The following is a 439906-nucleotide window of genomic DNA, read 5'->3' as shown; positions in this document are numbered from 1 at the left end:
TTCCGGCGGCGAGGTCGGGTTCGGTTCGCCCGTTCCGACCCGCGAGAAAGACGACCGCGCCGACCAGCGCGAGGAACGCGAGCACGTTCGCGCCGACCGGTCCGGACGCGTAGTACTCGCCGATGCGGTGGGCCGGGGCTGTGAGAACCCCGTACGGCACGACGACCGCGGCGAGCAGGATCAGACAGGCGACGACGCCGGCGGTCGAGGCGACCTCCTCGGTGTCCATGCGCGCACCTCCGGCGGCTCGCGGGATAAATGGTTTGAGACGCGACGGGTCTCGGGGAATTGTCCTTCGGTCGTCACGAGGAGTTGGTTCCGCGGCCGACGGTCGCGCGCGGAAGGAAAAACGGTAAGCGGGTGGCCCGCACCCTTGCGGCTATGGATCGCGTAGCCATCGTCGGCGCGTCGATGACCCGGTTCGGCAAGCGCGAGGGGGAGTGGGTTCGAGACCTCCTCGCGGAGGCCGGGCGGGCCTGTCTCGACGACGCCGGCGTCACTCCCGACGAAGTGGAGCACCTCTACGTTTCGAACATGGCCAGCGGAGAGTTCGAAGGGCAAACCGGCGTCCCGAACGCGCTGGCTCACGACCTCGCGGCCGTCCCGGCGTACACCGCCCGGATCGACCAGACGAGTTCCAGTGGCGGGGCGGGCGTGTACGCCGCCTGGCAGTCGGTCGCCTCCGGGGCGAGCGACATGACGCTCCTCGTCGGCGGCGAGAAGATGACCCACCGCTCGACGGCGGAGTCGACGGACGTGATCGCCTCGCTGACCCACCCGGTCGAGTACAAACACGGCGTCACGCTGCCGAGTTTCGCCGGATTGACCGCTCGCCTCTATCTGCACACCTACGACGCGCCCCGCGAGAGCCTCGGCAAGGTCGCCGTGAAGAACCACAAAAACGGCGTGGACAACCCCCACGCGCAGTTCCGCAAGGAGGTCGATCTCGACACCGTCCTCGACTCGCCGATCATCGCGGACCCCCTGCGCCTGTACGACTTTTGTCCCATCACGGACGGGAGCGCGGCGCTCATGTTCTGCCCCGAATCGGTCGCCCGCGAGTACGCCGACGAGTACGCCGTGATCGCGGGCATCGGCGGCGCGACCGACACCCACGTCGTCCACGAGCGCGCGGACCCGACGACGATGCGCGGCGTGGTCGAATCGAGCGAGATCGCCTACGAGATGGCGGATCTGGGCCCCGAAGACGTCGACGTGGCGGAGCTACACGACATGTTCACCATCCTCGAGTTCCTCCAGAGCGAGGACCTCGGCTTCTTCGAGAAGGGGGAGGGTTGGAAGGCCGTCGAAGAGGGCGTCACCGACCGCGACGGCGACCTCCCGATCAACACCTCCGGCGGACTGAAGTCCAAGGGTCACCCCCTCGGTGCGAGCGGGGTCGCGCAGGCGTACGAGATCTACAAACAGCTCACAGGAGAGGCGGGGCCGCGACAGGTCGACGCCAACGTCGGCCTCGCGTGCAACGTCGGTGGATTCGGAAACTGCGTCATCACCACGATCATGGAGGCGAGCGAATGAGCGAAGACGGAGAGCGAACCATGGAGGCGTACCGCTACCCCGACGGGAGCATCACCTACCCCGGCCACCCGATCGGACCCGACGGCGAGGAGCCGGTCGGGACGGTCGACCTGAGCGAACACACCGCCGAGGTCGTCACCTGGACGACGAGCACCGCGACGCCGCCGGGCGTCCGAGAGCCGAACTCCCTCGCCATCGTCGAGTTCGACGTGGAGGGCGAGCCGGTGCGCGCGATCGGCCAGTTGACGACGGCGGACGCCGAGATCGGCGACGAGGTACGGCCGGTGTACGCCGAGGAGCTTCGAGAGCCGGGCGCGGGGATCCGGGAACCGGACAGTCAGGAGTGGGACGGGTTTCGGTTCGAACCGATCTGATCGCCGAACCTTTTTATCGGAGAGCGGGACCAGCGTCGTCATGATCTGACGAGTCGTCGCGCGACGGCCGAGGCGGGTGCACGGTGACCCGTCGCGCGTTCGCCCGCACCGTCTGTCCGCCACGACGCGCTACTCGTCGTCTCCGTCGCGAGCGGAATCGTCTCCCCGTTCGGCCCGCTCCAGCTCGTCGCGAATCGAGTCGAGTTCCGCGTCGATGTCCACCCCCGGCGCGTCGTCCTCCGAGTCGTCGTCCGTCGTCTCGTCCCCCCGCGAGGCGTCCGGCGGCGTCTCTGGGTCCTCTTCGTCGACGGCGATCGAGATTCCCCCCGCGCGATCCGACTCGCGTCGATCCCTCGCACGGTCCCTCCCCGCCGCGATCTGCGATTCGATCTCGTCGGCGAGTTCGCGCGCGTCCTCGATGATCGAGCGGGATTCGGGATTCTCGGGCAGATCGGCCTCCGAGAGCGCGGCGCGAAGCTCCGAAAGCGCCCCCTCCAACCCGTCTACCGCGTCCCGACGGACCGCGTCCATCCGCGTTCGCGCGGCGTCGGACTCCTCGCGCAGCGCGCGCTCGGGATCGGCGAGTCGGAGCAGGCGTCCGAGGAGTTCGAGCGCGCGGATGTTCGCCTCGAGAACCGCGATGACCGTGGGGATGGTGTACTCCTCCGTGAACCGGAGGATCTCGCGGGGCGTCGGGGGGCGAAAGCGACGCCTCCGGCGGCCCCGTCGGTAGTCGGGCGACGCGCGGAGCTCGCGCCTGAGTTCTTCGAGGGTCGTTCCGAGGTCGTCGAGGAGGTCCGCGAGATCGTCGTCCCGGATTCGATCCCGACGGTCGTGGTCTTCGTCGCGGCGGCGGCTCATACGCACCGGTAGCGTCGCCGCCGGCTTAAGCGTTGGACCGTCGACGCGGCGACTCGAGGCCGCACAGGCGTCTGTCAGTCCGTCGCCCGCCGGTACTGGACGGGCCACTCGACGTCGGCGTCGAGCGCGCCGGCGGCGTGAAGGGTGAAGTAGGGATCACGGAGGTGTTCGCGCCCGACGATGGCGAGATCCGCGCGGCCGTTCCTGACCAGTTGGTCCGCCTGTTCCGGCGTTGTGATGCCGCCGACCGCGCCCACCGCGAGATCGGTCTCGGCTTTGATCGCCTCGGCGTACGGGATCTGATACCCCGGTCCGGTCCCGGGGAGTCGTTGATCGGGGTGGATGCCGCCCGCGCTCACGTCGATGAGATCCGCGCCAACCTCCCCGAGCATCGGGGCGAGCCGGATCGACTGCTCGAGGTCCCACGAGTCCCGATCCGGCAGCCAGTCCGTCGCCGAGATGCGGACGAACACGGGCTTGTCGTCGGGCCAGACCGCCCGGACCGCCGCGGTCACCTCCCGCAGGAGGCGAGTCCGGTTCTCGAAGCTCCCGCCGTACTCGTCCTCGCGGTCGTTCGTCACCGGCGAGAGAAACTCGTGTATGAGGTACCCGTGCGCGGCGTGCACCTCGGGAATTTCGAAACCGGCGGCGAGCGCCCGCTCCGCGGCGCTCGCGAACGCGTCGATCACGTCGTCGATGTCCGCCGTCGTCATCGCTCGCAGGCGCGGCACGTCCGCGTCTTCGCCGTCGTACGGCCACGGCTCGTCGCCGGGGCCGACGACGTCCCAACCGCCGTCGGCCGGCGCGATCGGACCGCCGCCTTCCCACGGTCGGCGCGTACTCGCCTTTCGACCCGCGTGGGCGAGCTGGATCGCCGGAACGCTTCCCTGCGAGCGGATGAACGCCGCGGTCGGTGCGAGCGCGTCGGCCTGTTCGCTGGTCCAGATACCGAGGTCTTGCGGCGAGATGCGTCCACGCGGCTCGACCGCCGTCGCCTCCGTCATGACGACGCCCGCGCCACCGACGGCGCGGCTACCGAGGTGAACCAGGTGCCAGTCGGTCGCCAGCCCGTCCGTCGACGAGTACTGGCACATCGGCGAAACCATCACCCGATTCGGAATCGTGGTCCCGCGTATTGTCAGTTCATCGAATAACGAATCCGTCATCGGTTCGCGTACGGGCCAAACGATAAAATCGGTGTTGAATCGCGCCCGCTGGAATGTTTATTTCGAGAGGAGATGACCCACAACACTTATTGTGTAAGTAGTTCAATATATTGAACGAAAAGGGATGAAGTCCGGAGAGGAGGACGTGTTCGCTCGGTCGCTCGACGAACTGAAACGCGGCGGCTGTGGCATACTGGTCGTCGGAGCACCGTCGGCGCAGGCCCGACGAACCGCTTCGGCTCGACTGCTCGGCGACGCCGTAGTCCGACCGCGTCGACGCCTTTTCGTGTTCACGGACCGGACGTACACTCACGAGCGGCTCGGCAACGGACCGACGGAACCCGATACGGTTCGCGTCGTCTCGCGGGCGGCAGCGACCCGATACGCGGCGTCGACGGGTGGACCGGTCGACGTCGATGACTCCCTCCCCCACCGACGCGTCCGGTCCGATCGGCTCGGCGAGTTCGCGCGCGCGGTCGGGGAGGAGATCCGGACGTTCGAGTCGCGCGCCGGGAGCCTCGATCCCGGCGAACTCCGGGTCTGTTTCGACTCCCTCTCTCCGCTTCTGTCCGCGCATCGGGAGGAGTCGGTCCACCGATTCGTGAACGAACTGGCGAGCCGCACGCGGGCCGTCGCCGGGATGGTACACTTTCATCTCGGCGTCGAACGCGACGATCCGATCGCGCTCCGACTCGCCCCGCTCTTCGACGCCGTGATCGAACTGCGGGTTCGCGACGGACCGGAACAGCGGTGGCACCTTCCCGAGCGTGACTACCGCAGCGGGTGGCTTCCGTTCTGAGGACCGCCGGGTTGCAGAGCGGTTGCCCACGGATTTAGGCCAACCAAAACGTATATACCTTTAGGCACGCCTAAGTCCGCCCATGGCAGTCACCGACGCCCGCGACGGAGACCTCGTGGAGGAACCGAGAGATCCCGACTTCTGTATCTCGGCGTGTCGTACCTCTCCGAATCGCACAGTCTTCACCGAGGACGGAAACCAAGACGGCTGGATCGCGACCGATCTCACGGTCACGCTCGAGCGGTAGTCCCGAGTTCTCTCGTCTGCTGTTGCACCGCCGTCCACAGTCTGGTCTCCTCCGTCGTCGATCGAACGTTTCCGCCGCGTGCGGCCGCCGCTCCTCTCTGTCTGCACCGTCCGAGCGCGGTCGCTCGACGCGAGAAAGATGGGAAAACTGAGGCGCGCCGGCTTACTTCGTCGCCGATTCGAGCACGAGGGTGTCGTCCTCGAGGTAGTGCTCGATGTGGTGGGCGTCCTCTTCGACGTGAACGAGGATCTCGCGGAGGATCTCTTCGGTGGCGTAGTCGCCGAGGTTGTCCGCGAGCTGGATGTGCTCGCGCATGTCCTCGATGATGTCGCCGTAGACGCCCAGGTCGTTCTGAAGCGACGTTCGAACGTCGTACACGTCCTCGCCCTCGAACTCGACGGTTGCGCGCTCTTCGAGGTTCGCCGGGCCCGAGACCGGGACCCCGCCGAGGGCCTGCGCGCGCTCGGCGATGATGTCGGCACCCTCCTCGGCGTGTTCGTAGGCCTCTTCGAGGAAGATGTGCAGGTCGCGGAACTCGGCGCCTTCGACGTTCCAGTGGTGCTTTTTCAGCTGGTGGTACAGGACGTACGCGTTCGCGAGGTCCGTGTTCAGCGCGTCGATGATCTGCTCGGCCTTGTCGGTCCCGATGCGAAGGGCGTTCTCCTCGACCTCGCCCGCCGGCTGTCGGACCGTCTTTTGCGTGCTCATGACGGTTCGTCGTACGCGCGCCATCCACTTAAAGATTCACACGCCGGAAACGCTTTTTTGGTTTTCCTAAAAAATTGTTGTGCGTTGTGTCACCTCGGCCGCCGCGAATCGGAGAGACGGCTCCCGTTTGTTGCGTCCAAGCGGCGAATGGAAACGCTCTTTTCGCTCACCGACGGACGTTCGGCATATGAGTAACGGGGACGACGAGCCCGAGGAGGCCGAGGTCGAGGAGACTCCGGAGGAGTCGGCGGCAGAGGAAACGCCGGAAGACGAAGTCGACGAAGAGCCGGAAGGGTCCGAAGCTGACGAAGCTTCGGAGTCCGACGAAGAGTCCGAGGAGGTGGAAGGCGCGGAAGAGACGGAGAGCGCGGAGGAGCCGGCGACCGAAATCACCGCCGAGAGTCTGGACGAGCGACTCGACGCCGCCGAATCGGATCTCGAAGCCGCCGAGACGAAGTCGGATCTCGACGAAGTCGAGGCCGCACTCGACCTCGTCGAAGCGGACCTCGAAGCGACGGACCTCCCGGAGCCCGAGGACGAAGAGGAGGAGGATCCGGAGGAGGTGCTCGAATCGCGTCTCTCCGACCTCCGCGAGGACCTGGAGGAGGAGCGCGGCCCGTACGCCGAGGACGTGATCGAGTCGATCGAGGAATCGAAGTCGAAGGTCGAGGACACCCGCTGGACGGAGAAGGGCGAACCCGAGGTCGTCGAGGCGGTCGAGAACTTCACCGCGTCCGTCGACGAAATCCTCGGAACCGACGTCTCATCGGTCGATGACGACGAGGAAGCGACGCTCGTCGCCGCCCTCTCCGAGGCGGCCGACGCCGTCGAGGACGCCGACCTCGATCCGGACGAGGACGACGAGACGATCGCGGCGCTCCTCGACGCCGCCGAGGAGCTGGCGTCGGATCTCGAAGACGCCGAGGAGTGGGACGACCTCGAGGTCCGCGAGAAGCTCCAGGCGGAGGGATTCTACGACGTGCTCGGCCACTACAAGGACTACCCACCGGAGTGGAGCGCGCTCAAGGAGCACGAACAGCGCGGAAACGTCGAGATGATCCTGCTCGCGCTCGATCTGCTCGGGTCGGAGTTCATGGAGGAGCACTGTCTCGAAGCGATCACCCGGATGAACGACCGGCGCGCGTTCGACGCGATGCACCAGCGCGCCCAGAAGCGCGACAAGCCGGCGATCACGGCGCTCGGGAAGATGGCCGCCGAGGATGCGGTCGAGACGCTCCTCGACTACGTCGACGCGGACAAAGACCCCGCGCTCCAGAAGGTGACGTTCAAGGCGCTCGGCGAGATCGGCAGCGAGGAGGCGACGCAGGCGCTCGCGAACAAGCTCGTGATGGACAACGACAACGTCCGACCGCACGCGGCCCGCGCGCTCGGTCTCATCGGCGACACCCGCGCGATCGACCCGCTCTCGGACGTCCTCTCGGACGACGAGAACTCGAACGTCCGCGCCAGCGCCGCGTGGGCGCTCAGACGGATCGGCACGAAAGAGGCGCTCGAAGCGGCCGCAGCGTACGCGGACGATCGGACGTTTCTCGTACAGACGGAGGCGGAGAAGGCCGCCGACGCGCTGCGCGTCGAATCACCCGCGTGATCAGCCCCCGACGGTCGCCGCTGGCGTAACCTTCCGGCCGATCGGCGCGGAGCCGCGACCCGTTCGGCGCGGCAGTTCGAGCGGTTCAGTACGAGATTCCGACCCGTTTTCCGACGTACCGTTCGTCGAGGTGCGCCGCGACGAACGCCGCGAGGTCGTCCGCCGAGATCCGCGTTCCTCCCTCAGGGAGCGTCTCGACCGCGGTTCTGTACTCGCCGATCGCCCCATCGTCCGTGATCGTCGGAGCGCAGACGGCCGTCCAGGCCAGACCCGTGTCCGAGAGTGTGTCGTAGACTTTGCGGTGTTCGGCCTCGAGTTCCGGATGGAAGGACCGACAGAGAGGATCGTCGAGCCGAAGGCGACCAGCCGGCGACTGGAGGATCCCCGCGCCCGTGACGACGACCAGCCGACCGACGTCGGTCGCTCGCATCCCGTCTACGACGTTCGCGGTTCCGGTCGAAACGACGGGGACGCGTTCCGCTCCGTCCGTCAGTCCGTCGAGTGCGCTCACGACCGCGTCCTGCCTCCGGACGGCCTCTCGCACCAGCGCCGTATCTCGAACGTCCCCGCGCATCGTCCGGAGGTTCGAACGGTCGGGCAGGCGCGCCGGGGATCGCGTGAGCGCCGTGACCTCGTGGCCCACGTCGAGAAGCCGCAGGAGGAGGCGGCGACCCGTCCGGCCGTCCGCACCGAAGAGCGCAACGTTCATCACGTTCACTGGCACCTCGACACCCCTATAGTTACCGCACCTATCCGGAAATTGTCGTGACGACAGGACTTCGGGGTAGATCTTATATCCGATGACGGAACCACCGCGTTCCGTGTCCCGCGTCGTAGCCTGCGTCGTTTGTCTGCTCGTCCTCTCGGCGTCGATCGCCGCCGGAGCCGACGAGCGCGAGCCCCGTCGATCCGACGCCGACGGCGCGCGAATCGTCGAACTCTACCCGAATCCGGTCGTGGACGAGGACCGGGGCGAGTTCGTCGTCGTGACGCTTCCGAACGCGTCGGACGGGTGGTCGCTCGCCGACGGGGAGTCGACGGTTCGAATCCCGGACGGAACGAGCGGTCGCGTCGCGCTCAGCCCGGACCCGGACTCGGCCGCCGAGAGCACCGACCATCGCGTCGTCGAGGTGTCGGATCGGCTCGCGCTGGCGAACGACGGCGAACGCGTCCGACTCCTCCGCGACGGGGACGCCGTCGACGCCGTCTCGTACGACGACGCTCCCGAAGGCGAGCGGTGGATACGGGACGGGGAGCCGCGCTGGCGACCGCTCGGATACGAGCCACGATCGGCGGTCGACGCGGGGCCCGCGACGGCCCGCGCGTTCGTCCTTCCCGACGATCCGGCCGTGCCGACCGCGGCACTCCGACGCGCCGATCGTCGGATTCTCCTCGCGGCGTACACGTTCACCTCCCGCGACGTCGCGGACGAACTCGTCGCGGCTGTAGAGCGAGGCGTCTCAGTCCGGGTGCTCGTCGACGATGCCCCGGTCGGTGGGATCGCGGCGCGCGAGGCGACCGTGCTCGACCGGCTCACCGCGTCGGGCGTCGAGGTCGAGGTTATCGGCGGCGAGCGGGCTCGGTACGCGTTCCACCACCCGAAGTACGCCGTCGTCGACGACCGCGCGCTCGTGATGACCGAGAACTGGAAACCGTCCGGAACCGGCGGCAGAGGGAGCCGCGGATGGGGCGTCGAGGTCGAGTCGAGCGACACCGCCGCCGAACTCGCCGGAGTGTTCGACGCCGACGCCGGCTGGCGCGACTCGACGCCGTGGCGCGAGTTCAGGCGGGGGCAAACGTTCGTCGAGTCGGAGCCGGCGGACGGACGGTACGCTTCGCGCGTCGAGACCGAGCGGGTCGAGGTCGACCGCGTGCGCGTCGTGACGGCTCCGGGGAACGCCGAGGAGGCGATCGTCGACGAACTCGACGGCGCGTCGGAGCGGATCGACGTCGTCCAGCCGACGGTGGACGACAGGACGCACCCGTTTCTCCGGGCGAGCGTCCGCGCCGCGGAGCGGGGCGTCCGAGTTCGAATTCTCCTCTCAGGGGCGTGGTACGTCGAGGAAGATAATCGCGCCCTCGTCGACTCGGTGAACGGGTACGCGGAGCGGCGGAGCCTCCCGCTGGAGGCGCAGATCGCGGAGCCGCGCGGACGGTACGAGAAGATTCACGCGAAGGGAATCGTCGTCGACGACCGCGTCGTCCTCGGCAGCGTCAACTGGAACAACGCCTCCGTCCGGGAGAACCGCGAAGTCGCGCTCGTGCTCGAGAGCGAGGCGGCCGCCGCGTACTACCGCGGCGTGTTCGAAGCCGACTGGGACACCGGAAAACCACCGATCCCGGTCGGCCTCGTCGCAGCGGTCGTCGCCGTCGTCCTCGGGGCGCTCGCGTACGCCCGCAGAAGGATCGGATTCGCGGCCGAAACGAGAGGGGGCGAAAAGGGGTGACGGGTAGTCCGATCCCGATCTCGATCAGGAGTCGATCGTAACCGTGCTCGACAGCTCCTCGTCGAGGTCGGCGTCCGCCATCTTGTCGACGAGGCTGTCGATGACCTCCTCGCGCATGCCCTTGACGAACTTGATCGAGCCGACGACGAGGTGGCCGCCGCCGTTGACGCCGCCGCCGGTGACCTCCTCGTTGAGTTCGGCGACCATCTGGGGGATGTCGAGCCGGACGCCGTCCGATCGGAGCACCGCGAAGTCCGGTCCGTAGCCGACCGTGATGACGGGCTCGCCCGTCTCCATCACCTTTCGATCGTGGAGGTTTCCGGTGGTCTTGCCCGGTGCGGGGTAGGTGAATCGGTGGGCGAAGTTGTCGAGATCGACGGTGTACAGGTGCGCGCCGCTCTCGAGGCGTTCGTGGTCGACGTGCGGCTCGACCGCTGCGAGCTGGCGGTCGACGTCGCGTTCCGCGCGCTCGGAGAGAAAGTCGACGAGCTCGCGGTGGCGCGTTTCGTCCTCGCAGCCGACGTTGAGCACGTCGTTGACGAGCGTCTCGCCCGCGTCGTAGCGAAGCCAGTGGGCCGCGTAGTCGAGCGCCTCGCCGATGTCTTCGAGGTCATCGCGGCCGTACCCTTCGCTCTCCGCGAGCGCGACGTAGTCGCTCATCACCTCGGCCTTCGAGCGGTCCGAGAGCCCGGCGACCGCGGGGACGTGCCGGAGGCCGTCCGTCAGGTCGGGGTCGATCATTCGCGCGAGTTCGACGCACATCATGCCCGTCGTGATGCGGTAGTCCTCGTCGTGCAGGTAGGGGTTCACGTGGGCGTCGAGCAGCGGCTCCACCGCCTCGGGATCCGGGTGGTGGTGGTCGACGACCGCGATGGGAATGTCGTAGTGGGCGAGATTCTCGTAGGCTGGGACGTCCTCTTCCGTGCTCCCGTTGTCGAGCATCAGGAGGAAGGGGAGTTTCTGTCCGTGGCGGGCGCGTCCTTCGAGCGCGAAGTTGAGGTCGCGAGTGACGTCCTCCATCTCGTAGAAGGGAGCCTTGCTCGGCAGCCGCTTGAACAGGTGACGGGGGGCGTCGGGGTCCTCGTGAACCTCGGCGATGAAGTTCTCCAGCGCGAGCTGAACCGGGATCGACGCGCACATTCCGTCGCCGTCGGCGTGGTGGCGCACGCGGATCGGTCGGCCTTCGAGGACCGTCCGTCGGAGGAGACGGGCGACGGTTTCGATGTCGGATCGAAGCTTCTCGAAGGCGGGCCACTCGACGAGCGGTTCGACGTCGTTCGGTTCGGCGCGTTCTTTCAGGGCGGCGTCGAGGTCGGCGCGGGCCGATTCGGCCGCCTCGCCGGTCAGCCGATCGAGCGAGTCGGCCTCGATCTGCTTCGCGCCGTCGTGTCGTTCGACGGACCCGTTGACGCGGACGAGATCCGTGACTTCGACGTCGGGGTGCGCGCGCACTCCCGCCTGTTCGAAGGCTGCGCAGGCGACGATTCCCGTTCCGTCGTTGACGTGGAAGATGGTCGGCCCGCCGGTCTGTTTGATCTGGACGACCGCACCCTCGACGACGGCGTCCTCCCCCGGTGCGAGCGACGCGATCGGCACCGATTCGGGGGCGCAGTCGACCGTGACGGTTCGATACTGTCCGGGATCGACGACGTCGAAGGCGATGTCGCCGTTCTCCTTTATCTCGACCAGTTCGACGATGAGCCGGTCGCCGACGCGGTACGTTCGATCGAGGTTCGACTCGTGGACGAGCCCGGAGACGCTGTCGGAGACGTCGACGAAGACGCCGTAGTCGACGACGCCGTTGACGACGGCGTGGTATCGGGCGTTCACCTCGACGTCGTCGGCCGCGCACGCGGGCGCGAGATCGTAGACGACGGACCGCGAATCCGACCCGTTGCCGGAATCCCCGGCGTTTGCATCGGTCATGGGCGAGCTAAGTGGGGGGCGGGAGTTAAGCTTTGCATGATCGCTCCGAGACCTTCCGGAACCCTTAGAAGGCGACGCGCCCCACGAACGGACATGCGCCTCTTCCGGTCGGGCGACCTCCTCGGTATCGCCGAGGAGACGCTCGAATTCGCGCTCGAAGCGTCGGAGGAGTCCCACCCGAACGAGTACATGGGGCTCCTGCGCGGCGAGGACGCCCGACGGCTGGGACTCGATCGCGACGGGACGGTCATCACCGACGTGCTCGTCGTTCCGGCGACGGAGTCGAATCCGGTGAGCGCAACGGTGCGGACGAGCCTGATCCCGAACGACATGCGCGCCGTCGGCTCCATCCACTCGCACCCGAACGGCGTGCTCCGACCGAGCGACGCCGACCTCGCGACGTTCACGCGGGGCATCGTTCACGTCATCGTCGGCGCGCCGTACCGCCGGACCGACTGGCGCGCGTTCGACCGGGAGGGGAAACCGACGGCGCTCGACGTGATCGACGTCGACCTCCCGGATCCGGAATCGTTCTTCGACTTCACGCAGGCCGACATCGACGAGGAACTCTCCGACGACCTATGACGACCGTTATCGCACAGGGGACGTTCGACATCCTCCACCCCGGACACCTCCACTACCTCGAAGACGCGGCGGCGATGGGCGACGAACTGCACGTCATCGTCGCCCGGCGCGCGAACGTGACGCACAAGCGGAAACCGATCCTCCCAGGCCGACAGCGCCGGGACATGGTCGCCGCCTTCTCCGTCGTCGACGAGGCGCACCTCGGCCACCCGGAGGACATCTTCGTCCCGATAGAGCGCATCCGCCCGGACGTCATCGCGCTGGGATACGATCAGCACCACGACGAGGCGGCGATCGAGGCGGCCCTCGCGGAGCGGGGGATCGACTGCGAGGTCAGGCGCGCGTCCCCGCGCGAGCAGCGATACGACGACGAACTGCTGTCAACCGGCAGAATCATCGATCGGATCCTCCGGGAACGCGGCTGATCGGAGCGCAGCTCCCCGTCGAGGACGCGATCGACGAGCAGCGCCCCGCCGACCGTCGGGCGGGAACGCCGCGAAAAGACCGGAAACGTGACGCGGGATCAGTTGCCGAGCGCGACGAGCGCGGGCGGCACGTTCACCGCCGAGCTGTTGCCGCCGGACTGGTTCCCGTCGGCGCTCTGGTTCCCACCTGCGCTCTGATTGCCGCCGGCGCTCTGGTTACCGCCGTCACCGTCCCCGCCGGAGTTGCGCTGCTCCTGCAGCCACTGCTGGTACTGGTCCTGCGGGACGACCTCCACCGTGAAGTACATCTGCGAGTGGGAGACGCCGCAGTACTCGGCGCAGTAGCCCTGGTACTCGCCCGTCTCCAGCGGCGTCGTCATGATGGTGTTCTGCTCGCCCGGAATGGCGTCCATTTTCAACCCGAGATCGGGCACGTGGAACGCGTGTATCACGTCGCGCGACGTCACCTGTATGTACACGTCCTGACCCTGCGGGAGGACGATCGTCGCGCCGCTCGTGACGTTTTCACGGGGGTAGGTCATCTCCCAGCCCCACTGGAACGCCTCCGCGTTGACGACGACGTCGTTCGGGCCCGGTCCCGCCTCCTGATCCTGCGAGTCCTCCATGTACGTGACGGCCGGGTCCGCGAGCACGCCGTAGGAGGCGACGCCGACGAAAAGCAGGATGATCGCCGTCGCGATCGTCCAGGTGATCTCCAGCCGGCGGTTCTCCTTCGTCGGCTTCGGATCGGGGTTGTTCCGGAACTTCAACACGGTGTAGATGAGGATGACCTCGACCAGAAGCGTGATCGGGATCGCGACGTACAGCAGCTTGAGGTTCAGCTCGTTTATGAGGCCTGACGAGGTGGACGTCTGCGCCGCCGCCGGCTCGACGGCGAGCGCGAGCGTCACCGCCGAGAGCAACGCAACGAGCGCGTAACGCGTACGCTTCATGCTGTTCGGGGCTTAGAATAGACGACGTAAATAGCTGCTGACTCCGGCCGGGCGAGCGATTCTCGAACGCCGTCGGACGAAACGGCGCGCCTAAGTACCGCCGTTTCCAAGCGACGACAAGTGACCCACACGTGGTAGCAACAGAGAGACGAGATCCCTTCCCCGAGCTGCTCGCCGCGACGGCGATGGGCGTCTATCTCCTGCTCGTCGTCGGCGCGGCGACGGCGCTCACCGACGCGACCGCGGCCTGCACGGCGTGGCCCGCCTGCGGCGACGGCTGGACGGTCCCGACGACGATCGACGGCTCCGTCGCGATGGGCCACCGGGTCGTCGCCTTCCTCGTCGGCCTGCTCGTGGTCGCGACGGCGGTTCTCGGCTGGCGACGCGGCGCTTCGACGCGCGTCAAAGCCGCGCTCGGAACGTCCCTCGCGCTGTACCCGATACAGGCCGGACTCGGCGCGCTCGTGGCGACGATCGGCGGCGACGTCACGCTCTCCGCCGTGCACCTCGTCGTCGCGATCGTCATCTTCGGCGGTCTCCTCGCCGCGCTCGCGTGGACCCTCGAAGCCGAGACGGGCGATCCGGGCGACGTTCCCGGACGAGCGCCCGAACCGGACCTGCCGCCGCCGGCGGACGAACCGACGCTTCCGTCCGACCCGATCGTCCGCGCGAAGGCGACGGCTGCCGCCTACTTCCGGCTGATGAAACCGCGGCTGATGTGGCTGCTCTGTCTCGTCGCCTCGGCGGGGATGGCGCTCGCCGGCGGCCCCGGCCTCTCCCCGCGGACTGTCCTCGCGACCCTCGGCGGCGGGGCGATCGCGATCGGCGCGAGCGGAACGTTCAACCACGTCCTCGAACGCGACATCGACCGGCGCATGTCCCGGACGAACGACCGCCCCCTCGCGACCGAACTCGTGCCCGTCCGAAACGCCGTGGCGTTCGGCGTCGCGCTCGCGGCCGTCTCGCTCGCGCTCTTCGCGAGCGTGAACCTCCTCGCGGCGGCGCTGGGACTCGTCGCGATCCTCTTTTACAGCGTCGTCTACACGCTCGTCCTCAAGCCGAACACGGTCCAGAACACCGTCATCGGCGGGCTCGCCGGCGCGCTCCCGGCCGTCATCGGCTGGGCGGCCGTGACGGGAGAGATCGGCCTCGGGGGCCTCGTGCTCGCCGGGGTCATCTTCCTGTGGACGCCCGCGCACTTTTACAACCTCGCGCTGGCGTACAAGGACGACTACGCGCGCGGCGGCTTCCCGATGATGCCCGTCGTCCGCGGCGAGACCGCCACCCGACGGCACATCCTCTGGTACCTCGGCGCGACGCTCGTCGCGGCGGGCGTGCTGGCGGCGGTCGGATCGCTCGGGCCGCTGTACGTCGTCACCGGCGTCGCCGTCGGCGCGATCTTCCTCTGGGCGGTCGTCCGCCTCCACTACGAGCAGACGGAGGCCGCGGCGTTCCGGGCGTTCCACGCCTCCAACGCCTACCTCGGCTGTCTGCTCCTCGCCGTCGTCGTCGACGCGCTCGCGATCTGACCCCATCCGATCCCCACCATGAGTACCGTCACCGCAACCGGACTCCGGCCGACGCGCGAAACCCTGCTCTACGGCGGACTGCTCTTGAACTCCGTCGTCCTCCTGACGCTGGCGTACGTCCTGTTCACCGAGGGATCGATCGAACCGCTCCGGTACACCGTCTACGGCCTGCTGTGGGTTCTCGTCGGCGCGTGGGCGATCCTGCGGACGGACGTCGCCCCCGCGGGACGGGCGACGAAGCGGAAGGCCGCGGCCGTCGCCGCCGGCTACTTCGTCGCGCTCGCGGTCGCCGGCGGCCTCGTCGCGGGCGCGGGGCACGTCGCGACGGGGTTTCGAATCGCGTGGCTCCCGCCGGGGTGGGGCCCGGCGCTGGTGTACGCCGGCGAGTCGGTGAACCTCGTGCTCATGCCCGCCCGGGTGGTCGGCTACGTCGCGCTCGCGTACCTCGTGTACGCGACGGTCGTCGACGCCGCCGGCGCTGCGGTGTCGGGCGTCCTCGGTCTGCTCTCCTGCGTCTCCTGTTCGTGGCCGATCATCGCCTCGGTCGCGACCGGCGTCTTCGGGAGCGGAACGGCGCTCGCGGCGTCGGCGACGGCGCTCTCGTACGACCTCTCGACCGCGGTGTTCCTCGTCACGGTCGCGCTGCTGTACTGGCGACCGTTCGGCCGGTGAGGCGATAGCGCCGGAGTCGCGTGAATCTCAGAGAACCGAGACGCTCCGCCGACCGGCGTGGAGGTAGATCGCGCGCTCCCTCGCGGGGAGTTTCTCGTCGGCTTCGACGTCGTAGTCGGCCGCGCAGCGCCGCTGGTACGCCTCGAAGTAGTCGAACGGCGAGCCGGGGTACAGGTCGTTCCACCCGACGCCGCGTGCGACGCGGACGAGGCGGTCGTAGGGCTGTCCGCAGACGGGACACGGGTCGTCCTCGGAGGTGGAGCGAGCCATGGACTCCAAGTAACGGCCGCCGACGGGAAAACCTCGCGCCCGTCAGTGACCGATAACGTTCCCCTCCTCGTCATATCGCGCGTCGAGGATGCGCTCGAACTGCTCGTCGGAGAGGTCGATCTCGCAGGCGTCGACGTTCTCGTCGAGCTGGTCGACCGTTCGCGCGCCGACGATGGGCACGCAGGTGAAATCGGGCTGGTCCATCAGCCAGCGCAGGGCGACCTGCGCGGGCGAGGCGTCGACTTCGTCCGCGACCTCGCGGATCGCGTCGAGGACGTGCCAGCCGCGCTCGGAGACGTAGTAATCCGCGAAGTACTCGTCGAAGCTGCCGCGGGAGCCGTCCGGCGCGGTCACCTCCTGCGGGTCGTCCGGGTCCGCGCGCTCGTACTTGCCCGTCAGGAATCCGCCCGCGAGCGGGGAGTACGGGCAGACCGCGACGTCCTGGTCGGCGCACACGTCGAGGTAGCCCTTCACGTCCTCGTAGTAGCCGGCGTGAAAGAGCGGCTGGGTCACGTCGAACCGCGCCCAGTCGTGGACGTCGCTCTTCCAGAGCGCCTTCGTCAGCTGCCACGCCGCCATCGTGCTCGCGCCGAGGTAGTTCACCTTCCCCTCCTCGACGAGTCCGGACAGCGTGGAGAGCGTCTCCTCGATCGGCGTGTTCTCGTCCCACCGGTGGATGTAGTAGAGGTCGAGGTAGTCCGTCCCGAGCCGTTCGAGGGTGCCGTCGATCTGGTTTCTGACGTGCGTCCGAGAGAGCCCCCGACCGTTCGGGTTGTCCTCGTCGAACGGGAAGTACACCTTCGAGGCGATCACGAAGTCCTCGCGGTCGCGTCCCGCGAGCCAGTCGCCGATCCACTCCTCGCTCGTCCCGTTCGGGTCGCCGTAGACGTTCGCGGTGTCGACGAAGTTGCCGCCGCGCGCCGCGAACGCGTCGAGCAGGTCGTGGGCCTCGTCGCGGTCCGTTTCGTCGCCGTCGCCGGTGTCGCGGCCGAAGCGCCACGTGCCGAAGCAGAGTTCCGAAACCCGCGTACCGGTCGAACCGAGCTGTCTGTAGTCCATGCCCGACACCTCGGCCGCCGCCGTCAAAAGGGTGGCAGTCGCGGAAATCGAGCGGCCGGCGAACGCGGACGCGACCGCGAACGTGCGGACGCGAGGTCGTCGGCCGTCGGAGCGGAAGGGAAGCCTTACCTCCCGGAGGGCGCGAGGGTCGGGCATGGACGAGGCACTCGTCGCCGACGGGGTGCGCAAGACCTACGGCGACACGGTCGCGCTCGACGGCGTCTCGCTGTCCGTCGACGCGGGGGAGGTGTTCGGGCTCATCGGCCCGAACGGCGCGGGGAAGACGACGCTCGTCCGCGCGCTCACCGGGACGACGGCGATCGACGAAGGGTCGGTCCGCGTCCTCGGAGGCGAGCCGACGGCGGTCGACGCCGGTTTGATCGGGCTGCTCCCGCAGTCGTTCTCCCCGCCGGAGCGGCTCACCGCCCGCGAACTGGTCTCCTACTACGCCGGCCTGTACGACGAGGCGCGCGATCCGGACGAGGTCCTCGACGACGTCGGCCTCGCGGCGTCGGCGGACACGTGGTACGAGAACCTCTCCGGCGGCCAACGGCGCCGCGTCTGCGTCGGCATCGCGCTCGTGAACGACCCGGCGGCGCTGTTTCTCGACGAGCCGACGACCGGCATCGACCCGGCGGGTCGGCGGGCGCTGTGGGCGCTGCTCTCCGACCTCGCGGCGGGCGGGACGACCGTCTTTCTCACCAGCCACTCGATGGCGGAGGTCGAGCGCCTCTCCGACCGCGTCGGACTGCTCGCCGACGGCCGCCTCGTCGCCGTCGGAACGCCGGGGCGGCTCGTCGCCGAACACGGCGGGGAGAGCAGGCTCGTCGTGCGAACGTCGGCCGCGGAGGCGGCGGCGCGGGCGGTCGCCGACGTCGGGTTCGGGGTCGAGGCGACCGCGGGCGAGCTGGTGGTTCACGGCGTCGCCCCGGCCGACATCGGCGAGGCGGTGGCCGCGCTCGACGCGGCGGGCGTCGAGTACGACTCGCTCGCGTGGACGCAGCCGACCCTCGAAGACGTGTACCTCGCGCTGACGGGCGAAGCGTTCGAGGACGGGCGGAGACGCCGGGCGGCGACGCCCGCGGGGGGCGCGCGATGACCGCGACGCTCGCGGGAGGTGCGCGATGACCGCCGCGCGCCGCGTCGCGGCCGAGTTCCGCGCCGCGTGGGCCTCCTTCCTCCGGCGGCGGACGGCGGTTTTCTTCACGTTCTTTTTCCCGGCGATCCTCGTCGTGATCTTCGGGGTGCTCGTCGAGACGCAGCCGACGGGCGGCGGCCTGTTCGCGGAGCCGCCGGGCTACTACGTCGCCGGGTACCTCGCGGTCGTGGTGCTCTTTACGCCGCTGTCGCGAGTCGGCAGCGAGATCGCGCGCCACCGCGACGGCAACCGGTTCGAGAAGCTGGCGACGACGCCGCAGCGGCGCTGGGAGTGGCTCCTCGGGCAGACGCTCGTCAACGTCGTCGTCATCGGCCTCGCCGGCCTGCTCCTGCTCGCGCTCATCGCCCTCGTCACCGGCGCGGCGATCCCTCTCTCCGTCGATCTGCTGCTTCTCGTCCCGTTCGTCGGGCTCGGCGTGGCGCTCTTTTGCGGCCTCGGCGCGGTGATCGGCCGCGTCGCCGACTCGCAGGACGGCGTCATCGCGGCGAGCAACGCCATCGCGCTCCCCCTGCTCTTCCTCTCGGAGACGTTCGTCACGCCCGACCTGCTCCCGGCGTGGTTCCGTCCCGCGCTGGCGCTCTCGCCGTTGACGTACTTCGCGCGCGGCGTGCGGGCGGTGACGTACGACCCGGTCGGCGGCACCGGACCGACCGGCAGCGGCTCCGCGTCGGTCGACCTCGCCGTCCTCGCCGCGCTCGCCCTCCTGTTCTTCCTCGCGGGCGCGTACGCGATCCCGCGGACCGATTGATCGGGCGACGGGGCGCGTCGTCGCGCCTCGCCGCTCAGTCGATGGGGATCCGGTCGCCGTCGTCCCGACCGCGTCGCGGGCCGCGCGGACGGTCGACGGTCGGGCGCTCCGCCAGCGTCACGACGAGCGTCCGCGGCCGGCCGTCGCGGACGACCTCGATCTCGACCGGTTCGTCGGGGGCGGTTTCGGTGATCAGATAGCGCATCAGCTCCTCGTGGGTCTGCAGTTCGTGGCCGTTGATGCCGACGATCACGTCGCCGCCGACCGGGATCTCCCGGCCGCGGACCGTCCGCGTGAACCGCGACCCGCGGAGCGCGTCGCCCCGCGCCGGGCCCGCGCGCACGTCGACGACGAGCACGCCGCGGGGTTCGTCGAGGCCGTTCGCCTCCGCGACGGTGGGCGTCACGTCGAGGGTGCGCGCGCGGAGGTACGAGTGTCGGTAGCGCCCCTCCGCGACGAGCGCCGGGACGACCCGGGAGACGATGGCGGGCGAGACGGCGAAGCCGATGTTGTCGCCCTGCCGCGCCCGGTTGACGCCGACGACCTCGTACGTGGGATCGTCGCCCCCGTCGGCGGGGACGTCGCCCCCGGACGCGCGGTCGCCCGTCCGGTCGGCGTCTCCCGTCCCTCCCCCGCGGATCGCGACGAGCGGCCCGCCGCTGTTGCCCGGGTTGATCGGCGCGTCCGTCTGGACCACGTCGGGGATGGCGAAGCCGTTCGAGGTCGGCATCGAGCGGTTCACGCCCGAGACGATGCCGGCGGTGATCGACCCGTGGAGGCCGAGCGGGTTCCCGATGGCGGCGACGGGCCGTCCCGGACTCGGACTCGCCGTCGCGACCGGGAGCGGAATCGCCTCCGGCGGGCGGTCGGCGACGCGCACGACCGCGAGGTCGGTGTAGGCGTCGCGCCCGACGACCGATCCCACGCGCCACTGGCCGTCGCTGAAGCGGATCTCGACCTCGTCCGCCGGCCCGACCACGTGGTGGTTGGTGAGCACGTGCCCCTCGTCGTAGACGAAGCCGGTGCCGGCTCCGACGCCCGGTCCCCGCTGCCCCACGTAGATCGACACGACCGACGGGATGACGTCCCGGTACAGCCGTTCGTAATCGATGTCAGCGTTCATGTCGGTAACGCGCCCGGCTATCGAACCCGGCTGGATTTCTGGGTAGCTATCCAGATAGATTGCTAGATAGCCCGAAGACGCTCACCCGAGGTTAGGGTCCCGATCGGCTTGAGGGTGTCGGACGGTGACACGGTTCTCGGGCGGGGGACGATGCGGTTCTTCGGCGGCGAGGTACCGGTTTTCGGCGGGGACGGCGCGAACTCCGGGAGCGGGTGCGGATCGGCGCGGCGAGCGTCGCGCTGACCGCCTCGGCGGACGCGACGTCGCCCGCCGCGCCGGTCCGGTCGGCGTCCGGCCGCTGCCGCCGGCCTTTATTACCGGGCCGGGACGACGTCCACCCGTAATGACCGCGCTCGACACACACCGAGACGTACAGCGGATCGTAGACAGCGGCGTCGTCGCCGTCCTCCGCGGGGCCGACGCGGGAACCGTTATCGAGGTCGTGGAGGCGCTCCGCGAGGGCGGCGTCACGGCCGTCGAGATCACGGCGGACACGCCGGGGGCGATGGGGATGATCGGGGAGGTGTCCGGATCGTTCGGCGACGAGGTCGTCATCGGCGCCGGGACCGTCCTCGACGCCGAGACGGCCCGGAGCGCGCTTCTTTCGGGCGCGGAGTTCGTCGTCAGCCCGACGCTCGACGAGGGCGTCGTCCGGACGTGCAACCGCTACGGCGTGGTCACCGCGCCCGGCGTGTTCACCCCGACCGAGGCGCTCCGGGGCTACGAACTCGGCGCGGACGTCGTCAAGGTGTTCCCGGCCTCGACCGGCGGCCCGAGCCACGTGAAGGGCATCAAGGGGCCGCTCCCGCAGATCCCGATCATGCCCACGGGCGGGATCGACCTCGACAACGCCGCCGACTTCATCGAGGCCGGTGCCGAAGTCGTCGGCGCCGGCAGCGCGCTCGTCGACGACGAGGCGGTCGAAGCCGGCGCGTTCGACGAGGTCACCGAGACGGCTCGGAAGTTCACGGAGACGATCGACGCGGCGCGGGAGTAGCCCCCGCCGCCCTCGCGTCCGTCGGGTGTCACCGCTCTTCGACGGGAGCGACGGTTCCGATCACGGCTCTTCCGCGGGACTGACGTTACCGAAGACGAACGCCGAGCCGCCGCGCCGTCGGACCAGCGCGTCGTGGAGCCGGCGATCCAGTGCCTCGCGCAGGTCGCCCGCCCGCCGCTCGTCGACGTCGACCGCCGCGGCGTCCTTCGCCATGAGCGACAGCGATCCGGCGGTGTCGACGGTGACGGTCGCGAGTCGCCAGCGCCGCTGGAAGATCGTCCGCCGGTCGATGACCGTCTGGATCCGGAGGTACGGGACGGCCTTCGTCTCGCGCGTCCAGAAGCCGTTCCGCGTGACGACGTGGTTCTCGCCGAGCCAGACGCCGCGGTGTTTCCACTTGTAGTGGGCCGCGACCGGGGCGAGGGGAACGAAGGCGACCGCGAGGTACCACGGGAACCCCGGCGCGAGCGAGAGCGTTCCCCCGTCGAGGGCGACGGCGATCGCGTAGAGCGCGCCGGTGACGACCGCGAGGACGAGGAGGTAGCGGACGGCGTAGCGCCGCCGGACGCGCTTCGGCGGGCGCTCGAAGGACGGCTCGCCGAACGGTTCGAGCGCGTTCGCGAGCCGGGCGACCCGGTCCCGCCGCGCGATCGGCACCGCCGCCTGCGAGCCGTACTCCCCGCCCTGCCCCGGCGCGTAGCCCGCCGTCTCGATGGCGAGCGTCGCGTAGCCGAACCGGCGCTTGAGCGGATTGTCCTCGATCGTGAGCGTCTGGACCTTGTCGAAGGGGATCGACCCGTCGTAGCGGCGGAGCAGGCCGCGCTCGTACTGGAGTTCGTCGGTCGTCCGCGACAGGGCGAAACCGTAGTAGTTGACGACGGCGACGGCGGCCCCCACGAGCCACGAGCCGAGCGCGACGAACAGCACGAGCGCGACCCCGCCGAGCGCGACGAGCGCCGGGTCGGAGCCGAGACCGACGAACGGGGAGACGACCGGCACCGACCCGGACACGAGGAAGAACAGCGCGCCGGGGACTCGCAGGTCGAACGAGAGGAGCCCGACGAGCGCGAGTTCCCGGGGCGAGAGGGCGAACAGACCCTCCGCGGGCGGTTCGTCCGGCGCTTCGGGGGCGATGCCGCGCTTGAGCCTGCTGATTTCCCGCTGGAGCCGCTTCGCCTCCTCGAACGTGACGAATCGGATCGCGGCCTCGGTCTCGCTGCCGCCCGCGGTTTCGAAGTTCAGGGCCGCGATGCCGAGGACGCGCTGGGCGACGTTCCGCTGAATGTCGACGTTCTGGATCCGTCGAAGCGGAATCTCGCGGTTCCGACGGGAGACGACGCCGGATCGGATGTCGAACGTGTCCGGGGTGAGTTCGTACTCGTAGCGCCGGTAGTAGGCGAGTTCGTACCCGACGAGCGCCAACACGAGCAGTCCGAGCGCCCCGACGGCGAGCAGCGGCCCGGTGAGGTCGTCCGTGAACGCGAAGGCCCCCGAGAAGACGAGGAAGGCCGCGGTGAACACGAGGCTGATCCCCTTCTCGACGACGCGGTACGGCACCGACAGCGGCGAGAGCCTCATACCGCGTCTTCACCCTCGGCCCGGATGGCGAGCCGCTTCAGCCGCTCCTGCAGGTCGTCCGATCCCTCCGGCGTCAGGCCCGGAATGGCGACGTCCGCGCCGCGGGAGCCGGCCGTGTAGACGACGGTGTGCGCGAGGCCGACGAGCCGCTCCACGGGGCCGCGGGTCGCGTCGACGTGCTGGATGCGGACGAACGGAACGACCGTCCGGACGCGCGTGAACACGCCGCGTTCGAGGTACAGCGAGTCCTCTCGGACCTCGTACCCCCACAGCCGGTAGCGGGCGAGCGCGAGAGCGACCCCCGCGACGAGGGCGACGAGAAAAACCGCCCCGGGGACCCAGCGCGGCGCGCGGACGGTGAACTCGTTGACCGCCCCGACGGCGAGCCCGAGGACGACCGCGAGCGCGACCGCCCGCACCACCCAGAGCGCCCGAATGCGGGGGTGCAGGCGGTTCATCGGCCACCCCGCGGCCGTCGCGTCCGGCGGTCGTCCGAGCGACGATACCGCTCCATACCTCGTCGTTTTCGCGAGCCGCAATAAGTATCCCGCAGCGCGCCCGCGGTTCGTCGCGCCCGCGGCGTCCGGTGTCCGTCGAATTCACCCGATCCGTCGACCCGTCACCGCGGTACCGTCTCCGTGTAGACGCCGAGCGGGGTCGATCGGTGGATCCTGATGCGGCCGGACTCGGCGTCGAACTCGATCGTCACGGCGGCGGTCGGCCGGGGGTCTGCCGTCGGTCGTCGGTCGCTCGCTGGCATCGAACGATCGCACGCCCGCCACCCGCATAAAGATGTCCGATATATGTTACGTATCGCTGGGGAGCGCGACGTAGTTTCCGGAGCGGTACCGAGCCGGAGTTCCGGGGCGGTACCGAGACGAAATTCCGGAGCGGTACCAAGCGGTATCGAGACGACCGCGATCAGTCGGCGCGGCCGATCCAGCCGGCGACGACGTCCCTCGGTTCGGCCGCGTGGACGAGCGGCGACCCGTCCGGCCGCTCGACTCCGGCCGCCTCGAAGAGCGTGTTCGAGTGCACGTCGAGCGTCGCCGGCGTCAGCGACCACGAGGCGTGTCGGACCTCGAACCGGTAGAGGCGGCCGCCGCGTTCGACGTACGATCGGTACGTCTCCGCGAGAAACGCGTCGCGGGAGCCCGGTTCCGGTTCGAACGCCTCGCCGGTCGGGCGCGAGGTGGCGTCGAACCGCGCCGGGGGCGCGTCGCGGGTCGTCCGGCGGCTCGCGAACCGGACGGCGTCGTCGAGCCGAACCGCGCGCGACTCGGCGGCGTAGCAGGGGAGCGAGAACGACCGGCGGACGACCGCCGCGCCGATCGGATCGCCCGCGTCGAGGCTGAGAAAGTACAGGCCGCGCTCCCCGCCGGACCGCGGTTCGACGTACGTCCGGAGGTTGACCTGCGGGAACGTTCGTCCGATCGGCGATCCACGCGGGCGGACGTCCGTCATGACGAGCGCGACGACGCTGAGCCACGCGTCGCCGTCGTACGTGGCCGCGACGAGGGCGTCGGGCAGGTGCGGGCGGATCGCTTCGGGGGAGACCCGCCAGTGGGCGAAGCGGACGTCCCGCCACGTCATCGAGACGAGCGCGCGATCGAGCATGCCGATCGCTACGTCCGTCACGTACTTTCCCTTACCGCCGACGGCGGCGGCGAATCCGGTCAGGGATCGCGCTCCTTCGACCGCTCACGCCGCCTCGACCGCGTCCCACAGCGCGTCGACGACGTCGGCGGCGCTCGCGCCGACGTACACGCCGTCGCGCGCCTCGGATTCGACGCCCGCCTCGGCGGCGAGGAGTTCGCCGGCGTACTGTTCGTAGACGTCGGGGTGGTAGCAGACGATTCCCTCCAGCGATCCGCGGGCGACGAGCCCCCAGTCGACGCAGGGGGACCACGTCTGGAGCACCCGCTTGCACCGCGTCGAGAGCGCGTCCTCGATGCGCGCCGCCGCCGCGCGCCGCTCGGGGTCGCGGATCGCCGAGAGGCCGACGACCAACGAGACGGTACCGCGGTCGAGCGGCAGGTCGCTGTCGGCGGCGATCGGTTCGCCGTTCGCGGTCGCGCCCCCGCCGACCTCCGCCCGGTACGTCGTCCCCGGCAGCGGTTCGTGGATCGCGCTCGCGACGGGCTCTCCGTCCCGGAGCGCCGCGACGGCCGTCGCGAAGGAGGGCAGGCCGCTGGCGAAGTTGTTCGTGCCGTCGAGCGGGTCGACGACCCAGCGGTACTCGTGGTCGCCGTTCCGCCCCGACTCCTCGCCGTGGTAGGCGTGGTCGGGGAACGCCTCGCGAATCGTCCGCACGACGCGCCGTTCGGCGTCCCGGTCGACCGCGGCCTTCACGTCGTCGGTGCCGTACGTCGCCTCCACCTCGCCGTTCCGGAACTCGGCGGCGAGGAACGTCCCCCCGGCCCGGGCGGCCTCGACCGCGACGTCGGCCAGCCGCCGAACGGGGATCCGATCGTTCATGAGGGACGGAAGTCGGCGCTCGCACATGAGGCGTTCGGACGCGACCGATGACCACGCGGAGCGGCCGAGCGCCCTCGAAGGGAAACGCGACGGCGGCGCGCTCCGCGCGGTAAGTTATTTCGCGCCGCGCCCGCACCGGACACCATGCCCGAACCGATCCCGCTCGACGCGCTGTACGACCTCTCGCGGATCACCGAGATCGCGCTCTCGCCCGACGGGGAACGGGTCGCATTCTGCGCCGTCGAGGCGGACGCCGACGAGGACGAGTACGTCGCCTCGCTGTTCGTCGTCCCCGCCGACGGCGGTCGCGACCCGCACCGACTCACCCGCGTGCCGGACGCGAGCGCCCCGAAGTGGAGCCCAGACGGCGATCGCCTCGCCTTTCTCGCCGCCCGCGAGGAGGACGTCGAGCGGCGGGTCGGTCGAGACGACCGGAGCGACGAAGACCGCGGTGACGAAGAGGCGAGCGAGGGCGACGAAAACGACCGCGACGAGGCCGAGAGCGCGGGGGACGACGAGAGCACCGACGACGCGGACGACGGGGAGCCGAAGACGCAGCTCTGGCTGTTCGATCTGCGCCTCGGCGGCGACGCCCGGCAGGTGACGGACCGCGAGGAGGGCGTGAGCGGATTCGACTGGGGGCCGGACGGCGACCGCCTCGTGATCGCCGCGCGCGACCCGACCGACGAGGAGCGAGCGTACCTGCGGTCGCGCCGCGACGGCGGGCCGATCGAGACCGAGCGCCTGCAGCACAAGGTCGACGGCGCGGGGTGGCTCGACACGGTGGAGACGTACCTCTTCGTCGTCGACCTCGAATCGGGCGCGGAGACGCGTCTCGACGGCGCCCACGGCGGCGGCGCGTTCCAGTCGGTCTATGGGATGGACCCGGTCTGGGGGCCGGACGGCCGCATCGCCTTCACCTCCTGTCGCGTCGAGAACCCGGACGACACGCTCGTCCGCGACCTCTACGCGATCGAACCGGACGGGAGCGACCTGACGAAGCTCACCGACTCGACGCTCACGATCTGGGCGCCGCGGTGGAGCCCCGACGGCCGGCGGCTGGCGTTTCTCGGGCGCGACCCCGAGAACTGGTGCGTCCCGTCGCAGGTGTACCTCCACGAAGACGGCGAGTTCGAGCCGCTCACGGAGGAGCTCGACCGGACGCTGGCGAGAGGTGCCGAGCCGGCGTGGGCCGCCGACGCGATCTACGCGCTCGTCGCCGACGAGGGTCGCAGCCGCCTCGTCCGCGCCGGGACCGACGGCCGAGTCGAACGCGTCTTCGGCGCGCAGGGCGACGACCGCGCTATCCAGGGGTTCGACCTCGCCGGGGGAACCGCGGCGTTCGCGTTCTCTCACCCGAGCGAGGGAACGGACGTCTTCGCGATCGACGCGGCCGACCTGAAGGCGGAGAGCGATCCGGCGTCGCTCCGCCGTCTCTCGGCCGTCAACGATCGTTTTCTCGACGATCGCTCGATGCCCGAGTGTCGGCGCGTCACCTTCGAAAGCTCGGGGTGGGACGTCGGCGGGCTGTTCTACCACCCCGCCGACGTCGACCCGGACGAGTCCGATCCGCTCCCGCTCGTCGTCGCGATCCACGGCGGCCCGATCTCCTACGACGAACCGGTCTTCGACTTCGCGCACGCCGCGCTTGCGAGCCGCGGGTACGCGATCTTCCGACCGAACTACCGCGGGAGCTCCTCGTACGGGCGCGCGTTCGCCGAAGAACTCTGGGGCCGGTGGGGCACCGCCGAAGTCGAGGACATCGTCGCCGGGGTGGAGGATCTGGTCGACCGCGGGTGGGCCGACCCCGATCGCGTGTTCGGCTACGGGTTCTCCTACGGCGGCATCGCGCAGGGGTACCTCGTCACGCAGACGGATCTGCTCACCGCCGCCGCGCCGGAGCACGGCATCTACGACCTCCGATCGGCATTCGGCACCGACGACAGCCACGTCTGGACCGAGTCCGAGTTCGGCCTCCCGTGGGAGGACGGCGACGCGTTCCGCGCCGCGTCGAGCATCACCGACGTCGGGAACGTCGACACGCCGCTCCTCGTGATGGCCGGCGGGGAGGACTGGCGCTGTCCGCCCTCGCAGTCCGAGCAGCTGTACGTCAGCGCGAAAAAACGGGGCGTCGACGCGAAACTCGTCGTCTACCCCGACGAGCGCCACGACGTCGGCGCGCCGGATCGCGCGGTCCACCGGCTGGAAGAGATCACGGCGTGGTACGAGCGTCACGATCCCGCGGACGACGAACGCGGCGGGTGAGACGACCGAGCGACGGTCGTCGCGAGGGTGAGACGACCGAACGGCATTCGCCGTGGGGGTGAGGCCACGCGGGCGACCACCCACGCTTTTTTGATCTGAAACCGAATGGCGCGATATGAAATTCGCCGTCGTCCGGGGAGACATCGCCGAACAGGAGGCCGACGCGCTCGTCAACGCCGCGGGGACGAGCCTTCGAATGGGATCCGGCGTCGCGGGCGCGCTCCGCCGCGCCGCGGGCGGGCAGATAAACGAGGAAGCGATGGGGAAGGGGCCGGTCGACCTGGGCGAGGCGGCGGTCACGGACGCCTACGACCTCGACGCCGAGTACGTCGTCCACGCCGCGGCCATGCCGCACGGCGGCGACGGGAGGGCGACGGCGGAGAGCATTCGCGACGCGACGCGCAACGCGCTCGCGGCCGCCGACGAGCGCGGCTGTCGATCGCTCGTCGTCCCCGCGCTCGGGTGCGGGGTTGCGGGGTTCCCGCTGGAGGAGGGTGCGCGCATCGTCTGCGAGTCGATCCGGGACTTCGAGCCGCGCTCGCTCGAAGACGTGCGGTTCATCGCGTACAACGACGAGCAGTTCGAAGCGATCCGGCGAGTCGCCGACGAGGTGATTTGAACCGTCGCCGGCGAAACGGCGCACACGCAGTGAGCGAAGACGGGCGGTCGTTCACTTCCGCCCCGCTTGGCACACGGTTTTGTCGCCGGAGACCCTCCGTCCGAACAGTCGATGCAGGCACTCAGAGAGGATCCCGAAATTGCGGCGCTCGTCGAGCGACACGGACCGCTCGAACTCGAACCGGCGGCAGACCCGTTCGAGCGACTCGTCGTCTCGATCGTCAACCAGCAGATTTCGACCGCCTCGGCGGCCGCGATCCGCGAGCGACTGTTCGACCGGTTCGAGATCGCGCCCGAGACGCTCCTCCGGGCCGACGAGGACGATCTCGCGGCGGTCGGTCTCTCCGCGCAGAAGGTCGAGTACGTACAGAACGTGGCCCGGGCGTTCGTCGAGGGTGATCTGACGCGCGAGACGTTCGTCGAAATGACCGATGAGGAGGTCGTCGCCGAACTGACCGAGATCCGCGGCGTCGGTACGTGGACGGCGAAGATGTTCCTCATGTTCGCGCTCGGGCGCGAGGACGTCTTCCCGGTCGAGGATCTCGGCGTCAGAAACGGCATGCGCCACCTCTTCGGCGACGAGCTCACCCGCGAGGAGATGGTCGACCGCGCGGAGGCGTGGCGGCCCCACCGGAGCGTCGCCTGTCTGTACCTCTGGCGGGCGTACGACGGGGGCGGGATCGGATGAACGTCGAGGTGTTCGGCGTCGAGGTCGAACTCGACGAGACCGCGGTCGCGGAATCCCCGGCGGAGATCCGACGCCAGGTCGCGGCGTACGAGCGCGGCGACCTGACCGCGTTCGACCTCACCGTGACCGTTCCGGAGGGGCTGACGGGCGACGTGATGGATCGAATGCGCCGGATCCCGTACGGCGAGACGCGGACCTACGGCGACGTCGCGGCGGAACTCGACACCGCCGCGGTTGCGGTCGGGCAGGCCTGCGGTCGAAACCCGGTGCCGCTCGTCGTTCCCTGTCACCGGATCGTCGGCAGCGACTCGCTCGGCGGCTTCTCCGCCGGCGGCGAGCGCGCCCTCGATCTGAAGGCGCGGCTGCTCGCGCACGAGCGCGCGTCACCGTAACGCGGGCGGCGAATCGAAGCGGAGCTGCCACCCTCGAACCGGCCCGACACGCGAGACTGTTCGAGATCAAAAACAGTCAGTAGGGCCGTCGAGAGTGTAGGTATTTGCGCTTTCGGTCCTACGGGACGGACGTGTCCCCTCGAAACGCGTTTCTCCGAACTCCGACCGACGGGAGGAGGCGTTCGTAATGGAGCTGCTCTCCGGACTCCTCGTCGTCACGGCGTTGCTTTGCGTCCTCGCGGCCGTCGCGATCCACCGCGGCGGCGCGGCCGACGACGTCGCCTCCGACGGCGGCTACCTCCCCGGATCGATCTTCGAGACCGAAAAACCCGCCGGCGTCTTCCGCTGGCTCACCACCGTCGACCACAAGGACATCGGCGTCCTCTACATCATCTTCGGCATCGCCGCCGGGCTGTGGGGCGCGACCGACGGGATGATGATCCGGGCGGAGCTGTTTACGCCCACGACCGACGTGTGGAACGCGGAGACGTACAACGCCGTGTTCACGCTGCACGGGATCACCATGTTGTTTTTCTTCGTGACGCCGGTGTTCACGGGGCTCGCGAACTACTTCGTGCCGATCCTCGTCGGCGCGGACGACATGGCCTTCCCCCGCATCAACGCCATCGCCTTCTGGCTCCTCCCACCGTCGCTTCTCCTCGCCCGCGGCGGGCTCATCACGGAGATGCTCGGGAAGGTGCTCGCCGCCGTCGGGCTTCCGCTGGACGTCCTGTTCGCCTTCCCGCCGCCGGGGCTCGGTTGGACGATGTACACGCCGCTGTCGGCGCAGATGGCGAACCCCCAGATCGACTTCATGCTGCTCGGGTTACACCTGAGCGGATTGGCGACGCTGATGGCCGCGATCAACATCATCGTGACCGTCTTCACGGAACGCGACTCGGACACCACGTGGGCGGACGTCGACATCTTCACGTGGACGATGCTCACGACGAGCGGCATCATCGTGTTCGCGTTTCCCGTGCTCGGCAGCGCGCTGCTCATGCTGCTCCTGGACCGGAATTTCGGAACGACGTTCTTCGCGGTCGAGGGCGGCTCGCCCATCCTCTGGCAGCACCTGTTCTGGTTCTTCGGCCACCCCGAGGTCTACATCCTCTTTCTCCCTGCCGCCGGCCTGATCAGCCTGATCCTGCCGAAGTTCGCGGGACGACGGCTGTTCGGCTTCAAGTTCGTGGTGTACTCGACGCTGGCGATCGGGGTGCTGTCGTTCGGCGTCTGGGCCCACCACATGTTCGCCACCGGCATCGATCCCCGCCTCCGCGCCAGCTTCATGGCCGTCTCGATCGCGATCGCCATCCCGAGCGCCGTCAAAGTGTTCAACTGGATGGCCACCCTCTGGGGCGGTCGGCCTCGACTCGACGCCCCGCTCTTGTTCTGCGTGGGTGGGATCGGGCTGTTCATCGTCGGGGGCGTGACGGGGATCTTTCTGGCGTCGATCCCGGTCGACCTCGTACTCCACGACACCTACTACGTGGTGGGTCACTTCCACTTCATCGTCGTCGGCATCATCGCCTTTGCGATGTTCGCCGCCAACTACTACTGGTTCCCGCTGCTCACCGGCCGGATGTACGATCAGACGCTCGCGCGCATCCACGCGCTCATGAGCATCGTCGGCGTTCCGATCACCTTCTTCCCGTTGCTTTTGATCGGCCAGTTCGGTCTCCCGCGTCGGTCCGCGACGTACCCGGTGGAGTTCGTCGGGCTACAGCAGGCGTCGACGGTCGGGGCGTTCCTCCTCGGGATCAGCCTCGTCGTCTGGATGGTGAACATGCTCCAGTCGTACCGCCTCGGTCAGATCGTCTCCGACGCGGACGTGTGGGACCTGAAGGAATCGGGGCAGTTCACCCGCGAGTGGCAGTGGTTCGAAAAGCGGCTCGAAGAGCGGACGCGGATCCGTCGTTGACGCCGCGCAGTCCACGCCCTCCGCGGCCCGGGACGTCCCCTCTTCGACGCGACGTTCCGCGAACGAGCGTGCCACGTCCTCGATCACAGGAGTAGCGACGGACGGAGCGGACGCTTTCGGAACGTCACCTTGACATTATATATCGCGATGATTAGTTTATGGACCGATTCTGCCGGGAGGACGCGAAACCGACCTCGTCGACGCGAGCACCTTTGTCTGCCGAACGCGACGTTCGACCATGCCACGCCTGTCGGACCCCCTTGACGTCGGCGGCGTCCGGATTCGAAACCGGCTCTACCGCGCGCCGCTGCTCGAGTGCGCCGGCAACGGCGACGGCGCGGTCGACGCGCTGATCGCCGACCTCGAACCGGCCGCGGCGGCGGGCGCGGGTCTCGTCTGTCAGGGGGCGACGATCGTCCGCGGGGAAGGCGGCTGCGCCGCCCCGAACATGACGCGGGTCCACGATCCCGCGTTCGTCGCCAGACTCTCCCGGCTCACGGACCGGATCCACGACCACGGCGCGGCCATCGCGATCCAGCTCGAACACGGCGGCCTCAGGAGCATGGAGACGTGGCACGCCGGCTACCGGGCCGCACACCCCGGCCTCCGGCAACTCGCCGTCTCCCGACCGCCTGCGTTCTTTCGGCTCCTCGATCGGTGCGGCGTCCTCTCGTACGATCCGCACGTCCTGTCGACGGCGGAGGTGTACGGGCTCGCGGCCGACTTCGGCCGATCGGCCGCCTACGCGGTCGACGCCGGCTACGACGCGATCCACCTCGCCGGCGCGAACATGGGAATCGTCCAACAGTTCCTCTCACCGTACTACAACCGCCGGACGGACGAGTTCGGCGACGGCGTCCGCTTTCTGGAGGTCGTCCACGACGAGATCCGCGAGCGGGCCGGCGACGTGCCGCTCCTCTCGAAGGTGCCGGCCGAGACCGAGGCGCCGCCGTTCGTCCGGCGTCGCCTCTCGGCCGTCGACGCCGTCGAGATCTGCCGTCGCCTCGCGGACGTCGGCTACGACGCGCTCGTCCCCGTCCGGGCCTCGGTGTTCTGGGACATGAGCGTCGTCCGCGGGGCGCACCCCGCCCGCGCCTGGCGCGACGAGCGGTTCCGGGAGGGGTACGCCGAGGCGTTCGGCGGTCGGCTTCGGGCGCGACTGGTCGCGATGGGCACCCGGATCGAATCGTGGCGGTACGGCTTCGAACCGGCGTGGAACGCCGACCTGTGCCGCGCGGTGCGGCGGGCGGTCGACGTGCCGGTGTTGGCCGAGGGCGGGATCAGGAGCCGCGACGAGATCGACCGCCTGCTCGGCGATACGGCGTCGGACGCGGAGCAGGCCTGCGACGCCGCGGGGATGGCGCGACCCTTTTACGCCGAGCCGCGGCTTCCGGCGCGGTTGCTCGACCGCGACCCGAGTTCCGACGCCGTCGCCGTCTGCGAGAGCTGTAACAACTGCGCGATACCGCAGGCGACGGGCGCACCCGGCGTCTGCCGGACGCCCGTGGTGCTGCGACGAAGCGGCGAGCTGCGACGGGAGGGCGCGTACGACCGCCAGTGAACGACGATCGGGGGTACTTATATCGGGGGACAGACTGGTATCAACCGATGGTGCGCGACCGGCACTCACGAGACGGGGCGGGCCTCGAGACCGTTCTCGACGCGCTCGACGATCCGGCCGCAAGGACGATCATAAAGAGTCTCTCGGAACCAATGACGGCAAGTGAACTCTCGGAACGCTGCGACATCCCGCTATCGACGACCTACCGGAAGCTCGAACTTTTGACCGACGCGTCGCTGCTCGCCGAGCGGACGGAGATCCGAAGCGACGGCCACCACACGACGCGGTACGACGTCGGGTTTCGATCGGTCGTCGTGACGCTGACCGACGACCGCGACCTCACGGTGGCGATCGAACCGCGCGAGCGCGGTCCTGACGAGCGGCTGGCCGCGCTGTGGGCCGAAGTCAGGAGGGAGACGTAAGATGGTCCACGGATCGTCGACGCTCGTCGGCACCGCCATCATCGCGGTGAAGACGGGAATCTTGATCCTCGGCGGACTGATCACGTACTTCAGCTGGAAAGCCTACCGGCGGACCGGTGCGCGGGCGCTCCGCGCGCTCGCGATCGGGTTCGGCGTCGTCACCCTCGGCGCGTTCGTCGGCGGGCTCACGGATCAGGTGCTCCACATCCCGATGGACGTCAGCATCCTCCTCGACGCGCTCTTGACGCTCCTCGGATTCGCCGTGATCACGTACTCGCTGTACGCGGACTGACCGACCGAGGTCGAGGCCGCCGGAGACGGCGAAGCGACCGGAACACGGGACCGGAAGACGTAGGGAGGAGCGACGGAAGCGGCGGTCCGGGAAGGCGGCGAGGCTAAGCTCCCCGGCCCCGTATCGGCCGCGCATGAGCGACTCGGACGAACTGGCGGAGATCCGACGCCGTAAGCGAGAACGGTTGGAAGAGCGCCTGCGCGGACGCGCCGTCGACGGTCCGACCGCCTCGCCCGCCGAACCGATCCACGTTCGGAGCCCCGAACACTTCGCGGAACTCCTCGAAGCCAACGAAACCGTCCTCGTCGACTTCTACGCCGACTGGTGCGGCCCGTGTCGGACGCTCGAACCGATCGTCTCGGCGGTGGCCCGCGACACGCCCGCGGCGGTCGCGAAGGTGGACATCGACGCGCGACGCGCTCTCGCGGAGGAGTACGGCGTGCGGAGCGTCCCGACGATGGTGCTTTTCGCGGCCGGTCGACCGGTCGAGCGGATCGTCGGCGTGCAGGGGAAAGACGCGCTCGTGGCGCTCGTCGATCGCTACGCCGGTCGAGAGAGCTGAACGAGGCGGAGCGAAGCGACGCGGCGACGCGGCGGCCGGAGCTCGCCGCGTTCACAGGTGAGCGCGCGCGGCCGAGAGCGCCGGGAACGACACGTCGAGCAGGTCCGCTAGCGCCTCGGCCGCGCCGAGCAGCCACTCGGCGCGTTCGATCCGGGATTCGAGGTCGCCGGGGCCGATGCGGTAGGTTTCGACGATGGATTCGATCGTCTGCCCTTCGCACCACTCCAGGAGGATGCGGGCCGTCTTGACCGTCTCCAGCCACCGCTCGAAGTCGGCGGCGTCGCCCATGTCGGTCGTGAACTCCGCCGAGCGCGTCCGCGCGAACTGGTAGATCGCGGCCCGCTCGCGGTTCCCGAGGTACGTGTCCTGCATATCCGGGGATCCGCAGACGATCTCCAGCGCCGTCAGCTCGGTCGGCCGATCCATCCGGGCGGCCGTCCGCAACCCGTCGACGATGTGCGCGCCGCTTTCGGGCGTCACGTACTGCTTTGAGACCTGCGCGCCGAGATCCGTCGCCGCGAGGCTCCGGTCGGTCGTGATCATCCCCATGTCGACGAGTTCGTCGACCACCTCCGCGACGATGCCGGAGAGGTCGCCCTCCGGCGTCTGGTGGGCGTAGAACGTCGCACCGAGCACGTCGAGGACGCCCCCGAAGGAGTCGGCGAAGCCAGTCGCGACGATGGAGAGGACGTGCGTCCGAAGCGCCGTTCTGTCGGCGAGCTTCGACTCCACCGCCTCGGGGTCGGCCCTGACGTACCGTTCGACCAGTTCCGGCTTCGTCCGCTCGTCGCCGACGAGCACCGCTTCGCCGTAGGGGTCGAGGCCCGGCCGGCCCGCGCGGCCGCACATCTGGTGGACCTCCAGCACGGGGAGAAAGGCCATCTCGGAGCCCGTGTAGCGCTTCTGGTCGCGGATGACGACCCGGCGCGCGGGGACGTTCACGCCCGCAGCGAGCGTCGGCGTCGCGCAGATGACGGCGAGGCGTCGCTCGCGGAACCCCGTTTCGACGGCCGCGCGGTGGTCGCTCCGGAGCCCCGCGTGGTGGAACGCGACGCCCGACCGGACGCAGTCGGCGAGCCGGCGGCCGGTGACGGTGCCGTCGAGGCCCTCGATCTCGTCGGCGACGCCCGGCGCGGAACCGAATCCGTCAAGCGCGAGACGCTCCGCCAGCGACTCCGCTTCGCGGCGCGACCGGACGAACGCCAGACACTGCCCGCCGTTCGCCACCGCGTCGGCGACGAGCGCCACCGTCGCCTCCGTGTCCGCGTCGGCGCTCTCCGGGAGGCCCCCGCCGTCCGCGTCGACCGCGTCCACCGCGTCGGCCCCGTGGGCTCCGTCGGCCCCGGAAGCTCCCGCGCGGACGTCGACCGCGAGCGTCCCCCCGTCGTCGAACTCGACGGTCCCGTCCGCGTAGACGCCGGTCCGGAGGTCGACCGGCCGCCACCGCGTCCGCACGAGTTCGGCGTCCAGCCAGTCGGCGATGTCCTCGGGGTTGTCGACGGTGGCCGAGAGCGCGACGATCTGGACGCCGGGCGCGCGCCGCTGGAGGTTCGCGAGCGTCACTTCGAGCGTCGGGCCGCGCCCCTCCGCGCCGAGGAGGTGGACCTCGTCGACGACGACGGACGCGAGTTCCGACACCCACGACGCGCCGTTTCGGATGGCCGAGTCGACCTTCTCGCTCGTGGCGACGACGACGTCGTGCTCGCCGAGATCCTCCGCCGCCGAGTCGTAGTCGCCGGTGGAGATGCCGACGCTCACCCCCGGCAGCGCGGCGAACGTCTCGTACTTCTCCCGCGCGAGCGCCCGAAGCGGGACGATGTAGAGCCCGGGACCGCCCGCCGTGAGCATCGCGAGCTCGGCGACGAGGGTCTTTCCGCTGGCGGTCGGCAGCGCCGCGACGAGCCGGCTCCCGTCGGCGACGCCGGCCTCCACGGCGGCGACCTGCGGCGGATACAGCGTTTCGATCCCCCGCGCCTCGTAGTGGGAGACGACCTCGTCGGGGAGCGGGAGGTCCCGAACGTGCATTATCAGCACCTGTCGCCGTCCTCGGATAAAAACTCTCGCCGCGGGGCGACTGTGGCGCGCGGCTGGACGTCGCCGGAGACGTCGGTGAAGACGTCCCCGAAAAACGATGCGTTGCGATCGAGCGACCGAGCGATCCCGGGATCACTCGGGACCGTCCGGACCGGACGAGTCGCTAGAACCGACGCCCAGTCGGCGGGTGAGTCGAAGCGCCGCGACGAGAAGCGCCGCGAGCAGGGCGAGGAGGGCGAGGAGAATCGCGACGGCGAGCGGGTTCGAGGTCGCGGCGTCGACGCCCAGTCGGAACCCCCGTCGGAGCCACGCGAGGGCGAGATCGTAGGCCGGCTGCTGTTTGCCGTAGTACACCGCGGCGGCGACGCCGGCGTTGAACAGCGCGCTTCCGACGAAGGAGTAGAGCGCGAACTTTCCGGGGGCCATTCCGGCGAAGCCGGCGGGGATCGAGATGACGGAGCGGAGGATCGGGAACAGCCGCCCCCAGAGCACCGAGCTTTCGCCCCACCGTCGGAACCACCGCCGCCCCCTGTCGAGGTCCCGGGCGGAGACGCGGAGCGCGCCGCCGTAGTCGTCGAACGCCCGGTGGCCGCCGCGGCCGACGACGTAGTACGCGAACAGGCTCCCGAGCGTCGCCCCGGTCGCGGTGGCGAACACGAACGCGGCGAACGAGAGCGGCCCGTCGACGAGCACCGCGGCGGCGAAGGGGACGACGACCTCGCTCGGCAGGAAGGGAAACAGCATCGAGGTCTCGAGAAACGAGAAGACGAAGATCGCGAGGTAGCCGAACCGCCGGACGGACGAGAGCGCCAGATCAGTGAGGTCGGAGCCCGAGATCACGGGTGGAGACTTCTCGCGCGAGGCGGATAACTGCTCACCGCGATCGCGCCCCGTGCGAGCGTCGGCCGAGTCACCCCGACCGGGTCACCCAGACCGGACCTGCGTCACCTCACAGCAGGAACGTCTCCTCGCGCTCCGCCATGTCGACGAACGAGTCGGCCGCCTCGATGAGCTCCTCGGCGGTCGAACTGCGGAACGCGACCACCTCGACCCGGACGCCCTCGTGGCGCAGGTGCGAGCAGAGCCGCGAGAAGTCCCCGTCGCCCGTACAGAGGACGATCGTGTCGACGTGGCTCGCGAGCGTGACGGCGTCGAGGCTCATCCCGACGTCCCAGTCGGCCTTCTTCGAGCCGTCGCCGAACGTCTTTATGTCCTTGATCTTCGTCTCGAAGCCGATGTCGACGAGCGCGTCGAAAAAGCGCTCCTCGTCGGGCGCGTCCGCCCGGATGACGTAGGCGATCGCCCGGGTGAGCTCGCGCCCCTGGACGCTCTTTTCGAGGAGAGAAGCGTAGTCGATGTTCTGCGAGTAGATGCTCTGGGCCGTGTGATAGAGGTTCTGCGCGTCCGCCAGAACGGCGACGCGCTGGTGCGGATGAATATCGGTCATTCTCCTCGGTTCGATGGATCCTCCGACGCGCTATAGGTCCTTCGTCCTCGGCGGCGCTGGGCCGTCTCGCTTTCGAGAACGGACAACTCTTTTACCGCCTGCGCGAACCCGTCGCACATGGTTTCACTCGGTCTGGTGGTGGCGCGCTTTAACTCGTCAGTCACCGAACCAATGGAGGAGGCCGCCCGCGAGGCGGCCGAAAAGCGGGACGCGGAGATCGTCGAGACGATCCGCGTCCCGGGATCGTACGACGCGCCGCTGGCCGCGGACCGCCTCGCGCGCCGACGGGACGTCGAAGCCGTCGTCGTCGTCGGCGCGATCGTCTCCGGGGACACCGACCACGACAGGGTCATCGCCGACGCCGCGGCGCGGGCGCTCACGACGGTGAGCTTAGAGCGCGACAAGCCCGTCACCTTCGGCGTGAGCGGCCCGGGGATGAGCGGCGCGGAGGCGCGAGAGCGCGTCGACAAAGGAGCGGAAGCGGTAAACGCCGCGGTCGAGATGGTGGACGTACTGGCATGAAGCACGGAGAATTCGCGGCGCGCGTCGGCCGGGTCGAACCGAGCGCGACGCTGGCGATCAGCAACCTCGCGAGCGAACTGGAGGCGCAAGGGGAGGACGTCGTCGACCTCTCGGTCGGCGAGCCCGACTTTCCGACCCCGGAGAACGTGATCGACGCGGCCGAGAAGGCGATGGAGGCGGGCCACACCGGCTACGCGCCGTCGAACGGCGTCCCGGAACTCAAGGAGGCCATCGTCGAGAAGCTGACCGCGGACGGCGTCGACTGCGGCCCCGAGAACCTCATCGTCACGCCGGGCGCGAAGCAGGCGCTCTACGAGACGGTGCAGACGCTGATCGAAGCGGACGAAGAGGTCGTCCTCCTCGACCCGGCGTGGGTCTCCTACGAGGCGATGGTGAAGCTCGCGGGCGGCAGCCTGAACCGCGTCGACCTCGCACCCTACGACTTCCAGCTGGAGCCCGCTCTCGACGACCTCGCCGAGGCGGTGTCCGACGAGACGAAGCTGCTGATCGTCAACTCGCCGAGCAACCCGACCGGCGCGGTCTACTCCGAGGCGGCGATGGAGGGCGTCCGCGACCTCGCGATCGAACACGACTTCGTCGTCATCTCCGACGAGATCTACGACGAGATCACCTACGGGACCGAGCAGACGAGCCTCGCGTCGCTCGACGGCATGGGCGACAGAACCGTGACGATAAACGGCTTCTCGAAGGCGTACTCGATGACCGGCTGGCGGCTCGGCTACCTCTGCGCCCCCGAGGAACTCGTCTCGCAGGCGGGCAAGCTCCACTCGCACTCGGTCTCCTGCGCGGTCAACTTCGTCCAGCGCGCGGGGGTCGAGGCGCTGCGGAACACCGACACCGCGGTAAACCAGATGGTCGAAGCGTTCCGCGAGCGTCGCGACATGCTCGTCGACCGCCTCGACGAGCGCGGCGTCGACGTGGCGGTCCCCGACGGGGCGTTCTACGTGATGCTGCCGGCGGGGGAGGCCCCCGACGCCGACGATCAGGCGTGGTGCGAGGGCGCGATCCAGGACGCGAAGGTCGCGACGGTCCCCGGTAGCGCTTTCGGCGCGCCCGGCTACGCGCGGATCTCCTACGCGGCCAGCACGGAGCGGCTAGAGGAGGCGATCGACCGCCTCGCGGAGCACGGCTACCTGTAGCGTCTCCCCGCTCGGGGCCGCACTCGGTTCGGACTCGACCGATCCGTCTCCGTGAAGAACGCCACGGCGTAGGTGTGCAAGAATGCGAACGTCGCGGTCGTCGCCGCCAGCGACGCGACGGAGACGGCGGCGACCTCCGGCGGCGAAAGGGCCGTCCGAACCATTCCGGGGACGGGACCCGCGCCCGACCCCGCCGCGGCGTCCGCGCCGATCCCGGCGAACCCGTCGAGGGATCGGTAGACGACGTACGCGACGACGGGGGCGCTCAGCAGGAGCGAGACGCCGTGTGCGACGATCGAGTAGCCGAGCGCGCTGCGGAGGTTGGCGCGGACCAACTGATAGCTCCGCGCGAAGGCGTCCGACACGCCGGCGTCGTCGACGACGATCGCGACCGGGAAGAACTGGATGAAAAACGCCACGACCAGGTACGGGACTCCCGCGAGGAGCGCGACGGCCAGCACCGAGGGGAGGACCGCCTCGGCCCCGGCCCCGGAGCCGACGGCGGCGACCCCGACGACGATCGTTCCGAAGACGAACGCCGCGACGAAGACGAGGACGATCGCCGTCTCCAGGATCGTCCCGAGCAACACCCGGACGTAGTTTTCCTTGCCCGAACGGACGAACGAGCCGACCCCGACCGGAGCCCCGTCGAGGGCGTTCGCGGCCAGACCGACGACGCCCGCGAGCGCGAACGGACCGACGAAGAACGCCGCCGCCTGCAACGCGACGGAGGCGAGCGGAACGCCGAGAAACTGGAGTGCGGTCTGCGGGAGGAGCGCGAGACCGTACGCGAACGCGACGCCGAAGAGGAGGGGCGTTCGACGGAGCGTCCGGACCGCGGTTCGAAGGGACCCGATGGCGGACATGGCGACGAGGTCGCAGTCGGTCGGCAATAGTCTTCGCAAACGGACGGTCGCGCGTTCGGAGTTTGGTTCGGTCGTCGTCCTCGTGCTCGCCGCCGCGCGCAGTCGAAGCGCTTTCCCGCACCGCCGGCGATGGCGACGCATGAGCGACACGGAGGACCTCGCCTCGCTGCGGACGGTCGCGGACTACCAGTTCGGACGCGGCGCGGGCGCGGCGCTGTTTCCGCCCTCGGAGGCCGACTCGCTCTCCGTGAGTCGGTCGACGAGCGGCCGACCCCGGCAGGTCCGCGCGGGCGACGACCGCCTCGTCACGTACGCGGTCGACGGGCGGTTCACCCTCGGCCTCGCGGGCGGGCGGCGGCTCGTCGACGCGCTCGCCGACCCTGCGAACCGCGTCGTCGTCGGGTCGGAGAGCGAGCCGTTCGTCCGCGACGGGAAGAACGTCTTCGCGAAGTTCGTCCGGGCGGTCGACCCCGCCGTCCGGCCGGGAGACGAAGTGGCCGTCGTCCACGAACGCGGGGACCTCCTCGGCGTGGGACGGGCGGAGCTGTCCGCCGCGGCGATGGGCGACTTCGAGACGGGGATGGCCGTGATGGTCCGACGCGGGGCGGGCGACGCGGCGGACGCCGGCGAGTGAGAGGGCGGCGAGATCAGAGGTACGGCGCGAGACCGAGCGCCCGCGCGAGCGACACGCCGGCGAGGGTCGATCCGAGGAGGTACCCGCCGATCGCCCCGCCGTTCAGGAGCGGCAGCCCGGCGTGGGCGCGCCCCTTCATCACCATCCGGAGGAGGATCGCGAGGCCGACGAACGTCCCGGCCATCGAGGCGAGCGCCGGGAGGTTCAACGCCGGAACGCCGGGGACGCCGAGCGGCGTCGCGGGGGAGAAGAAGGCCGCGCTCGCGACCATCACGGAGGGCATCACGGCGTCGCCGAGGCCGATGAAGAAGGCGTCGCGGTTCGGCGACCCGCCGTCGGCCGCGCCGCGTTCCTCGTCCGCCGCGCCCGTTTCGGCGTCCGAGTCGTCGCGCCCCGCCACGTCCGAAAAGTCGTCGTCGAGGAGGGAGTACGACAGCGTCAGGGGGACGACGAGCACGACGGGGATGCGGAGGTCCATCACGCCGGAGGCGAGATCGAGCATGTGCTCCGTCCCGTAGACGCTGATCGCGTCGTACACCGCGAGGACGGAGAGGAGCACGATGGCGGGCAGGAGGCCGAAGCTGATGCCGAAGAGGCCGGCCGCGCCCGCGCCCATCAGCACGCCGGCGGCGTCGATCACGTACCACTCGGGGTACGCGAGGAGCGCGAGCGAGACGCCCGCGGCCAGCGCGAGCGCGAGGACGCCGTTCGGCACGACCGCCCCGAAGACGTACCACGACAGGAGGCCGCTCGTGAAGACGATGATCGCGCGGACGACCCGGTCGAGGTCGTACTTGAACGCCGCGAGCATGACCGCCGTGGCGAGGAGGATCGCGCCGACGTAGACGAGGCTGTTCGTCGGGTCGGCGGGGTCCTCGACGGCCTGGTAGCCCCGATCGAAGAAGGTCGGCACGAGCGCGAGCGCGCCGAGCTGGACGAGCAGAAAGATGAGGGCGGCGAACGCGCCGCCCCGGTACGCGCGAGAGTCCATACCGGGCGTTGCCGCGGGGGCGGCTTGGCCCTTGTGTTGTTCGGACGTGCGAAGGCGAGCCGTCGCGGGGCCGGGGCGCGGGACGACCGCTACCGCGCGTACAGCTTCGACCCGAGGAGGTCGGTCAGGCGGACACCGTCGGCCGGGGAGATCGCGAGGTACGGCCGGTCGACGGGACCGAACACGTCGACGACGCGGCCGACGGTCGAGAGCGACTCGTCGACGACGGGCGTGCCGATGTCGGGGTGGGAGTCGCCCGCGGAGCGGACGACGGCGAGTCCCTGGGCCGTCTTCGAGACGGTGCCGACGCGCCGCATCAGTCCCGGAGGATCCCCACGTAGGCGGCGACCGCCTGCACGAGGTCGTTCTTGCTCGCGTCCTCCGCCCCGCGGACGACGACCCGCCCGCGCGGCACCCACTCGCGGGAGTACGCCTTGTCGCGCTCGATGACCGCGTCGTAGCCGATCTGCTGGACGGCGCGGGCGATCTCGTCGACCGTCGGCTCCTCCACGGCGTCCCGCAGGGGGACCCGCCGCCCCTCGGACCGCGTCTTCGCGGCGTCGACGTAGGCGGGGTAGATGACGTTCTCGATCATATCGAAATCCGCGCGGGCCGCCCGTAATACGGTTGTGGTCCCGGCTCGGGGACGCGGGGGAGTCAGCGCCGCCGCGCCAAGAGCGCGGTCGCCACGAGCGCGACGACCGCCGCGACGACGCCGAGGCCGGGCAGCTGCGTTCCCGTCTCCGTCCCGGCGTCCCCGTCCGCCCCGGCGTCGTCGGCCGTCCCGCCGCTCGCGTCGGTCTCCTCGGCCGATTCGGAGCCTCCCGACCCCGCCCCGCCCTCGACCCGCACCTCGGATCGGGCCGTCCAGTCGGCCGACTCGGCGGCGTCGGGGTGGAAGCCGGCGGTCAGGTTCCGGACGGCGAAGACGACGCTCCGCGGCGCGGGCTGGTTCAACAGGTTCCGGTCGATCATCACGGTCCGATTCTCCTCGCCCGCCGGCGTGCTGGCGTACGGCTCCGACTCGACGATCGCGCGGCCGGTGTAGTCAGTGACGACGACGACCTCGGGTTCGAGTTCGACGACCGTCTCGTCGCTCATCTCCGGGTACCCCGAGAGGCCGGCTTCGGCGACGACGTTGGTGCCGCCGGAAGCGACGATCACGTTGTGGATGAACGTCTCGTCGCCGACGACGAACCCGCCGCCGAGGGGGTAGATGGCGCGCGTGCGCTCCGCGTCGGCGGTCGCCTCCGCGGCGGCGTCGACGTTCGCCTCCATCCACGCGTTCGCCTCCGCGGCCCCGGCGCAGTTGCCCGTCAGCTTCCCGGTGAGCGTCGTGTCGCGAGCTACGTCCTCGACGGAGGTCGTCTCCTCGAACAGGAAGACCGTCACGCCCGCGTCGCGGAGCGCCCGCACCGTGTCTGGGTCGGTGCCGTCGGGCGCGAGCACGAGGTCGGGGTTCGTGCCGACGACGGCCTCGGTGCTGACGCCCATCCCCGAGGCCGAGACGTTCGTCCGCGAGTCCGCCCCGTCGAGGTAGTGCGCGAAGTGGGTCGTCCCCACGACCTGTTCCTTCCCGCCGATCTCCCACATCGTCTGGGCGGCGCTCGGCATGAGCGTCGTCACCCGCTCTGGTTTCTCCTCGACGGTCACCTCCGTCCCGGTCGCGTCGGTCGCGGTGAACGGGAAGGAGCACTGTTCGGCCTGCGTTACCTGCGCTGGACCCGACGCCGACGCTGCTGCCCCCGCCGGCGTCGCGCCGACGACGGACAGCACGACGAGAAGCACCGTGAGAACCGCTGCGTGCGTTCGCATGGTCTATGAGGGCGCACTAATCCAATAAGTACTTACCTACTGCAAGTCGGCTTTAGTACCATGCGAACGGGGACGCGGACGGGGGCGTGGGTAGCCGGGTTGCTCGTCGCGCTGGCGCTGGTCGTGCTCGTGAGCGCGGGCGTCGGGCCCGTCGAGATCCGGCCGACCGTCGTCGCGAAGGTGCTCCTGAACGCGGTCGCCGTGCCCGCGTCCGTCGGCGTCTCGACCCACGGGGTTCCGGTCGCGGGCGCGAGCGTTCCCGTGCCGCGTCTCGGCGTGGCGTTCGCCCACCCCTTCTCCTACGGCGTCGAAAGCACACACGAGGTGATCGTGATGAAGCTCCGGCTCCCGCGGATCGCGCTCGGGGCGCTCGTCGGCTTCTCGCTCGCCGCCGCGGGCGTCGTGATGCAGGGCTTCTTCCGGAACCCGATGGCGGATCCGTCGATCATCGGCGTCTCCTCGGGCGCGGCCGTCGGCGCGGTCGCGTCGATCGTCGCGCCGGTCGCGGTGCCGTTCGGGCTGGGGCTGCAGGGCGCGGCGTTCCTCGGGGCGCTCGTCACCGCGTTCGGGGTGTACCTCCTCGCGACGGAGAACGGCCGGACGCCGGTTGCGACGCTGCTCCTCGCGGGTGTGGCGGTGCAGACGTTCCTCGGGGCGGTCATCTCGTTCATGCTCTTGCACAGCGGCGAGAGCATCCGGGAGGTCGTCTACTGGCTCATGGGCCACCTCGACGACGCCTCGTGGGACGAGGTCGCGATGGCCGGGGTGCTCGCGCCGCTTTTCTTCCTCGTCCTCCTCGCGTACGCCCGCGACCTGAACGTCCTGCTCCTCGGCGAGGAGGACGCGCAGGGGCTCGGCATCGAGGTCGAGCGGACGAAGCGGGTCCTGCTCGCGGTCGCGAGCGTCGTCACCGCCGTGGCGGTGTCCGTCTCCGGCGTCATCGGCTTCGTCGGCCTCGTCGTCCCGCACGTCATGCGGCTCCTCGTCGGGCCGGATCACCGAATCCTGCTCCCGACGAGCGCGCTCGCCGGAGCGTCCTTTCTCGTCGCCGCCGACACCGTCGCCCGGTCGGGGACCGCGGAACTGCCGGTGGGTATCGTCACGGCCGCCCTCGGCGCGCCCTTCTTCCTGTACCTGCTTCGCACCCGGGAGGTGCACGCGCTGTGACGCGGGGGGGCGGCCGGGCGGGCGACCCGACCGTCGTCGTCGACGGCGTGACCGTTCGACTCGGCGACGTCGAGGCGCTTTCCGGGGTGAGCGCGACCGTCGGACGCGGGACGTTCGTCGGCCTCATCGGCCCGAACGGAGCGGGCAAGACCACGCTGCTTCGGGCGATTTCTGGGGCGCTGACGCCCGACGAGGGGACGGTCGCCGTCGGGGGAGAGCCGATCCACGAACTCCCCTCGAAGGGGGCGAGCCGGCTGGTCGCGACGGTGCCGCAGGACACGTCGCTGTCGTTCGCGTTCGGCGTCCGGGAGACGGTCGCGATGGGTCGGACGCCGTACGTCTCGCGGTTCGGCCGTCGAACCGCCGTCGACGAGCGCGCCGTCGAGCGGGCGATGGCGCGGACGGCGGTCGCGGCGCTCGCCGATCGCCCGATCACCGACGTCAGCGGCGGGGAGCGCCAGCGGGTGCTGCTCGCGCGGGCGCTCGCGCAGGACGCGCCGGTGTTGCTGCTCGACGAGCCGACAGCCAGCCTCGACATCGCCCACCAGGTCCGCACGCTCGAACTCGTTCGGGAGCTCGTCGGGGAGGGGAAGACGGTCGTCGCCGCGATCCACGACCTGAACCTCGCCGCGCACTACTGCGACGAGCTGTTGCTGTTGCGCGACGGGCGGGCGCTCGCCGTCGGATCGCCGGAGTCGGTGCTCACCGAGTCGACGCTTGAGCGGGCGTTCGGCGCGAACGCGGTCGTCTCCCGCCACCCGGTGACCGGCTCCGTCTACGTCACCGCGCTGCCCGAGCGACGGGGCGAGTCGGCCGGCCGGGTGCACGTCGTCGGCGGCGGCGCGAGCGCGGCGCGGCACCTCTACCTCCTTTCGGCCGCCGGCTTCGACGTCTCCGTCGGCGCGCTCAACGAGGGCGACTCCGACACCGAGACCGCCCGCCAACTGGGACTCGACGTCGTCGCCGTCGCGCCGTTCGCCCCGGTCGACGCGGCGACCCGCGAGGCGGTCGAGGCCCGGATCGAGGCCGCCGACGCGACGCTCGTCGCCGACGTGGAGATCGGGGAGGGGAACCTCGCGAACCTCGACGCGGCGGCCGAGAGCGACGCGCTCGTGCTCGTCGAGGGGCGACCGTTCGAGCGTCGAAACTACGCCGGCGCGGCGGGCGAGCGCGCGTACGCGCGGCTTCGAGATCGGGCGCGCGTGGTGCGCCCGGACGAGGTCGTCGGGGCCGTGACCGCCGCGGTCGAGGGGGCGCGCGCGGCCGACGCGCGCGCGGACGGCGGGTGATCGCCCCGCCGAGAGGGACGAAGGCCCCGACGACCGAGAGACGGCGCGGCGAAAGCGTCACGCTTACTCCCGGCAGGGTCGTGGCCCCGGTATGGAAGTGCCCTGCGTGCGCGTCCCGCTGTCGGCGGGCGAGTCGGCCCGGCGGTCGCTCGCCGACGAGGACCTCGTCGACCAGCGTCGCGAAATCGTCGTCGCGGAGGGGCACCTGTACGTTCCCGTCGTCGACCCGTCGGCCGTCCCCGAGCGCTTCGAGGTCGTCCGCCGCGAGGTGCCCGAGCGCGAACCCCAGCGGATGCCCGCGGACGTCCTCGGCTTCGAGCCGACGTACGAGCGACTCGGCGACATCGTGATCCTCGACGAGGACGACCCCGCGAGGGCGCGGGAGATCGCCGACGCGATCGCGGCGTCGGACCTGCGCGCCGAGACGGTCGTGAACCGCGCCTCGAAGGTCAAGGGGACGCTCCGCGTGCGCGACTGGGAGGTGCTCGTCGGCGACGGCACGGAGACGGTCCACCGCGAGTACGGCTTCGAGTACCTGCTCGACATCGCGACGGTGTACTTCTCGCCGCGGCTCGCGACCGAGCGCCACCGGGTGGTCCAGCAGGCGGAACCCGGCGAACGCGCCTTCGACATGTTCGCCGGGGTGGGACCGTTCGCCGTCCCGCTCGCCGCCGGGGGGGCGGAGGTCGTCGGGGTCGACCTGAACGAGGCCGCGGTCGAGTACCTCCGGGAGAACGCCCGGCGGAACGGGGTCGAAGACCGGCTCACCGCGATCCGCGGGGACGTCCGCGAGGTCGCGCCGGACTACGCCGACTGGGCCGACCGGATCGTGATGAACCTCCCGCACAGCGCCGAGGAATTTCTCGACGCCGCCGTGGCCCTCGCCGGCGACGACTGCGTCGTCCACTACTACGACATCCAACACGAGGACGATGCCTTCGGGCCCGGCGAGCGAGCGATCCGGGCCGCGGCGGAGCCCGACTACGAGGTCGAGGTGCTCGAAGAGCGAACCGTCCGCTCGTACGCGCCGCACGAACTCAACGTCTGTCTGGACGCGCGGCTTTCGCGCGCGGAGTGACGTCGGCTGCGGTGTCGAACCCCGTCGTGGGGTCGGTTTCGGCGGGACGCCCCCCGGCCGCCGGGTGAATCCGGAACCCTTATTGATGTTATGGCGGTACAACGTAGTACGTCGGACGACCGACGGAAAGGCACGCCCCAGCGCCGGTGTAGCTCAGCTGGCAGAGCGAATCCTTCGTAAGGATTAGGTCGAGGGTTCAAATCCCTCCACCGGCTTCCATCCTCAGGTTCAAAGCCCCGAACGGCTCGCACGTTCGGCCGTTTTCACTCATCTCGGAGAAGTGATAGTCGACGCTCGCCCCACACGGGCTCGGTCCGGCGTTCGGAACATTCGAACGATCGAACGGCGATCGATCGGTTCGGAGACAGTGACGTGAGGAGATATCAGGGATTTCAGGCTGATATCCCTCGCCAGCCGTTCTTCATGACTCCTGGACCTGACAGGCTGGTGCAGCACTGCATGACTGACCACCGTGCTGCACGTGATACGTTTACGCGCTCGAATATAAGTTTTCTGTCTTCTGTTAATTCACTAATATCGATACGTATCGCCGATAAACCGGGTCGCCGTCGAGGAATGGGTTCTGGAACGGATGCACAAGCTTCGGAGGTACGCGTCGAGAAGTGACGTAGAGAGGGTCTCAGACGTCTCCCCTCCAACGATCACGCACGGCCAGTGGACCTGACAGACGGGTGCAGCGCCGCGAGATTTGACACGCGTGCTGCAAGACATCTATTCTGCAGCCCAGGCATAAGTTTTCTCTTTCGTGTGAGGATTTAAGTGACGGTCGGCGCTCAGACCGGCCGATCCGAGAACGACACCGACACGTCCGAGATCTCGTCGCGCCAGCCGCCGTACCGCGCGGTGACGATATCGAACGTCCACGCTTCGTCGATCGCGAGGTCGGTTACGCTGGCCCAGCTCGACGCGATCACCGTCAGGTCGTCGACGTAGAACTTCCCGTGCGCTTCGAGGTAGCCGATCGTTCCATCCCGACGGTTCCGCGCTTTGCCCGCGATCGACGCCTCGTAGTCCGTCGTGGCGAGTTCGGCGTCGAGGAGTTCGATTCCCTCGTCGCTGCCGCCGGAGGGGCGTCGATCGTAGCTGACGTCGATCTCGTAGTCCTCGACGGCCGCGCCCTCGCCGACGTACGGCACGTACGCCTCCCACACCTCCCCCGAGTCCAGACCGACGAGGGAGTTCGTCACCTCGTCGAGCGACTCCTCGTCGGCGTCGAAGAACGCCGTCGTGAGCTCGATCGGCCCCGAACTCTCCCAGGTGACGTTTTGGAGTTCGACGACGACGTACGCGCTCGCCTCGTCGCCTTCTCCCTCGACGTAGAGTTCGTGGTCCACGGTTTCGATCTCCGCCGGCGGTGCGGGACCGCTCCCCCCCGCGTTTCGGTCCCCCTTCTGCGGCGTCTCGCTCGGCTCCTCGGTCGGCGATCCGCCGTCGCTGCCGAACGAACAGCCGGCGACGAGCGTGCTCGCCGCGAGCGCGAGGTACGTCCGTCGGTTCACGGTCATCGGTACCGGACTGTCGGCGCTGGCTTATGTTATCTTCTACTCTCCGACGAGCGCGATTCGGTTCCGTCAGGTCGATCGGTCGGTCAGTCGATCAGTTGATCGGTCGATCGATCGATAGACTGCCCTCGGTCCGCGGCGCACCTCGACGACGAAAAGACAGCGGGGGGCACGTTGAGGTACGATGAATTCGGGTACGAGTTGGGATACGGGCACGCGATCCCTCCCCCGCTGGCGTGTTAGCTACCGGTCGCGGAGGGATGAGACTGCTGCCGGTCCACTCAGGTCGCTTATATCAGCCAGGCGACTCCGGTCGGGTGGCGGATCGAACGATAGACGTGGACTCGACGAGAGGTCAGGCCTCCGTCGTCGTTACGGATTCGAGAGAGGAAATTCGAAGGGCCGCGCCGCCGCGCAGCGACGGAGAACGCCCCCCGTGCCGCAGGCCGACGACGATCGCCGGCGACGAACACGTCGCTTATACGCCAGTGTTGCGGACGGTGCGTATGCTCACCTTCGTCGGCCTCGGGCTCTACGACGAGCGGTCGATCACCGTCGAAGGGCGCGACGCCCTCCGAGGGGCGGACCGCATCTTCGCTGAGTTCTACACCAGCAACCTCCTCGGCGCGACGGTCGCCGACCTCGAAGCGCACCACGGCGTGACCATCGAGGTTCGCGACCGCGACGGCGTCGAGGGAGATCCCGACCCGATCCTCGACGCGGCGGAAGCCGGCGACGCCGCGTTCCTGACCGCGGGCGATACGATGATCTCGACGACGCACGTCGACCTCCGGCTGCGGGCCGCGGCGCGCGGCGTCGAGACGCGCGTGGTCCACGGCGTCACCGCCGAGTCGGCCGCGAGCGGGCTGACGGGCCTGCAGAACTACCGGTTCGGGAAGGCGGTGACGCTCCCGTTTCCGTACGCGCACGGGGCCGACAGCGTCCCGCGAAGCGTCACCGAGAGCGTCGAGGACAACCGCGAGCGGGGCCTGCACACGCTCGTCTACCTCGACATCAAGGCCGAACGCGACGAGTACATGACCGCCGACGTCGCCGCCTCGATGCTCGCCGAGGAGTGGGACGACGTCCTCGGCGTGGTCGTCGCCCGCGCGGGAAGCCCGGAGCCGCTCGTCGCCGCCGACCGCCTCTCGGCGCTTGGCGGGCGGACGTTCGGCGATCCGCTCCACCTGCTCGTGATCCCGGGCGACCTCCACCACATCGAAGCGGACGCGCTCCGCGAGTTCGGCGACGCGCCGGCGGACCTGCTCGACCCGGTGTGAGCGGAGCGTGAGCGGCGCTACCGCCGGAAGCGGTCGTCGAGGCTACCATCCGGCGCATCGCCGTCGTCGATCGCGCCCGTGCCGTCGTCGAGCGCCCCCGCACCGCCGTCGCCTCCGCCTCTATCCGGTCTCCGCTCGCGTCTCGGCCTCAACTCGTATCACGGTCTCCGCTCGCGTCTCGGTCATCTCCCGCGCTCACGCTCGTGCCCTCGTCGTCCGCGATTCCGCCGTCCGTCCGCGGCGCGGGAACGTCGAGCGCGGCGTACAGGTCGTGCTCCTCGTTCGTCAGCACGTACAGCACGTCCTCGACGACCGTCAAAAGCTCCGGCAGCACGCGCACGAGGACGTACGCGAGACCCATGAGCGCGAAGACGGCGAGGACCTGGCTGAGGACCCGGTCGGAGAGGAAAAACGAGACGCGGTAGGGATCGTCCGAGCCGAAGAGAAACAGCACCGCGTCGGGGAAGTAGTGCATCGACTGGGTGCCGAAGGCGACGCCGATGAACGTCGTGCGCGCGAGGTTGAGCACCCAGATCACGGGGACGACGACGGCGAGCGCGCGGAGCTTCTTTCGGAGCGGCGCGCGCACGGCGCCGACGAGGCCCGCGAAGATGGCGATGCTGCCGAGGCCGGTGCAGGCGAGGACGATCTCGAATCGGAGCCGGTGGCCCGAGTCGGCGTAGGAGACGAACGCCAAGTCCGCGTAGCCGGTCTCCGGCCCGGCCACGGTCTCGGGGTAGTAGCCGAGGAGGTTCATGATCGTCTCCGTCTGCGAGGCGACGGTCTGGATGAGCACCCGCCGCGGCGCGGGGAGGGTCACCCCGCCGACCGCGATCGCGGGGATTGTCTCGAACGGGAGGTAGACGAGGCCCATCACGGCGACGGCCCGCGAGAGGACGAACAGACTGTCGCGGCCGCGAAAGAGCAACCACCCGGCGTAGAGGCAGGCGGGCACGGCGGCCAGCGAGAGGATCCCCTCGACGTAGCTCTTCTGGACGAACGCGAAGTGGGGGAACAACTGGAGCCAAAAGAGCGCGAAGAGGCCCCACGCGCCCGCGGTCGCGGCGCGCGCGACCCGTCGATCCCGGCGGGCGAGCAGGGTCCCGACGCCGAACGCGAAGACCACGACCCACGCGAGGAGATCGGAGAACGCTTCGGGCATATCAGGTGAGAGGAAATGTTCGGATAAATGCCTTGTCCTCGGGTGTCGTCGGAGACGGAGCGAACGCCGTCTCGGCGTCGGCACATCGCGATACGGTATCGCTGACGATCGGCGGGCGGCGTCGAAAGAAATGAATCGCAGGGGGCCGGCGCGAGGCCGGTGGTTCGACGCTGCGTCGTGAGAACCCCCGAAGGGGAGTACTCAGTTAGTTGTCGCGGCGGACCGCGAGCAGCGCGGCGGCGACCAGCGCGACGAGCGCGACCGCGACGCCGAAGCCGGGTCCGGTCTCGTCGGAGCCGCCGTCGCCGTCACCGTCGCCACCGTTGTCACCGTCGTCCGTGGTGGTTTCGGTGGTCTCGGTGGTCGTCTCGGTGGTCTCCGTCGTCTCGGTCGTCTCAGGCGTCTCAGTCGTCGTCTCGGTCGTGTTCTCCTCCTCGTCGTCGGCCTCTTCGACGACCACGCCGTCGAACTCAGTGTCGCCGCTGAGGTCGCCCGCGCTCAGCGAGAGCGTGAAGTTCGTGCCAGGTTCGACGTCAGCGAAGTCGAACTCACCCTCGAACGTGCCATCCTCGGAGACGTTGACCGTCTCGCTGATGACGAACGGGTTGTCGGCACCGGACTCACTGCGAGCGCGGAGCGTCAGTTCGGAGTTGGGGGCAATGGACGTTTCGCCCGCGATCGTGGCGTCCTCGGTGGCCTCGACCTCGACCTCGTCGTCGTCGTTCAGTTCAGGCATCGCTTCGCGCTCCAGAACTTCGAAGGTCGTGGAGGCGGTCTCGTCCTCGTCACCCTCGACGAGTTCGGATTCGTGATTCACCGTGAAGGTGGCCTCGAAGCGATCATCCTCTTCGAACGTCTCACTTTCAGTGTCGATGACGAGGTAAAGCATATTACGCTCGTCATCCTTGATCATTTCGACCTCATCAGCGTCGACGGTCTTCGCGTCACGGTTCTGGCCAGGGTTCGTCTGCTCGATTTCGACATTGACATCGCCGTCGTTGACGATATCATCGAAATCGTCAGAGTTGAGGTAACCGAAGATACCGGATGCTTCGACCTGAACGATCGCGACGTCATCCTTCGCAACCTCACTGCGCTGCGTGATGTCGCCGTCATTGATGGCGTCAACGACGTCGTCACCGTCAGCGTCATCGTCCAGGGCGTCACTGTAGGTGACCCACGAGTTTGCGTCACCCGTCTCGCGATCGAGGATTGCCAGCGTACCAACGGCGTCAGGGGACCAGTCGTCACTGTAATCCTCTGCTCCTACCTCGATCTCGTAATTGCCGGAGTCGAGGGGCTTGGGGTCCTCATCATCGTCGCGCGGAGTCTCCACGACATCCACGCTGTCTTCTTCAATGTCACCGGACAGACCCCCGTCGTTGCTGTTACGGGCGTCGTAACTGTTCATCGACACTTCAGCGATCCCATCATCGTCGTCGTCGACAACAGTGGCTCTGACTTCGTAGCCGTCGTCATCAGCATCTCCAATAACGATGGTGCCACTGTCAGTGTTTTCGAGTTCGACTTCGAATTCGGTCTCATCACCGGACTCAACCTCAACGGTGTTGTCGGCGAGGTCAAGTTCCTGGTCGCCAGCTTTGCTGACGGTGATTGTGTCACTCTCTTCGGAGACACCGGAGTACACGTCAGTCGCTTCAATCGTGTAGTTTCCAGTGTCCTGGGCGTCGAAACTGTAGTCAGCCTCACCAGAACCGCCAAGGTTGACTTCCTCCGTTTCGACGGTGTCTCCGTCGCTGTCGACAAGCTCGACATCGACGTCCCGATCACCGGAGTTGGCCGAAACGGTCCCTTCGACCGCTTCGTCATCTTCGATGGACGTGTCGTCGGGCGACACCGTCAGACCAAGGTCACGGACGTTAACAGTTGCATCCTGGTCATTCGATCCGACGGTGATGCTGTACTCGTCTAGCTCTCGGTCTTCCGTATTGAACACGAAGACTTCACTGTTCTGTCCCGTCGATCCCTCGAAGAAGTAACCGCTGTCGTCACCTTCGATGGTCACATCGTAGTCCGTTTCGCTGTCGTCAATGACGGCGACCTTCGAACCTTGGTAGGCAGACTTGGTCTCATCAGCAGAGACAGACGTCGGCGCGACAGTCACGTCAACTTCTTCTTCATCAATGGCGTTACCATCAGTATCTTCAACTCCCTCAATGACGAGTGAGTCCGCTTCAGGGATGATGGACTCGTCCCCTTCACCAGTATCGATGAGGAGCTGTCCACCAGTTATTTCGGTGTCTTCGGTGTCGAACGTCTCAAGTTCATCACCATCCTCGTCCTGTAGGGTGTACGTCGCATCATCGTCATTGACGTCTTCATCGAACGCTACCTCTATGTAACCGTCAGTAGTCCCCGAGTTGCCTGCTCGGTCATAGTGAGTGACCTTCTCGACACCGGGGTGGTTTGTCGCCGCAGCCGTCCCTGCGAACGCGACGGTCCCCGCCACCACGGAGAGGACCATCATCGCAGCCAGGAACAGGCTACGGAGTTTGTCGTTTGTGTTTGCTGTCATGGTTTGTTGATCGGTCGGCAACGCCGCGTTCGCCCCGCACGACCTCCCGAACCGCCCTGGAGGGCGAGACGGAACCGAACGAGGGTACTTGCTTGTGTCACCTTTGGTAGGGTTACGTCCGATACGTAATTCGCTCGTTATAAATGTCTTGTGGTAAGTCGCGATCGGTGATATGCCGATATCGCCGAATTCGCGCGCTACGGGGCGTCTCCGCCAATTTCAAATATAAATACTTTGTGCATCTCTGATGGGTGGAACCGTTCGCGAGTAATGCCACGATAGTGACTGAAAGCGTTGAGAACACCCCGAAAGCCCCGACTCCAGCGAGTCGCCCCTTTCGACCCCGCCCGCACCGCCCGCACCGGCTGGACGTCCAGCCACCGTTGGGTGGATTGCAAGGGGCCGCCGTCTCAACCCCCGCGCCTCGTTGCGGTACTCGGCCGTCGGCCCGCGGTTCCGATTCCGACGGGGTTCGACGGGGGCTTTCGAGGTGATTTCAGCGTCGTCGTGTCACGAACGCTCGCTCTCAGCTATGGCAACCGCGCGTCGGTCTGACCAGACCGCGTCGAACCCTGCCAGGGCGGAGCCGATGACGTAACCCGATCCCGAAAATCAGTATCCGAGATACTCGTTCGGTCGTCTCAATTCCTCGGGATCGAGGACGACCTCCGCGTTCACGCCGTCGATCCGATCGAAGTCGTCGTCGATCGTGAGGATCGTCTCGACGCCCTCCTCGACGGCGACGCGCGCGTAGTATCCGCCGTCGACGTTCGCGCCGCCGGATAACTCGAATCCGTCGGAGACCGTCCGCTCGTCGATGGCGTCGTACCAGTAGATCATGCGGAAAGGAGAACGCCGCCCCGTGTCGTCGAGCGGTTCGACCGTCTACGCCGGGAAGAGCGAGTCCGCGTCCCAGTCGCGTTCGAGCACTTCGATCTCGTGCCCCTCGGGGTCCTTCGTGAAGGCGTAGTTGTCGTCGCACGACGCGGGGTCGCGGTAGTCGTCGGCCTCGCGCTCCATCAGCGTCTCCCAGTAGTCGCCGAGGTCGTCGGCGCGGACCGCGAGGTGGCCCCACGCGTCGCCGAGTTCGTAGCTCCGGCCGTCGTAGTTGTACGTGAGTTCGACCGCCATCGCCTCCTCGGCCGCGCCCTCGGGCTTCACGAAGTAGTTCGCGAAGGTGTCGGACTCCCAGCGGCCGGTGTGCTCGTACTCGAATTTCCGGGTCCAGAAGCCGAGCGCGCGGTCCGCGTCCTCGACGCGCATCATCGTGTGGTCGAGGCTCCAGCGCGCGCCGTGGTCGCGCTGGACGATCTCGATTTCGTGGCCGTCGGGATCCTTCACGAACGCGTAGCGCCCGCCGCAGGAGTCGGGGTCCCGGTAGTCCTCGACGCCCTCGTCCATCAGCTCCTCGTAGGCGTCGTACACGTCCTCGACGCGGACGGCGATGTGGCCCCACGCGTCGCCCATCTCGTAGGTGTTGTCCCCGTGGTTGTGCGTGAGTTCGAGCATCGCGCCCTCCTCGTGCATGTCCGCGGGGCCGAGGTAGACGTTCGTGAAGGTGTCGGCCTCCCAGCGGCCCTTCTCCTCGTAATCGAGGTGGCCCTGGTACCAGTCGAGCGATTCGTCGAGGTCCTCGATGCGCATCATCGCGTGGTCGAGCGTGCCGGACATGGGCGTGACAACGGCCGCGGCGTCGAAAAGGGTACCGGAGGCGGAACGAGGCGAGGAGGTGCCGACCGACGCCGTCCGCGGTTCGGCGCGGTTCGGCGCGGTTCGACAGTTCGGGCGGCTCGACGCGGTTGGACGTGGTTCGACGCGGTTCGATGTGGCCCGACGTGGTCGAGCGGCCCGACGTGGTCGGCGCGACTCGACGTCGCGGTCCGCGCGGCGTGATCCGGACGGGCCTGCCGCGTGACGAACGACCTTTAGGCTCCGGCGGAAACCCATCGCACTCCACGTGTCCTCGATTCCGAACCCGGTGAAGCTCGGCATCCTCGCCGTCGGTCTCGCCCTCGCCCGCGTCGGCCTCGTCGACCGCGAGCGCGCCGTCCGGACGGCCGAGCTCGCGTGGCCTCGCGTCGTCACGGGGATCGCCAGGATGTCGAAGAACGCCGTCGACGTGGCGATGGTCGGCGTCGCGTCCGGCACCGCCGCGATCACCGGCGTCGGCTTCGCCAGCCCGTTCTGGGGGCTCGCCTTCTCGATCGGCGGCGGGGTGGCCGGGGGCACGATCGCCCTCGTCTCCCAGCGGTTCGGCGCGGGGGCCGACGAGGAACTCGGGCTCGCGGTCCGATCGAGCGCGTTCCTCGCCGTCGTCGCGAGCCTGCCCGTCGCCGTCGCCTTCTGGCTGTTCTCGACGGAGCTGATCGGCCTCCTGAGCGACAACGCGGAGGCGGTCGCCCTCGGCGCGGCGTACCTCGAGATCGTCGCCCTCGGCGTCCCCTTCTCCGCGCTGAATCTCGTGGGTAGCCGCGTCCTCGTGGGCGCGGACGACTCCTACACCGCGATGCTCCTGCGCGCGACCGGCGCGGTCGCCAACGTCGCCGTCAACGCCGTCCTCATCTTCGGCCTCGACATGGGAGTCGTCGGCGCGGCGGTCGGCACCGTCGTCTCCAGCGCCCTCGTCACGGCGGCGTTCGCGATCGGCCTCGCCGCGGGCCGACTGCCGGGCATCGGGGCGTTTCCGGTTCGGATCGACCCCGTCGGGCCGTTCGTCGACGGGGAGACGATCCGCGACCTCGTCCGGATCGGCCTCCCCGTGATGGGCCGCAACCTGGTGTGGACCGTCGCGGAGTTCCCGATGCTCGCGATCCTCGACATCTTCGGCGAGGACGTCGTCGCCGCGTTCGTGATCTCCCGGCGGATCTGGGGCGTCATGAACACGCCCGGCTGGGGCTTCGGGCTCGCCTCGTCGAGCCTCGTCGGGCAGGCGCTCGGCGTCGGCGACGAGGGGACGGCCGAGGCCTACGGCCGCGAGATCGTCCGCTACGCCGTCGCCACCTACGTCGTCTCCGCGGGGCTCGTCGCGATGTTCGCGGAGCCGATCGTCCTCGGGTTCGTGGACGACCCGAGCGAACCGGCGGTTCCCATCGCCGTCTCGCTCGTGCACGTCGCCTGCGTCGCCGTGATCCTCCAGGGCGTCTCGGGCGGGGCTGCCGGGCCGCTCGACGCCAGCGGCGACACCCGCTGGCCCTTCTACAGCCAACTTCTCGGCACGTTCGGCGGTTCGATCCCGCTCGCGTACCTCGGCGCGACGACGTCGCTCGGCATCGTCGGGCTCTACCTGGCGTTCCTCGCCGAGACGGCCGTCCCGGCGGCGATCAACTACTACCGCTTCGCGACCGGCAAGTGGAAGGCGATCAGCCGGGCCTACCGCCCGAGCGCGACCCCCGGCGACTGAACGGCGTGCGAGCGCGGTCTTCCGCGGTCGGGCGACGTGCAACTGACGACCGATGGCGATCCCTGGCGACGGCGGCGATCACTCCGTCCCTCGGTGAACGCCGCCGGATCGCCGCAAGGCCGGCCAGTAAAACCACCAGGCCGCGATCCACAGCGCGCCCGTCCCGAGCGGCACCGCGACGGGCGCGCCGCGGCGGAGGAACCCGGCCGTCATCGACAGCGAGGCGACCCCCGCGATCACGAGCAGGCCGGCGGTCACCCGGCGGTCCTCCCGGCCCGTCGCCAGCCCGACGCTCGCGCTCGCGAGCGCGAGGAGGTACATGAGGAGCGCGAGGGGCCACGCCTGGAGCGACCGCGGCAGCGTCGCGTAGCCCATCCGGGGATCGGCGAAGTACTCGACGATGGTGAACACGTGGAGCGGGCGGGGGTTCACGAGCCCCCAGGGCATTACGAACGTGACGTCGCCGCCGCCGAGGACCGTCCACGGAAGAAGCGAGAGCGAGAGGATCGCGAGCACCGCCGCCGGTCCGCTCGCCGAACGCGCCGTCGTGGTCGCCATACCGACCCGTTCGTCCGCGGGGGTTTCAACCGAACGATTCGGTCGTCCGGACGATCCGGCCGGTCGCGCGACCGGTCGAACGATCCGATCCGGTCGACCCGCGCCGTCACTTCCGCGCGACGATCCGGAGGACGTCCTCGTCGGCGAGGGCGTGATCCTTGCCGACCTGCTGTTCGTCGTGCTTCGCGCTCGGACCCGTCACCCGTGCGAAGCGAAACCGCTCGTCGAGGTTCGCCCCGAGCTTCTCGCAGGCGTCGCCGACGGTGTCGCCCTCGGTGAGGATGAGCGGCTCCTCGTAGTCGACGCCGCGTCCCGGCTTGTCCATGTAGACCCGGATGAGCCCGAGCGCCTCCCAGACGCGCTCTTTGAGCCCATCCAGGCCCTTCTCCTTCTCGGCGCTGATGAACGTCACCGCCTCCGGATCGAGGCCGATCTCGCGCAGGTTCTCGTAGACGGTGGGGAGGTAGTCGCGGTCGATGAGGTCCGCCTTGTTCACGGCGACGATGGAGGGGAGGTACACCCGATTGTCCATGACGCCGTCGATGAGTTCGTCGATAGAGGGGTTCCCTCGGACGGTCACCTCGGCGTTGACGTAGCCGTACTCGCGGAGCACGTCCTTGATCGTCCCCTCGTCGAGTTCGACGTCGTCGCTCGTCGTGACGGTGATACCCCCCTTTCCTTTCTTCGTGATCGTCAGGCTCGGCGGTTCGGCGTCGAGGCGGATCTTGTTTTCGTACAGTTCCCGGCGGAGGCGCTCGTACTGATCCACCTCGAACACGGAGAGCATGAACACGACGAGGTCGGCCGTCCTGACGACCGACAGCACCTCCTTGCCGCCGCCGCGACCGCCGGCCGCCCCCTCGATGAGTCCGGGGACGTCGAGGATCTGGACGTTCGCCCCGTTGTGCTGCAGCATGCCGGGGTTGACGTTCAACGTCGTGAACTCGTACGCCCCGGTCTCGCTTTCGGCGTTGGTGAGGGCGTTGATCAGGGTCGACTTGCCGACGCTCGGGAACCCGACGAGGGCGACGGTGGCGTCGCCGGTCTTCTCGACCGCGTAGCCCTGACCGCCGCCCGCTGAGGACTGGTTTTCGAGTTTTTCCTTTTTCTCCGCGAGCTTCGCCTTCAGCCGCCCGATGTGCGCCTCCGTCGACTTGTTGTAGGGCGTGCTGGCGATCTCCTCGCGGATCTCCTCGATCTCCTCCTCCAGTCCCATCGTTCGAACGTTCGACGCGCGTTCTCGAAAAACCCTTTCTTTCGGCGCGCGTCGCGTCGTCGGACGGTGCGGTCGCCCCCGTCACGTGTCGGAGACGAACGGGAGACGTCGTACGAGGCTCGGGCGTCGCGTAGGCGAGAGCGTCTTCGTGTAGGGAAAATAATTTCTTTTATGATACGTGCGCGTCGCGCGCACGCGCCAGCGATACTGGCACTTCGATACGATTATACGTCAGGCACCTGAACAAGGAAATGAAGAATGCCGGATCCCGCCCGACTCCGTGACAGTACGGAGATCGTCCTCCCCTGTGCCGCCCTCGACGGGCTCTCCGAGGAACTCGAGGCGGAGTTCACGATCACCGTTTTCGACGCCGACGACGTCCACTGCCGGATCATCGGGAGTCCAGTCGAGATTAAGGCCGTCAGCGACTTCCTCGCGCGTCACGGCGTGAGCGTCCCCTGACCGTCCCGGCCGCCTTCCGAAGGGCTTCTTACCCTCGGGCCGATACCCCCTCCATGGACGAAAACCCCGGACTGAGCGACCAGTACCGGATGGCGAGTCCGTGGCCGCTGTTCGTCGCGCTCGGGCTCCCCATCGCCGAGATCGGCATCCTCTTCGACCTCCCGGCGCTGTCCATCGGCGGGCTGCTCCTGTTCTGCGGGAGCATCTCCGGGATGGTCCAGGAGTCGGGGTACGCCGAGACGCCCTGGCGGCCGCTCGCCGCGTGCGCCGTGCTCCTGTTCGCGTTCGGCGGGCTGTTCTTCTACGCGGACGCGCAGATCGCCGCCGAGGGGATCCGCTTCCTCGCGCGCGGCTGGGCGGTCGTCGTCGCCGGCGGAATACTGCTCCTCAGCAGCGTCGTCGGGTCGCTGCTGGTCGATCGGCCCGAGCCGATCTGATCGGTCCCGCCGAGGAACAAACCAATAACCTATTTGATCGGCGTCCGTAACGTGCACGCATGGCAGTCAAGATCTTCGACAAGGAGACGCTCCTCGATCTGACGGTGAACATCATCCCGCTCTTCATCATCGGCTTCTTCCTCGGGCTGTTTCTCCTCTACCAGGCGTGGGGCTGGAACACCCTCCCGTCGGTTCTCATGATCGGGCTTCACGTCGTTCCGTTCGTCGCCCTGGCGCTCTTGACGTACCTCTCGGGGAAGGCGATCGCCGGGTCGGAGAAGACGGACGACGTGTTCCACCAAGGTCAGGCGCTCGTTCCCGGGGTCGGCGACGAGGAGGGCGACGAGGCGCTGCTGGAGGCGGAAACCGGAGCGACGGCGGGCGCGGAAACGGAGGCGGCGTCGGACGACGGCGAGACCGACGAGGCCGAAACCGCCGAAACCGAAGCCGCCGAATCGGGCGTCGACGACGCCGAGGCCGAATCGGCGGAGAACCGCCCCGCCGAGTGAGGGTTCGCGACTCGGATCGTCACCCGATCCTCGTCGGTCGCTCTTCGAGTTCTCCGTCTGATCGCCGCGTACCGGTCGATCGGACCGTTGGAAGCGCCCGACGCGTCGCCGAATCGGTGAGACTGCCATCCCGAATCTTTCTTTACCCTGCACTCCACAGGGACTTCCATGGAGATTAACGGACAGTTAGCGCTGACGGTTCTGATGGGGGTGTTCCTCGTCGCCGTCGCCGCCTGGATCGCCCGGGTGGAGAACTGGCGCTCGTACACGCCGCTCGCGGGCGGCGGAGCTGTTGGACAGGAGTCGGGGTACGTCGCAGAGGAGAAGCCCGCCGGGATCATCCGGTGGCTCACGACCGTCGACCACAAGGACATCGGAATGCTGTACGGCGCGTTCGGCGTTCTCTCGTTCCTCGTCGGCGGTGCGATGGTGATGTTGATGCGGACGGAACTGCTCGTCCCCGAGATGGCGCTCATCTCGGAGACGTTCTACAACTCGCTGATGACCAGCCACGGCATCACGATGCTGTTCCTCTTCGGGACGCCGATCATCGCGGCCTTTTCGAACTACTTCATCCCGCTCGTCATCGGCGCGGACGACATGGCCTTCCCCCGCATCAACGCCATCGCCTTCTGGCTCCTCCCGCCCTCGGCGCTCCTCATCTGGGCCGGCTTCTTCCCCATCCCGGACGTCATCCCCGCCCAGACGGCGTGGACGCTGTACACGCCTCTCTCCGCGGGCGAAGGGCTGGGCAACCAGGCCAACGCGGGCGTCGACCTGATGCTCCTGGGATTGCACCTGTCGGGGATCAGCGCGACGATGGGCGCGATCAACTTCATCGCCACCATCTTCTCCGAGCGCGCGGAGGAGGTCACCTGGGCCAACCTCGACATCTTCTCGTGGACCATCCTCACCCAGTCCGGCCTGATCCTCTTCGCGTTCCCCCTCCTCGGCAGCGCGATCCTCATGCTGCTCATGGACCGCAACCTCGGGACGACGTTCTTCGCGGTCGACGGCGGTTCGCCACTCCTCTGGCAGCACCTCTTCTGGTTCTTCGGCCACCCCGAAGTCTACATCCTGGTGTTGCCGCCGATGGGGATCGTGAGCTACGTCCTCCCGCGTTTCGCGGGGCGGCGACTCTTCGGCTTCAAGTTCGTGGTGTACTCGACGCTGGCGATCGGGGTGCTCTCGTTCGGCGTCTGGGCCCACCACATGTTCGCCACCGGCATCGATCCCCGCCTCCGCGCCAGCTTCATGGCCGTCTCGATGGCCATCGCGATCCCGAGCGCCGTCAAGACCTTCAACTGGATCACCACGATGTGGAACGGTTCGATCCGCCTCACCGCCCCGATGCTCTTCTGTATCGGCTTCGTCTCGAACTTCATCATCGGGGGGGTGACGGGGGTGTTCCTGGCGTCGATCCCGGTCGACCTCGTGCTCCACGACACCTACTACGTCGTCGGTCACTTCCACTACATCGTCATGGGCGCGATCGCCTTCGCCGGCTTCGCGGGGCTGTACTACTGGTACCCGATCTACACCGGGCGGATGTACCAGCGCAGCCTCGCCAAGTGGCACTTCTGGCTCTGGATGATCGGCTCGAACGTCACGTTCTTCGCGATGATCCTGCTCGGCTACGACGGCATGCCCCGGCGGTACGCCACCTACCTCCCGGAGTTCATGTCGCTGCACCAGGTCGCGTCGGTCGGCGCGTTCATCATGACGCTCGGCGCGCTGCTCTTCCTGTGGAACTTCGTCGTCTCCTGGTTCGAGGGACCGGTCGTCGAGGACGGCGACCCGTGGAACCTCAAAGAGCACAACCTCTACACCGCCGAGTGGGAGTGGTTCGACCGGAAGCTCAAGACGACGGTCGCGGACGGCGGCACCGACGAGGCGGGCGACGCGGACGCGCCGCAGGTGCGGACCGACGGCGGTCGCGCGTCGGACGAGCGGTGAGCTGACGTCGGATTCCCGTTTCGGCGCACGAGTTCGACAGAACGCGGAGAGATCAGTCCGACTGCGTCTCGTACACCTGAATCCACCCGTCGCCGTCGACGGTGACCGCGTAGCCGTGGTACGAAAATCGCGCGTTACCGCGGTCGCCGCGGCCGGCGTTCGCGCGGTCGGTACCCGACGAGTCGTCGAACAGGATGTTTTCGAGGGCCGCCGTGTCGACGGAGTCGTACAGGTACGGTTCGCTCACCGACGTTATTTCGACCCCCTCGGCCTCGGCGACGGCTTTGACGATTGCCGCCGTCAGGTCGTAGGTCTCGCTCGGATCGTAGTGAAATTGGCTGACGAGGCGGTCCGATCCGAGTGGCGGTTCGTCCGCTGAATCGGTGTTCCATTCGTTGGACATGTTTTCATCTGGTCCGGTCATCGTAGTCTTTGCGTGCGTGAACTTCCTGGGCCGAGTCGAGGCTCGCGCCGGCGCGTCCCAACACCGCAAGCACCTGTTCCGCGTTCGGCCCCTTCTCGATGGTTTCCTCGTCCGAAGAGAACGTGACGATGTCGTCGGCGGCGAGTTTCGGCACGTGGAGGTGGAGCAACGACACGTACACGCGATCCCGGTCGGCGGCGGTGACCGCGTCCTCCGAAACGTCGCGCTCCCACGCGGCGATCTTCGTCGCCAACTCCGTCAGCGTCCAGGCACGCTTTTCGAGTAGCGTGTAGAGGAGGTACCGCCTTCGAGTGTGCGCGAGGGCGTCGAAGACATACTGCAAGTCGAGAACGCCGGCTTCGAGAATCGATTCCTCGTGCTCCACCGCGTCTGCGGGCGCCGCTTCGACGTCGTCCTCGCCCGGGTTCTCCCCCTCCATGGGTCGAGTACGACGTTAGACGATTTAATCATTCACGTAACCGACTGTGTATTCGAATGGAAAATATAATGGAATAATGGGCCGGAAAAGAGAAGTATCGGTCGAAAAAATCTCGGCACCTCACACGATTCGGCACCGAGGAAGATCGCACCCGCGGATCGGAGCCCAACGGTGAGGGATGCGCGGTCGCGCGGGATTCGTCTCTCGCATCGGGTCGCCGCTCTGCGGCGCGGCGCTCGCGCACCCGCCGCGGTCAGATGACGAGGATGAGACCCGTCGCGAACATCATCACGGCGATCCCGGCGAGGACGAGACCGAGGAGGTCCTTGTCGGTCATACGCGAACCACGGGGTCGACGAGCAAAGGTCCGTCGGTGTCCGCCGCGCGCCGTCTCGAAAGGCCTAATCGCCAGCGGAACGCACCCTCCTCCGTGAGCGACACTGGATTGCGGGGGCCGCGGTTCGTGCTGATCATGTACGCCTCGCTCGTGGCGGTCGCCGGGGTCGCCGGCTTCCTGATCGCGACGTTCGTCGATCGGCTGGAGCCGCCGGCGTACCTCTTTTTGATCGAGTTTCCGCCAACCCAGCTCGGCCTCGCCGCCTACGGCGCGCTGACGATCGCGACGGTGCTCGGCGTGCCGCTCGCGCTCATCGTGTTCGTGTCGAGGCGGTTCGACGACGAACGGACCGCCTAGCGGTTCGCGCCGCTTCCGCACGACGGTCTCCCGGCCGAGGGTATTATACGGTAACAAGACGCATCCGGGGCATGGACGTTCGCGAGGCCTCTCCGGATGACGCCGGGGGGATAAGGAAGGTAGCGCGCGAGTCGCTGGTCGCGTCCTACAGTCACGCGCTCGACGAGGAAGTGATCGAGGACGCCGTCGGACGCTGGTACGGCGACGATCTCGAAGCGGAGTTCGACGACCCGACCGCGCTGTTCGTGGTCGTCGTCGAAGACGGCGAGGTGCTGGCGTTCTCGCAGAGCTACCTCGGCGGCCGCGACGGCGACGTCGGCGAGATCAACTGGCTGCACGTCGACCCGGCGCACAGGGAGCGGGGTCTCGGTGTCCGCCTCCTCGAACGGACCGAAGAGGAGCTCGTCGACCGCGGTGCGACCCGGTTCCGCGGGATGGTGCTCGCCGCCAACGAGGAGGGCGCGGCGTTCTACGAGCTGAACGACTACGAGGACGCAGACGCGCGCGAGATCGAGATTGGCGGCGAGACGTACACCGAGCGGATCTTCGAGAAGTGGCCCGGGGGCGAAGCCGGCCAAGCGGAGTCGACCGCCGTCCCGCTGGACGAGCGGACGCTCGACGACGGGACGACGGTGTACGTCGCCTACGACGAGGGCGACCGCGCGTCGCTCGCGCCGATGTACGCCGTCTATCTCGACGACGGCCGCGAGGAGCGGTACGGCTACCTCTGCGGCAGCTGCGAGAGCTTCGACACCGCGATGGACGCGATGGGGCGGATCGAGTGCAACGACTGCGGGAACAGGCGCAAGGCGACCCGCTGGGACGCGGCGTATCTCTAAAGTATCTCCGAGCGTCGCCGACCGAAGACTGCCACACTTTTGCCGACCGCGACACACCGTCACGCATGAGCGACGCACTCGTCATCGGCGGCACGCGCTTCATCGGACGGCACGTGGTGAGGGAGTTCCTCGATCGCGGGTACGACGTGACGATCTTCAACCGAGGGACCCGCGAAAACCCCTTCGCGGGGGACGCCCGCGTCGACCACGTCCGCGGCGACAGGACGAACGACGGGGATCTCGACCGCGCGGCCGACGCGGTCGATCCCGACGTCGTGGTCGACTGCGTCGCGTACAAACCGGCCGAGGTCGAGGCGGCCGTTTCGATCTTCGAGGACGCGGACGCGTACGTGTTCGTCTCCAGCGGGAGCGCCTACGGCGCGGAGGTGATCCCGAAGCGCGAGGGCGCGACGGAACTGTGCGACTGCACGCCCGAGCAGGCCGTCGCCGACGACGGGGAGAGCTACGGCCCGCGGAAGGCGGCGGGCGACCGGGTCGTCTTCGACGCGGCGGAACGCGGCGTCGGCGCGATGAGCGTCCGACCCTGCGTCGTCTACGGCCCGCACGACTACACCGAGCGGCTGGACTACTGGTTGCGCCGCGTCGACGAGCACGACCGGGTCATCGTCCCCGGCGACGGGACGAACGTCTGGCACCGGGCGTACGTCGAGGACGTGGCGAGCGCCGTCCGCGTCGTCGCAGAGCGCGGGACGCCCGGCGAGGCGTACAACGTCGGGGACCGACGGCTCGTCACGCTCGAGGAGATGGTCCGCCTGATCGCGAGGGCGATGGACGCCGACGTGGAAGTCGTCCACGCCGGCGCGCGGGAACTCGCGGCGGGAGGGTTACGACCGACCGACTTCCCGCTCTACCGGGAGTACCCGCACGTCCTCGCCACCGGAAAGCTCGCGGCGCTCGGGTGGACGTCGACCCCCGTCGAGGAGGCGATGGCTCGGACGGTCGACGAACACCGCGAGAGCGGTCGGGACGGGAGCGAACACGATCCCGGACGCGACGCCGAAGAGCGGGTGCTCGGCGTCCTCGACACGCTCTGAACCGTTCGAACGGTCCGAAACGGTTCCGCGGGAGATAGGTCCGTCCCGCCAACCGTTCCGCCGCTTCGACCGTTTCGGTCCGCTACCCGTTCCGCTGCTTCAACCGTTCCATCTCCGCGACCTCCTCTTCGAGCCACTCGCGGAACCACTTGACGCGCTTGAGCCGCTGGTAGGCGATGCTCTCGCCGGTGGCGCTCTCGATGCGCTGGGCGTGGTCCCGGCCGCGTTCGAGCACCCGCTCTATCATCTCGGCGGCGTCCATGTGCGTCCGGGCCTCGTAGCCCATTCGGAGGAGCATCAGCGCGGTGCCGTTCGCGCCCACCTTGTCGAGGATGTCCCCCTCGATGAGACACCGCGTCTCCAGCGACACGTCGGTCAGCGAGCCCTGATAGGAGTGCTCCTCGATGGACTGGCACACCTCCTCGACGAACGACTGCGGGTAGTCGCCGTGGGAAGTGAGGTACTCTCGCGCGACGCGAGCGCCCTCCTCCGCGTGCGCGTCCTGGTCGGCGTCGAGCTTCGCGATGTCGTGAAACAGCGCGGCGACGCGCACCACGTCGACGTCCGCGCCCTCGCGTTCCGCGATGTGCGCCCCGAGGTCGACGACGTTGAGTATGTGGTTGTACCGGTACTCGGCGCTGTGCCAGGGGTACCACCGCATCCGCCCGCCGTCCTCTTCGTTTTCCACGCTCGCGGCGAGATAGTCGTAGACGAACCGTCGCATCGCTTCGAACTCCTCCTCGGAGACCGTGGACTCTTTTATCTCGACGCCCACGGTTCACCCCCCGGGCGGATCCCTTCGTCGGTCATTGTTATTCAAAAAGAGGGCCGTTCCGCTCTTAGGCGTTACGACAGGAGGGGTGTTCGTCGCAACAATCCGATCCGAGATCCTCCTTCGGGACGAAGATCGGAATCTCATCCCCGGACCGTCCATCGGAAACCGCCCCGTCGGTGTCCGGATCGCTCGGTCGAGTTCACGGCCGAACTCCCCGAAGGCGAACGCGTAAGTCGCTCCGACGACTCCCGTCGATCATGACGGAACCACGGTACCTCGACGACTCGACCGTCCGCGAGTTCGAGGCGACGGTGACTCGGGTCGCGGGGGGACGCGTCGTGCTCGATCGAACGCACTTTTACCCCGACGGCGGCGGCCAACCGCACGACACCGGCGCGCTGGAAGCCGATGGACGCGTCTGGGAGGTGACGGACGTGCGGAAGACCGACGAGATCTACCACGAGGTGCCGGGAGAGCCGCCGACCCCCGGGACGACGGTTACCGGCCGACTCGACTGGGATCGGCGACACGCCCACATGCGCTATCACACCGCCCAGCACCTCCTCTCGGCGCTCCTCCTCGACGGGTACGACGCCGAGACGACCGGAAACCAACTGTACCGCGACCACGCGCACCTCGACTGCGCCTACCCCCGATTTTCGGCGGACGACCTCGACCGCATCGAGTCTCGGTTGAACGACCGCGTCGCCGACGCGCTCCCGGTGCGGTGGTACGAACTCGACCGCGAAGAGGCGGAGGCGACGCTCGACCCCGAGCGCACCCGGATCCACCTCCTCCCCGACTCGATCCGGCGGGTCCGAATCGTCGAGATCGGCGGCGGAGGCTCGGGGGGAGAACGCGACGCGGCCGCCGTCGGCGACCCCTACGACCGCACCGCCTGCGCCGGAACGCACGTCTCGAACACGGCGGAGATCGGTCGAATCGAGGTGGCGGGGCGGCGGACGCAGGGCAGCGACCGCGAGCGGATCGACTTCGCGCTCGGGCCTTCCCTGGGGTGACAACGCAGATCGGCTCTCACGGGGGCAGAGCGCTCAAATCGGCTCGCAGAGCCACGCGTCGCCACGCGTCCGGACGCGGTACCCGTGCGCCGACAGGAACGCCGCGCACTCGTCATCGCGGTCGATCCCCGCCGCGATCCGGTGCGGTTCGAAGTAGACCACGGGGCGGTGCGCCCGGAGCGTCTCGCTCGCGCCGGAGAGCACTTCGTACCCGAACCCCTCCACGTCTATCTTCAGGTGATCCGGCGGCGGGATCGCCCCGTCGGACACGAGGTCGTCCAGCCGTCGGATCTCGATCGGGACGGCCGCTTCGACGCGCGCCTCCCACGCGCCGGCGTTGTACGCGTTGAACGACCCGAGTTCGCCGTAGTTCGACCGGTAGAACGTCCGCGTCGCGGATTCGTCGCCGAGCCCCAGGTTCCGAACGTCGATCCGGCTCCCGAAGCCGTTTCGACGGACGTTCGTCCGGAGTTGGTCGCACACCCGCGGGTTCGGCTCGAAGGCGACGACCGTCGCGTCGGGGGTCGCCGCGGCGACGGCCAGCGAGTACACGCCCGTGTTCGCGCCCGCGTCGACGACGACGTCGCCGGCCCGGCAGTTCGACAGCAGTCGGCGAAGCAGCACGTCCCCGCAGTGTTTGCTCGACGGCTCGTAACTCCGGAACGTCGCGGGGCCGGCCCGCTTTCTCGACGCGTACAGTTCGTGACGGTGGTTCAGGTCGGCCGCGGCGTAGTACAGGGAAAACTCGACGTACCGCAGCGCCCTGAAGGCGGACACGGGGAGGCGCACGAGCGACGAGGCGAAGCCCATGGTCCGGGTTCGGCCGTCGGCGTGTTATATGCTCGCCCGGATCGGCCGCGCGAGATAACGTGAGACGCGCGGCGCTCGTCGGCGGGCGATGTCGGCCGGATCGGGGGTACGCGGTCGCCGGAGCCACTGCGCACACCTGTCCGAAAACTTATCTATATCCGTTCGATAATAGGGCGGTATGACACTCAATCCGAGCGACTACGACCTCGCGGAGCGGCGGACGCCGGCCGGGGATCGGCCGTCCGAGCCGGATCCGAGCTGGGAGCGCCGGACGCGGGACGAGACGGGCGCCGAGGCGCAGCGAGACGGCCGACGACGGGGGCGGGAACGGAGGCGGGGGAGCGCCCCGGATCGGGAGGCGATCCGGGGGAACCGACTCCAACGGCTGTTCTTCCTGCAATCCGCGATGGGCGACGGCGCGCCGTCGCGGCCGTTTCTCTCCTCGCTCCCGGAGCGGCGGATCGTAGAGCGCGTCGTCTTCGACTGGCTGGAGTTCCTCGCGCTGAACGCCGGCACCGACCGGGCGCGGGAGGCGCTGGCGTACTACCGGGAGATCGACTGGATCTCGGCGGAGGTCGAATCGGACCTGCGGGGGTACCTCGCTGACTTCCCCGCCGACGACTCATCCGTCGCGCATTCGACGCTCGACTCCGACGACCACCGCCGCAGCCTGCTCTACGTCGCTCGGATCGCCGCATCGGCTCGATCTGAATGGGATAGCTGACCGATACACCTGCGACACCGTACCGTGCGTCCTCACGGACGGCATGGCACGCATCCCGGGCATCGTCGAGGAGTTCGAGCGCCGGCTGCCGGCGGCGAACAGCGCGACGTGACGGCCGTCGCCGCCGACCGGCCGGACTTCGGACCGTGCAGGGCGCACAGCGCACCGCAGCCCGGCTCGCGGCGGGCGCGTGACGGAATCAGGACGGAAAGAGAGACGCAAACGCAGCCTAGATACTGCCCTTTCCGAAATGGCCGAGGACTCGCTTTGCTCGTCCTCCGGGCATCGAATCCGCATGACGACAATCACCGCTCGCTGACGCTCGCAGAGTAGTCTCGCGCGGATTCGAGAGTGTCGGCGTCGAATCCGCTGTACTCTCACACCCCTCCCATGCCAGTGGGTGCAAAGAAAGAATTAACCGATAGCGCTCACAGTGTACACACGTGAGTTCCGAACGTAAGAAACGCGTTCAGTTCCGCGCGCCCCGAGGGTTAGTCGAGCGAGCAGATGCGCTCGCAACCGTCTTCGAGACCGATCGCACGGACATCCTCACCAACGCACTGCGCAAGTACCTCCGTGAAGCATCTCACGACGACGACATCAAGCAGGAAATCGCCGGGGCGTACTACGATAACGGCATCACGTTCCAGCAGTTGAAAGAACTCGTCGGACACGAGGAGGCAGCGAACTTTCGCGTCCTGAAAAACCAACTAAGCGAAGAATTCCTTGACGAGACTGCGACGGAGCTGGCAGACTCTTAGATGGTATTACTCGTCGCAGACACGTCCGCTCTCGTCAGTCTCGGAACTGTCGCCACTCGCGAGAAGTCACCCCTCGGTATTATTCTCGACGAGCATCGGGTCGGTATTCCCGAGCAAGTAGTGGCAGAGTTGGAACAATCTGCGACGTACGAAGACCGTTCGGGTGACGCTGCACAGGCCGTTCTCGACCGCCTCTCGGAGTTCAGTGTGCGAGCCGCGAAACTCGACGAGGACTTTCCACTCGACGACGGCGAGAACGCAGCGGTTTCGTTGGCCAATGATCTCGACGCGACGCAATTTCTTTGCGATGAATTCAATCAACTCGCCCTTATTCACGCATCCTTGGCAGACACCCGACTCGTGACGACACCGACACTCTTGACTGCGTTCGTTCGCAACGGGCATCTCGCCCCGATGGACGCGGAAGACGTGTTGTCGAAGATGAGTGACGCGCGAAGTTGGGAAACGAACGCCTACGTCGCGCAGGCAAAGACGACTCTCCAACGAGAGAAGCAGTGAGTAGTTCGCAAACAATATGGCTGTATTATAGCTCCGAGTGGGTTCGAACCGCGAGGACTCGCTTTGCTCGCCCTCTGGGTGTCGAATCCTCCGTCCGCAATTCGCGCTCACTGTCGTTCGCGCAGAATAGTCCCGGGCGGATTCGAACCGCCGTCAACGGCTCCAAAGGCCGTTATGATTGGCCACTACACCACGGGACTGCCGATTCAACCTACCGGACAGATCCACTAAGCCGTTCCGGAACGCCGCCGCCGCGCGCGACGAGTGGCGCACGGTCCGTCGGCACAGAAACTCGAACGTCGGCGCGAAGTCGATCAGCACCCGCGCGCGCTGCTCACCCGTCGGTCGCGTGCTCGACGCGGTACCCGCCGCAGTCGGGGCAGACGTGGTACTGCACCTCGAAGCGCGACCCGCAGCCGAGACAGACGTACGGCGGTCGTTCCCCGCCGTCGATTCCGATCAGTCGTTTGAACTGTCGAAATCGAGCTACGTTCCCATCCATACGAACGACTGCGTGCGTCCGGAGGTATCAATCCTGTGGTCCGAACGAGAGGGGTGCGCCGATCAGTCCGCGGGGCGTTCGCTCTCGACTTCGAGGTAGCGACATGCGTCCGTTTCGGGGTCGAAACAGTCGGGACACTCGGGGTGTCGGTCGATGATGGTGTCGAGGCGCTCGGCGACGGTGTCGTCGATGACGCTTTCGAGTTCGCGGGCCTCCGCGCGGAACTCTTCGACGTCGAGGACGTTCGCGAGGAACCGTTCTATGATGCAGTAGGTCCGTAGCGCGTCGCGCGCGCGAACGATCCCCTGATCGGTGAGCTGGACGCCTTTGTACTTCTCGTGCTCGGCGAGACCGCGCTGTTCGAGCTTGCCGATCATCTCGTTCGCGCTCGCCGGGCTCACGTCGAGCATGTTCGCGAGCGCACCCGTCGCTGCCGGCTCGTCCTCCATCTGCTGGAGGAGGTAGATCGCCTTGACGTATTGGTCTGCGGTGTTCATGTGATCGCCCCGATCAGTCGCGTGTTTCCATGATTTTCGTCACTTCCTCGACGCCGGCGGCCTCCTCGTCGCGGATCTCCCGGAGGACCGAGAGGAGTCGACGTCGGTCGACGGAGAACTGTGCGTCGCTCGCCTCGATGGCGACGATGAGGTCGTCGTAGAACTTATACGCGGTCTCCTCGTTGCAGAGCTGGTCGTAGAGGACGCCGTCGAAGTCGTCCGGTTTCGTCCGGCCGTACTTCGCCTCGACGAGCGTCTCGATGTCCTCGAACGGAATGCTTTCGGCGTCCAGCTCGTCGATGACGGCTTCGAGGCGCTCGCGGTGTTCGGCCGACTCCTCGGCGGCGTGTTCGAGCAACGACTCGAGTTCGGCGTCGAGTCCGCGGTCTTCCTCGGCCAACGACTGGTAGTGGTGGTACGCGCGGGCCTCGACGACCTCCTCCAGCACGACGCCGATCTGGAGCAGGCGGGCGAGCTGGTGGTCCGAGGAGACCCTGTGACCGACGCTCACCGCGGGCACCTCCGGCCGGCAGGCGATACGCCTCCGTTCGCGTTCATACCACACGTTCGGTGGGTCGGCGACTTAAGCGGTTCCCTCGCCGTCGAGACGACCGGGGATCGAACCGGCGTCCGATCGGGTAACGAACCGTTGCGCCGTGTCAAAAAAGGGACCGAACCGAAACGGACCGACGCCCCGGCCTCGCGACGATTCGAGCGGCGTGCAGCGGGTCTACCCTCGCGCAGATCAGTCGTCAGACTGGGTGCCGCTCGTCTGACTCTGCCCCGTCGCGGAGCGCGCTCGTCCCGCCCACTGATCCATGTTCTGTGAGACGTAGTCCCGACCGCCGAGACCGAAGGCGATGCCGATCGCGAGCGCGAGGCCGATCGCCAGCCCGAACGCCAGCGCGCGGGCGAACAGGTAGAGGATCTGCACCTGCACGCCCATCGTGTCGAGGCCGATGACGAGCACCGCGAAGTACAGGAAGAACCGGACGCCGTCGGCGAAGATTGCCGTCATTCGGTCGTTCGTGACGGCCTCTGTACGGGAGATGACGTCGGCGACGAAGTCGGCCAGCACGAAGCCGAAGATGATGACGAGCAGGCCGGCGACGAACGCCGGGAGGTACGACACGGCGGTCGACACCCACTGGGAGAGCAGCGGAACCGCCAACGCGTTCGCGGCGGCGAGGATCGCCAGCAGGTAGATGTAGTACGCCGTGATCTTACCCAACCCGCGCGACATCGCGTCATCGCTCCCTCCGAGCCGGCCGAGCGGCGTGTCGCGAAGTCGCCTGTCGAGGCCCGCTCGATCGGTCAAGCTCCGAACGGCCCCGCCCAGGACGCGGCCGATGATCCACCCGATGATCAGGATGACGAGCGCCCCGATCAACCGGGGGAGGAACGCGATGATGTTCGAGATGGTGCTCTGTAGGAACTCGGGCACGCCTCCTTGAAGCACGAGCCCGGATGCGGTTTTTTGTGCAAGCATTGCAAGATATCATACAGCTACGCGCCCGCATAGTTATGTGGCTGATACTGCTCGCCGTCCGAGACGCCCCCAGACGTGTAAATTTCATCAACACATGTGATAAGAAATTTGTTGGATTTAACGCTCGGTTTCCACATATGTCACTCTGGATTCACTGACGCCGAGGCGATAACGTTACATCGGCACGCCGGACGGACGGACGGCGGTCGACCGTTTCGCGGCAATCGATGCCGTAATCAGGACTTTTCGCCGAGAGTCGCCACCACCGATACGAACGGAAAAACCGCGATCGGTGCCGGTGACGTCGGTCTATTCGGCTACCCCGCGGTCAGGGGCGCAGCCGAGCGGCGATGAGTTCTTCGAGGTCGTCGCGCAGCTCGTCGACCGCGATCTCGTCGAGGACGGGGACGAAAAAGCCCTCGACGAGCATGTTGCGCGCGAGACGGTCGGGGAGCGAACGCGACGTCATGTAGAACAGGTCCTCCTTGTCGACCTGTCCGACGGTCGCCGCGTGACTCGCCTCGGTGTCGTGGTTGTTGATGATCAACTTCGGAGACGCGTCGGCCTCGCTCTCGTCCGACAGCATTAGCGTGTTCTCGCGCTGGTAGGAGTTCGTGTCCCACGCCTCGCGGCCGACGTGCTGGACGCCCTCGTAGACCGAGCGCGCCTCGTCGTCGAGGACGCCGCGGGTGACGAGGTCCGCGGTGGTGTGCTCGGCGTTGTGCCAGACGCGGGCGTTGACGTCGAAGTGCTGATCCTCGTGGCCGAAGAACGCCCCGACGATCTTCGTCTCGCTCGCGTCGCCGTTGAGCTCCGTCTCGACGTCGCTCCGCGTGAGGCGGGACCCGAGGTTCCCCTCGATCCAGTTTACCGTCGCGTACGTGCCGGCGTCGCCGCGTTTCAGCGAGTACGAGTAGGTGTTCTCGTCGACGTTCTGGAGCGACCCGTACTGGACGTAGCTGTTCTCGCCGGCGACGACCTCGACGAGGTTGCTGAAGTAGCGGTCCCCCTCGATCTCCTCGCCGGAGGTGACCCGCTCCAGCACCGTCAGCGAACTCGACTCCTCCGTCACGACGAGCGTGTGGCTGAACAGCGACCGGGAGTTCATTTCGGCGCGGATCTTCACGTCCTCGGCGTTCACGTCCGCCGGGACGTGGATGAACGTCCCCGTCGTGAACAGCGCGGTCGAAAGCGCCGTCAGGTAGTTCGTCTCGGGGTCGACGACGGAGCCGAACGCGTCGCGGATCAGCTCCTCGTGCTCCGAGAGCGCCTCGACGAACGAGAGCACGTCGGCCCCCTCCGCTGCGACGCGCTCCGTGGCGTCGGCGGCGTTGAGCGGGTCGACGAGCGCCTCGAAGTCGAGCCGTTCGAGGTTCGTCCATCGGCGACCCGGCGTCTGGATGACGTCGGGCAGTTCGAGCTCTTCGAGGGCCGCGAGCGCGTCGAGGCGCGCCTCGAGGAGCCACTCCGGTTCGTCGCGTTCCTCCGAGAGCTGTCGTACCGTCTCCTCGGAGAGGTTGGCTGGCAGTTGCGTGCTCATGTGTGTCTGTCGTCGGGGGTGGTTACCCGAGGCTTCCCTCCATTTCGAGTTCGACGAGGCGGTTGAGTTCGACCGCGTACTCGATCGGCAGTTCCTCCGTGATGGGCTCGATGAACCCGGAGACGATCATCTGCTTTGCGTCGTCGTCGTCGAGGCCGCGCGACTGCAGGTAGAACACGTCCTCGTCGCCGATCTTCCCCACCGTCGCCTCGTGTGCCACGTCCACCGTCGACTCGTTGATCTCCATGTACGGCATCGTGTCCGAGGTGGACTCGTTGTCGAACATGAGCGCGTCGCACTCGACCGAGGTCGAGGAGTTCGCCGCGCCGTCGGCGATGTGGACCAGCCCGCGGTAGTTGGTGCGGCCGCCGTCCTTCGAGATCGACTTCGACTCGATGGTCGACTTGGTCTCGGGGGCGTTGTGGTACACCTTCGCGCCCGTGTCGATGTTCTGCCCCTCGCCCGCGAAGGCGATGGTGATGTGGTTGTCCGACGCGCCGCGGCCCTTCAGGATCGACGCCGGGTAGAGCATCGTGGCCTTCGAGCCCATGGAGCCGGAGATCCACTCCATGCGGCCGCCCTTCTCGACGATCGCGCGCTTCGTGTTGAGGTTGTACGTGTTCTTCGACCAGTTTTGCACCGTCGAGTACTGCACGTGCGCGTCCTCGCCGACGAACACCTCGACGCCGCCCGAGTGCAGGTTGAAGGCGGAGTACTTCGGGGCGGAACAGCCCTCGATGTAGTGGACCTCCGATCCTTTCTCGGCGACGATGAGGGTGTGTTCGAACTGGCCCATCCCTTCCGAGTTCATCCGGAAGTACGCCTGGACCGGCATCTCGACGGTCACGTCCTCGGGGACGTAGACGAAGGAGCCGCCGGACCAGATCGCGCCGTGCAGCGCCGCGAACTTGTTGTCCGACGGCGGCACGCACTTCGTCATGAAGTACTCGCGGACGATGTCGGGGTGCTCCTGGACCGCCCGGTCCATGTCCATGAAGACGACGCCCTTTTCCTGCCACTGTTCTTGCATGTTCTGGTAGACGATCTCGGATTCGTACTGGGCGCCGACGCCCGAGAGCGCGTTGCGCTCGGCTTCGGGGATGCCCAGCTTGTCGAACGTGTCGCGGATCTCCTCCGGCAGGTCGTCCCACGACTCCGCGCCGCCGCGCGTCTCGATGTCCGGGCGGATGTACGGGACGATCTGGTTCACGTCGACCTCCGAGAGGTCGGGCTGTCCCGGCCAGTCGGTCGGCATCGGCATCTTCTGGAACTGCTTCAGCGCGCGGAGGCGGCGCTTCAGCATCCACTCCGGTTCGTCTTTGTCCTCCGAGATGAGACGGATCGTCTCCTCGGTGAGACCCTTGTCGGCCTTGAACGCGGCCTTCTGCTCCTTCTTGAACTCGAAGCGGGCCTCGGTGTCGGTTTCCTTGAGGTGGTCTTGCTCGGAACTCATTGTAACGTGTTTACGTTCGCTAACTTATGTAGGCTCTGCTAGCTGCATCCGGTTACGCGGCCTCGTACACCTGCTCGCGGACCCAGTCGTAGCCCTTCTCCTCCAGCTCCTGTGCGAGCTCCGGGCCGCCCTCCATGACGACCTCGCCGTCGAGCATGATGTGGACCACGTCGGGCTCGACGTAGTCGAGGATGCGCTGGTAGTGGGTGATCTGGAGGACGCCCGTCCCCTGCTCGTCGCGGAGGGCGTTGATCCCCTTCGAGACGTCCTGCAGGCGGTCGATGTCCAGCCCGGAGTCGATCTCGTCGAGCACCGCGATAGACGGCTCCAGAATGGCCGCCTGCAGCACCTCGTTCTGCTTCTTCTCGCCGCCGGAGAAGCCGGCGTTGAGGTAGCGCTGGGCGAACTTCTCGTCCATGTCGAGGAGCTCCATCTTCTCCTTCAGCAGCTGCTGGAACTCGGCGACGCCGACCTCGCCCTCGTCGACGGGGCCTTCCATCGGCGACGTGTCGTACCCGACGTCCTCGTCCTCGTCGACCTCGTCGCCGTCCTCCTCGAAGAGCTCCTCGCGCTCTTCGATCTTGGCGTTGAGCGCCGTGCGGAGGAAGTTCGTCATCGTGACGCCCTCGATCTCGGCGGGGTACTGGAAGCCGAGGAAGATCCCGAGCGCCGCGCGCTCGTTCGGTTCGAGGTCGAGGAGATCCCACGTGCGCATGTCCTCGGGGATCTCGAAGTCCGCGCCGAACTCGTCCCCGTCGAGGTGGAGTAGCACCTCTCCGTCCGTCACCTCGTAGGCGGGGTGGCCGGCGATGACCTTCGCTGTCGTCGACTTGCCGGACCCGTTCGGTCCCATGAGGGCGTGGATCTCGCCCGAGTTCACTTCGAGATCGACGCCCCGAAGGATCTTCTCACCGTCCTCGACCGCGACCTCGGCGTGGAGGTTCTTGATTTCGAGTGTCGCCATGGTTGGTTGGTTGCCTCGTACTCGAACGGTGGCGAGTCCGCTCCATAATGCTTACGCATTTACCCCCTACGATTTCCGCCCTGAGAAAATTTATTTTCCGTTTGTGCAATCGATCGCGGACGAACGTCGATCGACGGTCGGTGGTCGGTGATCGACGGTCGGCGGTCGGCGGACGATTCGAGCGGTCCCCGGTTCGAGACCCGGTGTGGCAGCTCAGAGGAAGCTGCCGAGGCCGGTCTGTTGCTGTCCGCTCTTCACTTCGTCCCAGGAGATGTCGAGCGCTTCGATGACCCGCGCGATGGGGCCTTTCAGCGTCTTGTCGAGCATCTTCTCCCAGTCGACTTCGAACTCGTCCGGCACCTGATCGGCGTACTCGAAGCAGATGACGTCGGGGTCGCGCTTGAACTCCGCGTACAGGGGATCGCGCTGCGGATCGAACCCTCGCTCGTCCTCCATCCGCCGGAAGAACGACGGGTGGACCTTCTTCAGGTACAGCCGTTTCGGCTTGCTGCCGCGCTGGAAGTTGGTCCCGAGGAGGAGGTTGGCGTACTTCGCACCCCGCACCTGCGCGGTGTCGGTGTCGTAGCCGTCGAGGCGCTTGCCGATCCCGCCGGGGATGCCGACGTCGTCGAAGTCCACGTTCCCCGCCTGGAAGTCGGTGATGACCTCGTGGACGTAGCGTTTGACCTCCTCGAGATCCTCCCCGGTGACGATCATCTCGATGACCCGCTTTTGCACCCGCTTCGTGATCGGGGCGATGTCGGAGCGTTTGTACTCGAAGCCCGTGATGTCGATGTCGTCGACGTCCTGCCCCTCCTTCCAGACGATGTGGCCGGCGTAGCGCTTCTTGCGGCCCGCCTGGAAGAACCGACGGTACAGTTTCTCGAACTCGATCTCGAAGCGGTGCTCCGCCGCGCCGAGCTCCTCGCGCGCGAACTCGTCGTAGGAGGCGTTGATGTGCGACTCGATTTCGAAGGACTGCTCGATGGCGTCCTCCTTCGTCACGTCGGGGCCGAGTTCGAGCATGACGCTGTCGGTGTTGTGGAGAACGATCCCGCCGACGCCGTCGACGAAGTTCTCGTTCTTTTCGACGCTGAGGTCGTACACGTAGCCGTCGTACTCGACTTCGGTGAGAGCCGGGTCGCGACCCTCGCGGTAGTAATCGCAGGTGCGAATCGTGTACGAGCCCTTCGAAGCTCGGTATTTCAGCGAGTGTTTCTGCCCGCGCTGGGTGAGCAACATCGACAGCCCGGCAGCGAGTTCTCGGCTCACCGTCTCGAAGTCGAAGTTTCGCTCGGCGTACGCGTCGGAGTATCGCGGGAACGTTCTCGATCCGTCACCCTCGACCGCGGTCCGGATGAACAGCGTCTGGAGTTCGTCGGGGAGGTGAAAGACGAACGACGGAACGCGCTTTCCTCGGCACGTTTGCCCCGCAAACTCCCGGAAGAACACCGCCGCGAGTTCGTTCATCATCTGGAGCTTGAGCGTCCGATCGTCGTACCTCAGCACCGTTCCGTCGGAGCCGGGTTCGGACGGCAGACGACGTTCGTCGCGCACGTCACTCTCGACGATGCTTGCGGTCGTATTGTCGAACAGTCGGTAGTAGTCACGCCGGAGTTGTTCGAGCCACTCCCGCCGCGACTCCGCGATGCTCGCGCCGTAGCGACTCTCCGTCGTTTCGGCCGTCGAAGAGCTTCCTTCGGCAACGTACGCCGCGAGGAGTCTGACGAGCGCGTACCCGTCCTCGCTGTCGACATCGATGTAGCGCTGGACGCGGACGGTCTTCGGTTGATCACGGTGGTGTTCGTGTCCGAACCAGACGTATTCGTCGTCGGCGCGGACGCGTTTTACCTTCGTTCGGGAGTGAGCACTACCGACGCTCCGCCCGTCCTCGTATTCGCGTTCGTACCCGCTGAGGATCTCGTACACGTCGATCGTCTCGACCGCGTCGACGTCCGGGAGTCCGTCGACCCGACGCGGTTCGTCCACGTCGTCCGGACTGGCTTCCGTCAGTTCGCCGTCCACGTCGACGACGTACGAATGGTCGCGAGTCGTCGTCGACTCTCCGAACATGTGCTGAAGTGTGACGATCGGTTTGTCCGTTTCGTGCCTGATCGCCTGCTTGATCGGTTGCCACTCTGACTCGCCGTTCTCGTTCACGGAGAGCGCTTCCCATCCGTCGACCGCTCGACGCTCCTTCCCGAGAGTCGTCGCGGCGACCGGACCGCCGTCCGCGGTGATGAGCACTTCCGAAGTCGCCTCCGGTCGGCCCTGCTCGAAGAGCTCCTCGATCGGGAGGAGCCGAACCCTGCCGGTCGGGTCACGTACGACCACGGGGCGGTCGCCGGTCACACTGTCGCCGTAGGCGACCTCGTAGTCGATCTCGTTTGCGGCGGTCTGCGTGAACGCGATGACCTCGCGCCCCGTCGCCGTCACGGCCGCGCCCATCTCCTTGTCGTAGAGGCGGAAGCGATCCCAGCCTAGCACCCCGTACAGCGAGTTCATGATCACCTTCACGGCGGCCTGCTGTCGATCGTAGATCTTGTACGCGTCGGCGTCGGGGGCGTGTTCGTCCCGGCGGTTCTTCTTGTTCTCGCGCTCGGTGAGCAGCTCGTCGACCATCGCCCGGATGATGCCGTCCGGTTCCTTTCGGAACTCGGTGCCGTTCGGCGCGAGGTACGTCTCGCCGTCGTAATCGGGGCCGACCTTCGTCTCGGGGCTGGCGTTGATCGTCACCATGCACATCGGGTACAGCGATTTCAGGTCGAGCACGGTGACGTTCTCCTTGACGCCCGTGATCGGATCGAACACCGCGCCGCCCTCGTACTCCTCGGCGTCGGCCTGCCCCTTCGACGGGAGCGCGTAGTTCCCGTGGACCTTGTGGAGCACGTAGATGTCCACCGCGTCGCCGGGGGTCGGCGCGTCTTCGAGGAGGCAGCCGACGAACGTCCGCACCTCGTCCCAGAAGGGGATCACCTCCTGTTTGCGGTCGATCTCCACGCAGAGCTCCACGTCGCGCACGTTGTACTCCAGCAGCCGCGTCGGGTTCTCCTCCCAGAGGTCGCCGATGTCGCCCGAGTAGCGCTCCTTGCCCACGTCGAGTTCGAGTTCGCCCACGGCGTCCAGCCGGTACGACTCCAGCTCCGAGAACTGCGTCCGCCGGTAGGCGTACAGCAGGTCGAACACGACCCGCCCCTTGATGTCGGGGCCGCCCCAGCCGCTTCGCCAGACCTCGTTCACGCGAGAGAGGCGGCCGGCGCTGAGATCGTGCTCGCTCCGCGGGTTGAGGACCTCCAGCCGATCGAGGAAGTACGGCGCGTCGAAGTCCTCGAAGTTCCAGCCCGTGAGGACGTCCGGATCCGTCTTCTCGATGTACGCGATGAAGGCGTCGAGCATGGCGTCCTCCGTCTCGAACGAGCGAACGTCGACGTCGGTTCCGTCCCGGTAGGGGTCGTACCCGTCGAGCGCGTCGGGAATCTCGCCGGTCCCGTCGGGGGCCTCGTAGAGCCACGCGACGTACTCGTCCCGGTACGAGTCGTGGCTCGTCAGACAGACGATCGGTTCCTCGCCGTCCTCGGGGAAGCCCGACCGGTCGTCGACCTCGATGTCGAACGTGTTCACGCGGAGGTCGGCGTCGGCCTCGACCGATTCGACCTCGGTGTGCGGCACCTGAATCGTGCCGTCGTCCAGCCGGCGGTCGGGCACGCGGACGCCGCCGCCGATGTCCTTGTCGATGAGGAACCGGTTGGGAAAGAGGATGTCCGCCTCGTAGTGGTCGAAGTCGTCCCGCATCCTCCCCACGTCGCGCGGCGTTCGACCGTAGATCTTGGTGAGGCTCTCGCCCCGGATGCTCCGGTAGCCGTCCTCGGTGCCGGTGATCGAGTCGCGGTCGAGCGCCTCGTCGGTGAGCCCGTCCGTCGGCGCGTAAAAGTACGGCCGAAAGCCGAGGACGCGGACGTGAACCGGCTCGTTGTCCGACGTGCGGCCGAAGACGTGGATGACGGGGTACTCGTCGGAACCCTGTCCTTCGATGGTGTAATCGACCTGCGCCACGGCGACGTCGACCGTTCCGTCCGCCTCCGGGAACCGCAGTTCGGAGGCGTCGATGACCTCCGCGGTCGCCCCGCCGCCGTTGCCCGCGACGGCGGCGGCCTCCTCCGTCGGGCGGTCGGCGTCACCGCCCCCGACCGCGAAGTCGTCGAACCCGCTCTGTTTCATCGTGTCGGTGCTTTGCTCCGGCGGATAAAAACCCCCGCGGTGTCGCCGCACCGACCGACGTGTCCGGGAGTTTATGCCGGTCGCGGTACTCTCTCGGATCGGATGAGCACAATAGCCGAGTTGGGGCTTCCGGCCGACGAATTCGCGCTCGTCGAAACCTTCGACCGGGTGGAAAGCGCCGAAGCAGAGGTCGAGCGCGTCGTCGCGTTCGAACGGGACCGGGTCTTCCCGTTCGTCTGGCTGACCGCCGACGGGGCCGATCGCGAGGCGGTCGACGCCGCGCTCGACGCCGACCCGAGCGTCGAGAACGTCCAGCTCCTCGCGGACCTGGACGACGAGTGGCTGTACCAGATGAACTGGGTGAGCGACGTCCGCGTCGTCGCGCACATCCTCCTCGACGAGGACGCGACGGTCCTCACCGCCGTCGGACGGGACGACCGCTGGCACCTCCGCGTGCTGTTTCCCGATCGCGCGTCCCTCTCTTCGACGTACGACTTCTGCGAGCGCGAGGGGTTTTCGCTACAGGTTGCGAGCATCTACGACCTCGACGACCGCAATCACGGCCAGTACGGTCTGACGAGCGAACAGCACGAGTCGCTCGTGACGGCCGCGGAATCGGGCTACTACGACATTCCGCGGGAGGCGACGCTGAGCGACGTCGCCGAAGAACTCGAAATCTCCCACCAGGCGCTCTCGGAGCGACTCCGTCGAGGACACGGGGGACTCGTCAAGAACACGCTGCTCGTCGGCCCGGGCCCGGACGACGACCTCATCTGAGCATTCATTCGGTGAGGGAATCCACAAAACATATATTGTGTCATGCGATACCATGTCATGCAATGGTCAACGACGCCAGCGACGAACGGTGGGACGAGATGGACACCGAATCGGCGTCGCAGGGTGAAGACCCCGACGTCGGGACGATAGAGTCGTACGAAACGGATTCCGGCGTCGTGTTTTACGACGCGGAGAACCCGCTCGCGTGGGTGCAGGCGGCGCGAGCGATCCGGCTGAAAGAGCACGCCTGAAGTCGAACGTTTTTCTTCGCTGCCGACCGACGATCCGGTCGTGTCCGCCGATCCGCCGTCCGACGAGTCGGACGATCCGTGGCCCGACGAGCCGGACGAACCGAACCCCGAAGCCAGGTGGGGCGACCCCGAACGCGAGCTGCCGAGCGTCCCGAGGGCGCCCGAACCGCGCCAACCGAGCCGGCCGCGCGCCGACGCCGCGAGCGACGTCTCCGGGGCGTTCTGGGCCAGCGTCTTCTTCGTCAACGTGGGGCTGTTCGGGCTCAGCCTCGGGGCGCTTCTCATCTACTTCCGCGGCCAGTGGACGCTCGGGCTCGCGCTGACCGGCGGGGGGCTCCTCGCGCTGCTCCGAACGGCACAGGTCTACCACGAGTTCAGACGGAGCCGCAGCGGCGAGAGCGAAGACGACGAGCGGGAATCGAGCGAGACGGAGGGCGCGGACGACGAGGAGCGCCCGACCGACGATCGCCGTCGGCGGACGAGCGAAAGCGGGCGGAACGCCTAACCGCGCGCGCCGCCAGCCTCCGCGTATGCAGACGGTCCGAGATTCGTCCGGAAAGCGGTACCTCCTCCTCAAGCGGTCCGGCTCGTCGAGTCTCGTGCGCGACCCCGGAACGGGCGAGGAGCGGTACGTGAGAAACGACGACCTCGACCCGGTCGACGGGGAGTCGCCGCTCGTCGCCGCCGCCGCCGGCGTCCCCGCGCCGGTCCGACGCGTGCTCACCGCGGTTCCGACCGACCGCGCGCTCGGCCTCCTCGTCGAACTCGTCGATCGGGGACCGCTCCCCGCGGTCGAGCTGCTCGACGCGTACGACCTCTGCGAGAGCGACCTCTACGGCCTGCTCGCGGAGTTCCGCGCCGCCGGACTCGTCGAGGAGGCTCGCGTCTACGGCGAACGCGGGTACGAGGCGACCGATCTCGCGAGCGAGGCGATCGGATCGCTCAGGGGGTGAGCGTCAGTCGTCCGCCGGGGATTCGAGCTCGGCGACGAGCGCCGCCTCCTCGCGCCTGACGGCCGAGCGGTTCGTCGTCGAGTTCTTCTCGACGGTGACGAGGTCGTCCGCCGCGCCGACGAGTTCGTCGTCGTGGCTGACGATGACGATCTGACGGACGCCGAGCGCGCGCATCTCCGAGACGAGGTCGACGAGTCGGGAGACGTGCCCCGAATCCAGAAACACCGTCGGCTCGTCGAGGATGAGCGGCGGCATGGGGGCGGCCCCGTCGATCCCCTCGGCGAGCAACCGGTAGATGGCACAGCGCAGACTGAGGTTGAAGAGCGCCCGCTCGCCGCCCGAGAGCTGCTCGGGTTCGAGCGCGGTTCCGTCCTTCTGGAACACGGTGAGTTCGTACTCCCCGTCGAGCCGGATCCGGGAGTACGCGTCGTTGCCGTAGACGAGGTCGAACGTCTCGTTCAGCATCCGTTCGAGGCTCTCCACGTTTCGACGGCGGAGCTCCGACCGGAGGTCACCGTACATCCGTTCGAGGGCCTCCGTCTCCTCGTGGAGCGACGAGAGCGCGTCGACGCGTCCCACGAGGGCGTCGCGCTGTTCGCGGAGCGTCTCCAGCTGCGCGATGTCCTGTTCGACGCCGCCGACGGCGCTCTGTAACTCGTCGCGACGGTCCGCGAGCGAGTCGAGCTCGTCCGCCACCCGCTCGATGTAGTCTTCGGCCTTCGCCTTCCGCTTTCGCGCCTGCCGTATCCGCTCGTCGTCGACGCCGTCGCGGAGTTCGGTCCGCCTCGAACGCTTTTCGTCCAGCCGGTCGCGACGCTCGTCGTTGAGTTCCGCGAGGCTCTCGCGCCGCTCGCGGAGCCGGTCGATCCGCCCCTCCGCGTCGTCGATTTCGGAGCGAAGCGCCTCGATTCGGTCGAGCCGGTCGCGCGCCGTTTCGACCTCCTCCCGGTCGGCTTCGACCGCGTCGATCGCGTCGCGAACGTCGTCGACCTCGGACGTCTTCTCCGACGCGACGTCGCGTTTCTCTTCCGCCTCGGCCGCCAGCCCGTCCGCGTCGGATTCGAGCTCGTCGATCAGATCGCGCTTTTCGTCGATCTCGCGCGTCTTCTCCTCGATCCGCTCTTCGAACATCTCCCTGCTGCTGCGGAGTTCCTCGATCCGCCGCTCCGCCTCCGCGAGCGCGGCCGCTTCGTCGACGTCGTCCTCGAGCGCCGATCGGCGTTCGCGGACGGCCTCCAGCTCCGCTTCGAGCGACTCGACGCGCTCTCTGTCCGCGTCGATCGCGTCGAGGTGTGGGGATCCGTCGACCGGCTGGCCGCACTCCGGACACTTCCCCTCGTCGAGCAGCGCCTCGGCCTCTTCGACGCGCGTCGCGGCGCTTTCGAGGTCGGCCCTCGTCTCGGCCTCCTCGTCGCGAAGGTCGGCGCGCTCGGCCCGGAGCTCCGACTCGTACGCAGCGGCCTCGCCGGGCGCGATCGGCGCGTCGTCGAAGCGTTCTTCGAGGTCGGCGCGTTCCGCGTCGAGTTCCGCGAGCGATTCGCCCCGCCGTTCGAGTTCGTCCGTCGCCGCCTCGACGGCCGTGCGCAGGTCGTCGGCTCTGTCTCGTTTTTCGTCCGCGCGCGCGTCGCACTCGTCGGCGCGTTCGGTCAGCTTCTCCGCCTGGTTCGAGAGCATCGTGACCTTCGCTCGAAGGTCCGAGAGCCGCTCGTCGAGTTCGGTCCGGCGCTCCGCGAGCGCGGCGCGTCGCGACTCGATCGCGTCCGGATCGGCGCGCTCGATCGACGAGTCCGCGAGCAACCCGTCGATCTCGTCGGCGCGCTCGTCGATCCGTTCGCGAGCCTCGCGGATCTCGTCTCGACGGTCGTCGCGTTCGGCTTCCGTCTCGGAGATCTTCTCCTCCAGCTCCTCGATCTCCTCGGCGAGGCGGGCGAGATCCTCGCGCTTTTCTTCGTACCCGTCGAGGACCCGTTTCGCCTCGTCTCGGGTTCGTTCCGCCTTCTCCCGCTGTGTCTCGTAGTGTTCGAGCTCGTCGACGACGCTTCCGAGTTCGGATTCGAGGCCGTTGAGTCGCTCGTGGAGGTTCTGGTCCTCCTTGGCTTCGATCTGGGAGTCGAGTTCGGAGAGCCGGCCACGCTTGTCCGCGAGCACGTCGTTCACGCCGAGTCGAGCGTCCGCCGCGCGCTCCCGATAGGCTTCGAGCTTGCCGAGCTGGAGGAGGTCGTCGATCATGTCCTGCCGCTGGGAGGGCGTCGCGTTGATGAGCTTGTTCACCTCCCCCTGTCGAACGTACGCGCAGTTGACGAACGCCTCCGCGTCCATCCTGAGCATGTCCGTCACGCGCCGGCGCACGTCGCGCGCGCCGTCGACGGTCGATTCCGGCCCCGTGAGAACGCACTTCGCGGTGAGCGTGCGGTCGCCCGACCGACGGAGTCGGCGCTCGATGTGGTACTCGTCGCCGTCGTGGGTGAACCACAGGTCGATCTCCGCGTCCTCCTCGCCGTTCGTGATAGCGTCGTCGAGCGTTCCGTCGAGCGATTTCGACCCGTAGAGGGCGAAAAAGCACGCTTCGAGCAGCGACGACTTCCCGCTGCCGTTCAACCCGTGGATGACCGTCACCCCGTCGCGGAGGGTGAGGTCGGTGTCCTCGTACGGTTTGAAGTTCACGAGCCGGATGCGGTCGAATCTCACAGGAAGTCCTCCATCGAGACCTGGCCGTCGTCGGACGCCGAAGCGGAAGGCCGCTCGGCGTCGACGTCCGCACCGGCGTCGGGCGCTGCCGCGCCGTCGCTCGCGCTCGCTTCGTCGGCCCCCGGCCCGTCAGCGGTGCCTTCGTCAGCAGACTCGTCGTCGGCCTCTCTCTCGTCCTCCGGACCGTCTCTCGCCGGTGGCGCGCGCGCGAAGGCGCCCGGTTCCTCGTCGACGAGCCGCTCGACCCGGGTCCGCACGTCGTCGCGGACGTTCGCGTCGGCGACCTTGCTCGCCCGGACCGTCTCGTCGACGTCGATGGCGGCCGCCGAGAGCCCCAGTTCGGCGATGCGCTCGCGGACCGCCTCGTCCGGGTCGGCGAAGGTCACGGAGAGTTCCGCCTCGGTGTCCACTTCCCGCCGGTCGGTGACGCGGACGACGAGCGCCCCCCGGTCCGTCGCGAACTCCTCGACGGCCGCGGGCGTCACCGGCTCGCCGTCGCCCGCGATCTCGACGACGACGACCGCGTCCGACAGGTCGTGCTGGCCGACCTGCTCGCGCACGCGGTCGACCCCTTCGCCCTCGGCGAGGTCGACCTCGACGAACGCGAACGGCCGCGTGTCGAGCGCCCGCCGACGGACGTCCGCGTCCCCGTCGAACTCGACGACGTTGTACCCCCGGCCGGCGCGTTCGGCCGCGCTCGCCCGCTCGGTCGAACCGCAGTAGGTGACCCACGCGCCCTTCACCTTCGCCGTGTCGGTGACGTGATTGTCCCCGAGGAGGACGGCGTCGAACGCGACGTTCGACGCGTCGAGGACGGCTTCCGTGTCCCAGTTCGCGTGCGCGAACGGCGTGAACAACCCGTGCGCGACGAGGGCCGCGTGCGAGGCGTCGTGCGGCTCGAAGCGATAGTCGAGTTCGTCGCGCCGCGACGGAGGGACGTGATCCAGTCCGTAGAAGGCCGTGTCGCCGATCACCCGCGGTTCGCGACCGAGTCGAACCGCGAGGCCGAGCCGCTCGAACAGGTCGAGCCACTGGCCCCCGCGGGTAGATTCGTGATTGCCGACGATCGCGAGGAAGGGAACGTCGGCGTCGCTCAGCGTCCTGAGCGCGGAGAGCGTTCCGAGGAGATCCTGCAGTTCGGGTCGGCGATCGTGAAAGAGGTCGCCGGCGTGAACCACCGCGTCGAAGTCGCCGTCGACGGCGTCCGCCACGACCTGCTCGAACGCCGCGAGAAAGTCCCGTCGTCGCTCCGGCGAGTGGTACTGCTGGTACCCGATGTGGGTGTCGCCGGTGTGGATCACCCGAGTCATCTGTCCCACCCTTGGCTACGACCCGGTAAAATCGTTGTGCGACCGGGGCGAAAGTGATCCGGCCGGCGTATCCCGTCGTCGTCGGCTGGTTCGACCGCCGTATCGGTGCGGGGTTCCCCGGCGACGCGTCGACACCGCTCGACGGTTCGACGGTACCGCTCGACGACGGCGAGCGCGCGCTGTCCCCGCCGGGCCGCGTCCCTGTCGCCGCGCCGCTCGGCCGCGCGGACCGCCGCCCGGAGTCGGCGGAGGCCGTCTCCGTCGCGATTCCCACCGCGACGACCACCGTCGTCGTGGCCCTCGCAGAACGCCGCCGCGTCGACGACGGCGTCCATCGCGTCGGCTCCGGCCCGGATCTCGTCCCGATAGTCCCGACCGCCGCGTCGGTCGCGCCGCTCTGCGAGCGCGCGGAGGGCCCGTTTCACCGCCGTCGGATTCGCCACGGGGCGTCTGGAGCCGCCTTCGTACTTAAACGTTCAGCGTGTAGAGACGCTTTCGCGCGTCGGAGAAGGAAAACCGCGACTCGACGACGTCCTCCTCCTCGAGTCGGGTCAGGGCGTATCTGACCGTTCGCGGCGGCAACAGCGTCTCCTCGGCGAGTTGGCTCTGCGTCAGCGTGTCGTTGTAATCGAGGACCTTCGCGACGAGTTTCGCGCTCGGCGGCATCTCACGAACGGGCCCCCACCGATCCGCGGGTTCGTCGCTCCCGACCGCCTCTGTGGTGCACGTCATCTGCCCCGGAGTGGGGGATACAAGGTAATAATATTTACCATACAGAAATATTACTTTGGTGCATTTCATCGTTCGTAGCTGTCGGGGGAGTATGCGACCCGAAGTCTCTTATCCACCACCGACCTAAGGCGAACGATGACCGATACTGTGGACGACGTCGACCTGCCGTACGACGAGGAGGCGGCGTCGCAGCAGGAGAAAATCGAGGTACTCCAGGAGCGTCTCGAGGTCCTCGAATCCCAAAACGAGGAGATGCGGGACAAGCTGCTCGACGCGAACGCCGAGAACAACAAGTATCAGCAGAAGCTCGAGCGGCTGACGCACGAAAACAAGAAGCTGAAGCAGTCCCCCCTCTTCGTCGCGACGGTCCAAGAGATCTCCGAGGAGGGCGTCGTCATCAAACAGCACGGGAACAACCAGGAGGCGCTGACGGAGGTCACGGAGGAGATGCGGTCGGATCTGGAACCCGACGCCCGCGTCGCCGTCAACAACTCGCTCTCCATCGTCAAGAAGCTCGAAAACGAGACCGACGTCCGCGCCCGCGTGATGCAGGTCGAACACAGCCCCGACGTCACGTACGAGGACATCGGCGGGCTCGAAGAACAGATGCAGGAGGTCCGCGAGACGGTCGAGATGCCGCTCGACCGCCCCGACATGTTCGAGACCGTCGGCATCGACCCGCCGTCGGGCGTGTTGCTGTACGGCCCGCCGGGCACGGGCAAGACGATGCTCGCGAAGGCCGTCGCGAACCAGACGGACGCGACGTTCATCAAGATGGCCGGCTCCGAGCTCGTCCACAAGTTCATCGGCGAGGGCGCGAAGCTCGTCCGCGACCTCTTCGAGGTCGCCCGGGAGAACGAACCGGCGGTGCTGTTCATCGACGAGATCGACGCCATCGCCTCGAAGCGGACCGATTCGAAGACCTCCGGGGACGCGGAGGTCCAGCGGACGATGATGCAACTGCTCTCGGAGATGGACGGCTTCTCCGACCGCGGGGAGATCCGCATCATCGCCGCGACCAACCGCTTCGACATGCTCGACCCCGCCATCCTCCGGCCGGGTCGGTTCGACCGCCTCATCGAGGTGCCGAAGCCCACCGACGAGGGCCGCGAGATCATCTTCAAGATCCACACGCGCAAGATGAACGTCGACGACGACGTCGACTTCGCCAGGCTCGCAGAACTCACCGACGACGCCTCCGGCGCGGACATCAAGGCGATCTGCACCGAGGCCGGCATGTTCGCCATCCGCGACGACCGCACGGAGATCTACATGCGCGACTTCCTCGGCGCGTGGGAGAAGATCCAGGCGGAATCCGACGACGACGCCGACGTGTCCCGCGCGTTCGCCTGATCGCTGCGCCCTCGACCGTCCCCCCGTCTCGACGCTCCCCGGCGTGCGCTCGCCGAAGCTGTTTTCTCCCGCTTTTCATCCCGCGGAGCGAGCGTACTCGCAAGGCACCGACGGTGACGCCTATAGCGCGACAAAGAGCAGGTAGGGGACGAGAAACAGGAGCGCGAACATCACGAGCAAAATGAGTCCGTAGCCCGCGCCGACGCCGATCGCCGTGCGCCACGATTCGTGGTCGAACTCGCCGGGGAGGTTCATGCGGGATCGGTCGGAGCGGGCCGGCTTAACTCTTCGCCGCCGGGTGCCCTCGGGGCGGCTGCCGACTTCGAATCACTCAACACGCTCGGTTTCGACGTGGTCGTATGGGCACCCCGCTGGAACCCCGAGAGGAGCAGGTTCTCGAAGTCCTCGATCGCCTGTACGACGAGTATCCGGACTCGACCATCTCGCTCGATTTCTCGAACCGGCTCGAACTTCTCGTGGCTGTCGTGCTCTCCGCGCAGTGCACCGACGAGCGGGTGAACGGGGTCACCGCGGACCTCTTCGAGAAGTATCGGACCCCCGAGGACTACGCGACCGCCGACGTGGACGAACTCTCCGACGACATCGGTTCGATCACCTACCACAACAACAAGGCGAAGTGGCTCAAGAGCGCCGCCGAGACCATCGTCGAAGAGCACGGCGGCGAGGTGCCGGACACGATGGAGGAACTGACGGAACTGACGGGCGTCGGTCGGAAGACCGCGAACGTCGTCCTCCAGCACGGCCACGACGTGGTCGAGGGCGTCGTCGTCGACACGCACGTCCGACGGCTCTCGCGTCGACTCGGAATCACGGAGGAGGAGTACCCGAAGGGGATCGAGCGCGACCTCATGTCGATCGTTCCCGAGGCGGACTGGCAGCAGTACACCCACCTCCTCATCAGCCACGGCCGGGCGACGTGTACGGCCATCAACCCCGACTGCGGGGACTGCGTGCTCGAAGACGTCTGTCCGTCGTCGAAACTCGATCACGAGGTCGATCTGGCGAGCGGCGAGCCGTGGGGGTGAGTCGGGGTCGACGGGAGCGGCCAGAATACATAACGGGCCGACCGTCGAAACCGGACCCATGACGAAAGACGAACACGGGATCGACCTCGAAGAGGACACCGACCTCCCCGTTCAGGGCGAAGACGAGGACGAGGAGGAAAAAGAGGAGGCCGAGGCGGAACGACGGGAGGCGGAAGCCGAGGCCGAAGCGGAGGAGCGCGAACGCGAGGTCGAACAGCGGTCCGAGGTTCGAGAGGAGAAAGCGGCGGAGCAGGAGAACCCCGATCGCCACCGCGACGAGGAACCGTACCAGAGCTAACCCGATCCCCGACCCGGCGAAGGCGGCGCACCGCAACCGACGACCGCGTTTTTCCCGCCGTTCAGAGCAGGTACAGGAGCACGTAGCGGTAGACGCCGATCAGATACGCGCCGATCCAAAACAGCACGTAGCCGAACACGCCGATCCTGAGCCGCCCCCGCCAGGCACCCATGTTCTCGTGGAGGTCGTCGAGGTCGACGTCCTGGTCGGGGTCGCGGTAGAGGTTCGCCCGGTGCTTCGCCTGGAAGATCCGGACGATCCCCGTGAGCGCGAACACGAGCATCGCGTACGCCTGCAGCCCCAAAATTGCGTGGAGCACCGCGAGGCCGCCGAGTTGCTGGAGCAGGCGCGGGATCATCCACGCGACGACGGGGATCGTGTTCAGCGCCAACCCGACGGCGATGAACGTGAGGTGGTACGTGAGCACGTCCCACGTCACCGTTTCCGCGTCGATCATGATCCACGCGCCGTAGAGGTAGAAGGGAAAGCTCGCGGTGACCATCAGCGCGGCCAGCGTCGCGATGGCCGTCTCGCCTACCATCGGCGTGTGTTGAACCCCCCTCGGGGTAAAGGGACCGAATTTCGTCCGGCTCGAAAGGACCCGAACCCGTTCGGGGAAAGCGCGGCGCGCCGGACGTGGTCGAGAAGCGCCCGACGCGTCGGACGAGGGTCGGAAAGCGTATACGCGTGTAGGGAGTAGTCGAGAGACGATGAGCGACCCGTCATCGACGTCGGCGGAGACGCCGGACGACGGGCCGGAAGACGCCGACGGAACGGCCACCGACGCGGACGAGTCGGCCGGCGCGGACGACGAGTTGGAAACCCTCCGGCGGCAGGTCGAAGAGAAGTACGACTTCGAGAACTTCGGCCCGAGGGACATGGCGGAGATGTCGCTCGAAGAGTGGGAGGCCGTCTTCGACCCCGACTCGTGGATCACCGGCGAGGAGCTGCTCGACCGCGTCGAGAGGGATCTGACGGCGCGTATCGCCGATCGCGACGTGTTCGCGGTGCTCGAACGGATCGAAGAGGGCGGCGAAGAACGGCTCGTCGCGTACTCCGACGAGGGGTACGCCGTCGTCTTCCCCGACGGCAGCGTCGAGGGGCGCGGGACCGTGCTCCGCGACGTGAAGCCGACGGTCGCGCTCTGTTCGATGGAGCGGTACGAGGTACCGGAGCCGCCCGAGGACGTCTCGTTGCCCTCCCCCGAAGAGGTGGCCGAAGGATCCGGCCAACTCGGCAACTGGATGCTCCAGATCGTCGCCGCGATGCAGATACTCGCCGGGTTCGGACTGTTCGCCGCGTGGCTCGGTACCGACGTGGACACCATCGTCGCCCCGGTCGCCGGGTTCCTGTTCTTCCTCGTCGGCCTCTTTCTCTTTCTCGTCGTCGCAAACGCCCGGCTGTCGGATCGATTCCGCGCGGAGGAGTACCGAAACCGGCTCCGCGCGGTCGGCCTCGAAGGCGGCGAGCGTCCCGACTTCCTTCCGCTTTCCGACGACGCGAACGCGCCCGACCGCGACCGGCGAGAACGCGAGACTGAGAACCGTTGAACCGGGGTGTGAGACGCGGTGGAGTCGGTGGGTTTAAGCGCGTCCCATCCTCAGTGTCGTTTGTATGAATAGGCGGGACTTTTTACGCACGGCCGGAGGGTCCGCCGCAGTCGCGGCGTCGGCCGGAACGGCCGCCGCACAGGAAGACGGCGGTGGCGGCGACGGCGGTGGTGGCGGCGGTGGCGGCTCCGAGGAGGTCATCGTCGGTCCCGGCGGCGACCTCTCGTTCGACCCCGAAGAGCTCGAAGTTGCGCCCGGGACGACGGTGACGTTCGTCTGGGAGTCGGACGGGCACAACGTCGTCCCGAGCGAGGGCGACTGGGGCCACGAGAACATCGAGAACTCGGGCTTCGAGTACGAACACACGTTCGAGGAGGAAGCGGAATACGAGTACGTCTGCACGCCCCACGAATCGGCCGGCATGGTCGGAACGCTCGTCGTCACGCAAAACCCGAGCACCGGCGAGGGCGGTCCCGGCGAGAAGGAACTTCACGAACTCGGCGTGCCGATCCAGGCCCACTGGGTCGGCGCGTCGACCATCCTCGGCATCGTCGTGACGATCATCTACACCTTCTACATCCTGAAGTACGGCGAGTCGCCCAACACGGGTAACACCGGAGGGAGGTCGTAATGTCCTCGTCCGAGAGTTCCTACGGCGACATCCACCGCTACGAGCCGGCGCGAGAGAGCACGGCGGCCGCGATCGCGATCGTCCTCCTGACCGCGATCGAAGTCGCCTTCGTGTTCCTGTTCGCCTACGGACTCCTGTCCGGGTGGGGCCTCACCGACATCGGAAACATGTTCCTCGGGGGCGTCCTCACGGTCGTGTTCATCGACCTCGCGTTCATCCTCGCGCTGTACCGCAAGGAGTTCCTGCCGGACGTGATGATCGTGAAAAAGCGCCGTCGCAAGTGGGAGGACCTCTACGTCCGCGAGGACCAGGTCGACGGGGCGGAGGTGGGGGCCGGCGACGCGTGGGAGCACGTAAAGCGCGCGATCTACCCCTACTACAAGAGGTAACACATGAGCCTAGAGAAAAAAGACGACTTCGACCACAAGGGTTGGATGAAGGAGAAGGACCTCACGCCGGTCGAGACGACCTTCCTCACGGCGCTCATCTGGCTCGACACGCGCTTTCGCATCGTCGACTACCTGGAGATCCTCGAAACCCTCTACTACCGGATCAACCTCCAGATGCCGAAGAGCCACACCGAACAGTACAACCTCGACAACAAGTTCTGGTACTGGTATCCCCTGTACACGCTCGGGCTGTTTTCGACGCTCGCGTACATCGTGGCCGCGATCAGCGGCGCGCTCCTCGGCTTTTACTACGCGCCGTCGACGGCCGAGTCGGGCGATGCGACCGTCGCGTACGAGGCGCTCCGGTACATCATGACCGAACTCCAGTTCGGCTTCATGCTCCGGAGCATCCACCGGTGGGCCGCGCAGGTGATGGTCGCGGCGGTGTTCCTCCACATGCTCCGCGTGTACTTCACCGGCGCGTACAAGGAGCCGCGCGAGCTCAACTGGCTCCTCGGCATCGTGCTCATCTCGCTGACGATGGTCTTCGGGTACACCGGCTACCTGCTGACGTGGGACCAGCTTGCGTTCTGGGCCGGACAGATCGGCGTCGAGATGAGCCTCTCGATCCCGCTCGCGGGCGAGTGGGTCGCACAGCTACTGTTCGGCGGCTTCACGCTGACGCAGGCGACGTTACAGCGGATGTACATCTTACACGTGTTCCTGCTCCCGTTCGTGGTGACGACGCTCATCGCGATCCACATCGGCATCGTCTGGGTGCAGGGCATCGCGGAACCACACTGATCGGAGCACACCATGACCGACACAAACGATCCAAACACGGACGACGGCACGGAGGTTCGCGCCGACGGGACCGGCATCGTCGCACCCGACGACGAGACGCCGACGTGGCGCGAGCGAAAGGAGCGGACGACGGGTCTCTCGCGGTTGACGTACGAGTACTTCGAGCGCGCCCGGCGCGAGGATCAGGACCTCAGAGGGGAGTCGACGTACATCGAGCGCGACGTGCTCGGCTTCCCGACGTGGCCCCACGAGATCATCCGGAACCTCTCGATCGCGTGCTTTTTCGTCGGGATGATCCTGTTCCTCTCGGCGACGATGCCGCCGCACCTCGGCGAACCCGCGGACCCGAGTTCGACGCCGCACATCATCCTCCCCGACTGGTACCTGTACTGGTCGTTCGGCCTGCTGAAACTCACCCCGCTCAACCCCGACCTGGCGATCCTCGGCGGCGAGAAGATCATGGCCGACCGGACGTACGGCGTGCTGGCGAACGTCGTCATCGTCGGCGCGATCGCGATCGTGCCGTTCCTGAACAAGGGGAGCGCGCGTCGGCCGGTCGAGCAGCCGTTCTGGGCGGCTGTCGGCGTCGGCGGCGTCGTCTTCGCCTTTACCATCAGCGTGCTGGCGGTGCAGAACCTCGTCCCGCTCGACGTGCCGCTGCTTTTCGACCTGACGTTCCTCCTCCCCATCGTCGCCGGGATCGTCACCTACGCGGTGTTGAAGACGATGCGCGAGGGGTACATGTACGACCTCAACCGCCGGTACTACATGCTCAGGCCGCCGAAGTAACGCGACCGATCGACCGTTTTTCACCGTATGACTGATCCGAAGAGCCGACGAGCGGATGAGAGCGAGCCGAACGCGTCCGAGACGACGGACGGAAGCGGTCGTCGGGACGTCGTCGTTCCGATGCGGCTGTACAAGACCGTCACCGTGTTCTCGACGCTCATCGCCGTCGTCTGCGTCGTCCTCGGGTTCGTACTGCTCGACGCCGCGACGCTCCAGGTGAGCCCCCTCCGCGACGCCCTGCTCGCGGTGTTCTCCGCGGTGGGCGTCGCCGTCGACGAGAGCGTGGTGAACGCGCTCGTCGCGCTCTTCGGGCTCGCGATCATCGGCTTCGGGGCCGGCGTCTACGTGCTCGGAACGAGATTCCGCGCCCGGGGAATGGGAAAGTCTCAAGAGGACTCCGGCGAAGGATCAAACAATGGCTGACGAGTTCATCAAAGGGCTCGGTATCTTCACCGGGGCAGGCCTCGCGTGGATGGTGCTGGCGGGGTGGTACCAGACGGAATCCTTCGAGAGCACGAAGCAGTTGATCGAATCGCCCCCGGAGGCGGAGACCCTCTTCGACGCGATCGCGATCCCGCTCATCGACGTGTTCCTCTGGTTCGCGCTGCTCGGCGCGTTGACCTTCTGGATCCTCATCCCCGCCGGGCGAGAGGCGCGCCGGGCGTACAACGAGCGGAAGGAATCGAGCTAACGTCGGACCGTCGAACCGGGTTCGCCCTCGTATTTGGGCGCCGGTGACCTCAGTATTCGAACCCGTTCGCGACGAGCTTTCGCAACCGGTGTTGTCGATACCGATAGAAGAGGCTGGCAAACGACCAGACCACCGGCGTGAGGACCCCCGCCTTCACCTCGACCTCGTCGACGTAAACCGTTTTTCCGTCGGACGTCTCTCGGATCGAGATCACGTGAGTCCACTCCGACGCGATTCGACCGGTTCCGTCGTCTCGAATTCGGTAGAACCGTTCGCCGGGCGTGTCGTCGACCCGCACGTTCGAGATGCGAATCGTCTGCGTTCCGAGCGGCACCGCGCCGAACAGTTTCAGACCCACGAGGTAGCCACCCTCCTCCCACGTGTCCGGCAGCGAACGCGGGTTCACGGGTTCGAAACTGACGAGGGGTGCGGCGACGTGCGCGAGCAGCGCGGGCTTTTGTACTTCCTCCCACACTCGATCGGGCGGAGCGTCCAACAGCGTCGATATCGAGGCGTCCATCGGTGGGATATACGGGTAGCGGACGATAGCGGTTTCCGGCGGTCGCGACGATGGGCGAAACCGATCGAAGACGTCGACGCTTCTCCGAGACGAGCGCCCGACGAGCGAGTTCGTGCGCGACGGCGCGTGACGGAGCTCGCCGGATACGCGAACGGAACGGCTCACCCCCGAGATCGGTGCCGTGAACCGGATGCGCGTGATCGCCTCAGACCACCGCGCCCCAGTAATCGGCGACGAGGAAAAAGAGGCTCTGGTACGCCGCGTACAGGAACGCGAACACCGAGGCGGCGATGGCGCTCTTCGGGGCCTCGAACGCGAGATCGTTTCGCGCTTCGACCTGCCGTGCCTCGAACTCGAAGAAGTCGGCCATGAACATCCCGATCACGAACATCGAGAGGATGATGCCGCCGTGGGCCTCGACGAGCACGTACGCGAACGACGTGAGTATCAAAAGCGCCGTCGTGGCGGTGTGCGGCGCGTACCGGGTGATCGGCTCGTCGTTCGCGAGTTGTTCGCGGTTCGACCGGTGGCCGAGGTACCGCGTCACGATGTTCGCGAGCACGAGCACGAGCGCCGCGAAGGGGAGCGCCGGCCCGATCGCGTCGATCTGCTCGATGGGGATCAGGAACTGCAGGGGTTGCATACTCTTCCCTCGGACCGTAACTCATTAGAGTTTTTCCAATCCGTCCGCCGCTACGTCCCGGCGGGCGGGCGAACGAGCGAGACCGCGCCGTCGATGCGGACGCGAACCCGCTGTCCGGGGTCGATCCCGCGGACCTCCCGCCCGTCGACCACGAGCGAGACCGGTCCTTCGTCCCGTTCGACCGACATCGTCGCCTCCGTCGGAACGACCCACCGCTCCGACCGCGTGGCGAACGGGGACACCGGGACGACGACGAGACCCGTCCCCGGCGCGAGGAGGGGACCGCCGGCGGCGCGCGCGTAGCCGTCGCTGCCGAGCGGCGTCGCCACGACGACGCCGTCGGCGCGAAAGGCGTCCAGTCGATCGCGCTCGGTTCGGACGGCGTACTCGGAGATGCGCGCCGGTTCGCTGGTGACGAGGAGCACGTCGAGCGCGGCTTCCGCGGCGATCGCCCCGTCGACCTCGACGGACAGGAGGGGGTGCTCGTCCGTCGTCCACTCGCCCGCGAAAAACGCCTCGACGCGGTCGCAGAACGCCTCGACGAAGCGCGAGTAGTACCCCTCGGCCGCCTCGTCGAGCGAGAGCGGAAGCACCGGCGCGTCGGGGCGGGAGAGCGCGGCGTCGGCCAGCGCGCGCTCGCCGACCGCGAGGATCACCTCGGCGTCGTCGGGTGCCACGACCTCGCCGCCGCCGGCGACGACGGCTCGTCGGACGGCGCTGTCCTCCCCCCGGAGCGCGACTCTCACCCGAACCCCTCCGGCGACCGCGCGTCGATCATCACCGGACGTTTTCCGTCCGGGGGTAAAAGGCTGCGTGATTCGGCGACGAGGCGGAGCGGAAACGCGGAGGGGATGATGGAGGGGGCGACGGAGGGGCGGATCGGCGTCGACGCCGGCTCAGAAGGGCCAGTCGCCGGTGATCTTCATCCCCTTCGCTTGATTTTCGGCTTCGAGCGCGGCGGCGATCGCCGCCGGCTCCGTGCGCTCGATCTCGACGTCGGCGTCGGCGAGTTCGACGACGAACTCGGTGAGGAGGATCGCCTGTTCGCGGAGCGTCCGGGGTTCGAGTTTGTCGAGCGTGTCGGCGAAAGTGTGCCCCCAGCCGCGGCCGCGACTCTCCGTCTCGCTCGCGACCATGCAACCCGGGACGCCGCGCCGGACGAACGGCCAGTGGTCGCTGTGCGGCAGCTGGTCGGGGACGACGGTGACCGGGTGCCGGAATCGATCGGCGACGTCGCTCGCCGCGTCGGCGAGCCCCTCGAAGCCGTGGGTGTGGAACGTCAGCGTGCGGCCAGCGGCGACGCCGTCGCCGTTTACGACCGCCTTGACGCGATCGAGGTCGGCGCGCGCCGCCTCGTGTGCGGAACCGACGAGGCCGACCTCCTCCGCCCCGTAGCAAACGAACCGGATCCGCGTGTCGAGTTCGGCCTCGCGGGCGGAAAGCGCCCGCGCGAGTTCGACGACCATCGCAGTCCCCGCGCCGTTGTCCATCGCCCCCTCCGCGATGTCGTGGGCGTCGAGGTGGCTCGTCACGAGCACCGCCTCGTCCGTGTCCGGGCCGACGTCGGCGGAGACGTTGCCGCTCGTCGCGCGAGGGGTATCGCAGTCGACCTCGACGGTCACGTCGTCGCCCTCGAACCGCCGGACGAGTCGCGCGCCGAGCTCCTTGCTCACGCCGACCGCCGGGATCTCTCCGATCGGCGACTCCGTCGTTCCGACGCTCCCCGTCGGCGGGAGACACCCCTCGACGTGGTTCGAGAAGACGAACGCCGCCGCGCCGTTTTCGACGGCGTAGTAGTACTTCTCGCGGCGGTGGATGAAGCGGTCGTAGTGGTCGGGGACCGTCGAGGAGACGACGACGACCTTCCCCTCCACGTCGGCCTCGAAATCGTCCGGCAGGCCGTAGCCCAGATCGACGAGTTCGCCCGCGACGGCCCCGCTCGGACTGCGGGGAAGGGCGACGCAGTCTCTGACGTCGTCCGCGGCGACGACACCGTCGCCGTAGACCGCGCTCGACCCGCGAACCCACCCCTGGATCTCGAACTCGTCGATCCGGGCGTCCCGAGCGCCGACCTCCGCGAGCGCGTCGCGCGTTCGCACCATCGCCTCCCGCTCGCCCGGACTCCCGGCCATGCGATCGCCGATATCGACGAGCGCTTCGAGGTGATCCCAGCCGACATCGCTCGTGAACGTGTCGCCGATCCAGTGGTTGTCCGTCATGCCACCTCCTGACGCAGGGTTGCGGGTAATCGTTTCGGTCGGCCTCGCCGACGGGGTCCAACGGGGGACCGAAGGCGGTTACACGAACCGGTCGTCACCCAGCGCGTCGGTGCGCAAAAACGGCGCGACGCGCCGGAAGTTCGCGCCCGACGCGACCGCGTCCCGTTCCTGATCGTACCGGACCAGATCGGCCTCGGACAGCTTCGGAACGTGCGTGTGATACAGCGACATGTAGAGCCGCTTGACGACGTCCGCCGGAATCTCGGTGATAACCGCGTTCCGCTCTCGAACGGCGATTTCGTCCGCGAGGTCCGCGAGCGCGAGTTCCGTCCCGTGTCGATCTAGCGTCCGGAGAACGCGACGTCGCCGCGCGTGCGCGAGCGCCTCGAACAGCGCGTCGAGCAGGCCCTCGTCGGCACCGAAGGTCGGTTCCGCGCTCTCGGGACGGCGATCGGTGTCCGAGCCGAAATCCTCCATCGTTTCGTTCGAGACCAGCGCGACGCATATACTTCCTTGCCGATTTTTCACCTTATCGGCGCGCGGGTACGTGTGACGCTCGTGAATCTCACGCGGGACGTGAGTTCGATCGGCTCAGCCCTCCGCGAGGAGCTTCCGGAGGGTGATCGCGAGATCTTCGAACCCGTCGATGTCGAGCCCGTCGGTCGTCAGGATGACGCCGTGATCGCCGACGATGACCCGGTTTACGAATCCGTCGGAGAACACCCTGATGGTGAACTCGTACTCGCCGATCTCCGGTTCGGTGTCGGGCTCCATCGAGAGTTGGCTGTACGTCTCCCGGGAGGAAAAGCCCAGGCGTTCGTTCTCGACGAACACCGATTTGACCTCGCGGGCCCGCTCCGCTCCGTCGAGGTACAGGTCGCGCCGGAGATACAGGAGATCGAACTCCTCGGGGGTGAAGTAGATGACGCTCCGGAGGGAGTCTCCGATCGCCGTCCGGCAGGTGCTCACGATACTGTCCGCGAACGCGTCGGTGGTGCTCGCGACCATGTGACGACTAGGTCGGAGCCGATATCAACGTCTCGTCCCCCCGACGGGACTGTTCGGTGCGCCGGAGCGCGGTCGGCCCGACGGAGGCCGCCGGGTCGACGGTCGATTCGATCCGCGTCGAATCGAACGCACACATTTACCGCTGGGGCGCGTTCGTTCTCCCCAGGGTGTGCCCGCCATGACAGCTAGCGACATCGATCGGTTGCAGGGAAACAGGATGACCGAGGCCGAGGCGAAGTCGTTCCTCCGCGAGCGCGGAACCGGCGTGCTCTCGCTCGCGGCCGGGGACGAGGCGTACGGCGTCCCCATCTCGGCCGGCTACGACGGCGAATCGACGCTGTATTTCGCGTTCGTCGGGTTCGGCGAGAAGAGCAGGAAAACGGCGTTCGCGGAGCGGACCGAGCGCGCCAGCTTCGTCGTCTACGAGGCGACGACCCCGGCCGACTGGCGGAGCGTCGTCGTCGAGGGTGCCGTCTCGGAGGTCGAACGGGCGAACCGGTCGGCCGCGATGGACGCGCTCGAAGACAACGCGTGGTACCCGAGCCTCTTCTCGGAGGCCGATCCGATGGAGAAACTTCGAATCTGGGCGCTGGAAATCGACTCGGTGAGCGGGCTACGAGGGGCGGATGCGCGCTGAGCGGAGCGGTCAGTCGTCGCCGGAGACCGCGCCGCCCTCGCCTTCGAGCGTCCCGTCTCCCTCCGCGGCCGTGCTCGCCGCCTGCGGGAGTTCGTCGCGAACGTCCGCTCGGCCGTCCTCCGCGATGACCGTCGCGTAGGCCTCGGGCATCACCTTCACGAAGTGCTGCGCCTCGGTCGCCCAGTCGTCGAGCAGCGCCGCCGCGCGCTCGCTTCCGGTGTAGGCGGCGTGATTTTCGACGAGGCGGCGCAGCATCGCCTCGTCGCGCTCGGACAGTTCGGGCGACAGCGACACCATGCCGGTGTTGGTCCGCGACGGGAACGCCTCGTCGGGGTCGTAGACGTAGGCGACGCCGCCGGACATCCCCGCGGCGAAGTTCCGCCCCGTCTCGCCGAGCACGGCGACGACGCCGCCGGTCATGTACTCGCAGCCGTGGTCGCCGACGCCCTCGACGACCGCCTTCACGCCGCTGTTGCGGACGGCGAAGCGCTCGCCCGCGACGCCGTTTATGTACGCCTCTCCCTGCGTCGCGCCGTAGAGCGCGACGTTGCCGATGAGGACGTTCTCGTCCGCCTCGTAGGCGGCCGTCTCGGGCGTCCGGACGATCACCTTGCCGCCGGAGAGCCCCTTGCCGACGTAGTCGTTCGCCGCGCCGGTCAGCTCCATCGTCACGCCGCGGGCGAGGAACGCGCCGAAGCTCTGGCCGGCGACGCCGTCGAACTCGCAGGTGATCGTATCGCCCGCGAGCCCCTCGCCGCCGTAGCGGTTCGAGATGCGGTTCGAGAGCATCGCGCCGACCGCGCGGTCGACGTTCGAGATCTCCCTCGCGACGTGCACCGGTTCGCCGTATTCCAGCGCCGGTTCGGCGGCGTCGATGAGTTCGTGGTCGAGCTGCGCGTCCACGTCGGCGTGGCGCTGCTCCCGCGTCTTGATCCGGCTCTCGCCGGCCGGCTCCGCGATGACGGCAGAGAGGTCGAGGTGCTTCGCCTTCGGGTGGTCCGTCTCGCGCTGGCGAAGGAGGCCGGGCCGGCCGATCATCTCGTCGAGCGACCGGAAGCCGAGTTCCGCCATGATCTCGCGCAGCTCTTGCGCCATGAACGCCATGTAGTTGATGACGTGGTCCGGCTGGCCGGGGAAGCGCTTTCTGAGGTTCTCGTCCTGCGTGGCGACGCCGACCGGACAGGTGTTCTCGTGGCACTGTCGGGCCATCACACAGCCGGAGGTGACGAGGCTCGCGGTCCCGAAGACGTACTCCTCCGCGCCGAGCAGCGCGGCGACGGCCACGTCGCGGCCGGTCATCAGCCCGCCGTCGGTCGAGACTCGGATGCGGTCGCGCAGGCCCGTCGCGCGGAGCATCTGGTTCGCCTCCGCGAGGCCGAGTTCCCACGGGAGGCCGGCGTTCTTGATCGAGGTCTTCGGCGACGCGCCCGTGCCGCCCGAGTGGCCGGAGATGTGGACCACGTCGGCCTTCGCCTTCGCGACGCCGGCGGCGATGGTGCCGATGCCGGCCTCGGAGACGAGCTTCACGTTGATGTCGGCCTCCGGGTTCGACACCTTCAGGTCGTGGATGAGCTGTTTCAGGTCCTCGATGGAGTAGATGTCGTGCAGCGGCGGCGGGGAGATGAGGCCGACGCCCGGCGTCGAGTAGCGGACGTGGGCGATCATCTCGTTCACCTTCTTGCCGGGCAGGTGGCCGCCCTCGCCGGGCTTCGACCCCTGCGCCATCTTGATCTGGAGCTCGTCGGCGGAGCTGAGGTAGTGGGAGGTGACGCCGAAGCGGCCGGAGGCGACCTGCTTTACGTTGCACTCCTTCTCCGTGCCGAACCGCTCCGGCGGCTCGCCGCCCTCGCCGGAGTTCGACTTGCCGCCGATGCGGTTCATCGCGATGGAGTTGTTCTCGTGCGCCTCGGGCGACAGCGAGCCGAGCGACATCGCCGCCGTCGAAAAGCGCGCGACGATCTCCTCGACGGGTTCGACCTCCTCGATCGGAACGGGGTCGCGGTCGCTCTCGAACGCCAGGAGGCCGCGGAGCGTCTGCAGCTCCTCGGACTGGTCGTTGACGAGTTCGGCGAACTCGCCGTACTTCTCGTAGTCGCCCGAGCGGACGGCCTGCTGGAGCGTCCCGACGGTCTTCGGGTTCCACTGGTGGTGGAGGCCGCCGGAGCGGTTCTCGTACTCGCCCTGCCGGTCGAGCGTCGGGTCGGAGCCGAAGGCGACGGCGTGGCGGGTGAGCAGGTCCTCCTCGATCTGGGACAGGCCGATCCCCTCCGTCCGGATCTCTGTGCCCTCGAAGTACTCGGCGACGAGGTCGGAGTCGAGGCCGACCGCCTCGAAGATCTGCGCGCCCTGGTAGCTCTCGACCGTCGAGATACCCATCTTCGCCATCGTCTTCAGGAGGCCGTCCTCCAGCGCCTTTTTGTACGCGGCGATGGCGGCGGACTCGTCGGCCCCGTCGGGGCCGGCGACGATGTCCTCTATGGTCTGGTAGGCGAGGTAGGGGTTCACCGCGCCCGCGCCGTAGCCGACGAGCGTCGCGAGGTGGTGGACCTCGCGCGGATCGCCGGACTCGACGACGAGGCCGGCGTGGTTGCGCAGGCCGTTTCTGACGAGCGAGTGGTGGACCGCGCCCGTCGCGAGCAGGCTCGGGATGGGCACGCGGTCGAGGCCGGCGTTCCGGTCCGAGAGGACGACGATGTCCGCGCCGTCCTCGATGGCCTCGCGCGCGTCCTCGCGGAGGCGCTCGACGGCCGCCTCCAGCGTCGCGTCCGCGTCGTCGCCGCGCTCGTACGTCACGTCGACGACGGCGGAGCGGAGGCCGTCGTCTTCGCCGTCCAATTTCTTTATCCCTTCCGTCTGCGCGTCGGTCAGGACGGGCGATTCGAGCACGAGCTGGCGGGCGTGTTCGGGCGACTCGGCGAGCATGTTGCGCTGCGCGCCGAGGCGGCTTTCGAGGCTCGTCACCAGCTCCTCGCGGATGTAGTCGATCGGCGGGTTCGACACCTGCGCGAACAGCTGCTTGAAGTACGTGAACAGCGGGCGGTTGATCTCCGAGAGGACCGAAAGCGGGGTGTCGTCGCCCATCGAGCCGACGGGGTCCTTCCCCTGCTTCGCCATCGGCTCGATGAGGTGGTTCAGCTGGTCGTGGGTGTAGCCGAACGCCGCCTGGTGGGCGCGGAGCGAGTCGACCCGTCCGATCGTGTCGTAGTCCCCGTCGTCCGCGAGCTCGTCGAGCTGGCGCTGCTCCTCCCGGATCCACTTGCCGTACTTTCGGTCGGTGAGGGACTCGAAGACCTCCTCGTCGGGGATGACGCGGCCCTCCTCCGGGTCGGCCATGAACAGCTGTCCGGGCTTGAGGCGGCCGCGCTCTTTGATCTCGGACGGGTCGGTGTCGAGCGCGCCGACCTCGCTCGCCATGATCAGCCGGCCGTCGTGGGTGACGTCGTACCGGCAGGGGCGAAGCCCGTTGCGGTCGAGCACGGCCGCGACGCGGTCGCCGTCGGTCGCCGCGACGAGCGCCGGGCCGTCCCACGGTTCGACGAGGCCCGCGTGGAAGTCGTACCAGTCGCGCTTTTCGGCGCTCATGGCGTCGTCGCTGCGGTACGCCTCGGGGATGAGCATCCGGAGGACGTGCGGGAGCCCCCGGCCGCCCTGCAACAGGAGTTCGACGACGTTGTCGACGCACGCCGTGTCGCTCTGGTCCGCGACCGTCACCGGCCTGAGCGTGTCCACCTCGTCGCCGAACGCGGGGTGCTCGATGTCCGTCTCGCGCGCGCGCATCCAGTTGACGTTGCCGCGGATGGTGTTGATCTCGCCGTTGTGGATGATGTTCCGGTAGGGGTGTGCGAGGTGCCACGCGCCGAGCGTGTTCGTCGAGAAGCGCGCGTGGACGAGCACGAGCGTCGATCGCAGCCGCTCGTCCGTGAGGTCCGGGTAGTACGTCGGGAGCTGTTCCGCCTTCAGGAGGCCCTTGTAGACGAGCGTCTTGCGGTGGAGCGAGCAGACGTAGAAGCGGCCGGAGCCCTCGACGTCAGCCACGTCGATCGCGTTCTCGGCGGCCCGTCGGCCGACGTACAGCGCGCGGTCGAAGTCGTCTACGGAGGCCGACTCGTCGGCCGGCGCGACGAAGGCCTGCCACACGTCGGGCTCGGATTCGAGCGCGGTCGCGCCGAGGTCCGCGTCGTCGGTCGGCACGTCGCGCCAGTGGAACACGTCGAGACCGTACCCGGCGAGCGCCTCCTCGAACAGGTCGGTCACGGCCTCGCGGGCCGCGCCGTCCCGCGGCATGAAGATCGACCCGACCGCGTACGTCTCGGGGAGGTCGACGTCGACCGCGGCCTCGAAGAACTCGTCGGGGCGCTGGATCAGGATGCCCGCGCCGTCGCCGGTGTTCTCCTCCGCGCCGGTCGTCCCGCGGTGTTCGAGGTTCTCGAGAAGCGACAGCCCGTCCGCGATCGTCCCGTGGGTCCGACCGCCGTCGAGATCGATGACGGCACCGACCCCGCAGTTCGATCGCTCGTCCGTCGGGTCGGCGAGCCCGAGCGGATGCTTGTCTCTCTGTGGCTTGGTCATGTGTTCGTTGTCGAACTTCCGGTTTATCAGCCTACCCCTGAAAGGATAAGTGCATACTAACACCACATTAGGCAATATAAGGTGTTCGTATCACGCGCGGTTTTCCGCCGCAGTCGCGGCGGAAGGCGCCCTCGCCGGCGTCAGTACGACTTCGCGAAGAACGCCGTCTCGGTCGCCTCGTCCCCGCAGATCGCACAGGCGCGGCCGTCGAGATCGAGCGGCTCCGCCGCGTCGGAGACGGCTTCGCCGCCTCCTCGTCGCGTCTCCGACGCGACGCCTTCCTCGAAGGGGACCAGCACGATCTCGGCGGCGATCTGGTCTTTGATCTCCGCTTCGCACGCCTCGTCACCGCACCAGGGCGCGCGGACGTAGCCGCCGTAGCGGCCGATCGTCCCGAGGATCTCCTCGCGGCTGTCGGCGTCGCGGACGTTCTCCTTCAGATTCTCCTCCGCGCGCGCGTACAGCTTCGCGTAGACGTCGTCGAAGTGCTCGGAGACGGCGTCCGCGATCCCCTCGCGCGCCTCGACGACCTGCTCGCCGTCGGGGCGGTGGACGACCGTCACCTCGCCGTCGTCGACCTCGTTGGGTCCGATCTCGAACCGGACGGGGACGCCCTTCAGCTCCCACTCGTTGAACTTGAAGCCGGGATTGCGCTCGTCGCGGTCGTCGAGCTCGACGCGGACGCCGGCCTCGCGGAGGTCGTCCGCGACGCCTGCGGCGTATTCGAGCACCTCCCCCTTCGTCTCTTCCTGCCAGATGGGGACGACGACGACCTGCTCGGGCGCGATCGCGGGCGGCAGGACGAGCCCCTGCTCGTCGCTGTGGGTCATGATGAGCGCGCCGAGCGCGCGCCACGAGAGCCCCCACGAGGTCGTGTGGGAGACGCGCTCCACCTCGTCCCTGTCGGCGTACGTGATGTCGAACGCCTCCGCGAAGCTCGTCCCGAGGTAGTGGCTCGTCGCGCCCTGGACGGACTTGCCGTCGGGCATCAGCGCCTCGACGGTCGTCGTGGTGTCCGCGCCGGGGAACTTGTCGTGCTCGGGCTTTCGTCCCCGGAGCACGGGGATGGCGAGGGCGTCCTCGTAGACCGACTCGTACTGGTCGAGCCGCGTCATCGTCTCGTCCCACGCCTCCTCGCGGGTCGCGTGGGCGGTGTGGCCCTCCTGCCAGAGGAACTCTTTCGTCCGGAAGAACGGCTTGGTGTCGGTCGCCTCCCAGCGGACGACGCTGCACCACTGGTTGACCCGGAGGGGCAGGTCGCGGTGGCTGCGGACCCACCGGCTCAGGTAGGGCGCGATGATGCTCTCGCTCGTGGGGCGGACGGCGAGGCGTTCTTCGAGCTCCTCGTGGCCGCCGTGGGTGACCCACGCGACCTCGGGGTCGAACCCCTCGACGATGTCCTTTTCGCGTTCGAGGTAGCTCTCGGGGATGAAAAGCGGGAAGTACGCGTTCTGTACGCCGGTGGCCTTGAACTTCGCGTCGAGATCGGACTGGATCGCCTCCCAGAGCGCGTACCCGCGGGGGCGGGTGACGATGAAACCGCTCATCCCCTCGGGCGCGTAGTTGGCGAGGCCGGCCTTCCGGACGACCTCGGCGTACCACTCGCCCGTGTTGTGCTCTTTGGACTCGGTGATGCCGAGTTCCTGTGCGTCGCTCATACCTGGAACTGGCCAACGGGAGTATTAAAGCCGGTGTGTTCGTCGGACGGACCGCCCGACGAGCCGGTAGTTGGTCGGATCCGACTCAGAGCGTCTCCAGACGCGCGATCTCCTCGTCGCTCCAGTCGTAGAAGTGCGCGTCCGTCGCCCGCAGCGTCTCGACGCACGCGTTGTACTTCGCCGTCGCGTCCGGCGCGTAGGGGTCGTCAGGGTTGCGCTCGACCCATCGGCGGAGGTCGGAGAGCGCCTCCGGCGAGTAGGTGTCGATCCGGTCGTTCCGGTTCGTCTCCACGAGTTCGACTTTCCGGTCCTCCTGCCGGAGCGTCCGGACGAGCGCCCACCCGGCGACGCCCCAGAAGGCGACGACGACGAACAGCATCGTCCCCCAGACTTCCGCGGGCAGCGGCATCAGTCGTCACCCCCGGCCCCGGGGACCCCGTCGGCCGACGCGGGCTCCGACCGCCCCTCCAGGTACCACATGAGCGCGTACCCGACGACCGGGAACGCCACGAGCACGACCATCCCGCCGATCATCTCGGGGGTGCCGAAGTTGTCGTAGGCGTAGTACGCCATGATGAACACCATCACCGCGGGGATGAGGTACTTCACGAGGCCGTTCCACCACGGCCCGACGTACACGCCCGCGTTCTGGTTGACGGAGAGGACGCGGAGGCGCTCGGGGCCGAGCTTCCAGCCGATGACGGTGATGATTGCGAGCGTCGCCAGCGGCAGCCCCCACGAGGCGAACACGGCGTCGACGTAGTCGAGGACGTCGGCCGACAGGGCGCTCGGGAGGCCGAGGAGCCAGATGGCGCCGCAGACGGCGAGCACCGTCCCGTTCCGGCTCAGGCGCGTCTCCTCGGCGATCGTGGTGACGCCGACCTCGGTGATGAGCACGCCGGAGGTGAACGCGGCGAGGAAGAAGCCGACGAAGAACACGATCGCGAGCAGCGCGCCGCCGGCCAGTTCGGGGAAGATCTGGACGAGCGAGACGAACGTGAGCCCCGCGCCCGCGTCCGGCTGGACGCCGAACGCGTAGACGATGGGGAAGACGGCGAACGTCGCGAGGATGCCGACGCTGGCGTCGCCGAGGGCCGTGAAGACGCCGCCGCCGAGCGGCACGTCGTCGTACTCGCGCAGGTAGCTGCCGATGGTGAGGGCGATCCCCCAGCCGAGGCCGGTCGAAAACAGCGCCTGCCCGAGCGCCTCGATCCAGGTTCCGCTCTCGAAGAGCGCGCCCCACTCGACGCTGAAGACGAACACGAGCCCCTCGGTCGCGCCGTCGAGGGTGAGCCCGCGAACCGCGATGATCGCGAGCGAGAGCACGAGCGCCGGGACGGCGTAGACGACGATCCGCTCGACGCCGCGGCGGATGCCGAGGAGGAGCACGGCGGCGACGAGCCCCATGATCACCGTGTGCATCCCGACCGTCAGCGCGGGGTTCGCGAGGAACGCGTCGAAGAACGGCTCGGCCTGGAATCCGGCGGACGTGAAGGTAAAGAGGAACGAGTGGATCGCGTAGTACAGCGTCCAGCCGATGAGCGGCGAGTAGTACGACATCAGGCCGACGTTGACGAGCACGACGACGACGCCGAGGCCGACGAGGCCGCCGGGACCGACGACGTCGCGGAACGCGCCGATCACGCCCTTTCCCGTGTAGCGCCCGAGCGCGACCTCGGCGATCAGGCCGGGGATCGCGAGCAGGAACAGGAGGACGAGGAAGGCGACGACGAACGCGCCGCCGCCGTTCTCGCCGACGACGAACGGGAAGCGCCAGATGTTGCCGACGCCGACCATCGCGCCGATCATCGCCATCAGGAATCCGAATCGGCTCCCCCACTCAGCTCGCGACGTCTTGGCTTCCGTGGATGACATGTGGAATCACAGTACATACGACGCGCCCCAGCACGTATAATTGTGCGGTACGCGACGGCGACCGGTCCCCTCGTCGGGCGGGGACCGCCGCGCGGCTCACCCCGAGTCGGTCGCGTTCTCGGCGTCGTCCGGACCGACCGCCGCGAACGGGCTGTCGCCCTCCGTCCACGGCCACCCCGGCAGGCGGGTCTGAAAGCCCGCCGCGAGCGCCGCGTCGAGGTCGTCCACGCCGGCGACCTCGTCGTCGAGGTGGTGCGTCACGTCCGCGTAGTGGAACGTCGCCTCGCCGAGCAGGCGGAGCGGCTGGTTGCCCGCGAGCATCCCGGCGAGTTCGCGGCCGAGCAGTTCGTCGACGACGAAGCCCGGGTAGTCGCCCGCGACGTCGAGGTCGCGGAGGAGGCCGACGAGTCCGGCGACGTTGACCGCGAGGTCGCCGTCGGCGAACACGTCGTCGACCGCCGAGCGGTACTGCTCCGTCGTGATCGAGTACACGTCGGTCGAGAACAGCTCGCCGAGATCCGCGCGGACGGCGTTGACGAGGGGGACGACGACGGACGCGCGCTCGTGGACCCACCGATACTCCGCGGCGACCGCCTCTGGAGTGAGTTCCATACGCGACGGACGCGCGGCACGCCCTTCGAGTTTGCGAAGGCTTTTATAATCGGGAGGTAATACAGCCGATTAAGCGGGTTTTCACTGCCTCTTCCCGCAGTTGAGCACCTGGCATTAGCAGACAGTACCTCATCGGCTATGCTCCCCGACACGACCGGTCAACAGGTGGCGACCGTCCGAGGACCCACAGCGGGTCCGACGCGTGTCCAGATGGGCAGTACACGAAGCCCGGACCGCCGCGAAGCGGCCGGGTAGCTTCGACACATGAGCTCAGTAGACAGGCAACTCGAAGAACTGCAAGCAGAGATCGAGAGCGAACTCCCCGGCGGCATCACGGTGTCCGACGTCAAGTACGAAGGGCCCGAACTCGTCGTTTACACCCGCCACCCGAAGGAGTTCGCGCGAAACGGCGACCTGATTCGACGGCTGGCGTCGAAGCTTCGCAAGCGGATCACGGTTCGACCGGATCCGGACGTCCTCTCGAACCCCGAGGAGGCGGAGGGGAGGATCATGACGGTCATCCCCGACGAGGCGGGCGTCACGGACCTCGACTTCCACGCCGACACCGGCGAGGTCGTCATCGAGGCCGAAAAACCGGGGATGGTCATCGGGCGGCACGGGTCGACCCTCCGGGAGATAACGAAGGAGGTCGGGTGGACGCCGGAGGTGGTTCGGACGCCGCCGATCGAGTCGTCGACCGTGTCGAACGTCCGGAACTTCCTCAAACAGGAGCGCGAGGACCGCCGCGACATCCTCGAGCGGGTCGGTCGACAGATCCACCGCGAGGAGCTGGGCCGCGAGCAGTGGGTCCGCATCTCGACGCTCGGCTGCTGCCGGGAGGTCGGTCGCGCGAGCTTCATCCTCTCGACCGCGGAGACGCGCGTCCTCGTCGACTGCGGCGACAAGCCGGGCGCGGAGGGGGAGGTGCCGTACCTGCAGGTCCCCGAGGCGCTCGGCTCGGGCGCGAACTCCATCGACGCCGTCGTGCTCACGCACGCGCACCTCGACCACAGCGCGCTCATCCCGCTCCTGTTCAAGTACGGCTACGACGGCCCCATCTACTGCACCGAGCCGACCCGCGATCTCATGGGTCTTCTCACCCTCGACTACCTCGACGTCGCCGCGAAGGAGGGGCGCGCGCCGCCGTACGAGTCCGAGATGGTTCGGGAGGCCATCAAACACTGCATCCCGCTCGAATACGGCGACGTGACCGACATCGCGCCGGACGTGAAGCTCACGTTCCACAACGCGGGGCACATTCTCGGCTCCGCCGTGAGCCACTTCCACATCGGCGACGGCCTCTACAACGTCGCCTTCTCCGGCGACATCCACTACAAGGACACCCGGCTTTTCAACGGCGCGGTCAACGACTTCCCGCGCGTCGAGACGCTCGTGATGGAGTCGACGTACGGCGGTCGAAACGACTACCAGACAGACCAGGAGGACTCCGAGCGGAACCTCATCGACGTGATCAACCGAACCCACGAGAAGGGCGGAAAGGTCCTCATCCCCGCGTTCGCCGTCGGGCGCTCACAGGAGATCATGCTCGTGCTGGAGGAGGCGATGCGCGAGGGGAAGATCCCGCGCATGCCGGTCCACCTCGACGGGATGATCTGGGAGGCGACCGCCATCCACACGACCTACCCCGAGTACCTCCGCGACGGCGTCCGCGACCGCATCTTCCACGAGGACGAGAACCCCTTCCTCGCCGAGGAGTTCAACCACATCGACGGCGGCGAGGAGGAGCGACAGGACGTGACCGACGGCGGCCCGGCGATCATCCTCTCGACCTCCGGGATGGTCACCGGCGGGCCGATCATGTCGTGGCTCCGCCACGTCGGCCCCGATCCGGACTCGAGGCTCGTGTTCGTCGGCTACCAGGCGCAGGGAACGCTCGGTCGGCGCATCCAGAACGGCTGGGACGAGATCCCGATCAACGACCGGGACAACGTCGGTCGCTCCAACACGTTGAAGCTGAAGATGGACGTCGAGACGGTCGACGGCTTCTCCGGCCACGCCGACCGGCAGGGGCTCATGAACTTCGTGAAGACCATGAACCCGCGCCCGGAGAAGGTGCTCTGCGTCCACGGCGACGAACGATCCGTGCAGGACCTCTCCTCGGCGCTGTACCACGAGTTCAACATGCGAACGTTCGCGCCCAAGAACCTCGAAACGTTCCGCTTCCGGTAGGTCGGACGCGCCACCGAACCGACGGACGCGATTGCTGATAAATCTCGGGCCTCGCCGTCGGTCTATCCGTCGACGCGGGCGAGTCCCCACTCGTCGTCCTCGACGCGCGCTCGCAGGAGTTCCTCGCGGTCGCCCAGCACCCGGAACACGAACCCGCCGTCGTCGCGTTCGAACTGCGCGTCGAGCGCCGTCACGTCCGCGGCCGTCTCCCGCTCGATCGGCTCCGGCGGCCCGTCGTCGCGGTCGGCTTCGAGGTCGTAGTCGGCGTAGTTCGCGCGGGTCGACGCCGCGATCGTTCCCGCCTCGTCGTACACGTCCGCTGTGATTCCCTCCCCGGACTCGGTCTCCGCGATTTCGAGCGCGTACGTTTCCATCGGCATGCGTGGCGACGTTCGGGCCGACGGCGTTTCAGCGTGCGGGCCGGTCCCGGCAACCGCGGCGGGCGGACCGGTTCCGAGGCCGCGACGGGGACGACCCGGTGGGATTCATTAGTCCGTCCGACCGAGTGGGGATATGCGACTCGCGCTCATCGCCCACGACGAGAAGAAGCCGGCGCTCATCGAGTTCGCCAGGGAGCACCGGGACGTGCTCGAAGCGTGCGACCTCATCGCCACCGGCACGACCGGAAAGCGCCTCACGGAGGAGACCGGACTGGACATCGAGCGCAAGGCGTCCGGCCCGATCGGCGGCGACCTGATGATCGGCGCGGAGGTCGCCTCCGACGACTGCGACGGGATCATCTTCCTCCGCGACCCGCTGACCGCCCAGCCGCACGAACCCGACATCTCGGCGCTGATGCGCATCTGCGACGTCCACGACGTGCCGCTGGCGACGAACCTCGCGACGGCCGACGCGCTGCTCGCCGGACTCGACGAGCTTCAGTAGGCCGGAGAGCGCGAATAGGTAAGGAATACGAAACGTTAACCGACGGCGGCGAGTGGGGCCGCCATGGCCGGGACCGTCACCCGTCGCACCGCCGTCGCGGTCGCCCTCTCGCTTCTCGTCGCGGCGGCCGCCGTTCCCGCGTCCGCGGCGGCCGAAGACGGGAGCGCGTCGCCGGGCGCGTTGGCGGCGACGCACCCGGCGGCGACGGCGTGTTTCCCCGACGGCGGCCACGAGTTCGCGATCGGGACCGAGGGGGCCCCGGATCGACCTCCGCGTCCACGCCTCGCTCCTGACGAATCTCGGCGGGCCGGGCGCGCTCGGGGTGGAGGCGAGGGGGACGACCGGGGAGCACCGGATCGTCTCGCTCGACGCCGGCGTCCTGTTCGCGGGCGTCGGCGACCCCGCGCGCTTCCTCCGGTACCCCTTCGACCGGTTCGCGCTCGCGTTTCGCTACGCGTTCGAGGTGCCGACGCTTCCGGACGTTCGCTACGAGTCCGACGAGGTGCCCGTCGTCGGCCCGGTCGGAACCGCGGCGTGCTGATCGGCCGTCGCGTCCGTCAGTCGGCCGCCTCCGCGGGATCGACGACCGTCCCGTCGAGTTCGTCGACGCCGACGCGGTCGCAGCGGTCGTACAGGGGGCACGCCTCCGGGCCGTCGAGGCAGGCGGGCTTTCGCGCCGTGCAGTACTCCCGCCCGAACTGGATCATCGCGGTGTGTCCGAAGCCGCACTTTTCGGCCGGCACGTCGCGCTCCAGGTGCTCGCGGACCGCCTCGTGGTCGGCGTCCGCCGGCGCGAGCCCCATCCGGCGGGCGATCCGGTGGACGTGCGTGTCGACCGGGAACACGCCGCCGCGGCCGCCGGCGAAAAGCAGCACGCAGTCGGCGGTCTTCGGCCCGACGCCGCGGATCTCCAGCAGTCGATCTCGGACCGCCGTCGGGTCCTCCTCGCGGACGAACGCGTCGAACCCCGCCGCGCCGCCGAACTCCTCGACGATCTCCGCCGCGGCCCCGACGATCATCTCGGACTTCTGGTTGTACAGCCCCGCGGACCGGATCGTCTCGGCGAGTACCGACCGCTCGGCGTCGGCGAGCGAGAGCGCGAGGTCGTCATCCGAACCCGCGTCGGTGCCGTCGCCGTCGCCGTAGCGCGCCATCAGACCGTCGTGCGCCGGCTGGCTCGCCACGTCGCTCGTGTTCTGGCTGAGGATCGTCCGGACGAGGCAGGTGAAGGCGTCCCGGCCGCCGTAGGCCTTCCGCCAGTACAGCTCTCCGAGTTCGTCGACGACGGCCTCCGCGCGCGTCCCGGCGGTGGCGGGGTCGAACTCCGCCTCGACGCCGCCGCCGGCGCTGCCGCCGCTTATGTTCTCGGCCGGCTCTTCGGGCATGCGCGGTGAGACGGCCGCGGTCGACAAAAGGAGCACGAAACGCGCGGCGGTTGGTCGATGGTCGATGGTCGGTCGGCGGACGGCGAACGGGCCGTCGTCCCGGCGCTTCGATCGCACTTCGCGCCGACGCGCGGGCAAGTCTCATGTCGGTTCGAAGACGACAGCTACGTATGTCCCTCAGCGCGCGGAACAGACTCGCGGGAACCGTTCGATCGATCGACTCAGAGGGCCTCGTGGCGGAGGTCGTCGTGGAAACCGAGGGCGGAGAGACCGTCGCGGCGGTCATCACCCGCGACTCGGTCGAACGCCTGGGGATCGACGAGGACGACGAGGTGAGCGCCGTCGTGAAGGCGACGGACGTGATGATCGAAGCCGAGTAGCGTAGCGCCGGTCGCGCCCGGTCCGCGTCGTCGGGCGCACCCGCGCAGACGGGACGAGAGGAGACGAGGCGGGCAAGGCAGGGTGGCGCGACCGACTGGGACGAGACGGCGCTACCGATCCTGCTCCCCCTTTCCGTCCGCCGGTTCCACGGAGAGCGTCACCGTCACCTCGGCCCCGTCCGAAAGCGCCGCGACGAACTCGCGGTCGAACCCCTCCGCGGCCTTCTCCGCGCCGACCATGATCGTCCGGTCGTCGACGTAGTCGCTCGTCCGACCGACCGCGCTGCGGTCGTCCTCGAACGAGAGCTCCGGGTGGCCGCGGCCGACGACGGTCTCGGTTCGTTCCCCCGCCTCGAAGGCGGCGACGATCCGGGCGTCGGAGTCGCGGCACGCGGCGACGAACTCGCGGTCGAAATCCGCGGGCGTCCGGTCGGCCTCGACCGCGAGGATGCAGTCCCCGGCGGGCGTGAGCCAGTCGTCGCTCGTCACCTCGAACGTGCTCGCGTGCGTCGCGGAAACGTGCTCGTGGCCGCGGGCGCGGATGATTTCCTCCATGGTGGAACGGCGACGGCGGCGACGCAAAGGGCTGGCGCTTCCGGCCTGATCGGCCGGGCCGACGGTCGACGCACTCGGCGGTCGACGCGGTCGGCGCTCACTCCCGAACGACGGTGATCGTGACCGCCCCGCAGTCGCACTCGTACGCCCGGCGCTCGCCCGCGGCGGTCCGCATGACGAGCATGAGCGACTCCTCCGAGAGCGGGCGGCCGCATCCCGCCGCCTCACAGGCGCAGGCGAGGTCGTTGAGCATGAACGAGAGGAGGGCGACGAACCGCATTAAACCGAGCCAAGGGCGGAGCGAAAGTGAAAGTGAAACCGGACGTGCACGGCCGTGATACGACGGTCCGCCGAACGGCCGCGGAGCGCCCGGCGCGGCGTATCGGTCGCGGTCCACCCCGATCGCCCGTCCGCTCTCGACGTCGCCGTCGATTTATATGCGCCGTCGACGCGGCGGGAGCGTCCAGACGCCCGAATCGGGCGGTGTGGTAGCCAGTTTCACTCACTCCTACCACCGAAGTATTTATATGTCGCACGGCTGTAGGACAGAATACCAGAACGCCTCCGGCGTTCCGGCGGCATCGCACGTAGAATGATCGGGAATTCTTATACACGGCCGGTCGCATTCCGACGAGCAGCCGCTACGGCCGGAGCGGTGATGGTATCGAGGACTGATCACGCATGGCAGTAGAAAAATTCGACATCAAGGAACTCGACGTTTCGAAGAACGTCGAACTGACGGACGACAAGCTCGAAAACGGTTCTAAAGGACAGCTCATCAAACTCGCCGGACAGCTCCGCGACCGACGGAACGATCTGAACCAGATGGCTTCCGAGCGGGCGTCGCGCCGCGACGATCTCAACGCGAAGACCCGCGAGAAGGTCGACGAGGCGCAGGAGCACCGCGAGAAACGCGACGAGCTCAACGAGCAGGTACAGGAGCACAAACAGAAGCGCAACGAGCTCAACGCGGAGGCGAACGAGCTGTTCGACGAGGTCGAGAAGATGAAGCAGGATCTCGAACTCGACGACGGCAAGGACCTCGAGGAACTCAAAGAGGAGATCGAACAGCTCGAGTTCCGCCAGCAGACCGAGGTGCTCTCGACCGAGGACGAGCGCGAACTCATCGAGAAGATCGAGAAAAAGCGCGAGCAGTACCGCGAGAAGAAGGAGAAGGTCGACGACAGCGGCGAACTCGAGGAACTCGTCGAGGAGGCCGAGGAGGTCCGCTCCGAGGCGTCGAAGCACCACCAGAAGGTGACGGAACTCGCCGACCAGGCCCAGGAACACCACAACCAGATGATCGAGGCCTACCGCGAGGCCGACGACATCCGCGACCGGGCCGACGAGATGCACGAGCTGTTCGTCGAAGCCCAGGAGGCGGCTGACCGCCACCACGAGGACTTCGTCCGCGTCCAAAAGCGCCTGCGCGAACTGGACAAAAAGGAGGAGGCGGAGCGGAAAGACGAGCGCGCGGAAAAGCGCGAGGCCGCGAAGCAGGAGGCCGAGGAGATCTACCAGAAGTTCAAGGAGGGGGAGACCCTCGACACCGAGGACCTGATGAAGCTCCAGAAGACGGGGCTGCTGTAAGTTCGACGTTTCGTTTCGACTCCGTGCGTTTTCGTGTCGGTTTTATTGTCGCCGCCCCCCGAGGGACTGGCATGTCGGGTGTATCAGCATGAACGAGGCGACGGAGCGAATCGCGCGGGCGACGGTCGTCGTAGTCGGAGCGCTCGTCGCCGCGGCGGTCGCGTGGATCCTCTTCGTCGCAGTGCCGGCCGACCTCGCCGATCTCCTCGGCGTGGTCCTCGTCGTCGCGGTGACGCTCTTCGGCGTTCGATTGGCCGGACGGATCGCGGCCGCGAAGTTCCCCGGGTACAACGTGGCCGAGGTCGCGGTCGAGGGGCCGATCACGCGCGACGGCGGGCGGCCCGGACCGCTTCCGAGGCGGGCCACGGGCCCCGGCGCGGACGAGATCGTCGCGCAGATCGAGGCGGCCGACGAGGACGACCACGCGGAGGCGCTGCTCGTGAAGCTCAACACGCCCGGCGGACAGGTCGTCCCGAGCGACGACATCCGTCGGGCGGCGATGGCGTTCGACGGCCCGACGATCGCCTACGCGACCGACGTCTGCGCGAGCGGCGGCTACTGGATCGCGAGCGGCTGCGACGAACTGTGGGCGCGCGACGCCACGCTCGTCGGCAGCATCGGCGTCATCGGCTCGTCGGTGAACGTCTCCGACCTCGCTGAGGGGCTCGGAATCTCCTACGAGCGCTTCGCCGCCGGCAAGTACAAGGACGCCGGGATCGCGCTGAAGGAGATCTCGGACGACGAGCGGGCGTACCTTCAGGGGCTCATCGACGACTTCTACGAGAACTTCGTCGAGCGCGTCGCGGCGGGCAGGGACATGGACCCCGAGGCGATCCGGCGGACCGAAGCCCGTGTCTACCTCGGGGAGAACGCGGTTAACGTCGGCCTCGTCGACGAACTCGGAACGCGCGAGGACGTCACGGAGCGCGCCGAGGCGCTGCTCGGCGAGGCGGTAACCGTCCGGGAGTTCGGACCCGAGCGGGGCCTGATGGCGCGCCTCCGCGGCGGCGCGGAGTCGGTCGCGTACGCCTTCGGCGCGGGTCTCACGGAGCGCGTGACGCCCGACGAGGGGTTCGACCTCCGGCTCTGAGGCGGCGGCGCGCGAATCCATCGAGACGGCGACGGCGACGACGGGAGAATCGCCCGACGGGGCGCACGGGACGATCGAGCGGCTCGACGAAGCGACAGGGGGGTTTTTAGCCCGCGACGTACTCGCCAAAGGTGTGATGACGCTGGTCCTCTGTGTCGATCGCTCGAACGAGATCGGCCGGAAGACGGGGATCCGGACGCCCGTGTCCGGATGGGAGGCCGTTCACTCGCTCGTGACGGACGTCGGGCTCGCCGACCCGGAGGATTCGAGCGTCAACTGCCTGCTGGAGGCGCTTCGGATCGCGCGCGACCTCCGCGACGACCGCGAGGAGGCCGTCGTCGCCGTCGCCTCCGGCGCGGGCGAGTCGCTCGTCGGGGCCGACCTGTCGTTCGCCGCGCAGCTCGACGACCTCGTCGAGCGACACGACCCGGACGCGGTGGTGGTCGTCATCGACAGCGCGCAGGACGAGCGCGTCGTCCCGATCGTCGAGAGCCGCCTGCCGGTCGCGGCGGTCGATCGGGTGGTCGTTCGGCAGGCGCGCGACATCGAGTCCACCTACTATCTGCTGAAGCAGTTTCTCGCCGACGAGGAGCTCCGATCGACCGTCCTCGTCCCCCTCGGCGTCGGGTTGCTCCTGGTGCCGCTTCTCTTGCTGCGCTTTTCGCCGACGGTCGCGCTCGCGGGCGTCGCCGCCCTGCTCGGGGCCGCCCTCCTGTACAAGGGCCTCGCGATCACGGAACGCCTCGCGCACCTCCCCGAGCGCGCCCGCGAGGCGCTGTACTCAGGACAGGTGTCGGTCGTCACCTACGTCGTCGCGGCGGGGCTCGCGCTCGTCGGCGTCTCGCTCGGCGCGCTCGCGATCTCCGACCGTCCGGACGGCGGGTCGGCGCTCGTCCGCGCGATGCTGTTCGCCTACAGCAGCGTCCCGTGGCTCGCGCTCGCGGCGCTCACCGCCAGCACGGGGCGGTTGATCGACGAGCTCATCCGCGCGGAGGGCACCCGTCGCCCGTACCTGAACCTCCCGTTCGGCGTCGTCGCGCTCGGTCTCGTGGTCCGCGGCTTCTCGGGGTACATCCTCGAACGGGAGCACGCGCTCCGACACCTCGTGCTGTTCGACTACGTCGTCGCGCCCGCCCACCGGCTCGCGCTGTTCGTCGTCACCGGCATCGTCGTCAGCGTCGTCGGCGTCAAGGTCGCCGCCAGCATGAGCGACGAGACGCTGGAGGAGGCGGCGGAGCAGTAGTACGCGCGTCGAATCCGTCGACGCCCGCGTCGCGCCGTCGGACCGCGAGGGAAAACGGGAACCGCGATCGTCTCGCTCGCGCGTCAGCGCGCCGTCCTGTACTCGCCGTGTTTGACGCCGACGTAGAGCGCGAACAGGCCGAACAGCGCGATGCCGACGCTGACGCCGAGGCTGAGGGGCTGTGGCATCGGACTCGTCAGCGTTCCGCCGACGATGATCAAAAGCGGGATGGCGAAGAGTATCGCCGTCCTCGGGAGGTCGAACTCCATATCAGAATCTAGGAGGGACGACGATTAAACCTTACTCACGCGGTTTCGACGCCGCGGAATCGTTCGAGAAGGCGGACGATCGCCGGTCCGCCCCGTCGAGACCGCCCTCACCCCGCTCCGCGCGGGCGGACGACGTCGGCGAGGGCGACGACGAGGCCGAGCAGCCAGCCCGCGGGAACCGCGATGCCGAACCACATGCCGACGTACGCGACGCCTTCGAGCGTGAAGTTCTCCCGGAGGAACGCGCTGATTCCGAACGCCGCGAGGACGTTGTCCAGCAGCCACACGGCGAGGGTGTAGCTGTTCGGGAAGACGACGCTCGCGAGTTCGGGCGAGTAGAGCGCGGCGACGACCGGCGGGAGAAACAGCGCCGTGACGCCGGCGGGGTACGCGAACAGGACGCTCGTTCCCCGTCCGCCGAGCCGGGAGAACACCACCGCGAACGCGGCGCAGACGGTGGCGACGAGGCTCGCCGCGAGGACGGCGACGAACCCGTTGAACGAAAAGCGGACGTGCGCGACCGCCGAGAGCGCGCCCCAGACGAGAAGCGACAGCGCGACGACGCCGGCGACGCCGAGGCGCGCGCCGACGCCCCCGATCCGACCGGCGTGAAAGCGCGCCGCGAAGCCGACGAGAAGCAGCGGGTAGCCGACGGCGACGAGCGGGACTCCGAGCGCCGCCCAGCCCCAGTACGACGCCCGCTGGGGGCCCGTCTTCGGTCGCCACTTGCCGACGATCCGTCCGGGGTCGAGTTGCCGCGGAAAGGCCAGTTCCATCCACGTCGCGTGCAGTCGCGCGAGGTCGATGCGGACCGCGCCGAAGAGCCCGGGTCGAGGCGTTCGTTCCATCTATGTTGAGTGTCAATTCATCTGATGTAAATGTGTGGATTTCGGTAGAGAGTCGCCACGTGCACCGTGCAGGCTGTTGCCAGTAATATCCGTCTGTCGGTACTTACCGCGGACACTCGGTGTGGTGAAAAGCGTGGACGACACGGACCCGAGCCGCAGGAGTCTACCGACGGCCCAGTCAGCGGCGAACGCGACGGCTCACCAGGGCGCGAATCCGGGATCGACCCGCCGGTCCGTCCGGCCGATGCCGTCGATCGTCTCGACGTCCTCTTCGTCGAGTTCGACCGCGAGCGACGCCCAGTTGTCCCGGATGTGCGCCGCGCTCGTCGCCTTCGGGATGGCGGTGACGCCCTTCTCGCGGAGCCACGCGAGGCTCACCTGCGCCTCGCTCGCGTCGTGTTTCTTCGCGACCCCGCTCAGTTCGGGCGCGTCGAACACCGCCCCGCGGGCGAGCGGCGAGTAGGCGACGACCTCCACGCCGTGTTCGGCGCACGCCTCGCGGATCTCCTCCTGGGGGAGCAGCGGGTGGAGTTCGACCTGGTTGGCGAAGATCGGCGCGTCGGAGACGTCGACCGCCTCCGCGACCTGTTCGGGCTCGAAGTTGCTCACGCCGATTCGGTCGACGAGCCCGTCGTCGTACAGCTCGTTGAACGCCGACAGCGTCTCCTCGGGGTCGTACTCGCGGGCCGGCCAGTGGACGTACAGCAGGTCCACGGAATCGACGCCGAGGTCGTCGAGGCTCGCCTTCGTCGTCTCGATCACGTCGTCGTGCGCGAGGTTGTCGATCCACACCTTGGTCGCGAGGAAGATCTCCTCGCGCGGGACGTCCGCGGCCGCGAGCCCTTCGCCGACGTGCTCCTCGTTGCCGTACGCCTGCGCGGTGTCGACGTGGCGGTAGCCCGTCTCCAGGGCCGTCCGAACCGACTCGGCGCACTCGTCGCCGTCGTCGTTCTGCCACGTGCCGAGACCGAGCATCGGCATCCCCTGTGCCACCGGACAGTCGTCGCTTTCGAGCGACTGCTCTTGAGACATCGTCTCCGACTACGGGCGTGAACGGAAAAGGGGTTGTGTCCGGGGAAGGGGATGCCGACAACCCGCGCCCGGCGCGGGTTCGCTCAGTACTTCGGCTCCGCGCCGGAGATCGCGTACACTTCGTCCATGATGGCGTCGCGCGCCTCGCGCCACGCGTCGAATCCGCGCGGCGAGGCCGGGTAGGCGTTGTACTGGTCGCGTATCTCGGCCGCCTTTCGCTGGATCCGGTACAGCTCGTACAGCTCGTCCCAGTAGCCGAACGTCTTCGCGAGCGTCTTGAGCTTCAGCCCGAGGCCCATAGAGGAGGTCCCGGAGCGGGCCACCGCGTCCGCGAGCTGCTGTCCCGGGAGCGACGAGACGATCTTCACGAGTTCGTCCACCTCGTGGGAGCCGCCCCAGATGTTGTAGAGGTCGATGGCGGCGAAGCTCTTGCCGAAGCTCGTCATGACCTCGCGGTTGTACTCCCACAGCGACTCCTCGCTCACGTCGCCGTCGCTTATCGCCGCGACCGCCCGCTTCGCCGCCCAGTGTGCCGACTTGGCGGCACCGGGGATGCCGCCGCCGGTGGTGGGGTTGACGTGGCCCGCCGAGTCGCCCGCGGCGATGAAGCCCGGCGCGACCGCCGAGTCGTACGGCCGTCGCGTCGGCAGCGCCGCGCCCAGCTTGTCCTTCACGGTCGCCCCCGCGAACTCCGCCCTGTCTCTGAGGTCGCGTTTGAGCGCCCCGACGAGCTTCATCGGCGGTTTGTTCATCTGGAAGCCCAGCCCCGCGTTGATCTCGGTGGAAGACCGCGGGAAGTACCAGAGGTACCCCAGTTCCTCGGTGGGCTTGAAGACGATCGCGTCGTCCCACTCGACGGGTTCGTTCACCTCGACGATCTCGCGGTACGCCGAGCAGAACTGCGAGTACGAGACGTTCGTGTCGAACGAAGCGCGCGAGAAGTCCGCCCTGTCCTGGAGGATGGAGAGCGCGCCCGCGCCGTCGATCGTCACCTCCGCCTCGTACGCGACGACCTCGCCGCCGCGTTTGCCGCGGACCCCCCGGATCCGGCCGTCGTCGTCCTGCAGCACGTCCTGAACGACGGTGTCGTAGTGAAGCTCCGCGCCCAGCCGGTCCGCCTCTTCGAGGATCACCTCGCCGTAGCGCTTGCGGTCGATCACCGCGCCCGAGATGCCGCCGAACGGGATCTCGACCGTCTCGCCGTAGGGGTTCTCGAACACCGCGCGCGTGATGTTCTGGTTGGTGAACGACTCCGATTTGAGGTAGTCGAGATCGACGACGTCGGGGAACGTGCTCTTGCCCTTGATCGCGTCGCCGCAGGCGATGTGTCCGGCCTCGGCTTCGCTCTTGCGCTCGACGAGGACGACGTCGAGCCCCTCCGACGCCGCCGTCGCCGCCGCGAAGGCCCCGGCGGTGCCCCCGCCGACGACGACGATGTCGCAGGAGCGCGTGCCTCGGCCGGGCCCGCCCGGCGCATCGCTGTCCGACGGTTCCGCTGCCATGTTACCGTTGCTTGTCAGCGCCGTCATAAAAAAGGAGCGTATCCCCGCCTCCGCCCGACGGCGGACAGCGTTTTTGCCCGGCCGGGTGGTACCCGTACACCGGGTGAGACTCACGATGGCGCTACTCACGGCCGAGAACACGAACGTCCTCGCACACCGCGTCGCCGGCGACTCGCTCGTGTACGAGTGTCCGAACTGCGAGTTCGGGGAGGTACTCCTCACGGATCTGATCGAAGCGGCGGACGCGAGGTGCTCGGACTGCGGCACCCGGTACCACCTGTACGTCGAGGAGGTGTGACGCGAGGTCGGGACGCCCGCGAGAGCGACGGCGACGCGTCGGGGGTCACAATCGCTTTTCGATCCGCCCGACCCCCTGGGCGATCGTCTCCCGCTCGAAGTAGAGCAGTTCGAGTCCGACCACCGCGGCCGCGATGCCGACGACGAGCACGAGGACGCCGAACTCGCTCGTGTAGAGGTGCCAAAGGAGGAGCGGGAGGAAGGCCGCGGAGCCGACGACTCCGACCGCGGGGACGACGCCGTTGATTTCGTCCCTGTCGCGCCGTTCGAAGGCGAGGTAGCTCATCGCCCCGAAAACGACGATGAAGGCGAGCGACGCGAACTCGGTGATCGCTTCGAGGCTCCCGTAGACGGAGAACGCGACCGTGAGCGCGCCGATGACGAGGACGGTCCGGGTCGGCACTCCCTCGGCCGACGCGTCGCCGACGCGGTCGGGGAGCAGGTCGTCCGAGAGCATCCCCTTCGAGAACAGGGCCGTGCTGAACATCGTCGCGTTGATCGCGCTCGCCGTCGAGAACAGCGCCGCGAGGCCGATGGCGACGTACCCGATCTCCCCGGCGAAGCGCCGGGCGGCGATGGCGAGCGCCACGTCCGGGTGCTGGACGACCTGCCCCCGGCTCACGAGGCTGATCGTCACGAGCGCGACGACCGCGTAGATGAGCGTCGAGACGGGGATCGAGACGTAGACCGCCTTGCGGATCGTGTCGGCGGGGTTTTCGAGCCGCTCCTGGTCGTACATGAGGAGCTGCCACCCCTCGAAGGAGACGAACGACACGGCCGCCGCGACGATCGGCCCGACGGGATCGCCGACGATTTCCGCGGTCCCGAATCGGAGCGCGCCGTGGGTGTATCCGAACCAGACGCCGAGGACGCCGAACAGGGCCACGATGCCGACCTTGAGCGCGACGAGCACGTCCTCCGCGACGCTCGACTCGCGCGCGCCGACGACGTTGAGGCCGACGAAACCGGCGACGACGAGCGCCGACATGACCGGGCGCGTCGGCAGTCCGACCACTGGCAGTCGCTCGACGCCGAACACCGATCCGAAGTACGCGCCGAAGGCGTACCCGTACATCGCCATCGTCCCGACGTAGCCGACGATGAGCGTCCAGCCGACCATCCCGGCCAGGGTCGGGTTGCCGAGGAACTCCTCGATGAACGTGACCGACCCGCCCCCCGAGTCGCTGAGTTCGTTGAGCTTCACGTAGGAGTAGCCGGTGCACATCGCGACGACGCCGGCGACGAGGTACGCGAACCACGCCGACGGTCCGGCGACCTTCGCGACCACGCCGAGCACGGCGAAGATGCCGCCGCCGATGACGCCGCCGAGGGCGAACGACACCGCCTCCGTCGGTCCGAGCGTTCCTCCCATGTTCACACGTGCCGCCTTCGCCGTGGATAAGCGGACTGGCCGGCGAGTCGGGTGTGAACGAGCTGACGCAGCGGTTCTCCGAGAAGGTAAAAAAAAGCGCGATCGAACGCGCCCCGACCGCGAGCGAGTCCCGGAGGGACGAGCGAGCGGCCGTTTTCGGTCGAGCTTTTTGCGCCGAGCGGTGCACGAGGCGCGCCCGAGGCGGAAAACGGTCGCTAGTAGAACTCGCGGACGAGATCCGTCGCGTCCTCGGGCGCGCCGTCGGGGATCTCGGCCATGTTCTCGGTGAGGCCGTGCTGCTGTTCGTAGGACACGGACTCGTCGTCCTGGTAGATGACGCCCATGTACTCCTTCGAGGAGTCGAGGATTTTCTCCTTCGCGGCGTCGAAGTCGGCCGGGTCGTGGTCCGTGTCCGCGAGGTCGACGAGGCTGTCGCGGAAGTAGTCGTAGGTGTCCACGTCGTTGAACGTCACGCAGGGGCTGAACACGTTGACGAAGCCGAAGCCGTCGTGTTCGATGGCCTTCTGGACGATCTCCTGGTGTCGGAGGGCGTCCGAGGAGAACGACTGGGCGATGAACGTCGCGCCCGCCGCGAGCGCCAGGGCCATCGGGTTCACCGGCGGCTGCTTCGGCCCTTCGGGCGTCGTCGAGGTCTGGAAGTCCTCGCGGCTCGTCGGCGAGGCCTGCCCCTTCGTGAGGCCGTAGATGCGGTTGTCCATGACGACGTACGTCATGTCGACGTTCCGGCGGACGGCGTGGACGAAGTGGCCCGCGCCGATCGAGTAGCCGTCGCCGTCGCCGCCCGCGACCATCACTTCGAGATCGGGGCGCGCCATCTTCACGCCCGCGCCGACCGGGAGCGCGCGGCCGTGGACGCCGTGGAGGGCGTACGAGTGCATGTACGTCCCGATCTTGCCGGAGCAGCCGATCCCGGCGACGACGAACGTCTCGTCGGGGTGGTTGCCCGTCTCGGCGAGCGCTTTCATCATGCCGTTCATCGTGCCGAAGTCGCCGCACCCCGGGCACCACGTCGGCTGTTTGTCGGATTTGAAGTCGGTGAATCGAACCTCGGAACTCATGCTGTGACCTCCTCCTGACGGAGGGTTTTCGCGATTTCTTCTGCGAGTTCGTCCGCCTTAAACCGCACGCCGTCGTACTTGTTCACTCGCGTGACCCGCCGGAGCGCGTCGCGCTCGAGCACGTCGGCGAACTGACCGGTGTTGTTGCACTCGACCACGATCACCCGTTCGGCGTCGGTGATCTCCGCGGAGAGGTCGGGGCGCGGGAAGACGTAGGGGACGGAGATGAAGCGCACGTCGACGTCCTCCGATTCGAGAAAGTCGATTGCCTCGACCATCGCGCCCTCGTTGGACCCCCACGAGATGACCAGGTTCTCCGAGTCGGGGTCCCCGAACTCGCGGTAGTCCCAGTCCTCGCGCTCCTGTGCGGTCCGCACCTTCCGGTTGCGCTTGTCGACCTGCTCGACCCGCATGTCGGTGTCCTCGGTCCGCCGGCCGAGTTCGTCGTGTTCGAGGCCGGTCGACATGTGCGCGCCGCCGGAGACGCCGGGGAACGCGCGGGGGCTGATCCCGTCGTCGGTGAGCGCGTGGGGCTTGAATTGGCCCTTCTCGTTTTGCCACTCGCCGACCGATCCGTCGTCGACGACCAGCCCGCGATCGATCTCGACGGCGTCCATGTCGAACGCCTCGGGCGGGAACGTCTGCTCCGTCACGGCGAGCGCGAGGTCGGCCGCGAGGTAGACCGGAACCTGGTACTTCTCCGCGAGGTTGAACGCCTCGACGGTCTTCCAGAAGCACTCCGAGATCGTCGTCGGCGCGACGACGAACCGCGGCACCTCGCCGTGGCCGCCGTAGAGCAGCTGGTTGAGATCGCCCTGCTCCTGCTTGGTCGGCATCCCCGTGGAGGGACCGGAACGCATCACGTCGACGATGACGAGCGGAGTCTCGCTCGTCGCGACGAGGCCGAACGTCTCCGTCATCAGGTCGATGCCGGGGCCGGACGTGGCCGTCATCGCGCGCGCGCCGGCGCGCGCCGCGCCGAGCGCGAGGTTGATCGCGGAGAGTTCGTCCTCCGCCTGCACGACGTGGCCCCCGTATCGCTCGATGCGTCCGGTCAGGTACTCCATCACGTTCGTCGCGGGCGTGATGGGGTACCCCGCGTAGTAGCGACAGCCGGCCGCGAGCGCGCCCATGCCGATGGCCTCGTCGCCGTTGAGGAGGACGTAGTCGTTGTCGGTGGTTTCGAGGTCGTAGTCGTAGTCGTGGTCGTACTCGTCCGCGACGTAGTCGCGACCCTTCCGGGCGGCCTCCTTGTTGTTGTCGACGAGCTTCTGACCCTTGCTGCCGAAGCGCTTCTCGAGCGCGCTGTCGAGGTTCTCGATCGGGAAGTTCGAGACCTCGCAGGCCGCGCCGAGCGCGACGACGTTGCGCATGATCGCCCCGCCCGCCTCCTCGGCGAGGCTCTTCAGGGGGACGTCCAGCCCGATCATCCCCTCCGGGATCTCGACGTCCTGCATCGTGGTGCGCTCGCCGTCGTAGACGATGACGCTACCCTCGTGCAGTTCGTCCATGTTCTCGTCGATCGTGCGCTGGGTGAGCGCGATGAGAACGTCGAGACGGTCCACGACACTTTGGACCTGGTCGACCGACGTGCGGACCTTGTACGCCGTGTATCCGCCGCGGATACGGGAGGCGAAGTCCTTCGAAGTAAACACGTGCCGTCCAGCCCTGGAAAGCGCCTGAGCGAAGATCTTCCCCGTGGAGTCGATGCCATCGCCAGCCTCTCCGCCGATGGCCCAATTGAAGTCCGCAGGCATGCTGACTTGGAGGTATCCGTGGCCCGGTCAAAAGCCTTCTGAAAGAATCGATCGACAGACGCCTCGGCGGTTTAGCGGCCCGAAGCGCCCGCGTCGACGCCCACCGATCGACGGCGTCGTCGCGGCGCTCGTCCGCGACGGACGATTATTCTAACTGATACGCGGGGGGCTAGATTTAAGTAAATATGTCGAATCGTGGGAAGCACCGAATCGGGTCGGGGGGAGGATACTGGAATGGTGTGTGTCAGTTGTGGGTTACAATCGGGGTACAACCGGGCCGTCGTCGAGCTGACGAGCGGGGTCGAACTGGGAGGGTTCTGTCGATCGTGCGAGATCAGGGAGTTCGGGCGGAGTCTCGAACGCGGCCGCTGGTCGCTGAACGACGGGTGCGCCCTGTGCAGCCGCGACGGACACTTCGCGCTTCCCGCCTGGGAGCCGACGGCGACGGAACGCGACGGCGACATCGTCGGCTCGGTCGAGTACCGCGTCACCGACCGGACGGTCGCGCTGTGCGACGAGCACTTTCACGAGGTCGTCGAGGGAATCGAAGATCGGCGGCGACGGGTTCGGACGCGCGATCCGGTGTGATCGATCACAATCGGGGCCGAAAAGGAAAGGGTCGTGCCGGCCCTCGGAACCGGACGAGATGGACGCCACCGTCACCGTCACCGCGGTCGGACAGGCCGGACCCGACACCGTCGCGATCGAACTGGAGTCGCCGAGCGAGTTCGACGCCCAGCCCGGGCAGTTCGTGAAGCTCTCCGCGACCGTCGACGGCGAGGAGTACTCGCGGTTTTACACCATCTCCTCGCCGGACGTCGAGGGGACCTTCGAACTCACCGTCGGGATCGACCCCGACGAGGGCGGGCCGTTCAGCGAGCACCTCGCGAACCTCGAAGCGGGCGACGAACTCGCGGTGGTGGGACCCTTCGGCTCCGACTACTACGAGGGCGAAGCGCGCGTGGTCGTGCTGGCCGGCGGTCCCGGCGTCGGACCGGCGATCGGCATCGGCGAGCGGGCGGTTGCAGACGGGCGCGAGGTCGCGATCGTCTACCGGGACGACGCGCCCGCCCACGAGGAGCGGCTCGACGCGCTCTCCGCGGCCGGTGCGACCGTCGTCGTCACCGACGGATCCATCGACGACGCCGTCGCCGACGCGCTGACCGGCGCGTCCGACGAGCAGGTGTTCGTCTACGGCTTCGCCGACTTCGTCGACGAGGCGACCGCCGCGGTGGAGGCCGCGGGCGTCGACGCGGGTGACGCGAAGGTGGAAAATTTCGGCTGAAGCCGCGCCCGGTCGGGGACGTTCGATTTTCACGATATTCTCAGATAAGTAAGAGTAACGACAGTGTTTTCCACGTCGCAGGTCAACGTTCGCCGAACGCAGACCGGCCGAGTCGCACGGTTCTTGCGCCGGAAGGGCCGCCACGACCGAGCCGAGACCGATCCCCGAGAACGATGAGCGAGACACCACAAGACACCGAAACCGCGGCGGAACAGTCGGCGGAACAGCGGCGAACCGGCGTCGACGCAGACGCGATCGCCTCGCTGCTCGGCGACCGCGTCGTCGGTCGCGAGGAGCACGTGAACGCGCCGGGGTACGTGATCCGCCCCGACGAGGTACAGGGCGCGCTGTTCGCGCTGCGCGACGAGGCCGGCTTCGACCACCTCTCCTGTCTGACCGCCCAGGAGTACGAGGACCGCTACGAGTCGATCTACCACCTCAAGAAGTTCGACGACCCCACCCAGGAGGTCAGCGTCGTCGTCCCCACCGACAAGGAAAATCCGGTGAGTCAGTCGGCCGAACCGGTCTACCGGACGGCTGACTGGCACGAACGCGAAGCGTACGACCTGGTGGGCATCGAGTACGAGGGCCATCCCGACCTCCGGCGCATCCTCCTGCCCGAAACCTGGCAGGGCCACCCCCTCGCGCTCGACTACGATCAGGACCGCCCTCAGATGGTCACGCTCGAAGAGCACGCCAACCCGCTCCAGGAGGACCAGCGCGCCGAGGCGGACGCGGACACGATGTTCCTCAACATCGGGCCGCACCACCCAGCCACCCACGGCGTGCTCCACCTCGAAGTGACGCTCGACGGCGAGCAGGTCGTCAACGTCGATCCGGACATCGGCTACCTGCACCGCTGCGAGGAGCAGATGGCCCAGCAGGGCACCTACCGCTACCAGATCATCCCGTACTCCGACCGTTGGGATTACACCGCCAACCTCCCGAACGAGTGGGCGGTCGCCCGCGCCATCGAGGACCTCGCGGACCTCGACGTCCCCGAGTACGCGCAGATCCTCCGGACGATGTCGGTCGAACTCGGCCGGATGCTCGGACACTTCCTCGCGGTCGGGACGTTCGCGCTGGACGTGTACGGCGACTTCACCGCGATCTTCATGTACGCGATCCGCGACCGCGAGAAGGTCCAGAACCTCCTCGAAGATCTCACGGGCCAGCGGATGATGTTCTATTACTTCCGGCTCGGCGGCGTCGTCTGGGACCTGCCCGAACCGCGCGAGGAGTTCTTCGAGAAGACCCGCGACTTCGTCGAGGAGTTGCCCGAGGCGCTCGAGGAGTACCACGACCTCATCACGGGCAACGAGATCCTCCAGGTTCGGACCGTCGGCACGGGCGTGCTCCCGCCGGACGTCGCGAAGAGCTACGGCGCGACGGGCCCCGTCGCGCGCGGGTCCGGAATCGACTACGACCTCCGGCGCGACGACCCCTACGGCTACTATCCCGAACTCGACTGGGACGTGTGCGTCGAGGACGGCTGCGACAACTTCTCGCGCCTGCTCGTGCGCATGCGCGAGGTCGAACAGTCAGCGCGGATCGTCGAGCAGTGCGTCGATCTGCTCGAAGACTGGCCCGAGGAGGAACGAACCATTCAGTCGAACGTCCCCCGGACGCTCCGGCCCGACGACGACAGAGAGATTTACCGCGCAGTCGAGGCGGCGAAGGGCGAACTCGGCGTCTACATTCGCGCCGACGGGACGCCGAAGCCCGCGCGCTTTAAGATCCGCGCCGCGTGCTTCAACAACCTCCACACGCTCGGCGAGATGTCCAACGGCGAGTTCGTCCCGGACCTGATCGCGAGCCTCGGCAGCCTCGACATCGTCCTCGGATCGGTCGACCGGTGAGGTCGGACCGGTCGATCGGCGACCGGACGAATCGTCCGCGCCCGACCCGAATCCTTAATGAATAGTCCGGCAAAAATCCGTGCATGTACGACGAGGACGAACTCGCGGCGATCCGGGCGGCGCGAACGGAGTGGGAGGCCGAGACGCGCGACCCGGTACGCGAGCGACACGGCGAGCGAAAGGACCGGTTCGCCACCGTCTCGAACCTCGAAGTGAAGGATCTGTACACGCCCGACGACGTGGCGGACCTCGACTACCTCGACGATCTCGGCTTCCCCGGCGAGGAGCCGTACGCGCGCGGGGTCTACCCGACGATGTACCGCGGGCGCACGTGGACCATGCGCCAGTTCGCGGGGTTCGGCACCGCCGAGGAGACGAACGACCGCTTTCACTACCTCATCGAGAACGGCCAGACCGGCCTCTCGACGGCGTTCGACATGCCGTCGCTGATGGGCAAAGACTCCGACGACCCGCTGTCGGACGGCGAGGTCGGCAAGGAGGGCGTCGCGGTCGACACCCTCCGGGACATGGAGATCCTCTTCGACGGCATCGACATCGGCGAGGTGACGACGAGCTTCACGATCAACCCGAGCGCGCCGGTGATCTACGCGATGTACGTCGCGCTCGCGGATCGGCGTGGCGTCCCGCGCGAGCGGATCGGCGGCACGCTCCAGAACGACATGCTCAAGGAGTTCATCGCGCAGAAGGAGTGGGTGATCCCGCCGGAGCCGTCGCTTCACCTCGTCACCGACACGATCGAGTTCGCCGCGAAGGAGACGCCGCGGTTCCGCCCCATCTCCATCTCGGGCTACCACATCCGCGAGGCAGGCTCGACCGCCGTCCAGGAGCTGGCGTTTACCCTCGCGGACGGCTTCGCCTACGTCGAGGACGCGATCGACCGCGGGCTCGACGTCGACGACTTCGCCCCGCAGCTTTCCTTCTTCTTCAACTCGCACAACTCCATCTTCGAGGAGGTCGCCAAGTTCCGCGCCGGGCGGCGGATCTACGCGCGGATCATGCGCGACTGGTACGGCGCGGAGGACGATCGCTCGAAGCAGCTGAAGTTCCACACCCAGACCGCCGGGCAGTCGCTCACGGCCCAGCAGCCGCTCAACAACGTCGTCCGCGTGACGATCCAGGCGCTCGCGGGCGTCCTCGGCGGGACGCAGAGCCTCCACACGAACAGCTTCGACGAGGCGCTGGCGCTCCCCTCGGAGGAGGCGGTCCGCGTCGCCCTCCGGACGCAGCAGATCATCGCCGAGGAGTCCGGCGCGGCCGACAGCGTCGACCCCCTCGCCGGGAGCTTCATGGTCGAGGCGCTGACGGACGAGGTCGAGGAGAAGACGATGGCGTACATCGAGGAGATCAGGGAGCTGGGCGGCGGCTCCGTCCGCGACGGGGTCCTCCGCGGCATCGAGGAGGGGTACTTCCACCGCGAGATCCAGGAGGCGTCCTACGAGTACCAAGAGCGCGTCGAAGAGGGCGAGGAGGTCGTCGTCGGCGTCAACAAGTACGACACGGACGAGGACACCCGACCGGACCTCCTGCACGTCGACGACGAGGTGCAGACGCGACAGCTCGCGCGGCTCGACGAGGTGAAGGCGGAGCGCGACGACGACGCCGTCGACGCGGCGCTCTCGGACCTCCGGGGGGCGATCGAGGGGGGCGAGAACGTCATGCCGTACCTCGTCGACGCGGTGAAGGTCTACGCGACGATGGGCGAGATCATGCGGGTGTTCGAGGAGCGGTACGGCGCGTATCAGGAGACGATCGGACTGGCGTGAACGGCGAGCGCCGCGACGGCAGACCGATCTGCTGTCGGAGACGGTTCTACTGCCCCCTCGTCGGCACGTCCGACCGTCGGTCGCCGGCGAGGTGGACGAGCCCGAGGCCCGCGAGTATCACCGCGACCGCGCCGGCCTGAACGGCGAGCACCGGCGCGAAGAGGGCGACGGCGGCGAGCGCCAGATAGCCGACGCGGAACGACGGAGCGAGGTCGTTCCGCCCGTCGTACCCGGTCGCCGCGGCGACGAGCGCGACGACGCCGACCGAGACGACGAGGGCGGCGACGGGGGTGGCCGGGAGGGACCACGAGACGAGGGCGGGGTTCGCCACAAGCGCGAAGGGGATGAGGAAGCCGGGCGCGCCGATCCGCATCGCCTGTTTGCCCGTCCGCATGAAGTTCGCGTCGGCGATCCGCGAGCCGACGGCGACCGCGACCGCGACGGGCGGCGTGATCGCCGAAAGCATCGCGAAGTAGAACACGAACAGGTGGGCGACGATGTCGGCGACGCCGACCTCGATCAATCCCGGGGCGACGAGGATGACCACGAGGATGTACGCGGCCGGCGTCGGCATCCCCAGCCCGAAGAGGATGCTCAGGAGCATCGCCATCACGAGCACCGCGACGAGCACCCCGCCGGTGAGCGCGACCATCCGCAGGCTGATCTTCTGGGCGAGCCCCGTCTGCGTGAGCATGCTGATGATGATCCCCATCGCGGCCAGCACGCCCACGAGCGGTGCCATCTCGACCGCCCCCTCGCGGAAGCCGTCGAGCGTCTGCGCTGTGGTGTCCCGCAGCGTCCCGATCGAGAGGCCGTCGACGTACAGGTTCCTGACGTACATCGTCGCGACCATCGCGGCCATGGTGTACAGTCCGGCGCTGAGCGGCGTCAGCTGAACCACGACGAGGGTGTAGACGAGCACCGCGAGCGGGACGGCGAAGTGGACCCCGCGGCGGAGGACGCGCGCGTCGAACGTTCCCGTTCGCTCCGCGGTCCAGCCGAACTTGAGGACGACGAACTGCACCGCGAGGCCGACGCTGAAGTAAAAGAGGAGGGCGGGGAGGAGCCCGGCCTTGATGACGTCGACGTAGGGGACCTGCAGCATGTCGGCCATGAGGAAGGCCGCGACGCCCATCACGGGGGGCATCATCTGGCCGCCGCTGGACGCGACCGATTCGATCGCGGCGGCGAAGTCGTCGCGGACGCCCTGTCGCTGCATCATCGGGATCGTGAAGCTCCCCGTGGTCGCGGTGTTCGCTGCCGCGCTCCCGGTGATCGACCCCATCGCCATGCTGGCGATCACCGCGACCTGCACCACCCCGGATCGGAGCTCCGTTCCGACCTCGGAGCCCGCGTCGAGGACGTAATCCAGCGCGCCGTAGCTCTTCGCCAGTCCGGCGAACATGATGAACACCGCGACCCACGTCGTCCCGACGCCGAGGACGAACCCGTACGTGCCGGTCAGGCCGATCGCGCCGTACCGGGCGACGTCGGTCCACCCCATCCCGGTGTGGCCGAGGAAGCCCGGGAGCCACGGGCCGGCCATCGCGTAGAGGATCGCGGCGAGCACCACGCCCGTGATCGCCGCCCCGTACGCGCGCCGGGTGGCGTCCGCGACGAGGACGACGATGACCGCGCCGACGAGAAAGTCGAGGTCGGAAAACCCGATCACCGGCGCTTCCGACTGGAGGCGCTGAAAGTTGACCTCGACGTACGCCGCGACGCCGATCGCCGCGACGGCGGAGAGGAGACAGACGATTCCGTCGATCGATGCGATCGAGCGGCCGGGACCGTCGCTCGATGCGGCGGGTCGGTCGGCTACGCCGGTCGACCGCTCGTCCGCGTCGATCCGCATGGCTGCGTCGGTCCGATCGTCCGCGTCGGTCCCCTCCGCTCCGTCCCGCCGCTTCAGCGCCTCCGTGAGGTAGAACAGCGCGACCCCCGCGCCGAGAAAGACGTTCGAGTGGCGGAGCTGGACGAACGGGAGATCGTAGGCGTAGTAGAGCGTGTACGCCGTGAGGGAGATCGCCAGCAGCGAGGCGGTCCCGCGGAGGATTCGATCGCCGTCGAACCGGCGCTCCGTGGTGACGGACATCGGACGCTCACTCGTTCCCGCGGGTGAGTTCGTCCTTCCACAGACCCTGCTCCTCGTAGAAGTCCGCCGCCGCCGGGTGGAACGGGACCCCCTCGTAGGCGTTTTCGAGCCAGAACTCGCCGTCCTCGAGTCCTTTCAGCAGGCTGTGATTCCCTTCGAGTTTCTCGCGGTGTTCGTACATCGTCGAGAGGAGGTCGTAGACGGCGTCGTAGCCCAGGTCGTTGCGGACGACGAAGTTGTACGCGAGGAAGGGCGTCCTGAGCGTCTCCGGCGCGTAGGCGTAGTCGTCGAACTCGGCCGTCTCGATGTCGGTGATGAGAATCGCCGGGTCCTCCCGCATCTTCGAGACGGCGTCGTCCGGAAAGTCGAGCAGTCGGAGATCGACGGTGCCCTTCATCTCCTGGAGCCACCCCGGTTCGACCGAGAGGTTCACGAACGTCCCCGCGCCGACGTCGAGACGGCCCTCGTTCATCGCGCTGGCCTGCTCGCCGTAGTCGATGCTGATGCGGTCGTAGCTCTCGGTGACGTACCCGAGCGCGTGTTCGAGCATCTCGGCGGTGCCGGATCCGCTCGGGGTGGGCGACACTCTGCTCTTTTCCTCGATGTCCGCGACGGACTCCCAGCCGTCGTTGGCCGTACAGAAGAACCACGCGAGGTCGTAGAGGTGGAACACCTGATTGGGCTGGAACGAGAAGTCGTCGAACGGCGGCTTCTTTTCGCGGAGTTTGTCCGCGGTCCAGTTTTGAATGTACGCGATCTGGATCTCCTCGCGTTCGAGTTCGCCCACGTTGACGTTCGTCCCCTCGCTCGGGCGCGCGTCGACGCGCACCGTCTCCGAGTTCTCGTTGACGACGGCGGCGATGCCCTGGCTCATCGCGTAGGCCGCCGTGGTCTCCGACGCCGTCTTCATTACGAGATCGGTCGGGCCGCCGTCGCCGCCGTCGCCGCCGCTCCCCTCGCCGAGACACCCGGCGACCGTCGCGAGACCCGCCGTCGCGCCCGCCGCTCGGAGGAAGCCCCGTCGGTTCGTCTGCCTGTGTTTGCCACACATACCGCCATCATTACCGTCAGTAGCAATAATATCTTTCCCCCTAACGCTGGTAGCGGTTGTGGCAATCGTCGAAAACGTTGGTCAGTAAGACGGTGGCGCTTCCGGTCGAACCGAACTCGCTCGTCCGGCGTCGGAGGGCGGGGTTCCACGCGCCCGTTTCCCCGATCGTTTTCCCCCTCGATCGAGGGGCGAATCGCCGCCCCGTCGTACGTTCGCACCGTGTGACAGATCCCCGGAGATTGGAATAGGTTTATCATGCAGGATTCGGTTGATTAGCACGACCTATGTCAGATGGTGACGCGGAACTGGAAGCACGGTTGGCGGAGCAGGAAGCGTTCGAGCCCTCCGAGGAGTTCGTTGCCCAGGCGAACGTCACCGACGAGGGGATCTACGAGGAGTTCGAGGAGAACTGGCCGGAGTGTTGGGAGCGCGCGGCCGACCTCCTCGACTGGTACGACGGCTACGATCGGGTGCTGGACGACGGCGACGCGCCGTTCTACGAGTGGTTCACCGGCGGGAGCCTCAACGCCTCGTACAACTGCCTCGACCGGCACGTCGAAGGGGGCGACGGCGACGGCGTCGCCATCGAGTGGATCGGCGAGCTCGGCGAGACGCGGACGTACACGTACGAGGAACTGCTGACGGAGGTGAACGAGTTCGCGGCGGCCCTGCGGGACCTCGGCGTCGAGGAGGACGACGTGGTCACGATGTACATGCCGATGGTTCCCGAACTGCCGATCGCGATGCTGGCGTGCGCGCGGATCGGCGCGCCCCACAGCGTCGTCTTCGCGGGCTTCTCCGCGGAGGCGCTGGCGACGCGGATGAAATCCGCCGACTCGTCGTACCTGGTCACCTGCGACGGCTACTACCGCCGCGGCGACGCACTCGATCACCTCCGGAAGGCGAACGCCGGCCTCGAGGACGTCGACCACGAGGTAACCACGGTGGTCGTGAACCGTCTCGGCGAGGAGGGCTTCGGCCACGACCTCGGCGAGAACCAGCACGACTACGCCGACCTCGTCGCGGAGCAGGAGGGCGCGGCTGTCGAACCGGTCGAACGGGACGCGGAGGACATGCTGTTTCTCATGTACACCTCCGGCACCACCGGCCAGCCGAAGGGCGTGAAACACACGACGGCCGGCTACCTCGCCTACGCCGCGTGGACTTCCCACGCGGTTCTCGACGTGAAGCCCGAGGACACCTACTGGTGTTCGGCCGACATCGGGTGGATCACCGGCCACTCGTACATCGTCTACGGGCCGCTCGCGCTCGGGACGACCTCCGTCATGTACGAGGGGACGCCAGACTACCCGGAGCGCGACCGCCTCTGGGAGATCATAGAGGAGTACGGCGTTGACGTCTTCTACACCGCGCCGACGGCCATCCGGGCGTTCATGAAGTGGGGCAGTCAGTTCCCCGAGGAGCACGACCTCTCCAGCCTCCGCCTGCTCGGCACCGTCGGCGAGCCGATCAACCCGCGCGCGTGGAAGTGGTACTACAAGTACATCGGCGGCGAGGAGTGTCCCGTTGTCGACACGTGGTGGCAGACCGAGACGGGCGGCATGATGGTGACCACGCTGCCCGCGATCAACACGATGAAGCCCGGCTCGGCCGGCCCGCCGTTACCCGGAATCGACGCGCGCGTCGTGAACGCCGCCGGCGAGGAGGTCGAGGCCGGGAACGCCGGCTACCTGACCGTCGACAAGCCGTGGCCGGGGATGCTCCGGACGCTGTACAACAACGACGATCGGTTCATCGACGAGTACTGGCGGGAGTACTCCGATCCCGACGCCGACGAGTGGGTGTACTTCCCCGAAGACGGCGCGAAGATCGACGGGGACGGCTACATCACCATCCTCGGTCGCGTCGACGACGTGATCAACGTCTCCGGGCACCGCCTCGGGACGATGGAGATCGAAAGCGCCATCGTCGGCGTCGAGGGCGTCGCGGAGGCCGCCGTCGTCGGCGGCACGCACGACGTGAAGGGCGAGGCCGTCTACGCCTACGTGATCCTCGAAGAGGGCTACGACGAGAGCGACGAGATGCGCGGGCGCATCGTGGAGGGCGTCGAGGACGCCATCGGCCCGATCGCCCGCCCCGAGCAGGTCGTGTTCACGCCCGAGCTGCCGAAGACGCGCTCGGGGAAGATCATGCGCCGCCTGCTGGAGGAGATCGCGAACGGGGACGACCTCGGCGACACGACGACGCTTCGGAACCCCGAGATCGTCGAGGAGATCCAGACGAAGGTGCAGGGCGACTGAACGGCGTCGTCCGGCGGTGGTGACGGTCGTCTTCGGCCGTCAGCACACGTGACCGACAAGAACCCCTTCATGTCCCGAAGGATATATAACGGATAATCAAATTAGATACGACGATGGTAGACAGAAACACGCACGACGCGGAGACGAAAACGGACGGTGGCGCGGTCGCTTCGGCCGCACAGGACCACCGAAACACGAACTACCTCGAAGAGGAGGTGAATCTGCTACACCCGAGCACGCCGTTCATGCGCGACCACCTCCGCGTGGTCTGGACCGGCTTCGCCGTCTGGGCCGTGCTCGTCTTCGGTCCGGTGACGCTGACGGCCGTCGCACCCGGTCCCATGACGACGCAGATCCCGGGCCTCGGCTTCCCGCTACATTACTTCCTGGTCGCGATCGGGGCCCCGGCCGGCGCGCTGCTACTTTCGATCTGGTACGCCCGCAAACGCGACGCGCTCGACGAGAAGTACGGCATCGACCACTCGATCGCGACGGCCGACGCCGACGGCGAGAGCGCCGTCGCGACCGACGGAGGGAGCGCGGAATGACGGCCGGATTACTCCTGCAGAGCGGACTGCTCCCGGAAGGGCTGAACGTCTCGTTCAAGCTCGTTCCGGCCATCATGGTCGCGGCGATGCTGGCGCTGTTTCTGGGCATCGGATACGTGTTCCGCGTCGCCGACACGGAGGGGATGTGGGTCGCCGGCCGATCGATCGGCAACGTCGAAAACGGGATGGCGATCGGGGCCAACTGGATGTCGGCCGCGTCGTACCTCGGGATGGCGGCGCTCATCGCGCTGTCCGGATTCTACGGGCTCGCGTTCGTCGTCGGCTGGTCGACCGGCTACTTCATCCTGCTCATCTTCCTCGCGGCGCAGATGCGCCGGTTCGGGAAGTACACGGCGCCCGACTTCGTCGGCGACCGGTTCAACTCCGATGCGGCGCGGGCCATCGCGGCGATCACGACGTTCCTCATCGGGTTCGTCTACGCCATCGGGCAGGCCCGCGGCATGGGGCTCGTCGGCCTGTACATCTTCGGCGACATCGGCATCCCCGGCATGAGCGGCTACCAGTCGATGGTCATCCTCATGATGGCGATCACCGTGGGCTACCTGACCCTCTCGGGGATGCTCGGGGCGACCAAGAACATGGCCGTGCAGTACGTCATCCTCATCGTGGCGTTCCTCGCGGGCCTGTACGCGGTCGGCTTCACGCAGGGCTACTCGACGGTCCTGCCGCAGATCCAGTACGGCCAGATGATCGGCTCGCTCAGCGCGGAGTTCAGCGAGCCGTTCGTCAACGAGAGTTACTACCTGTGGATCGCGACAGCGTTCTCGCTCGTCGTCGGGACCTGCGGGCTGCCGCACGTGCTGGTTCGGTTCTACACGGTCGAAAACGAGCGGATCGCGCGCTGGTCGACCGTCTGGGGGCTGTTTTTCATCTGCCTCCTCTACCTCTCGGCGCCGGCGTTCGCGGCGTTCGGGACCTCCCTGTACACCGAGAACATCGGCCCGACGTACGGCGACCCCGGCATGACCACCGCCGCCGGCGACGTCATCGTCGTGTTGGCGACCCAGCTGGCCAACCTCCCCCAGTGGTTCGTCGGCTTCGTCGCCGCGGGCGGCATCGCCGCGGCCATCGCGACGGTCGCCGGGCTGTTCATCGCCGGCTCCTCGGCGATCTCGCACGACATCTACGCGAACATCGTCAACGAGGACGCGACCCAGCGCCAGCAGGTGCTGGTCGGCCGCCTGAGCATCGTCGCGCTCGGCGTCATCACCACGCTGGCCGCGCTGGACCCAGCTGCGCCAATCGCCGCCCTCGTCTCCTACGCGTTCTCGCTCGCGGGGGCGGTCCTGTTCCCGATGTTCTTCCTCGGTCTGTGGTGGGAGAACACGAACCGACAGGGAGCGCTCGCCGGCATGCTGACCGGCCTCGTCATCTGGACCGTCCCGATGATAAACGAGGTCCTGCCGACGTACATCGGAGCCGGCGACCCCTACTCCGCGGCGCTGGCCGAGTGGGTGCCGGCCATCGGGTCGGCGCTGATCGCCGTCCCGGTCGTGTTCGCCGTCACCATCGCCGTCTCGCTGGCGACGGAGGAGCCGGACATGCAGACGAAGCGGCTGGTGCGACAGTGTCACAGCCCCGAACCGATGTCCAAGATGCAGTCCGCCGAGGACGTCGCGGCGACCGACGGCGGCGAAGCGCTCGGGGACGACTGACGATGTACGAACGCATCCTCGTTCCGACCGACGGAAGCGCCGTCGCGGAGCTCGCGGTCGATCACGCGGTCGACCTCGCGGAGCGGTACGGAGCCGAACTCCACGCGCTGTACGTCGTCGACATCGAAGCGGTCAACCTCAGTCTGGGTACGGAGCAGGTCGAGCGCATCCGACAGGGGAAGTTCGGCGAGATGGAGGAACTCGAAGCCAAGGCCGACGAGGCCACGGGCGCGGTCGCCGCCGCCGCGCGCGAGCGCGGGATCGAGGCCAGAGAGGAGATCCGCGTCGGCCGACCGCACAGGGTCATCTCGCGGTACGCCGACGACGAGGACGTCGACCTCGTCGTGATGGGGAGCCACGGCCGGTCGGGCGTCAGCCGCGCCCTGCTCGGAAGCGTCACGGAGCGGGTGCTGCGGTCGACCCACCGGCCCGTCCTCGTCGTCGACGAGCGAGACGGGGGATGACGCGTGAGCGCGATCGACCGCCGGGGGACGGCGAACGGGAACGCCCGACGGGGTGAACCGTGAGCCGATTCGAGGCGATCCGCGCGCACGTCCGGGAGAACCGGTCCGGCATGTTCGTCGACCTCGTGTTCGCCATGGCGTGGGTGACCGTCGTGTCGATCGTCTTCGAACTGCTCCAGGGACCGCGGTGGGCGTACTACCTCGCGATGTTCGCCGGGGTCGTCGCCTACTACGGCTTCTTCTGGTCGCTCGAAGCCGCGAAGGACGGGACGTAGGGTCGGCCCTGAGGTCGCCCCTCGAACGCGATCGAGTCCGTTTCGAGGGACGCCTCACTCGCCGTCGACCCACCGCCGAACGCAGGATTCGTCGCAGAGGTGATACCGGGCGTCGCCCGACGCCCCCTCGTCGAGCGTCACGAGCACGTGTCGTTCGTGGAGCTGTAAGCGCTCCCCGCAGTTGATGCACGGCTTCACCGCGTCGTCCTCCGGGTCCCACCGGTGGTGACGAACGATGCGAACGATCCGCGTCCGGCCGTTCGTTCCCCCCGGGCGGCGTCCAGTGTAGTCCGATAGCGCCATTATCTCGGGAACGGGCCGGCGCGACATGACATTTTTGTGGGTAGTGGTACGGAGGGATACTGTGCCACCCGGTCGGCCACGTTCCGGAGGGGAGAACCGCGACGACGGCGGCGTTCCGACGGGGATGAGTCGGAGACGCCGCGCCGTCGCGCCCGCGGCGAACGTTTCCGCGCCCGCAACGTATATCATGAACGTTGCAAAAGAATTCGCGCATGGAGAAACCACTGCTGGCGACGGACTTTCTCGACCGGGCTCGACGGCACTACGCCGACGAGGAGGCGGTGCTCGCGACCACCGGCGAGCGGTACACCTACGCCGAACTCGGCGAGCGGTCGGACGGCTTCGCCGCGGCCCTGCAGGCTCGGGGCGTGGAGAAGGGCGACCGCGTCGCGGTGCTCGACCCGAACACGCACTACCACCTCGAAGCCGCCTACGGCGCGATGCAGCTCGGCGCGATCCACACGCCGCTCAACTACCGGCTCGTCCCGAAGGACTTCGAGTACATCCTGAACGACGCCGGCGTGAAGGCGATCTACGCGGACTACGAGTACGCGGCGGCGATCGACGCGATCAGAGACGAGGTGCCGACGGAGACGTTCGTGACGAACGACCCCGGCGCGGTCGAGGGCGACCGCGAGTGGGAGTCGTTCGACGAGGTGATCGCGGAGTCGACCGACTACGACCGCCCGGAGATGAGCGAGGACGAGGTCATCACGATCAACTACACCTCCGGGACGACGGGCGACCCGAAGGGCGTCTGCCGAACCCACCGGACGGAGACGCTGCACGCCTACCTCGTCACGATGCACCAGGAACTCCGCGACGACGACGTCTACCTGTGGACGCTGCCGATGTTCCACGTCAACGGGTGGGGGCACGTCTTCGCGGTCACGGGCGTCGGCGCGAAGCACGTCTGCACCCGCGGCGTCGACGCGGCGTTCGTCTTCGACGCGATCCGGGAGGAGGGCGTCTCCTACCTCTGTGCGGCCCCGACGGTGCTGAACATGCTCATGGACTACCACCGCGAGCACGACCCGGAGACGGTCGGCGCGAACCCGGTCCGGGTGGCGACTGCCGGGGCGGCGCCGCCGGAGGCGACCATCCGGACCGTCGAGGACGAGTTCGGCTGGTACTTAAAGCACGTGTACGGGGCGACGGAGACGGGGCCGCTCATCACCACCTCCGACGCCCGCCGCTTCTTCGATCAGGACGACGACTCGCGCTTTTCGATCAAAAAGCGCCAGGGTATCGGGTACGTCGGCACCGAGGTCCGCGTCGTCGACGAGGACGGCGAGGACGTCCCCGCGGACGGACGGACCGTCGGCGAGATCGTCGTCCGGGGCAACCAGGTGATGGACGGCTACTGGGAGAAACCCGAGGAGACGGAGGAGGCGTTCAACGACCGCATCGCCGGCTACTACCACATGGGCGACCTCGCCACCGTCGACGAGCGGGGAATGATCTCGATCCAGGACAGGAAGAAGGACATCATCATCTCCGGCGGGGAGAACATCTCCAGCATCGAGCTGGAGGACACGCTGTTCGACCACGAGGCCGTCGGCGACGTGGCCGTGATCCCCGCGCCGAGCGAAAAGTGGGGGGAGACGCCGAAGGCGTTCGTCGTGCCGGCGAGCGGCGACCCGGCGAACCCGGACGCGACGACGGACGACCTCGTGCGGTTCTGCCGGGAGAACATCGCCACGTACAAAGTGCCGGGCGAGATCGAGTTCGTGGCCGAGCTGCCCAAGACCGCGACGGGGAAGATCCAAAAGTACGAGCTTCGGGAGCGCGAGTGGGAGGAGGAAGAGCGGATGGTCGGCGAGGGGTAGTCGGATCCGACCGGCCGGGTCGTTCACTACGATCGTAGGAAAAACATCGCCCGACGGCGGTCGATTCCGGCAGGCCTTTACCCGGTCCATCATCTACGTTCGTGCATGACCCGCGTACGAGTCGCCGGGGTCGGACTCACCCGGTTCGGGCGGACTCCGGACCGAACCGGCCGGGATCTCTTCGCCGAGGCGGCCCTCGCCGCGCGCGAGGACGCCGGCGTTCCACGGGAGGACATAGAACACCTGAACTACGGGAACTTCATGGGCGCGTTCGCGGAGCGACAGGGCCACCAGGGGCCGTTGATGGCCGAAGCCGCCGGGCTCTCGTGCCCGGCGACGCGCTACGAGGAGGCCTGCGCGTCGTCCGGCGTCGCCGCCCGCGAGGCGGTGAAGTCGATCCGAGCCGGCGAGTGCGACGTGATGCTCGTCGGCGGAATGGAGCGGATGAGCAACCTCGACACGGCGGGCGTGACCGAGGCGCTGGCCAGCGCCGCCGACGAACTGTACGAGGTCCGCGCCGGCATCACCTTCCCCGGGGCGTACGCGCTCATGGCGCGCGCCTACTTCGAAACGTTCGGCGGTTCCCGGGAGGATCTGGCGCACGTCGCGGTGAAGAACCACCGCCACGCCCTGAACAACGAGTTCGCGCAGTACCAGCGCGAGATCACGGTCGAAGGGGCGCTCGACGCGCCGCCCGTCGCGGAGCCGCTCCACCTGTACGACGCCTGTCCGATCACCGACGGCGCGAGCGCGCTCGTCCTCGTGAGCGACGAGTACGCCGAGGCGCACGACCTCGACGCGCCGGTGTCGATCGCGGGCACCGGACAGGGCGGCGACAAGATGGCGCTCCAGGACCGCGACCACCTGGCGCGGACGCCCGCGGCGACGGCGGCGGCGGCGGAGGCGTACGCGGACGCGGGCCGCGGCCCCGAGGACGTCGACGTCGCCGAGGTGCACGACTGCTTCACCGTCGCCGAGGTGCTGGCGCTCGAATCGCTCGGATTCTACGAGCCGGGCGAGGGGATCGGCGCGGCGAGGCGGGGCGAGACGGCGATCGGCGGCGACCGCCCCGTCAACCTCTCGGGCGGGCTGAAGGCGAAGGGCCACCCGGTCGGCGCGACGGGGGGCAGCCAGCTGGTCGAGATGACGCGGCTGCTGCGGGGCGACCACCCGAACAGCGACGCCGTCTCCGGGGCCCGGGTCGGACTCACGCACAACGCCGGCGGCACGGTCGCGAGCGCCGTCGTCCACGTGCTGGAGGTGGTCGAATGAGCGAGACGGGATACGACGAGTGGCTCGCGGCGCTCGCGTCGGGCGAGGGGTACTACCTCGAGTGCGACGAGGGGCACGGCTCGCTCCCGCCGCGTCGGTCGTGTCCGCACTGCGGCTCGCCCGACCTCCGGGAGACGGCGCTCCCCGCGTCCGGCACGGTCGAGACCTACAGCGTCGTCCACGTCGCCGCGCCGACGTTCGCCGGCGACGCGCCCTACGTCTCCGCGATCTGTGACTTCGGCGGCGTGCGCCTCACCGGCGTCCTCCGCGGCGTCGACGCCGACGACGCGACGGTCGGGATGACCGTCGAGGCGGACGCCGAAGCGCGCGGGGACGCCGAAGGCGACGGGGGCGGCTCGCTGGTCGTCTTCCGGCCGCGCTGATCGGAATCCGGATCGGGCGACCGCTCGATTCGCTACTCCCGCGTCGCCGACTGCGACAGCTCCCCGCGGAGCGTGTCGAGGAACTGTTCGGCGTGCTCGACGTGCGGGAGCAACAGCGCGTCGTCGAAGACGACGAGTCGCGCGTCCGCTTCCTCCGCGAGATCGCGGCCGTCCGAGAGCGGCGTGACGTCGGCCTCGCGACCCCAGACGAGCGTCACGGGGACGTCGAGGTCGGCGAGCGCCTCGCCCAGGCTCACGTCGGAGTTGAGGTAGCCGCTCACGAACGACGCCGGCGCGAAGCGGGCGTTCGGCTGGTGGCTCGTCCGCCACTCGTAGGTTATCCACTCGTCCGAGACCGCGTCGGCGTCGTAGTAGCCGTGGTCGGCGTTGAAGTAGCGGATGGACGGCTTCGAAGTGAGGAGGTTGAACGCGGCCGTCCCGACGAACGGCGCGCGGAGGAGTTCGCGGACCCACCGGTTCGGCTCGGGGCCGGCCTTCGTCGTCGGACAGATCAACACGAGCCGCGAGACGTCGTCCTCGTCGCCCCGAAGGGCCGCGGCGACGTAGGCGCTCGTGAGCGAGGAGGCGACGACGGCGGGGGCGTCGAACTCGGCGAGGAAGTCCGCGACGAAGTCCTCGTACAGCGGGGCCGAGTAGCGAAGCGGCGGCCGGTCCGACCGCCCGAAGCCGGGGAGGTCGGGGGCGACCACGTGGTAGTCGGCGGCGAGGTCGTCGAACGTCGCCCGGAACTCGCCGCTCGACCCGGCGGCGTTGATGCCGTGGAGCAACACGAGGTCGGGGGCCTCCGGGTCGCCGGCTTCGGTGTACGCGACGTCCATGCCGCGCCACCGGAACGTCTTCTGTTCGCCGATCAGGGCGGGTTCGAGTTCGCCCGCCCGCTGTCGGAGGGCCCGGTTCGTGAGCGCGGTCAGACCGACGCCGGCGGCGGCGACGCCGAGTGCTCGTCGAACGTTCATGGCGGGGGCAACGTCTGCCACGAACTTATAGGATGTGTAGACCGCCCGTCCCGTTCGACGATCGCGGCGGCGGATTCCGGAAATCGTTGCCCGCTTTCCGAACGGACCGGTTCGTCCGTTCCGCGGGTCCTCTCGGCCGTCAACGGGCTCGACGCCGCCCGTGCGGCGCGTTCGCTGGCGGTGACGGCGTCTCGAACGGGCGCAACCCCGTCGGCGTTCGAAAACGGTTGGGGCGGAGAGCCGGTACGGTCCCGTACGCATGCGTACGTCATTCTGGAATCTCCCGTCGAGATACCGTTCGATCCCGCTCGTCTACCGGATCACGGTCGGCTTCGCTCTCGGGTCGGCGCTGGGGCTCGTCGCCGGCGAGCGGGCGACCGCGCTGGCACCGATCGGCGACCTCTTCCTTCGCCTCCTGGAGATGCTCGTCGTCCCCATCGTCGTCGTCACGCTGTTCGCGGGGGTGCAGCGGCTCTCGCCCGAGCGGCTCGGTCGGGTCGGCGGCGTCGTCGTCGGGCTGTACGCGGCGACGACGGCGGTCGCGGCCGCGATCGGGCTCGCCTTCGCGAACCTGCTGAATCCGGGGACGGGTGTGACGCTCGACGGGGCCGAGGCGGACTCCGCGGATCCGCCGAGCCTCGTCGACGTCGCGCTCGGGATCGTCCCGGAGAACCCGATCGGCGCGATGGCGGGCGGCGACCTCCTCGCGACGATCTTCTTCACCGTCGTCTTCGGCCTCGCGCTGGCGATCGTCGCCGACTCGACCGACGACGAGGCGGTCAGGTCGGGCGCGGAGAGCCTCGTCGCGGTCGCGGAGGCCGCGAGCGAGGCGCTCTTCAAGATCGTCTGGGGCGTGATGGAGTTCGGCGTCCTCGGCGTGTTCGCGCTCATGGCCGCCTCGCTGGGCGAGGAGGGGCTCGGCGCGGTGGTTCCGCTCGCGATGCTGGTCGCGACGGTCGTGCTCGCGGTCGTCGTCCACGTGACGGTCACGTACCTGGGCGTGATCACCGTCGGACTGGTCGGTCAGTCTCCGACGGCGTTCCTCGCCGGGGCGAAGGACGCGATGATCACCGCGTTCAGCACCCGGTCGAGCAGCGGAACGCTGCCGGTGACGATGGCGAACGCCGAGGACGACCTTCGGATCGACGAGAGCGTCTACGGCTTTTCGCTGCCGCTCGGATCGACCGCCAACATGGACGGCGCGGCCATCCGGCTCGCGGTGACCGCCGTGTTCGCCGCGAACGTCGTGGGGCAGCCGCTCGCGCTCGCGGAGCAGGTGAGCGTCCTCGTCATCGCGGTGTTGATCAGCATCGGGACGGCCGGCGTGCCGGGCGCGGGGCTCGTCATGCTCACCGTCGTGCTGACTCAGCTCGGCCTCCCGCTGGAGATCGTCGGCCTCGTCGCCGGCGTCGACCCCATCCTCGGGCGGTTCGCGACGGCGAACAACGTGACCGGCGACCTCGCGGTGAGCACGCTGGCGGCGAAGTGGAACGACGCGATCGACTTCTCGTCGGGCGTCTGGACCGACGGTGGCGGGGAACGGCCGTCGGGGGACGTCTCGACGGACGACTGAGTCGAAGCCGGAAGCTACCCGTCGCCCTCGACGCACTCGCGCAGCGGTTCGACGATCTCGTCCGCGACCGCGTAGGGGTCCGTCTCGCGCTCGCTGACCGCCTCGGCGAGCGCGTCGATCCCCCCGCGGCGGTCGAGTTCGCGCTCTAAGACCGCCGCGGCGTCGGCGCGGAGTAACTGGCGGATCTCCTCCGCGTGCCGCGTCCGCGTCTTCTCGACCAGCGCGCCGGACGACTCCAGGTACTCGCGGTGGGCCGAGAGCGCCTCGGCGAACGCGTCGACGCCCTCGCCCGACGTCGCGACCGTCTCGACGACCGTCGGCGTCCAGCCGTCGCCGTCCTCCTCGTCGGCCGCCGCCTCGGCGTCGGTCCCGGCTTGGGTGTCGCCCGGTTCCGCGACGCCGTGGTGGCCGGCGTCGAGGTTCGCGCGCGGGTTCTCGCGCAGGTGGATCATCTCCTCCAGTTCGCTCACGGTCCGGTCCGCGCCGTCCATGTCTGCCTTGTTGACGACGAACACGTCGCCGATCTCCAGGATTCCCGCCTTCAGCATCTGCACGTCGTCGCCGCTGCCCGGTTGGACGAGCACCGCGACCGTGTCGGCGGTGCGGACGACGTCGACCTCGTTCTGCCCCGCGCCGACCGTCTCCACGAGGACCTTGTCCTTTCCGAACGCGTCGAGCGCCCGCACGGCGTCCGTGGTCGCGGTCGAGAGCCCGCCGAGGGTGCCGCGCGCGCTCATCGAGCGGAAGAACACGTCCATGTCGCCGACGTTCGAGGCCATCCTGATGCGGTCGCCGAGGACGGCCCCGCCGGTGAAGGGCGACGAGGGATCGACGCCGATCACGCCGACCGTGAGACCGGCGTCGCGGTACGTGCGGGCGAGTTTGTCCACGAGCGTCGACTTGCCCGCACCGGGGCTTCCGGTGATCCCGACGACGTCGGCTCCGCCGGTGTGGGGGTGCAGCGCCGAGACGAGTTCCCGGTACCCCCGCGAGCGGTTTTCGATCTTGGTGATGGCGCGGGCGAGCGCGCGGTGTTCGCCGTCGAGGAGCCGCGCTACGAGGTCGCCGTCGGCCTCCTCCGCCCGACTCATCGTCGCTCCGGGGCGTTCTTCCGGACGAACTCGATGGTCTCCTTCATCGGCGTCCCCGGTCCGAACACCTCGGCGACGCCCATCTCTTTTAATTTCTCGCGGTCGTCGTCCGGGATGATCCCGCCGACGATGATGAGCGTGTCGTCGAAGGCGTCGTACTCCTTCAGCCCCTCGACGATCTTCGGGACGAGCGTGTTGTGCGCCCCCGAGAGGATGGAGATGCCGAGCACGTCCGCGTCCTCCTGCACCGTCGCCTGCACGATCTCCTCCGGCGCCCTGTGGAGCCCGGAGTAGATGACCTCGAACCCGGCGTCGCGGAACGCCCGGGCGATGACGTGCGCACCCCTGTCGTGTCCGTCGAGTCCGACCTTCGCGACGAGACACCGGATCGATCGCGGTTCCTGGTCTGCGCTCATACGCGATGGATTCGCCGTGCGTCGGTTTGACTCTAACGGAAGTTCCTGATGGATAGCGCGGGTTGCTCCCTCAGACGTGCTCGTCGAGGAAGTCCACGATGGCGGAGTACGCCTCGATGCGGTTTTCGAGCTTCGCGAAGCCGTGACCCTCGTCCTCGAAGATCAGCTTCCGGACGGGGACGCCCTGTTCGCGGGCCCGCTCGACGATCTGCTCCGCCTCGCCGACGGGCACGCGCGGGTCGTTCTCCCCGTGGAGGACGAAGAGTGGCGCGCGGATCCGCTCGACGTTGTTGATCGGGCTGATCGATTCGAGGAACCCCCTGTCGTCGGCGAGCGACCCGTACTCGGCCTCGCGGAGTTCGCGCCGCCAGTCGCCCGTGTTTTCGAGGAACGTCACGAAGTTGGCGATGCCGACGATGTCGATCCCGGCGGCCCAGCGGTCCGGATACTCGGTCAGCGCCGAGAGGACCATGAAGCCGCCGTAGGAGCCGCCCATCGCGACGATCCGGTCGGGGTCGACGGCCGGGTGGTCGGCGAGCCACTCGACGGCGGCCTCGACGTCGGCCACCGCGTCGAGCCGCTTTTCCACGTCGTCGAGGTGGCCGTACGCCTTGCCGTAGCCCGCCGACCCGCGGACGTTCGGCTCGAACACCGCGTACCCGCGCCCGACGAAGTACTGCGTGACCGGGCCGAACGAGGGTCGACGCTGCGACTCGGGGCCTCCGTGGATGTCCACGACGACCGGGGTGGTGCCCGCCCCGTCCGCCGCGTCCGGGAGCGTGAAGAACGCCGGGATATCCCGGCCGTCGAACGTCGGGTAGTGGACGAGTTCCGGCTCGACGAACGTCTCGCGGGGGATGCCCGCGGTGGCGGCGCGCGTCCACCGCTCCGCCTCGCCCGTCCGCGCGTCGACGACGTAGACGTTCGTGTTGTCGGCGCTGCCGGTGACGGTGACCGCGAACCGGTCGCCGGCCTCGTCGAAGCTGACGCCGCCCGCGACGCCCTCGGGGAGATCCGGTGCCGGAAACGGATCGATCCGATCCGGTTCGACGAGTTCGCCGACCGTCAGTTCGGTGTACCCCTCGACGTTCCGCGAGTAGACGATCCGCCGGGTGTCGGCGTCGATCGCCACGCCGTCGAGCTCCCACTCGCCGCCGTCCTCGACCGTGGCGAAGTCGCCTGACGCGAGGTCGACGCGGGCGAGTTCGAGCGTGTCGCTGCCGCGGTCCGTGACCAGGTAGATGCTCTCGCCGTCCGGTCCCCACTCCGCGCTCTGGTGGCGGACGGTCCCCTCGTGCGGCGTGACGTGATCGAGTTCTCCCGACTCGACGTCGAGGACGTACGCGTCCTGATCGAAGTTGGAGTACGCCTCGGTGACGACGAGCCGGGTGTCGTCGGGGCTCCAGCCGCCGAGCGTGAGCCAGCCGTCGCCCTCGTGGACCAGTTCCGCCTCCTCGCCGACGGCGTCGCGGTCCTGCACGTACACGTCGAAGACGGCGTTGTCCCGGCGGTTGGAGGCGAAGGCGAACCGCTCGCCGTCGTGGCTCCAGCCGCCCCAGCGGTGCTTCGCCGCCGGCGTCCGCGTGAGGTTCGTGATCTCGCCCGTGGACGCGTCGAGGCGGAACAGCTGCGCCCGCTCGTTGCCGCCCTCGTCCATCCCGAAGATCAGCTCGGATCGCTCCGGGGACCACGAGGCGAACGTGACCCGTTCGTCGTAGAAGGTGCGCTGTTCGGGCCACCGCCCCGGCCCGTCCGCCGTCCACACCTGCGGCGTGCCGGTTGTGTCCATCAGGAACGACAGCCGCTCGCCGTCGGGGGCGAACGACGCCCCGTAGGCGCTGCGGACGTTGAGGTAGCGCTCGATGTCGTACGTCGCCATGGTGTCGGTCTCCGGCGCGCGCGGCAAAACGTTTCGCGTCGAGGCGGTCGAGGCGATCGGACGGGTCCGCCGGGGCGATCGGACGGGTCCGCCGGGGCGATCGGACGGGGACCGCCGGGGGCGCTCGACCGGCGTCCGCGACGCCGCGACTCATGTCCGAAAGGCGAGGGTTTTTGTCGAACCGCTCCGACGCGGCGCGTATGCACGTCGGGTTCGTCTCGATGATCGCGTCGCCCGCACGGGAGCGGTCGGTCCGGCGGACGCGCCGCGTCGCCGAGGCGCTCTCGGCCCGCGGTCACGAGGCGACGGTGTTGTGCGCGCGGTGGTGGGACGGCGACGACCCCGAGTTCGAACGCGAGGACGTCGTCTACCGGGCGGTGACGGGGACGCCCTCGAAGCGATCGTTCGCCTCGAAGCTCCCCTTCGCGCTCCGGAAGGTCCGCCCGGACGTGATTCAGGCGGTCAACAGCCCGCCGTCGCACGTCGTCGCGGCCGGGGCTGCCGGGCGGCTCCTCCGGACGCCCCTCGTCGTCGACTGGTGGCGCGACGTCGCGAACGATCCGTCCCGGGGATACCGCCGGGCCGCGCGGTCGGCCGACGCCGTCGTCGCCCCGTCCGAGACCGTCAAGACGCGGGTGAGAGAACACGGCGCGAGCGAGGGGGACGTCCGGGTGATCCCCGAGAGCATCGACCTCTCGCTCGTGCGGGACGTGCCCGTCGACAACCGGGCGGACGTCGTCTACGCCCGCGACCTCGACGAGGACGCGAACGTCGAGAGCTTCCTCCTCGCGCTGGCCGAACTGCGCGACAGGGACTGGCGCGCGACGGTCGTCGGCGACGGATCGGAGCGCGACCGGGCCGAGCGGACCGCTCGCGACCTCCGGATCGACGACCGGGTCGAGTTCCTCGGCGACCTCCCTCCCGAGGAGCGCGTCCCGATTCTCAAGGGCGCACACGCCTTCGCGCAGACCGCGACCCGGGAGCCCTTCCCGACGGACCTGCTTCGGGCTCTCGCGTGCGGGTGCGTCGGGATCGTCGAGTACCAGGCCGGCTCCAGCGCCCACGAACTCGTCGAGGGGTGCGAGCGAGGACGGCTGGTCACGAACCCCCAGGAACTCGCGGACGAGTTGATCGCGGCGGCAGCGGTCGAGCGCGCGACGACGAACGACGCGTTCGAGGCGTTCGATCGCGAGTCGGTGCTGGAGCGGTATCTCGACTGCTACCGCGACGCTCTCGACGGCTACGGCTTCCTTTGAGACACCAACGCGCCGCGAACGAGGCTCGGACCTACTGTGACACCGAGTAGATTCGCACGACGGCGAGGAGTCCGAACGCGAGTCCAGCCCAGGAGGCGGTAGAGAGCGCGGTGAAGGCCGTGAGTTCGAGGTACGACCCCACGACGCTGACCAACCCACCGAGGCTCATGAGGCAGAAAACCCACTCGGGGACGACGCTCTGTCCCCGCGCCGCCGCCCGCTGCCAGCGGGTGCGGTCGCCTTCGTCGCGCTCCGTGAGTTCCGCCGCGAGTTCGGAGACGTGCAACTCGCCGCCCTGTTCTTTGAGTATCCGTACGATCTCCCGCTGGTAGTCGTTCTCGAGCACCGCGGGAGCCTCTGAATCCCGCGGTGATCCCTGTTCGCCGTCGGTCGCGGCGTTGTGCGAATCGATCACCGCCGCGAACACCTCCGATGGCCGCGTGTTCGACCGTGCCTGTGCCCGCGTCGTCGCCCGGAAAGGCCCGTATGACAGTTCTCGTACATACGAATCGCCATAATTTGCGTACATCGAACGAGAGCGATCCTCGACGGCCCGATACCGCAACCGCACGCGACCGACCGTTGCCCAGACGCTCGGCCGAAGCGCGTCGAGTTCCGTCTCGTCCGCCGACGGGGCGTACTCGACGTGGCCGCAAATATGTATCGGTCAGATCAAACGTTCATGAAGGTAATATATTCGAGAAACGAGCAGTTGGATTGAGTCCGAATCACTCACTATCACAGACTGGACGAAGCGAATCAACAACGGTGAACGAGAGGAAACGTGACCGCGAAGCCGCCTGTCGCGATTTTCCGAGGAGTCGCGCTTCGCCATCGCGACGACGCGTGCGCCCGCGGACAGCTCTCCCGGTTGAAAAAAGCGGGACCGCCGATGCGGCCGGTCGCCCGAACAGTGACTGTTCTGCGACCGTCACTCGGGCACGTCGTAGTCGCCGCCGTACTTGATGAAAAAGTACGCGAGCCCGAGCGTCGTCACCATCGCGAACGTCGTGGCGACGCCCAGCGACTTCGCGCTGTTGGGGACGGTCGGAACCGCCGCTCCTCCGCCACCGCCGCCGCCTCCGGCGTCCTCGGAGACCGCGATCGTTCCGACCATGCCGGCCGATTCGTGCGGCGTACAGACGTACTCGTACTCCGCTTCCTCCTCGAACGTGTGTTCGTACTCGAAGCCCGAGTTCTCGATGTTCTCGTGGCCCCAGTCGCCCTCGTTCGGCACGACGTTGTGCCCGTCCGACTCCCAGACGAACGTCACCGTCGTCCCGGGGGTGATTTCGAGGTCCTCGGGATCGAAGACGAGGTCGCCGCCGGGACCGACGATGACCTCCTCGGAGCCGCCACCGCCGCCACCGCCGCCGCCCGACTCGTTTCCACCGGACTCGTTGCCGCCGGATTCGTTTCCTGACGACTCATTTCCGGACGACTCATTTCCGGACGACTCGTTACCCCCGGATTCGTTTCCGGCCGATTCGTTACCCCCGGACTCGTTGCCGCCGGACTCGTTCCCCTCCTGTGCGGCCGCGGTCGCAGCCGCGCCGGCCGCGGCGAGCCCCACCGTCGCCGAGCGGAGGAACGTCCGGCGGGAGAAGTCCTCGTTGCCGTCAGTCATGGACGGCGGTTGGGGGCGGGCCGTAGTGAATACTTTGGTTTCCGCTCTCCGGGTTCGGGAAGCCACGCGCGTCTCCGGGGCGTCGCACTCGACCGTCAGTCCGCTCGCGCGGCGCTCTTCGCGCCCGTCTCCGCCGGACGCGTCGGCGGATTCGCGACGAGCGGCGTCGAGCGGTCGACCCGAGATAAACGCACGCGGGGTTTTCAGCGGTTCCGGAACGTTTTTGCGCCCGTTGGGAGCATGGGTAGCCATGGCAGACGAAGCGGTCGAAGCGGAACTCCGCGAGCAGCTCCTCGAAGCGTTCGGCGGGGCGGACTACCCCGTGAAAAACCAGATGGATCTCGTCCCGGCGCTGCCGAACGGTCCGGGCACGAAGTTCGAGGCCGGCGACGGCGAGGTGAGCTTCACCGCGATGGAGATGGCCGCCAAGCTGGGCAGCCACCAGAGCTTCCCGTACGACTCCGCCGAGTCCCTCGTCGACGACGTGATGGAGGGCCTCCGAGCGGAGGGGATGCTCTAGCCGGCGAGCGATTCTTTACGCTTCGACGCCTAAGAAAGCGCGTGCTGCCGGAGTGGCTCTCTTTCGTCCCTCCGTGGCTGCTCGTCGGGCTCGGTCTCGGCGCGGCGGTCACGGCCCTGTTCGCCGGCATCTTCGTCGTCGGGGACCGCCTCTATCCGACCGCGCCGATCGACGAATCGCGGCGGATCGACGGCACCGCCCGACGGCGCGCCGAGATACGGGACTACCTCTCGTCCATCGGCGAGCCGTTCGTCGAGGATCACTCGATCCACGGGCGCACGATCGCCTTCTACCTTCCGGCGCGCGACGTCGCCATCACCTTCGACGCCCACGCGTACTTTCACATCGAGCGTAGCGGCACGTACGCCGTCCTCTGCGAGCACGAGATGCCCGGCGCGGCGATCGGGAGACGCCTCCCGTTCGAGACGCCCGAGAGAGACGCCGACTTCGTCGACGCTCCCGACGCCGTCAGGGCCGCCTTCGGTCGACTCGGCCTCCCGGCGACCGCGAGCGTCGGAGACGTTCGGAGCGCCTACCGCTCGCAGGTGAAAGACGCGCACCCCGACCACGGCGGCGACAGGGAGGAGTTCCGGCGACTCCGCGAGGCGTACGCGGTCGCGAGCGACTACGCGGACTGATTCGAGCGGTCCCCCGTCGGAACGCCTACGCTTCGATCGCGTCGTACGCGACGTCGCCGTCCCGGAGCGCGTCCGTCACTCGGCCGACGGCGTCGGACGTCGCGACGACCGTCACGGACTGCCCGCGCGCCGCCGCCTCGGTCGCGATCTCCCCCGTCGCGACGGTCGCCGCCGGCTCGACGCCCGCGCGCCGCAGCGCGACGACGGCCTCGACGCCCGATGCGACGACGAGATCCGCCCCGTCGCAGGCGGTCGAGACGTCGTCGAGGTCGACCGCGCGGCTGCCCCCCGCCCGGATCGACGGCACCTGCACGACCGTCACGCGGCCGGGGTCCATCTCGATGACGCCCTCGAAGCCGGTGACGCTCACGTCCGTCCCCGCCTCGGCGTCCGTCCGCGCGACGCCGGTCGCCGGCCCGTCGGATCCGGGGGTCGCATGAAGCAGCCCGTCCTCGATCGTCAACGTGACCGTCCGACCCGCCTCGACGTCCGCCGTCGCGATGGCCGCGTCCTCCTGGACGCTTTCGAGCACGTCCTCCGTGACGTGATCTGCGTAGCGCCTGATCGCGTTCGCCTCGCGGAACAGCCAGTCGACGCCCTCCTTCGTGACGCGGTAGCGCGAGCGACCTTCCTTCTCGACGAGCCCGTCGGCCACGAGCGCGCGGATGTACTCGCTGACCGCCTGGCTGGTGACGCCGAGCGCCTCCGCGATCTCGCCCTGACTCACCGCCGGCTGGCGGTCCGCGATCTCGACGAGGATGCGAAATCGGGTCGCGGTGCGTTTGTCCTCCAGGGCTCCGTCCATGTCCGAAGGTGGCGTGGAGCCGTTAAAAGCGTGTGGACGCGCGACGGCAGTAATTTACCGCTGTGCGTCCTCTTCGGGGACGTGAGCCGGGACGACCTGACGTTCCGCGACCGGGCGGCGTTCCTCGACGGAGCGGCGACGCTCGTGGTCGCAGACGCCCACGTCGGCCGCGACGAGGCGTCGAGCGTCGAGTTCCCCCTCGGCGAGCGCTCGGACCTCGAAGATCGCCTCTCGGCGCTTCTCCGTCACTTCTCCCCCGACGAGGTGGTGTTCGCGGGCGACGTCCTCCACAGCTTCTCCGGCCTCTCCGCCGACGCCCGAGCGAGCCTACGCGGTCTCGTCGGCGCGGTCCGCGAGGCCGACGCGCGGCCGGTGCTCGTCGCCGGGAACCACGACGCGCTCCTCCGCGAGGCGTGGGACGGGCCCGTTCGCGACGAACACCGCGTCGGCGACGCCGTCGTCTGTCACGGCCACGAGGAGCCCGACGCCGAGGCGGCGCTGTACGTCGTCGGCCACGACCACCCGGCCATCGCCATCGAGGGGCGAAAGCGCCCCTGTTACCTCTACGGCGAGGGAACGTACCGCGGCGCGGACGTGCTGATGCTCCCGGCGTTCAATCGGCTGGCTGCGGGCGCGACGGTGAACGGCATGCGGACCGCGGACTTCGGGTCGCCGCTCGTCACCGACGCGGACGCGCTTCGACCGGTCGTCTACGACCGCGAGAGCCACGAGACGCTGTGGTTTCCGCCCCTCGGGACGTTCCGGCGGCTGCTCTGAACGCCGAGTCCGAGGGCCCCGGGATCCCGCTCACTCCCCGACCGACGCGGCGCGGTCGCCGTGCCGCGCCTCGTGGAGGTACGCGCAGACGCCGCCCTGCCCGTCGAGGTTCACGTGCGCCGACCGGGCGCGGCGGTGGACGAGGTCGAACTCGTCGAGGGAAATCGGTTCGCCCTCGGGGGTTCTGAAGAGCGGCCCCTCCGACTCGGCGTTCGCCCCGTCGCGGGCCTTCGAGTCCCCACCCCCGGCGACGAGCCCCGTCGCCCGCGCCTTCTCGACGTACGCCGCGAGGGGGTCGGCCGGGAACGAGACGCCGACGGCCCCGTCGCGGACGAACACCGCGCCGACGCCCGTCTCGTCGTCCAGATCGACGTCCGACGGGACGAGGTCGACGATCTGTTCGGGCGAGAGCCCCGCGTCGAGTAACGTCGAGACCGCGCGGTACTGGCGGGCGAGGCGGGCCTTCGCGTCGAGGTCGCGCCGCACGGCCGCCACGTCCCCGTCGGCGTCCGGGAACGCCTCGGCGAACGACAGATCGCCGTTTACGCCCCGGTTGATCTCCGCGTCGTGCAGGTGGTCGCGGAGTTCGACGACGGCGACGTCGACGCCGGGGAGGGCTTCGACCGACTCGCGGGCGTCGATCGCCATCATCCACGCGAACGCGGGGGAGCACCACGCGGTCGGCAGCGAGAACGCCACCCGGACCGTCGGCGGGGCGATCTCGATCTCGTCGACGTAGTCCAGTTCGACGAGAGACCGGTCGAGTTCCGGGTCGGTCACCCGGTCGAGTCGGTCGAGGACGGCCCCGCGCGTCGGCGTTTCCGGATCCTGGTTCGCGTCGGACATGGATCAGTCCGCGGCGGCCTCGCCGTCGGCGTCGCCGAGGCCGAACTCGGCGCTGACGGCGTCGTCGCGCAGTTGCCGCTTCCGTTCCTCGAGGTCGATGTCGTACAGCTCCGCGGCGTTCTCGCCCATGACCTTCTTCTTCGTCTCGTGGTCGAACTCGACGCCGTACTCCTTCCGCTGTTCGGGCGACAGCTCCGCCTCCATCACCGCCTCGATGAGCCACTCGGGCTCCCAGATGGCGTAGTCGCTGCCGAAGAGGATCCGGTCCTCGCCGAGCCAAAAGAGCAGTTCGCCCATGATCTCGCCGAACTTCTTCGGCCGGACCTCGGCGAACGGCGCGGCGACCGCGAGGCCGCCGTAGACGTTCGGCTCCTGCGCGGCGATCCAACAGAAGTCGTCCAGCCGCGGGAGGCCGACGTGCTCGACGACGAAGTTGAGGCCCGGGAACGACGTGGCCGCGTCGTCGACGTCGCTCACGTCGAACGCGTCGCGGTTGAGCGGTCGGATCGTCGGCCCCTTGTGCGGGTGGATGTTGGTGATCCCGAGCTCCGCGCACTTTTCGAGATACTCGAAGCACTCCTCCGAATCGAGCCGCCAGCCCTTCGAGTCGCCGCGCCACTCCGCCGTGTACAGCTTCACCCCCTTGACGTCGTACCGCTCCTTCTGCCGTTCGAGTTCGCGGAGGCCCGCCTCGCCGTCGCGCGGGTCGAACCGGCCGTTCAGGACGAACCGCTCCGGGTGCTCCTCGGCGAGTTCGGCGTTGCGCTCGATCGTGTTGAACCCGTTCGCGTAGAAGTCGGAGAGGTACGTCGGCTGGAAGATCGCCACGTCGACGTAGCCCTCCCCGAACACGTCCCGGACCATCCGCTCGGGCGAGTACTTCCGGTACTCTTCGAGCGTCCACCGACGCTCTTCGGGCGTGAACCCCGTGTGGTAGTCGTGAAAACACCGGATGAACTGCTCGCCGCCGTCGTGCGTGATGTTCTCCTCGCTCGCGTCCCAGAAGTGGACGTGCGAGTCGATGACGAACACGTCCTCTCCCTCGTGTCGGTACATAGCACGGTGGGGTTCGGGCGCATACATCATTATAGTTCGTTACTATCTCGCAGTCGTTCGTTGCTATCCACTCGGGAGGAAATCGACCTCCGAGTGAGTTTTTCCGCCGAGAAACGCACGCAACACCTTTGGCGCTGAGGGTGGCACGGGTTACCGTCATGCAAGCGGCCAGGCTCCACGAGTACACGGAGGACATGAGCGAGGCGCTGACCGTCGAGGAGATCGACCGACCGGAGATCGCGCGCTCCGACGGCGTGATCGTCGAGGTCGAGGGCGCGGGGTGGTGTCAGACCGACAACCACATCATCGAGGGGATGTGGACCGATTACGTCGAACAGGACCTGCCGATGACGCTCGGCCACGAGAACGCGGGCGAGGTCGTCGAGGTCGGCGACGAGGTCGACCTCGTCTCGGAGGGCGACGCGGTGATCTGTCACCCGGTGATGACCTGCGGGCGGTGTCGCTCCTGCCGCCTCGGGGAGGACATGTACTGCGAGAACCTCGACTTCCCCGGGCTGACGACCGACGGCGGGTTCGCGGAGTACCTGCCCACCGCCGAGCGGTCCGTCATCCCGCTGCCGGCGGACGTCGACGCGACGGACATCGCCCCGCACGCCGACGCCGGCATCACGGCCTACCACGCCGTCAAGAAGGCCGACCGCGAACTCAACCCGGGCGACCACGCGGTGATCATCGGCGTCGGCGGCCTCGGACACATCGGCCTGCAGTGTCTGGAGGCGATGAGCCCCGTGACGATCACCGCGATCGACCTGAAGGAGGAGGCGCGCGACCTCGCGTCGGAACTCGGCGCGCACCACACCGTCGACCCGACCTCCGAGGACGTGGCGGACGCGATCGACGGCATCACGGACGGCGTCGGCGCGCAGCAGGTGATCGACTTCGTCGGCCGCGACGAGACGACCGCGTACGGGCCGGACATCACCGCCGCCGGCGGCGACCACCACGTCGTCGGCTACGGCGGACACGTCCACGAACCGTCGCAGACGCTCGTCAACGGCGAGTTCGCGTACCGCGGGACGCTCGTCGGGAAGTACACCGAGTTGCAGGAACTGGTCGCGCTGGTCGAACGCGGCGACGTCGACCTCCGGACCACGCGCTACGGCCTCGACAAGGTGAACACCGTCGCCGAGCGCCTCGAACACGGCGAGATCGAGGGACGGGCGGTCATCACGCCCTGAAGCGGCCTCAGCGATCCGAGAGCACCGCGTCGGCGGCCCCGTGGCCGCTCTTCATCGCGCCCTGGATCGACGACCACTGCGTGTAGTCGCCGGCGAGGTACGTCCGGCCGCCGGCCGCGCGCGGGTCGGGGAGGCGGTCGTAGATCCCCGGCGGCTGGGCGAACTGCGCGAACGGGACGCGCTCCGTGTGGACGACTTCGAGCGACTCGAAGCTCCGCTCGGGGAACCACGACGCGAGCGCCGCCTTCGTCTCCGCCGCGAGCGCCCCCTCGTCCGCCTCCTGTGCCTCCTCGCCGAGGAACGTCGCGTTCAGCAGTTCGTAGTCCGGCGGGGCGTACTCGGGCGCGACGGCGGAGAGCGGGACGACCGTGTTCGGAGAGGCGTCGGTCGCGTTGAGGACGAGCCGCTTTCCGACGCCCAGCTCCGATCCGCGCGGGAGGCTGTAGTACTGCGTGACGCAGCCCCTGGCCCTCGTCGGGACGGCCTCGACGCCCGTGAGTTCCCGCGCCGCCCGCGGATCGGTCGCGACGACCGCGACGTCCGCCTCGTCGGTGCCGGTCGCCGTCGTCACCTCGACGGACGACCCGTCGTCCTCTACGGCCTCTACGGCCTCGTCGAGTCGGATCTCGGCTCCGGCCTCGCTGGCGCGCGTCGCCAGTTGCTCGGGGACGTTCCCCATCCCCTCCGCCGGAACCGCGATCCGACCCTCGCTCAGCGCGCGGAACGTGTACTCGAAGACGTGTTTCGAGGTCGAAAGCGACCGATCGAGCGTGATCCCGCCGTAGAAGGGCGCGACGAAATTCCGGACGTACTTCGCCGAGAACCCCCAGTCGCGGAGGTACTCGCGGATCGTGGCGTCCGGGCCGTGGAAGAACTCCCGCTCTTCCCTGCTGCGGACGTGCTGGCGGAGCGCGAGCGTCCGGAGTTTGTCGGTCGTCGTGATCTCCCGGGAGGCGAGCGTCTCGGGGAGCGACCCCGGGTCGCGAAGCGGGTCGGAGATGATCGATCGAGCGTCCGGGCGGGCGATGCACGCGCCCGGGTCGAACGCGCGGAGGTCGAGCGCGTCGAGGTCGAGTTCCCGCCTGACCATCGGGTAGGCCGTGAAGAGCACCTGAAAGCCGCGGTCGAGCGCGAACCCGTCCCGCCGGAGCGTTCGCACCCGCCCCCCGACCTCCTCGCGGCGTTCGTACACCGTCACGTCCGCGCCGGCGTCGGCCAGTCGACGGGCCGCAACGAGGCCGGCCAGCCCCGCGCCCGCGACGACGACGGAAGCGTCCTCGTCCATATCGCACACTTCTCCGGGGAGATATTAAGTCCCACCGGGGTTCTCGCGCGCCGAACCGTCGCGACCGGGGAGCGCGAACGGACGCGGACGCCGCCTCGCGCTCGCGAGCACGGCGTCGCGCAGACGGGAAGGCCTTAGTCGGTCGCGCCGAACCACCGCGCATGGAGACGACGGAGGCGTTCCGCGGCCTCGCCTGCGCCGCGTGCGGCGAGACGGTCGAGGGGATCGAGTCGGGGCGGTGTCCGGCCTGCGGCGGGCCGCTCGACCCGGAGTACGATGCGGCGGTCGCCGACCGAACCGCGTTCGAGGGAGCGGGAGGGGGATCGATGTGGGATACCGTCGATCTCCTGCCCTTCGCCGCGGCCGACGCGGTCTCGATCGGGGAGGGCGGGACGCCGCTCGTCGAAGCCCCGTCGCTCGCGGCCGAACTCGGCGTCGGGCGCGTGCTCGTCAAAGACGAGGGGCGAAACCCGACCGGGACCGTCCTCGACCGCGGGCTGTCGGTCGCGACGACCGCCGCGTGGGCGCTCGGCGTCGCCGACGTGGCGCTCGCCTCGCCCGGCAACGGGGCGCAGTCGGCCGCCGCCTACGCCGGGCGCGCGGGGATGGAGTCGCGCGCGTTCGTCCCCGCCCGCGCCGCCTTCTCGAACAAGGCGATGGTGAACGTCCACGGCGGCGACATGCGGGTCGTCGGTGGGCGGTACCCCGACGCGCTCGCCGCGTTCGAAGCGGAGCGCGAGGAGGGGTGGCACTCGCTCGCGGCGTTCGACACGCCGTACCGTCACGAGGGAATAAAGACCGCGGCGTACGAGATCCTCGCGGCGCTGGACTGGGCGGTCCCGGACGCGGCGGTCGTCCCGACGGGATCCGGCGAGGTGCTCGCCGGGGTCGAGAAGGGCTTCCGAGAGTGCCGGGAGCTCGGGCTGGTCGACGACGTCCCGGCGCTGTACGCCGCCCAGCCGAGCGGGTGCGCGCCCGTCGCCGCCGCGTGGGAGCGCGGCCTCGACGCGCCGGAGCCGTGGACGACGCCCGACACCATCTGCGGCGAGCTGGAGATTCCGGCCCCCGCGGGCGGCGAACTCGCGCTCTCGGCGCTCGCCGCGACCGACGGCGGGGCCGTCGCGGTCGACGACGCCGACGTCCTCGAGAGCGCGGTCGCCGTGGCTCGCGGAGAGGGAATCGAGGTGGGCGTCGCCGGCGGCGCGGCCGCCGCGGCCGCGTGGAAGCTGGCCGGCGGATCCGACGGCGAAACCGGCGAATTCGACGAGGACGCCACGATCGTCGTCCTCAACACCGAAGCGGGCGGGAAGACCCCCGACGTGCTCCGCAGTCACTTGATGGGACAGGGGATCTAGCGCCGGCGCGGTCGGGATCCGAACCGGCGGGTCGTCCCCACCGCGCCGGAGCGATCCCGCCGCGCCCGTCCGACCGATTTGACCCAGCAGATATTTGCGTTAGACGCGTCTAGAGCGACGCATGCTCAGCGACGTGATGGAGGACTACCTGAAGGCGATCTACGTCCTCCAGGCTGAGGGCGGCCCGCCCGTCTCCACCTCCGCCATCGCCGACTACCTCGGCAAGACCCCGCCGACGGTGACGAGCATGGTCGGCAAGCTCGAAGAGCGGGGGCTCGTCGAGCGCGAGAAGTACAAGGGGGTCGAACTCACGGAGGAGGGGGAGACGGTCGCGCTCGAAGTGCTCCGGCACCACCGCCTCCTCGAGGCGTACCTGACGGAGCACCTCGACTACTCGTGGGCCGAGGTGCACGACGAGGCCGACGCGCTGGAACACCACATCAGCGAGGTGTTCGAACGACGGATGGCCGACGCCCTCGACGACCCGACGGTCGACCCGCACGGCGACCCCATCCCCGGGGCCGACCTCGAACCGCTGGAGGAGGACGACTCGACCCGGCTCAGCGACCACCGCGAGGGCGACCGGGTGACCGTCGTCCGCGTCAGCGACCGCGACGAGGAAGAACTCGCCTACCTCGAAGACGCCGGCATCACCCCCGGCACCGAGTTCGAGGTCGTCGACGTGGCCCCGTTCGGCATGCTCACCGTCCGACTCGACGACGGGCGCGAACAGAGCCTTCCGGAGTCGGTCGCCGGATCGATCCGCGTCCGGCCGCCGCTCGAAGAGGTCGCCTGAGGCGGCCGACCCGAGCGGGTCGGAGTCCGCGCGTCGCGTCTCGACTCGCATCCCTTTTCACCGCGCCGGGCGCACACCGACCATGGACGGTCTCGGCCTCGTCGGTTCGCTCGCCTCCGGCGTGATCTTCGGCCTCGCGCTCGCCGCGCCGCCGGGGCCCATGAACGCCGTCATCGCGGAGGAGAGCGTCCTCCGCGGCTGGGTCGCCGGCGCGCGCGCCGGTCTCGGCGCGATGAGCGCGGACGCCGCCTTCTTCGCGCTCGCGTTCGTCGGCGTCGTCGGGTTCGTCGAGCGCGCCCCGGCGGTGCGGACGGCGATGGTCGGCCTCGGCGGTCTCCTGATGCTATACTTCGCGTGGGGGGCGGTCAGGGACGCCGGCGCGTTCGTCGGTGACGACGAGCGCCCGCGCGTCGACGCGACGGCGGTCGGACGCGGCCCGGACGGAGACGGAACGGAACGCGTCGCCACGGGCTTCCGGAAGGCGTTCGTCCTCGCGCTGACGAACCCGTACCAACTGCTGTTCTGGCTGACGATCGGCGTGGGGTTGCTCGAACCCGGGCGCGTCGACGTGCTCGCGCAGATCCCGTACGTCGGCGGCGACCTCGCGGGCGCGCTCGTCGTCGAAACCGGTAGCCCGGCGCTCGTCGTCGGCTTCTTCCTCGGGATCGGGCTCTGGGTGACCGGCTTTCCGGCCGCGCTCGTCACCGCCGGCCGCCGGGTCGACTCGTTCGCCCCCGCGGTCGCCGGGATCAGCGGCGCGGTACTCGCCGCCTTCGGCGTCTTCTTCCTCTACGACGCGTTCCGGGCGCTCCCGCTGTGAGGGCGCGGAGCGCGAGCCCGGAGTGAGCGACCCGCGGATCCGCCGATCCGCGCCTCAGGTCATGTGCGAGACGATGAGCGGTGAGATGGACGACAGGTAGCCCGAGTGATCGTCGCCGACCTCGTCGGTCACGTCGTGGTCCGCGTAGTTCCACGGCGTCTCGCGGCCCGACTCCGCGCCCGTCTGGCCGAGCGCGCGGTCGAACTCGATGGTGCTGTAGATCCACTGGAGCACGTCGTCCTCCTCGCTGTGGTAGTTGTGCGCGCGTCCGACCTCGGTGGCGATTGCGTCGAACGTTTCGGGGTTCGCGTCCGTCGGGACCTCGTTGTCCGTCGCCGCGCCGAAGGGGTGGATCGTGTCGATCCGATAGCCCCCGTCGTTCCAGTCCGGCGTGCCGTCCAGCACGCGGAGCGCGCTGAACACCACCTGCGCGCCGAGCGAGTGGCAGACGAGCCTGAGCGAGCGATCGGGGCAGTAGTACTTGAAGTCGAGCGCGAACTGCGCGAGCTTCGGCCCGTTCGCCTGCGCGATCTGCTTCGCCTCGGACCAGCCGTAGTCGGCGCCGCCGCCCTTGTCGGAGTCCCACGTGTACCCGACGACGGACCCCCCGTAGCCGGCGGCGGTCAGCTCGCGGTTCGCCTCGTCGATCTTCTCCTCCGCCGCCGTGTCGGGGTCGTCGCTCTTTTTGTCCCAGCCGTGGACGAACACCGCGAGGTCGCCGACGCACCCGACGTCGACGCCCGGGACGTTCCCCGTCGTGTCGTAGTTCGTCGCCGTGTTGCCCGCGGTGAGGTTCGCGTCGTCGTCGAAGTGTTCCCGCGTCGAGATCAACGGCACGTCCGCGGCAGCGACCGTTTCGGTCGCCGCGAGTCCCGCGAGTCCGGTGAGCGATGCGCCGGCCGCCTTGATGAACCGCCTGCGGTGGAGCTGCATGGTCGTGTCAATCGCCGGTTGTTTCACCGACGGAAGAACGAAAGATTACTCACTTAATAAAGTTAATCTATTTGTATTATATAATGGTTCGTATGCGACTGAAGGGCAACAGGCGGGCGGCGAACCGCGGGAGCGTGCGTCGCTGTAGTAGCGTCTGCAAGTCATGACACACTCGACCCATGCTGTCATACGGTCGGATGTGCATACGGGTGCAGACGCTACTGTAGAGCGCCGTCGCGTGCGACCGGATTCGTTCGGCGATCGAAACCGCGAGACGACCGGCGGACGCAAAAGGGTTTCAAACGCGGCGCGAGAGTGTCGGGTATGTTCGACAAATCGACGTGGATCAAGCTCCCGCGAAACGTCCTCGTGGGCCACGGCGTTCTCGACGACCTCGGCGAGGCCGTCGACGAGCTCTATCTCACCGGGCGACCCCTCGTCGTCACCAGCCCCACGCCGCAGCGGCTCGCCGGCGAGCAGATCGCCGCCCAGTTCGACGATCCCGCGACGGTCGTCGTCGAGACGGCGAGCTTCGCGTCGGTCGAGCGGGTCGTCGAGGCCGCCGAAGCCGAGGAGGCCGGCTTCCTTATCGGGCTCGGCGGGGGAAAGGCGGTCGACATCGCGAAGATGGCGAGCGAGGCGGTCGACGTCGGCTTCGTCTCGGTGCCGACGGCCGCGAGCCACGACGGCATCGTCTCCGGGCGGTCGTCGATCCCCGAGGGCGACACCCGCCACAGCGTCGCGGCCGACCCGCCGCTCGCCGTCGTCGCGGACACGGAGCTCCTCGCGAAGGCCCCGTGGGAGCTCACGACCGCCGGCTGCGCGGACATCATCTCCAACTACACCGCGGTCAAGGACTGGCAGCTCGCGAACCGGCTGAAGAACGTCGAGTACTCCGAGTACGCCGGCGCGCTCTCGCAGATGACCGCGGAGATGCTCGTCGAGAGCGCCGACTCGATCAGGCCGGGACTGGAGGAGTCGACGTGGCTCGTCGTGAAGGCGCTCGTCTCCTCGGGCGTGGCGATGTCCATCGCCGGCACCTCGCGGCCCGCGAGCGGCGCGGAACACCTCTTTTCGCACCAGCTCGACCGCATCGCGCCCGGCAAGGCGCTGCACGGCCACCAGGTCGGCGTCGGCTCGATCATGACCGAGTACCTCCACAGCGGCGCGAAGGGCGAGTGGCGCGACATCCGCGACGCCCTCGCGAGCATCGACGCGCCGACGACGGCCGCCGACCTCGGCGTCTCCGACGAGGAGGTGATAGAGGCGCTGACGACCGCCCACGAGATCCGCGACCGGTACACGATCCTCGGCAACGGCGTCGAGGTGGACGCCGCGTGGGAGGTCGCCGCGGTGACGGGCGTCATCGAGGGGTGAACCTGGCGGTCGGCACCGCATCGAGGATCGCGCCGGGAACGGTCGGCGAGCGTCACTCGCATCGACGTTTCGGCGGCGGCTCGACGCGCGGCCGTCTCCGCCTGGTACGGCGCTCGAAGGGGCGTCCGAAACCCGAAAGCGCATATTCACCCTTTCCTAACGGAGTGACATGGCAACCGCCAGCGTCCGCGGCCCCGTAAAGGAGCACCCGCGGGCCGTGACCGCCCTCCTCTCGATTCTCGGGTACGGCATCGTCATCGGCACCTTCCTCGGCCTCGTTCCGGGGGACCTGTATCCGGAACTCACCCTCGGGCAGGTGAACCTCCTCGCCGACGCCATCGCCGTCATCAACACGGCCGCGACGACGCTCCTCGTCGCCGGGTGGTACTGGATCCGCAACGGAGAGGTGCGAAAGCACGCCGCCGCGATGGTCGGCTCCTTCGCGCTCATCCTCGTGTTCCTCGTGCTCTACCTGACGAAGATCGGCGGCGGGGGGACGAAGGAGTTCGTCGGGCCCGAACTCGTGTACTACGCGTACCTCCTCATGCTCGCGGTCCACATCGTCCTCTCCATCGTGGCCGTGCCCGTCGTGCTGTACGCGCTCGTGCTGGGGCTGACGCACACGCCCGAGGAACTCCGGACGGAGACGCCGCACAAGCGGATCGGCCGCGTCGCCGCCGCGTCGTGGATCCTCTCTCTGTCCCTCGGCGTCGTGACGTACCTGCTCTTGAACCACGTCTACGGCTGGGAGTTCGTGGGGGCGACGATCGCGCTGCCGGTCGCGTAGTCGCGGCCGGGGAGGAGCCGCGTCGCGCGGCTCTCTGCGGCGGGTTCTCGCCGTCGAAACGACCGCCGACTTCCGGGAGGGCCCCCGACCGGAATCCGCTACACTTCCACCTCTCTGACCCGTTCTCGTGGGTAGTACACCGTCCGACCGTGGACTTTGACCTTGACCCACCCCGCGAAGACGGACACCGGAACCCCGTCGTGCGTCGTGCCGTCGGTCAGCGTGACCGCCCCCGTCGGCGACGCGTCGATTTTCTGCATCTCGGTCATGATGTGAGCCGGCCGGCGACGGGCCGCGGTCCGCGGCCGACCGGTCGGTATCGGATCGTTGGTGCCGCAAGGAGATAGCTGGCGTCGCTCGGCGGACGCGTCGGTCCCCGCTAGCCGATGTACCGCAGGTCCTCGCTCGATATCGCGCCGGCCTGCTGGTTCTGCATCTCCTGGATCTTGCCGACGACCTCCTCCATCTCCTCCGCGCGCTCTTCGAGCGAGGCGTAGTCGACGTCGAAGCCGAGAACGTCCTGCAGCACTTCGAGCACCGCTCGGGCGCTCTTTGGGTCCACGAGGTAACCGCTCGTCTCGCCCATGAGGCAGGCGACGTCGAGGCCGCGCCGCGATCCGAGCCCGAGGAGCAGACCGCTGACGCCGACGATCCCCCCGGCGGGTTCGTCCTCGCGGAACTCGACGCCCGCAGCCTCGAGGTCGGAGATCAGGTCCGGATCCGTCACCGCGCCGAGGACGTTGTACTCCTCGATGAGTTCGCCCGTCGGGACGCCGCCGAGCGCGAACGCCCGCGAGACGCCGAACCCCTCGGCGATGTCGAGGAACGCGTCGGCGAGGTGGTAGTGGCCGGCGTTGCTCTGCGCCTGGTGGTCGCCGGTGAGCACGAGGAGGTCCGTGCCCGCGACGTCCACCGCGTGGAACTCGGCGCACGTGAGCGAGGCGACGCCCTCGTCGATGGTGACCTGCGGCGGGAACTCGTCGGCGTACACGCGACGGACGAGTTCGCTCTCGAACTCCTCCAGGAGGTGTTCGGCCGCCAGGTTCCCGACGTGTCCCACTCCCGGAAGCCCTTCGATCAGCGTCGGCTCGTCGAGTTCCGGGTCCGCGAGCGCCTCGACCTCGATCTCTTCCATGCGCCATAGTCGGGGCGTGGCCGCATAAGTAAGTCACCATCCCGACGGCCGTCGCCGCGCTGCGGTGAGCGGGGGTCGGACTCGAAGCTACCGCTCCGCCGCGCGGCGCTTCTGCGCGCGGCGGTACTCGCCGTACGGGTCGTCAGGGTTGTACGGCGCGGGGGCGCTGTTTACGGCCGTCGCTCCGCAGTCCGGACAGGTAGAAGCGAGGGTGTACACCGGGCGATCGTGACGGTCGCGCCACGCGGAGCAGACCCGGATGTCCGATTTCATGCCGTTATTCGTCTTCTTCGTTGCGCTCGCGGTGGTACGCCGCGGTGCCGCCCGCGACCTCGATGGCTTCGCTGGCGCGCGCGGCGCTGGCTTCCAGCTCGGACTCGGCGGTCTTGTAGTCGGGTGCCCGGACCTTGATCCGGTACTCCGGCGATCCGACGTAGGAGATCGTCAGTTCGATCTCCTCGGGGAGGTCGCCGTTGCCCTCGGCCGCCTGTAGCGCCTCGCGGATGGCGTCGACGCCGTCCGAGGAGGGACAGCGGAGGTCGACGTAGCCGGTGACGTTGACGTAGGGGACCGACACGTTCTCGCGGGCCGTCTCGACGATGGCGCGCTTTTCCTCCGCTTCGAGATCGAGGTCCGAAAGCGCCTCCGTGCCGTGGATCGCCGCCTGCTCGAACCCGTCGTAGAGCGTGCCGTACTCCGCGAGCAGGGCGTTCGCGACCGCGCCGTACTGCTCGTCGTCGACGTCGTCGCCGAACGCGATGGCCATCCACTTGTCGGCCTTCTGCTCGTTTTTCCACTCCTGTATCTTCTCCTTGCGCTGGTGCTCGTTGACGTCCTTGATCGAGAGGTCGATCTGCTGTGACCCCTCGTCGACGCCGAGCACCTTCGCGACGACCGTCTGCCCCTCGCGGACGTGGTCGCGGACGTTCTTGATCCACCCGCTCGCGACCTCGCTTATGTGGACCAGGCCGCGCTTGTCCTCGTACTCGTCGAGGTCGATGAACACGCCGAAGTCGGCGATCTCGTCGACCTTCCCGACGACGAGATCGCCCTTGTCGGGCCAGCCACTGTACTTCATAGGTTCTCCGGGGGGTTACCGCGCCTCGACGGTTTCTGTGACTTCGCCTTCGAAGACGGCCTTGCCGCCCGTCGGGCGGGCGAGCGTCGTGCCGCAGACGGCGCAGTTGACCACCGTCGCCGCGCGGTCGAAGACGATCTGTTCGTTCTCGCAGTCGCCGCACGTGACCTTGTAGAAGTTGCCTGCCATGGATCTACTCCTGGAACTCCAGCCGGCCGGCGCGCCATCCCTCGCGCATGTGGGCCTTGCCGCACTCGCTGCAGCGGTACTTGAGGTTCGTCTTCTTCGTCGGCTTGTCCCCGCCGGGAACCTTCGAGAACTTCCCGGCGTTCCCGACGTGCGCCATCTGCCGTCGACGCTGGCGGTGCTGGACCTTCTTCATCCCCGTCGAGCGGCCCGTGCGGACCTTCTCGACTTCGTGCTCCTCGTGGTGTTTGCAGAACGGACAGTACGTGTTGAAACGGCGTGGCATCTGCATAGATATCTACCTTGTCCCGTTTTCGCCCCCGCCGGTTAAAACCCGTTTGGTTCGTCACGACCCGCGACGCGCGTCCGAACCGCCCACAGGAGGGACCGAACCGCCTCGGCGACCGCGCCGCGAGGTCGGTTCCGCCCGACGCCGAGGTACGCGCCGAGCGGTCGGTACGGATCACCCCGACGGAGGGCGAGCGCGGCGGCGACGGCGCGGTGGTTCCCGTCGGCGACGAACGGCCGAACCCACGGGCGACGGGCGAAACAGACGAGGTCGGGGAGTTCGCTTCCGCCGCCGTCTCCGCCTCCACTCGCCTCGTCCGCGAGCCGGACGATCCGCGGCACGTCGACGCCCGTCCGCTTCGCCAGCCGTCGCGGGTCGGCCGACTCGACGCGACGCGCGGCCCCGTCGACGGTTCCGTCCGGCGAGAGCGCGCCCCAGAGCGAGCGGGGCGGACCCCCGATGACCCGGAGGCGGCGGAGCTGCCCGCCCGTCAATCGCACGCGGTACCAGTCAATGGGAGCCTCCCGCCAGAGGAACGACGCCGCTCCGGGTTTCAGCCGCAGCAGCCGATCGAGGGCGCCGTCGTCGTCGAGCGACGCCGGATCGATCGAGGCGACGCCCGGCTTTCGGCTCTCGCTCGCGAGCCAGTGGTCAACGATCGTTCGCTGGGAGACCCGTCTCACGGTTGGTACTCCGTCGAGGGACGGCTTGGGTGTTTCCCGGACGCGGAGCGGTCGACCTCATCGAAGCCGTTAAGCCCGGACTGTACGAACGGCCGACCATGAAGTGTCTCATCGTCCGCGGGGATCCAGGCATCCGCAAGGGAGCCGTCATCGACTACGACGACGAGGAGCAGATCTGCTTTTCCATCCAGCGACAGGGCGACTACCACGGTCCCGAGGAGGTCCAGCTCTGGTGCACCATCGGCACCGAGGACGAGCGCGAGGCGTTCGAAAAGCGCGAGTACGTCCCGCACTGGCTCGACGTCGAAACCATCGACGCCGACGCGCTCGACGTCGTGAAGGCGCGGAGCAAGATGGCCGTCTGAGGCCCGGCACCGCTGATCCGCCGCGCGTCACGCGCTCGAATTCCCGCTACCTTCGTTTTCTCCTTCCTCCGTCCCGTTCTCTCCCTCCGGGAGTCGCTCCGCGTCGACCTCGTACACCGTCACCGCGCCGCGCTCGAAGGCCACGTCGACGCCCGGCGTCTCGCCGATCGTGATCTCGGGGTAGCGGTCGCGCTCCGCCGGCCCGACCCAGACGTACCGGACGTCGTACGCGCGGAGGACGGCGACGCGATCGCCGGTCGAACCGGTGTAGGCGGCGTCCGCGTCGGCGACGCGGTCGTAGTACGCCTCCTCGCCGCGGTACCCGACCTCATGGCCCCACCCGGCGACCGTCGGAACGCCGGTGAGGCTCGCGGCCGGGTTCGCGTCCCACGTGTACATCCCCGGCGGGTACGGGTAGCTCCCGTGGTCGGCCCCGGGGTAGCTGCTCGTCCCCGGCGCGGAGAGCATCGTCGGCTGCCCCTCCCGTTCGTCGAGCCACCTGATCGCCGCCGCCTCGTCCGGGTGGTCCGTCTCGACGAAGGCGGTCGCGGAGAGCGTCGGTTCCGCGTCGCCGTGCTGTTCGAGGTGGTCCGAGAGCGCGAGCGCGCCGTAGGGGACTGTCGACAGCACGAGCAGCGCGACGAAGGCGGCGACGGCGGGTCGCCGCAGACCGCGAGCGGCGCGGCCGGCGGAGCGGGCGGCCGTCGGGGTGCGGCCGACGGAGCGGACCGTCGCCGAAGGGCGGAGGAGTTCCGCGAGCGCCGCGCCCGCCGCCGTCCCCCAGAGCACCCAGATCTGCATGTACGTCTTGAACACGGTGTTCATCCGCAGGGGACCGGCCTGCTCTTCGACGTAGACGAACTCGACGAGCAGCACCAGCCCCGCGCCGGCGACGAGCAGAACCGTCTCGTAGCCGACGTCGCGGTCGAGGCGGAGCGCGAGCCACCCGAAGACGAGGAACGGTCCGACGAGGGCGAGGACGGCCATCCGGTGGGCCGCGGCGACGGCGACGAGCGCGAGCAGCGCGGCGAGGACCGCCCACGGGGAGCCGCCGTCCCCCCGGAGCCGGTCGGCGAGGAACGCGCCGAAGGCGAGGAGGAACGCCCCGTGGACGAGGACGAGCGGGCCGAAGGCGCTGCGCGCGTCGGGCGCGAGGAGCGCCACCTCGCGGCTCGCCCCCGCGCCGAGGAGGAACGGCAGTCCGAGCACCAGCGCGAGGCCGCCCGCGCTCGCCGCGACCGCGAGCGCGCCGGCGACCCTGAGCGCCTCCCCGCCGAGCCACGAGTCGCCCGCGCGCGCGGAGAGCCGGTCGCCGACGCCGCCCGGTAACAGCGCGAGTGGATCGGCGTCGGCGAACGCGAGCGAGAGAAAGAGGAGCCCGAAGATCGACGGGAAGCTCCACGTGTCGATCACGACCTGCAGCCCGGCGAGGACGGGGACGGCGACGAAGACGATCGCCCACCGCCGGCGGATCTCCTCCTCCGGCGTGAGGTAGTAGCTGTACGCCAGTGCCGCCCCGAGAAGGAGGAAGGGCATCCCCATCATGTGGGCGTGGAGGTCGCCGTTCAGCCACGAAAAGAGGGGGAACTCGTTGATCGTATCGGGGATGACGCGGCTCGCAAGCCAGTAGTCGAAGTCGGCGAGTTCCGCGCGGATCGCCGTCGTGGTGTACTCGGAGGTCCGCGCGGCGACGTGGTCGACGATCGACGCCTGCGGCCCGTCGGGGAGCGCGAGATACAGAAGCTGCCCGGCCGTCACCAGGTTTCCGGCGAACCCGACGAAGAAGGCCGCGAGCGCGCCGGCGAGTCGACGCGACGCGCCGCGATGCGCCGCGACGGCCCCGGCGAGGTCGTAGGCGGCCGCGACGAGCATCGCGTAGAAGCCCGCGAGCGCGAGGTTGTACGCGTACGTCGGGGCGGTCCCGGTGAGCGTCGAGAGGACGCTCGCCACCAGGTGCCCGCCGTAGTAGTAGCGAACCGGCTCGCCCGCGAACCACACGTCCTCGGGCGGGAGCGCCTCCGCGCGGGCGAGCGATTTCAGGAGCCCGAAGTCGAGGAACTTCTCGCCGCCGCCCGCGTGGACGGCCGGGTCCATCGCGCGGATCGCGACCACGAACAGGAAGGCGAGCGCGAACACCGCCGCGACCTCGGCGAGGGCGGACCGGACGCCGACCCGGCCCGCGGGGGCGACGCCGCCGTCTCCGCGGGACTCCTCGGCATCGCCGCGGACGACGGACGACCGGAGCCCGGCGGCGAGTTCGACGCGGCGAGCTCGGAGCGCCGACAGGTCGAGTCCGGCGGCGAGCGACGCCGCGAGGAGGAGCGCGACGCCGACGCCGACGGCCAGCGGGCCGAACGAGACGTGTCCGATCCAGTAGACGACGGTCGTCACGACGACGAGAGAGAGGGGGAGCGCGAAGCCGACCCCGCGGCCCGGCAGACGGGGAAACAGCCGGGCAGCGAGGGGGAGGCCGGCGACCGCGAGCGCCGCGTAGGCGAGAAGCCAGCCCACGACGAGGACGTATTCCATCTATCCGGGGAACGTGAGGCCGGTGGTATACGTTTTTTGGGTTCCCCGACCGGGGGACGCGAGCCCGTCGGCGCACGAGACAGATGTGTGACCGGTCAGCTGCCGTAAGTCAAACGCTTTTTATCCCGTGCGTGAAACGTCGGAACATGGATCGCTCCGTCGGGATCGTGATCCCCGCCTACCGACCGGACGCGGACGTTCTCGCCGCGTACGTTCGGGAGATCGCAGAGCGGCTCCGCCCCGACGAGATTCGCGTCGAACTCGACGCGCCGACGCCGACGGAGGTCGACGAACTCGCGACCCTGCCGGCGACCGTCTCGACCGCCCCGCGGCGGCGGGGGAAGGGCGCGGCCGTCACGGCCGGATTCGAGGCGCTCGACGCCGACGTGCTCGCGTTCGTCGACGCCGACGGCAGCACGCCGGTCGACTCGATCGACGACGTGCTCGCGCCGGTCCGGGCCGGCGAGGCGGAGCTTTCGGTCGGCTCCCGACGTCACCCGGACGCGCGCGTCGCCTCCCACCAGACGTTCGCCCGCCGTTACCTCGGCGACTGTTTCGCGCGGCTCGGACGGCTGCTCCTCGACGCGAAGCTCTACGACTACCAGTGCGGCGCGAAGGCGATCGCGCGCGACGCGTGGACGACGGTCAGGCGCCACCTGTACGAGCCGGGGTTCGCGTGGGACGTCGAACTCGTCGCCGTCGCGGCCGCGCTCGACGCCCGCGTCGTCGAGGTTCCGGTGCGGTGGGAGGACAGGCCGGGCTCGACCGTCTCGCCGATCCGGTCGTCGCTGCGGTTGGGACGGGGGCTTCTCTCGGCGCGCCACCGGGCGAAGCTCCTCCGCGAGGACGGCTTTCACGCCCTTCTCGACGCCCGACGTCGGCCGCGGTCGGCCCTCGTCGAACGGTTCGCGGAGGCCGTCGATGAATAGCTGGGTCGACGAACTCGCCTCCGGCGTCAGGGTGGGCCAGTTCGCCTCCGTCGGTGCCGTCGGCGCGGTGGTGGACACGGCGACGGTCGTCGCGTTGACCTCGTGGCTCGGCGTCTACCGCGGGAGCGCGAAGCTCGTCGGCGCGGAGCTGGCGATCGTCCTGATGTTCCTGCTCAACGAGAACTGGACGTTCGCCTCGGAGGGCGGCGGCGGCCTCCGCGGTCTCCTGTGGCGCTTCGGAAAGTCGAACCTCGTCCGGGCGGGCGGCGTGCTCGTCGCGACGGTCGTCTTCGTCCACGTCTCCGGGCTCGACGTGCGCCTCCCCGTCGGCGGGGAGGGGCTGTGGCTCGTCGCCGCCAACGGCGTCGGCATCGCCGCCGGCACCCTCGTCAACTACGTCGCGGAGAGTCTCTTCACGTGGCGGGTCGCCGCGGTCGAGTGAGCGGTGAGGGTCGGTTCGAATCGCCCCGACGCCGAGCGTCGCGTTCGTCCCCCGTGTGGTACGAAAACACACGTACGGCGACGGAATCACAACCCTTAACAGGCAGTGTCCAGTTGAGAGAAGTAGCGGGATGGGATAGCCAGGAGATTCCGCCGGGCTCATAACCCGGAGATCGGTAGTTCAAATCTACCTCCCGCTATCTTCTGTGGCGCACACAGCGAACGACGAGCGAAGCGAGTCGTGAGCCGTGCGCCACAGAAGATAGATATTGAGGACTCCGTGGGATTTCTAGTAGGTTGGTATTTTAGCGAGCGAAACCGGCGTTCGATAGGTGCGCCTCAACACCCTACGAACTCTCCTCGCGACGTCTCCTCACTTCGTTAATGAGTGTCGGGATGAGGACCCCGATTGCGATGAGGACGCCCAGTTGAACGACCAAACTATCGGTTCTGTGGATTGCTGCCTGCCAGACATCGACCGCTAAAAGGATGAAGAATACGGTGACTATCGTATCCCTACTAACCATTCGAGTAGGAGTCGTCGAAGACCCACATAAGTAGAACCGCCGCGTCCTCACGAAGAACGACGGGTCGCGTCGCTCAGGTTCCGCTGAAGTCGATCCTGCTCCCCGACGAGAGGTCGTACTCGCCGGAGGGGCCGAGGCGTTCGAACTCGTACTCGTCGTCCGCGAGGTAGACGTCGCCGTCCTCGACCGCGACGGCGATGGTGTCGAGCGTCGCCCCCTCGCAGGGACCGAAGTCGCAGTAGCCGGTGTCCTGTTCGAACGTCGCGCCGTGTTTCTGACAGACGATCTCGCCGTTTCTGACGAGCGCGCCGGACCCCTTGTCGAGGCGCACGTCGGTCCAGTGCTGGCAGTAGTTCTCGAACGCGACGACGCTCCCGTCGCCGAGTCGCGTCAGGATCGCCTCCGCCGTGTCGACCCCCGATCGGACGGTGAAAAGGAGCGTCCCGTCGGTCGGGACCTCCTCGACCGAGACGATTCGCCGGCTCTCGTCCATGGTCGGGCTTCGTGCCCGCGCGCATCAACGTTTGGCATTCGCCGACGGGCGATCGCGGTCGATCGTCACCCGTTCCGAACGGTCGCACCGACGGTACACTTTTAAACGGTGACGAGAAAGGGGCGGAGAGACGCGTGCTCGGAGAGACGATAGAGGGCGTCGCATCGCGGCGCAAGACGCTGGCGCTTTTCAACTACGAGGGATCCGACCGGCTCCGCCGCCGCCTCGACCGCTTCTTCTCCTTTCACAACGTCACCGTCGAGGACGGCGGGGCCGACCCGAATCGCCCCCGGAACTGCGCCGTCCTCTACGACGCCGGCGGCGTCGTCGCCGCCTCGTCGATCGACGACCTCCGCGAGCGCGTCCACCTCGGCGACGGACTGCCGGTCGTAAAGCGCGACCGCCGCGCCGACGATCGAATGCCGGCGGTCCTGTCGAAGCTCGACGACACCCTGTTCACGGTCTCCGGCGAGGACGAGCGACTCCTGCGCCGCGTCTCCCGCGACATCGCGACGCTCGCGGTTCGGACCGGCGACGGGGCGCTCCGAACGGGCCTGCAACGGCTGTCGTCGTTCGCGGAGGGGACCGAACTCCGCCAGGTGCACGAGCGCGCGGCCGACCGCGGCGTCGACGTGCACGTCTACGGGCGACCGGACGCGACCCCGGACGGGTCCGACCGGATCACGTACCGCGCGAACGAGTCCGCGGAGGTCGCCCGGACGTGGTTCGTCGTGTACGACGGCGGCGGCCGCCGCCCGCGGATGGCCGCGCTCGTCGCCGAGGAGCGAGACGACGGGTACCACGGCTTCTGGACGCTAAAGCCGTACCTCGTCGAGAGCGTCGACGAGTACCTCGCGGGAATGTACGCCTGAGTCGATACCCCACGGCTGAAATCGCGGGCTCGTCAGCGACGGGGGCGGCGGGTGGCCGGCCGGCGATCGCCGCCCGTCACCGGGCCGGACGCTCAGTACAGCGCCTCGACGCGCTCGTCGAACAGCCGCGAGAGCAGCGCCGTCACCGGCCCGTCGCCGACCGCGATCCCGTCGACGCGCGCGACGGGTCGGAGCTCCCACGTCGTGTTCGTGAGGAACGCCTCGTCCGCGCGGCGCAGGTCGCCCGGCGCGTACGACCCCTCCTCGACCGGGATCCCCTCCTCCCGGGCGAGGTCGAGCACGACCGATCGGGTGATCCCCGGGAGGACCGGACTGTCGAGGTTCGGCGTCCTGAGGGCGTCGTCGGCGACGAAGAACACGTTGCTCGTCGCCCCCTCCGTGATCCGCCCGTCGGCGTTCAAAAGCAGCGCCTCGTCGGCGTCCGAGACCCCGAGTTCGAGACGGGCGAGCACGCCGTTCAGGTAGTTGTGCGTCTTCGCCCGCGCGGGGATCGACCGGTCGGGAACGCGCCGCGTCTTCACGGTCTGGAGCGTCGCCGGGGCGTCCCAGACGGGGCGTCCCTCCCGACCGCCGCGCGGGAGTTCGGAGACGATCACGACGACCGTGGGATCGACGTCCGGGTCGGGAGTGAGCTTCCCCGGCTGAACGCCCCGGGTGACGGACAGACGGACGTAGGCGTCCGCGAGGTCGTTCGCGTCGAGCGTCTCCTCGACGCGCGAGCGGAGGTCGGCGTCCGAGAGGCGGTGGTCGATCGCGAGCAGGTCGCACGTCGCGCGGAGGCGGTCGACGTGGGCGTCCCACTCGAACGGGGTGCTGCCGTAGACGCGGATCGTCTCGAAGGCGGCGTCGCCGTACAGAAAGCCGCGGTCGCGGACGCTGACCGTCGCCTCGGCGGCCGGGACGAGTTCGCCGTCGACGTGGTAGAGAGGGACGTCGGTCACGGTTCGAACCTCGAATCGGCGTCGGTCATCGTCCGAACCCCGAGTCGGCGGCGTTCGGGGCCGCGACGCCCTCAACGAAGTTTCGCACCATGCGTTTCCCGCCCTCGGTGAGCACGCTCTCGGGGTGGAACTGGACGCCCGCGTGGGGCCGCCCGCGTCGGCGGACGCCCATCACGAGCCGTCGTTCGTCGTCGGTCCACGCTGTCTCGACGAGTTCGGCGGGGAGGTCGCCGCGTTCGACGGCCAGCGAGTGGTACCGGCCGACATCGATCCGCTCGGGGAGGCCCGCGAAGATCCCCCGTCCGTCGTGTCTCACCGTCGAGGACTTGCCGTGGACGACCTCGGGCGCGCGACGGACGCGCGCGCCGAGCGCCGCACAGAGCGCCTGGTGGCCGAGACACACCCCGAGCGTCGGGTAGTCGAGGTCGGCGAAGATCGGGATCGAGACGCCGGCATCGTCCGGCGTCCCCGGGCCGGGCGAGACGACGATCCCGTCGGGATCGAGCGCCCGGATACCGTCGGCGTCGATCTCGTCGTTGCGCCTGACGACGACGCGATCCGAGTCGGCCGCGCCCGCCGTGCCCGCCGAGGCGACCGACTCGCCGACGTACTGGACGAGGTTGTACGCGAACGAGTCGTAGTTGTCGATCACCAGGATCACGGCCCCGCCTCCGACTCCTCCGCGGTCGCCTCCGATTCCGACCGTTCCCGCGTTTCCCCGCCCGCCCCCGCGACGGTCAGGTCGGCTCGCTCGCCGAGCGCCTCGTCGACGGCGTTCACGAGCGCCCGGCCCTTCGCGAGGGTCTCCTCGTACTCCCGGTCCGGAACGGAGTCGTGGACGATCCCCGCGCCGACGCGCAGACGGTACTCGTCGCCGCGGCGGACGAGCGTCCGGATGACGATGTTCAGCGTCGCGCGGTCGTCGAAGCCGAAGATTCCGACGCTCCCGGTGTACGGCCCCCGCCGCGTCGATTCGACCTCCTCGATGATCTCCATCGTCCGTGGCTTCGGCGCGCCGGTGACGGTGCCGCCGGGGAACGTCGCCGCGATCGCGTCGACGAGGCGCGCGTCCGGTCGGAGCCGGCCCTCGACGACCGAGACCAGGTGCATCACCTCCGAGTAGCGGTCGACCCGCCGGTACTCGCTCACCTCGACCGTGCCGTACTCGCAGACCTTGCCGAGGTCGTTGCGTTCGAGGTCGACGAGCATCGCGTGCTCGGCCCGTTCCTTTTCGTCCGCGAGCAGGTCGGCCTCCAGGTCGGCGTCCGCGTCGGGCGTCTCGCCTCGCCGTCGCGTGCCCGCGATCGGCTCGGTGACGGCCCGATTCCCCTCGCGGCGGAGGAGCAGTTCGGGGCTCGCGCTCACGAGATCGACGCCGGGAGACTCGATCAGCGCGGAGTACGGCGCGGGATTCACCCGGCGGAGGGCGGCGTAGGCGTCGACGGGGTGGACCGCCGCCGGCGCGACGAGCCGCTGTGAGACGTTGGTCTGGAAGGTGTCGCCCGCCCGGACGTACTCCTTCACCCGGCGGACCCTGTCCGCGAACGCCTCCCGCCCGCAGTCGCTCTCGAACCGCGCCGTCGAGGCCGCGGCGGGCGAGCCGACCGCGGGGTCGCCCTCGTCGATCGAGCGAGCGAGCGACAGCGCGCGGGCGAGCCCCCGGTCGTACGCCGCGTCGGCGTCCGACCCGCCTCCGACGGCGTCTGCTCGCGCGCCTCGACGGGTACCGCCGCCCGATTCGTCGCCCACCCGCGGACAGGCGGTGATTCGGAGGGTCGTCGATCCCTCCCCGCGGGGCTCGCGCCACGCGGCGACGCGGTCGTACACGCCGAGCTGGAGCCGCGGGAGGCCGGGATCGACGGCCGTCTCGTCGGGGAGGCCCTCGATCTCGCGGGCGACGTCGTAGGCGAGCCACCCAACCGCGCCGCAGGGGTACGGCACGTCGCAGTCGCCCCTGACGAGCGTCTCGCCCGAGAGGAGCCCGTCGAGCGCCGAGAGCGTCGGCGAACGGTCGGCTGGCGGCGCATCCGGGCCGGCGGCGGCGGAGCGGACGACCGCATCCGGGCCGACCCGGAGGCGCTCGATCGGATCGACCGCGAAGTACCCCCAGCCGCGCTGACCGCCGGTGGTTTCGAGGAACGCACCGTCGAGTCGCTTCGCTCCTCGACGAGCCTCCGTCTCGCTTCGCCCGCGCGCCCGGCGATACGCGTCGAACGGGTCGTCGACCGAGACGCGGACCTCCACCGGAATACGGCTGGGGCGGGGCGCGTCGCGCGCCGCGGCGCGGAACGCCGCGAGGTCGGTGACGACCGTCGGTTCGTTCATAGGCGGTAGCTGAGCGCGGGCGACGGTAACGGTTTCGCGACGGCGCGACGACCGTGCGCCGCGTCGGACGGGACGGGGACGGGCGTCCTCAGCGGTCCTTCGCGCGATCGATCCAGCGGCCGACCCGCTTTTCCGAGACGCCGATCTCGTCGGCGATCTCCGCCGCGTCGGCGCTCGCGAGGTCGTCGACCGACTCGACGCCGATGTCGGCGAGGCGCTCCGCGTACGCCGGTCCGATACCCTTGACGGTGTCGACCGACTCGCTCTCCGTCGCCGCCGTCTCGGCGGACGGCTCCGACTCGGCGTCCGCTTCGACGTCCACGTCGTCGGACTCGGGACCGGCCGCTTCCGCCGGTTCGGCCGCCTCCGAACCCTCGGCCTCCTCGTCGACCATCGAGTCGGTCGAGGCGGCCGCGTCCGTCTCCTCGGCGGCCGACTCCTCGACCGTCGGCTCCGATTCCCGCTCGTCCGGCGCTTCGGGCTCCGACTCGTCGTCCGGTTCCGCCTCGGGGATCTCCACTCCCTCGGCGGGTTCGGCGTCCGGGCCGGCGGCGTCGGGGTCGTCGGTCGACGGGCCCGCCGCCTCGCCGGGCTCGGCGGCCCGATCGGCGTCGGAGGGCGCTTCGACCATCGAGTCGGTCGAGGCGGCCGCGTCCGTCTCCTCGGCGGCCGACTCTTCCGTCGGCTCCGCACCGGACTCGTCCGGCGCGTCGGTTCCCTTGACGGCGGCCTCCGTCTCCGTCCGCGCGTCCGCCCCCGCGTCGCGTTCGACCGTGACGCCGGGTTGCCGGCGCTCCCGGTCGCCGGACGAGCCATCGAGACCGAGCAACGATTTCAGCTTGTCCAGTAGTGCCATTGTGCGACACTATGTGTGCCCGATATTTAAAAGCCGCCGCCACGGTCGTCGCGTGACGTCAGACGTTCGACCGCGACGCGGCGTTCATCTACGTCAGACGTTCGCCCGCAACGCGGCGTTCATCTCCTCGACAGGCGCGTCGACCCCCGTCCAGCGCTCGAACGCCTCGACGCCCTGATACAGCAGCATCCACGCGCCGTCGACGGTCGTCGCGCCCGCCCGCCGAGCGTCGCGGAGCAGCCGCGTGTCGAGGGGCGAGTACACCGCGTCGAGGACCGCGAGGTTCGGGTGCAACAGTTCCGCGGGGACCGGCGATCGGTCCTCCTCCATGCCGACGCTCGTCGCGTTGACGAGGAGGGACGCGTCCGGGACCGTCGGCGCGAGCGAGTCCAACCCGCCGCCGGTCGCGTCGGGGACGGCCGCCGCGAGGTCCCTCGCGGTTCTCTCGGTTCGGTTCGCCACGTGGACGGACGCGCCGGCGTCGGCGAGTCCGAACGCGGCCGCGCGACCCGCGCCGCCGGCCCCGACGACGACCGCGTCCGCCCCGTCGAGCGGGACGTCGTGGTGCTCGAAGGCACGGATCACGCCGGCGGCGTCGGTATTGTAGCCTCGCGGCAGGTCGCCGCGGGCGTCGGTATTGTAGCCTCGCGGCAGGTCGCCGCGGGCGTCGGCATCGTCGCCCCCGGGCGGCTCGTCGTCGCCGGGGGTCGCCCCCGGGAAGTCGACGGTGTTCACCGCCCCGATGCGAGCGGCGAGGTCGTCCGGTTCGACGAGGTCGAGCACGTCCCGCTTGAACGGGATCGTGACGTTCAGCCCCGAGACGCCGAGCGCCGCCGCGCCGCGCACGGCCGCGCCGAGGTCGTCCGGGTCCGGTTCGAACGTGACGTACCGGGCGTCCATCCCGAGCGCCTCGTAGGCGGCCTCGTGCATCGGCGGCGAGAGCGAGTGACCGACCGGGTTCCCGATGAGACCGAACACCTGCATGGTCCCACACGGGCCGGAGGCCGACAAAAAAGCGTCGTTCGCGTCGACGGGCGCGGCGCGGGTCCTCGTCATCGGTTCCCACGGTTCGCGCGTGTGGAAACAGAAGAGCTACTTGCGTTCTGGCGCACGGACTAGCTATGTCTTCGTTCCTTCGGCACCCCCTGGCGGCCGTCGCGGTGACGACCGCGCTGACGCTTCCGTGGCTGTTCTTCTGGGCGACCGGCACGCATCCCGCGTCGACGCTCGCGACCGTCGGCGTCAGCGGGATCGCCGTGCTCGGCTCGTCGTTCCTCCTCGCGTGGGGCGCGGAGACGGCCGAAAAGGACGTCCCGCGGGCGTTCGCAATCGCGGTGCTCGCGGTGCTCGCGGTCGCCCCGGAGTACGCCGTCGACGCGCTGTACGCGTGGCAGGCCGGGGCGTACGACGGCACCCCGCGCGGCGCGGAGGCGGCGAACCTCGCGGTCGCCAACATGACCGGCGCGAATCGGATCCTCATCGGACTCGGCTGGTCCGGGATCGCGCTGTTTACGATCTACCGGGCGAAGCAGACGCTCGACCCCGCGGTCGAGAGACGCCCCGGGTTCCTGGCCGACGCGGTTCGCCTCGACCGGGACATCGCCCTCGAAATCGCCTTCCTGCTCGTCGCGACGGCGTTCGCCTTCCTCGTGCCGCTCGGCGGCGGAATCGGCCTCGTCGACACGGTCGTCCTCGTCGGTCTCTACGCCCTCTACATCTCGATCATCATCCGCGGCGACGTCGAGGAGGTCGAAGCGCAGGTGGGCGTGCCGGCTCACTTTCACCGCTACCCGAAGGCGGCCCGCGTCGCCGTCGTCCTCCTGCTCTTTTCGTACTCCGGCTGGATGATCTACACCGCGGTCCACCCGTTCGCCCACGGGCTCGAAGAGCTGGGGCAGACCATCGGCGTCCCGGCGTTCTTCATGATCCAGTGGATCGCGCCGCTCGCGAGCGAGAGCCCCGAACTCATCGTCGTCGCCTACCTCGTGAACAAGGCGCGCTCGACCGCGGGGTTCAACGCGCTCATCTCCTCGAAGCTCAACCAGTGGACGCTGCTCATCGGGACGCTGGCCGTCGTGTACAGCATCGCGCTGGGGCAGCTCGGGACGCTCCAGTTCGACCCGAAGCAGTCCGCCGAGATCTGGATCACCGCCGCCCAGAGCTTCTTCGCCATCGCCGTGCTCGTGAACTTCTCGATCAGCGTCCGCGAGGCGGTCGCGCTGCTCGTGCTGTTCTCCTCGCAGGTCTTCGTCGAGTTCCTCATCGTCCGCGAGGTCGTCGCATTCCCCTTCACCGCGTACGACGTGCTCATCGCCTACAGCGTCGTCTACATCGTCCTCGGCCTCGCGCTGTTCGTCCAGCGCCGCGGGGATTTCCGCAAACTCATGGGCCTCACCGCCACCACCGCGCAGGACGCCATCGGACTGGGAGCGACACAGCCGGACCGGGCCGACTGAGCGGCCGCTCCCGTCGTCTCACACCCAAAGCGTATCCGGACGCTCCGCCCCCTCTGCCTCCGGACGCCCCACCCCCTCCGCCGGACACCGATCCGCTTTCCTCGGCCGGACACCGACCCGTTTTTGCGTCCGCGCGCCTACCGTCGGCCGTGATCGCGATCGTCGTCAGCCGCGCCGACCGCGCGTCGGAGCACGTCGGCGAGCACCTGCTCGACCTCGCCGACTGGAGCGAACGCGAGGACGACTCCCGGCCGGACGCCGACGGCGGCGGGACGTACTACCGGACCGAGGGCTTCGAGCTGCGCACCTTCGACGAACTCCACATCTACGTGGACGATCCCGCGCGGGCGTTCGACGAGCCCGACCTCCTGCTCTTCGTCTCCCGTCACTCCGGCGACACGGGGCCGCTCTTGACCGCGCACTTCACCGGAAACTTCGGGCCGGCCGACTACGGCGGTGAGGAGGGGCGGTTCGCCCGGGCGTGCCCGAACGCGCAGGCGACGCTCGTCGAGGCGTTCGTCGAGCACGCGCCCGAAGGATACGAGGTCGGCATCGAGTGCACCCACCACGGCCCCAGCGGCGTCGGCGTCCCGTCGATGTTCGTCGAGCTCGGGAGCGCCGAGCCGGAGTGGGAGGACCCCGAAGGGGCGCGGGCGGTCGCCCGGGCCGCGCTCGACCTCCGCGGCGTCGACCCGGACCGCGAACGGCAGCTCGTCGGCTTCGGCGGCGGTCACTACGCCCCGCGCTTTCTGCGGATCGTCCGCGAGACCCCGTGGGCCGTCGGTCACGTCGGCGCGGACTGGCCGCTGGAGGCGATGGGCGATCCGGCCGAGAACGCCGACGTGCTCCGCCGGGCGTTCGAGGCGAGCGCGGCCGAGTACGCCGTCGTCGACGGCGACCGCCCGGAACTCGAAGCGGCGGTCGAACGGCTCGGCTACCGCGTCGTGAGCGAGACGTGGGTCCGCGAGGTCGCCGACCGACCGCTCGATCTCGTCGACCGGCTGGAGCGCGACCTCGCGACGGTCGACGAAGGGCTCCGGTTCGGCGACCGCGAGGCGTCGGCGGGGGAGGTCGCGGTCGTCGACCTCCCCGGCGAGCTGCTCGCGGAGGCGCAGGGGATCGACGCGGACGCGGCGCGGGACGCCGTCGAGGCGAACGCCGTCGCCTTCGAAACGGAGCAGAGCGGAACGCGGGCCGGCGGCCGCGCCGCAGTGGTCGATTCGGTCGACCGGGACGCGATCGTGGACGACCTCGCGGCCGTGCTGGAGCGGAAGTACGACGCGGTCGAACAGGTCGACGGGGCGGTCGTCGCCCGCGAGACGGCGTTCGACCCGGCGAAGGCGCGCGAGCGCGGCGTTCCGGAAGGGCCGGCGTTCGGCCGCCTCGCGGCGGGCGAACCCGTCGACGTGGACGGCCGCGTCGTCGAACCGGCCGCGGTGCGTCGCGACCGAACACGCAGATTCCCCACGTGATCCTATATTTCTGACTGGATATACGGATAGCTGTCCAGATATCCGCGCGGAACAATCGTCAGACATCCGTCGGACCGGAGGGGAAAGATAATTACGCTTGCTCTGTAAGCGTTCGCCATAAATGGACTCTATCGTCGAGGATGCAATCGAAGAGGCCGAGAAAACGGACGACGGGCCGGGGCGGAACGGCGACGATCCCGCCGATCGGGCGAGCTCCCGACGGTCGGGGAAGATGTCCGACGAGGAGTTACAGGACATCCTCCAGGACCTCCAGACCGACATCACCGTCGTCGGCTGCGGCGGCGCGGGCGGTAACACGGTCAACCGGATGGCCGAGGAGGGCATCCACGGGGCGTCGCTCGTCGCGGCGAACACGGACGTCCAGCACCTCGTGAACATCGAGGCCGACACGAAGATCCTGATGGGCCAGCAGAAGACGCAGGGCCGCGGCGCGGGATCGCTGCCGCAGGTCGGCGAGGAGGCCGCGCTGGAGAGCCAAGAGGAGATCTACGACGCCATCGAAGGGTCCGACATGGTGTTCGTCACCGCCGGCCTCGGCGGCGGCACCGGCACCGGCTCCGCGCCCGTCGTCGCGAAGGCGGCCCGCGAGATCGGCGCGCTCACCATCGCCATCGTCACGACGCCCTTTACCGCCGAGGGCGAGGTGCGGCGGACGAACGCCGAGGCGGGCCTCGAACGCCTCCGCGACGTCGCCGACACCGTCATCGTCGTCCCCAACGACCGGCTCCTCGACGCCGTCGGCAAGCTTCCCGTCCGCCAGGCGTTCAAGGTCTCGGACGAGGTGCTGATGCGCTCGGTCAAGGGCATCACCGAACTCATCACGAAGCCCGGCCTCGTCAACCTCGACTTCGCCGACGTGCGCACGGTGATGGAGAAGGGCGGCGTCGCCATGATCGGCCTCGGCGAGAGCGACTCTGAGCAGAAGGCGCAGGACTCGGTCAAGTCGGCGCTGCGGTCGCCGCTTCTCGACGTGGACATCTCCGGTGCGAACTCGGCGCTCGTCAACGTCACCGGCGGCAGCGACATGAGCATCGAGGAGGCGGAGGGCGTCGTCGAGGAGATCTACGACCGCATCGACCCCGACGCGCGCATCATCTGGGGCACCTCGATCGACGAGGAACTCGACGGCCAGATGCGCACGATGATCGTCGTCACGGGCGTCGAGTCGCCGCAGATCTACGGCCGCAGCGAGGCGGCGCAGGCGCAGGCGGGCCGGCGGCTCGAAGACATCGACTACGTGGAGTAGCCGGCGGAGCCGGAGCGCCCGTCGGAGCGGCGACGGGTCGGATCGACGGAGGGTCGGAGCGGAGATCTCTTTTTCCAAGAAGGAAGATAGAAAAGGAGGGGCGTGTTACCTCCGCGTAACGATGGACGTCAAATACGATCTGACAAGCTACGTTCGGGTGCTGAAGATGGCGAGCACGCCGTCGTGGGAGGAGTTCTCTCAGATCGCAAAGATCGCCGCCGCCGGCATTTTTCTCGTCGGGTTGCTCGGCTTCATCATCTTCGCGGTCATGAGCCTGCTCCCCGGGGGAATGTGAGATGCCGATCTTCGCCGTCAAGACGACCGCGAGCCAGGAGCGGACGGTGGCGGACATGATCGCGAACAGGGAGGAAGAGGAGATCCACGCGGTGCTCGCGCCCGATTCGCTCACGAGCTACGTGATGGTCGAGTCGGACAACGACGCGGTGCTCGAACGCGTGCTCGACGAGATCCCCCACGCGCGGAGCATCGTGCCGGGGACGTCGAGCCTCGCCGAAGTCGAACACTTCCTCTCGCCCACCCCCGACGTGGAGGGGATCGCCGAGGGCGACATCGTCGAGCTCATCGCCGGTCCGTTCAAGGGCGAGAAGGCCCGCGTCCAGCGCATCGACGAGGGCAAGGATCAGGTGACGGTCGAACTGTACGAGGCGACGGTCCCGATCCCGGTCACCGTCCGCGGCGACCAGATCCGCGTGCTCGACAGCGAGGAGCGCTGAACGCGCTTCGCCCTCCCGCCGCTTACTCTGCGATCCCGCCGTCGACCCGTTCGACGACGCGCTGGAGGTCCGCCTCCGCCTCGATCTCCGCTTTGACCCGTTCGCGCTCGCGCACCGCCGAGGAGTCGGCGTCGTACGCGCGGACGTACTCCGCGCGGGTGTGTTCGTCGAACGCGTGACGGATCGCGAAGTACCCCTCCGGGACGACCGTTCCGCAGACCTTACACTCGTGGCGCGCGTGCTCGTTCGTCTGGTGGACGATCGCCGACTCGACGTCCTCGAACCGCGCGCCGCAGCCGTCGATGCCGCACTCCCAGCGGGACATGTTCGAACGCAGACGTTCCGGGGGCAAAAGTTTTCTCTCCCGGACAGTCCGAATGGCAACCACTAATGGCCCGTCGCGCCGATTTCCCTCCGTGAGCGCGTCTGCGACGACCCGGGTCGACATGCACGTGAAGTTGCTCGACGAGCGCGTCGTCGAGCGGGCGAAGGCGAACGACATCGACGTGCTGGTGTACGCACCGCACTTCGCGCGCCTCCCCGCGATCCGAGCGACGGCGGAGCGGTTTTCGGACGACGAGCTGCTCGTGGTGCCCGGCCGCGAGGTGTTCACCGGTTCGTGGCGCGACCGGCGGCACCTCCTCGCGGTCGGGCTCGCCGAGCCGGTGCCGGATTTCATCACGCTGGAGGGCGCGATGGCCGAGTTCGAGCGACAGGGGGCCGCCGTCCTCGTGCCGCACCCCACGCTTTTGAACGTGAGCATGAACGAGGAGGACGTCGCCTCGTACGCCGGCAGGCTCCACGCGGTCGAGACGTACAACGCGAAGTGCCCCCCGACGTACAACCGGCGCGGCCAGCGCCTCGCGGGCGACGTCGGACTTCCCGGGTTCGGATCGTCCTACGCGCACCTCCGCGGGACGGTCGGCGAGGCGTGGACGCGGTTCGGCGTCCCCGTCGAGTCGGAGTCGGACCTCGTGGAGGCGCTCGCGGAGGGCGCACCCCGCCGGGTCGTCCACCGCGGCGGCCTCGGACACCGGCTCAGGAGCCTCGCGGAGCTGTCCCACCTCGGGTACGAGAACACGTGGGGGAAGATAGACCGGCTCTTCCTCTCCGGCATGGAGCCGACGCACCCGAACCACCTCGCGTACGGGGGCCGGTTCGACGACGTGTGCGTCTACTGACCGGCGCGGGTGCGGCGCGCGACCCGCCGCGTCACGAAAACAGCGCGGCGGTCACGGTGTCGAGGCCGACGTCGAGCCGAAGCACGTAGTAGTGGACGGCCGCGAAGGCGGCGAGTTCCACCGCGGTGATGGCGACGGTGGCGACGCCGGCCCACTTGCTGCTCGTCGCGACCCCCGCCGGGAAGCTGAACTCCCGATCGAGGGGGTAACACAGCGCGAGTCCCCGCTTGCTACCGAAGTAGTCGAGGACGTAGTGCGTGAGGATGCCGACCCACACGTAGTGGAGGTTGTCGAAGTAGTAGGGGTACGCGAGAAAGAGCCCGAGCACCGGGAGGTTGTGCAACGTCTTTCGGTGTCTGCCGAACGCCGTGTCGACGTCCGGGAACAGCGCCCCGAGGGTGATCGGGACGGAAAGCTGCGCGATCGCGACGAACGTCGGGACGTCGCCGGACGGTTCGAGGACGTACCCGAGGCCGACGCTCAGGAGAACGGCGTTCAGCACGTGGCCTTTCTTGTTCATCCGGGACCGACTTTCGCCGCGGGGGGTACAAACGTTTCTCACCGCCGTCGGACGCGCGACGCACGCCTTCGCTTCGACGGGGTCTCTCCGTCCGCACCTCGGCGTCTTCACGTCCGCGCCTCGACGGCGTCGAGGAGGGCCCGGAGGGCGCGGCGGGCGATCCGCTCTTTGATCTCCCGTCGAGTGCCGTCGAACTCGTGGCGCGAGACCGCGGCGTACGATTCGCCGGTTCCCCACTCGCCGGCGTAGGCGACGCCGACGTAGACCGTGCCGACGGGTTTCTCCTCGGTGCCGCCGCCCGGTCCGGCCACGCCGGTCGTCGCCAGCCCCCACGTGACGTCGGCGGTGTCCCGCGCGCCCTGCGCCATCTGTCGGGCGACGGGCTCGCTGACCGCGCCGTGTTCGTCGAGCGCCTCCCGTTCGACCGCCAGCATCGCTCGCTTCGAGTCGTACGAGTAGGCGACGAGCGATCGGTCGAAGTAGTCGCTCGCCCCCGGAACGTCCGTGAGGAGCGAGCCGACGAGCCCGCCCGTGCACGATTCGGCGACGGCGACGGTCGCGTCGGTTCGGCGGAGCGCCTCCCCGAGGCGTTCTTCGACCGGCGGATCGGCAGCGGAGTCACGCATGGCCGTCGCTACGCGACCGCCCCCGAAAAACGGTGCGCCCGGCGCGTCCGATGACGAAAGAGCGAACACGCCGGCCGTCGACGGGCGCGTATGGAGTACGAGACGCCGCTTTTCTTCCGCGTCATGCAGTACGCGGCGCGCGCCGACCGTCACGTCATCGACATGGTGAGCGGCAGCCCCGACTGGGAGCCGCCGAGGGCGCTCCGCGACGGACTCAGGGCGTACGCCGACGCCGATCCGAGCGAGTTCCAGTACCCGCCGAGCGAAGGACTCGCCGGGCTCAGAGCGGAGATCGCCGAGCGACGAAACGTCGACCGCGAACGGATCGTCGTCACGAACGGCGCCGGCGAGGCGAACTACCTGGCGATGGCCCGGGCGCTCGAACGCGACGCGGGGAACGAGGTGATCCTCACCGACCCGGTCTACCCGTACTATCCGGGGAAAACCTCGATGCTCGGGGGGGAAGCGAGGTACGTCCCGGCCGAACGCGACGGGTCGCTCGATCCCGAGCGGGTGCGCGAGGCGGCGAGCGCGGAGACGGCGCTGATCGCGGTGAACACGCCGAACAACCCGACTGGCGCGGTGTACGACCGCGAGACGATGGGCGCGCTCGTCGACGTCGCGGAGGAGAACGACGCGTTGCTCCTCAGCGACGAGGTGTACGACCACTTCGACTTCTCGGGGCGCTTCGAGAGCGCGCTCCGGTTCGACTCCGACCGCTGCGTCGTCACGAGCGGCTTCTCGAAGTCCATGGCGATCACGGGCTTTCGCGTCGGCTACGCGGTGTTTCCGGAGGCGCTCGTCGACGCCGCGAAGACCCGTCACATGCTCGTCAACGTCGCGGGCAGCAGGCCGGCGCAGCAGGCGGTGCTGGACGCGCTCCGCAAAACGCCCCCCGAGTACTACGAGGAGACCCGGGAGATGCTCCGGACGCGCGCCGACGCGTTCACGTCCGCGCTCGACGAGGCGGGGGCGGAGTACGCGCGCCCGGACGGGGCGTTCTACGTGCTCGCGCGGTTCGACGGGTTCCCGGGCACGCTCTCGAACGTCGAGCGGCTCATCGACGAGGCGGGCGTCGCCGGCATGCCGGGGGAGGCGTTCGGCGAGTCGCGCGCCGACTGGATCCGCTTCGCGCTCGTGACGAGCGAGGTCGAGGAGGCGGCCTCGCGGCTGGCCGCGTTCTTCTGAGCCGACCGGCGTCGGCTATTCGGACTGTGGGTTCCGTCCGTCGCGGCGCGGTCGTCGGCGTATTCCGGCCGAAGCGTCGGTGACCCGGAGCGTCCGCGTCGAGGTGGTTCCGTTCTCGTATTTGAACGTTCGGACCGACGAGTACACAAGCCCGCGCGAGAGAGGGTTCGCATGGCCGAACTCGACGTCGAACCCGTCGACGCCGTCGACGAAGGAGAGGAGGACGGACCGGACGCGGGGCGACCGACCGACGGGGACGAGGAGGCGTCGGAGATTCCCGTCGAGGCGGTGACGGGACGGACCGACCTGCCGTCGGGCGTCGACGCGCCCGAGTACGTCCTCTACGGCGGGAAGGGAGGCGTCGGCAAGACGACCATGGCGGCGGCGACGGCGCTCGCGAGCGCCGCGGGCGGGACGCCGACGCTCGTCGTCTCGACCGACCCGGCGCACTCGCTGTCGGACACGCTGGAGACCGAGATCCCCGCGACGCCGACCCGGATCCGCGACGACGCGCCGCTTTTCGCCGCGGAGATCGACCCCGACGCCGCGATGGAAGATGGGTTGTTCGGCGAAGGCGAGCAGCCGCTCGGCGGAATGGGCGAGGTGGGCGAGATGTTCGACGACGAGGATCTGGGGCCGCTCCTCGGCGGGACGATGCCCGGGGCGGACGAGGCGGCGGCGATGCGGCAGTTGCTGGAGTACCTCGACGACCCGCGGTTCGAGCGCGTCGTCGTCGACACCGCCCCGACGGGGCACACCCTCCGCCTGCTTCAGCTCCCGGAGATGGTGGACTCGATGATCGGACGCGTGGTCAAACTCCGCCAGCGGTTCGGCGGCGTGATGCAGGGGGTAAAGGGGATGTTCGGCGGCGAGACCGACGCCGAAGGCGGGATGCGGGATCTCGACGCGCTTGCGGAGCGCATCGAGCGTCTCCGGGCGGTGCTGCGGGATCCCGAGAAGACCGATTTCCGGGTGGTGATGATTCCCGAGGAGATGAGCGTCGTCGAGTCCGAGCGGCTGATCCGGCGGCTCGACGGGTTCGACGTCCCCGTGGAGACCGTCGTGGTGAACCGGGTGATGGAGGACGTCTCGGCGATCGCGGACGTGGGCCCTGAGTGGATCGTCGCGCCCGATCTGGAGTCCTGCGAGTTCTGTCAGCGCCGGTGGGGGGTCCAGCAGAAGGCGCTTCGGACGGCGGCCGAGCTGTTCCGGGGACGCGACGTGAAGCGCGTGCCGCTGCTCGCCGACGAGGTGCAGGGCGAGGCGGCGCTGCGCGTCGTCGCGGCCTGTCTCGATTAGGCGAGCTTCTTTGCGAGACCGTAGAGGTTGTCGCGCACGGAGTCGGGGAGGAATCGCGCGAGCACGGACGCGCGGGCGACGGCGCCGACCGGGTAGCGCGACGCCGGCTTCGTCGCGCTGGCGGCGTTGACGATGTCCTCCGCGACGCGCTCCGGGGGAATCGCGCCGGGACCGCCGCCGCCGACGGCCTGCGTGTCCTCGAACAGGCCGTAGAACGCCTCGTACGCGCCCGAGCGCTCGACGCCGGGCACGTCGCCGTCCCCCTCGATCTCGTCCGTCGTGCGGTCGGCGAAGTTCGTCTCGACCGGCCCGGGTTCGACGAGCACCGCGTCGATCTCGTACTCGTCGACCTCGGCGCGGAGCGCGTCCGTCATCGCTTCGAGCGCGAACTTCGATCCGCAGTAGACGCCGCCGCCGGGGAAGGAGACGCGCCCGGCGACGCTGGAGACGTTGACGACGGTCCCGGACTCTTGCTCGCGCATGTGCGGGAGGACGGCCCGGGTGAGCCGGTGGGGGCCGTAGACGTTGACGTCGAACTGCCGGTGGACCTGCTCGACCGGCACGTCCTCGATGGGGCCGAGTTGCCCGTAGCCGGCGTTGTTGACGAGACAGTCGATCGACCCCTCCTCGTCGACGACGCGCGAGACGACGCGGTCGACGTCGACGTCGTCGGTCACGTCGAGCGTCGCGAGTTCGCAGCCCTCGTCGCCGAGCGTCTGGATATCCGCGGGGTTGCGCGCGGTGGCGTAGACGGTCCACTCCTCGTCGAGGAAGGCCCGCGCGGTCGCCCGGCCGATGCCGGAGGAACAGCCAGTGATGAGGACAGTCTCGGGTTTCACACCCGCACGTCGGAGGCGGGCCAGTTAAGGGTTCACTTGCCGAGCGACCGCTTTACCTCCTCGGCGTAGGCGTCGGCGAGCCGCGTCGGCTCCGGGAGCTTGTAGTCGCCGCCCAGCCGTTCGATCACGCCGACGGCGGTCTCGGCTGAGATCCGGTGGCCGGGGCTGACGTAGAGGGGGTTGATCGTCGCGTTCGAGTCGTACTGGCGGGACTGGTAGGCGTACCCGATGAGGGTTCCGTCGGGGGCGGTGACGCGGCCTGTCGCCTCGATCGGGGTGCGCCAGCCCGCGGGTCGCCCGTCCACCGACTCGCGGGGCCGGCCGCAGAGGAGTCGCTTCGCCACGCCGACGCTCGGCACGTCGAGCACGACGCCCATGTGGGTCGCGAGGCCGGCTTCCCGAAAGTGGATGCGGCCGCTGCCGTCGAAGACGACGAGATCCGGCGTCGCGGAGAGTTCCGCGAACGCGTCGAGGATGGGGCCGCCCTCGCGGAACGACAGCAGGCCGGGAACGTACGGGATCGAGAGGGTCGAGACGGCGTGGGCCCGTTCGACGACCTCGCCGCCGCGGACGACGACGATCGCGCTCACCGCCCGGTCGTCGAGGAACGCCTGATCGACCCCCGCGACGGTCGGTCGGTCTGCGTCCATCGAGAGCGTCGACGAGGCGAGCGAGACGGCCGCCGGGTCGAACGCGAGGTCGTCCTCGAAGACCGCGGCGGCGGCCACCTCACGCTGGAGCGACTCCATCTCGGCGCGCGAGAGCGCCGGATCGGGCGCGAGGTCCGGACGGGCGGGCCGCATCAGAAGGGCCCGCGCCGCCGCGGGCCGCCGGGGCCGCCGCCGCGACCGAAGCGGAGCGACTGCGGGGCGCGCTGGCGGCCCTTGATGTGCTGGCCGTACGCGAGGCCGATGAACAGCCCGGCGAGGTGGGCGAAGTGGGCGACGTTGCCCCCGAGGAACCCGCCGCCGAACGTGCCGAAGCCGGCGGTGAGGCTGAACGCGGCGAACCCGAACGTCAGCACCCAGAGCGGGAGCGGGATGAAGAAGTACAGGTACACCCGGAGGTTCGGGTTGAGGACCGTCAGCACGCCCATGATCGCCATGATCGCGCCGCTCGCGCCGAGCACGCCGGCCGCCGGGCCGCCCATCGCGAGGTTCGTGCCGATCTGCGCGAGCCCCGCGACGATCCCCGAGCCGACGAACAGGGCGGTGAACCGCTTCGAGCCGAGCTGACGCTCGACGACGGGGCCGAAGAAGTACAGCGTGATGCTGTTGACCGCGATGTGGGTGAAACCGCCGTGGGCGAAGACGGAGGTGACCCACGTCCAGACGTACGCCACGTTCTGCGGTTCGAGGACGAAGAGCGAACTCCAGAGCGGCGTTCTGAAGCCGACGCCGAGCAGCGGGAGGACGAAGTACTGGAGCGCGAACGTGATCCACATCAGCCCGAGGAACACGAACGTCATGTTGCCCCGGAAGTATCCCAGCGGACCGCCGGTGCCCGTCACCTGGTTGACTCGGTCCCTGGCGCGCGCTCGCGTCGACTGTTCGGTTCCGTCGTCGGCGCGATTGCCGAACACGCCGCCGGGGTCGTTCCAGTCCTGCAGCCCCGGGCAGTTGTGGTTCTCCGGCAACCGATGTTCGGCGCAGAAGGTGTTCCCGCAGCGCCGACACTGGTACGGCAAGTTCTCGTACCTGCCGCACTCATAACATTCCGCCATTACCTTCCCGTAGATGCTGGGTACTAAAAGGGATTTGGCTCTCGTCCGCCGCCCTCGGCCGACCGACGCGGGGTACCGTCAGTCCCCGTCGGCGGACGGACCGTCGTCAGCGCGGCCACGCCGGTCCGACCGGAAGTTCGTCGGCACGACCGTCAGGTGGTTCACTCCGAGGCGGGGTTCCTTGGCTGCCATTACGGAACCTCGTAGGATCGTCACCCACAAAAAATTACCCATGCGCATAATTCATGCGCGGCGGCTCCCCTCATGTCCGGGAGTCATGATCGCGGCGGCGAGCGACGCGGAGTCGCTCGCTCGAAATTTATCGAGAGGGCGCGTGGGCGCGAAAACGGGAGGGCCGCTCCCCCGTCAGCCGAAGTGTTCGGCGTAGAGGTCCTGCGCGTGCTCGATGGCGTCGTAAGCGGCCTGTCTGTCCTCCCAGCCGAGCGTTTCGACCTCCTTGCCGGCTTCGAGGTTCTTGTAGGTCGAGAAGAACTCGTCGATCTCGTCCTGCGTCTGCTGGGGGATGTCGTCGAGGTCCTCGATGTGGTCGAATCGGGGATCCTCGACGGGGACGGCGATGACCTTGTCGTCCTGCTCGCCGTCGTCGTCCATCCGCATGAGCGCGACGGGACGGGCCTCGATGACGCAGCCGGGGAACGTGGCGTCCTCGACCAGGACGAGCACGTCGAACGGGTCCTCGTCGTCGTAGTACGATCGCGGGATGAAACCGTAATCGCTGGGGTAGTGAACGTTGCTGTGGAGGACGCGATCGAGCACCACGCCGGGGACGTCCTTGTCGTACTCGTACTTGTTGCGCTCGCCCTTCAGACACTCGACGACGGCGTAGATGGTCTCGGGCGCGTTCGGGCCCGTTTCCAGGTCTTCCCAGAGATTCGTCATGCGTTCGTACTTCCGCGAAATCCGGGAAAGTCCTTTCGGCATCGTCGCCGGTAACCCAACCGACGCCAAAAAGTACATTCACTCCCAGGTCCAATATTCCTGTGGGAATCCCTACAGCACCCCATCCGGATACAGAGAGAAGAAGACACGAAACCGACTCCTGACAGACGGGAGAGACTCGGGCGCTCGCTCCCGGCGACGCGCGCGTTCGTCGAGATTCGGCGGAGGCGCTCGAATCCGGGCCGTACGCCGGAAACCCGACGGGAGTTGAGAAACGTTAAATAGCACGGTGACATTTCAATAGGCATGTCAGAGGCACAAACAATCAACGACATCGCAAGCATCGCACGGGACCTCACGGCGTTCCAGCAGAACATCCTGGTTATCCTCTCCGAGGAGCCGATGTACGGTCTCGCGATCAAGCGCAACCTCGAAGCGTACTACGGGACGGAAGTCAACCACGGCCGTCTCTACCCGAACCTCGACGACCTCGTCGATCTGGACCTCGTCGAAAAGAGCGAACTCGACAAGCGCACGAACCAGTACGAACTGACGGAGAGGGGCCACGCGGCGGTCATCGATCGGCTCGACTGGATGCTCTCGAAGTTCGTCACCGACGAGGAGCGCGCCGACGAGGTTCGCGACCTCGTCGACGCGCGGCTGTAAGCGGACGGAGCGAGCGGACGGAGTTACCGATCGTCGGTAAATCCGGGCACGTCCGCGTCGACGACGTCGAACAGCAGTTCGAGCGATTCGAGGACCGCCGTTTTTTGTTCGCGGCTCGGCCAGGCGTTCCGCGGAAAGTATTCTTCGAGGAATACCTCGATCTCCGCCGGGGTGGCGTCGTCCACGCGGCGAACGTGGTGGTTGCCCATGAAGTCGGCGAACGCGCGGGCGTTCGCCCCGTGGATTTCGCCGTGCGTCTCCGCGACGCGTTCGACGGCCGCGGCGTTGTGCGCCTCGACGGCCTCCCAGTCGTCCTCGTCCCCGCCCCCCGAGAGCGGCACTTCGACCGCGCGGTCGGTGTCGTCGACGCGGTCGACGCGGATCGTCCCGTCGACGACCCACTCGGCGGGGTGGAGGACGAGCGCGTCGTCCTCCGGCCTGACGCGCGCCGCGTAGCCGAAGGCGTCGAGGAGGTCGGTCCTGCGCTCCTCGTACGCCGCGGGCTCGTTCTCGTCGACCGCGTTGCGCGCGCGTCTCGTCAACCGCTCTGCCTCCCGAACGACGTCGTCGGGGAGTTCAGCCATCGTCGAGCGCCTCGTTCGCGAGGGTGTCGGCGCGTTCGTTTATCTCCCGGGGGACGTGTTCGAGCGACCACCGATCGAACGTTTCGAGCAGTTCTCTCGCGCGCACGCGCCGCTCGCGCAGCCCCGGGTCGTTCGTCCGCCACTCCCCGCGGACCTGTTTCACCACCAGCTCGGAATCCCCTCGGACGTCGATCTCGCGGAGCCCGTACTCGCTCGCGGCCTCCAGCGCGCGGACCAGCGCCTCGTACTCCGCCCGGTTGTTGGTCGTCCGGCCGATCCGCTCGGACCCCTCCGCGACGATCCCGTCTCCCGTGACGAGCGCCCAGCCGACCGCCGCGGGCCCCGGGTTGCCGCGGCTCGCGCCGTCGAAGTAGACGTGACCGCGTTCGCTCGTCCCGCCCCGCGCGCGACGCAGCGGGAGCAGCACGTCGTTCGGGTTCGACCCCTGAACGACCACCTTCCCGTCGTACGCGACGGCGATCGCCTCACCCCGCTCGGCGCGCCAGCGCTCGTGGTCGGTGTTCCCCGACCGTATCTCCGCCCCCGCCTCCCGTAGCGCCTCGCGCGCCTCGTCGGGGTCGCATTCGATCGTCGGCATGCGTCGTTCTCCCCCCGCATCGGATAAAGGCCGTTCGCTCCGTTCCCGACACGGCCGCCGTGTTCCGATTTCTACCGGTAGGTACGCCAACTATCACAAGGGTTTAAGTGTTCGGCGAATACTACTATAAAAATGCGATGACACGGCCCACCCGCCAGCGGGAGCGCGACACCGCACCGAAGCGAACGTGGCAGGGCGAGGATTCGGACGTCGAGGTCGACGACCTCGACCTCGATGACATCGACGAAGACGACCTCGTCAGAACCGCTGACGGGGAGCTCATTCACGAGGAGACCGGCCTCATCCTCGAGGAGGAGAAGATCGATCCGGGCCCCGAGTGGCGCGCGTTCAACCACTCGGAGCGACAGAGCAAGTCGCGCGTCGGTGCGCCGACGACGCAGACGATGCACGACAAGGGGCTGACGACGACGATCGACTGGAAGGACAAGGACGCGTACGGTCGATCGCTCTCGTCGGAAAAGCGCAGCCAGATGCACCGGCTGCGCAAGTGGCAGGAACGCATCCGCACGAAGGACGCCGGCGAGCGCAACCTCCAGTTCGCGCTTTCGGAGATCGACCGCATGGCCAGCGCGCTGGGCGTCCCTCGCTCCGTTCGGGAGGTCGCGTCGGTGATCTACCGCCGGGCGCTGAGCGAGGACCTGATCCGCGGGCGCTCGATCGAGGGCGTCGCCACGAGCGCGCTCTACGCCGCCTGCCGGCAGGAGGGCATCCCCCGCAGCCTCGAAGAGATCTCCGAGGTCTCGCGCGTCGATCGAAAGGAGATCGGGCGGACCTACCGCTACATCTCCCAGGAACTCGGCCTCGAACTCAAGCCCGTCGACCCCAAGCAGTTCGTCCCGCGCTTCTGTTCCGAACTCGAACTGAGCGGCGAGGTGCAGAGCAAGGCGAACGAGATCATCGAGACGACGTCCGAGAAGGGACTGTTGTCGGGGAAGTCGCCGACGGGGTTTGCGGCGGCGGCGATCTACGCGGCGTCGCTGCTCTGCAACGAGAAGAAGACCCAGCGCGAGGTCGCCGACGTCGCGCAGGTGACCGAGGTCACGATCCGAAACAGGTATCAAGAGCAGATCGAAGCGATGGGCATCCACTGACGGGCGCGGCGGGCGGGTATCCGCTGACGCGGGGATCCTCCGAAGGTTCAAGCCGTCTCGGCGGCTATTTTCGTCGGATGCGGCTGGACGACTACATCGAGATGGAGGTGAACGAACGGGCCGAGCGACGCCGACTGGCGATGGAGAAGTCCTACGCCATCGTCGATCACCTGGAGGACTTTCGCCACCGCTTCGACGACGCGGTGCAGGGTGACTCGCTGTTCGGCAGCGTCTCGCCCTCCATCTTCGTCGGCCGCTCGAACTACCCGAACGTGGCGACGGGCATCCTCTCGCCGGTCGGGTACGAAGCGGAGGCGGGGAAATTCGAAACGAGCGCCGCGTGGTACGACGAGGGCGTGAGCATCGACGACGTGTTCGAACGGCGGACGAGCCTGCTCAACTCGAACCGCCCCGTCGACGTGAAGGCGGGCGCGCGCGGCGGCGACGCGCTCGACGTCCACGACGCGTGGAACGGCTTCCTCGGCGTCCAGCGCGAGGTCGCCATCGCGGACCGGCCGGTCGGCGTCGAGATCGGCCTCGACGGCGCGCCGGAACTCGACTTCGACGTGACGCGCGACGACGTCGCGACGCCGACGGGACCGCGGGCGCGCGCCCGGTCGGCCGATCTGGCGGAGAACCCGCACGTCCCCAGACCGGTGAAGAAGACGCTCGAAGACGACGACTGGCAGGCGCAGGGGGCGATGAACTACCTCTACCGGCGCGGGTTCGACGTGTACGACATCACGCGAATCCTCTCCGCGGGGGCGCTCGGGCGGGGGCGGAACAGGCGGCTCGTCCCGACCCGCTGGTCGATCACCGCCGTGGACGACACCGTCGGGGGGTTCCTCCGCGGGACGGTCCGCGACGCGCCCGGCGTCGACGCCGTGGAGGTGTGGCGAAACGAGTACCTCGGCAACGCGTTCTGGGTCGTGCTCGCGCCCGGCAGGTGGGAGTTCGAACTCGTCGAGATGAAGGCCCCGGGGAGCATCTGGAACCCGGACCCCCAGGCCGGGATGTGGCTGGCCAGCGACCGCGAGGGGTTCGAGGGTCGGACGCGGTACGTGGAGGAGACGGCCGGGGCGTACTACGCCTCCCGCCTCGCGGTGCTCGAACACCTCCACGAGCGCGGCCGGCAGGCGAAGTGTCTCGTCATCCGGCACGTCTCCGACGACTACTGGGGTCCGGTCGGCGTCTGGCAGGTCCGCGAGGCGGTCCGCCACGCCTTCGAGGGCGAACGCGGCGAAGCGGAGACGTTCGGGGAGGCGATCCGCGAAGTGGCGAACCACCTCCCCGTGGGGATGGACGCCCTCCGCCGGAAGTCGGGGATGGTCGCCGGCCTCCAGACGAGCCTCGCCGACTTCGCGGGGAACGACGGGTAGGACGATCGCCTTACGCGGCGTCGAGGTTCGAGAACGCCTCGTCGACCATCTCGCCCGTTTCGGCGACGATCTCCCTCATCTCGTCGTCGTCCGGGGCGAGTCCGACGAGCCGACCGATGCGCATGATGCTGACGTGGTAGACGGTCTGCACGCCGGGTTCCTCCTCCCAGATGACGACGTTACAGGGGAACAGCGCGCCGAGGCGGTTGTCGGAGGCCGTGAGCACGCGGTCCGCCATCCGGGGGTTGCACGCGCCGAGCGCGTAGTACGGGTCGCGGTCGGCGTCGACCTTCTCGTTCAGGAGGTCCGAGGGGGAGAACTCCGCCGGAAACCCGAAGCCGGCGTCGGAGAACGCCTCGCGGACGTGCTCGATCGCCTCCTCGTGGGACATCCGAAGCGTCGCGCGCTCCTCGCCGACGTCGTCGCCGTCGAGCGCCGCGGGGTCGATCGGTAGCGTCATGGTCGGTGTTGGTGGTCCGAGAGGAAAAGCTACCGAGAATGAGATCGCTCGCTCGTCGGGACGGGACCGGTGCCGACGACGCCCTCGATCTCGCGGACGAACGTCTGTCTGGTGTCGAAGTACGTCACGTCGACCCGATCCAGCACGTCGGAGAGCGTCTGCGGCCCGTCGGGCGTCCGGATGACGGCGTCTCCCTCCTTCTGTCGGATGCGCTCGCGTTCCTGCGGCCAGGTGAGGCGGGATGCGATCCGCGCCAGCGGGGCACCCTCGACCGGTTCGCCCGTTCCGAGTTCGACCGCGGGACCCTCGTCTTCCGCTTCGTCGTCGGCCATGCTCCCCGGTTCGAAAGCGCCGACATTAATCCCTTCGGAGCCGTCTCGACGGGTGTGACCCGGTGCGGCACCCCGTCAGACGTCCGTCTGACGTATCGTTTTGTATAACTGTCGTGTACGCGCGGACATGACGAGTCTGGGAGACGTTTACGGGGGGCGGGCGGGGAGAGGGACGGACCTCCGGCGGCTGTACCTCGGCGTTGGGCTGTTTTCCGGCGGGTCGCTGCTCGTCGTCGCGGGCATCGTGGTCGCGACGGTCATCCCGGAGTGGCTGACGGGAGGCGACCTGTTCGTCGCGCGCAAGTACGGCGGGATGCTCGCCGGCGTCGGCGTGCCGGCCGTCCTGCTGGGCGTCTTCGCGGCGCTGCCCGCCGGCCGGACGACGCGGGCGGCGGCGGTGATCGGCGCGAGCGTCTCGGCGATGGGCCTCGCGCTGTTCTCGCACGCGTACCCCTACCGGTGGACCGGCGCGACGATCCCCGAGGGATCGATGGACCTCACGCTTCCGACCGCCGGCGTCTACTTCCTCGGAATCATCGCCGTCCTCTGGTGTCTGCTCGTCGGCGTCGCGAACTTCAAGACGCGAAACGACCCCGCGGGGACGGTCACGATGGAGGTGACGCGTCGGGGCGAGACGAGGGTCGTCGAGGTCGACAGCGATCGACGGGGACTGGGCGGCGTCGGACTCCTCGGCGAGGTGCCCGACGGCGACGTCGAGACGCGGACGGATCGGACGGGTGGTCAGCGAAGTGGACCGACGACCGCCCCGCGAGGCGCGTCCGCGACCGTCGGCGACGGCGGCGGATCGGCGTCGAGCGACATCAGATCGCCGCTCGACGACCCCGCCCCGGGCGTCCGCGGCGGCGCGGCCGGTTCGTCGCTGCCCGACGACGACGCGGAGGTGATCCCGAACGGCCCGTCCACGCCCGCGCCGACGCGGGGGGACACGTACTGCGGAAGCTGCGATCACTTTCGGTACGTCAGGACCGACGAGGGCATGGAGCCGTACTGCGGTCTCCGCAAGGAACTCATGGGGGACATGGACGCGTGCGAGGAGTGGCGGCCGCGATACTGACCGGGACGTCGCGGAAGCGAGACCGCCAAGGATGCGACGGGCCGCACCCGGTCCGCTCAGAGGTCCGCCAGACGCCGTTTGACGTCGTCCCAGTGTGATCCCTTCCAGTACCACCGTCCGCAGCGGCGACACCGCCGGGCTCGCGCCCCGTCGGGGACGTATTCGGGCCGCGTCGCGGCGCCGGCAGCCGGTTCTATCGGGCCGTTGCACCGCCCGCAGCGCGGCGGGCGCTCGTCCAGCCGGAGATCGTAGCCCGCCTCGCGCAGCTCTCGGAGCTGCTCCGCGACGTCCCGCGATTCGAGGAGGAGCCCGTCGGGCGCTCGCGCGGCGAGGTCGACGTCGCGGGTGAGGAGCCGCCGACCCTCGGCGGCGGCGAGGTCGAGGAGACGTGCGTCGTCCTCCGCTCCGCGGTCGAGCGCGTACGCCGCGTCGTAGCCGCACATCCGGAGGTACGTCGTGAGCTTGCCGAGCATCGCGTCGAGCAGGAGCCGCTCCGGTTCGCCGGGTCGGCCGGATTCCCGAGGTCGGTCGGATTCTCGGGGTCGGTCGGCGGTCATGAGTCGCTCAGTGGAGGAACGCGCGAACCCCGTCGACGTCGCGGGCGTTGAGCACGTCCGCCGTCTCGGCCCACCCTCGCCGCGCGGTGTGCACGCCGTACCGCGCGTTGTCGAGTTCGGCCGGGGCGTGCGCGTCGGTGTCGATCGCGATCGTCGCGCCCGCCTCGACGGCGATCCGGACGGCCTCCGCGCGGAGGTCGAGCCGGTGGGGGTTGGCGTTGAGTTCGAGCGCGGTGCCGTTCGCCGCGGCCGCCGCCGCGAGGCGCTCGACGTCCGGGTCGAGGCCCGGGCGCTGGTTCAACAGCCGACCGGTCGGGTGGCCGACGACGTCGACCGACGGGTGTTCGATCGCCCGGAGCAGGCGCTCCGTCGCGGCCTCGCGATCCTGGTCGAGGGCGCTGTGCGGCGAGGCGATCACGACGTCCAGTTCGGCGAGCAGGTCGTCGTCGAGGGAGAGGTCGCCGTCGGCGTCGACGTTCGTCTCGACGCCGTGGAACACCTCGATCGGGGCGTCGGCCGCGACCGCCTCGACCGCGGCCAGCTGTTCTTCGAGGTCCTCCTCCGAGAGGCCGACGCCGGCGACGATGCCGGGGCCGGTCGCGTGATCGGAGACGCAGTGGTACTCGTAGCCGCGCTCGGCCGCCGCGTCGACCATCTCCTCGACGGAGTAGCCGCCGTCGGACCAGTCGGTGTGCGTGTGGAGGTCGCCGCGTAGCTCCCCCTCCGCGACGAGATCCGGGAGCGAACCCTCCATCGCGGCTTCGATCTCGCCCGCGTCCTCGCGCAGCTCCGGCGGCATCGTCGGCATGTCCAGCGCGTCGTAGATCTCCTCCTCCGTCTCCCCGCCGATCCGAACGCCGACGCGCTGGCCGGCGTCGGGGTCGTCGACGTCGGAGACGTCGAAGATCCCGTACTCGTTGATCTTCAGCCCGCGCGCGATGGCGACGTTCCGGAGGTGGATGTTGTGCTCGCGGCCCCCCGTGAAGTACTGGAGGGCGCTGCCGAACTCGTCGGGGACGACGACGCGGAGATCGACCCGGATGCCGTTCGCGCGGACGCTCGCCTTGCTCGGGCCGGCCTCGATGACCGTCTCGGCGACCGGCCAGTCGCCGAAGGCGTCGATCACCGCCTCGCCCGCGTCGCTCGCGACGAGGACGTCCACGTCGCCGATGGTCTCGCGCCACCGACGGATGGAGCCCGCCACCTCGGCCCGTTCGACCGCGTCGAGCGCGCGGAGGTGTTGGAGCACGTCGTCCGCGAGCGGACGCGCCTGCCCGAGGAGTTGGCGCTCCTGCGCCCGCCGCGCGAAGGGGATGTTGTCGAGGATATTCCGTTCGGTTTTCTCGCCGAACCCCGACACTTCGCGGATCCGCCCCTCCTCCGCCGCCCGTTCGAGTTCGTCGAGGGTCGCGATCCCGAGCGCCTCGTAGAGGTCGCCGGCCGTCCTCGGACCGACGCCCTCGACGCTCGTCAGCGCGGCCATGTCGACGGGGATCTCCTCGCGGAGGTCCTCCAGTTCCTCGATCCGCCCCTCGTCGAAGTACTCGACGACCTTGTCGGCGATGGCGTCGCCGACGCCGTCGATGCGCTCGATCGCTTCCTTGCCGTCGGCGACGAGTTCCTCGATCGGGCGGGGGTGCCCGCGGATGTTGTCGGCCGCCCGGCGGTAGCTCCGCGGCTTGTACTCGACGCCCTTCGCGTCGAGCAGATCCGCGTACTCGTCGAAGAGCGCGGCGACCTCCCGGTTTCGGCTCACCGCCGGATCCCCCTGCCGTCGGAGTCGCGACCGAGCGCCTGCCGCAGGAAGCTCATCCAGCGCTTCTGATCCGCCGCTTTCTGCGCGTTCGCCTCCCGTTCGAGGTCGGCCGGTCGAAGCTGTTCGAGCGCGTTCAGCGCCCGGTCGATGCCGACGATGCTCCGGACCAGCCGCTCGCCCTCCTCGTAGCTCACCTCGTCGTTTTCGATCCGCTGGAGCCGCTGGAGGCGTTCTCGGCGCAGGTTCTTCTTCGCCCGGTCGACGTGCTCGCGCTCGCCGGGCGGGATCGCGTCGCGACGCTTGATCTCGAAGACGAACTTCCGCAGGTCGATCTCCTCGCCCAGGACGTCGATCGTCTCCGGGATGTCCGCGCCGACGGTCGCGCCCTCCCGGTTGACCCGCTCCAACAGTCGTTTTCGCTCGAACTCTTTCACGGCTCGGTCACGACGGCTAGTTGCCGCGGTCGACACTTTGCTCCTTCGGCGCGACCGGCGTCGTGCCCGAGACGGGCGGGCGGCGGGTCCGTCAGGCGCTCGCACCGCCATCGGGCGGCTGGGCTGGCACGCCCCCCGCAACCGCGGCGTTAGGCCGACGCGAGCGCAGCGTTCGACCGACGCGACCGCGGTCGTCCGTCGCGTCAAAGGAAGGTTCTTTATGCTTCTCCGGGGTAAGCGAAAGATATGGGCCTGTTCGACCGATTGCGCGGCAACGACAACCCGCGCGTCGCCTTCATCGGCATCGACGGCGTGCCGTTCAGCATGCTCGACGAGCATCGCGACGAGTTCCCCAACTTCGCCGCCCTCGCGGACGAGGGAAGCGCCGGCGCGATCGACAGCATCGTCCCGCCGGAGTCCAGCGCCTGTTGGCCCTCCCTCACGACGGGAGTGAATCCCGGCGAGACGGGCGTCTACGGCTTTCAGGACCGGGAGGTCGGCTCGTACGACACGTACGTCCCGATGGGCCGCGACGTGCAGGCGACCCGCCTGTGGGACCGGGTCGCCGAGGAGGGCCTCGACGCGACCGTGATGAACGTCCCCGTCACGTTCCCGCCGCAGCGCAACGTCCAGCGGATGGTCTCCGGCTTTCTCTCCCCCGGTATCGACAAGGGCGCTCGCCCCGACGAGCTTCGCGACTACCTCGACTCGATCGGCTACAAGATCGACGTCAACGCCAAGCTCGGCCACAAGGACGACAAGAGCGAATTCATCGAGGACGCCCACGAGACCCTCGACAGGCGCTTCGAGGCCTTCGAGCACTACATCCAGCAGGACGACTGGGACCTCTTCTTCGGCGTCTTCATGACGACCGACCGCGTCAACCACTTCCTCTTCGAGGACTACGAGCGCGGCGGCGAGAACGAGGAGGCGTTCATGGACTTCTACCGGAAGGTCGACGAGTACGTCGGCCGGATCCGCTCGATGCTCCCCGACGACGTGACGCTCGTCGTCGCCAGCGACCACGGCTTCACAACCCTCGACTACGAGGTCCACTTCAACGCGTGGCTCGAACAGGAAGGGTGGCTCAGCTACCGGACGGACGACCACTCGGAGCTCGGCGACATCAGCGACGACACCGTCGCGTACTCGCTCATCCCCGGTCGCTTTTATCTCAACCTCGAAGGACGCGAACCGCGCGGCACCGTCCCGCAGGACGAGTACGAGTCGACGCGCGCCGAACTCAAAGCGGCGCTCGAAACCCTCGAAGGCCCCGACGGCGAGAAGGTGTGCGCCCGCGTCGTCGAGAAGGAGGAGGCGTTCCGCGGCGACCACGACGACATCGCTCCCGACCTCGTCGCCATCCCGAACAACGGTTTCGACCTCAAGGCGGGCTTCAAGGGCCACGACGACGTGTTCGGCACCGGGCCGCGAAACGGCATGCACAGCTTCGACAACGCGACGCTGTACGTCGACGACGCGGACGCGACCATCGGCGAGGCCGATCTCTTCGACATCGCGCCGACGATCCTCGACCTGATGGAGATCGAGTACTCCCGCGCGGACTTCGACGGCGCGAGCCTCGTCTGAGGCGGCGGCTCGACGCGATCGGCTTCTTTCTCTGAGAGTTTAAATCCGAAGAGGCAGGCAACCGTCGCCATGGACGACACCGCCCTCGCAGAACGCCTCGCGGCCGTCGAACGAGCGTTGACGGAGGGGTCGACGGACCTCTCCGACGTTTCCGACGCGGCGGCGCGCGACGACCGCGTCGCCGACCTCGAAGCGACCGTCGAGCGGCTCGACGACCGCGTCGCCGACCTCGAAGCGACCGTCGAGCGGCTCGACGACCGCGTCGCCGACCTCGAAGCGGCGACGATGGCGGTCCGCGGTTACGTCGGGGGGATCCGCGCGGTGAACCGGGACGTCGAACGACGCGCCGACGCGGCGCTCGCGAAGGTCGAGGCGCTCGAAGCGGCGCGAGACGGAGACCGGAGAGGGGACGCGTTCGACGCCGTCGCCGCCGAGATCGACGAGCATTCGATCGAAGCCGCCGGCGAATCGGACCGAGACGGCGACGGCGAACCTGACGGCGACGACGAACCTGACGGCGAGGTCGGCGGCGAAGCGACGCTCGCCGCGCGACTCCGCGACGCGCTGTGATCCGCGTCGCGCTCGCGGTCGCGCTGGCGGCCGCCCTCCTCTCGGCGTCGCTCCCGGCGATCGACTCGGCCGCGTCGGAGCGCACGGACGCGCGCCTCGACGCCGACGTGGAGAACTTCGGACGAGCCGTCGACGATCTCGCGTCGCGAGAGGATCCGGTCCCCGGCGACGCGCCCGGCGCGCGTCGGATCGTCGAGATTCGAATCTCGGAGCGGTCGTGGGCGGACGCGCCCGCGTCCGCGACGATACGTCCCGTCCGGGGCGGGAGGGCGGGCGTGATCGTCGCCGTCGCGGTCGACGGTCGGTCGCCGGAGCGACGCCGTCTCGGCGGCGTCCCCGTCAGCGTTCCGAGCGGCCGGATCGACCTCCGCGGGCCGGGGCGCCACCGGCTCGTGCTGACTCTCGAACGCCGGGAGGGTTCGCCCGCCGTCGTCGTCCGCCGCGCGCGGACCTGAAGTTCAAATACCGGGAGGCGGCCACCGCGTCCCATGAACGTACTCGGACGGTTCCGGCGCGCGGACGACGACGGCTGTCGCTGCGATCCGTCGTTCGTCGAGCCGACCGGAACCGGGGTGTCGGACCGCGTCGAGTTGATCGTCGAAAGCGACGACTGTCCGGGTCGCGGCGACCTCGCTCGCGACCCCGACTGCCGCGCGACCGTGATCGACGCGCTCGCCCGCCGAGACGCGGACGCGGTGCGCACGCGCTCGAACGGTCGGGAGCGAACCTACGCCGACGACGCCGCCGCGCTGCTCCTCGCGGCCGGTCGGTTCGCGGAGCGCGTCGCGTTTCACGACGAACGGCTCGCCGAACTCGCCCGCCGCGACCCGCTCCGAGCCGCACGCGAGGCGACGGGACGGGCGGGACCGGTTTCCACCGTCGTCGCCGAGACGGGGCTCGCGGAGGGAGCCCACCGCGCGAGCGGGTACGAGGCCGCGCTCAGACCGTTCGTCGGCCCGACGATCGCTCGCTCGCGCGTGGCGATTCGACCCCCAGAAGACGCGCGTCTCGACGACCGCTGGGCGCTCGACACCGGCGCGACGGTCCGGCTCTACCGAACCGACCACGGTCGGCGAGTGTACCACATCGAACCGGTCGCCCACGCGCTCTGCGATGAGTCGATGGCGACGCTCTCGGCCGCCGCCGAGCGGCTGGCGATCGGCAGCGTCCCGGGCGGCGAGCGCGCGCCCGGACGTGCCGTCCGACGGGTGGCCGACGACGACGAGCCGGTCGAGCGCCTCTCGGCGGTGCTCCGCGCGTTCACCCGCGGACACGGCGTGCTCGACGACCTCTTCGCCGATCCGCGCGTCTCCGACGCGTTCGTCACGGCGCCGGTGACCGACAACCCCGTCCGAGCGGTCGTCGACGGCGAGCGAATGCGGACGAACGTCCGGCTGACGCCGGGCGGGGCGTCGGCGCTCGCCTCCAGGTTCAGGCGGGCGAGCGGGCGGTCGTTCTCGCGCGCGAACCCCACGATCGACGCCGTCGTCGACTCCGCGGCCGGGGAGGGGGGGGGAACGTCCGCGTCGCGGGCGTGACGACGCCCGCCAGCGACGGGCTGGCGTTCGCCTTCCGTCGACACGGCGGGGGCGCGTGGACGCTCCCGGGACTCGTAGCGAACGAAACGGTTCCGCCCGACGCGGCCGCCCTGCTCTCAGTCGCGGTCGAGCGCGCCGCCGCAGGACTGGTCGCCGGAACTCGCGGCGCTGGCAAGACCACGGCGCTCGGCGCCCTGCTCTGGGAACTCCCGGCCGCGACGCGGACCGTCGTCATCGAGGACACGCCCGAGCTACCGGTTCGCGCGCTGCAGCGGCGGGATCGGGACGTGCAAGCGCTTCGGGTCGGGACGGGCGACGAGGCGGTTCTCTCCCCGACGGCGGCGCTTCGGACCGCCCTGCGGCTCGGAGAGGGCGCGCTCGTCGTCGGCGAAGTCCGCGGCGCGGAGGCGGCGACGCTGTACGAGGCGATGCGCGTGGGCGCGCACGGCAGCGCCGTCCTCGGGACCATCCACGGCGACGGAGGCGACGCGGTGTGCGAGCGCGTCGTCTCCGACCTCGGCGTCCCGGAGTCCTCCTTCGGCGCGACGGATCTGGTTGTGACGCTCTCGGTCGAGGGCGACGGCCGCCGCGTCTCCCGCATCGAAGAGGTTCGAACGACCGGCGACGGGACGCGGTTCGAACCGCTGTACGAACTGGCCGACGGGAGGCTCGAAGGGACCGGCACCGTCGCCCGCGGCAACAGCGCGCTCGTCGCCGCACTCGCTCGCTCCGACGAGTCGTACGCCGACCTCCTGACGACGCTCGACGAGCGCGAAGCGCACCTCCGCGAACTCGCGTCGGCGGATCGCACCCGGCCGGCGGACGTCGCGGCGGCCTACGAGCGCCGAAGCGTCGATCGATGACCGCCACCGTCGCGGCGTTCGTCCGGACGCTCGCGCGGCTGTATCCGTGCGGTGTCGAGCCGAGCGCCGGCCTCGTCCGAGCCGTGGGCTACCTCGAAGCGGGCGTAGAGCCGGAGGCGGTCGTTCGGGCGGGGTACGGCGCGGGGATCGTCGGGGGTCTCGTCGCTGCGCTCGGAGCGACCGTAGCGATGCCGACGGACGGGCCGCGCGCCGCACCGACCGCCGCCGCGGCGCTGGCGGTCGGTCTGGGTCTGGCGCACGGCGTCCACGTCACGCCGCTCGCGCTCGCGCGACTGCGGCGGACGCGCGCGCTTGGGTCGACGACGAGGCTGCTCGGACGCGCGGTGCTCCGGATGCGGATCGAACCGTCGCCCGAGCGCGCCGCGACCTTCGCCGCACGGACCGGGGCAAGCCCGCTCGCGCGGAGCCTCGGCGAACACGTCCGTCGGGCGGAAGGGAGTCCGGAAACCGGCTTCTCGGGGTTCGTCGAGGAGTGGGGCGCGTGGTTCCCGCCGCTCGAACGGGCGGTGGCCCTCCTCGTCGCCGGCGCGGCGGCTCCGGCCGACGAACGGACGCGGACGCTCGACCGCTCGCTCGACGCGATCCTCGACGGGACGCGGGACCGGATGGCCGCGTTCGCGGCTCGCATCCGCGGTCCGGCGACGGGGTTGTACGCGTTCGGCGTGCTCCTTCCGCTCGCGCTCGTCGGCGTGCTTCCGGCGGCCGGCGTCGCGGGCGTCGGCGTGACGACCGCCCAGTTCGCCCTCCTCTACGACGTCGCGCTCCCGGCGACGCTCGTCGCGGTCGGCGGTCGACTGCTCGTCCGCCGACCCGTGGCGTTCCCGCCGCCGAGGATCGGCCGCGACCACCCCGACGTGCCGGATCGCGCGTGGCCCGCGGTAGCCGTCGGCCTCTGTTCGGCTGCGGTCGGATGGGTCGGGGCGGAGCCGCTCGTCGAATGGAGCGCGCCGATCGTCGCGGTGGGGGTCGGAGCGGGCGCGGCGTTCGTCGTCCGCTACCGTCCCGTCAAGGCCGTGCGCGACGACGTCCGCGCGGTCGAATCGGGACTCCCCGACGCGCTGTATCTCGTCGGGCGGCGCGTCGCGGAGGGTGCGGCGGTCGAGACGGCACTGGCGCGGGCGAGCGAGGAAATTCCGGGCGCGACGGGAACGGTGCTCGAAGACGCGGTCCGCGTCCAGCGGTCGCTCCGCGTCGACGTTCGTTCGGCGTTTCTCGGTCCCTACGGCGCGCTCGCCGACGTTCCGAGTCCACGGGCCCGCGGGGCCGCCGGGCTGCTCGCGCTCGCCGCCACGGAGGGACGCCCCGCGGGAGGCGTGCTCGTCTCGATGGCGGACCAACTGGAGGAACTCGGACGGGTCGAACGCGAGGCGCGACGCGAACTGGCGCAGGTGACTGGAACGCTCGCGAACACCGCGGCCCTGTTCGCCCCGCTCGTCGGCGGGGCCACCGTCGCGCTCGCCGCGCGGATCGAACGCGACGGGAACGGAAGCGGTGGACTGGGCGGCGGTGCGCTTCCGACCGCCGAGCTCGGGATCGCCGTCGGCGCGTACGTCCTCCTGCTCGCGGCGATCCTGACGGCGCTGTCGGTCGGGCTCGAACGAGGACTCGATCCCGCGCTCGTCGGTTACCGCGTCGGCCTCGCCCTTCTGACGGCGACGGCGACGTACCTCGCGGCGATCGTCGGGGCCGGGGCGCTACTCTGACGCGGACGCGGACCGGCCGCAGGTTTAAGTCCGAAAACGGGACCACCCCGCCCCATGTTCGACGTTCCATTCGACGCGTGGTACGCCTGGCTCGGCGTGGCTCTTGCGAGCGTCGCGGTGTTCGGTACCGCCTGGTCGCTCCCGGCGACGCCGCCCCCGGACGCCGCCGGCGTCGCCGACACGGTCGATTCGGTCGCCGCGAGCGATCACCCGACGACGGCGGAGCACCCGCTCGAGGCCGCGACGATCGAACTCGGGCCGCACCGACTCGAACTGCGAAACGACGGCGGGGCGGCGCACGCGACGTTCGCGTTCGGGCCGGTGACGCCGGTCGGGCGCGGTTCGAGACTGGAGGCGGTGCTCTACGGGACGCCGCCCGAGCGCGCGTTCGCCTCTCCGGAGGCGTTCAAACAGGCGCTGATCGAGGCGCGAACGCGCGAGCCGACGCGGACGTCGGTCGAGCGGACGCTCGTCGCGCGGCGGGTTTCGTGGGAGGGGGTCGATGCCACGCTGGTCGGCGCGTGAGACGAGAGGGCAAGCCGAACCGACGGCGGCGCTCGCGGCGGTGTTCGCCGTCTGTCTCGGCCTCGGGCTGTACGCCGGTATCCTCGGCGACGCGACGCCGACGACGGACCGTGACCTCGCGGAGCCGACGCTCGATCGCGTTCACGGTGTGCTCTCCTCGGGCGGTGTCGTCGACGCCGCCGACCGGGGATCGCTCGTGGACGGTCGGGACGTCGGCCCCGACGGCTACGAGATCAACGTCTCGGTTCGGACGGCCGAACGGGAGTGGAGCGCGGGGCCGGTGCCGCCGGGGCGCGCCGATCGCGCGTCCCGATCCGTCAGCGTCCGGCGATCGCCCGGACGGATTTCCCCGGGGGAACTCCGGGTGGCGGTGTGGCCGTGACCAGCACCGCGCTCGACGCGGCGCTCTGTCTCCTCCTCATCAGCGCCGGCGCGGTGACGCTCGCGTCGGTGCAGGACGAGACGCCGGAAGACGGCGGGGCCGACGCGACGGCCGAGACCCTCGCGACGAGCACGGCCGACGTGTCGTACGCGCTGTCGCTCGGTCCGAGGCGCACCGGCGGACCGTCCCCGTCGTCCCCGGAGACGGACAGGGCGGCGTTCGAGCGGACGGCCCACGGCACGTACGCGGAGCTTCTTTCCGACGCGACGGTTCGGCGTCCGATCGTAAACGGAACGCGAATCGGGCGGACGAACGACGGCTTCGCGCGCGAGGTTCGACGAGTGACGAGAGGCGCGACGGGTCCGCGGGTGCAGGTCGTCGCGGCGTGGCGACCGTACCGCGGCTCTCACGTGGCCGGAACACTCACCGTCGGAGACACACCGCCGTCGACCGCCGACGTCCACGCGGCGACGCTTTCGGTTCCGAGCGGGTTTCCGGCGACGCGGGAGGACACCGTCGCCGCCGCGGAAGAGGGCGGGTTCTCGGCCGTCTCGGCGCTGCTCGCCGAACGGATCGTCGGCGGGACGTTCCCGCCGACCCGGACGCGGCGCGCGCTGCGGGACGACTACCCGGTTCGGGCGCTTGCCGAGCACCGGTACCGCCGAGCGGCGCGGCGGTACGACGCGGATCTCGGGGCGACGGTCGAGCGGGGGAACGTGACCGCCGCGAACGAGCGGCTCGCGGACGCGGTCGCGCGCGCCGTCGAGCGCGATCTCCGACGGGAGTTCGAGACGCCGGAGGCGGCCGCCCGAACCGTCGAGATGCGGTCGGTCCGCATCACCGTCAGGACGTGGTCGGCGTGAGGTCGAACGCGACGTCGAGGAGGCGGCCGTGAGGTTGGCCGAAGATCGCCGCGCGCGGATCCCGTTCGCGCTCGTCGGCGTCCTCTTGCTCGTGACGAGCGCGGCGTTCGCGACGACGCTCTCGACGCGCGAACCGATCCGGGAGGACCGCGCCGTCGAGACGACGATGGACCGGACCGACGCGAACGCCGCGACCGCGCTCCGGAGCGCCGTCAGCGACGCCGCAGAGGATGCGGCGCGCGAACCGGTGATCGAACCGGCCGCGACGCCCGCGGGCCGAACGCTGAACGACACGACGCCGTTCCGCGACGCCCTGCGCGTCCGGATCTACCTCGCCGCGCGGAGCGAACTCGAAGCGGCGGGTCACCGGAGAGGGGAAGTCGTCGCGTCGGCGTCGCTCCCGCCCGTGGACGACGCGGTGGACCTCCGCGCGGCGAAGCGACGAGTCGAGGTCGAACCGGTGGCGAACGGAACCGCGCTGCGCGTCGTCGTCCGCGACGTGCGGAAAACCGCGAGGCGGGAGGGACGGCTCGTCGCAGACGAGAGCGAGACGTTCACCGTCACCGTCGCGACGCCGGTGCTGGCGCTCCACGATCGGACGGAGGCGTACGAGCGGCGGCTGAACCGCGGGCCGCTCGACGGTCCGGGACTCGGGAGACAGCTGACCGCCCGGCTGTACCCGGTCGTCTGGGCGCGCGGCTACGGCCAGTACGGCGGCGCGCCGATCGAGAACGTGCTCGCGAATCGCCACGTCGAACTGTCGACGAACGGCGGCGCGCTGTGGACTCAGCGAGCGGTGTTCGGACGGAGCGACCCGGCCGGGAGAGTCGGTCTCGACCGGGCGACCGCCCGGATCGGCGCGCAAGACCTACTCGCACCGACGCCGCTTAGAGACGAGGACGAGTGGGCCGACGCCGTCCTCGCGCGACCGAACGGACCAGTCGACGACGAGCCGATCCCGCGCTTCGACCCGGCCGATTCCGACGCTCCCGAACCCGAAGGCCACGTGTCGGTCGGCGTGAACCGGTCGGCGGACGTCGCGTTCGCCGAATTCGTCGAAGAAGGAGGGGAGAACTCGTTCGAGGGCGCACTTCGCGGGTCGTATCGGGCGGAGGTCGAACTTCGAACCGCCGTGACGCGGACGCGCGACGGTCGCGAGCCGCCGCGGCGACCGCCGGGGAAGAACTGGACGCTCGTCGACGAGCGGACGGACGAGCGCACTATCGTCTTCAGACCGGCCGACGGCGGCGGTCGAACGTCACCTGCCGACACGGAAGCCGAGACGTTCGAGACGCACACGCGGGAGGTCGTCGTCCACCACGAGGCCGTCCGAACGTGGCGCAAGGGAAACGAAACGCGGGAGCGGCGGGCAGGGTGGGACGACCGATACCGGGTGACGATGGCCTTGACGGGCGCGTACCGACCGACGGGTAACGCGCCGTCCGCACCGACCAGTCCGACGTTCGAACGAGGCGGCGCGCTGTCCGGACCGAACCTCGAAGACGTTCCGGACGGCGCCCACGAGGCGCTGGTCGACGAAAACGGCGGTCCGGACGGCGTCGCGCGCCGCGCCGTCGACGGATCGCTCGACGACGCCTCGGCGACCGTGTACGGGGATCGTCCGGACCGCCTCTCGGGGTGGGCGTACGAGGACGCGGCGAACCTCCGCGACCGCGTGCGGAACGTGTCGGTCCGGAGCCAGCGGGGCGAAATCGCTGCCGGGGAGGCGAATCCGCCCGCGGCGCTCGCGGCAACCCTCCGCGAACGCCGAGCGGAGCTGCTAGACGCCCCGGAAACGTACGACGGGGCGGCGGAGAGGGCCCGGATCGCCGCCAGAGCGGCCTACCTAGACCGCGTCATCGCCGCGCTCGACGCGCGGGCCGAACGGACGGACGAAGCGAACGGACGGATCGAACGCGCAACCGAGAGGGCGGGCGGCGGGTTGGCCAAAGACATTCGGAGGACGCTCGACGCTCGCAAAGACGCGGTTCGATCCGAGCGACGGGACGCCGGCTCGGGCGGACGGGGTGGACCGACCGGACCGACGGCGTTCGTTCCGGACGGCGGGCCCGCCTACCTCACGCTGTCGAGCGTGGAGGGCCAACAGGTCGAGTCGCTCCCGTCGGACGCCGAGTATCGGCCGTTCGCGACGCGGAACGTGAACGTCTTCACCGTCCCAACGGACGACGCGGCCGACGGCGTCGCCGAGGCCGCGTTCTCGGACGAGGATCTGGTCGATCTCGCGACGGCCGGCCGCGCGCTCACGGTCGCGAACCGAACCCTCGCTGCGACGGACGACGACGCGCTTCGGACCCGCCGGGACCGACTCCGGGGCGAGGTCGACGATTCGCTCGCCGTCGTCGGCGGTTCGGCGCGAACGAGCCTCGCGCGAGAACCGAGCCTGTCGCCGCGGGAACGGAGAGCCGCGGTGAGCGCCGGCTTCGAGCGATGGAACGACTCCGGGCACCGGGCGATCGCCGCGACGAACGGCTCGCTCGCCCGTTCGATCGCCGCGGAGGCGGCGGCCCGGGGCGACCTCTCGGAGCGGAGGGCGGATCGCCTCGGAGTTCGACTCCGGGTCGAACTCGGGCGCGCCGCCCGGAGCGACGACGCCCGCGTTCCGGCGTCGCCGACGAATCGAACCGCGACGACGACGCGCGAACTCGGTCGGAAGGCGTTGAAGAAGCTCGTCGCCGAGGGTGCCGAAAACGCGACGGAGCGGGCGAAGGATCGGTGGCTCGGCGACGCGCTCGTGTCGGTCCCCGCGGGGCTACCCGTTGCCCCTGTCCCGGGGTACTGGTACGCGACGACCAACGTCTGGACGGTGACCGTCCGCGGTGAGTACCACGAGTTCGCCGTCCGCGCGCGGGCGGGACCGCCCGACGGCGGCGGCGCGACCGCTCGATACGTCCGCGACGGATCGACCGCCGCGCTCGACGTGGACGGCGACGGCGAGGAGGAGCCGCTCGGACGGAACGAGCGGGTGTCGTTCGAGACGCGCACGACCGTCGTGGTCGCGGTTCCGGCGGGCGGCACCGGCGTCGGCGACGTCGACGGGGACGCGGACGAGCGGTCGTCGGGGTGGCCGACGCCCGGCTGCGAACCGGGAGGCGGGACCAGCGAGCGAGAGGGGTGTGACCCCGAGTGACAACGGTTTTGCCCGCGGCCCGCCCAGCGTGTGGTATGCTCTACGACGCAGCAGAGCGGCCGGGATCGCTGACGCCCGCGGAGCTACGCGCGGCGTACGAAGCCGAACTCCGGTCGGTCGTCGAAACGGTCGGCGCGGACGCCGTCGTCGCGGAGACGGGTCTGGACCGCGAAACCGTCGCGGCGCTCGCCGACGGCGAGTCGGTCGAGCTGACACTCGAAGAGGCGGCGTCGGTGCTCGCGACCGACGAGTCGTACCCCGACGACCGGAGCATCGTCATGGAGGTCCGAGACCACCTGTTGATGGGGATGACCACGGGCGTGCTCGACGTGGACACCATCGCCGCGGAGATCGAACCGGACCTGACCGGTCAGGAGGTTCAACAGGCGCTCGAGGGCCGCGTCCCGATGACCCTGGCGGAGCTCGCGGCGATCCACGGGTTCGTCGCCGAGCGCAACGATCGCTGATGCGCGTCGTCGTTCTCGGCTGCGGGTACGTCGGTCTCGAACTGGGCCGGCGGCTGGCTGACGAAGGTCACGACGTGACGGGCGTGCGCCGATCGGACGCGGGGCTATGGGCCGTAGCGGAGGCGGGCCTCGACGCCGTCCGAGCCGACGTCACGGAACCGGCATCGCTCGCGGAGGTGCCGAACGCCGACTGGCTCGTTTTCGCCGCGAGTTCCGGCGGGCGGGGAGCCGACGCGGCTCGATCGGTGTTCGTCGACGGGCTACGGACGGCGATCGACGAGTTCGCCTCGCGGGCCGATCCCCCGGACCGACTCGTTTACACGTCGAGCACCGGCGTCTACGGCGACCACGGCGGCGACTGGGTCGACGAGTCGACGCCGGTCGAGCCGACGACGGAGAAGACCGAGGTGCTCGCGGAGGCGGAGCGCGTCGCCCGCGAGGAGGCGTCGGCGCGCGGCGTCGACGGCACCGTCGCGCGCTTCGCCGGCCTCTACGGACCGGATCGGTATCGGATGGGACGGTACCTCAACGGTCCCGTCACCGAGGGGTACCTGAACATGGTTCACCGCGACGACGCGGCCGGTGCGGTCGCGTTCCTACTGGAGGAGGACCGCGGGCGCGACGCGGTCGTCCTCGTCGTCGACGACGAACCGGCCTCGAAGTGGGAGTTCGCCGACTGGTTGGCCGACCGGTGCGGCGTGGAACCCCCGCCGAAGCGAACTAAGGAAGAACGGCTGGCGGCCGGCGATCTGTCGGAGGCGGCGAGACGGCGCATCCTGACGAGCAAGCGGTGTTCGAACGCCCGACTCCGGGAACTCGGGTACGAGTTCCGCTACCCGACCTACCGAGAGGGGTATCAAGCGGCGATTACCGCCTATCGCGAGCGGAATTCGAGGTGAGCGAGGGCGCGTAACCGACCGTTTATCATTCCACGGAAGTGATACCTGGGGGAACATTCTTGCCGGTCGGAAGAGTCTGGCAACTTATGCGCCGCTGGGCCGTCGGAACGGGACTCCCCGCGCAGACCGATCCGGTCGCCGGGTCCGACCCGCAGCTAGTCGCGGTACTCGTCGTCGGCCTCCTGACGCTCCTTTTGGGCGCGTACGCGCTGCTTCGATTCCGACGACCGATGGGGGCGCGGTTCAAGGAACTGCTGGCTGACCGGGAGGAGATCACGGTGCTGATGCACCCGAACCCCGACCCCGACGCGATGGCTGCGGCGGTCGGAATCGCCTGTCTCGCCGAGCAAGTGGACACGAGAGCCGTCCTCCAGTACGCCGGGCAGATACGACACCAGGAAAACCGCGCCTTTCGAACCGTTCTCGACCTCGACCTCGACCACATCGACCACGTCTCGCAGCTCGCCACGGAGCGCGTGGTCCTGGTCGATCACAACGTCCCCCGGGGGTTCGCCGGAGCCGGCGGCGTCCTACCCTTCGCGGTCGTCGACCACCACCCCGGCGACGGGGCGGGCGAGGAGTTCACGGACGTGCGCACGGATTACGGCTCCTGCTCGAGCATCGTCGCCGAGTACTTCCGCGACGTCGGTGCGAAGCCGGTGCCGCCGGACCAGCACGCGAGCGAGATCGACGCCGACTACACGATCCCGTCCGCCGTCGCGACGGGGTTGCTCTACGGCATCCTCGCCGACACGAAACGGCTCACCGCGGGCTGTTCGGCCGCGGACTTCGAGGCGAGCGCGTACCTCTCGCCGGGCATCGACGAGGGCGTGCTCGATCGGATCGCGAACCCGCAGGTGAGCGCCGAGGTGCTGGAGGTCAAGGCTCGCGCCATCGCGGGCCGGCAGATAAGGGGGTCGTTCGCCGTGAGCGACGTCGGCCAGCTCTCGAACGTCGACGCGATCCCGCAGGCGGCGGACGAACTCATCCAGCTCGAAGGCGTCACCGCCGTCGTCGTCTGCGGCGAGCGCGACGGGACCGTCTACCTCTCCGGGCGCTCGCGGGACGACCGCGTCCACATGGGACGGACGCTCGAAACGGCCCTGTCGGAGGTGACGAACGCCAGCGCCGGGGGCCACGCCCGCATGGGCGGCGGACAGATCCGAAAGCCGGAGGTGCTTCCGAACGGCGGGGGTGGCGACCGAGGCGGTGGAGCGATCGGGTGCGGACTCTCGCGGGGGGACCTCATCGACCGGCTGTTCAAGTCGATGGCCGGGGACGTTTAGCGTCGGAGCGGCCGGGTAGCGGTTGGCGGACGACGGACGAGGGGCGGCTGACGGATGACGACAGACGGCCGACGGACGACTGACGGCGGGCGGCGGCCGAGGCGATCGGCGCCGCCTCGACGCGTTTTTTGACGGAGCGGCCGTACGCCCGCCATGGCAACGCACAGCGGAACGTGGGGGTACCGCGACCGGTTCGGCGACCGGTTCGGCCGCACCTACTTCCGACGGTTCGGTCCCGGTGTCGTCTCCAGCGTCGGCGTCGGCACGTACCTCGGCGACCCGACCGACGCGGTCGACGAGCGCTACCGCGAGGCGATCGTCGCCGCGCTGGACAACGGAGTCAACGTCGTCGACACGGCCGTCAACTACCGCTGCGGGCGGAGCGAGCGGGTCGTCGGCCACGCGCTCCGCGACGCGGACGCCGACAGGGAGTCCGTCCTCGTCGCCACGAAGGGCGGCTTCCTCCCCTTCGACGGGAGTCCGCCCGCCGATCCGAGCGCCTACGTCCGCCGGGAGTTCGTCGAGACGGGGCTGGTCGACCCCGCCGACCTCGTCCGGGGGAGCCACTGCATCGCGCCGGACTTTCTCGACGCGATGGTCGATCGTTCGCTCGAAGCACTGGGGATCGAGACGATCGACCTCTACTACGTCCACAATCCGGAGACGCAGCTTCACGCGCGGGATCGGGAGGCCGTGTACGACGCGCTGGAGGCGGCGTTCGAGCGGCTCGAAGCGCGCGTCGCCGATGGAGACGTCGGAGCGTACGGCGTCGCCACGTGGGAGGCGTTCCGCGTCCCGCCGGAGCACCCGAGCTACCTCTCGCTTCCCGCGGTGGTCGACCGGGCGCGGGCCGCGGCGGAGACGGTCGGAAACGACGAGGTCGGGCTGCGGGCGGTCCAGCTTCCGTTCAACGTCCTGATGGCCGACGCGTTCACGGTCGCCGCACATCCGACCGACGATGGCCGGGTGAGCGCTCTGGAGTTCGCCAACGAGGCCGGCCTCGGCGTCTTCGCCAGCGCGAGCATCGCGCAGGGCGACCTCGCGACGTCGCTCCCGGGGGCGATCGCCGCAGAACTCGAAGGTGACACGGCCGCCCAGCGGGCGATCAACTTCGCCCGGAGCGCCCCCGGCGTGACCTGCGCGCTCGTCGGGACGAGCCGGCGCGCGCACGTCGACGAGAACGTCGCCGCCGGGACGTTCGACCCGCTCGGGGCGGCGGCGTTCGACGCGGTGTTCGAGTGAGAGATTCGTTACAGTTCCTTCCACGACGTACCGCACTCCGGACAGATCCGAACCGCGTAGATCTCGTCCGGGTCGTTCTGCTTCTTCAACGACTCCTCGCAGTCCGCGCACGTGAGCCGCTCGTACGTGTCCTTGTACAGTTCGCCCGCGCGAAGCCCCTTGCGAGTCGATTGCATACTGTTCGTTCGAAGTGACACGTCAAAAGTGTAGAGGGTGACGGAACCCGGAAAGCGACGGCCCGTTTCGGAACGTTTGACCCGACCGACGAGAAAGACCGGCCGTGTCACGCGGACGGCTCTTCGGAACGCTCTGCTCTCTGGTCTTGCTCATCAATCTCGCGCGCGTCGTGTTCGCGCCGCTGCTCAAGGAGTTGATGGTCGAGTTCAGCATCAACGAGGGGACAGCGGGCCTGCTCGCGACGATGGTCTGGGTCGGCAGCGCGCTCCCGCGCGTCCCCGCCGGGTGGCTGTTGACGAGGGTGGCCCGTCACCGCGTCGTCCTCTGGACCGGCGTCGTGCTCTCGGGGTCGGCGCTCCTCACGGCCGGGTCGAACTCGGTCGTCACCCTCAGCGGCGGCGCGCTCCTCATGGGCACCGCGAGCGGTGTCTACTTCGTCGCCGCCAACCCGCTCGTGAGCGAACTCTACCCGCGCCGCGTCGGGTGGGCGATGGGTGTCCACGGGACCGCGAGCCAGGTCGCCGCCGTCGTCGCCGCGCCGTTCGTCACGCTGGCGCTGCTCTTCGATTGGCGGACGACGTTTCTCGCCATCGGGGTCGCCGCCGCGGTCGTCACGGTCGCGCTGTACCTGGCCGCGCGGCGGGCGTCGCTCCCGAACGGGGGCTCCCGCGACCGCGACCTCGTCGGCGCGGCGATGAGCGAGTGGCGACTCATCACCCTCGGCGTCGTCGTGCTCGGGTTCGCCGGCTTCGTCTGGCAGGGCCTTTTCACCTTCTACGAGCTGTACATGGTCCAAAAGGGGCTCTCCGACGCGGCGGCGAAGAACATGCTGACCGTCGTCTTCGCGGCCGGCGTCCCCGCGTTCTACCTGGGGGGCCGCTTCGCCGACCGCCTGCCGTACGTCCCCTACCTCCTCGGGAACCTGCTCGCGTTCGTGGCGAGCGTGCTGCTTCTCACCGTCAGCGGCGGCCTCGTCGCGCTGTTCGCCGTCACGGCCGTGCTGGGGTATCTCATCCACAGCCTCTTCATCGTCATGGACGCGTTCATCCTCGCGACGCTGCCCGGCGAGACGCGCGCGAGCGCCTACGCCGTCTACAGCGGCGGGATGATGCTCGCGCAGGCGGCGGGGTCGACGGCGGTCGGGGCGGCAGTCGCGCGCGGGGCCACCTACGACGCCGTCTTCGCCGGGCTCGCGGGCGTTCTCGGGATCGTCGCCCTCGGGCTCTGCGGGCTCAGAAGCGCCGGCAGGCTCCCCACGTAACCGCCCCGCTTTTGTTCCACTGGTCCCGAGGGGGGCGTGATGGAATACGCCCAGGAGCGGATCGCGACGCTCCACGACCTCTCGGACGCGCGGCCGGACGCGCCGACGGCCGACGCGACCGTCGTCGTGCCGATGACGGACCGGGAGTGCGCGACGCGGGCCGCGGAACGCGTGTTCGCCGAACTGGCGCTCGTCGAGCCGGCGCGCGTCGTGGTCGCCCTCCGCGCGTCGGATTCGCGCGCCGGGGCCGTCGCCGACTGGCTGGACGGGCGCGACGCGTCGACGGAGGTGCTCTGGTGCGACGGCCCCCGCGTCGCGGCGCTGCTCGAATCGGGGGGGCTCGACGGCCGACGGGGGAAGGGGAGGGACGTGTGGCTGGCGCTCGGCCGGGCGCTCGATTCGTCGTTCGTCGTCGTCCACGACGCCGACGCGCGAACCTACTCTCGGTCGTACGTTCCGCGGCTGCTCTTTCCGCTGGCGGACGGGTACGAGTTCTCGAAAGGGTACTACGCGCGCGTCGAAGCCGGACGGCTCTACGGCCGACTCTTCCGACTCTTCTACGCGCCGCTCGTCCGCGCGCTCCGCGGCGCGCACGACGCGCCGGTGCTGGAGTACCTCGGCGCGTTTCGCTACGCGTTGGCCGGGGAGTTCGCGGCGACGAGCGAACTCGCGAGTCGGCTCCGCGTCCCGCGGACGTGGGGGCTGGAGGTCGGAACGCTCGGCGACGCGTTCGCCGCGGCGGGCTTCGACGGCACCGCGCAGGTCGACCTCGGCACGTACGAGCACGATCACCGCGCCGTGGGCGGTCCGACCGGGCTGTCCGACATGAGTCGACCCGTCGGGCGGGAGATCCTCCGGGTGGCGGTCGATCACGGCGTCGAACCCGACTACGTCGCGCTTCCGGAGCGGTATCGCGAGACTGCGCTGCGGTTCGTCGAGCGGTACGCGCTCGACGCGGCGTTCAACGGCCTCGACTTCGACCGCGCGGACGAGCGCGCGCAGGTAGAGGCGTACGCCGAGGCGATCGAGGAGCCGACGACCGACGCCCGGCTGCCGCCGTGGCGGGACGCACCGTTTACGTCGGCGGAGGTACACGAGGCGGCCATGAAGGACCTCGCGGAGGTTCGGTAATGAGAGGAGAAGACGACGCGGCGAGCGAACTCCCCGACGAACTCGCGGGCGTGGTGGATCTGTTCGGGGCGCTGACCCGGACGGAACTGGAGCGTGCGCTCTCGGAACTCGCGTTCAAACAGGGAAAGGGCGCGGACGCCGAGGCGCTTTCCGCGGCCGTCGAGGAGGCGGTGGAGGGGTACTACCTCGTCGAGTACGAGGCGGGCGGATCTGCGGAAGGAGACGGAGGCGAGTCGGTGCGAGCGACGGGTGACGATGCCGACGAGCCCCTCCTGACGCCGGGGCCGGTCGCGTTCCCGACGCTCCCGGAGAACGCCGAGGACCTCCCGCACATCATGGACGTCGAGCCGCGGCGCATCGACCGGGAGGCGCTGGGTCGGCAGGTCGGCGAGCGGTTGCTCGGGGACGCCGCGCGGGCCGTCGCGGCGGGCGACGGGGAACGGATCGAACGCCTGCTGGACGTGAGCTACGACCTCGAAGCGTGGGCACCCGTGGACGTTCGGGAGGCGCGGGATCGCCTCGGCGAGGCGCTGGGGGGCGACCGTCTCGGCGAGACGCCGGAGGACGACCGTCCCGACGACGCACCGGGCGTTGTCAGGACGACCGAAGCCCTCGAAGATAAGGGCGTAGAACGATAGGGGGGACGTATGGATCTCAGGGGGGTGACGCGTCACGATCCGAAGCCGGTCGACGACGCCGGACGGCGGGCGGCGGTAATCGCGCCGGTGCTGGAGCGCGGGGGGGAGCCGCACGTGCTCTTTACGAAGCGCGCGGATCACCTCGGCGAGCACGCCGGACAGATGAGCTTCCCGGGGGGCGGCCGGGAGCCGAGCGACGCCGACCTCGAAGCGACGGCGCTCCGCGAGGCCCGAGAGGAGATCGGCTTACGGCCCGAGGAAACCGAGATCGTCGGTCGGATCGACGACATCCGGACCGTTACCGATTACTCGGTGCGCCCGTTCGTCGCCCGGATTCCCGACCGCGAGTACGCGCCGGACGAGCGGGAGGTCGCGGAGATCGCGGTGCTGTCGGTCGCCGACCTGACCGACCTCCGAAATTACGAGTCCGAGCGACGCGACCACCCCCACTACGGCGACATCCGCCTGCACTTCTTCCGAGTCGACGGCTACACCGTCTGGGGCGCGACGGCGCGCATGCTCGTGCAACTGCTCGAACTGACGACCGACTGGCGGATGCCGGCGGAGGTCGATCGAGTCGTCGATCCCGACGCGGAACTGCCGCGGTAGGCGACGACCGGCACTCCCGGCACCGTCGCCGCCGAGCCCCGGAACCCGTTCGACCGGACGAAAACCGCGGGGATCGAAAGCGTTTAACTGACTGGCCGGTTAGTCAGACGTAATTGACTGGCCGATCAGTCAGATCACGCATGACGGACGACACGACGGAGGAACTCATGGGCGCGACGTACCGCGCGCTCTGCAAGCACGGCTACGCATCGCTGCGCATGCAGGACATCGCCGACGAGTCGACGAAGAGCAAGGCGACGCTGCACTACCACTACGGGGGGAAGCACGATCTCCTGCTCGCGTTTCTCGACTACCTGTTCGAGCGGTTCGAAGCGCGGATCGCGGATCCCGCCGGCGACGGCCCGACGGACCGCCTCGTCGCGCTGATCGGCACGCTGCTCACGCCGCGGGACGAGAACACCCACCAGGAGTTCCAGACGGCCATCCTCGAGATCAAAGCGCAAGGGCCGTACGACGACGACTACCGCGAGCGGCTCGTCAAATTCGACCGCCTTCTGGAGGAGCGTCTCAGATCCCTCGTCGCCGACGGAGTCGAACGCGGGGCGTTCCGGGAAGACGTCGATCCGGAGGACGTCGCCGACTTCTTCGTCACCGCGATCAACGGCGCGCAGACGCGCCACGTCTCCGTCGGTCACCCGATCGAGCGCACGCGTCGGCACCTCGAATCGTACGTCGACGCGCACCTGCTTCGCGGCGGGTCCGGCGCGAGGGCCGCACCTGAATGAGCGTCCGCGACCGGCTCGAATCGATCCTCCAACCCAACGAGGAGATCGACCTCACCTCGGGCGAGATCGCCCGCCCGATGCTGTACCTGTCGCTGCCGATCGTCGTGACGAACCTGCTGCAGACGGCGTACAACCTCGCGGACACGTTCTGGCTCGGCCAGTACAGCACCGAGGCGCTCGCGGCCATCAGCTTCGCCTTCCCGATGGTGTACCTGCTCATCTCCCTCGCCGTCGGGCTCTCGGTCGCGGGCAGCGTGCTCGTCGCCCAGCACGTCGGGGCGGGCAACGACCGGCACGCGCGGTACGCCGCCTCGCAGACGATCGCGCTCGCCACGCTCGTCTCGGGGGCGCTCGGCGTCGTCGGCTTCCTCTTCGCCGCGGACTTCGTGGATCTGCTCGGCGCGTCGCCCGACATCGCGCCGCTCGCGACCGGGTACATGCGGGTGTACTCGCCGGGGCTGGTGTTCGTCTTCGGCTTCGCCATGTTCATCGCGCTGATGCGCGGCTACGGCGACACGGTCACGCCCATGCTCGTGATGCTCGGGTCGGTCGTGCTCAACATCGCGCTCGATCCGTTTCTCATCATGGGGTGGGGACCGTTCCCGGAACTCGGCATCGAGGGCGCGGCGGCCGCCACCATCGTCTCCCGCGCGGCGGCGTTCGTCGTCGGCCTGTGGATCATGTTCCGCGGCACCCGCGGCGTGACGATCTCGCTGCGGGAGATGCGGCCGAACCTTTCGTACTACCGGACGCTGTTTCGAATCGGCGTTCCCGCGTCGATCGAGGGGACGGGGCGGGCGCTGTCTATCAACCTGCTCCTCGTGATCGTCGCGGCCTTCCCGACGACGGTCGTCGCCGCCTACGGCATCGGCACGCGCGTGTTCTCCGTCATCTTCCTCCCCGCGATCGCGTTCTCGCAGGGCGTCGAGACGATGACCGGGCAGAACGTCGGCGCGGGGAACCTCGACCGGGTGGCGGAGACGAACGGATTCGCCTCGCGCGTGATGTTCCTCCTCCTCGCCGCGACGGGCGTCGCGATCTGGCTCGCCGCGCGGCCGATCTCCGCGGCGTTCACGACCGATCCGGCCGTCGTCGAGGCGAGCGTCACCTTCCTCGAGTACGTCGCGCCGACGTTCGGCTTCATCGGCGTCATGTACGCGTACACGGGCGGGTTCCGCGGCGTCGGCATGACGGCCGTCGCCGCCGCGATCAGCATCGCGATGCTCGGCGTCGTCCGCCTGCCGGTCGCGTGGGTCGCCACGTCGTCGCTCGGCTCCGCGGGAATCTGGATCGCCTTCGCCGTCTCGAACGTCGCCGGCGGCGTCATCGCGTATCTCTGGTTCCGCCGCGGCACCTGGCGGGACGTGGACGCGACGGGCGTACGGACGGGATCCGCGGTGGCGGGAGACGACTGAGCGGCAGTCGCCGCGAAGGTGGAACGACTGAGCGGTCAACACCGCGAAGGTGAGAAAAGCGCTCGCTACGCCAGAAAGAAGATCAGCACGCTCACCGTCATCGCGGCGAAGATGACGGCGGCGGCGAACGCGCCGCCCATCGAGATGGCGACGTTCGCGTGGCTCGCGAGCGTCTCCGTCCGGTCGTTGCCGAAGACGGTCACGTCGGCCCGTTCCGCGGCGATTCCGGCGTCGACGGGTTCGAGGTCGGCGCGCGCCTCGTCCACGAGGTCGCAGACCAGCGCGATCAGGTCGTCGTGGTCGATCGCCGCCCCGACCTGATTGTCCGCTTTCACGGTGTTGACGACGTGCGTGTCGGTCGTCATGATCTCCGCGGCGTCGACCGCGGTCGGCGCGGCCCCGTCCGTCGCGAGCGGCGCGCCGGTTCTCGCGCGCTCCGCCCGGGGTTCGTCGGCGCGACACAGCGACTCGACGATGCGATCGCGCAGCCCCGGTTCCATGTTGTTGCCGTCGACGAGGACGTAGGCGGTCGTCCGCCCCACGACTTCGGTCACGGCGACACGGATGCCGAGCGGACCGATCCCCTCGTGGGGCGTCCACGCCGTCGGGTCCCACGCGACGCCGAGCCGAAGAGGTCCGCGGTCCGCGTCGCGGATCGCCTCGCCCGCCAGCCCGGCGGTCCGGATCATGTCGAACGAGCGCCGGCTTCCGGGGGTGACATGCCCGAGGTCCGGACCGTCGAGCCCGTCGTTGCAGTTGTGCGCGTCGACGAGGAGCACGTCGTCGAGCCCGGCCGTGCGCGCCTCGGCCGCGGCGGTGAGTCCGACGGCGTACTCCACGTCGTCCGCGCAGCCCGGCGCGAACGTCGACACGAGCAGCGCGTCGTCGCCGAACCCCTGCCCCAGCATCGTCGACTCGCCCGACTCGACCTGCACCTCGCGGGTCGCCTCGGGTGAGTACTCGATGCGGTCGTGCGCGTCGTCGACCGCGTCGAGGATCGTGTCGACCTCGCGCTCTGTGACGAGGTTGAAGTCGTGGCCCGCGGTCGCGTGCGGCGGGAAGGCGAGGCCGTCGGCCCGCCGGGCGACTCGCTCGGGGAAGTTGCCGCCGCCGATCTCGCCCATCGGACCGGGGTGGATCATGGGCAGGACGAAACGCGCCTTCTCCGTCCCGTCCTCCCGGCGGAACGCAAGCACCGTGACGGGGACGACCGCGCGCTGGCCGAGCTGCTCGAAGAAGTCCTCCAGTTCGCGCGACTCCTCGGCGATGTGGCCGATGAACCCCCTGATGAAATCGAGCACGGAGACGCCGAGGCTGTTTCGCCACGGCCGGTCGATGACGGCGAGAAAGACGTACACGGCGGCCGCGTACAGGGCGCAGGTGACGGCGAGCATGACGAAGTGGGTCGGGCCGATGAAAGACAGCACCGGCGGGGCGTGGTCCGCCCGCGAGAGGTACGGGAGCAGGTGCGCGTCGATCGCCGCGCTGTCGATCCCCAGATAGCGGAGCGTGCCGCTGTAGACGAAGAGCAGCGCGGCCGAGGCGACCGTCTGAATGCTCGCCGGGACGCTCGCGACGAGCAGGGACGAGCGCGACACCGCCATGACGACGAGCAGTCGGAGCGCGAAGATGGACGCGAGCGCGACGACGAGCGCGTCGAAGACGAACCGCTGGCCGAGCGGCGTGAGCGCGGCGACGATGCCAGCGCCCGTCACGACGGCGACGACGACAACCTCGCAGGTGAGGGCGAGCAGCGACGATCGGTTGCGCGTCAGCCGTCCGCCGAGAAAGCGGTCGACGCCGGTCGTCGCGAAGCTGGCGACGATCGTGGGGATGCCGATGAAGAAGATCCCCTCCCACGCGTCCCTGCCGAGAAAGAACACGCCCTCCCACACCCACGCCCGCTCCGTGATCCCGAAGCCGAACGCGGCGACGCCGGCCATCGCGGCGATGAGGAGCGCGAAGGCGAGGCTCGCGTACCACCGCGGGGCCCGGAAGATGAACCGCGAGAGTCCCGCGAGGTTGCTTTGCGTGACGGTCACTGGTTGCACTTACTCCCCGGAGGTCGTAAAACCCGGCGGAAACCGACGGTCGCGCCGATCCGGATCCGCGACGGGGCGTCAGCCCGCCGAGAGCGCCGGGCGCGGTCGGCGGGGCACGACCGACGGCGTCCCGATCGACGGACGGTTACGACCGGCAGACGGCGAGGAAGTTCTCGAACACTTCCTGCCCCCGTTCGGTGTGCGCGACTTCGGGGTGCCACTGGACGCCGTAGAGGTCGCGTTCGGCGTCGCTCATGGCCTCGATGCCGCACACGTCGCTCGTCGCGGTGTGGGAGAACCCGTCAGGTAGCTCCTTCACCTCGTCGGCGTGGCTGGCCCAGACGCGGGTCTCCGGCGCGAGCGAGCCGACGAGCGGGTCGTCCTCGTCGAGGACTTCGACGGTCACGTCGGCGTAGCCGCCGTAGTCGCCCTCGCCGACGCGGCCGCCGAGTTCGTGCGCGATGACCTGCATGCCGAGACAGATGCCGAGGACCGGCACGTCGAGGTCGAGGTACTCGCCGGAGCGGCCGGCGCGGTCGATGTCGGGCCCGCCCGAGAGGACGAGCCCGTCGGCGTCGATCTCCTCCGGCGGCGTCGCGTTGTCGAGGATCTCGGCGTTCACGCCGGCGTCCCGGAGGGCGCGCCCCTCCAGGTGGGTGAACTGCCCGTGGTTGTCGATGACGGCGATTCGGGTCATGCCGACCGTTGCACGCCCGGGCTCAAAAGGAAATCGAACTCGGGCGAGTGTATGCGCGTTCGTGCATTGTCACCCGTCAGGGGGTTCGACGGCCGACGTCGCGGTGCACCTCGTCAGGCGGTCGGTCGCGCACCCTTGAGTCCGCGAACGAGCTTACGGAGCAGTTTGAGCGCTCGGACGACGCTGCGAACGTCGTCGAGGACGCGCACGAGTCGGACGAGTCGGCGGATCAGCGAAGCCATAGAGGGGGATGGGAGCGCGTCGCAATAAGAGTGCGGTCGGGATCGCCGACCTCGCCGTTACTCCCGTTCGTCGCCCCGCCCATCGCGCTCGTCGTCCCGTCCCTCGCGTCTGCCGTCGCCGTACCGTTCCGCGGCGGACGCGAAGCCGAACTCTGCCATCTCCTTGCCCCGGCGTTCCTCGCGCGCCGCGACCGCCTCGGGGTCGGGGCTGGCGTCGTCGTCGAGTCGCGCGAAGGAGTTGTGGATCTTGGCGTGACACCACCGACAGAGCGAGACGGTGATCTCGTGGCTCGCGCCGTCGCCGCTCGCGTAGGAGATGTGGTGTTCCTCCAGCAGGGGGCGGGCGCGCTCGTGGGCCATCCGGACCTCTTCGAGGCCGCAGCGGACGCACTCGCGGCCGTCCGTCGTCGATCGGTAGTGTGGGCAGTCGCGCCAGTCGCAGTTTTCGTCCGCGGCGACGCAGTCGTAGTCGTCCTCGGCGCGTTCGGCCGCGAAGGCGGGGTCGTGGCCGGCGTGCCGGAGCGCGTACCGGCAGCGGCCGTCGCCGGTGAGGTGGTCGCAGCGCCCCGCGAACTCGTCGGGGTCGTCCACGCCGACCGGCGTGCCGGTGGGCGTCTTCTCCATGCCCACCCCTTGGCCGAGGCGGGATTTGAACCCTCGCGTCGATCGGCTCACGTTTTTTATCCTCCCGCGTCGACAGGTCGCCGTGCGTCTCGTACACCGACACGACGGAACCGAGCGCGTCCTCGCGTCTCGGGTGGAGACGGCCGACTCGCTCCTCGCGAAGGCGCGGGGGCTGATGTTCCGCCGCTCGCTCGCCGACGACCGCGCGCTCGTCTTCCGCTTCGACGCGCCCGCGACGCGGAGCCTCCACATGGCGTTCGTCCCGTTTCCCATCGACGCCCTCTGGCTCGTCGAGGGGGAGGTCACGCGCAAGCGTCGGCTCCGCGCGTGGGCCGACCTCGCGTGGGGGACCGCGGACGCGATCGTCGAACTGCCGGCCGGCGCGGCCGACGGCGTCCGCGAAGGGGACGTGGTGGAGCTGCGGGAGTGATTTCGATCCGACGTCAAACTCCGTCGATCGGTCGGACGCCAAACGCCGTCGCTCGATCGGACGCCAAATTCTGTCGGAACCGTCCCCTTTATCCGGCGACCCGCCATGAGGTGAATCACCATGTCGGAGCACACCCCGACGTCGGAGGATAGAGTAAGCCGAGGCGACTCGGCTGGCCGCGAAATTCTCCCGCACAACTGAACACCAGGAACACGATCAGGACGTGACCGAGCTATTCGGGGGTCTCCCCGACGCATTCGCTTCTGATACCGACGTACAGCTTCTCGACACGACGCTCAGAGACGGCGAGCAAGCGCCGGGCGTCTCGCTGTCGCCGGCCGAGAAGGCCGAGATCGCCCGCAGGCTGGACCGCGCGAACGTCTCCGTGATCGAAGCCGGCAGCGCCTGCACGGGTTCCGGCGAGCGCGAGACGATCCGGCGGGTGACGGCGCTCGACCTCGACGCGACCGTCACCAGTTTCACCCGCGGCGTGCGCGGCGACGTCGACCTCGCGCTCGACTGCGACGTGGACGGCGTGAACCTCGTCGTGCCGGCGAGCGACCGCCACGTCGAGCGCAAGGTCGGCACGACCCGCGACGAGGTGATCGAAAAAACCGCGGAACTCGTGGCGTACGCCCGCGACCACGGGCTCTGGGTGGAGGTCATCGGCGAGGACGGCTCGCGCGCGGATCTGGGGTTCCTCGAACGGCTCATGGCCGCCGCGTTCGACGCCGGCGCGGACCGCGTCTGCTACGCCGACACCGTCGGTCACGCGGGACCCGAGCGAACCCACGAGGTCGTCTCGACGCTCGCGGCGCTCGGCCCGACGAGCACCCACACGCACGACGACCTCGGGCTGGCGATGACGAACGTCTACGCCAGCCTCGCCGCCGGAGCCGATCTCGTCCACGCGACGGTGAACGGCGTCGGCGAGCGCGCCGGCAACGTCGCGCTGGAGGAGGTCGCCGTCGCGCTGCACCACTGCTACGGGGTCGACACCGTGAAGCTGGACGAGCTCCACGACCTCGGTCAACTCGTCGCGCGCGCGACGGGCGTCGACCTCCCGCCGAACAAGGCCGTCGTCGGGCAGAACGCGTTCACCCACGAGAGCGGCATCCACACCGACGGGACGCTCAAGGACGACGCGATGTACGAGCCGTACCCGCCGGAGACCGTCGGGCGGGAGCGCCGTCTCGTCCTCGGCAAGCACGCCGGGCGGGCGGGGGTTCGGGCGGCGCTCGACGAGCACGGGGTCTCCGCGACGGACGAGGACCTCGCCGCCGTCGTCGAGCGCGTGAAGGCGCTCGGCGACCGCGGCAAGCGCGTCACGGACGCCGACCTGCTCGCGATCGCCGAGGACGTGCAGGGTCGCGAGCGCGACCGCCGGGTCGAGCTGATCGACCTCACGGCGGCCAGCGGCGGCGGCACCCCGACCGCGAGCGTCCGGCTGCTCGTCGACGGCGAGGAGCGGGTGGCGAGCGGCACCGGCAGCGGCCCCGTCGACGCCGCGGTCGAAGCCGTCCGGGCGGCGCTCGGGCCGAGCGCGGACGCGCAGCTCGACTCCTACCACGTCGACGCCATCACCGGCGGGACCGACGCGCTCGTCACCGTCGAGGTCCAGATGTCCCGCGGGGATCGGACCGTCACGGTCGCCTCCTCGGACGCGGACATCACCCGCGCGAGCGTCGAGGCGATGGTCGACGCGCTCGACCGCTTGTTGGCGGCGGAGCCGAAAACCGCGCCGGCGGACGACTGAGCGGCGACCGCCGCGAAGGTGGGACGACTGAGCGGTCATCACCGCGAAGGTGGGAACGACCGAACGGCGACGAACGTCCCGTCCTCCGTCGACCGCCGCGAGACGCGGGGACCGTCGGGACGATCAGAAGTCCGAGAGATCGTAGTTCTTCGCGAGGCCGGCTCTCGCGTAGATCTCGTCGTCGTAGTCGCCGGGGACGTACTGTTCGACCCCGTTCTGCTCGACCTCGAAGTGGATGTGGGGGCCGGTCGAGTTGCCGGTGCTTCCCATCTCGCCGATCTGCTCGTGGCGGCCGACGCGCTGGCCGTCGGACGCCTGAACCTCCGAGAGGTGGCAGTACAGCGTCTGGTAGCCGTTCTCGTGATCGACCTTGATGTAGTACCCGCAGCCGTCGGCCTCGTAGCCGGTGTAGGAAACGGTTCCCTCGCGGGCCGCGAGGATCGGCGTGCCGGTGTCGTTGGCGATGTCGAGGGCGTTGTGCACGTAGCTGCCGCGATCCTCGCCGTAGACGGACGTTACGATGCCCGTCGCGGGGTAAGCCATGTTCGCGGCCGCCGTGTAATCCTCGACCGACCAGCCCTCGAAGCGGCCGTTGTCGCCGTCGCCGTTCCAGCGGAACTTCCACCAGCGATAGCCGTCGTTGTCGACCGGGCCGTCGATCACGTACCCGCCCGTGTACTGTTCGACGGTCGCGATGACGCCGTAACCGGTCCCCGCGCCGGTTCGGGCGTTCACGTCGTCCGTCGAGTAAACGGGCAGTCCGACGGACCGCGCCGTCGCCGAACCCGACAGCGCCGCCGTCCCGCCGATCGCCGTAGCCGTCGCGCCCAGGAACGTCCGTCTGCTGAGGCTGTGTTTCATCGTATACCTCAGACTGAGACTATTTCTTACACTGCTTAAATTTTATCTAGAGATAAAATCATAAAAATAGAACGGTGGCGAGGTGTGATAATTATAGACGTACGTCGAGCGATGAAGTGACGGGAGAAGAAGCGTAACGTCGACGGAGTCTCGATTCGCCGCACCTCGCGTTCCGGCGTCGGGCGTTCGCATAGTTTGATAGGCGCTCGCCGCGACCGCCGATCCATGGAGACACGTCGCGCGTTGCTCGTCGACGCGTTCACCGCCGACCCGCTCGCCGGGAACGCCGCCGGAGTCGTCCCGGATGCGGACGGCCTCACGGAGTCCCAGATGGGGGCGATCGCCCGGGAACTGGGCGCGAGCGAGACCGCGTTCCTGCTCCCGTCGCACTCCGCCGACCGCCGCATCCGGTACTTCACGCCGACGCAAGAGGTCGACCTCTGCGGCCACGCCACGGTCGCCGCCCACGCGCACCTCCGCGCCGACGGGCGGATCGAGGCGGGGGCGCACACCCTTGAAACCGCCGTCGGCGACCTCGCGGTCGAGGTGACGACGGAGGGCGTCGTCTGGATGACGCAGGCGCAGCCGACGGTGACCGAGGTCGACCTCGACCTCGCCCGGACGGCCGAGGCGCTCGGCGTCGACCGAACCGCGCTCGCCGACGCGGCCGCGGAGCTCCCGCCCGCGGTGGCCTCGACCGGGCTACCCTTCCTCGTCGTCCCCGTGACCTTCCTCGAGCACCTCGGCGCGGCGGACCCCGATCTGGACGCCGTCGCCGGACTGGCCGCCGACCACGACGCGGCGGGCGTCTACGCGTTCACCTTCGACGCGCTCTCCGCCGACTCGACGCTCCACGCCCGGACGTTCGCGCCGGGCGTCGGCGTCCCCGAGGATCCCGCCACGGGCACGGCGAGCGGCGCGTGCGGCGCGTACCTGCGACACGTCGGCGCGTTCGAGGACGAGGGAGGGACGGCGCGCGGTCCCGGGGGACCGGACGCGGGGCGTCGAGCGACGACGGGAATGCCCGAGGAGCTTCGGTTCGAACAAGGACACTTCGTCGACCGTCCGAGCGTCGTTCGGGTTCGCGTCGGCGAGACGGTGCGGGTCGGCGGCCGCGCGGCGACGGCGCTCGACGGGTCGATCGCCGTCCCGACCGACGGCGACGACGAGATCATCGAGGTTCCGTAAACGGTCGAAACGGTGACAGGTGAGACAGACACTACTCGAATTCGAGTCAGTATTTTTCATCCTCGTGCCGGTCGGAAGCTTCTTTAGCGCGTTTGTCGACTCTCCGAATGCGCAATGGCTGTATTATGGCTGGATGACATTCGAGCCGCGGACCTCGAGACGGTCGGCGGCAAAGCGGCCTCGCTCGGCGAACTCACGGCGGCGGGACTCCCGGTGCCGCCGGGATTCGTCGTGACGGCCGGGACGTACCGCGCGTTCATCGAGGAGTCCGGTATCGACGACGAACTCTTCGAGGCGGTGGACATCGACTCGGAGGACTCGGCCGCGCTCGCGGCGGCGCACGAGCGCGCGCACGAACTCATCCTCGGAACGGAGATGCCCGAGGACGTTCGCGACGAGGTCGTCGAGGCGTACCGCTCCGTCGACGGGGACCCCGACTCGGATTCGGCGGCCGACGGCGGGGCGTTCGTCGCGGTGCGCTCCTCCGCGACCGCCGAGGACCTGCCCGACGCCTCCTTCGCGGGCCAGCAGGAGACGTTCCTCAACGTGACCGAGAAGGATCTCCTCCGTCGGGTCAAGGAGTGCTGGGCCTCGCTCTTCTCCCAGCGGGCCATCTACTACCGGAACCGACAGGGCTTCTCGCACGACGAGGTCGACATCGCCGTGGTCGTCCAGCGGATGGTCGACGCGGAAAAGAGCGGCGTGATGTTCACGAGCCACCCGTCGACGGGCGAGCCGCGGATCATCATCGAGGCCGCGTGGGGGCTCGGCGAGGCCGTGGTCTCCGGCGCGGTCTCCCCGGACAACTACGTCGTCGACCGCGAGACCGCGACCGCGCAGGAGGTCACCGTCGCCGACAAGAAGGTGATGCACGTCAAAGACGCCGAGACGGGCGAGACGGTGGAGCGCGACGTGCCGGCGGAACAACGCGAGGCGCGGGTGCTCTCGGCCGACGAGATCGAGCGGCTCGTCGAACTCGGCGAGCGCGTCGAGGCGCACTACGGCGACCCGCAGGACGTCGAGTGGGCCATCGCCGGTGGGGAGATCTTCATGCTCCAGTCGCGGCCGATCACGACGATCAGCGACGCGGGCGAGATCGAGGACGCGAGCGACGACGCGTCGGAGGGCGCGGTCGCGACGAACGGCGGCACGGAGATGGCCCAGTCCCCCTCCGGCGACGACGTGCTCCTGCGCGGGCTCGGAGCGAGCCCCGGCATCGTCTCGGGGGCGGTTCGGGTCGTCACGAAGCTCGACCAGCTCGACAAGGTGCAGGAGGGCGACGTCATCGTCACCGAGATGACGATGCCCGACATGGTGCCGGCGATGCGCCGCGCGGCCGGCATCATCACGGACGAGGGCGGCATGACCAGCCACGCCGCCATCGTCTCCCGGGAACTCGGCGTCCCCGCGGTCGTCGGCACCGGGAGCGCCACCCGGGAGCTTCAGGACGGGCAGGTCGTCACGCTCGACGGCGACAAGGGGACGATCCGCGAGGGCGACGAGACGACCGGGAAGGAGGAGCGCGAACCCGTCGAGGAGGTCCGCCCGAAGACGCCGGTCAAGCCGATGACCGCGACCGAGGTGAAGGTGAACGTCTCCATCCCGGAGGCCGCGGAGCGCGCGGCCGCGACGGGCGCGGACGGCGTCGGCCTGCTCCGCATCGAGCACATGGTGCTTTCCCTCGGCAAGACGCCTGAGCAGTACGTCGCCGACAACGGCGAGCGCGCCTACGTCGACGAGATCGTCGAAGGGATCCGCACCGTCGCGGAGGAGTTCTACCCCCGTCCCGTCCGCGTCCGGACGCTCGACGCCCCGACCGACGAGTTCCGCGAACTCGACGGCGGCGAGAACGAGCCGACGGAGCACAACCCGATGCTCGGGTACCGCGGCATCCGCCGCAGCCTCGACGCGCCCGACGTGTTCGCACACGAGCTGGAGGCGTTCCGCCGCCTGTACGACATGGGCTACGACAACGTCGAGATCATGCTGCCGCTCGTCAACGACGCGTCGGACGTCCTGCGCGCGAAGCGGCTCATGCGCGATGCGGGCATCGACCTCGAAAAGCGCGACTGGGGCGTGATGATCGAGACCCCCGCGAGCGCGCTCTGCATCGAGGAGCTCGCGGAGTCCGGCATCTCCTTCGCCTCCTTCGGGACGAACGACCTCACGCAGTACACCCTTGCGGTCGATCGAAACAACGAGAACGTCGCGGACCGGTTCGACGAACTCCACCCCGCGGTGCTCGAACTGATCGGCTCGACGATCGACGCCTGCCGCGAACGCGGCGTGAAGACGAGCATCTGCGGACAGGCCGGCTCGAAGCCGAAGATGGCGCAGTTCCTCGTCGACCGCGGCGTCAGCTCGATCAGCGCGAACATCGACGCCGTCCGCGACGTCCAACACGAGGTAAAACGGGTGGAACAGCGGCTGCTGCTCGACTCGGTCCGCTGAGACCGATCCCGCGTTCCGCCCCGACGCCGCGAGGCGACCGCCCGCCGGGGAACGGAACGGATAAGCGATCGGGTCGTCTACGCGGGTGACATGCAGCGTCCCGCGCCGCAGGATTTCCGCCGCGTCCTCTCTTCTATGTGCACGGAACCGCACCCCGCGGCGCGCGACGCGGCGGAGCGATTTCTCGCGACGAACCCCGGCGATCCGGCGACCTACCGGCGGGTCGCGGAACTGGAAGACCGCGCCGTCTCCCTCCTCGGCGAGGTCGCGGGGCTGTCGGACCCGCACGGCTACGTCACGAGCGGCGGCACCGAGGCGAACGTACAGGCCGTCCGCGCGGCCCGGAACCGGGCGCGCGACCGCGACGGCGCGGACCTCTCGCGGACGTACAACGTCGTCGCGCCCGAGAGCGTCCACTTCAGCGTTCACAAGGCGGCCGACGTGCTCGGCGTCGAACTCCGGACGGTGCCCGTGGACGACGAGCACCGCGCCGACGCGGACGCGGTGCGGGCGGCCGCGGACGGCGACACCGCGCTCGTCGTCGGCGTCGCCGGGACGACCGAGTACGGCCGCGTCGATCCGATCCCGGCGCTGGCCGAGGCGGCGCGCGAGGTCGGCGCGCTCGTGCACGTCGACGCCGCGTGGGGCGGGTTCGCCCTCCCCTTCACCGACTTCGCGTGGAACTTCGACCACGCCGACGTCGACACGATGACGATCGACCCCCACAAGCTCGGCCGGGCCGCGGTTCCGGCGGGGGGGTTTCTCGCCCGGGAGCGCGAGACGATGGACGCGCTGGCGGTCGACACGCCGTACCTGGAGACGACGTCGCAGGCGACGCTCACCGGGACGAGAAGCGGCGCGGGCGTCGCGAGCGCCGCGGCGGCGATGGAGGCGCTGTGGCCCGACGGCTACCGTCGGGAGTTCGAGTCTTCGATGGCCGACGCCCGGTGGCTCGCGCGGGCGTTCGAAGCGCGCGGGTTCGACGCCGCGTCGCCGGAACTGCCGCTCGTCGCGGCGCGGCTCCCCGAGGACCTCTTCGGCTCGCTCCGCGAGGCCGGGTGGCGGATCTCCCGCACCGCTGGCGGCGACCTGCGGGTCGTCTGCATGCCGCACGTCACCCGCGAGACGCTGTCGGCGTTCCTCGCGGATCTCGACGCGCCGGCGTAGGAGCCCGCGGACCTCGACGCGCCGGCGTCGCGTCTCCGCGATGCTCCTCCGATCGACGGTCGACGCGACGTTCTCGAAACCCGACCGGTGGCGAACATCAACGCTTACGTTAGCCGGGCGGAGAGTTGTGGACAGTGTCGTTCGCACCGTCCCTGCTCCTCGTCGTCGACGGCGTCTTCGGCCTCGGGTGGCTCGAAAGTGCCGTCGAGCACGCGACGGGGCCGGTCGGGCTCGTCATCATCTTCGTCTACTCGTTTCTCATCGCCTTCGCGCTCCCGGGCGTGAGCGAGATCGTCCTCGCCGCGCCGCTGAACCTCGGCCTCGGAAAGTGGGGGACGCTTTCGCTCATCATCCTCGTCAGCGGCGTCGGGAAGGCCGCGGGGAGCCTCTTCGCGTTCCACCTCGGACAGGAGGCGAAGCGGGCCGGACCGATCATCCGGGCGCTCAAGCGGCTGCCGGTCGACGTCATCGCGTGGTCGGAGAAGAAGACGGTGGGGCTCGCCCAGAAGTACGGCTACGCCGGGCTCGGACTCGCGCTGTGCGTGCCGGCGTTCCCCGACACGATCTCCATCTACGCCTTCGCGATCCTGGAGGAGGACTACGTCAAGTTCGCGCTGGCGACGTTCTTCGGCAGCGTCGGTCGATTGGTCGTGACGCTCGCCGGGATCGAGGCGATCGCCGCGCTGGCGTGAGCCGCGCCGGTCGATCGCCGGGCCGATCCGCACCGGGCCGCCCCGCGATCGCGCGTCGGTCGGCGCGCTTTTTAAGTACCTCCGACGGCTCACTTCGGACGTGACCCACGCAGCGTCCCCCGGCATGCGTCCGATGTATTCCTTTTAGCGCCGGGTGGACCCGTTCTGCACCCGCCGGCCGGTAACGCGGTCCGGCGCGGACGACGGCGGCGAAACCCCGCCGCGCACCGATTCCCGCGAGCGACGCCACGGAAAACCAGCGGGCTTTAGGCCCGCATCCGCGATGAACCACGCATACACATCCACATGAGCCACGAGGACTTTCCCACGGAGAACCACGCGGTGGTGACGTGCGGGCTGCCGTACGCGAACGGCGACCTGCACGTCGGCCACCTTCGGACGTACGTCGGGGGCGACGTGTTCGCGCGCGCCCTCCGAAAGCTCGGCCAGCGGACCGCCTTCGTCAGCGGGTCCGACATGCACGGCACGCCCGTCGCCGTCAACGCCGAGAAGGAGGGGACGGACCCCGAGACGTTCGCGCTCCGCTGGCACGAGACGTACGAGGAGACGTTCCCCCGCTTTTCAGTCGAGTTCGACAACTACGGCCACACCCACGACGAGACGAACACGGAACTGACCCGCGAGATCGTCCGGACGCTGGACGAGGAGGGGTACGTCTACGAGAAGGAGATCATGGTCGCCTACGACGCAGAGGCGGACCAGTACCTCCCGGACCGCTACGTCGAGGGGACCTGCCCGTACTGCGGGGCGAAGGCCCGCGGCGACGAGTGCGACGAGGGCTGTCAGCGCCACCTCGAACCGGGCGAGGTCGAGGATCCCGTCTCGATCGTCACCGGCAACCCCGCGGAGTACCGCGAGCGGACGCACAAGTTCTTCCGCGTCTCGGAGCTGCAGGGGTACCTGCAGGGCTTCATCGACCGCCTCGAAGGCACCGCGAACGCCCGCAACCAGCCCCGCGAGTGGATCGAAGGCGAACTGCAGGACTGGTGTATCACCCGCGACATGGAGTGGGGGATCGACTATCCTGGGGACGGCGTTGCTCCGGAGGAGCAACGAAACGGAGACGGTGATAGCGCGGAGCGTCGCTCCGCGGACAACTCGAGCGGGCGAAGCCCGCGGGAAGAAACCGTCGACGGGGAGGACGACCTCGTCCTCTACGTCTGGGTCGACGCCCCGATCGAGTACGTCTCCTCGACGAAGCAGTACACGGAGCGCGTCGGCGCCGACGTGTACGACTGGGAGGCGGCGTGGAAGGGCGAGAGCGCCTCCGGCTCCGCCGACGGTCCGGAGTCCGGCGGCGAGATCGTCCACGTCATCGGTCGGGACATCATCCAGCACCACACCGTCTTCTGGCCGGCGATGCTCCGCGCGGCCGGCTACAACGAACCCCGCGCCGTCATGGCGAGCGGGTTCGTCACGCTCGGCGGCAAGGGCTTCTCCACCAGCCGGGATCGGGCCGTCTGGGCCGACGAGTACCTCGACGAGGGGTTCGATCCGGACCTCCTCCGGTACTACATCGCCACGAACGGGGGCTTCCAGCAGGACGTGGACTTCTCGTGGGAGAAGTTCCAGGAGCGCGTCAACGGCGAACTCGTCGGCACCGTCGGCAACTTCGTCTACCGGTCGCTCCTCTTCGCCCACCGAAACTACGGGGGCGCGCCGGCGGACGTGGCGGGCGTCTCCGACGAGGTGCGCGAGCGCGTCGAGGGCGCGATCGCCGACTTCGGCGAGGCCGTGAACGACTACTCGGTCCGGAAGGTCGGCGAGGCCGCCGTCCGCCTCGCGCAGTTCGGCAACGAGTACATCCAGCGCAACGAACCGTGGAAGCTCACCGACGACGAACCCGAGCGGGCCGCGCAGGTGATCTACGACTGCGTGGGGATCGCGAAGGCGATCGCCGTGCTCTTCGAGCCGGTCGCCCCCGGGACGTGCGAGCGCCTCTGGGAGGGCCTGAACGAGGACGGCTCGGTCCACGAGGCCGGCCTCGGCGCGGCCCTCGAACCGCCGGTGGGCTCGTTCGGCGAGCCGACGGAGCCGTTCGAGAAGATCCCCGACGAGCGCGTCGACGCGCTGAACGAGAAGCTCGAAGCGCGCGTCGCGGCGGCGACGGCGGACGAGGAAGCGGAAGAACGCGAGGAAGCCGACGCGTCGGCGGACGACGGGGACTTCGAACCGCTCGCCGAGTCGCGCATCAGCTTCGACGAGTTCCAGGCGCTCGACCTGCGCGTCGGCGAGGTGCTCGCCGCCGAGGGGATCGAGGGCGCGGACAAGCTCGCAAAGCTCACGGTGGACATCGGCGTCGAGGAGCGACAGATCGTCGCGGGCATCAAACAGCTACACGACCTCGACGACCTCGTCGGCGAGCGCGTGGTCGTCGTCGCCAACCTCGAAAAGGCCGAACTGTTCGGCGTCGAGTCGAACGGGATGCTCCTCGCGGCGGGCGAGCAGGCGGACATTCTGACGACCCACGGCGACGCGACTCCCGGGACGAAGGTTCGGTAGGGGGAGGTCGCCGTGCCCGTCCGAGGGCCACGGCCTCGTAGGGGTTCTCGTAGAAGTTCATAGATTCGCTCGACAGGGTTCGAAACACGCGAGTCTCGTCGCTCGCCACGTACGGATGGCTACGACAACCCCTATCAGAAGTCGCCCGCGAGCCGGACGACGTCGTCCTCGACGGACTCGATCTGGTCCGCGTTCAGCGAGAGCCGGTCGTTCTCGTCCGGGGAGACGCTCGCCTCCATGTCCGCCGAGACGCCGGTCTCGCCCTTCAGGATGGCCCTGTCGTCCTCGACGGCGGTGATCTTCCCCACCTCGTCGCCGTCGGCGGTCACGACCCGCTTGCCGACGACCGCGTCGGTGATGTGCTCCATGGTCGTGGCGTCGCCCGCCGTTCGCCTAAACGCTGTGGCCGGCTTCGATCGCCTCCCGAGGCGCGCAGCTTCGCGGCCGTACCCCTTCCTTTAATCCGAGCGGGGCGTTCGCTCCGGAGCGCTCGGTTCGGGACCGTCTCTCACCCGCGCGGGCCCGTTACTCGAAAGCGAGTTCCATCGGCGGGCTTTTTCAAGGCGACGGCCGTAGGGTCGCGCATGAGAAACGCGAAGATCGTCTGCACGCTCGGTCCCGCCTCGGACGACCGGGCGACGATTCGCGCCCTCGCCGACGCCGGGATGTCGGTCGCGCGGCTGAACGCCAGCCACGGCAGTCCCGAACACCGCGCGGAGGTCATCGACCGCATCCGCGCCGTCGACGGGGCGACCGAGTCGCCGCTCGCCGCGATGGTCGACCTGCAGGGTCCCGAGGTCCGAACCGCCCCGCTGGACGAGCCGATCGTCCTCGAAACCGGGTCCGAAGTCAGGTTCGCCGTGGGCGACACGGCCACGCCGGAGGAGGTCGGCCTCTCCCTTCCGATCGACGCCGCTGAGGTCGGCGACACGATCCTCCTCGACGACGGGCGCATCGAGGCGACCGTCAGCGCCGTCGAGGACGACGCGGTGGTCGCGCGGGTCGACTCCGGCGGCCCCCTCGGCGGCCGCAAGGGCGTGAACGTGCCGGGCGTCGACCTCGACATCGACCTCATCACCGACAAGGACCGCGAGGAGCTGCGCATCGCCGCGGAGAAGAACGCCGACTTCGTCGCGGCGAGCTTCGTCAGAAACGGGGCCGACGTGTACGCCATCAGCGACGCGCTGGAGGAGTTCGGCGGCGACATCCCCGTCGTCGCGAAGATCGAGCGCGCGGGCGCGGTCGAGAACCTCGACGGCATCGTCGACGCCGCCTACGGCGTGATGGTCGCCCGCGGCGACCTCGGCGTCGAGTGCCCGCTGGAGGACGTGCCGATGGTCCAAAAGCGGATCATCCGCAAGTGCATCGACGCGGGCGTCCCGGTCATCACCGCGACCGAGATGCTCGACTCGATGGTCCACGCCCGCCGGCCGACCCGGGCCGAAGCCTCGGACGTCGCGAACGCCGTCCTCGACGGCACCGACGCGGTCATGCTCTCCGCGGAGACGGCCGTCGGCGACCACCCGGTTCGGGTCGTCGAGACGATGGACCGAATCGTCCGCGAAGTCGAAGCGAGCGGCGAGTACTACGAGAACCGCGAACAGCGCGTCCCCACGGCGAGCGAGGGGTCGCGGACCGAAGCGCTCGCCCGCGCGTCGCGCTATCTCGCCCGCGACATCGGGGCGGCGGCGGTCGTGGCCGCGAGCGAGTCCGGCTACACCGCCCGCAAAACCGCGAAGTTCCGACCGGGCGTCCCCGTGGTCGCGACGACGCCGAACGACCGCGTCCGCCGCCAGCTCGCGCTGTCGTGGGGCGTCAACGCCCAGTACGCCGACTACAGCAACGGCGTCGACGCCATCATCGACGGCGCGGTGAGCGCGGCGATGGACGCCGGGGTCGCCCGCAGCGGCGACACGGTGGTCGTGCTCTCCGGCATGATGACGGAGCTGGAGGGAACCAACTCGACGAACATGCTGAAGGTGCACGTCGCCGCGGAGGCGGTCGCGACCGGTCGGAAGATCGTCGGCGGCCGCGTCGCCGGTCCCGTCCACCGATCCGCCGACGGCGACCTCTCGGCGCTCCCCGAGGGCGCGCTGCTCGCGCTCTCGGCCGACTTCGAGGGCGAGTTCGCCGGCGACGCGTCCAAGCTCGCCGGAATCGTCGACGCCCGTCCGGGGATGACGGGCTACCCGGCGCTCGTCGCCCGCGAACTCGACGTGCCGATGGTGAGCGGCGCGCCCCTCCCCGACGACCTCGAAGACGGCGCGATCGTCACGCTCGACGCCGAACGCGGCGTCATCTACGAGGGCGACGTGCTCCGGGCCGCGCGGGAGTGAGTCGCCGCGCGGAGGGGGTCGCGTCGGCGCGCCGCGCGGCGACCGTCCGGCGGACGCGTCGGTAGGCCTTTGACCGTCCCGGCCCTACGTTCCGGTATGACAGATCGGTCCCCCGGCCGCGAGGACGAACCGAGCGAGGACGACGAGGGAGGCGATTGGCGGTTCAGCGTCGACGAGGTCGGCGAAGACGGGAAGGCGGACGAGCAGACCTTAGAACCCGGATCGCCCTCGATCGAAAACGCGTTCTTCGTGCTCCTCGGCGTCTTCGGGACGCTGTTCGTCCTCTTCGTGATGGCGTGAAAAGGGTTAATCGGATACGTTCCTAAGGCACGAACATGTCACTCACTCTCACGGTTCTGCAAGCGGATCTCCTCCGACCGGAGACGCTCCCCCTCCTCTTGGTCATCGCAGGCCTGGGGTTGTCGCTCGCGGAGGCGCTGGCGCCGGGCGCACACTTCATCGTCCTCGGCGTCGCGCTCCTCGCCGCGGGACTCGTCGGACTGGCGCTCGGGACGCTCGCCAGCCCGATCCTCCTCGCGGTGCTCGTGCTCGCGTTCGGCGGCCTCGCCCTGTGGGGCTACCGCGAGTTCGACATCTACGGCGGCAAGGGGAGCGGGCGGACGAGCGACTCCGACTCGCTCACGGGGAAAACCGGCCGCGTCACGGAGCGCGTGACGCCGACGGAGGGCGAGATCAAACTCGACGGCGGCGGCTTCAACCCCTACTACGCCGCGCGGACGGTCGGGAGAGAGATCCCGGCGGGCACCGAGGTGATGGTCGTCGACCCCGGCGGCGGCAACGTCGTTACCGTCGAGGCGCTCTCGTCCGTCGAGGACGACATCGACCGCGAACTCGCGCGGGGTCGACGTCCCGGAGACGAGAGCGAACGGGAACGCGAGACCGAGCGCGCATAGAGCGCGCGTCGCTCGATCCGTCGCGACCGACGGGCGGGGCGTGGGCAAACCTTATCATATCAACATCCTAAGATCGACTATGGCCCCCGTACTACAGGCCGGTCTCGGCATCGGCGCCGCAGCCGTCGGGCTGTTGTTGCTGCTGCTCGCGATCGTCGTCGTCTACTCGATGGTCGAGATCGTCAACGCGTACGAGAAGCGGGCGTTGACCGTCTTCGGCGAGTACCGCAAGCTGCTCGAACCCGGCATCAACTTCGTCCCGCCGTTCGTCAGCCGCACGTACGCATTCGACATGCGAACCCAGACGCTCGACGTGCCCCGACAGGAGGCGATCACGCGGGACAACTCGCCCGTCACCGCCGACGCCGTCGTCTACATCAAGGTGATGGACGCGAAGAAGGCGTTCCTGGAGGTCGAACACTACAAGACCGCGGTGTCGAACCTCGCGCAGACGACGCTACGCGCCGTCCTCGGCGACATGGAACTCGACGACACGCTCAACAAGCGCCAGGAGATCAACGCGCGCATCCGCCGCGAACTCGACGAACCCACCGACGAGTGGGGCATCCGCGTCGAAAGCGTCGAAGTGCGCGAGGTCAACCCCAGCGCCGACGTCCAGCAGGCGATGGAGCAACAGACGAGCGCGGAACGCCGGCGTCGGGCGATGATCCTCGAAGCGCAGGGCGAACGCCGCAGCGCCGTCGAGAAGGCCGAAGGGGAAAAGCAGTCGAACATCATCCGCGCGCAGGGCGAAAAGCAGAGCCAGATCCTCGAAGCGCAGGGCGACGCCATCTCGACGGTCCTGCGGGCGAAGTCCGCCGAGTCGATGGGCGAGCGCGCGATCATCGAAAAGGGCATGGAGACGCTCCAGCACATCGGCGAGGGCGAATCCACCACGTTCGTGCTGCCGCAGGAACTCACCTCGCTCGTCGGCCGCTACGGCAAACAGCTCTCCGGCAGCGACGTCCAGGAGGCAGAAGGGCTCGAAAGCCAGACGTTCGACGCCGAGACGCGCGAGATGCTCGGCCTCGACGACATCGAGGAGATCCTCGGCCAGATCGACGAGGCCGCGGAGATGGACGTCGAACAGCTCGAACAGGAAGCCGAGGCGATCAAGGCCGGCGAGGGCGTCGAGATAAAGAGCGCGGACGAGGTCATCGACGAGGCGGAGGAGGAACCGGCCGCCCCCGCCTCCGAACCCGCCGCTCGCGACGGAGACGACGACACCTCCGCCGCGACGTCCGGCGATTCATCGGCTGACGACGACGAAGAGGAGGCGGAACTCGACAGGGAAGTCGAATAGCTAACTCTTTTATTCCCCGGACGCATACCCTGGAACAGATGTCACGGGGAGTGGACGAGGAGAAACGGGCGACGCTCCGTCGATTCGCCGCGCTGGGTGCCGCGACCCCACTCGTCGGACTCGGCTCCGACGACAGCGACGAGGGGCGGAACAGGAGCGACGTCCGCGACGCCATCGTCGGCTACCTCGGAACGACCCCGGGCGCGCACTTTTCGAAGATCCGCGACGACCTGAAGCTCGGCACCGGCGAGACGCAACACCACCTCCGGCGCCTGCTCTCGGACGGCGTCATCGAGTCGCGGCGCGACGGCGACTACCGGCGGTTCTTCCCGGCCGATCGATTCTCCGCGTTCGAGCAGGTCGCGCTCGGGTATCTCCGGCGGAACACCCCGCGGGGGATGCTCGTCGAACTCCTCCGCGACCCCGACGCGACCGGCAGCGATCTCGCGGCGGCGCTCGACGTGTCCCGGGCGACGGTGAGCGCGTACGCGACGGAACTCGACGACGCCGGGCTACTCACCCGGGAGGACGGGTACGCGGTCGTCGCCCCCGAGTCCGTGATCACGCTCTTGATCCGCTACGCCGACTCGTTCGGACCCGACGCGGTCGAGTTCGCGGCCGACGCCGATCGGCTCATCCGGTTCGATCCGTAGCCGACGCTCGACGTCGGATCGGAGAAGCGGTCGGAACGCTTCGAATCAAACGCTGACTTTCCAGGTCGTCCCGGAGGAGTACCCCCACTTTTCGACGGTGACGTCGAAGTCGCCGTTGAGGATGGCGCGCATGTTGGCGCCGACCTCCTTCGCGGTCAGGCCGAGGTCGTCGGCGATGAGCCGGGACTTGAAGTACGTTCGCGTCCCCGCGTTCTCGCGGAGGTACCGGAGGATGCGCTCTTGTTTTTCCGTGAGGTCGGTCGCCGCGGTCGTGGTCGCGGTCGCGCTCATACCTCTCCAGTGGGAGGTTCGGGTAATAGGGGATTTGGTACGGCCGGTTAACACGCCGCAGTCTTTCGATTTTCGACCCCTCGACGCGCGTCGCCGCGCCGTCGCCGGTCGGATCGGGTACGGTCACCTAACGCTCGATCCGACCCGCGCGGACTCCGCGACGCACGGAGGAAGGACGGCTCCCCGACGCGCGGGGACGTACGACTCCCTAGCGCGTGGGAACTGCTGTCAATCGCCACCAGAGCGGCGCTCGCGGGGATCGTGGCAACGCTCGGTCAGAACCTTCATAGGTCTGCCTACCGGAACGATAGGCCATGAGTAGTTCGGCCGAGGAACGCGTCGTCGATCCGTCGAAGATCGACGTGAGCGTCGTCCTCCCCGCGTACAACGAAGAGCGGACCATCGAGGGGACGGTGCGAACGACGATCGAGACGCTCGCCGACTTCCTGCCCGAAAACGCCTTCGAGGTCATCGTCGCCGAGGACGGCTGCGACGATCGGACCCCGGAAATCGCGGATCGACTGGCGGCTTCGGATTCCCGCGTCCGCCACTTCCACAGCGACGAGCGGCTCGGACGCGGCGGCGCGCTCGAACGCGCGTTCGAGTCCGCCCTCGGCGACACCCTCGTCTACTTCGACACCGACCTCGCGACGGACATGTCGCACCTCGAAGAGCTGGTCGAGCGCGTCCGGTCGGGCGAGTACGACGTCGCCACCGGATCGCGCTGGATGCCCGGCAACGAGGCCGACCGACCGCCGAAGCGAAGCGTGCCGAGCAGGGCCTACAACGGGCTCGTCCGGCTCGTCCTCCGCTCCGACCTCCGAGACCACCAGTGCGGGTTCAAGGCGATCAGCCGCGAGGCGTTCGACCTCCTCAAACACGACGTCGAGGACGACCACTGGTTCTGGGACACGGAGCTTCTCGTCCGCGCGCAGCGCGACGGCTTCCGCGTCGCCGAGTTCCCGGTCACATGGGAGCCGAAGGGCGACACGAAGGTCGATCTCATCCGGGACGTGTTCGGGATGGGGAGCCAGATCGTCCGGGCGTGGTGGCAGCTGTCGGTGAAACCGCGGATCACCCCGACGGTGACGGCGGTCGCGGGCCTGCTCTTGACGCTCGTCGCGCTGGCGCTCATGACCGTCTACCTCGACCCGCGGGCGGTTCTCGACGAGATGAGCCGGGCGAATCCGGCGCTCGTTCTCCTCGCCGCGCTGGTCTATCTCGTCTCCTGGCCGCTCAGGGGGATTCGGTACCGGGACATCCTCACCGAGATGGGCTTCTACGAGAAGGTCGGCTTCCTCACGGGAGCGATCTTCATCAGCCAGACGGGGAACCTCGTCTTTCCGGCCCGCGCGGGCGACGCCGTCCGCGCCTACGTCGTGAAGGCGCGCCGCGGCATCCCGTACCCCTCCGGCTTCGCCTCGCTCGCGGCCGAGCGGGTGTTCGACCTGCTGTCGCTCGCCGGTCTCGCGGGGATCGTCCTCGTCGGCATCACGGCGACGGGCGGCACCGCGGACCTCATCGCCGGCATCACGGGCAGCGGCTCCGTCGGGAACGTCAGCCGGCGGGCGGGCCGCATCGCCGCGTTCGTCGCCGCGGGCGTCGGAGTGGCCGCCATCGTCGCGGTCGTGGGGATCGTCGCGAGCGCTCGGACCGACCGGAGCTTCATCCGTCCGCTCATCCGTCGGCTCAGCTCCGACTCGTACGCCGAGTACGTCGCAAAGATCATGGAGCGATTCGTGGTCGACCTCCAGCGCGCCGCGGGCACCCGCGAGGCGTTCACCCGCATCGGCGTCAGCAGCCTCCTCATCTGGGCGCTCGACGTGGTCACCGCGATCGTGATCCTGCTCGCGCTCGGCGTGCGGCTCGACCCGACGGTCCTGGTCGCGGTGAGCTTCTTCGCCGTCAGCGTCGGCAACCTCGCGAAGGTGCTGCCGCTCTCGCCCGGCGGCATCGGACTGTACGAGGCGGCGTTCACCGTGCTCGTCGTCGCGCTGACGCCGATTTCGCCGGAACTCGCCATCGGCGCGGCCGTCCTCGACCACGCGGTGAAGAACGTCGTCACCGTCATCGGCGGCGTCGGCTCGATGGGCGCGCTGAACGTCTCGCTGACGGAGGCGGTCGAGGAGAGCAAGGACGTGCGCGAGCGGCCGGAGCCGACGCAGGACTGAGCCGACGGGGTCCGTTCGGACGATCTCGTCGGCGGGTTTCCGCCCGTCGGCGCGACCCCCTCGACCCGCTTTCGACCCGCGAACCGGCGCGGATCGCCGGTTGGCGTCGATTTTTCGAGCCGCCGACGAACCGTCCGGCATGTACTCGCGCGTCACCCTCGACGAGGTGGAGGTCCGCGATCTCGACGCGACCGAGCCGTCCCTGAAGGCCGTCGGCTACGAACTGCGCCCGGAGCGGATGCGCCCGAACGTCTGGGTCTACGAGGCCGGCGAGTCGAGCAACCGGCACTATCAGCGGGAACAGGAGGAGCTGTACCACGTTCTCAGCGGCCGGTTCGAGGTGACCGTCGACGACGAGACGTTCGAGGCCGGCCCCGGCGAGGTGATCGTGGTCCCGCCCGAGGCGGAACGGAAGTTGACGGCGACGGCGGCCGGGGAGGTGTTCGTCGTCGGCGCGCCGAACGCGAAGGACGACGGCGTCGTCGTCGAGGAGTGAGGACCCGCCCTCAGTCGTACAGATCGGTCGCGAACGGCCCGAACGCGCCGGCGACGGCCGCGGCGAGCGCCGACTCCCTGTCGATCCGCCCGCCGGTGAGCGCGCCCGCCGCGCCCCGTTTTTTCGCCACGTCGGTCGTCCCGAGCGCGTCGTCCATCACCGGGCCCAGTTCCTCGCCCTCGCGGACCCGGTCGGCGATCGGCGCGGGGAGTTCGAGGCTCGGTCCCGCCCCGAGACCGACGCGTTCGCCGTCGGTGACGGCGGCCCACATGACGAGAAAGAGGCCGTCGGGGGCGTCGAAGCCGACCGCGCTCCCGAGTCCGGCCGCGGCGTCGGACGCGGGCCGATCGGCCGCCGGTTCGCGCGGAAACGCGGCGACGCCGCCCTCGACCCCGACGCCGTAGTCGTACGCGCCCGCGCCGAGGACGCGCCGGGCACGGTTCTCCGCGCCGGCGACCGTCTCGGCGTGACCGAACGGCTGCTCGCTCACGCCCGACTCGACCGGGACGGCCTCGACGGTCGCCTCGCCGAGGACCGACTCGACCGCGCGCCGCTTCACCGGGTTGCCGCTGCCGACGCCGACTCGCATACCGGCCGATCCCCGGCGGAGGACTATCGCTCTGTCGGATCGGTCCCGCCCTCGCGCGCCGCGCCGCCGTGCAGCAGTTCGGCGAGCGCGGCGACGCCGTCGACGAGCCGCGGGCTCGGCTGGTTCAGGAGGGAATCGTCGAAGACGCGCACCTCGGCGTCGAGGTCCCACCCCCGCTCTCGGACCGTTTCGGGGTCGACGCGGTCGCCGCGGCCGCAGACGTGGAGGACGACGTACGCCGGGGCCGCGGCTTCGACCTCCCCGGCGGACACTTCCCGGGATCGCTCGCCGGCCTCGACGAACGGGTACGCGCCGCCGGCGGCGGCGACGGCGTCCGGCACCCAGTTGCCGGCGGCCATCGGCGGGTCTGACCACTCCTCGCAGTAGACGGTCGGTCGCGGGCGACCGGCGACGCGCGACGCGATGCGGTCGAGCCGCTCGCGCGACTCGTCGGCCAGTCGTTCGCCCGCTTCGGCCCGTCCGACCGCGCGACCCAGCGCCGCGAACGAGTCGATCGCCTCGTCGAGCGTCGTCGGTTCGGCGTGGTGGACCCGGTAGCCCCGCGCCCGCAACTCGTCTCGGATCTCCGCCTGCAGGGCGTCGCAGGTGCAGACGACGTCGGGTTCGAGGGCCGCCAGGCGGTCGTACTCGGGGTTCAGCCACCCGCCGACGACCGGGCGATCCGCCCCGCAGTGGGCCGTCACGCCGACCAGCGCGTCCGCCGCGCCCATCGCGACCAGCGTTGCGGTCGCGCTCGGTGCCAACGACGCGATCCGGGAACTGCCGTCCATGTTCCCCGACGGACCTGCACACGCAAATACCCTCCCCGACCTGTCGTATATTTAATTTCTACCATCTCAAATCAAATTCCGACGTTTCGACGCTCGATTCGACGGAACTCGCGCAAGACACCAAACGATTTAAATACCTTTCGCCCGTCTTCCGTCCAAGGACCGCTTCCGGGTTTTTCAGGCTTTTTCGCCCCCGGCAGCACCGCCGTCCCATCTATGAGTGAAAAGACGCACACACGAACCCGACCGACGGAGCGAGAGTCCGGCCCCAGCGAGGCGCTGCGCTGTCCCGAATGCGGCGGTCACGTCATCGCCGACGAGGGGCGCGGCGAGACGGTCTGCGCCGACTGCGGGCTCGTCGTCGAGGAGGACTCGGTCGACCGCGGCCCAGAGTGGCGAGCGTTCAACGCGAGCGAAAAGGACCAGAAGTCCCGCGTGGGCGCGCCGACGACGAACACGATGCACGACAAGGGCCTGTCGACGAACATCGACTGGCGGAACAAGGACGCCTACGGCAACTCCCTCGGCTCGCGCCAGCGCCAGAAGATGCAGCGACTCCGCAAGTGGAACGAGCGGTTCCGCACGCGCGACTCGAAGGAGCGGAACTTGAAGCAGGCGCTGGGGGAGATCGACCGGATGGCGAGCGCGCTCGGGCTGCCCGAGAACGTCCGCGAGACCGCAAGCGTCATCTACCGCCGCGCGCTCAACGACGGGCTCCTGCCGGGGCGCTCGATCGAGGGCGTCGCGACCGCCTGCGTGTACGCCGCGGCGCGGATGGCCGGCGTCCCGCGCAGCCTCGACGAGATCACTGACGTCTCACGCGTCGAAAAGAGCGAGGTCGCCCGGACCTATCGCTACGTCGTCCGCGAGCTCTCGCTCGAAGTACAGCCCGCGGACCCCGAGCAGTACGTCCCCCGCTTTGCCTCCTCGCTCGGCCTCTCCGACGAGGCGGAACACCGCGCGCGCCAGCTCCTCCGCAACGCGAAACAGAAGGGCGTCCACAGCGGGAAGAGCCCGGTCGGGCTCGCCGCGGCCGCCGTCTACGCCGCGGCCCTCCTCACCAACGAGAAGACGACGCAGGCCGCCGTCAGCGAGGTCGCGGACATCAGCGAGGTCACCATCCGCAACCGGTACCACGAACTCCTCGAAGCCGAAGAGGGCCTCGGCGTCGCGTAACGACCCGCGGAGGCGAGTCTTTTTCTTCAACTCCACCAGTACGCCCGCGTGAAGAGCACTAGCACCGGGATGATCTCGATGCGGCCGATCCACATCAGGAGCGTCATGACGAGCTTCGTGCTCGCGGGGAAGTCGGTGAAGCTGGCGAACGGCCCGGCGACGCCGAACGCCGGCCCGATGTTGAGAAACGTCGCCGCGGCGGCGCTCATCGCCTCGAACTCCGTGAGCCCCAATCCGGCGCGAGCGCCGTCGGCGACGACGAATATCGTCGCGAGAAAGAAGATGACGACGCTGAGGAGGGTGTACGCGTAGATCTGGTGGATCGAGTCCTCGTCGACGACCTCGCCGCTCAGCCGGAGCGGCCGGATCGCCTGCGGGTGAACGGTGGTAAAGAGCATCCGGCGGAACGCCTTGAGCGCGACGAGCCAGCGCAGCGCCTTGATCGAGCAGGTCGTGCTCCCGGCCATCCCCCCGATGAACATACAGAGAAAGAGGACGTTCTTCGCCGCCGGCGACCACGCGTCGAAGTCGGCGCTCGCGTACCCGGTCGTCGTCACGATCGAGGTCACCTGAAACAGCGAGTGGCGGACGATCTCCTCCGCGGTCAACGCCTCCTGATTCGGGTCGGCGACGAGCAGTCCCGCCACGACGACGGTGAAGAAGCCGAGGATCCCGAGGTAAAAGCGGAACTCCTCGTTGTCGACCAGCCGCCGCCACCGCCCCTGCGTGACGTTGTACAGGAGGACGAAGTTCGTCGCGCCGACCGCCATCAGGGGGATCGTGGCCCACTGGACGGCGGGCGAGAAGGCGGCGATGCTGTCTGCGCGCGGCGAGTAACCGCTCGTCGAGACCGACGTGAACGCGTGTGCGACCGCGTCGAAGAGCGTCATCTCGGGCGCGAGGCCGACCACGCGAAGCCCGTAGAGGAACGCGATCGCGGCGAGCGTCAACCCGAGGTACAGCTTCCCGAGGAGGCGGGCCGTCTCGGCGATGCGCGGCGTCAGCTTGTGGAGATCCTTCGTCTGCGTCTCGGTCTCCATCAGCTGTGCGCCGCCGTACGAGAGCGTGCTGAGGACGGCGACGGCGAGCACGAGGATGGAGAGCCCGCCGAGCCACTGGAGCTGCGAGCGCCACAGCATGGCCGCGCGGGAGTGGGCGTCGAAGTCGAGCACGACGGTGGCGCCGGTGGTCGTCACGCCGCTCATGCTCTCGAACAGCGCGTTCACCGGGTTCGCGAGCGTGCCGTTGCCCGCGAGGACGAACGGGATCGCGCCGACGAGCGCGAGCGACAGCCACGTGAGCGACACCATCAGGAACGCCTCGCGACCGCCGAGATCCGGCTCGGGATCGAGTCGCTCCAGCGACACGCCCAGAGACACCGCGACGGCGGCGGTGGCGAGGAAGGGAGCGACGTCCTCCCCGTCGACGACCGCGACGAAAAGCGGGAGGACGAGCAGCACGGCGCTCCACTTTTGGATCGTGCCGACGGTGCTGAGGCTCGCCCGCCAGTCGACGCGCACGCCGTTCGCTCTCCCGATCACACGACGATTCTCACGTCGTCGGCGAAAGAACGCACCGGTTCGACGCGACCGACGCTCCGACGCGAGTTCGTTCGGCGGGAGAAATTTTGGACAAAAGACACTAATGGGGGGCGCACCCAGAGGCGAACGATGCAGACGCAGCACGCCCTCCGAGTCGGCGACGCCGCCGAGATGGACGCGGTCGCCGACGGCTCCGTCGATCTGGTGGTCACGTCGCCGCCGTATCCGATGATCGAGATGTGGGACGACCTGTTCGCCTCGCGGGATTCGGCGGTCGCGACGGCGCTCGCGGAGGGGGACGCCGAGGGTGCCTTCGAGCGAATGCACGCCCAGTTGGACGCGGTCTGGGACGAGGTCGTCCGGGCGCTCGCGCCCGGCGGGATCGCCTGCGTCAACGTCGGCGACGCCACGCGCTCCGTCGACGGCGAGTTCCGTCAGTTCCCGAACCACGCCCGGATCGTCGACGCCTTCCGCGAGCGCGGCCTCCGGTCGCTCCCCGACGTGCTCTGGCGGAAGCCGACCAACCGGCTCACGAAGTTCATGGGTTCGGGCATGCTCCCGCCGAGCGCCTACGTCACGCTCGAACACGAGTACGTCCTGCTCTTTCGGAAGGGGGACGCCCGCTCGTTTCCCGCCGGCGACCCGGCTCGCTACGAGAGCGCGTTCTTCTGGGAGGAGCGCAACGAGTGGTTCTCGGACCTCTGGGAGATCGGCGGCGAAGCGCAGGAGCTTTCGGATCCGGCGGTCCGCGAGCGCTCCGCCGCGTTCCCGGTCGAACTCCCGCTGCGGCTGATCAGGATGTACTCGCTGTACGACGACACCGTGCTCGATCCCTTCGCGGGCACCGGGACGACGGGGGTCGCGGCGGCGCTCGCGGCGCGCAACTCGGTGGGATACGAACTCGACGCGGAACTCGTTTCGGCGTTCGAAGCGCGCCTCGACGGGCTCCCCGCCGGCTCCCGGGAGCGGGCCGAGGCGCGGCTCGACCGCCACCGGACGTTCGTCGACGGTCGCGAGGAGCGTCCGCGTTACGACGCGGTCCACTACGACTTCCCGGTCGTCACGAAGCAGGAGCGTCGCATCCGGCTGTACGAGGTCGACTCGGTCGAGCGGGACGCGCCGACGGGTCGCGGTGATCGGGTCCGGTACCGTGCGGAGCACGTCCCCGTCGAGGATCGAAGCGGTCCGAACCGATAGACGGACGGAAACGAGCGGACGACGGCGCCGGCCGACCGCCGCGCCGTGGTTCCTCGGGGACTCCCGTCGCGCCCCACCGCCCGCCGCCGCGACGGGCAACGGTTTTCCCGTCGGGGGCGGTTGGCTCACGCATGGACTTCGACTCGTTCGTCCTCGCGGCGAGCACGGGGGACCTCGCGGAGGAGCCAGCCGCGCGCGGGCGAGCCGACGCCGTCGAGTTTCGGATGGACCTCGCGACCGACCCACTCGACGCGCTCGCGGCCTACGACGGCGAACTGCCGATCGTCGCGACGAACCGCGCGGTCTGGGAGGGCGGCGAGGCCGCCGGAGAGGGGCGGCTCGACGCGCTCTCCCGCGCCGCCGCGTTCGACGCCGTCGAGGCGATCGACGTCGAACTGGCGAGCCTCCGGGGGACCGCTCCCGACGACGTCGGTTCGGGGCCGGACCGCGCCGCCGACCTGTGCGACCGCGCCCGAGACCACGGGGCGGCGGTGATCGTCTCCGTCCACGACTTCGAGTCGACGCCGCCCGGAGGGGAACTCCGCGAGTCGCTCGCCGCGGCGGCCGCCGCGGGCGACGTCGGTAAACTCGCGGTCACCGCGACCGACCGCGCGGACGCGCTCGCGCTGCTCTCCGCGACCCACGACGCGACCGCGGCGGGCGAGCGCGTGGCGACGATGGCGATGGGCGAGGCGGGGCGGCACACGCGGGCCGTCGCGCCGATCTACGGGTCGAAGATCGGGTACGCGCCGGTCGAGCCCGCGCGGGCGACCGCGCCGGGGCAGTACGACCTCGCGACGCTCGCGTCGCTGATCGACAGGCTCTCCTGACCGTGCCGGCGAGTCAGAAAGTTCAGTAGCCGTCACCGACAAGGGTGGGATGATGGGACGCAATCGTCCGTGGCTGGCCGCCGCGCTGGCGCTTCTCGTCGCGGGAGCCGGCCACGTCTATCTCCGGCGGTGGCGACGCGCCGCGCTGTGGTTTCTCGTGATCATCGGCACCGCGATGGCGATAACGACCGCCGTCGCCGATCCGACGACGATCGAGGGCGCGGAGGATCTCCCCGTGGAGGCGATGGTCGCGACCGTCGTCGCCTTCTTCCTCAGCGCGCTCGACGCGTACACGATCGCGAGGGACGGCGCGCCCCGCGGCGACGCCGGCTCGTCGGACGGCGAGTCGTGCCCCCACTGCGGGCGCGAGGTGGATCCGGACCTGGACTTCTGTCAGTGGTGTACGGCGCGGCTCGACCGCGCCCCCTCCGAGGAGGAACCGCGCGCCGCCGAGTGATCGACCCGGCGATTCGCCGGATCGCCCCGGCTTTCGACCGCCTCGCTCGGACTTACTTTTCGATGATGCTCTCTTCGACCGCCTCGCCGAAGTGCCGGGCGGTGTCCTCGTAGTAGACGAGGAGTTCGTCGCCCACCTGGAGATCCGTCACCGCCTTTCGGCCGTCGCTCGTCGCGACCTTGATCGTCTCCGCGTTCTGGAGCAGGGTTTCGATCCGATCGCCCGACCCGTCCCCGTCGGCGCGTTCGGCCCCGCCGGCGTCGCCGTCGACCTCGGCTTCGACGCGGAACATCGGCCGCTTTTCGATCTTCACGCGACCGACAATCGCCTCGCGGGTTCGCCCCTCGGTGTCGACGACCTGAACCTCGTCGCCGCTTTTCAGCTCCGAGAGGTACTTCGTCCCGCCGCCGGGCGTGCGGACGTAGGCGTGGACCGCGCCCGCGTTCACCCGGAAGGGTCGGGAGGCGACGTACGGCGACTCCGCGGTCTCCGCGTGGACGAAAAAGAGGCCGCGGCCCAGGCTCCCGACGAGCATCCCCTCGTTGTGTTCGAGGATCGACCCGGTGTCGACGCAGACGCGGTCGGCCATGCCCGTTCGCTCGACGGCCGTCACCTCGGCCCAGCGGAGGTCGAGTTTCTCCCGCTCCGTCGCGTCGCGGACCCCGACGGTCCGTCTGATCTCGTCGGGGTCGTCGGTGTCGAGCAGAACGCCGTCCGCGCCGAGTTCGAGCGTCTCGAACGCCGTCTGCGCCTCGTCTGCGGTCGTCACCCCCGCGATCAGGTCGGTCTCCTCGCCGATGCGGGCGATGAGGTTCTCGAGCGGGATGATCTTCCAGTCCTCGCCGACCACGATCGTGTACTCGGCGTCGACGGCGGCCTCCTCGGCGAACGTCTCGTACGCCTTGCCGCGGATGCGGACGTACGATCCCTGCGCCCGGTTGTCGTAGCGCCGGAGAGTCGTGAGGTCGGCCGACCCCGAGAAGTCCGAGGGGAGGTCGATCGTCCCGTCGCCCTCGCCGTCCTTGCCGACGACGTAAGCGTCCGCGGCCTCGCCCTCCTCTTTTTCGTCCGCTTCCTCCGCGTCGATGACATGCGCGTCCGTGCCCGCGAGGAACGCGGCGACCTTCACGTCGCCCAGTTCGCGGACGCGCGCCACGTCCTCTTCGTCGACGAGCACCCAGTCGACGCCGGCTTCGAGCCCGGCGGTGATCCGCTTTTTCCGCGCGTCCCAGTCGCCGACCGCGTCGTCGGCCTTCAGCCACACGCTGCGTGTCATTATCGGTGGCACTCGGGGGGACGGCTTGAACGTGGCGGATGCGTCGGGAGTTCGAACGGGGACGACCGGTTTCGCGGGACCGGCGTCTCAGCGGTCGATTACTCGAACTGCCGGAGACACAGCAGACCACGGCGCTGCAGAGAGCGTCCGATGTCGATCGACGTCGGCTATCCGAACTCAGCGGACAACAAGACGAACTCGTTCGTTCGCTGGCCGGAGAAGATCTCGGCGGCGTCCTCAACGACCTCGATAGCGCTGCCGAAGTGACGCGAACCGCGAGCGGAGTCGTCGTCCGTGGCGAGCGCGACGGCGTCGACCTCGAATTTAACTATCCGGAAGACGGTGAGGGATTCTACGTCTCGCGGAGCGACCGGATCGACTCGGCCGACGACCTCAAAGATCGGTCCAGCAGCGAGATCGGGCGGGACGTCGTCGAGGAAGACATTGCGCCCGCGCTCATCAAAGACCGGAAGAATCAGGAGGTCGTCTTCGCCGACAAACGCGGTTCTGATCCCGGGATCGATCTCATCGCCAAGGACACGCAGACCGGCGAATACGTCATCGTCGAAGTCAAATTCACCCGATCGTCGGAACCGATCGGCAAAAACAAATTCAGTTCAGAGCGGACGCTAGACGACGGTTCGAAGGCAACGCAGATGTCAGACAGGTGGATCGAGGACGCGTTCGAAAAAGAACTACTCGAAAAGGGAGCCGATGTCCCAGACGATCTAGAGTTAGCCATCCAGAACGGTAATTATCGGAAAGAGGCGGTCGTCGTTCAAGATTCGAAATCGGATTCGACGATCACCGCAGGGCTTTCAGACCCTGATCTTGACCTAGATGGCGTAACGATAGTAAAAACGGATGAGGTGACACAATGAGATTCTCGGAAAAAAGACTGAACGACCTGATCTCGCGGTACCGCGAGAACATTGAAAAAAACCACCTCTGGCGAGAGGAGGGAAAAATCGAGGATCACGCGATATCCAGACACTGGTTCGCGCTCGCGAATCGCTACAGAACGCTCGCGGGATCTCACGCGCTCCTCGGCGACGGCAAGAAGGCCAGGGAGGCGTACGCCGAGGCGGGGCGGTACTACCTCGAAAGCGTCCGCGAGGCCCGCGCCCCGCCGGACACGCGAGACAAGGTCGACAGGGAAAGTGACCCGGCGGTGCTGCTCCGGGCGATGATCACGGCGCAACTCGCCCGCGACGACGACCTCCTCGCCGAGGCCGCGACCGAGACGCTCGCGATGGACGACGCGTACCTCGACGAGTTCGCCGGCCCGCCGTACGACGACAACCACACGCGGTACTACACCGCGACGCTCCGCGCCGCGATCGTCCTCGACGACGACCGCGCGGACGACCTGCTTTCGAACTACCGCGAGGCGCTGGCGGAGGTGAACAACCCGTACATGGAGGCGATCGCCGGCGTCTGCGCGGCGATCCTCGCCGCCGACGTGTCGGGGGTCGCGGACGGGCTCGGGACGCTCCTCGGATACCACGACGAGACCGTGACCGCCGACACCGACAGCCCGACCGACTACATCGCCGACACGCCGGCGTCCCTGTGTCTGCTCGCCCGCGACCGAGGGCTGACCGTCACCATCGACAGCCCGTACGTCCCCGAGGTGCTCCTCGCCGACGACGTCGAAGAGGGCGGGAACGTCGGCGACGTCGGAGGTGCCGGAGTCGGCGACGGCGCGGGCGGCTTCGAACTCCCCGACGTGGAGCGCGACCCGGACACCGGCGCGTACGTCCTCGTCGTGTCGATCGAACACCCCGGCGACCGCGAGGTCACGGCGGAGGACCTGCCGATGACGGCGCACGGGCGGGCGCTCTCCGACGAGTGGGTCGACGCCGTGATCGAGGCGTTCTCGGAGGCGTCGGCCGACGACGAGCGGGAGCTGGCCGCCGCCCTCGACGCCGCGCGCGACGATGGGACGCTCGAACGCAAACTCGTGGTGGCCCAGCGGCAGCGTGGCGATCACCTCTTCGACGAGTCGATTTCCGAGCTGGGCGTCGACCGGATCAAGATGATAAAAGGAGGCGGGTGAGCGCGGCGAGCCGGATCGTGGAGCCGCCGGTCGAACCGGCCGAACCGCGCCGGGTCAGCAGATCTGCCAGCCGCCGTCGACGTGCAGCAGTTCGCCCGTCACGTACCGCGCGTCGTCGCTCGCGAGAAAGAGCGCCGCGCCGGCGACGTCCTCGGGCGTCCCCGCCCGGCCGAGGGGGATGGGTTTCAGGAGTTCGCCCCGCGCGCCCTTCTCTTCCGCCTCCTCGGTCCACCCCTCGGCGAACTCGGTGGCGATCTGGCCGGGCGCGACGGCGTTGACGCGAATTTCGTGTTCGGACAGTTCGAGCGCCGACCCGCGGGTGATCATCCGCACCGCCCCCTTCGTCGAGTCGTACTGCACCTGCCCCTTCTGCGCGAGGTTCGAACTGATCGATGCGGTGTTGACGATGCACCCCGGGTCGTCGCGGTCGAGCATGTCCGTCGCGGCCGCCCGAACGCCGAAGTAGACGCCGCGGACGTTCACGGCGTGGATCCGGTCGAACTGCTCTCTCGTGATCTCGAACATCCGGCCGGGGATTTGGACGGCCGCGTTGTTCACCATCACGTCGACGCCGCCGAAGTCGCGGGCCGCCTCGACGACCGACTCGATCTCCTCGGGCACCGAGACGTCCGTCTCGACGTACTCGGCCTCGCCGCCGGCCTCGCGGATCGCCTCGTGCGTCGGGATCGTCTCGTCGAGGTCCTTCGGCGCGTCGCGGACGTCGGCGACGACGACGGTCGCGCCCGCCTCGCCGAAGCGCCGCGCCACCTCGCGCCCGATGCCGCTCGACCCGCCCGTCACGATCGCCGTCTCGTCCGTGAAGTCGTAGGTTACTGACGCCATGGCTCCCCATCGTCGCGGCGGCACAAAACTCTCGGCCCCGGTTCGATTCCGACGAGTGGCGGTTCGGTCGAGGCGCGCGCCGCGGAGTCCGTCCGGTGACGCGTACGTCCACGCCGCCGCCTACGCCTGCGCCGACAGGCCCGCGATCTCCAGCGCCTCGTCGGTCTCGCGGTCGTCGTGGATGACCGCCGATACGGCGCGGGCGATGGCCTCGGGGTGTTCGTGCTGGAAGATGCTTCGGCCCATCGAGGCGCCCGCCGCGTCGGCGTCCATCGCGCCGCGGACCATCTCGATGGTCCGCCGGTCGGTGCCGCGGCTGCCGCCCGCGATGACCACGGGGAGGCGCGTCGACTCGACGACGTGGCGGAAGCTGTCGGCGTCGCCGCTGTAGGCGGTCTTGATCACGTCCGCGCCGAGCTCTTCCCCCAGGCGGACGGCGTGGCCGAGGCTCTCGGCGTCGTGCTCGTCGACGCCGGGGCCGCGGGCGTACGTCATCGCCAGCACGGGAATCCCGAACCGGCGGGCGTCCGACGTGACGCGCGCGAGGTCCTCGATCTGCTCCGGTTCGTGGGTGCTGCCGACGTTGAGGTGGAGGGAGACGGCGTCCGCGCCCGCCCGGATCGCGTCCTCGACGGTGCCGGTCACGCGCTTGTCGTTCGAATCGGGGCCGATGACGGTCGAGGCGTTCAGGTGGACGATGTACCCCTTGTCGTTCTTGTACGGGTGGACGCGCGGGGCGATGCCCTTCTGCGTGAGCACCGCGTCCGCCCCGCCGCGCGTCACCGCGTCGATCGTCTCTTCGATGTTCTTGAGGCCCGTGACGGCTCCCAGCGTGATCCCGTGGTCCATCGGGACGATGAGGTATCGCCCGTCCGTCGAGATGCGTTCGAGTCGAGCCGCCGTTCCTGCGTCCGTGGTCATGGTATGTGAATCTGTGTCAACGCTCGGTTATGTGCGTTCCGGATGCGGCGCGCGTCGCTGAGCTCCGCGGACCGCTCCTTCCTTCAGTTCTCCGGCTTTCCCCTCCAGCTTCGCGGCGACCTCGCCCGCGTCGTCGCCGCGCTCGTGGCCGTCGGCCACGATGTCGACCAGCGCGCTGCCGACGATGATCCCGTCCGCGCCCCCGGCGACGATTCGCTCGGCGTGCTCGCCCGTCGAGATGCCGAAGCCGACCGCCTTGGGCACGTCCCACTCGGCGAGGCGGGCGAGGCTCGCGTCGGTCTGATCGGACACGTCCGTTCGCGCACCGGTGGTGCCGAGACGGGCCTGCACGTAGACGTACCCCGACACCCGCGACATGATCCGTTCGAGGCGCTCGCCGCGCGTCGTCGGCGCGACGATGAAGATCAGGTCGCGGTCGTGCGCGTCGCACGCCTCCCGGAGCGGGTCGCTCTCCTCCGCGGGGAGGTCGGGCACCACGAAGCCGTCGATGCCGACCTCGGCGGCGCGGCGGACGAACGGCTCGGGTCCCGCCTCGTCGCCGAAGCGGTAGATGAGGTTGTAGTAGGTCATGCAGACGAGCGGGACGTCGACGTCCAGCTCCTCGACGAATTCGAAGAACCGCTCGGGAGTCATTCCGGCCTCCAGGGATCGAACGACGGCGCTCTGGATCGTCGGCCCCTCGGCGACGGGTTCCGAGAAGGGGAGGCCGAGTTCGATCACGTCCGCCCCGCCGCGGGCGAGCGCCTCGACGTATTCGATCGAGGACTCGTAGTCCGGGTCGCCGACGGCGAGGTAGGGGACGAACGCCGGCCCGTCGGCGAACGCCTCCGGGATGCGGCTCATCGGCTCCCCCCCGCGCCGGCCGAGAACACGTCCATGTCGGGGGCGTGCTCGATGTCGCGCTTTGCCGTCTCCTCGACGACCGATTCGAGGTCCTTGTCGCCGCGGCCGGAGACGTTCACGATCACCGTCTCGCCGAGATCCTCGTGGGCGTCTTCGAGGTAGCCGAACGCGTGGGCCGTCTCGAGCGCCGGGATGATCCCCTCCAGCCGCGAGAGTCGGTGGAACGCCGACAGCGCCGCGTCGTCGTCGACGTTCACGGGGGTGACGCGCCCCTCGTCGACGAGGTGGGCGAGTTCGGGGCCGACGCCGGCGTAGTCGAGGCCGGAGGAGACGCTGTGGGACTCCATGATCTGCCCGTGGCGGTCCTGGAGGAGCTTCGTCCGCGCGCCGTGGAGGACGCCCTCGCTGCCGGTCGTGAGCGACGCCGAGTTGGGCGCGATTCCCGTCTCCTCGTCGACGTCGAGGCCGCTCCCGCCGGCCTCGACGGCGTAGAGGTCGACGCCGTCGTCGGGCACGAACCGCGCGAACGCGCCCATCGTGTTCGACCCCCCGCCCGCGCACGCGAGCACGCTGTCGGGGAGACCGCCCGCCGCCTCGCGGATCCCCTCGCGCGCCTCCTCGGAGATGACGGCTTGGAAGTCCCGCACCATGCTCGGGAACGGGTGCGGCCCGACGACCGAACCGATGACGTAGTGGGTGTCCTCGACGTTCTTCGCCCAGTCGCGCATCGTCTCGCTGATCGCCTCCTTGAGCGTCCCGCGGCCGGCCGAGACGGGGTTCACCTCGGCCCCGTTGAGGCGCATCCGGAACACGTTGGGTCGCTGGCGGTTGATGTCGCGCGTCCCCATGTACACCTCGCAGTCGATGCCGAGGTGCGCGCAGGCCATCGCCGTCGCGGTACCGTGCTGGCCCGCCCCCGTCTCCGCGATGATCCGCCCTTTGCCCATGTACTTCGCGAGGAGGGCCTGTCCGAGCGCGTTGTTCAGCTTGTGCGCGCCCCCGTGGACGAGGTCCTCGCGCTTCAGGTACACGTCCCGGCCGTACCGCTCCGAGAGGCGCTCCGCGCGCTGAAGCGGCGTCGGACGGCCGCCGAAGTCGCGGAGCCGCCGGCGGAACTCGTCGACGAATCCGTCCTCGTTTTCGAGCACGTACCGCTCGTAGGCGTCCGTCAGCTCCTCGATGGCCGGCATCAGCGCCTCGGGGACGTACTGGCCGCCGTAGTCGCCGAACTTCCCGTCGCTCGCGCTCATACGTCACCCTGCCGCTCCGCGGCCGTGAACCGTTCGGTGTTCGCCCGCGCGTCCCCGTCCATGATCGCGGTGCCGACGAGCAGACCGTCGGCACCCGCCTCGCGCATCCGCCGCGCGTCGGCGGGCGTCTTCACGCCGCTTTCGGCGATCAGGGTGACGTCGTCGGGGGCGTGGGGCGCGACGCGTTCGAACGTCCCCAGGTCGACGGTCAGCCGCGCCAGGTCGCGGTTGTTCACGCCGACGATGCTCGCCCCGGCCGAGAGCGCCGCGCGGAGTTCGTCCTCGTCGTGCACCTCGACGAGCGCCTGGAAGCCGCGCGCCTCGGCCGCCCGGACGAGCGCCGGGAGGTCGTCGACGAACCGCGCGATGAGCAACACGAGATCCGCCTCGACGAGATCCAGCTGGTCCTCGCGCACGAGGAAGTCCTTCCGGAGCACGGGGACGTCGACCGCCTCGCGGACGCGCCGGAGGTTCTCCGCCGACCCGCCGAAGTGGTCCGGCTCGGTCAGCACCGACAGCGCGGCCGCGCCGCCCGCGACCATCGCCCTCGCCAGTTCGACGGGGTCGTCCTCGCGCGTCCCCTCCGTCGTGGGACTCGTGGGCTTCACCTCGGCGATGACCGGTACGCGCCCCTCGGCCTCCGCCGCCGCGAACGCCGCCGACAGCGACCGCGCCTCGGCCGACAGCCGCTCGTCGCCGCCGTCGCGCTCTCTCGCGGCGGCGAGGATCGATCGGACCGCCGGAGCCATTGAGTCCTCATTAGCGTTCATCGTTGTGCACTACTGTGCTGATTTGGACATAAGGCTTGCGTCCGAGGGGCAGGTTCAAGGGCGAAAATCGACGACACTAGCGTATGGACGACACGGGAATCTACGCGCGCGAGTCGTCGGCGCTGGGTCGCGCGGTGCAGCTCGGAATCGCGAGCGGGCGCGTCATCAGCGTCTCCTTCCCCGAGGACGTTCCGGACGACGCGGAGACCGAGCACGCGCTCCTCGACCGCGTGTTCGACTACCTGGACGGCGCTTCGGACCGCTTCGACGACGTGTCCGTCGCGCTGACGGTGCCGACCGATCGCCGACGGGCACTCGACGCCCTCCGCGACGTCCCGCGCGGCGAGACCGTCTCCGTCGAGCGGCTGGCCCGCCTCGCGGGGCTCGACGCCGAGGACGACGACGATCTGGCGACCGTCCGGACGGCGCTCTCGGAGAACCCGGTGCCGATCTTCGTCCCCGACCACCGCGTTCGGGGCGCGTCGGGCGCGACGCCGTCCGACGTGCGGGCGCGGCTGCGGGAGATCGAGGGATCGGGATAGCCAAAGAGCGAGGGGGAGCGACGCGCCGTCGTCTCAGACCGGTTCGAGCGTCGCCGCGCCGAACGGGACGGCGAACCGATCGCACCAGATCGAGACGCCTTCGTACCCCTCGGGATCGGTGCCTTCGGGGAGTCGCTGGACGAACGTGCCGACCTTCGTGCTCTCGCCGCCGTCCGCACCGCCGTCGATGAGCACCTTGCGTCCCTCGGCGATCTCCTCGCTCGTGTCGGGGTCCGGCGCGGGGGTCACGTAGACGAACACGTCCGGCCCCTGCGTCTGCTCGTAGTCCTCGAAACGGAGGAAGTGACCGTCGCCGTCGCGATACAGGGTGACCGTGCCCGACACCCGATGGCCGTCCTTGCCGACGAACGATCCCTCCTTCAGCGCGTCGGCGTCCGGCGGAATCGACCCCTCCGCGGCGGCGGTCGACCGCTCGGGGAGGAACAGTTCTGCCGCGAGGGTCCCGCCGACTGCGGCCGTCCCGAGCGCGCCCGCACCGACGAGTAGCGTCCGGCGCTTCATACCTACCGGAAGACGCCCCCGGGCTTCCGCGTTCGCCGGTCGTGCGTCCGCCGCGCCCGAGTCACGACGCCCACTCGATCCCGAGCCCCTCGTGGACGACGAACTCCAGCGCGTTCACGAGGTAGTGCGCGACGACGACGACGAGGAGGCTCCCGGTGACGACGAACGCCGCCGCGAGGGCGAACCCCAGCACGCCCGTCACGACGACGCCGGCCGGCCCCTGCGCGCCGTGGCCGAGCGCGAACGCGATGGACGAGAAGAAAGCGAGGAGCCACGGCGACGCGTCGAAGCCGACGCTCAGCGCGCCGACGAGCGCGCCGCGGAACAGCAGTTCCTCGAAGCCCGCGATGACCGGCAACACGACGAACAGGAGCACGGCCCACCCGGAGAGCGTGTCCGGCGCGAGCGCGCGCCGAAGCTCCTCCGACCGTCCGAGACCCCAGCGATCCCCGGCGCTCGCGCCGACCTCGTTCAGCGCGTAAAGCGCGACGCCGAGCGCGACCCCGAGGCCGAGCGGGTTCGCTCCGACGTCGCCGGGACCCGCGCCGAGCGCCGACGCGGGGATCTCCGCGTACCACGCTCCGACGAGCAACAGCGCGCCGAACAACCCCTGCGAGAGCGCCACGTTCAGGAGCAGCGCGCCGGTCGAGAACGTCGGCGCCTCGCGGGCGAGCGGGTCGGCGTCGGTCGTCGCCCCGCCGGTGCCGACCGCCGGGTCACCGGCGCACGTCGTCGAGTCGCTGGTGTCCGTCGCCGAATCGCCGGCACCCGACGCCGAACCGTCGGCGGCGTCCGTGTCGGCCCCAACCGTGGAGCCGCCCTGAACGACGCTCTGCGACGCGCGCGCGAGGAGAAGGAGGAGTCCGAGGACGACGCCCGCGAAGCCGGCGAACGCCGCCCAGTCGGCCATCTGTGGCTACTGCGGGCTGGGACTGCCGGGGCTCTTGCTCACGCTCTTGCCGTCGAGCGCGGTGCCGGTGATGCTCTTGAGCCGGTCGACGAGCGAGTCCTTCTCGGGTTCGCCTTCGAGCGCGACGTCGAGCACCTCGCTGATGTGGCTGACGGGGACGATGTCGATCATCTCCTTGTACTCGTCCTCAATCATCACGTCCTGCATGTTCGCCTTCGGGATGATGACCGTGTTCATGCCGGCCTTCGCGGCGGCCTCGATCTTGTGCGTGACGCCCCCGACGGGGAGCACGTCGCCGCGGACCGACAGCGAGCCGGTCATGGCGATGTTCTGCGCCACCCCGACGTCTTCGAGGGCGCTTATGACCGCGGCCGCGACCGTGATGGACGCGGAGTCGCCGTCGACGCCGCCCTGTCCGGCCTGGACGAACTGGATGTGGATGTCCTTCTCCGAGATGTTCTCGTCGGAGAACTTCTTGATGATCGCGGAGACGTTGTCGACGGCCTCCTGCGCCATCTCCTTCAGCTGGCCGGTCGCGATGACCTCGCCGGGACCCTGGGAGGGGGTGACCTCCGCCATGACGGGCAGGACGATGCCGGAGTCCTGTCCCATGACGGCGAGGCCGTTGACGCGTCCGACGACGTACCCCTCGTTGACCGAGAGTTCGTAGTCCTTGCGGCGCTGGATGAAGTCGTCCGCGAGCTGCTGTTCGATGCTGCGGGAGCGACCCTTCGCCTGCAGCACGTGCTCGCGGGTGACGAGGTCAGCGCCCTCGGCGCGGGCCATGTCGCCCGCGACGCGGACGAGCCCGCCGAGGTTGCGCAGTTCGAGCGTCAGGTGACCCTTCCGCCCGGCGCGGCGGCGGGCTTCGAGGATGACCTCCTCGACGGCCGCGTCCGTGAAGTCGGGCAGGCGGCCGTCCTTCGCGACCTCCTGGGCGACGAACCGGGCGTACTTGCGGCGCATCTCCGGGGTGTCCTCGATCGTGTCGTCCATGTACACCTCGTACCCGTAGCCCTTGATACGGCTGCGGAGCGCGGGGTGCATGTTCTCCATCGCGTCGAGGTTGCCCGCCGCGATCATGATGAAGTCCGTCGGGACGGGCTCGGTCTGGACCATCGCGCCCGAGGAGCGCTCGGACTGACCGGTGATCGAGAACTCGCCCTCCTGGATCGCGGTCATCAGGTGCTGCTGGCTGCGGATGTCGAGCGTGTTGATCTCGTCGATGAAGAGCACGCCCTTGTTCGCCTTGTGGATCGCGCCGGGTTCGACGCGGTCGTGGCTGGGCGTCTCCATCCCGCCGGACTGGAACGGGTCGTGGCGGACGTCGCCGAGCAGCGCGCCCGCGTGCGCGCCCGTCGAGTCCTCGAACGGCGCGGTCGTCGTGTCCGCGTTGTTCACGAGGAGGTTCGGGATCATCGCGTCGCTGCTCCGGCTACCGTAGCGGAACGCGAGGTAGATGATACCCGCCGCGAGGATGCCGAGCAGGATCTGCCCCGCGATGATGAGCGAGTACCCGAGGACCACCGCGATGATGATCCACATGAGGAACGAGCGCATCTGGTTGCGCTTTCGGGCCTCCTCCTTGTGCGCCTCGACGATCTGCTCGCCCTTCCCCGCGGGGACGGTCCGCACCTTCGGGCGGTTGCCGTCGTCGGGGTTGTGGTAGACGAGCACGTCCTGCATCTCCTCTTTCGGGAGGAGTTCCGCCATCGCTTTCGCGAGCATCGACTTCCCCGTCCCCGGCGAGCCGATCATCATCACGTGTCGCCGCTGCTTCGCGGCCTTCATCACGACGTCGCGGGCGTGCTCCTGCCCGATGACCTGGTCGACGAGTCGGTCGGGAACCTCGATGTCGGCGGTCGAGTCGACCAGCAGTCCGCCGAGGAGATCGTCCTCGTCGACCTCGTCCGCGACATCGGCCGTGACCTCGACCTCGCTGCCGAGGTCGTCGATCGTCGGCTCGTTCGAGGTCTCCTCCTTTTCACCCTCCGCTGCGGAGTCGTCGGAGAGGGAACCGTCGTCCGCGCCTTCGTCGGCCGCGTCGTCTCCCTCGACCGTCCGCCCGCCCGCCGAATCGTCGCCCTCGGACCGCTCGTTCGACTCGGAGTCCACCCCACCCCGGTCGGACGCAGGACCCGCGCCGCCGTCGGAGCGCTCGTCAGACGCGGTGCTCTCCTCGTCTGACCGCTTCGAACGGTCGGGCGTGCCTGCCTCCTGTTCCGGGAGGCTGTCGTCGTTGTCCATGTCGTTGCTCATAGAACTATATCGCTACCTAAAGGGTGGGTCGCGCAACTGATATACTTTCTCCCATCGGACGTCCCCGTCACAATAGCACATACTGACGTGTCGACCCCTCTCGCTGCTAATTTCATCGAAAGAGTGTTCTCGTCGTTTTTATAAATGACCGCGCGGAACAGGTCCCGTATGCGGGGGTTCTACATCGGTCGGTTCCAGCCGTACCACAACGGCCACCACCACATGGTCGAGGAGATCGCCTCGGAGGTCGACGAACTCGTGTTGGGGATCGGGAGCGCGGGCGACTCGCACACGACGCGCAACCCGTTCACCGCCGGCGAGCGCATCATGATGCTCACGAAGTCGCTCTCGGAGTTCGACCTCACGACCTACGTCGTCCCCATCGAGGACCTCGAACGCAACTCCGTCTGGGTGAGCCACGTCCAGAGCATGAGCCCGACGTTCGACGTGGCGTACTCGAACAACCCGCTCGTCGTCCAGCTGTTCGCGGAGGCGGACGTCGAGGTGCGCCAGTCGCCGATGTTCCGACGGGAGGTGCTGGAGGGGACCGAGCTTCGCCAGCGGATGATCGAGGACGAGGACTGGCAGAGCCTCGTCCCCGAGGCGGTCGTGGAGGTCGTCGCGGAGATCGGCGGCGTCGAGCGCATCCAGCGGGTCGCCGACTCCGACGCCAACGGCGACGACGGCGTCGATCCGGAGTGACGACCGTGATCACGCTCGCCTCCGATTTCGGGTCGCCCTACCCCGCGGCGATGCGAGGGGTGCTCCTCCGGCGGACCGACGCCCGCCTCGTCGACGTCGCCCACGACTTCCCGCGGCAGGACGTGCGCGCGGCCGCCTTCTGGCTCCGCGAGGTCCTCCCGTGGTTCCCGCCGGCGGTCCACCTCGCCGTGGTCGACCCCGGCGTCGGAACCGACCGCGCCGCGCTCGTCGTCCGCGCGGGCGAACACGCGCTCGTCGGCCCCGACAACGGCCTGCTGCTCCCCGCCGCGCGCCGCATCGCGGCCGAGTCGCCGGCGTCCCCCTCCCCGTCGGCGGACGAAACCGGCGACGACGCCGACGGTGGGGACGACCCCGACGACGCGGTCGAGGTGTTCGCGTACGCGTACGACAACCCGGACTCGGCGACGTTCCACGGCCGGGACGTGTTCGCCCCCGCCGCCGCCGAGGTCCACGAGGCCGGCGTCGGCGCGCTGGAGACGCTTTCGGCCGCGACGCCCGCCGCCGAGTTCGTCGACCTCGCGTTCCCGGAGCCGACCGTCCGCGAGGACGACGCGACGGGCCGGGCGCTCGCCGTCGACGGCGAGGTGCTCGTCGTCGACGACTTCGGCAACGCGATCACGAACGTCCCCGGCGAGGTCGTCCGGGGGCGCGACGCCGTGGTCGTGAACGGCGAGCGCGTCCCCGTCGGGGAGTCGTTCGCGTCCGTCGACGCCGGCGAGCGGCTGGTCACGGTCGGCAGCCACGGCTCCGTCGAGTGCGACGTGAACCGCGGTCGGGGCGACGAGGCGTTCGGCCTCGCGCCGGGCGACGCGGTCGACATCGAGCTCGGGCGCTGACGCCCAGTCGCGCTCTCGAACTGACGCCGACCGAGGCGTACCGTCGGGCGGATCCGGAGCGATACGAGCACGAGGCGACCCGTCCGAACTTCCTCTGCCCTCGCCTGGTCATCCTCGCGTGAGAGCATCTCTCGCTCTACCAGTAGCTGACGGTGCGGTATCCGTATTCGGAATCGGACCGCATCACAGTCGGCTTCGCCTCACTCGGGTCGGCGTTTGGCCGGATCGTCCCGGAAGCGTTCGATCAGGTGTCCGAATTCCGTCGTTTCCTCGAACGCGTCGTAGTCGTCGTCCGCTCCCACGAGAAGGGTTACGTTCCGCTCGCCGTCCAGTTCTTTCGCGGCGGCGACGGCGTACGCGTCCCCGAGCGACGGGCTGTACGAAGCTTTCAAACCCGACGCGAGTTCCCACAGGTCGTCGATCTCGTATTCAGCCACGCCCATCTCTCGGAGGTCGTCGATGTGGGCGTCGGCTTTCTCCGCCGACGTTTCGCGGGTCGCGATATACCGAAATTCAGCGAGGTTTATGGTCGTGACGTACCCGTCCAGTTCACCGTCGTACACCCGGTCGAGCCAGTGTTCGACATCGACGGCTCCGGGTTCGTCGAACGAGAAGGCGAGGAGCGGTTCGGCATCGAAGACGACAGTCATTCATCCGGACCTGACCGACCGAACTTCTCTTCGGCTTTCTTTTCGTCCCGCTTTCGTTCCTCGCGGAGCAGTTCCGTGGCCGACTTCTCCCCCTCGTCGACCCCCGAAGCGAGCGCGCCTCGAATCTCGGACGGACGCTTGACTGGACGGATCACGACCTCTCCCCGCTCGTTTTCGATAAACTGGATTCGTCCGGGCGTGTCGATGCGGAGCCTGTCGCGGAACTTCTTGGGAATCGTCGCCTGTCCCTTGCTCGTGACGGCGACGGTGGTTCCGTCTTCGGCGTCGTTCATACGTGACGGATAGTCGACCGTACTACTTGAATCTTCGTAATACGTAAATTCTAGTAATACTTAAGCTTTCGTAATACCCCGGGATTCCACTTGAGAGGTTCCTTCGACCGGCCCTCGCGGTCGTACAGGTGAACGACGATCTCGTCGTCGTGATCCTGGGTTTCGCTGGCGCCAGCGCCGTCGAGAAAGGCGATACCAATTACTTGACCGTCGTCTATCGGCCCCACGTACGAGTTCTCTGCACGTTCCGCCCGGAGGGTTCCAGACTCTGTGTCTGCTTCCAACGTTTCGAGGGTCAGTTCCGGAGCAGTCGTGTCCTCCGAGGCGTCCGTGCCCTGGACGGCCTAACGGCCTATCAGCCCGAACGTGCCGATTCCGGCTGCACTGGCTTCCAGGAGTGTGCTGTGCGATCTCCGCCCATTTCTGAGGACTCAAACAGAACCGAAAAATATCGATTCGCTCAGCCGGTGGTTTACTCGGCGGCGATGACGTCGTCGATGCGGACGATCATCGTCGCGGCCTCGGTGGCGGACTCGACGGCCTCGCGCTTGACCGCCGCGGGGTCGATGATGCCGTGTTCGACGGGGTCGCCGATCTCGCCGGCGCGGCCGGTCGAGATGATGCCCGCGCGGCCGTCCTTCTCGTACAGGGCGCGCAGGTCGACGAGCGCGTCGATCGAGTCCATGCCGGTGTTCTCCGCGAGGGTGCGCGGGAGGCTGTCGACCGCGTCGGCGAACGCCTCGACCGCCAGCTGCTTGCGGCCCTCGATGCCCGCGGCCGCGCTGCGGACGTGGTCGGCGATGGCGATCTCGGTCGCGCCCGCGCCGGGGACGACGCCGCCCTTGTCGATCGCGGCGATGACCACGTCGACCGCGTCGTTCATCGCGCGCTCCAGCTCGTCGACGACGTGTTCGGTGCCGCCGCGGAGGAACAGCGTCACGGCCTTCGCCGCCGAGCCGCCCTCGACGAAGGTGAGTTCGTCGTCGCCGTACTTCTCGACGCGGACGCCCTCGACGTGGCCGAAGTCGCTCTCGTCGAGATCCGACAGCGAGCCGAGCCGCTTCGCGCCGGTCGCGCGGGCGATGGCCTTGGCGTCCGATTTCTTCACGTTCTTGTACGCGAGGATCCCAGCGTCCGCGAGGTAGCCCGCCACACGGTCGTCGATCTTCTTCGAGCAGAAGACGGCGTCGACGCCCGCGTCCGAGAGCGTCTTCGCGTAGCCGCGGAGCTCGCCCTCCTCAGCCTCGATGGCCGCGTTGAGCTGGTCGACGCTCGTGATGTTGTACTCCGTGTCGACCTCGCCCTTGCGGACTTCGAGCTTCATGTCGAGGATCGCGACCGTCGCGTCCTCGACCGACCGCGGCATGTTGTCGTTCGCCGGCTCCTTGTCGATGATGACGCCCTCGACGAGTTCCGTGGCGCTCGAACTCGCGCCGGTCTGCGTCTGGACGTGGATGTCGTCGCGGTCGATCGCGCCGTCGTCGTCCGCGACCTGCCGGACGGCGGTGACGACCTGCTTGGCCAGGGTGCCGGCGGCCACGTCGCCGGTTCCTTTCCCGGTCATGCTCGAATCAGCGACCTGCTCGAGGATGTCGTCGTCGAGGTCGATGTCGAGCACCTGTGCGTCGATGGCCTCCTGCGCGAGGCGGGCGGCCTCGTGGTACCCCTCGACGATGACCGTCGGGTGCAGGTCGGATTCGAGGAGCTCCTCCGCCTGCGCGAGGAGTTCGCCCGTCAGGACCGCGGCCGTCGTCGTGCCGTCGCCGACCTCGTCCTCCTGCGTCTCCGCCACCTCGACGATCATCTGGGCGGCGGGGTGCTCGATGTCCATCTCGTTGAGGATCGTCGCCCCGTCGTTCGTGATGACGACGTCGCCGGAGGAGTCGACGAGCATCTTGTCCATCCCGCGGGGCCCGAGGGTCGTCCGTACCGCGTTCGCGACGGCTTTGCCGGCTCGGATGTTCGAGTCCTGCGCCGCCTGTCCGCGCGTTCGCTGGCTACCCTCCGAGAGGATGAACAGTGGTTGCTGCATCTGTGTTGCCATGATGAGTAAACCTCACCGGATTCATGGATTGCGGTTCTATATATAGATTTCTGTTCTTTTTCGGGGAAACCCCCCGACGGGAGCGACCGAGCGTGAGCGTGACTCACTCGGCGCGCGTGTGCGGGCGTCGATCGGACGGGCGCGTCGTCCCGGGAAACGACGGATCGCGGCGGGTGCCGCCGGCGAGACTCCGGATCGGACGATCGGCGGAGGTACGCCTCAAAACTTACATATTCAGACCGAGAGTTCTCGCACGATGTTGGAGCTGGAGCACGGGTTTCGGGTGGTCGACGTGCGCGCTCGCCTCGATCCGGACGCGACCGAGGCGGCGGCCCGCGGACGGGAGATCTCGCCCGAGCGGCTGGAGCGGGAGATGCACCAGGCGGGCGTGGTGAAGGCGGTCGTCTCGCCGGGGCCGCGACCGCCCGGCGAAGGGTACCTCCGGGCGAACAACGCGGTCGCTCGGCTGAGCGTCGATCGACCGTTCCTCGCGGTCGCGCGGATCGACGGCCCGCGCGACCCGACCGGCCGGCCGGTCGCCCGACTGCGGAACCTCGCGGCCGGCCGCGAGGCGCACCACGCGGACCCGGAGGACGTGGAGCGGTTCGCCTACGACGATCGCTTTCACGGGTTCGTGCTCGATCCGGCCGTCGACGGGCTCCCCGACGCGGCGGTGCTCGACGAACTCGACGACGTCGCGCTGCCTGTGTTCGTTCGCGCGGGCGAACGCTTCCCCCCCGAGGCCGTCGCCGGACCGTTACTCGGGCGGTCCTTCCCGGTCGTGCTCACCAGCCTCGACGGATTTCCGCCGAGCCGGACGCTCGCGACCCGCGCGCTCGACATGCTCGAGACGCACGACCGACTCCACCTCGATACGAGTTTCGTCGGTTCTCGCACCCCGATGGAGCGCGGCCTGCTCGAACACCCCGATCGGATCCTGTTCGGCAGCGGCGTCCCCGAGTCGCACCCGAACGTCGGCGTCATGCAGGTGCTGACGCTCGACGTGCCGGAGGACGCGATGCGCCGCGCGTTCTCGAAAAACCCCTCGCGCGTGGTGCCCGCGCTCGCGCCGGGCGTCGAGGCGTAGGCGTAGTCCGCGGCGACCGTTCGGCCGTCGGACCGCGCCTCGGACGGATCGCCTAGCGCCAGTCGTACCGCGCTACGGCCCGGTCGGCGCGCTTCGAGAGGCCGTGCGGATTTCGCGTCGACGAGCGGTCCCGCGCCCGAGCGACGAGCCCGTCGGAGGTTCCGGTGACGATCCCGCAGACGACGTCCCGGCCGTTTCCGGCCCACGTCGTCGGGGTCGCGTTGCCGCGAACCACGTCCCGCGCCGTCGACGCCGCGTCGCCCGCCGCGTGCGAGAGCGTCCGCCGGACGACCGTGGGGCGCAGTCCGTAGTTCTTCACGAGGCGGTACGTCAGCGCCCGGTACTTCCAGTTCCACCTGTGCGCCGGAACGCCGCCGTCGGCTTCGGTCTCGTGCTCGCGGCGGACGCACATCTCTCGCTGCCACTCGACCGTCGCGTCCCGCCCCGCCAGTCGGTGGGCGGCGTCGCGCGCGCCGCCGGTTTCGAGGTACTCGTCGAAGCCGTCGATCGCGTCGAGCGTCTCCGCCCTGAACGCGACGTTGCCGCCGTTGAAGTACGTGACGCGCCGGTTCGCGATCTCCCGGCGCTCCGGGTCGTCCGTCGTCACGCCGACCCGGAGCGCCTGGTGCGTCGGCCCCGTAACCGCGTCCGCGTCCGCGATCCCCTCGGCCACGGCGTCGCGCCACGGCTCTTCGATGACGAAGTCCTGCCCGAGAAATCCGACCACGTCCCCCGACGCGACCTCGACGCCGGCGTTCCGGGCGACGTTCAGCGTCCGGGCGGAGATCTCCACGAGCACGTCGACGTCGTCGCGCTCGCGAACCATCCCCGTGGTGCCGTCCGCGGAGGGCCCGTTGACGACGACGACCTCGGCGTCCGGCGCGTGCGCCGCCAGCGAATCGAGGCTGGCCGCGAGCCGGTCCCGGCCGTTCAGGGTCGGGACGACTACCGAGAGATTCATACAGGCACGTAGACGACCGAACACTTAAACTGACGCCTCTCCGTCGCGGACGGGGGCGGGCGGCGGTCCGAGGCGAGAACGCTACGGCGGACGCGAACTACGCGTTGAGGAAGTAGACCTGCTTGCGGGCGTCCTTGAAGCTGTACCGCGAGCCCACGAGTTCGGAATCCTCCAGTCGGTTCAGGGCGTAGCGGACGGTCCGGTCAGGAAGGAGCGACTCGTCGGCGAGTTGTCCCTGCGAGAGCGGGGCTTCGCTCTCGAGGACCTTGGCGACGAGTTTCGCGCTCGGGGGGAGTTCGCGCAGGCGGTCGCGAAACTCCTGCTCCGACAGACGGTCTTCTCTGGCGGGCTCTGCGGTGGTACTGGTGCTCATACTCCGTAGTGTGAAAACCCTGCGTGGTAAAGCTTCGCTACATATGCAACAAAAGGATGGAGATTACTTAAGGTCCTTATATCTATCTGGGTGACGATCCCCTGGTGCGTTTTTACCGATTGACCCCGATAGATTACCCATGATACCCGCGTCACACCGGGAGATCTTCGAAAAGCAAGCCTTCGCGCACGTCGCGACCGTGATGCCGGACGGGACGCCCCACGTCACGCCCGTCTGGGTCGACCACGAGGACGGCGAGTACGTGCTCGTGAACACCGCGCGCGGGCGGCGAAAGGAGAAGAACATCCGACGGGAGCCGAAGGTCGGGGTGTCCGTCGTCGACCCCGACGATCCGTACCGGTTCGTCTCCGTCCGCGGCGAGGCGACGCTCTCGGAGGACGGCGCGGTCGAGCACATACACCGACTCGCGAAGCGGTACATGGGCGTGGACGAGTATCCGAACCTCGATCAGGAGTCCGGCGCGCGCGTCATCGTGCGAATCCCGACGGACGAGATCGTCGTCGGCGGGGAGTGATCGAGATCCCGACGGGCGGGCGGAGCGGTTCGCCGACGGCTCAGTGCCGCCGCGTGTCCGTCCGCGGATCGTCCCCGTGCCGGCGATACCGCCCGAGCAGGCAGTTGCAGTCGGGGCAGTGGACGAGAATCACCCCGGGGCGCTCGTGTCGGATCAGTTCCGCCGCGTCGTGTTCCGCCCCGCAGCGTTTGCACGTCGGCATGCCCGCCGGTACGCCCCCCAGTCGGATAAGCGCCGGCTCGTCCGCCGGATCGGCGATCCCATCCAACACGACTTTAGTCCCCGGGCGAACACGTTGCGGTAACGTGAAAGGGAAGGAGTGGTACCAGGCCGACGACATCGCCGAGGAGTACGAGACGAAGCGCTTCTCGAACGGCGGTCGGCTCATCGACCGTCGAGAGAAACGGGCGGTACTCGACGCACTGGGCGCGCTCGAAGACAAGCGAGTCCTCGAAATCGCCTGCGGAACCGGGCGCTTCACCGTCATGCTCGCAGAGCGCGGCGCGGACATCGTCGGACTCGACATCTCGTCGGCCATGATGGCGCAGGGTCGGCGGAAGGCCCGCGAGTTCGGCGTCGGGGAACGCATCGAGTTCATGCGCGGCGACGCCGCCCGGCTACCGTTTCCCGACGACCACTTCGACGCGGTGTTCGCGATCCGGTTCTTCCACCTCGCGGACACGCCGGCGAAGTTCCTGGCCGAGATGGCGCGCGTCTCGCGCAACCAGGTGTTCTTCGACACGTTCAACCGATTCAGCACGCGCAGCATCTACAACTGGCTCCTGCCGATGGGATCTCGGCTGTACTCCCGCGACGAGGTCGAGCGGCTGCTCGGCGACGCCGGGCTCGTCCTCGCGAACGAAGCGCACGACTTCGTCCTGCCGTACGGCTTCTACCGCGAGATCCCGAACGGCGTCGCCGGGCAGTTCAGGGAGCTCGACGCGTCGCTTCGCGACAGCGCGCTCGGGCGGAAGCTCGCGTCCGTCTCCTACTGGGACGCGCGGACCCGCTGAAAAAAGCGGCGTTCAGAAGTCGTCTTCGATGATCTCGCCGACCGCGAAGTTCGACTTCACTTCGCTGATCTCGACTTTCACGCGCTCGCCGATCTCCGCGCCGGGGACGATGATGACGTACCCGCGTTCGACGCGGGCGATGCCGTCGCCCTGCTTGCCGATGTCCTCGATCTCGACGTAGCGCAGTTCGCCGATCTCGACCGGCGGCTGCGGCTCGCTCGACGGACTACCGCTGCCGCTCGCGTTCGCACCCTCCCGCTCCTTCGCGGTCGCGTTTCTCCGAGAGATGAGCGCAACGCGGTAGACGTCGCCGGCGTCGATCGAACCCGTCTCGACCTCGCGGCGTGGGACCTCGACGACGTACCTGTCGTCTTCCGCTCGCACCTCCGCACTGAACAAACACAGGAGTTTATCTGAGATTTCCAACGTGCAGACCTCCGGTTTGTACTCGGTTTGCGTGGTTAAAGGTGTACCGCCGGGAGACGGCGCGAAGGCGGGTTCCGAGGCCCCACAGCCCGCGCCGACGACGTCGGTGCGACGTCGCGTCGACCGCGAGGTGGAAAACCGAATCCGCGAACACCGCGGCGTCGCCGACGCGGCTCGGACGCTACAGCGGCCGCCCGTCGGGACGCTTCGCCCCCTCCGCGTCGTGAACCACTACCTCGCCCGGCCCCGGATCGGCCGGTTCGTACCGATCGCGGACCGCGATGGCCTCCGCGACGTCCCTGACGGCGCGCTCTTTCAGCGAGCGCGCCAGCGCCTCGGCGTCGTCTCGGGAGATGTCGCGACCGAGCCCCTCGCACTCGTGCGCGCGGACCATCCCCTCCTCGTCGACGGCCTCGCCCGCCGGCTGGCTCGTCCCGCCGAGTCGCACGCTGAAGGGGTACGTCCGACAGATGAGCGGCCGGTCGTCGTGGACGGTGCACGTCCCCGTGCCGGCGTCGTCCTCGGCGTAGAAGGCGCAGTCGCCGCAGGCGTCGGCCCGGAGCGCCCACTCGAACGTCTCGCCTTCGAGGCCGTCGCCGTCCGACGCCTCGGCGAGACCGTAGGGCATGGGCCGGGCGACGTCGCGCCAGTCGTATCCGGTCGCCTCCCCGAGACGGCGGATCTCGTCGGGGAAGACGGTCGCCGTGTGCGGTTCGCGCTCGCCGCCGTTCGCGTCGTACCCCTTACAGCACGCCCCGCACCGGGTGCACTCGAAGCCGATCGACTCGATCGAGTCGGCGAGGTCGGACACGTCGAGGTCGCGCGCGCGTTCGAGTTCGGCTTCGAGCGATCGCATTCGTGTGGTGATCACTCGGGACCGACGCCCAAAACGGCGTCGGGTCGACTGCCGTCGGCGTCAGCATCGGCGTCGCCGGCCGTCGACGTCTCCGTCCCCCTCCGCGTCGCCGTCGATGCCCGGTTTCAGGCGGCGTCGCGCTCGGCCTCGATCCGGTCGACGTACGCGGTCGTTATCCGTTCGAGGATCGCCTCCCCCGCCTCGGCGGTCCCCTCCCGGGGATCGCCGAGGACGCCCGTCTCCGTAACCGCCTTGAATCCCCTGCTGAGAAGCCGCGAGGCGGAGACCTCGCCCTCGTACCCGACGGCGAGTTCGTCGGTTCGCACGAGCCCCTCGTTCACCGCGAGGACGATGGCCGTCTCCGCCGCGCCCGCGTGGATCACCGGTTCTTCGTACGCCACGCCGGCCTCGCGAAGCCCCTCGTTCATCAGCGCCATGTTCTCGTCGAGGTCCGCCAACGCGATCACGTTCGCGTCGATCTCGCGGGCGATCTCGGGCGCGACGGCGTTGACGGGGCCGAAGTTCCCGCCGTGGGTGGGCACGAGGACGACGTGTTCGAAGCCGTGTTCGTCGAGCGACCGGCAGTACGAGCGGATCAGTTCCATCAGCGTCTCGGGCGGGATCGTGATCGTTCCGGGGAACTCCATGTGGTGGCCGGAACAGCCGGGGCGGATCGTCGGTGCGGCTAGCGCGTCCCCGAGCCGCGCCGCGATGCGGCGCGCCAGCTCGTCGCCGCAGAGCGCGTCCATGATCAGCGGGAGGTGCGGTCCGTGCTGTTCCACCGACCCCACGGCGACGACGACCGTCCGCGTTCCCGTTTCGAGCGCGGCCTCGACCTCTCGCCACGTGAGTTCTTCAAGGAGTACCGACGTTCGCGAAGACATACGGTACTGCGACCTGCGACGCCGAGGACATAAGTCTGCGGCTGTCGGCGACGCGGAACGTGAACCGCTCGCCGACGCGTGTTTTTTCGCCCGCTCTCCCCGCTTCCACGACCCCGGTCGCGCTACCCCGGTCGCACCGTCCCGTCGACCCACCGAACCTTCCCCTCGTGCGCCAGCTTCTCGACGTGCGCGACGACCGTCGCGCGGGCCAGATCCCGAACGCCGGTCAGGTCCTTCTCGTACGCGGCGTCGACGACGCCGTCGACGTCGGACGTCCCGTCTCGGACGGCCGCGAGCACCCGCCGCTCCCGGTCGAGGCGGTGTCGGATCAGCCGCGAGAGCGTCGCCCGAGGATCGTCGACTGCGGGGCCGTGACCCGGGAGCAGGCGCGACGGGTTTCGGGCGTGCAGCCGCCGGAGCGACGTCAGGTAGGCGCGCATGTCGCCATCGGGCGCGCCGACCACGACGCTCCCCTCCGCGACGGCGAGGTCGCCGCAGAGCACGGCGGCGGGTCCGAAACCTCCGATTTCGAACGCGACGTGGTCGGCCGCGTGTCCGGGCGCGTCGAGCGCCGTCACCGCGCCGTCGCCCGTCTCGATCCGCGTCCCCTCGCCGAACGTCCGATCCGGCGCGACGCCCGTCGCGGTCTCGAACCGGCGCTCCCTGCCCCGCCGAGCCCACACCGTCGCGCCGGTCTCCGCGGCGTAGTCGGCGACCGCGCCGACGTGGTCCGGGTGGGCGTGCGTCGCGGCGACGTGCGCGACGCCGCGTTCCGCGACCGCCGCGTCCAGTTCGGCCGTCCGCGCCGCGGGGTCGACGAGCAGGGCGTCCGACCCGCCGACGAGGTACGCGTTGGTTCGCCCGCTCGGCGCGCGGGTCGCGACGGGGACGGAGACGCGGTGCACGCGGCGCTCCATCGCTTCAGTCTGCGCTCTCCGCGCCGCGCGCGGCGGTGAACTTCGCGAGGTCGACCGCGCTCGCGACCTCCTCGGGCGAGTCGTACGGTCGGTTGACGACGATGTCGCCCGCGCGCCGCTTGCCGATCCCCGGAATCGCCGTCAACTCGTCCATCGTCGCGCCGTTGAGGTCGAGGGGGTAGGGGACGCCCGTCACCGAGCGGTAGCCGTGGTCGACGACGGCGACGTCCATCGTCGCCCCCAGTTCGCGCTCGCCGGGGACCGCCACGAGGAGGGGGTACGTCCCGAGCTGTCGACCGAACGTCCGGCCGTCCCGGTGGTATTCGAGGTGAACGTCCGGGAGGACCGTCCCGGGCGGGGCGACCCGCGCCAGCATCGGGTGGTCGATCTCCTCGCGCACCCTCCGCTTGTACGTCTTGAACAGCTTCTTGTGGTCCTTCGCGATCCGCGCCCCCGTGTCGGACATCTCCGTCCCGGCGAAGGCCATCACCTGCCGGATGTTGATCCGCCTGACCATGAGACCCGCGTCGTAGACGCGCCGCAGGAAGCGCTCGTTGTGCTCGAACGTCTCCTCGCGCTCGCCCTTCAACCCGTGCAGGAGGTTGATCCCCGGCAGGAGCTTCGGCAGGCGGTTCGACGCCCCCTCCCCGCGCGTCGGCGCGGCGGACGGGTCGTTCCCCGGCCGCCACCCGGCCTCCTCGTTGACGATCCGAACCGCCTCGAAGCACTCGTCGGCGCTCACGTTGAGGTCGTTCTCCTCCTGTACCACCGGGTCGGCGGATTCGAGGCCGAACGCCGCCGTGTCGCCCGCGGTGTTGTGCTCGGCGATGATGCGGATGCACTCGCGGCTCTCCTCGGGCCACCGGGCGATCGTGATCGGGTTCATGTTGTCGAGGTGGAGCGTCCCGAGGGCCGGGGCCACCTCCCTGATCCCGCCGTAGAGCCGCCGGAGAGCGTCGGGGTTGGGGGCCTCCCCGTCGCCGCCGAACGCGAGGATGTCGGCCTGCCGACCGAGCCGGAAGTGCCGCGCGCCGCGCTCGTAGAGGCGCGCGACCTCCTTCACGACGGAGTCGGCCGCGCGGAACGCCGGGTTGCCGTACAGCGGTTCGGTGCAGAACGAACAGCGGTAGGCGCAGCCGCGGGAGGTCTCCAGCTCGCAGATGAGGTAGTCGGGGTGGTTCGGGTGCTGTTCGATCACGAACGCGCCCGCCGCGGCCCAGCGGTCCAGCTCGTCGTTGTCGCGGACGCGGTCGCCGAACCCCTCCAGCCCGCTCTCGACGAGGTCGTGCGCCGCCGCCTCCACGTCGCCCTTCGCGACGAAGTCGAAGTCGAGGTCGCGGCGCTCCGTGTCCACGCCGCCCGCGTTCTCCTCGCCGACGCCGAAGCGTATCGGCCCGCCCATCAGCGTCGTCCCCTCGGCGGTCCAGGCGAGTTCGCGCACCTCGTCGGGTTCCGCGGGCGTCCCGCCGACGTACTTGCCGGGGACGGTCATCCCGCCGAGGTAGACGAGGAGGTCGGCGTCGGCCACGTCGCGCCACGTTCGGCGCTCCTCGCGGAGTTCGTCGATCGTGCGGTAGGTGACGTTCCCCTCGGGAACGCCGGCGTCGACCAGCGCGCCGGCCGTAACGCGCGGGTACGTCGAGACGTACGGCGGCACGCCGAAGTGCGCCGGCTCGTCGACGTAGCCGTCGACGAGCGTCACCGAGAGGTCGGCCGGGTGCGTCATGTCCCGGCGTTCGGCGGCGAGGCGTAAAACGATGCGGTTCCTCGTTCCGCCACGGTCGGCGATCGGCGTGATCGTCGCGCACCGTTTTCCGTTCCGCCGGACCGGTAACCGACCGCGAGGCCCGCGCCACTTATCAAGCTCGCCGAACTAGTCCCGCGTATGCCGGCCACGCTCGAAGTCAAGTGCACGAGCCCGGACTGCGAACTCGACATGTTCGAGTTGCACTACACCTACGACATGCCCGACGACGTCGGCGTCGGCGACTTCGTCTGCCCGTACTGCGGAGAAACCGACGCGCTGGAGGAGATCGTGGTATGAACGGGCTCCGCGAGCTCGGTAAGTCGGCGACGAACGCGGTGCTCGAACGCGTCGGCCGCGGGGTGAGCCGCGTCCAGGAGCGAAAGCCCCTGCCCTACGACTTGCTGGAGAGCGACGACGCCTACCTGGTGATTTTCGACGCCCCCGGCGCGGCCGAAAGCGACGTGCAGGTCCGCTTCGTCGACGACGAGGTTCAGGTCCGGATCGACCGCTTCCGCGACTTCTACGAAGGGTTCGAGATGCGCTTTCCCGGCCGCGGTCTCGCGCTCGACGGCGTGGCGGAACTCCCCGCGGACGCCTCCGTCGAGGCGAGCGAAGCGTCCGCGACCCTGACGAAGAACGGGACGCTTCGCGTTCGAATTCCGAAGGACGACCGCGGACGGAGCGTCACGGTCGAAGCGGAGGAAGACGACGAAACGGCGGACGACGGGGACGACGAGGGGACGGAGGAGTAGTCGTCCGGTTGCCCCCTCACTCGATCGTCATCCCCTCGGCGATCTCGAACCTCTCCGTCCCGTCGAACCGAGTCGGATCGAACGCCCCGGGCGGCGCGCGCGATCGATCGCCGAGCACCGCCGCCGCGATCGCCTCGCCCGTGGCGGGTGCGCGCATGAACCCGTGGCCCTGCCACCCCGCGGCGACGTGGATCCCCGGGCGGAGTTCGCCCAACAGGGGATTCCCGTCCGGCGTCGCGGTGCAGAGGCCCGCCCACGCGCGTTCGACCCGCAGTTCGCGGCCGACGCGCTCGCGCACCCCGTCGCGGATCCCGTCGACGAACCAGTCGTCGGCGTCGCGGTTCCACTCGTCGGGATCGGCCTCGACCGGCTCCGTCCCGTCGCCGGCGAGCAGCCCCGTCGGGTGCGGCCGAAGGTACATCCCGGCGGTCGCGTCGTGGCACATCGGTCCGCCGTACTCGACGCCGGACGTGAGCGCCTGCACGCGGTACGGCTTCAGCGGGATTCGGACGGCCGCCCGCTCGAAGATCCGCTTCGTGTGCGCGCCGGCGGCGACGACGACGGCGTCGAACGCCTCCGCCTCCCCGTCCACGACGATCCCCGGCGGGTCGATCCGAAGGTCGACGGCCCGCCCCGTCCGGAACTTCGCGCCGGCGGCGGCGGCGCGATCGGCCATCATCGACGCGTAGCTCGCGGGGTCGGTCCAGCCGGCGTTCGCCGCGACCGCCGCGACCGCCACGTCGTCGACGCGGAGGGGGAACCGCCCGCCGAGTTCGTCGGGCGAGAGGAGCGACACGTCGCGGCCGTGGCGGCGCATCCGCTCGACGCCCTCTTCTATCGCCCTCGCCCGCTTTTCGTCGCCCTCGCGCGCCAGAAACACGTACGGGCACTCGACGAACTCGAACCCGCCCTCGCCCGAGCGCTCGCGGAACCGTTCGAGCGCCCTGTCGCCGATCGCGGCGTCCACGTCCCCGGCGTACGCGTCGTAGAGGACGCCCGCGGCGCGACCCGAGCTGCCGCTTCCGATCGCGCCCCGATCGAAGACGGTCACCGCCGCCCCGCCCGCGGCGAGGTCGCGGGCCGCCGTGACGCCCACGGCCCCCGCGCCGACGACCGCCACCCGGCGACCATCGCCCGCGTTCGTCCGGCGGTCGTCTCCCTCAGTTCGACCGCCGTCCGCCGTCATCGCCGACCCCGCCGCGACGGCGGTGCCGTCGACCGCGTTCGATTCGCTCGACTCGTCGGAGACGTCCGATCCGACCGATCCAACCGATCCGCCGACGACATCCACCTCGTCCGTGCCGTCCGCGCCGTCGGGGACGAGCCCGCGGCTGAAACGTTCATGCCCGCCGAACGGCCCTGAGTCACTTAGCTGTAGGTTTCGGCGAGGGCTTGGGGTCTCGCTCAGCCGAGGAACTCCTCGACGCCCCGCGCGGGGTAGCCGACGACCACGTCCGCGCCGGCGTCCTTCAGCGCCCGGACGCGCTCGCCGACCGCCTCTGGCGCGCCGACGAGCGCGTAGTCGCGGATCGCCTCCGAGAGGACGTCGCGGGCCCGACCGGTCGCGCCGCCGTCGGTTGGGCACCCGTCGGGGAGCGCCCGGGCGACCGGGCGACGGCGGGCGGCGTACCCGCCGACGGCGTCGAGGACGGCGTCCTCGTCGTCGGTCAGCACGGTCGGCGCGTAGAGCGCGAGTTCGCCCTCGAAGCCGGCGGCGCGGAGGGCGCGGAAGTCGCGCTCGGTCGTGCGCGAGAGCAGTTCGTACTGCGTGCCGCCCGCCGCGAGCGCGACCCGTTCGACGCCCTCCGTCCCGACCCACGCGTCGGGGACGCGCTCTCTGGCCGCGCCGAGGCGGGGCGCGATCGCCCGCGAGCGCTCCCCGTCCGTGAGGTAGGCGGGGTGCCCCGCCACGAGCACCTGTCCGACTCCCTCCGGCACCCACTCGTAGAGCGAATCGTCGCCGAGGGGGTCGAAGCCGTCCGCGCGAACGGGCGTCGTCAGCCACACCTCCTTCACCCGGGCGAGTTCGCGGAGGGTCGCGGCGTCGGGGAGGTGGTCGCGGCCCTCGTAGTCGATGGCGACCGAATCGAGCGGCAGGTCGAGCGCCCGGCGCACGTCGCATTCTCTGGGCTTCAGGGCGGCGGCGTCCAGCCCCGTCCTCGTCACGGCGCGCTCACCGGTCAGCATCGGAGATCACCACTGTTCAAAAGAATCGATTCACCGTCGCGGAACGCGATCCATCGTCTGTGCGACCATGTACTCACCCGTACCCGCGATCGGGACATAAGGATGTCGTTGTTCGCAAGTACTCCACCGGCCACGGGGACGCAGGCTTCTCGGTCGTTTCGTTCCCTCCGAGACGACGTGCGACGCCTCTCGGCCGTCGCTTCGTCGGCGCGGCAGGTTCTACAGGCGGAGCTCTCGCCGCTCTATCGCGCCGCAGCTCGGGCAAACGTGGCGGTACAGCACCCGACTGCCGGTCGTTTCGACCTGCCAGCCGCCCTCGTCGTCGTCGTAGCCGCACTTGCCGCAGATCCGTTCCTCGGCGTCGTAGCGCGCCCTGAGCCGGTCCAGCGCCGTCGTCCCCATGGTCCGTCGGACAGACATGTGCTAACGATAATCACGGTGGTACAAAACGTTTTTGCCGACGGATACCCGCCGCTCCGCGGAGCAGCGTCGACGCCGACAGCGCCCGTTCAGGCCCGGTCGCGAGGCGTCCGAGGGGACTCGCGACTCGATCCGGGGCGTCGCTCGCCGCCGAGCGGTTCGGCGGCTACGCGCCGTCGAAAAGGTCGTCGACCGCGTCGCGGGCCGCGCGCGCGGCCTCGTCGGCGACCGCTTCGGGGTCCGCCTCGTCGTCGGGGGCGTTGAGGTACACGTCGACCTCCAGAACGCCCTCCTCGAAGGTGACGGTCACGTCGAAGTCGCGCACGTCGGACTGGCGGTAGGTGGCGAAGATGACGCCCTCCGCCGCCTCGGCCGCCGTCTCGACGACTTCGTCGTCGCTCGGACCCGCGCCCGTTTCCTCGTCCGTCATCGACGGTTACGCGCCGCCCGCGCCGCCCGGTCCCATCGGACCGCTCGGGCCGCCGCCCGCGCCGCCCTGGAGCAGCTGCTGGAGCTCGCTCTGGAGGCTCTCGAACTGCTCCTGAACGCGGTTCTCCTGTTTTTTCAGCTGCTCGGCGCGTATCTCGAGGCTGTCGACCCTGTCCGTGAGGGTCTCGTGGGCTTCGTCGTACTCCGTCTCGACGAGGAGTTCGCCGATCTCGCGGTACATGGCGGTGTCCTCGTCGATCCCGTCGAGGGCTTCGAGCGCCGATCGCGACTCCGTGAGCGTCGATTCGGTCTGCTGTTTCTGCGCCGCGACCTTCTGCGCCGTCTCTTGGAGGTCCTGCAGCTGTTCGAGTTTCTCCTGCGCCTCGGGGGGTAGATTGCCTTGCATGAGCGGGACGACGGGTCCCGGACTGAAAAAGCCCCGTATTCCGAGGCGACCGGTCGACGACTCAGTCGGGGCGACGATCGAACCGCCGCGCGGCCAGAAAGCCGACGACGGCGCCGACCGTCGCCGCCGCGATCGTCCGTCGTCGGTCGTCGAACCTGACGAACCGGATCCGGTCCTCAGTGATCTCGAGGACGCCGAGGGGCGTGACCGAGACGCCGCCGCCGACGCCACCGCCTTCGTCCCCGGCGATCTCGTCTGCGGCGTCGCCGGCGCGCTCGTCCGCCGGTCGGTCGCGCCCGTCGGTTCCGAATCCGCCGCCGAAGCCGTAGGCGACCTTCGCGACCGGGACCGTCGTCCGCCCCTCCGAGAGGATCGGCTCGCCGAAGACCGAGCGGACGCTGCCGCGTTCGGTCAGTCGCTCGACGATCGACAGGAATCGCTCCGCTGCATTCATCGTGGTTTCACCGCATGCGGTACGACGCTCGCGGAGATAACCCTTGAGTCGGCGGGGACGCGCGGAGAGACGCCGGCGGCGAGGAGGTCGTCGACGTCGCCGGTCTCCCGTCACTCCGCGGCGTCGATCGTCCGCTCCGCGACCGACACCATCCGCGTCCACGAGTTCACGCCCGCCCGGAGCGCGACGAGGTCTGCCGCCGAGACGCGAACCGCGACGCTCCGCCCGTCGCGCTCGACCGTCGCCGCGGAGCGGGCGTCGTCGATCTCGCCCACCTCGACGCCGACGCTCCGTTCGACGATGCGGGCGCGTCGCTCGTCGTCGTACTCGAAACGAAGCAACGCGCGGTTCGGTCGGGGCCCGTCGTGCGCCACGCGCCTACTCGACCGAGACTTCCTTTACGTCCCGACTCCGCTCTTTCAGGAGCACGCGGTGGCCGCAGTACGGGCAGCGGACCCCGCCGTACTCGTCCAGTTCCACGTCCCGCTTACACCGAGAACACTTATAGCTCATCGTTTGGAGGGAATGTCGATTACTCGTCGTCTTCGTCGGTCGACAGCGCCGCGCGGATCGACCGCCGGACGGTGCGACCGCCGGGCGTCTGCGGGCGGTACGCGCCGCCCGTGAACTTCTCGCCCGTCTCCTCGTTCACCCAGATGCCCGTTCCGACGCGCTTTACCGAGTCGCCGTCGACCGAGGCGTTTCGCATGTCGCTTTCGATCTCCGAGACGCGCTTGCGCGAGACGCGCCCGTACCGCGCGCCGAACCGGCCGGCGCTCCCGGTCTTTCGTGCCTTCTTCTCGGCCATAGTACTGCGTTGTATCCGGAGCGCGCACAAAAAGGCTTTGAGTCGGACCGACTCTGACGGCGGAGAATCGTCCCGAATCGCCGGCGACGGAGGGGTTTCGTTCACGCCGATACCGGTCGTATCGGTTTCCGTGTACGTGGCCCGTAGCGTTTTACGCGGATCCGCTGAACGACGTAAGTGACGTGATCGTCGCCGACTTCAACCTCGCAACCCCGATTCTCGGTTCGGCGCTAGCGGCGGCCCCCGGCGTGTCCGTCGCGATCGATCGGGTGTACACGACGGACGGCGTGCCGCTCCGGATGCAGTTCCGCGCGCGCGGCGACGGAGCCGGCGAGTTCGACGCCGCCCTCCGCGACGATCCGACCGTCGTGGACTCCGCGCTGCTCGCCGACACGGAGAGCGCGCGCCGGTATCGCGTCGAACTGTCGGACGGCGGTCGGCGCGCCGCGACCTACGACGACTGGGCCGAACTCGACGGGGTGTTACTCAGCGGAACCGGGACGGAAAACGGCTGGGAGATGCGGATCAGGTTCCCCGATCACGACGCGCTCATCGAGTACCGGGAGCGGTGCCGCGAGCGGGACATCTCCTTTTCGCTCCGCGGGCTGTACTCGGAGGGGTCGACGGACGGGGAAGTTCCGTACGGGCTGACGGAAGCCCAGCGCGACATCCTGGTGCAGGCGATCGAGACGGGGTACTTCGACATCCCCCGGAGCGCGTCGCTCGAAGAGCTCGGCGACTCGCTCGGAATCACCGGGCAAGCCGCCTCCGAACGGCTCCGGCGGGCACTGAAGACGTTCGTGACGAACGCGCTGTACAACGAGTGTCGGGAGCGGCCCGAACAGCGGTTCACGCCGCCGCTCGGCTGAGCGCGATCGACGGGCATCGCTACCGCAGGCCGGCGTCCGAGAGCGCATCGTTCAGGTCGTCGCGCACCCACTCGCCCGTCTCGCGGTCCATCGCGGTCGTGACGACGCGGTTTTCCTGCACGCTCGACCCGTCGCGGAGCAGCAGCCGGACGTTGCCGTTGCCGTCGGCGCGGGTGGCTTTCGCCCGCAGACCCGTCCGGGACCCGGTCCCGCCCGCGTCGATCGGTCCGGGGACGATCTTCTTCACGTGCGGGTGCTCCGCGACGACGCCGATCGCCTTTCGCCCCGCGCGACCGCCGATGAGCGTGCTGTGGGTGCCGCCGAGTTTCTCCCGCGGCGGGGTCTCCACGACGTCGAGCGAGCGCTCCCCGCGGCGGTCGAGCACGGACGCGACGACGTCCTCGCCGCGAACGCGGAGGAACTCGTAATGGAGCTGCGCGCGCGTCTCGCGCAGGACCTCCCGGTCCCCCGCGGCGAACACCGCCTCGGGCCGCTTGCGCCGGATCTCGTCCGCGACGCGCCCCGCGAAGTTCCGGAGTTCGACCACGCCCGCCTCCTCGCCCGTCTCGGGGACCGTCGTCACGGTCGTCTCGCCGACGATCGCCTCGCCGTCGAGCATCGTGATCGTCGCCCGGTCGCGGTCGAAGTCGGCGACGACAGCGTCGCAGTTGGCGGTGTTGCACGTGAGACAGTAGTCGCCCGGCTTTTCGAGGGGAGTGCCACACCGCCGGCAGTTCATGGCAGGGGGTCGCCGCCGCCGGGCTATAACTCCGTTCGTTTGCGGCCGAACGGCCGAACGGTCGCCCTCGTCGGGCGAACTCGACTCGGCGAGATCGCCCCCGCCACGTCGATTCGACGCGATCGTCACGCGGATTCGACGCGGTCGGCCAGCGGCGCGTCGTCGACGGTCTCCGGAGAGAGCGCCGCGACCGCGTCGAGGAACGCGACCTTGAAGCTCGCCGGGCCGGCCGGGTCCGTCTCCGCCGCGCGCTCGGCCGCCAGTCCGAACGCGAGGACGGCGTCGAGGCCGGCCGCGAACGGATCGGCGACGGCCGCGCGGAACGTCGCCGCCGTGACGCCGAGCATGCACCCGGTTCCGACGACCTCGCCGAGCGACGGGTGGCCCCCGCGCACCTCGACCGCGCGCTCCGCGTCGGCGACGACGTCCGTCTCGCCCGACGCGACGACGACCGCGCCGGTCTCGGCCGCGAGCGCCTCCGCGCTGGCCGCGATATCGCCGTACTCGCCGACCGACTCGACGCCGCGGACCGCGCCGTCCGCGCCGGCGAGCGTGCTTACCTCGCCGTAATTCCCGTTCACGACCGCGAGGTCGAGCTCCTCGCAGACGCGCGTCGCCACCGCCGTCCGCGTCGGCGTCGCGCCCGCGCCGACCGGGTCGAAGACGACGGGAACGCCGCGCTCGTTCGCCGCCCGACCCGCCTCCAGCATCGCGCGCTCGCCGGCTTCGCTCACGGTCCCCATGTTCAGGAGCAGGGCGTCCGCGCCCGCGACCATCTCGGCCACCTCCCGGCGGTCGTCGGCCATCACCGGCAGGCCGCCCCAGTGGAGGGTAACGTTCGCGACGTCGTTCACCGTCACCTCGTTCGTGATGGACTGCACGAGCGGACTGGTCGCCGCGATCGCGGCGAGCGACTCGCTCACCGCGGGCGTCGCGTCGGTCACCGGCCGTCGCCTCGCTCGGTTCCCGTCGACGCCGCGTCGTCCGCGCCCGTCGCGCGTCCCGCATCGACCGCCTCGCGGAGCGCCCGCGTCGCCGCCGCCGGATGGTCCGCCGCCGTGATCGCGGTGATGACGGCCGCTCCGTCGGCTCCCGCGGCCGCGACCTCGTCCGCGTTCTCGGGGGTGATCCCGCCGACGCCGACGAGCGGCAGGTCGACCGCGTCGGCGACGCGCCGGACCGTCTCGACCCCGCGTTCCGCCTGCTCCGACGTCACGTTCTTCGATTCCGTCGGGAACACCGCGCCGACGCCGAGGTAGTCCGCCCCCGTCGCTTCTGCCCGCTCCGCGCCCGCGACGCTCGACACCGACCGTCCGACGATGGCGTCGTCGCCGAGGAGGTCGCGCGCCGCGGCGACGGGGAGGTCATCGTCGCCGAGGTGGACCCCGTCGGCGTCGAGCGCCAGCGCGAGGTCGACGCGGTCGTTCACGACGAACGGCACGCGCGCGTCGGCCGTCAGGGATCGAACCTCGCGGCCGACGCGGAGCCGCTCGCGGACGGTCGCGTGTTTTTCGCGCAACTGGACGACGCCGACGCCGCCCTCGATCGCGGCGGCGACGATCTCCGGCGTCGTCCGTCCCGCGGACAGATCCGCCTGCGTGATGAGGTAGGTTCGCCAGTCGATATTCATGAGTAGTACCGACGGATGGTTGCGCGAACGGAATGACGGTTTCGGTCGGAGCGGATCGGACGAGACGAGGTGGTCGATCGCGGGGAAGATCGGCCGCCGATCGTCGGCTACAGATCGAGCGGCCCCGCCTTCAGGTACTCGCGCATCACGGCCGTCGCGTAAGAGCCGCTCGGGAGCGCGAAGGAGAAGGCGAGCGGGTCGCGCCCGACCGTCAGATCGGTCCGCAGGAGGATCGCCCGCCGCGTCCCGGTCGACTCGAAGTTCCCGGGGAGGGCGAAGTCCGACGGATCGAGACCGAGGTCGGCGAGGACGTCGCATTCGATCTCGCCGGGTTCCCTCTCGCCGAGTTCGGTCTCGGTGCCGACGAGGGGTGCGGTGACGAACGCCCGGCCGCGCTCGCAGTGTTTCGCCACGACCTCGACCCGTCGCCCGGTAACGCGCTGAAGGCGGTCGGCGTCCGGCGCGACGAGTTCGTCGGGCGCGTCCCGGTCCGCGAAGCAGACCACGTCCCCCTCGACGGGGCGGTCGAACGGCAGGCCGCGGCGGAGGCGCTCGCTCAGGATGCGGTTGAACGCGTACGACTGGGCGGCGTTGACGAACAGCCGCTGGAGATTCGACGGAACCGCCTCCAGCGCGCGCTTGAAGTCGTCGGGCGTCTCCGCCCCCTCGTCGGCCAGCCGGTGGAGCATCGACCGCTCGTAGCGCAGGCGGCCGGGCATCCGACGGAGCGCGGCGCGCCAGTCGGGATCGTCGCGCGACGCCTGCTCGTCGACGAACGCCCGCGCGTCGCGGGTGTCGTCGGGTTCCGTCTCGGCGGGGTTGCCGACGTAGGCGAGCACGGCCCCGCGCCACTCCCCGCGGACGACGCGGAGGCCGACCTCGTGGGTCACCGGACGCATGCTGCCGAAGCGCTGCTGTCCGAAGTAGTTGGGGACGGCGATCGGGCCGCCCTCGTTTCCTCCTTCGCCGTCACCGCCCGCGAAGGTCCGAAGCTGCGCCGTGATCGCGTCGGCGTTTTCGGGGCGATCGGGTTCGCGAACCCGAATCTCGAAGGCGTTGCCGGCCAGGTCGCCGAAGCCGAGGTCGCGGCCGGCGCGTCCGAGGACCTCGATCTCGGCGTCGCGGACCTCGGGCAGGCGCTCCGGGTCGGCGTCGCGAACGGTGAAAAGCTGCGTCGTGACCGCGCGTTTGTCCTTCGTGCCCGCCCACGAGACCCGCTCGCGGCTGATCCCGAGCGCGTCCGAGAGCCGCGCGGCGAAGTCGTTCGTGTCCCAGCCGCGGAGGGTGACGCGCAGCACGAGGTGGCCGTACGCGCCCGGATCCGACGAGAGCGGTTCGGCGTCGAATCGCTCCAACTCGCGGACGCGGAAGTCGTCGACGTCGACGCGGAGCCTGCCGCCGACGCCGTCGACGTCGCTTACGTAGTACTCCATGCCGACCCGTCGCTCCACGGTGTGCGCCTCGCGCATCAGTCTCTCGTCCTCCGGTTTGGGGCCGCGGTGCGGGTCATCGTGGACGTGTCTCGTTCGGCCGCGAATATAACCCTGCGGCGTTTCGACAGCAAACCACCCCACGCCGTCGGACCGTTGCAACCGTTTCGTAACCTATGCACCGGTTAAGCCCGCGGCTCGACGCACTTATGGCGCGTGTAATAATACGGACGGGTCGCCTACACCCAGTCGCCTCCGCCACGCGCATTGGCTCGGTGGAGGCCCTGGGCCGCGGCGGGTGCAGCCGTCGGCACGCGGACCCCCACGCGCGGCGAGCTTTGACACACCCCCTTCCCCGGTCGCGGACGACCGGGCCCCCTTCTTCGCGCGCGCTCCCTCGGACGAGCACCGCACAGGACCCGGAGCCGATGCCGAAAGCGCGCGCGTCGGCCGCAACGCCCAACCGACTCGCGTGCGTCGTCGCGAGGGGATACGCATGACGGACGATTCGACCGCCGAGACGCGAGAGTCGTCGATCGACGCCGCCGTCGTCGACCGAGCCGCCGAAGCGGCGGCGGTCACGGCCGACGAACTGGCCGACGTCCTCGTCGTGCTCGACGCCGAGTTGCTCGGTCGCCACTCGACGTACGAGGCCGACGGGGAGTACGTCACCGCCGAGGGGAGGCGAGCCTACCTCGTCGGCGACGACGAGTGGGAGTCGCTGGCGGCCGACGTCGGGATCGACGATCCGCTCGCGGCCGCCGCCCGGCGCGCCCACGACGAGCAGGCTCGGGCGCTGTTCGAGGAGGCCGGACAGGCCGACCGCGTCGACCGCGACGAGACGGGGATCGTCGTCGGCGTCGACACGGCCGAGGAGATGATTTGAGACCCGAAGGGTCGCTCAGTACAGCGGGAGGTCGCCGGTGACGCGGTCGACGGTCTCGTCCGGTCCCGGGCCGACCGCGAGCGCCGTCACCGTCCCCGGTTCGAGCTGGGTGTGGCCGGCGTCCCTGATGATCGCGTGAGGGAGCCCCTCGTACTCCGCGGCGTCCGCGAGTTCGAACAGTTCGGTCTCGCCGTTAGCCTTCAGGACGACCTTCTTCTGCCCCTCGCCCTTCCACGCGCGGCGGGTCTTCGCGTCCGCGTCCTCGTACGCCGACAGCGAGGCGTGCGCGACCTGCGCGGCGAGCTTTCCCCGTCCCATCCCGAGGTCCGCCCGGGCGACGATTGCCTGCTTCATACCCGTCGTCCCGACCCCGCGGGTAAATCTCCTGCCATCGCGGCGCGTTCGAGCGGGCGGTCCGCCGGCTCAGGTCGAGGGACCGTCGACGCCGACCGGGAAACTTTACACCCGCGGGCGCTCCCTCACCAGTATGATACTCTCCGACGCCGACCTGCTCGCGCGGTTGCGCGACGGCGACCTCGTCGTCGAACCGCTCGACGACGTCGACATGCAGGTGCAGCCCGCGAGCATCGACCTCCGATTGGGCCCCGACTTTCTCGAATTTCGCCGGACCAACATCTCGTGTATCCACCCGAACCGCGAGGACGAGGTGAGCGAGTACATCCGGGAGACGACGGTCGCGGAGGGCGACGAGTTCATCCTCCACCCGGGCGATTTCGTTCTCGGGACGACGAAAGAGCGGGTCGAGGTGCCGCCGGACCTCGTCGCCAACGTCGAGGGGCGCTCGTCGCTCGGGCGGCTGGCGGTCGTGGTGCATGCGTCACTACCATACGACGAAGAAGTGTTCCTCTGGACGCCGAAGGATGGTTTCGGGTTCTATGAGATCGGCCACGTCGTCGAGAACGAAGTCGACGCACGCGCGGTCTCGTTCGATCCGGCCACGCTCCGGGTCCGAACACACGACGTGACCGATTACATCACTAACCCTCGAAAGCGGATCTATCGCGTCAAATTGGAGTCCGGACGCGAAGTACACGTCACGAAGGATCACAACGTGTTCACGCTCGATGCCAACGGTGGAGTGACCCGCCTCGCCAGCGAAGACGCCGTGGGAGAGCTCGTGATGGTCCCCGGCGTACTCCCCGGACCACGGGGCGAAGAGACGGAAATCGATCTGCTGTCGCTGATTGACGACGACGACGAAGACATCGTCGTTTACGCGACCGACGGTTTCGCCGAAGTAGACTGGTCGAGTGTTCCCTCGGGCTCCCGTCAGCATTACGAACGGCGTGTGAGCGCCCCGTTCCCCGCGGTGGGATGGCGTGCCGCCCCGGAAGACGCAGAGATCGCGTTCAAGCAAAGCGAAACCCGCACGCCTCGGTACCTTTCGGTGACGCCTGAACTCGGTTGGATCCTCGGATTCTATATCGCGGAGGGGTACGCTCGACGCAAGCAACTCGTATTCACAAACGAGGAGGACGCGTATTTAGACCGCGTTGCCGCGTGGTTCGGCCAGCGAGACGTGCCGCTATCTCGGCAAGAGGGTCCGGACGGTGTGAGCTACCTCACTGTTTGTTCCGCACTCTGGTCTAAGATCTTCGGAGAGTTAGCCGGTGCCGGCAGCGAGAAGAACATTCCAGAACACGCGTGGAACTGGAGCAACGACGTCCTCTCTTCGCTCCTCGACGGATTGCTCGACGGCGACGGCCATCGTCGTGACGGACGAAGCACGCTCTTTACGGCCAACGAAGACCTCGCGAACCGTGTGACGTACCTTGGAAGTCGTCTTGGAAGGTACACGTCGACGTACTGTCGCGACAGGAGCAACGGGAACGGCGAAACGAGGACCCAATGGGCGATCGACTTCTATGAAGATGCCCACAAGCGCGGACAGTGCGTTCCCAATCCATCCACCCTATTGCGTTCACTCCGGAGAGAGGCCGGGCTGACGATGGCTGACGCCGCAGCGGCGATAGGATGTTCTTCGAAATCGAGTATCTCGAACGTCGAAAACAGAGAGTACGACGCGGTCAAGCGGGACACGCTGCGCGAGTTACGGGACTGCTATGCCGAACACGGAGCGGACGTGACTCGTCTCGATGAGATATTGGCCGAATCTGTCCGATTCGAACGCGTCGTCTCTGTGGAAGCGACCGAGCGGTACGAGACCACATACGACCTGGAGGTTCAGCCGGACGGACGTCATATCGAGAACTTCCTGGGAGGATTCGGCGGCGTGTTCCTTTCGAATACCGCCGGGTACATCGACCCCGGTTACCGCGGGCAGGTGACGCTCGAACTGTCGAACCTCGGCACCGCCCCCGTGGCGCTCACCCCCGGGATGCGCATTTCCCAGCTCGTGTTCACGGAGCTGAAAAACCCCGCCGACCGTCCGTACGGGACGGAGCGCGGCTCGAAGTATCAGGACCAGCGCGGTCCGCAGGCCTCGCGCATCCAGGACGATCCGGAGTTCGGCGACCGATGAAGTTCGTCGAGGAGATCGTCGTCGAGGAGTTCCTGCCGACGTTCCGGTCGATGCTCGCGGAGGAGCTTCGCGAGCGCGGGCTCACCCAGCGCGAGGTGGCCGAGGCGCTCGGCATCAGCCAGAGCGCGGTGTCGAAGTACGCCCACGGCGAGGTGGGGAGGCGGGGGGAGTTCGTCGAGGACGACCGCGTCCGAGAGCTCACGGAGCGCGTCGGCGAGGGGCTCGCGACGGGCGAGATGAGCAGCGTACAGGCGCTCGTCGAGACCGAGGTGCTCATCCGCCGGCTGGAGGACGGCGACCTGCTCGCGACGATGCACGAGGAGGCGATGCCCGAACTCGCAGCGTTCGACGGCGACTTCGACGTGCACGACCCCGACAGCCCGATCCGGACGACGGAGCAGGTGCTGTCGTCGGTCCGGCGCGGCCTGCGCACGCTCACCAACGCCAGCGGTTTCGCGGGGTTGATCCCGAACGTCGGGTCGAACCTCGTCGAGTGCCTGCCGGACGCGACGACGATCGAAGACGTGGCCGCCGTCCCCGGCCGCATCGTCGACGTGAAGGGCCGAGCGACGGTGCCGGGCGATCCGGAGTTCGGCGTCAGCGAGCACGTCGCGGGCGTGCTGCTCGCCGCGCGCGCTGCGGGGGGCGACGCGCGGGCGACGCTCAACGTCCGCTACGACCCCGGAATCGTCGAGTCGCTCGACGACGCCGGACACGAGACGATCGAGTTCGATTCCGAGGCGGCGGACCCGATCGCCGCCGCGCTCGACGGGCGCGAACCCGGCGAGACGTTCGTCCTCTACCAGACCGGCGGCTACGGCATCGAGCCGATCACGTACGTGCTCGCCCCCGACGCGCCGACGGCCGCGTCGATCGTTCGCGACGTGCTGCTGTCTCGGGGATGACCGGGAGAGGCGGGCCGCGGCGAGGGAGCGACGACGACCCGGCGACGGTGTCCGACGACGCGGCGAGGTTGGGCGACCCGACGCCGGACGACGGCGCGGCGGTCGCGCAGGCGTTCTACTCCCGGTGGGCGCGGCTGTACGACGCGCTCGCGACGCGCGCGCCCGGCGTCGGTGCCCTCCGTTCGCGGGCCGCGGACGCGCTCGCGCTCGAACCCGGCGACCGCGTCGTCGAGATGGGCTGCGGGACGGGCGCGAACTTCCCGCACCTCCGCGACCGCGTCGGCCCCGACGGAGCCGTGGTCGGCGTCGACTTCTCGCCGGGCGTGCTCGACCGAGCGCGCGACCGAATCGAACGCCGGGGGTGGGAGAACGTCCACGTGGTGGGCGGCGACGCGACGCGACCGCCGGTGGCTCTCAACGGTGATGGACCGTCTCGTCCTCTCGATCTCGACGGCGACCTGCCGTCTCGTCCTCTCGATCTCGACGGCGACCTGCCGTCTCGTCCCGTTGACGCCGTCTTTTCGTCGTTCGTCTCCGGCATGCTCCCGGACCCCGAAACGACCGTTCGGGGGTGGGCCGACCTCGTCGACCCGGCCGGCCGGATCGCCGTGCTCGACCTCGCGCGGAGCACGCGACCGTCGGGGGCGCCGCTCAACCCCCTCTTCGAGGCGTTCGTGCTCGCCGGGTCGCCGCCGGGGACGCGGCTGCGGGGCCGCGAGGCGACGCGGACGCTCGACGCGCGGGTCGCGACGGCGCACCGGACGGTGCGGGCGGCCTGCGACGACGTTCGCTACTCGACCCACGCGCTGGGCTTCGCTCGGCTCAGCGCGGGGACCGTGCGGTGACGTCGAACGGACAACCCTCTCTTCCCCCCGTTCGATCCCCGCACTCGTCGCGGCCCTCCCGCCGGTCGCCACCGTCGTCGTCTCCTCGGGGCTCCACGGGCGAACCGCGATCCGCTTCGACGACCTGCAACTGGAGCGCGGCTACGGCGGCCTGGCCGCGTACAGCCGGTCGAAACTCGCGAACGTCCTCTTCGCGTACGAGCTCGCAGACAGGCTCCGCGGGACGGGCGTGACGGCGAACGCCGTCGATCCGGGATTCGTTCCCTCGACGGCGCTGAGCCGCGGGGCGTCCCTCCGGAGTCGGCTGACGCTGCGACTGTTCGCCCGGTTGCCGCTCCCGTTCACCAAGAGCGTCGAGGAGGGCGCGCGAACGGTGATCCGGGCTGCGACGGACCCGGAACTGGAGGACGTGACGGGCGCGTACTTCAGCGACGGCGAGCCGACGCGGTCCGCTCCGGAGTCGTACGACGAACGGATCCGAAGGCGACTCTGGGACGTGAGCGCCGGGCTCGTCGGCGTCTCGCCGGACGGCGCGTTCGAACCGAACGAGTGAGATCGTGGACGGGCCGGGCGTCGCTCGGTCGTCCCCACCTTCGCGACGACCGTCGCTTAGTCGTTTCCATCTTCGCGGCGAACGCCGCTCAGTCGTCCCATCTTCGCGGTGTCCACCGCTTAGTCGTTCGCCGGCGTCGGTCGAGTCGTCATCCGCACGGGTTCCGCGTCGACGCCGAGTTCGTCGAGCGCGACCTGCGCGGCGCGCTTGCCCGACAGGAGCATCGCGCCGAACGTCGGCCCCATCCGCGGGAGACCGTGCGCCGTGGCGGTCGCGAGCCCCGTCGCGACGAGGCCGTCGTGGATCCGCCCCGTCTCCTCGACGACGCTGTCCTCGCTCTCCGTGACCCACATCGAGTCGTGACCGGGCGAGTCGTGGCCGGGCGCGCCGTACTCGTCCTCGGCGGTCTTGTCCATCCCGGTGCCGCGCTCGCGCGCGTGGCTGATGCCGGGGGCGTCGACCACGCCCCGCTCCTGGAGCTTCGAGACGACGACCGCGTCGTGACCGGTCGCGTCGACGACCAGCTCCGACTCGACGGCGACGGGGTCGACGCAGGTGAGCTCCCGCGGCAGCGCGTGGACCGGCGTCCAGTTCATCACCACGCCCGCGACGCGGTGGTCCTCGCGGACGACCACGTCGGTGAACTCGGTCATGTTCTGGATCCGCGCGCCCGCGTCGCAGGCGGCCTTGATCAGCGCCGAGCAGGCGTGCGGACCGTCGGCCGTGTAGAGCCCCTCGGCCTCGTCGCTCTCCTCGTAGGGGACGCCCAGCTCGTCGAGCACGTCCTGTGCGGGATCGCGGACGGTGACCGTGTTCATGAGGAAGCCGCCGAGCCAGAAGCCGCCGCCGAGGTAGTTGTTCTTCTCGACGACCATCGTCTTCACGCCGCGCTCGGACAGCTCCTTGGCCGCCGTCAACCCCGACGGCCCGCCGCCGACGACGATCACGTCGCTCTCCGTGAAATCGAGGAAATCATCGCCCCACTCCTTCGCGATCGCGCGCGTGACCTGTGCCTCGTTCGCCTCGCTGAAGCCGGTGAATCGGCCCATACCACCTAGTGATAACACCAAGTTGTTAAACGCTTCGCACGCGTTGCCCCTCACCGGCGGAGTTTATTGCGCTCGTCACGGTATGTCACGACATGGGTTACGTCATCAAGATGCCGAAGTTGGGCCTGGAGATGGAGCGGGGGACGCTGTTGGAGTGGCACGTCGTCGACGGGGAGGCGGTCGAGGCGGACGACGTGGTCGCGGAGGTCGAATCGGAGAAGACGACGGCCGAAGTCACGGCGCGGGAGTCGGGTGTCCTCAGGCGGACGCTCCTCGCGGCCGGCGAAAGCGTCGAACCCGGCGCGCCCATCGCCATCGTCGCGGGAGCCGACGAGGACGTCTCGGACCTCGAAGCCGAGGCGGGCGTGGGAGCCGGCGGAGGAGGGTCGGAATCGGCGACCGCGGGGGCGACGGACGCCGGCGGGAGCGGCTCGTCCACCGGGGCGGCCGCGACGTCCGGCGACGGGGCTTCGACCGCCGACGCCGCGACCGCGGAGGCGGCCGACGGCGAGGCGGTCAAGGCGTCGCCGCGGGCCAAACGGCGGGCGGACGAGCTGGGCGTCGACCTCGCGCGCGTCGACGGGACCGGACCGCAGGGGTCGGTCACGGAGTCGGACGTCGAGGAGGCCGCGGCGGGCGACGAGGAGGAGTTGGCCGCGACGAGCGACGGGGAGAAGTCGGTCGGGGCGTCGCCGCGGGCGCGCCGGCTGGCTGACGACCTCGGCATCGATCTGGCCGTAGTCGATGGGACGGGGCCGCAGGGAGCCGTCACCGAGGCGGACGTGACGGCGGCCGCCGACGCCGCGACGGCCGAGGCGACGAGCGGCTCCGCGTCCGCCGAGGAGCGGACGGTCCGCGAGGAACGACCGCTGGACGGGATGCGACGCACGATCGCGGGGCGGTTGGGTCGGAGTTACCGAGAGGCCGTCCACGTCACGGAGCACCGCACCGCCGACGCCGAGGCGCTGTTCGCGGCCGTCGACGCCGCGAAGGGCGTCCACGAGGAGGACGTCTCCGTCAACGACGTGCTGCTCGTCGCCCTCTCGGCCGCGCTCGCCGAGCACCCAGAGTTCAACGCGACGTTCGAGGACGACGTCCACCGAATGTACGAGAGTCACGACGTCTGCGTGGCGGTCGACGTGGATGCTGGCCTCGTCGCGCCCGTCGTCCGCGGCGTCGACGCCATGTCGCTCGACGAACTGGCGGCGGAACGGCGGCGGGTGACGGAGCGCGCGCTCTCGGGCGAGTACACGAGCGACGACCTCTCGGGCGGCACCTTCACCGTCTCGAACCTCGGCGTCCTCGGCGTCGAGTCGTTCGACCCGGTGATCAACCCGCCGCAGGTCGCCATCCTCGGCGTGAACGCCGTCGAGCGCCGGGCCGTCCCGGGCGAGGGCGGGGAAGTCGTCTTCCGGCGAACCCTCCCGTTCGACCTCTCGTTCGACCACCGCGTCGTCGACGGGGCCGACGCCGCGCGCTTCCTCGGAACGCTCGTCGAGCACGTCGAGGATCCGTGGCCGCTCCTCGACGGCGTCGAGTCGGAAGCCGGCGGTCCGGCCGACGAGTTTTCCCTTCCCGAAGGTCGCGTCTCCGCGCGCGCCGAGTCCGACCTGTCGGGAACGGTCACCGCCGGCACCTTCGCGTACGACTTCGACGTCACGGAGGATCTCGGAGGCGACTCCCCCGCCGCGCCGCGGCCCGTCGACCTCTTCCTCGGATCGCTCGCTGCGTGCCTCTCGACGAGCATCGGCGTGCAGGCCGACATCCGCGACCTGCCGTTCGACGGGATCGACGTAGCGGCGGTCGCGACCGAGGACGACCGCGGGTCGGTCGAGTCGGTCGACGTGCGGGTCGCGATCGGCGTCGACCGCGACGAGGCGGACGACGACGTGCTGGAGCGGCTCGTCGAAAACGGCGAGCGAACCTGTCACGTTTCGGAACTGCTCCGGGAGGACCTGCCCGTGTCGATCGCGTGGGATCGGGCGTAGGCGAGCGGACGGAGCCGGCCGAGTCGCCGTCTTCGGTCCCCCCGTCCGAGTTCTCGCCTACGACGAGACCGTGTGCGTGTCGTCCGGCTCCGGCAGGGCGTCCACGTTCGCGGCCGTCTCGAAGATCACGCCGTTGAGGTGCTCTTGCGTGTCGAAGTACCAGTACGGCGTCTCGACGAACACGCCGCTCTGGAGGACCGAAATTCCGGCCTCCTCGAACGCCGTGACGACGCCCTCCGGATCGTCGAACGCGAAGCACGCGATGTGGTGTAACCCCTCCCCGTGGGTTTCGAGATGCTCCGTGTAGATGCTCTCGCCCGACAGCGGCTCGATGAGTTCGAACATCGTGCCGCCGACGTCCGCGAGCGCGAGGAGCATCGAGTAGTCGTGCGGTTCGCCCCTGAGCGTCGTGTCGGCGAGCCGCGGCGGTTCGAATCGGTACAGGTGCCACACGTCTACGCCGAGGACCGCGCCGAACCGATCCATGGCGTCTCCCGCGTCCTCGACCACGAACGCAACCTGCGAGATCTCGGGAATTTCGACGTCGAGCGCCGGTATCTCCGGAACCATGTTCGAAGAACGGTGGACGGTACCATACAACAATAGCACGTCGAATGGACCGTTCGCGGAACGAGCCGCTCGTGAGAGCCGTGGACCGCGCGTCGCGACCGACAGAGCCGATCAGTCTGCGGCGAATCCGCCGTCCGCGGCCGCGCGCTCGAACACGGCGTCGAAGTCGACGAGCCGCGGACCGGACTCGACGGGGCGGATTTCCACCCGCGCGTCGCGCACTTCGAGTTCGCGCTCGCCGTCGGCGCTCACGACGCCCGACGGCACGTCGAACGTCGCCGGTTCGTCGGGAGCGAGCCGCCGCCACTCCGCGACGCCGACGCGGTCGACCACTCCGGGCACGGTAATCGCGCGCACCGCCCGCGGCGTCTCCGCCGGCGGACCGAACCAGAGGCCGACGCCGCCGGGGTCGTCGGGACCGCACCGCGTCAGCATTCCCGCGACGCCCGAGAGTCCGATCTCCGAGGGCGACGCGCGGGAGACGACGCCGCCGAGGTAGTCGGCCGCGTCGAGGATCGCCCGCGTGCCGACGAACGGCCTGTCGAGCACGCCGACGGTCGCGAGCCCGCGGACGCTCCGCTCGCCCTTCTCGCCGACCACGCGAGCCTCGACCGACCCGTGCCGGACGGTCGTCTCCTCGGTCGCCACGGCGCCGGTCGCGACGAGCGCCGCGGCGGCCCCCGCGACGGTGCCGTCGACGGGAGTCGGAACGACGTTGTTCGTGCCGGTCGAGATGCCGACGACCGGCACGTCGCCGATCTCGGCGGCCACGTCGCGGGTCGTCCCGTCGCCACCGAGGACGATCACCGCGTCGGCGTTCGACCGAAACCACGCGGCTGCGCGGCGGGTGTCCGCCGCCGAACCCTCGACTGAGATGTCGAGGAGGTCGACCGCGAGGCCGTCGGACGCGTCGTCGACCAGACGACGGCCGAGTCCGCCGCGATCGGGCATCACGACGACCCCGACCGGATCGGGCGCGAGCGCCAGGCCTTCGAGGGCGCAGCCCGCGGTCCGGCGCTTCGCGTAGTTGTCGCTCACGCTCGCCCCGCCCGTGAGCCGTCGAATGTCGCGGCCGGCGGCCGGGTTGACGACGAGACCGACCGTGGCGGTCACGACCGGACCCCGGTGCGATCGTCGATCACGCCACGTTCTCGATCGCCTCGCGCACGTCGTCGGCGTCCGGGAGCACCTCTCGTTCCAATGCCGGGCTGAACGGGACGTGCGTGTCCGGCACGCCGACCCGCTGCATCGGCGCGTCCAGGCTGTAGAAGGCGTCGTCGTTGACGCGCGCCATCACCTCGGCGTGGACGCCGTACGACAGCGGACTCTCGTCGGCGACGATAAGCCGGCCCGTTTTCCCGACGCTCTCGACGATCGTGTCGGTGTCCATCGGGTACAGCGAACGGAGGTCGATCACCTCGACGCTCACGTCGCCGGCGAGGTCGTCGGCCGTCGACAGCGACTCGCCGACGAGCCGCTGCGTCGCCACGACGGTCACGTCGTCGCCCTCGCGTTCGACGCTCGCCTCGCCGATCGGGACCGTGAAATCAGGATCGGTCGGCACCTCGCCCTCCTGCTCGTAGATCATCTTGTTCTCGAAGAAGAACACCGGGTCGTCCGACCGGATCGCCGACTTCAGGAGTCCCTTCGCGGCCTCGGGCGTGCCGGGCGTCACCGCGAAGAGGCCGGGGAAGTGCGCGAACCAGGTGTGGACCGTACCGGAGTGCTGGCTCGCGGCCCCCATCCCGCCGCCTTCGGTGGTTCGGACGGTGACGGGCATGTCGGTCTTCCCGCCGAACATGTAGCGCATCTTCGCCATCTGGTTCATGATCTGTTCCATCGGTACGCCGAGGAAGTCCGAGAACATGATCTCGACCACCGGGCGGGAGCCGGTCGCGGCCGCACCGATCCCCGCGCCCATGAATCCCGCCTCGCTGATCGGCGTGTCGCGGATCCGCTCGTCGCCGAACTCGTCGAGGAGGCCGTCGCTCACGTCGAAGACGCCGCCGAAGGTGGCGACGTCCTCGCCCATGAGGAAGACGCGCTCGTCGCGCTTCATCTCCTCTCGGATCGCGGCGCGGATGGCCTCGCGGATGGTCATCGTCTCGGTCCCTCGAACCTCCTGTCCGGATCGCGCCTCGGCGCTCATCGACTCTCACCGCCGTCGGTCCGCGCCTTCCGTGCGAATCGTTCGATCTCCGGGACGCTCGCGGCGAACATGTCGTCGTACGCCTCGCTCGGCGCGGGATCCGCCGCCTCCCGCGCGGACGCGACGGCGTCCTCGACGACGCGTTCGACCTCCGATCGCAGTTCGTCGTAGTCGTCCTCCGTGAGGGTTCCGGCGTCGACGAGCCGCCGCTTGAAGCTCTCGATCGGGTCACGCTGTTCGCGCCACGCTTCCACGTCCTCCTCCTCGCGGTACGGCTGGTGGTCGCCCTCGAAGTGGCCCCGGAAGCGGTACGTGTCCGCCTCGATGAGCGTCGGGCCGTCACCGGAGATCGCGCGCTTTCGGGCCTCGGAAACCGCTTCGTACACCGCGGTGACGTCCATCCCGTCGACGGTGAATCCGGGGATGTCGTACGCTTCCGCCGTCTCGCTCAGGTTCTGGACGTTGTGTTGCATCTCGACCGGCGTCCCTTCACCGAACTTGTTGTTCTCGACGAGGAAGATCGACGGCAGGTTCCACGTGGCCGCGAGGTTGATGGCCTCGTGAACCTGTCCCTGCGCGACGGCGCCGTCCCCGCAGAACGACAGTCCGACCCGTTCTTCGCCCTGCAACTGCGCCGTCAGCGCCGCACCGGCGGCGAGCGGTGGTCCGGCCCCGACGATGCCGTTCGCCCCGAGCATCCCGGCGTCCACGTCGGCGATGTGCATCGATCCGCCTTTGCCGTTGCAGTAGCCGTCGCGCTTTCCGAACAACTCGGCCATCATTCGCTTCGGATCGAGTCCCTTCGCGATGCAGTGTCCGTGCCCGCGGTGGGTGCTCGTGATGTAGTCGTCGTCTTCCAGGGCGGCGCACGCGCCGACCGCGACCGCCTCCTCGCCGATGTAGAGGTGGACGAACCCCGGGATCTCGCCGTCGGCGAAGAGATCGCCCGCGCTGCTGTCGAACTCCCGAATCGTGAGCATCCGACGGAGGATCTCCGTTTGACCCTCCGCCGATTCCATGTCTGTTGACACCATGGTACACGGTTATATCACCATCGTCGATGATAGATGTTGTGCAACGCCTCAACGGGGCAGAATTCGGACGGGAGCCGCCGTGGGGAATTCTTTTCGGAGCGCGGCGACAAGACGGGGTATGACTTGTCCGACGCGCGCGGAGGGAGGCGGCCGGCGATGAACATGCTCGTCGACGGCGAGTGGCGGACCGACGCCTACGAGTCGACGAATGACGAGGGCGAGTTCGACCGACAGGAGACGACGTTCCGCGACCGGATCGAAGCCTCCCCGGACGCGACGTTTCCCGCCGAGGCCGGGCGGTATCACCTCTACATCTCCCGTGCGTGCCCGTGGGCTCACCGGACGGCGATGACGCGGGCGCTGAAGGGCCTCGACGACGCGGTGTCGCTCTCGCTCGTCGAACCCGTCCGCATCGACGACGGCTGGGAGTTCTCGGCGGCGTTTCCGGACCCGTTGTACGGTGCGGAGTATCTCCGCGACATCTACGTGAAGGCGGATCCATCGTTCACGGGTCGGGTGACGGTTCCGGTTCTGTGGGATAGAGAAACGGAGACGATCGTCAACAACGAGTCGGCGGAGATCATGCGGATGCTCGACACCGAATTCGGCGAGGTCGCCGAACGCGACGTCGACCTCTACCCCGAGGGGTACCGCGACGACGTCGACCGGATCATCGGGGAGATCTACGAACCGATCAACAACGGCGTCTACCGTGCCGGCTTCGCCGACACGCAGGAAGCGTACGACGACGCGGTGCGTGGGTTGTTCGACGCGCTCGATCGCTGGGAGAACGTGCTCGACGGGCGGCGGTACCTCGCGGGCGAGGTGCTCACCGAGGCGGATCTGGCGATGTTCGCCACGCTCGTCCGGTTCGACCACGTCTACCACACCCACTTCAAGTGCAACCGCCGGGCGATCCACGAGTACCCGAACCTCTGGAACTACACGAAGGAGCTGTACGGGCTCCCCGGAATCGCGGAGACGGTGAACGTAGAGCACATCGTCCGGCACTACTACGAGAGCCACGGCGACGTCAACCCGAAGCGCCTCGTGCCGATCGGCCCGGACATCGACTTCTCCGAACCGCACAACCGCGACCGACTCCCGGGAGGGCCGCCGCGATCCCTCGTCGAGTGAAGTCCGGAGGCGAAGCTGCCGAGTGGTTTGCGAACAGGCGGCGCGCGTTCGACGCGAGGCGGGCCGCCGCGCTCCCGCAAACCGCCTCGCGGTAAGTCGTCAACGCACGGGCCGTCTGGCCGCCCGATCGTATATAAACCTCAGCCCGGCTCGGGGAGGTACACGAGCGCCTCCGGGTTCTGGTACGGCTCGACTTCGAGCCGCCCGCTCTCGCGGTACTCGGTGAGCAGACTCTCCGACGATCGGCGGTCCATCCCGGCGATCGACTCCGCCGCGAGCAGCACTTCGTCGCGCCTGAGCTCGGTCCGGCCGGTCTCTTCCAGCATGACCTCCACGAGCGCCCGGAGATCGCCCTCGTCGAACCGTTCGTGCCAGGTCGGCGGGTAGGCGCTGACGTTTCCGCCGATACGGTAGTACACGTCACCCTCGCGCCACGACTCGTCGTCGACGGTCTTGCGCTCGATGTCGCGATCGGACAGCGCGACGTCGTACCCCAGCCGTTCCGCGTAGGCGTTGAGGAGTTCGAGCGGAATTCCGGGGTGATATTCCGGATGGTGTCGTTCGAGCACCCTGATCATGTGCGGCCCGTGCTGGGTCTCGTGCTCTCTGAGTTCGGTCAGCACCGCCTCGTCGACCTCGATCCCCCCGTCCGTGCAGTCGTTCGGCATGGCTCACGGTACGGCGCGGAAGTCGATAAGCCGTGGGTCGAACCTCCACGTCTGCGGGAATTTCGCACCTGCGAGACCGTCGTCGGACGACTACGCGTTTTCTGGGGGGCGATCGTCCTCGGTTTCGGGACCGCACCCTCGGATGGCGCGCTCCGCCGCGTCGAGCGCGCGCTCCGGATCGAACGCCGCCACGACGGCCTCGAGTTCCTCACGGGAGGCGTCACGGAGTTGCCGCGCGTGCCGCGTCACGTTCGGGAGGGCGCGGACGACGTTGTCGACGATCGGGATCGTCGCCGACCGCGCGGACCGCGACATGGGATTGAGGTCGATCACGATCTCCGTCTTGCCCATCGCGGAGAGCGCCTCGGCGCGGTCGCCGTCTTCGAGCGGCACGACCACGACGTCGGCGTCGCCGATGCCGTCAGCGTCGACTTTCGCGCGCTCGTGGGAGATCCCCGGGATCCGCCCGTCTGCGGTCAGTCCTTTCACGCTCGCTGCACCGTGTTCGCGGAGGTGCGTCGCGATGGCCGCCATCCGCCCGTCGGTCCGGTTGAAGAGGTTAACCTCGACGTCGGCGTCGACGGTTTCCGCGAGCGCGACTGTCTCGTCGGGGGCGAGCGCGGCCACGTTTCCGTTCACGGAGATGACGGGGTGCCGGGCGAGGAGCAACGCCGCGGCGGCGGCCCGTTCGGCCTCGTCGGCGCTCGCGATGGTGCGCTCGCCGAGGAGGTAGTCGAACGCCTCGCCGCGACCCTGCGCGATGAGCCCCTGTCTGCTCGTGATCCCCTTTTCCACCCCCGCCTCGATCCGGTGGCGCGTCACCAGCGACTCGCGCCGCGGGTGGTCGTCGGGGATCTCGACATCGCTCATACCGACTGTTGGCGGCTCGCGGGAAAAAGTCCGTCATTTCGACCGGCGGGTTCCGCGATCGGCGGTCGGGCGACGAGCCGACCCGCGGCGATCCGGAACACGACGGCCCGCTCGGACGCTGACCGTCACTCGCCGCGGGTCGTGATCGACGCGCCCGTCGAGTGCGACCGGCAGGCCGAGGCGTCGTACCCGGCGTCAGTGAGGCCGGTCCCGAGGGCGAACACCGTCCGACCCAACATCGCCATCGACGCGTCGCCGCCGGCCTCGCTCACGTCCCGAATCGTCGACTCCACCTCCGGCGTCAGCAGCGTCGCCTCCCGAGCGAATCGCCGGGAGGCAGACACGAGCCGCGGAAGCGTCGGCTCCTCGACCAGTCGAGAGAGCGCACGTCTCCCCGCGATCGAGAGACGCTCCGTGTCCCCTGAGAGAACGTCCTCGGTGGAGAGGTCGCCGAACGTGACGTATTCGATCCGCGTACGGTCCGGAATCCCGTCGAGCAGGCCGTGGTCCGGCGCGCCCGGTTCGAGGCGGATCGGGATGCCGCCACGGGCCTGCGCCACCACGTCGCCGAGCCCCGTCCCGGACTGCACCTCCGCGCCGTGGGCGACGGTCGCGAGTTCGTTCTCCGAGAGGCCGCAGTCGAACGCGGCGTTGGCCGCGAGGGCCGTTCCGAGCGCCATCGCGCCCGAGACGCCGAAGCCCGCACCGAGCGGGAGGTCGCTCGCGGCGTCGACGCGTGCGCGCACCGACAGCGCGTCCAGCACCCGCTCGACCGGCTCCATGCGCACCCGAGAGCCGTTCAGCGAGACGCGTTCGGATCCCGACGGCCGGACCGTCACCGTCACGCCGTCGGAGAGGGTTATGCCGGCACCGCGCGACCCGGCTCGGGTCGGGTCGTCCGCCGGGTGGGCGCTGAAAAAGCCCGTGACGTGGCCGGGGACGAACGCGGCTACCTCGTCGCTCATGGACGGTCAAACGGCGAGGCCCCGATTAATCGTTGTTATCTGTCCCGGCGCGCGGGGCGTTCGCGCCGACGGGGGGACCGCGCTCACCCCCGTTCGTCGAAGTACTTCTCCGTGAGCCGAATCCGCGCGTTGGGGTGCTGTTCGGCGTCCGCCACGACGTAGCCCTCGTCGCCGAGGGCTTCGAGTTCGGCCGCGGCCTCGCCACGATCTTTGTCGCCGATGACGGTCGCCGCGGTCAGCAGGACGTCCTCGGGCACACCCGCGCCGGCGCCGCCCGTCTCAAAGGCGTTCTCGCTGTCGTCGACGTCTTCGAGGATGACCTCGACGTACCGCGAGAGGTACGTCTCGTCCGCGAGCCGGTCGTACCACGACGCCGGGTAGAGCCCGACCCGGTCGTCGCCGAGCCGGTACAGCCGATCCCCGCCGGACCACGTCCCGGCGTCGACGAGGCGACTGTCGAGCGTTCCCTCGACCTGCTCTTCGCTCATCGGACCGCCGGCGGCGTCGATCGCCGCCGCGTACGCCCGAAGCCGATCGACCGGTACGCCCGGCTCCGGGTCGCGCTCGTGCCGTTCGACGAGCGCGAGGAGGTTTTCGAGGACGAACGCGTCGCCCCGGCCCGCCGCCTCGTCGATGACGTGCTCGTTCAGATCCGACATACGCCGAGTGGGGACCTGAGTCGAATAAACGGCGTGGCCGACGTTCCGAACGGACCGAGCCCCGAGGCGCGCTTTCTGGGAGCGCCAGCGGTCGTCCCCCGGTCAGGTGCTGGACCGCCGCCGCACGAGGGCGGAACGGGCGAACGGAAGGAGCAACGACGCGAGTGCGAGTACGAGGATGGCCAGGGTGATCGGCCGAGCGACGAAGATCGAGGGGGAACCGTCGGAGATCGTGAGCGCCCGGCGAAGGTTCGACTCCGCGATCGGTCCCAAGATGAGTCCGAGCACCATGGGAGCGAGCGGATAGTCGTCGATTCGCATCAGGTACCCGAGCAACCCCGCACCCAGCATGACCCAAACGTCGAAGAGGGTTCCCTGGAGCGCGAACGCCCCGACGACGCAGAGGACGAAGATCGCCGGCCAGAGGAATCGAGCGGGGAAATTTATCAGCTGTGCCCAGTAACGGGCCCCGACGAGACCGAACGCGAGGATGAAGAGGTAGACGACGAAGAACCCGACGAAGATCGCGTACACCAGCGCTGATTCGTTCTGGAACAGCCCCGGGCCGGGACGGACGTTGTGGACCATGAGCGCGCCGATCAGTATCGCCGTCACCGAGTCGCCGGGGATGCCGAGCGTGAGCGTCGGGATCAGCGCACCGCCGGTGCTCGCGTTGTTGCCCGACTCGGCGGCCGCGACGCCACGAACGTTGCCCTCGCCGAACGACGGAGCGGCGTTTTTCGCCCACCGCTTCGCCTCGTTGTACGTGACGAACGAAGCGATGTCGCCGCCCGCACCGGGTATCGCTCCGATAAACGCGCCGACGACGCTCGACCCGAGCGTCACTCCGGAGATCTCTTTCACGTCCGAAATTGACGGGAAGACCCCGCTCAGGCGCTGTCTGACGGCTTCGGTTTCGATTCCGACCTCGTAGCGATGGAGACCCTCGGCGACGCCGAACAGGCCGATCATCACGGCGATGAACTGTACGCCCGCGGTGAGTTCCGCCACGCCGAACGAAAACCGGGGATAGCCGAGCATCGGATCCAGCCCGACCGTCGCGAGTAACATACCGAGCAGTCCGGAGATGAGCCCCTTCACGAGGGAGTCGCCGCTCACGCTGGCGATGATCGTCAGCCCGAAGAACGCCAGCGCGAAGTACTCGGCGGAGCCGAATTCGAGCGCGACCGCGGCCACTTCCGGCGCGAGGAGTGTCAGGACGACGATGCTGACGGCCCCGCCGACGAACGAGGCGATCGTCGCGATCGAGATCGCGCGGTCGGCGTCGCCGCGTTTAGCCAGGGGAAAGCCGTCGAACACGGTCGCGGCGGCGCTCGGCGTCCCCGGAGTGCGGATCAGTATCGCCGGGATCGATCCGGCGTAGAGTGCGCCGCCGTAGATGCCGAGAAGGAGCATCATCCCCTCCGCCGGTTCCATTCCGAACGTGAACGAGACGAGCACCGCGACGGTCATGGTGGCGGTCATGCCCGGCAACGAGCCCATCGTGATCCCCACGAGCACGCCCACGACGATGAGCGCGAGCGCGAACGGCTGGAACACCAAAAGCGCCCCCTGAACGAGATTCGCAACGAGACTCACCTAGCCGAACACCCCCAGAATCAACGGGAGATCCGGCAGGAGCCGGGAGATGGGAAGGACACTGCTCTCCGGAAGAGGGACGTGCAGGAAGGAGACGAACACGTAGAACAGGAGCAGAGAGATTCCGAGCGCGATCGGGCCCGACGTTCGAACGGAGTCGACGCCGGAGTACCACATGAAGGAGATCAGAAAGACGATCGTCCCGACGAGGAACCCGAAGATGGGCATCGTCGCCACGTACAGCGCGACGAACGCGAGCGGAATCCCGACTCGTCGAACGTTCTCTCGGGTCACTCGATGCGTGGACGTCCGTTTTCCCGCGGTTCTCTGGGCGATTTGGACGATCGCCAGCAGCGCGATGCTCGTCGCGATGAGACGGGGGAAGAACGCTGGTCCGGGCGCGTCCGTCGGCCCCGAACGGAAGTCGCCGCTCGCTACGAACACGCCGACCGCCAACGCGAGCAGGAGGATCGCGGCGACAGTATCGCTGTGTCGAAGTTCGAAAGACATGGTCGAGACGGGATCTCACGCGGACAGGTCGAGCTGGTCGACGATCTTTCCGAACCGGTCGAATTCCGCGTCCATGAACTCGCCGAACTCCTTCGTGTTGCGGTAGACGAGCCCGAACCCGTTCTCCTCCATGAACGAGCGGAAGTCGTCGGAGTCGTACACGCTCTTGAACGCGCCGTGGAGCGCCTCGATCCGCTCCTGCGGGGTGTCCTTCGGGACCGTCAATCCGCGCCACGCGCCCATCTCGAAGTCGTACCCCAGTTCCTTGAACGTCGGAACCTCGGGGAAGATGTCGACCCGGTCGTCGCCCATCACGCCGAGGACGGTGAGCGGTCCGTCCGTAACCTGAGAGGCCACCTCCGCGGCGCTGGCCGCCGTCGCGTCGACCTCGCCGTTGACGACGGCCTTGGTCGCCGGCGAGCCGCCGTCGTAGCCGACGTGCTCGACTTCGATCCCGGCCTCCCGAGCGAATCCGGCGGCCGAGAGGTGCCAGATGGCACCGGTTCCGGAGTTCGAGACGTTGATCTCGTTCGGATTGTCCTTCGCGTAGTCGACGAACTCGTCGAGCGAGCCGTAGGGCGCGTCCTGCGGGACGGTGAGCGCCGCCGGGTCGAAGTTGTACTGCAGCACTGGAGCGAGATCGTCCGGCCCGACGCCGGCGATGTCGAGGTGGGAAATCGTACAGATTTCGACGGTGGTTATGCCGAGCGTGTGCCCGTCGGGATCGGCGTTCGCGATCGCGTTGAATCCGACGCTCCCACTCCCACCGGTCTGATTCGTGACGAAAAGCGACGTTTCGAGCCGTTCTTTCCCCAACTCAGCGAGCTTTCGTCCCGTTCGGTCCGTCCCGCCGCCGGCGGACCACGGACAGACCATCTCGATCTTCTCGCTCGGAAACTGCTGTTCGTCCGAATCGAGTTCGTCGAGGTTGTCGAGACAGCCCGCCAGCCCGACGAGTCCCGTCCCGGCCGCCGCGCCGACGAATTGCCGCCGAGTGAAGGCGTCGCGCTGTCGCCTCATGGCTTCGGACCCGCGTGATCCCCCGAGCGGCCGTTCCATGGTCTATCCGCCGCAGTTCGAGTGAGATTCACACTCATGCCGAGGGATATATAAGAACTACCATAATATAAGTTTCTGTTACAAAACCGAGAGACCAACGTTTATCGGCTCGGACGTAAGAGGCGACGCCGTCTCTCCGCCCGCTCCGCGACGAGCCCCCAGCTCGACGGCGGCGCCTTCGCCTACGGGCTCAGCCGCTGTCTGTCTCGCGGGAACAACACCGCCTCGCGGATGTTCGGCAGGTCGAGCATCGTCATGACGAGCCGTTCGACGCCGTAGGCCCACCCGGCGTGCGGCGGCATGCCGTACTTGAACATCTTCGTGTAGTACTCGAACTGGTCCGGGTCGAGCCCCTGCTGTTCGAAGCCCGCGACGAGTTTCTCGTAGCGGTGCTCGCGCTGGCCGCCCGAGACCAGTTCCATGCGCGGGTGCATCAGGTCGAACCCCTTCGACAGCTGCGGGTCCTCGTCGTAATCCTGGATGTAGAACGGCTTGATCTCGCTCGGCCAGTCCGTGATGAAGTAGTGCCCGCCGACATCCTCGCCGAGCGCCTTCTCCGCCTCCGTCGAGAGGTCGTCGCCCCAGACGAGCTGCTCGTCGAGCGCGCCGGTGGCGTTGATGCGCTCTATCGCCTCCTCGTAGGTGAGCCGCGGGAAGTCGCCCACCGGAACCTCGAAGTCCTCGTACCCGAGGATTTCGAGCTGCTCGGCGCAGTTCTCGGCGACGGCCTCGTAGGCGGCCTTCAGCGTGCCCTCGCAGACGTCCATCGCCTCCTCGTGGTCGACGAACGCCGACTCGAAGTCGATCATCGTCGCCTCGTTGAGGTGGCGGGGGGTGTTGTGCTCCTCGGCGCGGAAGATCGGACCGATCTCGAAGACGCGCTCCAGCCCCGATCCGACCATCAGCTGCTTGAACAGCTGCGGCGACTGGTTCATGAACGCTTCGCGCCCGAAGTAGGTGATCGGGAACAGCTCGGTGCCGCCCTCGGTGCCCGTGGCGACGATCTTCGGCGTGTTGATCTCCGTGGACCCGACCGAGCGGAAGTACTCGCGGACCGCCCGGAGCACCTCGGCGCGGATCTCGAACACCGCCTTCACCTCCTCCTTTCGGAGGTCGAGCGTCCGGTTGTCGAGCCGCGTGGAGAGTTCGGCGTCGACCTTCCCCGACGGGTCGAGCGGGAGGTCGGGGGCCGCCTCCGCGACGACGTCGACGGACTCGGGCACGATCTCCACGCCGGTCGGCGCGCGCGGCTCCTCCTCGACGTCGCCGGAGACCGTGATGACGCTCTCGCGGTGGACCCCGAGGCCCGTCTCGACGAGGTCGTCGTCCATCTCTTCCTTCTCGAATTTGACCTGGATCTTTCCGGTCGCGTCCCGGAGGATCAGGAAGGCGATGCCGCCGAGGTCGCGGATCTCGTGGACCCACCCGGCGACCGTGACCGTCTCGCCTGGTTCGGCGTCGGCCGTGTGCGTTCGATCCTTCATGTCCCCCGATTCTTGACGCCGCGTCTTAAACTCGGCCGTTTCGTTCCGACCCCGCCCGCGCCGTCCCCCAGTGGAGGACCGCGAATTGATATGTGCGGCCCGCGTAGGCGAACGCGATGCCAGAAGAAACCCTGTTTTCCGTCGAGCAGTCGATGGATCGCGGCGAGATCGCGGACTACCTCCGCGCCGTCGCGGACGCGGTCGAGGAGAACGGCGAACTCACGCTCGACGCGGGCGAGCAGCACCTCGACGTGGCCATCCCGTCGCGGCCGACCTTCGAGGTCAAAGCGGAGCGGGAGACGTCGAGCGGCGGCGGTCCGGCGGAGCTGAGCGTCGAGTTCGAGATCGAGTGGGACGAAGGCGACGAGGAGGGCGGCGACGGCGGCGACGGAACGCTGACGATCGGGTAGGTCGCCGCCGGGCCGTCGACCCACCTCCCGACCGTCGAACCAGAACCGCGATCGCGACGGGAGTGAGCAAGCTTCATTCCGCTGGTGCGTGAGACACCGAACATGGTCGCAGACGGACTCGACGAACTCGACCGTTACATCATCCACTCCCTCCAGTTGGACGCTCGCAACACCCCCGCCCGGGAGATCGCGGAGGCGATGGACGTCTCGCCGAGCACGGTCCGAAACCGCATCCACCGGCTCGAAGAGGAGGGGTACGTCAGGGGGTACCACCTCGATATCGACTACGAGCGGGCGGGCTTTCAGCTCTACACGCTCATCATCTGCACCGCGCCCATCCCCGACCGCGAGCGGCTCGCACAGGAGGCCGTCGAGGTTCCCGGGGTCGTGAGCGTCCGGGAGATCATGACCGGCGCGGGCAACGTCCACATCGTCGCGGTCGGAACCGACAGCGACGACCTGAGCCGCATCGGGCAGGACCTGAACGCGCTCGGGTTCGAGATCGTCGACGAGGACATCGTCCGAAACGAGTACTCCCACCCCTACCACGGCTTCGCGGGCGACGACTCGCGGTCGAACTGAAACGAGCGTTCAGGAGGTGACGCGCTCCTTGTGGGCGTCCTTGACCCCGCGAACCGTCTCGCGGACGGCGTCCGCGCCCTCGTCGTGCAGGAGGTTACCGACGACGATCGTGTCGGCGTTTTCGCCCATGGTGTGCGCCGATTCGTAGTCGTGGATGCCGCCGCCGTAGAACAGGGTCGCGTCGTCGAGCGCGTCCCTCGCGGCGGCGACCTTCTCGGGGTCGCCGAACGCGCCGGAGTACTCGATGTAGACGATCTCCTGGCCGAACATCTTCTCGGCGACCGCGGCGAACGACGCGACGTCCTCGGCGCTCTGATCGCAGTCGGCGTCGGTGTACTCCGCGACGGAGGAGTCCGGGTTGAGGACGATGTAGGCCTCGGTGTGGGTTCGTTCCCAGTCGAGGCCGCTCTCGATCCGAACCCACTCCTTGTGCGCGCCGGTGATCCAGAACGCGTCGCGCGAGTTGAACACCGTCGGGATGAGGTAACCGTCGAGCGCCTCGTCGTCGATCACCACGCCGGGGTTCGACGGCTCCTGATACAGCGGCACGTCGTACGTCGCGCAGGCGTCGATGACCGCGCGCATCTTCTCTTTCGTCATGCCGGTCGTCCCGCCGATCTCGATCGCGTCGGTGCCGGTCGCGCAGACGTCCTCGAACGTCTCGTCGTCCACGAGTTCCTTGTCGGGATCGATCTTGGTGATGTGATCCCAGCCTTCCCAGGGATAGCTCATTGCGGCACTCTACTCCGGGGAGGAATTAAAAAGCCCGCGGAACACCTGCTCGCTCGTCGCAGTCGAGCCCGCGCGCCCTCTCGAACCCCCGACGGCCGCATCCAGTCGGTCGGTTCGGGGCGGGCGGGAGCCGCGCACCGGGGCCCGGACGAATCCCGTCGACGCGGGCCGCTGACGGACAGTCGTCGATACCTGACTGTCGTCGGACCACGGCTGTGGCCGAAATGATGAAGCGTCGACGAGAACACGTTTCAGGCCAGCGATGGGCGAAACGAGGCGACGGTACGTCGAGGCGTTCCGAAGCACGGTGACCGGCGAAGGGGCGACGCGACGAGGGATCGAGTTCGCGCTCGCGCTCTGCGTCGTCTACGCGGTCGGGATCGCCGCGTTCTCGTCGGCCGGCGTCGAACTCTCGCCGTCGCAGATCGCGTTTCTCGCGACGGTCGGCGCGCTCGCGTTCGAACTCGTCCGTCCGGTCGTCTTCGCGCTCGCCGTCGCGGTCGCGGTCCACGTCCTCTCGTGGCCGTCGGCGACGAAAGGGGACTTCTCGACGACCGTCGTTCACCTCTCGTGGGGGTTCGTGCCCGTCTTCCTCCTCGGCGTCGCCGAACTCGGCTACTACCTTTCCCCGCTCCACTCGCCGGGCGACCGGGGCCTCGAAGCGATGACGCGGTACCTGCGAGCGCCCGCGGCGGAGTCGTCGCTCCTCGCGGTCGGCGCGGCCGTCGCGCTCTTTTTCGCGATCTTCGCGTGGATCTTCGGCGCGACGCGCGCCAGGGGAATCTCGGTCGCGCGCTCGGCCGTCATCGTCGGGGTCGCCGTTTCGGGGCTGTTGCTCGTCGGCTTTCCGTAGAGACCCCGGGCGTTGCGGACGACGGTTCCACCTAATCCGCCTTCGCCTGCCACTTCCGCACGGTGTCCGCGCCCACTCCCTCGACCGTCTCGGCGAGGTCGTCCGGGTCGGCGTCCTTCAGGCCGGCCACGTTCTCGATGCCCGCCTCCTTCAGTTTCTCCGCGGTCTTCTCGCCGATGCCCTGGATCGCCTCCAGTTCGGAGCCGTTCTGCCGGGCCTGGTACTCCCGGTAGTTGCAGATCGGACAGCCGAGCTCCCACGGCTCGTCGCCGTTGTGGACGAGCAGGTGCGGCAGCCCGTGTTCGTCGCACGTCTCGTCCGTCACTTCGATCTCGCCGCGGCGCGGCAGGGGTAGCGAGTACTCGCAGTCGGGATAGCGCGTGCAACCGACGAGTCGCGCCCCGGAGCGGAGGTGTTTGATCGCGAGCTCGCCGCCGTGGTCGTCGCCGCACTCCGGGCACGCGCCGATGACCTCGTCCTCCCGTTCGTCGGCCTCGTCCGCCTTACACTGCGGACAGCCGTGGGTGAACGTCTTGCGCCCGGCGAGCATCTTCACGTGCCGCAGCTCGTGCTCGTCGCACGTCTCGTCGAGGATGAGCGGCTTGCCGGTCGAGGGGAGCGGGAGCGTGTATGTGCAGTCGGGGTAGCCGTCGCAGCCGACGAAGTACGAGCCCCGCCGACTCCGCCGGACCAGGAGGTCGCTGCCGCAGTCCGGACACGGACCGAGCGTCTTGTCCGCCTTGAGCGATTTCTGGAGGTGGTCGCCGAGCTCCTCGCTCGACTCCATCAGCTCGTCGAACACCGCGTCGAGGATCTCGCGGGACTCGTCTGTCACCTCCTCCAGCGTGATCTCGCCGTCCGCGATGGCGTTCATGTCCTCCTCCAACCGGGCGGTCATCTGCTCGCTGACGATGAGGTCCGCGAACTCCTCCGCGGCCTCGACGACCGCCCGCGCGAGCCGCGTGGGCCGCGGCGGGTCGCTCTCGATGTAGCCGCGGTCGTACAGCTTCTGGATCACGTCGTGGCGCGTGGCTTTGGTCCCGATCCCCATCGACTCCATCGTCTCGATGAGCCGCGACTGGCCGTAGCGCCGCGGCGGCTGGGTCTGTTTCTCCTCCAGCCGCGTGTCCGTGACGGCGAGTTTCTCGCCCTCCTCCACGTCGGGGACGAAGCTCTCCGTGTTGTTGAAGTACGGGTACACCGCGTGGTACCCCTCTTTCACGAGCCGCTTGCCGTTCGTCTTCAGCGACAGGTCCTCCTCCCCGCCGGCGACGCCGGCGACGACGCGCAGGTGTTCCCACCTCGCCGCCTCGGCGACCGTGGCGAAAAAGCGCCGCACGACGAGTTCGTACACCTCGTACTCGTCCTCCGAGAGGTCGGCGCGGCTCGGCAGCTCGCCCGTCGGGTGGATCGGCGGGTGGTCTGTGGTCTCCTCGTCGCCCGCCATCGGCGTGATCTCCTCCTGCTCCAGGAGCGACTTCGCGTCGTCGCCGAACCGTCGGCTTCCGACGAACGCGTCGAGCAGTTCGCGCGGGTCGAGGTCTGCCGGGTAGACGGTGTTGTCGGTCCGCGGGTAGGTGACGTACCCCGCCGTGTAGAGATCCTCGGCGATGCTCATCGCCCGCTGGGCGGAGTAGCCGATGCTGCTGGCGGCGCGGATGAACTGGGTCGTGTTGAACGGCGCGGGCGGCTTGTCGGTCCGAGTTCGCCGGCGGACCGACTCGACGGACGCGCTCGTCGCCTCCCGGAGCGTCCCGTAGGCCTCCTCGGCGGCGGTTTCGTCCCAGACGCGTTCGGCCTCGTTGTCGTCCTCGTCGAGGTAGAAGTACTGCGCCTCGAACGCGTCCGCGTCGCCGTCGGACTCCTTCAGCAGGTCGGCGAAGAGCTCCCAGTAGTCCTCGGGGTCGAACGCGTCGATCTCGCGCTCGCGGTCGACGATGAGCTTCAGGGTCGGCCCCTGCACGCGCCCGACGCTGATGAAGTCGTTGCCGAGCTGTCGCGCGGAGAGCGAGAGGAAGCGGGTGAGCGCGGCCCCCCAGACGAGGTCGACGATCTGTCGGGCCTCGCCCGCGGCGGCGAGGTCGAAGTCGATCTCGTCCGGGTCGTCGAACGCCTCCGTCACCTCGCGCCCCGTGATCGACGAGAAGCGGACGCGGTCGACGGGCGCGTCCTCGTTCACGTCGCGGACGAGTTCGTAGGCCTCCTTGCCGATCAGTTCGCCCTCGCGATCGTAGTCCGTCGCGATCGTCACGCGCGAGGCGTCCCGAGCCAGCCGCCGGAGGGCGCGGACGATGTTCTCCTGGGTCGGTTGCTTCGAGATCGGCGCGTCGATGAGCTCGACCGGTTCGACGTCGCGCCAGTCGTTGTACTCCGGCGGGAAGTCGATGCCGACGACGTGCCCCGACAGCCCGATGCAGCGCTTTCCGCCCCACTTGTAGACGTTGACGCCGTTCAGCCGCTCGGCGTCGGCGGACTCGCCGCTGAGGATGTCCGCGATCCGTCGCGCGGCGTTGTCCTTCTCCGTGATGATCAGCTCGGGCCCACGACTCATTGAGGGGCCGTAGGAAAAGGGGCGGCCTAAATCTTTCGCGGTTAGACGGGAAAACCGCAAGCAGAGGCGGTCGTGCGCGCACGAGTGCGCGGGAGCGGGGTCGCCGACAGTCGCATTGGACCGCCACCGGCGGCCGCGTCGAACCCCCGCCGGCGACCGGGTCGGACGCCGAGCAGTGTCAGACATCTCGCGGTCGAAACCGGTCGCGGTGGCCGGAAGGTGCGTCCTTTTTTGTCGGTTCACCGTGATCGACGGCGTGTCCGGACAAGAGCGCAGCCGAATCGACATGACCACCGGGGCGGTGACGCCGAAGCTCGCCGCGCTCGCGTGGCCGCTCGTCGCCGGAAACCTCCTGCAGACGTTCTACAACCTCGCGGATATGTTCTGGGTCGGGCGCGTGAGCCCCGAGGCCGTCGCGGCCGTCTCGCTCATGTTCCCGCTGTCGTGGATGTTCGTCTCGACGGCGATGGGCATCACGGCGGCGACCATCGCGCTCGTCTCGCAGCACGTCGGCGCGGGACACGACCGCGAGGCGGATCGCGTCGTCGGCCAGACCGTCGTCCTCACCGCCGTCGTCGCCGCGGCGCTCGCCGCGCTCGGCCTCGCCGTCCGCCGACCGCTGCTCGGCGCGATGGGGCTCTCCGGGCGGGTGTTCGTCGAGGCGCTCGCCTACATCGAGGTCATCTTCCTCGCGCTCCCCTTCACGTTCCTGTTCTTCGCCTTCCGCGCCGCCCTCCAGGGAGCCGGCGACACCAAGACCGCCATGTGGCTGATGGTGCTCTCGGCCGGGCTGAACGTCGTGCTCGACCCCCTCCTCATCCTCGGTCCGGGACCGTTTCCGGCGTTGGGGACCCGCGGGGCCGCCGTCGCCACGTTCGTCGCTCGCGGGCTGGCGGCCGCCGTCGGCGTCTACATCCTGCTTCGAGGCGACTGGGGCGTCCGCCTCCGCGTCACCGACCTGCGTCCGGACCGCGCGGTGCTGAGGAAACTCCTCGTCATCGGCTCCCCCGCCACCATCGACGGCTGGGCGCGCAGCTTCGCCGCGGTCGCGATGGCGACCCTCGTCGCGCAGTTCACGGTCGCCGCCATCGCCGCGTACGGAATCGGCGTGCGGCTCATGTCCGTCTCGTGGACCGTCGCCGGGGCGGTCGGGCAGGCCACCGCGACGGGCGTCGGCCAGAACCTCGGCGCGGGGACCCCGGACCGCGCCGCGGCGGTGACGCGGACGGCGACCGTCGGAACCATGGGGCTCCTCTTCGCCGCGGCGGCGCTCGTCGTCGCATTCCCCGACGTCGCGATGCGCGTGTTCGTGAACGACGCCGTCGTCGTCGACGAGGGCGTCGTCTTCCTTCGGATCGTCGCCCCGTTCTGGGCGTTCTTCGGCGGCACGATGGTCGTCCAGGGCGCGTTCCGCGGCGCGGGTCAGACGAAGGTGGCGATGGCGCTGTCGTTCCTCTCGCGGTGGGTGTTTCGCGTCCCGACGGCGCTCGTGCTGTCGTTCGGGTGGACCGTGACGCTGCCGGGCGGCGCGATCGTGACGGCCCTCGGCTGGGGCGTCGACGGCCTCTGGTGGGCGTTCTCCGTCGGCGCGACGGCGGCGTTCGTCGCGGCCGCGCTGTGGTTCAAGCGCGGAGGGTGGCGAACGGCCGTCATCGACCGCGAACCGACGGGGGCGACCGGAATCGTCGAGACCGATTGATGCGGTCGCCGACGAATACGTTGGTGCCGTTCACTCGGACGACGGAGTCGAACGAGACTCGACCGGATCGTGAACCGTCAGCCAGTCGAGTCGCCGCCCGAGCCGTTTGAGACCGGCGTCGTGCGTCCAGAGCGTCGAAACGTCGGTCCGTTCCATCGCAGCCACGACTGAGGCGTCCCGTCCGCCGATTCCGAGGTTTGGGTACGCGTCGAGCAGGGTCGCGGCGGCGCGAACGTCCTCCGGCGAGAGCGCCGCGACCGTCGTGTTTTCGAGGTTCAGAAAGCGCTCGACGGCGTCGGCGCTCTCGGCCAGCTGGTTGTTCAGGTAGTGGACCACTTCCATCTGAAGCACCGTCGTCGTGAAAAGCGGCTCCGCGGAGAGCAGGCGGGTGACGGGCTCGGAGATCGCCTCGTGTTCGGAGAGCTCCGCGTCGAAGTAGTACACCCAGATGTTCGCGTCGAGACAGTACATTCGTCAGCGACCCGTCGGGAGGTCGCCCGTCCAATCCGCCTTCAGGTCGGCCGGGGAGAGTTCGGCCGCGTCGGGCCGACGCGTCGTCTCGGTGATACAGCCGCGCATCGCGTCGACGAACGACTCGCGCGAGATTCGCGGCTTGACGACGATGCGGCCGTCCTCGACGGACACTTCGACGCGTTCGCCCCGCCGCAGGTTCAGCCGATCGGGGATCGATTTCGGAATGGTGACGCGGCCCTTCTCGTCGATGTGACGCTCAGTTCCGTTCGCGCTCGTGTGGTTCCCACCGAAGTAGGAACACGAAGAACTGTTCCGGTGGCTACGCGTCCCACCGCTCTCTGAGCATCGCGTTTACGTCACCGAGATCGGTGGAACCGATCGAACGGAGTCGAAGCGACCGCAAAATAGATTCGTCGGTGAACGCGGCCACCACGCGGGTGGTGTCACTCGGTTCGCATCCCCTGGTAGGCCAGAACGACCCCGACGACGAACACGATCGTGGCCAGGTAGATCGGACCGAGGTGCGTCACCCAATCGTGGGGGAATCCGCCGACCCAGTGCATCGGCAGGGCGATCGCCAGCCCGACGACGGCCGCCACGACGGCGGTGGCCCAGGCCCACCGCAGCCGCTGGCGGACCCCGTACCATGAGAGCGCGGTGACCGCGATCCCCGTGGAGATGATGAACGCCGCCGTGGCGACGTGCAGGTGGCTGATGTAGAACGCCACGGTCGGGTTCAGATCCGCCGGGGTCATCCCGTCGAGGTGAGCGACCCCCAGTTCGAAGCCGCCGCCCACGAAGTTCAAGGCGAGAAAGACGATTCCGTACCCGATGAATCCGACGCCCGCGAGCGCCATCAGCAGGGATCCGTTCCGGAGCTTCCCGTTGAGCCCGAGCTGTTCCTCCCGTTCGCCAGTTACCGATTGTTCCGTTACTCCCATGATCACTTGTGAGCGCCGAGCGAGATGCTCTTGACGCCGTACTTCTGGCACGCGTTCGCCGCCTGATCCGAGATGAACTCGTACGTGGCGTTGTCTCGAACGTCCGTCACCTCGAACCCGGCGGCTTCGATGAGGGTCGTGTAGCGTTCGATCTGTTCGGCTCCGCCGATGCAGGCCGCCCAGAGGTCGGCGTCGGTCTTGATGCTCTCCGGCATCTGTCGTTCGCTGATGATGTCGGAGACCGCGATCCGTCCCCCCGAGGTGAGAACCCGGTTCGCTTCCTCGAACACCCGCGTCTTCTCCGGCGAGAGGTTGATGACTCCGTTGGAGATCACGACGTCGAACGTTCCGTCCTCGAACGGCAGCTCTTCGATGTATCCCGCCTCGAACGAGACGGTGTCCATTCGCGCCTCGTCTCGCAACCCCCGCGCCTTCTCGAGTTGCTCGTCGGTCATGTCCACCCCGGTGACGCTCCCCGACTCGCCGACGTGGAGCGCCGCGACGAACGCGTCCGTCCCCGACCCGCTGCCCAGATCGAGCACGTCGTCCCCCTCCTCGAGGTCGGCGAGGTCGAAGTGGTACCCGACGCCCGCGAAGGATTCGAGGGCTTCCGCGGGGATCCGGTCGAGGTCGCCCGCCGGATAGCCGAGCCGTTCGGCCAGCGGACGACCCATCTCGAAGTGGTACTCCTCGGTCGGCGCCTCCGCGACGTCCCGGTAGACGTTCTTGACCGCCCGCTCGAGTTTTTCGACGTCCAGTGAGTTCGCCATCCGTTCTCACCTTCTCAGTCGTCGGCCCGCGCCTCGGCGGGGGTGGCGACCGTGAGTTCGACGTCCTGGGCGAGCGAGACGAGCGTGTAGACCGGCGCGCGCCGCGCCCACTCGTCGATCCGATCCCCGTCGACGTCCTCGCCTTCGATCTCGATTTCGGCGGTCAGATTCTCGAAGACCCCGCCCGCTTCGTCGAGGTCCGCGAGGCTGAAGAGGACGCCCGGGTCGAAGTCGGTCCGGACGCGCGTCCGGAGACGCTCGACGTCGACGCCGTTCGCGACGGCGTTGATCGTGATGCCGACGTTGATGCACGACGCGAGCGCGGAGAGCGCGACCTCGATCGGCTCCATCCGATCCGCTGAGCCGACCCACCCGCCCGCGTCCAACACTTCCTTCCACCCCCCGTACGGGATCGTGTACTCGCGCGTCTCGCGGGCGATCGTCTCGTCGCCGAGCGTGTACGAGTCGATCCTCGCCAGACTGTGAGCGCAGGTTCCCTCGTAGGTGGAGCGGGCTCCGAGCCCGAGTTGCACTTCGTCGGGGTTCTCGCTCGCGTATTCGGCGAACCCTTCGAATTTGTCGACGTCTACGCCGTGTCTGATTCGCTGGTCGTCTGTCATGGTTTCGTTTCGCCTCCCGGCGGGAGTGGAGACGAGTGCGAGGGTTAGGTAGCTACCTGGTGGCATTTCGGCGACGGCTACCCGTCGTGCAGACGATGAAAGATGGTCACCAGCTGGAGACGGCGCGAGTGGTGGTCACTGGCCGCAGGTCGAGCGTCGTGGTAAGCGGGAAAATAGGGGGTCGAAGCCGGGTATCGTCACACGACCTGCAGGTGGTTCTCCTGCAGTTCCTCGTCCGTGTACTCCCGACCGTGGACTTCTCTCATGTGTTTCTTGGCCAGTTCGATCGCTTCCGCCTCGTTTTCCGATTGGATGATGAACCGGCAGTCGGCCGCCGCCGCCTCGCAGTCTAGTTTGTGTGCATTTGCCATCGGTGGTTCCACCTCGCCGCGAGGGACGGTACGAGTGCGAGAGGGAGGTAGCTATCTGGTGGCGTTGCGGCAGCCGCTGACCGGCGTGCAACCGATGGAGGGGAGTCACCGGTCGAACGCGGAGGCCGACCGCGGTGCGGATTCGCCGCCCCCGAGCGAGCCACCGACGCTCTCGGAGGGAGTCCGGGGCGCGAAAACAGCCGACTCGGCGCCCTCGCACACCGGGCGCCCCTAGCGTCACTCCGCGACCGTTTCGAGGGGGATCGTCGGCGCGCGTCGGTAGGACCTGTAGACGGATTCCGCCCACTCGCGGGCCTCCGACGCGTCGGTGTCGACCAGCACGCGAACCGTCACGCTGTCGGGGTCGTAGCCGCTGACCGCGATTCGGCTGTCGAGGATCCCGACTCCGTAGGGCGGTAGCGCGTCGTGCAACCGGACCGTGAGATTACCGCTCTCGAGGGTCTCGGCGAACAGCTCCGGACAGGTCGAGCGGATGTATCTGGCCACGCGCGGCGGATCGACGATCTCCGCCTCCATGCCGTCGACGATCCGCCGGCAGAGCTCGTCCTTGCACGGCTCGAACAACGCCACGTCGAATCCGACGAACCGAAATCGGTCCGTCTCCCGCAGCAGGGACGTGAATCGATTCGCCGGACGGTACGGGTCGTCGGCGTCGGCGACCGTCACGACCGCGTCGGAGCACATCTCGATCGTGAACCCGCTCTCCTCGCCGGGGAGCCAGTGCCAGACGTCCCGGAGCCGCCGCTCGGTTTCGACCCGTTCGATCACCTCGACCATCGCGGCGGCGACGAACGCGCCCAGCGGCGTCGCCTCGAACTGATACCCGTTCTTGCGGACCCAGTTGCGGTCTTCGAACTCCCGGAGCGTCCGGCGGATCGTCGACGACGAAACGCCGGTCAGCTCCCACAGTTCGGATCGACTCCGGGGACGTACCGTCAACGCGAGAAGAGTTGGAACGCGGTGTTCGGCCCGCGTGAGGTACCCGACGTCGTCGATCGGCGAATCCGTGCCATTCCGTATCGTGTTATTTGGTGGCATGAATCTAGTACATGGTCACCCGCTATAGCTATTCCTCCGCCGGACAGTCAGCGCCGAGGCCGGACGCTACCCGCGCGTCGAACGGTGCCGGGTCGGAAGGTGAACGATCGCCACGTTCGAACGTCGTTAGCACGAACACGGCCGAGCCGTCACGGAATCGTCGGGAGTACCGGTCAGGATTATCTCGAGCCGATCACGCTCGGAGAGCTCGGACGGTCACTCCACCGCCGATTCGAGCGGTCGGGCCTCGCGTCGGTACGACTCGTACGTCGCTTCCGCCCACTCGCGCACCTCCGGGGCGTCGGTGTCGATCAGCACCTGGACGGCCCCGCTGTCGAGATTGTAGCCGGTGATGCTGATCCGGTCGTCGAAGAGACAGAGCCCGTAGGCCGGTAACTTCTCGTGTACCCACACCGCGAGATTGCCGCTTCCGAGGGTCTCCGAACAGTAGTCCGGGTAGGTCGAGAGGACGTACTTCGAGACGTAGGGTGGATCGATGATCTCCGCCACCATTCCGTCGGCGATTCGCCGTCGGAACAGGTCACGACACGGTTCGAACACGGCCAGATCGGATCCGAGGAGTCGAAATCGATCGGCCGTTTCCAGCAGCGAGACGAACCGGTTCACCGGGCAGTACGGGTCGGTCGCCGAAGCGACCGTCACGACCGCATCGGCGAACGTGTCGATCCGGAGATCTTCCGCTTCGACCGAAAGCCAGTCCCAGACGTCGCGAAGCTTCCGCTCGGTCTCGATCCGTTCGATCAGCTCTGCCATCGCGGCGGCGACGAACGCGCCCAGCGGCGTCGCCTCGAACTGATACCCGTTCTTGCGGACCCAGTTGCGGTCTTCGAACTCGCCGAGCGTCCGACGGATCGTCGACGACGAAACGCCGGTCAGCTCCCACAGTTCGGACCGACTCCGGGGGCGCTCCGTGAGGGCGAGGAGCGTCGGAACGCGGTGGTCGGCCCGCGTGAGGTACGCGATATCGTCGATCGACGATCCCGTGCCACCCGGGTATTTGGAATTTGATAGCATGGATCATGTACATGGTCGGGCTGTATAGCTATTCCTCCGCCGGACAGTCAGCGCCGAAATCGGAGCGGAGTCGTTCACGCCGGAGGGGCTCGTGCAGTCACTCGACGACCGATTCGAGCGGCCGAGCCTCGGATCGGTACCGCTCGTACGTCGATTCCGCCCACTCGCGGGCGCTCGGCGCGTCAGTGTCGATCAGCGCCCGAACCGTTCCGCTGTCCTGATCGTTGCAGCTGACGGCGATGCGGTCGTCGAAGAAGCCGATCCCGTAGGGGGGCAACTCGTCGTGTGACAGGACCGAGAGATTGCCGCTTTCGAGCGGTTCGGCGCAGTGATCCGGATACGTCGAGAGGATGTACTTGGCACCGCTCGGCGGATCGACGATCTCCGTCTCCATGCCGTCGACGATCCGCTGTCGGAGCACGTCTTTGCAGGGTTCGAGCAAGGCGACGTCGAATCCGACGAACCGGAACTCGTTCGTCCTCCCGAGTAACGACGTGAATCGGTTCACCGGACGGTACGGGTCGTCGGGTTTCGCGACCGTCACGACCGCGTCGGAACACATCTCGACCGTGAACCCGCTCTCCTCGCTCGGGAACCAGTCCCAGACGTCGCGAAGCTCCCGCTCGGTCTCGATCCGTTCGATCAGTCCCTCCATCGCGTCCGTGACGAACGCCCCTAACTGCGTCGTCTCGTACCGGTAGCCGTTCCTGCGGATCCAGTTTCGGGTTTCGAACTCCCGGAGCGTCCGGCGGATCGTCGACGACGAAACGCCGGTCAGTTCCCACAGTTCAGATCGACTTCGAGGGCGAACGCTCAGCGCGACGAGCGCCAGGGCGCGGTGTTCGGACCGCGCGATGTACCCGACGTCGTCGATCGGCGAATCCGCGGCGCTGAGTGTCCCGCCCTGAGCGGTCATGCTACGTGTTGTCATGATCTGCGTGCAGACCTATAGCTCATTCTGTTGGCTCGATGATCGATCCGACCCCTGTTCGCGAAACGAGAGCGCCCGTGCGGTCCGCTACTCGTCCAGCCGCGCTCTGAGCTTCGCGTTCACGTCGCCAGGGTCTGCGCTCCCGCCGGTCTTCCGCATGACCTGCCCGACGAGGAAGTTGATCGCCCCCCCTTCGCCGTCGTAGTAGTCCTCGACGGCCCCGGGGTGCTCGTCGATCGCCTCCGCGACCGCCCTGTCGACCTCGTCCTCGTCGACGGTGCCGAGCCCCTCCGCCTCGATGATCGCGTCGGGCGTCTCGCCGTCGTCGAGCATCCGCCTGAGGACGACCTCCTCGGCGTTCTTTCGGGTGATGTCGCCGGCGTCGACGAGTTCGACGAGGCGCGAGAACTCGCCGAGCCGCCCCTCCACGTCCGCGATCTCCATGTCGCGGTAGTTGAGTTCGCCGAGGAGGTTGTCTGCGACCCACGTCGCCGCGAGGTCGGGGTCGAACGCCGCCGCGACGTCCTCGTAGAAGTCCGCGACGGCCTTCGTCGAGGTGAGCTTCGAGGCCGACTCGGCGTCGAGCCCGTACTCCTCGCGGAAGCGCTCGCGGCGGGCGTCCGGAAGCTCCGGGATCGATATCTCCTCCTTCCAGCCCGACACCCGAAGCGGCGGGAGGTCGGCCTCCCTGAAGTATCGGTAGTCCTTCTCCGCCTCCTTCGAGCGCATCGAGACGGTGATGCCGCGGGACTCGTCCCAGTGACGCGTCTCCTGTTCGATCGCGCGACCGCGCTGGATGGCGTTCTTCTGCCGGGTCACTTCGTAAGCGAGCGCCTTCTCCGCCCCCTTGTGGCTGGAGATGTTCTTCACCTCGGTCCGGTTCGCCGCCGCGAGCGCCTCCTCGTCGATCGATCCGTCGGCGTCGATCTCGTCGGCGGGCACCATCGAGATGTTCGCGTCCACGCGGAGGCTGCCGTCGCGCGTCGAGTCGAACACGCCGAGGTACTCGAGCACCTCCTCCAACTTCGCGAGGAAGCGGCGGGCCTCCTTCGGGCTGCGGAAGTCCGGTTCGGTGACGATCTCCATGAGCGGCGTCCCCGCGCGGTTGTAGTTGATCAGCGTGTAGTCGGCCGTGTCGATGCTGCCGCCCTTGTGCTGGAGGCTGCCCGGGTCCTCTTCGAGGTGGGCCCGGCTGACGTTGATCGCGCGGCGCTCACCCTCGATCTCGACCTCGATCGTCCCGTCGCGGCAGATCGGCGCGTCGTACTGGGTGATCTGGAAGTTCTTCGGGAGGTCGGGGTAGTAGTAGTTCTTCCGGTGGAAGTTCGTCTCCTCGGGGACGTCCGCGGAGATCGCCTTGCCGACCTTCACCGCCGCCTCGACCGCCGCCTCGTTGAGCACGGGGAGCGCGCCGGGCAGGCCGAGACAGACCGGACACGTGCGGGTGTTGGGCGCTTCGTCTGCCGCCGCCTCGGTCGAACAGCCGCAGAAGATCTTCGTGTTCGTCTCGAGCTGGACGTGGACCTCCAGCCCGATGACGACGGCGAGATCGCGCTGTTCGAGCGCCTGAGCAGTCATCGGTCATGGTAAACCTGCGCCGGGCTAAAGGCTAACGGGACGCTTCCCGCCGCGTCGCGGCTTCGTGGCGCGACCCACCCCCGACGTTCGCGGCACGGTGGCGCTCCCGTCCGCCACGTTCGGTCCGTCGTGACTTCCTCGCGGCCCCCACTTAACGTCTGACGTACTTTTATGCCCACGGAGCGGCGGAGTAAGGGCATGAGCAACAGGGTGGAGGAACTCGAATCGAAGGTGTCGGAGCTGCGGGCCGCCGTCGACGGGCTCACGGAGGAGCTCGTGGAGACGAAAGAGCGGGTCCGACAACTCGAAGACGAGGTGGCCGTCGACGTCGACGCGCCCGCCGAAGACCGGATCGTCGACGCGGAGTCGCCGACCGCCGAAACCGAGGTCGAAGGGGCTAAAGCCGACGACGACGAGGGAGAAGACAACGGGGCGACGGCCGAGGAGAGCGACATCATCGTCGCGTAGATCTCCGGTCCCCCTCACGCGAGCAACCCATGCACATCAAAGAGCTCGTCCTTGACGACTTCAAGAGTTTCGGGCGCAAAACCCGAATCCCGTTCTACGAGGACTTCACAGTGGTCACCGGGCCGAACGGCTCGGGGAAGAGCAACATCATCGACGGCGTCCTCTTCGCGCTGGGGCTGGCGCGGACGCGAGGGATCCGCGCCGAGAAGCTGACGGACCTCATCTACAACCCCGGCCACGATGACGGCGAGTACGCCGGCGGGACGCGGGAGGCCAGCGTCACCGTCGTGCTCGACAACGCCGACGGGGCGCTGGACCGGTCGCAGGTGGTCAACGCCGCCGGAACCGACAGCGTCGGCGACGTCGACGAGATCACGATCAAGCGCCGCGTCAAACAGACCGACGACAACTACTACTCGTACTACTACCTGAACGGGCGCTCGGTCAACCTCTCGGACATCCAGGACCTCCTCTCGCAGGCCGGCGTCACGCCCGAGGGGTACAACGTCGTCATGCAGGGCGACGTGACCGAGATCATCAACATGACGCCCTACCAGCGGCGGGGGATCGTCGACGAGATCGCGGGCGTCGCCGAGTTCGACGCGAAGAAGGAGGCCGCCTTCGAGGAGCTCGAGACGGTCGAAGACCGGATCGGCGAGGCCGACCTCCGCATCGAGGAGAAGGAGGACCGGCTCGACCAGCTCGCCGACGAGCGCGAGACGGCCCTCCAGTACAGGGACCTCCGCGAGGAAAAAGGGGAGTACGAGGGGTACCTGAAGGCGGCCGAGCTGGAAGACAAGCGGGGGGATCTCGGGCGGACGGAGTCGAAGCTCGACGCGAAGGAGGACGAGATCGAGTCGCTTCGCTCGACGCTCGACGAGAAGCAGGGCCGGGTGAGCCGCCTCGACTCCGAGCTGGACGACCTCAACCGCGAGATCGAGCGGAAGGGGGAGGACGAACAGCTCCGCATCAAAAGCGAGATCGAGGAGGTCAAAGGCGAGATCAGCCGTTTCGAGGGGAAGATCGAGACGGCCGAAGAGCGCATCGAGGAGGCCGAACGCGAACGCCGGGACGCGTTCGTGCAGATCGACCGGAAGGGAGAGCAGGTCGACGAGCTGGCGGACGAGATCCGCTCGGTGAAGGTCGAAAAGGCGTCGGTGAAGAGCGACATCCAGTCGAAGCGGGCCGACCTCGCCGAGGTGGAGGCCGAGATGGAGAGCGTCGACACCGAGTTCGACGAACTCAAGGCAGACCTGGCGGACAGGAAAGAGCGGCTGGAGGAGCTCAAGACGGAGAAGAACGACCTCCAGCGCGAGAAGGATCGCCTGCTCGACGACGCCCGACGGCGCTCGAACGAGATCAGCGAGGCGCGGGAGGAGATCGACGCCGCCCGCGAGCGGATTCCGGAGCTGAAGGCGACGCTCTCCGAACTCCACGGGGAGCTCGACAAGGCGGAAAAGAACAAATCGAAGGTCCAGAGCGTCGTCAACGACCTGCGCGACGAGCGTCGGGAGCTGAAGGACGAGCTGAGCGACGTGGAGGACGAACTCCGCGCGAAACAGAACGAGTACGCCGAACTCGAAGCGCGGGCCGGCCGCGACGGCGACAGCTCCTACCCCCGCTCGGTGACGACGGTTCTCAACGCCGACATCTCGGGGGTCCACGGCGCGGTCGGGCAGCTCGGCGGCGTCTCCGGAAAGTACGCGAAGGCCTGCGAGACGGCGGCGGGCGGGCGGCTCGCGAACGTCGTCGTCGACGACGACGGGGTCGGCTCGACCTGCATCGACTATCTGAAGTCCCGCAACGCCGGTCGGGCGACGTTCCTGCCGATCACGAAGATGCAGAACCGGAGCCTGCCCCGGCTGCCGAACAACGCCGGCGTGGTCGACTTCGCGTACAACCTCGTCGACTTCGATTCGCGGTACGCCTCGGTGTTCTCGTACGTCCTCGGCTCGACGCTGGTCGTCGAGGACATGGGGACCGCCCGGGAGCTGATGGGCGACTACCGGATGGTCACCCTCGACGGCGATCTCGTCGAGCGCTCGGGCGCGATGACCGGCGGCAGCGGCGGCGGCTCGCGCTACTCCTTCTCGAAGGCCGGCAAGGGGCGGCTGGAGCGGATCGCGGAGGAGATCTCCCGCCTCGAAGACCGCCGCCGGGAACTCCGCGAGGAGGTCCGCGAGGTCGAGGGGAAGCTCGACGACGTGCGCGACCGACAGACCGAAGCGGCCGACAAGGTCCGCTCCGTGCGGAGCGACATCGATCGGGTCGAGGACGACCGCGACGCGGCCGAAGACCGGATCGAGGAGCTCGAAGCGTCGCTGGAGGAGTTGCGCGAGGAGCGCGGGAACGTCGACGAGGAGATGTCGGCGCTCGACGCGGAGATCGCCGCGAAGGACGACGCGATCGCGGACGTCGAAGCGGAGATCGACGAGCTGGAGTCCGAACTCGCGGACTCGAAGATCCCGGAGCTGGCGAACCGCGCCGAGGAGATCCGCGCGGAGATCGACGACCTCGAAGACCGGATGGACGACCTCGACGGCCGGTTGAACGAGCGACAGCTCGAAAAGCAGTACGCGGAGGAGGCGGTCGACGACCTCCACGACGCCGTGGAGTCGGCGCAGAACCGCAAGGCAGAGGCCGAAGAGCGGATCGAGGAGTTCGAGGCCGCCGTCGAGGAGCGCGAGTCGACCCTCGACGAGAAGCGGGAGGCCGTCTCCGCGCTCGAAGCCGAACTCGCGGAGCTGAAGGAGGAGCGCCGCGGGCTTCAGGAGGAGCTGCGGGAGGCGAAAGAGGAGCGCGACGCGCAGCGGGAGCGCGTCTCGGCCGTCGAGTCGCGGATCGAGAGCCTCCGGAGCGCCGCCGAGCGGCTCGAGTGGGAGATCGAGGAGCTCGAAGCCGAGGTCGGCGACTACGACCCCGAGGAGATCCCGGACCACGCGACGGTCGAGCGGAACGTCGAGCGCCTCGAATCGGAGATGGAGGCGCTCGAACCGGTGAACATGCTCGCCATCGACGAGTACGACGGCGTGAAGGCCGATCTCGCGGAGCTCCAGGAGCGGCGCGACGTGCTCGTCGAGGAGCGCGACGCCATCGCGGAGCGCATCGAGTCGTATGAGGCCCAGAAGAAGGACACCTTCATGACCGCCTTCGAGGCCATCGACGGGCACTTTCGGGACATCTTCGAGCGGCTGTCGGCGGGGAGCGGCGAACTCCACCTGGAGAACCCCGAGGACCCGTTCGAGGAGGGGCTGACGATGAAGGCGCAGCCGGGCGACAAGCCGATCCAGCGGCTGGACGCGATGTCGGGCGGCGAGAAGTCGCTCACGGCGCTGGCGTTCATCTTCGCCATCCAGCGGCACAACCCGGCACCGTTCTACGCGCTCGACGAGATCGACGCGTTCCTCGACGCGGTCAACGCCGAGCGCGTGGGACAGATGGTCGACGACCTCGCGGGCGACGCGCAGTTCGTCGTCGTCTCGCACCGCTCCGCCCTGCTCGAACGCTCCGAGCGGGTCATCGGCGTGACGATGCAGGACAACAACGTCAGCGCGGTGACCGGGATCCAGCTCGGCGACGGCGAGGAGCGGGAGGTGCCCGCGGATGACTGACACCGGCTCCGGCGGGGCGCTCGACGGACTACTGGAAGACAGCGACGCGTCCGACGACGGAGGTGCCTCGGATCGCTCCGTCGCCGAAGCGATCGACGAGCGGTCGGATGAGGCGAGGGAGGTCAGTAAGGACGAGCCGGCGAACGCCGGCGAGGTCAGTAAGGACGAGTCGGCGGACGCCGACGAGGTCGGCAGGGACGAGTCGGCGAACGCCGGCGAGGTCGGCAGGGACGAGTCGGCGAACGCCGGCGAGGTGAGAGACGACGAGCCGGTGACCACCGACGAGGTGAGAGACGACGAGGTCGAACCGGTCGAACTCCTCGTCCAGCTCGCCGAGGACGGGGAGATCGAGCCGTGGGACATCGACATCGTCGAGGTGACGGACGCGTTCCTCGCGCGGCTCGACGCCGCCGACCTCCGGACGTCGGGGCGGGCGCTGTTCTACGCGAGCGTCCTCCTGCGCATGAAGAGCGACGCCCTCCTCGCGCCCGACGAGGCGGACGACCCCGACCCGGAGGCGGAGCCGTGGGAGCTGGCGATGGAGGGCGGAGCCGACGACGCGGTCCCCGGATTCGACCCGGTGGACGCGCTGGAGGACGAGATCGACCGCCGGTTGGACCGAAAACGCGCCCGCGGATCGCCCGAGACGCTCGACGAACTCGTCCGCGAACTCCGCGAGGCCGAGCGCGGGACGTGGTGGAAGGAGTCGCGCTCCTACGACACGAGCGGCTCCCCCCGTGGCTTCAGCCGCGGGACGCAGACGCTCGACTACCACGCCGCCGACGACCTCCGACGCGACGAGGAGCCGACCGAGGCCGACGTCACCGGGACGACCCACGCGGAGGACATCGAGACGACGATCGAGTCGGTCGAGGAGGCGCTCCGCGGGCACTACGACGCCGGCCGCGACGAGGTGCTGTTCGCCGAGATCAGGGCGGCGGGCGGACGGGCCGTCGAGACGTTTCTGGCGCTGCTGTTTCTCGCTCACCGCGGCCACGTCCACCTCCAGCAGGACGACCTGTTCGGCGACCTGTGGGTTCGAGCGTCGACGGCGGACGCGCCCGGAGAGGGAGAGAGGGAGGAAGACGAAGCCGAAGCCGTCGCGGACTGAAAGGGCGCGGCACCCGCGGTCGTCGGATTCACTCCAACAGCAGCCAGTTCGTCCGAACGTCCGCCTCGTGGAGCGTCCACCGCTGCAGTCGGCGGCCGTCCGAGACTCGCGTCTCGACGGTGGCGTCGAACAGGGGTTCGAGCCGCGTCAGGAGTCGGTCGTCGACGGACGACGACAGGTGAAAGTGACCCATCGCCCGCGACGCGCGAACGCGAGCGGCGACGACGCGGGCGAACCGGAGCAGTTCGAGCGGTTCCGCTCGCTCGACCAGCGCGTCGAGCGTGTCGAAGCAGACCCGAACCTCGCTCGGGCGCGGGTCTTCCGCGTCGAATCGAGAGAGGTGGACGCGCACGTGGTGGGCGATCGCCCACAGGCCGTCGTCGGGAGCGGTTCGGCTGTACCACTCGACCGTCGACCGGTCGCGGTCGGAGGCGGCCGCGGGACCGATCGGTTCGACGGCCGCCGGCGGGTGCGGCACGCCGGCCCGGTCGAGACACGGTTCCGAGAGCGCAGAGCGCGTCTCGTCGCCGACCACGTCCACGAAGCCGATTCGGCGCGGATCGAGCACGGGCGTCGCACGGTGATCGTCGCGCTCGTCGTGGCCGCCGTGACCGGACCCGCCCGTCGCGACCACGAGCCGACGTCGGGTCTTCGAGTCGTCGCCGAGAAGGCGGTCGCAGGCGGCGCGATCGGGCGACGACGCGAGGAGCAGTACGTTCGCGCCGCTCCGTTTGAGCGCGCGCAACTCCCGTTCCAGGGTCGCGACGTCCCCGTCCATTCGGATCGAGTTTTCTTCGGGGTGGTATATAGACTTTCGGAGCGAAATCGATTCAAGAATAACGGTCGTTCGGCGGCTATTTTTCGCGGCTACGAGTGTGCGAAAGAGAGCGTTCAGTCGTCGAGATACTCGCCGACGAGGAGGTCGACGCGCTCTCTCGTCTCCGGCGGGATCGACTCGGTCGGGGTGTTGATCGTGCCCGCGAGCGCGTCGCCGCAGGCGCAGTCGCGATCGGCCGGAAGCGTCCGGATCGCGCGCTCGACCGTCTCCTTGATCGCGCGCTCGTTCTTCTCCGCGTTTTCGAGCACTTCCTCCAGCGTGACCTCGCTGTCGTCCTTCCAGACGTCGTAGTCGGTGACGCCGGCGATCGTCGCGTAGCACAACTCCGCCTCGCGGGCGAGCTTCGCCTCCGGGATCGCGGTCATTCCGACGACGTCCCACCCCTGCGAGCGGTAGAACTCGCTCTCGGCCTTCGTCGAGAACTGCGGTCCCTCGATGCAGACGTACGTCCCGCCGGACCGGACCGTCGCGTCGACCCCCCCGGCCGCCTCCGCGAGGTGCGCCGACAGGTCGGGGCAGTACGGCTCCGCGAAGGGTTGGTGGACGACGACGCCGTCGCCGAAGAAACTCGACTCGCGGCGCTTCGTCCGGTCGAAGATCTGATCCGGGATGACGAGCGTCCCCGGTGGCAGCTCCTCCTTGAGGCTGCCGACCGCGTTGCTCGCGATGACGTGCGTGACGCCGAGTTTCTTGAGCGCGTACACGTTCGCCCGATAGGGGAGGTCGGTCGGCGCGTGCCGGTGGTCAGGTCCGTGGCGCGGGAGGAACGCGACCTCGCGGCCCGTGTCGCCGAACTCGCCGACCGTGACCGGCGCGCTCGGATCGCCGTAGGGCGTCTCGACGCGCTCTCCGCGGGTGTTCGAGAGCGGAAGCGCCTCGTAGATTCCGCTGCCGCCGATGAAGCCGATGGTCATGTGTTCCACTGGTTCGACGGATCACCTAAAGGATGCGCTTCGCGGGGCGAGCGCCGCCGCCGACCGATCGGTCGAGGGCTCTCACGGACGGTCCGGTGACCCACCGTCTCGTCCGCCAGACCGTCGGAGGGGGCGTACATTGCCGCGTTCGTCTCTGTCACGCGTTACCAATCGTCGCGAGAGTTGAAGTGCCCTCGCGGAGTGGACGGGTAGGTGAGCGACACGTCCTACGAAAGCGGGCTGACGGACGGCGACCTCGTCAGGCCGATGATCCGGCTGGCGTGGCCCATGGTGGTCATCCAGCTCCTGCAGGTCGCCTACAACGTCGCCGACACGTTCTGGCTCGGCCGGCTCTCGGCCGACGCCGTCGGCGCGCTGAGTCTCGCGTTTCCGCTGATCTTCTTTTTCATCTCCGTCGGCGGCGGTTTCACCGCGGCGGGCAGCATTCTCGTCGCCCAGTACCGCGGCGCGGACAGCGACCGGTCCGCCGGGCTGATCGCCGGGCAGACGCTGTCGTTCGTGACGCTCATCGCCGTCGCGATCGCCGTCGCCGGCTTCCTCCTGACGGGGCCGCTGCTCGCGCTGCTGCCGACCGACCCGGAGACGGGCAGACACATCGTTCCCCTCGCGGCCGATTACATGCGGATCTTCTTCCTCGGGATGCCCTTTCTGTTCGGCTTCTTCGTGTTCATCTCGCTGATGCGCGGGTACGGCGACACCCGAACGCCGATGCGCGTCATGGTCGTGAGCGTGGCCGTGAACGTCGTGCTCGACCCGCTCTTCATCTTCGGGGCCGGGCCGATCCCCGCGATGGGCATCGAGGGGGCCGCCGTCGCGACGGTCGGCTCGCGCATGATCGCGACCGCGCTCGGGTTGTACGTGCTCTTCGGCACCTCCGCCGGGCCGTCGATCCACCGAGGGGACCTCTCGCTCGTGCCGTCGCACGTCCGGGACATCGTCTCGCTCGGCGTGCCGACCGCGCTCGAACAGTCGTCGAGCGCGATGGCGATGATCCTCATGACGGGGATGGTCGCGACGTTCCCGCCCGCGGTCGTCGCCGCGTACGGGCTGGGGAACCGGCTCATCTCGCTCGTGTTCCTCCCGGCGATGGGGCTCGCGCAGGCGGTCGACACCGTCGTCGGGCAGAACCTCGGCGCGGACGAGCCCGAGCGCGCGGAGCGAGCCTCGCGGCTCGCGATGACGCTCGTGACCGTCGTGCTGTTGGTTCCGGTGGCGGTCGCGCTGCTCTTTCCCGACCCGATCGTCGGCGTCTTCCTGCCGCCCGGGACCGAACGGGCGGCCGAGACGGTCGGCTTCGCGAGCGAGTACCTCCGGATCGCGGCGAGCATGTTCGTCTTCATGGGCGTGCTCCAGATCGCGCTCGGGACGTTCCGCGGGGCGGGCAACACGAAGACCGCGCTCGCGTTCTCGATGGTCACCCTCTGGGTCGTTCGGCTCCCGGCGACGTACTACCTCGTCTTCGTCGCCGGCTGGGGTCCGACGGGCATCTGGACCGCCGTGGCGCTCGGCGACGTCGTCGGCGCGGTCGCCGCCGTCGCGTGGCTCCTGCGGGGGACGTGGAAGGAGCGCATCGTGGACGGGACGGCCGACGGGATCTCGCCGACGGGCGACGAACCGGGGGGCGGGCCGGCGCGCTCGGCGGAGCGGGTCGACGATTGAACCGCGACGGCCGTCGGGTCGCGCCCCGCGTCCTCAGAGCAGGACGCCCGCGTCGAGGAGCGCGATGAGGAGCGTGAGGAGCGGCACGCTGACGAGCGTCGTCGTGAGCACGACGGTGCTTGCGTACTCCGCGACCGAGACGCCGCCGATCCGCTCGTCGCCGCCGAACTCGACGAGGAGGATGAGCGGCGTGATGGCGGCGGGCATCGCGCATTCGAGGACGAACACCCGCGCGACGGTCTGGTCCTCGAACGAGAGCGCGAGGGCCACGCCCAGGCCGACGAACGGCGCGACGACCATCTTCAGCACGTTCGCCGTGCCGGCGCGCGTCAGCGCCGCGCCGTAGTTCGTCCGCGCGAGCTGAATGCCGAGGATCAGGAGCATCACCGGGATCGACGAGTCGCCGACCAGCTTCAGGGTGGTCATGGCCGCGGCGTCGCTCGCGGGAACGACGCCCAGCCACCGACCGGCGAGCGCGGCGACGACCGCGTAGACGAGCGGGATGCGGAACACGCGCTTTACGCCCGCGAGTCCGTCGGCTCCGACGCTGCGGGAGGCGACGTAGACGCCGACGGTGTAGATGAGGACGCTCTGGGCGGCGATGTAGAGCACGGCGGTGCTCCGGCCGGTCGGGCCGAACGCGAACTCGGAGACGGGGATGCCGTAGTTGCCGGCGTTCGGGAAGGCGCTCACGAGCACCAGCGCGCTCAGGACTGGTTCCGACTCCCCCACGAGTCTCCCGACGAGTTCCGAAACGAGGACCATCGCGACGGTGTAGGCCGCGACGCCCCCGGCGACCCGGGCGAGCGTCCCCCCCGAGAGCGTCGTCGTCGCCAGGCTGTGAAACACCAGCGCGGGCGCGAGGACGTACACCGTGACCGTGTTGAGCGGGGCCGGATCGACGTCCCGCGTCCGGCCGAGCAGAAAGCCGACGGCGGCGATGGCGACGATGGGGAGGATCGCCGTCGCGAAGATGGAGAGAAGCGACATGGGGAAGGCGAACCGTTCGCGCGATACAAACGCTTCGGTGCGGCCGCGCCCCGACGCCCGGTCGTAGTTCGCGGCGCTTAGTCCGAACCGGGTGCGGCCGCCCGATTCGCGTCCGTCTCGTCGCGCCGGAGGAACGTCCGAGACGCGAGGGCGACGAGGCCGTCGCCGGGCGTCCTGAACGCCGCGATCAACGCCCAGAGCACGCCGGTGAGGATCGATCCGACGGCGGAAAACGTCATTCCCATCGACAGAAACGTGGCGCCGTAAACGAGGCCGACGAGACAGGACGGGAGGCTCGTTCCGAGAGGAACCTTCGCCATCGAGTTCCGCAGCGTCGGCGCGAGCACGACGATCGAGAAGGCGCTCCCGGCGAGAAAGACGAAGTCCTGCCACGTCATAGTCGTGTCTCCTGTGCCCGGGGGAGCCCGTTCTGTGCGGCTGTTCCGATCATGTCACTCTCGGCTCGACGGTTGCCGTTGAAAAGATTTACTCATTATCGAGTACCTACGATCGTGATGGTTCACGGATCCGCACGAGGCGCGATCGCACGGCTCGAACGGGACGCGTGAACGCGTCGCGCCGGAAAGAACCGAGCGGTTCGCGTCCCCTCAGAGCTGCCGATCGATCCAGTCGGCGAGTTCGCCGTAGTCGCGGTCGGCCGTGAGGATCTCCCCGCCGAGTTCGAGCGTCGGCGTCACGTCGACGTCGTACCGCTGGGCGTCCTCCGGCGTCTGCGCGACGACCGACTCGTACTCGCCGTCGCTCGCCCGGTTCGGGACGAGTCCCCAGTTCGCGACGCCGCCGTCTTTGAGCCGCTCGCGCATCTCCGCGTTGCCGACGGTCCCCGAGATCAGCTCCTCGAACATGTACTCGAAGAACGACCAGTAACTGTACGGTTCGACGTCCCAGACGCCGTGGGCCGCCTCGGAGATGTACGGGTCGCTCGACGAGATGTAGTAGTCCGAGGAGCCGTGTGACGGCTCCGAGGGGTCCGGCTCGTACGCGAGCGCCCGGAACCGGAAGTTGAGTTCGCCCGAATCGACGAACTCCTCGCGGAGCGGCCCGAGGTTGTTCTGCACGAAGTTCTGCGTGTACGGACACTTGAAGTTGCCGTAGAGCGTCGCCGTCGGGTTGCTTTCCGCCGTTCCGAGCGTCGGATACGTCGCGCCCGTGAGTTCGGTGGCACCGTTCGACGAATCCGCCGCGGTCAGCCCGCTCGTCCCGAGAAGTGCTGTGCCGCCCGCCGCCGCGATGAACGCTCTGCGCGTCGTCTTCCGTTGCACAGCCGTGCGCAATGAAAGTGGTCCTATTAAAGAAATTGGGCGTATTCTTGTATAATTTCGGCGACCGGTTCCGACGGCGAGATAGTCGGATTTGCGATACCGGCGTTCGACCGGGCGGCGACGAACGCGGCGCGGCTGCAGGGTCACCGAACGCGCTCGAACGTTTCGCCTCGTCGTTACTCGTTCGAACGTTCTTTCAAACCTTACGGAATTTCCCCGAAAAATACCGCGCGTGCGTCAGCTCACGATTCCCGGCGCTCGACTCGCGAACCGAGTCGCCCGACCGCTCACTCGTCTGGACGCTTTGCCTCCTCGTACCGCGCCCGGATCGCCGCGACGAGGGTGCGACCCAGTTCGGTCCGGAGTCGCGGTTCGGCGGTCGCGAAGAACTCGTCGAGATCGTCGTACTCGCGGAACGCCTCGCTCTCGTCGGGGTCGTACCGACCCGCGCGCTCGTACGAGAGCGCCTGCAAGCACATGTCGACGAGGTCCATCTCCTTCACGAAGACCGCCTCGTCGGTCTCGCGCGCCTCGTACTCCTCCCACGGATCGAGAACGGCACTTCCCGCTCTCGGTATCTCGTCGGCGTCGAGCCCCGCGGCCAACGCCTCCATCGCCTCGCGCTCCATCCGCTCTTTCTCCCCGGGATCGACCGTTTCCGCGGTCGAATCGGCCCGCGTCGGCAGATCGCCGGTTTCCGCCTCCGCGAGGTCGTGCACGACGGCGAGTTCGAGGGCGCGCCCCGCGTCGACGCCCGCGAGATCCGCGTAGACGAGACAGAGCAGGCTCACGCCCCACGTGTGACCCGCGACGGACTCGGGATCGGCGACGCCGCGGAGCTGCCACCCCGTCCGGCGCTCGTCCTTCAATCCGTACGCGCGGACGAGCGCGTCGAGAGCGTCCCCGTTCACGTCTCCGGTCCGGTACCCTCGTCCGCGACGAGCCGCCACCCCGCGCCGCCGTCGACGGGTTCGACGCGACCGCGCCGCGTCATCTCCGCCATAACCTCGTCGAGGCGGTTCGGCTGGGCGATCTCCATCTCGATGCGGTCGATGTTGTGGTACTCCGAGAGGTAGTGGCGGACGTCATCCTTTGCGAAGACGTCCCCGTCCGCCTTCTCCATCACGCCGCCGATGAGGTCGATCATGTCCTCGATGAAGTTCCACGGGTAGACGACCCAGGCCCAGTGTTCGAGGCGCTCGCCGATGAAGTCGGGGTCGAACTCGCTCGTCTGGAGGAGTTGGAGGGTCGCCGTCCGGACTTCTCCGGGGTTGCGCTCGTGGACGTACTCGTGGGCGCGCTTGATCGAACCACCGGTGTCCGCGATGTCGTCGATGATGAGCACGTCCTTGCCCTCGACGCTCCCTTCGGGCATCGGGTAGCGAACCTCGGGTTCGCCGGTCTTCTGGGCGGTGCCGACGTAGTGTTCCATCTTCAAGCTCGTGAGGTCGTCGAGCCCGAGGAAGTCGCAGATGCACCGGCCGGCGAACCACCCGCCGCGGGCGAGCGCGACGATCACGTCCGGCTCGAATCGGGACGCTTTGACCTGATCGCTCACGTCCCGACAGAGCCCGTAGATGTAATCCCAGTTCGTGATAGTGCAGTTGAACTCGTCCGGGAGATCACCCATAGCGTGTGTTCACCAGCGTACACAGAGGACGGGACTCCCTTTAAGTGGTGTGACTCCTCGCCGACGGCCACCGGCCGGTTCGTGCAACCGTCGAGCGGACGCGCCGGGGACGCACGGCCGCGGAACGGCGGCACCGGCCGAAGGAATATTATACCAGTAGATAATTCTTGGGATTATGGCTGGGAAAATAATGCTCGACTCGCTGTTTGAGCTTCTCGCCAACCGCCGACGCCGCTACATCCTCTGTCGGCTGTTGGACGGGACGGGGAGGGCCGACCGGCGAGAGCTCGCGGGCGAGATCGCGGCGTGGGACGCGGCGGAACCGGCCAGCGCGATCCGCGAGGAGAAGATGAAGCGGGTGTTCGTCAGTCTCCTACACCACCACCTGCCGAAGATGGAGGACGCGGGCGTGATCGAACACGATGCGAACTCCGGGGTCGTGACGCTCACCGACGCGACCGAGTTCGAACCGCTGCTGGAGGCGGTCAGGGACGTGGACGAACTTCCGACGGAGCGGACGGAGTAGAACGTTCTCGGAGGACGGAATCGGAAAAGCGCCGAGGTGAGATTTGAACCGTGCGAAGACGTTCCTGCTCGTCTCGCACGGCGAGACTGCGCGGGCTGCGACTTCTCTCGTTCAAATCACGCGGTCGCACGTATCACGCCCTCGGTGTGGACGAGCGGCTCGTCCGCTCGTTCAGGGAACGCGCGAGAAAACGCCGAGGGTGAGATTTGAACTCACGTGTCCGAACGGACAGTAGATTTCGAATCTACCGCCTTGGCCGGGCTAGGCTACCTCGGCTCGTTTTACTGTGCGACGTCGTTCGTTTAATCGGTTTCGGTTTCCGCGAGGGGTACCGACACCGCTCAGTCGAGATCGCCGCCCCGGTCTCGACCTCGTTCGATCACTCGTTCGACGACGAGCGTTTCGAGGGGTTCGGGGTCGACGGTCGAACGCGCCGAGGCCGTCGAGGGGACCAGCGCGGACGGGCGGGCACCCGGAAAGCTAAGTGTCGAGGACCCGCGAGGGAGGGCATGGACGTCACCGAGGCGAGCGCGACGTGTCGCGAGGTGCTGGAGGCGGTCGGGGGCGCGGTCATCGCGGAGGAGGAGTTCTTCGAGCGGGTCATGCTCGGCGTCCTCGCGCGCGGACACGTCCTCCTCGAGGACGTGCCCGGGACGGGAAAAACCCTCACGGCGCGATCGCTCGCGTCGGCGCTCGGGCTCAGCTTCTCGCGCATCCAGTTCACGCCCGATCTCCTGCCGGCCGACGTGACCGGGACGAACGTCTTCGACGAGGAGAACCGTCGCTTCGAGTTCGCCGAGGGCCCGATCTTCGCGAACGTGGTGCTGGCCGACGAGATCAACCGCGCGCCGCCGAAGACGCAGGCCGCCCTGTTGGAGGCGATGGAGGAGCGGCAGGTGACCGTCGACGGCGAGACGCGGCCGCTGCCGGAGCCGTTTTTCGTGATCGCGACGCAGAACCCCGTCGATCAGGAGGGGACGTTTCCGCTGCCCGAGGCGCAGAAGGACCGCTTCGCGGTCAAGACGGCGCTCGGCTACCCCGATCTCGACGGCGAGGTCGAACTGCTCCGCAGGCGGGCGAGCCGCGACCGCCGGGCTCCGGCGGTCGAACCGGTGCTCACCCGCGAGAACGTGCTGGCCCTCCGTCGCACGCCGGAGGGCGTCGCGGTCGACGACGACCTCCTCGCGTACATGGCCGAGGTGGCGCGGGCGACCCGCCGCGATCGTCGCGTCGTGGTCGGCGTCTCCCCGCGCGGCACGCAGCGGCTGTTCGAGGCCGCACGCGCGCGAGCCGTCCTCGCGAACCGCACCTTCGTCACTCCCGACGACGTAAAACGGATCTGTCGACCGGTGCTGTCGCACCGACTCGTCCTCACGCCGGACGCGAAGGTGAACGCCGCGGACGAGGCGGCGGTCGTCGACGACGCGCTGGAGCGGGTCGAGGTCCCGACGGTCGACCGGGCTGCCCGATCCGGGAGGTGAGCGGAACCGCCGGACGGGGGCGGATCAGACCGGCCGGCCGCCGTCGGACAGCCCGAGGAGCACCGTCCCGATCGTGAGCGCGGCGACGCCGAGCACCGCGGCCACGAAGCTCCACGGGCTCTCGAGGACGACGAGCGCCGCGACGAGGACGATCCCGATGGCCAATAGCGCGATTCCCATCCTCGGGTTCGCGGTGCCTATTTTCATGGCGATCTCAGGCGTACTATCCGTCCCGGCGAATAATAACCGTTGTCCCGCCGCCGCGCCTAGCCTCGGGACGCGCCGGCCGCGCCGGACGACGGTTGATTCATCGCCGCGGCGGGGACGACGACGCCGCAGCACTCGAGGACCGCTTCGTCGGGGCCGTTGATGACGACGTATCCCGGCTCGCGTCGACATTCGGGGTTGTACTTACACATGATCTCGTCTCCGTTGGGTTCCGGACGCGCGGCGGTTTTCGGCGGGAATCGAGCGGCCGCATCGACCGGCGTCGACTCGTCCGCGTCGTCGAGGGGGCGCGTCGGTCCCCGACCACCTATTCCTCCCTCCCACGGTCGAAATATAACTCATCTACTCTCCCTCAAATAATAATTTGAGGGTGTAGTTTTTAAATCTATTTACCGGCGGTCGGCAGCGTCACGGGGAGTGATACGTTCGGTCGGACCTTTCACGGACGAAGTGCCGAAACGAGGGCGATCGCTCCGACGAGCAGGAACACGAGCGCGGCGACCGGTTGCCCCCCCGCGGCCGCCGCGTAGGCTCCGTAGCCGACCGTCGCCGCGAACGAGCCGACGAGGAGGCTCGCGGCGGCGTGGACGAGTTCCGCCCGCGTCGTCTCCGCCGACCGGCCGAGCTGTTCGCCGAGGCCGATCCCGTTTTCGCCGACGTCCCACGCGAGCACGGCACCGAGCGTCCCCACGAGCAGCGGCTCGGGCCCGCCTCCCTCGACGCCGGCGGCCAGCACGCCGAGGATCAGCGCGCCGCACCCGACGAGAAGCGCCCTGCGTGATCCCCGTCCGACGCCGATCGCGGTCGCGACGATGCCGAACGCGCCCGGCGCGAGCGCCGCGACCGACGCCACCCCCGAGGCGAGAACGCTGGCCAGCGCGGCCAACAGGGCCAGCGACGAGCTGAGATGCGCCGGGGCGCGATCGACGTCGACCGCCTCGGCCGCTCGATCGTTCGCGTCGGCGGTGTTCACCGACTCGTCGTTTCTCACCTCGCCGGCGATTGCCGGCTCGTCGTTTCTCATCTCGCCGGCGATTGCCGACTCGTCGTCTCTCATCTCGACCACCCGTGCGTCGCCCGAGCGACCGCGGTCGCGAGCGAAACGTCCCCCCAGTCGAGGACGCGAATCCCGCTTCGCCGGAGATCGCTGAGTCGATTCGAGCGCTCGATTCGCGCGAGGCGGTGTCCGGGCGTGTCGGCCGCGGTCGGATCGGGACTGACGACCGTCACCGAGTGGCCGTGGGCGTCGAGGCGACGCGCGGCCTCGGCCGCGGCGTCGTCGGCCAGCGGCGAGAAGAAAAGCACCTGCGCGTCGCTCGGCAGCCGCCGGCGGAGGCGCCGGAGGCGGATCGACGGGAAGAAGCGCTCGTCGGGGGGCGTCGGAGACAGCGCGGGGTGCGTCGCGAGCAGCTCTCGCGCCCTCGCGCGCTGCTCGTTTCCGGTGCTCGGCGACAGCCAGCACTCGACCGGTCCGAACGCGGCGAGGCCGACGCGATCGCCCCCGTCGAGGAGGGCGAGGAGGAGCCCGCTCGCCGCGTCGACGCTGCGCTCGACGGCGTTTTCCGCGTCGGGACCGGGCGCGAGATACGCCTCCTCGCGGGCGTCGACCACCACGACGACCGTCGCGGCGCGCTCCTCGCGGAAGTCGAGCGTGGCGAGTTCGCCGGTTCGCGCCCTGCGGTTCCAGTCGATCCGGTTTCGAGGATCCCCGCGACGGTACTCGCGCGTGGAATGAAATTCGAGCCCCGCCCCCGGGACGTCGGTCGCGAGTCGGCCGGCGTACTGGGTCGTCAGGCCGCGAAGCGGTAAGTCGCCGGACGACGCGAGCGACGGAAGACAGCGAAGGGTCGTGTCGAACGAGATCGAGGCGTCCCGCTCGCGGGTTCCGCTGGCGTTCCGCGCGATCACGCTCGTCGGCTCCCACTCGTGCTCGCCGCGGACGGCCGCGACGGCGTAGGAGAAGCTCGCGGTCGCGCCCGGCCTGAGGGCGGTCCCGTGGCGCGGCGAGCCGTCGATCACGGCGAGCGCCGGCGGGACGCCGTCAACGAGTCGGAGATCGAACAGCGTCGCCTCGCCGACGTTCGTCACCCGGACGGTGACGCGGATCTCGTCGCCCGGCGCGGCGGTCGGCTCGCTCAACTCGCGCTCGATCGCCAGGTCGGGGACCGGGGCGGTTCCGGCCTTCGCGTACGCGGCGTAGGCGACCCCGACCACGCCGGCGAGGAGGAGCGCCGGCTGTCTGCCGAAGAGAACGCTCGCCGCCGCGAGAAGGAGCGTCACCGCGCCGACGCCGATCAGCCGGCGCGTCTCGCGTTCGGTCATCGGTCGCCCTCCCCGATCCGCTCGACGGCCGCGACGGTCCGCGCCACGTCGCGCTCGAACCGCGAGCCGCGGCGGAAGAGGTCGCGGACGCGGTCGGAGAGCGGCGGCACGGGCGCGTCCGCGCCGAGAAACGCCGCCGCGAACGGGTCGTCGGTCCACGCTCCCGCCTCGACCCGCGCGTCTGCCTCCTCGGGATCGCCGAGTCCGTGCGCCACGAGCGCGTCGACGGCCGCGTCGCGGAGTCGCTCCCGTATCGTCTGCCGCTCGCGCGACCGCCGGATCGACCAGTCGTGCGCCTCGGCCAGTCGGGCGTCGACGTCGTCGCCGGGCGTCGGAACCCGGTGCCGACGCTCCGGATCGCCCGTCTCGGCCGCCTCGACCGGCGTCGACCAGCGCTCCGCGGCGTGTCGAAGCCCCTGTACGAGCGCCAGCAGGCCGACGAGGGTGACGAACGCGTAACCGAGGTCGAATCCGGCCACCGATCCGCCGGTGGCGAGGCTCGCAAGCCCCGCGAGCACGGCGGCGATCCCGACGGCGACGATCGCGCGGTTCACGCGTCGTCCCCCGCGTACGCCTCCTCGATCCGGCGCAGCGCGTCCACGGCCCGCCGCTCGCGCTCCGCGGTCGCGCTCGCGCCGCCGTAGCGGACCGACTCGAAGAGGGCGGTGAGTTCGTCCACGTCGGCGCGGGCCATCCCCGCGTCGACGGCCGCGCTCGCGAACTCCCGCGGCGTGCTCGATCGGGGGCGGGCGACGTCGAGCGAGTCGGTCATCTCCGCCCACGCGCGGTACACCTCGTTTTCGACGTCGGCGTCGCCTTCGATCCGGTCCGCGGCGGCACCGGCGGCCCGGCCGATCGCCGCCGGGTCGACGTCGGGATCGGACTCCGCCTCCGGTTCGTCGCCCCCGCCGTCGGCGTCACCGGTGGAGACGAAGAGGAGCAACACGCTCCCGAGCAGGGCGACGAGGAGGACGAGTCCGAGCGCGATCGAGGGCGTCGAGGCCACCTCGCCGGCGGGACCCAGCCCCTCTCCACCTCCCGCCGGGAGGGGAGTCTCCCCGGGTCCGTCCCCGAGCGACAGCGGCTCCGTGCCGGCGCCGGGAGCCGCGCAGGCCGTGAGGAGCGCGTACGCCAGCACGATCGGGACGCCGAAGGCGACCGCCGCGGCGGCCGGGAGGACGAACGTGCGGACGCGCCAGTAGAGCAGCGCGAGTCCGAGGCCGAAGGCGGCGACGATCCCGAGGGCGATCGCCGGGTCGGCCAGTTCGGGAATGCAGGGGAACCACAGACGGCCGTCCTCGCCGCCTGACATGGGCACGCCCGGGGGAGAGCCGCCGACCCCGCCGGATTCGGGGCCGTCGACGGGGGCCAGGCCCCCGCCACCGCCGTCCGACGAGACCGTGGCGGTGTCGAGCGTCGCGGCGGAGAGGGCGAGGGCGACGACGGCGAGCAGGGCGAGCGCCGCCGTCAGCGCGGTGTTTCGATCCACGACACGGGGTAGCGTGACACGCCGCTTAGAAGTTTCGGGGCGCGGGCGGGGTTCGGCGCGGTCGGCGGGCCGAGAGACGAGAGTGGCCTAACGGACGCTCAACGATAGAGGACGCCGGGCGCATCGGTCGCCGGCGCGGCTCCGCCGGCCGGCTCACGTTCGTCGACGAGTGGACAGTCGTCGAAGTAGCCGCCGTCGACGCACGCCACGAGCGCCCCGTCGCGTCCGGTGTCGGCGCGCGCATACTCGTACGCCTCCTCGAAGCCGGCGGCGTCGGACAGCGGCACCATCGAGACCGTCGTCCCCGTCGGCTCGACCCGGACGAGCAGGTACGCCTGCGGGAGCGAACACGCGGCCGCGGTCGTCACCTGCGTGACGCCGTGGGCGCGCGCGACCGTCGGCCAGTGGACGTGCCCGGAGACGACGAGGTCGACGTCCTTCGCGGCGAGCAGTTCGCCGACTTCCGCCGCGTTCTCCAACTGGAAGTGCGACTCGGGCCGGAACTCGGGAACGAGGTCGGACAGGTGGCTGAGCGGGTGGTGGAACACGGCGACCGTCGGCGTCTCCGGGTCGACGCGTCGGTCGAGCCACGAGAGCTGCGAGTCGGAGATCCGACCGGCGTGCGTGGCCGCCAGCGAGCCGTCGTCGGCCGCGGCGCTGTTCAGTCCGACGAGGTCGACGCCGCCGAGCGTCGTGCGGTACGGCAACGAGCCGGGCGCGTACCGCTCCGCGAACGCGTCGAGCGACGGCGTTTCGTGCGGGTCGAACTCCTTCGGCGCGTCGTGGTTGCCCGGAACGCCGGCGAGGGGGACGTCGAGATCCGCGAGGATCTCGTCGACCAGGTCGAACTCCTCGGGCGCGCCGTCCTTCGTCAGGTCGCCGGCGAAGACGAGCCCGTCCGCGCCGAGCCGGTTCGCGTCCTCGACGACGGTTCGGAGTCGCCGCTCCGTCCGGTGGAACACCTTCCACGTCTCCGCCGCGTCGGGCGTGACGTGCGCGTCCGAGACGACCGCGAACGTCGTCTCCTCCGCCCGCGGACGGGAGAGCCGTGCGAGCACGAGTTCTTCGTCGAATCTGTCCATGGTGAATCTCGTCCGGATCTTCGAACCCGAGACGGGTAAACAAATCGTATTTCTGTCACATTGTGCTATATAGACAAGGGTAAAAATACGTCCTCCGTCCGGAAACGGTACCGTTTGATACGCCCCGGGCGCTGCGTGAGCGTATGCGCGTTTTGAGTCTCACGCTCCGCCCCGACGGCGATCCGCTGTACGACGTGTACCGGGCCGTCGCCGACGGGGCGTCGGCGCGGACGCCCGTGCACGTACAGCGGTACGGGGACGGGACGGTCGTCGGGCTGTGCCGCCTCGCCGGCGGCCGGGAGTCGGTGACGGCCGCGCTCGCGGCCCACCCCGGCGTCCTCGAATACGACGTCGCCGACGACCGCGAGGGGACGGTCGGCGTCTCCCTCCGGGGCGAGCCGGCGGCGACGGCCGCGGCGCTCCACGAGGTCGTCGACCGCCGCCACCTCGTCGTCGACCTGCCGGTCTGGTTCGACGGGCCGGACGTTCGAGCGCGGGTCATCGGCGGCGCGGGGCGGCTGCGAGCCGCCCTCGACGATCTCCCGGCGGACGTCCGCACCGGTATCACCGTCGATCGGATCCGGGGGTACGTCCCGGGGACCTCGCACTTGCGATCCCTCCTGACCGACCGACAGCGGGCCGCCCTCGACGCGGCGGTCGAACTGGGGTATTACGACACCCCCCGGAGAGCCACGGCCGCCGACGTGGCGGCGGAGCTGGGCTGCGCGCGGAGCACCGCCTCCGAGCATCTCCGGAAGGCGGAAGCACGAGTGCTCTCGCGACTCGGCGGCTGAGTCAGCTGACTTAAACGCTCGACGATGGGCGGCAGAAACGCCTTGCCCGCAGGCGGCGTAGCTGCGCCGAACGATGGCCGAGAGGGACGGTCGCGATCGACCGCCGGGTCCGCCCGGCGCGCCGGTGCTCGGCAACACCCACCAGTACGCGAACGATCCGTTGAAATTCTTCGTCGAGACGGCCCGCGAGTACGGTCCGGTCGCGCGCTACGAACTCGGCGGCGAGACGTTCTACCAGCTCAACGATCCCGCGCACATAGAGCGGGTGCTCGTCCACGACAACGAGGCGTACGCGAAGGGCGAGCGCTTTCAGGCCGCGCTCGGGCCGGTGCTCGGCGAGGGCTTGCTCACGAGCGAGGGGGAGTTCTGGCGCGAGCAGCGACGCGCGATTCAGCCGGCCTTCCACCCGGAGCAACTGGCGCGGTACGCCGAGGTGATGACCGCCTACGCGGAGCGAACGGTCGACGACTGGCGGGCGGGCGAGCCGCGCGACGTGCACGCGGACATGATGGGACTGACCGTCGAGATCGCCGCGAAGACGCTCTTCGACGTCGACATCCGCGACGAGGAGGCGGCCGTCGGCGAGTCGCTCGAGGCCGTCATGGACCGCGTCGAGCGCACCGTCCGCCGCCCCGTCGAGATCCCGTCGTGGCTGCCGACGCCGGGAAACAGGCGCTACGATCGCGCGCTCTCGACGCTCGACGGAATCGCGGAGCGGATCGTCGACGCCCGTCGCGGATCGGCCCGGGTCGGACGACGGGGCGACGGCGAGCGCGTCGACGACGCGCGGGACGACGCCGCGCGCGAAGACGTCGTGTCGCGCCTCCTCGACGACGAGCGGAACGTGCCGCGCGAGCGGATCCGCGACGAGGTGGTCACGCTGCTCCTCGCGGGGCACGAGACGACCGCCCTCACGCTGACGTACGCGCTCCACCTGCTCTCGCGACACCCCGAGGCCGCGGCGACGCTCCGGGGCGAACTCGACGAGGTTCTCGGCGGTCGACCGCCGACGGTCGCGGACCTCGACGCGCTGCCGTACGCGGAGAAGGTCGTAAAGGAGACCATGCGAATCCACCCGCCGGTGTACGAACTGCTCCGCGAGCCGATCGAGGACGTCGCGATCGGCGGCTACCGCATCCCGGCCGGGAGCACGGTTTCGTTCCAGCAGTGGGTCGTCCACCGGGACCCGCGCTTCTACGATGATCCCGAGGCGTTCCGCCCGGAGCGGTGGACCGAGGCGTTCGAGCGGTCGCTGCCGCGGTTCGCGTACTTCCCGTTCGGCGGCGGCCCCCGGCGCTGCGTCGGCGACCGGTTCGCGTCGCTCGAAGCGCGGCTCGTGCTCGCGACGATCCTCCGGGAGTGGGAACTCGACGCGAGCGCCGACGCGCTGGCGTTCTCCCCGTCGATCACGCTGCGACCCGCCGGTCCCGTGGAGATGACGCCGCGGCGTCGCTGACGTCGTCCCGGCGAGTCCGGCCGGATTACGCGGCGTCGAACGCGTCGACGCCGGCCCGCGCGACCGTCACGTCCTCGTCGACGCTCCCGCCGCTGACGCCGACCGCGCCGACGACCTCGTCGCCGTCTCTCAGCGGGACGCCGCCGCCGAAGACGACGATTCGGCCGCCGTTGGTCACGTGGATGCCGTAGAGCGACTCGCCGGGCTGGGCGACCTCGCTCAGCTCCGCCGTCGAGAGTTGGAGGCTCGCGGCCGAGTACGCCTTGTTCTGCGCGATGTCGACGCTGGCGAGGAGCGCGCCGTCCATCCGGTGGAAGCCGACGAGGTTCGCGCCTCGGTCGACGACGGCGACGCACATCGGGACGCCGATCTCGGCGGCCTCCTCCTCGGCTGCGGTCAGGATCCGTCTTGCCGTTTCAAGCGTGACGTCTGGTATAGGTCATCACCCACCGTACAGACAGGCACCGCGGGTATATACCCTCTTGAACGTGCACGAAACGCGACAGTAGCGTCGAAGCGATCGTCACGTCCGACCGGCACTCGGCCTCGTCCGTTCCGCGGCGGGCCGGCGTCGACCCGTCCTCGAACAACCATATTTCCGCTGACCGGTGGATCATCCGCCCGAATCCGACGCTCCTGCCCGTCTCGGAGCGTTTCCGCGCCTCTCTCTATCGAGAGGCGCGGGATGTGCCCAAACTCGGCAATGTACACGCGTTACTTACACATGGATCGGTTTCACACGAAAAATTTTACTTTCATTGTATCTCCGAAAGAAATATCCTAAGTAACGATGATTATAGACTCCGCATGAGAGGAAACGAGCCGAGAGCGGACGGAGCCGGCGTGGCGGAGCCGGGCGGACCGAGGCGGTCGAAGCGGTTCGAGCGCCTCGACGATCGCCCGGTCAACCTCGACGGGTTCGCGAAGGAGTGGCCCGAGGTGGGGCTGGTCGTGATGGACGGACCGAACGACCCCGAGCCGAGCGTCGCCGTCGAGGAGGGGCGGATCGTCGAGATGGACGGCAAAACTCGCGACGAGTTCGACTTCATCGACCACTTCGTCGCCGATTACGCGATCGACGCGGAGCGGGCCGAGGAGGCGGTCGCGACGGACTCGCTCGACGTGGCCCGCCGGCTCGTCGACATCGACACGCCGCGGCGGGAGATCGTCGAGCTGACGACGGCGATGACGCCGGCAAAGCTCGTCGACGTGGTTTCCGAGCTGAACACGCTGGAGATGATGATGGCGCTGCAGAAGATGCGCGCGCGGCGGACGCCGGCGAACCAGGCGCACGTGACGAGCGTCAAGGATCACCCGGTGCAGATCGCCGCGGACGCCGCGGAGGCGACGCTCAGGGGATTCGACGAGATCGAGACCACCGTGGGCGTGGCGCGGTACGCGCCGTTCAACGCCCTGGCGCAGACGGTCGGCGCGCAGGCCGGTCGGGGCGGCGTCCTGACCCAGTGCGCCGTCGAGGAGGCGACGGAGCTGGAACTCGGCATGAAGGGGCTCACCGCGTACGCCGAGACGGTGTCCGTCTACGGGACGGAGTCCGTGTTCAAGGACGGCGACGACACGCCGTGGTCGAAGGCGTTTCTCGCGTCCGGGTACGCCTCCCGCGGGCTCAAGATGCGCTTTACCTCCGGCTCCGGCTCCGAGGTGAACATGGGACAGGCGGAGGGGAAGTCGATGCTCTACCTGGAGACGCGGTGCGTCCTCGTGACCAAGGGGTGCGGCGTCCAGGGGTTGCAAAACGGCGGAATCAGCTGCATCGCCATCCCCTCGTCCGTTCCGTCGGGGATCCGCTGCGTGCTCGCGGAGAACCTGATTACGACGATAGTCGACCTCGAAGTCGCCTCCGGCAACGACCAGACGTTCTCGCACTCGCACAAGCGGCAGATGGCGCGGACGATCCCGCAGTTGCTCGCCGGAACCGACTTCATCTTCTCGGGGTTCAGCGCCGTCCCGAACTACGACAACATGTTCGCGGGATCGAACTTCGACGCCTACGACTTCGACGACTACAACGTCATCCAGCGGGACCTGAAGGTCGACGGCGGGCTCAGGCCGGTCGACGAGGAGGACGTGATCGCGGCGCGCAACAGGGCCGCGAGCGCGTTGCAGGCGCTCTTTCGCGACCTCGGCTTCCCGGAGATCACGGACGAGGAGGTCGAGGCGGCGACCTACGCCGACGGCTCGAAGGACGTGCCCGACCGAAACCAGGCCGAGGACCTGAACGCGACGAAGGAGCTCATGGAGAGCGAGCTCACCGGCGCGGACGTCGCGGCGAGCCTGGCCGAGAACGGCTTCGAGGACATGGCGACGAACCTCCTGAACCTGCTCAAACAGCGCGTCTCCGGCGACTACCTCCAGACCTCCGCGATCCTCACGGAGGAGTTCGACGTCGTGAGCGCCGTCAACGACGCGAACGACTACCGCGGGCCGGGAACGGGCTACCGGCTCGAAGGCGAGCGGTGGGAGGAGATCAAGGACATCCGGCAGGCGTTCGACCCGGAGGGGGTGTGAGCCGATGAGCGCGCGCTCGCGGGGGTCGTCGACCCCGACGAGGGAGCTCGCCCTGACCGAGGTCGGCGAGGCCGAACGAGGACGGGAGACGGACGAGGTCGTGATCGCCGTCAGCCCGCAGTTCGGCGCGGAGCAGACCGAAACCATCGTCGGCGTCCCCCACGCCGACGTGCTCCGGGAGATGATGGCGGGGATCGAAGAGGAGGGCGTCTCGGCGCGCGTCGTCCGGTTTTACGACACGGCCGACCTCGGACAGATCGGCAACAGGAGCGCGAAACGCAGCGGTTCGGGGGTCTCGATCGGCGTGCAGTCGCGCGGAACGACGCTGATCCACCAGGAGGATCTCGTCCCGCTGAACAACCTCGAATTGTTCCCGCAGGCCCGCTCTTAGACGAGGCGCAGTTCAGGGCGATCGGCCGGAACGCCGCCCGGTACGCGAAGGGCGAATCGCCCGCGCCGGTCGCCGTCGAGAACGACGAGATGGCGCGGCCGAAGTACCAGGCACTCGCGGCCGTCTTGCACATAAAGGAGATGCAGTCCCTCGATCCCGACCGCCCGCCGGTCGAACTCGAGGTCGCGTTCGCGGAGAGGTGATAAAATGAGCGAAGACACGAACACGGAGGAGAACGCGGAACCGGTGGCGTACCCGCTCGCGAACGACCCGGAGGCCGTCGCCACCCCCGACGGGGTGCCCATGTCGGATATCACGCTCGACGCGCTGCTGGCTGGCGAGGTCGCCGGCGAGGACGTCAGGATCACCGCCGACACGCTCGAAAAGCAAGCTCGCGTCGCGGAGGAGAACGGCCGGCCGCAGGTCGCGCGGAACTTCAGGCGGGCCGCGGAACTCACCGCGGTCCCCGACGACCGGATTCTGGAGATCTACAACGCGCTGCGGCCGAGCGGCGCGGAGAAGGAGGCGCTCCTCGACATCGCCGACGAACTCGAATCGGAGTACGGCGCGACGATCAACGCGGCGCACGTCCGGGAGGCCGCGGAGATATACGAGACGCGGGGGCTCTACTGACGGGGCGGGCGTCTCCGCCTCGCACCCGCCGACTTCACCCATGAGACACCTCGCAGGAATCGACATCGGCAACTCGAGCACGGAGGTCGCGATCGTGCGAAAGGACGAGGACGGTCGCTGGCGGTTCGCCGCCAGCAGCCTCTTTCGAACCACGGGCCTGAAAGGGACGACGGAGAACGTGCCCGGGATCGTGAACGCCCTCGAACGGGGGGTCGAAAAAGCGGGTCTCTCGGTCGACGACCTCGACCTCCTGCTCCTCAACGAGGCCGCGCCCGTGATCGGCGACGTCGCGATGGAGACGATCACGGAGACGGTGATCACGGAGTCGACGATGATCGGCCACGATCCGTCGACGCCCGGCGGGGTCGGGATCGGAACCGGCGTCACCGTCGACGTCGAGGCGTCGGGCTGGGGGGCGATCGGGACGGTTCGGTCATCGCGCTCGTCCCGTCGAGCGTCGACTTCGCGGACGCCGCGGCGCGCATCAACGAGCGGGTCGAGCGAGGCGTCGACGTGCAGGGCGCGATCCTCCAGAAGGACGACGGGGTCCTCGTGTCGAACCGCCTCGATCGCGAGATACCGATCGTCGACGAGGTGTCGCGGATCGAGGACGTTCCGGTCGACCAGCCGGCGGCCGTCGAGGTCGCGTCCGACGGGCGGACGATACGGGAGCTTTCGAACCCCTACGGCATCGCGACGCTCTTCGACCTCTCCGCGGAGGAGACGAAGAAGGTCATCCCGGTCGCGCGGGCGCTCGTCGGCAACAAGTCCGCGGTCGTCGTCAAGACCCCCGCCGGGGACGTCGAGGAGCGGAGCATCCCTGCGGGGACGCTTCGGATCGTCGACGGCGGCGGAAACACGCGCGCGGTCGACACCGCGGACGGGGCCGACGCGATCATGGACGCCGTCGAGTCGGCGTGGCCGATCTCGGACGTCGAGGGCGAGAGCGGGACCAACATCGGCGGCATGCTGAGCAGGGCGCGCGCCGAGATGGCGGAGATCACCGGCCAGGAACCGGAGACGATCGAGATCCGCGATCTCCTCGCCGTCGACACGCTCGTCCCGACGACGATCCGCGGGGGCGTGGCCGGCGAGTTCAGCATGGAGAGCGCCGTCGGGTTGGCGTCGATGGTGAAGACGAGCAAGCTCCCGATGGAGCAGATCGCGGGGGAGCTTCGGCGGGAACTCGGCGTCGACGTTCGGATTCAGGGCGTCGAGGCGACGATGGCCGTGCTGGGGGCGCTGACGACGCCGGGAACGGACGTCCCGCTCGCGATCCTCGACATGGGCGGCGGGTCGACGGACGCGGCGTACATGGACGACGCCGGGGAGGTCGACTCGATACACCTAGCCGGAGCGGGCGACATGGTCACCATGTTGATCGACTCGGAGCTCGGTCTCGACGACGCCGAACTCGCAGAGCGGATAAAGACCAGTCCGCTCGCGAAGGTGCAGACGCTCTACAGCGTCCAGCACGAGGACGGTTCGGTGCGCTTTCTGGACGACCCGGTGTCGCCGGAGCTGTTCGGAAGGGTCGTCCTACTGGGAGACGACGGCGCGATGGAGCCCGTCGGCACGGACCACGAGCTGCGGAAGATCAGGGACGTCAGACGGGCGGCGAAGCGGAAGGTGTTCGTGACGAACGCGACGCGCGCGCTCGAACGCGTCACGCCGACGCACAACGTCCGCCACCTCCCGTTCGTGGTGATGGTCGGTCGATCGGCGCTGGACTTCGAGATCCCCGAACTGATCTCGGACTCGCTGGCGGAGTACGGCATCGTCTGCGGCCGCGGAAACGTCCGCGGCGAGCAGGGACCGAGAAACGCCGTGGCGACCGGACTCACCCTGGCGCACGTCGGCGGCGGGGACCACCTGGACGTCGATCTCCCCGGCTCGGTCACCGAGGCGACGGGGGAAACGGGATCGGGTGAACGTCCGTGACGGGCGGTCAGTCCGGCGGGAGGGAGTGCGGAAAACCCGCGGTACACGTCCGATACGCCGGCGAGTGCTCGGCGCTCGTCCGCCACGTCGAGTACGGACTGGAGGAAGAATCCGTTCCGTGGGCGCTGCGCGAATCGTCAGCCGACGCCGTGACGGCCGCGTACGAGGCGGCCGACGCCTCGCGCCTCCGCGTCGGCGTCGGCGTCTCCTCGGCCGGCGAGGTGGTCTTACACCACCGCCGTCTCCCCGAACGAGAGCCGCTCACCCGCGTCGCGGACGCCACGCCGGGCGACGCGCGCGCGATCGGCTCGAACGCGGCGCGGCTCGTAAAGCGGCTCCCGTTGAGGCCGCTCGCGGACGGCGACGCCTGATCCGTCGGTACGTCCTCGCGGTCGTGGCTCCCAGATCCCAAACCGTCCGCTACCGCTGACGCGGGGTTTATTTCTATTATCTTATAAATAATAGCTAGCTATCTTGAGAATAATTGATCTATACAAAAATTAGGAATTATATATGTCGAGGATAACCCGCTCCCGACCACTCGAACCTGTCTCGTTCACGGTCCTGTCGGTCCTCTTCGACCGAGCCGCGTCGTATCGTCGCTCGTAGCCGCTCTGCGGAAGCGATCAAAAAAAAGAGAATGATCCGTTCAGATTATTTTATTCTATTAATTTTATAATGCATTTGGATGAGATTAACAAATGCGGACAGTGTCCCATCGGTGAATGTATGCGTCACGAGAACGAGGCTGACGAAACGGGCGAAGATTCGAGCGCCAACGCACTGTCGCGTCGATCGTGGATGAAAATGCTTGGCGGTGTTGCGGCCGCGCCGCTTCTCGCAGACCAGGCGTCGGCCGCCTTGATCACGTCCGACCAGCAAGCGTCCCAGCGGGATTTCGGCAACGTCGTCAACATGGTCAACGCGGGCGCTGACCCGACGGGAGAAGAGCCGATCAATCCCGTCCTCGAGGAGGTCCGCGCGGACGACACGCTCCTCGTCTTCCCGGAGGGGCGGTACAAGATGAACACGACGTTCCGATACACGGGGTTCACCAACTTCGGAATCCGCGGCCCCAGAGCGACGATCGTTCCGACGAGCGCCGACGAGTGGATCGGAGAGGACGAGCGCTGCTTCCTCCTGGGAGTCTACTACAATCCCGGCCAGCGGATCCTGTTTCAGGGCGTGAACTTCGACTACACCGCGCCGAACACGGGCGTTCGCGCCGTCGAAGCCTACGCCACCGATCGACTCCTGGTAACGAACGTCGAAATTCAGGGTGAACACGACACGCTCTGGGACGCCGGCGGCACGTTCAACGTCACGGATCCACGAGGGGTCGGCGTCGTGAGCGGATTCCGCGTTCCCGACGGGACCGCGGCGCTCGAAGACGAAGGTGGACGGATCCAGTACGGACGGTCGGGGATCACCGTCAACCGGTACCACAAAGGGGGCATCTGGTTCCGCAACTGCGAGATAAAATCGTGCTGGGACAACGGGCTGTACGCGACCGACAGCGACGGATTCGTCTCGATTCAAGGTGGAGTGTACCAGAACAACAACGTCTCGAACCTCCGGCTCGGCGGGGTCGACAGCGTCATCCAGAGTCCGAAGGTGATCGTCGACCGCGTCCGCTTCAACGACCTCAACCAGCGCGGCATCCGGATCGAACAGGGAGCCAGAGTGTTGGTGAACAACCCCGACATCGACCTCGTGAACCCGAACGGCCACGCCATCACGGTGGAAAACGAGGTCACGTCTGCGACGATCGCGAACCCGAACATCGACATCGGATCGTCGCCGGTGCAGAACAGCCAGGGGATCGTCGTGAGCGGAAACACGGGGTCGGTTCGCGTCGTCGGCGGGCGAATCAACATCAACGGGCCGGACAACGGCGGGAACGCCATCTCGATCCGCAGCACCGAACAGACTACCGAACCGGTCATCGTCGAAAACCTGCAGATCACCGGCGACCGCGGCGGCGAACCGGGCGGCAGGGAGGCGATCTACTGTGATCGCGATGGCTGCACGTTCCGAAACCTCACGATCCGACAACCGGGACCGGCGTACCGTCAAGGAATCACGCTCGCGGGAGACAACTGTAAACTCGTGTTCAGCGACATCCAGACGACGCACCACCCCGTCATCAACACCGGGACCGGCACGCGGATCCTGAGTTCGAATCTCGACTCGTACGACGGTTACCCGGCCGCGAGGCTATACCCGTCGTCGTCCGACGTCGAGATCGTCGACACGGGCCTCGCTCACGGCATTCGAGACGACGGCGCGACGAATCTACGCCTCGTCTCGAATAGATACCCGTCGACCTGAGTCGCGGCGCGTTCCGAACCGTCCGCGACGGCGGTGACCTGTACGTCGAACTACATTATCCCTGATATTTTAATTTCGTTTATATTAACCATAGAATTATTTTACTTGGGACCCTGATTATCAGTCACGATGAAATTACATCGAAGCCGAACCCGTAGGACGGTCGTAAAAGCGCTCGGCGCTGTGGCGACGATCGGCGTCCTCGCACCGGAGTCGCCGATCGGAAGGGCGAGCGCGGAGACGGAAGACGAGGACGACGTGCCACCGGTCGAGTGGGTCGTCGGGATCGAAGAGGACGAGTACGAGTTCGTGAGGGACTCGGGGAAGAACGCGGTCGCCCGCACGGCCGACGGCGGCTACGTCGTCGCGACGACCGGGTGGCCGAGTCCGAGCGGTTCGGCGTCGGACGAACGGTACTTCGCGCTCGTGAAACTCGACGCCGACGGGGAGCGTGAGTGGGTGCGGCTCGTCGACGACGGCCTCTCGTCGTCCTCACAGATCGCGGAGGACCTCGTCGCCACGCCCGACGGCGGGACGCTCGTCGTGGGGCAGGCCCACCGGACGCACGAGGCCGAGAACGGGCGCGAGCAAACCGAAGTCGTCGCCGTGGCCGTCAAGACGGACGACGAGGGGAGAGCCGAGTGGGTGAAGACGTTCTCGGAGGACGAAACGGGCGAAGACGGCGACGACGATCCGGAAGAGGACCACGACTACGAGGCGCTCGCGTGGTTCGAGGCGGTCCAGCGGACGAGCGACGGCGGCTTCGTCCTCTGCGGGCAGAAGTCCAGCCGCGGCTGGCTGGTAAAGCTCGACGCAGAGGGGGAGACGGAGTGGGAGGAGCTTTACGAAAACGCGAGCAACGCCGACGGTGCCTCGTCGGTCAGCCAGACCGAAGACGGCGGCTACGCGTTCGTCGTCGCCGACCAGGTCGTGGTTCGGGTCGACGCCGAAGGGGACGTCGAGTGGGAGGCGGAGGCGTCGGACGCGCAGGTCTTCCGGGACGCCGCGTTGGCGTCCGATGGGAGCGTCGTCGTCGCCGGATACGAGCGGAAGGGCGACGGAACCGACGACGACAGTAGCGACTTCACGTTGTTGAACTTTGACGACTCGGGAGCCGTCGCCTGGGAGCGGACGTACAACGGTCCCCGCGAGGGAATGGACGCGGCGCAGTCGGTCCTCCGCGCCGACGACGGGGGATACGTGCTCGCCGGTTCGATGCAGGACGAGTCCGGGGACAGGCGGCTCGCCTTCCTGAAAACCGACGCCGAGGGCGAACGGGAGTGGCAGCGTCTCGTCGACGAGACCGGCGGCGCTGACAGCGGGACGTCGCTCGTCGCGGCGGGCGACGGCGGCGTCGTCGCCACGTGGTCGTACCCGGGTGCAGTGAAACTCGGATCGGTGAACGGGAGCGACGGCGGGAACGGGTCCGAGCCCGGAACCGAGACGCCGGAGGAGACGGAGAGTCCCGAAGGGACGGAAACGCCCGACGAGACGGAGACGCCCGAGGACACTGAAACGCCCCGAGAGACGGAAACGCAGACACAGACGCCCGAGAGCGAGACCACGGAGACCGACGGTCCGACCGAAACGGCCGAGACGACGCAAACCGACACCGCCGCCGCGGAATCCCCGACGAACGGGACGGAGGAGCCAGGAGACGGCGGCTCGGGCGACGGGCCGTCCGACGGCGACGGGACCGACCTGGACGGGCCGGGATTCGGCGTCGGTGCCGGGATCGCCGGGCTCGCCGGGGCGGCCGGGTACTACCTTCGTAGGGCCGGCGGGTCGGAATCGGCGGACGAGGAGTGACGGTCGGACCGAACGAGCCAGCCGTCGGCCAAACGTCGGTCGAACGGCGTCGGTCCCGTTCGCTCGTTCGCGCGACGGTCCTGGACCGATAAAGACCGTACAGGTGAAGAACCGGCACACATTATTCAACGATAGAACTACATTCCGGATATGATCCGGATTAGGAGTATTAAATAGAACGAATAATAACCTGATCCGGTAGTTTTATATATTTGCTATCTGAGCATCTCGCATGGGATATGATAACAAGAGAAAGGCGGTGAACAGACGGGAATTCATCAGGGTGACCGGCGGCGGGGTCGTCGCGGGATCGCTCGCCGGCTGTCTCAGGATCGGGGGGCCCGGAGGTGGCGACGAGGGAGGGCTCACGATCGGGTTTTACGGACCGTTCTCCGGGCCAGCCTCGAACATCGGCGAGCAGAAACGCATGGCCGCCGAACTCTCCCGCGACCTGCTCAACGAGGCGGACGGCGTCCACGGCGAAGACGTCGAACTGCGGTTCGGCGATTCCGAATCGGCCCCCGCTGCCGGCCGGAACGAGGTGAACCGGTTGATCCAGGAGGAGAACGTGGACGTCGTCGGCGGCGGGTTTCACAGCGACGTCGCGCTCGCCACCCTGGAGGTGACGAGTCAACACGAGACGCCGCAGATAATCGACGAGGCGGTTTCGAGCGAGATCGTCGAGAAGATCAACGCGGACGAGCTGTGGAACGCCTTCAAGACCGCACCCCCGTCGGAGGCGTACGCGGTGGGGTGGCGGCAACTGATCACCCAGTTCCAGGAGCGTGAGATCGGTTACTTCCCGTACGAGGATCGGACGATCGCGCTCGTCGGCGAGGACACGTCCTACGGGCTCTCCATCATGGACCTGATGGAGGCCGAACTCGACGAGATCGGGTGGGAGGTCGTCTCACAGGACGAGGTGAGCCTCGACGAGACGGAGTTCACGTCGCTCCTCGCGCGGATCGAAGAGGACGACCCGGACGTGGTGTGGGCCGTCCAGACATCCTCGACCGGCGCCGGCAACCTCGCGAGCCAATTCGCGGACACCGGCTTCGAGGAAACCCACCTATTCCACAACTACGGGCTCACGATCGACGAGGCGCGAGAGAGCGCCGGAGAGAGCGCGGACGGCGCCGTGACGCTCCTGAACGCGGGACGCGTCGACAGCCTCCTCGAAGAGCAGGGGGCCCTCGACGCGTGGACCGAACGGTACGACGCCGACATGACGGGGAGCGCCGCCCTCTCCTACCAGAACGTCAAGGTCATCGCCGAGATCGCCGGGTCGTTCGACGACCTCGACGCCTTCCGATCGGCCGGCGTCGACGAGTGGAGGCGGGCGGTAATCGAGCACGAACCGATCCCGGGCGGAACAGGCCACATCGACTTCCAGGAGAACCACCAGGCTGCGTGGGGAAGCACGGAGACGCAACCCGCGATCGGCTATCAGGTGCTCGGCGGCGAACTCTCGTTCGTCTGGCCGTTCGAGATCGCCTCCGACGAGGTCGACGAGAGCGTCTACTGAGCAGCGCCGCGGATCACCAACCGCGCGAACGTTGCGTTCGCCCTCGATCGGACCCGAATCGGCCGTCGCCGGCCGTTCCCGGACCGACCGTCGGTGGGCGACGAACCCAACGACACCACCATGGAAATTCACGACGTCGAAACCGAAGCCGACAGACGAAATGCGTTTCCCGTCCTGCGTGAGCTCCGCTCGCACCTTGATTTCGAACGGTTCGAAGCGCTGTACGCGGAGATGGCTGACGAGGGCTACCGCCTCTTCGCGGGCTACGACGGCGACGAGGTCGTCGCCGTCGCGGGCGTCAAACTGGCGACGAACTTTTACCTCGGTCGGCACGCGTACGTGTACGATCTCGTCACGACGGCCAACCGGCGCTCCGAGGGGCACGGCGAAGCGCTCCTCTCGTTCGTCCACGAGTGGGCGAAGGAGCGCGATTGCGAGGCCGTTGAACTCGAATCCGGTCTCTGGCGGGACGACGCCCACCGCTTCTACACCGATCGGATGGGGTACGAAACGTACTGCTACTCGTTCAAACATGACCTGGACTGACGCCATGCCGCCCGCGAGGGCGGCTCCGAAACCGACACGTCGTCCGAGCCGTCCGGGTGCGGTCCCGCCGGGTGGGACGGCCCGCCCGGCGATTCGGCCGCGACGCGCGGCCGACCGAAAGGAGTCGAAGTCGACGAATCCGCCACGAGCAACGAATCCGTCGCAGACGGTGGCGAAGACGAAGGCGAGGGAGCGATGACGACGGACATCTGTGACGCCTCCGCCGAGGAGCTCGCCGCGTCGATCCGCGTCGGCGAGGTGTCGCCCGTCGCGGTGGTCGACGCGTTCCTCGACCGGATCGACCGGATCGACTCCCGGATCAACGCCTACGCGACGGTCTGCGACGAGGCGGCGCGCAAAGCAGCGCGCTCCGCGGAGCGGGCCGTCGAACGCGGTGACGCGCTCGGGCCGCTCCACGGGGTGCCGGTGGCGATCAAGGACCTCACTCGCGTCCGCGGCGTGCGGACGACGTTCGGCTCCGCGGCGTTCACCGAACACGTGCCCGACCGCGACGACACGGTCGTCGCCCGCCTGCGCGAGGCGGGTGCGATCGTCCTCGGGAAGACGAACACGCCCGAGTTCGGGCGAAAGACCGTCACCGACAACCTCGTCTTCGGATCCACCGGCAACCCGTGGGACCCGACGAAGACAACCGGCGGCTCCTCCGGAGGAAGCGCCGCGGCGGTCGCCGCGGGGCTCACGCCACTCGCGCTGGGGTCGGACGCCGCCGGATCGATACGGATCCCCGCGAGCGCGTGCGGCGTCTTCGGCCTCGTGCCCGACTTCGGGCGCGTTCCGGAGGGACCCACCCGCGCGGACGCCTTCGAGACCGCCCTCCCGTGCAGCTTCCTCGGACCGATCGCGCGGAGCGTCGGCGACGCGGCGCTGATGCTCGACGTGTTGGCCGGCCCCCACCCCGCTGACCCGTACTGCCTGCCGACGCCGTCGGCGCGATACCGCGACGCGCTCGGCGCCCCGATTTCGGACCTTCGGATCGGCTACTCGGCTAACTTCGGCGGGTTCAGGGTGACCGAGGAGGTTCGCGCGGCCGTCGAGGGGGCGCTCGACAGGGTGGCCGCAGCCGGCGCGACGGTCGAGACGGCCGACCTCGACTTCGACGGCACCTGGGAGGATCGCCACGAGGCCCTCGAACGGATCCTCCAGACGCGGTACGTCGGCCTCTACGAGAACCTGCGGCGAGACGCGGGCGTCGACCTCCTCAACGACGACCTCGACGTCACCCCCGAGGTGACGTCGCGAATCCGCGCGGGGCTCTCGCTTGGCGCGCAGGAGATCGCGGCGGCCGGACGAACTCGCACCGCCGTCTTCGACGAAATCCAGCGGGCGTTCTCCGGGTACGACGTCCTCGCGACGCCGACGCTCTCCCGGACGGCGTTCGACCGCGACGAGGACGCACCGACCGTCGACGGCCGCCCCGTCCACCCGATGCACGGCTGGACGCTCACGTGGCCGCTCAACCTCAGCGGCAACCCGGCCGGTTCGATTCCGGTCGGCCTCTCGGACGACGACCTCCCGATCGGGATGCAGGTGATCGGACCGCGGCTCGACGATAGGGGCGTCGTCTCGGCGTGCGCCGCGATCGAACGGGCGCTCACCTGGGACGGGACGCGTCCGCCGGATCTCGGGGGTGGACGATGAGCGAACTGCTCGTCACGGAGGACCTCCGGAAGACCTTCGGCGGCATCCACGCGGTCGACGGTCTCGACATGGCGGTGGAAGACGGCGAACTCGTCGGGCTGATCGGACCGAACGGCTCGGGGAAGACGACGACGCTGAACCTCGTCACGGGCTTTTTATCGCCGACCGCCGGGCGGGTCGTCTTCGACGGCGAGGACGTCACCGGACGGAAGCCCTACGAGGTCTCGACGCGGGGGATCGGTCGAACCTTCCAGATATCGAAACCGTTCGGCCGAATGACCGTCTTCGAGAACTTGCTCGTCCCGAACGTCTCGTACGGGGTCAGAGAGCGCGAAGAGCGAGTCTGGCAGGTGCTGGAGGAACTCGATCTGGCGCAGGTCGCCGAGAACCGGGCCGACGCGTTGAGCGGGGGTCAAAAGAAGCTGCTGGAACTCGCCCGCGTCCTCATGCTCGATCCGAAGCTCGTCCTCCTCGACGAACCGGCCGCCGGCGTCAATCCGGCGCTGATGGACGAGATCATCGCGGACATCAAACGGATCAACGACCGCGGGACGGCGTTTCTCGTCGTCGAACACGACATGTCGGTGATAAAGGAGCTGTGCGAACGGGTCGTCGTGATGAACGCTGGCCGCTGCGTCTCCACGGGGACGTTCGCGGAGATCCGGGCGGACGAGCGCGTGCGCGAGGCGTACCTCGGAGGTGCGTGAGATGAGCGAGCCTCGAGAACCTGCGGAGAGCCCCCGGACGAACCTCGTCGAACTCGACGGCGTCGACGCCGGATACGGCGAGAATCAGGTGCTGCACCGGTTGAGACTCGCGATCGAGCCAGGCCGGGTGAACTGCGTCATCGGACCGAACGGCTCGGGAAAGTCGACGACGCTCAAGGCGATATGCGGACTCGTCGACGTGTGGCGCGGCACCGTGCGCGTCCGCGGCGAGGACGTCACGAACGCGCACCCGCGCGATGTGGTGGAGCGCGGGGTGGTCATGCTGCCTCAGGGTGGCAACGTGTTCCCCGAGATGACGGTGACGGAGAACCTTCGAATCGGCGCGTACCTCGTGGACGACGAAGACATCCTCGAACGGCGATACCGGGAGGTGTACGAGATGTTTCCCGTGCTCGAAGAGAAGCGACGACAGCGTGCGGGAGAGCTGAGCGGCGGCCAGCAGATGATGGTCGCCTTCGGGCGGGCGCTCATGCCCGATCCGGAGATCCTGCTGCTCGACGAGCCGAGCGCGGGGTTGGCACCGCAGCTCGTCGACGACGTGTTCGAACAGATCGTGCGGCTGAAAGAGCGTGGGAGAGACATGATTGTGATAGAACAGAACGTGCGGCGGGTGCTCGATGTCGCCGAGTACGTCTACGTCCTCGATCAGGGCGAACGGGTGTACGAGGGCGAAACGGAGGCGCTACGCGACGAGGACGAGATCATGGAACTGTACATCGGGGAGCGACACGGATGAGGACGAACGGACAAGTGCCGGACGGAATCACGGCGAGCTGGAACGCGCCGACGCGGCGATCGAGCCGCCGGCCATCCGACGAACGAACCTGCGACGCGACGGAGGGGTCGCATGGTTAGCACCGGCCTGCTCGCCCAGCAGCTCGTCAACGGGCTGTTCTTCGGCGGGCAGCTCGCGCTCATCGCGGTCGGTCTCACGCTCATCTGGGGCGTCGCGCGCGTGCTGAACTTCGCCCACGGCGCGATGTTCATGGTCGGCGGGTTCGCCGGCTTCTTCGCGGTTCGCGCCACCGGGAGTATCGTGCTCGCCGTCGTCGCGTCGATGCTCGTCGTGTTCGCGCTCGGGTGGATCACCGAAATCGGCCTGCTGGAACCGCTCCGGGAGCGGGAAGAGTTCGACATCGCCTCGATGGTCGTCACGCTGGGGCTCGCGTTCTTCCTGGAGAACGGGCTGCGCGTCGCGATCGGCTCCAGACGACGATCGTTCCCGTCGATCACGGACGAGGTGTGGAACGTCGCCGGCGTGGCGATCAGCGTCGAGCGGTTCGTCATCTTCGTCGTCTCGGTGTGCGCGCTGGGGGCGCTCTTCCTCTTTATTTCGCGGACGAAGCTCGGCCTCGCAATCCGGGCTGTCTCCCAGGACGACCAGACGGCGCTCCTCATGGGCGTCCGGCCCGAGCGCGTCTACGCGATTACGCTCGGACTGAGTGCCGCGCTCGCCGGCTTGGCCGGCGTCCTCCTCGCGCCGCTCTTCGCGGTGTACCCCTCCGTCGGCTGGTACCCGTTCCTGCTGGCGTTCATCGTGGTGATGGTCGGCGGATTGGGGAGCGTCCGCGGGACGCTCGTCGCCGCGCTGGGCCTCGCCGTCGTCAGGAGCGTCAGCACGATCTGGGTCGCGAGCGAGGCCGCCATGGTGCTGCTCTTCGCGATCATGATCGCGGTGTTGCTCGTCAATCCCGACGGCATCGGGGGGTGGATCGACGGATGACCGTCGAGACTGTGCGCCTCGCGCTCGAACGGACGCGCGAACGGTTCACCGGGGACGTCCGCAGTCGGAACGGCGTCGTCTTCGCGTTCGGGACGGCCGTCGCGGTGCTCGCCCCGCTCATCTTCACCTCGTACGGGCTGGAGATCGTGATGCAGTTACTCATCGTGATCCTCGCGGTGGGGAGCTGGATCTTCGTTGCCGGTTACTTCGGGATGTTCACCTTTGCCCACGCCGCGCTCTACGGCGTCGGCGCGTACGCAGCCGTCATCCTGGCCGCCGAGGCCGGCGTCCACCCGCTCGCGTCGATCCTCGCGGGCGGCGTCGTCGCCGGACTGTTCAGCCTCCCGATCGCGTACCCCGTGTTGCGTCTCAGCGGGGCGTACGTGGGAATGGTGACGCTCGCCTACGCCGAGATCGTCTACTACGGGACGATCATCTTCCGCGACGTCACCGGCGGACCGACTGGGTACACCGGGTACCCGCAGCTCTTCGGCGGCGACAGGGTCGCGATGTACTACTTCGTTCTCGCGACGGTCGGGCTGCTCATGGCGTTCCAGTACTCGTTGCTCGTGAACCGATTCGGGCTCGTCGCGCGGGCAATCCGCGAGTCGTCCGCGGCCGCAGAGATGCTCGGGAACAACGTCCCTCGCCACAAGCTGGTCGGGTTCGTCGTCGGCTCGTCGATCGCGGGGATCGCCGGCGCGTTGCAGGCGTACAACATCCTCATCATCTCGCCGCCGATGCTGGAGATCGACCAGATGGTCGAGTTCATGGCGATGGGGATCGTGGGCGGCCTGCGGAGCTTCGGCGGGGCCATCTACGGCGGCATCCTCGTTTTCGGCGTCTCAGAGGCGCTCCGCGACATCGGCGAACTCCGGCTCGTCATCTGGGGGGCGCTTCTCATCGTAGCGACGCTGTACTTCCCCGACGGCGTCGCCGCGAGCAGCTTCGACGTCCGCGAACGACTCCGGAAGTGGTTCGGCCGGTGATTTCGGAGACGGATTCAGCAGGCGGCCTCGCCGCCGCGAGACGGCGACGAACCCCCCGAACTTACGTACGCCCACGCACCCACGCACCGCACACTCACGTACTGACGGCGAATACGACGACGCGGAGACACGGAAACACGGAGACATCAACAGCAGACCCATGACCGACGCAGATAGCATTACGGAAGCGATCGAATCGAACGAAGACGAACTCGTCGACCTCGTCACGAAGCTGGTCGAGGCGCGGACCGTCACCGGGTCCGAGCGACCGGGCCAGGACGTGGTCGTCGACTACCTCGAATCCGCGGGGTACGACCCCGACGTCTGGGAACCCTCCGCGGTCGATCTCGCGGACCACGAGGGGTACTTCGAGACATCGTCCTACGAGAGGGTTGGCTACGAGGACAGACCGAACGTGGTCGCCCGCGTCGAGGGCGGCAACGGGCCGACGCTCGCCATCGGCGGCCACGTCGACGTGGTCGACGTCACCGAGAGCGAGTGGGAGCGTGACGCCTGGACCGTCACCCGGGAGGGCGACGCGCTGTACGGCCGCGGCGTCGCCGACATGAAGGGCGGCCTCGCCGCGTGCCTCGTCGCGATGAAGGCGCTCTCGGAAGCGGACGTCGAACTCGGCGGCGACCTCGTCTTCCAGAGCGTCATCGAGGAGGAAGACGGCGGCGTCGGCGGGACGCTATCCGTCCTCGAACGCGGTTACGTGCCCGACGCGGCGGTGATCGCGGAACCGTTCGGGCTCCCCAACGTCGGCGTCGCCAGCGCGGGCGTGATGTACTTTCGCGTCCGCGTCCCCGGCAAGAGCGTCCACGCCGCCTGGGGCCACCAGGGGGTCAACGCGATTGGGAACGCGATTACAGTGTACGAGGCGCTCGAAGAACTCGACCGCGAGCGGAAAGCGCGGATCGACTTCCCGCCGGCCTACCGGGGGGAACCGGACCTCGAAGGTAACGTGACGAACATCAACGTCGGGATTATCGAGGCGGGCGACTGGCCGTCAACGCTCCCCAGCGAGACGATCATGCACGGCCGCGTCGGCTGGCCGCCGGGCGAGACGCGGGCGGAAGTCCGCGCGCAGATCGAGGAGACGATCGCCGAGGCCGCCGCCACGGACGAGTGGCTCCGAGACAACCCCCCGGAGGTCGAGTGGTTCGGTTGGAACGCCTCGCCGCACGAGATCGCGCCGGACGCGGAGATCGCCGCGCTCTCGAAGCGGATCGCGGAAGACGTCACGGGCCGCTCCGGGGCGTTCGTCGGCGGGAACGCCGCGCTCGACGAGCGTTTTTATTCCCTTTACTACGACGTCGACGCCGTCTCCGTCGGCCCGACGGGCGCGAACCTCCACGGTGCGGACGAGCGTACGACGGTGACGTCGCTTCTGGAGACCGCGACGACGGTCGCCAGGGTCGCCGTCGAGTACTGCGGCGTCGAGCGGTGAGGACGTAACTGCACCGCTCACCAATCGTCGCCATCCGCGTCCTCTGCCGCACGACACATATCCTCCATCAGATAAGTTTAAAAATCAGAACGGAAGTATCACCATCAGGAGATGGAGGGATCAGTCCCCGTGATCGAGCATGAGTAGGTCGCCGACAGGGCGGGACGCCAGCGAACCGAGGAATCGCGTCCCACCGCCGGTGCCGCCGGACGACGGCGACGCGTGGTACGCCGCCGACGTCCGCGCTCAGTACGAGGTGTTTCCCGGCGTGGTCGCGACGATCAGCGAAGCCGCGACGGACTTTCGGTACGAAATCCGGGAACCGACGCTCGGGCAGGTCGGCGAGGCCGCGATGGAGCGCATCCGAGATCACTTCGCCTCGGTCCACCGTCGCCGTCCGCTCACCCGCGAGGGGACGATCGAACGCGCGAGCGTGGGGTTCGAGCCGAAGTACCGGCGCGTTCTGGACCGGCTCCTCGACGCCTCGGCGGCGGCCCGTCGGCGGATCGACTACTACGCCCTGTGTGAGCTCCGGCTCCTCGACGAGTTGACGCCGCTCGCCCTCGACGAGCGCGTCGACGTGGTGGTCGTCGACGGCGACGAACTGGCCGTTCACACCGAGGATTTCGCGCCCGCGGAGACCGCGTTCCGCGCGGAGACGGAGCTCGTAGAGCGCGTCGCGGGCGAACGGCTGAAGCGGTACTCGGTCCCGTTCTGCGGGTTCGAGATCGACGTGATCGTCTACCGCGAGCACCTGCTCGGTAACGACCAGTTCGCGAGCAAGTACGCGGTGCTCGAACCGGACCTCTTGCCCGGCGACGAGCAGCTCATCGCCGAGTGCAAGGAGCGGATCTGGGAGGTGAACGTCGACGGCGTCGTCGACGACCGCGAAGCGTTCGTCGGAGAGCGCGCCAGACAGTTCCTCTCGCGGCGACTCACGGCTCGAAACACCCGCGCGTGGCTCGACGCGACAGCCTACCGGGTCAAGAGCGCGCTCGCCGAGTACGATCTCGCGGTGCCGCCCGTCGGCGGACGGTACGCGGCCGACAGACTGGACGACCTGGTGTACTACGTTCTCCGCGACTACGTCGGCGAGGGGATTCTGACGATCCCGATCCGGGATCCGAACCTGGAGGACGTCGAGGCCAACCGCGTCGGCGAACGGGTCAAGGTCGTTCCCCGGACGGGCGTGGCGGGCGGCGGGCGCGTGCCGACGAACCTCGTCTTCGACGACGAGATCGACTTCGTCAACGTCGCCACCCAGCTCGCCGCGAGCGACGGAACGGAGCTCAACGCCAGCACGCCGAGCGCGAAGGTGAATCTCGATCCGTCGGACGTCGAGGGAACCATCCGCTGTGCCGTCGCGCTCCCGGTCATCTCGGAGGACGGACCGCACGTCTCCATCCGCAAACAGTCGACCGACGCGCTGACGCCCGTCGATCTGCTGGCTCGGGACGCGCTGTCGACGGAACTCGTCGCGCTCCTGTGGCTCCTGTACGAACACCGCGGCGTCGTCCTCTTTTCCGGACCGACGGGGGTCGGAAAGACGACGCTCATGAACGCGCACATGCCGTTCATCCCGTTCGACGACCGACCGATCAGCATCGACGAGGGCTCCCGGGAGGTCCGTCTCCCCCACGAGACGGGCGTCTCGCTCACGACGCGCGATCACGAGAACGAGTTCAAGCGCGTCACGATGGCCGACCTGATGACGGAGACCAACTACCTCAATCCGGACGTGGAGGTCATCGCCGAGATCAACACGAACGCGAGCTTTCGGACCTTCGCCGAGACGCTGAACACCGGACACGGCGTCATCGGGACGACCCACGCCGAGGACATCGAGACGCTCGTCAACCGGGTGAGAGAGCAGGGGTTGCCGTCGTATCTGCTCCGCGAGCTCGACCTCGTGGTCTTCCCGCGCTTCGTCGACGGAGAGCGGTACGTGAGTGAGGCCGTCGAGATCGTGACCGCGAGCGAGTACGACGAGCTGGACGACGAAAACGCCGCGTCGACACCGACCCACGACCGATCGAAGCACCGCGGCGTGATCGAGAAGGACGGAACGGAGACCCGCTGGAACACGATCGTCCGGCGCGACACCGACGGCGAGTTTCACGTCGCGTACGACCATCCGCAGCTCGGCGATCGGACGCGTCGAATCGGGTGTCGAACCTTCCACCGGATCGCCTCGAAGACCGACAGAACCGTCGAGGCGGTCGAAGCCGAGTTTCACCGCAAACACCGGTACGTTCGATACCTCGTCCACGACGGGATCGACGACTTCGACGAACTGTTCGAGTTTCTCGCGGATCTCCGGACGGACGAAGCCGCGACGGTCGAGCGCGTCGCGCACCGTCTCGCGGAGACGGGCGATACGTCGACCGGCGGTCGATCGGCCGACGGCACCCGGGTCGGCGACGGCCGCGGAGTCACGACCGCGGACGGAGGCGAACCCGACGGGCGTGAACCCGATCGGAGGCAACCCAGATGAACATCGCCGAGGCCAAGCGAACCGTCGGGTCTCGTTCGCTCTCCGTCCCGGACCGGGCGCTGTACGCCCTCTTCGCCAGGCACGCCGACGCCGATCGCCACGCCATCGACCGCCGTCGCTACCGCGGGACGGACCTCCGGATGAGCTTCGACGTGTATCTCGCTCGCGTGTACGGACTGTCGTGGCTCGCGTTTTTCGCCCTGCTCGGCCCGACGTTCGGCCTCGTGTTCGCGGTGCAACCAGAAACGCTCGCCGTGATCGCCGCCTTCCTCGAAGCGGGCGTTCCGGTCGTCGATCAGGTCGGCGTCCCGGCGATGCCGCGGACATACGCCGCGGTCCTCGCCGCCGGCACCGTCGCGTACGCCGGAAAGCGCGGAGTCGTCAGAGCGGGTGGCGCCTACCTCAGGTGGGTGACCGCCGCCAGAAAAGCCGACATCGAACGAACGTTACCCGGTGCCGTCCGATACCTCCACGCACTGTCGTCCGGGAGCGACGGTCAGCGGACGATGCTCCGAAAAGTCGCCGACGGCGAGGCGTACGGCGAGACGGCGGTCTCGATCCGCAAGGTGCTGAACACCGCCGCGCTGACCGGAAACGTCAGCGACGGGCTCCGTCGCGTGGCTCGCGACACCCCCTCGCGCGACGCGCTCGCACCGTTTCTCCTGAAGTTCCGTGAGCACGCGGACCAGGGGTCGGACGCGCTTTCGAACTACCTCCACATGGAGAGTCGGATGCTCGGGCACAGGCAGGCTCGCGCCCGCCAGCGCGCCGAAGGGTTTCTCGAACTGCTCGCGGAGCTTTTCATCGTCCTGCTCGTGATGCCGTCCCTGTTCGTCATCGTCCTCACCGTGATGAGCGTCCTCTCGCCGGGGCTCTCCGAGCCGATCCGGACGCCGTACGGGAGCGTCACCCTTCGAGCGGCGATCATCTACGGGAGCGCCGGGTTCGTTCTCGCCGTCGGCGCGTGCGCGAGCGCGCTCGTCGACGACCTCCGACCCGCCGACCAGACGGTGGAGTACCGGCGACCCCGTGATCTGCTCGGCGTGCTGGTCACCGCATCGACAAACCCCGCGAGCGCCGCCGTAGTGTTCGCCGGACCGGCGCTGCTCGCCGCCGCCGGACTCCGCTCGATCGGGTACGAACCGGCGAACGTCGTGCTGTTGTCGTACGTCTCCTACGCGCTCCCCGTCGGCTTCGTGTCGGTTCGCCGCGCGCGGCGGGACGACGCCAAGGACCGCGAGATCAAGGACTTCATTCACGCCGTCTCGGGCCACGTCTCGCTCGGTCGTCCGTTTCCGGAGGCGGTCGAACTCGTCGCCCGCGACGTCGACCTCGGGGCGCTCGATCCCGATGTGGCCGACCTCGCGTTCAACCTACGTCTGACTACCAAGGAAGCGACTCATCCGCAGTCGGATCTCCGGTCCGACGCGCTCGATCGCTTCGTCGAGCGCGTCGGGACCCCGCTCGCCGAGCAGACGATCGGTCTCGTCACCGGCGCGCTGGACGCCGGCAGCGACACGGAGGCGGTGTTCGAGACGTTGCAGGCCGAGATCGGTCGGCTGTACCACGAAAAGCAGGCGCTCCGCGCTGGCATGCTCGTGTACGTCGCCGTCGGGTGGACGACGGCGCTTTTGGTGATCGCCATCGCCGTCGCGGTCAACACCTACATGCTCGACGGCTTCGCGCAGCTGTCGGCGCTGTCGGGGACCTCCGGATTCGCGCTCGATCCGAACGCGGTTCAACCGGGGCGCGATCGCTTCCGGTTCTACGTCGTCACGCAGGCGACGATGCTCGCGTCCGGCTGGTTCGCCGGCATGGCGAGTCGCGGCCGCTACGAGGCGCTACTCCACTCCGGCGCGCTCGTCGCCGTCTGTTACGTCGTCTTCGCGGGGGCGAAGATGATATGAGCGGCGGGAGGCGGGGGAGCGACGAAGCCGAACGGGCGCAGGCGAACGTCGTCGGCGTCGCGATCCTCCTCGGCGTGACGATGCTCAGCCTCGGCGTCCTGACGGCGAGTATCGGAACCGTCGTCGAGAGCAACGCCGCGGCCGCGGACGCGGACCGCGTCGCCGCCGACCTGGACGCCGCGTTGGATCCGGTGGCGACGACGGGACCCGGCCGGGGTCGCGTTTCGTTCACCGACGGCCGACTCAGAACCGTCGAACGGACTGTGCGCGTGGTGAACGACTCGGGCGTCGTCGCGACGGAGGAGGTCGGCGGGCTCGTCTTCACGTCCGACCGCCAGCGCGTCGCGTTCGTCGGCGGGGCCGTCGTCAGGGGCACCGGGTCGACCGCCCGCATGTACACGGAGCCGCCGATCGCCGCCTCGCGAGGCGTCCTGCTCGTCGGCGTCGGGCGGCTCAACGCGTCCGGACCTGACGCGGTCGGCGGAAGCGGACCGACGAGCGTTGTCCTTCGAACGAACGTGACGCACGATCGACGGGCGCTCGGCGACGGGACCTACCGCGTCGCGGTCGAGACCGAGACGCCGGGCGCGTGGGAGTCGCACTTCGAGCGCCAGAACGCGACGACGGAGCGACGCACGTTCGACGGGGACGGCGTCGAGAGCGTCGTCGCCGAGTTCCCGGGGAACCGAACGACGTACTTCGTCGAACACGACCTGCGGACGGAGGTGCGCCGTGGCTGATCGGGCCGTCACCCCCGTCGTCGGGAAAGCGCTCGAAGCGAGCATCGTCGTCCTCTTCATCGGGCTCGTGACGACGGCCCTGTACGGCGGTCTCGTCCCCGAGTACCGTGACGCCGTGGGTGCGGAAGTCGGCGATCGAACGCTCGTCGCCGCGGCGGAGCGCGTCGAGGCGGCGGTTCCGCCGAACGCGACCCGCGTCGAGACCGAACACGAGGTCGACCTGCCGCGCACGATCCGCGGGGCCGCCTATCGGATCCGGGCCAACGATTCGACGCTCGCACTCGACCACCCGGATCCCGCCGTTTCTGGTCGGACGAGGCTCGTGCTCCCCTCGTCCGTCGCGTCCGTCTCGGGAGCGTGGTCCAGCGGAGGCGAGGCGATCGTCGCCGTTCGCACCGATCCCGAGGGGCTCGCGATCGAACTGGAGGAAGGCGAATGACGCGCGGAGCACGCAGCCGCGACCGGAGGCGGGCGGGACGCGCGTCGCGAGCGCAGGCGAACCTCCCCGTGCTCGCCGTCGCGCTGGTGCTCTTGACGACCGTCACAGGCGTGTGCGTCGCGTTCGCCGAGGGAGCCCTGTTGAGCGCCGACCGCGAGCCGCACGAACGCCGGGCGTCGAACGTGCTCGCGGACCGGGTCGTCGCGGCCGACGCGCCGACGACCGATCGGCCGAACGTGCTGAACGCGACGGACGTCGACGCGCTGTCGCCGGCTCGCGTCGATCGGCTCGCCCCGGTCGTCCGCGACACCGCGTTCCGCGTGCGACTCGCCGACGAAACGGTCGTCGAGCGCGGCGACCCGACCGGCGGGACGACCGTCCGTCGGGCCGTCCTCGTCGCCGAGCGCTCGTCGGAGGAGCGGACGGTCGACCTCGCGGCGTCCGAGTCCGTGACGCTTCCGCGGCGAACGTCGACGGTCGCGCTCCGTCTTCGACCGGGATCTGACACGACGATCAGAACCGTCAGGGCGAACGATCGCGTCGTCCTGCACGACGAGAACGGGTCGGGGCTTCGCGGAAACGCCACGATCCGAACGTCCCGCTACGAGACGACGACGCTCTCGTTCGAACGCGACGAACGGGAGCGTACCGGGACGAACCGGTCGGAAACCGGGACCGTCATCGTGACGTACTACCCGGAGGAGACGACGAAAGCGGTGCTGGAGGTGACCGTCGATGCGTAGCCGACGGGGACAGCTGTCGCTTTCGGTCGTCGAAGCCGCCGTCGGCGTCGTCCTCGTGCTCGCGGTGGCGGCGAGCTTCACGCTCGGGCTTCCGGATCCGGGGACGCAAGACGCCCAACTCGACGCGTACGCGACCGACGCGGCGACGGTGCTGGCGCAGGAGCCGCCCAGACACGGCGGGGCGACGCGGCTCGCCGAGATCAGCCGCTCGGCGGAGCGCTTCGACCGCGAGCGAAAGGCGCTGGAGCGGCGGGTCGGACGGATCCTCCCCGAGAACCTCATGTTCCGCGTCCGGACGCCGCACGGGTCCGTCGGCTACCCGAAGCCGGTCGGCGTTCCGGTCGGCGAGTCGACGGTGACGACGCTGCACGGCGACGTGACGATCTGGGTGTGGTACGCGTGAGCCGCCGCGACCCGCGCGGACAGCTCGTCCTCGTGGCCGCGGTGATCGTCGCGATCGCGCTCGTGCCGATGGTCGTCGCGTACGTCCAGCTCGGGTACCACGCGGACGTCGACGCGAGCGCCGAACGCCACCCGCCGGGGACGAACGCGGAGCGCGCCCTCGACCGCGCGGTGCACAACGCCTCGACCCCGGTGATCGGCGAGTACGACTGGGACGCGCGATCCGAGGCCGTCGACGCGGTGAATCGAACGCTCGATCCCGGCGTCGAGGAGATCGAAGCCGCCCGCGTGGATCGAAACGTCGCGTACGAGGTCGAACGGAACGGGACCGCCGCGGAAACGCGGGCGGCCGACGACTGCCCGAGCGGGCCGAAGCGCGACTTCGGCCCGTGCCGCGCGCGGGGAGGCGTGGTGGTACAGGAGCGCGCGGACGAGACGCACGTGCTGGCGGTCGCGCTCGACGTGCGCGTGACGACCGAGTCGCGCGAGTCGGCGTTGACGTTCGTGTTCGAGACGATCGGCGGGTGAGGCGGTCGGTGGAGGCCGCTTGGCAGATAACCCGCGTCCGCCAACGGAGAGAGAGAGTCGGCGGATCGGACGGATCGTACCGACCGATCCGGGCGAAACGTCCGGAGAGATCACGGAGGACCGACAGCGGCGACGCGTCGTCAGAGAGAGCGGAGGCGAACACCGAGTAGCCAGCCAATCCGCCGGGACGATCGACTGTAGCGGTAACGTACCCTGTTCTCGCGGCGCGGTGGCTCCGACTTCACGGATCCTCGACCGCTCGTCCGCCCGAACCGGGAAACGACTGTGTGTTAGCCGAGCGAATAGTCTCCCGTATGCCCTTCGACGGAAATCCAGTTCGGCGCCTGTTCGCGGGGAGAGAGACCGGCATCGTCCTCGCGCTCCTGATTGCGGGTTCGCTCCTCGTCTCCGGCGGGTTCGTCCCGGCGTATCTCGCCGTTCTTTTCGCGTCGGGTGCCCGGAACGCGTCCCTCGCGTCGCTCGGGAGCGGACCGGCCTTCTACGCCGTCGCGTTCGCGTTCTTCTCCCTCCAGGCGGTCGCGCTCTCGGCGCTCTATCTCTGTTCGCGCCGCGTCTACCTCGGCGTTCGAAGCCGTCGGGCGAACTCGTCGGCGTAGTCGTCGCGGTCTCGAACGGGGGTGACGCGAAGCGTGCGACGACGGAGCCTTTTTCCTCACGGCCGCGAATCGCAACCCGTGCCGACGATCCGGACGAACGACGTCGAGACCTACTACGAACGGCGCGGCGAGGGCCGACCGCTCGTCTGCGTCCACGGGGCCTGGACGGATCATCGACTCTGGAAGCCGCAGGTCGACGCGTTCGGGGACGACTACGAGGTGATCGCCTACGACGTGCGCGGACACGGCCGGACGGGACCGTCGGCCGAGCGTCGATACTCGGTGGAGCTGTTCGCGGCCGATCTGCGTGCGCTGGTGGAGGGGCTCGAACTCGATCGACCGATCGTCTGCGGGCTGTCGCTCGGCGGAATGATCGCGCAGACGTACGCCGTCCGATACGCCGACGACCTCCGCGCCCTCGTGCTCGCCGACACGGCCGTCTCGTCCGCGTTCACCCGCCGCGACAGGGCGACGCGGCTGCTGTTCCCCGGCTGGGCGATGCGGGGGATCGTCCGACTCCTCGGGCCGCCCCGGTACGTCGACGTGGCGTACTGGCTCGCGGAGCGCACCCGGGGGAAGGAGTGGTTCGGACGCGACGAGGCCGTCCGTTCGTACGTCCGCGAGACGATGTCGTCGTTCGAGGCGAGCGAGTTCAACAAGATCTTCCGGGCGATCTACGACTTCCGGCGGGTCGATCTGGCGTCGATTCGCGTCCCGACGCTCGTCCTCAACGGCGAGCACGAGAGCCGCGCCGTCTTCAGACACGCGGCGTACGTGGAGCGGACGATTCCCGACGTTCGGTCGGCGGTCGTTTCGGACGCCGGCCACGTGGCGAACCTGGAGAACCCCGAGGCGTTCAACCGCGAGGTGTCGTCGTTCCTGTCGGACGCGCTCGATCGACGATCCGTCTATCGGTAGCGTGCAGCATTTTCGCGCGTCGATCCATTCGACCGAGGACCCTCGTCCCGAGCGATCGTCGCGGGCGGTGAATCCACGAACACGATCGACGTGGGGGTGATCGATGGCCGTGGTCGCCCCCGAAACTTACACGTATACGCGTGTAAGGAAAACCGTCCGAAATCACGCCGACGTCACCGCGACAGGAGGCCGTTCTCGATCGATTTCGCGGTGCTCACGACGAGGCCGGTCACGTCCTCTTCGAGCGTCTTACCGGTCATCCTGTTCATCGGACCGGAGACGCTCACCGCGCCGACCGCGTACCCGTCGGAGCCGACGACCGGCGACGCGACGCACTGGTAGCCCTCGGCGTACTCCTCCCTGTCGAACGAGAGCCGCTGGTCGCGGATGGATCGGAGCTCCTTTTCGAGCCGCGCGCGGCTCGTGATCGTCTTTTCCGTCCGCGCGGAGAGGCCGATCCGGTCCAGCACCGCTTCGCGGTCGGCCTCGTCGAGGAACGCGAGGATCGCTTTCCCGGCGGCCGTCGCGTGGAGGGGGACCTGATCGCCCTCCCGAATCGGGTCCTCGTCGTGGCCGGGGAGGCGGCGGACGTACACCCCGTATCCGGCGTTCTTCACCATCAGGCTCGTCGTGTGTCCGGTCGCGTCCGCGAGTCGCTCCACCGCGTCGCTCCCGACCGTGAACACGGGAAGCCGATCGCGCGCGTACAGACCGAGGTGCAGGAACTTGAGCCCGACGAGGTACGTATCGCCCCGACGACGGACGTACCCGAGGCGGTGGAGCGTCGCCAGGTGTTTGTACACCGCGCTCTTGGAGATGTCGAGGTGCGTCGCGAGCTCCGTGACCCCCGCCCCGTCGAGGTCCTGCAGCGCCTCGACGATTCGGACGCTGGTGGTGGTCGTCCGCACCATCGACGGTCCGTCGGCGTTCATGTCTCTGACACCGTTCGCTCGGCGCGCACATAACGCTTGTTCTCCGTATGAGAACGTGGTCGTGACGCGTCCGACGACGGAGACGGACGGAGCGCGATCGCCGCGATGGGTCGCCGGTTCGTCCCTCCGAAACGGCTCTCTCGCGGCGCGTCCGCCGGGATGTCCCATGTGGACACGCGGACGCGTCTCTTTCGGCGTTCTTCCACGAGAAACGATCTTTCGGCCGGTCGACTCGACGCGTCGCTGTGAGGTGAAAAGGCGGGGGCGGCCCGTGACCGCCGATCCGTCCTCCGGGTCGGCGGTCACCACTCGGCGATGCTGCCGTCGTCGTGCCGCCAGACGGGGTTGCGCCAGTTGACGGTGCGTTCGGCCTGCTCGCGGACGTACTCCTCGTTCAACTCGATCCCGAGGCCGGGGGCTTCGGGGACGTTGACGTACCCGTCCTCGTAGCGGAACACGTCCGGATCGACGAGGTAATCGAGGATGTCGTTCGTCTTGTTGTAGTGGATGTCGAGGCTCTGCTCCTGGATCAGTGCGTTCGGCGAACAGATGTCGACGTGAACGCAGGCGGCGAGGGCGATCGGACCGAGCGGGCAGTGGGGCGCGAGCGCGACGTCGTAGGCTTCGGCCATCGCCGCGATCTTCTTCACCTCCGTGATCCCCCCCGCGTGCGAGAGGTCCGGCTGGATCACGTCCACCGCGCCGCCTTCGAGAACCTGCTTGAAGTCCCACCGCGAGTACAGCCGCTCGCCCGTCGCGATGGGGACGGTCGTGTGCGCGGCGACCGCGGGGAGCGCGTCGCCGTGCTCCGGGAGGAGCGGCTCCTCGAAGAACATCGGATCGCACGGTTCGAGCGCCGCGACCAACCGTTTGGCCATCGGCTTCGACGCCCGGCCGTGGAAGTCGACGCCGACGTCGATCTCGGGACCGACCGTCTCGCGGACCTCCCGAAGCCGCTCTCGCGCCTCGTCCACCGCTGCGGGGGAGTCGATCCGGCGCAGGTCGGAGGTGGCGTTCATCTTCAAGGCGGTAAAGCCCTCGTCGACTTTCTCGCGCGCGGCCGCGCCGACCTCCGAGGGCCTGTCCCCGCCGATCCACTGGTAGACGCGGACGCGGTTTCGAGCGCGACCGCCGAGGAGTTCGTAGATCGGCGCGCCGAACCGCTTGCCCTTGATATCCCAGAGCGCCTGGTCGATCCCCGCGATCGCGCTCATGAGGACGGGGCCGCCGCGGTAGAAGCCGCCGCGGTACATCGTCTGCCAGTGGTCCTCGATCCGGGACGGATCGCGGCCGAGCACGTACGCGTCCATGAGTTCTTCGACGGCCGCCTGGACGGTCTTCGCCCGACCCTCGACGACGGGTTCACCCCACCCGACGATCCCGTCGCTCGTTTCGACGCGGAGAAAGAGCCAGCGCGGCGGCACCTCGTACAGTTCGTAGTCGAGGATCCGAGCCATACTGACACACGGCCGCGAGCCGATATGTAACCACCGAAAGGGCCGATTCCGGGCGTTGGCAGGAAGTCATGGGGACGAGCCGGTGACCACCGGCGAGGTCGTGGGGATGAGTCGGTGACCACCGACGAGGTCGCGGGACGAGTCGGCGAACGCCGACGAAGTCAGGCGACGCGGGCGGGGAGTCGGAGCAAGACTTTAGCCGGGCGCGCGAATCGACCGGGACATGACAGTCGGCGTCTGCTACTTTCCGGAACACTGGCCCCGAGAGCGCTGGGAGACCGACGCGGATCGGATGGTCGAGGCCGGCATCGAGTACGTTCGGATGGCGGAGTTCTCCTGGGCGGTGGTGGAGCCGCGGCCAGGGGAGTTCGACTTCGAGTGGCTCGACGCCGCCGTCGGAATCCTCGGAGAACGGGGCGTGAAGGTCGTCCTCTGTACGCCGACGGCGACGCCGCCGAAGTGGCTCGTCGACGAGCATCCCGAAATCCTGCAGGCGGATTTCGACGGGACGCCCCGCGGGTTCGGGAGCCGCCGCCACTACTGTTTCAACTCGGCGCGGTACCGCGAGGAGACGGAGCGGCTCGTCTCGCGGATGGTCGACCGGTACGCCGACAGCCCGCACGTCGTCGGCTGGCAGATCGACAACGAGTTCGGCTGCCACGGGACGATCCGGTGTTACTGCGACGACTGCGCGGCCGCCTTTCGGGGGTGGCTCCGCGACCGATACGACGGGATCGACGACCTGAACGAGCGGTGGGGAACGACGTTCTGGAGCCAGCGGTACCCCGACTTCGGGGCGGTCGACCCGCCGCGGCCGACACCGACGGACCACCACCCCGCGCACCTCCTCGACTACTACCGATTCGCGAGCGACAGCGCGGTGACGTACAACCGGTTGCAAGCGCGGCTCGTCCGGGAGGCGAATGACGACTGGTTCGTCGCGCACAACTTCATGGGCGACTTCGAGACGCTGGACGCCCACGCGGTGAGCGACGACCTCGACCTCGTGTCGTGGGACTCGTACCCGACCGGCTTCCCCCAGGATCGGCGCGCGGCGGACGCGACGCCGGACGAACTCCGCGCGGGCGACCCGGATCAGATCGGCATGAACCACGACCTCTATCGCGGGACGAAGGCCGCGCCGTTCTGGGTGATGGAACAACAACCCGGCGACGTCAACTGGCCGCCCTACGCGCCCCAGCCGGCCGAGGGCGCGGTGAGGCTGTGGGCGCACCACGCGACGGCGCACGGCGCGGACGCGATCCTCTACTTCCGCTGGCGGCGGTGTCTGGAGGGACAGGAGCAGTACCACGCGGGACTCAGGAAAGCCGACGGATCGGCCGACAGGGGGTACGAGGAGGTTCGCCGAGTCGCGGCGGAGCTGCCGTCCCTCGCGCCGGTCGACGCGCCCGTCGCGCTCCTCCACGACTACGAGAACTGGTGGGCGCTCTCCGCCCAGCCGCACTCCCCGGACTTCGACTACTGGGCGCACGCGCGGACCTACTACCGGGCGCTCCGCGAGCGGGGCGTTCAGGTGGACGTCGTCCATCCGAGCGCCGACCTCGGCGGCTACGCCGCGGCGGTCGCGCCGGCGCTGCACATCGTCGACGACGACCTCGCGGCTCGGCTGCGCCGGTACGTCGAGTCGGGCGGCGAACTCCTCCTCACGATGCGGTCCGGGTTCAAGGACCCGTGGAACAAGCTCCGGAGCGAGCCCGCTCCCGGCCCGCTCGCGCCCCTCGTCGGCGCGACGGTCGACCGCCACGAGAGCCTCCCCGACTCGCTCGCGCCGACCGTGCGCTACCGGGGCGAGTCGTACCCGGCGCGCGCGTGGGCGGAGTGGCTCGCTCCCGCCGGGAGAGAGGCCGACGGCGACGCCGGGACGGTCGATGGCGACGAGGATCGAAGGGCGGACGGCGACGACGGAGCCGTCGTCCTCGGCGCGTACGAGAACGGCGTCGCGTCCGGACGGCCGGCGATCACGCGGAACGAACGCGGCGACGGGGCCGCGACGTACGTCGGGACGTGGCCCGGCGGGGGGCTGGCCGCGGCGCTCGCCGACGACCTGCTCGCGCGCGCCGAGGTCGAGCGCGCGGGGCGGTTCCCCCGCGGCGTCCGCGCGGCCGAACGCGACGGGCTCGTGTGGATCACCAACTTCACGTCGTCGCCCGTCGAGGTCGCGGTCCCCGACGGCGCGACGTGGGTCGTCGGCGACTCCGCCGTCGGCGCGTTCGACGTCGGCGTCGTGGAGGCGACCCTCGGCGACGTCTCCGCGTCGATCGACTGATCGACGCCATATTCCTTCGCCAGAAGAATCGAAACCGCAATCGCCGAAATTATTATAATTATCTTCCGAGAGAGTACAGTTGACAGCACATGGCACACGAACCGAGCGCGATCGGTAGACGACGGCTCCTCGTGGGCGTCGGTCTCCTCGGGGCTGCCGGGTCGGCCGGGTGCGTCGGGACGGGCGAACCGCCCGGGAGGAACGAAGCGCCCGCGGGCGGCGGCGAAGCGATGGCCGACGCCGTCACCGGCTGGGCGTGGGACGTCGCGGCGAAGTCGCTCGATCTGGTCGACGGGCCGTACGAAAAGCGAGCCGACGGAGCCGTCGACGTGACGATCCGGGAGATGGGCCACGACGCGCTGGTCGACAAGTTCAAATCGACGCTCCTGTCCGGGTCGGGCGCGCCCGACTTCGTCATCCTGGAGAGCGTGGAGGCGCAAACGTTCGTCGGCATCCGGTCGCTGCGCGACGTCTCCGACCGGATCGAGGCCGGCGGGCTCAGGCCGGAGTTCGTCTCCGGGAAGTGGGAGGCGCTCTCGGACGGCGAGGGAGGCGTCTACGCCGTGCCGTGGGACATCGGTCCCGTCGGCGTGTTCTACCGCCGCGACGTCTACGAGGAGCACGGCATCGACCCGTCCGGGATCGACACGTGGAAGCGGTACATCGAAGCCGGGAAGAAGCTCCCGGAGGGCGTGTTCATGGACAACCTCCCGCCGGACGACCTCGCCGGCGTCTGGCGGTACCAGTTCCGGCAACTCGGCGGGCAGCCGTTCACGCCCGACGGGGAGGTGAACGTCCACACCGAGGAGAGCGTCCGCGTGGCGCGGAACATGCTGGCCCAGAAGGAGGCGGGCATCGTCTCGAACGTCGAATCGTGGTCGTCGTCGTGGTTCAGCGCCTACGGCGAGGGGACGATCGCCTCCCTCCCCGCGGGCGCGTGGATGGAAGGGACGCTGCGCGATTCCCTGCCCGAGACGGCCGGCGAGTGGGGCGTCTACGCGCCGCCGGCCTTCGAACCGGGCGGCAACCGGGCGACGAACTGGGGCGGATCCAACCTCGGGATCCCGAAGCAGATCGACGCGGCGCGGACCGCCCGGGCGTGGGACTTCACGACGTTCGCCCTGACGACGCCCGAGATGCAGAACCGGATGTACGAGAACTACGGCATCTTCCCGGCCCTGAAATCCGCGTACGACGCGGACCTCTACGACGACGAGGTCGAGTTCTTCGGGGGCCAGCGGGTCCGACGGCTCTTCGCGGACCTCGCGTCGAACATCCCCGGCTACCGGTTCACCGAGGACACCCCCGAGGTGACGGAGGCCATCGGGACGCACCTCCAGCGGATGCTCGACGGGAAGTACGGGCCGGAGGAGGCGGTCACGAGGGCCGCAGAACAGGTCGCGTCGAGAATCGGCGCGGACCTCGCGTAACCATGGCGACGGATCAATCAGGGTCACGGCGGTACGACGCAACGCTACGGGACCGGCTCCGGTACGCCCGACAGGACGCGCGCGACGCGCTGCCGACGGTACCGGGCGTTCCGTACCTGTTTCTCGCACCCTTCTTCGTCCTGTTCGGCGTCTTCCTCGCGTTCCCGGTCGTCTACACGCTCTACCTCTCGTTCTTCGAGTACCGGGGGATCGGGGAGGGGACGCTCGTCTGGGTCGATCTCGGGTTCACCGTGGTCGAAGTTCAGCGGCTCGCGGCGCTGGAGTTCGTCGGCCTCTCGAACTACGCGCGCCTCTTCATGGACAGCCTGTTCCACCAGGCGCTGTTCAACACGGTGTTCATCCTCGCCGTGCAGGTGCCGATCATGATCGGCCTCGCGCTGGCGCTCGCGCTCGCGCTCAACGCCTCGTTCGTCCGGTTCAAGGGCGTCCTGCGGACGACGCTCGCGCTCCCGGTGTCGGCGAACCTCGTCGCGTACTCGACGGTCTTTTTGCTCCTCCTCAACGAGCAACTCGGCGTCGTCAACTTCGCGCTCGGCCGGATCGGCCTCGGGCCGATTCCGTGGCTCACGGACCCGTTCTGGGCGAAGATGACCATCGTCGGAGCGGTCACGTGGCGGTGGACCGGGTACAACATGATCATCCTCCTCGCGGGGCTGCAAAACATCCCGCGGCAACTGTACGAGGCCGCGGAGATCGACGGGGCGACCCGCTGGCAGAAGTTCCGGTACGTGACGCTGCCGCAGCTCCGCCCCGTCCTGCTGTTCGTGGTCGTCCTCTCGACCATCGGGACGTTCAAGCTGTTCGCGGAGCCGTACATCATCACCGGCGGCGGCCCGTCGAACGCGACGCTTACGATCGTCCAGTACGTCTACGAGGAGGCGTTCGTGAACTTCAACCTCGGCTACGCGAGCGCGCTCACCTACGCGCTGGTCGTGATCGTCGCCGCCCTGTCGATCGTGCAGATCAAGGTCGGGGGTGACGACGATGCGTGAGGAGACCCGCCGGGAGGCCGTCTGGCAGTTCCTCGCCTACACGTTCCTCCTCGTGATGGTGGCGCTCACCTTGGTTCCCATCTACTGGATGTTCGTCGCCGCGTCGCTCCCGCAGCCCGAATTCCTGCAGTACCCGCCGCGGTTCGTCCCCGGGTTGGAGTTCCTCGCCAACCTCGACGCGCTCCAGGGGCGGTTGAACTTCCTCCGAAGCGTCGGAAACAGCGTCCTCGTCGCCGTCGTCTACACGGTGCTCTCGGTGCTTCTCTGTTCGATGGCCGGCTTCGCGTTCGCGAAGTACGACTTTCGGTTCAAGGAGCCGATCTTCTACGGCATCCTCGCGACGCTCGTGCTTCCGATCCAGCTCCTCGTCATCCCGCTTTTCCTCCTCATGGTCCGGTTCGGGTGGACGAACTCGTACCAGGCGATCATCCTGCCGTGGGCGGCGAACCCGATCGGCATCTTCCTCATGCGACAGAACATGAAGAAGATCCCCGACGCGCTGCTCGAATCGGCCCGGATGGACGGGGCGACGGAGTTTCAGCTGTTCTACCGCATCGCGCTGCCGACGATGAAGTCGTCGCTGGCGGCGCTCGCGATCATCCTCTTTCTGTTCCAGTGGGACCTCTTTCTGTACCCGCTCGTGGTCCTGCAGGACGAGGCGATGTACACCATCCCGGTGGCGTTCGCACAGCTCGTGGGGTTCCAGCGCGTCTACTACGACCAGATCATGGTCGCGGCGACGCTCTCTATCGTCCCCATCTTCGCGCTGTTTCTCCTCCTGCAGAAACAGTTCGTCAGCGGCATCCTCGCCGGCTCGCTCAAGGAGTAACCCATGGCACGCATACACGTAGACGACCTGCGAAAGGAGTACAGTTCGGGCGGCGAGGCCGTCGTCGCCGTCGAAGCGTTCGACGTGACCGTCGACGACGGCGAGTTCCTCGTCCTCGTCGGCCCGTCGGGCTGCGGGAAGACGACCACGCTCCGCTGCGTCGCGGGGCTGGAGGACGTCACGGACGGACGGATCCGCTTTGGCGACCGCGACGTGACCGACCGCCGCGCGCGAAACCGGGACGTGGCGATGGTGTTCCAGAACTACGCGCTGTACCCGCACATGAACGTCCGGGAGAACATGGGGTTCGGCCTGAAGCTCTCGACCGACATGCCGGCCGCGGAGATCGACGACCGCGTCCGGGCCACCGCGGAGATGATGGGCATCGAGGACCTGCTCGACGACAAGCCGAAGGAGCTCTCCGGCGGTCAACAGCAGCGGGTGGCGCTCGGCCGGGCCATCGTCCGCGAGCCGGCCGTCTTCCTCATGGACGAACCGCTGTCGAACCTCGACGCGAAGCTCCGCTCGGAGATGCGGACCGAACTGCAGGAACTCCAGCACGACCTCGGCGTGACGACGGTGTACGTCACGCACGACCAGACCGAAGCGATGGCGATGGGCGACCGCATCGCCGTGATGAACGACGGCACGCTCCAGCAGGTCGGCGACCCGGAGGAGGTGTACCGCTCGCCCGCGAACGAGTTCGTGGCGGACTTCATCGGCAGCCCGAGCATCAACCTCTTCACCGCCGAAGCGGAAGGATCGACCCTCCGCGGCCCCGGCGGCTTCGCGTACGAACTCGACGACCCCGCCGTCGCGGCTGGGTACGACCGCCTGCGGGTCGGCGTCCGCCCGGAGGACGTCGAACTCGTCGAGGTCGGCGGGAACGAGGCGACGGTCACCGTCACGGAGCACATGGGCAACGAGAACGTCCTCTACCTCGAGATGGGCGGCGAGGAACTGACCGCCCGGATCGACAGCGCCGTCCGCCCGTCGCCCGACGAGACCGTCCGCTTCGACTTCGACGGGAGCGCGCTGTACCTGTTCGATCCCTCGACCGGCGAGGCGGTGAAGACGAAGACCGACGAGTTGGGCGTGAGCGTGACGGAGACGCGGTAACGTTTCGATCCCGCACCGCGGTTTCCGTCGGGCACGGCCACTCCCCGTCGAGTGCGGTCACTTCCCCTCGAGTGCGGCCGCTCTCCGTCGAGTGCAGCCACGTTCCGTCGGATTCGTGCGGAACGCTTTAGCCGCCCGACCGCGAGGATCCGGGCGTCAATCAATGTCACAATCGAGCGAACCGGTCCTCGACCGGATCACGGAGAGCGGCGTCGTCGCCATCGTCCGCGGGATCGACGCCGACGACGCGGTCGACGCCGTCTCCGCCCTCGCGGCCGGCGGCGTGCGGGCGATCGAGATCACGGCTGACACGGACGGCGTGCTGGGGATGCTCCGAGCGGTCGACGACGCCGTCGGCGACGGGGTCTCGATCGGCGTCGGGACCGTGCTGGACGCGGAGACGGCGCGCGCCGCGATGCTCGCCGGCGCGGAGTTCGTCATCACGCCGAGTTTCGACCCGGCGGTCGTCGAAGTCTGCAACCGGTACGGGAAACTCGTCGCTCCCGGCGTCTTCACGCCGACCGAGGCGGCGAACGCGTACGCGGCCGGCGCGGACCTCGTGAAGGTCTTCCCGGCGTCGAGCGGCGGCCCGGCCCACGTGCGGGCGCTGGGCGGGCCGCTCGGCCACGTCCCGACGATGCCCACGGGCGGCGTCGGGCTGGAGAACGTCGCGGCGTACGTCGACGCCGGCGCGGTCGCCGTCGGCGTCGGCAGTTCGCTCGTGGACCGCGAGGCGATCGCCGCGGGGGACTTCGACCGGCTCACGGAGACGGCGGAGCGGTTCAGAGCGCGAATCGACGAGGCGCGACCGGACCGCAATTATTAGTACATTCGATACAAAATAGTACACATGCCCATTAGTGCGGATCGATTCGACCGAATCGACGGCGACGAAGACGGTCCAAAGCCGGGGACGAACGCACACGAAATACTCTCGTTTCTCGAAGAGAACGCCGATCAGGCGTTTACGCAGATCGAGATCGCGGACGCAACCGGCGTCAACCGAGGATCCGTCGGACCGACCCTGGTGAGACTGCGGGAGGCGGGCCAGGTGGATCACAAGGGGACATACTGGCGGGTCAGCGATCACGTTCGAAGCCTCGACGCAGCGGCCGCTCACACGGCCGCCGTCGCCGCGAACCACGAAGAGAGGCCGTTCGACTACGACGAGTGGCAGGAACACGCGGTCGACCCGCGCAGAACGCATGAGTGATTCCTATCGGAAAGGTGATTTTTTCTGGGCACCCGACCCGTTCAGGCGGAGTTCGAATCCTCGACTCTGGCTGGTCCTCGCCGCAGAGACGCTGCCGTACGCGGGCGAGGAATACATCTGTGCGGCACTCACGACGAGCGACCTGCCGGCGAACCACGAAGTCGGTGACGCCTGGGTAGTCGGGCGGAATCCCGACAAGACGTCGTACTGCTCGCCCTGGGTGGTCGGGACGATTAAACATCGAGCGGTGGCGAGTCCACAGGGAGACGTCACGGTCGATTTTACCTGAATTGAGGCGCTAAGGCCCCTTCCTCAACGAACGAGCGAAGCGAGTGAGTAGGGAGGGGATACAGCGCCGCCCGGTTCTCACACACGTTCGACGCTCGGCCCACAGGCCAACCGTTTCTATCGGCATCTTTATGGAGTATCGTGTGTATCATACTTGTGTGGCAACGCGCAAGAACATCACCGTCCGGGACGACCAAGAGGAGTGGATTCAGGAGAACCACCTGAACCTCTCCCGATTCGTCCAAGACAAGTTGGACGAACTCATCGAAGAACGCTCGTAGATGAACTACAACTACAGGTATCGACTCCGACCGTCCGACGTTCTCGAAGAACAGTTAGCGTGGACTGTCGATACCTGTAGACAGGTCTACAACCACTTCCTCCACCGACTCAACCGCACCGACGACACGTCGGCATACAGCGAGCAGAAGCTCCTGCCGAGCCTCAAGAAGTGGTGGAACGACCTGAAAGGCGTTCACTCGAAGGTTCTTCAGAAAGTCGTTCAGCGGTTGTACGACAATCTCTCGACGCTTCGCGGTCGCAAAGAGAACGGCTACCGCGTCGGCACCCTCAAGTGGAAAGCACCGGGCGAGTACCGCAGTTTCACCTACAGTCAATCCGGCTTCAAGCTCAAGAACACGAGCGGTCGGACGCGGCTGTGGCTCTCGAAACTCGGAGAAATCCCGCTCACTCTCCACCGTGAGTTGCCCGACGACACCGAAATCAAGACTGTCACCGTCAAACAGGAACCCACCGGGAAGTGGTACGCTATCCTCGGTGTCGAAACACCCGACGACCCGCCGGAGAAACCCGAGAATCCCGAGAAGTGCGTCGGTGTCGACGTGGGGATTCTCAAGTACGCCCACGACACCGACGGAACCGCCGTCGAATCCTTCGACCTGTCCGACGAGCGCGAGCGGTTGGAACGCGCACAGCGCGACCTCTCGCGGAAAGAACACGGGTCTGCGAATTGGGAGGAACAGCGCCGCGTCGTGGCCGAACGCCACGCGGAGTTGAAGAACAAGCGCTGCGACTTCCTTCACAAGCTCTCGAACTACTACGCTCGGGAGTACGACTTCGTAGCGGTTGAGGACTTGGACGCGAAGGGGTTGGTCGAACTACCGGGTAACTCTCGGAACCGCGCAGGCGCGGCGTGGGGAACGTTCCTTCGGATGCTCGAATACAAGTGCGAACGGGAAGGAACGCACTTCGTTGCCGTGAATCCGCGTGGAACGACCAAAGAGTGTGCGTCCTGCGGTGTTTCGACGGAGAAGCCGCTGTGGGTGCGCGAACACTCCTGTCCGGTGTGTGGGTTCGAGGTGGATAGAGACGCGAATGCCGCGTGGAACATTCTTTCTCGCGGTATCAAGAAGCGGTTAGGAGCGGGACGCTCCGAATCAACGCCTGTGGAGACTGCGCTCCCTGTGTCTTCCGTTGTGGATGCAAAGCGCGTCGTGGAAACAGGAAGCCCCACCCTCAAGCGCGAGCCGTCAGGCGAGCGGTAGGGTGGGGTAGTTCACCGATCGAATGATCGAACGCTGTGAGGAGTTTCTGGACTCCTAGTCCGTCCCCGCCCGGATATCCGGACAGATATATCACTAGATATACGTCTGGAGCGCCGCGAGAGCGCCACGGACGCATCGGAAGTGCGACGACGTCGTCGCCGACGGATCCATCGGCGGCCGCGGTCGTTCGGTCGCGTCGTCGCTCCTACGACCGCCCGGCCGCCTCTCCCGCGTGGGCCTCGATCGCGTCGACGACCACGTCGAGGCCGGTCTCGGCCTGTTCGCGGGTCATGACGAGCGGCGGGAGAAGCCTGAGGACGTTCCCGTAGCGCCCGGCGCTCCACACGAGCACGCCGCGGTTGTAGCAGTACTCGCGGATCTCGTTCACGGCGGCCTCGTCGGGTCGGCCTTCGTCGTCGACGAACTCCGCGCCGATGAAGAGGCCCATCCCGCGGACCTCCGCGAGGGACGGCGACGCCTCCGCAGCCTCGCGGAGTCGCCCCCGGATGTACTCGCCGAGGTCGACCGCGTGGTCGAGGAGGTCGTGCTCCTGGACGTACTCGATCGCGCGGACGCCGCCGCGCATCGCGGGGACGTTCCCCCTGAACGTGCCGATGTGGCCGCCGGGCCCCCACGTGTCGAGGTCCTCGTGGTACATGAGCGCGCCGAGCGGCAACCCGGCCCCGCCGGCCCCCTTCGCCATCGGAATGGCGTCGGGCGTCACGTCGAACCACTCCGAGGCGAACCACTTGCCCGTGCGGCCGAAGCCGGCCTGAATCTCGTCGACGATCAGCGGGATGCCGTTGTCCTCGGCGATCTCCTTCAGTCCCGGGAGGAACCCCTCCGGCGGGACGACGACGCCCCCCTCGCCCTGGATCGGCTCGACCCAGATGCCGGCGGGGTTCGTCAGGCCGCCGTAGGGGTCCTCGACGGTGGCGCGAACCTCGTCGAGGATGCGCCCGCAGGCGTCGCCGTCGTCCCACAGCGGGTACGGGTAGGGGGCGTGGACGACGTCGGGGAGCAGCGGCGTGTACGCCTCCTTGTACTTCTTCCCGCTCGTGAGGCTGAGCGCGCCCGACGTCGCGCCGTGGTACGAGCCCTTGAACGCGATCAGCCCGCGACCGTCGGTGTTGTACTTCGCGAGTTTGATCGACGCCTCGATGGCGTCGCTGCCGCTCGGCCCGCCGAACACGACGCGGTTTCGCCCCCCGAGACCGCCCGGCGCGATCTCGTCGAGCTTCTCGATGAACTCGATCCGCGCCTCGGTCGGGAAGTCGATCGTGTGGACGAGCCGCTCGGTCTGCTCCGTGACCGCCTCCAGCACGTACGGGTTGGAGTGGCCGACGTTGAGCACGCCGATCCCGGCGAAGAAGTCGAGAAAGCAGTTGCCGTCGACGTCCCGGATGGTGGCACCCTTCGCCTCGTCGAGGGCGATCGGCACGCTCCGCGGGTACGCGACCGCACCGCTGTCGATCTCGCGCTGGCGGCGGAGCAGCTTCTGGGAGTTCGGCCCGGGGATCGGCGTCTCCACGCGGGGCGCGTCCTCGAAGTGGAGGTCCGCTATCGGTGGACTTCCGGACATGGCTTAGCTACTCCCGTGAGGGATCATATAGTTTGTCATGCGTTCAATAGAGTCCGAAGTTGTGAGATAGTATCCAAGATACGTGGGCGAAGGGGCACGTCGTGCTGAAAAGTTGCGACGATCCGGTTAGCTCGCGACCCCTCGCTACCCCATCGATCCCGCGGAGCGCGTCACTCGACCGGCCAGCGTTCGGCGTGGGCCTCCGCCGCGGCGTCGATCCACGTTTTCGCGTGCTCGACGGGTTCGTCGAGCCAGTCGAACGGGTCGCCCGTTCCGTACCGGTCGAGGTCGACGGTCGTTCCGAGAACCCCTTCCAGCACGCCGAGCGTCGCGAAGGAGAGGTGGGACGGCTGGTACCCGCCCTCCTGGACGAGGGCGAAGCGGCCGTCCGCCGCGTCGTCGGCGAGCGCCCTCGTTCGCTCCCCGAGCCGTCGGAATCCGGGTCGAGTCACGAGGTTTCGCCCGTTCGGATCGACGACGCCCGCGTCCTGTCCGGCGCTCACGAGCAGCAGATCCGGGTCGTACGCCCGGACGATCGGCTCGACGAGCCGTTCGAAGGCGTACTCGTAGCCCCGATCGCCGGTGCCGATCGCGAGCGGGACGTTGACCGTGTACCCGGCTCCCGCGCCCGATCCCACCTCGTCGAGCGACCCTTCCTGCGGGTGGTACGTCGGGTGCCACGAGCCGTGGTCGTGGTGGAGGCTCACCACGAGCGCGTCGTCGCGGTCGTCGAATATCTCCTGGGTGCCGTTGCAGTGGTGGACGTCCCAGTCGACGATCGCCACCCGGTCGACCGCCCCTTCTTCGAGCGCCGCCGCGGCGGCGATCGCCACGTTGTTGAAAAAGCAGAACCCGTCGGCGCGATCCGACTGCGCGTGGTGGCCGCTCGGCCGCGCGAGCGCGTAGGGGATCGCCTCCTCGCCGTCGGCCCCGTCGACGTCGAGCGCGGCCCGCGCGGCGGCGAGGGCGGTGCCGGCGGCGTACCGGGCGGCCTCGAACGTCGCACGGTTCGCGCCCGTGGTGGTGTCCTCGATCCTGCCGCCGCCCTTTGCGCAGAACTCCTCCAGCCACGAGACGTACGACGGGTCGTGGACGCGCTCGATTCGGTCGCGCGGGGCGGGTTCGACGGGGACGAACCGCGAGCGGTCGTCGAAAGCGTGTTCGACCGTCCGCACGATGTTCTCGATCCGTTCGGGCCGGTCGGGGTGCGGTTCGTCGCCGGCGATCGGCGTCGACGCCAGCTTGAACGCCCCCGCGGGCGCTTCGTGCCGGAGCGTCTCCTCGTGCCAGTACACGTCCAGCGCTCGGTCGGCGGCCATCTCGGCGCTCACCGCCCTCCGCCGCGTCGGCGCTCCCGATTCGGTTCCCGTGCGCGCCGTCGAACGCGACGGAGCGATACGGTGGTGCTACAGGTTGCCATGCCGATCGAACAGACAGCGTCCGCATTAACCTTTCGCGCCGGTTCGGCCGCCCGAGCGGATATAAGTCGGGCCGCCCCGTCCGCACGGATCGATGATCGAGATCGATCCGGAGCGCCTCCGGGAGGCGTTCGACCGGTACGCGGCGATCGGAGCGACGGAAAACGGCGGGTTACACCGGCTCGCGCTGTCGGCGGCGGACGGCGAAGTCAGGGACGCCTTCGTGGCCGACCTCGAAGCCCTCGGCCTCGACGTGCGCGTGGACGGGCTCGGAAACGTCTTCGGGCGGCGGGAAGGAAGGGACTCCGGCGCGGACCCCGTGCTGATCGGCTCGCACCTCGATTCGCAGCCCTACGGCGGCCGGTACGACGGCCAGCTGGGCGTGCTCGCGGCGCTCGAAACGCTGCGCGCACTGGAGGACGCGAGCGTCGAGACGGACCGGCCGATCGAGATCGTCGACTGGACGAACGAGGAGGGCGCGCGGTTCAAGCCGGCGCTCATGGGCAGCGAGGCGTACGCCGGCCTCGCCGACGCCGAGGACGCGCTCGCGGTCGAGGACGGGGACGGAACGACCGTCGAGGAGGCGCTCGAATCGATCGGTTACCGCGGCGACGCCCCGGTCGGCCCGGACGGCGACCTGCACGCGTACCTGGAGCTGCACGTCGAGCAGGGACCGGTTCTGGAGAACGAGGGGGTCGACATCGGCGTCGTCGAAGGGATCAAGGGGATGTCGTGGCTCTCGGCGACGATCCGCGGCGAGGCCGACCACGCGGGGCCGTCGCCGATGCACACGAGAGCGGACGCGCTCGTCGCCGCCGCGGACGTGGTGGGGGCGGTTCGGCGGCTCTCCGCCCGCCTCGCCGACGACGCGGTCACGACCGTCGGGGAGCTGACCGTCGAGCCGGGGTCGATCAACGTCATCCCCTCGGCGGCGACGTTCACCGTCGACCTGCGGTCGTACGACGACGCGGCCGTCGCCAGAGGCGTCGAGCGCGTCGAGGCCGAACTGGAGGCGGCGTGCGACCGCGAGGGGACGACGTACGAACTCTCCGAACTGTGGCGGATCCCGCACACCGAGTTCTCCCCGCGGGTCTGCGACGTCGCGGCGGCGGCCGCGGCGGAGCGCGGTCGAACCGTCCGTCGGCTCCGCGGCGGGGCGGGCCACGACGCCTCGTCGCTCGCGACCCTCACGGAAGCGGGTCTCGTCTTCGTCCCGAGCGTCGGCGGGAAGACGCACAACGAGCGCGAGTTCACCGAGTGGACCGACGTCGTCGCCGGCGTCGGGGTGTTCGCGGAGACCGTCCGTCGGCTCGCGGACGAGGCGAGCGAGTCGGCCTGATCGCGGTCGTCCCGCGGTCGGGCCGCGCACCTTCGGGTGCGGCCGGTCGATCCTGCGCAACCTATTTGCGTCGAACGCGCACCACTCTCTAGCATGGTCACGGTGGACGTGAACTGCGACATGGGCGAGAGCTTCGGCAACTGGACGATGGGCCGCGACGCGGCGGTCATGCCGTACGTCACCTCGGCGAACGTCGCCGGCGGGTACCACGCCGGCGACCCGCACGTGATGCGCGAGACGGTCGCGCTCGCGGTCGAACACGACGTGGGTATCGGCGTACACCCCGGATTGCCGGACAAGATGGGGTTCGGGCGGCGGAAGATGGACGCCTCGCCCGAGGAGGTGAGAGACTACGTGATCTACCAGCTCGGCGCGCTCTCGGCGTTCGCGGAGGCGCAGGGTGCGAGGGTGCAACACGTGAAGCCGCACGGGGCGATGTACTCGATGCTGTCGGAGAGCCCGGAGCACGCGCGGGCGGTCATGGAGGGGATCCTCGCGGTCGACCCCGACCTGATCTACCTCGCGACGGACATGCACATCTACGAGGTCGCGCGGGAGTTCGACGACCTCCGCGCCGTGTTCGAGGGGTACGTCGATCTCCGGTACAACCCCGACCGGAGCCTCATCGTCGAGCAGCAGATGGAGCCGAAGGATCCCGAACGGGTCGCAGAGCGATTCGTCAGCATCGCCACCGAGGGGACGGTCGAGGCGGCGAACGGCGAGACGATCGAGGTTCCGGCCGAGAGCGTCTGCATCCACGGCGACGGGCCGAACGCGGTCGAACTGCTCGAGGCGATCCACGAGGCGCGCGCCGAACACGGCGTCGACCTCGCGCCGCTTTCCGAGATCGCGTAGGCGGTCGCGGCCGGACGATCAATCGTTTTATTCCCCCCGCCGAAACGAGGCGGTATGGACGAACGCGACATCGAGATCCTCAAGGCGATGTACGAACTCGGCGATCCGAGCCCGAAGCGGATCGAAGCGGAGACGGGGATCCCGAAGTCCACCGTGCACTACCGGCTGACCAAACTCCAGGACGCCGGCGTTCTCGAAAACGACCTGTACGAACTCGACGCCGAGAAGTTCGGCCTCGGGATCACGGTCGTCACGGAGGTGATGGCCGAGTACGAGGAGGGGTACCACGAGATCGTCGGCTCGAAGCTCAGCGAGATCGAGGGCGTCTGCGACGTGTTCTTCACGATGGGGGACACCGATTTCATCCTCGTCTCCCGACTCGCCGACCATCGGGGGGTCGAGTCGCTCATCGAGGCGTTCGAGACCATAGACGAGGTCGAACGGACGAGTTCGCGGTACGTGATCACGACGATCAAGGAGGAGCCGAACCCCCTGCGGACGTACTCGCTCGACTCGCTGTTGGAACTCCACGCGCGGCAGGACGAGTGAACGGCGGGTGAGCGTTGAACGGGAGAGTGGGCGTTGGAGGAGGGATGAGCGCTGAACGAGGGGCGAGCGGGCGACGGACGGCTCAGTCCTCGGACTCGTCGAACGTCAGGTCGAGCGAGTCCTCCACGAACCGGGTCGTGTGCTCGCCGGCGAGGAAGCGTTCGTCCGAGAGGACCCGCTCGTGGAACGGGATCGTGGTCGGGATGCCGTCGATCTCGCACTCGCGAAGGGCGCGCTTCGACCGGGCGACGGCCTCGGTCCGGGTCTGCCCCGCGACGACGACCTTCCCCACCATCGAGTCGTAGAAGGGGCCGACCTCGTCGCCCTGATCGATGCCGTCGTCGACGCGGACGCCGATTCCGCGCGGCGGACGGTACACGTCGACCGTCCCGGGCCGCGGCGTGAAGTCGTTCGCCGGGTCCTCGGCGTTGATGCGGAACTCGATGGCCGCGCCGACGGGCCGAACGTCCGACTGGCCGAAGTCGATCTCCTTGCCGGCGGCCACCCGGAGCTGCCACTTCACGAGATCGAAGCCGGTGCGCGCCTCCGTCACCGGGTGTTCGACCTGGATCCGGGTGTTCACCTCGAGGAAGTAGAACTCGCCGTCCTGGTAGAGGAACTCGACGGTCCCGGCGTTTTCGTACCCCGCCTCCGCGACGCCGCGGCGAGCGGACTCACAGAGCGCCTCGCGCTCGTCGTCGTCGAGCGCCGGGCTCGGCGCTTCCTCGATGAGCTTCTGCTGTCGGCGCTGGACGGAGCAGTCTCGCTCGCCGAAGTGGCGGACGGTGCCGTGCTCGTCGGCGAGCACCTGCACCTCGACGTGTCGCGGGGCTTCGAGGTACTTCTCCACGTACACGTTCGGGTTATCGAAGTACGCCTCGCCCTCGCGGCGGGCGCTCTCGAACCGCTCGTCGACCGCCGCGGCCCTCTCGACGACGGCGAGCCCCTTCCCGCCCCCGCCGCCGTCGGCCTTGATCGCCACCGGGTAGCCGTGCTCGTCCGCGAATGACCTGACCGCGTCGGGCGATTCGACCGGCTCCGTGGTGCCGGGGACGATCGGGACGCCCGCCCCCCGCATGATCGCACGGGCCTTCGTCTTCTCGCCCAGCGACTCCATCACGTCGCTCGGGGGACCGACCCAGACGGCGTCGCTCCCCTCGATCCGCCGGGCGAACCCGGCGTTCTCCGCCAGGAAGCCGTAGCCGGGGTGAACGGCGTCGACGCCCGCCTCCGCGACGACCTCCAGCAGGCGGTCCTGATCGAGGTAGCTCTTCGAGGGAACCGGCGAGCCGACGTTGTACGCGCGGTCGGCGTGCCGGACGTGCTTTGCCTCCTCGTCCGCGTCGCTGTACACGGCGACCGCCTCGACCCCGAGTTCGCGGCAGGCCTGGACGATCCGGACGGCGATTTCGCCCCTGTTTGCGACGAGTACGCTCTCGAACACGATATCGAGTGGTTGGGTAACCCGTGGCATATACGTTAGGAATTCCTCCCGTCGTTGGACTCGATCCCACCCGTTCGCGGGAATTCGACCGAACCGGATCGACCACCGGCAACTATACGTAGCGTCGTGAGAACCGTGATCACACGACATGACCGAGGGAAGCATCGAACGGATATCGTTGCCGGAGCCACGGTACGAGTTCGGCGGGGACGACTACGTCTTCGTCGAGCTGGACGAGGCCATGAGCTTCGACGCCAACTTCCAGGCGATGGCGATCACCCAGCAGATCGAAGCGCGCGACCTCCCGGGGATCGTCGAGATCTGCCCGGCGAACGCCTCCTACATGCTCCACGTCGATCCGGACGAGATCGACCCGCGGGAGCTGGTCGAGGAGCTGCAGTCGATCGCCGCGGAGACGGACCTGACCGAGTACGAGTGGGACACGCGGATCGTCGACTTCCCGGTCCTCTACGAGGACCCGTGGACGCACGAGACGCTGATGCGCTTTCGCGAAAACCACCAGGACCCCGACGCGACCGACCTCGAATACTCCGCGCGGATCAACGGCTTCGACGGCGTCGAGGAGTTCGTCGCGGCGCACGCCGGCGCGCCGCACATGGTCACGATGGTCGGGTTCGTCCCCGGTCTCCCGTGGTGTTTCCAGATGGTCCCGCGCGACCGGCAGATCGAGGTGCCGAAGTACGTCCAGCCGCGGACCGACACCCCGTCGCGGGCGGTCGGCTTCGGCGGCGCGTTCACCGCCGTCTACCCGGTTCAGGGCGCGGGGGGCTACCAGCTCTACGGGCGGACGCCGCTCGAAGTGCTCGACGTGGAGCAGGAGTTGCCCGACTTCCGGGAGTCGATGGTGTTCCCCGAACCCGGGGACATCCTGAAGTTCCGGCGGATCGACCGCGAGGAGTACGACGCGATCCGCGAGGAGATCGAGGCGGGGACGTACGAGTACCGGACGTCGGAGGTCGCGTTCTCTCCCGAGGCGTTCTTCGAGGACCCGGCGGGGTACAACGAACGGCTCACGGAGGCGTTGTACGCGTGATCACCGTCCGCGAACCCGGCGTGCTCACGACGGTGCAGGACACGGGCCGCTTCGGGCACTACCACATCGGCATGCCCCCGTCGGGGGCCATGGACGGGTACGCCCACGCGGCCGCGAACTACCTCGTCGGCAACGACGCCGACCGCGCCGCGCTGGAGATGACGTACCAGGGCTGCACCCTCGAATTCGGCGACGACGCCGTGATCGCGCTCGCCGGCGCGGAGATGTCGCCGACGATCAACGACGAGCCGGTGGCCACGTGGGAGACCCACGCGGTCGAGGCCGGCGACGTGCTCGCCACGCAGTTCGCCACGAACGGCGCGCGGACGTACCTCGCGGTCGCCGGCGGGATCGACGTCGACCCGCTCATGGGGAGCCGGTCGACGTACACGCTGATCGGCCTCGGCGGGTACGAGGGTCGCGCGCTCGAAGCGGGCGACGAACTCGCCGTCGGCGAGCCGAAAGGCGAGAGCGAGGCGCTCGTCGGCTCGGCCGTCGATCCCGAGCGCGTCCCGGACTACGCGTCGGAATCGCGCATCCGGATCGTGCTCGGGCTCTGCGACTACCGGCTGACGGAGGAGAGCAAGGCCGAACTCTGCGATGCGGAGTGGACCGTGACGCCCGAGGCCGACCGCGTGGGGTACCGACTGGAGGGACCGGACCTCGATTTCGTCCCGCGCGAGCAGCCGTTCGGCGCGGGCACGGACCCCTCGAACGTCGTCGACCTCGGCTACCCGGTCGGCTCGATCCAGGTGCCCCAGCAGCCGATCGTCCTCATGCGCGACGCGGTGACCGGCGGCGGCTACGCGACGGTCGGAACCGTCGTCAGCGCCGACAGGGGCCTCCTCGCGCAGCGGCCAACCCACCAGTCCGTCTACTTCGACGCGGTGACGGTCGACGAGGCGCTCGACGCTCGCGCCGAACGGCGGGAGGCGCTCGACGCGATCAGGTCGTCGCTCGGGTGATCCCGGGATCCGGATTCGTTCGATCGGTCGGTGATCGATCGAACACGCGACGACCAAAGCCTAAATAGTAGGATAGAGTACGACGCGGTGTCCGGCGGCGACCCGAGCGCGCCGCCACTCACGCCACATGTCAGAAGAAACCACCATCACGGCCCCGATGCCCGGGGTGTTCTACCGGCGTCCGAATCCGGACGACGCGTCGTTCGTCGAGGAGGGAGATCGCGTGGAGGCCGGCGACGTCGTCGGCCTGATCGGGGTGATGAAGAACTTCCACGAGATCACGGCCGACGCCCCCGGCGTCGTCCGCGAGATCCTCGTCGGGAACGAGGAAGCCATCGAGGCGGGGCAGGCGCTCGTCAGGATCGACGCCGCGTAGCCGACCTCCCTCGCGGTCGCGCCCGCTCCGAGCGGTGGAACGGCTCGTTTCAGCCGTCGCTCTCCGTTTTACGCCGCGTCCGTCGGCGTTCCGGTCGTCTCCGTCGTCTCCGTCGTCTCGTTCTCCGAGGTTCCGACCGCCGGCGTCGACATTGCGTCCGATCCGTCGCCGGCGCCGTCGGACGTTCCGTCCGCGTCCTCGGACGTACTATCCGCGTCGTCGAGCGTCCCACTCGACCCGTCGGACCCGTCGTTCGCGGTCGTCGACGCGCCGTCCGGCGTCCGCGTCTCGTCCGACGATCGCGTTTCGTCCGACGTCGACGGCGAGTCGGGCGTCGGCGACGTCTGCGTTCGCGTCGAGTCGGGCGTCCGCGTTCCGTCCGGCGTCCCGGTCGTCGGAGTCCCGGTCGTCGGAGTCCCGGTCGTCGGCGTCTCCGTCGACCGCGGCGTTCGGGTCGAATCGGGCGTCGGCGTCGAGTCCGGTCCCTCCGGCGACGACGGATCGTCGGTCGTCGTCCGAGTCGGCGTCCGCGTCGGCGTTCGGGTCGGATCGGGCGTCTCAGTCGCCGTCGATCGCGGCGTCTCGGTCGGCGCGGCCGTCTCGGTCGGCGGCTGGGACGTCGTCTCCTCCGGCGGCGTTTCCGTCGTCGGGGCGTCGGTCGGGGGCGACGGCGTCGAGGGAGGCTCCGTCGTCTCGGAAGCCGTCGTCTCCGACTCCGACGGTGTCTCCGTCGGCGCGGCCGTCTCTGCGGGATCGGTCGCGTCCGTCGTCGACGGTCCCCCCTGCGCCGTCGCGCCGTCGGGGACCGGCGTCGGTCTGCCGCTCGGCGACGAGTCGAGGCCCGCACAGCCGGCGAGGAGGAGGCAGACCGCGACCGCGACGACCGCGAGACGACCGCTCGTGGGCATGGTACTGTGAACAGACGAGCGCGGCAAAACGACTGTGGCCGGGTGGGAACCGACAGAGATTCATAGGGGACCCGGCCGGTCGGCGTCGAGGCGGCGCGGTGCGACCCGCCGACGCGACGCCTCGGATCGAGCGAGCAGATCGCACGATTCGCGATCAGACCGGGCGCGAAACCGCGTTCTGCGGCGTCCCCGGGGACGGTTCGAGCGCGAGTTCGTACCCGTGGATCCGGTCCGGGTCCGCGTCGGGAAAGCGCATCTCCAGTTCGTACCGCTCGCCGGACTCGTACTCGTCGAGGAGGTCGATGTCCGACCCGCCGCCCACGTCGCGTCGGTGACGGAGGGTCGCCCTGACGAGGAGCGGACCGGGCACCCCCTCCGCGTCCGCGACCTCCACGACCGCCCGGACGAAGAGTGTCCCGTCGTCGACGACGGCCGAGTGCTCGACGACCGCGGCCGCGTCGTCGCCGAGGTCGTTCCGCAGCGAACCGTCGAGGGAGAGCTCGCGTGCGGTCGGCTCCGCGGTCGTTTCGGTCGGACCGGGATCCTGGGGCTTCGGTCCGTCGTCCCGCCCGGAGAGGGCCGAGCAGCCGGCCAGTGCGGCGACACCGCCAGCGGCGACGAGCCGGGCGACGAACGCGCGTCGCGTCGCGGTCATGGGAGGGCGAGGGGTCGGTAGTGGTTCGTGACGGGTTCGAGACCGGTCATCTGTGATCGACGGAGAGTGTTCGAGGAACCGATAAGTGCTTTCGGGTGGATGGAACGCCGTCGGCTTCGATCCGCGGCGGCCGTCAGTCGTATCCTGCCGGGCGTCGGAGGGGCGGCATGGTCGGATCGAGGCTCGCCACGGCGCTCGTCGGGGTCGCGCTGAGCCTGCTCGTCAGCTACCTCGCGTGGGCGTACTTCGACACGCTGGCGCTGTTTCTCTTCGTCCCGTTCGTCCCCTTTCTGTTCCGGTCGCGGGCGTCGCCGCGGCCGGTCAAGCGGTGCCCCGCCTGCGGGTACAGCACGTCGAACCCGGAGTTCACCCACTGCCCCCGCGACGGGACCGAGCTCTCGCGCGGGGGCGGCTGAGCGGACGACCCCCTCGGCGGCGGCGGGCGGTCGAGCAGACGCCCCACCGTCGTCGGCACCGACGTGGACGAGGCGGGCTACGGTCGGTTCGCGTCGAGGTCGCCGTCGCGCCGAACCGACCGCTGGATCGCGAGTTCGGCGATGTTGCCGCCGTACTCCGCCGTCCGCTGGACGCTGTCGAGCAGCAGCCCGAAGAAGTGCGCCCGCGGGGCGGACTCGTGGTCGTAGAGGTCGCGGTGGTGGGCGTCGAGATCGTCGACCAGCGCGTCGACCTCGGTGAGCGCGTCGTAGGCGTGCGAGATGTTCGCGCCGGAGAGGACGACGTCGGCCGCGGACTCGACGATCCGCCGCGCGCGGTCGGCCGTCGCCGAGAACGTCCCGGCGAGGTCGTCCGAAGGGGCCTCGGAGCGTTCCCGTGCGAGGGTGGCGATCTTCTCCGCGTGGTCCGCGATGCGTTCGAACTGCCGGGCGACGGCGTAGTACTCGAACAGTTCGGCGCGGTCGTCGCCGAGACGGTCGACCTCCCGGAGGTCGACGAGCGCGCGCCGGTAGTGACGGGTGATCATCGCGAAGAGTTTGTCGGCCTCCTCGTCGCGTTGGGCGACCTGCCGAGCGAGCGCGGGGTCGTCGTCGACGACCGCGCGGACGGCGTCACGGTGCATCGCGAGCATGATGAGTCGGAGTCTGAGTGCGCTCTTTCGGATGGAGACGTTGTCGGCGGTGATGAGGTTCTCCAGGACGAGCTTCGTCTCCGTGGCTTCGAGCACCTCGAAGCCGCTGAACCGGGCGGTGAGTTCTCGAACCGTCCGTCGGCGCTCCGGAGAGTGCCCCGTCGCGTCGACCAGCGTGATGCGATCGTAGCCGACCACGTACATCGCGACGACCGTCTCGCAGAGCGCGTCGACGTCGTGGTCTCGAACGTCGAGCCGGACGGTACGGCGCTCCGCGTCCCGCCGGTCGTCGGATTCGATGAGAAGCGAGCCGTCGCCCTCTGGGTGGAGGTACAGCAGGGACCCGGACTCGATGCCCTGCTCCTGCGCCCAGTGTTTCGGGAGCGAGACGGTGTACGTAGTGCCCCCCGACAGCTGCACCTTGCGCGTCTCCATAGTTGTCACACGCAGGTCGGGGTCGGAGCTTAACCGTTGATATGAGCCGACCGTACTCCTATATACGGGATCGGAGGCGACCCGACCGCTCGCCGCCGAGGCGATCGATCCGGCAGAATCGAGCGCGCCCGACCGAACGCCGAAACTATTGACCGGTACGGACTGTCCGTGGAGTAGCCATATCCCGACCGAGCGCGCAGGGCGGGGCATGATCTGGCACGCACCGACGGACGCCCACCCGGACGGGCGGACGATCACCCTCGCGCGCGTCATCGAGACGATCGACCGGTCGGCCCCGGAGACGAAAGCCGAGGCCGCGGATCGGCTCGGTATCTCACAACACTACCTCTCCGAACTGCTTCAGGAGCTGAAGTCGGAGGGGATCGTTACGAAGGCGTACGTCGTCGACGACGAGCGGGTGTACGACCGCGCCCGGTCGGTGTCTGAGCTGTGGCGACGCGCCGAGCGCGCCGGCGCGCCGGGCCGAAGCGAGCTGTTGGCGCTGCTGCGTCGGCTGGACGAGGTGACGTTCGAGCAGTACCGGGCGGCGCTCGCGACCTTCGAGGGCGACCCACCGGAGGGGACCGCGGACGCGCTCGAACCGCTGTCGAACGAGCGGTACTCGACGGTGCTCGGCGAACTCAAGTCGCTCACGATGACGGTCGACTGGCCGGGCAACCGCGTCGCGGCGGACCTGGCCTCGATCGCCAAAAACCTCGAGATCGTCGGCGACAGGGCCTGCTTCGTGTCGGACGCGATCGAGGTGACGGAGGAGACGCCGACCGGGACGGTCCACGACCGCGTCCGCGACGTCTTCGAAGCCGGCGAGCGAATCCACCGACACTTCTGCGCCGTGCTCTTCGAGTGCGACCTCGCGCGCATCGAGGAGCTGCACGCGGAGGAAAAGCGCGTCCACCGCGACCTCTCGGAGCTGTTCGAGCTCGCGACGGCGTACGATCCCGACACCTACGGCTACCTCGTGACCGTGACCCGCGCGCTCGAACGCGTGATCCACTACTGGGCGAACGCGGCCGAACTCGCCGTTCGGATCCACGCGGGCGTGGACCCGGGTCACGTCGAGATCTGACGGGTCGTCCGGCACGGACACGATGAGAGATCGGCCGACAAAAAGCGCCAACCGCCGTCAGCGACCCATCGCCTCGGTCATCCGGTCGGGGAAGCCGCGGAGGTGGTCGACGAACCCCTGCGACTCTTCGCCACGCAGAGACGCCCTGATTCGCTGACTCACGAACTCGATGAGCAGGATGAGCACGACCGAGACGAGGATCGCGGCCATCATATTCGTGTACTGGAACGTCCGTCGCTGAATGTCGAGGACGAGCCCGAGTCCGCCCGCGCCGATGATCCCGAGCGAGATGGCGATGCGGACGTTGATCTCGAAGACGTACATCGTCCACGCGATGTACTGTCTGACGACCTGGCTCAACATCCCGAAGACGACCGTCTGCTCGCCGCTCGCACCCGTACTCTGGATCCCCTCGATCGGGCCCGTCTCGATCTCCTCCAGCTCGTCCGTGAACAGCCGGCCGAGGTAGCCCATCGTGTCGACGGCGATGGCGAGCGTTCCGGTGAACGGCGTGACGCCACCGAGCGGGATGAAGATGAGCGCCCAGACCAGCGCCGGGATGGCGCGGATGACGCTCATGACCGACCGGAAGACGAAGTTGAACGGGAACGGCGTGACGCGCTCGCTCCCGAGGACGCCGAGGAGCAGCGCCCCGGGCGCGCCGAGCATCGTCCCGAGGAGTCCCATCGAGACGGTCACGATGGAGAGCCGCAGCAGTTCCTCCTCGACGATGAACTCCCAGTACCGCCCGAGGTCGACGAACGGCACGACGCCGAACAGGGTCCCCGGCGGGAAGTACTCGCGGAGCGCCTCGCGGAACTCCGGCCACGAGAGGACGAGTTCGACGACGGAGAAGCCGACGGCGACGTACGAGATCGAAAAGAGCGCGAGCAGGACCAGGGCGACGACGCCTCCCCTGATCCGTCGCTTCCGCCGTCGGCGTCGCAGATCGGCTCGCTTGCGTTCGATCGGCGCGCCGACGCCGGTCGAACCGCCGTCGGTCCGTTCCGCTTTCCGACGAGCCGACGACTCGCTTCGCTCGTCAGCAACACCGTCGGGGCTCATAGCCCACCCCGACCGGACGCCGTTCCGACGCTCCCGTCGGCTTCGAGGACTGGATCGCCGTCGATCCGAACCCGGGTTTCGCTGCCGGGGACGCCGAGGCCGACCGTCTCTACCTCGCCGTACAGCTCGTCGATCACGTCGTACGTCAGCTCGTCGCACCGCCCGTCGAAGACCAGCCGCCCGTCCCGCAGTCCGAGGAAGCGATCGCCGAAGTAGCGGGCGATGTTCACCTGGTGGAGGCTCGCGAGCGTCGCGATGCCGTGCTCGCGCGAGGCCCGCTTCAGGTACGTCATCACGGTTTCGGCGCTCGACGGGTCGAGGCTGGCGACGGGCTCGTCCGCGAGGAGCAGGCCGGGATCCTGGACGAGCGCCCGGGCGATGCCGACGCGTTGCCGCTGGCCGCCGCTCATGTTCGCGACGGGCTGGTGCGCCGCGGCGAGGAGGCCGACGGTGTCGAGCGCCGAGAGCGCCGCGAGTTCGTCGGCCTCGTCGTGCCGCTGCAGGACGCTCTCGGCCAGCGACGTCCGGTGGAGCGCGCCGGTGAGCGCGTTCGAGTAGGCGGTCATCGGCTCGATGAGGTTGTGCCGCTGGAAGATCATCGCCACGTCCGAGCGGGACTTCGAGAGCGGCTCCCCGTCGAGGCGGATTTCCCCCTCCGTCGGCTCCGTGAGGCCGTTCACGCAGCGCAGCAGCGTCGACTTCCCCGCCCCCGACTCGCCGAGGAGCACCGCGAACTCGTCGTCGTCGATCTCGAACGAGACGTCCCGCAGCGCCGTGACGTCGCCGTAGCGCTTCGTCAGGTTCCTCACGGTCAGCGTGCTCATGGGGAGAGCTACTCCTGGGTGAGGTCGATCCCGAGTTCGTCGACGACGTCGATCACCGGCTGGTAGTCCTCCTCGGTGGTGTCCTTCAGGCGTTCGAACGGGATCTCGCCGTCGTAGTCGTCCGGCGTGTACTCGTCCAGGTCGCCCGATTCGAGCGCGAGCAGGCGGTCTCGCATCTCGTCTTTGATCGGCGAGTCCCAGCTCGCGCGCGCGTACACCGGTTGGTTGGGGATCGGTTCGGAGAACGTGACGACGGTGAGCTGTTCGTCCTCCGAACCGGCCTCGTCGACGAACGCGGACTTCTCCTTCACCTCGTCCGTCAGCTGGTCCTCGGGGACGAAACGCATCCCGTTGCCGCCCCAGGTGCAACACGCGTCGGCCTCCTCGTTCAGCACCTGTTCGACGGCGTTCTGGTGGTCCGACCAGTTCCCGTCGAAGTCGGCGCCCTCGTCGCTTCCCGGCGCTTCGCCGATGTCGAGGCCAGCCCGCTTGAGTTCGTACACGGCGTAGAGCGAGCCGCTGGTCGACAGCGGGTCGGCGAACGCCATCGTCTTTCCCTCCATGTCGGCCGGCTCCTCGACGCCGGTGTCGTCCCGGGTGAGCATCATCGAGAAGTAAAACGCCGTCCCGCCGGCGACGGTCGTCCCGAGGACGTCGAGTTCCTCCGGCGCGGAGATCATCGTGATGTCGTCCATCCCGATCTCGGCCTTCTCGCTCTTCAGCGCCGGGAGGATGGCCGAGTAGTCGGTCGGGACGCGGGCTTCGAACTCCGCGCCGTCGACCTCCTCGTTCAGGTAGTTCATCATCGGCTCGTAGTCCTTCTGTACCTCCGAGGGGTTGTCCGGGGTGAGGAGGACCGTGACGGTCTCGCCGCCACCGCCGGTCATCCCGAGCGACTCGGTGCAGCCCGAAAGCGTCGCGACCGCCGCCGCGCCCGCGCCGACGAGGTACCGCCGGCGGCCGATACGTGTCGCATCGCCGGCGGAGCTGCGGTCGGCGTCGGTTCCCGTCGTCGGTCCGTCGGTGGTCGAGATGGCCTCTGTGGGGTGAGACATACAGGTGCCGCCAGGGAGGAACCCCGATTAACCCTTGTCTGGGTAGACTACGGGCGGACGCGCACCACCCTGCGGAGACCTCCGTTCGAGTCGTTCGACCGGTTCCGTCCGGACGCGTCGATTTCGGACCGGGTCAGTCACGGTCCGGTCGGGGGAGTCCGGAGTGGGCCGGAGGCGACTCGTCCAAGAGGTGATCCGCCCCGCCGTCGCGCGCAGGGCTGGAGAGTACCCAGACAGCGCTTATCTCCCCGTTTCCCGACGGTGCGGCCGTGCAAACCGCAACACACGGCGCGCGCGATCGGTCGGATCGGTTCGAACTGATCGCCGCTTGCGAGGGGGAAACGCTCGCCGAGCTCGCGGACGCCGTCCTCGCCGACGGACCCGAGCTCCGCGTGCTCCGGGAGCCGTCGGCGCAACTCGTGATGCAGCGGGTGACGGAGCCCGTCGAGAAGCGGCCGTTCAACCTCGGCGAGGTGCTGGTCACGGCCGCCGAGGTCGAACTCGACGGCGCGAGGGGCTTCGCGATGATCCCCGGAAAGGAGGAGCGCGCGGCCCTCTCCGGCGCGATCGTCGACGCCGCCGTCGCCGCCGGTCACGACTTGACCGACCGGATCGCGGCGGAGCTCCGGGCCGCCGCCGCCGCCAGGGAGCGCCGTCGCCGACGGCGGTGGGCCGAGAGCCGCGCTACGACCGTCGAGTTCGAGACGATGGAGGAGGACGGATGAGAGCGCTCGGGATGGACCCCGTCCGCGACGCGCGCGAGACGTTCCGGGCGCTCGTCGACGCGACGAGTCGACCGGGGACGGTTCGGCGGGTGCCGGTCGCGCCCGCCGACCGGGCGGTCCTGGCGACGCTCGTCGACCACGAGGTGACGTGCTTTACGCCCGACGCCGACGTGCGCGAGGCGCTCGCCGGCGAGGGACGCCTCGCGGACGCGCCGTTCGAGGCGGCGCGCGTCGTCCACGCGCCCGAGTCGACCGACGGCCGCGTCCGCGACGCGAACCGCGGCACCCGAAAGGAACCCTCGGTCGGCGCGACCGTGATTTACCGCGTCGACGCGGTGCGGACCGTTGATGACGAAAACCGTGGAAGCGGCAGGGACGCACGCGACGCCCCGCCCATCCGATCCGCCGACTCGACGCGGGTGACCGTCACCGGCCCGGGCGTTCCCGACGAACGGACGCTCGCCGTCGGCGGGCTCCCGAGGGCGGAGCTCCGGGCCGTCGCCGACGCGCAGTCGGACTACCCGCGGGGGGTCGACGTCGTGTTCGCCGCGGGCGATCGCGTCGCGGCGCTGCCGCGCTCCGTCTCGCTGGAGGTGGCGTAGATGGGCTACGTTGCGGTCAAAGCCGGCGAGGAGGTGATCCGACGCGCCGAGGAACTGTTCGAAAAGCGCCGGATCGAAGCGGGGACGGCCGACGTCGATCCCGACCAGATCGGCGGGCAGCTCGGTCGGCTCACCGCGCAGGTGATGGGCGAGGCCGGCCTGTTCGCCCCGCGGCTCGCCGCGCTCGCGGTGAAGCAGGCGCAGGGCGACGCCGCGGAGGCGACGTTCCTGCTGCGGGCGTACCGGTCGACGCTGGAGCGGTGGGGGAGCGCGGTCCCCGTCGAACCGGCCGAGATGTTCGCCACCCGGCGGGTGTCGCCCGCGTTCAAGGACGTCCCCGGCGGACAGATCCTCGGCGCGACGAAGGACTACACCCAGCGGCTGCTCGACTTCGACCTCGCCGAGGACGACGAGCCGGTGGACCCGACCGCAGACTGGGACGTCGACGAGGAGGAGCCGCGGGCGCTCCGCAACGTGATGGACCTCCTCCGCGAGGAGGGGTTGATCGGAGGGCCGGACGCGACGGACGGAGAGTCGAACGCGACGGACGGCGAACGAAACGCGGCGGACGACGGGGCGAGCGCCGCCGAGCCCTTCGACTCGACGCGGGAGCCGGTGCTCTTTCCGGCCCCGCGGTCCGCGGTGTTACAGGAACTCGCGCGGGGCGAGACGGGCGCGGTCACGGCGCTCGGCTACAGCGCGCTCCGGGGCTACGGACGGGTGCACCCGACGCTCGCGGAGGTCCGAACCGGCGAGCTGCCGGTCCGGATCGAGCACCCGTACACCGGCGACCCGGTCGAGGTGGCGAGCGTCGAGGTAACGGAGTGCGAGGGCGTCGTTCCGGCGTACGAGACGCGCGACGAGCCGCGGTTCGCCTTCGGGTACGGGCTCGTCTTCGGCCGCAACGAGCGGAAGGCGATCGGGATGACGATGCTCGACGCCTCGATCCAGCTCGGCGGCGACGAACCCGCCGAGGACGCCGAGTTCGTGCTCGACGTGATCGACGGGGTCGACTCGTTCGGCTTCGTCGAGCACCTGAAGCTCCCCCACTACGTGACCTTCGGCAGCATCCTCGACCGCATCCGCTCGATCAGGGAGCGAAAGCGGGAGCGGGGAGCGGACGCCGGCGGCGCACCGGCGGAGGCGAGCGCGGATGACTGAGGTCGGCCCCGACGGGCGGCTGGACGCGGCGTCGGTCGACGACGCGCTCGCCGCCTTCGAATCCGAGGGGCTCGACGGGTACAACGAGGCGTACCTCGACGAGCACACGAAGCGCGAGGTTCGCCGCGCGATACTCAAGGCGATCGCGATCCCCGGCCACCAGGTGCCGTTCGCCTCGCGCGAGATGCCGCTCGCGCGCGGCTGGGGGACGGGCGGCATTCAGGCGTCGCTCTCGCTTCTCGGCCCCGACGACGTCTTCAAGGTGATCGATCAGGGCAGCGACGAGAGCGTGAACGCCGCGAACATCCGCCGGCTGGCTCGGACCACGGCGAGGGTCGAGACGACGACCGACACGACGGCGGCCACGGTGATCCAGACCCGCCACCGCATCCCCGAGGAGGTCGTGACGGACGAGCAGGTGCTCGTCCTGCAGGTGCCCGTCACCGACGCCCTCCGGCGGGTCGACGGCAGCGACGACCGCAACCGGCGGCGGCACGCCCACGGCGACTACAGCAAGATGTGGGTCGCGCTGTACGAGAACGTCGTCGAGTGGGGCGAGATCGACATCGCGGCGCGCTACCCCGTGATGGTGAACGGTCGCTACCTGATGGACCCCTCGCCCGTGCCGCGGTGGGACGTGCCGAAGCTCGACGACGCGGACACGCTGTTCCTGTTCGCCGCGGGGCGGGAGGCGCGAATCTACGCGGTTCCGCCGCACACGGCCGTCGAACCGCTCGCGTTCGAGGACAGGCCGTTCCGGGTCGAGCGGTTCCCGGCGGACGGCTGCGCCGAATGCGGGAGCGCGGACACGTACCTCACCGAGATCGAGACGGACGCGGGCGAGCGGCGGTTCGTCTGCAACGACGAGAGCTTCTGCGAGAAACGGTCCCGCGACCCCGACCTGCCGAAGGATCACCACCTCGACCGGTCCGGGGTCGCGTGGGGGCCGGGGACGACGGACGGGGGTGGGCCGACGTGACGGTCCTCGGCGCGCGCGGCGTCGGGCGGATCTACGGCGAGGGCTGCCCGTCGTGCGTCGATCGAACCGGCGACCGCGCGGGTGACAACCGGTGTCCGGTCTGCGGCAGCGTCGTCGGCTGCGCCGAAGTCGACCTCGCGGTCCACGAGGGCGAGGTGCTCGGCGTCGTCGGCGAGAGCGGATCCGGTAAATCGAGCCTCGCGGAGATCCTCGCGCTCGACCTCGCGGCGACCTTCGGTGTGGTCGAGCACGTCGGTTACGACGGCAACGTACTGGAGGCGAACTACGAGGAGCGCTTCGCGCTCCGGAACCGCCACGTCGGGATGGTCCACCAGCGCGTCCGCGACGGGCTGAACCTCGACTTCTCCGGCGGCGGTAACGTCGCGGAGAAGCTGCTCGCCGCCGGCTGGCGCGACTACGGCGAGATACGCGAGCGGGTCCGCGAGCTGTTCGCGGAGACGGAGATCCCGGTCGACCGGATGGACGACCCGACGCGCACCTACAGCGGCGGCATGCAGCGCCGGGTGCAGATCGCGAAGGCGATCGCCAACGACCCTGCGCTCGTCATCCTCGACGAGCCGACGACCGGCCTCGACGTGAGCGTGCAGGCGCGCGTGCTGGACGCGTTCAGGCGCATCCAGCGCGAGAAGGGGATCGCGACGATCGTCGTCTCGCACGACCTCGGCGTCATCCGCCTGCTCGCGGACCGGACGCTCGTCATGCGACACGGCCGCGTCGTCGAGTCGGGGCTGACCGACCGCATCCTGGAGGACCCGCACCACGAGTACACCCAGACGCTCATCAACTCGGTGATCTGAAATGCTCCTGTCAGTACGAAACCTCACGAAGCGGTTCGAACTCCACGCGGCCGGCGGTACGCGCGTCGTCGGCCTCGACGGCGTCGACCTCGACATCCGCGAGGGCGAGTTCCTCGCGGTCGTCGGCGAGAGCGGGAGCGGCAAGTCGTCGCTCCTCAAGTGCATCTACCGGACGTACGACCCGACCGCGGGGTCGGTCCGATTCGCGCACGACGGCGGATCGGTCGACCTCGCGACCTGCTCCGAGCGGGAGGTGCTCGCCCTCCGCGGCGGAGAGATCGGCTACGCCTCGCAGTTCCTCCACGAGATCCCCCGGGTGCCGGCCGTCGACGTGGTCGCCCGCCCGCTGCGCGAGGGAGGAGCGCCGCGCGAGGCGGCCCGCGAGCGCGCGCACGACCTGCTCCGGCGGCTTCGACTCCCGGAAGAGCTGTTCGAGGCCTACCCGGCGACGTTCAGCGGCGGCGAGCGCCAGCGGGTGAACCTCGCCCGCGCCGTCGGCCCCCGCCCGCGGCTGCTCCTGCTCGACGAGCCGACGAGCGCGCTCGATCCCGAGACGCGGGCGGCCGCGCTCGACCTCCTCGACTCGTACCTCGACGAGGGGACCGCGATCGTCGGCGTCTTCCACGACCGCGCGGTCGTCGCGCGGATCGCGGACCGCGTGGCCGAACTTCGCGATGCGCGGGTGGATCGCGTCGTCCCGGTCGAGGAGTACCGCGAGGAGGTGGTCGCGTGAGCGAAGCGCGGACGCCGGACGCCCGGACCGACGTCCTCTGCGTCGAAAACGCGCGGATCGTCGCGCCGGAGGCGGTCGTCGAGGGACACGTCCTGATCGAAGGGGAGCGAATCGCCGCGGTCGCGGAGGGATCGCCCCCCGCGAGCGTCCGCTCGCGGCTCGACGCCGACGGCAAGTTCCTGCTCCCCGGCCTCGTCGACTTACACGGCGACGACGTCGAGTCGCACCTCTACCCGCGGAGCGGCGCGCGAGTCGGAACGCCGATGGCGCTCGCCGCGGCCGACCGGGCGAACGTCGCCGCGGGGGTGACGACGAAGTTCCACGCCGTCGCCTTCGAGGACTCCCCGGAGAAGGACCGTTCGACTGACCTCGCGACGGAGCTGGTCGACGCGATCGCCTCGACCGGTTCGCTTCTCGGCGACCACTTCGTCCACGCCCGGTGCGAACTGACGGAGCGCGAGAGCGTCGTCGCCGTCGAGCGCATCCTCGAACGGCGGGCGGCCGACCTCGTCTCGCTGATGTGCCACGTTCCCGGGAAGGGGCAGTTCCGCGATCGCGATCGGTTCCTGCGGTGGTACGTCGATCACGCCGGGCTGAGCCGCGAGGCGGCCGCGGAGATCCTCGACGAGCGGGCGGCCCTGAGCGACGGAGCGCTCTCCGACCGGATCGCGCGGATCGTCGCCGCCGCCCGGGAGGCCGGCGTGGCGGTCGCCTCCCACGACGACGAGACGCCGGTCGAGGTCGAACGGCTCGACGGCCGCGGAGTCGGGATCAGCGAGTACCCGGTCACCATCGAGGCCGCGCGCCGGGCGCACGAACTCGGACTGACGACGGCGATGGGCGCGCCCAACCTCGTCCGCGGCGGCAGCAACTGGGGTAACCTCAGCACGGCCGAGGCCATCGCCGAGGGGGTCGTCGACGCGCTCTGTGCGGACTACCACCCGCCGTCGCTGCTCGCCGCGCCGTTCGTCGAGACGGGCGAACCGCTCCCGACGCGCGTTGCGCGGGTGACGAAGAACCCGGCGCAGGCGGTCGGGCTGACGGATCGGGGGCAGATCGAACCGGGGGCACGCGCGGACCTCGTCGTGGTCGATCCCGAGCCGACGCCCGTCGTCGAACGCGCCGTCGTGGCCGGACGCGAGGTGTACCGCGCGGTCGGCGGGTGCGGGACCGTCGACCGCGGGCCCGAAGCCCCTCGAACGGAGGGCGACCGATGACGGTCGGCGCGGCGGTGGACGTCCGGTTCGACGTGCGGATCGAACCGTTCCTCGACTACGTCACGGATCTCGGGCTCGACCACGTCGAACTCAAGCGCGAGTACCTCCACGGGCACCCCGAGACGCCGTCGCCGGCGCGGGTGGGCGAGCTCGCCGAAACGTTCGGCGTCACCGTCACCTACCACGCGCCGTTTCGCGACTGGAACCTCGGGAGCTTCAACGACGCCTCCCGGGCCGCGAGCGTCGAGCAGGTCGTGCGGACGCTCGACGACGCCGCGGCGGCGGGCGCGGGTGCCGTCGTCGTCCACGGGGGGTCGGTTCCCCGTCGGTACCCCGACTACGTCCGACGAAAAGCGCGCGAGAACGCCCGTCGATCGCTCGCGGAGTGCGCCGCGCACGCGGCCGACGTGGGCGTGCCGCTCTGTCTCGAAAACCAGCCCCGTTCGGACGAGAAGGAACGGCACACGACGAGTCCGGACGACCTCGCGGCGACGCTCGACGCGGTCGACGCCGGCCCGGACGCCCTGCGCGTGACGCTCGACGTGGGCCACGCGAAGGTGAACGGTCACGATTGGCGCGCGTTCGCGGAGCGGTTCGGCGACCGGATCGAGGTCGTCCACCTCCACGACAACGACGGCACCGCGGACCAGCACCTGCCGTTTTCGGGCTACGAGGCCGTCTGCGATGCGGTCGGCGCGCCGTACAACGTGCTGGAGATGAAAACGGTTCGGGACGTGGAAACGTGCGTCCTCGGGCGTTGATGGGGAACCGGGGAAACGCGCTCACCCGTCGAGGTCTCGTCGCGCCCGCGCGAGGATCCGCTCCCAGACCCCGAACAGCGCGCTGTCGAGCCCGTACGCCTCGTCGATCCGGCGGACCCACGCGTCGTCCGCGAACAGCGCACGTTGGAACCGCCGAACGTCGGGGGAGAGGTCCGGCCGGCGGCCGGCGTAGTACGCGACGCTCTCCGCGCGGCACCGCGCGACGAGGTCGGCCGGCACGTCGATCCCCGACTCGCGGGCGACGTGGACGTACCACTCGAGGTGCAACACCGCGTCGGCGAGGACGAACCGCTCCGCGAACCCCGAAACGTGTGCGGTCGCGGGGCGACCCCCGACGAGGACGTCGCGCGGTCTGCTGAACCGCGGTGCGGTCGCGTGATCGAGCGGTCGCGCGACCGCCCGGGCGACGCGCCGGAGCCGGGCCTCCGCGGCCCTGTTGAACGCGAGGAGCGAGAGTTCGTACCACAGCGGCATCCACTCGCAGAACGGCTCGGAGAAGACGGCGTCGGCGAGGAGGTCGGCAGCGACGGAGCGGGCCAGCGCGGGCCGGAGGTCGGCGTCGCCGGCGCGGAGCGCGGCGGTCGCCTCCCGCGCGTCGGCCGCGAACGATCCGGTGTCGAAGCCCATCTCGTCGGACACGTCGAGGACGTACGCCGCGCCGATCCGGTACCACTCGGCGAAGTCCGCGGGCGAGCGCAGTCGGAGGAGCGAGAGGACGGTCACCCGCTACGATCGCGCGGGCGGGAACATAGAGGCACGGGCGGAGGACTTCGGGCACCCGTCAGTCGAGCGTCGACGAGGAGTCGACGCCGCCGAGCCACCGGTCGAGTTTGTCCCGCGCGGGCGGGCCGGTGACGACGCTCACGCCGACGAACAGGACGAAGCTAGTCGCGAGCCCGACGTAGATCGGGTAGTTCGACGCGAAGCCGAAGTGGGCGAGCGCGGCGACGACCGCGGCGGCGCTGCCGAGGATCGACGTCAGCGCGCCCTGCCACGTCGCGCCGCGCCAGAAGAACGCGCCGAACACTGGGACGAAGATACAGCCGGTGAGGAGGTCGTACGCGAGGGTGAGCGCGGTGACGACGTCGCCGATCGCGACCGCGGCGTACACCATGACGACGCCGAGGACGACGATGAACGCGCGCGAGACGGCCGTGTACCGCCGGTCGCTCGCGTCGGGGTCGACGAAGCGCTTGTACACGTCGTTCGTAAAGAGCGTGCTGGAGGCGAGGAGCGCCGAGTCCGCGGTCGACATCATCGCCGAGATGAAGCCTGCGAGGACGAGCCCCGAGAGGCCGACGGGGATCACGTCGAGGACGAGGAGGGGGAGGGCGAGTTCGGGATCGCCGAGGTCGGGCAGGAGGACGAGCGCGATCATCCCGAGGAACGCCGTCGCGAGGCCGTAGACGATGGCGTAGCCGCCGGCGACGATCGTGCCGGTGCGGGCCACCTCGGGCGATTCCGCCGTGAACACCCGTTGCCAGATGTCCTGACCGATCATGATCCCGAGGACGTACAGGAGGACGAAGCCCCAGATCGCGTCCAGTCCGATCGCGGTCGGGTCGAAGAACGACGGGTCGAGTTCGGCCGAGAGGGTGGAGAATCCGCCGATCGACTGTAATCCGAGCGGGATGGCGAGCAGGAAGATCCCGACGGTCATGATGCACCACTGGACGAAGTCGGTGAGCGTCACCGTCACCATCCCGCCGAGCGCCGTGTAGCCGATGATGATCACGCCCGCGGCGACGATCATCGTCGTCCCATTGAAGTCGAACAGGACGCTCAACACCTTTCCGACGGCGATGGTCTGCGTGGTGGCGATGGTGAGCGCGTAGACCCCGGCGATGAGCGCCCCAATGGTGCCCGAGTAGCGGTCGAACCGGCGCTCCAGCACCTCGCCGAGCGAATACGCCCGGAGGTTCGCGAGGTTCGTCGAGATGAGGACGCCGAGGACGACCGTTCCGAGGCCGAGCGAGATGACGAGCCACGCCCCCGAGATGCCGCTCTCGTAGCCGAGCCCGCCGCCGCCGACGGTCGCCGCGCCGCCGAGGATGACCGCCGACATGACCGGCACGAACATCCACATCGGGACGTTCCGCCCGGCGACGAGGTAATCGTCCAAGCTCTCCGACTTCGAGTACCCCCAGTACCCCAGTCCGACCATCGCGAGCATGTACACGACCACGACGCCCGCGTCGATGGGTGAGCTTACCATGGCAATCTATTGCCACCCTCCGTTACTTAAGCGTTGGCGTATGAACCGGCTCGCGACGGAACCGGGCCGCTACTCGGCGAATCGGCGTTCGAGCAGCGTGACGAGGAGGTAGGCGGCGAGCCGCTGGGTTCCCTCCGTGGGGTCGTACCGCGGGGCGACCTCCATCAGGTCGGCCGCGCCGACGGCGTCGTGCGCGCCGAGGATCTCCATCGTCCGCAGCGCCTGGTGGGCGCTCAGGCCGGCCGGTTCGGGCGTGCCGGTGCCGGGGGCGACGCTCGGATCGATCGAGTCGACGTCGAACGTCACGTACACCGCGTCGGCGTCGGCGGCCGCCGCCGCGATCGCGTCCGTCACGACCGCGTCGACGCCGCGCTCGTCCACGTCGCGCATCGTAAAGAGGTTGAGACCGGTCTCCTCGGCGAACTCGAAGAAGTCCGGGCTCTCGTAGCCGCGGATGCCGACCTGGCTCACGTGCTCGTAGTCCGAGTACGGCGAACGGGCGATGAGGTGCGTGCTCGATCCGTGGTAGTGGTCGCCGAGGACCGTGCTCTCGGAGGACGTGTCCGTGTGCGCGTCGATCTGGACGAGGCCGACCGTCTCCGCGCCGCACCCCTCGGCGAAGCCGAGAAACGACGGGTACGTGCAGTAGTGGTCGCCGCCGAGCAACACCGGGAAGGCCCGCTCCGCGGCGGTCGCGACGTGGGCGGTGATGCTCTCGGCGGTCAGCTCGTGGTCCATCGGGAACACCGGCACGTCGCCGCAGTCGACGATCGACAGGTCGGCGTAGTCGACCTGCGCGCCGGTGTTCATGTTGGTGAGTCCGCCCTTGTAGCCGGAGAGGTAGGCCCACCAGCCGCTGGCCTCCCGGATCGCCCCCGGGCCGTACCGCGCGCCGGGTCGGTTGCTCACCGCGCCGTCGTACGGCGCGCCGAGGACGGCGACGTCGGCGTCGTCCGCGTCCTCGACCGGGCGCGGTTCCCCCTTCAGGAACGTCTTCAACCCGGCGTACGCCATCTCCACGTCCGCGCCCGCGTGGCTCTCGCGGAACGCGACGGCGCGGGAGCGCGGCGCTCGGTCGCTCATCGGATCGCCCCCGTGCGAATCGGCGCCGGGACGGTTCTGCGCTTCCGGATCGGGATCGCGCCGACGCGACGTCGATCGGTGGACTCTCGCTTCTCAGCCGGGTGCGTGCTGTGAGGGAACATAACAAGGTATTTGATAGGTGGAATCTACTTGCCACCATGGTCTTGAGCGAAGGACGGGTTAAAGGTTCGCACGCGCCTCGGACGGGTTGGACGACGGTCGAGGTGAACGACGCGTCGGGGAGAGCGAGCGAGGCGTCGGAGGAGGCGATCGAGGCGGCAGCCGAGACGAACGACGCCGCGGCCGCGGCGGAGCCAGCGTCGGGCGGGCGGTAGACCGATGGAGGGAAAACGAACCCTCGATCGGGCGATCGGCAGCCGGCGGACGCGGGGCGTCTCCGAGTCCGTGATCCGACGGATGACGCGCGAGGCGATCGCCAACGACGCGATCAACCTCTCGCAGGGGATCCCCGACGAGGACGAGACGCCGCCCGCGGTGAAGGCGGCCGCGACGGAGGCGATCGCGGCGGACAGCCAGTACACGATCACGTGGGGGCTCCCCGAACTCAGAGCGGCGGTTTCGGAGCGCTACGAGGACTGGAAGGGCGTGCGATACGACGCCGACTCGGAGGTGACGATCACCTGCGGGACGAGCGAGGGGATCATGTCCACGCTGCTCGCGCTCTGCGACGAGGGGGATGGCGTCGTCTACTTCGAGCCGACCTACGAGAGCTACATCCCGGCGATCCGCTTCGCCGGCGGGCGACCGATTCCCCTCGACATCACGGCGGGAATGGAGGTCGACGCCGACGCGCTCGCGGACGCCGCGGGCGGGGCGTCGATCCTGCTCCTCAACACCCCCCAGAACCCGACCGGGAAGGTGTTCTCGCCGGCCGAACTCGACGTCATCGCCGACGTCGCCGCCGACGAGGACCTGATCGTGGTGACCGACGAGATCTACGAGCACATCGTCTACGACGATGCGTACCGAAGCCCGGTCGAAGTCGGCGACCTCGCGTCCCGGACGGTCGTCTGCACCGGGATGTCGAAGACGTACAGCGTCACCGGCTGGCGCGTCGGCTTCGTGCTCGCGCCGGAGCGACTCTCGGCGGAGCTCCGGAAGTTCCACGACTACACGAGCATCTGCGCGCCCACCCCCTTCCAGCGGGCGGGGGTGACGGCCCTCTCGCTCCCCGACGACTACTACGACGGCCTGCGCGAGACGTACGAGGCGCGACGCGACCGCACGCACGAAGGGCTTCTCGACGCGGGCCTCGACCCGGTCAAACCGGACGGCAGTTACTACATGATGGCTCGGTACGGGACGGACGAGGACGACACCGAGTTCGCCCTCCGGCTGGTCCGCGAGGCCGGCGTCGCGACCGTCCCAGGGAGCAGCTTCTACGCGGACGGCGAGGCGGACTGGGTTCGCTTCACCTTCTCGCGGAACGAGCCGACGATCGAGGAGGCGCTCTCCCGGCTCGACGAGAACCGCTGGTGGTGATTGCGGAGCGCCGACGCGCCGACCCGCCGTTCCGACGCTCACCCGTCCGAGGCGTCGTCCGCGGAATCGGGCTGACGCTCCGACCCGCCGGCCGTCTCGGTCCGATCGCCGTCGGAGACGTCCGCCCCTCCCCGGGAGCCGTCCGACCCTCCCTCGGCGGCCGGAAGATCGACCTTCGGATCGGACCCGAGCGAGGTCGCCCTCGACGGCCGCGGCGTGATCGGGAGGCCGTGGAGGAGTTCGGGGAACACGAGGTTGACGAACTGCACGAGCAGGACGAGCAGCAGCGGGCCGAGGAACAGCCCGTACCACCCGAAGAGCGCGGCCCCGAGGATGTACGCGAAAAGCACCAGCCCCGTGTGGAGCGTTCGACCCGCGATGTAGGGGCGGAGGAAGGTTTGCGGGAGGATGTCGAGCAGCAGGAACGCGACGGCGAGGAAGACGACGGGGAACCAGAGGCGGTTCGGCGCGGTCGAGACGGCGCGCCACGCGAGAAACAGCGCCACGGGGACGTACACGACCTTCCCGACGACGAGCGGGATGAACGTGGCGACGCCCGTGAGCACGGCGAGCAGCGTCGGGGCCGGGATGCCCACGCCGGGGGGAGAGACGAACGCGAAGGCGTTGTAGACGACGAGCGACAGCACCGTGACGAGGAGCACCGTCAGCACGTTGCCGAAGTAGACGGCTTCGAGGTCGGCGTCGACGGCGCTCAGGTACGCGTAGGCGACGCCGTCGCGGTCGCTCACGTCCGCCCGGAACCACGCCGCGAGCCGGTCGCCGTCGCGGAACAGGAAGAAGGCGAGGCCGAGCGCGACCGTCAGGTGGAACAGCCCGTTCGTCACCGCGCCGAGGGTCTGCAACCCGGCCGTGATCTCGCCCTGCAACTCCCGGAGAGTGTCCGCCTCGGCGAGCGCCCGGCGCGGCTCGCTCGTCAGCGCCGTCACGGACTCGGGATCGAACGGCAGGCGGTCGACGACGGTGCCCGTCAGGTCGGGGCCGACGGTGGCGGTAAACTCCTGGAACGCGACGCCGACCGCGTAGCCGAGGAGCGCGAGCGTCGGCAACACGATGAGAAGCAGCGTGAGCGTCGCCGTCGCCCCGGGCGAGTCGATCCGGCGCTGGAGCCGCCGGTGCATCGGCCGCGCCCCGTAGTAGATGAAAAGCGCCAGCACGAACGTCCCGACGAACGAGTACAGCACGAACGCGAACGCCGCGCCCAGCGCGACCGCCACGAGCCACCAGCCGAGTCGCGAGCGATCGACGTCGAACGGAAGGCGCGAGACCATGACGAACCCAACGCGGGGGTGGGTTTTGTATGCTGTCGCCGAGCTACCACGCCGCGCCGTCTCCCTCCCCGCGACCGCGGGACGGCTCGCGGAGTTCGTCGGCGAATCCCCACTCCTCGGCCCGCGTTTGCGCCTCCTCCCGCGCCCGTTCGCGGATGGCGTCGATCTTCGCCTCGTCCGCGAGGAACGCCTCGACGGCGCTCGCGTGGCCGTCCTCGTCGTCGGCGCGATCGTCCGGGGCGACCGCGCGCGTCCGCGCCGCGAGGTCGGCCGCGTCCGCGAGCTCCTCGGCGGGCATGCCGGGCGGCACCCGAAGCTCCGGCGTGTCGTGCGCCTCGGCGAGCGCGCGCTCCGGAAGTTCGTACAGGTCGGCGCGGTAGGGGCCGGGAACGGCGAGATCCGCGAGCGCGTCCGGGCCGCCGCGGTCGGTCGTCGTGTTGTACGCCAGCACCGGGACCCCGGCGTCGAACGTGATCACTCCCCGCGTCTCCCCGTCGAGCAGCAGCGTCCCCTGGGGTTCGAACACGACGTAGCCGGAGAGCGTCCGATCGAGGGCGAGTTCGAGCGCGTCGGCGGGGTCGGCGACGACGCGCGACCGGACGAGGTCGCCGCGAGGGAGGTTCATGGCGTGTCGGGAACGACCGCGCTTCTGAACCGCGCGGCGACGGCCTCCTCGTCGCCGGGTCGTACGTCGATTCGGGCGGCCGCCTCGCGGTACGCCGCCGCTGCGGCCGCGTCGGGGGCGTGCGCGAGGAGCGGCTCCCCCGCCCGTCGGGCCGCCCGAGCGGCGTCGCTCTCGGGCACCGTCGCCAGCGTCTCGCCGCCGAAGTAGCGCTCCGCCTGCTCCGCCACCCGGTCGATGCCGACGTCCTCGCGCACCCGGTTGAACAGGACGCCGGCCGTCTCGGTGCCGTACGAGCGGGCGTACTCTTGCACCTTCAGACCGTCGCTGAGCGAGGGGATCGTCGGCTGGAGGACGATCACGACGCGGTCGGCGAGCACGATCGGGAGGACGGCGCTCTTCGAGCCGAGGGCGGCCGGCGAGTCGAGCAGGATGACGTCCGCGTCGGCGGCCAGCTCCGCGACGACGTCCCGGAGCCTCGCGGGGTCGGCCGCCTCGAACGCCGCGAGGCTCGTTCCGCAGGGCACCACGCGCATCCCGAACCGCTCGTAGACGGCGTCGGAGACGTCCGTCCCCGTCCCCTCGACGAGCAGATCGTGCAGCGTCACCTCCACGTCGTCCAGTCCGGCGTGAAAGAGGAGGTTCGCCATCCCCGTGTCGGCGTCGACGACCGTCACGTCGTGGGACGCGGAGAGCGCCATGCCGAGCGCGAGCGTGCTCGTCGTCTTGCCGGTCCCCCCCTTGCCGCTCGCGACCGCGAACGCCTCCACCATGTTCGGAGGTTGACCTCTTTTCGCTGTTATATCTTTGGATCGAGGTCCCGTCCGAAGGCGAGCCGACGCGCTACAGCCCCAGCGGTCGGAGGTCGAGGTGGTCCTCGACGAGCGCCGCCGCGCGGTCGTACGGCGACGCCCGCTCCGGTTCGACGCCCGGACGCTCGCGTCCCGCGGCTGCGAAGACGGCGTCGACGAACGCCTCGCGGGCGATTCGGTTCTCGAACAGTCCGTGGAGGTACGTCCCGACGGCGCGACCCTCGGCGGCCCCCAGCGCCGCCGTCGGATCGGCACCCGGGCGCGCGAACGGCAGCGCGACGGGGCCGATCGCCCGCGTCTCGCCCATGTGGATCTCGTAGCCCGAGACGCGCCCGGACGCGCCGGCGAGGGGGTGATCGGAAGCGACGTCGCGGAGATCAAATTCCACCGCTTCGACGCGCTTTTCGCGCGAAAAACGCGTCACGACGGGGAGGAGGCCGAGCGCCTCGACGGCGTCGGCGTCGCCCGTCCCCTCGACGGCGGCGTTGGTAATCCGCTCGCCGAGCAGCTGGTAGCCGCCGCAGAGCCCGACGATCGGCCCCCGGAAGTCGGCGAGCGCGCGGCCGAAGCCGGCCGCGCGGAGCGCCAAGAGGTCGTCCACCGTGTTCTTCGTCCCGGGGAGGACGACCGCGTCGGCGTCGACGAGGTCGTCCGAGGGGGGGACGTAGGCGATCCTGACGCCGGGGTCGGCCGCGAGCGGTTCGAGGTCCGTGAAGTTCGAGATCCGCGGCAGGCGCGGGACGGCGACCGTCACCGATCGGTCGCCGGGGACGTCGTCGTCGCCGACGAGGGTTCGTCGGCCCTCGACCGGCAGCGAGACGCTGTCCTCCTCCGGGAGTCCGGGGTCGTCGTAGGGCAGGACGCCGAGGACCGGGACGCCCGTCCGGTCCTCGAACGCGTCGAGTCCGGGGTCGAGCAGCGAGACGTCGCCGCGGAACTTGGTGATGGCCGCGCCGACGACGCGCGCGCGGAGATCCTCGGGCAGCAGTTCGAGCGTCCCGACGAGGCTCGCGAAGACGCCGCCGCGCTCGATGTCGGCGACGAGGAGGATCTCGGCGTCGGCGGCGCGCGCCGTCTCGACGTTCGCCAGATCGCGGTGGTGGAGGTTGATCTCGGCGATCGACCCCGCACCCTCGGCGACGATCACGTCGTACGCGGCCGCGAGGCGGCGGTGCGCCGCGAGCGCCGCCCCCCGCGCGTCCGCCCAGTGATCGTCGTAGTAGCGCCCGGCCTCGACGTTGCCGACCGCCCGGCCGTCGATCACGAGCTGGGACTCGCCGTCGCCGCGCGGCTTGAGCAGGACGGGGTTCGCGTCCGTCGTCGGCCCGACCCGCGCCGCCCGCGCCTGCGCGTACTGCGAGACGCCGATCTCGCCGAACGCGTCGTCGGCCGCCGCGGATTCCGACTGTTTCCCCGCGACGGCCGACGCGCGGGGGACGGCGCGGGCGTTGTTGCTCATGTTCTGGGCCTTGAAGGGCGCGACCGCGACGCCGCGGTCCGCGAGGAGGCGACACAGCCCCGCGGCGACCGTGCTCTTGCCGACGTGGCTCGCGGTTCCGGCGACGAGTATCGTTCGGGCGTCGGGCATCGCTTCCGCGACTCGGCGCGCCCGCCGCATCAATCTGTGGTTCGCCTGCGACCGTCGGGCGCGTGGCTCGGCCGACGGCGCTCGCCTCGGATCGCCGTCCGCGTCGCCCCCGGCGAAACCCACCGCGACGCGAGCGGCTTAGTCCCCGCGACCGGAACCGCGGCCATGGACCGCCGTCGCCCGTGGCTGTTCGCGGTCTTCCTGTTCGTCTTCGGCGACGCGATCGCCCTCCAGAGCCGCGGCGCGCTGCTCGCCAGCTTCGAGTCGACGTTCGGCGTCTCCGAGGGGGTGCTCGGCCTCGTCGCCCCCGCCGGGACGGTCGGGTTCGTCCTCGCCGTGCTCGCCGTCGGCTTCCTCGCCGGACGGCTCGACGCCCGACGGACGATGCTGGTCGCGATCGCCGGAACCGTCGCCTGCCTGCTGGCGCTCGCGGGCGCGCCCGGCTACTGGCTCCTGCTTTTCGCGCTGTTCGGGCAGGGGACCGCGGGCGGCGTCTTCCGCGGGGTCGACCGCGCGGTGCTGAGCCACCTCTACCCCACCCGTCGCGGCCGGGTGTTCGCGCTCTACTCGGTCGCGTGGGCGCTCGGCGCCGTCGCCGGCCCGCTCGTCGCGACCGGCGCGGTCCGCGTCACCGACTGGCGGGCGACCTACCTGCTGCTCGCGGTCTGGTTCCTCCCGGTCGCGGCGCTCGTCGCGCGGCTGGAGGTTCCGGACGACGTCGGAGCGGAACGGGCGCTGTCGACCGCCGATCTCCGGCGACTGCTCGGCCGGCCGGCGATCCTCGGGGCCGTCGCGGCGATGGCGCTCACCGGCGGCATCGAGGGGGCGATCTTCACGTGGCTGCCGTACTACGCGGGGACGTTCTTCGACCGGACGCTTGCGAACGCGGCGCTCTCCGCCTTCCTCCTCGCGTACGTCCCCGGCCGCCTGCTCTGCACGTGGCTCATCGAGCGCGTCCCCTACCTCGCGCTGGCCGGGGCGGTCGCGCTCGTCTCGGTGCCGACGCTCGCGGTCGCGTTCGGCGGGACGACCGGCTACCCGATGCTCGCGGCCACGATCGCGGCGGGCGTCCTCGTCTCCGGGCTCTTCCCGACGCTCTCGTCGTACGGCATCGACGTCGAACCGGCGTACAGCGGCCCGGTGAACGCGCTGACCACCGGCGCGACCTACCTCGGTCTCGCGGTCGTCCCGACGGCGATGGGCGCGGTCGCCGAGGCGCGAAACATCGCGGTCGCGATGTGGACGCCGGCGATCCTCGCCGTCGCGCTCGTCGGCGTGATCGGCCTCACCCACCTCGCGGCCGAGTCGCCGGGCGTGCGAGGGCCCGCGGCGGCCGAGTGAGCGATCGCGTTCGTCGACGTCCGCCGACGAGGTCCCCTCTCGCGGCTCAGTACTCGGTCCCCTTCCGCGCCCGCTGGCCGGCGTCGATGGGGTGTTTCACCTTTCGAACCTCGGTGACGAGGTCTGCGCGGTCGAGCAGGTAGTCCGGCTCCTCGTGACTGCCCGTGAGCACCAGTTCCAGCCGCTCCGGTTTCGCGTCGATCAGGTCCAGCACGTCGTCGGGGGCGATCAAGTCCGAGTTCGCGGCGTACAGCACCTCGTCGAGGACGAGCATGTGCACGCCCTCCTCGGGCGGGCCGGCGAGGTCGAGGGGGGCGGCGAGGTCCGCATCGGCGGCCGCGTCGAGGAGTTCCGCCGCCCGGGCGAGCGCCCCCTTCGCCTTCGCGGCGTGGTCGTCGTCGTCGCTCCCGTCGCGGAAGCCGTGCCAGCCGTAGTGGCCGGTGTTCTCGTAGGAGAAGCCGGGCATCGCGGCGACGGCGTTGTACTCGCCGCGGACGGCCTCGACGCTGGACGCGCCGCCCTTCATGAACTGGAGCATGTGGACGCGGTAGCCGTGGCCCGCCGCGCGAAAGCCCATGCCCATCGCGGCCGTGGTCTTGCCCTTGCCGCCGCCCCACCACGCCTGCACGAGGCCGAACTCCTCGGGCGCGCTCGGTTCGATGGGGCGGGCCTCGGGGGTGACCCCCCTGCCCGGGGTGTTCGTCAGCCGTTCGTCTCGGTTCGGAGCGTCCGTGTCGTCGGTCATCTGTCTCGGATTCGTGGTTTCGTGAGTTCAGAGCGATTCGACGAACCGGTCGAACGCCCCGCTCTCCGCGTGGACGTGCGCGTACGTTCCGAGGGTTCGATACTCGGTCAGTCCGTCGTGCTCGCCGTCGATACCGCTGCCGCGCGCTACGTCGAACGCGAACCGCGCGTCGTCGGCGACGTCCGCGCCGGAGTAGTGGAACTCGTGGCCGCGGATCGCCTCCCCGGCCCGGGCGGTGAGGGTCCCCTCCGACCGCGCGCGGAGTTCGACGTGGTCGAGCGCCTGATACCGCTCGTGCATCCGCACCTCGGCGGGGAGGACGCCGGCCATGCCGTGCGTCTCGCCCTCGACCGTCGTGAGCGACTCGGCGAGGGCCATCAGCCCGCCGCACTCGCCGAGGACGGGAAGCCCGTCGGCGGCGCGATCCGCGAGCACGTCGAGCGCGGGACTCTTCGCGAGCGCGTCGGCGTGCAGTTCCGGGTAGCCCCCGGGGAGGTAGACGCCGTCGCAGTCGGGGAGGTCGTCGCCGAGCGTCGGGGCGAACGCGACCACCTCGGCCCGCTCTCGGAGGCGCTCGCGCGTCCCCGGGTAGACGAACCGGAACGCCGCGTCGTCCGCGACCGCGACGGTCGCGCCGGTCGACTCCGCGGGATCCTCCGCGTCGTCCGGTTTCGGCGGCGCGCGCGCGGCGTCGAAGAGCGCCGCGGCGTCGAGGCAGTCCGCGGCCGCGTCGAGCGCATCGGCGGACAGCGGCGACTCGTCGCCCATCAGGAGGCCGAGGTGGCGGTCGGGGATCTCGAGGTCGTCGCGCGGCGGGATCCGGCCGAAGTAGTCCAGCCCGTCGGGGAGCGCCTCGCGGATCCCCCGCTCGTGGCGGCCGCCGTGGGCGCGCTGGGCGACGACGCCGACCACGTCGACGTCGCGGTCCGCCCGCGCGGCGTACTCCCGGAAACCGAGCGCGGTCGCGGCGACGCTCTCCATCCCCGCCTTTGCGTCGACGACGAGCACGACGGGGAGCGAAAGCGCCTCGGCGACGGCGGCGGTGCTCGTCGTGCCGTCGTACAGGCCCATCATCCCCTCGACGACGCAGACGTCGCCGGAGCCGCGGTAGTAGTTCCGGAGGAGACCCGCCTCCCCCTGTAGCCACGGATCGAGCGTCCGAGAGGCTCGCCACGTCGCCGCGGTGTGGTGGCTCGGGTCGATGAAGTCCGGGCCGGCCTTCGCCGGTTGGACGACGCGCCCCTCGCGCTGGAAGGCGCGACAGACCGCCAGCGTCGCCACGGTCTTCCCCACGCCAGAGGCGGTTCCGGCGAGCACGAACCCCCTCATCGACGCTCCTCGCGATCGTTCCACGTCCCCTCGCGTCCGTTCCCCGGTGTCACGGGCCGACCGTCGACGCGGTCGCTCGTAAACGCCACGGTCCCGTCCGACGACCGCCGTAAGTTATAAACCTTCATGCAGCATGGCCACCACCAAGTCGATTTGGGTTAAGTAAAGTTAACTTGATCGATGGAGACCATGACGGAGGACGCACTCGTACTCATCGGCCGGGAGACGCCACACGCGCGCGAGGTGCTGGAGACGCACGCCCGACGGCTCGAACGCCGCGGGATCGTGGACGCGGTGCACGTCGCGCTGTACGAACGGGAGCCGGGGCGCGAACTGCCGGCCCACCTCGCCGGGGTGAACGCCGGGGTCGTGTACGCGGTTCCGATGGCGTTCGCGCACACCCGAGAGACGACCGAAGGCGTCCCTGCGGCGCTGTCGACGCTCTCCGGCGACGTCCGCTACTGCGAGCCGATCGGTCGGAGCCCGGCTTCGACGGCCGTCATCGCTGATCGGGCCGAGGAGGCGAGAACCGGCGAGCGCGCGCTCGTGCTCGTCGCCTTCGGGAACGGGGCCGAGGATCACCAGCGACGGGCGGCCGAGTACCACGCGGCCCGCCTCCGCGAGGAGACCGACTACGACGAGGTCGTCGCGAGCTACCTCCTCGAAAACCCGGCCGTCGAGTGCGCGCGCTACGGCTACGCCGCCGAGAGCGCGGTCGCGGTGCCGCTCTTTCTCGCCCGCAGCGCCGCGACGGACCGGGAGATCCCCGAAAAACTCGAACTCGACCGCGGCGGCGTCGCCTACGCCGAACCGCTCGGCGACCACCCCCGCCTCACGGACGCCATCGAGGCGGAAGTCGGGACGCAGCGGCTCGTCGGCGAGTCATCCGCCGCCGGGCTAACGGAGCGCGCCCGCCGGCTGGCGACGGACGGCCGCGGCGATCCCGAGCGGTACGTCTGAACGCGCTCCGGTTCTCGTTCACCCCCTTCCGCGTCTGTCCTCTCCTCGCCCCGCTACCGGGGCGCTCGACGCACCGCCAGCACCGACAGGTCCGAAAAACGGCTCTCGTCGCCGTCGACGGCGGCGTCAACGCTGTCTGCGTCGTCGATCCCGGCCGCGCCAGCCGCACCGCCCGCGAGGCCGCCGAGCGTCGTCCGCGTCGTCCGCTCGTCCTCGTGCGTCAGCCGTTCGAACACGAGCGCCGGGAGCGACGGGTCGGCCCCGGCGTCGAGCAGGCGGGCGGCCACGTCCTCCGGCATCAGGTCGAACGGCCGGGGGAGCACGAGCAGGTGGCGCTCGCCGGCGTCGCGCGCGAGGCGGTCAAGGTCGGCCGACACGTCGCCGCGCTTGTGCAGCGTGACGAACGTCGCCTCCTCCATCGGCGTCCGGGCGCGGCTCGCGGCCACCTGCAGCGACGAGATGCCGGGGATCACCCGGACCGGGCGGTCGACCGCGTCCTCGACCTTCCCGAGGAACTGGTAGCCGGAGTGGTTCGGGTCGCCCATGAGCACCGCGGTCCCGGTTTCCCCCGCGGCGACGCGCTCGCCGAACGCTGAGAGCGCTTCGTCCTCGTCCCGGTAGCCGCACGCGAGGAGGTCCGCGTCCGTCTCGCGTTCGACGAACGAGACGACCGTCTCGAAGCCGACGACGACGTCCGCCTCCCGAAGCGCGCGGACGGCGCGGCGGGTGAGGTACGCGGGATTCCCGGGACCGATGCCGACGGCGTACACCGGCTCGGCCGATCCCGACGGGTCGGCCGCGTCCGCGGGATCGACCGCCTCCGGCGACGACGCGGCGCGAACCGCCGGGTCGTCGTACACCTCGCTTCGGGATTCGTTCATCCCTCGCGCCCCCCGCCCGCGGTCCGCCCGTCGGTCGGATCGAGCGTCGCGTCGCCGGCGCGGACGTCGCTCGCGACGTGGATCAGTTCGTTCGTCAGCCCGGCGGCGAGGCCGCTGCCGCCGCGCCGTCCGACGGTCGTGATCGCCGGCACCCCGGTCGCGCGTGTCGCCTCCCGAACGCGCTCGCGGCTCTCCTCGGCCTTGACGAACCCGACGGGCGTCGCCACAACGACGGCGGGGCGGGTGCCCTGTTCGACGCAGTCGGCGAGCGCGAGCGCGGCGGTGGGCGCGTTGCCGACGACCGCGATCGCGTCGTCGTAGACGCCGCGGCGGTCGAGTTCGAGCACCGCCGCCGCGGTCCGCGTCATCCCCGTCTCCGCGGCGAGTTCCGCGCCCGCCCCGATCGCCTTGCGGACCTCGCAGTCGTGGCCGCGACCGGTGATCCCGGCTTTCACCATCGTGATGTCGGTCACGATCGGCGCGCCGTCGAGCACCGCGCGCGCGCCAGCGCGGACGGGGTCGTTTTCGAACCGCACGAGGTGCTGGAACTCGATGTCGCCGGTCGCGTGAACCGCCTTCCCGCGGATGCGGTCCGAGAGCGTCTCGTGGGGGACGAATCGCCTGACGATGTCCATGCTCGTCTCCGCGATCTCGGTCGCCTCCCGCGTCGTCGCGCCGAGGTCCGCGTACCCCTCCTTCGAGGGCTCAGTCGTCATCGCTCGACACCCCCGGGACGCCGTCGGCGTCGGCGTCGTTCGCGTCGACGGTCGCGTCCGCGCCATCGTCCGCGTCCGCGGCCGTCGGTCGCGCACCGGCGCGGGCTTCGAGGTCGCCGTCGACCCCGAGGTGCAGGTCGCGCAGGCGGTCGCGGGTCGCGTCGTCCGCGTCCCAGAGGTCGCGCTCGACGGCCTCCAGCAGCGTCCCGGTGATCGACGCGAGCGCCCACGGGTTGACGTCGCGCATCCACTCGGCGCGCTCCTCGTCGAAGGCGTACTTCTCGGCGACGTCCGCCCACAGGCGGTCGCTCACGACGCCAGTCGTCGCGTCCCACCCGAGCGCCACGTCGACCGTCGTCGAGAGGTCGCCCGCGCCCTTGTAGCCGTGCTCTTCCATGCTGTCGAGCCAGTCCGGGTTGAGCACGCGGGCGCGCATCGCCTTGCGCACCTTCTCCTCGTTCGTGTACACCGTCACGTCGTCCGGGTCCGAGGAGTCGCCGACGTAGGAGGCCGGCTCCTCGCCGGCGATCTCGCCGACCGCGGAGATGAACCCGCCGTGGAAGGCGTACCAGTCCGAGGAGTCGAACTCGTCCTGCTCCATCGTGTCCTCGATCTTCGCGGTCGCCTCGACGCTCCCGAGGCGGCGCTCGAACGCGTCGTGGGCGTCCGTGACGGTCCCGCGCTTGCCCATCGCGTACCCGCCCCACCGGACGTAGACGGCCGCGAGGTCGGACCGGTCGTCCCAGTTGCCCTCGTCGACCGCCTTGTTCGTCCCCGCGCCGTAGCCCCCCGGCTTGGTCGTGAACACGCGGTGACGGGCGGCCGTCGCCGCCTCGGCCGGCTCTGCCCCCTCGGCTTCGAGCCGCGCCTCCTCCTCCTCGACGTGCTTTTTCACGTAGTTCATCTCGTGCGGCTCGTCGAGGTCGACGACCGCTTCGACGGCGTCGTGGACGACGCTCGCGGCGGCCGGGAACGCGTCCCGGAACAGCCCGGAGACGCGCGTCGTCACGTCGATCCGGGGGCGACCGAGGTCGGAGAGCGGGATCGGTTCGACGTCGTCGACCCGGCCGGCGTCCGTCCAGACCGGCTCGACGCCCAAGAGCGCGAGCACCTGCGCGATCGTCTCTCCGCGCGTGCGCACCGTCGGCGTCCCCCACGCGACGACGCCGACCTCCTCGGGGTATTCCCCGCGCTCGTCGTAATGCCGCGTCGCGATCCCCTCCGCGACCTCGCGGCCGACGCGCCAGGCGCTCCGCGCGGGCACCTTCCGGGGGTCGAGCGTGTAGAAGTTCCGCGCCGTCGGGAGCAGGTCGACGCCGCCGCGGGTCGGCGCGCCGCTGCCGCCCGGCGGGACGTACGCGCCCGAGAGCGCGTCGGCCGTCCGCGGGGTCTCCGCGCTCGCGCCCCGGACGCGCGGGGCGACCTCCTCGCAGACGAACCGGAGCGCCCCGCGGAGGTCGTCGTGCGCGCCGCGCTTCGCCCGGGCGTCGCCGAGCGGGTCGACGTCGACGACGAGCAGGTTCAGGTTCACCTCGTCGTCCGGTCCGGCCTCCGCCTCCGACTCGGGCACGTCAAAGTCGCGCTCGGCGAGCGTCCGGACGAGGTCGAGACACGTCCCGTACACCTCGTCCGCCGCCTCCGCGTAGGTCATCGAGAGCGCCTCGTCGTACGCGCCGGGCTCCTCCAGCATCCGCCCGTAGTCGACGCCGAGCGCGCCCGCGACGGACGCCCGGAGGCTCGGCGCGCCCGCGTTTTCGAGGCGGGTGAGCGCGACGAGGTACTCGACGAGGCGCTCGCCCTCGGGCGGTTCGCCCATCGTGTGCAGCCCCATCCGGATCTGCGTGGTCTTCACGTCGGTGAGGTACTCGTGGATGCGCTCGACGAGTTCGTCCGTTTCGACTTCGGCGGTGGACACCGCCTCATCCTCGTCGACTTCGGCGGTGAGCACCGCCTCATCCTCGTCGACCTCGACGGCGTTCGCCGCCTCGTCCCCCCGGACCCCCAGTTCGACCCCGAGGTCCAGCTCCTCGACCGTCTCCCGGAGGAGCCGTTCGAGTTCCGCGCCGCCGTCGCCGCTCGCGGCCGTCTCGCCGGCCGCGCGGTAGCGGCTCGCCAGCTCTTCGAGTTCCGCCAGCTCGTCGTACGTCCCCGCGTCGCGCATCGGCGGGGTGAGGTAGTCGACGATCGCGGCGTACGAGCGCCGCTTCGCCTGCGTCCCCTCGCCGGGGTTGTTGACGATGTACGGGTAGACGTTCGGGAGGTCGTCGACGAGCGCGTCGGGGGCGCTCTCGCCGTTCAACCCGACGGTCTTTCCGGGGAGCCACTCGAGGCTACCGTGGGTGCCGAGGTGGACGACGGCGTCGGCCTCGAACGCCTTCCGGAGCCACGCGTAAAAGGCGACGTAGTCGTGCGGCGGCTGGAGGTCGGAGTCGTGGTACACCTTCGAGGGGTCCATCCCGAACCCGCGCGGCGGCTGCACCGTGACGAGGACGTTCCCGAACTCGACGCCCGGAACGGCGAAGGGTCGCTCCGGCGGCTCGCCCCACTCGTCGAGCACGCGCTCGCGGAACCGCTCGTCCGCGGCCGCGAACCACTCGCGGTATCGATCCGGGGGAACGACGTCGACGCTCAACTCGCGCACGTCCTCGGGGGCGACCCAGCGGTCGTCGAGGGTGAGCTGGGCGGTCAGCCGCTCGACGAGCGCTTGCCCGCTCTCCGGGCGCTCGCCGCCCAGATCGTAGCCGCGCGCGGCCAGTTCGTCGAGGAGGTTCGCGGCGCTCGCCGGGCTGTCCAGCCCGAACGCCGTCCCGATGCCGTCGTCGCTCGGCGGGTAGTTGTGGAGGACGACCGCGACGCGCGCGTCCTCGTTCGGCAGGTGCCGGAGACGCGCCCAGTTCACCGCCAGCCCGGCGACGTGGTCGACGCGGTCTTCGATCGGGAAGTGCGCCTTCGGCACGCTGCCGATCCCGGCCGCGTCCTCGGTGCGCTCCTTGCCGCTCACGGGGTGCGTGATGACGTTTCCGTCGAACTCCGGGAGCGCGACCGACAGCGCCAGCTCGAACCCCATCACGCCGGCGTCGCTCGCCTCGTACCGCGAGCGCGACCGCATCGTCGTGATCGCCTGGAGCACGGGGACGCCCAGCCGGTCTAGGAACACCTCCCCGGCGCGCTCGCCCTCGTCGCTCGCGTCCCGGCCGCGCTCCGCCATCGACAGCGAGAACATGAACGACGAGACGACGGCGTCGACGACCGGCTCGCCGTCGATCGAAAAGAGGTTCTCGGCGGTCCACTCGGCGTCCTTCCCCTCGCCGTCGTCGGTGACGGGGTTGCAGAACGCCGGCAGCGCGTTCGCGCCCCGCGCCTCGACGGCCCGTACCATCGCGTCGACGTACCGGACGTTCTCGTGGGTCCAGTGGGACTCGTAGAACCAGATCCCGACCGTCGGGGCGTCCGGATCGTGCGCCGCACGAAGCTCCTCGGCGCTCGCGCCGGGGTGGTCCGGGTGGTAGACGCCCTCGGTCGGGAGCGCGACCGGGTCGTCGTAGTCGGGGGACGCGTCGCCTCCCTCGGCGCGCGCCGCACCGTCGGCGTACCGGCTCGAAAGGAAGCGCACGCAGTTGGCGACGTTGGTCCTGCCGCCGCGCTCTAAGTACTCGTACACCCGGTCGCGGTCGTCGTCGGGGACGCTCGTGTCCTCGAACGCGAAGGCGTCGCCGGTCGACTTCACGACCAGCGGGACGCCCGCCTCGCGCAGGCGCGCCACGGCGCGGTCGTATCCGGGCATGCTGTCCTCGCCGCCGTGGAGCCAGAGGACGACGGCGTCGGCGTCGACGAGTTCGTCCACGAACGCCTCGGCGTCGGTCGGGTCGTCCAGGTCGGACGACGATCTGACGGTCAGGTCCGTCTCCACCGCCGACGCGGCCGCCTGCACCGCCCCCAGTTCGTTCTCGGTCGCGGTGTACAGTCCGATGAGTGGCATAACGTTGTTAAACCTCTATTGTGATTAGTGCAAGTATGGTTGATTTACGGGACGGCAAAAACCTGTCGGCGTCCTCGGCGAGCGAAGCGAGCCGAGGGCACGCTGGGGAGCAAAGCGACTCGGCGGTGCCGGTGTCGTTCGGCGACATCGTCGGACAGGAGGCGTTCAAGCGGGCGCTGCTGGCGGTCGTCGCGGACGACGGGCTGTCGGGGCTGCTCGTCCGCGGCGAGAAGGGAACGGCGAAGTCGACGGCGGTCTGGGGGCTGGTCGACCTCCTCCCCGAGCAGCGGGCGATCGCCGACTGTCCGTTCGGCTGCCCGCCGGACGACCCGGGAGGCCAGTGCGTCGACTGCCGCGGGCGGTCCGATCCTCCGATCGAGTCGCGGCCGGTTCCGCTCGTGACCCTGCCGCTCGGGGCGACCCGCGACCGCGTGGTCGGGACGCTCTCGGTCTCCGACGCGCTCGCCGGGGAGGCGAACTTCGAGCCGGGACTCCTCGCCCGGGCCAACCGCGGAATCCTCTACGTCGACGAGGTGAACCTCCTCGACGACCACCTCGTCGACGTGCTGCTCGACGCCGCGGCGGGCGGCGTCAACCGCGTCGAGCGCGACGGGGTGAGCGTCGCCCACCCCGCCGCGTTCACCCTCGTCGGGACGATGAACCCGGAGGAGGGCGATCTCCGGCCGCAGCTCCGCGACCGCTTCGACCTCCAGGCGTCCGTGACCGGCTGTCGCGACCTCGACGACCGGGTCGCCGTGATCGACCGCGCGCTCGGCCTCGACTCGGCGGGGGCGGACGGGGAGGAGACGAGGGGAACCGCCGAGTGGCGCGACCGACTGCTGGCGGCCCGCGAGCGCCGCCCGGACGTGACGATCGCGCCGGAGTTCCGCCGCGAGATCGCCGAGCTCTGCCGCGACGCCGGTGTCGAGGGCCACCGCGCCGACATCGCCGCGGCGCGCGCGGCGATGACGCTCGCCGCGCTCGCCGGCCGGACGACCGTCGTCGAGTCGGACCTCCGCGAGGCGGCGGCGTTCGCGCTCCCGCACCGCCTCCGCTCGACGCCCTTCGATGACGCACCCGACGCGGAGTCGATCGTCGACGACCACTTCGGCGAGGACGGAACGGGTGACGGGGACGACGCGGGCGGCGACGAGGGGGCGAACGCGGCCGAGCACGAGGGGAGCGCGGACGGTGAGGGCGACGACGGAGAAGGCGACGGCCGGGGCGACGGGAGCGGGGGCGACGAACCGGGGCGGGACGACGGTGTCGACGGTCGGAAGGACGGGACCGGCGGGTCGGACGGACCGGACGGGTGCGGGTCCGACGGAGGGGACGGCGCCCGCGACGAGGGCGGCGGCGTCGACGGCGACGGAGGAGTGGGAACCGGCGGAGAAGGAGAAACGGCCGACCGGAAGGAATCGATGGCCGACGGAGAGGGAGAAAGAGACGACGGCCGAGAGGGTTCAGACGACGACGCGGAGCCGGCGACGCCGATCGTTCCGGGGGAGTCGCGGGCGGGGGTCGGCGACGGGGTCGCGCCCGTGATCGCCCGCGACGCGTCGGATCGGGGCGACGGATCCGCCGCGTCGGGTCGACGGGTCCGCGCGTCACCGTCCCCGAGCGCCGACGGACCGCGCGTTCGAACGGAGCGAGCGGAGGGGTCCGATTCGGGAGCGATCGACGCCGCGGCGTCCGTGCGGGCGGCCGCGGCGCGCGGCGCGGATCGCGTCGGCGAACGCGACCTGCGGCGGTCGATCCGCGAGGGGACCGCCGAGGCGCTCGTCGTGTTCGCGGTGGACGCGAGCGCCTCCATGCGGCCGGCGATGCGGGCGGCGAAGGGGATCGCCCTCGACCTCCTCCGCGACGCCTACGAGCGTCGCGACGCGGTGTCGATGGTCGCCTTCGCCGGCGACGACGCCGCCGTGGTGCTCCCGCCGACCGGCAGCGTCGACCTCGCGGCCCGCCACCTGAAGGAGCTGCCGACCGGCGACCGGACGCCGCTGGCGGCCGGCCTCCGAACCGCCGCCGAGGTGCTCGATCGCGCCGCCCCGACGGCCGGCGTCGTCGTCCTCGTCACCGACGGACGCGCGAACGCGAGTGACAGCCCGACGGCCGAGACGCGCGCCGCCGCCCGGACGCTCGCCGAACGGGAGGCGCACGTCGTCGTCGTGGACGCCGGCAACGACGGCGCGGGTCTCGTGGCGGACGTCGTCGAACGCACCGGCGGCGAGCGCGTGCCGCTGTCCGCGCTGTCGACGGAGCGCGTGGACGCGGCCGTCGACCGGGCGCGCCGAGGAGCCGAGGGCGATCCGCGACGCGCCGCGGTCGACGAATCGCCCTCCCGATAGAGGGGTCCGGTGCCGTCCCCGATAGTTTTACAATCAAGATTGTTTTCTAATCAACTTGAGTTTCGATGACGACCACCACAGACACGGTTACGGATCGAATCGCACGCGCCGGAACGACGCTCACGCCCGTCCAGACGGCGATGGTGATCGGGCTCGCGGCCGCCCTCGGCTTCGCGCTGCTGTTCCTGCAAGCGCCGATGGCCCACGAGTCCCTGCACGACTTCAGACACGCCGCGGGCGTGGTCTGCCACTGATGTTCGCGTACCTGCGGCGGGGGCTCGCCGCCGGGACTGCGGCGGGGGCCGGCTACGGCCTGTTCGTCGCGTTCGTCGCCGGGCCCCTGATCGCGGTCGCGGAGGGGTACGAGGCCGCGAACGAGCACGGTCACGCGCACCACGCGCACGAGGGCGCGGCTACCGGACGCGCGACCGTCGACCTCGTCGCCGCCGCTCCCGACGTCGCGGGGGGGCTCCTCTGGGGCGTGCTCCTCGGCGGCGCGTTCGGGGTCGCGTACTACCTGTTCGAGCCGGCGCTTCCGAGCCGAGGGGCGACGAGGAGCTCTCTGCTGGGCGTGGCGGGCTTCGTCGTCGCCTCGGGCGCGCCGTGGCTCGCGCTGCCTCCGCGGCCGCCGGGGACGACGTGGGCGCTCGGCACCGACGCGCGGCTCGCGGTCTACGCGGGGATGATGGTCGCCGGCGCGCTCGCCTGCGCGCTCTCGCTGGCGACGTACCGTCGGCTCTCGCGCGCCGGCCGAGACGTCGGAGTGGCCGCCGTCGTGGCCGCGTGTCCGCTCGCGGCGCTCGTCGTCGGTGCGGCGCTCGCGCCGCCCGTGGGGGCGACGACGCCCGCGCCGGCGACGTTCACACTCGCGTACGCCGGCGTCGTGATCGTCGGGCAACTGGGCCTGTGGGCCGCGCTGGCCGGCGGGTTCGCCCTGCTGAGCGCCCGCGAGGGACCGGCGGACCTCGACGGAGGCACCGACGCCGACCGCGGCGCGCCGCTGTGAAGGGACGCGCGCTTTTTTGAGGGGAGAGGGTGGAAGCGACGAGTCAGTCGACCGTCGCGACGAGGAGCCGGTACGCGCCGCGTTCGACGCCCTCGTCGTGGTAGACGACGGGTTCTTCGACGGCCGCGACGCGGCCGTCCGCGAGGGCGGCGGCCGTCACGACGCCGTCCGTCGAAACCGCCTCGCCAGCTCCGTCTTCGAGAGTCGCCAGCCGGAGCCCGTGGACCTCGGGGTCGCGGGACCGGAAGTGCTGCGCGCACGGCACCGCCAGCCGGTCGCCGTCGGCCGCGAGTTCGGTCGCGAACCCGCCGACCGAGACCGACCACCGCCGCTCGCCGTCGTGATCGTACCCCGAGAGGGCGTGCTCGTCCGGGTGCCGGCGGTCGGTCTCCCGGCCCGCCGTCGAGTAGGTGTTGCCGGTGAGGAAGGCGATCCTGCCGCCCGCCGCGCGAACGTGGTTCGGGTACGCGTACAGCGTCTCGCCGTCGGTCGGCGTCTCGATCCCGAGCGGGACGCTCCACCGGATCGAATCCTCGTCGGTCGATCGGGTCCCCTCGCCGTCGGTCGCCTGGACCGGGTCGTCTACCGGGCCGCCCGCCCGACCGCGCGCCGCCTCCAGCCGGTCGGTATCGAGCGCGTAGCCGCGGTAATCGGCGTGGCTCGCGACGGCGACTCCGCCGTCGAACAGCGACGCGTCGCCGACCCGGCGCTCGCCGTCGCCCGGCGGATCCCACCGCGCGCGGACGTCGCCGGCGTCGGCGTCGAGGACGACGAGACCGTCCGCGTGCTCGCCGGGACAGCGGTTGTACGCGACCGCGACCCGCCCGTCCCCGACGTCGAGGCTCACCGGCGAGGCGTCGTTCTCGTACCGCCACGCGACCGTCCCGTCGGGCTCGAAGGCGTACACGACGCTCCGGAACGAGCGGTCGCCGCCCGAGCGGTCGTAGCGGCGCGCGGCGACGAACGCGCGACCGTCGGCGGACCGCGCGTCGGCGACGAACGGGAGTCCGAACCGGCCGCCGCCGGACGCCTCTCCCACGTCCGCGGCGGTCTCGTAGCGCCAGCGCAACGCGCCCGTCCGGGCGTCGAGCGCGCTGACGAGGCCGCGGGGGCCGCGTTCGCCGACCACGAGGGTGCCGTCGAGGGACGCGAGGGCGACGATCGCGCCGCCGGCGGCGCGGTTCGACGCGCCCCCGTCACCGCCGCGTTCGTCGTCGCCGCCGCGTTCGCGCGAGCTTCCGCCGTCGCGTTCGCGTTGCGACTCGCCCAACTCGTCCCGCCGGACCGACCACCGCGGTTCGAGCGATTCCGGGTCGAACGCCCGGACGGCCCCGTCGGCGGTGCCGACGGCGACGAGGTCCTCGGTCAGGAGGACGCTCGATCGCCGGCCGCCGTGCCGGGAGCGAGCCGGCGTCACATCGCCGAGCACGACGGTTCGAGCGTCGAGCGCGTCACGCATCGGTGAGATGTCACTCATCGGCGGGGAAGACCTCGTGGAGCGCGCCGTGCGTCTCGCCCAGTCCGTCGAGGACGCCGGCACCGTGGTCGGCGAGGCGATCCAGCGCCAGTTCCGCGTCGCGGACGGCGACGAGCCGCCCGCGGAGGTAGTCGTACTCCGGATCGGTCGGCTCCGTCCCGGCGACTTCCGATTCGAGGTCGACGAGCGCGGCGTCGAGGTGCCGCCGGAGGGCCGCGAGCGAGTCGGCCTCGGCCAACCCCTCGATCGGGCCGTCGAGGTGACCCTCCAGTTCCGATTTCGCGTGTTCGCGGGCGCTCCTGTCCTCGACGCCGAGGACGTTCATCAGTCCGAGTCGTACCGCTTCGAGTTCGTGACAGCTCATGGTTACAGTATCCCGTCGACGATGTCGCTCACGATTCGGTCCCGGTCGAGGTGGGACGAGACGATTCGATCGGCGTCCGCGGGGTCGACGCCCCCGTACCAGACGCCGTCGGGGTACACCGCGACCATCGGCCCGTCGCCGCACCGGCCGAGACACGAACTGCGGGTGATCCGGGCGTCGCAGGCGTCGGAGTCGCGGGCGGCCTGCCGGAGCCGTTCGAGCACGGCCGGCGAGCCGTCCCCGGCGCAGGTCCGGTTCGTGCACACGGCCACGTGCTTCTCCGGGGCGTCGTGGGCGTGCGGTTCGTCGTCCACGTCTGTGCGGTCGGCGTGCGCCCCCTCGTGCGTCAGCGCGCGCAGCATCGCCCGCGCGCCGCCGCGGTCGTCCTCGAAGCCGTCGAGGTCGACCTTGTACTTGCACGTGTCGCACGACATCTCGACGCTCCCGGTTCGGGCCTCCCGCCAGCGGTCCGCGAGGGCGTCGAGCAGGCGTTCGTCGGTCCCGAGCGGGTCGCCGGCGGCGGCGGCGGCGTAGGGGTACGACGCGTCGAAGTCGGCCGTCGTCTCGCGGACGCGCTCCGTCAGCACGCCGTCACCGAGCATGTACGGGAGGACGACGACCGCGTCTGGCCGCCGTTTGGCGACGCGGTGGAGCGCCCCGTCGAGACGCGGCTCCGTGACGCCGACGAACGCCGTCTCGACCGCGGCGAAGTCGCGCCCCTCGTACAGCAGGCGCGCGAGCTTGTGTGCGTCGCCGTTCGCGTCCGGGTCGCTCGACCCGCGGGCGCAGAGGACGACCGCGACCGACTCCTCCCCGCGCTCGACGTCGAGCGCGCGCTCGACTGCCACCGCGCGGTCGTCGAGGAGATCGACGATCGCCGGGTGGATCCCGAGGTGCGCCCCGTTGTACAGCGAGAGCCCCGGGTGCGCCTCGCGCGCCCGCCGCACCGCCAGCGGAACGTCCGTCTTGACGTGACTCGCGGCGAAAAGCGAGAGGTGGACGACCGTCACGGTCGACGCCGCGGGGGCGAGCCCCGCGATCGCGTCGGGGATCGACGGTTCCGCGAGTTCGAGAAAGCCCGCGTCGACCGGAAGTCCGAGCCGACCTTCGAGAGCTGCGGCGAGCGACCGAACCTGTTCGTTCGATCGCTCGCGGCGCGACCCGTGCCCGACGAGGAGGACCGCCTCGTCCGCGGGCGAGCCGGCGTCGGGCGTGTCGTTCGCGCGGCTCACCGCCGCGCCTCCGCGGCCGGGTCGCCCTCGCGGTCCGCGGTCGCCCGCTCGACGCTTCGGCGGAGCTTCCGCCGTCTGCTCGGGGCGAACAGGCCGCTCTCCTCGCTCCCCTCGTACACCCACTCGGCGAACGCCGGGGCGTCCGCGTCGGCGACGCTGAACCAGTAGCGATCGCCGGACGCCGCCGCCGGCTCCGTCGTCTCGATCGAGACGGGGCGGGCGTCGAGCAGGCCGCGAACCTTGCGGAGCAACCGCAGTTCGTGGACGAACGAGACGCCGAGGCCGCCGGTCGACTCCTTGAAGCAGACCGTCCCGCAGCCCTCCAGCAGCCCGCGGAGCAACTGCCGGTCGTGCGCGGCGAGGGCGTCCAGCCGGTAGCCACCGGGGTCGTCGTCGATCGGGAGCCCGAAAGCCGCGCTCACGCGTTCACCGAGAGCGGGGGCGATGACCTGCACGAGGTACTCGTCCTCGACGCGGGTGACGGCGGTGTCGTGCGCGAACGACCGCTCGCGGATCCGGTGGTCGACGCGCGCGCCGCCCGCGATCGCCGACAGCCGCCGGGCCGCCGTCTCGTCCCGCGCGCGGATCCGCACGGCGTCCGCCGAGACCGAGCCGTCGCCGATCGCGCGGCCCCAGAAGTACGCCGTCTCGGGGTGCCGCGAGAGCAGATCCGCCGGCGGGCTCCGGGTGCCGTCCCGCGGTTCGCCGGGACCGTCGGTGCCGCTCATCGCTCCACCTCCGCGACGGCGATCGCACCGACTGGACAGGCGGCGGCCGCCCGGCGGGCCTCGTCGAGCCGGTCGTCGTCGAAGCGGGCGACGATCCGTCGGTCGACCCCGTCGGCCGTTTCCGGTTCGGCTCCGTCCGAACCCTTCCCGCCGGCCGTTTCCCCGTTTTTCGACTCTCCCCCATCCGTTTCTCCGTCGGTCGCTTCTCCTCCGTCCGTCTCGATCGCCGCGAGGCCGTCCGCCGCCTCGACGAACCGCGGATCGCGGACGAGGCAGGCGAAGATGCCCTCGCACGCCCCCCTGTCGAGTTCGATCTCGTACATCTCAGTAGTCGTACTTGCGCTCGTACCCGCGCGGGGTGACCATCCGCCCGTCCCAGACGTAGGTCTCCTCGTTGCCCACGAGGACGGTCGTCGTCATGTCGATCAGGTCGGTCTCGCCGAGGTCCGCCAGTTCGCCGAGCGTCGTCAACTCGGCTCGCTCGTCCTCGCGGCCCGCGCCGTGGACGATCCCGACCGGCGTGTCGGGATCGCGGTGGGTGAGCAGGATCTCGCAGCACTTCTCGAAGTTCTCCCTGCGCTTTCTGCTCCAGGGGTTGTAGATGGCGACGGTGAAGCCCTCGCCCGCGACGGCGTGCAGCCGCGATTCGATCTCCGCCATCGGCGTCAGGTGATCCGAGAGGCTGACGCTCACGGTGTCGTTCACGAGCGGCGCGCCCAGCCGCGCACCGCACGACTGGGCCGCGGGGACGCCGGGGACGACCTCGAAGTCGACCATCGACGCCGTCGCGCCCTTCGATTCGAGGATCTCCAGCGCCAGCCCAGCGAGCGCGTACACGTTCGGGTCGCCGCTGCCGACGATGGCGACGTCGTTGCCCGCGAGCGCCCGGTCGACCGCCTCCTCCGTCCGGGAGACCTCGCCGCACATCGGCGTGTCGTACAGCGCCGCCGCGGCCTCCGTGATCTCGTCTGGCAGGAGATCGATGTACGTCGTGTAGCCGACGATGTGCTCGGCCGAGAGCAGGGCTGCGCGTGCGCGTGCGGTCATCCCGTCCGGTCGACCCGGTCCGAGGCCGACCGCGACCAGCCGTCCGGGGTCGCCATCGAAGTCGTCGACCGTCGAGCCGACGCGCTCCGCCGTCGTCGCCTTCTTCGCCGACGCGCCGCACTCCGGGGCCGACGTGTCCGTCGCGGAACTCGACCCGCCGCAGGTCGACGTCGACGCCGACTCGTCGCCCGCCGCGCCGCACTCAGAGTTCGTCTTCGACGCCGCGTTCGACCCGGCCGTCGAACCGTCGCGCGCCCCGCCGCAGCGGGCGCGCGGTTCCGTCTCGCGCTCCGCGTTCGGTTCGCCCGTCGTTTCGTTCGCGTTCGATTCCGCCGTCTCCGCGGTGTCTTCGGTGCTCATGGGTGTCAGAAGTCGTCGACGTCACGCCCGCCGCGCGGGGTGACGAGGTACTCGCTGTGGTCGTTTCGCCAGACGCGCGTCTCGTGGGTGCCGACGAGGATCGACGTGCCCATGCCGCCGACCTCCTCGTCGTGCGCCGTCGCCTCGCCGAGCGTCGTCAGGGTGTGGGTTTCGCCGTCGAGATTCCGGCCCGCGTCGCCCCTGCTCGCGTCGTTGAAGATGGCGACCGGGACGTCGTCGGCGCGCTCCTCGCGGAGGACCTCGATCGCGCGCTCGTAGTCCCGCCAGCAGTTGTAGAGGACGACGACGAAGCCGCTTATCGCCGCGGCGCGAAGCTTCTCTTCGATCTCGTCCCAGCCGCGCCACTTGTCCGACAGCGAGACGGTGCAGAAGTCGTTCGACAGGGGCGCGCCGAGGTTCGCGGCCCCGCCGAGCGCCGCCGTGACGCCGGGGACGACCTCGATCGGAACGTCCGTCGCCCCTTCCTCCTCCGCCATCAGAAACAGCAGGTCGGACTTGCCGTACACGTTGGGATCGCCGCCGGAGACGTGCGCGACGTCCTGCCCCGCCCGGACGCGCTCGAACGCCTCCCGGGCGAGTTCGACCTGCCGGCCCATCGACGAGCGAACGATCTCCTGCGTCCCGCCGTCCCCGCGCGTCGCGACGCCGCCGTCCGCGACCGCCTCCTTCGGCGGCAGCGTCCCGTCGCGGCGGAGGAAGCGCTGGTACAGGTTCGAGGCGATGACGCAGTCGGCGGTCCGGACGACGTCCTTCGCTCGCTGTGTCATCGCGTGCGGCAGACCGGGACCGATGCCCACGACGTACAGCGTGCCGAGATCGGCGGTGGCGCTCGCCGCGGATACCTCGTCCGCGCTCATCGTCCCACCGCCGCCGTGACGGCGTTCTCGTGGCGGCGCTTCTCGACGACGAGTTCGTGCTCGCGCCCGCCGGCGAGGGCGCTCGCCTCCGCGACGCCCGGCCAGCCGATGAGTTCCTTCGAGCGCGACGGCGTCGGGCCCTCGAAGTCGAGGAGTGTCTCGCGGTCGAAGGCGACGACGCCGACGCCGCGCGCTTCTGCCGCCGCGAGCAGCCCCTCCTCGTCGGCCTTTCGCGTCCCCGTCGCGACGAACTCCACGTCATCCCAGTCGGCGGCCGCCGCGGCGAGCGCGTCGTTCCACGCGTCGAGGAACTGCGCCTCCCCCGCGCCGGCGACGCTGCCCGTCCCGATCACCACGCCAGGCTCCCCGTTCCGTTTGAGGACCGTCACGTCGTCGCCGACGAGGACGGCGCGCGGGCCGTCGAGTCGGGCGACGGGTCCGAGTTCGTCGTTCAGCACCGCGAGGTTCGTCGCGACCGTCGACCCGCCGTTGACGACGTGCGCCGAGAGCGCCTTCGCCCGCTTTTCGACGCCCTGCTTGCCCGCCGCCTCCGAGGCGGTCGTCATCGCGGGAACCGCGCCGAGCGTGGCGAGGTCCTCCGCGACCTGGTTCGCCCCGTGGTGGCCGCCCGTGATCGGGATCGCCCACGTCAGCGCCTCGTCGATCACGACGATCGCGGGGTCCTCCCACTTGTCGTCGAGGAGGGGCGCGGTCTTCCGCATCGCGATGCCGCTCGCCATCAGCCCGACGAAGCAGTCGTACTCGCCCCAGTGCTCCTCGAACACGTCGCCGTGGTACTCGATCACGTCGATCGCCCGGTAGCGGTCGCCGATGCCGGCCACGATCTCCGCCGCGGTGTCCAGCTTCCGTTCGAAGCTCACGACCGCGATCTCCTCGGCCACCTCGCCGTCGCTGTCCGGCGCGCTGCAGTGACCGCCGCCCCCGCCGGAGCCGTCGCTTCCGGCGGTGCCGTCGCGGCCGCTCGCTTCGTCTACGTTCGCTCGGCTCGTCCCGTCCGTCGCGTCGTCGTCCGTGCTCACGTCAGTCACTCTCCGTTCTCGTCTCGTTCGCGTCGGTTCGGTCCGCGCCGCGGTTCGCCCAGTCGCCGTACAGGTACGATCGCTCGTAGCCGGCACCGGTGACCGCCTCGCCGACGATGACCATCGCCGAGGCGCGGTAGCCGGCCGCCTCGACGCGCTCGCCGATCGTCTCGATCGTCCCCTCGATCACGTCCTCGTCGGGCCACGACGCGTGGTACACCGCCGCGACCGGCGTGTCCGGGTCGTGGCCGTCCGCGAGGAGGCGGTCCATCGTCTCGGCGACGGCGTGCGTCCCGAGGTAGATGCAGGTCGTCACGTCGCCCATGCCGACGAACTCGCTCACGTGATCCTCCGCCTCGCTCAGCGTCCGCCCCCGCGGTCGAGTGAAGGCGACGTGGTTCGCCACCTCGTTGAGCGTCAGTTGCGTCCGGAGCGTCGCGCTCGCGGCGAACGCCGAGGTGACACCGGGGACGAGGTACGTCGGGACGCCCGCGTGTTCGAGCGCGTCCATCTGCTCCAGCGCCGCGCCGTAGATCGCCGGGTCGCCGCTGTGGAGCCGGACGACCGACCGGCCGTCCTCGTAGGCGTCGCGCATCAGCGGCACCAGCTCCTCCAGGTCCTTGCCGACGGAAGTGACGGTCTCGGCGTCGGCGCAGTAGGCGTCCAGGAGTTCGCTGTTGACGAGCGATCCCGCGTGGACGACGAGGTCGGCGTCCGCCAGCAGCTCCCTGCCGGCGACGGTCAGCAGGCGGGGATCGCCCGGTCCCGCGCCGACGAACGGGATGCCCTCCTGGGAATCACCGGCCGAGAGCTCGTCGACGCGCGGGTCGCGCTCGCGCGCCCGCCGCTCGCCCCGCGCGTCGATCGCCGCCTGCGGGTCCGCGTCGGCGTCGGTCATCGCTCGCCCTCCGGGTCGCCGCAGGACTCGCCCGCGGCGCGTTCCTCGGCCGCGAACCCGCCCGCGGACGCGGCCGCAGGCGAGGAGTCCGAGGTCGGACCGCGGTCGTCGGCGTCGGACGCGCCGGGTGCCCACGCGCCCCCGTCACCCTCCCCGGTCGGAGACGGCGCGACGCGGTCCGGCCGTCCCTCCCGATCCCCGTCGATCTCTTCGTCGTCGCGGAGGAACGCCGCCGTCGCCGACGACGCGTCGAGGTCGCGCTTTTCGGCGTACGCGAGGGTGTAGTAGTCGCGGTCGGCGAGCTCCGCGGGGTCGTCGGTGACGATCGTCTCGCCGTGCTCCATGAACAGCCGTCGGCCGAACGTCACGTCGTAGCCCG

457 protein-coding genes, 4 tRNA genes and 6 pseudogenes (1 of these 467 cut by a window edge) are annotated in these 439906 nt (G+C 69.2%); 233 read left to right on the top strand and 234 right to left on the bottom strand.

The features are described 5' to 3' along the window. Window positions 1-229 carry the 5' portion of a DUF7548 family protein gene (locus C3L37_RS13170; protein WP_129115069.1) on the bottom strand. 191 nt of this gene lie to the left of the window's left edge, so only the first 229 of its 420 coding nucleotides appear in the window; the start codon lies at window positions 227-229; its stop codon lies beyond the left edge, outside the window. A gap of 152 nt (window positions 230-381) precedes the next feature. Between C3L37_RS13170 and C3L37_RS13165 the strand changes: the two genes are divergently transcribed. Both C3L37_RS13165 and C3L37_RS13160 read left to right on the top strand, forming a co-directional pair. Next, window positions 382-1539, top strand: coding sequence for a thiolase family protein (locus C3L37_RS13165; RefSeq protein WP_129115068.1), 1158 nt, complete (start codon window positions 382-384; stop codon window positions 1537-1539). After that, on the top strand, window positions 1536-1913 hold the full coding sequence (locus C3L37_RS13160) for an OB-fold domain-containing protein (protein ID WP_129115067.1): 378 nt from the start codon (window positions 1536-1538) through the stop codon (window positions 1911-1913). Before C3L37_RS13165 ends, C3L37_RS13160 begins: the two co-directional genes overlap by 4 nt. Before the next feature lie 129 nt (window positions 1914-2042). On the opposite strand, the gene C3L37_RS13155 is transcribed toward C3L37_RS13160, so the two are convergent. Together C3L37_RS13155 and C3L37_RS13150 are read right to left on the bottom strand one after the other, a co-directional pair. Further along, on the bottom strand, window positions 2043-2774 hold the full coding sequence (locus C3L37_RS13155; protein WP_129115066.1) for a DUF7547 family protein: 732 nt from the start codon (window positions 2772-2774) through the stop codon (window positions 2043-2045). A 74-nt stretch (window positions 2775-2848) separates the two neighbouring features. Beyond that, on the bottom strand, window positions 2849-3940 hold the full coding sequence (locus tag C3L37_RS13150) for an NADH:flavin oxidoreductase/NADH oxidase (RefSeq protein WP_129115065.1): 1092 nt from the start codon (window positions 3938-3940) through the stop codon (window positions 2849-2851). A gap of 124 nt (window positions 3941-4064) precedes the next feature. On the opposite strand from C3L37_RS13150, the gene C3L37_RS13145 reads away from it, so the two are divergent. Both C3L37_RS13145 and C3L37_RS24385 read left to right on the top strand, forming a co-directional pair. Next, window positions 4065-4739 carry a DUF7504 family protein gene (locus C3L37_RS13145; protein WP_129115064.1) on the top strand — a complete coding sequence of 225 codons (675 nt, stop codon included), beginning with the start codon at window positions 4065-4067 and terminating at the stop codon, window positions 4737-4739. Between the two features lie 82 nt (window positions 4740-4821). After that, complete coding sequence (locus C3L37_RS24385; protein ID WP_164974736.1) at window positions 4822-4986, top strand: hypothetical protein; 165 nt, start codon at window positions 4822-4824, stop codon at window positions 4984-4986. Window positions 4987-5148: 162 nt separating this feature from the next. Here the strand turns inward: C3L37_RS24385 and dpsA are convergent, their stop codons facing one another. Next, on the bottom strand, window positions 5149-5694 hold the full coding sequence (gene dpsA / locus C3L37_RS13140) for a DNA starvation/stationary phase protection protein DpsA (protein WP_129115063.1): 546 nt from the start codon (window positions 5692-5694) through the stop codon (window positions 5149-5151). Window positions 5695-5881: 187 nt separating this feature from the next. Here dpsA and C3L37_RS13135 point away from each other — a divergent pair, with 187 nt between their 5' ends. After that, entirely contained in the window at window positions 5882-7303 is a 1422-nt protein-coding gene (locus C3L37_RS13135) for a HEAT repeat domain-containing protein (protein ID WP_129115062.1), read from the top strand. A gap of 85 nt (window positions 7304-7388) precedes the next feature. On the opposite strand, the gene C3L37_RS13130 is transcribed toward C3L37_RS13135, so the two are convergent. Next, on the bottom strand, window positions 7389-8012 hold the full coding sequence (locus tag C3L37_RS13130) for an NAD(P)-dependent oxidoreductase (protein ID WP_129115061.1): 624 nt from the start codon (window positions 8010-8012) through the stop codon (window positions 7389-7391). A gap of 112 nt (window positions 8013-8124) precedes the next feature. On the opposite strand from C3L37_RS13130, the gene C3L37_RS13125 reads away from it, so the two are divergent. Continuing rightward, on the top strand, window positions 8125-9750 hold the full coding sequence (locus C3L37_RS13125; protein WP_228546224.1) for a phospholipase D-like domain-containing protein: 1626 nt from the start codon (window positions 8125-8127) through the stop codon (window positions 9748-9750). Window positions 9751-9774: 24 nt separating this feature from the next. Here the strand turns inward: C3L37_RS13125 and C3L37_RS13120 are convergent, their stop codons facing one another. Continuing rightward, window positions 9775-11676 (bottom strand): DHH family phosphoesterase, encoded by a 1902-nt coding sequence (locus tag C3L37_RS13120; RefSeq protein WP_129115059.1) that lies wholly within the window; start codon window positions 11674-11676, stop codon window positions 9775-9777. 93 nt (window positions 11677-11769) lie between these two features. Between C3L37_RS13120 and C3L37_RS13115 the strand changes: the two genes are divergently transcribed. After that, window positions 11770-12261, top strand: a complete 492-nt coding sequence (locus C3L37_RS13115; protein ID WP_129115058.1) for a Mov34/MPN/PAD-1 family protein — start codon at window positions 11770-11772, stop codon at window positions 12259-12261. Then, window positions 12258-12686 (top strand): adenylyltransferase/cytidyltransferase family protein, encoded by a 429-nt coding sequence (locus tag C3L37_RS13110; RefSeq protein WP_129115057.1) that lies wholly within the window; start codon window positions 12258-12260, stop codon window positions 12684-12686. Before C3L37_RS13115 ends, C3L37_RS13110 begins: the two co-directional genes overlap by 4 nt. Before the next feature lie 98 nt (window positions 12687-12784). Here the strand turns inward: C3L37_RS13110 and coxB are convergent, their stop codons facing one another. After that, window positions 12785-13639 (bottom strand): cytochrome c oxidase subunit II, encoded by an 855-nt coding sequence (gene coxB / locus C3L37_RS13105; RefSeq protein ID WP_129115056.1) that lies wholly within the window; start codon window positions 13637-13639, stop codon window positions 12785-12787. A 185-nt stretch (window positions 13640-13824) separates the two neighbouring features. On the opposite strand from coxB, the gene C3L37_RS13100 reads away from it, so the two are divergent. Together C3L37_RS13100 and C3L37_RS13095 are read left to right on the top strand one after the other, a co-directional pair. Continuing rightward, a complete protein-coding gene (locus C3L37_RS13100) occupies window positions 13825-15168 on the top strand; it encodes a heme o synthase (RefSeq protein ID WP_129115272.1) in 1344 nt (447 codons plus the stop codon). 18 nt (window positions 15169-15186) lie between these two features. After that, on the top strand, window positions 15187-15840 hold the full coding sequence (locus C3L37_RS13095; RefSeq protein ID WP_129115055.1) for a DUF7546 family protein: 654 nt from the start codon (window positions 15187-15189) through the stop codon (window positions 15838-15840). Window positions 15841-15867: 27 nt separating this feature from the next. On the opposite strand, the gene C3L37_RS13090 is transcribed toward C3L37_RS13095, so the two are convergent. Further along, window positions 15868-16110, bottom strand: coding sequence for a hypothetical protein (locus C3L37_RS13090; RefSeq protein ID WP_129115054.1), 243 nt, complete (start codon window positions 16108-16110; stop codon window positions 15868-15870). A 42-nt stretch (window positions 16111-16152) separates the two neighbouring features. Continuing rightward, window positions 16153-17169, bottom strand: a complete 1017-nt coding sequence (locus C3L37_RS13085; protein WP_129115053.1) for an aldo/keto reductase — start codon at window positions 17167-17169, stop codon at window positions 16153-16155. Window positions 17170-17323: 154 nt separating this feature from the next. Between C3L37_RS13085 and C3L37_RS13080 the strand changes: the two genes are divergently transcribed. Both C3L37_RS13080 and C3L37_RS13075 read left to right on the top strand, forming a co-directional pair. Beyond that, window positions 17324-18268, top strand: a complete 945-nt coding sequence (locus C3L37_RS13080) for an ABC transporter ATP-binding protein (protein ID WP_129115052.1) — start codon at window positions 17324-17326, stop codon at window positions 18266-18268. Between the two features lie 25 nt (window positions 18269-18293). Further along, the gene (locus tag C3L37_RS13075; RefSeq protein WP_129115051.1) at window positions 18294-19076 is read left to right on the top strand and encodes an ABC transporter permease; all 783 of its coding nucleotides are present in this window, start codon (window positions 18294-18296) and stop codon (window positions 19074-19076) included. Between the two features lie 34 nt (window positions 19077-19110). Here C3L37_RS13075 and C3L37_RS13070 read toward each other — a convergent pair whose 3' ends face one another. Then, window positions 19111-20199, bottom strand: coding sequence for a S1C family serine protease (locus tag C3L37_RS13070; protein ID WP_129115050.1), 1089 nt, complete (start codon window positions 20197-20199; stop codon window positions 19111-19113). Between the two features lie 343 nt (window positions 20200-20542). Here C3L37_RS13070 and C3L37_RS13065 point away from each other — a divergent pair, with 343 nt between their 5' ends. Beyond that, complete coding sequence (locus C3L37_RS13065; RefSeq protein ID WP_129115049.1) at window positions 20543-21196, top strand: bifunctional 4-hydroxy-2-oxoglutarate aldolase/2-dehydro-3-deoxy-phosphogluconate aldolase; 654 nt, start codon at window positions 20543-20545, stop codon at window positions 21194-21196. 60 nt (window positions 21197-21256) lie between these two features. On the opposite strand, the gene C3L37_RS13060 is transcribed toward C3L37_RS13065, so the two are convergent. From C3L37_RS13060 to C3L37_RS13045, 5 genes are all read right to left on the bottom strand, one after another. After that, on the bottom strand, window positions 21257-22774 hold the full coding sequence (locus C3L37_RS13060) for a PH domain-containing protein (protein WP_129115048.1): 1518 nt from the start codon (window positions 22772-22774) through the stop codon (window positions 21257-21259). After that, entirely contained in the window at window positions 22771-23232 is a 462-nt protein-coding gene (locus C3L37_RS13055) for a PH domain-containing protein (RefSeq protein ID WP_129115047.1), read from the bottom strand. The genes C3L37_RS13060 and C3L37_RS13055 overlap by 4 nt, the downstream gene beginning before the upstream one ends. 161 nt (window positions 23233-23393) lie before the next feature. Beyond that, entirely contained in the window at window positions 23394-23534 is a 141-nt protein-coding gene (locus tag C3L37_RS24380) for a hypothetical protein (protein ID WP_164974749.1), read from the bottom strand. Between the two features lie 161 nt (window positions 23535-23695). Next, the gene (locus C3L37_RS13050) at window positions 23696-24391 is read right to left on the bottom strand and encodes a YqjF family protein (RefSeq protein ID WP_129115271.1); all 696 of its coding nucleotides are present in this window, start codon (window positions 24389-24391) and stop codon (window positions 23696-23698) included. Window positions 24392-24475: 84 nt separating this feature from the next. Further along, a complete protein-coding gene (locus tag C3L37_RS13045) occupies window positions 24476-25252 on the bottom strand; it encodes an inositol monophosphatase family protein (RefSeq protein ID WP_129115046.1) in 777 nt (258 codons plus the stop codon). A 144-nt stretch (window positions 25253-25396) separates the two neighbouring features. Between C3L37_RS13045 and C3L37_RS13040 the strand changes: the two genes are divergently transcribed. The 9 genes from C3L37_RS13040 (at window position 25397) to trxA (ending at window position 33973) form a co-directional block, all read left to right on the top strand. After that, the gene (locus tag C3L37_RS13040) at window positions 25397-27517 is read left to right on the top strand and encodes a S9 family peptidase (RefSeq protein ID WP_129115045.1); all 2121 of its coding nucleotides are present in this window, start codon (window positions 25397-25399) and stop codon (window positions 27515-27517) included. A gap of 115 nt (window positions 27518-27632) precedes the next feature. Continuing rightward, a complete protein-coding gene (locus C3L37_RS13035; protein ID WP_129115044.1) occupies window positions 27633-28136 on the top strand; it encodes a macro domain-containing protein in 504 nt (167 codons plus the stop codon). A 111-nt stretch (window positions 28137-28247) separates the two neighbouring features. Beyond that, the gene (locus C3L37_RS13030) at window positions 28248-28823 is read left to right on the top strand and encodes a DNA-3-methyladenine glycosylase family protein (RefSeq protein ID WP_129115043.1); all 576 of its coding nucleotides are present in this window, start codon (window positions 28248-28250) and stop codon (window positions 28821-28823) included. After that, on the top strand, window positions 28820-29215 hold the full coding sequence (locus C3L37_RS13025) for a methylated-DNA--[protein]-cysteine S-methyltransferase (protein WP_129115042.1): 396 nt from the start codon (window positions 28820-28822) through the stop codon (window positions 29213-29215). The genes C3L37_RS13030 and C3L37_RS13025 overlap by 4 nt, the downstream gene beginning before the upstream one ends. A 187-nt stretch (window positions 29216-29402) precedes the next feature. Further along, window positions 29403-31136, top strand: coding sequence for a cbb3-type cytochrome c oxidase subunit I (locus tag C3L37_RS13020; protein ID WP_129115041.1), 1734 nt, complete (start codon window positions 29403-29405; stop codon window positions 31134-31136). 238 nt (window positions 31137-31374) lie between these two features. Continuing rightward, window positions 31375-32697, top strand: coding sequence for an oxidoreductase (locus tag C3L37_RS13015; protein WP_129115040.1), 1323 nt, complete (start codon window positions 31375-31377; stop codon window positions 32695-32697). 47 nt (window positions 32698-32744) lie between these two features. After that, window positions 32745-33119, top strand: coding sequence for a winged helix-turn-helix domain-containing protein (locus C3L37_RS13010; RefSeq protein WP_129115039.1), 375 nt, complete (start codon window positions 32745-32747; stop codon window positions 33117-33119). 1 nt (window position 33120) lies between these two features. Beyond that, a complete protein-coding gene (locus tag C3L37_RS13005) occupies window positions 33121-33411 on the top strand; it encodes a DUF7521 family protein (protein ID WP_129115038.1) in 291 nt (96 codons plus the stop codon). 133 nt (window positions 33412-33544) lie between these two features. Beyond that, on the top strand, window positions 33545-33973 hold the full coding sequence (gene trxA / locus C3L37_RS13000; protein WP_129115037.1) for a thioredoxin: 429 nt from the start codon (window positions 33545-33547) through the stop codon (window positions 33971-33973). A gap of 51 nt (window positions 33974-34024) precedes the next feature. On the opposite strand, the gene C3L37_RS12995 is transcribed toward trxA, so the two are convergent. The 3 genes from C3L37_RS12995 to C3L37_RS12985 all read right to left on the bottom strand — a co-directional run bounded on the left by C3L37_RS12995 (window position 34025) and on the right by C3L37_RS12985 (window position 37454). After that, window positions 34025-35998: a DEAD/DEAH box helicase gene (locus C3L37_RS12995; protein ID WP_129115036.1), complete on the bottom strand. Its 1974-nt coding sequence runs from the start codon at window positions 35996-35998 to the stop codon at window positions 34025-34027. Between the two features lie 141 nt (window positions 35999-36139). Next, window positions 36140-36847, bottom strand: a complete 708-nt coding sequence (locus tag C3L37_RS12990; protein WP_129115035.1) for a DedA family protein — start codon at window positions 36845-36847, stop codon at window positions 36140-36142. Window positions 36848-36956: 109 nt separating this feature from the next. Next, window positions 36957-37454 carry a LabA-like NYN domain-containing protein gene (locus tag C3L37_RS12985; RefSeq protein ID WP_129115034.1) on the bottom strand — a complete coding sequence of 166 codons (498 nt, stop codon included), beginning with the start codon at window positions 37452-37454 and terminating at the stop codon, window positions 36957-36959. Between the two features lie 117 nt (window positions 37455-37571). Here C3L37_RS12985 and ribH point away from each other — a divergent pair, with 117 nt between their 5' ends. Then, window positions 37572-37976, top strand: coding sequence for a 6,7-dimethyl-8-ribityllumazine synthase (gene ribH, locus C3L37_RS12980; RefSeq protein WP_129115033.1), 405 nt, complete (start codon window positions 37572-37574; stop codon window positions 37974-37976). After that, complete coding sequence (locus tag C3L37_RS12975) at window positions 37973-39136, top strand: pyridoxal phosphate-dependent aminotransferase (RefSeq protein ID WP_129115032.1); 1164 nt, start codon at window positions 37973-37975, stop codon at window positions 39134-39136. Before ribH ends, C3L37_RS12975 begins: the two co-directional genes overlap by 4 nt. Here C3L37_RS12975 and C3L37_RS12970 read toward each other — a convergent pair. Beyond that, window positions 39127-40002 carry a DUF7847 domain-containing protein gene (locus C3L37_RS12970; protein ID WP_129115031.1) on the bottom strand — a complete coding sequence of 292 codons (876 nt, stop codon included), beginning with the start codon at window positions 40000-40002 and terminating at the stop codon, window positions 39127-39129. The genes C3L37_RS12975 and C3L37_RS12970 overlap by 10 nt on opposite strands. Window positions 40003-40141: 139 nt before the next feature. On the opposite strand from C3L37_RS12970, the gene C3L37_RS12965 reads away from it, so the two are divergent. Beyond that, complete coding sequence (locus C3L37_RS12965) at window positions 40142-40636, top strand: PUA domain-containing protein (RefSeq protein WP_129115030.1); 495 nt, start codon at window positions 40142-40144, stop codon at window positions 40634-40636. 13 nt (window positions 40637-40649) lie between these two features. Here the strand turns inward: C3L37_RS12965 and C3L37_RS12960 are convergent, their stop codons facing one another. From C3L37_RS12960 to C3L37_RS12945, 4 genes are all read right to left on the bottom strand, one after another. Next, window positions 40650-41627 carry a presenilin family intramembrane aspartyl protease PSH gene (locus C3L37_RS12960; protein WP_129115029.1) on the bottom strand — a complete coding sequence of 326 codons (978 nt, stop codon included), beginning with the start codon at window positions 41625-41627 and terminating at the stop codon, window positions 40650-40652. An 89-nt stretch (window positions 41628-41716) separates the two neighbouring features. After that, complete coding sequence (locus C3L37_RS12955) at window positions 41717-41944, bottom strand: H/ACA ribonucleoprotein complex subunit GAR1 (RefSeq protein WP_129115028.1); 228 nt, start codon at window positions 41942-41944, stop codon at window positions 41717-41719. Beyond that, a complete protein-coding gene (gene srp19 / locus C3L37_RS12950; RefSeq protein WP_129115027.1) occupies window positions 41944-42222 on the bottom strand; it encodes a signal recognition particle subunit SRP19 in 279 nt (92 codons plus the stop codon). Before srp19 ends, C3L37_RS12955 begins: the two co-directional genes overlap by 1 nt. Before the next feature lie 62 nt (window positions 42223-42284). Next, entirely contained in the window at window positions 42285-43442 is a 1158-nt protein-coding gene (locus C3L37_RS12945; protein ID WP_129115026.1) for a PGF-CTERM-anchored ABC transporter substrate-binding protein, read from the bottom strand. 60 nt (window positions 43443-43502) lie between these two features. Between C3L37_RS12945 and btuC the strand changes: the two genes are divergently transcribed. The 4 genes from btuC (at window position 43503) to C3L37_RS12925 (ending at window position 47191) form a co-directional block, all read left to right on the top strand. Then, complete coding sequence (btuC, locus tag C3L37_RS12940) at window positions 43503-44609, top strand: vitamin B12 ABC transporter permease BtuC (protein ID WP_129115025.1); 1107 nt, start codon at window positions 43503-43505, stop codon at window positions 44607-44609. Beyond that, window positions 44606-45898, top strand: a complete 1293-nt coding sequence (locus C3L37_RS12935; protein WP_129115024.1) for an ATP-binding cassette domain-containing protein — start codon at window positions 44606-44608, stop codon at window positions 45896-45898. The genes btuC and C3L37_RS12935 overlap by 4 nt, the downstream gene beginning before the upstream one ends. Window positions 45899-45989: 91 nt before the next feature. Further along, window positions 45990-46976, top strand: a complete 987-nt coding sequence (locus tag C3L37_RS12930) for a class I SAM-dependent methyltransferase (RefSeq protein WP_129115023.1) — start codon at window positions 45990-45992, stop codon at window positions 46974-46976. 142 nt (window positions 46977-47118) lie between these two features. Further along, window positions 47119-47191: transfer RNA gene (locus C3L37_RS12925), tRNA-Thr, on the top strand. Window positions 47192-47770: 579 nt separating this feature from the next. Here C3L37_RS12925 and C3L37_RS12920 read toward each other — a convergent pair. After that, entirely contained in the window at window positions 47771-48502 is a 732-nt protein-coding gene (locus tag C3L37_RS12920; protein ID WP_129115022.1) for an FxLYD domain-containing protein, read from the bottom strand. Window positions 48503-49005: 503 nt separating this feature from the next. Here C3L37_RS12920 and dph5 point away from each other — a divergent pair. Further along, a complete protein-coding gene (dph5, locus tag C3L37_RS12915; RefSeq protein WP_129115021.1) occupies window positions 49006-49779 on the top strand; it encodes a diphthine synthase in 774 nt (257 codons plus the stop codon). 17 nt (window positions 49780-49796) lie between these two features. Here the strand turns inward: dph5 and C3L37_RS25335 are convergent, their stop codons facing one another. The 5 genes from C3L37_RS25335 to C3L37_RS12895 form a co-directional block, all read right to left on the bottom strand. Continuing rightward, on the bottom strand, window positions 49797-49931 hold the full coding sequence (locus C3L37_RS25335; protein ID WP_267195320.1) for a hypothetical protein: 135 nt from the start codon (window positions 49929-49931) through the stop codon (window positions 49797-49799). After that, entirely contained in the window at window positions 49928-50941 is a 1014-nt protein-coding gene (gene artA, locus C3L37_RS12910) for an archaeosortase A (RefSeq protein ID WP_129115020.1), read from the bottom strand. The genes C3L37_RS25335 and artA overlap by 4 nt, the downstream gene beginning before the upstream one ends. 205 nt (window positions 50942-51146) lie before the next feature. Beyond that, window positions 51147-53477 (bottom strand): BGTF surface domain-containing protein, encoded by a 2331-nt coding sequence (locus tag C3L37_RS12905; RefSeq protein WP_129115019.1) that lies wholly within the window; start codon window positions 53475-53477, stop codon window positions 51147-51149. A 612-nt stretch (window positions 53478-54089) separates the two neighbouring features. Then, the gene (locus C3L37_RS12900; protein ID WP_129115018.1) at window positions 54090-54317 is read right to left on the bottom strand and encodes a hypothetical protein; all 228 of its coding nucleotides are present in this window, start codon (window positions 54315-54317) and stop codon (window positions 54090-54092) included. 45 nt (window positions 54318-54362) lie between these two features. Continuing rightward, window positions 54363-55148, bottom strand: a complete 786-nt coding sequence (locus C3L37_RS12895; RefSeq protein WP_129115017.1) for a VOC family protein — start codon at window positions 55146-55148, stop codon at window positions 54363-54365. A gap of 286 nt (window positions 55149-55434) precedes the next feature. Here C3L37_RS12895 and C3L37_RS12890 point away from each other — a divergent pair, with 286 nt between their 5' ends. Continuing rightward, entirely contained in the window at window positions 55435-56877 is a 1443-nt protein-coding gene (locus C3L37_RS12890) for an MATE family efflux transporter (RefSeq protein ID WP_129115016.1), read from the top strand. Between the two features lie 78 nt (window positions 56878-56955). On the opposite strand, the gene C3L37_RS12885 is transcribed toward C3L37_RS12890, so the two are convergent. Continuing rightward, window positions 56956-57435 carry a TIGR04206 family protein gene (locus C3L37_RS12885; RefSeq protein WP_129115015.1) on the bottom strand — a complete coding sequence of 160 codons (480 nt, stop codon included), beginning with the start codon at window positions 57433-57435 and terminating at the stop codon, window positions 56956-56958. Between the two features lie 106 nt (window positions 57436-57541). Beyond that, window positions 57542-58651: an OBG GTPase family GTP-binding protein gene (locus C3L37_RS12880; protein ID WP_129115014.1), complete on the bottom strand. Its 1110-nt coding sequence runs from the start codon at window positions 58649-58651 to the stop codon at window positions 57542-57544. Between the two features lie 258 nt (window positions 58652-58909). Between C3L37_RS12880 and C3L37_RS12875 the strand changes: the two genes are divergently transcribed. From C3L37_RS12875 to C3L37_RS12860, 4 genes are all read left to right on the top strand, one after another. Continuing rightward, a complete protein-coding gene (locus C3L37_RS12875) occupies window positions 58910-59113 on the top strand; it encodes a VNG_1110C family protein (protein ID WP_129115013.1) in 204 nt (67 codons plus the stop codon). 53 nt (window positions 59114-59166) lie between these two features. After that, complete coding sequence (locus C3L37_RS12870; protein ID WP_129115012.1) at window positions 59167-59550, top strand: DUF7541 family protein; 384 nt, start codon at window positions 59167-59169, stop codon at window positions 59548-59550. Between the two features lie 59 nt (window positions 59551-59609). Further along, window positions 59610-60059, top strand: coding sequence for a DUF6684 family protein (locus tag C3L37_RS12865; protein WP_228546223.1), 450 nt, complete (start codon window positions 59610-59612; stop codon window positions 60057-60059). A 204-nt stretch (window positions 60060-60263) separates the two neighbouring features. After that, window positions 60264-62015: a cbb3-type cytochrome c oxidase subunit I gene (locus tag C3L37_RS12860; RefSeq protein ID WP_129115270.1), complete on the top strand. Its 1752-nt coding sequence runs from the start codon at window positions 60264-60266 to the stop codon at window positions 62013-62015. A gap of 52 nt (window positions 62016-62067) precedes the next feature. Here C3L37_RS12860 and C3L37_RS12855 read toward each other — a convergent pair whose 3' ends face one another. Further along, window positions 62068-62418 carry a HalOD1 output domain-containing protein gene (locus C3L37_RS12855; protein WP_164974748.1) on the bottom strand — a complete coding sequence of 117 codons (351 nt, stop codon included), beginning with the start codon at window positions 62416-62418 and terminating at the stop codon, window positions 62068-62070. 4 nt (window positions 62419-62422) lie between these two features. Beyond that, window positions 62423-62878 carry a DUF7344 domain-containing protein gene (locus C3L37_RS12850; protein WP_129115011.1) on the bottom strand — a complete coding sequence of 152 codons (456 nt, stop codon included), beginning with the start codon at window positions 62876-62878 and terminating at the stop codon, window positions 62423-62425. Between the two features lie 430 nt (window positions 62879-63308). On the opposite strand from C3L37_RS12850, the gene C3L37_RS12845 reads away from it, so the two are divergent. The 3 genes from C3L37_RS12845 to C3L37_RS12835 all read left to right on the top strand — a co-directional run bounded on the left by C3L37_RS12845 (window position 63309) and on the right by C3L37_RS12835 (window position 65466). Beyond that, on the top strand, window positions 63309-63572 hold the full coding sequence (locus tag C3L37_RS12845; RefSeq protein ID WP_129115010.1) for a DUF7520 family protein: 264 nt from the start codon (window positions 63309-63311) through the stop codon (window positions 63570-63572). A 71-nt stretch (window positions 63573-63643) separates the two neighbouring features. Continuing rightward, window positions 63644-64411: a GNAT family N-acetyltransferase gene (locus C3L37_RS12840; RefSeq protein WP_129115009.1), complete on the top strand. Its 768-nt coding sequence runs from the start codon at window positions 63644-63646 to the stop codon at window positions 64409-64411. A gap of 65 nt (window positions 64412-64476) precedes the next feature. Further along, window positions 64477-65466, top strand: coding sequence for an NAD-dependent epimerase/dehydratase family protein (locus C3L37_RS12835; protein ID WP_129115008.1), 990 nt, complete (start codon window positions 64477-64479; stop codon window positions 65464-65466). Between the two features lie 82 nt (window positions 65467-65548). Here the strand turns inward: C3L37_RS12835 and C3L37_RS12830 are convergent, their stop codons facing one another. After that, complete coding sequence (locus C3L37_RS12830; protein WP_129115007.1) at window positions 65549-66241, bottom strand: HD domain-containing protein; 693 nt, start codon at window positions 66239-66241, stop codon at window positions 65549-65551. A gap of 257 nt (window positions 66242-66498) precedes the next feature. Between C3L37_RS12830 and C3L37_RS12825 the strand changes: the two genes are divergently transcribed. Further along, the gene (locus C3L37_RS12825; protein WP_129115006.1) at window positions 66499-67260 is read left to right on the top strand and encodes an alanyl-tRNA editing protein; all 762 of its coding nucleotides are present in this window, start codon (window positions 66499-66501) and stop codon (window positions 67258-67260) included. A gap of 33 nt (window positions 67261-67293) precedes the next feature. Here the strand turns inward: C3L37_RS12825 and C3L37_RS12820 are convergent, their stop codons facing one another. Beyond that, complete coding sequence (locus C3L37_RS12820) at window positions 67294-68070, bottom strand: FkbM family methyltransferase (RefSeq protein ID WP_129115005.1); 777 nt, start codon at window positions 68068-68070, stop codon at window positions 67294-67296. A gap of 178 nt (window positions 68071-68248) precedes the next feature. Between C3L37_RS12820 and C3L37_RS12815 the strand changes: the two genes are divergently transcribed. From C3L37_RS12815 to C3L37_RS12805, 3 genes are all read left to right on the top strand, one after another. Next, window positions 68249-68794, top strand: coding sequence for a FlaD/FlaE family flagellar protein (locus C3L37_RS12815; RefSeq protein ID WP_129115004.1), 546 nt, complete (start codon window positions 68249-68251; stop codon window positions 68792-68794). Window positions 68795-69237: 443 nt separating this feature from the next. Continuing rightward, window positions 69238-69555 carry a hypothetical protein gene (locus C3L37_RS12810; RefSeq protein ID WP_129115003.1) on the top strand — a complete coding sequence of 106 codons (318 nt, stop codon included), beginning with the start codon at window positions 69238-69240 and terminating at the stop codon, window positions 69553-69555. Continuing rightward, complete coding sequence (locus C3L37_RS12805) at window positions 69556-70074, top strand: hypothetical protein (RefSeq protein ID WP_129115002.1); 519 nt, start codon at window positions 69556-69558, stop codon at window positions 70072-70074. A gap of 127 nt (window positions 70075-70201) precedes the next feature. Here the strand turns inward: C3L37_RS12805 and C3L37_RS12800 are convergent. The 9 genes from C3L37_RS12800 to C3L37_RS12765 form a co-directional block, all read right to left on the bottom strand. Next, window positions 70202-70274, bottom strand: a tRNA-Gln gene (locus C3L37_RS12800). A gap of 134 nt (window positions 70275-70408) precedes the next feature. Beyond that, entirely contained in the window at window positions 70409-70576 is a 168-nt protein-coding gene (locus C3L37_RS24375) for a hypothetical protein (RefSeq protein WP_164974747.1), read from the bottom strand. A gap of 62 nt (window positions 70577-70638) precedes the next feature. Next, window positions 70639-71073 (bottom strand): metal-dependent transcriptional regulator, encoded by a 435-nt coding sequence (locus tag C3L37_RS12795; RefSeq protein WP_129115001.1) that lies wholly within the window; start codon window positions 71071-71073, stop codon window positions 70639-70641. A gap of 13 nt (window positions 71074-71086) precedes the next feature. Further along, entirely contained in the window at window positions 71087-71584 is a 498-nt protein-coding gene (locus C3L37_RS12790; protein WP_129115000.1) for a ferritin-like domain-containing protein, read from the bottom strand. Between the two features lie 234 nt (window positions 71585-71818). Next, the gene (locus C3L37_RS12785; RefSeq protein WP_129114999.1) at window positions 71819-72562 is read right to left on the bottom strand and encodes a mechanosensitive ion channel family protein; all 744 of its coding nucleotides are present in this window, start codon (window positions 72560-72562) and stop codon (window positions 71819-71821) included. A gap of 328 nt (window positions 72563-72890) precedes the next feature. Beyond that, window positions 72891-74102 (bottom strand): Fe-S cluster assembly protein SufD, encoded by a 1212-nt coding sequence (sufD, locus tag C3L37_RS12780; protein WP_129114998.1) that lies wholly within the window; start codon window positions 74100-74102, stop codon window positions 72891-72893. 22 nt (window positions 74103-74124) lie between these two features. Next, complete coding sequence (gene sufB, locus C3L37_RS12775) at window positions 74125-75555, bottom strand: Fe-S cluster assembly protein SufB (RefSeq protein WP_129114997.1); 1431 nt, start codon at window positions 75553-75555, stop codon at window positions 74125-74127. Window positions 75556-75607: 52 nt separating this feature from the next. After that, window positions 75608-76519: an ABC transporter ATP-binding protein gene (locus C3L37_RS12770; protein ID WP_129114996.1), complete on the bottom strand. Its 912-nt coding sequence runs from the start codon at window positions 76517-76519 to the stop codon at window positions 75608-75610. A 213-nt stretch (window positions 76520-76732) separates the two neighbouring features. Then, window positions 76733-80737 carry a DNA polymerase domain-containing protein gene (locus C3L37_RS12765; RefSeq protein WP_129114995.1) on the bottom strand — a complete coding sequence of 1335 codons (4005 nt, stop codon included), beginning with the start codon at window positions 80735-80737 and terminating at the stop codon, window positions 76733-76735. 102 nt (window positions 80738-80839) lie between these two features. On the opposite strand from C3L37_RS12765, the gene C3L37_RS12760 reads away from it, so the two are divergent. The 4 genes from C3L37_RS12760 to C3L37_RS12745 all read left to right on the top strand — a co-directional run bounded on the left by C3L37_RS12760 (window position 80840) and on the right by C3L37_RS12745 (window position 82718). Continuing rightward, window positions 80840-81514, top strand: a complete 675-nt coding sequence (locus tag C3L37_RS12760) for a helix-turn-helix domain-containing protein (RefSeq protein WP_129114994.1) — start codon at window positions 80840-80842, stop codon at window positions 81512-81514. 62 nt (window positions 81515-81576) lie between these two features. Then, window positions 81577-81765 carry a DUF7331 family protein gene (locus C3L37_RS12755; protein WP_129114993.1) on the top strand — a complete coding sequence of 63 codons (189 nt, stop codon included), beginning with the start codon at window positions 81577-81579 and terminating at the stop codon, window positions 81763-81765. A gap of 40 nt (window positions 81766-81805) precedes the next feature. Then, window positions 81806-82270, top strand: coding sequence for a DUF7322 domain-containing protein (locus tag C3L37_RS12750; protein ID WP_129114992.1), 465 nt, complete (start codon window positions 81806-81808; stop codon window positions 82268-82270). 25 nt (window positions 82271-82295) lie between these two features. Next, window positions 82296-82718 (top strand): DUF7346 family protein, encoded by a 423-nt coding sequence (locus tag C3L37_RS12745; protein ID WP_129114991.1) that lies wholly within the window; start codon window positions 82296-82298, stop codon window positions 82716-82718. Window positions 82719-82721: 3 nt separating this feature from the next. Here the strand turns inward: C3L37_RS12745 and rad50 are convergent, their stop codons facing one another. The 4 genes from rad50 to C3L37_RS12725 are packed head-to-tail and all read right to left on the bottom strand — an operon-like array spanning window position 82722 to window position 87448. After that, window positions 82722-85406, bottom strand: coding sequence for a DNA double-strand break repair ATPase Rad50 (gene rad50 / locus C3L37_RS12740; RefSeq protein ID WP_129114990.1), 2685 nt, complete (start codon window positions 85404-85406; stop codon window positions 82722-82724). Further along, complete coding sequence (gene mre11 / locus C3L37_RS12735) at window positions 85403-86716, bottom strand: DNA double-strand break repair protein Mre11 (RefSeq protein WP_129114989.1); 1314 nt, start codon at window positions 86714-86716, stop codon at window positions 85403-85405. The genes rad50 and mre11 overlap by 4 nt, the downstream gene beginning before the upstream one ends. Beyond that, a complete protein-coding gene (locus tag C3L37_RS12730; protein WP_129114988.1) occupies window positions 86713-87159 on the bottom strand; it encodes a hypothetical protein in 447 nt (148 codons plus the stop codon). The genes mre11 and C3L37_RS12730 overlap by 4 nt, the downstream gene beginning before the upstream one ends. Before the next feature lie 25 nt (window positions 87160-87184). After that, complete coding sequence (locus C3L37_RS12725; RefSeq protein WP_129114987.1) at window positions 87185-87448, bottom strand: MarR family transcriptional regulator; 264 nt, start codon at window positions 87446-87448, stop codon at window positions 87185-87187. Between the two features lie 135 nt (window positions 87449-87583). Here C3L37_RS12725 and pan1 point away from each other — a divergent pair, with 135 nt between their 5' ends. Further along, complete coding sequence (gene pan1, locus C3L37_RS12720; protein WP_129114986.1) at window positions 87584-88801, top strand: proteasome-activating nucleotidase Pan1; 1218 nt, start codon at window positions 87584-87586, stop codon at window positions 88799-88801. 120 nt (window positions 88802-88921) lie between these two features. Here the strand turns inward: pan1 and C3L37_RS25330 are convergent, their stop codons facing one another. Next, window positions 88922-89056, bottom strand: a complete 135-nt coding sequence (locus C3L37_RS25330) for a hypothetical protein (RefSeq protein WP_267195319.1) — start codon at window positions 89054-89056, stop codon at window positions 88922-88924. A gap of 104 nt (window positions 89057-89160) precedes the next feature. Between C3L37_RS25330 and nth the strand changes: the two genes are divergently transcribed. Next, window positions 89161-89847, top strand: a complete 687-nt coding sequence (nth, locus tag C3L37_RS12715; protein ID WP_129114985.1) for an endonuclease III — start codon at window positions 89161-89163, stop codon at window positions 89845-89847. A 58-nt stretch (window positions 89848-89905) separates the two neighbouring features. Further along, the gene (locus C3L37_RS12710; RefSeq protein WP_129114984.1) at window positions 89906-90145 is read left to right on the top strand and encodes a hypothetical protein; all 240 of its coding nucleotides are present in this window, start codon (window positions 89906-89908) and stop codon (window positions 90143-90145) included. Window positions 90146-90206: 61 nt separating this feature from the next. Here the strand turns inward: C3L37_RS12710 and C3L37_RS12705 are convergent, their stop codons facing one another. After that, a complete protein-coding gene (locus tag C3L37_RS12705; RefSeq protein WP_129114983.1) occupies window positions 90207-90686 on the bottom strand; it encodes a DUF7321 family protein in 480 nt (159 codons plus the stop codon). A 169-nt stretch (window positions 90687-90855) separates the two neighbouring features. On the opposite strand from C3L37_RS12705, the gene C3L37_RS12700 reads away from it, so the two are divergent. From C3L37_RS12700 to C3L37_RS12670, 7 genes are all read left to right on the top strand, one after another. After that, window positions 90856-91695 (top strand): DUF7319 domain-containing protein, encoded by an 840-nt coding sequence (locus tag C3L37_RS12700; protein ID WP_129114982.1) that lies wholly within the window; start codon window positions 90856-90858, stop codon window positions 91693-91695. Between the two features lie 64 nt (window positions 91696-91759). Beyond that, window positions 91760-92326, top strand: coding sequence for a plastocyanin/azurin family copper-binding protein (locus tag C3L37_RS12695; protein ID WP_129114981.1), 567 nt, complete (start codon window positions 91760-91762; stop codon window positions 92324-92326). Continuing rightward, entirely contained in the window at window positions 92326-92715 is a 390-nt protein-coding gene (locus tag C3L37_RS12690; protein WP_129114980.1) for a DUF7318 family protein, read from the top strand. The genes C3L37_RS12695 and C3L37_RS12690 overlap by 1 nt, the downstream gene beginning before the upstream one ends. 3 nt (window positions 92716-92718) lie before the next feature. Next, window positions 92719-93519, top strand: a complete 801-nt coding sequence (locus C3L37_RS12685; protein WP_129114979.1) for a cytochrome b — start codon at window positions 92719-92721, stop codon at window positions 93517-93519. Between the two features lie 12 nt (window positions 93520-93531). Then, window positions 93532-94308 carry a cytochrome bc complex cytochrome b subunit gene (locus tag C3L37_RS12680; protein ID WP_129114978.1) on the top strand — a complete coding sequence of 259 codons (777 nt, stop codon included), beginning with the start codon at window positions 93532-93534 and terminating at the stop codon, window positions 94306-94308. A gap of 27 nt (window positions 94309-94335) precedes the next feature. After that, window positions 94336-94731: a DUF7315 family membrane protein gene (locus tag C3L37_RS12675; RefSeq protein ID WP_449267284.1), complete on the top strand. Its 396-nt coding sequence runs from the start codon at window positions 94336-94338 to the stop codon at window positions 94729-94731. Then, entirely contained in the window at window positions 94724-94999 is a 276-nt protein-coding gene (locus tag C3L37_RS12670; protein ID WP_129114977.1) for a DUF7314 family protein, read from the top strand. Before C3L37_RS12675 ends, C3L37_RS12670 begins: the two co-directional genes overlap by 8 nt. A 49-nt stretch (window positions 95000-95048) precedes the next feature. On the opposite strand, the gene C3L37_RS12665 is transcribed toward C3L37_RS12670, so the two are convergent. The 6 genes from C3L37_RS12665 to C3L37_RS12640 all read right to left on the bottom strand — a co-directional run bounded on the left by C3L37_RS12665 (window position 95049) and on the right by C3L37_RS12640 (window position 99389). After that, window positions 95049-95519: a hypothetical protein gene (locus C3L37_RS12665; protein ID WP_129114976.1), complete on the bottom strand. Its 471-nt coding sequence runs from the start codon at window positions 95517-95519 to the stop codon at window positions 95049-95051. Window positions 95520-95724: 205 nt separating this feature from the next. Continuing rightward, complete coding sequence (locus C3L37_RS12660) at window positions 95725-96162, bottom strand: DUF7313 family protein (protein WP_129114975.1); 438 nt, start codon at window positions 96160-96162, stop codon at window positions 95725-95727. Window positions 96163-96212: 50 nt separating this feature from the next. Beyond that, window positions 96213-96908: an NAD(+)/NADH kinase gene (locus C3L37_RS12655; protein ID WP_164974746.1), complete on the bottom strand. Its 696-nt coding sequence runs from the start codon at window positions 96906-96908 to the stop codon at window positions 96213-96215. A 150-nt stretch (window positions 96909-97058) separates the two neighbouring features. Beyond that, the gene (locus C3L37_RS12650) at window positions 97059-98381 is read right to left on the bottom strand and encodes a M28 family peptidase (protein ID WP_129114973.1); all 1323 of its coding nucleotides are present in this window, start codon (window positions 98379-98381) and stop codon (window positions 97059-97061) included. A gap of 78 nt (window positions 98382-98459) precedes the next feature. Further along, on the bottom strand, window positions 98460-98858 hold the full coding sequence (locus C3L37_RS12645; RefSeq protein WP_129114972.1) for a DUF7344 domain-containing protein: 399 nt from the start codon (window positions 98856-98858) through the stop codon (window positions 98460-98462). A 114-nt stretch (window positions 98859-98972) separates the two neighbouring features. Further along, a complete protein-coding gene (locus tag C3L37_RS12640) occupies window positions 98973-99389 on the bottom strand; it encodes a DUF7522 family protein (RefSeq protein ID WP_129114971.1) in 417 nt (138 codons plus the stop codon). A gap of 178 nt (window positions 99390-99567) precedes the next feature. On the opposite strand from C3L37_RS12640, the gene C3L37_RS12635 reads away from it, so the two are divergent. Further along, window positions 99568-100026, top strand: a complete 459-nt coding sequence (locus C3L37_RS12635) for a pyridoxamine 5'-phosphate oxidase family protein (RefSeq protein ID WP_228546222.1) — start codon at window positions 99568-99570, stop codon at window positions 100024-100026. A gap of 9 nt (window positions 100027-100035) precedes the next feature. Here C3L37_RS12635 and gltB read toward each other — a convergent pair whose 3' ends face one another. The 5 genes from gltB to C3L37_RS12610 all read right to left on the bottom strand — a co-directional run bounded on the left by gltB (window position 100036) and on the right by C3L37_RS12610 (window position 108740). After that, complete coding sequence (gene gltB / locus C3L37_RS12630) at window positions 100036-104595, bottom strand: glutamate synthase large subunit (protein WP_129114970.1); 4560 nt, start codon at window positions 104593-104595, stop codon at window positions 100036-100038. A gap of 140 nt (window positions 104596-104735) precedes the next feature. Beyond that, entirely contained in the window at window positions 104736-106253 is a 1518-nt protein-coding gene (gene proS, locus C3L37_RS12625) for a proline--tRNA ligase (protein ID WP_129114969.1), read from the bottom strand. An 85-nt stretch (window positions 106254-106338) separates the two neighbouring features. Continuing rightward, complete coding sequence (locus C3L37_RS12620; RefSeq protein ID WP_129114968.1) at window positions 106339-106662, bottom strand: hypothetical protein; 324 nt, start codon at window positions 106660-106662, stop codon at window positions 106339-106341. Continuing rightward, a complete protein-coding gene (locus C3L37_RS12615) occupies window positions 106662-108128 on the bottom strand; it encodes a sodium-dependent transporter (protein WP_129114967.1) in 1467 nt (488 codons plus the stop codon). Before C3L37_RS12615 ends, C3L37_RS12620 begins: the two co-directional genes overlap by 1 nt. Before the next feature lie 96 nt (window positions 108129-108224). Continuing rightward, the gene (locus C3L37_RS12610) at window positions 108225-108740 is read right to left on the bottom strand and encodes a hypothetical protein (protein WP_129114966.1); all 516 of its coding nucleotides are present in this window, start codon (window positions 108738-108740) and stop codon (window positions 108225-108227) included. Between the two features lie 264 nt (window positions 108741-109004). Here C3L37_RS12610 and C3L37_RS12605 point away from each other — a divergent pair, with 264 nt between their 5' ends. Next, the gene (locus C3L37_RS12605) at window positions 109005-110930 is read left to right on the top strand and encodes a beta-CASP ribonuclease aCPSF1 (protein WP_129114965.1); all 1926 of its coding nucleotides are present in this window, start codon (window positions 109005-109007) and stop codon (window positions 110928-110930) included. Between the two features lie 62 nt (window positions 110931-110992). On the opposite strand, the gene C3L37_RS12600 is transcribed toward C3L37_RS12605, so the two are convergent. Further along, window positions 110993-111310 carry a hypothetical protein gene (locus C3L37_RS12600; RefSeq protein ID WP_129114964.1) on the bottom strand — a complete coding sequence of 106 codons (318 nt, stop codon included), beginning with the start codon at window positions 111308-111310 and terminating at the stop codon, window positions 110993-110995. Between the two features lie 133 nt (window positions 111311-111443). Between C3L37_RS12600 and C3L37_RS12595 the strand changes: the two genes are divergently transcribed. From C3L37_RS12595 to C3L37_RS12590, 3 genes and pseudogenes are all read left to right on the top strand, one after another. Next, entirely contained in the window at window positions 111444-111815 is a 372-nt protein-coding gene (locus C3L37_RS12595) for a methylglyoxal synthase (RefSeq protein WP_129114963.1), read from the top strand. Between the two features lie 63 nt (window positions 111816-111878). Beyond that, window positions 111879-112061: pseudogene (locus C3L37_RS25995) on the top strand (DUF7332 family protein); the annotation flags it as partial. Between the two features lie 16 nt (window positions 112062-112077). Continuing rightward, window positions 112078-112356 carry a DUF7332 family protein gene (locus tag C3L37_RS12590; protein ID WP_449267286.1) on the top strand — a complete coding sequence of 93 codons (279 nt, stop codon included), beginning with the start codon at window positions 112078-112080 and terminating at the stop codon, window positions 112354-112356. Between the two features lie 16 nt (window positions 112357-112372). Here C3L37_RS12590 and C3L37_RS12585 read toward each other — a convergent pair whose 3' ends face one another. Next, on the bottom strand, window positions 112373-113200 hold the full coding sequence (locus C3L37_RS12585; protein ID WP_129114961.1) for an endonuclease III domain-containing protein: 828 nt from the start codon (window positions 113198-113200) through the stop codon (window positions 112373-112375). Between the two features lie 170 nt (window positions 113201-113370). Here C3L37_RS12585 and C3L37_RS12580 point away from each other — a divergent pair, with 170 nt between their 5' ends. Then, complete coding sequence (locus C3L37_RS12580) at window positions 113371-113580, top strand: TOBE domain-containing protein (RefSeq protein ID WP_129114960.1); 210 nt, start codon at window positions 113371-113373, stop codon at window positions 113578-113580. Between the two features lie 111 nt (window positions 113581-113691). Here C3L37_RS12580 and C3L37_RS12575 read toward each other — a convergent pair whose 3' ends face one another. Both C3L37_RS12575 and C3L37_RS12570 read right to left on the bottom strand, forming a co-directional pair. Continuing rightward, on the bottom strand, window positions 113692-114135 hold the full coding sequence (locus tag C3L37_RS12575) for a DUF371 domain-containing protein (protein ID WP_129114959.1): 444 nt from the start codon (window positions 114133-114135) through the stop codon (window positions 113692-113694). A gap of 97 nt (window positions 114136-114232) precedes the next feature. Continuing rightward, window positions 114233-114415: a hypothetical protein gene (locus C3L37_RS12570; RefSeq protein ID WP_129114958.1), complete on the bottom strand. Its 183-nt coding sequence runs from the start codon at window positions 114413-114415 to the stop codon at window positions 114233-114235. Window positions 114416-114816: 401 nt separating this feature from the next. On the opposite strand from C3L37_RS12570, the gene C3L37_RS12565 reads away from it, so the two are divergent. The 3 genes from C3L37_RS12565 to C3L37_RS12555 all read left to right on the top strand — a co-directional run bounded on the left by C3L37_RS12565 (window position 114817) and on the right by C3L37_RS12555 (window position 118058). After that, the gene (locus C3L37_RS12565; RefSeq protein WP_129114957.1) at window positions 114817-115725 is read left to right on the top strand and encodes a coiled-coil protein; all 909 of its coding nucleotides are present in this window, start codon (window positions 114817-114819) and stop codon (window positions 115723-115725) included. Between the two features lie 88 nt (window positions 115726-115813). Further along, window positions 115814-116815 carry a signal peptide peptidase SppA gene (gene sppA, locus C3L37_RS12560; RefSeq protein ID WP_129114956.1) on the top strand — a complete coding sequence of 334 codons (1002 nt, stop codon included), beginning with the start codon at window positions 115814-115816 and terminating at the stop codon, window positions 116813-116815. Window positions 116816-116948: 133 nt separating this feature from the next. Next, window positions 116949-118058 (top strand): DUF373 family protein, encoded by a 1110-nt coding sequence (locus C3L37_RS12555; protein ID WP_129114955.1) that lies wholly within the window; start codon window positions 116949-116951, stop codon window positions 118056-118058. An 83-nt stretch (window positions 118059-118141) separates the two neighbouring features. Here the strand turns inward: C3L37_RS12555 and C3L37_RS12550 are convergent, their stop codons facing one another. The 4 genes from C3L37_RS12550 to C3L37_RS12535 form a co-directional block, all read right to left on the bottom strand. Beyond that, window positions 118142-118327: a DUF7333 family protein gene (locus C3L37_RS12550; RefSeq protein WP_129114954.1), complete on the bottom strand. Its 186-nt coding sequence runs from the start codon at window positions 118325-118327 to the stop codon at window positions 118142-118144. Window positions 118328-118434: 107 nt separating this feature from the next. Next, window positions 118435-119175: a hypothetical protein gene (locus C3L37_RS12545; protein ID WP_129114953.1), complete on the bottom strand. Its 741-nt coding sequence runs from the start codon at window positions 119173-119175 to the stop codon at window positions 118435-118437. A gap of 198 nt (window positions 119176-119373) precedes the next feature. Further along, window positions 119374-120207, bottom strand: a complete 834-nt coding sequence (locus C3L37_RS12540) for an aldo/keto reductase (protein WP_129114952.1) — start codon at window positions 120205-120207, stop codon at window positions 119374-119376. A gap of 83 nt (window positions 120208-120290) precedes the next feature. Then, window positions 120291-121709, bottom strand: coding sequence for a geranylgeranyl reductase family protein (locus tag C3L37_RS12535; RefSeq protein WP_129114951.1), 1419 nt, complete (start codon window positions 121707-121709; stop codon window positions 120291-120293). A 115-nt stretch (window positions 121710-121824) separates the two neighbouring features. On the opposite strand from C3L37_RS12535, the gene C3L37_RS12530 reads away from it, so the two are divergent. Next, complete coding sequence (locus tag C3L37_RS12530) at window positions 121825-122007, top strand: hypothetical protein (protein WP_129115266.1); 183 nt, start codon at window positions 121825-121827, stop codon at window positions 122005-122007. Between the two features lie 45 nt (window positions 122008-122052). Here the strand turns inward: C3L37_RS12530 and C3L37_RS12525 are convergent, their stop codons facing one another. The 3 genes from C3L37_RS12525 to C3L37_RS12515 form a co-directional block, all read right to left on the bottom strand. Then, the gene (locus tag C3L37_RS12525) at window positions 122053-123378 is read right to left on the bottom strand and encodes an APC family permease (RefSeq protein ID WP_129114950.1); all 1326 of its coding nucleotides are present in this window, start codon (window positions 123376-123378) and stop codon (window positions 122053-122055) included. A gap of 215 nt (window positions 123379-123593) precedes the next feature. After that, window positions 123594-124457 carry a 2-oxoacid:ferredoxin oxidoreductase subunit beta gene (locus tag C3L37_RS12520; protein WP_129114949.1) on the bottom strand — a complete coding sequence of 288 codons (864 nt, stop codon included), beginning with the start codon at window positions 124455-124457 and terminating at the stop codon, window positions 123594-123596. Further along, window positions 124454-126214 carry a 2-oxoacid:acceptor oxidoreductase subunit alpha gene (locus C3L37_RS12515; protein WP_129114948.1) on the bottom strand — a complete coding sequence of 587 codons (1761 nt, stop codon included), beginning with the start codon at window positions 126212-126214 and terminating at the stop codon, window positions 124454-124456. Before C3L37_RS12515 ends, C3L37_RS12520 begins: the two co-directional genes overlap by 4 nt. Window positions 126215-126448: 234 nt before the next feature. Between C3L37_RS12515 and C3L37_RS12510 the strand changes: the two genes are divergently transcribed. The 4 genes from C3L37_RS12510 (at window position 126449) to C3L37_RS12495 (ending at window position 131142) form a co-directional block, all read left to right on the top strand. After that, window positions 126449-126802: a hypothetical protein gene (locus C3L37_RS12510; RefSeq protein ID WP_129114947.1), complete on the top strand. Its 354-nt coding sequence runs from the start codon at window positions 126449-126451 to the stop codon at window positions 126800-126802. A 58-nt stretch (window positions 126803-126860) separates the two neighbouring features. Further along, window positions 126861-127499 (top strand): FAD-dependent oxidoreductase, encoded by a 639-nt coding sequence (locus C3L37_RS12505; protein ID WP_129114946.1) that lies wholly within the window; start codon window positions 126861-126863, stop codon window positions 127497-127499. Between the two features lie 173 nt (window positions 127500-127672). Further along, window positions 127673-129358 (top strand): NADH-quinone oxidoreductase subunit D, encoded by a 1686-nt coding sequence (locus C3L37_RS12500; RefSeq protein WP_129114945.1) that lies wholly within the window; start codon window positions 127673-127675, stop codon window positions 129356-129358. 83 nt (window positions 129359-129441) lie between these two features. Next, window positions 129442-131142 (top strand): acyl-CoA mutase large subunit family protein, encoded by a 1701-nt coding sequence (locus C3L37_RS12495; RefSeq protein WP_129114944.1) that lies wholly within the window; start codon window positions 129442-129444, stop codon window positions 131140-131142. 46 nt (window positions 131143-131188) lie between these two features. On the opposite strand, the gene C3L37_RS12490 is transcribed toward C3L37_RS12495, so the two are convergent. After that, complete coding sequence (locus C3L37_RS12490; RefSeq protein WP_129114943.1) at window positions 131189-133237, bottom strand: TRAP transporter permease; 2049 nt, start codon at window positions 133235-133237, stop codon at window positions 131189-131191. 7 nt (window positions 133238-133244) lie between these two features. After that, a complete protein-coding gene (locus tag C3L37_RS12485) occupies window positions 133245-134288 on the bottom strand; it encodes a TAXI family TRAP transporter solute-binding subunit (protein WP_129114942.1) in 1044 nt (347 codons plus the stop codon). A gap of 284 nt (window positions 134289-134572) precedes the next feature. On the opposite strand from C3L37_RS12485, the gene acs reads away from it, so the two are divergent. The 5 genes from acs to C3L37_RS12460 all read left to right on the top strand — a co-directional run bounded on the left by acs (window position 134573) and on the right by C3L37_RS12460 (window position 139512). After that, window positions 134573-136549, top strand: coding sequence for an acetate--CoA ligase (acs, locus tag C3L37_RS12480; RefSeq protein WP_129114941.1), 1977 nt, complete (start codon window positions 134573-134575; stop codon window positions 136547-136549). A gap of 113 nt (window positions 136550-136662) precedes the next feature. Then, window positions 136663-137097, top strand: coding sequence for a DUF4212 domain-containing protein (locus tag C3L37_RS12475; protein WP_129114940.1), 435 nt, complete (start codon window positions 136663-136665; stop codon window positions 137095-137097). Continuing rightward, a complete protein-coding gene (locus C3L37_RS12470) occupies window positions 137094-138773 on the top strand; it encodes a VC_2705 family sodium/solute symporter (protein WP_129114939.1) in 1680 nt (559 codons plus the stop codon). Before C3L37_RS12475 ends, C3L37_RS12470 begins: the two co-directional genes overlap by 4 nt. Before the next feature lie 2 nt (window positions 138774-138775). After that, window positions 138776-139237, top strand: coding sequence for a universal stress protein (locus C3L37_RS12465; RefSeq protein WP_129114938.1), 462 nt, complete (start codon window positions 138776-138778; stop codon window positions 139235-139237). A 59-nt stretch (window positions 139238-139296) separates the two neighbouring features. Further along, window positions 139297-139512 (top strand): hypothetical protein, encoded by a 216-nt coding sequence (locus tag C3L37_RS12460; RefSeq protein ID WP_129114937.1) that lies wholly within the window; start codon window positions 139297-139299, stop codon window positions 139510-139512. Window positions 139513-139566: 54 nt separating this feature from the next. Here C3L37_RS12460 and C3L37_RS12455 read toward each other — a convergent pair whose 3' ends face one another. After that, complete coding sequence (locus tag C3L37_RS12455) at window positions 139567-139815, bottom strand: DUF7576 family protein (protein WP_129114936.1); 249 nt, start codon at window positions 139813-139815, stop codon at window positions 139567-139569. Between the two features lie 212 nt (window positions 139816-140027). On the opposite strand from C3L37_RS12455, the gene C3L37_RS12450 reads away from it, so the two are divergent. From C3L37_RS12450 to C3L37_RS12440, 3 genes are all read left to right on the top strand, one after another. Beyond that, window positions 140028-141644 (top strand): long-chain-fatty-acid--CoA ligase, encoded by a 1617-nt coding sequence (locus tag C3L37_RS12450; protein ID WP_129114935.1) that lies wholly within the window; start codon window positions 140028-140030, stop codon window positions 141642-141644. 105 nt (window positions 141645-141749) lie between these two features. Further along, window positions 141750-142916, top strand: coding sequence for a thiolase domain-containing protein (locus C3L37_RS12445; RefSeq protein WP_129114934.1), 1167 nt, complete (start codon window positions 141750-141752; stop codon window positions 142914-142916). Next, window positions 142913-143299 (top strand): Zn-ribbon domain-containing OB-fold protein, encoded by a 387-nt coding sequence (locus C3L37_RS12440; RefSeq protein ID WP_129114933.1) that lies wholly within the window; start codon window positions 142913-142915, stop codon window positions 143297-143299. The genes C3L37_RS12445 and C3L37_RS12440 overlap by 4 nt, the downstream gene beginning before the upstream one ends. A gap of 32 nt (window positions 143300-143331) precedes the next feature. Here the strand turns inward: C3L37_RS12440 and C3L37_RS12435 are convergent, their stop codons facing one another. After that, the gene (locus C3L37_RS12435; RefSeq protein ID WP_129114932.1) at window positions 143332-144276 is read right to left on the bottom strand and encodes an alpha/beta fold hydrolase; all 945 of its coding nucleotides are present in this window, start codon (window positions 144274-144276) and stop codon (window positions 143332-143334) included. Between the two features lie 259 nt (window positions 144277-144535). On the opposite strand from C3L37_RS12435, the gene C3L37_RS12430 reads away from it, so the two are divergent. Next, complete coding sequence (locus C3L37_RS12430; protein ID WP_129114931.1) at window positions 144536-145849, top strand: dicarboxylate/amino acid:cation symporter; 1314 nt, start codon at window positions 144536-144538, stop codon at window positions 145847-145849. 14 nt (window positions 145850-145863) lie between these two features. Here the strand turns inward: C3L37_RS12430 and meaB are convergent, their stop codons facing one another. The 3 genes from meaB to C3L37_RS12415 all read right to left on the bottom strand — a co-directional run bounded on the left by meaB (window position 145864) and on the right by C3L37_RS12415 (window position 149235). Beyond that, window positions 145864-146940, bottom strand: a complete 1077-nt coding sequence (gene meaB, locus C3L37_RS12425; RefSeq protein WP_129114930.1) for a methylmalonyl Co-A mutase-associated GTPase MeaB — start codon at window positions 146938-146940, stop codon at window positions 145864-145866. Continuing rightward, window positions 146937-147356 (bottom strand): cobalamin B12-binding domain-containing protein, encoded by a 420-nt coding sequence (locus tag C3L37_RS12420; protein WP_129114929.1) that lies wholly within the window; start codon window positions 147354-147356, stop codon window positions 146937-146939. The genes meaB and C3L37_RS12420 overlap by 4 nt, the downstream gene beginning before the upstream one ends. 70 nt (window positions 147357-147426) lie before the next feature. Further along, window positions 147427-149235: a S9 family peptidase gene (locus tag C3L37_RS12415; RefSeq protein ID WP_129114928.1), complete on the bottom strand. Its 1809-nt coding sequence runs from the start codon at window positions 149233-149235 to the stop codon at window positions 147427-147429. A gap of 200 nt (window positions 149236-149435) precedes the next feature. On the opposite strand from C3L37_RS12415, the gene C3L37_RS12410 reads away from it, so the two are divergent. Then, on the top strand, window positions 149436-150491 hold the full coding sequence (locus C3L37_RS12410; protein WP_129114927.1) for a glycosyltransferase: 1056 nt from the start codon (window positions 149436-149438) through the stop codon (window positions 150489-150491). Between the two features lie 31 nt (window positions 150492-150522). Here the strand turns inward: C3L37_RS12410 and C3L37_RS12405 are convergent, their stop codons facing one another. Together C3L37_RS12405 and C3L37_RS12400 are read right to left on the bottom strand one after the other, a co-directional pair. After that, window positions 150523-150906, bottom strand: coding sequence for a hypothetical protein (locus C3L37_RS12405; protein WP_129114926.1), 384 nt, complete (start codon window positions 150904-150906; stop codon window positions 150523-150525). Window positions 150907-151422: 516 nt separating this feature from the next. Then, complete coding sequence (locus tag C3L37_RS12400; RefSeq protein WP_129114925.1) at window positions 151423-152118, bottom strand: plastocyanin/azurin family copper-binding protein; 696 nt, start codon at window positions 152116-152118, stop codon at window positions 151423-151425. 250 nt (window positions 152119-152368) lie between these two features. Between C3L37_RS12400 and C3L37_RS12395 the strand changes: the two genes are divergently transcribed. Next, window positions 152369-152638 (top strand): MTH865 family protein, encoded by a 270-nt coding sequence (locus C3L37_RS12395; RefSeq protein ID WP_129114924.1) that lies wholly within the window; start codon window positions 152369-152371, stop codon window positions 152636-152638. Between the two features lie 41 nt (window positions 152639-152679). Continuing rightward, window positions 152680-153276 (top strand): J domain-containing protein, encoded by a 597-nt coding sequence (locus tag C3L37_RS12390; RefSeq protein ID WP_129114923.1) that lies wholly within the window; start codon window positions 152680-152682, stop codon window positions 153274-153276. Between the two features lie 25 nt (window positions 153277-153301). On the opposite strand, the gene C3L37_RS12385 is transcribed toward C3L37_RS12390, so the two are convergent. After that, the gene (locus C3L37_RS12385; RefSeq protein WP_129114922.1) at window positions 153302-154081 is read right to left on the bottom strand and encodes a DUF7839 domain-containing protein; all 780 of its coding nucleotides are present in this window, start codon (window positions 154079-154081) and stop codon (window positions 153302-153304) included. A gap of 81 nt (window positions 154082-154162) precedes the next feature. Between C3L37_RS12385 and C3L37_RS12380 the strand changes: the two genes are divergently transcribed. Beyond that, complete coding sequence (locus C3L37_RS12380; RefSeq protein ID WP_228546221.1) at window positions 154163-154858, top strand: metallophosphoesterase; 696 nt, start codon at window positions 154163-154165, stop codon at window positions 154856-154858. A gap of 30 nt (window positions 154859-154888) precedes the next feature. Here C3L37_RS12380 and C3L37_RS12375 read toward each other — a convergent pair whose 3' ends face one another. Together C3L37_RS12375 and C3L37_RS12370 are read right to left on the bottom strand one after the other, a co-directional pair. Then, entirely contained in the window at window positions 154889-155704 is an 816-nt protein-coding gene (locus C3L37_RS12375; protein ID WP_129114921.1) for an iron-sulfur cluster assembly protein, read from the bottom strand. Between the two features lie 3 nt (window positions 155705-155707). Continuing rightward, on the bottom strand, window positions 155708-156760 hold the full coding sequence (locus tag C3L37_RS12370) for an amidohydrolase family protein (protein ID WP_129114920.1): 1053 nt from the start codon (window positions 156758-156760) through the stop codon (window positions 155708-155710). Window positions 156761-156918: 158 nt separating this feature from the next. Between C3L37_RS12370 and C3L37_RS12365 the strand changes: the two genes are divergently transcribed. Continuing rightward, complete coding sequence (locus C3L37_RS12365) at window positions 156919-157959, top strand: NAD(P)-dependent alcohol dehydrogenase (protein ID WP_129114919.1); 1041 nt, start codon at window positions 156919-156921, stop codon at window positions 157957-157959. 7 nt (window positions 157960-157966) lie between these two features. On the opposite strand, the gene C3L37_RS12360 is transcribed toward C3L37_RS12365, so the two are convergent. Further along, window positions 157967-159244, bottom strand: a complete 1278-nt coding sequence (locus C3L37_RS12360) for an NAD(P)/FAD-dependent oxidoreductase (RefSeq protein WP_129114918.1) — start codon at window positions 159242-159244, stop codon at window positions 157967-157969. 161 nt (window positions 159245-159405) lie between these two features. Between C3L37_RS12360 and C3L37_RS12355 the strand changes: the two genes are divergently transcribed. The 3 genes from C3L37_RS12355 to C3L37_RS12345 all read left to right on the top strand — a co-directional run bounded on the left by C3L37_RS12355 (window position 159406) and on the right by C3L37_RS12345 (window position 162215). Continuing rightward, a complete protein-coding gene (locus tag C3L37_RS12355) occupies window positions 159406-160599 on the top strand; it encodes a threonine synthase (RefSeq protein ID WP_129114917.1) in 1194 nt (397 codons plus the stop codon). Window positions 160600-160720: 121 nt separating this feature from the next. Continuing rightward, complete coding sequence (locus C3L37_RS12350) at window positions 160721-161395, top strand: metal-dependent transcriptional regulator (protein WP_129114916.1); 675 nt, start codon at window positions 160721-160723, stop codon at window positions 161393-161395. 124 nt (window positions 161396-161519) lie between these two features. Continuing rightward, window positions 161520-162215 (top strand): LysE family translocator, encoded by a 696-nt coding sequence (locus C3L37_RS12345; RefSeq protein ID WP_129115264.1) that lies wholly within the window; start codon window positions 161520-161522, stop codon window positions 162213-162215. A gap of 54 nt (window positions 162216-162269) precedes the next feature. Here C3L37_RS12345 and C3L37_RS12340 read toward each other — a convergent pair whose 3' ends face one another. After that, window positions 162270-163148 (bottom strand): alpha/beta hydrolase, encoded by an 879-nt coding sequence (locus tag C3L37_RS12340; protein ID WP_129115263.1) that lies wholly within the window; start codon window positions 163146-163148, stop codon window positions 162270-162272. A 324-nt stretch (window positions 163149-163472) separates the two neighbouring features. On the opposite strand from C3L37_RS12340, the gene C3L37_RS12335 reads away from it, so the two are divergent. Both C3L37_RS12335 and C3L37_RS12330 read left to right on the top strand, forming a co-directional pair. After that, window positions 163473-164525, top strand: coding sequence for an NAD(P)-dependent glycerol-1-phosphate dehydrogenase (locus C3L37_RS12335; RefSeq protein ID WP_129114915.1), 1053 nt, complete (start codon window positions 163473-163475; stop codon window positions 164523-164525). Window positions 164526-164694: 169 nt separating this feature from the next. Continuing rightward, complete coding sequence (locus C3L37_RS12330) at window positions 164695-165312, top strand: DUF420 domain-containing protein (protein ID WP_129114914.1); 618 nt, start codon at window positions 164695-164697, stop codon at window positions 165310-165312. A gap of 98 nt (window positions 165313-165410) precedes the next feature. Here the strand turns inward: C3L37_RS12330 and C3L37_RS24370 are convergent, their stop codons facing one another. The 7 genes from C3L37_RS24370 to C3L37_RS12300 all read right to left on the bottom strand — a co-directional run bounded on the left by C3L37_RS24370 (window position 165411) and on the right by C3L37_RS12300 (window position 168683). Beyond that, window positions 165411-165581, bottom strand: a complete 171-nt coding sequence (locus tag C3L37_RS24370) for a hypothetical protein (protein WP_164974745.1) — start codon at window positions 165579-165581, stop codon at window positions 165411-165413. Between the two features lie 110 nt (window positions 165582-165691). Next, window positions 165692-166447 (bottom strand): proteasome assembly chaperone family protein, encoded by a 756-nt coding sequence (locus C3L37_RS12325; RefSeq protein ID WP_129114913.1) that lies wholly within the window; start codon window positions 166445-166447, stop codon window positions 165692-165694. A gap of 87 nt (window positions 166448-166534) precedes the next feature. Continuing rightward, a complete protein-coding gene (locus C3L37_RS12320) occupies window positions 166535-166720 on the bottom strand; it encodes an RNA-protein complex protein Nop10 (protein ID WP_129114912.1) in 186 nt (61 codons plus the stop codon). Between the two features lie 4 nt (window positions 166721-166724). Continuing rightward, on the bottom strand, window positions 166725-167525 hold the full coding sequence (locus C3L37_RS12315) for a translation initiation factor IF-2 subunit alpha (RefSeq protein WP_129114911.1): 801 nt from the start codon (window positions 167523-167525) through the stop codon (window positions 166725-166727). Window positions 167526-167540: 15 nt separating this feature from the next. Then, window positions 167541-167714: a 30S ribosomal protein S27e gene (locus C3L37_RS12310; protein ID WP_129114910.1), complete on the bottom strand. Its 174-nt coding sequence runs from the start codon at window positions 167712-167714 to the stop codon at window positions 167541-167543. Between the two features lie 4 nt (window positions 167715-167718). Further along, a complete protein-coding gene (locus tag C3L37_RS12305) occupies window positions 167719-168003 on the bottom strand; it encodes a 50S ribosomal protein L44e (RefSeq protein ID WP_129114909.1) in 285 nt (94 codons plus the stop codon). Window positions 168004-168038: 35 nt separating this feature from the next. Continuing rightward, entirely contained in the window at window positions 168039-168683 is a 645-nt protein-coding gene (locus C3L37_RS12300; RefSeq protein WP_129114908.1) for a hypothetical protein, read from the bottom strand. 98 nt (window positions 168684-168781) lie between these two features. On the opposite strand from C3L37_RS12300, the gene C3L37_RS12295 reads away from it, so the two are divergent. Then, window positions 168782-169048 (top strand): HAH_0734 family protein, encoded by a 267-nt coding sequence (locus tag C3L37_RS12295; RefSeq protein WP_129114907.1) that lies wholly within the window; start codon window positions 168782-168784, stop codon window positions 169046-169048. 27 nt (window positions 169049-169075) lie between these two features. Here C3L37_RS12295 and C3L37_RS12290 read toward each other — a convergent pair whose 3' ends face one another. Continuing rightward, complete coding sequence (locus C3L37_RS12290) at window positions 169076-171577, bottom strand: DUF2298 domain-containing protein (protein WP_129114906.1); 2502 nt, start codon at window positions 171575-171577, stop codon at window positions 169076-169078. Between the two features lie 146 nt (window positions 171578-171723). On the opposite strand from C3L37_RS12290, the gene C3L37_RS12285 reads away from it, so the two are divergent. From C3L37_RS12285 to C3L37_RS12275, 3 genes are all read left to right on the top strand, one after another. After that, on the top strand, window positions 171724-172506 hold the full coding sequence (locus C3L37_RS12285) for a glycosyltransferase (protein ID WP_129114905.1): 783 nt from the start codon (window positions 171724-171726) through the stop codon (window positions 172504-172506). Beyond that, a complete protein-coding gene (locus C3L37_RS12280; protein ID WP_129114904.1) occupies window positions 172499-172948 on the top strand; it encodes a GtrA family protein in 450 nt (149 codons plus the stop codon). The genes C3L37_RS12285 and C3L37_RS12280 overlap by 8 nt, the downstream gene beginning before the upstream one ends. 124 nt (window positions 172949-173072) lie before the next feature. Next, window positions 173073-173147: transfer RNA gene (locus tag C3L37_RS12275), tRNA-Met, on the top strand. Window positions 173148-173547: 400 nt separating this feature from the next. On the opposite strand, the gene C3L37_RS12265 is transcribed toward C3L37_RS12275, so the two are convergent. Next, window positions 173548-173967: a Rieske (2Fe-2S) protein gene (locus C3L37_RS12265; protein ID WP_129114902.1), complete on the bottom strand. Its 420-nt coding sequence runs from the start codon at window positions 173965-173967 to the stop codon at window positions 173548-173550. 134 nt (window positions 173968-174101) lie between these two features. Here C3L37_RS12265 and C3L37_RS24365 point away from each other — a divergent pair, with 134 nt between their 5' ends. Next, entirely contained in the window at window positions 174102-174839 is a 738-nt protein-coding gene (locus C3L37_RS24365; RefSeq protein WP_164974744.1) for a hypothetical protein, read from the top strand. Window positions 174840-174931: 92 nt separating this feature from the next. Here the strand turns inward: C3L37_RS24365 and C3L37_RS12255 are convergent, their stop codons facing one another. The 5 genes from C3L37_RS12255 to C3L37_RS12235 all read right to left on the bottom strand — a co-directional run bounded on the left by C3L37_RS12255 (window position 174932) and on the right by C3L37_RS12235 (window position 179966). Further along, complete coding sequence (locus tag C3L37_RS12255) at window positions 174932-175801, bottom strand: aminotransferase class IV (RefSeq protein ID WP_129114901.1); 870 nt, start codon at window positions 175799-175801, stop codon at window positions 174932-174934. A 25-nt stretch (window positions 175802-175826) separates the two neighbouring features. Next, window positions 175827-176498, bottom strand: coding sequence for an anthranilate synthase component II (locus tag C3L37_RS12250; RefSeq protein ID WP_228546233.1), 672 nt, complete (start codon window positions 176496-176498; stop codon window positions 175827-175829). Then, entirely contained in the window at window positions 176459-178126 is a 1668-nt protein-coding gene (locus C3L37_RS12245; RefSeq protein WP_129114899.1) for an anthranilate synthase component I family protein, read from the bottom strand. The genes C3L37_RS12250 and C3L37_RS12245 overlap by 40 nt, the downstream gene beginning before the upstream one ends. Window positions 178127-178214: 88 nt before the next feature. Then, window positions 178215-178982, bottom strand: a complete 768-nt coding sequence (locus tag C3L37_RS25555) for a helix-hairpin-helix domain-containing protein (RefSeq protein WP_129114898.1) — start codon at window positions 178980-178982, stop codon at window positions 178215-178217. A gap of 93 nt (window positions 178983-179075) precedes the next feature. Next, the gene (locus C3L37_RS12235) at window positions 179076-179966 is read right to left on the bottom strand and encodes a shikimate dehydrogenase family protein (RefSeq protein WP_129114897.1); all 891 of its coding nucleotides are present in this window, start codon (window positions 179964-179966) and stop codon (window positions 179076-179078) included. 137 nt (window positions 179967-180103) lie between these two features. Between C3L37_RS12235 and C3L37_RS12230 the strand changes: the two genes are divergently transcribed. The 5 genes from C3L37_RS12230 (at window position 180104) to C3L37_RS12210 (ending at window position 184911) form a co-directional block, all read left to right on the top strand. Continuing rightward, a complete protein-coding gene (locus tag C3L37_RS12230) occupies window positions 180104-181438 on the top strand; it encodes a sodium:calcium antiporter (protein WP_129114896.1) in 1335 nt (444 codons plus the stop codon). A 149-nt stretch (window positions 181439-181587) separates the two neighbouring features. Then, window positions 181588-182910: a D-aminoacyl-tRNA deacylase gene (locus C3L37_RS12225; RefSeq protein WP_129114895.1), complete on the top strand. Its 1323-nt coding sequence runs from the start codon at window positions 181588-181590 to the stop codon at window positions 182908-182910. Window positions 182911-183031: 121 nt separating this feature from the next. Beyond that, window positions 183032-184177 (top strand): cell division protein FtsZ, encoded by a 1146-nt coding sequence (ftsZ, locus tag C3L37_RS12220; protein ID WP_129114894.1) that lies wholly within the window; start codon window positions 183032-183034, stop codon window positions 184175-184177. A gap of 121 nt (window positions 184178-184298) precedes the next feature. Next, complete coding sequence (locus C3L37_RS12215) at window positions 184299-184472, top strand: protein translocase SEC61 complex subunit gamma (protein WP_129114893.1); 174 nt, start codon at window positions 184299-184301, stop codon at window positions 184470-184472. A 1-nt stretch (window position 184473) separates the two neighbouring features. Then, window positions 184474-184911: a transcription elongation factor Spt5 gene (locus tag C3L37_RS12210; protein WP_129114892.1), complete on the top strand. Its 438-nt coding sequence runs from the start codon at window positions 184474-184476 to the stop codon at window positions 184909-184911. Window positions 184912-184933: 22 nt separating this feature from the next. Here C3L37_RS12210 and C3L37_RS12205 read toward each other — a convergent pair whose 3' ends face one another. Then, complete coding sequence (locus C3L37_RS12205) at window positions 184934-185236, bottom strand: DUF7565 family protein (RefSeq protein ID WP_129114891.1); 303 nt, start codon at window positions 185234-185236, stop codon at window positions 184934-184936. Between the two features lie 91 nt (window positions 185237-185327). Between C3L37_RS12205 and C3L37_RS12200 the strand changes: the two genes are divergently transcribed. Next, window positions 185328-186092: a PHP-associated domain-containing protein gene (locus C3L37_RS12200; RefSeq protein ID WP_228546220.1), complete on the top strand. Its 765-nt coding sequence runs from the start codon at window positions 185328-185330 to the stop codon at window positions 186090-186092. 31 nt (window positions 186093-186123) lie between these two features. Here the strand turns inward: C3L37_RS12200 and C3L37_RS12195 are convergent, their stop codons facing one another. Together C3L37_RS12195 and C3L37_RS12190 are read right to left on the bottom strand one after the other, a co-directional pair. Beyond that, on the bottom strand, window positions 186124-186612 hold the full coding sequence (locus tag C3L37_RS12195; RefSeq protein WP_129114890.1) for a metal-dependent hydrolase: 489 nt from the start codon (window positions 186610-186612) through the stop codon (window positions 186124-186126). Between the two features lie 107 nt (window positions 186613-186719). Next, complete coding sequence (locus tag C3L37_RS12190) at window positions 186720-187238, bottom strand: CinA family protein (RefSeq protein WP_129114889.1); 519 nt, start codon at window positions 187236-187238, stop codon at window positions 186720-186722. 90 nt (window positions 187239-187328) lie between these two features. Between C3L37_RS12190 and C3L37_RS12185 the strand changes: the two genes are divergently transcribed. Next, window positions 187329-188426, top strand: coding sequence for a pyridoxal phosphate-dependent aminotransferase (locus C3L37_RS12185; protein ID WP_129114888.1), 1098 nt, complete (start codon window positions 187329-187331; stop codon window positions 188424-188426). A 171-nt stretch (window positions 188427-188597) separates the two neighbouring features. Continuing rightward, window positions 188598-189725 (top strand): ArsA family ATPase, encoded by a 1128-nt coding sequence (locus tag C3L37_RS12180; protein ID WP_129114887.1) that lies wholly within the window; start codon window positions 188598-188600, stop codon window positions 189723-189725. Here C3L37_RS12180 and C3L37_RS12175 read toward each other — a convergent pair. From C3L37_RS12175 to C3L37_RS12160, 4 genes are all read right to left on the bottom strand, one after another. After that, window positions 189722-190564 carry an SDR family oxidoreductase gene (locus tag C3L37_RS12175; protein ID WP_129114886.1) on the bottom strand — a complete coding sequence of 281 codons (843 nt, stop codon included), beginning with the start codon at window positions 190562-190564 and terminating at the stop codon, window positions 189722-189724. The genes C3L37_RS12180 and C3L37_RS12175 overlap by 4 nt on opposite strands. A 32-nt stretch (window positions 190565-190596) precedes the next feature. Further along, window positions 190597-191367 (bottom strand): endonuclease V, encoded by a 771-nt coding sequence (locus C3L37_RS12170; protein WP_129114885.1) that lies wholly within the window; start codon window positions 191365-191367, stop codon window positions 190597-190599. Beyond that, window positions 191367-192287, bottom strand: coding sequence for a rhomboid family intramembrane serine protease (locus C3L37_RS12165; protein WP_129114884.1), 921 nt, complete (start codon window positions 192285-192287; stop codon window positions 191367-191369). Before C3L37_RS12165 ends, C3L37_RS12170 begins: the two co-directional genes overlap by 1 nt. 366 nt (window positions 192288-192653) lie before the next feature. Further along, entirely contained in the window at window positions 192654-193187 is a 534-nt protein-coding gene (locus C3L37_RS12160; protein ID WP_129114883.1) for an inorganic diphosphatase, read from the bottom strand. Between the two features lie 306 nt (window positions 193188-193493). Between C3L37_RS12160 and C3L37_RS12155 the strand changes: the two genes are divergently transcribed. After that, window positions 193494-193853, top strand: coding sequence for a helix-turn-helix transcriptional regulator (locus C3L37_RS12155; protein WP_129114882.1), 360 nt, complete (start codon window positions 193494-193496; stop codon window positions 193851-193853). A 23-nt stretch (window positions 193854-193876) separates the two neighbouring features. Here the strand turns inward: C3L37_RS12155 and C3L37_RS12150 are convergent, their stop codons facing one another. Together C3L37_RS12150 and rnhA are read right to left on the bottom strand one after the other, a co-directional pair. Beyond that, window positions 193877-194437, bottom strand: coding sequence for a DUF7108 family protein (locus C3L37_RS12150; protein ID WP_129114881.1), 561 nt, complete (start codon window positions 194435-194437; stop codon window positions 193877-193879). Then, entirely contained in the window at window positions 194430-195035 is a 606-nt protein-coding gene (gene rnhA, locus C3L37_RS12145) for a ribonuclease HI (RefSeq protein WP_129114880.1), read from the bottom strand. The genes C3L37_RS12150 and rnhA overlap by 8 nt, the downstream gene beginning before the upstream one ends. A 137-nt stretch (window positions 195036-195172) precedes the next feature. Here rnhA and C3L37_RS12140 point away from each other — a divergent pair, with 137 nt between their 5' ends. After that, complete coding sequence (locus tag C3L37_RS12140; protein ID WP_129114879.1) at window positions 195173-196147, top strand: transcription initiation factor IIB; 975 nt, start codon at window positions 195173-195175, stop codon at window positions 196145-196147. A 77-nt stretch (window positions 196148-196224) separates the two neighbouring features. Continuing rightward, window positions 196225-197526 (top strand): DNA repair protein NreA, encoded by a 1302-nt coding sequence (nreA, locus tag C3L37_RS12135; protein ID WP_129114878.1) that lies wholly within the window; start codon window positions 196225-196227, stop codon window positions 197524-197526. Between the two features lie 10 nt (window positions 197527-197536). Here nreA and C3L37_RS12130 read toward each other — a convergent pair whose 3' ends face one another. After that, window positions 197537-197986, bottom strand: a complete 450-nt coding sequence (locus C3L37_RS12130) for a DUF302 domain-containing protein (RefSeq protein WP_129114877.1) — start codon at window positions 197984-197986, stop codon at window positions 197537-197539. A 29-nt stretch (window positions 197987-198015) separates the two neighbouring features. Further along, window positions 198016-198318: a DUF5789 family protein gene (locus C3L37_RS12125; RefSeq protein ID WP_129114876.1), complete on the bottom strand. Its 303-nt coding sequence runs from the start codon at window positions 198316-198318 to the stop codon at window positions 198016-198018. A gap of 127 nt (window positions 198319-198445) precedes the next feature. Here C3L37_RS12125 and C3L37_RS12120 point away from each other — a divergent pair, with 127 nt between their 5' ends. Continuing rightward, window positions 198446-199393 (top strand): DUF7139 domain-containing protein, encoded by a 948-nt coding sequence (locus tag C3L37_RS12120; protein WP_129114875.1) that lies wholly within the window; start codon window positions 198446-198448, stop codon window positions 199391-199393. Window positions 199394-199449: 56 nt separating this feature from the next. Here the strand turns inward: C3L37_RS12120 and C3L37_RS12115 are convergent, their stop codons facing one another. Genes C3L37_RS12115 through C3L37_RS12105 form a run of 3 tightly spaced genes read right to left on the bottom strand, consistent with a single transcriptional unit; the run spans window position 199450 to window position 202140 of the window. Further along, window positions 199450-199950 carry a Mut7-C RNAse domain-containing protein gene (locus C3L37_RS12115; RefSeq protein WP_129114874.1) on the bottom strand — a complete coding sequence of 167 codons (501 nt, stop codon included), beginning with the start codon at window positions 199948-199950 and terminating at the stop codon, window positions 199450-199452. A gap of 7 nt (window positions 199951-199957) precedes the next feature. Continuing rightward, complete coding sequence (gene polX / locus C3L37_RS12110; protein WP_129114873.1) at window positions 199958-201706, bottom strand: DNA polymerase/3'-5' exonuclease PolX; 1749 nt, start codon at window positions 201704-201706, stop codon at window positions 199958-199960. Beyond that, complete coding sequence (locus C3L37_RS12105) at window positions 201703-202140, bottom strand: DUF5788 family protein (protein WP_129114872.1); 438 nt, start codon at window positions 202138-202140, stop codon at window positions 201703-201705. Before C3L37_RS12105 ends, polX begins: the two co-directional genes overlap by 4 nt. Before the next feature lie 246 nt (window positions 202141-202386). On the opposite strand from C3L37_RS12105, the gene C3L37_RS12100 reads away from it, so the two are divergent. The 14 genes and pseudogenes from C3L37_RS12100 to C3L37_RS12040 all read left to right on the top strand — a co-directional run bounded on the left by C3L37_RS12100 (window position 202387) and on the right by C3L37_RS12040 (window position 217237). Beyond that, window positions 202387-203730, top strand: a complete 1344-nt coding sequence (locus C3L37_RS12100; protein ID WP_129114871.1) for an alkaline phosphatase family protein — start codon at window positions 202387-202389, stop codon at window positions 203728-203730. Between the two features lie 69 nt (window positions 203731-203799). Then, window positions 203800-204300 (top strand): DUF7310 family coiled-coil domain-containing protein, encoded by a 501-nt coding sequence (locus tag C3L37_RS12095; protein WP_129114870.1) that lies wholly within the window; start codon window positions 203800-203802, stop codon window positions 204298-204300. Beyond that, the gene (locus C3L37_RS12090; protein ID WP_129114869.1) at window positions 204297-204755 is read left to right on the top strand and encodes a DUF7311 family protein; all 459 of its coding nucleotides are present in this window, start codon (window positions 204297-204299) and stop codon (window positions 204753-204755) included. Before C3L37_RS12095 ends, C3L37_RS12090 begins: the two co-directional genes overlap by 4 nt. 33 nt (window positions 204756-204788) lie before the next feature. Beyond that, window positions 204789-205355: pseudogene (locus tag C3L37_RS25990) on the top strand (type II secretion protein); the annotation flags it as partial. A 404-nt stretch (window positions 205356-205759) separates the two neighbouring features. Further along, window positions 205760-206701: pseudogene (locus tag C3L37_RS25545) on the top strand (ATPase, T2SS/T4P/T4SS family); the annotation flags it as partial. Beyond that, window positions 206698-208425 carry a type II secretion system protein gene (locus C3L37_RS12080; RefSeq protein WP_129114868.1) on the top strand — a complete coding sequence of 576 codons (1728 nt, stop codon included), beginning with the start codon at window positions 206698-206700 and terminating at the stop codon, window positions 208423-208425. The pseudogene C3L37_RS25545 and the gene C3L37_RS12080, both read left to right, overlap by 4 nt. 54 nt (window positions 208426-208479) lie before the next feature. Continuing rightward, complete coding sequence (locus tag C3L37_RS12075) at window positions 208480-208950, top strand: DUF7283 family protein (protein ID WP_129114867.1); 471 nt, start codon at window positions 208480-208482, stop codon at window positions 208948-208950. Beyond that, on the top strand, window positions 208928-209332 hold the full coding sequence (locus C3L37_RS12070) for a DUF7285 family protein (RefSeq protein WP_129114866.1): 405 nt from the start codon (window positions 208928-208930) through the stop codon (window positions 209330-209332). The genes C3L37_RS12075 and C3L37_RS12070 overlap by 23 nt, the downstream gene beginning before the upstream one ends. Continuing rightward, window positions 209323-210195 carry a DUF7284 family protein gene (locus C3L37_RS12065; protein ID WP_129114865.1) on the top strand — a complete coding sequence of 291 codons (873 nt, stop codon included), beginning with the start codon at window positions 209323-209325 and terminating at the stop codon, window positions 210193-210195. The genes C3L37_RS12070 and C3L37_RS12065 overlap by 10 nt, the downstream gene beginning before the upstream one ends. Window positions 210196-210223: 28 nt before the next feature. Beyond that, window positions 210224-213343 (top strand): DUF7286 family protein, encoded by a 3120-nt coding sequence (locus C3L37_RS24360; RefSeq protein WP_164974743.1) that lies wholly within the window; start codon window positions 210224-210226, stop codon window positions 213341-213343. Window positions 213344-213378: 35 nt separating this feature from the next. Next, window positions 213379-213810, top strand: a complete 432-nt coding sequence (locus tag C3L37_RS12055; RefSeq protein WP_129114864.1) for a DUF5791 family protein — start codon at window positions 213379-213381, stop codon at window positions 213808-213810. Next, window positions 213810-214709 (top strand): SDR family oxidoreductase, encoded by a 900-nt coding sequence (locus tag C3L37_RS12050; protein ID WP_129114863.1) that lies wholly within the window; start codon window positions 213810-213812, stop codon window positions 214707-214709. Before C3L37_RS12055 ends, C3L37_RS12050 begins: the two co-directional genes overlap by 1 nt. Before the next feature lie 86 nt (window positions 214710-214795). After that, a complete protein-coding gene (locus C3L37_RS12045) occupies window positions 214796-215995 on the top strand; it encodes a DHH family phosphoesterase (protein WP_129114862.1) in 1200 nt (399 codons plus the stop codon). A gap of 153 nt (window positions 215996-216148) precedes the next feature. After that, on the top strand, window positions 216149-217237 hold the full coding sequence (locus C3L37_RS12040; RefSeq protein WP_129114861.1) for an aldo/keto reductase: 1089 nt from the start codon (window positions 216149-216151) through the stop codon (window positions 217235-217237). Window positions 217238-217245: 8 nt separating this feature from the next. On the opposite strand, the gene C3L37_RS24355 is transcribed toward C3L37_RS12040, so the two are convergent. Continuing rightward, a complete protein-coding gene (locus C3L37_RS24355) occupies window positions 217246-217413 on the bottom strand; it encodes an HVO_0758 family zinc finger protein (protein WP_164974742.1) in 168 nt (55 codons plus the stop codon). A gap of 140 nt (window positions 217414-217553) precedes the next feature. On the opposite strand from C3L37_RS24355, the gene C3L37_RS12035 reads away from it, so the two are divergent. The 6 genes from C3L37_RS12035 to C3L37_RS12010 all read left to right on the top strand — a co-directional run bounded on the left by C3L37_RS12035 (window position 217554) and on the right by C3L37_RS12010 (window position 223214). Continuing rightward, a complete protein-coding gene (locus C3L37_RS12035) occupies window positions 217554-218675 on the top strand; it encodes an MFS transporter (RefSeq protein ID WP_129115260.1) in 1122 nt (373 codons plus the stop codon). A gap of 39 nt (window positions 218676-218714) precedes the next feature. Beyond that, entirely contained in the window at window positions 218715-219806 is a 1092-nt protein-coding gene (locus C3L37_RS12030; RefSeq protein ID WP_129114860.1) for a glycosyl transferase family 2, read from the top strand. Continuing rightward, window positions 219806-220444 (top strand): DUF7109 family protein, encoded by a 639-nt coding sequence (locus C3L37_RS12025; RefSeq protein WP_228546219.1) that lies wholly within the window; start codon window positions 219806-219808, stop codon window positions 220442-220444. The genes C3L37_RS12030 and C3L37_RS12025 overlap by 1 nt, the downstream gene beginning before the upstream one ends. Before the next feature lie 9 nt (window positions 220445-220453). Next, on the top strand, window positions 220454-221053 hold the full coding sequence (locus tag C3L37_RS12020) for an NUDIX hydrolase (protein ID WP_129114859.1): 600 nt from the start codon (window positions 220454-220456) through the stop codon (window positions 221051-221053). 167 nt (window positions 221054-221220) lie between these two features. Further along, entirely contained in the window at window positions 221221-221799 is a 579-nt protein-coding gene (locus C3L37_RS12015) for a TetR/AcrR family transcriptional regulator (RefSeq protein WP_129115259.1), read from the top strand. Continuing rightward, window positions 221796-223214 carry an MATE family efflux transporter gene (locus C3L37_RS12010; RefSeq protein WP_129114858.1) on the top strand — a complete coding sequence of 473 codons (1419 nt, stop codon included), beginning with the start codon at window positions 221796-221798 and terminating at the stop codon, window positions 223212-223214. Before C3L37_RS12015 ends, C3L37_RS12010 begins: the two co-directional genes overlap by 4 nt. A 65-nt stretch (window positions 223215-223279) precedes the next feature. Here C3L37_RS12010 and C3L37_RS12005 read toward each other — a convergent pair whose 3' ends face one another. The 4 genes from C3L37_RS12005 to C3L37_RS11995 form a co-directional block, all read right to left on the bottom strand. Beyond that, window positions 223280-225256, bottom strand: coding sequence for a DUF2070 family protein (locus tag C3L37_RS12005; protein ID WP_129114857.1), 1977 nt, complete (start codon window positions 225254-225256; stop codon window positions 223280-223282). A 145-nt stretch (window positions 225257-225401) separates the two neighbouring features. Continuing rightward, a complete protein-coding gene (locus C3L37_RS12000; protein WP_129114856.1) occupies window positions 225402-225953 on the bottom strand; it encodes a GMP synthase subunit A in 552 nt (183 codons plus the stop codon). 113 nt (window positions 225954-226066) lie between these two features. Beyond that, window positions 226067-226195 (bottom strand): hypothetical protein, encoded by a 129-nt coding sequence (locus C3L37_RS25325; RefSeq protein WP_267195318.1) that lies wholly within the window; start codon window positions 226193-226195, stop codon window positions 226067-226069. Window positions 226196-226252: 57 nt separating this feature from the next. Continuing rightward, complete coding sequence (locus tag C3L37_RS11995; protein WP_129114855.1) at window positions 226253-226819, bottom strand: DUF7097 family protein; 567 nt, start codon at window positions 226817-226819, stop codon at window positions 226253-226255. An 82-nt stretch (window positions 226820-226901) separates the two neighbouring features. Between C3L37_RS11995 and C3L37_RS11990 the strand changes: the two genes are divergently transcribed. Together C3L37_RS11990 and C3L37_RS11985 are read left to right on the top strand one after the other, a co-directional pair. Further along, window positions 226902-227249, top strand: coding sequence for a DUF192 domain-containing protein (locus tag C3L37_RS11990; protein ID WP_129114854.1), 348 nt, complete (start codon window positions 226902-226904; stop codon window positions 227247-227249). Between the two features lie 223 nt (window positions 227250-227472). Beyond that, window positions 227473-229005, top strand: coding sequence for a (R)-citramalate synthase (locus tag C3L37_RS11985; protein WP_228546217.1), 1533 nt, complete (start codon window positions 227473-227475; stop codon window positions 229003-229005). A gap of 123 nt (window positions 229006-229128) precedes the next feature. Here the strand turns inward: C3L37_RS11985 and C3L37_RS11980 are convergent, their stop codons facing one another. Then, the gene (locus tag C3L37_RS11980) at window positions 229129-229866 is read right to left on the bottom strand and encodes a peptidoglycan DD-metalloendopeptidase family protein (protein WP_129114852.1); all 738 of its coding nucleotides are present in this window, start codon (window positions 229864-229866) and stop codon (window positions 229129-229131) included. A 225-nt stretch (window positions 229867-230091) separates the two neighbouring features. Here C3L37_RS11980 and C3L37_RS11975 point away from each other — a divergent pair, with 225 nt between their 5' ends. The 5 genes from C3L37_RS11975 to metG all read left to right on the top strand — a co-directional run bounded on the left by C3L37_RS11975 (window position 230092) and on the right by metG (window position 237887). Beyond that, window positions 230092-231054: a PhzF family phenazine biosynthesis protein gene (locus C3L37_RS11975; RefSeq protein ID WP_129114851.1), complete on the top strand. Its 963-nt coding sequence runs from the start codon at window positions 230092-230094 to the stop codon at window positions 231052-231054. Between the two features lie 114 nt (window positions 231055-231168). After that, window positions 231169-233505, top strand: a complete 2337-nt coding sequence (ppsA, locus tag C3L37_RS11970; protein ID WP_129114850.1) for a phosphoenolpyruvate synthase — start codon at window positions 231169-231171, stop codon at window positions 233503-233505. Window positions 233506-233595: 90 nt separating this feature from the next. Next, entirely contained in the window at window positions 233596-234672 is a 1077-nt protein-coding gene (mfnA, locus tag C3L37_RS11965) for a tyrosine decarboxylase MfnA (protein ID WP_129114849.1), read from the top strand. 134 nt (window positions 234673-234806) lie between these two features. Further along, the gene (locus tag C3L37_RS11960; protein WP_228546216.1) at window positions 234807-235364 is read left to right on the top strand and encodes a YqaA family protein; all 558 of its coding nucleotides are present in this window, start codon (window positions 234807-234809) and stop codon (window positions 235362-235364) included. Between the two features lie 306 nt (window positions 235365-235670). After that, on the top strand, window positions 235671-237887 hold the full coding sequence (gene metG, locus C3L37_RS11955) for a methionine--tRNA ligase (protein ID WP_129114847.1): 2217 nt from the start codon (window positions 235671-235673) through the stop codon (window positions 237885-237887). A gap of 134 nt (window positions 237888-238021) precedes the next feature. Here the strand turns inward: metG and C3L37_RS11950 are convergent, their stop codons facing one another. Continuing rightward, entirely contained in the window at window positions 238022-238255 is a 234-nt protein-coding gene (locus C3L37_RS11950) for a hypothetical protein (protein ID WP_129114846.1), read from the bottom strand. 216 nt (window positions 238256-238471) lie between these two features. Here C3L37_RS11950 and pyk point away from each other — a divergent pair, with 216 nt between their 5' ends. The 5 genes from pyk to C3L37_RS11925 all read left to right on the top strand — a co-directional run bounded on the left by pyk (window position 238472) and on the right by C3L37_RS11925 (window position 243093). After that, complete coding sequence (pyk, locus tag C3L37_RS11945; RefSeq protein ID WP_129114845.1) at window positions 238472-240223, top strand: pyruvate kinase; 1752 nt, start codon at window positions 238472-238474, stop codon at window positions 240221-240223. Between the two features lie 96 nt (window positions 240224-240319). Further along, entirely contained in the window at window positions 240320-240523 is a 204-nt protein-coding gene (locus C3L37_RS11940) for a DUF7312 domain-containing protein (protein WP_129114844.1), read from the top strand. 35 nt (window positions 240524-240558) lie between these two features. Continuing rightward, entirely contained in the window at window positions 240559-241137 is a 579-nt protein-coding gene (locus tag C3L37_RS11935; RefSeq protein ID WP_129114843.1) for an NfeD family protein, read from the top strand. A gap of 79 nt (window positions 241138-241216) precedes the next feature. Beyond that, window positions 241217-242440, top strand: a complete 1224-nt coding sequence (locus C3L37_RS11930) for an SPFH domain-containing protein (protein WP_129114842.1) — start codon at window positions 241217-241219, stop codon at window positions 242438-242440. 38 nt (window positions 242441-242478) lie between these two features. Further along, window positions 242479-243093 carry a winged helix-turn-helix transcriptional regulator gene (locus C3L37_RS11925; RefSeq protein WP_129114841.1) on the top strand — a complete coding sequence of 205 codons (615 nt, stop codon included), beginning with the start codon at window positions 242479-242481 and terminating at the stop codon, window positions 243091-243093. 45 nt (window positions 243094-243138) lie between these two features. Here C3L37_RS11925 and C3L37_RS11920 read toward each other — a convergent pair whose 3' ends face one another. Then, window positions 243139-243384 (bottom strand): DUF7123 family protein, encoded by a 246-nt coding sequence (locus tag C3L37_RS11920; RefSeq protein WP_129114840.1) that lies wholly within the window; start codon window positions 243382-243384, stop codon window positions 243139-243141. A gap of 314 nt (window positions 243385-243698) precedes the next feature. Between C3L37_RS11920 and C3L37_RS11915 the strand changes: the two genes are divergently transcribed. Together C3L37_RS11915 and C3L37_RS11910 are read left to right on the top strand one after the other, a co-directional pair. Further along, window positions 243699-245555 carry a flippase-like domain-containing protein gene (locus C3L37_RS11915; RefSeq protein ID WP_129114839.1) on the top strand — a complete coding sequence of 619 codons (1857 nt, stop codon included), beginning with the start codon at window positions 243699-243701 and terminating at the stop codon, window positions 245553-245555. A gap of 139 nt (window positions 245556-245694) precedes the next feature. Next, window positions 245695-246051, top strand: a complete 357-nt coding sequence (locus C3L37_RS11910; protein WP_129114838.1) for a cupin domain-containing protein — start codon at window positions 245695-245697, stop codon at window positions 246049-246051. Between the two features lie 10 nt (window positions 246052-246061). Here C3L37_RS11910 and yjjX read toward each other — a convergent pair whose 3' ends face one another. Together yjjX and C3L37_RS11900 are read right to left on the bottom strand one after the other, a co-directional pair. After that, window positions 246062-246640 (bottom strand): inosine/xanthosine triphosphatase, encoded by a 579-nt coding sequence (yjjX, locus tag C3L37_RS11905; protein WP_129114837.1) that lies wholly within the window; start codon window positions 246638-246640, stop codon window positions 246062-246064. Window positions 246641-246663: 23 nt separating this feature from the next. Then, the gene (locus C3L37_RS11900; protein WP_129114836.1) at window positions 246664-247431 is read right to left on the bottom strand and encodes a cobalamin-binding protein; all 768 of its coding nucleotides are present in this window, start codon (window positions 247429-247431) and stop codon (window positions 246664-246666) included. A gap of 216 nt (window positions 247432-247647) precedes the next feature. Here C3L37_RS11900 and C3L37_RS11895 point away from each other — a divergent pair, with 216 nt between their 5' ends. Next, window positions 247648-248607: a transcription initiation factor IIB gene (locus tag C3L37_RS11895; protein WP_129114835.1), complete on the top strand. Its 960-nt coding sequence runs from the start codon at window positions 247648-247650 to the stop codon at window positions 248605-248607. Window positions 248608-248633: 26 nt separating this feature from the next. Here C3L37_RS11895 and C3L37_RS11890 read toward each other — a convergent pair whose 3' ends face one another. Further along, window positions 248634-250145, bottom strand: coding sequence for a TrkH family potassium uptake protein (locus tag C3L37_RS11890; protein ID WP_129115258.1), 1512 nt, complete (start codon window positions 250143-250145; stop codon window positions 248634-248636). Window positions 250146-250277: 132 nt separating this feature from the next. On the opposite strand from C3L37_RS11890, the gene C3L37_RS11885 reads away from it, so the two are divergent. The 3 genes from C3L37_RS11885 (at window position 250278) to C3L37_RS11875 (ending at window position 252632) form a co-directional block, all read left to right on the top strand. Beyond that, a complete protein-coding gene (locus tag C3L37_RS11885; protein WP_129114834.1) occupies window positions 250278-251345 on the top strand; it encodes a DNA-methyltransferase in 1068 nt (355 codons plus the stop codon). A gap of 131 nt (window positions 251346-251476) precedes the next feature. After that, entirely contained in the window at window positions 251477-252175 is a 699-nt protein-coding gene (locus tag C3L37_RS11880; protein ID WP_129114833.1) for a type I 3-dehydroquinate dehydratase, read from the top strand. 52 nt (window positions 252176-252227) lie between these two features. Next, on the top strand, window positions 252228-252632 hold the full coding sequence (locus C3L37_RS11875; protein WP_129114832.1) for a zinc ribbon domain-containing protein: 405 nt from the start codon (window positions 252228-252230) through the stop codon (window positions 252630-252632). Window positions 252633-252684: 52 nt separating this feature from the next. On the opposite strand, the gene C3L37_RS11870 is transcribed toward C3L37_RS11875, so the two are convergent. Continuing rightward, window positions 252685-253908 carry a 3-dehydroquinate synthase II gene (locus C3L37_RS11870; protein WP_129114831.1) on the bottom strand — a complete coding sequence of 408 codons (1224 nt, stop codon included), beginning with the start codon at window positions 253906-253908 and terminating at the stop codon, window positions 252685-252687. Between the two features lie 38 nt (window positions 253909-253946). On the opposite strand from C3L37_RS11870, the gene C3L37_RS11865 reads away from it, so the two are divergent. Both C3L37_RS11865 and C3L37_RS11860 read left to right on the top strand, forming a co-directional pair. After that, the gene (locus C3L37_RS11865) at window positions 253947-254789 is read left to right on the top strand and encodes a restriction endonuclease (protein WP_129114830.1); all 843 of its coding nucleotides are present in this window, start codon (window positions 253947-253949) and stop codon (window positions 254787-254789) included. Next, window positions 254786-255967 carry an Imm49 family immunity protein gene (locus C3L37_RS11860; RefSeq protein WP_129114829.1) on the top strand — a complete coding sequence of 394 codons (1182 nt, stop codon included), beginning with the start codon at window positions 254786-254788 and terminating at the stop codon, window positions 255965-255967. The genes C3L37_RS11865 and C3L37_RS11860 overlap by 4 nt, the downstream gene beginning before the upstream one ends. Window positions 255968-256021: 54 nt before the next feature. On the opposite strand, the gene C3L37_RS11855 is transcribed toward C3L37_RS11860, so the two are convergent. From C3L37_RS11855 to trpC, 5 genes are all read right to left on the bottom strand, one after another. Continuing rightward, on the bottom strand, window positions 256022-256810 hold the full coding sequence (locus C3L37_RS11855) for an SDR family NAD(P)-dependent oxidoreductase (protein ID WP_129114828.1): 789 nt from the start codon (window positions 256808-256810) through the stop codon (window positions 256022-256024). A gap of 120 nt (window positions 256811-256930) precedes the next feature. After that, complete coding sequence (locus C3L37_RS11850; RefSeq protein ID WP_129114827.1) at window positions 256931-257731, bottom strand: 2-amino-3,7-dideoxy-D-threo-hept-6-ulosonate synthase; 801 nt, start codon at window positions 257729-257731, stop codon at window positions 256931-256933. Between the two features lie 27 nt (window positions 257732-257758). After that, a complete protein-coding gene (trpA, locus tag C3L37_RS11845) occupies window positions 257759-258595 on the bottom strand; it encodes a tryptophan synthase subunit alpha (RefSeq protein WP_129114826.1) in 837 nt (278 codons plus the stop codon). Beyond that, on the bottom strand, window positions 258592-259845 hold the full coding sequence (gene trpB / locus C3L37_RS11840; RefSeq protein ID WP_129114825.1) for a tryptophan synthase subunit beta: 1254 nt from the start codon (window positions 259843-259845) through the stop codon (window positions 258592-258594). Before trpB ends, trpA begins: the two co-directional genes overlap by 4 nt. Then, window positions 259842-260615, bottom strand: a complete 774-nt coding sequence (gene trpC / locus C3L37_RS11835) for an indole-3-glycerol phosphate synthase (RefSeq protein ID WP_129114824.1) — start codon at window positions 260613-260615, stop codon at window positions 259842-259844. Before trpC ends, trpB begins: the two co-directional genes overlap by 4 nt. An 83-nt stretch (window positions 260616-260698) precedes the next feature. Here trpC and C3L37_RS11830 point away from each other — a divergent pair, with 83 nt between their 5' ends. Beyond that, window positions 260699-261157, top strand: coding sequence for an MGMT family protein (locus tag C3L37_RS11830; RefSeq protein ID WP_129114823.1), 459 nt, complete (start codon window positions 260699-260701; stop codon window positions 261155-261157). 33 nt (window positions 261158-261190) lie between these two features. Here C3L37_RS11830 and C3L37_RS11825 read toward each other — a convergent pair whose 3' ends face one another. From C3L37_RS11825 to lonB, 3 genes are all read right to left on the bottom strand, one after another. Next, window positions 261191-261679, bottom strand: a complete 489-nt coding sequence (locus C3L37_RS11825) for a DM13 domain-containing protein (protein ID WP_129114822.1) — start codon at window positions 261677-261679, stop codon at window positions 261191-261193. 61 nt (window positions 261680-261740) lie between these two features. Continuing rightward, window positions 261741-262589 (bottom strand): CPBP family intramembrane glutamic endopeptidase, encoded by an 849-nt coding sequence (locus tag C3L37_RS11820; RefSeq protein ID WP_129114821.1) that lies wholly within the window; start codon window positions 262587-262589, stop codon window positions 261741-261743. Window positions 262590-262595: 6 nt separating this feature from the next. Then, on the bottom strand, window positions 262596-264848 hold the full coding sequence (gene lonB, locus C3L37_RS11815; protein WP_129114820.1) for an ATP-dependent protease LonB: 2253 nt from the start codon (window positions 264846-264848) through the stop codon (window positions 262596-262598). Between the two features lie 168 nt (window positions 264849-265016). Here lonB and C3L37_RS11810 point away from each other — a divergent pair, with 168 nt between their 5' ends. After that, window positions 265017-265550, top strand: coding sequence for a nicotinamide-nucleotide adenylyltransferase (locus C3L37_RS11810; protein ID WP_129114819.1), 534 nt, complete (start codon window positions 265017-265019; stop codon window positions 265548-265550). A 5-nt stretch (window positions 265551-265555) separates the two neighbouring features. Further along, the gene (locus C3L37_RS11805) at window positions 265556-266407 is read left to right on the top strand and encodes an SAM hydrolase/SAM-dependent halogenase family protein (RefSeq protein ID WP_129114818.1); all 852 of its coding nucleotides are present in this window, start codon (window positions 265556-265558) and stop codon (window positions 266405-266407) included. 200 nt (window positions 266408-266607) lie between these two features. Here C3L37_RS11805 and C3L37_RS11800 read toward each other — a convergent pair whose 3' ends face one another. The 4 genes from C3L37_RS11800 to thsA form a co-directional block, all read right to left on the bottom strand. Continuing rightward, a complete protein-coding gene (locus tag C3L37_RS11800) occupies window positions 266608-267057 on the bottom strand; it encodes a PIN domain-containing protein (RefSeq protein ID WP_129114817.1) in 450 nt (149 codons plus the stop codon). Further along, window positions 267054-267350, bottom strand: a complete 297-nt coding sequence (locus C3L37_RS11795) for an AbrB/MazE/SpoVT family DNA-binding domain-containing protein (RefSeq protein WP_129114816.1) — start codon at window positions 267348-267350, stop codon at window positions 267054-267056. The genes C3L37_RS11800 and C3L37_RS11795 overlap by 4 nt, the downstream gene beginning before the upstream one ends. A 50-nt stretch (window positions 267351-267400) precedes the next feature. Next, a complete protein-coding gene (locus tag C3L37_RS11790) occupies window positions 267401-267634 on the bottom strand; it encodes a hypothetical protein (protein WP_129114815.1) in 234 nt (77 codons plus the stop codon). A 188-nt stretch (window positions 267635-267822) separates the two neighbouring features. After that, window positions 267823-269382: a thermosome subunit alpha gene (gene thsA, locus C3L37_RS11785; RefSeq protein WP_129115257.1), complete on the bottom strand. Its 1560-nt coding sequence runs from the start codon at window positions 269380-269382 to the stop codon at window positions 267823-267825. 268 nt (window positions 269383-269650) lie between these two features. Here thsA and C3L37_RS11780 point away from each other — a divergent pair, with 268 nt between their 5' ends. Next, window positions 269651-270481 (top strand): amidohydrolase, encoded by an 831-nt coding sequence (locus C3L37_RS11780; protein ID WP_129114814.1) that lies wholly within the window; start codon window positions 269651-269653, stop codon window positions 270479-270481. 52 nt (window positions 270482-270533) lie between these two features. On the opposite strand, the gene C3L37_RS11775 is transcribed toward C3L37_RS11780, so the two are convergent. Together C3L37_RS11775 and C3L37_RS11770 are read right to left on the bottom strand one after the other, a co-directional pair. Next, entirely contained in the window at window positions 270534-271442 is a 909-nt protein-coding gene (locus tag C3L37_RS11775; protein WP_129114813.1) for a glycosyltransferase family 2 protein, read from the bottom strand. A gap of 97 nt (window positions 271443-271539) precedes the next feature. Further along, window positions 271540-271815 carry a MarR family transcriptional regulator gene (locus C3L37_RS11770; RefSeq protein WP_129114812.1) on the bottom strand — a complete coding sequence of 92 codons (276 nt, stop codon included), beginning with the start codon at window positions 271813-271815 and terminating at the stop codon, window positions 271540-271542. A 139-nt stretch (window positions 271816-271954) separates the two neighbouring features. Between C3L37_RS11770 and C3L37_RS11765 the strand changes: the two genes are divergently transcribed. Beyond that, window positions 271955-272350, top strand: a complete 396-nt coding sequence (locus C3L37_RS11765) for a PPOX class F420-dependent oxidoreductase (protein WP_129114811.1) — start codon at window positions 271955-271957, stop codon at window positions 272348-272350. A 40-nt stretch (window positions 272351-272390) separates the two neighbouring features. Here C3L37_RS11765 and C3L37_RS24350 read toward each other — a convergent pair whose 3' ends face one another. Then, on the bottom strand, window positions 272391-272552 hold the full coding sequence (locus tag C3L37_RS24350) for a hypothetical protein (RefSeq protein WP_164974741.1): 162 nt from the start codon (window positions 272550-272552) through the stop codon (window positions 272391-272393). Between the two features lie 103 nt (window positions 272553-272655). Between C3L37_RS24350 and C3L37_RS11760 the strand changes: the two genes are divergently transcribed. Further along, window positions 272656-273363, top strand: a complete 708-nt coding sequence (locus C3L37_RS11760) for a class I SAM-dependent methyltransferase (protein WP_129114810.1) — start codon at window positions 272656-272658, stop codon at window positions 273361-273363. Between the two features lie 12 nt (window positions 273364-273375). On the opposite strand, the gene C3L37_RS11755 is transcribed toward C3L37_RS11760, so the two are convergent. From C3L37_RS11755 to C3L37_RS11735, 5 genes are all read right to left on the bottom strand, one after another. Next, entirely contained in the window at window positions 273376-273789 is a 414-nt protein-coding gene (locus tag C3L37_RS11755) for a TRAM domain-containing protein (RefSeq protein WP_129114809.1), read from the bottom strand. Between the two features lie 181 nt (window positions 273790-273970). Next, entirely contained in the window at window positions 273971-274645 is a 675-nt protein-coding gene (locus C3L37_RS11750; protein WP_129114808.1) for a YkgJ family cysteine cluster protein, read from the bottom strand. A gap of 125 nt (window positions 274646-274770) precedes the next feature. Continuing rightward, the gene (locus C3L37_RS11745; RefSeq protein WP_129114807.1) at window positions 274771-275529 is read right to left on the bottom strand and encodes a creatininase family protein; all 759 of its coding nucleotides are present in this window, start codon (window positions 275527-275529) and stop codon (window positions 274771-274773) included. A 122-nt stretch (window positions 275530-275651) separates the two neighbouring features. Beyond that, window positions 275652-276446, bottom strand: coding sequence for an MBL fold metallo-hydrolase (locus C3L37_RS11740; protein WP_129114806.1), 795 nt, complete (start codon window positions 276444-276446; stop codon window positions 275652-275654). A 4-nt stretch (window positions 276447-276450) separates the two neighbouring features. Next, window positions 276451-278172, bottom strand: coding sequence for a radical SAM protein (locus C3L37_RS11735; protein ID WP_129114805.1), 1722 nt, complete (start codon window positions 278170-278172; stop codon window positions 276451-276453). Window positions 278173-278331: 159 nt separating this feature from the next. Here C3L37_RS11735 and C3L37_RS24345 point away from each other — a divergent pair, with 159 nt between their 5' ends. Both C3L37_RS24345 and C3L37_RS11730 read left to right on the top strand, forming a co-directional pair. After that, window positions 278332-278490, top strand: coding sequence for a DUF7559 family protein (locus C3L37_RS24345; RefSeq protein ID WP_164974740.1), 159 nt, complete (start codon window positions 278332-278334; stop codon window positions 278488-278490). Next, window positions 278487-278945 carry an Hsp20/alpha crystallin family protein gene (locus C3L37_RS11730; protein WP_129114804.1) on the top strand — a complete coding sequence of 153 codons (459 nt, stop codon included), beginning with the start codon at window positions 278487-278489 and terminating at the stop codon, window positions 278943-278945. The genes C3L37_RS24345 and C3L37_RS11730 overlap by 4 nt, the downstream gene beginning before the upstream one ends. A gap of 16 nt (window positions 278946-278961) precedes the next feature. On the opposite strand, the gene C3L37_RS11725 is transcribed toward C3L37_RS11730, so the two are convergent. The 9 genes from C3L37_RS11725 to C3L37_RS11685 all read right to left on the bottom strand — a co-directional run bounded on the left by C3L37_RS11725 (window position 278962) and on the right by C3L37_RS11685 (window position 283649). Further along, window positions 278962-280131, bottom strand: coding sequence for an NAD(P)/FAD-dependent oxidoreductase (locus tag C3L37_RS11725; protein ID WP_129115256.1), 1170 nt, complete (start codon window positions 280129-280131; stop codon window positions 278962-278964). A gap of 218 nt (window positions 280132-280349) precedes the next feature. Next, on the bottom strand, window positions 280350-281132 hold the full coding sequence (locus C3L37_RS11720) for a DUF7388 family protein (RefSeq protein ID WP_129114803.1): 783 nt from the start codon (window positions 281130-281132) through the stop codon (window positions 280350-280352). 219 nt (window positions 281133-281351) lie between these two features. Further along, window positions 281352-281552, bottom strand: a complete 201-nt coding sequence (locus C3L37_RS11715) for an HVO_0649 family zinc finger protein (protein ID WP_129114802.1) — start codon at window positions 281550-281552, stop codon at window positions 281352-281354. Window positions 281553-281718: 166 nt separating this feature from the next. Beyond that, window positions 281719-281982 (bottom strand): DUF3194 domain-containing protein, encoded by a 264-nt coding sequence (locus C3L37_RS11710; protein WP_129114801.1) that lies wholly within the window; start codon window positions 281980-281982, stop codon window positions 281719-281721. A 6-nt stretch (window positions 281983-281988) separates the two neighbouring features. After that, window positions 281989-282387: a prefoldin subunit beta gene (locus tag C3L37_RS11705; RefSeq protein WP_129114800.1), complete on the bottom strand. Its 399-nt coding sequence runs from the start codon at window positions 282385-282387 to the stop codon at window positions 281989-281991. A gap of 61 nt (window positions 282388-282448) precedes the next feature. Further along, window positions 282449-282841 (bottom strand): spore germination protein GerW family protein, encoded by a 393-nt coding sequence (locus tag C3L37_RS11700; protein WP_129114799.1) that lies wholly within the window; start codon window positions 282839-282841, stop codon window positions 282449-282451. Window positions 282842-282951: 110 nt separating this feature from the next. Next, window positions 282952-283215 (bottom strand): KEOPS complex subunit Pcc1, encoded by a 264-nt coding sequence (locus C3L37_RS11695; protein ID WP_129114798.1) that lies wholly within the window; start codon window positions 283213-283215, stop codon window positions 282952-282954. 4 nt (window positions 283216-283219) lie between these two features. Next, a complete protein-coding gene (locus tag C3L37_RS11690) occupies window positions 283220-283354 on the bottom strand; it encodes a DNA-directed RNA polymerase subunit P (RefSeq protein ID WP_129114797.1) in 135 nt (44 codons plus the stop codon). A gap of 19 nt (window positions 283355-283373) precedes the next feature. Further along, window positions 283374-283649, bottom strand: coding sequence for a 50S ribosomal protein L37ae (locus tag C3L37_RS11685; protein ID WP_129114796.1), 276 nt, complete (start codon window positions 283647-283649; stop codon window positions 283374-283376). 182 nt (window positions 283650-283831) lie between these two features. Here C3L37_RS11685 and C3L37_RS11680 point away from each other — a divergent pair, with 182 nt between their 5' ends. Then, a complete protein-coding gene (locus C3L37_RS11680; RefSeq protein WP_129114795.1) occupies window positions 283832-284518 on the top strand; it encodes a helix-turn-helix domain-containing protein in 687 nt (228 codons plus the stop codon). A gap of 19 nt (window positions 284519-284537) precedes the next feature. Here the strand turns inward: C3L37_RS11680 and C3L37_RS11675 are convergent, their stop codons facing one another. From C3L37_RS11675 to truD, 4 genes are all read right to left on the bottom strand, one after another. Then, window positions 284538-285257, bottom strand: coding sequence for a DUF2103 domain-containing protein (locus C3L37_RS11675; protein ID WP_129114794.1), 720 nt, complete (start codon window positions 285255-285257; stop codon window positions 284538-284540). A 125-nt stretch (window positions 285258-285382) separates the two neighbouring features. After that, window positions 285383-286201 (bottom strand): hydroxyethylthiazole kinase, encoded by an 819-nt coding sequence (gene thiM, locus C3L37_RS11670; protein WP_129114793.1) that lies wholly within the window; start codon window positions 286199-286201, stop codon window positions 285383-285385. Then, the gene (gene thiE, locus C3L37_RS11665) at window positions 286198-286887 is read right to left on the bottom strand and encodes a thiamine phosphate synthase (protein ID WP_129114792.1); all 690 of its coding nucleotides are present in this window, start codon (window positions 286885-286887) and stop codon (window positions 286198-286200) included. Before thiE ends, thiM begins: the two co-directional genes overlap by 4 nt. 107 nt (window positions 286888-286994) lie before the next feature. Continuing rightward, on the bottom strand, window positions 286995-288356 hold the full coding sequence (gene truD, locus C3L37_RS11660; RefSeq protein ID WP_129114791.1) for a tRNA pseudouridine(13) synthase TruD: 1362 nt from the start codon (window positions 288354-288356) through the stop codon (window positions 286995-286997). Window positions 288357-288813: 457 nt separating this feature from the next. Here truD and C3L37_RS11655 point away from each other — a divergent pair, with 457 nt between their 5' ends. Then, window positions 288814-289203 carry a hypothetical protein gene (locus tag C3L37_RS11655; RefSeq protein ID WP_129114790.1) on the top strand — a complete coding sequence of 130 codons (390 nt, stop codon included), beginning with the start codon at window positions 288814-288816 and terminating at the stop codon, window positions 289201-289203. Between the two features lie 15 nt (window positions 289204-289218). On the opposite strand, the gene pth2 is transcribed toward C3L37_RS11655, so the two are convergent. Next, complete coding sequence (pth2, locus tag C3L37_RS11650) at window positions 289219-289557, bottom strand: peptidyl-tRNA hydrolase Pth2 (protein ID WP_129114789.1); 339 nt, start codon at window positions 289555-289557, stop codon at window positions 289219-289221. Between the two features lie 133 nt (window positions 289558-289690). Between pth2 and dcd the strand changes: the two are divergent. The 5 genes and pseudogenes from dcd to C3L37_RS11630 all read left to right on the top strand — a co-directional run. Then, window positions 289691-290029 (top strand): annotated as a pseudogene (gene dcd, locus C3L37_RS24845) (dCTP deaminase); the annotation flags it as partial. Further along, complete coding sequence (locus C3L37_RS11645) at window positions 290030-291706, top strand: dCTP deaminase domain-containing protein (RefSeq protein WP_394345794.1); 1677 nt, start codon at window positions 290030-290032, stop codon at window positions 291704-291706. It begins immediately after the preceding pseudogene. Next, window positions 291703-292611 carry a thiamine-phosphate synthase family protein gene (locus tag C3L37_RS11640; protein ID WP_129114787.1) on the top strand — a complete coding sequence of 303 codons (909 nt, stop codon included), beginning with the start codon at window positions 291703-291705 and terminating at the stop codon, window positions 292609-292611. The genes C3L37_RS11645 and C3L37_RS11640 overlap by 4 nt, the downstream gene beginning before the upstream one ends. Further along, a complete protein-coding gene (locus C3L37_RS11635) occupies window positions 292608-293456 on the top strand; it encodes a class I SAM-dependent methyltransferase (protein ID WP_129114786.1) in 849 nt (282 codons plus the stop codon). The genes C3L37_RS11640 and C3L37_RS11635 overlap by 4 nt, the downstream gene beginning before the upstream one ends. 229 nt (window positions 293457-293685) lie before the next feature. Further along, entirely contained in the window at window positions 293686-294009 is a 324-nt protein-coding gene (locus tag C3L37_RS11630; protein ID WP_129114785.1) for a hypothetical protein, read from the top strand. Window positions 294010-294128: 119 nt separating this feature from the next. Here C3L37_RS11630 and C3L37_RS11625 read toward each other — a convergent pair whose 3' ends face one another. Then, on the bottom strand, window positions 294129-295058 hold the full coding sequence (locus tag C3L37_RS11625) for a sulfide-dependent adenosine diphosphate thiazole synthase (protein WP_129114784.1): 930 nt from the start codon (window positions 295056-295058) through the stop codon (window positions 294129-294131). Between the two features lie 92 nt (window positions 295059-295150). Here C3L37_RS11625 and C3L37_RS11620 point away from each other — a divergent pair, with 92 nt between their 5' ends. Further along, the gene (locus tag C3L37_RS11620) at window positions 295151-297046 is read left to right on the top strand and encodes a 2-oxo acid dehydrogenase subunit E2 (protein ID WP_129114783.1); all 1896 of its coding nucleotides are present in this window, start codon (window positions 295151-295153) and stop codon (window positions 297044-297046) included. A 57-nt stretch (window positions 297047-297103) separates the two neighbouring features. On the opposite strand, the gene C3L37_RS11615 is transcribed toward C3L37_RS11620, so the two are convergent. The 4 genes from C3L37_RS11615 to C3L37_RS11600 form a co-directional block, all read right to left on the bottom strand. Then, complete coding sequence (locus tag C3L37_RS11615; protein WP_129114782.1) at window positions 297104-297616, bottom strand: VOC family protein; 513 nt, start codon at window positions 297614-297616, stop codon at window positions 297104-297106. 111 nt (window positions 297617-297727) lie between these two features. After that, window positions 297728-298729, bottom strand: a complete 1002-nt coding sequence (locus C3L37_RS11610; protein WP_129114781.1) for an NAD(+)/NADH kinase — start codon at window positions 298727-298729, stop codon at window positions 297728-297730. 25 nt (window positions 298730-298754) lie between these two features. Continuing rightward, window positions 298755-299765, bottom strand: a complete 1011-nt coding sequence (locus C3L37_RS11605) for an alpha-ketoacid dehydrogenase subunit beta (RefSeq protein WP_129114780.1) — start codon at window positions 299763-299765, stop codon at window positions 298755-298757. Then, the gene (locus tag C3L37_RS11600) at window positions 299762-300799 is read right to left on the bottom strand and encodes a thiamine pyrophosphate-dependent dehydrogenase E1 component subunit alpha (RefSeq protein ID WP_129114779.1); all 1038 of its coding nucleotides are present in this window, start codon (window positions 300797-300799) and stop codon (window positions 299762-299764) included. Before C3L37_RS11600 ends, C3L37_RS11605 begins: the two co-directional genes overlap by 4 nt. Window positions 300800-300955: 156 nt before the next feature. On the opposite strand from C3L37_RS11600, the gene C3L37_RS11595 reads away from it, so the two are divergent. Continuing rightward, on the top strand, window positions 300956-301936 hold the full coding sequence (locus C3L37_RS11595; protein WP_129114778.1) for a glutathione S-transferase family protein: 981 nt from the start codon (window positions 300956-300958) through the stop codon (window positions 301934-301936). Window positions 301937-302076: 140 nt separating this feature from the next. Here the strand turns inward: C3L37_RS11595 and C3L37_RS11590 are convergent, their stop codons facing one another. The 8 genes from C3L37_RS11590 to aspS all read right to left on the bottom strand — a co-directional run bounded on the left by C3L37_RS11590 (window position 302077) and on the right by aspS (window position 309750). Further along, the gene (locus tag C3L37_RS11590; protein ID WP_129114777.1) at window positions 302077-302604 is read right to left on the bottom strand and encodes a hypothetical protein; all 528 of its coding nucleotides are present in this window, start codon (window positions 302602-302604) and stop codon (window positions 302077-302079) included. 90 nt (window positions 302605-302694) lie between these two features. Next, on the bottom strand, window positions 302695-303474 hold the full coding sequence (locus tag C3L37_RS11585; protein ID WP_129114776.1) for a 4-phosphopantoate--beta-alanine ligase: 780 nt from the start codon (window positions 303472-303474) through the stop codon (window positions 302695-302697). 125 nt (window positions 303475-303599) lie between these two features. Next, window positions 303600-304439, bottom strand: coding sequence for a pantoate kinase (locus tag C3L37_RS11580; protein ID WP_129114775.1), 840 nt, complete (start codon window positions 304437-304439; stop codon window positions 303600-303602). Window positions 304440-304522: 83 nt separating this feature from the next. After that, window positions 304523-305098 carry a hypothetical protein gene (locus tag C3L37_RS11575; RefSeq protein ID WP_129114774.1) on the bottom strand — a complete coding sequence of 192 codons (576 nt, stop codon included), beginning with the start codon at window positions 305096-305098 and terminating at the stop codon, window positions 304523-304525. A gap of 102 nt (window positions 305099-305200) precedes the next feature. Beyond that, complete coding sequence (locus tag C3L37_RS11570) at window positions 305201-306697, bottom strand: tripartite tricarboxylate transporter permease (RefSeq protein WP_129114773.1); 1497 nt, start codon at window positions 306695-306697, stop codon at window positions 305201-305203. Next, the gene (locus tag C3L37_RS11565; protein WP_129114772.1) at window positions 306698-307207 is read right to left on the bottom strand and encodes a tripartite tricarboxylate transporter TctB family protein; all 510 of its coding nucleotides are present in this window, start codon (window positions 307205-307207) and stop codon (window positions 306698-306700) included. A gap of 15 nt (window positions 307208-307222) precedes the next feature. Continuing rightward, the gene (locus tag C3L37_RS11560) at window positions 307223-308227 is read right to left on the bottom strand and encodes a Bug family tripartite tricarboxylate transporter substrate binding protein (RefSeq protein WP_129114771.1); all 1005 of its coding nucleotides are present in this window, start codon (window positions 308225-308227) and stop codon (window positions 307223-307225) included. Between the two features lie 221 nt (window positions 308228-308448). After that, a complete protein-coding gene (gene aspS, locus C3L37_RS11555; protein WP_129114770.1) occupies window positions 308449-309750 on the bottom strand; it encodes an aspartate--tRNA(Asn) ligase in 1302 nt (433 codons plus the stop codon). A gap of 116 nt (window positions 309751-309866) precedes the next feature. On the opposite strand from aspS, the gene C3L37_RS11550 reads away from it, so the two are divergent. Both C3L37_RS11550 and C3L37_RS11545 read left to right on the top strand, forming a co-directional pair. Further along, window positions 309867-310160 carry an amphi-Trp domain-containing protein gene (locus tag C3L37_RS11550; RefSeq protein WP_129114769.1) on the top strand — a complete coding sequence of 98 codons (294 nt, stop codon included), beginning with the start codon at window positions 309867-309869 and terminating at the stop codon, window positions 310158-310160. Between the two features lie 102 nt (window positions 310161-310262). Continuing rightward, window positions 310263-310742, top strand: coding sequence for an Lrp/AsnC family transcriptional regulator (locus C3L37_RS11545; RefSeq protein ID WP_129114768.1), 480 nt, complete (start codon window positions 310263-310265; stop codon window positions 310740-310742). A 9-nt stretch (window positions 310743-310751) separates the two neighbouring features. Here the strand turns inward: C3L37_RS11545 and C3L37_RS11540 are convergent, their stop codons facing one another. Continuing rightward, window positions 310752-311474, bottom strand: a complete 723-nt coding sequence (locus C3L37_RS11540; protein WP_129114767.1) for a phosphoglycerol geranylgeranyltransferase — start codon at window positions 311472-311474, stop codon at window positions 310752-310754. A gap of 262 nt (window positions 311475-311736) precedes the next feature. Between C3L37_RS11540 and C3L37_RS11535 the strand changes: the two genes are divergently transcribed. Further along, entirely contained in the window at window positions 311737-312327 is a 591-nt protein-coding gene (locus C3L37_RS11535; RefSeq protein ID WP_129114766.1) for a hypothetical protein, read from the top strand. Window positions 312328-312358: 31 nt separating this feature from the next. Here C3L37_RS11535 and C3L37_RS11530 read toward each other — a convergent pair whose 3' ends face one another. Beyond that, on the bottom strand, window positions 312359-314878 hold the full coding sequence (locus tag C3L37_RS11530; protein WP_129114765.1) for a DNA topoisomerase I: 2520 nt from the start codon (window positions 314876-314878) through the stop codon (window positions 312359-312361). Between the two features lie 256 nt (window positions 314879-315134). Here C3L37_RS11530 and C3L37_RS11525 point away from each other — a divergent pair, with 256 nt between their 5' ends. Then, complete coding sequence (locus tag C3L37_RS11525) at window positions 315135-316577, top strand: MATE family efflux transporter (RefSeq protein ID WP_323740464.1); 1443 nt, start codon at window positions 315135-315137, stop codon at window positions 316575-316577. Between the two features lie 30 nt (window positions 316578-316607). Here C3L37_RS11525 and C3L37_RS11520 read toward each other — a convergent pair whose 3' ends face one another. The 10 genes from C3L37_RS11520 to gatB form a co-directional block, all read right to left on the bottom strand. Beyond that, window positions 316608-317048, bottom strand: a complete 441-nt coding sequence (locus tag C3L37_RS11520) for a type II toxin-antitoxin system VapC family toxin (RefSeq protein WP_129114764.1) — start codon at window positions 317046-317048, stop codon at window positions 316608-316610. A gap of 3 nt (window positions 317049-317051) precedes the next feature. Further along, a complete protein-coding gene (locus tag C3L37_RS11515) occupies window positions 317052-317300 on the bottom strand; it encodes an AbrB/MazE/SpoVT family DNA-binding domain-containing protein (protein ID WP_129114763.1) in 249 nt (82 codons plus the stop codon). Window positions 317301-317494: 194 nt separating this feature from the next. After that, entirely contained in the window at window positions 317495-317992 is a 498-nt protein-coding gene (locus tag C3L37_RS11510; RefSeq protein WP_129114762.1) for a hypothetical protein, read from the bottom strand. Between the two features lie 2 nt (window positions 317993-317994). Next, entirely contained in the window at window positions 317995-318762 is a 768-nt protein-coding gene (locus tag C3L37_RS11505; protein WP_129114761.1) for a methyltransferase domain-containing protein, read from the bottom strand. Window positions 318763-318776: 14 nt separating this feature from the next. Continuing rightward, on the bottom strand, window positions 318777-319382 hold the full coding sequence (locus C3L37_RS11500) for an OsmC family protein (RefSeq protein ID WP_129114760.1): 606 nt from the start codon (window positions 319380-319382) through the stop codon (window positions 318777-318779). A 197-nt stretch (window positions 319383-319579) separates the two neighbouring features. Beyond that, window positions 319580-319753, bottom strand: coding sequence for a DUF1059 domain-containing protein (locus C3L37_RS11495; RefSeq protein ID WP_129114759.1), 174 nt, complete (start codon window positions 319751-319753; stop codon window positions 319580-319582). Window positions 319754-319990: 237 nt separating this feature from the next. Next, window positions 319991-320812, bottom strand: a complete 822-nt coding sequence (locus C3L37_RS11490) for a helix-turn-helix transcriptional regulator (protein ID WP_129114758.1) — start codon at window positions 320810-320812, stop codon at window positions 319991-319993. A gap of 216 nt (window positions 320813-321028) precedes the next feature. Further along, window positions 321029-321847, bottom strand: coding sequence for a helix-turn-helix transcriptional regulator (locus C3L37_RS11485; RefSeq protein WP_129114757.1), 819 nt, complete (start codon window positions 321845-321847; stop codon window positions 321029-321031). Window positions 321848-321944: 97 nt separating this feature from the next. Then, complete coding sequence (locus C3L37_RS11480) at window positions 321945-322763, bottom strand: helix-turn-helix transcriptional regulator (protein ID WP_129114756.1); 819 nt, start codon at window positions 322761-322763, stop codon at window positions 321945-321947. Window positions 322764-322865: 102 nt separating this feature from the next. Beyond that, a complete protein-coding gene (gene gatB / locus C3L37_RS11475) occupies window positions 322866-324356 on the bottom strand; it encodes an Asp-tRNA(Asn)/Glu-tRNA(Gln) amidotransferase subunit GatB (protein WP_129114755.1) in 1491 nt (496 codons plus the stop codon). Window positions 324357-324554: 198 nt separating this feature from the next. Here gatB and C3L37_RS11470 point away from each other — a divergent pair, with 198 nt between their 5' ends. Genes C3L37_RS11470 through C3L37_RS11460 form a run of 3 tightly spaced genes read left to right on the top strand, consistent with a single transcriptional unit; the run spans window position 324555 to window position 329546 of the window. Beyond that, window positions 324555-324824 (top strand): DUF7518 family protein, encoded by a 270-nt coding sequence (locus C3L37_RS11470; RefSeq protein ID WP_129114754.1) that lies wholly within the window; start codon window positions 324555-324557, stop codon window positions 324822-324824. A gap of 29 nt (window positions 324825-324853) precedes the next feature. Continuing rightward, window positions 324854-328435: a chromosome segregation protein SMC gene (smc, locus tag C3L37_RS11465; protein WP_129114753.1), complete on the top strand. Its 3582-nt coding sequence runs from the start codon at window positions 324854-324856 to the stop codon at window positions 328433-328435. After that, window positions 328428-329546, top strand: a complete 1119-nt coding sequence (locus C3L37_RS11460; RefSeq protein WP_129114752.1) for a segregation and condensation protein A — start codon at window positions 328428-328430, stop codon at window positions 329544-329546. The genes smc and C3L37_RS11460 overlap by 8 nt, the downstream gene beginning before the upstream one ends. A gap of 28 nt (window positions 329547-329574) precedes the next feature. Here the strand turns inward: C3L37_RS11460 and C3L37_RS11455 are convergent, their stop codons facing one another. Further along, entirely contained in the window at window positions 329575-330324 is a 750-nt protein-coding gene (locus C3L37_RS11455) for a DUF7504 family protein (RefSeq protein ID WP_129114751.1), read from the bottom strand. A gap of 113 nt (window positions 330325-330437) precedes the next feature. Continuing rightward, window positions 330438-331298 (bottom strand): S-methyl-5'-thioadenosine phosphorylase, encoded by an 861-nt coding sequence (mtnP, locus tag C3L37_RS11450; protein WP_129114750.1) that lies wholly within the window; start codon window positions 331296-331298, stop codon window positions 330438-330440. A gap of 267 nt (window positions 331299-331565) precedes the next feature. Between mtnP and C3L37_RS11445 the strand changes: the two genes are divergently transcribed. Further along, on the top strand, window positions 331566-332978 hold the full coding sequence (locus C3L37_RS11445) for an MATE family efflux transporter (protein ID WP_129115254.1): 1413 nt from the start codon (window positions 331566-331568) through the stop codon (window positions 332976-332978). Between the two features lie 33 nt (window positions 332979-333011). Here the strand turns inward: C3L37_RS11445 and C3L37_RS11440 are convergent, their stop codons facing one another. The 5 genes from C3L37_RS11440 to C3L37_RS11420 all read right to left on the bottom strand — a co-directional run bounded on the left by C3L37_RS11440 (window position 333012) and on the right by C3L37_RS11420 (window position 336881). Then, window positions 333012-333968, bottom strand: coding sequence for an AEC family transporter (locus tag C3L37_RS11440; RefSeq protein WP_129114749.1), 957 nt, complete (start codon window positions 333966-333968; stop codon window positions 333012-333014). Window positions 333969-334045: 77 nt separating this feature from the next. After that, window positions 334046-334366, bottom strand: a complete 321-nt coding sequence (locus C3L37_RS11435; RefSeq protein WP_129114748.1) for a hypothetical protein — start codon at window positions 334364-334366, stop codon at window positions 334046-334048. A gap of 210 nt (window positions 334367-334576) precedes the next feature. Continuing rightward, the gene (locus C3L37_RS11430; RefSeq protein ID WP_164974739.1) at window positions 334577-335251 is read right to left on the bottom strand and encodes a DsbA family protein; all 675 of its coding nucleotides are present in this window, start codon (window positions 335249-335251) and stop codon (window positions 334577-334579) included. A 287-nt stretch (window positions 335252-335538) separates the two neighbouring features. Beyond that, complete coding sequence (locus C3L37_RS11425; protein ID WP_129114746.1) at window positions 335539-336162, bottom strand: HD domain-containing protein; 624 nt, start codon at window positions 336160-336162, stop codon at window positions 335539-335541. After that, window positions 336159-336881, bottom strand: a complete 723-nt coding sequence (locus tag C3L37_RS11420; RefSeq protein ID WP_129114745.1) for a phosphoribosyltransferase — start codon at window positions 336879-336881, stop codon at window positions 336159-336161. The genes C3L37_RS11425 and C3L37_RS11420 overlap by 4 nt, the downstream gene beginning before the upstream one ends. A 175-nt stretch (window positions 336882-337056) precedes the next feature. On the opposite strand from C3L37_RS11420, the gene C3L37_RS11415 reads away from it, so the two are divergent. Further along, a complete protein-coding gene (locus C3L37_RS11415) occupies window positions 337057-337407 on the top strand; it encodes a DUF7344 domain-containing protein (protein ID WP_129114744.1) in 351 nt (116 codons plus the stop codon). A gap of 191 nt (window positions 337408-337598) precedes the next feature. Here C3L37_RS11415 and C3L37_RS11410 read toward each other — a convergent pair. Further along, window positions 337599-337683, bottom strand: a tRNA-Ser gene (locus tag C3L37_RS11410). A 233-nt stretch (window positions 337684-337916) separates the two neighbouring features. Here C3L37_RS11410 and C3L37_RS11405 point away from each other — a divergent pair. Further along, a complete protein-coding gene (locus C3L37_RS11405) occupies window positions 337917-338888 on the top strand; it encodes an AAA family ATPase (protein ID WP_129114743.1) in 972 nt (323 codons plus the stop codon). Window positions 338889-338912: 24 nt separating this feature from the next. Here the strand turns inward: C3L37_RS11405 and C3L37_RS11400 are convergent, their stop codons facing one another. From C3L37_RS11400 to C3L37_RS11375, 7 genes are all read right to left on the bottom strand, one after another. Continuing rightward, entirely contained in the window at window positions 338913-339095 is a 183-nt protein-coding gene (locus C3L37_RS11400; RefSeq protein WP_129114742.1) for a hypothetical protein, read from the bottom strand. A gap of 59 nt (window positions 339096-339154) precedes the next feature. Next, window positions 339155-339307 carry a hypothetical protein gene (locus tag C3L37_RS24340; RefSeq protein WP_164974738.1) on the bottom strand — a complete coding sequence of 51 codons (153 nt, stop codon included), beginning with the start codon at window positions 339305-339307 and terminating at the stop codon, window positions 339155-339157. A gap of 248 nt (window positions 339308-339555) precedes the next feature. Continuing rightward, window positions 339556-340173 (bottom strand): DUF7519 family protein, encoded by a 618-nt coding sequence (locus tag C3L37_RS11395; RefSeq protein WP_228546212.1) that lies wholly within the window; start codon window positions 340171-340173, stop codon window positions 339556-339558. Beyond that, complete coding sequence (locus tag C3L37_RS11390) at window positions 340170-341438, bottom strand: DUF58 domain-containing protein (RefSeq protein ID WP_129114741.1); 1269 nt, start codon at window positions 341436-341438, stop codon at window positions 340170-340172. The genes C3L37_RS11395 and C3L37_RS11390 overlap by 4 nt, the downstream gene beginning before the upstream one ends. Then, a complete protein-coding gene (locus C3L37_RS11385; RefSeq protein ID WP_129114740.1) occupies window positions 341435-341992 on the bottom strand; it encodes a DUF7269 family protein in 558 nt (185 codons plus the stop codon). Before C3L37_RS11385 ends, C3L37_RS11390 begins: the two co-directional genes overlap by 4 nt. Beyond that, the gene (locus C3L37_RS11380; protein WP_129114739.1) at window positions 341989-342927 is read right to left on the bottom strand and encodes a DUF4129 domain-containing protein; all 939 of its coding nucleotides are present in this window, start codon (window positions 342925-342927) and stop codon (window positions 341989-341991) included. The genes C3L37_RS11385 and C3L37_RS11380 overlap by 4 nt, the downstream gene beginning before the upstream one ends. Before the next feature lie 98 nt (window positions 342928-343025). After that, window positions 343026-344009, bottom strand: coding sequence for a metallophosphoesterase family protein (locus C3L37_RS11375; protein ID WP_129114738.1), 984 nt, complete (start codon window positions 344007-344009; stop codon window positions 343026-343028). Window positions 344010-344152: 143 nt separating this feature from the next. Between C3L37_RS11375 and C3L37_RS11370 the strand changes: the two genes are divergently transcribed. Both C3L37_RS11370 and C3L37_RS11365 read left to right on the top strand, forming a co-directional pair. Further along, entirely contained in the window at window positions 344153-344803 is a 651-nt protein-coding gene (locus tag C3L37_RS11370; protein WP_129114737.1) for a helix-turn-helix domain-containing protein, read from the top strand. A gap of 73 nt (window positions 344804-344876) precedes the next feature. Next, window positions 344877-346259: a cytochrome P450 gene (locus C3L37_RS11365; protein ID WP_129114736.1), complete on the top strand. Its 1383-nt coding sequence runs from the start codon at window positions 344877-344879 to the stop codon at window positions 346257-346259. 25 nt (window positions 346260-346284) lie between these two features. Here C3L37_RS11365 and C3L37_RS11360 read toward each other — a convergent pair whose 3' ends face one another. Beyond that, on the bottom strand, window positions 346285-346695 hold the full coding sequence (locus C3L37_RS11360) for a GlcG/HbpS family heme-binding protein (RefSeq protein WP_129114735.1): 411 nt from the start codon (window positions 346693-346695) through the stop codon (window positions 346285-346287). 371 nt (window positions 346696-347066) lie between these two features. On the opposite strand from C3L37_RS11360, the gene C3L37_RS11355 reads away from it, so the two are divergent. The 25 genes and pseudogenes from C3L37_RS11355 to C3L37_RS11240 all read left to right on the top strand — a co-directional run bounded on the left by C3L37_RS11355 (window position 347067) and on the right by C3L37_RS11240 (window position 373298). Beyond that, window positions 347067-348785: a propanediol/glycerol family dehydratase large subunit gene (locus C3L37_RS11355; protein WP_129114734.1), complete on the top strand. Its 1719-nt coding sequence runs from the start codon at window positions 347067-347069 to the stop codon at window positions 348783-348785. A 4-nt stretch (window positions 348786-348789) separates the two neighbouring features. After that, window positions 348790-349176 (top strand): glycerol dehydratase reactivase beta/small subunit family protein, encoded by a 387-nt coding sequence (locus C3L37_RS11350; RefSeq protein WP_267195317.1) that lies wholly within the window; start codon window positions 348790-348792, stop codon window positions 349174-349176. 207 nt (window positions 349177-349383) lie between these two features. Further along, entirely contained in the window at window positions 349384-349809 is a 426-nt protein-coding gene (locus C3L37_RS11345; protein ID WP_129114733.1) for a diol dehydratase small subunit, read from the top strand. A gap of 40 nt (window positions 349810-349849) precedes the next feature. Next, window positions 349850-350170: pseudogene (locus C3L37_RS25540) on the top strand (diol dehydratase reactivase subunit alpha); the annotation flags it as partial. Window positions 350171-350217: 47 nt separating this feature from the next. After that, complete coding sequence (locus tag C3L37_RS11340) at window positions 350218-351750, top strand: diol dehydratase reactivase subunit alpha (RefSeq protein WP_323740466.1); 1533 nt, start codon at window positions 350218-350220, stop codon at window positions 351748-351750. Continuing rightward, on the top strand, window positions 351747-352121 hold the full coding sequence (locus C3L37_RS11335; protein ID WP_129114732.1) for a glycerol dehydratase reactivase beta/small subunit family protein: 375 nt from the start codon (window positions 351747-351749) through the stop codon (window positions 352119-352121). The genes C3L37_RS11340 and C3L37_RS11335 overlap by 4 nt, the downstream gene beginning before the upstream one ends. Before the next feature lie 358 nt (window positions 352122-352479). Beyond that, window positions 352480-354081 (top strand): right-handed parallel beta-helix repeat-containing protein, encoded by a 1602-nt coding sequence (locus tag C3L37_RS11330; RefSeq protein ID WP_129114731.1) that lies wholly within the window; start codon window positions 352480-352482, stop codon window positions 354079-354081. Between the two features lie 183 nt (window positions 354082-354264). Further along, window positions 354265-355890 carry a hypothetical protein gene (locus C3L37_RS11325; protein WP_129114730.1) on the top strand — a complete coding sequence of 542 codons (1626 nt, stop codon included), beginning with the start codon at window positions 354265-354267 and terminating at the stop codon, window positions 355888-355890. Window positions 355891-356122: 232 nt separating this feature from the next. After that, a complete protein-coding gene (locus C3L37_RS11320; protein WP_129114729.1) occupies window positions 356123-357415 on the top strand; it encodes an ABC transporter substrate-binding protein in 1293 nt (430 codons plus the stop codon). A gap of 120 nt (window positions 357416-357535) precedes the next feature. Then, complete coding sequence (locus C3L37_RS11315) at window positions 357536-357961, top strand: GNAT family N-acetyltransferase (protein WP_129114728.1); 426 nt, start codon at window positions 357536-357538, stop codon at window positions 357959-357961. 195 nt (window positions 357962-358156) lie between these two features. Continuing rightward, complete coding sequence (locus C3L37_RS11310) at window positions 358157-359620, top strand: amidase (protein ID WP_129114727.1); 1464 nt, start codon at window positions 358157-358159, stop codon at window positions 359618-359620. Beyond that, on the top strand, window positions 359617-360327 hold the full coding sequence (locus tag C3L37_RS11305; protein ID WP_129114726.1) for an ABC transporter ATP-binding protein: 711 nt from the start codon (window positions 359617-359619) through the stop codon (window positions 360325-360327). Before C3L37_RS11310 ends, C3L37_RS11305 begins: the two co-directional genes overlap by 4 nt. Before the next feature lies 1 nt (window position 360328). Further along, window positions 360329-361084 carry an ABC transporter ATP-binding protein gene (locus tag C3L37_RS11300; protein WP_129114725.1) on the top strand — a complete coding sequence of 252 codons (756 nt, stop codon included), beginning with the start codon at window positions 360329-360331 and terminating at the stop codon, window positions 361082-361084. 111 nt (window positions 361085-361195) lie between these two features. After that, a complete protein-coding gene (locus C3L37_RS11295; protein ID WP_129114724.1) occupies window positions 361196-362071 on the top strand; it encodes a branched-chain amino acid ABC transporter permease in 876 nt (291 codons plus the stop codon). Beyond that, complete coding sequence (locus C3L37_RS11290; protein ID WP_129114723.1) at window positions 362068-363060, top strand: branched-chain amino acid ABC transporter permease; 993 nt, start codon at window positions 362068-362070, stop codon at window positions 363058-363060. The genes C3L37_RS11295 and C3L37_RS11290 overlap by 4 nt, the downstream gene beginning before the upstream one ends. A 160-nt stretch (window positions 363061-363220) precedes the next feature. Continuing rightward, entirely contained in the window at window positions 363221-364510 is a 1290-nt protein-coding gene (locus tag C3L37_RS11285) for an ArgE/DapE family deacylase (protein WP_129114722.1), read from the top strand. 139 nt (window positions 364511-364649) lie between these two features. Next, window positions 364650-367004 carry a type II/IV secretion system ATPase subunit gene (locus C3L37_RS11280; protein ID WP_129114721.1) on the top strand — a complete coding sequence of 785 codons (2355 nt, stop codon included), beginning with the start codon at window positions 364650-364652 and terminating at the stop codon, window positions 367002-367004. Further along, on the top strand, window positions 367001-368911 hold the full coding sequence (locus C3L37_RS11275; RefSeq protein WP_129114720.1) for a type II secretion system F family protein: 1911 nt from the start codon (window positions 367001-367003) through the stop codon (window positions 368909-368911). The genes C3L37_RS11280 and C3L37_RS11275 overlap by 4 nt, the downstream gene beginning before the upstream one ends. After that, on the top strand, window positions 368908-369651 hold the full coding sequence (locus C3L37_RS11270; protein WP_129114719.1) for a DUF7289 family protein: 744 nt from the start codon (window positions 368908-368910) through the stop codon (window positions 369649-369651). Before C3L37_RS11275 ends, C3L37_RS11270 begins: the two co-directional genes overlap by 4 nt. Next, window positions 369644-370090 carry a DUF7266 family protein gene (locus tag C3L37_RS11265; RefSeq protein ID WP_129114718.1) on the top strand — a complete coding sequence of 149 codons (447 nt, stop codon included), beginning with the start codon at window positions 369644-369646 and terminating at the stop codon, window positions 370088-370090. Before C3L37_RS11270 ends, C3L37_RS11265 begins: the two co-directional genes overlap by 8 nt. Further along, window positions 370087-370833 (top strand): DUF7263 family protein, encoded by a 747-nt coding sequence (locus C3L37_RS11260; RefSeq protein WP_129114717.1) that lies wholly within the window; start codon window positions 370087-370089, stop codon window positions 370831-370833. The genes C3L37_RS11265 and C3L37_RS11260 overlap by 4 nt, the downstream gene beginning before the upstream one ends. Beyond that, on the top strand, window positions 370826-371236 hold the full coding sequence (locus C3L37_RS11255; RefSeq protein ID WP_129114716.1) for a DUF7262 family protein: 411 nt from the start codon (window positions 370826-370828) through the stop codon (window positions 371234-371236). The genes C3L37_RS11260 and C3L37_RS11255 overlap by 8 nt, the downstream gene beginning before the upstream one ends. Continuing rightward, window positions 371233-371763 (top strand): DUF7261 family protein, encoded by a 531-nt coding sequence (locus C3L37_RS11250; protein ID WP_129114715.1) that lies wholly within the window; start codon window positions 371233-371235, stop codon window positions 371761-371763. Before C3L37_RS11255 ends, C3L37_RS11250 begins: the two co-directional genes overlap by 4 nt. A 314-nt stretch (window positions 371764-372077) precedes the next feature. Next, window positions 372078-372380 (top strand): hypothetical protein, encoded by a 303-nt coding sequence (locus C3L37_RS11245; protein ID WP_129114714.1) that lies wholly within the window; start codon window positions 372078-372080, stop codon window positions 372378-372380. A 78-nt stretch (window positions 372381-372458) separates the two neighbouring features. Beyond that, on the top strand, window positions 372459-373298 hold the full coding sequence (locus C3L37_RS11240) for an alpha/beta fold hydrolase (protein WP_129114713.1): 840 nt from the start codon (window positions 372459-372461) through the stop codon (window positions 373296-373298). A gap of 173 nt (window positions 373299-373471) precedes the next feature. On the opposite strand, the gene C3L37_RS11235 is transcribed toward C3L37_RS11240, so the two are convergent. Beyond that, window positions 373472-374230 carry an IclR family transcriptional regulator gene (locus C3L37_RS11235; protein WP_129114712.1) on the bottom strand — a complete coding sequence of 253 codons (759 nt, stop codon included), beginning with the start codon at window positions 374228-374230 and terminating at the stop codon, window positions 373472-373474. 302 nt (window positions 374231-374532) lie between these two features. Then, the gene (gene dgoD / locus C3L37_RS11230) at window positions 374533-375687 is read right to left on the bottom strand and encodes a galactonate dehydratase (protein ID WP_129114711.1); all 1155 of its coding nucleotides are present in this window, start codon (window positions 375685-375687) and stop codon (window positions 374533-374535) included. A gap of 223 nt (window positions 375688-375910) precedes the next feature. On the opposite strand from dgoD, the gene C3L37_RS11225 reads away from it, so the two are divergent. The 10 genes from C3L37_RS11225 to C3L37_RS11185 all read left to right on the top strand — a co-directional run bounded on the left by C3L37_RS11225 (window position 375911) and on the right by C3L37_RS11185 (window position 385371). Then, entirely contained in the window at window positions 375911-377974 is a 2064-nt protein-coding gene (locus tag C3L37_RS11225; protein ID WP_129114710.1) for a beta-galactosidase, read from the top strand. An 89-nt stretch (window positions 377975-378063) separates the two neighbouring features. Further along, the gene (locus C3L37_RS11220) at window positions 378064-379404 is read left to right on the top strand and encodes an ABC transporter substrate-binding protein (RefSeq protein ID WP_129114709.1); all 1341 of its coding nucleotides are present in this window, start codon (window positions 378064-378066) and stop codon (window positions 379402-379404) included. Window positions 379405-379406: 2 nt separating this feature from the next. Then, the gene (locus C3L37_RS11215) at window positions 379407-380417 is read left to right on the top strand and encodes a carbohydrate ABC transporter permease (RefSeq protein ID WP_129114708.1); all 1011 of its coding nucleotides are present in this window, start codon (window positions 379407-379409) and stop codon (window positions 380415-380417) included. Continuing rightward, complete coding sequence (locus C3L37_RS11210) at window positions 380410-381246, top strand: carbohydrate ABC transporter permease (protein ID WP_129114707.1); 837 nt, start codon at window positions 380410-380412, stop codon at window positions 381244-381246. The genes C3L37_RS11215 and C3L37_RS11210 overlap by 8 nt, the downstream gene beginning before the upstream one ends. A 3-nt stretch (window positions 381247-381249) precedes the next feature. Then, entirely contained in the window at window positions 381250-382365 is a 1116-nt protein-coding gene (locus C3L37_RS11205; protein ID WP_129114706.1) for an ABC transporter ATP-binding protein, read from the top strand. A 163-nt stretch (window positions 382366-382528) separates the two neighbouring features. Beyond that, the gene (locus C3L37_RS11200; protein ID WP_129114705.1) at window positions 382529-383191 is read left to right on the top strand and encodes a bifunctional 4-hydroxy-2-oxoglutarate aldolase/2-dehydro-3-deoxy-phosphogluconate aldolase; all 663 of its coding nucleotides are present in this window, start codon (window positions 382529-382531) and stop codon (window positions 383189-383191) included. A gap of 24 nt (window positions 383192-383215) precedes the next feature. Further along, window positions 383216-383578, top strand: coding sequence for a MarR family transcriptional regulator (locus tag C3L37_RS11195; RefSeq protein ID WP_129114704.1), 363 nt, complete (start codon window positions 383216-383218; stop codon window positions 383576-383578). Then, entirely contained in the window at window positions 383571-383867 is a 297-nt protein-coding gene (locus C3L37_RS11190) for a hypothetical protein (protein WP_129114703.1), read from the top strand. Before C3L37_RS11195 ends, C3L37_RS11190 begins: the two co-directional genes overlap by 8 nt. A 157-nt stretch (window positions 383868-384024) precedes the next feature. Next, on the top strand, window positions 384025-384147 hold the full coding sequence (locus C3L37_RS25320; protein ID WP_267195316.1) for a hypothetical protein: 123 nt from the start codon (window positions 384025-384027) through the stop codon (window positions 384145-384147). Further along, window positions 384148-385371 carry an RNA-guided endonuclease InsQ/TnpB family protein gene (locus C3L37_RS11185; protein WP_129114702.1) on the top strand — a complete coding sequence of 408 codons (1224 nt, stop codon included), beginning with the start codon at window positions 384148-384150 and terminating at the stop codon, window positions 385369-385371. Window positions 385372-385576: 205 nt separating this feature from the next. Here C3L37_RS11185 and C3L37_RS11180 read toward each other — a convergent pair whose 3' ends face one another. Beyond that, window positions 385577-386953, bottom strand: coding sequence for an aspartate aminotransferase family protein (locus C3L37_RS11180; RefSeq protein WP_129114701.1), 1377 nt, complete (start codon window positions 386951-386953; stop codon window positions 385577-385579). 170 nt (window positions 386954-387123) lie between these two features. Further along, entirely contained in the window at window positions 387124-388272 is a 1149-nt protein-coding gene (locus tag C3L37_RS11175; protein WP_129114700.1) for a class II histone deacetylase, read from the bottom strand. 193 nt (window positions 388273-388465) lie between these two features. On the opposite strand from C3L37_RS11175, the gene C3L37_RS11170 reads away from it, so the two are divergent. From C3L37_RS11170 to C3L37_RS11160, 3 genes are all read left to right on the top strand, one after another. Beyond that, window positions 388466-389710 carry a Zn-dependent hydrolase gene (locus tag C3L37_RS11170; protein ID WP_129114699.1) on the top strand — a complete coding sequence of 415 codons (1245 nt, stop codon included), beginning with the start codon at window positions 388466-388468 and terminating at the stop codon, window positions 389708-389710. A gap of 93 nt (window positions 389711-389803) precedes the next feature. Then, window positions 389804-390565 (top strand): LamB/YcsF family protein, encoded by a 762-nt coding sequence (locus C3L37_RS11165; protein WP_129114698.1) that lies wholly within the window; start codon window positions 389804-389806, stop codon window positions 390563-390565. Window positions 390566-390619: 54 nt separating this feature from the next. Next, entirely contained in the window at window positions 390620-391114 is a 495-nt protein-coding gene (locus C3L37_RS11160; protein ID WP_129114697.1) for an Lrp/AsnC family transcriptional regulator, read from the top strand. Window positions 391115-391196: 82 nt separating this feature from the next. Here the strand turns inward: C3L37_RS11160 and C3L37_RS11155 are convergent, their stop codons facing one another. Further along, the gene (locus C3L37_RS11155; RefSeq protein WP_129114696.1) at window positions 391197-392558 is read right to left on the bottom strand and encodes an acetyl-CoA carboxylase biotin carboxylase subunit; all 1362 of its coding nucleotides are present in this window, start codon (window positions 392556-392558) and stop codon (window positions 391197-391199) included. 148 nt (window positions 392559-392706) lie between these two features. On the opposite strand from C3L37_RS11155, the gene C3L37_RS11150 reads away from it, so the two are divergent. The 3 genes from C3L37_RS11150 to C3L37_RS11140 all read left to right on the top strand — a co-directional run bounded on the left by C3L37_RS11150 (window position 392707) and on the right by C3L37_RS11140 (window position 394953). Continuing rightward, entirely contained in the window at window positions 392707-393612 is a 906-nt protein-coding gene (locus tag C3L37_RS11150) for a 5-oxoprolinase subunit B family protein (protein WP_129114695.1), read from the top strand. Then, window positions 393609-394577 carry a 5-oxoprolinase subunit C family protein gene (locus tag C3L37_RS11145; protein ID WP_228546211.1) on the top strand — a complete coding sequence of 323 codons (969 nt, stop codon included), beginning with the start codon at window positions 393609-393611 and terminating at the stop codon, window positions 394575-394577. The genes C3L37_RS11150 and C3L37_RS11145 overlap by 4 nt, the downstream gene beginning before the upstream one ends. A 127-nt stretch (window positions 394578-394704) precedes the next feature. After that, on the top strand, window positions 394705-394953 hold the full coding sequence (locus C3L37_RS11140) for an acetyl-CoA carboxylase (RefSeq protein ID WP_129114694.1): 249 nt from the start codon (window positions 394705-394707) through the stop codon (window positions 394951-394953). Window positions 394954-395021: 68 nt separating this feature from the next. Here C3L37_RS11140 and C3L37_RS11135 read toward each other — a convergent pair whose 3' ends face one another. Together C3L37_RS11135 and C3L37_RS11130 are read right to left on the bottom strand one after the other, a co-directional pair. Then, window positions 395022-395861, bottom strand: a complete 840-nt coding sequence (locus C3L37_RS11135) for a hypothetical protein (protein WP_129114693.1) — start codon at window positions 395859-395861, stop codon at window positions 395022-395024. Window positions 395862-396015: 154 nt separating this feature from the next. Continuing rightward, window positions 396016-396516, bottom strand: coding sequence for a hypothetical protein (locus C3L37_RS11130; RefSeq protein ID WP_129114692.1), 501 nt, complete (start codon window positions 396514-396516; stop codon window positions 396016-396018). 167 nt (window positions 396517-396683) lie between these two features. On the opposite strand from C3L37_RS11130, the gene C3L37_RS11125 reads away from it, so the two are divergent. After that, the gene (locus tag C3L37_RS11125) at window positions 396684-396932 is read left to right on the top strand and encodes a hypothetical protein (RefSeq protein ID WP_129114691.1); all 249 of its coding nucleotides are present in this window, start codon (window positions 396684-396686) and stop codon (window positions 396930-396932) included. Between the two features lie 77 nt (window positions 396933-397009). On the opposite strand, the gene C3L37_RS11120 is transcribed toward C3L37_RS11125, so the two are convergent. Beyond that, window positions 397010-398038: a phosphate uptake regulator PhoU gene (locus C3L37_RS11120; RefSeq protein WP_129114690.1), complete on the bottom strand. Its 1029-nt coding sequence runs from the start codon at window positions 398036-398038 to the stop codon at window positions 397010-397012. A gap of 208 nt (window positions 398039-398246) precedes the next feature. Between C3L37_RS11120 and C3L37_RS11115 the strand changes: the two genes are divergently transcribed. After that, complete coding sequence (locus C3L37_RS11115; protein ID WP_129114689.1) at window positions 398247-399125, top strand: MarR family transcriptional regulator; 879 nt, start codon at window positions 398247-398249, stop codon at window positions 399123-399125. A gap of 57 nt (window positions 399126-399182) precedes the next feature. Here C3L37_RS11115 and phnE read toward each other — a convergent pair whose 3' ends face one another. The 3 genes from phnE to C3L37_RS11100 are packed head-to-tail and all read right to left on the bottom strand — an operon-like array spanning window position 399183 to window position 402069. Further along, window positions 399183-400190: a phosphonate ABC transporter, permease protein PhnE gene (gene phnE / locus C3L37_RS11110; protein WP_129114688.1), complete on the bottom strand. Its 1008-nt coding sequence runs from the start codon at window positions 400188-400190 to the stop codon at window positions 399183-399185. Continuing rightward, complete coding sequence (locus tag C3L37_RS11105; RefSeq protein ID WP_129114687.1) at window positions 400187-401014, bottom strand: phosphonate ABC transporter ATP-binding protein; 828 nt, start codon at window positions 401012-401014, stop codon at window positions 400187-400189. The genes phnE and C3L37_RS11105 overlap by 4 nt, the downstream gene beginning before the upstream one ends. Window positions 401015-401022: 8 nt before the next feature. Continuing rightward, window positions 401023-402069 (bottom strand): PhnD/SsuA/transferrin family substrate-binding protein, encoded by a 1047-nt coding sequence (locus C3L37_RS11100; RefSeq protein ID WP_228546210.1) that lies wholly within the window; start codon window positions 402067-402069, stop codon window positions 401023-401025. Between the two features lie 269 nt (window positions 402070-402338). Here C3L37_RS11100 and phnG point away from each other — a divergent pair, with 269 nt between their 5' ends. The 8 genes from phnG to C3L37_RS11060 are packed head-to-tail and all read left to right on the top strand — an operon-like array spanning window position 402339 to window position 409065. Next, entirely contained in the window at window positions 402339-402794 is a 456-nt protein-coding gene (phnG, locus tag C3L37_RS11095) for a phosphonate C-P lyase system protein PhnG (RefSeq protein ID WP_129114686.1), read from the top strand. Beyond that, complete coding sequence (gene phnH, locus C3L37_RS11090) at window positions 402791-403396, top strand: phosphonate C-P lyase system protein PhnH (protein ID WP_129114685.1); 606 nt, start codon at window positions 402791-402793, stop codon at window positions 403394-403396. The genes phnG and phnH overlap by 4 nt, the downstream gene beginning before the upstream one ends. Continuing rightward, window positions 403397-404557 (top strand): carbon-phosphorus lyase complex subunit PhnI, encoded by a 1161-nt coding sequence (locus C3L37_RS11085; protein WP_129114684.1) that lies wholly within the window; start codon window positions 403397-403399, stop codon window positions 404555-404557. Continuing rightward, window positions 404550-405536: an alpha-D-ribose 1-methylphosphonate 5-phosphate C-P-lyase PhnJ gene (locus tag C3L37_RS11080; protein WP_129114683.1), complete on the top strand. Its 987-nt coding sequence runs from the start codon at window positions 404550-404552 to the stop codon at window positions 405534-405536. The genes C3L37_RS11085 and C3L37_RS11080 overlap by 8 nt, the downstream gene beginning before the upstream one ends. After that, window positions 405497-406354: an ATP-binding cassette domain-containing protein gene (locus tag C3L37_RS11075; RefSeq protein WP_228546209.1), complete on the top strand. Its 858-nt coding sequence runs from the start codon at window positions 405497-405499 to the stop codon at window positions 406352-406354. The genes C3L37_RS11080 and C3L37_RS11075 overlap by 40 nt, the downstream gene beginning before the upstream one ends. A gap of 1 nt (window position 406355) precedes the next feature. Then, window positions 406356-407087 carry a phosphonate C-P lyase system protein PhnL gene (locus C3L37_RS11070; RefSeq protein ID WP_129114682.1) on the top strand — a complete coding sequence of 244 codons (732 nt, stop codon included), beginning with the start codon at window positions 406356-406358 and terminating at the stop codon, window positions 407085-407087. Further along, window positions 407084-408304 (top strand): alpha-D-ribose 1-methylphosphonate 5-triphosphate diphosphatase, encoded by a 1221-nt coding sequence (locus C3L37_RS11065; RefSeq protein ID WP_129114681.1) that lies wholly within the window; start codon window positions 407084-407086, stop codon window positions 408302-408304. The genes C3L37_RS11070 and C3L37_RS11065 overlap by 4 nt, the downstream gene beginning before the upstream one ends. Further along, window positions 408301-409065: a sugar phosphate isomerase/epimerase family protein gene (locus C3L37_RS11060; protein ID WP_129114680.1), complete on the top strand. Its 765-nt coding sequence runs from the start codon at window positions 408301-408303 to the stop codon at window positions 409063-409065. Before C3L37_RS11065 ends, C3L37_RS11060 begins: the two co-directional genes overlap by 4 nt. A 21-nt stretch (window positions 409066-409086) precedes the next feature. Here C3L37_RS11060 and C3L37_RS11055 read toward each other — a convergent pair whose 3' ends face one another. The 3 genes from C3L37_RS11055 to C3L37_RS11045 all read right to left on the bottom strand — a co-directional run bounded on the left by C3L37_RS11055 (window position 409087) and on the right by C3L37_RS11045 (window position 412384). Then, window positions 409087-409809 (bottom strand): hypothetical protein, encoded by a 723-nt coding sequence (locus tag C3L37_RS11055; RefSeq protein WP_129114679.1) that lies wholly within the window; start codon window positions 409807-409809, stop codon window positions 409087-409089. Between the two features lie 58 nt (window positions 409810-409867). Next, window positions 409868-411301 (bottom strand): sodium:solute symporter family transporter, encoded by a 1434-nt coding sequence (locus tag C3L37_RS11050; protein WP_129114678.1) that lies wholly within the window; start codon window positions 411299-411301, stop codon window positions 409868-409870. Between the two features lie 69 nt (window positions 411302-411370). Then, window positions 411371-412384: an agmatinase family protein gene (locus C3L37_RS11045; RefSeq protein ID WP_129114677.1), complete on the bottom strand. Its 1014-nt coding sequence runs from the start codon at window positions 412382-412384 to the stop codon at window positions 411371-411373. Between the two features lie 158 nt (window positions 412385-412542). On the opposite strand from C3L37_RS11045, the gene C3L37_RS24335 reads away from it, so the two are divergent. Further along, window positions 412543-412719 carry a hypothetical protein gene (locus C3L37_RS24335; protein WP_164974737.1) on the top strand — a complete coding sequence of 59 codons (177 nt, stop codon included), beginning with the start codon at window positions 412543-412545 and terminating at the stop codon, window positions 412717-412719. A 4-nt stretch (window positions 412720-412723) separates the two neighbouring features. Beyond that, the gene (locus tag C3L37_RS11040) at window positions 412724-413887 is read left to right on the top strand and encodes a pyridoxal phosphate-dependent aminotransferase (protein WP_394345790.1); all 1164 of its coding nucleotides are present in this window, start codon (window positions 412724-412726) and stop codon (window positions 413885-413887) included. Window positions 413888-413925: 38 nt separating this feature from the next. On the opposite strand, the gene C3L37_RS11035 is transcribed toward C3L37_RS11040, so the two are convergent. From C3L37_RS11035 to C3L37_RS11020, 4 genes are all read right to left on the bottom strand, one after another. Beyond that, window positions 413926-415176 carry an AI-2E family transporter gene (locus C3L37_RS11035; protein WP_129114676.1) on the bottom strand — a complete coding sequence of 417 codons (1251 nt, stop codon included), beginning with the start codon at window positions 415174-415176 and terminating at the stop codon, window positions 413926-413928. A 43-nt stretch (window positions 415177-415219) separates the two neighbouring features. Then, window positions 415220-415801 carry a hypothetical protein gene (locus tag C3L37_RS11030; protein ID WP_129114675.1) on the bottom strand — a complete coding sequence of 194 codons (582 nt, stop codon included), beginning with the start codon at window positions 415799-415801 and terminating at the stop codon, window positions 415220-415222. Beyond that, on the bottom strand, window positions 415798-416571 hold the full coding sequence (locus C3L37_RS11025; RefSeq protein ID WP_129114674.1) for a nucleotide-binding protein: 774 nt from the start codon (window positions 416569-416571) through the stop codon (window positions 415798-415800). The genes C3L37_RS11030 and C3L37_RS11025 overlap by 4 nt, the downstream gene beginning before the upstream one ends. A 70-nt stretch (window positions 416572-416641) precedes the next feature. Beyond that, window positions 416642-418198 (bottom strand): cobyric acid synthase, encoded by a 1557-nt coding sequence (locus tag C3L37_RS11020; RefSeq protein ID WP_129114673.1) that lies wholly within the window; start codon window positions 418196-418198, stop codon window positions 416642-416644. Between the two features lie 36 nt (window positions 418199-418234). Between C3L37_RS11020 and C3L37_RS11015 the strand changes: the two genes are divergently transcribed. Beyond that, window positions 418235-419539 carry an MFS transporter gene (locus C3L37_RS11015; protein ID WP_228546208.1) on the top strand — a complete coding sequence of 435 codons (1305 nt, stop codon included), beginning with the start codon at window positions 418235-418237 and terminating at the stop codon, window positions 419537-419539. Window positions 419540-419585: 46 nt separating this feature from the next. On the opposite strand, the gene C3L37_RS11010 is transcribed toward C3L37_RS11015, so the two are convergent. Further along, on the bottom strand, window positions 419586-420284 hold the full coding sequence (locus tag C3L37_RS11010; protein ID WP_129114672.1) for a cob(I)yrinic acid a,c-diamide adenosyltransferase: 699 nt from the start codon (window positions 420282-420284) through the stop codon (window positions 419586-419588). Between the two features lie 27 nt (window positions 420285-420311). After that, entirely contained in the window at window positions 420312-421613 is a 1302-nt protein-coding gene (locus tag C3L37_RS11005; RefSeq protein ID WP_129114671.1) for a cobyrinic acid a,c-diamide synthase, read from the bottom strand. A 189-nt stretch (window positions 421614-421802) separates the two neighbouring features. Between C3L37_RS11005 and C3L37_RS11000 the strand changes: the two genes are divergently transcribed. Further along, window positions 421803-422573, top strand: coding sequence for a sirohydrochlorin chelatase (locus C3L37_RS11000; RefSeq protein ID WP_129114670.1), 771 nt, complete (start codon window positions 421803-421805; stop codon window positions 422571-422573). A gap of 53 nt (window positions 422574-422626) precedes the next feature. On the opposite strand, the gene C3L37_RS10995 is transcribed toward C3L37_RS11000, so the two are convergent. From C3L37_RS10995 to C3L37_RS10985, 3 genes are read right to left on the bottom strand one after another with little or no spacing between them, the layout of a single operon-like run. Beyond that, window positions 422627-423454, bottom strand: a complete 828-nt coding sequence (locus tag C3L37_RS10995; RefSeq protein ID WP_129114669.1) for a cobalt-precorrin-7 (C(5))-methyltransferase — start codon at window positions 423452-423454, stop codon at window positions 422627-422629. Further along, entirely contained in the window at window positions 423451-424170 is a 720-nt protein-coding gene (locus tag C3L37_RS10990; RefSeq protein ID WP_129114668.1) for a precorrin-8X methylmutase, read from the bottom strand. Before C3L37_RS10990 ends, C3L37_RS10995 begins: the two co-directional genes overlap by 4 nt. Further along, a complete protein-coding gene (locus tag C3L37_RS10985) occupies window positions 424160-428149 on the bottom strand; it encodes a cobaltochelatase subunit CobN (protein ID WP_129114667.1) in 3990 nt (1329 codons plus the stop codon). Before C3L37_RS10985 ends, C3L37_RS10990 begins: the two co-directional genes overlap by 11 nt. 35 nt (window positions 428150-428184) lie before the next feature. On the opposite strand from C3L37_RS10985, the gene C3L37_RS10980 reads away from it, so the two are divergent. The 3 genes from C3L37_RS10980 (at window position 428185) to C3L37_RS10970 (ending at window position 431503) form a co-directional block, all read left to right on the top strand. Next, window positions 428185-430497, top strand: a complete 2313-nt coding sequence (locus tag C3L37_RS10980; RefSeq protein ID WP_129114666.1) for a VWA domain-containing protein — start codon at window positions 428185-428187, stop codon at window positions 430495-430497. Window positions 430498-430562: 65 nt separating this feature from the next. After that, window positions 430563-430751 carry a CbtB domain-containing protein gene (locus C3L37_RS10975; protein WP_129114665.1) on the top strand — a complete coding sequence of 63 codons (189 nt, stop codon included), beginning with the start codon at window positions 430563-430565 and terminating at the stop codon, window positions 430749-430751. After that, window positions 430751-431503: a CbtA family protein gene (locus C3L37_RS10970; RefSeq protein WP_129114664.1), complete on the top strand. Its 753-nt coding sequence runs from the start codon at window positions 430751-430753 to the stop codon at window positions 431501-431503. Before C3L37_RS10975 ends, C3L37_RS10970 begins: the two co-directional genes overlap by 1 nt. 43 nt (window positions 431504-431546) lie before the next feature. On the opposite strand, the gene C3L37_RS10965 is transcribed toward C3L37_RS10970, so the two are convergent. The 10 genes and pseudogenes from C3L37_RS10965 to C3L37_RS24830 all read right to left on the bottom strand — a co-directional run. After that, entirely contained in the window at window positions 431547-432980 is a 1434-nt protein-coding gene (locus C3L37_RS10965) for an outer membrane protein assembly factor BamB family protein (RefSeq protein ID WP_228546207.1), read from the bottom strand. After that, entirely contained in the window at window positions 432973-433344 is a 372-nt protein-coding gene (locus tag C3L37_RS10960) for a DUF3209 family protein (RefSeq protein WP_129114663.1), read from the bottom strand. The genes C3L37_RS10965 and C3L37_RS10960 overlap by 8 nt, the downstream gene beginning before the upstream one ends. Window positions 433345-433346: 2 nt before the next feature. Beyond that, window positions 433347-434576 (bottom strand): CbiX/SirB N-terminal domain-containing protein, encoded by a 1230-nt coding sequence (locus tag C3L37_RS10955; protein WP_129114662.1) that lies wholly within the window; start codon window positions 434574-434576, stop codon window positions 433347-433349. Then, window positions 434573-435304 carry a cobalamin biosynthesis protein gene (locus C3L37_RS10950; protein ID WP_129114661.1) on the bottom strand — a complete coding sequence of 244 codons (732 nt, stop codon included), beginning with the start codon at window positions 435302-435304 and terminating at the stop codon, window positions 434573-434575. Before C3L37_RS10950 ends, C3L37_RS10955 begins: the two co-directional genes overlap by 4 nt. Beyond that, a complete protein-coding gene (locus C3L37_RS10945) occupies window positions 435301-435627 on the bottom strand; it encodes a ferredoxin (RefSeq protein ID WP_129114660.1) in 327 nt (108 codons plus the stop codon). Before C3L37_RS10945 ends, C3L37_RS10950 begins: the two co-directional genes overlap by 4 nt. A gap of 1 nt (window position 435628) precedes the next feature. Further along, entirely contained in the window at window positions 435629-436711 is a 1083-nt protein-coding gene (gene cobJ, locus C3L37_RS10940; protein WP_129114659.1) for a precorrin-3B C(17)-methyltransferase, read from the bottom strand. Between the two features lie 5 nt (window positions 436712-436716). Then, entirely contained in the window at window positions 436717-437589 is an 873-nt protein-coding gene (locus C3L37_RS10935; protein WP_129114658.1) for a precorrin-3B C(17)-methyltransferase, read from the bottom strand. After that, entirely contained in the window at window positions 437586-438629 is a 1044-nt protein-coding gene (cbiG, locus tag C3L37_RS10930) for a cobalt-precorrin 5A hydrolase (RefSeq protein ID WP_129114657.1), read from the bottom strand. The genes C3L37_RS10935 and cbiG overlap by 4 nt, the downstream gene beginning before the upstream one ends. A gap of 1 nt (window position 438630) precedes the next feature. Further along, window positions 438631-439527 carry a cobalt-precorrin-4/precorrin-4 C(11)-methyltransferase gene (locus C3L37_RS10925; protein ID WP_129114656.1) on the bottom strand — a complete coding sequence of 299 codons (897 nt, stop codon included), beginning with the start codon at window positions 439525-439527 and terminating at the stop codon, window positions 438631-438633. Beyond that, a pseudogene (locus C3L37_RS24830) lies at window positions 439524-439906 on the bottom strand (cobalt-factor II C(20)-methyltransferase); the annotation flags it as partial. The gene C3L37_RS10925 and the pseudogene C3L37_RS24830, both read right to left, overlap by 4 nt.

This window comes from Halegenticoccus tardaugens (assembly GCF_004116405.1).
In the GTDB taxonomy this organism is placed as follows: domain Archaea; phylum Halobacteriota; class Halobacteria; order Halobacteriales; family Haloferacaceae; genus Halegenticoccus; species Halegenticoccus tardaugens.
Note: the sequence above shows the minus strand (reverse complement) of the source record. Positions and strands in the feature narration are given on the sequence as shown.

Bases quoted from the DNA above. Each gene is read 5' to 3' on its own strand.
- C3L37_RS24375 (WP_164974747.1), bottom strand. From the start codon at position 70,576: ATGGATGGGAACGTAGCTCGATTTCGACAGTTCAAACGACTGATCGGA.
- C3L37_RS12465 (WP_129114938.1), top strand. From the start codon at position 138,776: ATGTACGAACGCATCCTCGTTCCGACCGACGGAAGCGCCGTCGCGGAG.
- C3L37_RS11365 (WP_129114736.1), top strand. From the start codon at position 344,877: ATGGCCGAGAGGGACGGTCGCGATCGACCGCCGGGTCCGCCCGGCGCG.
- C3L37_RS10965 (WP_228546207.1), bottom strand. From the start codon at position 432,980: ATGAGTGACATCTCACCGATGCGTGACGCGCTCGACGCTCGAACCGTC.
- C3L37_RS12415 (WP_129114928.1), bottom strand. From the start codon at position 149,235: ATGGCGACGTACGACATCGAGCGCTACCTCAACGTCCGCAGCGCCTAC.
- C3L37_RS11595 (WP_129114778.1), top strand. From the start codon at position 300,956: ATGAACATGCTCGTCGACGGCGAGTGGCGGACCGACGCCTACGAGTCG.
- C3L37_RS11140 (WP_129114694.1), top strand. From the start codon at position 394,705: ATGTCAGAAGAAACCACCATCACGGCCCCGATGCCCGGGGTGTTCTAC.
- C3L37_RS11445 (WP_129115254.1), top strand. From the start codon at position 331,566: ATGATCCGGCTGGCGTGGCCCATGGTGGTCATCCAGCTCCTGCAGGTC.
- C3L37_RS11290 (WP_129114723.1), top strand. From the start codon at position 362,068: ATGACCGTCGAGACTGTGCGCCTCGCGCTCGAACGGACGCGCGAACGG.
- C3L37_RS11285 (WP_129114722.1), top strand. From the start codon at position 363,221: ATGACCGACGCAGATAGCATTACGGAAGCGATCGAATCGAACGAAGAC.
- phnE (WP_129114688.1), bottom strand. From the start codon at position 400,190: ATGAGCCCCGACGGTGTTGCTGACGAGCGAAGCGAGTCGTCGGCTCGT.
- C3L37_RS12700 (WP_129114982.1), top strand. From the start codon at position 90,856: ATGAGCGACCCGTCATCGACGTCGGCGGAGACGCCGGACGACGGGCCG.
- C3L37_RS13130 (WP_129115061.1), bottom strand. From the start codon at position 8,012: ATGAACGTTGCGCTCTTCGGTGCGGACGGCCGGACGGGTCGCCGCCTC.
- C3L37_RS11590 (WP_129114777.1), bottom strand. From the start codon at position 302,604: ATGCCGAACGACTGCACGGACGGGGGGATCGAGGTCGACGAGGCGGTG.
- C3L37_RS11765 (WP_129114811.1), top strand. From the start codon at position 271,955: ATGATACCCGCGTCACACCGGGAGATCTTCGAAAAGCAAGCCTTCGCG.
- C3L37_RS12920 (WP_129115022.1), bottom strand. From the start codon at position 48,502: ATGACCGTGAACCGACGGACGTACCTCGCGCTCGCGGCGAGCACGCTC.
- mfnA (WP_129114849.1), top strand. From the start codon at position 233,596: ATGCAGCGTCCCGCGCCGCAGGATTTCCGCCGCGTCCTCTCTTCTATG.
- C3L37_RS11850 (WP_129114827.1), bottom strand. From the start codon at position 257,731: ATGACCACGGACGCAGGAACGGCGGCTCGACTCGAACGCATCTCGACG.
- C3L37_RS11480 (WP_129114756.1), bottom strand. From the start codon at position 322,763: ATGACCGCTCAGGGCGGGACACTCAGCGCCGCGGATTCGCCGATCGAC.
- dgoD (WP_129114711.1), bottom strand. From the start codon at position 375,687: ATGGCTCGGATCCTCGACTACGAACTGTACGAGGTGCCGCCGCGCTGG.
- C3L37_RS11795 (WP_129114816.1), bottom strand. From the start codon at position 267,350: ATGAACGACGCCGAAGACGGAACCACCGTCGCCGTCACGAGCAAGGGA.
- C3L37_RS12320 (WP_129114912.1), bottom strand. From the start codon at position 166,720: ATGAAATCGGACATCCGGGTCTGCTCCGCGTGGCGCGACCGTCACGAT.
- C3L37_RS12115 (WP_129114874.1), bottom strand. From the start codon at position 199,950: ATGACCGCCGACCGACCCCGAGAATCCGACCGACCTCGGGAATCCGGC.
- C3L37_RS11150 (WP_129114695.1), top strand. From the start codon at position 392,707: ATGACCGAGGGAAGCATCGAACGGATATCGTTGCCGGAGCCACGGTAC.
- C3L37_RS12570 (WP_129114958.1), bottom strand. From the start codon at position 114,415: ATGCGGTTCGTCGCCCTCCTCTCGTTCATGCTCAACGACCTCGCCTGC.
- C3L37_RS24385 (WP_164974736.1), top strand. From the start codon at position 4,822: ATGGCAGTCACCGACGCCCGCGACGGAGACCTCGTGGAGGAACCGAGA.
- C3L37_RS11885 (WP_129114834.1), top strand. From the start codon at position 250,278: ATGCAGACGCAGCACGCCCTCCGAGTCGGCGACGCCGCCGAGATGGAC.
- C3L37_RS12850 (WP_129115011.1), bottom strand. From the start codon at position 62,878: ATGGAGGGGGAGAACCCGGGCGAGGACGACGTCGAAGCGGCGCCCGCA.
- C3L37_RS11080 (WP_129114683.1), top strand. From the start codon at position 404,550: ATGACTGAGGTCGGCCCCGACGGGCGGCTGGACGCGGCGTCGGTCGAC.
- C3L37_RS12340 (WP_129115263.1), bottom strand. From the start codon at position 163,148: ATGCAGCTCCACCGCAGGCGGTTCATCAAGGCGGCCGGCGCATCGCTC.
- phnH (WP_129114685.1), top strand. From the start codon at position 402,791: ATGAGAGCGCTCGGGATGGACCCCGTCCGCGACGCGCGCGAGACGTTC.
- C3L37_RS10960 (WP_129114663.1), bottom strand. From the start codon at position 433,344: ATGAGCTGTCACGAACTCGAAGCGGTACGACTCGGACTGATGAACGTC.
- C3L37_RS11655 (WP_129114790.1), top strand. From the start codon at position 288,814: ATGACGGACGATTCGACCGCCGAGACGCGAGAGTCGTCGATCGACGCC.
- C3L37_RS12080 (WP_129114868.1), top strand. From the start codon at position 206,698: ATGACCGCCACCGTCGCGGCGTTCGTCCGGACGCTCGCGCGGCTGTAT.
- C3L37_RS11810 (WP_129114819.1), top strand. From the start codon at position 265,017: ATGCGGGGGTTCTACATCGGTCGGTTCCAGCCGTACCACAACGGCCAC.
- C3L37_RS12210 (WP_129114892.1), top strand. From the start codon at position 184,474: ATGCCGATCTTCGCCGTCAAGACGACCGCGAGCCAGGAGCGGACGGTG.
- C3L37_RS12670 (WP_129114977.1), top strand. From the start codon at position 94,724: ATGGCTGACGAGTTCATCAAAGGGCTCGGTATCTTCACCGGGGCAGGC.
- C3L37_RS11280 (WP_129114721.1), top strand. From the start codon at position 364,650: ATGAGTAGGTCGCCGACAGGGCGGGACGCCAGCGAACCGAGGAATCGC.
- C3L37_RS12370 (WP_129114920.1), bottom strand. From the start codon at position 156,760: ATGTACCGACACGAGGGAGAGGACGTGTTCGTCATCGACTCGCACGTC.
- C3L37_RS12165 (WP_129114884.1), bottom strand. From the start codon at position 192,287: ATGGCGGAATGTTATGAGTGCGGCAGGTACGAGAACTTGCCGTACCAG.
- C3L37_RS13070 (WP_129115050.1), bottom strand. From the start codon at position 20,199: ATGAACGCTGACATCGATTACGAACGGCTGTACCGGGACGTCATCCCG.
- C3L37_RS11345 (WP_129114733.1), top strand. From the start codon at position 349,384: ATGAGCGAAGACACGAACACGGAGGAGAACGCGGAACCGGTGGCGTAC.
- C3L37_RS11415 (WP_129114744.1), top strand. From the start codon at position 337,057: ATGGCTGGGAAAATAATGCTCGACTCGCTGTTTGAGCTTCTCGCCAAC.
- C3L37_RS12755 (WP_129114993.1), top strand. From the start codon at position 81,577: ATGGTCAACGACGCCAGCGACGAACGGTGGGACGAGATGGACACCGAA.
- C3L37_RS11460 (WP_129114752.1), top strand. From the start codon at position 328,428: ATGACTGACACCGGCTCCGGCGGGGCGCTCGACGGACTACTGGAAGAC.
- C3L37_RS11020 (WP_129114673.1), bottom strand. From the start codon at position 418,198: ATGCCCGACGCCCGAACGATACTCGTCGCCGGAACCGCGAGCCACGTC.
- C3L37_RS13035 (WP_129115044.1), top strand. From the start codon at position 27,633: ATGAAATTCGCCGTCGTCCGGGGAGACATCGCCGAACAGGAGGCCGAC.
- C3L37_RS12365 (WP_129114919.1), top strand. From the start codon at position 156,919: ATGCAAGCGGCCAGGCTCCACGAGTACACGGAGGACATGAGCGAGGCG.
- C3L37_RS13080 (WP_129115052.1), top strand. From the start codon at position 17,324: ATGGACGAGGCACTCGTCGCCGACGGGGTGCGCAAGACCTACGGCGAC.
- C3L37_RS12190 (WP_129114889.1), bottom strand. From the start codon at position 187,238: ATGCGTGACTCCGCTGCCGATCCGCCGGTCGAAGAACGCCTCGGGGAG.
- C3L37_RS13155 (WP_129115066.1), bottom strand. From the start codon at position 2,774: ATGAGCCGCCGCCGCGACGAAGACCACGACCGTCGGGATCGAATCCGG.
- C3L37_RS11620 (WP_129114783.1), top strand. From the start codon at position 295,151: ATGGGTTACGTCATCAAGATGCCGAAGTTGGGCCTGGAGATGGAGCGG.
- C3L37_RS11235 (WP_129114712.1), bottom strand. From the start codon at position 374,230: ATGAACGCCGACGGACCGTCGATGGTGCGGACGACCACCACCAGCGTC.
- C3L37_RS12860 (WP_129115270.1), top strand. From the start codon at position 60,264: ATGGGGGTGTTCCTCGTCGCCGTCGCCGCCTGGATCGCCCGGGTGGAG.
- C3L37_RS11070 (WP_129114682.1), top strand. From the start codon at position 406,356: ATGCTCCTGTCAGTACGAAACCTCACGAAGCGGTTCGAACTCCACGCG.
- C3L37_RS10970 (WP_129114664.1), top strand. From the start codon at position 430,751: ATGTTCGCGTACCTGCGGCGGGGGCTCGCCGCCGGGACTGCGGCGGGG.
- pth2 (WP_129114789.1), bottom strand. From the start codon at position 289,557: ATGAAGCAGGCAATCGTCGCCCGGGCGGACCTCGGGATGGGACGGGGA.
- C3L37_RS11120 (WP_129114690.1), bottom strand. From the start codon at position 398,038: ATGGAGACGCGCAAGGTGCAGCTGTCGGGGGGCACTACGTACACCGTC.
- C3L37_RS24380 (WP_164974749.1), bottom strand. From the start codon at position 23,534: ATGCCAGCGAGCGACCGACGACCGACGGCAGACCCCCGGCCGACCGCC.
- C3L37_RS11865 (WP_129114830.1), top strand. From the start codon at position 253,947: ATGCGTCGGGAGTTCGAACGGGGACGACCGGTTTCGCGGGACCGGCGT.
- C3L37_RS10925 (WP_129114656.1), bottom strand. From the start codon at position 439,527: ATGACCGACGCCGACGCGGACCCGCAGGCGGCGATCGACGCGCGGGGC.
- pan1 (WP_129114986.1), top strand. From the start codon at position 87,584: ATGACCGATACTGTGGACGACGTCGACCTGCCGTACGACGAGGAGGCG.
- C3L37_RS11505 (WP_129114761.1), bottom strand. From the start codon at position 318,762: ATGGCGAACTCACTGGACGTCGAAAAACTCGAGCGGGCGGTCAAGAAC.
- trxA (WP_129115037.1), top strand. From the start codon at position 33,545: ATGAGCGACTCGGACGAACTGGCGGAGATCCGACGCCGTAAGCGAGAA.
- C3L37_RS11200 (WP_129114705.1), top strand. From the start codon at position 382,529: ATGTCACAATCGAGCGAACCGGTCCTCGACCGGATCACGGAGAGCGGC.
- C3L37_RS11825 (WP_129114822.1), bottom strand. From the start codon at position 261,679: ATGAAGCGCCGGACGCTACTCGTCGGTGCGGGCGCGCTCGGGACGGCC.
- C3L37_RS11400 (WP_129114742.1), bottom strand. From the start codon at position 339,095: ATGAAAATAGGCACCGCGAACCCGAGGATGGGAATCGCGCTATTGGCC.
- C3L37_RS12815 (WP_129115004.1), top strand. From the start codon at position 68,249: ATGACACTCAATCCGAGCGACTACGACCTCGCGGAGCGGCGGACGCCG.
- C3L37_RS12705 (WP_129114983.1), bottom strand. From the start codon at position 90,686: ATGGTAGGCGAGACGGCCATCGCGACGCTGGCCGCGCTGATGGTCACC.
- C3L37_RS11920 (WP_129114840.1), bottom strand. From the start codon at position 243,384: ATGAGCGCGACCGCGACCACGACCGCGGCGACCGACCTCACGGAAAAA.
- btuC (WP_129115025.1), top strand. From the start codon at position 43,503: ATGCGAACGGGGACGCGGACGGGGGCGTGGGTAGCCGGGTTGCTCGTC.
- coxB (WP_129115056.1), bottom strand. From the start codon at position 13,639: ATGAAGCGTACGCGTTACGCGCTCGTTGCGTTGCTCTCGGCGGTGACG.
- C3L37_RS11880 (WP_129114833.1), top strand. From the start codon at position 251,477: ATGGACTTCGACTCGTTCGTCCTCGCGGCGAGCACGGGGGACCTCGCG.
- C3L37_RS11745 (WP_129114807.1), bottom strand. From the start codon at position 275,529: ATGTCTTCGCGAACGTCGGTACTCCTTGAAGAACTCACGTGGCGAGAG.
- C3L37_RS11625 (WP_129114784.1), bottom strand. From the start codon at position 295,058: ATGGGCCGATTCACCGGCTTCAGCGAGGCGAACGAGGCACAGGTCACG.
- C3L37_RS11545 (WP_129114768.1), top strand. From the start codon at position 310,263: ATGGTCGCAGACGGACTCGACGAACTCGACCGTTACATCATCCACTCC.
- yjjX (WP_129114837.1), bottom strand. From the start codon at position 246,640: ATGCGAGTCGGCGTCGGCAGCGGCAACCCGGTGAAGCGGCGCGCGGTC.
- C3L37_RS12150 (WP_129114881.1), bottom strand. From the start codon at position 194,437: ATGGCTGAACTCCCCGACGACGTCGTTCGGGAGGCAGAGCGGTTGACG.
- C3L37_RS12470 (WP_129114939.1), top strand. From the start codon at position 137,094: ATGACGGCCGGATTACTCCTGCAGAGCGGACTGCTCCCGGAAGGGCTG.
- C3L37_RS12265 (WP_129114902.1), bottom strand. From the start codon at position 173,967: ATGGACGAGAGCCGGCGAATCGTCTCGGTCGAGGAGGTCCCGACCGAC.
- C3L37_RS12795 (WP_129115001.1), bottom strand. From the start codon at position 71,073: ATGAACACCGCAGACCAATACGTCAAGGCGATCTACCTCCTCCAGCAG.
- C3L37_RS11675 (WP_129114794.1), bottom strand. From the start codon at position 285,257: ATGAACTGCCGGCGGTGTGGCACTCCCCTCGAAAAGCCGGGCGACTAC.
- C3L37_RS12455 (WP_129114936.1), bottom strand. From the start codon at position 139,815: ATGGCGCTATCGGACTACACTGGACGCCGCCCGGGGGGAACGAACGGC.
- C3L37_RS12975 (WP_129115032.1), top strand. From the start codon at position 37,973: ATGAAGCACGGAGAATTCGCGGCGCGCGTCGGCCGGGTCGAACCGAGC.
- C3L37_RS11980 (WP_129114852.1), bottom strand. From the start codon at position 229,866: ATGAAACACAGCCTCAGCAGACGGACGTTCCTGGGCGCGACGGCTACG.
- C3L37_RS12440 (WP_129114933.1), top strand. From the start codon at position 142,913: ATGAGCGAGACGGGATACGACGAGTGGCTCGCGGCGCTCGCGTCGGGC.
- C3L37_RS12540 (WP_129114952.1), bottom strand. From the start codon at position 120,207: ATGTCTCAAGAGCAGTCGCTCGAAAGCGACGACTGTCCGGTGGCACAG.
- C3L37_RS13165 (WP_129115068.1), top strand. From the start codon at position 382: ATGGATCGCGTAGCCATCGTCGGCGCGTCGATGACCCGGTTCGGCAAG.
- C3L37_RS12515 (WP_129114948.1), bottom strand. From the start codon at position 126,214: ATGCCTGCGGACTTCAATTGGGCCATCGGCGGAGAGGCTGGCGATGGC.
- C3L37_RS12215 (WP_129114893.1), top strand. From the start codon at position 184,299: ATGGACGTCAAATACGATCTGACAAGCTACGTTCGGGTGCTGAAGATG.
- sufB (WP_129114997.1), bottom strand. From the start codon at position 75,555: ATGAGTTCCGAGCAAGACCACCTCAAGGAAACCGACACCGAGGCCCGC.
- C3L37_RS12045 (WP_129114862.1), top strand. From the start codon at position 214,796: ATGCGCCGCTGGGCCGTCGGAACGGGACTCCCCGCGCAGACCGATCCG.
- C3L37_RS11910 (WP_129114838.1), top strand. From the start codon at position 245,695: ATGTACTCGCGCGTCACCCTCGACGAGGTGGAGGTCCGCGATCTCGAC.
- C3L37_RS12760 (WP_129114994.1), top strand. From the start codon at position 80,840: ATGAGCACAATAGCCGAGTTGGGGCTTCCGGCCGACGAATTCGCGCTC.
- C3L37_RS11725 (WP_129115256.1), bottom strand. From the start codon at position 280,131: ATGACGGCGGACGGCGGTCGAACTGAGGGAGACGACCGCCGGACGAAC.
- C3L37_RS11580 (WP_129114775.1), bottom strand. From the start codon at position 304,439: ATGAGCGACGAGGTAGCCGCGTTCGTCCCCGGCCACGTCACGGGCTTT.
- C3L37_RS13050 (WP_129115271.1), bottom strand. From the start codon at position 24,391: ATGCTCGATCGCGCGCTCGTCTCGATGACGTGGCGGGACGTCCGCTTC.
- C3L37_RS11830 (WP_129114823.1), top strand. From the start codon at position 260,699: ATGGACGACACGGGAATCTACGCGCGCGAGTCGTCGGCGCTGGGTCGC.
- C3L37_RS11575 (WP_129114774.1), bottom strand. From the start codon at position 305,098: ATGTCGGATCTGAACGAGCACGTCATCGACGAGGCGGCGGGCCGGGGC.
- C3L37_RS12820 (WP_129115005.1), bottom strand. From the start codon at position 68,070: ATGGGCTTCGCCTCGTCGCTCGTGCGCCTCCCCGTGTCCGCCTTCAGG.
- C3L37_RS12195 (WP_129114890.1), bottom strand. From the start codon at position 186,612: ATGAACAAGAAAGGCCACGTGCTGAACGCCGTTCTCCTGAGCGTCGGC.
- C3L37_RS11245 (WP_129114714.1), top strand. From the start codon at position 372,078: ATGCCCTTCGACGGAAATCCAGTTCGGCGCCTGTTCGCGGGGAGAGAG.
- C3L37_RS12030 (WP_129114860.1), top strand. From the start codon at position 218,715: ATGGAATACGCCCAGGAGCGGATCGCGACGCTCCACGACCTCTCGGAC.
- C3L37_RS11510 (WP_129114762.1), bottom strand. From the start codon at position 317,992: ATGGGAGTAACGGAACAATCGGTAACTGGCGAACGGGAGGAACAGCTC.
- meaB (WP_129114930.1), bottom strand. From the start codon at position 146,940: ATGAGTCGGGCGGAGGAGGCCGACGGCGACCTCGTAGCGCGGCTCCTC.
- C3L37_RS13045 (WP_129115046.1), bottom strand. From the start codon at position 25,252: ATGAACGATCGGATCCCCGTTCGGCGGCTGGCCGACGTCGCGGTCGAG.
- C3L37_RS12355 (WP_129114917.1), top strand. From the start codon at position 159,406: ATGGAGACGACGGAGGCGTTCCGCGGCCTCGCCTGCGCCGCGTGCGGC.
- C3L37_RS11455 (WP_129114751.1), bottom strand. From the start codon at position 330,324: ATGGACGGGGACGTCGCGACCCTGGAACGGGAGTTGCGCGCGCTCAAA.
- C3L37_RS12330 (WP_129114914.1), top strand. From the start codon at position 164,695: ATGGCAACCGCCAGCGTCCGCGGCCCCGTAAAGGAGCACCCGCGGGCC.
- C3L37_RS12410 (WP_129114927.1), top strand. From the start codon at position 149,436: ATGCACGTCGGGTTCGTCTCGATGATCGCGTCGCCCGCACGGGAGCGG.
- C3L37_RS13005 (WP_129115038.1), top strand. From the start codon at position 33,121: ATGGTCCACGGATCGTCGACGCTCGTCGGCACCGCCATCATCGCGGTG.
- C3L37_RS11225 (WP_129114710.1), top strand. From the start codon at position 375,911: ATGACAGTCGGCGTCTGCTACTTTCCGGAACACTGGCCCCGAGAGCGC.
- C3L37_RS11205 (WP_129114706.1), top strand. From the start codon at position 381,250: ATGGCACGCATACACGTAGACGACCTGCGAAAGGAGTACAGTTCGGGC.
- C3L37_RS12160 (WP_129114883.1), bottom strand. From the start codon at position 193,187: ATGACGAATCTCTGGGAAGACCTGGAAACGGGCCCGAACGCGCCCGAG.
- C3L37_RS11100 (WP_228546210.1), bottom strand. From the start codon at position 402,069: ATGTCTCACCCCACAGAGGCCATCTCGACCACCGACGGACCGACGACG.
- C3L37_RS11405 (WP_129114743.1), top strand. From the start codon at position 337,917: ATGGACGTCACCGAGGCGAGCGCGACGTGTCGCGAGGTGCTGGAGGCG.
- C3L37_RS11030 (WP_129114675.1), bottom strand. From the start codon at position 415,801: ATGAACCTCCCTCGCGGCGACCTCGTCCGGTCGCGCGTCGTCGCCGAC.
- C3L37_RS12095 (WP_129114870.1), top strand. From the start codon at position 203,800: ATGGACGACACCGCCCTCGCAGAACGCCTCGCGGCCGTCGAACGAGCG.
- C3L37_RS11210 (WP_129114707.1), top strand. From the start codon at position 380,410: ATGCGTGAGGAGACCCGCCGGGAGGCCGTCTGGCAGTTCCTCGCCTAC.
- proS (WP_129114969.1), bottom strand. From the start codon at position 106,253: ATGAGCGACGCACAGGAACTCGGCATCACCGAGTCCAAAGAGCACAAC.
- C3L37_RS12575 (WP_129114959.1), bottom strand. From the start codon at position 114,135: ATGGAGGAAATCATCCGCGCCCGCGGCCACGAGCACGTTTCCGCGACG.
- C3L37_RS11895 (WP_129114835.1), top strand. From the start codon at position 247,648: ATGAGTGAAAAGACGCACACACGAACCCGACCGACGGAGCGAGAGTCC.
- C3L37_RS12580 (WP_129114960.1), top strand. From the start codon at position 113,371: ATGTCCCTCAGCGCGCGGAACAGACTCGCGGGAACCGTTCGATCGATC.
- C3L37_RS11275 (WP_129114720.1), top strand. From the start codon at position 367,001: ATGAACATCGCCGAGGCCAAGCGAACCGTCGGGTCTCGTTCGCTCTCC.
- C3L37_RS11950 (WP_129114846.1), bottom strand. From the start codon at position 238,255: ATGGAGCACATCACCGACGCGGTCGTCGGCAAGCGGGTCGTGACCGCC.
- smc (WP_129114753.1), top strand. From the start codon at position 324,854: ATGCACATCAAAGAGCTCGTCCTTGACGACTTCAAGAGTTTCGGGCGC.
- C3L37_RS12840 (WP_129115009.1), top strand. From the start codon at position 63,644: ATGGACGTTCGCGAGGCCTCTCCGGATGACGCCGGGGGGATAAGGAAG.
- C3L37_RS12350 (WP_129114916.1), top strand. From the start codon at position 160,721: ATGCTCAGCGACGTGATGGAGGACTACCTGAAGGCGATCTACGTCCTC.
- C3L37_RS12885 (WP_129115015.1), bottom strand. From the start codon at position 57,435: ATGGCGACCACGACGGCGCGTTCGGCGAGCGGACCGGCGGCGGTGCTC.
- C3L37_RS12505 (WP_129114946.1), top strand. From the start codon at position 126,861: ATGGACGCCACCGTCACCGTCACCGCGGTCGGACAGGCCGGACCCGAC.
- C3L37_RS13040 (WP_129115045.1), top strand. From the start codon at position 25,397: ATGCCCGAACCGATCCCGCTCGACGCGCTGTACGACCTCTCGCGGATC.
- C3L37_RS12710 (WP_129114984.1), top strand. From the start codon at position 89,906: ATGACGAAAGACGAACACGGGATCGACCTCGAAGAGGACACCGACCTC.
- C3L37_RS11375 (WP_129114738.1), bottom strand. From the start codon at position 344,009: ATGGACAGATTCGACGAAGAACTCGTGCTCGCACGGCTCTCCCGTCCG.
- C3L37_RS11600 (WP_129114779.1), bottom strand. From the start codon at position 300,799: ATGGTGTCAACAGACATGGAATCGGCGGAGGGTCAAACGGAGATCCTC.
- C3L37_RS11220 (WP_129114709.1), top strand. From the start codon at position 378,064: ATGGCACACGAACCGAGCGCGATCGGTAGACGACGGCTCCTCGTGGGC.
- nth (WP_129114985.1), top strand. From the start codon at position 89,161: ATGGGCACCCCGCTGGAACCCCGAGAGGAGCAGGTTCTCGAAGTCCTC.
- gatB (WP_129114755.1), bottom strand. From the start codon at position 324,356: ATGACTGCTCAGGCGCTCGAACAGCGCGATCTCGCCGTCGTCATCGGG.
- C3L37_RS12960 (WP_129115029.1), bottom strand. From the start codon at position 41,627: ATGGACTCTCGCGCGTACCGGGGCGGCGCGTTCGCCGCCCTCATCTTT.
- rnhA (WP_129114880.1), bottom strand. From the start codon at position 195,035: ATGCCGACGATCGAATGCGACCCCGACGAGGCGCGCGAGGCGCTACGG.
- C3L37_RS11500 (WP_129114760.1), bottom strand. From the start codon at position 319,382: ATGACAGACGACCAGCGAATCAGACACGGCGTAGACGTCGACAAATTC.
- C3L37_RS13025 (WP_129115042.1), top strand. From the start codon at position 28,820: ATGAACGTCGAGGTGTTCGGCGTCGAGGTCGAACTCGACGAGACCGCG.
- C3L37_RS13095 (WP_129115055.1), top strand. From the start codon at position 15,187: ATGAGTACCGTCACCGCAACCGGACTCCGGCCGACGCGCGAAACCCTG.
- C3L37_RS11195 (WP_129114704.1), top strand. From the start codon at position 383,216: ATGCCCATTAGTGCGGATCGATTCGACCGAATCGACGGCGACGAAGAC.
- C3L37_RS12645 (WP_129114972.1), bottom strand. From the start codon at position 98,858: ATGGAGGATTTCGGCTCGGACACCGATCGCCGTCCCGAGAGCGCGGAA.
- mtnP (WP_129114750.1), bottom strand. From the start codon at position 331,298: ATGACCATCGGCTTCATCGGCGGCAGCGGAATCTACGAGGCGCTTCCG.
- C3L37_RS12865 (WP_228546223.1), top strand. From the start codon at position 59,610: ATGGCAGTCAAGATCTTCGACAAGGAGACGCTCCTCGATCTGACGGTG.
- C3L37_RS10985 (WP_129114667.1), bottom strand. From the start codon at position 428,149: ATGCCACTCATCGGACTGTACACCGCGACCGAGAACGAACTGGGGGCG.
- C3L37_RS11550 (WP_129114769.1), top strand. From the start codon at position 309,867: ATGCCAGAAGAAACCCTGTTTTCCGTCGAGCAGTCGATGGATCGCGGC.
- lonB (WP_129114820.1), bottom strand. From the start codon at position 264,848: ATGAGCAACGACATGGACAACGACGACAGCCTCCCGGAACAGGAGGCA.
- ribH (WP_129115033.1), top strand. From the start codon at position 37,572: ATGGTTTCACTCGGTCTGGTGGTGGCGCGCTTTAACTCGTCAGTCACC.
- C3L37_RS11685 (WP_129114796.1), bottom strand. From the start codon at position 283,649: ATGGCCGAGAAGAAGGCACGAAAGACCGGGAGCGCCGGCCGGTTCGGC.
- C3L37_RS24345 (WP_164974740.1), top strand. From the start codon at position 278,332: ATGCCGGCCACGCTCGAAGTCAAGTGCACGAGCCCGGACTGCGAACTC.
- C3L37_RS11820 (WP_129114821.1), bottom strand. From the start codon at position 262,589: ATGGCCGACTGGGCGGCGTTCGCCGGCTTCGCGGGCGTCGTCCTCGGA.
- C3L37_RS12525 (WP_129114950.1), bottom strand. From the start codon at position 123,378: ATGGGAGGAACGCTCGGACCGACGGAGGCGGTGTCGTTCGCCCTCGGC.
- C3L37_RS13020 (WP_129115041.1), top strand. From the start codon at position 29,403: ATGGAGCTGCTCTCCGGACTCCTCGTCGTCACGGCGTTGCTTTGCGTC.
- C3L37_RS11115 (WP_129114689.1), top strand. From the start codon at position 398,247: ATGATCTGGCACGCACCGACGGACGCCCACCCGGACGGGCGGACGATC.
- C3L37_RS24340 (WP_164974738.1), bottom strand. From the start codon at position 339,307: ATGTGTAAGTACAACCCCGAATGTCGACGCGAGCCGGGATACGTCGTC.
- C3L37_RS12485 (WP_129114942.1), bottom strand. From the start codon at position 134,288: ATGTGTGGCAAACACAGGCAGACGAACCGACGGGGCTTCCTCCGAGCG.
- C3L37_RS12875 (WP_129115013.1), top strand. From the start codon at position 58,910: ATGCCGGATCCCGCCCGACTCCGTGACAGTACGGAGATCGTCCTCCCC.
- truD (WP_129114791.1), bottom strand. From the start codon at position 288,356: ATGCGCGAGGCGCACACCGTGGAGCGACGGGTCGGCATGGAGTACTAC.
- C3L37_RS12025 (WP_228546219.1), top strand. From the start codon at position 219,806: ATGAGAGGAGAAGACGACGCGGCGAGCGAACTCCCCGACGAACTCGCG.
- C3L37_RS11050 (WP_129114678.1), bottom strand. From the start codon at position 411,301: ATGGTAAGCTCACCCATCGACGCGGGCGTCGTGGTCGTGTACATGCTC.
- C3L37_RS11305 (WP_129114726.1), top strand. From the start codon at position 359,617: ATGAGCGAACTGCTCGTCACGGAGGACCTCCGGAAGACCTTCGGCGGC.
- C3L37_RS11485 (WP_129114757.1), bottom strand. From the start codon at position 321,847: ATGCTATCAAATTCCAAATACCCGGGTGGCACGGGATCGTCGATCGAC.
- C3L37_RS12385 (WP_129114922.1), bottom strand. From the start codon at position 154,081: ATGGACGGAGCCCTGGAGGACAAACGCACCGCGACCCGATTTCGCATC.
- C3L37_RS11085 (WP_129114684.1), top strand. From the start codon at position 403,397: ATGGGCTACGTTGCGGTCAAAGCCGGCGAGGAGGTGATCCGACGCGCC.
- C3L37_RS11930 (WP_129114842.1), top strand. From the start codon at position 241,217: ATGGCCCCCGTACTACAGGCCGGTCTCGGCATCGGCGCCGCAGCCGTC.
- C3L37_RS12015 (WP_129115259.1), top strand. From the start codon at position 221,221: ATGGGCGCGACGTACCGCGCGCTCTGCAAGCACGGCTACGCATCGCTG.
- C3L37_RS11770 (WP_129114812.1), bottom strand. From the start codon at position 271,815: ATGAGCACCAGTACCACCGCAGAGCCCGCCAGAGAAGACCGTCTGTCG.
- srp19 (WP_129115027.1), bottom strand. From the start codon at position 42,222: ATGATCGAGAACGTCATCTACCCCGCCTACGTCGACGCCGCGAAGACG.
- C3L37_RS11435 (WP_129114748.1), bottom strand. From the start codon at position 334,366: ATGACGTGGCAGGACTTCGTCTTTCTCGCCGGGAGCGCCTTCTCGATC.
- C3L37_RS12770 (WP_129114996.1), bottom strand. From the start codon at position 76,519: ATGGCGACACTCGAAATCAAGAACCTCCACGCCGAGGTCGCGGTCGAG.
- C3L37_RS24335 (WP_164974737.1), top strand. From the start codon at position 412,543: ATGGTCTTGAGCGAAGGACGGGTTAAAGGTTCGCACGCGCCTCGGACG.
- C3L37_RS10995 (WP_129114669.1), bottom strand. From the start codon at position 423,454: ATGAACGAATCCCGAAGCGAGGTGTACGACGACCCGGCGGTTCGCGCC.
- C3L37_RS11395 (WP_228546212.1), bottom strand. From the start codon at position 340,173: ATGAGAGACGACGAGTCGGCAATCGCCGGCGAGATGAGAAACGACGAG.
- C3L37_RS11995 (WP_129114855.1), bottom strand. From the start codon at position 226,819: ATGGAGAAGACGCCCACCGGCACGCCGGTCGGCGTGGACGACCCCGAC.
- C3L37_RS11730 (WP_129114804.1), top strand. From the start codon at position 278,487: ATGAACGGGCTCCGCGAGCTCGGTAAGTCGGCGACGAACGCGGTGCTC.
- C3L37_RS12075 (WP_129114867.1), top strand. From the start codon at position 208,480: ATGTTCGACGTTCCATTCGACGCGTGGTACGCCTGGCTCGGCGTGGCT.
- C3L37_RS12120 (WP_129114875.1), top strand. From the start codon at position 198,446: ATGACGAGTCTGGGAGACGTTTACGGGGGGCGGGCGGGGAGAGGGACG.
- C3L37_RS12535 (WP_129114951.1), bottom strand. From the start codon at position 121,709: ATGGCAGCGGAACCGTCGGACAGCGATGCGCCGGGCGGGCCCGGCCGA.
- C3L37_RS12605 (WP_129114965.1), top strand. From the start codon at position 109,005: ATGAGCTCAGTAGACAGGCAACTCGAAGAACTGCAAGCAGAGATCGAG.
- C3L37_RS11260 (WP_129114717.1), top strand. From the start codon at position 370,087: ATGACGCGCGGAGCACGCAGCCGCGACCGGAGGCGGGCGGGACGCGCG.
- gltB (WP_129114970.1), bottom strand. From the start codon at position 104,595: ATGACCAAGCCACAGAGAGACAAGCATCCGCTCGGGCTCGCCGACCCG.
- C3L37_RS11935 (WP_129114843.1), top strand. From the start codon at position 240,559: ATGTCACTCACTCTCACGGTTCTGCAAGCGGATCTCCTCCGACCGGAG.
- C3L37_RS12595 (WP_129114963.1), top strand. From the start codon at position 111,444: ATGCGACTCGCGCTCATCGCCCACGACGAGAAGAAGCCGGCGCTCATC.
- C3L37_RS12205 (WP_129114891.1), bottom strand. From the start codon at position 185,236: ATGTCCCGCTGGGAGTGCGGCATCGACGGCTGCGGCGCGCGGTTCGAG.
- C3L37_RS12600 (WP_129114964.1), bottom strand. From the start codon at position 111,310: ATGCCGATGGAAACGTACGCGCTCGAAATCGCGGAGACCGAGTCCGGG.
- C3L37_RS12420 (WP_129114929.1), bottom strand. From the start codon at position 147,356: ATGAGCGCAGACCAGGAACCGCGATCGATCCGGTGTCTCGTCGCGAAG.
- C3L37_RS11540 (WP_129114767.1), bottom strand. From the start codon at position 311,474: ATGAGCTATCCCTGGGAAGGCTGGGATCACATCACCAAGATCGATCCC.
- C3L37_RS11175 (WP_129114700.1), bottom strand. From the start codon at position 388,272: ATGGCCGCCGACCGAGCGCTGGACGTGTACTGGCACGAGGAGACGCTC.
- C3L37_RS12635 (WP_228546222.1), top strand. From the start codon at position 99,568: ATGACAGCTAGCGACATCGATCGGTTGCAGGGAAACAGGATGACCGAG.
- C3L37_RS11470 (WP_129114754.1), top strand. From the start codon at position 324,555: ATGAGCAACAGGGTGGAGGAACTCGAATCGAAGGTGTCGGAGCTGCGG.
- C3L37_RS12325 (WP_129114913.1), bottom strand. From the start codon at position 166,447: ATGGAAGAGATCGAGGTCGAGGCGCTCGCGGACCCGGAACTCGACGAG.
- C3L37_RS12805 (WP_129115002.1), top strand. From the start codon at position 69,556: ATGGTATTACTCGTCGCAGACACGTCCGCTCTCGTCAGTCTCGGAACT.
- C3L37_RS12500 (WP_129114945.1), top strand. From the start codon at position 127,673: ATGAGCGAGACACCACAAGACACCGAAACCGCGGCGGAACAGTCGGCG.
- C3L37_RS11135 (WP_129114693.1), bottom strand. From the start codon at position 395,861: ATGCCCACGAGCGGTCGTCTCGCGGTCGTCGCGGTCGCGGTCTGCCTC.
- C3L37_RS12040 (WP_129114861.1), top strand. From the start codon at position 216,149: ATGGCAACGCACAGCGGAACGTGGGGGTACCGCGACCGGTTCGGCGAC.
- artA (WP_129115020.1), bottom strand. From the start codon at position 50,941: ATGCCCGAAGCGTTCTCCGATCTCCTCGCGTGGGTCGTGGTCTTCGCG.
- C3L37_RS13030 (WP_129115043.1), top strand. From the start codon at position 28,248: ATGCAGGCACTCAGAGAGGATCCCGAAATTGCGGCGCTCGTCGAGCGA.
- C3L37_RS12450 (WP_129114935.1), top strand. From the start codon at position 140,028: ATGGAGAAACCACTGCTGGCGACGGACTTTCTCGACCGGGCTCGACGG.
- C3L37_RS12745 (WP_129114991.1), top strand. From the start codon at position 82,296: ATGCAGACGGTCCGAGATTCGTCCGGAAAGCGGTACCTCCTCCTCAAG.
- C3L37_RS12305 (WP_129114909.1), bottom strand. From the start codon at position 168,003: ATGCAGATGCCACGCCGTTTCAACACGTACTGTCCGTTCTGCAAACAC.
- C3L37_RS12680 (WP_129114978.1), top strand. From the start codon at position 93,532: ATGACCGACACAAACGATCCAAACACGGACGACGGCACGGAGGTTCGC.
- C3L37_RS11780 (WP_129114814.1), top strand. From the start codon at position 269,651: ATGTTGGAGCTGGAGCACGGGTTTCGGGTGGTCGACGTGCGCGCTCGC.
- C3L37_RS12235 (WP_129114897.1), bottom strand. From the start codon at position 179,966: ATGCAGGTGTTCGGTCTCATCGGGAACCCGGTCGGTCACTCGCTCTCG.
- trpB (WP_129114825.1), bottom strand. From the start codon at position 259,845: ATGAGCGCGAGCGACGGGAAGTTCGGCGACTACGGCGGCCAGTACGTC.
- C3L37_RS13085 (WP_129115053.1), bottom strand. From the start codon at position 17,169: ATGGACTACAGACAGCTCGGTTCGACCGGTACGCGGGTTTCGGAACTC.
- C3L37_RS13160 (WP_129115067.1), top strand. From the start codon at position 1,536: ATGAGCGAAGACGGAGAGCGAACCATGGAGGCGTACCGCTACCCCGAC.
- C3L37_RS12100 (WP_129114871.1), top strand. From the start codon at position 202,387: ATGGGCCTGTTCGACCGATTGCGCGGCAACGACAACCCGCGCGTCGCC.
- C3L37_RS12855 (WP_164974748.1), bottom strand. From the start codon at position 62,418: ATGTCCAACGAATGGAACACCGATTCAGCGGACGAACCGCCACTCGGA.
- C3L37_RS11860 (WP_129114829.1), top strand. From the start codon at position 254,786: ATGAGATTCTCGGAAAAAAGACTGAACGACCTGATCTCGCGGTACCGC.
- cobJ (WP_129114659.1), bottom strand. From the start codon at position 436,711: ATGAGCACCGAAGACACCGCGGAGACGGCGGAATCGAACGCGAACGAA.
- trpA (WP_129114826.1), bottom strand. From the start codon at position 258,595: ATGAGCCGCATCCCGGAGGCGTTCGCCGACGGGCCGGCGTTCGTCCCC.
- C3L37_RS12510 (WP_129114947.1), top strand. From the start codon at position 126,449: ATGGTGTGTGTCAGTTGTGGGTTACAATCGGGGTACAACCGGGCCGTC.
- C3L37_RS12530 (WP_129115266.1), top strand. From the start codon at position 121,825: ATGGCGCTACTCACGGCCGAGAACACGAACGTCCTCGCACACCGCGTC.
- C3L37_RS12375 (WP_129114921.1), bottom strand. From the start codon at position 155,704: ATGTCCGACGCGAACCAGGATCCGGAAACGCCGACGCGCGGGGCCGTC.
- C3L37_RS11010 (WP_129114672.1), bottom strand. From the start codon at position 420,284: ATGACCGACGACACGGACGCTCCGAACCGAGACGAACGGCTGACGAAC.
- C3L37_RS12130 (WP_129114877.1), bottom strand. From the start codon at position 197,986: ATGACGCTACCGATCGACCCCGCGGCGCTCGACGGCGACGACGTCGGC.
- C3L37_RS12930 (WP_129115023.1), top strand. From the start codon at position 45,990: ATGGAAGTGCCCTGCGTGCGCGTCCCGCTGTCGGCGGGCGAGTCGGCC.
- C3L37_RS12690 (WP_129114980.1), top strand. From the start codon at position 92,326: ATGTCCTCGTCCGAGAGTTCCTACGGCGACATCCACCGCTACGAGCCG.
- C3L37_RS11315 (WP_129114728.1), top strand. From the start codon at position 357,536: ATGGAAATTCACGACGTCGAAACCGAAGCCGACAGACGAAATGCGTTT.
- C3L37_RS24350 (WP_164974741.1), bottom strand. From the start codon at position 272,552: ATGCCGACGTGCAAACGCTGCGGGGCGGAACACGACGCGGCGGAACTG.
- C3L37_RS11615 (WP_129114782.1), bottom strand. From the start codon at position 297,616: ATGGTTCCGGAGATACCGGCGCTCGACGTCGAAATTCCCGAGATCTCG.
- C3L37_RS12765 (WP_129114995.1), bottom strand. From the start codon at position 80,737: ATGAAACAGAGCGGGTTCGACGACTTCGCGGTCGGGGGCGGTGACGCC.
- C3L37_RS11390 (WP_129114741.1), bottom strand. From the start codon at position 341,438: ATGACCGAACGCGAGACGCGCCGGCTGATCGGCGTCGGCGCGGTGACG.
- C3L37_RS10990 (WP_129114668.1), bottom strand. From the start codon at position 424,170: ATGACGACTGAGCCCTCGAAGGAGGGGTACGCGGACCTCGGCGCGACG.
- C3L37_RS12870 (WP_129115012.1), top strand. From the start codon at position 59,167: ATGGACGAAAACCCCGGACTGAGCGACCAGTACCGGATGGCGAGTCCG.
- C3L37_RS12180 (WP_129114887.1), top strand. From the start codon at position 188,598: ATGGCCGAACTCGACGTCGAACCCGTCGACGCCGTCGACGAAGGAGAG.
- C3L37_RS11040 (WP_394345790.1), top strand. From the start codon at position 412,724: ATGGAGGGAAAACGAACCCTCGATCGGGCGATCGGCAGCCGGCGGACG.
- C3L37_RS11300 (WP_129114725.1), top strand. From the start codon at position 360,329: ATGAGCGAGCCTCGAGAACCTGCGGAGAGCCCCCGGACGAACCTCGTC.
- C3L37_RS12835 (WP_129115008.1), top strand. From the start codon at position 64,477: ATGAGCGACGCACTCGTCATCGGCGGCACGCGCTTCATCGGACGGCAC.
- C3L37_RS12650 (WP_129114973.1), bottom strand. From the start codon at position 98,381: ATGACGGACAACCACTGGATCGGCGACACGTTCACGAGCGATGTCGGC.
- C3L37_RS11060 (WP_129114680.1), top strand. From the start codon at position 408,301: ATGACGGTCGGCGCGGCGGTGGACGTCCGGTTCGACGTGCGGATCGAA.
- C3L37_RS12965 (WP_129115030.1), top strand. From the start codon at position 40,142: ATGAGCGACACGGAGGACCTCGCCTCGCTGCGGACGGTCGCGGACTAC.
- dph5 (WP_129115021.1), top strand. From the start codon at position 49,006: ATGCTCACCTTCGTCGGCCTCGGGCTCTACGACGAGCGGTCGATCACC.
- C3L37_RS11355 (WP_129114734.1), top strand. From the start codon at position 347,067: ATGAGAGGAAACGAGCCGAGAGCGGACGGAGCCGGCGTGGCGGAGCCG.
- C3L37_RS12675 (WP_449267284.1), top strand. From the start codon at position 94,336: ATGACTGATCCGAAGAGCCGACGAGCGGATGAGAGCGAGCCGAACGCG.
- C3L37_RS13100 (WP_129115272.1), top strand. From the start codon at position 13,825: ATGGGCGTCTATCTCCTGCTCGTCGTCGGCGCGGCGACGGCGCTCACC.
- C3L37_RS13060 (WP_129115048.1), bottom strand. From the start codon at position 22,774: ATGAGGCTCTCGCCGCTGTCGGTGCCGTACCGCGTCGTCGAGAAGGGG.
- C3L37_RS11715 (WP_129114802.1), bottom strand. From the start codon at position 281,552: ATGTCTGTCCGACGGACCATGGGGACGACGGCGCTGGACCGGCTCAGG.
- C3L37_RS12435 (WP_129114932.1), bottom strand. From the start codon at position 144,276: ATGAACGTTCGACGAGCACTCGGCGTCGCCGCCGCCGGCGTCGGTCTG.
- C3L37_RS12295 (WP_129114907.1), top strand. From the start codon at position 168,782: ATGAAGTGTCTCATCGTCCGCGGGGATCCAGGCATCCGCAAGGGAGCC.
- C3L37_RS11165 (WP_129114698.1), top strand. From the start codon at position 389,804: ATGGTCACGGTGGACGTGAACTGCGACATGGGCGAGAGCTTCGGCAAC.
- trpC (WP_129114824.1), bottom strand. From the start codon at position 260,615: ATGAACGCTAATGAGGACTCAATGGCTCCGGCGGTCCGATCGATCCTC.
- C3L37_RS12825 (WP_129115006.1), top strand. From the start codon at position 66,499: ATGACGGAACCACGGTACCTCGACGACTCGACCGTCCGCGAGTTCGAG.
- C3L37_RS12050 (WP_129114863.1), top strand. From the start codon at position 213,810: ATGCGCGTCGTCGTTCTCGGCTGCGGGTACGTCGGTCTCGAACTGGGC.
- C3L37_RS11605 (WP_129114780.1), bottom strand. From the start codon at position 299,765: ATGAGCGCCGAGGCGCGATCCGGACAGGAGGTTCGAGGGACCGAGACG.
- C3L37_RS11440 (WP_129114749.1), bottom strand. From the start codon at position 333,968: ATGTCGCTTCTCTCCATCTTCGCGACGGCGATCCTCCCCATCGTCGCC.
- C3L37_RS12000 (WP_129114856.1), bottom strand. From the start codon at position 225,953: ATGACCCGAATCGCCGTCATCGACAACCACGGGCAGTTCACCCACCTG.
- thiE (WP_129114792.1), bottom strand. From the start codon at position 286,887: ATGAATATCGACTGGCGAACCTACCTCATCACGCAGGCGGATCTGTCC.
- C3L37_RS11690 (WP_129114797.1), bottom strand. From the start codon at position 283,354: ATGAGCTATAAGTGTTCTCGGTGTAAGCGGGACGTGGAACTGGACGAG.
- C3L37_RS12725 (WP_129114987.1), bottom strand. From the start codon at position 87,448: ATGACGTGCACCACAGAGGCGGTCGGGAGCGACGAACCCGCGGATCGG.
- C3L37_RS11160 (WP_129114697.1), top strand. From the start codon at position 390,620: ATGGACGAACGCGACATCGAGATCCTCAAGGCGATGTACGAACTCGGC.
- C3L37_RS12905 (WP_129115019.1), bottom strand. From the start codon at position 53,477: ATGACAGCAAACACAAACGACAAACTCCGTAGCCTGTTCCTGGCTGCG.
- ftsZ (WP_129114894.1), top strand. From the start codon at position 183,032: ATGGACTCTATCGTCGAGGATGCAATCGAAGAGGCCGAGAAAACGGAC.
- acs (WP_129114941.1), top strand. From the start codon at position 134,573: ATGTCAGATGGTGACGCGGAACTGGAAGCACGGTTGGCGGAGCAGGAA.
- C3L37_RS11520 (WP_129114764.1), bottom strand. From the start codon at position 317,048: ATGTACTGTCTCGACGCGAACATCTGGGTGTACTACTTCGACGCGGAG.
- C3L37_RS11270 (WP_129114719.1), top strand. From the start codon at position 368,908: ATGAGCGGCGGGAGGCGGGGGAGCGACGAAGCCGAACGGGCGCAGGCG.
- C3L37_RS12475 (WP_129114940.1), top strand. From the start codon at position 136,663: ATGGTAGACAGAAACACGCACGACGCGGAGACGAAAACGGACGGTGGC.
- C3L37_RS11735 (WP_129114805.1), bottom strand. From the start codon at position 278,172: ATGACGCACCCGGCCGACCTCTCGGTGACGCTCGTCGACGGCTACGTC.
- C3L37_RS12280 (WP_129114904.1), top strand. From the start codon at position 172,499: ATGAATAGCTGGGTCGACGAACTCGCCTCCGGCGTCAGGGTGGGCCAG.
- C3L37_RS11255 (WP_129114716.1), top strand. From the start codon at position 370,826: ATGCGTAGCCGACGGGGACAGCTGTCGCTTTCGGTCGTCGAAGCCGCC.
- C3L37_RS11370 (WP_129114737.1), top strand. From the start codon at position 344,153: ATGCGCGTTTTGAGTCTCACGCTCCGCCCCGACGGCGATCCGCTGTAC.
- C3L37_RS13055 (WP_129115047.1), bottom strand. From the start codon at position 23,232: ATGAACCGCCTGCACCCCCGCATTCGGGCGCTCTGGGTGGTGCGGGCG.
- C3L37_RS12230 (WP_129114896.1), top strand. From the start codon at position 180,104: ATGTCTTCGTTCCTTCGGCACCCCCTGGCGGCCGTCGCGGTGACGACC.
- C3L37_RS13065 (WP_129115049.1), top strand. From the start codon at position 20,543: ATGACCGCGCTCGACACACACCGAGACGTACAGCGGATCGTAGACAGC.
- C3L37_RS11565 (WP_129114772.1), bottom strand. From the start codon at position 307,207: ATGTCTTTCGAACTTCGACACAGCGATACTGTCGCCGCGATCCTCCTG.
- C3L37_RS13150 (WP_129115065.1), bottom strand. From the start codon at position 3,940: ATGACGGATTCGTTATTCGATGAACTGACAATACGCGGGACCACGATT.
- C3L37_RS11035 (WP_129114676.1), bottom strand. From the start codon at position 415,176: ATGGTCTCGCGCCTTCCGTTCGACGTCGATCGCTCGCGACTCGGCTGG.
- C3L37_RS11310 (WP_129114727.1), top strand. From the start codon at position 358,157: ATGACGACGGACATCTGTGACGCCTCCGCCGAGGAGCTCGCCGCGTCG.
- C3L37_RS11330 (WP_129114731.1), top strand. From the start codon at position 352,480: ATGCGTCACGAGAACGAGGCTGACGAAACGGGCGAAGATTCGAGCGCC.
- aspS (WP_129114770.1), bottom strand. From the start codon at position 309,750: ATGAAGGATCGAACGCACACGGCCGACGCCGAACCAGGCGAGACGGTC.
- C3L37_RS11535 (WP_129114766.1), top strand. From the start codon at position 311,737: ATGGGCGAAACGAGGCGACGGTACGTCGAGGCGTTCCGAAGCACGGTG.
- C3L37_RS11350 (WP_267195317.1), top strand. From the start codon at position 348,790: ATGAGCGCGCGCTCGCGGGGGTCGTCGACCCCGACGAGGGAGCTCGCC.
- C3L37_RS11925 (WP_129114841.1), top strand. From the start codon at position 242,479: ATGTCACGGGGAGTGGACGAGGAGAAACGGGCGACGCTCCGTCGATTC.
- C3L37_RS12140 (WP_129114879.1), top strand. From the start codon at position 195,173: ATGACACGGCCCACCCGCCAGCGGGAGCGCGACACCGCACCGAAGCGA.
- C3L37_RS12640 (WP_129114971.1), bottom strand. From the start codon at position 99,389: ATGGTCGCGAGCACCACCGACGCGTTCGCGGACAGTATCGTGAGCACC.
- C3L37_RS13115 (WP_129115058.1), top strand. From the start codon at position 11,770: ATGCGCCTCTTCCGGTCGGGCGACCTCCTCGGTATCGCCGAGGAGACG.
- C3L37_RS12020 (WP_129114859.1), top strand. From the start codon at position 220,454: ATGGATCTCAGGGGGGTGACGCGTCACGATCCGAAGCCGGTCGACGAC.
- C3L37_RS10980 (WP_129114666.1), top strand. From the start codon at position 428,185: ATGGTTGATTTACGGGACGGCAAAAACCTGTCGGCGTCCTCGGCGAGC.
- C3L37_RS24355 (WP_164974742.1), bottom strand. From the start codon at position 217,413: ATGCAATCGACTCGCAAGGGGCTTCGCGCGGGCGAACTGTACAAGGAC.
- C3L37_RS11640 (WP_129114787.1), top strand. From the start codon at position 291,703: ATGAAGTTCGTCGAGGAGATCGTCGTCGAGGAGTTCCTGCCGACGTTC.
- ppsA (WP_129114850.1), top strand. From the start codon at position 231,169: ATGGCTGTATTATGGCTGGATGACATTCGAGCCGCGGACCTCGAGACG.
- C3L37_RS11720 (WP_129114803.1), bottom strand. From the start codon at position 281,132: ATGCTGACCGGTGAGCGCGCCGTGACGAGGACGGGGCTGGACGCCGCC.
- C3L37_RS11170 (WP_129114699.1), top strand. From the start codon at position 388,466: ATGATCGAGATCGATCCGGAGCGCCTCCGGGAGGCGTTCGACCGGTAC.
- C3L37_RS12245 (WP_129114899.1), bottom strand. From the start codon at position 178,126: ATGAACGAACCGACGGTCGTCACCGACCTCGCGGCGTTCCGCGCCGCG.
- C3L37_RS12955 (WP_129115028.1), bottom strand. From the start codon at position 41,944: ATGCGGCGCGTCGGCACCGTCTCGAAGACGGCCCAGGGACTCGCCGTC.
- C3L37_RS13010 (WP_129115039.1), top strand. From the start codon at position 32,745: ATGGTGCGCGACCGGCACTCACGAGACGGGGCGGGCCTCGAGACCGTT.
- C3L37_RS12695 (WP_129114981.1), top strand. From the start codon at position 91,760: ATGAATAGGCGGGACTTTTTACGCACGGCCGGAGGGTCCGCCGCAGTC.
- C3L37_RS12585 (WP_129114961.1), bottom strand. From the start codon at position 113,200: ATGCCCGAAGAGCCGGCCGAGAACATAAGCGGCGGCAGCGCCGGCGGC.
- C3L37_RS10945 (WP_129114660.1), bottom strand. From the start codon at position 435,627: ATGTACGAGATCGAACTCGACAGGGGGGCGTGCGAGGGCATCTTCGCC.
- C3L37_RS12880 (WP_129115014.1), bottom strand. From the start codon at position 58,651: ATGGGACTGGAGGAGGAGATCGAGGAGATCCGCGAGGAGATCGCCAGC.
- C3L37_RS13090 (WP_129115054.1), bottom strand. From the start codon at position 16,110: ATGGCTCGCTCCACCTCCGAGGACGACCCGTGTCCCGTCTGCGGACAG.
- C3L37_RS24370 (WP_164974745.1), bottom strand. From the start codon at position 165,581: ATGACCGAGATGCAGAAAATCGACGCGTCGCCGACGGGGGCGGTCACG.
- C3L37_RS10950 (WP_129114661.1), bottom strand. From the start codon at position 435,304: ATGAGCGGCACCGACGGTCCCGGCGAACCGCGGGACGGCACCCGGAGC.
- C3L37_RS11915 (WP_129114839.1), top strand. From the start codon at position 243,699: ATGAGTAGTTCGGCCGAGGAACGCGTCGTCGATCCGTCGAAGATCGAC.
- C3L37_RS25555 (WP_129114898.1), bottom strand. From the start codon at position 178,982: ATGGCACTACTGGACAAGCTGAAATCGTTGCTCGGTCTCGATGGCTCG.
- C3L37_RS12395 (WP_129114924.1), top strand. From the start codon at position 152,369: ATGGCAGACGAAGCGGTCGAAGCGGAACTCCGCGAGCAGCTCCTCGAA.
- C3L37_RS12785 (WP_129114999.1), bottom strand. From the start codon at position 72,562: ATGCTTGCACAAAAAACCGCATCCGGGCTCGTGCTTCAAGGAGGCGTG.
- C3L37_RS12520 (WP_129114949.1), bottom strand. From the start codon at position 124,457: ATGAGTTCCGAGGTTCGATTCACCGACTTCAAATCCGACAAACAGCCG.
- C3L37_RS12660 (WP_129114975.1), bottom strand. From the start codon at position 96,162: ATGCAACCCCTGCAGTTCCTGATCCCCATCGAGCAGATCGACGCGATC.
- C3L37_RS11420 (WP_129114745.1), bottom strand. From the start codon at position 336,881: ATGGGTGATCTCCCGGACGAGTTCAACTGCACTATCACGAACTGGGAT.
- C3L37_RS11700 (WP_129114799.1), bottom strand. From the start codon at position 282,841: ATGAATGCAGCGGAGCGATTCCTGTCGATCGTCGAGCGACTGACCGAA.
- C3L37_RS11180 (WP_129114701.1), bottom strand. From the start codon at position 386,953: ATGTCCGGAAGTCCACCGATAGCGGACCTCCACTTCGAGGACGCGCCC.
- C3L37_RS13120 (WP_129115059.1), bottom strand. From the start codon at position 11,676: ATGACCGATGCAAACGCCGGGGATTCCGGCAACGGGTCGGATTCGCGG.
- C3L37_RS11635 (WP_129114786.1), top strand. From the start codon at position 292,608: ATGACCGGGAGAGGCGGGCCGCGGCGAGGGAGCGACGACGACCCGGCG.
- C3L37_RS25325 (WP_267195318.1), bottom strand. From the start codon at position 226,195: ATGGCTTCGCTGATCCGCCGACTCGTCCGACTCGTGCGCGTCCTCGAC.
- C3L37_RS12290 (WP_129114906.1), bottom strand. From the start codon at position 171,577: ATGGAATACGTCCTCGTCGTGGGCTGGCTTCTCGCCTACGCGGCGCTC.
- C3L37_RS13110 (WP_129115057.1), top strand. From the start codon at position 12,258: ATGACGACCGTTATCGCACAGGGGACGTTCGACATCCTCCACCCCGGA.
- mre11 (WP_129114989.1), bottom strand. From the start codon at position 86,716: ATGACTCGGGTGATCCACACCGGCGACACCCACATCGGGTACCAGCAG.
- C3L37_RS12665 (WP_129114976.1), bottom strand. From the start codon at position 95,519: ATGGACGCCTCGATATCGACGCTGTTGGACGCTCCGCCCGATCGAGTG.
- C3L37_RS12070 (WP_129114866.1), top strand. From the start codon at position 208,928: ATGCCACGCTGGTCGGCGCGTGAGACGAGAGGGCAAGCCGAACCGACG.
- C3L37_RS12970 (WP_129115031.1), bottom strand. From the start codon at position 40,002: ATGTCCGCCATCGGGTCCCTTCGAACCGCGGTCCGGACGCTCCGTCGA.
- C3L37_RS12055 (WP_129114864.1), top strand. From the start codon at position 213,379: ATGCTCTACGACGCAGCAGAGCGGCCGGGATCGCTGACGCCCGCGGAG.
- C3L37_RS12170 (WP_129114885.1), bottom strand. From the start codon at position 191,367: ATGCGGCCCGCCCGTCCGGACCTCGCGCCCGATCCGGCGCTCTCGCGC.
- C3L37_RS11975 (WP_129114851.1), top strand. From the start codon at position 230,092: ATGGAGACACGTCGCGCGTTGCTCGTCGACGCGTTCACCGCCGACCCG.
- C3L37_RS13145 (WP_129115064.1), top strand. From the start codon at position 4,065: ATGAAGTCCGGAGAGGAGGACGTGTTCGCTCGGTCGCTCGACGAACTG.
- nreA (WP_129114878.1), top strand. From the start codon at position 196,225: ATGCGGCTGGACGACTACATCGAGATGGAGGTGAACGAACGGGCCGAG.
- C3L37_RS12400 (WP_129114925.1), bottom strand. From the start codon at position 152,118: ATGACTGACGGCAACGAGGACTTCTCCCGCCGGACGTTCCTCCGCTCG.
- C3L37_RS12310 (WP_129114910.1), bottom strand. From the start codon at position 167,714: ATGGCAGGCAACTTCTACAAGGTCACGTGCGGCGACTGCGAGAACGAA.
- C3L37_RS12550 (WP_129114954.1), bottom strand. From the start codon at position 118,327: ATGGAGTTCGACCTCCCGAGGACGGCGATACTCTTCGCCATCCCGCTT.
- sppA (WP_129114956.1), top strand. From the start codon at position 115,814: ATGAACGAGGCGACGGAGCGAATCGCGCGGGCGACGGTCGTCGTAGTC.
- C3L37_RS11105 (WP_129114687.1), bottom strand. From the start codon at position 401,014: ATGAGCACGCTGACCGTGAGGAACCTGACGAAGCGCTACGGCGACGTC.
- C3L37_RS12985 (WP_129115034.1), bottom strand. From the start codon at position 37,454: ATGACCGATATTCATCCGCACCAGCGCGTCGCCGTTCTGGCGGACGCG.
- C3L37_RS11750 (WP_129114808.1), bottom strand. From the start codon at position 274,645: ATGCGATCGCTCGAAGCCGAACTCGAACGCGCGCGCGACCTCGACGTG.
- C3L37_RS11900 (WP_129114836.1), bottom strand. From the start codon at position 247,431: ATGGACGGCAGTTCCCGGATCGCGTCGTTGGCACCGAGCGCGACCGCA.
- C3L37_RS13075 (WP_129115051.1), top strand. From the start codon at position 18,294: ATGACCGCCGCGCGCCGCGTCGCGGCCGAGTTCCGCGCCGCGTGGGCC.
- C3L37_RS11045 (WP_129114677.1), bottom strand. From the start codon at position 412,384: ATGAGCGACCGAGCGCCGCGCTCCCGCGCCGTCGCGTTCCGCGAGAGC.
- C3L37_RS11025 (WP_129114674.1), bottom strand. From the start codon at position 416,571: ATGGTGGAGGCGTTCGCGGTCGCGAGCGGCAAGGGGGGGACCGGCAAG.
- sufD (WP_129114998.1), bottom strand. From the start codon at position 74,102: ATGAGCACGCAACTGCCAGCCAACCTCTCCGAGGAGACGGTACGACAG.
- C3L37_RS12010 (WP_129114858.1), top strand. From the start codon at position 221,796: ATGAGCGTCCGCGACCGGCTCGAATCGATCCTCCAACCCAACGAGGAG.
- C3L37_RS12285 (WP_129114905.1), top strand. From the start codon at position 171,724: ATGGATCGCTCCGTCGGGATCGTGATCCCCGCCTACCGACCGGACGCG.
- C3L37_RS12610 (WP_129114966.1), bottom strand. From the start codon at position 108,740: ATGGAACTCACTCCAGAGGCGGTCGCCGCGGAGTATCGGTGGGTCCAC.
- C3L37_RS11490 (WP_129114758.1), bottom strand. From the start codon at position 320,812: ATGCCACCAAATAACACGATACGGAATGGCACGGATTCGCCGATCGAC.
- C3L37_RS12430 (WP_129114931.1), top strand. From the start codon at position 144,536: ATGCGTACGTCATTCTGGAATCTCCCGTCGAGATACCGTTCGATCCCG.
- C3L37_RS11585 (WP_129114776.1), bottom strand. From the start codon at position 303,474: ATGAGCGATGTCGAGATCCCCGACGACCACCCGCGGCGCGAGTCGCTG.
- C3L37_RS12895 (WP_129115017.1), bottom strand. From the start codon at position 55,148: ATGTCCGGCACGCTCGACCACGCGATGATGCGCATCGAGGACCTCGAC.
- C3L37_RS12185 (WP_129114888.1), top strand. From the start codon at position 187,329: ATGGAGTACGAGACGCCGCTTTTCTTCCGCGTCATGCAGTACGCGGCG.
- C3L37_RS11560 (WP_129114771.1), bottom strand. From the start codon at position 308,227: ATGAGGCGACAGCGCGACGCCTTCACTCGGCGGCAATTCGTCGGCGCG.
- C3L37_RS12155 (WP_129114882.1), top strand. From the start codon at position 193,494: ATGTCAGAGGCACAAACAATCAACGACATCGCAAGCATCGCACGGGAC.
- C3L37_RS11320 (WP_129114729.1), top strand. From the start codon at position 356,123: ATGGGATATGATAACAAGAGAAAGGCGGTGAACAGACGGGAATTCATC.
- C3L37_RS12545 (WP_129114953.1), bottom strand. From the start codon at position 119,175: ATGGAACGAACGCCTCGACCCGGGCTCTTCGGCGCGGTCCGCATCGAC.
- metG (WP_129114847.1), top strand. From the start codon at position 235,671: ATGAGCCACGAGGACTTTCCCACGGAGAACCACGCGGTGGTGACGTGC.
- C3L37_RS12900 (WP_129115018.1), bottom strand. From the start codon at position 54,317: ATGATCTACTGGTACGACGCCATCGACGAGCGGACGGTCTCCGACGGA.
- thsA (WP_129115257.1), bottom strand. From the start codon at position 269,382: ATGCAGCAACCACTGTTCATCCTCTCGGAGGGTAGCCAGCGAACGCGC.
- C3L37_RS10975 (WP_129114665.1), top strand. From the start codon at position 430,563: ATGACGACCACCACAGACACGGTTACGGATCGAATCGCACGCGCCGGA.
- C3L37_RS11000 (WP_129114670.1), top strand. From the start codon at position 421,803: ATGACGGAGGACGCACTCGTACTCATCGGCCGGGAGACGCCACACGCG.
- C3L37_RS11125 (WP_129114691.1), top strand. From the start codon at position 396,684: ATGGTCGGATCGAGGCTCGCCACGGCGCTCGTCGGGGTCGCGCTGAGC.
- C3L37_RS12360 (WP_129114918.1), bottom strand. From the start codon at position 159,244: ATGGACGAGGACGCTTCCGTCGTCGTCGCGGGCGCGGGGCTGGCCGGC.
- C3L37_RS12945 (WP_129115026.1), bottom strand. From the start codon at position 43,442: ATGCGAACGCACGCAGCGGTTCTCACGGTGCTTCTCGTCGTGCTGTCC.
- C3L37_RS12495 (WP_129114944.1), top strand. From the start codon at position 129,442: ATGTACGACGAGGACGAACTCGCGGCGATCCGGGCGGCGCGAACGGAG.
- C3L37_RS11855 (WP_129114828.1), bottom strand. From the start codon at position 256,810: ATGGCGTCAGTAACCTACGACTTCACGGACGAGACGGCGATCGTGACG.
- C3L37_RS11185 (WP_129114702.1), top strand. From the start codon at position 384,148: ATGAACTACAACTACAGGTATCGACTCCGACCGTCCGACGTTCTCGAA.
- C3L37_RS11875 (WP_129114832.1), top strand. From the start codon at position 252,228: ATGGGACGCAATCGTCCGTGGCTGGCCGCCGCGCTGGCGCTTCTCGTC.
- C3L37_RS11775 (WP_129114813.1), bottom strand. From the start codon at position 271,442: ATGAATCTCTCGGTAGTCGTCCCGACCCTGAACGGCCGGGACCGGCTC.
- C3L37_RS11190 (WP_129114703.1), top strand. From the start codon at position 383,571: ATGAGTGATTCCTATCGGAAAGGTGATTTTTTCTGGGCACCCGACCCG.
- C3L37_RS11940 (WP_129114844.1), top strand. From the start codon at position 240,320: ATGACAGATCGGTCCCCCGGCCGCGAGGACGAACCGAGCGAGGACGAC.
- C3L37_RS11495 (WP_129114759.1), bottom strand. From the start codon at position 319,753: ATGGCAAATGCACACAAACTAGACTGCGAGGCGGCGGCGGCCGACTGC.
- C3L37_RS13135 (WP_129115062.1), top strand. From the start codon at position 5,882: ATGAGTAACGGGGACGACGAGCCCGAGGAGGCCGAGGTCGAGGAGACT.
- C3L37_RS25330 (WP_267195319.1), bottom strand. From the start codon at position 89,056: ATGAACCTCCCCGGCGAGTTCGACCACGAATCGTGGCGCACGGCGATC.
- C3L37_RS11710 (WP_129114801.1), bottom strand. From the start codon at position 281,982: ATGACGGACGAGGAAACGGGCGCGGGTCCGAGCGACGACGAAGTCGTC.
- C3L37_RS12615 (WP_129114967.1), bottom strand. From the start codon at position 108,128: ATGTCATCCACGGAAGCCAAGACGTCGCGAGCTGAGTGGGGGAGCCGA.
- C3L37_RS13015 (WP_129115040.1), top strand. From the start codon at position 31,375: ATGCCACGCCTGTCGGACCCCCTTGACGTCGGCGGCGTCCGGATTCGA.
- C3L37_RS11705 (WP_129114800.1), bottom strand. From the start codon at position 282,387: ATGCAAGGCAATCTACCCCCCGAGGCGCAGGAGAAACTCGAACAGCTG.
- C3L37_RS12445 (WP_129114934.1), top strand. From the start codon at position 141,750: ATGACCCGCGTACGAGTCGCCGGGGTCGGACTCACCCGGTTCGGGCGG.
- C3L37_RS12685 (WP_129114979.1), top strand. From the start codon at position 92,719: ATGAGCCTAGAGAAAAAAGACGACTTCGACCACAAGGGTTGGATGAAG.
- pyk (WP_129114845.1), top strand. From the start codon at position 238,472: ATGAGAAACGCGAAGATCGTCTGCACGCTCGGTCCCGCCTCGGACGAC.
- C3L37_RS11295 (WP_129114724.1), top strand. From the start codon at position 361,196: ATGGTTAGCACCGGCCTGCTCGCCCAGCAGCTCGTCAACGGGCTGTTC.
- C3L37_RS11215 (WP_129114708.1), top strand. From the start codon at position 379,407: ATGGCGACGGATCAATCAGGGTCACGGCGGTACGACGCAACGCTACGG.
- C3L37_RS11530 (WP_129114765.1), bottom strand. From the start codon at position 314,878: ATGAGTCGTGGGCCCGAGCTGATCATCACGGAGAAGGACAACGCCGCG.
- C3L37_RS12335 (WP_129114915.1), top strand. From the start codon at position 163,473: ATGTTCGACAAATCGACGTGGATCAAGCTCCCGCGAAACGTCCTCGTG.
- C3L37_RS11870 (WP_129114831.1), bottom strand. From the start codon at position 253,908: ATGACACGCAGCGTGTGGCTGAAGGCCGACGACGCGGTCGGCGACTGG.
- C3L37_RS11800 (WP_129114817.1), bottom strand. From the start codon at position 267,057: ATGACTGTCGTCTTCGATGCCGAACCGCTCCTCGCCTTCTCGTTCGAC.
- C3L37_RS12315 (WP_129114911.1), bottom strand. From the start codon at position 167,525: ATGAAGTACAGTGGCTGGCCCGACAAGGGCGATCTCGTCGTCGGGAAG.
- C3L37_RS12565 (WP_129114957.1), top strand. From the start codon at position 114,817: ATGGCAGTAGAAAAATTCGACATCAAGGAACTCGACGTTTCGAAGAAC.
- C3L37_RS11005 (WP_129114671.1), bottom strand. From the start codon at position 421,613: ATGAGGGGGTTCGTGCTCGCCGGAACCGCCTCTGGCGTGGGGAAGACC.
- C3L37_RS12490 (WP_129114943.1), bottom strand. From the start codon at position 133,237: ATGTCCGTCACCACGGAGCGCCGGTTCGACGGCGATCGAATCCTCCGC.
- C3L37_RS12620 (WP_129114968.1), bottom strand. From the start codon at position 106,662: ATGCCGCTGCCCGCGGAAGTCTGGGGGACGATGCTGTTCGTCGTCGTC.
- C3L37_RS12125 (WP_129114876.1), bottom strand. From the start codon at position 198,318: ATGGCCGACGACGAAGCGGAAGACGAGGGTCCCGCGGTCGAACTCGGA.
- dpsA (WP_129115063.1), bottom strand. From the start codon at position 5,694: ATGAGCACGCAAAAGACGGTCCGACAGCCGGCGGGCGAGGTCGAGGAG.
- C3L37_RS10935 (WP_129114658.1), bottom strand. From the start codon at position 437,589: ATGAGCGCGGACGAGGTATCCGCGGCGAGCGCCACCGCCGATCTCGGC.
- C3L37_RS12995 (WP_129115036.1), bottom strand. From the start codon at position 35,998: ATGCACGTTCGGGACCTCCCGCTCCCCGACGAGGTCGTCTCCCACTAC.
- C3L37_RS11740 (WP_129114806.1), bottom strand. From the start codon at position 276,446: ATGGAGCGCCGCGTGCACCGCGTCTCCGTCCCCGTCGCGACCCGCGCG.
- C3L37_RS11130 (WP_129114692.1), bottom strand. From the start codon at position 396,516: ATGACCGCGACGCGACGCGCGTTCGTCGCCCGGCTCGTCGCCGCTGGC.